At 66.3% G+C, this 371,151-nt stretch carries 330 protein-coding genes, 2 tRNA genes, 1 other RNA gene, 1 pseudogene and 2 riboswitches; of the genes and pseudogenes, 133 read left to right on the top strand and 201 right to left on the bottom strand.

Annotation, left to right across the window (positions count from 1 at the left end; genetic code table 11):
- Positions 1-119 precede the first annotated feature (119 nt).
- The 4 genes from FG94_RS27460 to ribBA form a co-directional block, all read right to left on the bottom strand.
- Positions 120-584: a hypothetical protein gene (locus FG94_RS27460; protein WP_152571084.1), complete on the bottom strand. Its 465-nt coding sequence runs from the start codon at positions 582-584 to the stop codon at positions 120-122.
- Positions 585-770: 186 nt separating this feature from the next.
- Positions 771-1,241, bottom strand: a complete 471-nt coding sequence (nusB, locus tag FG94_RS22905) for a transcription antitermination factor NusB (RefSeq protein ID WP_036216485.1) — start codon at positions 1,239-1,241, stop codon at positions 771-773.
- A gap of 127 nt (positions 1,242-1,368) precedes the next feature.
- Positions 1,369-1,848 (bottom strand): 6,7-dimethyl-8-ribityllumazine synthase, encoded by a 480-nt coding sequence (gene ribH / locus FG94_RS22900; RefSeq protein WP_036216482.1) that lies wholly within the window; start codon positions 1,846-1,848, stop codon positions 1,369-1,371.
- A gap of 65 nt (positions 1,849-1,913) precedes the next feature.
- Positions 1,914-3,020 (bottom strand): bifunctional 3,4-dihydroxy-2-butanone-4-phosphate synthase/GTP cyclohydrolase II, encoded by a 1,107-nt coding sequence (gene ribBA / locus FG94_RS22895; protein ID WP_036216480.1) that lies wholly within the window; start codon positions 3,018-3,020, stop codon positions 1,914-1,916.
- 354 nt (positions 3,021-3,374) lie between these two features.
- Here ribBA and FG94_RS22890 point away from each other — a divergent pair, with 354 nt between their 5' ends.
- Complete coding sequence (locus FG94_RS22890; RefSeq protein WP_036216477.1) at positions 3,375-6,050, top strand: EAL domain-containing protein; 2,676 nt, start codon at positions 3,375-3,377, stop codon at positions 6,048-6,050.
- 92 nt (positions 6,051-6,142) lie between these two features.
- On the top strand, positions 6,143-9,058 hold the full coding sequence (locus tag FG94_RS22885) for a pitrilysin family protein (protein WP_036216474.1): 2,916 nt from the start codon (positions 6,143-6,145) through the stop codon (positions 9,056-9,058).
- Position 9,059: 1 nt separating this feature from the next.
- Here FG94_RS22885 and FG94_RS22880 read toward each other — a convergent pair whose 3' ends face one another.
- From FG94_RS22880 to glyA, 9 genes are all read right to left on the bottom strand, one after another.
- Positions 9,060-9,686: a riboflavin synthase gene (locus FG94_RS22880; RefSeq protein ID WP_036216471.1), complete on the bottom strand. Its 627-nt coding sequence runs from the start codon at positions 9,684-9,686 to the stop codon at positions 9,060-9,062.
- Positions 9,687-9,691: 5 nt separating this feature from the next.
- Positions 9,692-10,792, bottom strand: a complete 1,101-nt coding sequence (gene ribD, locus FG94_RS22875) for a bifunctional diaminohydroxyphosphoribosylaminopyrimidine deaminase/5-amino-6-(5-phosphoribosylamino)uracil reductase RibD (RefSeq protein ID WP_036216619.1) — start codon at positions 10,790-10,792, stop codon at positions 9,692-9,694.
- Between the two features lie 78 nt (positions 10,793-10,870).
- Positions 10,871-11,440 (bottom strand): GspH/FimT family protein, encoded by a 570-nt coding sequence (locus FG94_RS22870; RefSeq protein WP_036216469.1) that lies wholly within the window; start codon positions 11,438-11,440, stop codon positions 10,871-10,873.
- On the bottom strand, positions 11,437-11,886 hold the full coding sequence (locus FG94_RS22865) for a type IV pilin protein (protein WP_152571083.1): 450 nt from the start codon (positions 11,884-11,886) through the stop codon (positions 11,437-11,439). The genes FG94_RS22870 and FG94_RS22865 overlap by 4 nt, the downstream gene beginning before the upstream one ends.
- Entirely contained in the window at positions 11,886-12,602 is a 717-nt protein-coding gene (locus FG94_RS22860; protein ID WP_051997016.1) for a hypothetical protein, read from the bottom strand. The genes FG94_RS22865 and FG94_RS22860 overlap by 1 nt, the downstream gene beginning before the upstream one ends.
- Before the next feature lie 5 nt (positions 12,603-12,607).
- Complete coding sequence (locus tag FG94_RS22855; RefSeq protein WP_229446040.1) at positions 12,608-13,510, bottom strand: PilW family protein; 903 nt, start codon at positions 13,508-13,510, stop codon at positions 12,608-12,610.
- A gap of 26 nt (positions 13,511-13,536) precedes the next feature.
- Positions 13,537-14,052, bottom strand: coding sequence for a type IV pilus modification protein PilV (pilV, locus tag FG94_RS22850; protein WP_036216461.1), 516 nt, complete (start codon positions 14,050-14,052; stop codon positions 13,537-13,539).
- 141 nt (positions 14,053-14,193) lie between these two features.
- Positions 14,194-14,652 (bottom strand): transcriptional regulator NrdR, encoded by a 459-nt coding sequence (gene nrdR, locus FG94_RS22845; protein WP_027866181.1) that lies wholly within the window; start codon positions 14,650-14,652, stop codon positions 14,194-14,196.
- A gap of 47 nt (positions 14,653-14,699) precedes the next feature.
- On the bottom strand, positions 14,700-15,947 hold the full coding sequence (glyA, locus tag FG94_RS22840; protein ID WP_036216458.1) for a serine hydroxymethyltransferase: 1,248 nt from the start codon (positions 15,945-15,947) through the stop codon (positions 14,700-14,702).
- Between the two features lie 95 nt (positions 15,948-16,042).
- Positions 16,043-16,159, bottom strand: a riboswitch (ZMP/ZTP riboswitch).
- A gap of 134 nt (positions 16,160-16,293) precedes the next feature.
- Here glyA and FG94_RS22835 point away from each other — a divergent pair.
- The 10 genes from FG94_RS22835 to FG94_RS22790 all read left to right on the top strand — a co-directional run bounded on the left by FG94_RS22835 (position 16,294) and on the right by FG94_RS22790 (position 23,481).
- Positions 16,294-17,040 (top strand): SDR family oxidoreductase, encoded by a 747-nt coding sequence (locus FG94_RS22835; RefSeq protein ID WP_036216455.1) that lies wholly within the window; start codon positions 16,294-16,296, stop codon positions 17,038-17,040.
- 253 nt (positions 17,041-17,293) lie between these two features.
- The gene (gene ybgC, locus FG94_RS22830) at positions 17,294-17,698 is read left to right on the top strand and encodes a tol-pal system-associated acyl-CoA thioesterase (RefSeq protein WP_027866184.1); all 405 of its coding nucleotides are present in this window, start codon (positions 17,294-17,296) and stop codon (positions 17,696-17,698) included.
- Between the two features lie 45 nt (positions 17,699-17,743).
- Positions 17,744-18,427, top strand: a complete 684-nt coding sequence (gene tolQ / locus FG94_RS22825) for a protein TolQ (protein WP_036216452.1) — start codon at positions 17,744-17,746, stop codon at positions 18,425-18,427.
- Positions 18,428-18,443: 16 nt separating this feature from the next.
- Positions 18,444-18,875: a biopolymer transporter ExbD gene (locus FG94_RS22820; RefSeq protein WP_036216450.1), complete on the top strand. Its 432-nt coding sequence runs from the start codon at positions 18,444-18,446 to the stop codon at positions 18,873-18,875.
- 1 nt (position 18,876) lies between these two features.
- Positions 18,877-19,851: a cell envelope integrity protein TolA gene (gene tolA, locus FG94_RS22815; protein WP_307188126.1), complete on the top strand. Its 975-nt coding sequence runs from the start codon at positions 18,877-18,879 to the stop codon at positions 19,849-19,851.
- Between the two features lie 20 nt (positions 19,852-19,871).
- Positions 19,872-21,131 (top strand): Tol-Pal system beta propeller repeat protein TolB, encoded by a 1,260-nt coding sequence (tolB, locus tag FG94_RS22810; protein WP_036216445.1) that lies wholly within the window; start codon positions 19,872-19,874, stop codon positions 21,129-21,131.
- Between the two features lie 36 nt (positions 21,132-21,167).
- Positions 21,168-21,692, top strand: coding sequence for a peptidoglycan-associated lipoprotein Pal (gene pal, locus FG94_RS22805; RefSeq protein WP_036216443.1), 525 nt, complete (start codon positions 21,168-21,170; stop codon positions 21,690-21,692).
- Positions 21,693-21,806: 114 nt separating this feature from the next.
- Entirely contained in the window at positions 21,807-22,562 is a 756-nt protein-coding gene (gene ybgF / locus FG94_RS22800) for a tol-pal system protein YbgF (RefSeq protein ID WP_036216441.1), read from the top strand.
- Between the two features lie 71 nt (positions 22,563-22,633).
- Positions 22,634-22,709, top strand: a tRNA-Lys gene (locus tag FG94_RS22795).
- Between the two features lie 589 nt (positions 22,710-23,298).
- Positions 23,299-23,481, top strand: a complete 183-nt coding sequence (locus tag FG94_RS22790) for a hypothetical protein (protein ID WP_027866191.1) — start codon at positions 23,299-23,301, stop codon at positions 23,479-23,481.
- Positions 23,482-23,595: 114 nt separating this feature from the next.
- Here FG94_RS22790 and FG94_RS22785 read toward each other — a convergent pair whose 3' ends face one another.
- Positions 23,596-25,314, bottom strand: coding sequence for a methyl-accepting chemotaxis protein (locus FG94_RS22785; protein WP_036216439.1), 1,719 nt, complete (start codon positions 25,312-25,314; stop codon positions 23,596-23,598).
- Between the two features lie 282 nt (positions 25,315-25,596).
- On the opposite strand from FG94_RS22785, the gene FG94_RS22780 reads away from it, so the two are divergent.
- The 4 genes from FG94_RS22780 to FG94_RS22765 all read left to right on the top strand — a co-directional run bounded on the left by FG94_RS22780 (position 25,597) and on the right by FG94_RS22765 (position 29,506).
- Complete coding sequence (locus tag FG94_RS22780) at positions 25,597-26,997, top strand: L-cystine transporter (RefSeq protein WP_036216437.1); 1,401 nt, start codon at positions 25,597-25,599, stop codon at positions 26,995-26,997.
- Positions 26,998-27,107: 110 nt separating this feature from the next.
- On the top strand, positions 27,108-27,869 hold the full coding sequence (locus FG94_RS22775) for a histidine phosphatase family protein (RefSeq protein ID WP_036216436.1): 762 nt from the start codon (positions 27,108-27,110) through the stop codon (positions 27,867-27,869).
- Between the two features lie 9 nt (positions 27,870-27,878).
- The gene (locus FG94_RS22770) at positions 27,879-28,880 is read left to right on the top strand and encodes an NAD(P)H-hydrate dehydratase (protein WP_081926138.1); all 1,002 of its coding nucleotides are present in this window, start codon (positions 27,879-27,881) and stop codon (positions 28,878-28,880) included.
- A gap of 227 nt (positions 28,881-29,107) precedes the next feature.
- The gene (locus FG94_RS22765; RefSeq protein WP_036216435.1) at positions 29,108-29,506 is read left to right on the top strand and encodes a hypothetical protein; all 399 of its coding nucleotides are present in this window, start codon (positions 29,108-29,110) and stop codon (positions 29,504-29,506) included.
- Positions 29,507-29,835: 329 nt separating this feature from the next.
- Here the strand turns inward: FG94_RS22765 and FG94_RS22760 are convergent, their stop codons facing one another.
- The 3 genes from FG94_RS22760 to FG94_RS22750 form a co-directional block, all read right to left on the bottom strand.
- A complete protein-coding gene (locus FG94_RS22760; RefSeq protein ID WP_036216432.1) occupies positions 29,836-33,042 on the bottom strand; it encodes an efflux RND transporter permease subunit in 3,207 nt (1,068 codons plus the stop codon).
- A gap of 30 nt (positions 33,043-33,072) precedes the next feature.
- Positions 33,073-34,257, bottom strand: coding sequence for an efflux RND transporter periplasmic adaptor subunit (locus FG94_RS22755; protein WP_036216430.1), 1,185 nt, complete (start codon positions 34,255-34,257; stop codon positions 33,073-33,075).
- Between the two features lie 245 nt (positions 34,258-34,502).
- On the bottom strand, positions 34,503-34,922 hold the full coding sequence (locus FG94_RS22750) for a divergent PAP2 family protein (protein WP_036216429.1): 420 nt from the start codon (positions 34,920-34,922) through the stop codon (positions 34,503-34,505).
- A gap of 179 nt (positions 34,923-35,101) precedes the next feature.
- On the opposite strand from FG94_RS22750, the gene FG94_RS22745 reads away from it, so the two are divergent.
- The gene (locus FG94_RS22745) at positions 35,102-36,151 is read left to right on the top strand and encodes a DUF475 domain-containing protein (RefSeq protein ID WP_036216427.1); all 1,050 of its coding nucleotides are present in this window, start codon (positions 35,102-35,104) and stop codon (positions 36,149-36,151) included.
- A gap of 102 nt (positions 36,152-36,253) precedes the next feature.
- Complete coding sequence (locus FG94_RS22740) at positions 36,254-36,658, top strand: hypothetical protein (RefSeq protein WP_036216616.1); 405 nt, start codon at positions 36,254-36,256, stop codon at positions 36,656-36,658.
- A 200-nt stretch (positions 36,659-36,858) separates the two neighbouring features.
- On the opposite strand, the gene FG94_RS22735 is transcribed toward FG94_RS22740, so the two are convergent.
- Together FG94_RS22735 and FG94_RS22730 are read right to left on the bottom strand one after the other, a co-directional pair.
- Positions 36,859-39,192 carry a hypothetical protein gene (locus FG94_RS22735; protein ID WP_229446039.1) on the bottom strand — a complete coding sequence of 778 codons (2,334 nt, stop codon included), beginning with the start codon at positions 39,190-39,192 and terminating at the stop codon, positions 36,859-36,861.
- 103 nt (positions 39,193-39,295) lie between these two features.
- Positions 39,296-40,303: a serine/threonine protein kinase gene (locus FG94_RS22730; protein ID WP_036216424.1), complete on the bottom strand. Its 1,008-nt coding sequence runs from the start codon at positions 40,301-40,303 to the stop codon at positions 39,296-39,298.
- A gap of 166 nt (positions 40,304-40,469) precedes the next feature.
- Here FG94_RS22730 and FG94_RS22725 point away from each other — a divergent pair, with 166 nt between their 5' ends.
- Together FG94_RS22725 and FG94_RS22720 are read left to right on the top strand one after the other, a co-directional pair.
- Entirely contained in the window at positions 40,470-41,510 is a 1,041-nt protein-coding gene (locus FG94_RS22725; protein ID WP_200880018.1) for an alpha/beta hydrolase, read from the top strand.
- A 104-nt stretch (positions 41,511-41,614) separates the two neighbouring features.
- The gene (locus FG94_RS22720) at positions 41,615-42,301 is read left to right on the top strand and encodes a UPF0149 family protein (RefSeq protein ID WP_036216423.1); all 687 of its coding nucleotides are present in this window, start codon (positions 41,615-41,617) and stop codon (positions 42,299-42,301) included.
- A 107-nt stretch (positions 42,302-42,408) separates the two neighbouring features.
- Here FG94_RS22720 and FG94_RS22715 read toward each other — a convergent pair whose 3' ends face one another.
- Entirely contained in the window at positions 42,409-43,566 is a 1,158-nt protein-coding gene (locus tag FG94_RS22715; RefSeq protein ID WP_051997014.1) for an HPP family protein, read from the bottom strand.
- A 140-nt stretch (positions 43,567-43,706) separates the two neighbouring features.
- On the opposite strand from FG94_RS22715, the gene FG94_RS22710 reads away from it, so the two are divergent.
- Both FG94_RS22710 and FG94_RS22705 read left to right on the top strand, forming a co-directional pair.
- Positions 43,707-44,663: an MBL fold metallo-hydrolase gene (locus FG94_RS22710; protein ID WP_036216422.1), complete on the top strand. Its 957-nt coding sequence runs from the start codon at positions 43,707-43,709 to the stop codon at positions 44,661-44,663.
- Between the two features lie 14 nt (positions 44,664-44,677).
- Positions 44,678-45,070 (top strand): VOC family protein, encoded by a 393-nt coding sequence (locus FG94_RS22705; RefSeq protein ID WP_036216420.1) that lies wholly within the window; start codon positions 44,678-44,680, stop codon positions 45,068-45,070.
- 4 nt (positions 45,071-45,074) lie between these two features.
- Here FG94_RS22705 and FG94_RS22700 read toward each other — a convergent pair whose 3' ends face one another.
- A complete protein-coding gene (locus FG94_RS22700; RefSeq protein ID WP_229446038.1) occupies positions 45,075-47,543 on the bottom strand; it encodes an ATP-binding protein in 2,469 nt (822 codons plus the stop codon).
- 77 nt (positions 47,544-47,620) lie between these two features.
- A complete protein-coding gene (gene orn / locus FG94_RS22695; RefSeq protein ID WP_027866207.1) occupies positions 47,621-48,205 on the bottom strand; it encodes an oligoribonuclease in 585 nt (194 codons plus the stop codon).
- 69 nt (positions 48,206-48,274) lie between these two features.
- On the opposite strand from orn, the gene FG94_RS22690 reads away from it, so the two are divergent.
- From FG94_RS22690 to FG94_RS26245, 9 genes and pseudogenes are all read left to right on the top strand, one after another.
- Positions 48,275-49,537 (top strand): M48 family metallopeptidase, encoded by a 1,263-nt coding sequence (locus FG94_RS22690; protein WP_036216418.1) that lies wholly within the window; start codon positions 48,275-48,277, stop codon positions 49,535-49,537.
- A complete protein-coding gene (locus FG94_RS22685; RefSeq protein WP_051997013.1) occupies positions 49,534-49,866 on the top strand; it encodes a 4a-hydroxytetrahydrobiopterin dehydratase in 333 nt (110 codons plus the stop codon). The genes FG94_RS22690 and FG94_RS22685 overlap by 4 nt, the downstream gene beginning before the upstream one ends.
- The gene (rsgA, locus tag FG94_RS22680; RefSeq protein WP_027866210.1) at positions 49,863-50,753 is read left to right on the top strand and encodes a ribosome small subunit-dependent GTPase A; all 891 of its coding nucleotides are present in this window, start codon (positions 49,863-49,865) and stop codon (positions 50,751-50,753) included. The genes FG94_RS22685 and rsgA overlap by 4 nt, the downstream gene beginning before the upstream one ends.
- A 74-nt stretch (positions 50,754-50,827) precedes the next feature.
- Complete coding sequence (gene argF, locus FG94_RS22675; protein ID WP_027866211.1) at positions 50,828-51,754, top strand: ornithine carbamoyltransferase; 927 nt, start codon at positions 50,828-50,830, stop codon at positions 51,752-51,754.
- 111 nt (positions 51,755-51,865) lie between these two features.
- Positions 51,866-53,098, top strand: coding sequence for an argininosuccinate synthase (locus tag FG94_RS22670; protein WP_027866212.1), 1,233 nt, complete (start codon positions 51,866-51,868; stop codon positions 53,096-53,098).
- Between the two features lie 269 nt (positions 53,099-53,367).
- A complete protein-coding gene (locus FG94_RS22665; RefSeq protein WP_036216414.1) occupies positions 53,368-53,661 on the top strand; it encodes a GIY-YIG nuclease family protein in 294 nt (97 codons plus the stop codon).
- Between the two features lie 66 nt (positions 53,662-53,727).
- Positions 53,728-54,996, top strand: coding sequence for a PAS domain-containing protein (locus FG94_RS26250; protein ID WP_051997012.1), 1,269 nt, complete (start codon positions 53,728-53,730; stop codon positions 54,994-54,996).
- A 6-nt stretch (positions 54,997-55,002) separates the two neighbouring features.
- A pseudogene (locus tag FG94_RS28505) lies at positions 55,003-55,536 on the top strand (diguanylate cyclase domain-containing protein); the annotation flags it as partial.
- The gene (locus FG94_RS26245; RefSeq protein ID WP_307188127.1) at positions 55,516-56,355 is read left to right on the top strand and encodes a bifunctional diguanylate cyclase/phosphodiesterase; all 840 of its coding nucleotides are present in this window, start codon (positions 55,516-55,518) and stop codon (positions 56,353-56,355) included. The pseudogene FG94_RS28505 and the gene FG94_RS26245, both read left to right, overlap by 21 nt.
- A 15-nt stretch (positions 56,356-56,370) precedes the next feature.
- Here FG94_RS26245 and FG94_RS22655 read toward each other — a convergent pair whose 3' ends face one another.
- Together FG94_RS22655 and murB are read right to left on the bottom strand one after the other, a co-directional pair.
- Positions 56,371-57,087, bottom strand: a complete 717-nt coding sequence (locus tag FG94_RS22655) for an SDR family oxidoreductase (RefSeq protein WP_036216411.1) — start codon at positions 57,085-57,087, stop codon at positions 56,371-56,373.
- Positions 57,088-57,294: 207 nt separating this feature from the next.
- Positions 57,295-58,323, bottom strand: a complete 1,029-nt coding sequence (gene murB / locus FG94_RS22650) for a UDP-N-acetylmuramate dehydrogenase (protein ID WP_036216408.1) — start codon at positions 58,321-58,323, stop codon at positions 57,295-57,297.
- A gap of 147 nt (positions 58,324-58,470) precedes the next feature.
- Here murB and FG94_RS22645 point away from each other — a divergent pair, with 147 nt between their 5' ends.
- From FG94_RS22645 to FG94_RS26240, 5 genes are all read left to right on the top strand, one after another.
- Positions 58,471-58,956 (top strand): YajQ family cyclic di-GMP-binding protein, encoded by a 486-nt coding sequence (locus FG94_RS22645; protein WP_036216406.1) that lies wholly within the window; start codon positions 58,471-58,473, stop codon positions 58,954-58,956.
- Positions 58,957-59,087: 131 nt separating this feature from the next.
- Positions 59,088-60,356 carry a nitronate monooxygenase gene (locus FG94_RS22640; RefSeq protein WP_036216404.1) on the top strand — a complete coding sequence of 423 codons (1,269 nt, stop codon included), beginning with the start codon at positions 59,088-59,090 and terminating at the stop codon, positions 60,354-60,356.
- Between the two features lie 131 nt (positions 60,357-60,487).
- On the top strand, positions 60,488-62,872 hold the full coding sequence (locus FG94_RS22635) for an EAL domain-containing protein (RefSeq protein ID WP_036216401.1): 2,385 nt from the start codon (positions 60,488-60,490) through the stop codon (positions 62,870-62,872).
- Between the two features lie 79 nt (positions 62,873-62,951).
- Positions 62,952-63,254 carry a metalloregulator ArsR/SmtB family transcription factor gene (locus tag FG94_RS22630; RefSeq protein WP_036216399.1) on the top strand — a complete coding sequence of 101 codons (303 nt, stop codon included), beginning with the start codon at positions 62,952-62,954 and terminating at the stop codon, positions 63,252-63,254.
- A gap of 2 nt (positions 63,255-63,256) precedes the next feature.
- A complete protein-coding gene (locus FG94_RS26240; RefSeq protein WP_051997010.1) occupies positions 63,257-63,661 on the top strand; it encodes a hypothetical protein in 405 nt (134 codons plus the stop codon).
- Between the two features lie 19 nt (positions 63,662-63,680).
- On the opposite strand, the gene FG94_RS22620 is transcribed toward FG94_RS26240, so the two are convergent.
- Positions 63,681-64,619, bottom strand: coding sequence for an exopolyphosphatase (locus FG94_RS22620; protein WP_036216398.1), 939 nt, complete (start codon positions 64,617-64,619; stop codon positions 63,681-63,683).
- A gap of 279 nt (positions 64,620-64,898) precedes the next feature.
- Between FG94_RS22620 and FG94_RS22615 the strand changes: the two genes are divergently transcribed.
- From FG94_RS22615 to crtB, 10 genes are all read left to right on the top strand, one after another.
- Complete coding sequence (locus FG94_RS22615; RefSeq protein WP_036216396.1) at positions 64,899-66,173, top strand: sensor histidine kinase; 1,275 nt, start codon at positions 64,899-64,901, stop codon at positions 66,171-66,173.
- A 101-nt stretch (positions 66,174-66,274) separates the two neighbouring features.
- A complete protein-coding gene (locus tag FG94_RS22610; RefSeq protein WP_036214541.1) occupies positions 66,275-67,051 on the top strand; it encodes a LytTR family DNA-binding domain-containing protein in 777 nt (258 codons plus the stop codon).
- A gap of 75 nt (positions 67,052-67,126) precedes the next feature.
- The gene (locus FG94_RS22605) at positions 67,127-68,554 is read left to right on the top strand and encodes a cytochrome P450 (RefSeq protein WP_081926137.1); all 1,428 of its coding nucleotides are present in this window, start codon (positions 67,127-67,129) and stop codon (positions 68,552-68,554) included.
- A gap of 88 nt (positions 68,555-68,642) precedes the next feature.
- Positions 68,643-69,851, top strand: coding sequence for an ATP-binding protein (locus FG94_RS22600; protein ID WP_036216393.1), 1,209 nt, complete (start codon positions 68,643-68,645; stop codon positions 69,849-69,851).
- 140 nt (positions 69,852-69,991) lie between these two features.
- A complete protein-coding gene (locus FG94_RS22595; protein WP_036216390.1) occupies positions 69,992-71,005 on the top strand; it encodes a porin in 1,014 nt (337 codons plus the stop codon).
- 362 nt (positions 71,006-71,367) lie between these two features.
- Positions 71,368-72,369, top strand: coding sequence for a polyprenyl synthetase family protein (locus FG94_RS22590; protein ID WP_152571082.1), 1,002 nt, complete (start codon positions 71,368-71,370; stop codon positions 72,367-72,369).
- Positions 72,370-72,386: 17 nt separating this feature from the next.
- Positions 72,387-73,694, top strand: coding sequence for a glycosyltransferase (locus FG94_RS22585; RefSeq protein WP_036216388.1), 1,308 nt, complete (start codon positions 72,387-72,389; stop codon positions 73,692-73,694).
- A 4-nt stretch (positions 73,695-73,698) separates the two neighbouring features.
- Positions 73,699-74,868: a lycopene beta-cyclase CrtY gene (gene crtY / locus FG94_RS22580; protein WP_229446036.1), complete on the top strand. Its 1,170-nt coding sequence runs from the start codon at positions 73,699-73,701 to the stop codon at positions 74,866-74,868.
- Positions 74,865-76,418, top strand: a complete 1,554-nt coding sequence (locus FG94_RS22575) for a phytoene desaturase (RefSeq protein ID WP_051997009.1) — start codon at positions 74,865-74,867, stop codon at positions 76,416-76,418. Before crtY ends, FG94_RS22575 begins: the two co-directional genes overlap by 4 nt.
- Positions 76,415-77,389 carry a 15-cis-phytoene synthase CrtB gene (gene crtB / locus FG94_RS22570; RefSeq protein WP_036216385.1) on the top strand — a complete coding sequence of 325 codons (975 nt, stop codon included), beginning with the start codon at positions 76,415-76,417 and terminating at the stop codon, positions 77,387-77,389. Before FG94_RS22575 ends, crtB begins: the two co-directional genes overlap by 4 nt.
- On the opposite strand, the gene FG94_RS22565 is transcribed toward crtB, so the two are convergent.
- The gene (locus FG94_RS22565) at positions 77,292-77,828 is read right to left on the bottom strand and encodes a sterol desaturase family protein (protein WP_036216383.1); all 537 of its coding nucleotides are present in this window, start codon (positions 77,826-77,828) and stop codon (positions 77,292-77,294) included. The genes crtB and FG94_RS22565 overlap by 98 nt on opposite strands.
- Before the next feature lie 124 nt (positions 77,829-77,952).
- Between FG94_RS22565 and FG94_RS22560 the strand changes: the two genes are divergently transcribed.
- The 3 genes from FG94_RS22560 (at position 77,953) to nhaA (ending at position 81,450) form a co-directional block, all read left to right on the top strand.
- A complete protein-coding gene (locus tag FG94_RS22560) occupies positions 77,953-78,357 on the top strand; it encodes a DUF2141 domain-containing protein (protein WP_036216379.1) in 405 nt (134 codons plus the stop codon).
- 222 nt (positions 78,358-78,579) lie between these two features.
- A complete protein-coding gene (locus FG94_RS22555) occupies positions 78,580-80,052 on the top strand; it encodes a sodium:alanine symporter family protein (RefSeq protein ID WP_036216376.1) in 1,473 nt (490 codons plus the stop codon).
- A 180-nt stretch (positions 80,053-80,232) separates the two neighbouring features.
- Complete coding sequence (gene nhaA / locus FG94_RS22550; RefSeq protein ID WP_036216373.1) at positions 80,233-81,450, top strand: Na+/H+ antiporter NhaA; 1,218 nt, start codon at positions 80,233-80,235, stop codon at positions 81,448-81,450.
- Between the two features lie 12 nt (positions 81,451-81,462).
- Here nhaA and FG94_RS22545 read toward each other — a convergent pair whose 3' ends face one another.
- Entirely contained in the window at positions 81,463-81,972 is a 510-nt protein-coding gene (locus FG94_RS22545) for a hypothetical protein (RefSeq protein ID WP_036216371.1), read from the bottom strand.
- A gap of 155 nt (positions 81,973-82,127) precedes the next feature.
- Here FG94_RS22545 and ygiD point away from each other — a divergent pair, with 155 nt between their 5' ends.
- Both ygiD and FG94_RS27990 read left to right on the top strand, forming a co-directional pair.
- Entirely contained in the window at positions 82,128-82,994 is an 867-nt protein-coding gene (gene ygiD / locus FG94_RS22540; RefSeq protein ID WP_036216369.1) for a 4,5-DOPA dioxygenase extradiol, read from the top strand.
- Between the two features lie 124 nt (positions 82,995-83,118).
- Entirely contained in the window at positions 83,119-83,688 is a 570-nt protein-coding gene (locus FG94_RS27990; RefSeq protein WP_051997007.1) for a hypothetical protein, read from the top strand.
- A gap of 11 nt (positions 83,689-83,699) precedes the next feature.
- On the opposite strand, the gene FG94_RS22530 is transcribed toward FG94_RS27990, so the two are convergent.
- Entirely contained in the window at positions 83,700-84,359 is a 660-nt protein-coding gene (locus tag FG94_RS22530; protein ID WP_036216368.1) for a class I SAM-dependent methyltransferase, read from the bottom strand.
- A gap of 15 nt (positions 84,360-84,374) precedes the next feature.
- On the bottom strand, positions 84,375-85,313 hold the full coding sequence (locus FG94_RS22525) for a CysB family HTH-type transcriptional regulator (RefSeq protein ID WP_036216366.1): 939 nt from the start codon (positions 85,311-85,313) through the stop codon (positions 84,375-84,377).
- 188 nt (positions 85,314-85,501) lie between these two features.
- Here FG94_RS22525 and FG94_RS22520 point away from each other — a divergent pair, with 188 nt between their 5' ends.
- The 6 genes from FG94_RS22520 to cobA are packed head-to-tail and all read left to right on the top strand — an operon-like array spanning position 85,502 to position 91,486.
- Positions 85,502-87,190 carry a nitrite/sulfite reductase gene (locus FG94_RS22520; RefSeq protein WP_036216363.1) on the top strand — a complete coding sequence of 563 codons (1,689 nt, stop codon included), beginning with the start codon at positions 85,502-85,504 and terminating at the stop codon, positions 87,188-87,190.
- Complete coding sequence (locus tag FG94_RS22515) at positions 87,183-87,746, top strand: DUF934 domain-containing protein (RefSeq protein WP_036216361.1); 564 nt, start codon at positions 87,183-87,185, stop codon at positions 87,744-87,746. Before FG94_RS22520 ends, FG94_RS22515 begins: the two co-directional genes overlap by 8 nt.
- Before the next feature lie 21 nt (positions 87,747-87,767).
- Positions 87,768-88,484 carry a phosphoadenylyl-sulfate reductase gene (locus FG94_RS22510; protein WP_036216358.1) on the top strand — a complete coding sequence of 239 codons (717 nt, stop codon included), beginning with the start codon at positions 87,768-87,770 and terminating at the stop codon, positions 88,482-88,484.
- Between the two features lie 26 nt (positions 88,485-88,510).
- A complete protein-coding gene (cysD, locus tag FG94_RS22505; RefSeq protein ID WP_036216356.1) occupies positions 88,511-89,449 on the top strand; it encodes a sulfate adenylyltransferase subunit CysD in 939 nt (312 codons plus the stop codon).
- Positions 89,449-90,756 (top strand): sulfate adenylyltransferase subunit 1, encoded by a 1,308-nt coding sequence (locus FG94_RS22500; RefSeq protein ID WP_051997006.1) that lies wholly within the window; start codon positions 89,449-89,451, stop codon positions 90,754-90,756. Before cysD ends, FG94_RS22500 begins: the two co-directional genes overlap by 1 nt.
- 13 nt (positions 90,757-90,769) lie before the next feature.
- Positions 90,770-91,486 carry a uroporphyrinogen-III C-methyltransferase gene (cobA, locus tag FG94_RS22495; RefSeq protein ID WP_036216351.1) on the top strand — a complete coding sequence of 239 codons (717 nt, stop codon included), beginning with the start codon at positions 90,770-90,772 and terminating at the stop codon, positions 91,484-91,486.
- A 116-nt stretch (positions 91,487-91,602) separates the two neighbouring features.
- On the opposite strand, the gene FG94_RS26235 is transcribed toward cobA, so the two are convergent.
- From FG94_RS26235 to lptF, 4 genes are all read right to left on the bottom strand, one after another.
- On the bottom strand, positions 91,603-93,876 hold the full coding sequence (locus FG94_RS26235) for a DUF4214 domain-containing protein (RefSeq protein ID WP_051997005.1): 2,274 nt from the start codon (positions 93,874-93,876) through the stop codon (positions 91,603-91,605).
- A 201-nt stretch (positions 93,877-94,077) separates the two neighbouring features.
- Positions 94,078-94,446, bottom strand: a complete 369-nt coding sequence (locus FG94_RS22485; RefSeq protein WP_036216348.1) for a sirohydrochlorin chelatase — start codon at positions 94,444-94,446, stop codon at positions 94,078-94,080.
- Positions 94,446-95,630, bottom strand: a complete 1,185-nt coding sequence (gene lptG / locus FG94_RS22480) for an LPS export ABC transporter permease LptG (RefSeq protein WP_036216346.1) — start codon at positions 95,628-95,630, stop codon at positions 94,446-94,448. The genes FG94_RS22485 and lptG overlap by 1 nt, the downstream gene beginning before the upstream one ends.
- Positions 95,627-96,793, bottom strand: coding sequence for an LPS export ABC transporter permease LptF (gene lptF, locus FG94_RS22475; RefSeq protein WP_036216344.1), 1,167 nt, complete (start codon positions 96,791-96,793; stop codon positions 95,627-95,629). The genes lptG and lptF overlap by 4 nt, the downstream gene beginning before the upstream one ends.
- Before the next feature lie 75 nt (positions 96,794-96,868).
- Between lptF and FG94_RS22470 the strand changes: the two genes are divergently transcribed.
- Positions 96,869-98,371 carry a leucyl aminopeptidase gene (locus tag FG94_RS22470; protein WP_036216342.1) on the top strand — a complete coding sequence of 501 codons (1,503 nt, stop codon included), beginning with the start codon at positions 96,869-96,871 and terminating at the stop codon, positions 98,369-98,371.
- A 104-nt stretch (positions 98,372-98,475) separates the two neighbouring features.
- On the opposite strand, the gene FG94_RS22465 is transcribed toward FG94_RS22470, so the two are convergent.
- The 3 genes from FG94_RS22465 to FG94_RS22455 form a co-directional block, all read right to left on the bottom strand.
- On the bottom strand, positions 98,476-98,934 hold the full coding sequence (locus tag FG94_RS22465) for a hypothetical protein (RefSeq protein ID WP_081926135.1): 459 nt from the start codon (positions 98,932-98,934) through the stop codon (positions 98,476-98,478).
- A gap of 68 nt (positions 98,935-99,002) precedes the next feature.
- Entirely contained in the window at positions 99,003-99,209 is a 207-nt protein-coding gene (locus FG94_RS22460) for a DUF1653 domain-containing protein (protein WP_036216341.1), read from the bottom strand.
- A gap of 1 nt (position 99,210) precedes the next feature.
- On the bottom strand, positions 99,211-99,561 hold the full coding sequence (locus tag FG94_RS22455) for a hypothetical protein (RefSeq protein ID WP_027866250.1): 351 nt from the start codon (positions 99,559-99,561) through the stop codon (positions 99,211-99,213).
- Positions 99,562-100,061: 500 nt separating this feature from the next.
- Here FG94_RS22455 and xth point away from each other — a divergent pair, with 500 nt between their 5' ends.
- Positions 100,062-100,829 (top strand): exodeoxyribonuclease III, encoded by a 768-nt coding sequence (gene xth, locus FG94_RS22450; protein ID WP_036216597.1) that lies wholly within the window; start codon positions 100,062-100,064, stop codon positions 100,827-100,829.
- On the opposite strand, the gene FG94_RS22445 is transcribed toward xth, so the two are convergent.
- The 7 genes from FG94_RS22445 to FG94_RS22415 all read right to left on the bottom strand — a co-directional run bounded on the left by FG94_RS22445 (position 100,818) and on the right by FG94_RS22415 (position 111,937).
- The gene (locus tag FG94_RS22445; protein WP_036216339.1) at positions 100,818-103,436 is read right to left on the bottom strand and encodes an EAL domain-containing protein; all 2,619 of its coding nucleotides are present in this window, start codon (positions 103,434-103,436) and stop codon (positions 100,818-100,820) included. The two genes, xth and FG94_RS22445, sit on opposite strands and share 12 nt — an antisense overlap.
- Before the next feature lie 131 nt (positions 103,437-103,567).
- Positions 103,568-104,767 (bottom strand): 2-methylaconitate cis-trans isomerase PrpF, encoded by a 1,200-nt coding sequence (gene prpF, locus FG94_RS22440; RefSeq protein ID WP_036216337.1) that lies wholly within the window; start codon positions 104,765-104,767, stop codon positions 103,568-103,570.
- A gap of 128 nt (positions 104,768-104,895) precedes the next feature.
- Positions 104,896-107,502 carry a Fe/S-dependent 2-methylisocitrate dehydratase AcnD gene (acnD, locus tag FG94_RS22435; protein ID WP_036216595.1) on the bottom strand — a complete coding sequence of 869 codons (2,607 nt, stop codon included), beginning with the start codon at positions 107,500-107,502 and terminating at the stop codon, positions 104,896-104,898.
- Positions 107,503-107,655: 153 nt separating this feature from the next.
- The gene (gene prpC, locus FG94_RS22430; protein ID WP_036216334.1) at positions 107,656-108,816 is read right to left on the bottom strand and encodes a 2-methylcitrate synthase; all 1,161 of its coding nucleotides are present in this window, start codon (positions 108,814-108,816) and stop codon (positions 107,656-107,658) included.
- Between the two features lie 23 nt (positions 108,817-108,839).
- Entirely contained in the window at positions 108,840-109,730 is an 891-nt protein-coding gene (gene prpB / locus FG94_RS22425; protein ID WP_036216332.1) for a methylisocitrate lyase, read from the bottom strand.
- Between the two features lie 204 nt (positions 109,731-109,934).
- The gene (locus FG94_RS22420; RefSeq protein ID WP_036216330.1) at positions 109,935-111,596 is read right to left on the bottom strand and encodes a cation acetate symporter; all 1,662 of its coding nucleotides are present in this window, start codon (positions 111,594-111,596) and stop codon (positions 109,935-109,937) included.
- Positions 111,593-111,937, bottom strand: coding sequence for a DUF485 domain-containing protein (locus tag FG94_RS22415; protein WP_051997004.1), 345 nt, complete (start codon positions 111,935-111,937; stop codon positions 111,593-111,595). Before FG94_RS22415 ends, FG94_RS22420 begins: the two co-directional genes overlap by 4 nt.
- A 161-nt stretch (positions 111,938-112,098) precedes the next feature.
- Between FG94_RS22415 and prpR the strand changes: the two genes are divergently transcribed.
- From prpR to FG94_RS22400, 3 genes are all read left to right on the top strand, one after another.
- A complete protein-coding gene (gene prpR, locus FG94_RS22410; RefSeq protein WP_036216327.1) occupies positions 112,099-113,703 on the top strand; it encodes a propionate catabolism operon regulatory protein PrpR in 1,605 nt (534 codons plus the stop codon).
- Positions 113,704-113,979: 276 nt separating this feature from the next.
- On the top strand, positions 113,980-115,359 hold the full coding sequence (locus FG94_RS22405; protein WP_036216325.1) for a pyridoxal-phosphate dependent enzyme: 1,380 nt from the start codon (positions 113,980-113,982) through the stop codon (positions 115,357-115,359).
- Positions 115,356-116,528 carry a PLP-dependent aspartate aminotransferase family protein gene (locus tag FG94_RS22400; RefSeq protein ID WP_036216323.1) on the top strand — a complete coding sequence of 391 codons (1,173 nt, stop codon included), beginning with the start codon at positions 115,356-115,358 and terminating at the stop codon, positions 116,526-116,528. Before FG94_RS22405 ends, FG94_RS22400 begins: the two co-directional genes overlap by 4 nt.
- A 93-nt stretch (positions 116,529-116,621) precedes the next feature.
- Here FG94_RS22400 and FG94_RS22395 read toward each other — a convergent pair whose 3' ends face one another.
- Complete coding sequence (locus tag FG94_RS22395; protein WP_051997003.1) at positions 116,622-117,926, bottom strand: family 1 glycosylhydrolase; 1,305 nt, start codon at positions 117,924-117,926, stop codon at positions 116,622-116,624.
- Between the two features lie 27 nt (positions 117,927-117,953).
- A complete protein-coding gene (locus FG94_RS22390) occupies positions 117,954-118,418 on the bottom strand; it encodes a DUF2127 domain-containing protein (RefSeq protein WP_036216320.1) in 465 nt (154 codons plus the stop codon).
- Between the two features lie 72 nt (positions 118,419-118,490).
- On the opposite strand from FG94_RS22390, the gene FG94_RS22385 reads away from it, so the two are divergent.
- The 3 genes from FG94_RS22385 to FG94_RS22375 all read left to right on the top strand — a co-directional run bounded on the left by FG94_RS22385 (position 118,491) and on the right by FG94_RS22375 (position 121,183).
- Complete coding sequence (locus FG94_RS22385) at positions 118,491-118,931, top strand: FKBP-type peptidyl-prolyl cis-trans isomerase (RefSeq protein WP_229446035.1); 441 nt, start codon at positions 118,491-118,493, stop codon at positions 118,929-118,931.
- 406 nt (positions 118,932-119,337) lie between these two features.
- Positions 119,338-119,760, top strand: coding sequence for a post-PEP-CTERM-1 domain-containing protein (locus FG94_RS22380; RefSeq protein ID WP_152571081.1), 423 nt, complete (start codon positions 119,338-119,340; stop codon positions 119,758-119,760).
- Positions 119,747-121,183 (top strand): PA domain-containing protein, encoded by a 1,437-nt coding sequence (locus FG94_RS22375; protein WP_036216313.1) that lies wholly within the window; start codon positions 119,747-119,749, stop codon positions 121,181-121,183. Before FG94_RS22380 ends, FG94_RS22375 begins: the two co-directional genes overlap by 14 nt.
- Here FG94_RS22375 and FG94_RS22370 read toward each other — a convergent pair.
- From FG94_RS22370 to clpS, 4 genes are all read right to left on the bottom strand, one after another.
- Positions 121,164-122,795: a methyl-accepting chemotaxis protein gene (locus FG94_RS22370; protein ID WP_081926134.1), complete on the bottom strand. Its 1,632-nt coding sequence runs from the start codon at positions 122,793-122,795 to the stop codon at positions 121,164-121,166. The two genes, FG94_RS22375 and FG94_RS22370, sit on opposite strands and share 20 nt — an antisense overlap.
- A 105-nt stretch (positions 122,796-122,900) precedes the next feature.
- Positions 122,901-126,314 carry a S41 family peptidase gene (locus FG94_RS22365; protein ID WP_036216586.1) on the bottom strand — a complete coding sequence of 1,138 codons (3,414 nt, stop codon included), beginning with the start codon at positions 126,312-126,314 and terminating at the stop codon, positions 122,901-122,903.
- Positions 126,315-126,434: 120 nt separating this feature from the next.
- Positions 126,435-128,735, bottom strand: coding sequence for an ATP-dependent Clp protease ATP-binding subunit ClpA (gene clpA, locus FG94_RS22360; RefSeq protein ID WP_036216310.1), 2,301 nt, complete (start codon positions 128,733-128,735; stop codon positions 126,435-126,437).
- Positions 128,732-129,034: an ATP-dependent Clp protease adapter ClpS gene (clpS, locus tag FG94_RS22355; RefSeq protein ID WP_027864722.1), complete on the bottom strand. Its 303-nt coding sequence runs from the start codon at positions 129,032-129,034 to the stop codon at positions 128,732-128,734. The genes clpA and clpS overlap by 4 nt, the downstream gene beginning before the upstream one ends.
- A 319-nt stretch (positions 129,035-129,353) precedes the next feature.
- Between clpS and FG94_RS22350 the strand changes: the two genes are divergently transcribed.
- Positions 129,354-129,557 carry a cold-shock protein gene (locus tag FG94_RS22350; RefSeq protein WP_020653506.1) on the top strand — a complete coding sequence of 68 codons (204 nt, stop codon included), beginning with the start codon at positions 129,354-129,356 and terminating at the stop codon, positions 129,555-129,557.
- Between the two features lie 229 nt (positions 129,558-129,786).
- Here the strand turns inward: FG94_RS22350 and icd are convergent, their stop codons facing one another.
- Positions 129,787-131,040 (bottom strand): NADP-dependent isocitrate dehydrogenase, encoded by a 1,254-nt coding sequence (gene icd, locus FG94_RS22345; protein ID WP_036216307.1) that lies wholly within the window; start codon positions 131,038-131,040, stop codon positions 129,787-129,789.
- Positions 131,041-131,221: 181 nt separating this feature from the next.
- Here icd and FG94_RS22340 point away from each other — a divergent pair, with 181 nt between their 5' ends.
- Positions 131,222-131,779 (top strand): pseudouridine synthase, encoded by a 558-nt coding sequence (locus FG94_RS22340; protein ID WP_036216305.1) that lies wholly within the window; start codon positions 131,222-131,224, stop codon positions 131,777-131,779.
- 229 nt (positions 131,780-132,008) lie between these two features.
- Here FG94_RS22340 and FG94_RS22335 read toward each other — a convergent pair whose 3' ends face one another.
- Together FG94_RS22335 and rpsT are read right to left on the bottom strand one after the other, a co-directional pair.
- Positions 132,009-134,243 carry an NADP-dependent isocitrate dehydrogenase gene (locus FG94_RS22335; protein ID WP_036216302.1) on the bottom strand — a complete coding sequence of 745 codons (2,235 nt, stop codon included), beginning with the start codon at positions 134,241-134,243 and terminating at the stop codon, positions 132,009-132,011.
- A 302-nt stretch (positions 134,244-134,545) separates the two neighbouring features.
- Positions 134,546-134,812 (bottom strand): 30S ribosomal protein S20, encoded by a 267-nt coding sequence (gene rpsT / locus FG94_RS22330; protein ID WP_036216299.1) that lies wholly within the window; start codon positions 134,810-134,812, stop codon positions 134,546-134,548.
- Between the two features lie 234 nt (positions 134,813-135,046).
- Between rpsT and murJ the strand changes: the two genes are divergently transcribed.
- Positions 135,047-136,597 (top strand): murein biosynthesis integral membrane protein MurJ, encoded by a 1,551-nt coding sequence (gene murJ, locus FG94_RS22325; protein ID WP_036216295.1) that lies wholly within the window; start codon positions 135,047-135,049, stop codon positions 136,595-136,597.
- Between the two features lie 13 nt (positions 136,598-136,610).
- Here murJ and FG94_RS22320 read toward each other — a convergent pair whose 3' ends face one another.
- The 11 genes from FG94_RS22320 to gspG are packed head-to-tail and all read right to left on the bottom strand — an operon-like array spanning position 136,611 to position 146,085.
- On the bottom strand, positions 136,611-137,360 hold the full coding sequence (locus tag FG94_RS22320) for a type II secretion system protein (protein ID WP_200880017.1): 750 nt from the start codon (positions 137,358-137,360) through the stop codon (positions 136,611-136,613).
- A gap of 1 nt (position 137,361) precedes the next feature.
- Complete coding sequence (locus tag FG94_RS22315; RefSeq protein WP_036216580.1) at positions 137,362-137,745, bottom strand: type II secretion system protein; 384 nt, start codon at positions 137,743-137,745, stop codon at positions 137,362-137,364.
- 5 nt (positions 137,746-137,750) lie between these two features.
- Complete coding sequence (locus tag FG94_RS22310; RefSeq protein ID WP_036216292.1) at positions 137,751-138,221, bottom strand: type II secretion system protein; 471 nt, start codon at positions 138,219-138,221, stop codon at positions 137,751-137,753.
- A complete protein-coding gene (locus FG94_RS22305) occupies positions 138,221-140,215 on the bottom strand; it encodes a secretin N-terminal domain-containing protein (protein WP_229446043.1) in 1,995 nt (664 codons plus the stop codon). The genes FG94_RS22310 and FG94_RS22305 overlap by 1 nt, the downstream gene beginning before the upstream one ends.
- 41 nt (positions 140,216-140,256) lie before the next feature.
- Complete coding sequence (locus FG94_RS22300; RefSeq protein ID WP_036216288.1) at positions 140,257-140,790, bottom strand: hypothetical protein; 534 nt, start codon at positions 140,788-140,790, stop codon at positions 140,257-140,259.
- Positions 140,787-141,353, bottom strand: coding sequence for a hypothetical protein (locus FG94_RS22295; protein ID WP_051997023.1), 567 nt, complete (start codon positions 141,351-141,353; stop codon positions 140,787-140,789). The genes FG94_RS22300 and FG94_RS22295 overlap by 4 nt, the downstream gene beginning before the upstream one ends.
- Before the next feature lie 5 nt (positions 141,354-141,358).
- Positions 141,359-141,919 (bottom strand): PilN domain-containing protein, encoded by a 561-nt coding sequence (locus FG94_RS22290; RefSeq protein WP_036216283.1) that lies wholly within the window; start codon positions 141,917-141,919, stop codon positions 141,359-141,361.
- Positions 141,916-142,722 (bottom strand): hypothetical protein, encoded by an 807-nt coding sequence (locus FG94_RS22285; RefSeq protein ID WP_036216280.1) that lies wholly within the window; start codon positions 142,720-142,722, stop codon positions 141,916-141,918. The genes FG94_RS22290 and FG94_RS22285 overlap by 4 nt, the downstream gene beginning before the upstream one ends.
- Positions 142,715-144,415, bottom strand: a complete 1,701-nt coding sequence (locus tag FG94_RS22280; RefSeq protein WP_036216279.1) for a GspE/PulE family protein — start codon at positions 144,413-144,415, stop codon at positions 142,715-142,717. The genes FG94_RS22285 and FG94_RS22280 overlap by 8 nt, the downstream gene beginning before the upstream one ends.
- On the bottom strand, positions 144,412-145,608 hold the full coding sequence (locus FG94_RS22275) for a type II secretion system F family protein (protein WP_036216278.1): 1,197 nt from the start codon (positions 145,606-145,608) through the stop codon (positions 144,412-144,414). The genes FG94_RS22280 and FG94_RS22275 overlap by 4 nt, the downstream gene beginning before the upstream one ends.
- Before the next feature lie 45 nt (positions 145,609-145,653).
- Complete coding sequence (gspG, locus tag FG94_RS22270) at positions 145,654-146,085, bottom strand: type II secretion system major pseudopilin GspG (RefSeq protein WP_229446034.1); 432 nt, start codon at positions 146,083-146,085, stop codon at positions 145,654-145,656.
- A gap of 515 nt (positions 146,086-146,600) precedes the next feature.
- Here gspG and FG94_RS22265 point away from each other — a divergent pair.
- Positions 146,601-147,395, top strand: a complete 795-nt coding sequence (locus FG94_RS22265) for an NF038120 family PEP-CTERM protein (protein ID WP_036216273.1) — start codon at positions 146,601-146,603, stop codon at positions 147,393-147,395.
- 32 nt (positions 147,396-147,427) lie between these two features.
- Positions 147,428-150,631 (top strand): S8 family serine peptidase, encoded by a 3,204-nt coding sequence (locus tag FG94_RS22260; RefSeq protein WP_036216271.1) that lies wholly within the window; start codon positions 147,428-147,430, stop codon positions 150,629-150,631.
- Between the two features lie 100 nt (positions 150,632-150,731).
- Here the strand turns inward: FG94_RS22260 and FG94_RS22255 are convergent, their stop codons facing one another.
- Positions 150,732-151,148 (bottom strand): hypothetical protein, encoded by a 417-nt coding sequence (locus FG94_RS22255; RefSeq protein ID WP_036216269.1) that lies wholly within the window; start codon positions 151,146-151,148, stop codon positions 150,732-150,734.
- Between the two features lie 320 nt (positions 151,149-151,468).
- On the opposite strand from FG94_RS22255, the gene FG94_RS22250 reads away from it, so the two are divergent.
- Complete coding sequence (locus FG94_RS22250) at positions 151,469-151,789, top strand: hypothetical protein (protein ID WP_036216267.1); 321 nt, start codon at positions 151,469-151,471, stop codon at positions 151,787-151,789.
- Positions 151,790-151,892: 103 nt separating this feature from the next.
- Here the strand turns inward: FG94_RS22250 and FG94_RS22245 are convergent, their stop codons facing one another.
- The 33 genes from FG94_RS22245 to FG94_RS22085 form a co-directional block, all read right to left on the bottom strand.
- A complete protein-coding gene (locus tag FG94_RS22245; protein WP_036216264.1) occupies positions 151,893-152,507 on the bottom strand; it encodes an NF038129 family PEP-CTERM protein in 615 nt (204 codons plus the stop codon).
- A 12-nt stretch (positions 152,508-152,519) separates the two neighbouring features.
- On the bottom strand, positions 152,520-155,483 hold the full coding sequence (locus tag FG94_RS22240) for an ExeM/NucH family extracellular endonuclease (protein ID WP_229446033.1): 2,964 nt from the start codon (positions 155,481-155,483) through the stop codon (positions 152,520-152,522).
- A gap of 226 nt (positions 155,484-155,709) precedes the next feature.
- Positions 155,710-156,750: a TIGR03790 family protein gene (locus FG94_RS22235; RefSeq protein ID WP_229446032.1), complete on the bottom strand. Its 1,041-nt coding sequence runs from the start codon at positions 156,748-156,750 to the stop codon at positions 155,710-155,712.
- A 130-nt stretch (positions 156,751-156,880) separates the two neighbouring features.
- Positions 156,881-157,621 carry a PEP_CTERM-anchored TLD domain-containing protein gene (locus FG94_RS22230; protein ID WP_036216259.1) on the bottom strand — a complete coding sequence of 247 codons (741 nt, stop codon included), beginning with the start codon at positions 157,619-157,621 and terminating at the stop codon, positions 156,881-156,883.
- 180 nt (positions 157,622-157,801) lie between these two features.
- Complete coding sequence (locus tag FG94_RS22225; protein WP_036216256.1) at positions 157,802-159,220, bottom strand: mannose-1-phosphate guanylyltransferase/mannose-6-phosphate isomerase; 1,419 nt, start codon at positions 159,218-159,220, stop codon at positions 157,802-157,804.
- Positions 159,217-160,395, bottom strand: a complete 1,179-nt coding sequence (locus FG94_RS22220) for a sugar phosphate nucleotidyltransferase (RefSeq protein ID WP_036216255.1) — start codon at positions 160,393-160,395, stop codon at positions 159,217-159,219. The genes FG94_RS22225 and FG94_RS22220 overlap by 4 nt, the downstream gene beginning before the upstream one ends.
- A 36-nt stretch (positions 160,396-160,431) precedes the next feature.
- Entirely contained in the window at positions 160,432-161,430 is a 999-nt protein-coding gene (galE, locus tag FG94_RS22215) for a UDP-glucose 4-epimerase GalE (RefSeq protein ID WP_036216253.1), read from the bottom strand.
- Between the two features lie 194 nt (positions 161,431-161,624).
- Positions 161,625-162,407, bottom strand: coding sequence for a WecB/TagA/CpsF family glycosyltransferase (locus FG94_RS22210; protein WP_229446031.1), 783 nt, complete (start codon positions 162,405-162,407; stop codon positions 161,625-161,627).
- Positions 162,404-163,543, bottom strand: a complete 1,140-nt coding sequence (gene wecB / locus FG94_RS22205) for a non-hydrolyzing UDP-N-acetylglucosamine 2-epimerase (protein WP_051997000.1) — start codon at positions 163,541-163,543, stop codon at positions 162,404-162,406. The genes FG94_RS22210 and wecB overlap by 4 nt, the downstream gene beginning before the upstream one ends.
- A 27-nt stretch (positions 163,544-163,570) precedes the next feature.
- The gene (locus FG94_RS22200) at positions 163,571-165,535 is read right to left on the bottom strand and encodes an alginate lyase family protein (protein ID WP_036216251.1); all 1,965 of its coding nucleotides are present in this window, start codon (positions 165,533-165,535) and stop codon (positions 163,571-163,573) included.
- Positions 165,536-165,575: 40 nt separating this feature from the next.
- The gene (locus FG94_RS22195) at positions 165,576-166,679 is read right to left on the bottom strand and encodes a glycosyltransferase (protein ID WP_229446030.1); all 1,104 of its coding nucleotides are present in this window, start codon (positions 166,677-166,679) and stop codon (positions 165,576-165,578) included.
- Positions 166,680-166,811: 132 nt separating this feature from the next.
- The gene (locus FG94_RS22190; RefSeq protein WP_036216247.1) at positions 166,812-168,023 is read right to left on the bottom strand and encodes a glycosyltransferase; all 1,212 of its coding nucleotides are present in this window, start codon (positions 168,021-168,023) and stop codon (positions 166,812-166,814) included.
- Positions 168,024-168,144: 121 nt separating this feature from the next.
- Positions 168,145-169,104 carry a cation diffusion facilitator family transporter gene (locus tag FG94_RS22185; protein ID WP_051996999.1) on the bottom strand — a complete coding sequence of 320 codons (960 nt, stop codon included), beginning with the start codon at positions 169,102-169,104 and terminating at the stop codon, positions 168,145-168,147.
- Positions 169,091-169,951, bottom strand: coding sequence for a beta-1,6-N-acetylglucosaminyltransferase (locus FG94_RS22180; RefSeq protein ID WP_036216245.1), 861 nt, complete (start codon positions 169,949-169,951; stop codon positions 169,091-169,093). Before FG94_RS22180 ends, FG94_RS22185 begins: the two co-directional genes overlap by 14 nt.
- An 86-nt stretch (positions 169,952-170,037) precedes the next feature.
- Positions 170,038-172,272: a DUF4962 domain-containing protein gene (locus tag FG94_RS22175; protein ID WP_036216242.1), complete on the bottom strand. Its 2,235-nt coding sequence runs from the start codon at positions 172,270-172,272 to the stop codon at positions 170,038-170,040.
- A 285-nt stretch (positions 172,273-172,557) separates the two neighbouring features.
- Positions 172,558-173,367, bottom strand: a complete 810-nt coding sequence (locus FG94_RS22170) for a glycosyltransferase family 2 protein (protein WP_081926133.1) — start codon at positions 173,365-173,367, stop codon at positions 172,558-172,560.
- Positions 173,357-174,565, bottom strand: a complete 1,209-nt coding sequence (locus FG94_RS22165) for a glycosyltransferase family 4 protein (RefSeq protein ID WP_229446029.1) — start codon at positions 174,563-174,565, stop codon at positions 173,357-173,359. The genes FG94_RS22170 and FG94_RS22165 overlap by 11 nt, the downstream gene beginning before the upstream one ends.
- Before the next feature lie 14 nt (positions 174,566-174,579).
- A complete protein-coding gene (locus FG94_RS22160) occupies positions 174,580-176,103 on the bottom strand; it encodes an oligosaccharide flippase family protein (protein ID WP_036216239.1) in 1,524 nt (507 codons plus the stop codon).
- Entirely contained in the window at positions 176,103-177,566 is a 1,464-nt protein-coding gene (locus tag FG94_RS22155; protein WP_036216236.1) for an O-antigen ligase, read from the bottom strand. Before FG94_RS22155 ends, FG94_RS22160 begins: the two co-directional genes overlap by 1 nt.
- Positions 177,567-177,591: 25 nt before the next feature.
- A complete protein-coding gene (gene epsI, locus FG94_RS22150) occupies positions 177,592-178,344 on the bottom strand; it encodes an exosortase-associated protein EpsI, B-type (RefSeq protein WP_027864761.1) in 753 nt (250 codons plus the stop codon).
- Positions 178,341-179,336, bottom strand: a complete 996-nt coding sequence (gene xrtB / locus FG94_RS22145) for an exosortase B (RefSeq protein WP_036216233.1) — start codon at positions 179,334-179,336, stop codon at positions 178,341-178,343. The genes epsI and xrtB overlap by 4 nt, the downstream gene beginning before the upstream one ends.
- 1 nt (position 179,337) lies before the next feature.
- Positions 179,338-180,237, bottom strand: a complete 900-nt coding sequence (gene epsG, locus FG94_RS22140; RefSeq protein WP_229413036.1) for a chain length determinant protein tyrosine kinase EpsG — start codon at positions 180,235-180,237, stop codon at positions 179,338-179,340.
- Between the two features lie 48 nt (positions 180,238-180,285).
- Entirely contained in the window at positions 180,286-181,692 is a 1,407-nt protein-coding gene (epsF, locus tag FG94_RS22135) for a chain length determinant protein EpsF (protein ID WP_036216231.1), read from the bottom strand.
- Positions 181,693-181,912: 220 nt separating this feature from the next.
- Positions 181,913-182,701: a polysaccharide export protein EpsE gene (gene epsE / locus FG94_RS22130; protein ID WP_027864765.1), complete on the bottom strand. Its 789-nt coding sequence runs from the start codon at positions 182,699-182,701 to the stop codon at positions 181,913-181,915.
- 47 nt (positions 182,702-182,748) lie between these two features.
- On the bottom strand, positions 182,749-183,810 hold the full coding sequence (locus FG94_RS22125) for an EpsD family peptidyl-prolyl cis-trans isomerase (RefSeq protein WP_051996998.1): 1,062 nt from the start codon (positions 183,808-183,810) through the stop codon (positions 182,749-182,751).
- A 169-nt stretch (positions 183,811-183,979) separates the two neighbouring features.
- Positions 183,980-185,017, bottom strand: a complete 1,038-nt coding sequence (locus FG94_RS22120) for a GDP-L-fucose synthase (protein WP_229446028.1) — start codon at positions 185,015-185,017, stop codon at positions 183,980-183,982.
- 2 nt (positions 185,018-185,019) lie between these two features.
- Positions 185,020-186,135, bottom strand: coding sequence for a GDP-mannose 4,6-dehydratase (gene gmd / locus FG94_RS22115; RefSeq protein WP_036216229.1), 1,116 nt, complete (start codon positions 186,133-186,135; stop codon positions 185,020-185,022).
- Positions 186,136-186,420: 285 nt separating this feature from the next.
- Complete coding sequence (locus FG94_RS22110; RefSeq protein WP_036216227.1) at positions 186,421-187,803, bottom strand: undecaprenyl-phosphate glucose phosphotransferase; 1,383 nt, start codon at positions 187,801-187,803, stop codon at positions 186,421-186,423.
- Positions 187,804-187,829: 26 nt separating this feature from the next.
- Complete coding sequence (gene epsL / locus FG94_RS22105) at positions 187,830-189,059, bottom strand: XrtB/PEP-CTERM-associated polysaccharide biosynthesis outer membrane protein EpsL (RefSeq protein ID WP_229446027.1); 1,230 nt, start codon at positions 189,057-189,059, stop codon at positions 187,830-187,832.
- 54 nt (positions 189,060-189,113) lie between these two features.
- A complete protein-coding gene (locus FG94_RS22100) occupies positions 189,114-189,842 on the bottom strand; it encodes a CAAX prenyl protease-related protein (protein WP_081926132.1) in 729 nt (242 codons plus the stop codon).
- Positions 189,843-189,896: 54 nt separating this feature from the next.
- Positions 189,897-191,855, bottom strand: coding sequence for an ATP-binding cassette domain-containing protein (locus tag FG94_RS22095; protein ID WP_036216225.1), 1,959 nt, complete (start codon positions 191,853-191,855; stop codon positions 189,897-189,899).
- A gap of 108 nt (positions 191,856-191,963) precedes the next feature.
- Positions 191,964-194,717: a PAS domain-containing protein gene (locus FG94_RS22090; RefSeq protein ID WP_051996997.1), complete on the bottom strand. Its 2,754-nt coding sequence runs from the start codon at positions 194,715-194,717 to the stop codon at positions 191,964-191,966.
- A gap of 134 nt (positions 194,718-194,851) precedes the next feature.
- A tRNA-Arg gene (locus FG94_RS22085) sits at positions 194,852-194,926 on the bottom strand.
- A 195-nt stretch (positions 194,927-195,121) separates the two neighbouring features.
- Here FG94_RS22085 and FG94_RS22080 point away from each other — a divergent pair.
- The gene (locus FG94_RS22080; RefSeq protein WP_036216224.1) at positions 195,122-195,814 is read left to right on the top strand and encodes a PEP-CTERM sorting domain-containing protein; all 693 of its coding nucleotides are present in this window, start codon (positions 195,122-195,124) and stop codon (positions 195,812-195,814) included.
- Positions 195,815-195,836: 22 nt separating this feature from the next.
- On the opposite strand, the gene FG94_RS22075 is transcribed toward FG94_RS22080, so the two are convergent.
- The 9 genes from FG94_RS22075 to FG94_RS22035 form a co-directional block, all read right to left on the bottom strand.
- A complete protein-coding gene (locus tag FG94_RS22075) occupies positions 195,837-196,346 on the bottom strand; it encodes a MarR family winged helix-turn-helix transcriptional regulator (protein ID WP_051996996.1) in 510 nt (169 codons plus the stop codon).
- Positions 196,347-196,353: 7 nt separating this feature from the next.
- Entirely contained in the window at positions 196,354-197,982 is a 1,629-nt protein-coding gene (locus FG94_RS22070; RefSeq protein WP_036216222.1) for an AMP-binding protein, read from the bottom strand.
- A 243-nt stretch (positions 197,983-198,225) separates the two neighbouring features.
- The gene (locus FG94_RS22065; protein ID WP_036216220.1) at positions 198,226-198,903 is read right to left on the bottom strand and encodes a response regulator transcription factor; all 678 of its coding nucleotides are present in this window, start codon (positions 198,901-198,903) and stop codon (positions 198,226-198,228) included.
- Positions 198,904-198,952: 49 nt separating this feature from the next.
- Positions 198,953-203,233, bottom strand: coding sequence for a hybrid sensor histidine kinase/response regulator (locus FG94_RS22060; RefSeq protein ID WP_036216218.1), 4,281 nt, complete (start codon positions 203,231-203,233; stop codon positions 198,953-198,955).
- Positions 203,230-204,411: a patatin-like phospholipase family protein gene (locus tag FG94_RS22055; RefSeq protein ID WP_200880016.1), complete on the bottom strand. Its 1,182-nt coding sequence runs from the start codon at positions 204,409-204,411 to the stop codon at positions 203,230-203,232. Before FG94_RS22055 ends, FG94_RS22060 begins: the two co-directional genes overlap by 4 nt.
- A 145-nt stretch (positions 204,412-204,556) precedes the next feature.
- Positions 204,557-205,189, bottom strand: coding sequence for a class I SAM-dependent methyltransferase (locus FG94_RS22050; RefSeq protein ID WP_036216216.1), 633 nt, complete (start codon positions 205,187-205,189; stop codon positions 204,557-204,559).
- 13 nt (positions 205,190-205,202) lie between these two features.
- Positions 205,203-207,047, bottom strand: coding sequence for a gamma-glutamyltransferase (gene ggt, locus FG94_RS22045; protein ID WP_081926131.1), 1,845 nt, complete (start codon positions 207,045-207,047; stop codon positions 205,203-205,205).
- A 32-nt stretch (positions 207,048-207,079) separates the two neighbouring features.
- Positions 207,080-207,838, bottom strand: a complete 759-nt coding sequence (locus FG94_RS22040; RefSeq protein WP_036216213.1) for a 3-hydroxyacyl-CoA dehydrogenase — start codon at positions 207,836-207,838, stop codon at positions 207,080-207,082.
- 139 nt (positions 207,839-207,977) lie between these two features.
- Positions 207,978-208,658 carry a hypothetical protein gene (locus FG94_RS22035; protein ID WP_036216211.1) on the bottom strand — a complete coding sequence of 227 codons (681 nt, stop codon included), beginning with the start codon at positions 208,656-208,658 and terminating at the stop codon, positions 207,978-207,980.
- Positions 208,659-208,821: 163 nt separating this feature from the next.
- Here FG94_RS22035 and FG94_RS22030 point away from each other — a divergent pair, with 163 nt between their 5' ends.
- Positions 208,822-209,334, top strand: coding sequence for a thioredoxin domain-containing protein (locus FG94_RS22030; protein ID WP_036216208.1), 513 nt, complete (start codon positions 208,822-208,824; stop codon positions 209,332-209,334).
- Between the two features lie 198 nt (positions 209,335-209,532).
- On the opposite strand, the gene adk is transcribed toward FG94_RS22030, so the two are convergent.
- The 6 genes from adk to FG94_RS22005 form a co-directional block, all read right to left on the bottom strand.
- Positions 209,533-210,189 carry an adenylate kinase gene (gene adk, locus FG94_RS22025; RefSeq protein WP_036216206.1) on the bottom strand — a complete coding sequence of 219 codons (657 nt, stop codon included), beginning with the start codon at positions 210,187-210,189 and terminating at the stop codon, positions 209,533-209,535.
- A gap of 181 nt (positions 210,190-210,370) precedes the next feature.
- A complete protein-coding gene (gene kdsB / locus FG94_RS22020; protein ID WP_036216204.1) occupies positions 210,371-211,123 on the bottom strand; it encodes a 3-deoxy-manno-octulosonate cytidylyltransferase in 753 nt (250 codons plus the stop codon).
- A 4-nt stretch (positions 211,124-211,127) separates the two neighbouring features.
- Positions 211,128-211,298, bottom strand: a complete 171-nt coding sequence (locus tag FG94_RS26835) for a Trm112 family protein (RefSeq protein WP_081926130.1) — start codon at positions 211,296-211,298, stop codon at positions 211,128-211,130.
- Positions 211,279-212,307, bottom strand: a complete 1,029-nt coding sequence (lpxK, locus tag FG94_RS22015; RefSeq protein ID WP_036216201.1) for a tetraacyldisaccharide 4'-kinase — start codon at positions 212,305-212,307, stop codon at positions 211,279-211,281. Before lpxK ends, FG94_RS26835 begins: the two co-directional genes overlap by 20 nt.
- 30 nt (positions 212,308-212,337) lie before the next feature.
- Complete coding sequence (locus FG94_RS22010) at positions 212,338-212,781, bottom strand: biopolymer transporter ExbD (protein ID WP_036216198.1); 444 nt, start codon at positions 212,779-212,781, stop codon at positions 212,338-212,340.
- Positions 212,781-213,386 carry a MotA/TolQ/ExbB proton channel family protein gene (locus FG94_RS22005; RefSeq protein WP_036216195.1) on the bottom strand — a complete coding sequence of 202 codons (606 nt, stop codon included), beginning with the start codon at positions 213,384-213,386 and terminating at the stop codon, positions 212,781-212,783. Before FG94_RS22005 ends, FG94_RS22010 begins: the two co-directional genes overlap by 1 nt.
- A gap of 1,272 nt (positions 213,387-214,658) precedes the next feature.
- On the opposite strand from FG94_RS22005, the gene xseA reads away from it, so the two are divergent.
- The gene (gene xseA / locus FG94_RS22000; protein ID WP_036216193.1) at positions 214,659-216,032 is read left to right on the top strand and encodes an exodeoxyribonuclease VII large subunit; all 1,374 of its coding nucleotides are present in this window, start codon (positions 214,659-214,661) and stop codon (positions 216,030-216,032) included.
- An 85-nt stretch (positions 216,033-216,117) separates the two neighbouring features.
- Complete coding sequence (locus tag FG94_RS21995; RefSeq protein ID WP_027864788.1) at positions 216,118-216,696, top strand: superoxide dismutase; 579 nt, start codon at positions 216,118-216,120, stop codon at positions 216,694-216,696.
- A 76-nt stretch (positions 216,697-216,772) separates the two neighbouring features.
- Here FG94_RS21995 and FG94_RS21990 read toward each other — a convergent pair whose 3' ends face one another.
- Positions 216,773-218,110, bottom strand: coding sequence for an MFS transporter (locus FG94_RS21990; RefSeq protein ID WP_036216191.1), 1,338 nt, complete (start codon positions 218,108-218,110; stop codon positions 216,773-216,775).
- A gap of 182 nt (positions 218,111-218,292) precedes the next feature.
- Between FG94_RS21990 and FG94_RS21985 the strand changes: the two genes are divergently transcribed.
- Positions 218,293-220,422: an ATP-binding protein gene (locus tag FG94_RS21985; RefSeq protein ID WP_036216189.1), complete on the top strand. Its 2,130-nt coding sequence runs from the start codon at positions 218,293-218,295 to the stop codon at positions 220,420-220,422.
- A gap of 18 nt (positions 220,423-220,440) precedes the next feature.
- Positions 220,441-221,040: a response regulator transcription factor gene (locus FG94_RS21980; protein WP_036216187.1), complete on the top strand. Its 600-nt coding sequence runs from the start codon at positions 220,441-220,443 to the stop codon at positions 221,038-221,040.
- Between the two features lie 4 nt (positions 221,041-221,044).
- Here FG94_RS21980 and FG94_RS21975 read toward each other — a convergent pair whose 3' ends face one another.
- The 6 genes from FG94_RS21975 to FG94_RS21955 form a co-directional block, all read right to left on the bottom strand.
- The gene (locus FG94_RS21975) at positions 221,045-221,815 is read right to left on the bottom strand and encodes a LytTR family DNA-binding domain-containing protein (RefSeq protein WP_036216185.1); all 771 of its coding nucleotides are present in this window, start codon (positions 221,813-221,815) and stop codon (positions 221,045-221,047) included.
- Positions 221,816-221,817: 2 nt separating this feature from the next.
- Entirely contained in the window at positions 221,818-223,047 is a 1,230-nt protein-coding gene (locus tag FG94_RS21970) for a sensor histidine kinase (RefSeq protein ID WP_036216183.1), read from the bottom strand.
- A 25-nt stretch (positions 223,048-223,072) separates the two neighbouring features.
- Positions 223,073-224,452: a S9 family peptidase gene (locus FG94_RS21965; protein WP_036216181.1), complete on the bottom strand. Its 1,380-nt coding sequence runs from the start codon at positions 224,450-224,452 to the stop codon at positions 223,073-223,075.
- Positions 224,453-224,574: 122 nt separating this feature from the next.
- On the bottom strand, positions 224,575-225,453 hold the full coding sequence (locus FG94_RS21960; RefSeq protein ID WP_200880015.1) for a 2OG-Fe(II) oxygenase: 879 nt from the start codon (positions 225,451-225,453) through the stop codon (positions 224,575-224,577).
- Positions 225,454-225,504: 51 nt separating this feature from the next.
- Positions 225,505-225,690, bottom strand: a complete 186-nt coding sequence (locus FG94_RS27985) for a hypothetical protein (RefSeq protein ID WP_200880014.1) — start codon at positions 225,688-225,690, stop codon at positions 225,505-225,507.
- 40 nt (positions 225,691-225,730) lie between these two features.
- On the bottom strand, positions 225,731-226,648 hold the full coding sequence (locus tag FG94_RS21955) for a LysR substrate-binding domain-containing protein (protein WP_051996995.1): 918 nt from the start codon (positions 226,646-226,648) through the stop codon (positions 225,731-225,733).
- Between the two features lie 123 nt (positions 226,649-226,771).
- Between FG94_RS21955 and FG94_RS21950 the strand changes: the two genes are divergently transcribed.
- Positions 226,772-227,842, top strand: a complete 1,071-nt coding sequence (locus FG94_RS21950) for a tartrate dehydrogenase (protein ID WP_036216178.1) — start codon at positions 226,772-226,774, stop codon at positions 227,840-227,842.
- Positions 227,843-227,880: 38 nt separating this feature from the next.
- Here FG94_RS21950 and FG94_RS21945 read toward each other — a convergent pair whose 3' ends face one another.
- On the bottom strand, positions 227,881-229,881 hold the full coding sequence (locus tag FG94_RS21945) for a S9 family peptidase (protein ID WP_036216175.1): 2,001 nt from the start codon (positions 229,879-229,881) through the stop codon (positions 227,881-227,883).
- A 168-nt stretch (positions 229,882-230,049) separates the two neighbouring features.
- Here FG94_RS21945 and FG94_RS21940 point away from each other — a divergent pair, with 168 nt between their 5' ends.
- Positions 230,050-230,739 carry a response regulator transcription factor gene (locus FG94_RS21940; protein ID WP_036216173.1) on the top strand — a complete coding sequence of 230 codons (690 nt, stop codon included), beginning with the start codon at positions 230,050-230,052 and terminating at the stop codon, positions 230,737-230,739.
- Positions 230,740-230,859: 120 nt separating this feature from the next.
- Here FG94_RS21940 and FG94_RS21935 read toward each other — a convergent pair whose 3' ends face one another.
- The 3 genes from FG94_RS21935 to FG94_RS21925 form a co-directional block, all read right to left on the bottom strand.
- Entirely contained in the window at positions 230,860-231,558 is a 699-nt protein-coding gene (locus tag FG94_RS21935) for a hypothetical protein (protein ID WP_036216172.1), read from the bottom strand.
- Complete coding sequence (locus FG94_RS21930) at positions 231,558-232,403, bottom strand: MipA/OmpV family protein (RefSeq protein WP_036216170.1); 846 nt, start codon at positions 232,401-232,403, stop codon at positions 231,558-231,560. Before FG94_RS21930 ends, FG94_RS21935 begins: the two co-directional genes overlap by 1 nt.
- Positions 232,404-232,472: 69 nt before the next feature.
- Positions 232,473-233,618, bottom strand: coding sequence for a hypothetical protein (locus tag FG94_RS21925; protein WP_036216167.1), 1,146 nt, complete (start codon positions 233,616-233,618; stop codon positions 232,473-232,475).
- A gap of 386 nt (positions 233,619-234,004) precedes the next feature.
- On the opposite strand from FG94_RS21925, the gene FG94_RS21920 reads away from it, so the two are divergent.
- From FG94_RS21920 to FG94_RS21910, 3 genes are read left to right on the top strand one after another with little or no spacing between them, the layout of a single operon-like run.
- A complete protein-coding gene (locus tag FG94_RS21920) occupies positions 234,005-235,306 on the top strand; it encodes an ATP-binding protein (RefSeq protein ID WP_036216540.1) in 1,302 nt (433 codons plus the stop codon).
- Between the two features lie 34 nt (positions 235,307-235,340).
- Positions 235,341-235,910 (top strand): LptA/OstA family protein, encoded by a 570-nt coding sequence (locus FG94_RS21915; protein WP_036216164.1) that lies wholly within the window; start codon positions 235,341-235,343, stop codon positions 235,908-235,910.
- A gap of 43 nt (positions 235,911-235,953) precedes the next feature.
- Complete coding sequence (locus tag FG94_RS21910; protein ID WP_036216162.1) at positions 235,954-236,538, top strand: DUF6151 family protein; 585 nt, start codon at positions 235,954-235,956, stop codon at positions 236,536-236,538.
- A gap of 3 nt (positions 236,539-236,541) precedes the next feature.
- Here the strand turns inward: FG94_RS21910 and FG94_RS21905 are convergent, their stop codons facing one another.
- The 4 genes from FG94_RS21905 to FG94_RS21890 form a co-directional block, all read right to left on the bottom strand.
- Complete coding sequence (locus FG94_RS21905; RefSeq protein WP_036216160.1) at positions 236,542-236,901, bottom strand: hypothetical protein; 360 nt, start codon at positions 236,899-236,901, stop codon at positions 236,542-236,544.
- Complete coding sequence (locus tag FG94_RS21900) at positions 236,898-237,560, bottom strand: thiol:disulfide interchange protein DsbA/DsbL (RefSeq protein WP_036216157.1); 663 nt, start codon at positions 237,558-237,560, stop codon at positions 236,898-236,900. Before FG94_RS21900 ends, FG94_RS21905 begins: the two co-directional genes overlap by 4 nt.
- A gap of 126 nt (positions 237,561-237,686) precedes the next feature.
- Positions 237,687-238,577 (bottom strand): cobalamin-binding protein, encoded by an 891-nt coding sequence (locus FG94_RS21895; protein ID WP_036216154.1) that lies wholly within the window; start codon positions 238,575-238,577, stop codon positions 237,687-237,689.
- Positions 238,577-240,550 carry a TonB-dependent receptor gene (locus FG94_RS21890; protein WP_036216151.1) on the bottom strand — a complete coding sequence of 658 codons (1,974 nt, stop codon included), beginning with the start codon at positions 240,548-240,550 and terminating at the stop codon, positions 238,577-238,579. Before FG94_RS21890 ends, FG94_RS21895 begins: the two co-directional genes overlap by 1 nt.
- 85 nt (positions 240,551-240,635) lie before the next feature.
- Positions 240,636-240,875, bottom strand: a riboswitch (cobalamin riboswitch).
- Between the two features lie 126 nt (positions 240,876-241,001).
- On the opposite strand from FG94_RS21890, the gene FG94_RS21880 reads away from it, so the two are divergent.
- Both FG94_RS21880 and FG94_RS21875 read left to right on the top strand, forming a co-directional pair.
- Complete coding sequence (locus FG94_RS21880; RefSeq protein WP_036216145.1) at positions 241,002-243,215, top strand: M1 family metallopeptidase; 2,214 nt, start codon at positions 241,002-241,004, stop codon at positions 243,213-243,215.
- Positions 243,212-244,135, top strand: coding sequence for a hypothetical protein (locus FG94_RS21875; RefSeq protein WP_051996994.1), 924 nt, complete (start codon positions 243,212-243,214; stop codon positions 244,133-244,135). The genes FG94_RS21880 and FG94_RS21875 overlap by 4 nt, the downstream gene beginning before the upstream one ends.
- A gap of 7 nt (positions 244,136-244,142) precedes the next feature.
- Here FG94_RS21875 and ylqF read toward each other — a convergent pair whose 3' ends face one another.
- Entirely contained in the window at positions 244,143-245,090 is a 948-nt protein-coding gene (ylqF, locus tag FG94_RS21870) for a ribosome biogenesis GTPase YlqF (protein WP_081926129.1), read from the bottom strand.
- Between the two features lie 166 nt (positions 245,091-245,256).
- Between ylqF and FG94_RS27735 the strand changes: the two genes are divergently transcribed.
- On the top strand, positions 245,257-245,409 hold the full coding sequence (locus FG94_RS27735) for a hypothetical protein (RefSeq protein WP_156923556.1): 153 nt from the start codon (positions 245,257-245,259) through the stop codon (positions 245,407-245,409).
- Here the strand turns inward: FG94_RS27735 and FG94_RS21865 are convergent.
- The 5 genes from FG94_RS21865 to FG94_RS21850 form a co-directional block, all read right to left on the bottom strand.
- Complete coding sequence (locus tag FG94_RS21865) at positions 245,406-246,620, bottom strand: LanC-like protein (protein WP_036216140.1); 1,215 nt, start codon at positions 246,618-246,620, stop codon at positions 245,406-245,408. The two genes, FG94_RS27735 and FG94_RS21865, sit on opposite strands and share 4 nt — an antisense overlap.
- A 50-nt stretch (positions 246,621-246,670) precedes the next feature.
- Positions 246,671-247,867 carry a hypothetical protein gene (locus FG94_RS21860; protein WP_229446026.1) on the bottom strand — a complete coding sequence of 399 codons (1,197 nt, stop codon included), beginning with the start codon at positions 247,865-247,867 and terminating at the stop codon, positions 246,671-246,673.
- Positions 247,868-247,895: 28 nt separating this feature from the next.
- Positions 247,896-248,075 (bottom strand): hypothetical protein, encoded by a 180-nt coding sequence (locus tag FG94_RS27980; RefSeq protein ID WP_152571080.1) that lies wholly within the window; start codon positions 248,073-248,075, stop codon positions 247,896-247,898.
- Between the two features lie 365 nt (positions 248,076-248,440).
- Positions 248,441-249,322, bottom strand: coding sequence for a hypothetical protein (locus FG94_RS21855; protein ID WP_051996993.1), 882 nt, complete (start codon positions 249,320-249,322; stop codon positions 248,441-248,443).
- Between the two features lie 95 nt (positions 249,323-249,417).
- The gene (locus FG94_RS21850) at positions 249,418-250,347 is read right to left on the bottom strand and encodes a histone deacetylase family protein (RefSeq protein ID WP_036216134.1); all 930 of its coding nucleotides are present in this window, start codon (positions 250,345-250,347) and stop codon (positions 249,418-249,420) included.
- A 158-nt stretch (positions 250,348-250,505) separates the two neighbouring features.
- On the opposite strand from FG94_RS21850, the gene FG94_RS21845 reads away from it, so the two are divergent.
- From FG94_RS21845 to FG94_RS21825, 5 genes are all read left to right on the top strand, one after another.
- A complete protein-coding gene (locus FG94_RS21845) occupies positions 250,506-251,426 on the top strand; it encodes a MoxR family ATPase (protein ID WP_036216132.1) in 921 nt (306 codons plus the stop codon).
- Entirely contained in the window at positions 251,427-252,437 is a 1,011-nt protein-coding gene (locus FG94_RS21840; protein WP_036216130.1) for a DUF58 domain-containing protein, read from the top strand. It begins immediately after the preceding gene.
- Positions 252,434-254,443: a DUF3488 and transglutaminase-like domain-containing protein gene (locus tag FG94_RS21835; protein WP_036216127.1), complete on the top strand. Its 2,010-nt coding sequence runs from the start codon at positions 252,434-252,436 to the stop codon at positions 254,441-254,443. Before FG94_RS21840 ends, FG94_RS21835 begins: the two co-directional genes overlap by 4 nt.
- On the top strand, positions 254,440-255,645 hold the full coding sequence (mltB, locus tag FG94_RS21830) for a lytic murein transglycosylase B (protein ID WP_036216125.1): 1,206 nt from the start codon (positions 254,440-254,442) through the stop codon (positions 255,643-255,645). The genes FG94_RS21835 and mltB overlap by 4 nt, the downstream gene beginning before the upstream one ends.
- A 449-nt stretch (positions 255,646-256,094) precedes the next feature.
- On the top strand, positions 256,095-256,430 hold the full coding sequence (locus tag FG94_RS21825) for a hypothetical protein (RefSeq protein WP_036216124.1): 336 nt from the start codon (positions 256,095-256,097) through the stop codon (positions 256,428-256,430).
- Between the two features lie 172 nt (positions 256,431-256,602).
- Here FG94_RS21825 and cysM read toward each other — a convergent pair whose 3' ends face one another.
- The 3 genes from cysM to FG94_RS21810 all read right to left on the bottom strand — a co-directional run bounded on the left by cysM (position 256,603) and on the right by FG94_RS21810 (position 260,730).
- The gene (gene cysM, locus FG94_RS21820; protein WP_036216122.1) at positions 256,603-257,505 is read right to left on the bottom strand and encodes a cysteine synthase CysM; all 903 of its coding nucleotides are present in this window, start codon (positions 257,503-257,505) and stop codon (positions 256,603-256,605) included.
- A gap of 115 nt (positions 257,506-257,620) precedes the next feature.
- Positions 257,621-259,003 (bottom strand): M28 family peptidase, encoded by a 1,383-nt coding sequence (locus FG94_RS21815; protein ID WP_036216119.1) that lies wholly within the window; start codon positions 259,001-259,003, stop codon positions 257,621-257,623.
- 89 nt (positions 259,004-259,092) lie between these two features.
- Positions 259,093-260,730 carry a methyl-accepting chemotaxis protein gene (locus FG94_RS21810; protein WP_051996992.1) on the bottom strand — a complete coding sequence of 546 codons (1,638 nt, stop codon included), beginning with the start codon at positions 260,728-260,730 and terminating at the stop codon, positions 259,093-259,095.
- A 152-nt stretch (positions 260,731-260,882) separates the two neighbouring features.
- Between FG94_RS21810 and FG94_RS21805 the strand changes: the two genes are divergently transcribed.
- Together FG94_RS21805 and FG94_RS26230 are read left to right on the top strand one after the other, a co-directional pair.
- On the top strand, positions 260,883-261,242 hold the full coding sequence (locus FG94_RS21805; protein ID WP_036216117.1) for a DUF2200 domain-containing protein: 360 nt from the start codon (positions 260,883-260,885) through the stop codon (positions 261,240-261,242).
- A 98-nt stretch (positions 261,243-261,340) separates the two neighbouring features.
- A complete protein-coding gene (locus FG94_RS26230) occupies positions 261,341-261,700 on the top strand; it encodes a hypothetical protein (protein WP_051996991.1) in 360 nt (119 codons plus the stop codon).
- Between the two features lie 53 nt (positions 261,701-261,753).
- On the opposite strand, the gene FG94_RS21795 is transcribed toward FG94_RS26230, so the two are convergent.
- From FG94_RS21795 to gyrA, 14 genes are all read right to left on the bottom strand, one after another.
- Positions 261,754-262,113 carry a helix-hairpin-helix domain-containing protein gene (locus tag FG94_RS21795; RefSeq protein WP_036216115.1) on the bottom strand — a complete coding sequence of 120 codons (360 nt, stop codon included), beginning with the start codon at positions 262,111-262,113 and terminating at the stop codon, positions 261,754-261,756.
- 102 nt (positions 262,114-262,215) lie between these two features.
- Entirely contained in the window at positions 262,216-263,193 is a 978-nt protein-coding gene (gene rfaE1 / locus FG94_RS21790; RefSeq protein WP_051996990.1) for a D-glycero-beta-D-manno-heptose-7-phosphate kinase, read from the bottom strand.
- Positions 263,194-263,206: 13 nt separating this feature from the next.
- Positions 263,207-264,382, bottom strand: a complete 1,176-nt coding sequence (gene lapB, locus FG94_RS21785; protein WP_036216113.1) for a lipopolysaccharide assembly protein LapB — start codon at positions 264,380-264,382, stop codon at positions 263,207-263,209.
- 33 nt (positions 264,383-264,415) lie between these two features.
- A complete protein-coding gene (locus FG94_RS21780; protein WP_036216111.1) occupies positions 264,416-264,733 on the bottom strand; it encodes a lipopolysaccharide assembly LapA domain-containing protein in 318 nt (105 codons plus the stop codon).
- A 163-nt stretch (positions 264,734-264,896) separates the two neighbouring features.
- Positions 264,897-265,202, bottom strand: coding sequence for an integration host factor subunit beta (locus FG94_RS21775; RefSeq protein WP_036216108.1), 306 nt, complete (start codon positions 265,200-265,202; stop codon positions 264,897-264,899).
- A gap of 20 nt (positions 265,203-265,222) precedes the next feature.
- Entirely contained in the window at positions 265,223-266,929 is a 1,707-nt protein-coding gene (rpsA, locus tag FG94_RS21770; protein ID WP_081926127.1) for a 30S ribosomal protein S1, read from the bottom strand.
- Positions 266,930-267,237: 308 nt separating this feature from the next.
- Positions 267,238-267,900 (bottom strand): (d)CMP kinase, encoded by a 663-nt coding sequence (cmk, locus tag FG94_RS21765; protein WP_036216103.1) that lies wholly within the window; start codon positions 267,898-267,900, stop codon positions 267,238-267,240.
- Positions 267,901-267,963: 63 nt separating this feature from the next.
- On the bottom strand, positions 267,964-269,295 hold the full coding sequence (gene aroA, locus FG94_RS21760; protein ID WP_036216101.1) for a 3-phosphoshikimate 1-carboxyvinyltransferase: 1,332 nt from the start codon (positions 269,293-269,295) through the stop codon (positions 267,964-267,966).
- Entirely contained in the window at positions 269,292-270,197 is a 906-nt protein-coding gene (locus FG94_RS21755; protein WP_036216099.1) for a prephenate dehydrogenase/arogenate dehydrogenase family protein, read from the bottom strand. The genes aroA and FG94_RS21755 overlap by 4 nt, the downstream gene beginning before the upstream one ends.
- Positions 270,197-271,300: a histidinol-phosphate transaminase gene (gene hisC / locus FG94_RS21750; protein ID WP_036216096.1), complete on the bottom strand. Its 1,104-nt coding sequence runs from the start codon at positions 271,298-271,300 to the stop codon at positions 270,197-270,199. Before hisC ends, FG94_RS21755 begins: the two co-directional genes overlap by 1 nt.
- A 24-nt stretch (positions 271,301-271,324) precedes the next feature.
- The gene (pheA, locus tag FG94_RS21745) at positions 271,325-272,395 is read right to left on the bottom strand and encodes a prephenate dehydratase (protein WP_036216093.1); all 1,071 of its coding nucleotides are present in this window, start codon (positions 272,393-272,395) and stop codon (positions 271,325-271,327) included.
- 76 nt (positions 272,396-272,471) lie between these two features.
- A complete protein-coding gene (serC, locus tag FG94_RS21740; RefSeq protein ID WP_036216091.1) occupies positions 272,472-273,569 on the bottom strand; it encodes a 3-phosphoserine/phosphohydroxythreonine transaminase in 1,098 nt (365 codons plus the stop codon).
- A 21-nt stretch (positions 273,570-273,590) separates the two neighbouring features.
- Entirely contained in the window at positions 273,591-274,139 is a 549-nt protein-coding gene (locus FG94_RS21735; RefSeq protein ID WP_036216090.1) for a DUF2059 domain-containing protein, read from the bottom strand.
- Positions 274,140-274,215: 76 nt separating this feature from the next.
- Positions 274,216-276,831 carry a DNA gyrase subunit A gene (gene gyrA, locus FG94_RS21730; protein WP_036216088.1) on the bottom strand — a complete coding sequence of 872 codons (2,616 nt, stop codon included), beginning with the start codon at positions 276,829-276,831 and terminating at the stop codon, positions 274,216-274,218.
- A 350-nt stretch (positions 276,832-277,181) separates the two neighbouring features.
- Here gyrA and ompA point away from each other — a divergent pair, with 350 nt between their 5' ends.
- The 4 genes from ompA to FG94_RS21710 all read left to right on the top strand — a co-directional run bounded on the left by ompA (position 277,182) and on the right by FG94_RS21710 (position 280,294).
- Entirely contained in the window at positions 277,182-277,898 is a 717-nt protein-coding gene (ompA, locus tag FG94_RS21725; RefSeq protein ID WP_036216086.1) for an outer membrane protein OmpA, read from the top strand.
- A gap of 146 nt (positions 277,899-278,044) precedes the next feature.
- Positions 278,045-278,746 carry a bifunctional 2-polyprenyl-6-hydroxyphenol methylase/3-demethylubiquinol 3-O-methyltransferase UbiG gene (ubiG, locus tag FG94_RS21720; RefSeq protein WP_027864837.1) on the top strand — a complete coding sequence of 234 codons (702 nt, stop codon included), beginning with the start codon at positions 278,045-278,047 and terminating at the stop codon, positions 278,744-278,746.
- A 19-nt stretch (positions 278,747-278,765) separates the two neighbouring features.
- Positions 278,766-279,473: an HAD family hydrolase gene (locus FG94_RS21715; protein WP_036216083.1), complete on the top strand. Its 708-nt coding sequence runs from the start codon at positions 278,766-278,768 to the stop codon at positions 279,471-279,473.
- A 128-nt stretch (positions 279,474-279,601) separates the two neighbouring features.
- Positions 279,602-280,294, top strand: coding sequence for a glycine zipper 2TM domain-containing protein (locus FG94_RS21710; protein ID WP_036216081.1), 693 nt, complete (start codon positions 279,602-279,604; stop codon positions 280,292-280,294).
- Positions 280,295-280,328: 34 nt separating this feature from the next.
- Here the strand turns inward: FG94_RS21710 and FG94_RS21705 are convergent, their stop codons facing one another.
- Complete coding sequence (locus FG94_RS21705; protein ID WP_229446025.1) at positions 280,329-281,156, bottom strand: class I SAM-dependent methyltransferase; 828 nt, start codon at positions 281,154-281,156, stop codon at positions 280,329-280,331.
- A 196-nt stretch (positions 281,157-281,352) separates the two neighbouring features.
- Between FG94_RS21705 and ssrA the strand changes: the two genes are divergently transcribed.
- Positions 281,353-281,711, top strand: a transfer-messenger RNA (tmRNA) gene (ssrA, locus tag FG94_RS26830).
- A gap of 261 nt (positions 281,712-281,972) precedes the next feature.
- The gene (locus tag FG94_RS26225; protein WP_051996989.1) at positions 281,973-282,926 is read left to right on the top strand and encodes a PolC-type DNA polymerase III; all 954 of its coding nucleotides are present in this window, start codon (positions 281,973-281,975) and stop codon (positions 282,924-282,926) included.
- A gap of 74 nt (positions 282,927-283,000) precedes the next feature.
- Here FG94_RS26225 and FG94_RS21695 read toward each other — a convergent pair whose 3' ends face one another.
- The 3 genes from FG94_RS21695 to tssF all read right to left on the bottom strand — a co-directional run bounded on the left by FG94_RS21695 (position 283,001) and on the right by tssF (position 286,533).
- Positions 283,001-283,624 (bottom strand): type 1 glutamine amidotransferase domain-containing protein, encoded by a 624-nt coding sequence (locus FG94_RS21695; protein ID WP_051996988.1) that lies wholly within the window; start codon positions 283,622-283,624, stop codon positions 283,001-283,003.
- A gap of 79 nt (positions 283,625-283,703) precedes the next feature.
- On the bottom strand, positions 283,704-284,690 hold the full coding sequence (gene tssG / locus FG94_RS21690; protein WP_036216077.1) for a type VI secretion system baseplate subunit TssG: 987 nt from the start codon (positions 284,688-284,690) through the stop codon (positions 283,704-283,706).
- 7 nt (positions 284,691-284,697) lie between these two features.
- Positions 284,698-286,533, bottom strand: a complete 1,836-nt coding sequence (gene tssF / locus FG94_RS21685) for a type VI secretion system baseplate subunit TssF (protein WP_036216074.1) — start codon at positions 286,531-286,533, stop codon at positions 284,698-284,700.
- 179 nt (positions 286,534-286,712) lie between these two features.
- On the opposite strand from tssF, the gene FG94_RS21680 reads away from it, so the two are divergent.
- Both FG94_RS21680 and FG94_RS21675 read left to right on the top strand, forming a co-directional pair.
- Complete coding sequence (locus FG94_RS21680) at positions 286,713-288,134, top strand: MATE family efflux transporter (protein WP_036216073.1); 1,422 nt, start codon at positions 286,713-286,715, stop codon at positions 288,132-288,134.
- Positions 288,135-288,207: 73 nt separating this feature from the next.
- The gene (locus FG94_RS21675; protein ID WP_036216072.1) at positions 288,208-290,427 is read left to right on the top strand and encodes a S9 family peptidase; all 2,220 of its coding nucleotides are present in this window, start codon (positions 288,208-288,210) and stop codon (positions 290,425-290,427) included.
- Positions 290,428-290,533: 106 nt separating this feature from the next.
- On the opposite strand, the gene FG94_RS21670 is transcribed toward FG94_RS21675, so the two are convergent.
- The gene (locus tag FG94_RS21670; protein WP_307189251.1) at positions 290,534-290,734 is read right to left on the bottom strand and encodes a CsbD family protein; all 201 of its coding nucleotides are present in this window, start codon (positions 290,732-290,734) and stop codon (positions 290,534-290,536) included.
- Positions 290,735-290,913: 179 nt separating this feature from the next.
- Between FG94_RS21670 and FG94_RS21665 the strand changes: the two genes are divergently transcribed.
- A complete protein-coding gene (locus tag FG94_RS21665; RefSeq protein ID WP_036216070.1) occupies positions 290,914-291,996 on the top strand; it encodes an AI-2E family transporter in 1,083 nt (360 codons plus the stop codon).
- 161 nt (positions 291,997-292,157) lie between these two features.
- On the opposite strand, the gene FG94_RS21660 is transcribed toward FG94_RS21665, so the two are convergent.
- The 4 genes from FG94_RS21660 to FG94_RS21645 form a co-directional block, all read right to left on the bottom strand.
- Positions 292,158-292,334, bottom strand: coding sequence for a CsbD family protein (locus tag FG94_RS21660; protein WP_027864847.1), 177 nt, complete (start codon positions 292,332-292,334; stop codon positions 292,158-292,160).
- 70 nt (positions 292,335-292,404) lie between these two features.
- On the bottom strand, positions 292,405-293,022 hold the full coding sequence (locus tag FG94_RS21655) for a bifunctional 2-polyprenyl-6-hydroxyphenol methylase/3-demethylubiquinol 3-O-methyltransferase UbiG (protein WP_036216067.1): 618 nt from the start codon (positions 293,020-293,022) through the stop codon (positions 292,405-292,407).
- Positions 293,023-293,088: 66 nt separating this feature from the next.
- Complete coding sequence (locus FG94_RS21650; protein WP_036216065.1) at positions 293,089-295,143, bottom strand: M13 family metallopeptidase; 2,055 nt, start codon at positions 295,141-295,143, stop codon at positions 293,089-293,091.
- A gap of 34 nt (positions 295,144-295,177) precedes the next feature.
- Complete coding sequence (locus FG94_RS21645) at positions 295,178-297,811, bottom strand: M1 family metallopeptidase (RefSeq protein ID WP_081926126.1); 2,634 nt, start codon at positions 297,809-297,811, stop codon at positions 295,178-295,180.
- A 272-nt stretch (positions 297,812-298,083) separates the two neighbouring features.
- On the opposite strand from FG94_RS21645, the gene FG94_RS21640 reads away from it, so the two are divergent.
- Complete coding sequence (locus FG94_RS21640) at positions 298,084-298,365, top strand: flagellar protein FliT (protein ID WP_036216062.1); 282 nt, start codon at positions 298,084-298,086, stop codon at positions 298,363-298,365.
- Positions 298,366-298,421: 56 nt separating this feature from the next.
- Here FG94_RS21640 and FG94_RS21635 read toward each other — a convergent pair whose 3' ends face one another.
- Together FG94_RS21635 and FG94_RS21630 are read right to left on the bottom strand one after the other, a co-directional pair.
- Positions 298,422-299,372, bottom strand: coding sequence for an HDOD domain-containing protein (locus FG94_RS21635; RefSeq protein WP_036216059.1), 951 nt, complete (start codon positions 299,370-299,372; stop codon positions 298,422-298,424).
- A 356-nt stretch (positions 299,373-299,728) separates the two neighbouring features.
- A complete protein-coding gene (locus tag FG94_RS21630; RefSeq protein ID WP_051996986.1) occupies positions 299,729-300,724 on the bottom strand; it encodes a hypothetical protein in 996 nt (331 codons plus the stop codon).
- A gap of 108 nt (positions 300,725-300,832) precedes the next feature.
- On the opposite strand from FG94_RS21630, the gene fumC reads away from it, so the two are divergent.
- The 3 genes from fumC to FG94_RS21610 all read left to right on the top strand — a co-directional run bounded on the left by fumC (position 300,833) and on the right by FG94_RS21610 (position 302,919).
- Complete coding sequence (gene fumC, locus FG94_RS21620; protein WP_036216053.1) at positions 300,833-302,230, top strand: class II fumarate hydratase; 1,398 nt, start codon at positions 300,833-300,835, stop codon at positions 302,228-302,230.
- Positions 302,231-302,279: 49 nt separating this feature from the next.
- Positions 302,280-302,492 (top strand): RNA-binding S4 domain-containing protein, encoded by a 213-nt coding sequence (locus tag FG94_RS21615; RefSeq protein WP_036216050.1) that lies wholly within the window; start codon positions 302,280-302,282, stop codon positions 302,490-302,492.
- 145 nt (positions 302,493-302,637) lie between these two features.
- Positions 302,638-302,919, top strand: coding sequence for a DUF883 family protein (locus tag FG94_RS21610; protein ID WP_036216047.1), 282 nt, complete (start codon positions 302,638-302,640; stop codon positions 302,917-302,919).
- Between the two features lie 3 nt (positions 302,920-302,922).
- Here FG94_RS21610 and FG94_RS21605 read toward each other — a convergent pair whose 3' ends face one another.
- The 8 genes from FG94_RS21605 to FG94_RS21570 form a co-directional block, all read right to left on the bottom strand.
- A complete protein-coding gene (locus FG94_RS21605; RefSeq protein WP_036216045.1) occupies positions 302,923-304,590 on the bottom strand; it encodes a DUF692 family multinuclear iron-containing protein in 1,668 nt (555 codons plus the stop codon).
- A 2-nt stretch (positions 304,591-304,592) separates the two neighbouring features.
- Complete coding sequence (locus tag FG94_RS21600) at positions 304,593-304,895, bottom strand: DUF2282 domain-containing protein (protein WP_036216044.1); 303 nt, start codon at positions 304,893-304,895, stop codon at positions 304,593-304,595.
- Between the two features lie 58 nt (positions 304,896-304,953).
- Positions 304,954-305,151 (bottom strand): YjfB family protein, encoded by a 198-nt coding sequence (locus tag FG94_RS21595; RefSeq protein ID WP_027864857.1) that lies wholly within the window; start codon positions 305,149-305,151, stop codon positions 304,954-304,956.
- Between the two features lie 61 nt (positions 305,152-305,212).
- Positions 305,213-305,728 carry a molybdopterin-guanine dinucleotide biosynthesis protein B gene (mobB, locus tag FG94_RS21590; protein WP_229446024.1) on the bottom strand — a complete coding sequence of 172 codons (516 nt, stop codon included), beginning with the start codon at positions 305,726-305,728 and terminating at the stop codon, positions 305,213-305,215.
- Positions 305,715-306,422: a general secretion pathway protein GspB gene (locus tag FG94_RS21585; protein WP_036216041.1), complete on the bottom strand. Its 708-nt coding sequence runs from the start codon at positions 306,420-306,422 to the stop codon at positions 305,715-305,717. The genes mobB and FG94_RS21585 overlap by 14 nt, the downstream gene beginning before the upstream one ends.
- Before the next feature lie 3 nt (positions 306,423-306,425).
- On the bottom strand, positions 306,426-308,030 hold the full coding sequence (locus FG94_RS21580) for an ExeA family protein (protein WP_036216039.1): 1,605 nt from the start codon (positions 308,028-308,030) through the stop codon (positions 306,426-306,428).
- Positions 308,031-308,058: 28 nt separating this feature from the next.
- Entirely contained in the window at positions 308,059-308,535 is a 477-nt protein-coding gene (locus tag FG94_RS21575) for a hypothetical protein (protein WP_229446023.1), read from the bottom strand.
- Between the two features lie 6 nt (positions 308,536-308,541).
- Complete coding sequence (locus FG94_RS21570) at positions 308,542-308,727, bottom strand: hypothetical protein (RefSeq protein ID WP_036216035.1); 186 nt, start codon at positions 308,725-308,727, stop codon at positions 308,542-308,544.
- Between the two features lie 294 nt (positions 308,728-309,021).
- On the opposite strand from FG94_RS21570, the gene FG94_RS21565 reads away from it, so the two are divergent.
- The 8 genes from FG94_RS21565 to FG94_RS21530 all read left to right on the top strand — a co-directional run bounded on the left by FG94_RS21565 (position 309,022) and on the right by FG94_RS21530 (position 318,604).
- Positions 309,022-310,377 (top strand): GIN domain-containing protein, encoded by a 1,356-nt coding sequence (locus FG94_RS21565; RefSeq protein ID WP_036216033.1) that lies wholly within the window; start codon positions 309,022-309,024, stop codon positions 310,375-310,377.
- A 254-nt stretch (positions 310,378-310,631) separates the two neighbouring features.
- Complete coding sequence (locus FG94_RS21560; RefSeq protein WP_036216031.1) at positions 310,632-311,525, top strand: BadF/BadG/BcrA/BcrD ATPase family protein; 894 nt, start codon at positions 310,632-310,634, stop codon at positions 311,523-311,525.
- Positions 311,522-312,607: an N-acetylglucosamine-6-phosphate deacetylase gene (gene nagA, locus FG94_RS21555; RefSeq protein ID WP_036216029.1), complete on the top strand. Its 1,086-nt coding sequence runs from the start codon at positions 311,522-311,524 to the stop codon at positions 312,605-312,607. Before FG94_RS21560 ends, nagA begins: the two co-directional genes overlap by 4 nt.
- Positions 312,608-312,630: 23 nt before the next feature.
- A complete protein-coding gene (locus tag FG94_RS21550; RefSeq protein ID WP_200880021.1) occupies positions 312,631-313,641 on the top strand; it encodes an SIS domain-containing protein in 1,011 nt (336 codons plus the stop codon).
- 10 nt (positions 313,642-313,651) lie between these two features.
- Positions 313,652-315,136, top strand: a complete 1,485-nt coding sequence (gene nagZ / locus FG94_RS21545) for a beta-N-acetylhexosaminidase (RefSeq protein WP_036216027.1) — start codon at positions 313,652-313,654, stop codon at positions 315,134-315,136.
- Positions 315,137-315,333: 197 nt separating this feature from the next.
- Complete coding sequence (locus FG94_RS21540; protein WP_036216024.1) at positions 315,334-316,626, top strand: lipopolysaccharide assembly protein LapB; 1,293 nt, start codon at positions 315,334-315,336, stop codon at positions 316,624-316,626.
- 157 nt (positions 316,627-316,783) lie between these two features.
- On the top strand, positions 316,784-317,854 hold the full coding sequence (locus tag FG94_RS21535) for a flavodoxin family protein (RefSeq protein WP_036216021.1): 1,071 nt from the start codon (positions 316,784-316,786) through the stop codon (positions 317,852-317,854).
- A 9-nt stretch (positions 317,855-317,863) separates the two neighbouring features.
- A complete protein-coding gene (locus tag FG94_RS21530; protein ID WP_051996985.1) occupies positions 317,864-318,604 on the top strand; it encodes a GntR family transcriptional regulator in 741 nt (246 codons plus the stop codon).
- Between the two features lie 122 nt (positions 318,605-318,726).
- On the opposite strand, the gene FG94_RS21525 is transcribed toward FG94_RS21530, so the two are convergent.
- The 11 genes from FG94_RS21525 to FG94_RS21475 all read right to left on the bottom strand — a co-directional run bounded on the left by FG94_RS21525 (position 318,727) and on the right by FG94_RS21475 (position 328,317).
- Entirely contained in the window at positions 318,727-319,518 is a 792-nt protein-coding gene (locus FG94_RS21525; RefSeq protein ID WP_051997019.1) for an SDR family oxidoreductase, read from the bottom strand.
- Positions 319,519-319,614: 96 nt separating this feature from the next.
- Positions 319,615-322,410, bottom strand: coding sequence for a pitrilysin family protein (locus FG94_RS21520; protein WP_036216018.1), 2,796 nt, complete (start codon positions 322,408-322,410; stop codon positions 319,615-319,617).
- Between the two features lie 76 nt (positions 322,411-322,486).
- On the bottom strand, positions 322,487-322,936 hold the full coding sequence (locus tag FG94_RS21515) for a CBS domain-containing protein (RefSeq protein ID WP_036216015.1): 450 nt from the start codon (positions 322,934-322,936) through the stop codon (positions 322,487-322,489).
- Between the two features lie 83 nt (positions 322,937-323,019).
- On the bottom strand, positions 323,020-323,370 hold the full coding sequence (locus FG94_RS21510) for a DUF3579 domain-containing protein (RefSeq protein ID WP_036216013.1): 351 nt from the start codon (positions 323,368-323,370) through the stop codon (positions 323,020-323,022).
- 114 nt (positions 323,371-323,484) lie between these two features.
- Entirely contained in the window at positions 323,485-324,444 is a 960-nt protein-coding gene (locus FG94_RS21505) for a CobD/CbiB family protein (protein ID WP_036216010.1), read from the bottom strand.
- Between the two features lie 110 nt (positions 324,445-324,554).
- Entirely contained in the window at positions 324,555-325,223 is a 669-nt protein-coding gene (locus tag FG94_RS21500; protein WP_081926125.1) for a CoA pyrophosphatase, read from the bottom strand.
- A 68-nt stretch (positions 325,224-325,291) separates the two neighbouring features.
- Positions 325,292-325,678: a 50S ribosomal protein L19 gene (rplS, locus tag FG94_RS21495; RefSeq protein WP_027864878.1), complete on the bottom strand. Its 387-nt coding sequence runs from the start codon at positions 325,676-325,678 to the stop codon at positions 325,292-325,294.
- A gap of 110 nt (positions 325,679-325,788) precedes the next feature.
- Positions 325,789-326,550 (bottom strand): tRNA (guanosine(37)-N1)-methyltransferase TrmD, encoded by a 762-nt coding sequence (gene trmD, locus FG94_RS21490; protein ID WP_036216007.1) that lies wholly within the window; start codon positions 326,548-326,550, stop codon positions 325,789-325,791.
- 26 nt (positions 326,551-326,576) lie between these two features.
- Positions 326,577-327,107, bottom strand: a complete 531-nt coding sequence (rimM, locus tag FG94_RS21485) for a ribosome maturation factor RimM (RefSeq protein ID WP_200880020.1) — start codon at positions 327,105-327,107, stop codon at positions 326,577-326,579.
- A 41-nt stretch (positions 327,108-327,148) separates the two neighbouring features.
- Entirely contained in the window at positions 327,149-327,397 is a 249-nt protein-coding gene (gene rpsP / locus FG94_RS21480; protein ID WP_036216003.1) for a 30S ribosomal protein S16, read from the bottom strand.
- Positions 327,398-327,564: 167 nt separating this feature from the next.
- A complete protein-coding gene (locus FG94_RS21475; RefSeq protein WP_036216510.1) occupies positions 327,565-328,317 on the bottom strand; it encodes an AAA family ATPase in 753 nt (250 codons plus the stop codon).
- Between the two features lie 89 nt (positions 328,318-328,406).
- Here FG94_RS21475 and FG94_RS21470 point away from each other — a divergent pair, with 89 nt between their 5' ends.
- Positions 328,407-328,820: an NINE protein gene (locus FG94_RS21470; RefSeq protein ID WP_036216001.1), complete on the top strand. Its 414-nt coding sequence runs from the start codon at positions 328,407-328,409 to the stop codon at positions 328,818-328,820.
- A 161-nt stretch (positions 328,821-328,981) separates the two neighbouring features.
- On the opposite strand, the gene FG94_RS21465 is transcribed toward FG94_RS21470, so the two are convergent.
- The 7 genes from FG94_RS21465 to FG94_RS21435 all read right to left on the bottom strand — a co-directional run bounded on the left by FG94_RS21465 (position 328,982) and on the right by FG94_RS21435 (position 337,326).
- Positions 328,982-330,772 (bottom strand): acyl-CoA dehydrogenase, encoded by a 1,791-nt coding sequence (locus FG94_RS21465; RefSeq protein ID WP_036215998.1) that lies wholly within the window; start codon positions 330,770-330,772, stop codon positions 328,982-328,984.
- A gap of 242 nt (positions 330,773-331,014) precedes the next feature.
- The gene (locus FG94_RS21460; protein WP_036215995.1) at positions 331,015-331,944 is read right to left on the bottom strand and encodes an electron transfer flavoprotein subunit alpha/FixB family protein; all 930 of its coding nucleotides are present in this window, start codon (positions 331,942-331,944) and stop codon (positions 331,015-331,017) included.
- Between the two features lie 19 nt (positions 331,945-331,963).
- The gene (locus tag FG94_RS21455) at positions 331,964-332,713 is read right to left on the bottom strand and encodes an electron transfer flavoprotein subunit beta/FixA family protein (protein WP_036215992.1); all 750 of its coding nucleotides are present in this window, start codon (positions 332,711-332,713) and stop codon (positions 331,964-331,966) included.
- A 203-nt stretch (positions 332,714-332,916) separates the two neighbouring features.
- Positions 332,917-333,144 (bottom strand): sulfurtransferase TusA family protein, encoded by a 228-nt coding sequence (locus FG94_RS21450; protein WP_036216507.1) that lies wholly within the window; start codon positions 333,142-333,144, stop codon positions 332,917-332,919.
- A 325-nt stretch (positions 333,145-333,469) separates the two neighbouring features.
- Positions 333,470-336,079, bottom strand: a complete 2,610-nt coding sequence (gene alaS / locus FG94_RS21445) for an alanine--tRNA ligase (RefSeq protein WP_036215990.1) — start codon at positions 336,077-336,079, stop codon at positions 333,470-333,472.
- Positions 336,080-336,201: 122 nt separating this feature from the next.
- Positions 336,202-336,954, bottom strand: a complete 753-nt coding sequence (gene ugpQ, locus FG94_RS21440) for a glycerophosphodiester phosphodiesterase (RefSeq protein ID WP_036215989.1) — start codon at positions 336,952-336,954, stop codon at positions 336,202-336,204.
- A 21-nt stretch (positions 336,955-336,975) separates the two neighbouring features.
- Positions 336,976-337,326, bottom strand: coding sequence for a DUF1294 domain-containing protein (locus FG94_RS21435; RefSeq protein ID WP_036215987.1), 351 nt, complete (start codon positions 337,324-337,326; stop codon positions 336,976-336,978).
- 146 nt (positions 337,327-337,472) lie between these two features.
- Here FG94_RS21435 and FG94_RS21430 point away from each other — a divergent pair, with 146 nt between their 5' ends.
- Both FG94_RS21430 and FG94_RS21420 read left to right on the top strand, forming a co-directional pair.
- Entirely contained in the window at positions 337,473-338,021 is a 549-nt protein-coding gene (locus FG94_RS21430; RefSeq protein ID WP_051996984.1) for a hypothetical protein, read from the top strand.
- Positions 338,022-338,636: 615 nt separating this feature from the next.
- Positions 338,637-339,077, top strand: coding sequence for a DUF3597 domain-containing protein (locus tag FG94_RS21420; RefSeq protein ID WP_036216498.1), 441 nt, complete (start codon positions 338,637-338,639; stop codon positions 339,075-339,077).
- A 133-nt stretch (positions 339,078-339,210) separates the two neighbouring features.
- On the opposite strand, the gene FG94_RS21415 is transcribed toward FG94_RS21420, so the two are convergent.
- On the bottom strand, positions 339,211-340,260 hold the full coding sequence (locus tag FG94_RS21415) for a zinc ribbon domain-containing protein (RefSeq protein WP_036215986.1): 1,050 nt from the start codon (positions 340,258-340,260) through the stop codon (positions 339,211-339,213).
- Between the two features lie 123 nt (positions 340,261-340,383).
- Positions 340,384-341,412 carry a tryptophan--tRNA ligase gene (trpS, locus tag FG94_RS21410; protein ID WP_027866807.1) on the bottom strand — a complete coding sequence of 343 codons (1,029 nt, stop codon included), beginning with the start codon at positions 341,410-341,412 and terminating at the stop codon, positions 340,384-340,386.
- A 305-nt stretch (positions 341,413-341,717) separates the two neighbouring features.
- On the opposite strand from trpS, the gene FG94_RS21405 reads away from it, so the two are divergent.
- The 3 genes from FG94_RS21405 to FG94_RS21395 all read left to right on the top strand — a co-directional run bounded on the left by FG94_RS21405 (position 341,718) and on the right by FG94_RS21395 (position 346,793).
- Complete coding sequence (locus tag FG94_RS21405; protein ID WP_051997018.1) at positions 341,718-344,036, top strand: family 1 glycosylhydrolase; 2,319 nt, start codon at positions 341,718-341,720, stop codon at positions 344,034-344,036.
- Positions 344,037-344,277: 241 nt separating this feature from the next.
- Positions 344,278-346,038: a cation:proton antiporter gene (locus FG94_RS21400; RefSeq protein WP_036215983.1), complete on the top strand. Its 1,761-nt coding sequence runs from the start codon at positions 344,278-344,280 to the stop codon at positions 346,036-346,038.
- Between the two features lie 104 nt (positions 346,039-346,142).
- A complete protein-coding gene (locus FG94_RS21395; RefSeq protein WP_036215981.1) occupies positions 346,143-346,793 on the top strand; it encodes a hypothetical protein in 651 nt (216 codons plus the stop codon).
- Here FG94_RS21395 and FG94_RS21390 read toward each other — a convergent pair.
- Entirely contained in the window at positions 346,790-348,400 is a 1,611-nt protein-coding gene (locus FG94_RS21390) for an NAD(P)/FAD-dependent oxidoreductase (protein WP_036215978.1), read from the bottom strand. The genes FG94_RS21395 and FG94_RS21390 overlap by 4 nt on opposite strands.
- On the bottom strand, positions 348,400-349,911 hold the full coding sequence (locus FG94_RS21385) for a polyamine aminopropyltransferase (RefSeq protein ID WP_036215977.1): 1,512 nt from the start codon (positions 349,909-349,911) through the stop codon (positions 348,400-348,402). Before FG94_RS21385 ends, FG94_RS21390 begins: the two co-directional genes overlap by 1 nt.
- A gap of 59 nt (positions 349,912-349,970) precedes the next feature.
- Here FG94_RS21385 and FG94_RS21380 point away from each other — a divergent pair, with 59 nt between their 5' ends.
- From FG94_RS21380 to FG94_RS21360, 6 genes are read left to right on the top strand one after another with little or no spacing between them, the layout of a single operon-like run.
- Entirely contained in the window at positions 349,971-350,357 is a 387-nt protein-coding gene (locus FG94_RS21380; protein ID WP_036215975.1) for a DUF350 domain-containing protein, read from the top strand.
- 41 nt (positions 350,358-350,398) lie between these two features.
- Positions 350,399-351,439, top strand: coding sequence for an SPFH domain-containing protein (locus FG94_RS21375; RefSeq protein WP_036215973.1), 1,041 nt, complete (start codon positions 350,399-350,401; stop codon positions 351,437-351,439).
- On the top strand, positions 351,439-352,893 hold the full coding sequence (locus FG94_RS21370; protein ID WP_036215972.1) for a DUF4178 domain-containing protein: 1,455 nt from the start codon (positions 351,439-351,441) through the stop codon (positions 352,891-352,893). Before FG94_RS21375 ends, FG94_RS21370 begins: the two co-directional genes overlap by 1 nt.
- 10 nt (positions 352,894-352,903) lie before the next feature.
- Positions 352,904-353,068, top strand: a complete 165-nt coding sequence (locus FG94_RS27730; RefSeq protein WP_161783989.1) for a hypothetical protein — start codon at positions 352,904-352,906, stop codon at positions 353,066-353,068.
- Positions 353,065-353,424: an adenosylmethionine decarboxylase gene (gene speD / locus FG94_RS21365; RefSeq protein ID WP_036215970.1), complete on the top strand. Its 360-nt coding sequence runs from the start codon at positions 353,065-353,067 to the stop codon at positions 353,422-353,424. The genes FG94_RS27730 and speD overlap by 4 nt, the downstream gene beginning before the upstream one ends.
- Positions 353,425-353,460: 36 nt before the next feature.
- Positions 353,461-354,714 carry a CaiB/BaiF CoA-transferase family protein gene (locus FG94_RS21360; RefSeq protein WP_051996983.1) on the top strand — a complete coding sequence of 418 codons (1,254 nt, stop codon included), beginning with the start codon at positions 353,461-353,463 and terminating at the stop codon, positions 354,712-354,714.
- On the opposite strand, the gene FG94_RS21355 is transcribed toward FG94_RS21360, so the two are convergent.
- Positions 354,711-355,034 carry a hypothetical protein gene (locus FG94_RS21355; RefSeq protein ID WP_027866819.1) on the bottom strand — a complete coding sequence of 108 codons (324 nt, stop codon included), beginning with the start codon at positions 355,032-355,034 and terminating at the stop codon, positions 354,711-354,713. The two genes, FG94_RS21360 and FG94_RS21355, sit on opposite strands and share 4 nt — an antisense overlap.
- Positions 355,035-355,201: 167 nt before the next feature.
- Between FG94_RS21355 and FG94_RS21350 the strand changes: the two genes are divergently transcribed.
- Positions 355,202-355,693: a hypothetical protein gene (locus FG94_RS21350; RefSeq protein ID WP_036215968.1), complete on the top strand. Its 492-nt coding sequence runs from the start codon at positions 355,202-355,204 to the stop codon at positions 355,691-355,693.
- 12 nt (positions 355,694-355,705) lie between these two features.
- Here the strand turns inward: FG94_RS21350 and FG94_RS21345 are convergent, their stop codons facing one another.
- The 6 genes from FG94_RS21345 to FG94_RS28500 form a co-directional block, all read right to left on the bottom strand.
- Positions 355,706-356,920 carry an MFS transporter gene (locus FG94_RS21345; RefSeq protein WP_036215967.1) on the bottom strand — a complete coding sequence of 405 codons (1,215 nt, stop codon included), beginning with the start codon at positions 356,918-356,920 and terminating at the stop codon, positions 355,706-355,708.
- Between the two features lie 10 nt (positions 356,921-356,930).
- On the bottom strand, positions 356,931-357,803 hold the full coding sequence (locus FG94_RS21340; protein WP_036215966.1) for a hypothetical protein: 873 nt from the start codon (positions 357,801-357,803) through the stop codon (positions 356,931-356,933).
- Positions 357,804-357,820: 17 nt separating this feature from the next.
- A complete protein-coding gene (locus FG94_RS21335; RefSeq protein WP_036215965.1) occupies positions 357,821-358,603 on the bottom strand; it encodes a hypothetical protein in 783 nt (260 codons plus the stop codon).
- Entirely contained in the window at positions 358,600-359,109 is a 510-nt protein-coding gene (locus tag FG94_RS21330) for a hypothetical protein (protein ID WP_036215962.1), read from the bottom strand. Before FG94_RS21330 ends, FG94_RS21335 begins: the two co-directional genes overlap by 4 nt.
- A 16-nt stretch (positions 359,110-359,125) precedes the next feature.
- On the bottom strand, positions 359,126-359,416 hold the full coding sequence (locus tag FG94_RS21325; protein WP_027866825.1) for a DnaJ domain-containing protein: 291 nt from the start codon (positions 359,414-359,416) through the stop codon (positions 359,126-359,128).
- 96 nt (positions 359,417-359,512) lie between these two features.
- The gene (locus tag FG94_RS28500) at positions 359,513-359,644 is read right to left on the bottom strand and encodes a hypothetical protein (protein WP_267872346.1); all 132 of its coding nucleotides are present in this window, start codon (positions 359,642-359,644) and stop codon (positions 359,513-359,515) included.
- Positions 359,645-359,785: 141 nt separating this feature from the next.
- On the opposite strand from FG94_RS28500, the gene FG94_RS21320 reads away from it, so the two are divergent.
- The 3 genes from FG94_RS21320 to FG94_RS21310 all read left to right on the top strand — a co-directional run bounded on the left by FG94_RS21320 (position 359,786) and on the right by FG94_RS21310 (position 364,744).
- Positions 359,786-361,543 carry a glutamine--tRNA ligase/YqeY domain fusion protein gene (locus tag FG94_RS21320; RefSeq protein ID WP_036215959.1) on the top strand — a complete coding sequence of 586 codons (1,758 nt, stop codon included), beginning with the start codon at positions 359,786-359,788 and terminating at the stop codon, positions 361,541-361,543.
- A 249-nt stretch (positions 361,544-361,792) separates the two neighbouring features.
- Positions 361,793-363,652: a CHASE domain-containing protein gene (locus tag FG94_RS21315; protein WP_229446021.1), complete on the top strand. Its 1,860-nt coding sequence runs from the start codon at positions 361,793-361,795 to the stop codon at positions 363,650-363,652.
- A gap of 246 nt (positions 363,653-363,898) precedes the next feature.
- Complete coding sequence (locus FG94_RS21310) at positions 363,899-364,744, top strand: glycine-rich domain-containing protein-like (RefSeq protein WP_036215952.1); 846 nt, start codon at positions 363,899-363,901, stop codon at positions 364,742-364,744.
- Between the two features lie 58 nt (positions 364,745-364,802).
- Here the strand turns inward: FG94_RS21310 and FG94_RS21305 are convergent, their stop codons facing one another.
- The 3 genes from FG94_RS21305 to FG94_RS21295 all read right to left on the bottom strand — a co-directional run bounded on the left by FG94_RS21305 (position 364,803) and on the right by FG94_RS21295 (position 366,479).
- Positions 364,803-365,072 (bottom strand): hypothetical protein, encoded by a 270-nt coding sequence (locus FG94_RS21305; RefSeq protein WP_051996982.1) that lies wholly within the window; start codon positions 365,070-365,072, stop codon positions 364,803-364,805.
- 259 nt (positions 365,073-365,331) lie between these two features.
- On the bottom strand, positions 365,332-365,562 hold the full coding sequence (locus tag FG94_RS21300) for a hypothetical protein (RefSeq protein ID WP_036215950.1): 231 nt from the start codon (positions 365,560-365,562) through the stop codon (positions 365,332-365,334).
- The gene (locus FG94_RS21295) at positions 365,559-366,479 is read right to left on the bottom strand and encodes an SDR family oxidoreductase (protein WP_051997017.1); all 921 of its coding nucleotides are present in this window, start codon (positions 366,477-366,479) and stop codon (positions 365,559-365,561) included. Before FG94_RS21295 ends, FG94_RS21300 begins: the two co-directional genes overlap by 4 nt.
- A 117-nt stretch (positions 366,480-366,596) precedes the next feature.
- On the opposite strand from FG94_RS21295, the gene FG94_RS21290 reads away from it, so the two are divergent.
- The 4 genes from FG94_RS21290 to FG94_RS21275 all read left to right on the top strand — a co-directional run bounded on the left by FG94_RS21290 (position 366,597) and on the right by FG94_RS21275 (position 370,972).
- Positions 366,597-367,619, top strand: a complete 1,023-nt coding sequence (locus FG94_RS21290) for a CDP-6-deoxy-delta-3,4-glucoseen reductase (protein ID WP_036215947.1) — start codon at positions 366,597-366,599, stop codon at positions 367,617-367,619.
- Positions 367,620-367,795: 176 nt separating this feature from the next.
- A complete protein-coding gene (locus tag FG94_RS21285; RefSeq protein ID WP_036215945.1) occupies positions 367,796-369,055 on the top strand; it encodes an MFS transporter in 1,260 nt (419 codons plus the stop codon).
- Positions 369,052-369,741 carry a response regulator transcription factor gene (locus FG94_RS21280; protein WP_036215942.1) on the top strand — a complete coding sequence of 230 codons (690 nt, stop codon included), beginning with the start codon at positions 369,052-369,054 and terminating at the stop codon, positions 369,739-369,741. The genes FG94_RS21285 and FG94_RS21280 overlap by 4 nt, the downstream gene beginning before the upstream one ends.
- A gap of 4 nt (positions 369,742-369,745) precedes the next feature.
- Positions 369,746-370,972: a HAMP domain-containing sensor histidine kinase gene (locus FG94_RS21275; RefSeq protein WP_036215941.1), complete on the top strand. Its 1,227-nt coding sequence runs from the start codon at positions 369,746-369,748 to the stop codon at positions 370,970-370,972.
- Positions 370,973-371,151 lie beyond the last annotated feature (179 nt).

Raw genomic sequence — 371,151 nt, 5'->3', positions numbered from 1 at the left:
CCGGCGTCGCTCTTCGGACACCGTCACGACTTCGATGGTTTGGTTGTTTCTAGTCATACTCACAGTCTTATTCCTATCCGTAAGGATACAGCATCGACTGTGTCTGGTACTTCAAGGGGCTATCTCATCTGTGGCTTCCAGATCATGAAATGCCCACAGCCCCGACCGTTGTCAGGATAGTATTCCTCTCTAAAACTCTTGCATCCTTGATTTTCGAGGCACGCCTCCCAGGGAGTATCGTGACCAAGATGTGCTGGTCTCCATTCGTAGATCCAACGAACTGGCTCACTGGCTAGACTGCCTCCGCAAACACGATAGCAAATCGCCCCATGCCCATATTCTGGAAGGCGAGCGCAGGCGTCATTATTCTTCTGCACTTCCGGCATCGGTTTTGCACTGGTAGTCCAGACGATCTCCTTCGTGTCTTGACCTGTTGTATAAGCTGCCTCAATTTCTCTCAACTTCAGATCATTGATATTAAAGATGAGTGAGAATTGCGCGCTTGCAGAGGCCATTTGAAGGAGGAGTGCGAATGCAAGAGTGAAACGTGAAGCTGAAGCGATGCTTCCAGTCGATTTCATCATGATTCATTTCATTCTTGAGATGAACGACGCTCCAAACGTATTTACGCCGCGTGAATACTCATCCTAGACCTCCACAACCCTCATGTCGAGACTACTTGAGACAGTTACGATGAAATAAGAACAAACAAAAAAGGCCACCGGGGCAGCGCCACGGTGGCCTTGCGATCACGATAAAGAGTCTGCCGATCAGCGGCGCGCGTCCGCTCCCACCTCGTCAGGACGCAGGGTCGAGGCCAGCTTGTCCAGCACGCCGTTGACGTACTTGTGGCCGTCGATGCCGCCGAAGGACTTGGTCAGCTCGACCGCTTCATTGATGACGACGCGGTACGGGATTTCCGGATGGTTCTTCAGCTCGTAGGCGCCCAGCAGCAGCACGCCGTGCTCGATCGGCGACAGCTCGGCCACGCCGCGGTCGATCAGCGGTGCGATGACCTCGCGCAGCTCGACCGAGGTGGCGATGGTGCCGTTCAGCAGTTCGCTGAAGAATTCGCCGTCGGCCTTGTCGAAGCCGTGGGCGCCGCGGATGTTGGTGACGACCGTGCGGGCCGGTTCATTGTTGAGCAGCCATTGGTACAGGCCCTGCAGCGCGAACTCGCGCGCGCGGTGGCGCGGCGTGCGGTTCTTGCTCGGGTTGGCGTGCGTGGTCTTGTCAGTCATGTGGTTTCCTTTACTGCTTATTCTTAGCGCGCCTAACAATTCCCCCCATGGCGGCGTTGCATCGTCTCGCCGTACTATCGTACTGTCTTCGACGATGCGCCTTGCCCTGGGGGTTTTGTTAAGCGCTTTATTCGTCTTCGGCCTGCAGCTCTTCCAGTGCGAACAGCAGGTTCGACATCTCGACCGCGACGCGCGCCGCATCGGCGCCCTTCTCGGCCATGCGGGCTTCGGCCTGCTCGTCGTTTTCGGTGGTGAGGATGGCGTTGGCGATCGGCATGCCGTAGTCCAGGCCGATGCGGGTGATGCCCGCGCCCGATTCGTTCGATACCAGCTCGAAGTGATAGGTCTCGCCGCGGATCACCGCGCCCAGCGCGATCAGCGCGTCGAACTGCTGGGTCTCGGCCATCTTCTGCAGCGCCAGCGGCACTTCCAGCGCACCCGGCACCGTGATGTGGAGGATATCCTCGTCGGCCACGCCCAGGCGCTTCAGTTCGACCAGGCAGGACGACAGCAGGCCGTGGCCGATGTCGGCGTTGAATCGTGCCTGCACGATGCCGATGCGCAGGCCTTCACCCGCCAGATTGCTTTCAAAAGTTCCTACCGTCATGGCTGACCTCTTCTTCTCGATTGGTATGTATATAGTAGTGTGATTTTATGTCCGGACGCGCCGCATCACGCGCTGGGCTGCGGCAGGTAGCCGGTGACTTCCAGGTCGAAGCCGGTCATCGACGGCATCTTGCGCGGGTTGGCCAGCAGCTGCATCCTGCCGACGCCGAGGTTGCGCAGGATCTGGGCGCCGATGCCGTAGGTGCGCAGGTCCATCGAGGCGGCGCGGGCGCTGCGGGCGCTGGTGTCGCGCGGGGCGAACTGGGCGAACAGCTGGTCCGCGGTCTCGCCGCAGTTCAGCAGCACGATGGCGCCCGAATCGCCGCCCTTGATCGCCTTCATGGCCGAGGCCAGGTCCCAGGAGTGGGTCGAGGCGCAGTCGCCCAGCACGTCGAGGATCGACACCGGCTGGTGCACGCGCACCAGCGCTTCCTTGTCGCGCGCTAGTATCCCGTGCACCAGGGCCAGGTGGGCCGCGCCGCTCGGCTTGTCGCGGTAGGCGACCAGCTTGAACTCGCCGTACGGGGTGCTCAAGGGGCGCTCGGCCACGCGCTCGACCAGGCTTTCGTTCTGGCTGCGGTAATGGATCAGGTCGGCAATGGTGCCGATCTTCAGCTTGTGCTCCCTGGCGAACTCGATCAGGTCCGGCAGGCGCGCCATGGTACCGTCTTCCTTGATGATCTCGCAGATCACCGAGGCCGGGGTCAGGCCGGCCATCTCGGTCAGGTCGCAGCCGGCCTCGGTATGGCCGGCGCGCATCAGGACGCCGCCCTTCTGGGCACGCAGCGGGAAGATGTGGCCCGGCTGGACCAGGTCGTCCGGCGTCGTGCCCTTGTTCACGGCCACCTGGATGGTACGCGCGCGGTCGGCCGCGGAAATGCCGGTGGTCACGCCCTCGGCCGCTTCGATCGACACCGTGAAATTGGTGCCGAAGGAGGTCCCGTTCTTCGACGTCATCATCGGCAGCGCCAGTTCGTCGCAGCGTTCTTCGGTCAGGGTCAGGCAGACCAGGCCGCGCGCATGGCGGATCATGAAATTGATCGCTTCCGGAGTGACGAAATCGGCGGCAAGCACCAGGTCGCCCTCGTTCTCGCGGTCTTCTTCGTCGACAAGAATGACCATGCGCCCTGCGCGCAATTCGGCAACGATTTCCTCGGTGCTGGAGATAGACATACGGATTCCTTGAAACGGATTTTGCACAATCCGCTATTTTAAAGGATTTACCGCCTTTCAACCGAAGCACTGGCGATCCTCTTCAACACAACACTGTGAGTTCGTCAACTTACGTTGCCATCAAGCAACATGCAACAATGTGTGTATTTTCATGTGGTGAGAATTGCTAAGCTAAGTTTCCGACACGCAACAAAGAGCGTGTTCAAGCACGACTCGATTATGATAAAAACATTGCGGCCGCATGTGCCGCCGAGGCCTTTCCCCGGCGCTACGCGGCCATCTCCTGGAGTAGACATGGCGGTCGTTCCGCATTCGTTCAGTCGCAGTCCGCTTTCGCAAGAAAGGCAGGACTGAATGGCTACGATCCTGATCGTCGACGACCGGCCGAGCAACCGCGCCTTCCTGAACGCCCTGCTCGGCTTCACCGGCCACCGCCTGCTGGAGGCGGAAGACGGCGCCGAGGCGCTGGCGCTGGCGCGCGCCCAGCGTCCCGACCTGATCATTACCGACATCCTGATGCCGGTCATGGACGGCTATGAGCTGGTCCAGCAGCTGCGCCAGGATCCCGACCTGCGCGGCATCCGCGTGATCTTCTTCTCCGCAGTGTATGCCGAGCGCGAGACCAAGGCGATGGCGGCGCGCAGCGGCGTCGCCACCGTCCTGCCCAAGCCTGCCGACCCGCAGCAGATCCTCGACGCCATCAACCTCGAGCTGGGCGTGGTCGAAGGCGCCCCGCCGCTGCCGGTGCCGGAACCGGCGCCGGAACGCGAGCGCGCCCTGCCCTTCGACCTTGGCGCGCGCCTGGCCGAGCTGGAGCGCCTGTGCCTGGCCCTGATCGGCGAACGCCGTGTCGAGACCCTGGCCGCATCCTTCCTGGACGCCGCACGGCGCGTGCTGCATGCCGATTTTGCCGCGCTGTGCCTGCTCGACCGGGGCGAACGCGGCGTGCGCCACCTCGACACCTGGGCGCTGGCGCCCGAACTGCTCGCCTCGCACGCGCTGGACGAGGGCCGGCTGCCCGGCATGCTGCTGCGCGCCAGGGCCCCGCTGCGCCTGGCGCAAGGCGATCCCCTGCTGGACGGCATGCCGTCCTGCCATCCACCCATGGGCAGCTTCCTCGGCCTGCAGGTGCACGACCTGCAGCATCCGCACGGCTGGCTGTACTGCGCACGCCGCCCGGGCGCCCCAAGCTTCACCGACGAGGAAGAGCGCTGGGCGACCGCGCTGGCCGCCCAGCTCGCGGTGGCCCATGAAAACCTGAACCTGTACGACGTGGTGCAGCGCCACGCCACCCAGCTGCAGCTGGAAGCCCTGGCGCGCGCCGACGCCGACAAGGCCCTGCGCGAGAGCGAGCACCGGCTCGAGCTGGCGCGCCAGGTCTTCGACAGCACCCAGGAAGGGATCCTGATGACCGATGCCGAGGCGCGCATCGTCGCCATCAACCCGGCCTTCGAGCAGATCACCGGCTACCGCGAATCCGAGATACTGGACCGGACCCCGCGCATCCTGCGCTCGGGCCGGCACGACGCCTCTTTCTACCGCGACATGTGGCACTGCCTGGAACAGGAAGGCCAGTGGCGCGGCGAAATCTGGAACCGCCGCAAGAACGGCGAGGTCTACCCGGAACGCCTCAGCATCAGCGCCGTGCGCGATGAATCCGGCAAGCTGACCGCCTACGTCTCGGTCTCCACCGACCTGTCGGCGCTGAAGGCGGCGCACCACCAGCTCGACTTCCTGTCCAACCACGACGCCCTCACGCTGCTGCCGAACCGCTCGCTGTTCAATGACCGCCTGCAGCAGGCAATGGCCGCCGCGCGCCTGGGCGACGGCCAGCTCGCAGTGCTGTTGTTTAACGTCGACCGCCTCTCGCGCATCAACGACAGCCTGGGCCATGCGGCGGGCGACGCCGTGCTGCGCGAGGTGGCGCGCCGGGTCGGCCAGATCGCCGGGCCGACCGACACCCTGGCGCGCCTGTCCGGCGACGAATTCGTCCTGCTGCTCACCAATTGCAAGGACAACGACGACATCATCCTGGCCGCGCGCCGCCTGATCGACGCCATCGCCCAGCCGCACGCGGTGGGCGAGCACGACGTGGTGGTCACCGGCAGTGTCGGCATCAGCATCTTCCCGCGCGACGGCAGCGCCCCGGGCGACCTGCTCAAGGCCGCCGACGCCGCGCTCACCGAGATGAAGGGCGCGGGACGCAACGGCTTCCGCTTCTTCAAGGGCGAAATGAATGCCCAGGCGCTGCGCTGGCTGGCGCTGGAGACGCGCCTGCGGCGCGCGATCGAGCGCGACGAACTGGCCTTGCACTACCAGCCCCAGGTCTCGCGCATCGACGGCAGCGTGGTCGGCATGGAAGCCCTGCTGCGCTGGCGCAGCGAGGAGATCGGCACGGTCTCCCCGGCCGACTTCATCCCGCTGGCCGAGGACACGGGCCTGATCCACCCGATCGGCGAGTGGGTGATCCGCCAGGCCTGCCTCCAGAACAAGGCCTGGCAAAACGCCGGCCTGCCGCCGGTGCGGGTGGCCGTCAACGTCTCGGCCAACCAGTTCAAGTCCGGCTCGGTGAGCACGGTCGTGCGCAAGGCCCTGGCGGAGAGCGGCCTGGCGCCGCGCTACCTGGAGGTGGAGCTGACCGAAAGCGTGATGCTCGGGGACAGCAGCGTGGCCGAGACCGAGATGGCGGAGCTGCGCGCGCTGGGCGTGTCGCTGTCGCTGGACGATTTCGGCACCGGCTATTCCTCGCTCGGCTACTTGTCGCGCTTCCCGCTCGACAAGCTGAAGATCGACCAGACGTTTGTGCGCAACATCACCACCGAGCAGCGCAGCGCGGCCATCGCCCAGGCCACCATCGCGCTGGCCCAGGGCCTGTCGCTGTCGGTCGTGGCCGAGGGCGTGGAGACGATCGGGCAGCGCGACTTCCTGGGCCTGATCGGCTGCGACGTGATGCAGGGCTACCTGTACAGCCGCCCGGTGCCGGCGCACGAGATGGCCGCGCTGCTGGCCAAGGGGCGCGTGGCGGTGTGAGATGCCCGGTTTGACATGCATATACGACTGTGCAACAGTTTCCTGGGGTGTGCGCGGTAGAATGCGTGCTCATCCCTAGAACTGGATCCCCGATGAGCAAGAATTTCATGCGCGGTCTGTGCGTGGCCGCGCTGCTCTGTGCGCAGGCGCTGGCCGGCCATGCCGCCGCGGCTTCCGCGAAGCCCGCCGCCAAGGCCAGTGCCGGTGCAGCGGCGCCGCTGCGCCTGGACGCCCCGATCCCGGTCGGCCCGCAGGTCAAGGTGGGCAAGCTCGCCAACGGCCTGAGCTATTACATCCAGCGCAATGCCCGCCCCGAGCGCAAGCTCGAGCTGCGCCTGGTGGTCAAGGCCGGCTCCATCCTCGAAGACGAGGACCAGCGCGGCATGGCCCATTTCGTGGAGCACATGGCCTTCAACGGCTCGACCAACTTCCACAAGCATGAGCTGGTGTCCTACCTGCAGTCGATCGGCGTCGGCTACGGGGCCGACCTGAACGCCTATACCTCGTTCGACGAGACCGTCTACATCCTGCCGATCCCCACCGACAAGCCCGAGCACGTGGCGAAAGCCTTCCAGGTGCTGGAAGACTGGGCCCACGGCCTGCGCTTCGACCCGGATGCGATCGAGAAGGAACGCGGCATCGTGCTGGAAGAGCTGCGCCTCGGCAAAGGCGCCTTGGACCGCATGAGCAAGCAGATCATGCCGGCGATCTTCAACGGCTCGAAGTACGCGGAGCGCCTGCCGATCGGCACCGAGGAGGTGCTGCGCAGCTTCAAGCCGGACGCCCTGACCCGTTTTTACCGCGACTGGTACCGCCCCGACCTGATGGCGGTGGTGGCGGTCGGCGATATCGATCCGCTGCAGGCCGAACAGCTGGTGAAGAAGCATTTCGCCCACTTGAAGAACCCGGTGCCGGCGCGTCCGCGCGCCTATGCCGAGATCCCGGCGCGCCAGGCCACCCAGGCCCTGGTGATCACCGACAATGAGGCCACCGGCAATGCGGTGCTGATCCGCTACCCGGTCCAGCCGGTGGTCGAAGCCGGCACCATCCGCGCCTACCGCGACGACCTGGTGCAATCGCTGTTCTCCGCCATGCTCAACCAGCGCCTGCAGGAACTGTCGCAGCTGCCGGAGCCGCCCTTCATGGGCGCCAGCAGCTCGCTCGGCAAGCTGACGCCGCGCTACCGCTCGTACAACGCCTCGGCCGCGCTGGGGCCGCGCGGCGCCGAAACCGCGCTCACCGCCCTGGTCGAGGAAAACGAGCGCGCACGCCGCTACGGTTTCGGCGCGGCGGAACTGGAGCGGGTCAAGAAGAGCCTGATGCGCAACTACGAGCAGGCCTGGAACGAGCGCGCCAAGAGCGATTCCGGCACCTATGCCGCCGAATACATCCGCAACTTCCTGCAGCAGGAGGCGATCCCCGGCATCGACGCCGAATACCGCTACGTCAAGGAGCTGCTGCCCGGCATCACCCTGGACGAGGTCAATGCCTACGCGCGCCGCACCATTCCGGCGGACTCGGGCAAGCTGGTGCTGTACACCGGCGTGACCCGTCCCGACACCCCGAAAGGCGCGCAGCTGCTGGCGGCGGTGGCCGGCGCCGAGCGCGCCGAACTCCTTCCGCACGACGAGAAGGCGGTGGCGGCGCGCCTGATGGAGCGCCCGCCGAAGCCCGGCAGCATCGTGGCCGAGTCGCATGACAAGGCGCTCGGCCTGACCCGCCTGACGCTGTCGAACGGGGTCAAGGTGATCCTCAAGCCGACCGATTTCCGCAACGACCAGGTCTTGATGAGCGCCGCCCGCTTCGGCGGCCAGAGCCTGTTCGGCGACCAGGACATCCTGAATGCGCGTTTCGCGAATGCGATCGTGGCCAGCATGGGCGTGAAGGACTTTACCCCGCTCGACATGCGCAAGATCCTGGCGGGCAAGGCGGCCCAGGTGAACGTCGGCCTGGCCAACTACACCGACGTGGTGGTGGGCGCCTCGGGCGCGACCGACATCGAGACCATGCTGCAGCTGACCTGGCTGAAGTTCCAGGGGGTACGGCGCGACGAAGACCTGTTCCGCTCCTATGTCGGCAAGCAGGTCGAGCAGGCGCGCAACCAGACCGCGCAGCCGGGCGCGCGCTTCGGCGACGCGGTGATGGCGGCGCTGTACAACATGCACCCGCGCGCGCCGCGCACCCTGAAGGCCGAGGAATACGAGCAGATCGACCTGGATCGCAGCATCGACATCTTCCGCCAGCGCTTTTCCAGCGCCCGCGACCTGACCTTCATCCTGGTCGGCAGCTTCGACGTGGCCGCCCTCAAGCCGCTGCTGGCGACCTATCTCGGCAGCCTGCCGACACCCGAGCTCACGGTGGCCTACCGCGACGTCGGCCTGCGTCCGGCGACGGGCGTGGTCAAGCGCGAGGTGCGCAGCGGCTCCGAGCCGAAGAGCACGGTGTCGCTGACCTTCACCGGCAAGGCCGAGTTCAGCGAAGATGAACAGCTGCGCCTGGCGGCGCTGCTCGAGGTGCTCAACCTGCGCATCATCGACGTGCTGCGCGAAAAGATGGCGCTGATCTACGGCGGCGGCGCGTCTGGCGTGCTGAGCAAGATTCCGTACGGGAATTACTCGATCGGCGTCACGCTGCCGACCGGCCCCGAGAATGTGGACAAGGTGATCGCGACGACCTTCGCCGAAATCGCGCGCCTGCAGGCCGAGGGGCCCGAGATGGGCGACCTCGACAAGGTGAAGCGCAACTGGATCCAGAACCACCGCGGCTCGCTGCGCGAGAACGGCTACTGGCTGTCGCACCTGCAGTCGGCGCTGAGCGAAGGCACCGACCCGGGCGCGATCCTGGAGGTCGAGAAGCAGGTGCAGGCGATTACAGGCGAGGAGATCCGCGCTGCGGCGCGGCGCTACTTCAACCAGCAGAACTACGTGCAGGTGGTGCTCAATCCCGAACAACAGGCCGCAACTGCGGTGGCGGCCTCCGGCGCCAACAGCGCGGCGCCGGGCGGTTGAATCAGCCCCTGGCCGACAGCATGCGCTCCACGTAGCGCGCGATCAGGTCGATCTCCAGGTTGACCTTCGACCCGGCCTTCAGGTGCTTGAGGGTGGTGACCTCGATCGTGTGCGGGATCAGGTTGATCGAGAAGCGGCATACCTTGCCCGCCTCGTTTTCAACATCCTCGACCCGGTTGACGGTCAGCGAGACGCCGTTGACCACCACTGAACCCTTGTAGGCCAGGAATTTGGCCAGCTCGACCGGGGCGTCGATGACGAGTTCGCGCGACTCGCCCACCGGCTCGAAGCTGTGCACGGTGCCCAGTCCGTCCACGTGGCCGGAAACCAGGTGCCCGCCGAGGCGCTCGGCCAGGGTCAGCGCCTTTTCCAGGTTGACTTCGCCGGGGGCTTCCAGGCCCACGGTCTTGCTCAGGCTTTCGCGCGAGACGTCCACGGTGAAGGCCTGGTCGGTCTTGGCGACCACGGTCATGCAGGCGCCATTGATGGCGATCGAGTCGCCCAGCGCGACGTCCGCCAGGCCCAGCGGGCCGGCATCGACTTCCAGGCGCACGCCCGCGAACGAGCCGCCCTCCAGCGGGGTGACCGACGTGATGTTGCCGACGGCGGCGACGATTCCAGTAAACATACGGCTTATTCCTTCGTAGTGATGTCAGGTTGGGCGAAGCGGGCCAGGATGCGGATGTCCTCGCCGACCCGCGCCAGGTCGTGGAAGCGCAGCCGGCGCTGCTCGGCGAGGCGCGCCAGCGGCGGCAGCGCGAACATGCCCTGCCCCGGCCCGATCAGGCTCGGGGCCAGGTAGACCAGCAGTTCGTCGACACAGCCTTCGCGCACCATCGACGCATTCAGTTTCGAACCGGCTTCCACGTGCACTTCGTTGATCTCGCGCCGGCCGAGCTCGCGCATCAGGGCCGGCAGGTCGACCTTGCCTGTCGCATTCGGCAGCAGGATGACTTCATGGCCCGCGGCGCGCAGCAGCGCGGCCTTCTCGGCGCTTTTTCCCTGCAAGTCGAGGGCGGCGACGATCCAGCACGGCTCTCCCTGCAGGATGCGCGCGCCGAGGTCGATCTCGAGCCGGCTGTCGACGATCACGCGGCGCGGCGGCAAGGGGGTGTCGATGCCGCGCACGGTTAGTTGCGGGTCGTCGGCCTTGACCGTGCCGATGCCGGTCAGGATCGCCTGTGCGCGGGCGCGCCAGGCGTGGCCGTCGGCGCGGGCTTCCGGGCCGGTGATCCATTGGCTTTCGCCATCGGCCAGCGCGGTGGCGCCGTCCAGGCTGGCGGCGACCTTCAGGCGCACCCAGGGCAGGCCGCGCCGCATGCGCGAGAAGAAGCCGATGTTCAGCTCATGGGCCTGCTCGGCCAGAACGCCCGAGGTGACGGCGATGCCGGCCGCCTCCAGCTGGGCCAGGCCGCGGCCGGCGACCAGCGGATTGGGGTCGAGCATGGCGGCCACCACGCGCTTGACCCCGGCTTGCACCAGCGCGTTCGAGCATGGCGGCGTGCGCCCGTAATGGCTGCAGGGCTCCAGCGTGACGTAGGCGGTGGCGCCGGCCACGTCGTGGCCGCGCCGGCGCGCGTCGCGCATCGCCTCGATCTCGGCATGCGCCTGTCCGGCGGGCTGGGTGTGGCCGGCGCCGATCACGACGCCGTCGCGCACGATCACGCAACCGACCCGGGGATTCGGCGCCGTAATCAACATGCCTTTGCCCGCCCAGGCCAGGGCCAGCGCCATGCCGTCGGTATCGTTGTGAATCTGTGCCGTATCGTTTGCCAAGGTATTCCGTTCCGCTATCGAGCCCGCAGCCGGGAGCTAGGGCGGCGCCTGGGCGCCGTCGCAGCCATCGTCGCGCGCCGGGTTGCACTGCCGTACGCGTCCGAGCATGTTGATTTTAATACGCCGGGTGTGCCCACCGTGGAACATGGACAGCGTACCGAGCCGCGACGCGCCGCTGTTGCTGTCACTGCAGCTGCGTCCGGCGCCATTGTAGGCGATGTACTGGGGCGGCGCTGACTGGGTGAAGGAAAAGTCGATGCGCAGGCCTTGCGGCAGCGGCCCGTGGACGGCCAGTATCTCGTCGCCGATTCCCGGCTGGCGGTCGCCGTCGCGGTCGATGAAGACGGTCCAGCCGCGCGTCCAGTCGGCCCCGGCCGGGTCGCGCGGCGCCAGCTTGACCTGTTCGTTGCGGGCGATCGCCTGCGCCCGTGTATGCAGGACGGCGTCATGCAGTTCGCCGGCCGCCGCCCTGATCTGCTGGGAGGCCAGCAAGGCGTGCAAGTCCGGCGCGGCGACCGCGAAGGCCACGGCGGCGATCGCCAGCACCACGGCGAGCTCGGCCAGGGTGGCGCCCTCGGCGGCGCGGCTCTGGACGGGGCCGCTCATGGCCAGCAGCGCGGCCCGCTGCCGCTCGCGCCCTGTGCACCGGTGCTGTCCAGGCGCAGCTCACCGCAGTCGGGATCGCTGAAGCCCGTATCGACGTTCGCGGTGCCCGGCCGGGCGCGCAGCGCGATGCACTGGCTGATGGCCTGCCCTTCGCAGGCACGCCCGTCGAGCTCGTAGGCGCTGTCCTGCGGACGCGAACCTAGCCACCAGCGGAACTGGCGGCTGTCCGCATCCTGGGAGGCGACCGAGAACGCCACATAGGTATGGTGCAGGGCGCGGTACTGTTCCTGGCGCTGCATGGCGTCGACCAGCGCCAGCTGGGCCTCGACCCGGCGCGCCTTGACCACGTGGCGCGCATACCCCGGGTAGGCGATCGCGGCGAGGATCGAGACGATCGCCAGCACGACCAGCAGCTCCACCAGCGTGAACCCACGACAGCGCTTCATCATCCCTCCGCTCCCGCCGCCACGGCCTCGTGCCAGTTGCCGATCTCGCGCCAGCCTACCCGGATGCCGGGTCCGCCCGCCGTGCCCGGCAAGGGGGGCGGCGCGGGCGCCGGCGCTTGCGGGTTTGATTCTTCTGCCGGACCAGCCAGCAGTTTGCGGTAATAGGCCTGCAGCGCCACCTGGGTGGTCGCCGCGCTGCCGAAGCCGAGCGCGCTCACCCGGTACAGCAGCGCGCCGCCGGCTGCCGGCATCCGTTCGATCAGGTAGCGCGGGGCCTGGCCTGGCAGCGCCCCCTCTCCGACCGGAAGCAGCGCGCCGGTGAAGGTCCCGAGCGGGACCGCCGGGCCGTCGTCGTCCGCCAGCAGGGCGAATACCGCGCGCGCGTCCGGCGCGTGTTCGCACAGGCCGTCATAGGGCCTGCCGCCGCCGCAGCCGGGGGCGAACACGGCCGGAGTGGCCTGCGCCAGCGCGGCGGCGCGCGCCGAGCCCGGATCCGCGCCGCCTTCGATGTCGTGCTCGGCGTCCGCCAGCGCGGCCATCGCGGCCTGCAGCGCCAGCAGCCGGTCGCGTTCATGACCGGCGGCGCGCGCGCCGCTGATCGCGGTGCGCGCCGCGGCAATGCTGCTCAACAGCACGGCCAGCATCAGCAGCAGCGCCGTGAGCAGCGCGACGCCATGCTGGGCGGCGCGGCTTGGCGGGTGGGTGAATGCGCGCATCGGCGTCAGCGCACCCGCGCAGGCAAGGCGATCGTGGTGCCGAACACCTTGCGGTAGCGCGGCCCGTCGTCGCCGGACAGGGCCGTCTCGTGCAGGCGCGTGCCGGCGTCGATGCCGGCGAGCGCGCCATAGTCGCGCCCGAACAAGTCGTACACCAGATCGCGTGCCGAGGCGAGCCGGCTGGCCGGCCCGCGCAGCAACAGGGCTACGCGCACGCTTGCGATCTTCTTCCAGTGGGTGCGCCGGCGCAGGTCGGCGTCGCGCTCGGCGGGGGTGCTGCCCACCAGCACCAGGCCCGCGTCCAGCCCGGCCAGCGCGCTGGCGTTCAGGTAGCGCTCGGGCGTGCCGTCGGCGTCGCCATCGAGCCCGTACAGCACCTGGAAGCTGTCGACGGCGCCGACCACCGCGTCCGCCGACCAGGCGCTGGCGCCGCGGTACTTGCAGCGCAGCTCGGTGTCGCCCTGGGCATTGCGGGCGACGTAGAAGATGCTCCAGCCTTCCTCGTCGCGGTGCACGGCGAAGCCGGCGCAATCGAGGCTGGTGCCGTCGCCGTTGGGCGGCGCACCGGTGCCGGGGAAGCGGATCGCCAGCACGTCGCTGCCGTTGACGGCGTCGACCGGCGCATTGTCGATGCCGAAGCCGGCTTGGCTGACCCGGCGGGCATCGAGCCCGGACAGGCGTGCCGGCGCGTCCGGCTCCGGTCCGGCGCTGTGCTCCTCCCAGTCGGCCGCCGCCGACTGGCGCACGGCGCGCGCGACCGCCTCCAGCGCGTAGCGTCCGGCATCGTCCATCGCAGCCGTCTCCACCTGCGCGGCGAAGGCGCGGTTGGCCCAGATGAACAGGCTGGCGGCGGCAAGCAGCACGCCCAGGCCGACGACCATGGCGACCAGCAGTTCGGGCATCGTCATCCCCCGCTCCCGGTGTGCGCGGCGCATCATCGGAGCACCCCCACGTAGCCGGGCGCATCGCCGCTACCCTGCCAGCCCAGCTTGACGACCGGCAGGGCGTCCGCATTGCCGTCGCAGCTCCAGCGCGGGCGTCCATCGGCGCTGTCCCAGGGCGAGCCGTCGCGGCACACCGCGATGCGGCCGCGCGGGAATTGCGCATGCACCGCCTGGCGGATTTCATGCAGGTCGAACTCGGCCAGCCGGGCCGGCGTGCAGGCGGCGTCGAAGCAGCTGGCGCCGGCCACGGGCGGGCCGCCTACCGCGTCGTAGGACAAGGCCAGGTAGGGATTGGCGCCGTCGGGCAGGCTTGCCACCGCGGGATTGACCTGCATGCGCGCGGACAGCGAGGCTGCCAGCTGGGCCGCCTCGGACATCAGCGCCGACTGCTGGCGGGTGCGTTCGGCGCTGAGCTGGGTGGCGCCCGCGCCGACGATGCCGACCGCCAGCACGAACAATGCGACCAGTACCTCGGCCAGCGTGAAACCATGAGTCTTCCCCTGCACGGCACCCTCCCCTCGTTAGCCTGCGCAAGCAGCTTGCGCTTGCGAGCTGCGAAGTTATCAGGCGTGGCGGGGCCAGCCGTGAGCTGGCGCAATCGGGTTTGGGGAACTGCTGAGCTTAGGTGGCAGCGCTTGCTACAGCGCTCATTTACGCGGCTGGCCGACTTCGGCGATCGCCTCTTGGAACTCGGCCAGGTCTTCGAAATTCTTGTACACCGAGGCGAAGCGGATGTAGGCGATCTTGTCGAGGCGCTTGAGTTCCTGCATCACCAGCTCGCCGACGTAGCCGGTGTCCACCTCGCGCAAGCCGCTGGTCAGGAGCTTTTCCTCGATGGTGGCGACCGCGGTATCGATGGCCTCGGCCGCGACCGGGCGCTTGCGCAGGGCCAGCATCAGGCTACCGCGCAGCTTGTTCGACGAGAACTCGGTGCGGCTGCCGTTCTTCTTGACGATGATCGGCATCGACAATTCGATGCGTTCGTAGGTGGTGAAGCGCTTGTCGCACTTCGCGCAGCGCCGGCGCCGGCGGATGGCGTCCCCCTCCTCGGACACGCGGGTGTCGAGGACCTGGGTATCTTCATGCTGGCAGAACGGACATTTCATGGGCGCCGGAGATTCAAAAAGGGCCGCAGCGAGCGGCCCTGGGTTGCTTACTTCGCGTAGACCGGATACTTGTCGGTCAGCTGCTTCACTTCCGCCTTGACGCGCTCGATGGTAGCCGCGTCGTGCGGGTTGTCCAGCACGTCGGCGATCAGGTGGCCGACCTTGACCGCGTCTTCTTCCTTGAAGCCGCGGGTGGTGAAGGCAGGGCTGCCCAGGCGGATGCCCGAGGTGACGAAAGGCTTCTGCGGGTCGTTCGGGATGCCGTTCTTGTTGCAGGTCATGTGTGCCTGGCCCAGGATCGCTTCCGCTTCCTTGCCGGTCAGGCCTTTCGAACGCAGGTCGACCAGCATCACGTGCGACTCGGTGCGGCCCGAGACTATGCGCAGGCCGCGCTCGGTCAGGGTGTTGGCCAGGGCGCTGGCGTTCTTGACCACCTGCTTCTGGTATTCCTTGAACTCCGGCGACAGCGCTTCCTTGAAGGCCACGGCCTTGCCGGCGATGACGTGCATCAGCGGACCACCCTGGATGCCCGGGAAGATCGCCGAGTTGATCTGCTTTTCGTACTCGGCCTTCATCAGGATGATGCCGCCACGCGGGCCGCGCAGCGATTTGTGGGTGGTCGAGGTGACGAAGTCGGCGTGCGGCACCGGATTCGGGTACTCGCCTGCGGCGATCAGGCCGGCGTAGTGGGCCATGTCGACCATGAAGTAGGCGCCGACTTCCTTGGCGATGCGGGCGAAGCGCTCGAAATCGATGCGCAGGGCGAAGGCGGAAGCGCCGGCGATGATCATCTTCGGCTTGTGCTCGCGGGCCAGGCGTTCCATGGCTTCGTAGTCGATGTCTTCCTGCTCCGTCAGGCCGTAGGAAACGACGTTGAACCATTTGCCCGACATGTTCAGGGCCATGCCGTGGGTCAGGTGGCCGCCTTCTGCCAGCGACATGCCCATGATGGTGTCGCCTGGCTTGAGCATGGCGAAGAACACACCCTGGTTGGCCTGCGAGCCCGAGTTCGGCTGCACGTTGGCGGCTTCGGCGCCGAACAATGCTTTAAGGCGGTCGATCGCCAGCTGCTCGGCGACGTCGACGTATTCGCAGCCGCCGTAGTAGCGCTTGCCCGGATAGCCTTCGGCGTATTTATTGGTCAACTGCGAGCCCTGCGCTTCCATCACCGCCGGCGAGGTGTAGTTCTCCGAAGCGATCAGTTCGATGTGGTCTTGCTGGCGAACGTTTTCCTTCTGGATGGCATCCCACAGTTCCGGGTCGACATTGGCAAGCGTATGATCTTTTGCAAACATGTAAAACTCCAATCGAGAGAAATACCAGACAACGGCAGCGCAGTGCGGGCAGCGGGACCAGCGGCGCAAGGCAGCCCGATACGACACGTACCAGTTGTGGCTGCCCAGGCGAACGGCGAGTTGGCGTCTCAGGTTCCCCGGTGGGTCTCCACCTTTGCCGTGGCCGCTTCAGGATGCGGGCGCACGGTGTTTCGCCAGTTACGTGAGACGTGAATTCAGCTGATTGTATGTGATCCGGGCCTCTTAGGGCAAGGAAACTGCTGTCGTCTTAACAAGCTCGGGGCGGCCAGCGGGATGCTGGCCATTTCGGCTACAATTTTCAGCTCCTTTGCCCTCAGGACCTACCATGATCGTCTTTATCACCGGCGCTTCGGCCGGCTTCGGCGCCGCGATGGCGCGCATTTTCGTCCAGAACGGCCACCGCGCCATCCTCGCCGCGCGGCGCACCGAGCGCGTCGAAGAGCTGGCACGCGAACTGGGCGACGGCGCTCTGGCGGTCACCCTGGACGTCACCAGCCGCGCCTCGATCGAGGCCGCTTTGAGCAGCCTGCCGGAAGGCTGGCGCGACATCGACGTGCTCATCAACAATGCGGGCCTGGCGCTGAACACCAAGCCGGCGCACGAGGTGCCGCTGGAAGACTGGGACACCATGATCGCCACCAACTGCCAGGGCCTGGTGACCATGACCCGCGCCGTGCTCCCCAGCATGGTGGCGCGCGGGAGCGGCCTGGTCATCAACCTGGGCTCGGTGGCGGGACACTACCCCTACCCGGGCGGCAACGTGTACGGCGCCACCAAGGCCTTCGTGGAACAGTTCACCCTGAACCTGCGGGCCGACCTGGTCGGCACCGGCGTGCGCGCCACCAACCTGGCGCCGGGGCTGTGCGGCGGCACCGAGTTCTCGAACGTGCGCTTCAAGGGCGACGACGCTGCCGCGGCCAAGGTGTACGAAGGCACGACGCCCCTGAGCGCCGAGGACATCGCCGCCACGGCCTACTGGATCGCAACCCTGCCGCCGCACGTGAACGTGAACAGCATCGAACTGATGCCGACCTGCCAGGGCTTCTCGCCCTTCGCCATCAAGCGCACTTGACCTGTAGGTGTGCCCCTTTGCCGAACAGTCCACGGACTGTTCGACTTGCTGGCGTGTATCGGGCGCTCGGCAATTGTGAGAAAGTGTTACAGTCATTGGCCTTTCGGCTATGTTTCACGTCTACTATTACGCGCCGACATTGCCTTACCGATAGGCACGCCCGACCATTTCCTTCCTATATGTTCGCAAACGTACATAAGGAGGGTAAAAATCGCGTAAAATGTTTCCTATTTTCATTTAAATGGCAGGGGAAATGCCTTCAGCTTTTGACTGGACAGTCAGGGTCTATTACGAAGATACCGACGCCGGTGGCATCGTGTTTTACGCCAATTACCTGAAGTTCTTTGAACGAGCGCGCACCGAATGGCTGCGCGCGGCAGGCGTCGGCCAGCAGGAATTGCTGGACGCCGAGGGCGCCGCATTCGTCGTCAAGAGCGCTTCCCTGGACTACCATGCGCCGGCGCGCCTGGACGACGTGCTGACCATTCGCACCACGGTCGAAAAGCTCGGCCGCGCATCGGTCCAGTTCGCCCAGCAGGCCTGGAAGGGCGAGCTGCTGCTCACCAGCGCCAGCGTCAAGGTCGGCTGCGTCGACACCGCCACCATGCGCCCGCGTTCGCTTCCCGAGCAGGCAGCTGATAAAATGCGCGCCGCGTAGGCGCATGTTCATTTGACAAGATATTAGACAACAGACTTCCACCCGATGACCGAGACTCCAGACCTTTCGCTGACCGCCCTGATCTCCAATGCCCACGTGCTGGTGCAACTGATCATGGCCCTGTTGCTGATCCTCTCGATCGTCAGCTGGACCTATATCTTCCGCAAGACTTTCGCCCTGCGCGCCGCGCGCAGCCAGACCGAGCAGTTCGAACGCAGCTTCTGGGCGGGCGGCAACCTGCACACCCTGCACCAGAGCGCCAGCGCCCAGCGCGACCAGAGCGGCCCGCTGGCCCGCATCTTCGAGTCGGGCATGGGCGAATTCATCAAGGGCAAGCAGGCCGCGCGCGACATGAACGACATGGGTCCGGTACTGGACGGCTCGCGCCGCGCCATGCGCGCCGCCTTCCAGCGCGAACTCGACGCCCTCGACATCCACCTGAACTTCCTGGCCTCGGTCGGCTCGGTCTCCCCCTACATCGGCCTGCTCGGCACCGTGTGGGGCATCATGAACGCCTTCCGCGGCCTGGCCAACGTGCAGCAGGCCACCCTGGCCGTGGTCGCCCCCGGCATCGCCGAGGCGCTGATCGCCACCGCGATCGGCCTGTTCGCCGCGATTCCGGCGGTGGTGGCGTACAACCGCTTCACCCACGACATCGATCGCCTGGCGATCCGCTTCGAGAGCTTCGTCGAAGAATTCTCGAACATCCTGCAGCGCCAGGCGCGCTGATCGACGGAGGACCGGGATGGCCTTTAACAGCAGCCTGCGCAGCGGACGCAAACGCGCTTTCAAATCCGAGATCAACGTCGTGCCCTACATCGACGTGATGCTGGTGCTGCTCATCATCTTCATGGCGGTGCCGGCCAACGAGGCGCCGAGCGTGGTGAACCTGCCGGCCGCCGAGAAGTCGGCGCTGCCGCCGGACACCTATATTCGCGTCGCGGTCCAGACCGACAACAAGCTGTCGATCGGCGTCGGCGGCAAGCAGAAGCTCGCCATGGAAGACGTGGCCGACCGCACCGCCCTGCTCGCCCGCCTGCGCGCCCTGCACGAAGAGAATCCGGACTACCCGGTCCTGATCGAAGGCGACCGCGAGAGCAAGTACGACGACGTGATCCAGCTGATTTCCGAAGCGAAGAAGATGGGCATCAACCGGGTGGGATTGGCCACCAAGTGACATGTCTGCAATGAAGCCTGCCACCGCCGGCGCGCCCTACCGCGTGCCGCCAGAACCGAGCCGCCTGCCAGCCTTCCTGCTGGCAGTGGCGGTGCATGCCGTCCTGCTCGGTTTCCTGTATTTCGGCATCAGCTGGCAGAGCAACGAGCCGGTCGCCGTCGAGGCCGAAGTCTGGGACATGTCGGTCCAGAGCGCCGCCGCGCCGGAGCACCCGCCTCCGCCCGCCCCTGAGCCGGAGCCCGAACCCGAGCCCGCGCCGGTTCCCGCTCCGCCGCCGCGCCCGGTAGAACCGCCGCCGGTGGAACGCCCGGCGCCGGTCGAGCCGGACATCAAGCTGCAGCGCGAGAAGGAGCGCAAGGAAAAGGAACAGCGCGAGCTGGCCGAGAAGAAGGAGCGCGAGCGCAAGGAAGAGCTGCGCAAGGAAGCGGAACGCAAGGAACTCGCCAAGAAGGAAGAGGCCGAGAAGAAAAAGAAAGAAGAAGCCGAGCGCCAGAAGAAGGAACTCGCGAAGAAGGAAGAAGCCGAGAAGAAGAAGAAAGACGAAGCCGCCAAGCTGGCCGAGGCCAGGAAGCAGAAGGCCGCCGCCGAGAAGGCCGAAGCCGCCAAGCTCGAGAAGTTTCGCCAGGAAGACCTGAAACGCATGGCCGGCGCCATGGGCAGCACCGGCACGGCCGAGAAGTCGACCGCGCCGAAGGCCGACTCGGGCTACGTGGCCGCGATCACCGCCGCCATCAAGAGCGCCACCGCCTATGGCGGCAGCACCACGATGCCGGGCAATCCGAAGGCCGTGTTCAAGGTCGAGCAGCTGCCGACCGGCGAAATCATGTCGGTGCGCCTGGTGAAAAGCAGCGGTGTGCCTGAGTTTGACAGAGCAGTGGAAAATGGTATCAAAAAGGCATCCCCGCTTCCGAAAAAGAAGGACGGAACGGTGGAACGCATACTTGATGTCAATTTCTCGATGAAAGACTACGACTGATTCGGTTTCAACGACAGACTATGAAAAAACTCCATTACCTGCTGTTTAGCGCCACCCTCCTGATGGGGACGGCGACCCATGCCCAGATCAAGGTCGAGATCGCCGGTGTCGGCAGCAACCAGATCCCGGTCGCGGTCGCGGCCTTTGCCGACGAAAACCTGGCGCAGGACGACGTCTCCGACATCATCCGCGCCGACCTCGAGCGCAGCGGCATTTTCAAGGTCATCGATGCGCGCCAGACCATCAGCGACAGCGCCAGCGTCGACCTGGCCGCCTTCCGCGCCAGCGGCGCCGACGCGCTGGTGGTCGGCAGCGTCAGCCGCAGCCCGGACGGCCGCTTCGCGATCCGCTACAAGCTGCACGACACCGTCAAGGGCGCGCCGATCTCGCAGCTGGGCGGCGAAGTGCAGCCGAAGTACGTGCGCCTGCAGGCCCACCGCATCGCCGACGACATCTACGAAAAGCTGACCGGCGTGCGCGGCATCTTCTCGACCCGCATCGCCTACGTCAAGAACACCGGCAGCGGCAGCGCGCTGGTGGTGGCCGACGCCGACGGCGAGAACGAGATCGTCGCCGCCCACGGCCGCGAATCGATCATCTCGCCGGCCTGGTCGCCGGACGGCACCAAGGTCGCCTACGTCTCGCTGGAAGACCGCAAGCCGGTGGTCTACCTGCAGGACCTGATGACCGGCCGCCGCAACGTGATCTCCAACGTCAAGGGCAACAACTCGGCGCCGGCCTGGTCGCCGGACGGCAGCCTGCTGGCCGTGGCCCTGTCGAAGGACGGCAACACCGAGATCTACACCGTGCGCCCGGACGGCACCGGCCATCGCCGCCTGACCAATAATCCGGCCATCGACAGCGAACCGCAGTTCTCGGCCGACGGCCAGACCATTTACTTCATGAGCGACCGCAGCGGCGGTCCACAGATCTACAAGATGAGCGTCTCGGGCGGCAACGCCACCCGTGTCACGTTCAACGGCAACTACAACATCAGCCCGCGCGTGTCTGCCGACGGCAAGACCCTCGCCTGGATTTCCCAGCGCAACGGCAATTTCTCCCTTTACGCGATGGACCTGGCCTCGGGCCAGGAACTGCGCCTGGCCGATGGGGCCACCGAACCGAGTTTTTCGCCTAACGGCAAGTACATCATGTATGCGACCAAGGGCGGCGGGCGTGCCTCGCTGGCCGTGGTCTCGGTGGATGGACGGGTCAAGCAGCGCCTGACCACCAATGCGGGAAACATTCGGGAGCCCAGCTGGGGTCCCTTCATGAAGTAAAAAGCAGTAAAACTTTAATAGACAAGGAGAAAAACCATGCGCAACTTCCAGAAATTGGCCCTCATCGCCTCGGCTGTCCTGCTGACCGCCTGCTCGTCGACCAAGCTGCAGGAAACCCCGGTCGTCGAAAAGACCCCGACCCCGGCGCCTGTCGCCCAGGCTGAACCGGAACGCGTCATCCGCCCGGTCGAGACCGGCAACGTCGATCCGCTGAACGATCCGCAAGGCGTGCTGGCCAACCGCAGCATCTACTTCGACTACGACAGCTTCGTCGTGCGCGAAGACGGCAAGCCGGTGGTTGCCAACCACTCGCAATACCTGACCAAGAACACCGGCCGCAAGATCCTGATCCAAGGCAACACCGACGAACGCGGCGGCACCGAGTACAACCTGGCCCTGGGCCAGAAGCGTGCCGAAGCCGTCCGTCGCGCGATGGCCGCGCTGGGCGTGTCGGACAACCAGATGGAAGCCGTCTCGCTGGGCGAAGAGAAGCCGAAGGCAACCGGCAGCAACGAAGAAGCATGGGCTCAGAACCGCCGCGCCGACATCGTTTACCAGTAATAGTTGATCAAGTCGGCTGATACGGCTTAAGCCTGAGCCGATTGACAGCGGGGCGGACAGCAGTGCAGACTGCATCCGCCCCGTTTTTATTCTGCTACCCGAAAGAACTCCGCCATGATGAAACTGTCCCCGTCCCGCCTGGTCCTGCTGGCCGTGATGGCCTGGATGCCGCTGCAGGCATCCGCCGGCCTGCTCGACGACAACGAAGCGCGCAAGGCCATCCTCGAGCTGCGCGCCAAGGTCGATGCCGTGGCCCGTGAGCTGAAAACCCAGATCGACAACAAGTCGGACAGGACCGCGCAGCTCGACATGCTGAACCAGCACGAGCAGACCATGCAGGAAATCGCGCGCCTGCGCGGCCAGATCGAAGTGCTGGCCAACCAGATCACCCGCGCCCAGGAAAGCCAGAAGCAGCTGTACGCCGACCTCGACGCGCGCCTGAAGAAGGTCGAGCCGCGGCAGGAAACCGTCGACGGCCAGGTGGCCACGGTGCTGCCGTCCGAAAAGTCCGCCTACGACAGCGCGACCGCCATGTTCCAGTCCGGCGACTACCAGGGCGCCACCACCGCCCTGCAGGACTTCGTGCGCCGCTACCCGGATTCCGCCTACGCCGCCAATGCGCAGTACTGGCTGGGCAACGCCTACTACGCGCTGGGCGACTACAAGAAGGCCATCGCGGCCCAGGAAGTCGTCACCACCACCTATGCCGGCAGCCCGAAGGCGCCGGACGCGATGCTGAACATCGGCAGCAGCTATGCCCTGCTGAAGGACAGCAAGAACGCGAAGAAGGCGCTGCAGCAGCTGGTGTCGAAGTATCCGGAGTCGAGCGCGGCCCGTACGGCCAAGGACCGCCTGGCATCGCTGAAGTGATGCGTGCGCCCGTCATGATGCTGTGCGGCATTTGACAGCGGGCGCGACGCACCCTATAATCTTGCTTCTTCGGGTCGTTAGCTCAGTTGGTAGAGCAGCGGACTTTTAATCCGTTGGTCGCTGGTTCGAGCCCAGCACGGCCTACCAGAATCAGCAGAGACGCCAGCCTTCGGGCTGGCGTTTTTGTTTATGCCCTCCGTCGCTGCACCCTCGCTTCATGGTCACGCGCCATGAGCAATCGATATGATACAAAAAAGACAAGCTCACTTTGTTTTTTGTATCATTTTCCGAACTCTCGATGACCTCGCCGGTCATATGATTCCCGAGCCTGCAGCCCCTACTGTTGGTTACTTCCTACGCTTGATTGCAATTGCTTGACATTGCTGAGGGATAGGAAGATATTGTTCTTTCGAAGCAACACCTTGAAGTCGTAAGCAATTGTGTGCGCTCTTGTATTCGCCGGGCGCACATGTAAAATAAACAACATCAGATGCACCTGCCCGTCAGGCGCATCGCGGACTGGATTTTATTGTGAAGCGTTACTGGCATTGCATGTCGACCACTTCTCATCTGCACGCTTCGGACACGCGTACGCGCTACGCCTGCACTCCCCTGCTTGCCTGAACGGCCGGCGCGCCCAGCGCGCCAACCGAATTCTCCTGTCAGCAAACGCTCCAGCACCTACTGTCAACCTATTGCATGCCTGTCTCCGGCGGAGACGGCAAAAGGAATAACAATGAACACCGAACACTCGCATCCACGCATCCACCCGGGCACCGTCGACCGCAGCAACCCGCGCGCACCGAAGCGCACGTTTGCAAAAGGCATCGTGTCGAACAGCCGCCGCCTGCGCCAGCGCATCGGCGTGGCGGTCGGCCTGTGCCTCGGCATGGCAGCCCTTTTCATCACGCTCGAGTAAGCGCGCACCAGCTCGGGAGCACGGCACGCCGCATGCGTGCGCATGCGCCCACGCCATAAAACAACAGCGGACCGTCGGCCCGCTGTTCGATTGACGAGGCGCGGCTGATCGCCGTCAGAACTCTTCCCAGCCTTCGGTCGCTTCCACGGCCTTGGCGGCCTTGCGGGCCGGCTGCGCTGTGGCCGCCTTCGCCTCGCCGCGTACCGGGGCGGTGACCCTGGCCGGACGCACGGCCGGCGCCCGCGCCACGACTGCCGCCGCTGCTGCCGACCGTGCCGGCGCCGCCTGCGCGTCGAGCCGGAAGATGCCGACCGCCTGCGCCAGCTCAGCCGCCTCCTGCTGCAGCGACTGGGCTGCCGCCGAGGCTTCCTCGACCAGCGCGGCGTTCTGCTGCGTCACCTGATCCATCTGGGTCACGGCGCTGTTGATCTGCTCGATGCCGGCGGTCTGTTCCTGGCTGGCGGCGGTGATCTCGGCCATGATGTCGGTCACGCGGCCGACGCTCTGCACGATCTCCGCCATCGTCGCGCCGGCCTGGTCCACCAGCTCGGAGCCGATGTGCACCTTCTCGACCGAGTCGTCGATCAGCGCCTTGATTTCCTTGGCCGCGGCCGCGCTGCGCTGCGCCAGGTTGCGCACCTCCCCTGCCACCACCGCGAAACCGCGGCCCTGCTCGCCGGCGCGCGCCGCTTCCACCGCCGCGTTCAGGGCCAGGATATTGGTCTGGAAGGCGATGCCGTCGATGACCGTGATGATGTCCACGATGCGCGTGGCCGAACTGTTGATCGCGCCCATGGTGCGCACCACCTGCTCCACCACTTGGCCACCCTTGCCCGCCACCTGCTGGGCCGAGGCCGCCAACGCATTGGCCTGGCGCGCGTTGTCGGCGTTCTGCTGGACGGTCGAGGTCAGCTCTTCCATCGACGAGGCGGTTTCTTCCAGCGAACCGGCCTGCTGCTCGGTGCGCGCGGACAGGTCGAGGTTGCCGGCGGCGATCTCGCCGGAAGCGGTGGCGATGGTGTCGGTGCCGGCGCGCACGCGCGTGACGATCCCCACCAGCGACGCGTTCATGTCCTTCAGGGCCTGCAGCAGGCGCCCGGTTTCGTCGTTCGCGTTCACCTCGATCTTCTGGCTCAGGTCGCCTGCGGCCACCGCGCCGGCGATCCGCACCGCCTGCTCGAGCGGGCGCACGATCGCGCGCACCAGCATCCAGCCCACCACGGCCGCCATCAGAAGGCCGAACACCAGACCGGCCAGGCACACCAGGCGCACGGTCTCGTAGGTCTGCTGCGAACGCTCGTACTCGTCCTTGGCCACGCGCTGCTGCAGCGCGAGCAGCTGGCCGCCGCTGGCGCCCACCGGCTGGAACAGGCGCGCCATCTCGCCCGCCACCAGGCCGTTGGCCAATGCCGTATCGCCGGCGCGCACCGCGGCGACGGCCGGCAGCAGGCCGCGGGCCAGGAAGGCCTTGCGGGCCTCGACGAAGCTCGCGGCCAGCGCGGCTTCCTCGTCCGTCAGCCTGGTATGCTCGTAGGCTTTCCAGCTTGCCGTCGCCGCCGCAATATTGGCGTCGACCTCGGCCAGCAGCGCGTCGCGCTGGGCGCTGTCGGTAGTGGCTGCCGCCTTGCCGACCAGTAGCTGGTTGGTGGTGATCAGCTGCATGACGCGGCTGAGCTGGCCGATCGGGACGACCCGGTCGTCATGCAGGCTCTTCAGTTCCGCATTGGCGACAGCGAGGTTATAGATACCGATGACGGCGCCCGCCACGAGTTCGGCGGCCAGGAAGGCGATCACGAAGACGAGGCGGCTCTTGATGCTGAGATGTTTGAACATGGTGGGCTCGAAAATGGTTGGGCCGGTTGAAATTGCCATGAGGCATCGACGTTCATATTGAATTATAGAAACAACTCCCCATCCATCGGGCATATCGGCTCCGCACATTGCGCCAATCCGAGCGGAGCGTCGCGGTCCAGCCACAGAATTTTGACAAGCTGGCATCCTTCATGGCCAGCTCGACAAGAAGAGACGGCATGGCGGCCTCGGCGGCAATGCCGGTTTGCCTATAAAATGCTGCGATTGATTTCCGCAGCGCATGAGCTGCCCGCAAAGGCTCCAATGAACTTTCCCGTCCTGATCAACCTGGTCCTCGCACTGCTCGTGTGCGTGCTGCTCTATCGCCTGCAGGCGAAGCACGTGTCCTTCACCAAGCGCGTCTTCACCGGCCTCGGGCTCGGCGTGGTGCTGGGTGCGGCCATGCAGGCCGTCTACGGCGCCGGCTCGCCCGACGTCGCCGCCACCAATGCCTGGCTGGACGTGCTCGGCAGCGGCTACGTGAAGCTGCTCCAGATGATCGTCATCCCCCTGATCATGGTCTCGATCGTGCAGGCCATCCTGAAGCTGCGCAATGCCGCCTCGCTCGGCGCCATCAGCACGCTGACGATCGGCATCCTGCTCGCCACGACCATCGTGGCGGCCGCGATCGGCATCCTGATGGCCAAGCTGTTCGGCCTGAGCGCGGTCGGCCTGACCAGCTCCGCCGCCGAAGTGGCGCGCGGCGAATACCTGCAGGGCAAGCTGGCGGCGGCGCAGGAAATCTCGCTGCCCTCCATGCTGCTCTCCTTCATCCCGGCCAATCCCTTCCTCGACATGACCGGGGCGCGCACCACCTCGACCATCGCGGTGGTGGTGTTCTCGATCTTCATCGGCATCTCGGCCACCGGTATCGCCGGCAAGAAGCCCGAAGTGTTCGAGTCCTTCAGCGGCTTCGTGCACGTGGCCCACGTGATCGTGATGCGCATGGTCACGCTGGTGCTGCGCCTGACGCCCTTCGGCGTGTTCGCCCTGATGACCAAGATGGTGGCGGGATCGAGCCTGCAGGACATCCTCAGCCTGGCCAGCTTCGTCGCCGCCTCCTACTGCGCGCTGGCGCTGATGTTCCTGGTGCACCTGATGCTGGTCGCCGGCAGCGGCCTGAACCCGCTGCGCTACGTGGCCAAGATCTTCCCGGTGCTGGCCTTCGCCTTCACCTCGCGCACCAGCGCGGGCTCGATCCCGATGAGCGTGGCGACCCAGACCGCGCGCCTCGGCACGCCCGAAGGCATTGCCAACTTCGCCGCCTCGTTCGGCGCCACCATGGGCCAGAACGGCTGCGCCGGCATCTATCCGGCCATGCTGGCAGTGATGATCGCGCCGACCGTCGGCATCGATCCGTTCACCGCCTCCTTCCTGCTGCCGCTGCTGGCGATCGTCGCCTTCGGTTCGATCGGCGTGGCCGGCGTCGGCGGCGGCGCCACCTTCGCGGCGCTGATCGTGCTGTCGGCGATGGACCTGCCGGTGGCGCTGGCCGGCCTCTTGATTTCTGTAGAACCCTTGATCGACATGGGCCGCACGGCGCTCAACGTCAGCGGTTCGATCACTGCCGGCACCTTGACCAGCCGCATCCTCGGCGAGACCGACATGCGGGTGTTTCATAGCGATGCGGAAATCAATTTAGATAGCGAATCGCAAGCCGTGTAAGAGGGCTCCGACGCTACGGCGAGCCTGTCCGGAAAGCCCGCAATCGTGCGCTTTCGGCCCGTAGAATCCGTCTATGATGATGTCATGTCAATATCAAAGACGGGCAGGTAATGGAACAAAAGTGGCCACAGGAAGTCTGGCTGGTCAGGCATGGACAGAGCGCCGGCAACGTCGCACGTGAGATTGCCGAAGCCTCTGCCGGACACCTCATCGACATCGCGGACCGCGACGTCGACGTGCCCCTGTCCGAACTGGGCGAGCGCCAGTCCGAGGCGCTCGGTTCCTGGTTCGCCTCGCTGCCGCCGGAGCAGCAGCCGACCGTGGTGCTGCACTCGCCCTACGTGCGCGCCGCCGAGACCGCCAACATCCTGATGCAGCGCCTCGATCGTTCGCGCCTGGTCGTCGAATCCGACGAGCGCCTGCGCGAAAAGGAATTCGGCATCCTCGACCGCCTCACCACCTACGGCATCGCGCACCACCATCCCGCGCTGTACGAGCAGCGCCAGCACGTCGGCAAGTTCTACTTCCGCCCGCCCGGCGGCGAGAGCTGGTGCGACGTGATCCTGCGCCTGCGCAGCGTGGTCGACACCCTGAACCGCGAGTTCTGCCGCGAGCGCGTGCTGATCGTCGCGCACCAGGTCACGGTCAATTGTTTCCGCTACCTGTTCGAGCGCCTCGACGAAAAGACCATCCTCGAGTTCGACCGCGCCGGCGATGTGCCGAACTGCTCGGTCACCTCCTACGAATACGATCCCGATCTCGGCAAGGGCGGCCATCTGGCCCTGCGCCTCGTGAACTTCGTGGCGCCGCTCGAATCGACCGGCACCCCCGTTACCGCCAGCAAGGACCTGCCTGCCGCACCGAAGGCCTAAGCCCATCCCATGGAAACGCTCATCGACACGCTTGATCGCGCCACTGCCGTGCACGACGTCGACACAGCCCTGCTGCAGGGCTGGCCGGTGCCGATGCCGGCCGTCGAAGGCGACAAGGAAATCCGCGGCCACGTGCTGGTGCTGGGCGGTTCCTGCGAGATGCCGGGCGCGGTCATCCTGGCCGCCACCGCGGCCCTGCGCGCAGGCGCCGGCAAGCTCACCATCGCCACCGGCCAGAGCGTGGCCCAGCTGGTGGCCCTGGCCATGCCCGAGGCGCGCGTGATCGGCCTGGCCGAACAGGCGAGCGCCGGTTTCAGCATGGACGCCGTCGCCTGCCTCGACCCGCTGGCCGAGCGCGTCGACGCGGTGCTGATCGGGCCGGGCATGCGCGACGAACCGGCCACCGCCGCGCTGGTGCATGCGCTGCTGCCGCGCCTGGACGCTGCCGGTACCCAGGTGGTGCTGGACGCCTGCGCCATGGGCACGCTGCTGCATCCGCCCGCCGGCTGGCCGGCCGGCATGCCCTGGCGTTTCGAGCGCCCGGTGATCCTCACCCCGCACGCGGGCGAAATGGCGCACCTGACCGGCACGCCCAAGCAGGACATCAATGCGGAGCCCGACCCGCGCGCACTCGAGGCGGCACGGACCTGGAACGCGGTGGTCGCATTAAAAGGTGCGCGCACTGTCATCGCAACGCCCGATGGAACGTTGTACCAGCATGAAGGCGGCAATGTTGGCCTGGCCATCTCCGGATCCGGCGATGTGCTGGCCGGGGTCATCGCCGGCCTGGCTGCCCGCGGTGCGCCGCTGGACCAGGCCACCTGCTGGGGCGTGGCGCTGCATGCGCGCGCCGGCGAACGCCTCGCCGAGCGCATGGGCACATTAGGATATCTAGCGCGGGAAATATCACAGGAGATACCCGCGCTCCTGGAACAGATCGCGGGCAAGGATGCCGGCGACAGCGAGACCATCCGGCCCACGCCGGTGGGATGGGGAGCGGAGTTCCAGTAGCTTCGCTCTCCAGCAAGTACGACAGTGTTCGATCCGAACCGGCGGCCGGGCTGCCAGTCTAACGAAGTCGGATCGTGCACTGACCGGGGCCGCGTATTGCGTCGGTTCCCTGATGGTTCCACTGCTGGGTTCCCGAACCCTCAGAGGACCTAACCTGGCGTCGTGGTGTTCCAAGGCCTCACCTGGACGCTGCGGCACAAGATAGACGTGAACGAGGAGTTTAAACAATGAAAGCACTGACCAAAGCACCAAAAATCCTGCTGACTGCTGCTGTGTTGGCCTCCCTGCTGGGCGCTTGCCGCAAGAACGAGCCGGCGACCGACACCACGACCACCACGCCGGACACCTCGGCCACCACCCCGAGCAGCACCTCGGGCGCCACCGGCACCACGGGTGACACCGGCACCGGCGCAACCGGCACCGGCACCACCGGCACCGACATGGGCACTGGCGCCACCGGTACCGGCGCAACCGGCACCACCACCGATCCAACCATGACCACCCCGCCGGCCACCACCACCGATCCGGCAGCAACCGGCACCACCGGCACCGGCACCTCGGGCACCTCGGGCACCACCGGTACCACCGGCACCGGCACCACCACCCCGCCAAGCACCGGCGGCTGATCCGCCATCCGCCTGGCAACGAACGGAGCCCGCGCTGCGGGCTCTGGGACTTCCACTCAGGAAGCTGGCTTCGTGCCGTTCTTATAGCGGCGATCGCCAGCCCGGCAGGGCTGGCTTAGTCGCATTCTGTTTCCCCTCTCGTCCCCCATTTCCCACTGCCTCGCTTCAATGCCCTATAAGAGGGTCAGGTCTGACATTCAGACACGGGCTGAGCAATACAGCAGCGTAACGGTCGAGTTCGTGTCCGAATGTCAGACCTGACCCCAATGGTGAGCGCATGAAAAAAGCCAGCCCGAAGGCTGGCTCTGTGCGGGTGAAGCCGGTGCGGCTTATGCCGCCTGCGGGGTTCCGCGGCCGCGGCCGCTCACGAAGCGGCCGATGCGCACGATGCCGCGGAAGATCAGGCGCACGAAGACCAGCGTCAGGATGGCCTCGACAAAGGTCATCAGGAAGGCCAGGGCCACGTTGTGGCGCTTGGCGCGGCGGTTGAACTTCGCGAACATGCGGTCACGGGCGATCTCGATGCTGTCGTAGAAGGTCGGCACGACCAGCAGGGTCAGCAGCGTGGAGGTGATCACGCCGCCGATGATCGCAATGGCCAGCGGCTGGTAGAACTGGCCGGCATCGCCGAAGGCCATCGCCACCGGGAACATACCCGCGATCAGTGCGAAGGTCGTCATCAGGATCGGACGCAGGCGCTTGCGGCCGGCCTGCATCAGCGCTTCCTCGCGGTCCACGCCTTCCTTTTCCAGGGCGCGGGCGGCGTCGATCAGCAGGATCGCATTCTTCGCCACCAGGCCCATCAGCATCAGGACGCCGATCATGCTCATCAGGTTGAGCGTGTTCTTGGTCAGGATCAGGGCCAGCACCACGCCGATCAGCGACAGCGGCAGCGAGAGCATCACGCCGATCGGTGCGGTGAAGGAACCGAACTGCATCACCAGGATCAGGTACATCAGCAGGATGCCCGAGAACAGCGCGATCATCATTTCACGGAACAGCTCCTGCTGGTCCTCGCCCTGGCCGCCCAGCGCCAGGCCATAGCCCGGCGGGAAGTCGAAGCTCTTGGCCAGTTTCATGGCGTCGGCGGTCACTTCACCGGCCGAACGGCCCTGGGCGTTGGCGGACACGGTGATCAGGCGCTCGCCATCCTTGTGGCGGATGCCGGCCGGGCCCTTGCCCATGGTGATGCTGGCGATCTGCTCGAGCGGGACCATCATGCCGGTGCCGCTCACCGCGATCGGCAGGCGCTCGATGCTGTCGGTGTTGACGCGGTCTTCCGGATGCAGGCGCACGGCGACGTCGCGGGTCTCGTTGGTCGGGTCGACCCAGTCGCCCACTTCGATGCCGGCGAAGGCCACGCGCAGGGACTGGGCGGCGTCGTTGACCGAGATGCCCATGGCGTTCGCCAGGCCGCGGTCGAGCACGATCTGCAGTTCGTTCTTCGGATCCTGCTCCGACAGGGTGACGTCGACGGCGCCCGGCACCTGGCGCAGTTTTTCCATGTAGGCCGAGGTCAGTTCCATCAGCTTGCGCGAATCCGGACCGGTGAACTCGATCTGGACCGGCTTGCCGCCGCCGCCCAGGTCGTCGATGACGGTGTACTCGGCGCCGACCAGCGGGGCGATCTTGGCGCGCAGTTCGGCGCCGATTTCGGAACCGCTGCGCTCGCGCTTGCTGCGCTTGCCGATATCGACGTAGACGCGGCCGCCGCTCAGGTCGACGTAGCTGTTGGTATCCTCGGTTTCCGGGATCGAACGGGCGATCTCGGCCGCGGCTTCGACCTTGCGGCGCGAATATTCCAGGCTCGACGAGGCCGGGGTGCGGATCTCGACCATGATGGTGCCCCAGTCCGATTTCGGCATGAAACTCGAGCCGCCGAAGAAGCTGTGCAGGAGGATGGCGCCGGCGAAGCTGGCAAAGGCGATGAAACCCATCCATTTGCGGTGGTGCAGCGCCCAGGCGATCACGCGGCCGTAGCGGTCGGCCTGGTGGTCGAACCAGGTATTGAAGCGCTGCAGCACCAGGCTCAGGCCCTTCTTCGGCGCATGCGCGTGGTCAGGCGGGTCGCCCCAGTAGGCCGACAGCATCGGGTCGAGCGTAAAGGAGATCAGGAGCGAGACGATCACCGAGCAGGTCACGGTCAGTGCGAACGGACGGAACCACTCGCCGGACACGCCCGGCATGAAGGCCACCGGCACGAACACGGCCATGATCGAGAAGGTGGTCGCGGCCACGGCCAGGCCGATCTCGGCCGTGCCTTCGAGCGCGGCGGTACGGCGGTCCGAGCCCATTTCCATGTGGCGCACGATGTTTTCCCGCACCACGATCGCATCGTCGATCAGCACGCCGATCGCCAGGGACAGGCCCAGCAGGGTCATGAAGTTCAGGGTGAAGCCGCACAGCCACACGGCGATGAAGGCGGCCAGCACCGAGGTCGGCAGCGCCAGCGCGGTGATCAGGGTCGAACGCCAGGAGTTCAGGAAAGCGTACACCACGAAGATGGTCAGGATCGCGCCCAGCACCAGGGCTTCGATCACGTTGTCCAGGCTGCTTTGTGCGTCTTCGCCGCCATCCTGCACGACTTCGATAGCGGTGCCTTTCGGCATTTCCTTGTTGGCTTCCTTGACGACCTCGTGCACCTTCTTGGCCAGCGACACGGTCGAGGCGTCGGGCGAACGGGCGATCTGCAGGCCGACGTTCGGCTTGCCGCTACGAATCGACAGGCTGTTGATGTCGGCGAAGCCGTCCTTGATCTCGGCCACCTGGTTCAGGCGCACGATCTGGTCGCCGTTGCGCTTGACCACGATCTGCGAAAAATCTTCCGGACGCTCGATGCGGCCGACCAGGCGAATGCCCTTCTCGTCCAGCTCGCTACGCAGCTTGCCCACCGGGGCATTGGTATTCTGGGTGCGCAGGGCATTGGTGACTTCCGACACCGAGACATTGTATTCACGCAGTTTCTCGGCGCGCAGCAGGACCGACAGTTCGCGGCGCAGGGCGCCGTTCACGGTCACGGTCGAGACGCCCGGGATGGCGCGGAACTTGTCGGCCAGCACGTCCTCGGCATAGCGCGAGATCTCGGCGTGCGACTGGGTGCTCGAGGACAGCGACAGCTGCATCACCGGCTGGGCATTGATGTCCCAGCGGCGCAGCACCGGCTCGCGCATCTCGACCGGCAGCTTGTAGCGCACCGCGGCGATCGCGTTGCGCACGTCGTCCGAGGCTTCGATGACGTTGCGGCCGAAATTGAAGTCCATGAAGAACGAGACGCCGCCTTCATAGGAGTTGGAGGTGATCTCGTTGACGCCCTGGATCGCCAGCAGCTGCTTTTCGATGCGGTTGGTGATCTCGCGCTCGACGGTCTCGGGCGAGGCGCCCGGATACGGGATGCTGACCGAGAGGGCCGGACGCTCGACGTCCGGGTTCTGGTTGACCTTGAGCTTGGACAGCGCGAGCAGGCCGATCAGCATCATCGCCACGATCATGACGACCGTCGCGACGGGTCTCTTGACACTAAAATTGGAGAGGAACATTTTTAATTATCCTTGGTTGTCCTGTGTTCCTTACTTGCCCTGCGCCGCGACCTGATTGGCGGCGCTGGCCGCGCTGGCCACCACGGCGGCCGGCATCTCGACCTTCTGGCCATCCTTCAGGTTCGAGGTCGGCGAGCGCAGCACGATGTCGCCGGCGACCAGGCCCTGCTTGACTTCGATGTTGCCGGTGCGCGGATCGCGCGCGCCGACCACCAGCGGGACCTTGTTCAGGGTCTTGTCCTTGATGCGCCAGGTAAAGGCGCTGTCGCCGGCCTTGACCAGCGCAGCTTCCGGCAGCATCAGGGCGTTCGTGCTCTGGGCGTCGATGCGGCCTTCGGCGTACAGGCCGGCCACGCGCGGCTGGGCCTTGTCGGCGAACTCCACCACCACCTCGACCTGGCGGGTGATGGCATTGGCGGCCGGGTCGATGCGCTTGACGATGCCGGCGAACTGCTGCTCGCCGTAGCCGTTGACGCGGAAATTGACCTTCTGGCCGAGCTTCACGTTGGCGATCTCGTCGGCCGAGACACGCGCCTGGAAGCGCATGCTGTTCGGGTCGATGACCTTGACCAGTTCCTTGCCGATGGTCGCGGTGTCGCCGGCCGAGACCTTGCGTTCGGAAACGATGCCGTCGAAGGGCGCGCGCACCACGGTGCGGGAGAGCTGCTGGCGCGCGGTGGCGGCGCGGCTCCTGGCGGCCGACAGCTCGCTCTGGGCGCTGTTGCGGCGCACTTCGGCTTCGTCCAGGCCGACGGCCGAGGTCATGCCCGAGGCGCGCAGGGTCTTCATGCGCTCCAGCTGGCGGTTGGCCTGGTCCAGGGCCTGGCTGGAGGCGCGCACCGCTTCGTCGGCGGAAGCGACGGTGTCGCGGATCGCGGTTTCATCCAGGCGCACCAGCACGTCGCCGCGCTTGACCGGCTCGCCGTTCTCCTTCAGGACCTGCAGGACCACGGCCGAGACTTCGGCGCGCAGGTCGGCCTTGCGCTCCGGCTGGATCGAGCCGGTGACGACCGGGCCGCTGGACAGGGTGTCGTTCTGGATGGTCAGCACGTCTTCCGACGCGACCTTCAGCTGCGAGGGACGCTTGTCCTTGGGATCGGACTTGCCGCCGGCCTGGGCGGTTTCCGTGCCCGGCTTGGCAGGCTCCTTGGACTCCTTGCTGCAGGCGGCGAGCGCCGAAGCGATGGCAAGGACGAGTAGTGTTTTGCGCAGCATTGTGGTTCTCCAGAGAAGGACTCAGTATGTGTTCTTGTAAAAATGCGTATATGAACAGCCAGCGCGCAGTATCGAGTAGTGCCCTGCCAACTTCAAGTGAGGACTCTGCATACTGCGGAATTCGAGGGATGAAATGCGATATTTCGCGACGAGCTGCATTCCAGACGGACTGGAATGTGGCCGATTCCGGACAATTCGCGGACAGGCGGACGTCCGAAGCTGTCCGCCCGACCGTATTTACCTGATCAGGCGCCGAAGATCGCGTGGATCAGGAAACCCATCCCGATGCCGGTAGCGATGCCGCCGCCGATCTCCACCAGGGTGTGGCCCATGCGCTCGCGCAGGACCACGTGGCCGACGGTGTCGCAGGCCAGCTTGTTGATCGCCGCGGCCTGGCGGCCCACGTGCTGGCGCAGGCTGTTCGCGTCGATCATCACGATGAAGGCCAGGGTCACCGCCACCCCGAAGGCCGGATGGCCGATCCCCTCGCGCAATGCGATCAGGGTAGCCATGCTTGTGACGACGGAGCTATGGTTGCTGGGGAAGCCGCCGTTGCCCACCAGGTTGAAGGCCCAGCGGCGCTGGCGCGCGCTGGTAATCAGGAACTTGATCGGGCCGACCACCATCCAGGTCAGCACGGGTGTTACGAGGTATGCGAGATCCATGTCCAAATCCAGGTACGACGAGGTAGATAAATGATGCTGAGTAATGCCGGGCGGAATTATCTCAGATGCAAGCTCTTACCGATATAAAAACGATGCCGAATCAAGGACATCCGTAGCGCCGCCGCACCATCCGGGACGGTAATATTCTCCCAACTAGACTAGACAGGCAAGGGGGCGGTATGCGGCATTTCCGGTTGTCGATCGCGGTAACGGTCATCCTGATGGGCCTGGCCGGCTGGTGGGGCCACGAGCACCGCGGCATCCCGGGACTGTTGCAGGCGCTCTGGATCACGGCCGTGCTGGGCGTGCTCGAAGTGTCGCTTTCTTTCGACAATGCGGTCGTCAACGCCTCCGTCCTGCGCGGCTGGAACGAGTTCTGGCGCAAGTTGTTCCTCACGGTCGGCATCCTGGTGGCGGTGTTCGGCATGCGCTTGCTGTTCCCGCTCGTCATCGTGTCGGCGGCAACCGGGCTCGGGCTCATCGAGGTCTGGCACATGGCGATCGACAATCCGACCGAATACTCGCGCCACCTGACCGAGAAGCACGCCGAGGTGGCGGCTTTCGGGGGCGCCTTCCTGATGCTGGTCTTCCTGAATTTCCTGTTCGACGAGCAAAAGGAACTGCACTGGCTCGGCTGGATCGAGGAAAAGGTCGGCAAATACGGCACCGAGGGCCTGGCCATCGCCCTCACCCTGCTGGCGGTATACGGCGCCATGTACCTGATCGAGCCGGCGCGCAAGCTGTCGGTCCTGATCGCCGGCGTCACGGGCGTCCTGATCTACATCGGCGTGCAATGGCTGAGCGGCCTGCTGGAGAAGGAAGAAGAAGACCCGACGGTGGGCAAGATGATCGCCCAGGGCAGCATCGGCGGCTTCCTCTACCTGGAGGTGCTGGACGCCTCGTTCAGCTTCGACGGTGTGATCGGGGCCTTTGCGATCACCAACGACGTCGTCATCATCATGCTGGGCCTGGCCATCGGCGCCATGTTCGTGCGCTCGATGACGGTGTTCCTGGTCTACAAGGGCACGCTGGAAGAGTTCGTGTTCCTGGAGCACGGCGCCCACTATGCGATCGGCATCCTGGCCATGATCATGTTCGCCAGCGTCCACTACCACATTCCCGAGTGGTTCACGGGGCTGTCGGGGCTGGCCTTCATCCTGGTGTCGCTGTGGTCCTCGGTGCGCTACCGAAAGCGCATGGAGCATGAAGGCGCCAAGGACGCAGCCTGAGGGGGCCGCCGCCGGCAGTTTGTGATTTTGTCCATCCGTGGCAGAATGTGCCCGGCCGCGTTGCTGCCAACCTGACAACCCACCTATCCTATGCCGAAGACCATGCCGAAACGCGCTACCGCCATCCTCCTGTCCGCCCTTGCCGCGATCGTCGTGCTGTTCGCGCTGTATACCTGGTTCACCCTGAGCTGGTCGTATTCGGAAGGCGAACGCGCGGGCTACCTGCAGAAGTTCTCCAAGAAGGGCTGGCTGTGCAAGACCTGGGAAGGCGAGATCCTGCTGTCGAGCATGCCGGGCGCGATTCCGGAGCGCTTCGCCTTCACCGTGCGCGACGACGCGGTGGTCAAGCAGCTGCAGAATGCGATGGGACAGCGGGTGCAGATCACCTATGAACAGCACGTGGGCGTGCCGACCTCGTGCTTCGGCGAGACCGGGTATTTCGCGACCAGGGCCAGCACCGGGCCGGCGAATCCGGTGGCGCCGAGCGAGATGCCGGCGGCGCAGTAATACGCGCTATGTATTAATGGGGTGCTGATGATATGCGTGGCATATCAACCAACTTGGATCCCGGCCTGCGCCGGGATGACGGTCTCCAGGCTAACGCAGCGTAGAGATAGCGCATCATTCCACCTGTACCCTTAGCACGTCGCTCCGGCGAAGGCCGGAGCCCAATTTGACGTTCGACGCGTATCGACAACGCGTCAGGATCACTCCTCGTTCTTCCTCTGATTCAGAATCACATCCGCCAGCCGCGTCGCCGCCTGCGAGGCCGACGCCGGCGGCGTGCTCTTGAACCTTCCGAGCACCTCGCGCGTGATGTTCACCGAAGCGACCCGGTGCTCGGCCTCGGCCTTGCGCTCGCCGAGGGCGTGATCGAGGGCCGCCAGCTCCCCCGTCTGCTCCTCATGGCGCTGCGCTTCCAGCTCGGCCAGTTGCCGGCGCGCGTCCGCCATGCGCCGGGTCGCCTCGGCCGCCTTGCGCTGCATCTCGGCGTGGCGCTGGGCGTGTTCCAGGAGCGCGCGCTGGGCGTCGCGCTTCTCGACCGCGGCCTGCAGTGCGGCCTGCTCCGCTACTTCGCGCTCGCGCGCCAGCCTGGCTTGCTCTTCCTCGGCCGCGGCGCGCGCCTGGGCGGCCTGGGCCGCCGCCTGCTCGGATGCCAGCCGCGCGCTGGCCGCCTCGTTGGCGCGCGTGTCCGAGGCCGCCTGCTGGCGCTGCGCGGCCAGCTTGCGCTCGACCAGGGCCAGCGATTCGCGCGCGGCCTCGGTGGCGGCGCGTTCTTCAAACAGTGCTGCTTCGGTCAGCTCCAGCTGGCGACGCTCGAGCTCGGCACGCTCGGCCTGCGCCTGGGCCAGTTCGGCCGCCCGGCGCGCCTGCGCCTGCTGGGCGCTGGCCGCCGCCTCGGCATGCTCGGCCTCCTCGATCGCGGCGCGCGCCTGCGCCCGCTGCGCTTCCAGGGCCGCCTGCTGCGCGCTTTCCGCGCGCCGCTCGGCTTCACCCTGCTCCCTTGATTGTGCGGCTGCCGCCTGCGCTGCCGCGGCGCGCGCCTCGGCGGCCCGCGTCAGTTCCTGTTCGGCCTGCAGGCGTTCCTCCTCGCGCGCCAGCGCCGCTTCCTCGGCGGCGACGCGCTCGCGCTCGGCCTGGGCCAGGCGCTCGGCCTGCTCGGCGCGCGCCCTGGCCGCTGCCAGCGCTTCTTGCCGGGCCTCGGCCTGCCGGCGCGCGGCGGCCAGCGCCGCATCCTCCAGCGCGTTTTCCTCTGCCTGCGCCTCGGCCGCTCCCAGCGCCAGGGCCGCGCGTTCTTCCGCCAGCGCGCGCTGGCGCTGCTCCTCTTCCAGCTGGCGCGCCGCCGCCTGGCTTGCCGCTTCGTCGGCCGCGGCACGCTCGCGCGCCTGGCCGGCGGCGAGTGCTTCGGCTTCCAGCCGCGCCTGCACCTGCTGGCGCGCCTCTTCTTCGGCCCGCGCACGTTCCTCGGCCACGTCGCGCAGCCTGCGGTCGGCCTCGATGCGCGCCTCGGTCGCCGCCAGGATGCGCGTTTCGGCGTCGCGGCGCGCCTGCGCGGCGGCCGCAGCCGTCTGCTCAAGGCGTTCGCGGTGGGTGGCGGCGTCGCGCAATTCCTTCTCGGTCTGCAGGCGCATGCGCAGCGACTGGGCCGCGACGCGCTCGGACTCGGCCTGGGCCAGCGCGATCGCCTCGCGTTCCTGTTCGATGTGGGCCAGCGCGCGCGCTTCTTCCAGCGCCCGCGCCTCGGCCGCGGCGCGCGCAAAGCTCGATGCGAGGGCTACCTGGTCGGCGCGCTCGCGCTGCTGGGTCAGTTCCAGGGCTTCGGCTTCGGCCTGGGCCAGCTTCTCGGCGGTCTGGCGGGCGCCGCGTTCGGCGCGCTCGCGCTCGCGCGCCAGGATCGCCACGCGCGCGTCGGCGCTGGCGTTGTGCAGCACTTCTTCCTTGGCCGCTTCCACCGCCGCCATGCGCTCGGCCGCCTGCAGGCGCGCCTGTTCGGTCTGCGCCAGCAATTCCTCGGCGGCGCGCGCGGCCTGGGCCGCCATCTCGGCCTGGGCTTCGACCTGGGCCGCGTGGCGCCGGCGCGCTTCTTCTTCAAGACGGGCACGGGCCTCGACCGCCATGCGGGTCTCGGTTTCCTGCTGCACGCGGGCGCGCAGCTCGGCGGTCTCCTGGCGGATCGCCTCCAGCCGCTCGCTGGACGCCTGGGCGGCGGCGCGCAGCGACTCCAGGCGGTCGCGGTCGGCGGCAATCGCCTCTTCGGAGGCCTGGGCATTGGCCAGCGCGGCGGCGGTCGCGGCCGCGTCCAGCGCGGCGCGCTCCTCGGCCAGCGAACGGGCGCGCGCCTCGGCATGGGCGCGGCTCTCGGCGGCGACATTGGCCTTGGCTTCGGCCTCGACGCGGGCGATGGCTTCATGGATCTCGCGCATATCCATCGGGCCGCGGGCGGCAGCCGGCGCCTCCGGGACGACGCTCCCGGCATGGGACAGATCGATCGTGAAGTCGCTATCGTCGTACTTGTCGTGCTCGGGCTTGGTGGGTTCCATGGTCGTTCTCAGTGAGGGACGCAGCGTGCGTCCTTCTGATTATCCGGGAAATTGCTCACGCCTGTCACGCCGAACTGGACGGCAAAACCACGGCAATTCCCGGCTATACGGGCCACAAGGGCGGCTCATCCATCAGCGCCACCTGCTCGCGCAGCTCGAGGATGCGGTCCTGCCAATAGCGCTGGGTGTTAAACCACGGGAAGGCTGCCGGGAAGGCCGGGTCGTCCCAGCGCATCGCCAGCCAGCTTGAGTAATGAATCAGCCTCAGGGTACGCAGCGCTTCGACCAGGTAGAGCTGGCGCGGGTGGAAGTCGCAGAAATCCTCGTAGCCGGCCAGCACGTCGGCCATCTGGCCCACCATTTCCTGGCGCTCGCCCGACAGCAGCATCCACAGGTCCTGCACCGCCGGTCCCATGCGGCTGTCGTCGAAGTCGACGAAGTGCGGGCCATCCGGGGTCCACAGCACGTTGCCGCCGTGGCAATCACCATGCAGGCGCAGGAGCGGCAGCGCGCCGGCCCGGTCGTAGCAGCGCGCGACGCCCTCGAGCGCCTGCTCGACCACGCTGGCATAGGTGGCGGCCAGCTCGGGCGGGATGAAGCCGTTGGCGCGCAGGAACTCGAAAGGTTCGCGCCCGAAGGTCTGCGGGTTGATCTCGGGCCGGTGCTGGTAGGGCCGCGCCGCGCCGACCGCATGGATGCGGCCGATGAAGCGGCCGATCCATTCCAGGGTAGCGGGGTCGCCCACCTCGGGCGCGCGTCCGCCGCGGCGCGGGAACACGGAAAAGCGGTAGCCGGCGAAGCTGTGCAGCGTGCGCCCGTCGATGCTGGTGGCCGGCACCACCGGGATTTCCCGCTGCGCCAGCTCTTCCACGAAGGCGTGTTCCTCGAGGATGGCGGCGTCGCTCCAGCGCGCCGGCCGGTAGAACTTGACGACCACCGGCGCCCCCTCTTCCAGGCCGACCTGGTAGACGCGGTTCTCGTAGCTGTTGAGCGCCAGCAGGCGGCCGTCGCCGTACAGGCCGACGCTCTCGACGGCCTCCAGCACCGTTTGCGGGTCGAGCCGGGCGAACGGATGGGCGTGAGCGCTTGTTTCAGTCGTCGAATTCTCCATTCACGCATTGTAAGCGGCAGCCGCCATCCCGCCTAAGCCTCCTTTTAAATTTGACGAATTTGGTTAGATTCAGGGCAGAACGTGCATAGCGGCCTGCGCAATTATCGAATTTGGCACGTACCTGAGCGCACTCGCGTGGCATACGGCCTTTACCGAGGAAAAGAATATGAAGAAAGCGATTCCCCTGGCGCTGACGGCCGTAGCCGCCGCACTCGTCTGGAACGCGGCCAAGGCCCAGTCGCCGCAGCCGCCGAAGGCCGATGCCGACATGCAGAAAGTGCTGGACGCCCACGCGTCCCTGGACCCGAAGCCGATCGAAACCCTGACCCCGGCCGAGGCGCGCAAGCAGCCGACCCCGGCCGACGCGGTCAAGAAGGTACTGACCGAGATGGGCAAGAGCGGCGCGCCGGAACCGGGCGTGACGAAGAAGACGATGGCGGTGCCGGTCAAGGGCGGCTCGGTCCCGGTACACATCTTCACGCCCGAAGGCAGCGGCCCCTTTCCGGTCATGGTGTACTTCCACGGCGGCGGCTTCGTGATCGCCGACACCGAGGTCTACGAGGCATCGCCGCGCGCGCTGGCAAAGATGGCCAAGGCCATTATGGTGTCGGTCGACTACCGCCAGGCCCCCGAGCATCGCTTCCCGACCGCGCCCGAAGACGCCTATGCGGCCTACCTGTGGACGATCGAGCATGCCCGCGAGTTGGGCGGCGATCCGGCCCGCATCGCGGTCGGCGGCGAATCGGCGGGCGGCAACCTGGCCGCCGTGGTGTCGATGATGGCGCGCGACCGCAAGGCGCAGCTGCCGCTGCACCAGCTGCTGGTCTACCCGGTGGTGAACGACGACATGAACAACGCCTCCTACAAGCGCAACGCGAATGCGAAGCCGCTCAACAAGGCGATGATGGGCTGGTTCTTCAAGCACTACGGGGGCGACCCAACGAATCCGTACGCGCTGCCGATGAAGGCGGCCTCGCTCAAGGGCCTGCCGCCAGCCACCATCGTGGCGGCCGAGATCGACCCGCTGCTCACCGAGGGCAAGCAATATGCGGAAAAGCTGAAGAAGGATGGGGTGCAGGTCGATTACCGTGCATGGAGCGGCGTGACGCACGAATTCTTCGGCATGGGAGCGGTGCTGCCCAAGGCGAAGCAAGCCGAGCAGTATGCAGCGGATGCCTTAATGAAAGCATTCGCCGCCAGGAAGTAAGCCGCATCCGCCGTGGCGATCGTGCGCCGCCGGCGCACGATTTTTACGCCCTTGTCCCGCGCAGGCGTTACACTGGCGCCTTCAAAACGCAACAAGAGCACCCCATGCATCTCGACGAGCCCCTTACCGATAAAGAATTCGACGAACTCGACCAGTTCCTGCTGTCCGACCGCTCCCCCGAGGACGCGATGACGATGGACACCCTGCACGGCTACCTGACCGCGATCGCGATCGGCCCGGAAACCATCATGCCGGCCGAATGGCTGCCGCGCGTCTGGGGCGAGGATGGCAAGCAGGCGCCGAACTGGAAGAACCCGAAGGAAGAACAGCGCATCATCAACCTGATCATGCGCTTCATGAACGAAGTCCTGATCACCTTCGAAGCCGCACCAAAGGAGTTCGAGCCGCTATTCGTCGAGCATGAATTCGAGGGCGACGCCCTGATCGACGCCGAAGCCTGGTGCTGGGGCTTCTGGGAAGGCATGGAACTGCGCCCCGGCTCCTGGGAAGAGATCTGGGATTCGGAAGTGGCCGAACTGATGCGCCCGATCTACCTGCTCGGCGCCGACGAGATCGAGGAATCCGAACTGCCGGAAGTCGAAGACCCGCGCAAGGCCCATCAACTGGCGCTGGAGATCGAAGCCAACATCCCGGCCATCTACCGCTACTGGGCGCCGCGCCGCAAGGGCGCGGTCGAGACCGTCAAGCGCGAGGAGCCAAAGGTCGGCCGCAACGACGATTGCCCTTGCAACAGCGGCAAGAAGTACAAGAAGTGCTGCGGCGCCGAGTAAGCGCCTAACAATTCCCCCGATGGCTGCGTTGCATTGTCTCGCCGTACTAGCGTACTGTCTTCGACAATGCGCCTTGCCCTCGGGGTTTTGTTAGGCGCTGAGGCAAGCTAGGCAGCTTCCGTCAAGCCAAGATCCAGTCCCACCAGCAGGTCGCCGGGCTGCACCATCCCGGCCAGCCTGCCCTCCTCGTCCACCACGAACACCTGCTTCGCTCCCTCATGGAAGCGGGTGAGCAGCGCCGTCACCGGCGCCGTGCTGCGCACGGCGACGAAATCCGCCTCGACCAGCTGGCCGACCGTCGGCGCCGTATCGCGCCCGAACAGCAGCGCCGTCGCCCGCCGCGCACGCGCCGGCAAGGGGCGGCTGGCGCTGCCGCCGGCCGCCACCAGGCCCGCCATGCTGAGCACCCCGACCGGACAGCCGGCGGCGTCCACCACCGGCAAGGCCGGCACGCCGTGCCGCACCAGCAGCGCGCGCGCCGCCGCCAGCGGCATGTCCGGGCTCAGGGTGGCCGGCACGGGATGCGCCAGCTCGCCGCAGCGGTGCTGGCGCGCGCGGCGCTCGGCGGCGCGCTGCTCGGTCTCGGCAAAGATCGTGGCCAGGTCGTCGCGGCTGACGTCGAGCGTCTCGCCATAGCTGTCCAGCGCCGCATCCAGGTCTTCCTTCGCAAAGCCCGCCTTTTCCTCGGGCGGGCGCGCGGCCAGCTGCACGTGCGGGTAATGGTGTCCCGACAGCCGGTTCCAGGCCACTGCGCCCAGCACCATCAGGATCGAGTTCAGGCCCACCGGCGCCAGCACGAACCAGAAGCCGGCCTTGGACACCGCCGCCCCGCCCAGCACGGCGGTCACGGCCACCGCGCCGCCGGGCGGATGCAGGCAGCGCAGCGTGGCCATCGCGGCGATCGCCAGGCCGCCGGCCAACGGCGCCGCCACCAGCGGGTCGACGGCCTGCGCACAGGCCACGCCGACCAGGGCCGAGACGACGTTGCCGCCGATGACGGGCCAGGGCTGGGCCAGCGGCGCCGCCGGCAGGCAGAACAGCAGCACCGCGGACGCGGCCATCGGCGCGATCAGGAAGGGCAGCGAATGCACCGCCGCGGCGCCGAGCGCGGCGCGGCTGACCAGGGCGGTAAGGAGCAGGACCAGCAGTGCGCCGAGGGCGGCGGGCACCTGCCGGGTGAAGGAAGTCGGTCCGGCGGGGCGCAGGCGCCCCAGCCTCGACAGCAACTGCGACAACATCGAGAACATGGATACGGTTTGCAACATTGGGAACCTGCCATTACACCACAGCTTGCGCGAACACGTGTTCCCCCACGCAGACGGTAAGCATTCCGACAAGCAATCATGTAGGATAAGCAACGCACTGCGGCCGGCTTGCCGCAGCAACCAACAACGAGGACTTCACGATGAACACCATCCCACGACCTACCCTGTCCATGCTGGCCGCCGCCGCACTGGCGATCTGCGTCGCCACCCCGGCCCTGGCCGCCGCCCCGATGGCGAAGACCCCGGCCCCGGGCTGGTCGCGCATGATGCTGGGCCAGTTCGAAATCACCCCGCTGTCGGACGGCACCGTGGACCTGCCGGTCGACCAGCTGCTGGCCCAGGATCCGAAGAAAACCCAGGAGACCCTGGCCAGGGCGCACCTGAAGCCGATGCTGGAAACCTCGGACAATGCCTACCTCATCAACACCGGCAGCAAGCTGGTCCTGATCGACACCGGCGCCGGCTCCTTCTTCGGCCCGACCCTGGGCAAGCTGGTGGCGAACATGAAAGCGGCCGGCTACACGCCGGACCAGGTCGACGAGATCTACCTGACCCATTTCCACGGCGACCACGCCGGCGGCCTGGTGAAGGACTCGGCGGCCGTGTTCAGCAAGGCCGTCGTGCGCGCCAACAAGCTAGAATCGGACCACTGGCTGAGCCAGGCGAACATGGACAAGGCCAAGGACAAGGACACGTTCAAGGGCGCCCAGGCCGCGCTCGGTCCGTATGTGCAGGCCGGCCGCTTCAAGCCGTTCGAAGGCAGCATTGAGCTGGTGCCGGGCATCCGCGCGAATCCGACCGGCGGCCACACCCCGGGCCATACCAGCTACCTGGTCGAAAGCGGCGGCCAGAAGCTGCTCGTGATCGGCGACCTGATCCACGTGGCGGCGGTGCAGATGGATAACCCGGCCGTGACGATCCAGTTCGACGGCGACCAGAAGGCCGCCGCTGCTACCCGCAAGAAGGAATTCGACGCCGCCGCCAAGGGCGGCTACATGATCGGCGGCGCCCACCTGCAGTTCCCGGGCCTGGGCTACCTTGCCACCTCCGGCAAGGGCTACCGCTTCACCCCGGTCAACTACACCCAGATGCGCTGAGAAAGGGATCGAGGATGCTGAATCACGTCATGGTCGGCTCGAACGATATCGAGCGCTCGAAACGTTTTTACGATGCTGTCCTGGGCGTCCTGGGCGCGGGCGAGGGTTTCCGCAACCAGGCGCCGAGCGGCCACACCCGGCTGTTCTACCGGCACGAAGGCAGCAGCTTCGGCATCAGCGAGCCGATCAATGGAGAAGCGGCGACGCCGGCCAACGGCGGCACCATCGGCTTCAAGTGCAGTTCACCCGAGCAGGTCAAGCAATTCCACGACGTCGCGGTGGCGCATGGCGGCACCTCGATCGAGGAAGCGCCGGGCCTGCGCGACGCCAGCCTGGGTGCGCTGCACCTGGCCTACGTGCGCGACCCGGACGGCAACAAGCTGTGCGCAGCCTACCGGGTCAAGTAAGCAGCTAGGCGTCCTGCGGCGCCTGCACGCTATCCAGCAGGCGCGCCAGCGCGTCGAAATCGACCGGCTTGACCAGGTGATGCCGGAAGCCCGCGGCGAAGGCCTCGTCGCGGTCCTGCTGCTGGCCGTAGCCGGTAATGGCCACCAGCACGCTCGCCGCGGTTTCCGGCTGTGCGCGCAAGCGGCGCGCCAGTTCGTGGCCGTCGATCCCGGGCAGGCCGATGTCGAGCAGGCAGACGTCGGGCGCGACCCTCTTGGCGCGCTCCAGCGCCCGCAGGGACTCGTGCTCGACCACCACCTCATGGCCGTGGGCCGCCAGCAGCAGGCCGAGCGTCTCGGCGGCATCCACGTTGTCGTCCACCACCAGCACCGTCAAGCAACCGGTCTTCGCCGCCGGCACGGGCGCCTGCGGCAGCGGCGCGGGAACGGCCTCGCGCAACAGCGGCAGCGTGATGACGAAGGTGCTGCCCTTGCCCGGTCCCGGGCTCGAACAGCCGACCATCCCGCCATGCAGCTCGACCAGGTTGCGCACCAGTGCCAGGCCGAGACCAAGGCCGCCCTGCGAACGGTCCGACGAGCGCTCGCCCTGCGTAAACAGGTCGAACACCCTAACGCTCAGTTCGCGGTCCATGCCGATGCCTTCGTCGCGAACGCTGATCACCAGCGCGCCTTTCGCGCCATCCCCCCTCACCTCGGCGCGCAGGTCGATCTCGCGGCCTTCCGGCGTGTACTTGGTGGCGTTGCCGAGCACGTTGGCCACCACCTGCACCAGGCGCGCCTTGTCCCCTTCCACCAGGGCCCATGAGGGCGGCAGGTGCACCGACAGGCGCTGGCGCCTGGCCTCGATGGCCGGCCTGACCTGTTCCACCGCTTCCTGCACCACGCCGCGCATGCCGATCTCGGCCCGCTCGAGCGTGATCAGGCCGCGCGTCACGCGCGAGACGTCCAGCAGGTCGTCCACCAGCCGCGTCATGTGGCGCACCTGGCGACCGATGATGTTGCTGCTCTGGCGCACCCGCTCCTCGCCGAGCGTGCCGATGCGCAACAGCTCGGCGGCGGCGCTGATCGGCGCCAGCGGGTTGCGCAGCTCGTGCGCCAGCATCGCCAGGAACTCGTCCTTGCGGCGGTCGGCCTCGACCAGCTTTTCCTCGGCCAGCTTGCGGTCGGTGATGTCGCGGAAGAAGGAGGCGATGCTCCCGTCCGGCATAGGGTAGGCGCGCACCTCGGTCCAGACGCGCTGGCCGTCGGGGAAGGAATGCGAATAGATCGCGGCCGACGCCACGCGGGTGCGCATGACTTCACGGTACATGCGGCCAAGCTCCATGTCGACCGTATGCGGGAACACTTCCCAATGACTACGCCCGATGGTCTCTTCCGCCCTCACGCGGCACAATCGCAGCCCTTCGGCATTCATTTCGACGATGTTCCAGTCGGCGTCGAACACGGCGAAGCCTTCGGCGATGGTGTCGAAGATGTTGCGGCTACGGTCGCGTTCGGCGCGCAGCGCGGCCTGGGCGCGCGCGGTCTCGGCCGCCGCCCAGGTACGCTCGGCAACATCGCGCGCCAGCTGCAGGTCGTCGTCGCTCCAGTGGCGCGCAAGCAGGCAATCGATGCCGAGGCAGGCCGTCAGCCGGCCGGATTTGACCAGCGGCACCACCAGCAGCGCACCGATCCGGTCGGCGATGTAGGCGCTGCGGTAGCCCATGGTGCGCACGTCGCGCGCGGTGTCGTGGATGCGCACCACGTCGCCCGCGCGCAGCGCCGCGCCCACCGCGGGACCGAATTCGTCGAGGCTGAAACTGGGCTGTGTCCATTTGCGGCCGTCGCGCGCCCACCAGCGCGGCACCGAGAAGCGTCCCGTCGCCTCGTTCATCTCGGCGTACACCACCCGGTCCGCGTGCAGCTCGCCGCCCAGCAGCGCGCTGGCGGTGGCGATCACTTCCTCGCTCGAGGCGAGCGGGCGCAGCGCGTCAGACACGGTCAGCTCGAAGGCCGCGCGGCGCTCGCTGGCGACACGGCGCGTGGTTTCCATCACGGTGCAGAACAGGCCGGCCACCTGGCCGTCGTCGCCGATCAGGGGCGCATGCGAAAAGGTGAAGGTGGCGCGTTCAGGATAGCCGCGCCGCATCACGGTCATCGGCATGTCTTCGAAGTAGACCGGCTTGCCCGACAGGGCGCGGTCGATCAGCGGCACCATGTCCTTCCAGACCTCGGCCCACAGGTCGCAGAAGCGTTCGCCGAGCGCGCGCCCATGCTTCTGCCCGAGCAGCGGCACGTAGGCGTCGTTGTAGAGGAAAATCAGGTCCGGGCCCCAGGCCAGGAACATGGGGAAGGACGAGTGCAGCACCATGTCCACGGCGGTGCGCAGGGCCGGCGGCCATTCCCCCGGCGGACCGAGCGGGGTCTGGCTCCAGTCATGACGGCGGATGCGCATGCGCATGCCGTCGTCCATGGTGTGCGAGGGAGAGGACATGGGCCGATTGTCGCACAGCTTTTCTTGCCTGCGATACATTTCTGCAAAACAGGCAAGGCATGCATCACATGTTGCGCTTACAGCTTGATGAAGTGCTCGCGGTAGTAGCGCAACTCCTCGATCGACTCGACGATGTCGGCCAGCGCGGTATGCTTCTGGTGCTTCTTGAAGCCGGAGGCGAGTTCGGGCTTCCAGCGGCGGCACAGTTCCTTCAGGGTCGACACGTCCAGGTTACGGTAGTGGAAGAAGGCTTCCAGCTTGGGCATGCCGCGCGCCATGAAGCGGCGGTCCTGGCAGATCGAGTTGCCGCACATCGGCGACTTGTTGGCCGGGACGTACTGCTTCAGGAAGGCGATCAGCTCCAGCTCGGCCTGGGCTTCGGTCACGGTCGAGGCCTTGACGCGGTCGATCAGGCCCGAGCGGCCGTGGGTGCCTTTGTTCCAGTTGTCCATCTTGTCCAGGGTTTCGTCCGACTGGTGGATGGCGAACACCGGACCTTCGGCGATGATGTTCAGGTCGGCATCGGTGACGACCACGGCCACCTCGATGATGCGGTCGTTGTCCGGGTCCAGGCCGGTCATTTCCATGTCGAGCCAGACCAGGTTGAATTCGTTCGGGCGCACAGGCGCGGCAGCGCCTTCGGTTTGTGTAGCTTGTGACATAATTCTCTCTTCGATTAGCGATACTGCATTCGTTTTTCGCGCAATCCTGCATTTTCTCACAGGCACAGCATGTCTTCACTCGGGTTTTCGGTTTTGTTCGTCGTTTTCTTTGCGCTGACCTTGGGCGTGCGCTTCTGGCTGGCCAACCGGCATATCCGGCATGTGCTGCGCCACCGCGCCAGCGTACCGGCCGAGTTTGCGCCAAAGGTGCCGCTGGCGGCGCACCAGAAGGCGGCCGACTACACGGTGGCCAGGACCCGGCTCGGCATTGCCTCGATGCTGTGGGGCGGCGTGGTGCTGATCGGCTTCACCCTGCTGGGCGGATTGCAGGCCCTGTCGGTCTCCCTGCTGGGCCTCACCGGTCCGGGCATGACGCACCAGATGGCCCTGGTGGTGGCGTTCGCGATCGTATCCGGCCTGCTCGACCTGCCCTTCGACTGGTACCGCCAGTTCGTGCTGGAACAGCGCTTCGGCTTCAACAAGATGACGCCCGGCCTGTGGATCGCCGACATGTTCAAGGGCCTGCTGGTCGGCGCCGTGATCGGCCTGCCGCTGCTGTGGGTGATCCTGGCGCTGATGGAGCGTAGCGGCGACCTGTGGTGGCTGTGGGCCTGGTGCGTGTGGAGCGGCTTCCAGCTCCTGATGATGGTGCTCTACCCGACCGTGATCGCGCCGCTGTTCAACAAGTTCACCCCGCTCGAGGACGTGAGCCTGAAGGAACGCATCGAAGGCCTGATGGCGCGCGTCGGCTTCGCCTCGAAAGGCCTGTTCGTCATGGACGGCAGCAAGCGCAGCGCGCACGGCAACGCCTATTTTTCCGGCTTTGGCAGCAACAAGCGCATCGTCTTCTTCGACACCCTGTTGTCGCGCCTCGACCCGCACGAGATCGAAGCCGTGCTGGCACACGAACTGGGCCACTTCAAGCTGCGCCACATCGTCAAGCGCATCGTGGTGATGTTCGCGCTGTCGCTGGCTTTCCTGGCGCTGCTGGGCTACCTGAAGAACCAGGCCTGGTTCTACACCGGCCTGGGCGTGCTGCCGATGATGAACGCGTCGAACGACGGCATGGCCCTGATCCTGTTCGCACTGGTGCTGCCGGTGTTCACCTTCGTGCTCTCGCCGCTCAGCTCCATCACCTCGCGCAAGCACGAGTTCGAGGCGGACGCCTTCGCCGCGAAGCACACCGATAGCAGCCACCTGGTGTCGGCCCTGGTCAAGATGTACGAGGACAACGCATCGACCCTGACGCCGGACCCGCTGCACTCGGCCTTCTACGATTCGCACCCGCCGGCTTCGGTGCGGGTGAAACACCTGACCATGGCGGCCGCATGAAGCTCATTGACCAACACTGCACTCACGGCGCGCCGGCGCTGGACCCGGCCACGATTCAGACGCGCCTGCTCGATGTGCCCGAATGGCAGGCCATCGACGGCACCATCGCGCGCGAGTTCACGTTTGCGAACTACCGCGCCACCATCGATTTCGTGAACGCAATCGCAAACATGGCCGAAGCGCAGAACCATCACCCCGAGATGACGGTCGGCTACCGCCGCTGCACGGTGGCCTACACCACCCACTCGGCCGGCGGCGCGCTGAGCGACAACGATTTCATTTGCGCCGCCCGGGCGGACGCGATCTACGTGCAAGGCCCGAGCGCATGAGCGAGTTGACCGGCACCATCATCGCGGCCCACGGTCGCCATTACCTGGCCGATGCGAACGGCGAGAAGCTGCAGTGCGTCACGCGCGGCAAGAAAACCAATGTGGCGGTGGGCGACGTCGTGATTCTCAAGCGCACGTCGAACGACCAGGCCGTGATCGAGAAGATCGCCGACCGCACTACCCTGCTCTATCGCTCGGACCAGTACAAGTCGAAACTGCTGGCGGCGAACATCTCGCGCCTGTTCATCGTCGTCGCCACCGAGCCGAGCTTCGCCGACGACCTGGTCTCGCGCTCGCTGGTGGCGGCCGAGGCGGCCGGGATCGAGGCCCACATCATCCTGAACAAGGTCGACGTGGAGCAGCCGCTGGCGCGCGCCCGCGAGCGCGCCGGCCTGTATGCCTCGCTCGGCTATCCGGTGCACGAATTGTCGGCCCGCGAACGGCCCGAGCACGCGGTCGAGACCCTGATGCCGCTGCTCGCCGGCCAGTCCTCAATCTTCATCGGCCAGTCGGGCATGGGCAAGTCGTCCCTGATCAACCTCCTGGTGCCGGACGCCGACATCGCCGTGCGCGAGATCTCGGAAGCCCTGGACACCGGCAAGCACACCACCACCTTCACGCGCCTGTACTGGCTGCCGGGTGGAGCGTCGATCATCGATTCGCCGGGCTTCCAGGAATTCGGGCTGTACCACCTGACCGAGGGCATGCTGGAACGCGCCTTTGTCGAGTTCAAGCCCTACCTGGGCGGCTGCAAGTACTACAACTGCCGCCACCTGGCCGAGCCGCAATGCGCGGTGCTGGGCGCGGTCGGGGAAGGCAGGATCGCGAAGATGCGGCACGAGCTGTATGCGCAGCTGCTGCACGAATCGTCGCAGACCCTCTATTGACTTTTTCATCCGCTTTCCCTAAGGGAAAGCAAAAACCCTTATAATTCAAGGGATAACACTCAAGCAAAGACGATATGCCAGTCGCAAAGCCCATCAAGCATTTCCTGCAGTTCTCCGACTTCAGCGCGGACGAATTCGAATACGTCATCGAACGCGCGAAGGTCATCAAGCGCAAGTTCAAGGCCTACGAGGTCTACCACCCGCTGGTCGACCGCACCCTGGTGATGGTGTTCGAGAAGAGCTCGACCCGTACCCGGCTTTCTTTTGAAGCCGGCATGCACCAGCTGGGCGGCGCCGCGATCTACCTGAACACCCGCGACAGCCAGCTGGGCCGCGGCGAGCCGGTGGAAGACGCGGGCCAGGTCATGTCGCGCATGTGCGACATCATCATGGTGCGCACCTTCGGCCAGGAGATCATCGAACGCTTCGCCGCCAATTCGCGCGTCCCGGTCATCAACGGCCTGACCAACGAACACCATCCCTGCCAGGTGCTGGCCGACATCTTCACCTTCTACGAGCACCGCGGCCCGATCGCCGGCAAGACGGTGGCCTGGATCGGCGACGCCAACAACATGCTGTACTCGTGGCTGCAGGCGGCCGAGGTGTTCGGCTTCCACCTGAACGTCTCCACGCCGAAGGGCTACGACCTGGACCCGAAGCTGGTGTCCACCCAGCGCTACACCCTGTTCGACAACCCCTCGGACGCCTGCGAAGGCGCGCACCTGGTCAACACCGACGTCTGGACCAGCATGGGCTACGAAAAGGAAAACGCCGAGCGCATGAAGGCCTTCGACGGCTTCATCGTGGACGAAGCCAAGATGGCGCGTGCCGCCTCCGACGCCCTGTTCATGCACTGCCTGCCGGCGCACCGCGGCGAAGAAGTATCGGCCGGCGTCATCGACGGCCCGCAGTCGGTCGTCTGGGACGAGGCGGAAAACCGCCTGCACGTGCAGAAAGCCCTGATCGAGTACCTGCTGCTCGGCCGTATCGAAGACAAGTAACTCAATCCTTTTCATCCACCACTAGCTTAGTTTGATCGTCGGCCCCGTTGTTTCCAAAGCGGGCCGGCTGACCATCCCGACCCCACCTCCCCCTCCACACTGGAATCTTCCATGAGCGACATTAAAAAAGTAGTCCTCGCCTACTCCGGCGGCCTCGACACCTCGGTCATCCTGAAATGGCTGCAGGATCACTACAACTGCGAAATCGTCACCTTCACCGCCGACCTCGGCCAGGGCGAAGAACTGGAGCCTGCGCGCGCCAAGGCGATCAAGTTCGGCATCAAGCCGGAAAACATCTACATCGACGACGTGCGCGAAGAATTCGTGCGCGACTTCGTGTTCCCGATGTTCCGCGCGAACACCGTGTACGAAGGCGAATACCTGCTGGGCACCTCGATCGCGCGTCCCTTGATCGCCAAGCGCCTGATCGAGATCGCCAACGAGACCGGCGCCGACGCCATCTCGCACGGCGCGACCGGCAAGGGCAACGACCAGGTGCGTTTCGAACTGGGCGCCTACGCGCTGAAACCCGACGTCAAGATCATCGCCCCGTGGCGCGAGTGGGACCTGCTGTCGCGCGAGAAGCTGCTGAAGTACGCGGAAGATGCCGGCATCGAGATCGACATGAAGCACAAGAACGGCGGCGCACCCTACTCGATGGACGCCAACCTGCTGCACATCAGTTTTGAAGGCCGCCACCTGGAGAACCCGAGCGCGGAAGCCGAGGAATCGATGTGGCGCTGGTCGGTGTCGCCGGAACAGGCGCCGAACGAAGCCGAGTACCTCGACATCGAATACGAAAAGGGCGACATCGTGGCCCTGAACGGCAAGCGCATGAGCGCCGCCGAAGTCCTGACCGAGCTGAACCGCCTGGGCGGCAAGCACGGCATCGGCCGCCTCGACCTGGTGGAAAACCGCTATGTCGGCATGAAGTCGCGCGGCTGCTACGAGACCCCGGGCGGCACCATCATGCTCAAGGCCCACCGCGCGATCGAATCGATCACCCTGGACCGCGAAGTGGCGCACCTGAAGGACGACCTGATGCCGCGCTATGCGTCGCTGATCTATAACGGCTACTGGTGGGCCCCGGAGCGCGTCGCGCTGCAGACCCTGATCGACCACACCCAGCAGACCGTGAACGGCTGGGTGCGCGTGAAGCTCTACAAGGGCAACGTGATCGTGGTGTCGCGCGATTCGAAGACCGATTCGCTGTTCGACATGAACATCGCTACGTTTGATGAAGACGGCGGCGCCTACAACCAGGCGGACGCGGGCGGCTTCATCAAGCTGAACGCGCTGCGCATGCGCATCGCCGCCAAGGCACGCGCGGCCCGCGGCAAGTAAGCGTTATTTCCCCCCTCGAAAGCCGCCTCATCAGGCGGCTTTTTTCATGGGTACCGGGCAATATGCACGGGCTGCCAGTGCTAACTTGCTTTACTTAAATGCTTCTGAATTGGGTTCCGGCCTGCGCCGGAACGACGGGCTGTAGGTGCTAATTTCGGTGCGATATCTTTAGTGTCGCCCTTGAAACCGTCGTTCCGGCGAAGGCCGGAACCCAGGTTTCTTTGCGTACCCTCAGCACCTTGCTCATATGCTGGACCGAGGATACGTCGATGGAAAAATCCTCGTACGTCTACATTCTTGCCAGCCGGCCATACGGCACACTTTACATTGGTGTCACCTCCAACCTGGTCCAGCGCGTCTGGCAACACAAGGAAGGGTTCATTGCCGGTTTCACAAAGAAATACAAGGTGAAACAGCTGGTCTGGTATGAAGTCCATTCCGAGATTATCTCGGCCATCACACGGGAAAAACAGATCAAAGAATGGTCGCGCGACTGGAAAATCAACCTCATCCAATCCACCAACCCCGCCTGGCACGATCTCTACCCCACTATTGCCGCCTGAACACCAGAACAGCCCGTTCCTCTCCTTCGCGCTAGAATATCCGGTCCTGCCCACCATCGAGCGCCCATGTCCCCCGACGACGACACCGACAGCTTCCAGGCGCATGTCAGCGGCGGCCCAACGACAAGCCCGCCTGCCGCGCGGCCGGCCACGCCCCAGGCCGACGCGATCGCGATCATCTACCGCAACATCGAGGACGTCGTCTACCAGTACGCGGTCGAGGGAACGGATACCTTTCGCTTTACCTACGTCAACCCGGCCTTCTACAAGGCCACCCAGCTCACGCCCGAACAGGTCATCGGCAAGACCGTCGACGAAGTCATCCCCGAACCTTCGCTGTCGATGGTGCTCGAACATTACCGCGCCGCGATCCGCACCGGCCAGACCCAGCGCTGGGAAGAGCACAGCGACTACCCGGCCGGCCGCAAGGTGGGACGGGTCTCGATCACGCCGGTGTTCGACGCGGCGGGCCGCTGCACCGACCTGGTCGGCACCGTGCACGACATTTCCGACGTTATCAACCGCGAGGAAAAGCTGCAGCAGGCCCACCGTGCGCTGGAGGAAGCCTTCGCCACCCAGGGGCGGCTGGCCGAATCGCTGCGGCGCGAGGAAGAGCGACTGGTGCTGGCCCTGAACGGGACCGGCGAAGGCGTCTGGGACTGGCGGATGGACGAGAATTCCGTCACCTTCTCGGCCAAGTGGAAGGAGATCATGGGCGCCAGCGGCAACCCGGACGGCGCCACGCCGAAGATCTGGACCAGCCGCATCCACCCCGACGACAATGCCCACGTGCGGCGCTGCATCGAGCGCTACCTGGCCGGCAACGAGCCCCTCTACACCTGCGAATACCGGATCCGCCGCTTCACCGGCGACTGGATCCGGGTGCGCTCGCGCGGCAGCATCGTCGCGCGCGATGCGCAGGGGCAGCCGCTGCGCATGATCGGCACCATCACCGACATCACCGAGGCCTACCGCATGCGCCAGGCGCTGGAGAAGAGCCACGAGCGGCTCGCCCAGCTGGCGCAGCAGGTCCCGGGCGCCCTGTTCGAACTTGAGCACCGGGCCGACGGCAGCTTCGCCTGTCCCTTCATCAGCGACATGGCGCACACGCTGTTCGAACTGGCGCCAAGCGCCATCCAGGCCGATCTCGGCTGCCTGGCGGCGCGCATCGTGCCGCAGCACCGGGGCCGCCTGCGCCGCGCCCTGGAGCGCTCGGCCGCCGGGATGCAGCCGCTGCGGGCCGAGTTCCAGGTCGAGCTGCCCGACGGCGGGCACTGCTGGCGCGAAGTGATCGCGACGCCGTCCCCGGGCCTTGACGGCGGCACCATCTGGTAAGGCTTCATCGACGACATCAGCAGCCGCAAGCACAGCGAAGAAACCATCCGCCAGTTCACCGAAAAGCTCGAACGGCGCGCCCACTACGATACCCTGACCGGCCTGCCGAACCGGGCCCTGTTCCGCGACCGCCTCGAGCAGGCGATCCGGCGCGCCGAGGATGAGCGCGGCGAAGTCGCCCTGCTGTTCATCGACCTCGACCGCTTCAAGGAGGTCAACGACCTGCTCGGCCACGACGCCGGCGACCTGCTGCTGGTCGAGGCGGCGCAGCGCATCCAGGCCTGCGTGCGCAAGGGCGACACGGTGGCGCGCCTCGGCGGCGACGAGTTCACGGTGATCCTGAGCGAAACGCGCTAGCTGGCCCACGTCGAGGCGGTCGCGCAGGCGATCCTGGATGCGCTCGCCCAGCCCTTTCCGATCCAGCAGGAACTGCTGTACATCGCCGGCAGCATCGGCATCGCCCGCTATCCCGAGGACGCGCGCGACCCGGAAGAACTGATGCGCAATGCCGACCACGCCATGTACCGCTCCAAGTCCGCCGGGCGCAACCAGCTGACCTTCTTTGAAGCGAACATGCAGGCGGCCGCGATCCGGCGCCTCAAGCTGCTCGCCGAACTGCGCAATGCCGTCCCCGGCAAGCAGCTGGAACTGTATTTCCAGCCGATCGTCGACCTGTCGTCGAACCGGATCGTCAAGGCCGAAGCCCTGCTGCGCTGGCGCCATGCTTCCGGCGCCCTGCTGTCGCCGGATACCTTCATCGGCGTGGCCGAGGAATCCGGCCTGATCCACGAGATTGGCGACTGGGTGTTCCGCACCGCGGCCCACTATTCGAAGCGCTGGTCGGACATGCTGGCGCGCGACTTCCAGGTCAGCATCAACAAGTCGCCGGTGCAGTTCCAGGCCCAGGCCGACGCCGCCGACTGGGTGGCCCACCTGGACGAGATCCGGCTGGGTCCGCGCTGCATCAACGTCGAGATCACCGAAGGCCTGCTGCTGAACCTGTCGGACACGGTGCTGGCCAAGCTGGCGGCGCTGCAGTCGAGCGGCATGCAGGTGTCGATCGACGACTTCGGCACCGGCTACTCCTCGATGAGCTACCTGAAGCGCCTCGACATCGATTACCTGAAGATCGACCAGTCTTTTGTGAAGGAACTGGTGCACGACAATTTCAGCCGCACGATCACCGAGACCATCATCGTGATGGCCCACAAGCTGGGACTGAAGGTCATTGCCGAGGGCGTGGAGACGCCGGAGCAGTGCCTCGCCCTGAGCCGCGCCGGCTGCGACTATGCCCAGGGCTATCTGTTCTCGCGGCCGGTGCCGGCCGACCTGTTCGAAACCATGCTGGCCTGGCAGTAGCCAGGCGCTGTTGCGCTAAGCGCTGTTGCGCAGGTCGTCGACCGGCTCGTGCCCGAAGCGCTCCGCCAGCAGGCAATCCACCAGCTTCGCGGCGCAATCGCCTGGCGACACCAGCACCCCGCCCTCCTTCATGTCGACGAAACGCTGCTTGAGCGGGAATTTTTCATCCGGCGTCGCGCGGATCTCGGCCTGCATGTCGGTATCGATCACGCCCGGCGCCAGGCTGACGCAGCGCACCCGCGGGTCGCCGTCGAGCGCCACCGCCCGCGCATGCTGGTCGAGCGCGGCCTTGGTGGCGCAGTAGACGCTCCAGCCCGGGTAGGCGCTGCGTCCGGCCCCGCTCGAGATGTGCAGGATGCGCCGCTCGGCCTGCGGCGCGGCCTGCACGAAGGCCGCGGACAAGGCCAGCGGCGCGCCGACGTTCAGGATGGCCGCGCGCAGCGCCGCCGCCGGGTCCTGCTCGGCCAGCGGCCCCACCGGCGTCACCACGCCGGCATTGTTGACCAGCAGCGCCGTGTCGCAGCCGGCCAGGAAGGAGCGCAGCGTGTGCCCGCCCAGCCAGGCCGCCAGCGCCTGGGCGTCGCCCAGGTCGACCACGGCCTGCTCCATGCCCTCTCCGATTTCCGCATGGCCGCGCGCCAGCCCCAGTACGGGGATGCCGCGCGCCACCAGTTCCGCCGCCACCGCGGCCCCCAGGCCACGGCTGTGGCCCGTCACGACTGCCTTGATCATATTTTGCCCCCGCTATATCGAACTTGCCCAAGCGTTCATCGGATTCTATTCTTTTGCTAGCCGTGAAACCGTCGCACCGGCGAAGGCCGGTGCCCAAGTTCGTCGCGTATCGAGATGCTTGCAACATTGGGCGGAACAATGCCAGTGGCATTGTTCCGGCCTTCGCCGGAACGACGGCTAATGTTCCAGGGCTGACGTGCCAGGTTATTAGATGAATACCGGTTCCGGCTCCAGTTCCACGCCGTATTTCGCCTTGACGTCTTCCTGGATCGCGCGCGCCAGCCGCACCACGTCCTCGCCCCGGGCGCCGCCCAGGTTGACCAGCACCAGCGCCTGTTTCGGGTACACGCCCGCCGCGCCCAGCGCCCGGCCCTTCCAGCCGCACTGGTCGATCAGCCAGCCGGCCGCCAGCTTTTCGCTGCCCTCCGCCTGCGCATGGTGCACCAGCTGCGGAAATTCGGCCAGCAGGCGTGCGCAATGTTCGCGCGACACCACCGGGTTCTTGAAGAAGCTGCCGGCATTGCCGATCTCGGCAGGATCAGGCAGCTTGCGCCGCCGGATCGCCTCGACCGTGCGTCCGATGTCCTGCGGCGTCGGCTCGGTCAAGCCGGCCTCTTCCACCGCCCTGGCCAGCTCGGCATAGCGCAGGTTCGGCGTCCAGGCGGCCGGCAGGGCGAAGGTGACGTCCAGCACCACCAGTTCACGGCCTTCCGGATGCTTGAAGATGCTGTCGCGGTAGGCGAAGCGGCAGGCGGCCGCGTCCAGCGTGCGCACTTCGCCGCTGGCCATGTCGTAGGCGCTCAGGGAATGGAAGACGTCCTTGGTTTCCGTCCCGTACGCCCCCACGTTCTGGATCGGCGCCGCGCCGACCGTGCCGGGGATCAGGGACAGGTTTTCCAGCCCGCCCAGGCCCTGGGCCAGGGTCCACTGGACGAAGGCGTGCCAACTCTCGCCCGCCTGGGCCCGCACCAGGATGCGGCCGTCCTGCTCGCCCAGCAGCTCCTTGCCCTGGCCCGCCATGTGCAGGACGATGCCGTCGAAGTCGCGGGTGAACAGCAAATTGCTGCCGCCGCCCAGCACCAGGCGCGGCAAGCCGGCAAGCAGCGGGTCGCGCCGTACGGCCTCGAGCTGCGCCGCGCCGTCCACCCGCAGGTAATGACGGGCGCGCGCCGGGATGCGGAAGGTGTTCAGGGAAGCGAGGGAAAAATCGTCGAGGATGGGCAGGTCGGCTTGCATGGCATCAGGGTGTTTTTTGGACATTATAGGCGCAAGCCCGCCCCCGAACCTTGCCGTGCGGGCAAATCTGGTGGCCTGCGGGAGGCGTTGTCCGTTAAAATAGAGGGATTCATCTATTTAGCAGTACCAAGAAAAAAGGAAACCGCCATGCCATCGTTTGATGTTGTCTGCGAAGCAGACATGGTCGAAGTGAAGAATGCCGTCGAACAATCGAACAAGGAAATCACCACCCGCTTCGACTTCAAGGGCAGCTCGGCCAATGTCGAGCAAAAGGAAAAGGAACTGACCCTGTTCGCCGATTCCGATTTCCAGCTCGGCCAGGTCAAGGACGTCCTGATCAACAAGATGGCCAAGCGCAAGGTCGACGTGCGCTTCCTCGACGAAGGCAAGGTCGAGAAGATCGGCGGCGACAAGGTCAAGCAGGTCATCAAGGTGCGCAACGGCATCGAGACCGAAGACGCGAAGAAGATTACCAAGCTCATCAAGGAAAGCAAGATGAAGGTGCAGGCCAGCATCCAGGGCGAATCGGTGCGCGTCACCGGCGCCAAGCGCGACGACCTGCAGGCCGCCATGGCGCTGCTGCGCAAGGACGTGCAGGACCTGCCGCTGGCCTTCAACAACTTCCGCGATTGACGCGAGCTTCTCCGCAGCCATGTTGGCTGCGCAAACCCCGCCCCGCCTTGGGGTAGAATGACGGCCGCGCACGGGCGCGGCTTGTCGATGCATATGTACGCGTAGGGAACTACGGCGGTTTAAGGATTGCAATGAAACGTGTTGATGATTTCCGCCTGAAGCTGGGCAACAAGGAATATGTGCCCATCATGATCGGCGGGATGGGCGTGGACATCTCGACCTCCGAACTGGCCCTCGAGGCCGCCCGCCTTGGCGGTATCGGTCACATCTCGGATGCGATGGTGCAGGACGTGTCGGACCGCAAGTTCGACACCACCTTCGTCAAGGACAAGACCAAGCTCTACAAGTTCAACATCAACAACACGAACAAGGCGGTGGTCCAGTTCGACCTCGACCGCCTGGCCGAAGCGACCCGCCTGCACGTGGGCTCGACCATGGAAGCGAAGCGAGGCGATGGCCTGATCTTCGTGAACTGCATGGAAAAGCTAACCATGAACGCGCCCAAGGAAACCCTGCGCACCCGCCTGTCGGCGGCGATGGACGCCGGCATCGACGGCATCACCATGTCGGCCGGCCTGCACCTGGGTTCCTTCGAGCTGATCAAGGACCACCCGCGCTTCCGCTCTACCTACCTGGGCATCATCGTGTCCTCGGTGCGCGCGCTGCAGCTGTTCCTGAAAAAGGTCTCGCGCCTGAACCGCCTGCCCGACTACGTCATCGTCGAAGGCCCGCTGGCCGGCGGCCACCTGGGCTTCGGCATCGACGACTGGAAGCAGTACGACCTGCACACCATCATGGACGAAGTCCATGCCTACATGCGTGCCGAGCAGCTGGACATCCCGGTGATCGCCGCGGGCGGCATCTTCACCGGCTCGGACGCGGTCGGCTTCCTGGAAAAAGGCGCCGGCGGCGTGCAGGTGGCGACCCGCTTCACCGTCACCCACGAGTGCGGCATGCCGGATGCGGTCAAGCAGGAATACTTCCGCGCCAGCGAGGAAGACATCATCGTCAACGGCGTGTCGCCGACCGGCTACCCGATGCGTATGCTCAAGAGCACGCCGGCGATCGGCTCCGGCATCCGCCCGGGCTGCGAGTCCTACGGCTACCTGCTGGACGCCACCGGCAACTGCGCCTACATCAACTCGTACAACCGCGAAGTGCAGGCCAGCCCGGACGGCAAGAACATCACGGTGTTCGACAAGACCTGCCTGTGCACCCACATGCGCAACTTCAACTGCTGGACCTGCGGCCACACCACCTACCGCCTGAAGGACACCACCCACCGCCTGGCGGACGGCAGCTACCAGATCCTGTCGGCCCAGCACGTCTTCGAGGATTACCAGTTCAGCGTCGACAACCAGATCGCGCTGCCGCCGAAGCAGGAAACCGTCGCGGCCTGATACAGCCTTCGCTTGCTGTTCCATATCTCTAAAGCCACGGTCCGCCGTGGCTTTGTTCTTTATGCGCCGCACATAAGCGAAGGCGTGTAATCTGATCACCCCAAGAGCGTTTTTCGCGAAGGGTCCCCGGCATGTCCACCATCGAAGCGTCCGCGCAGGTCTGTTTCCTGACCGATGACGAGGGCAAGGTCGTGACCTGGAACCCCGCCTGCGCGGCGCTGTTCGGCTGGACCTCGGCGCAGGCGCGGGGGCGCGAGCTTCTCGAGCTCGTTGCCGGCGGCGACGGCAAACCCGGCTGGCCGGCCATGGCGGCCGCCGGCGGGGCCAAGCTGCGGATGCGCTTCGCAGCCGGACGCGAGGGCCTGGCCACCCTGGGCCTGCTGCGCCAGTACGACGCGCACGACCAGCCGCGGGGCTGGAGCGCCACCGTCCTCATCGCCCCTTCCGATGCGCTCTCCGAATCCGAGCGGGTCGGCAATACTCCCCTGTCCGACGTGGTCGACCTGCTGCCCGGCACCTTCTACGCGATCAATCGTGACGGCCGCTTCATCCTCTGGAACCACAACCTGGAACGCATGACCGAAATGACCCCGGACGAGCTCGCCGCCGCCCATGTGTTCGAGATGTTCGAGCCGCGCGAACGCCGGCAGGCCATGGAAAACTTCCGCCGCGTGTTCGACGAAGGCGCCGAGGTGTTGATGGAGATGAACTACGTGTCGCGCAGCGGGCGCGAGACGCCGATCATCGTCGGCGGCGCGCGGGTGGGCTGCGATGGCGACCAGTACCTGTTCGGGATGGGCATCAGCATCGCCAAGCGGCGCGAGAAGGAGCTCCAGCTGCTGCTGCGCGAGCGCGCGCTGCACGCGGCCAGCAACGGCATCGTCATCACCCGCTGCGCCGGGCGCGACAACATCATCGAATACGTCAACCCGGCCTTCGAGCGCATCGCCGGCTATTCGGCCCTTGAAGTGATCGGGCGCGATGCCCGCTTCATGCAGGCGCCCAAGCTCGATACCAACGAGCGCAGCCAGGTGCGCCTGGCCCTGACCGAGCGGCGCCCGATCAACGTGGTCTTCCGCAACATGCGCAAGAACGGCGATATTTTCTGGAACGACCTGAGCATCACCCCGGTGCGTGACGAGCACGGCGAGGTCACCCACTTCATCGGCATCCTGCAGGACGTCACCGCCACCAAGCAGCGCACCGAACTCCTCGAGCACGAGATCAACCACGACCACCTCACCGGACTGGCCAACCGCAACCTGCTGTGGGACCGCCTCGAGCACGCGGTGCACCTGGCCCAGCGCCACAAGACCATGGTGGCGACCATCCTGGTCGACCTGGACAACTTCAAGACCATCAACGACACCTTCGGCCACGAGGCCGGCGACGTGGTGCTCAAGGTGGTCGGGCGCCGCTTGCTGTCGGCGGTGCGCGACAGCGACACGGTGGCGCGCATGTCGGGCGACGAGTTCGTGCTGGTGCTGGTCGACCAGCCCTCGGTGCGCTTCACGCTGCGCATGGCCGAGCGCCTGCGGCGCGCGATGACGATGCCGGTGGCCTTCGGCGGCAACGAAATCCCGGTCGGCGCCAGCCTGGGCGTGGCGCTGTTTCCGCAGGACGGCGCCACGCCCGCCGAACTGGTGCGCTCGGCCGACATGGCGATGTACCACGTCAAGGGCAACGGCGGCGGCGTGCACTTCTACTCGCCCGAGATGCGCTTGGCCAGCCAGAAGCGCGCCGCGCTGGCCGACAGCATCCGCAGCGCCCTCGAGCACGACGAGCTGTTCCTGCTGTTCCAGCCTCGCATGGACGCCAGGAGCGGCAAGGTTCGCGGCTTCGAGGCGCTGCTGCGCTGGCGCCACCCGAAGAACGGCATCATGCTGCCGGCCGCCTTCCTGGCCGAAGCCGAGGAATCGGGCAAGATGATCGAAATCGGCAACTGGGTGCTGGACCAGGCCTGCGCCTTCCTGCAGGAACTGCGCCAGCTCGGCTATACCGGCCTGCCGGTGTCGGTGAACGTCTCGCACCGCGAGTACAGCCAGCACGGCTTCATCGCCGGCCTGGCGCAGCGCATGGAGCGCTACGCGCTGCCGCCCGGCAGCCTGGAAATCGAGATCCCCGAGGCCGACCTGATCCGCAATCCGGGCCTGGGGCGCGACCTGTCGGCCCAGCTGCGCGAGGTCGGCGTGGCGCTCTCGCTCGACGAGTTCGGCAAGGGGATGTCCGACCTGTCCTTCCTGCGCCAGCTGGCGGTGCGCCAGGTCAAGCTGTCGAAGGCGGCGGTGCACGAGATCGCCTGTGAGGGCGACAGCGGCGGCAGCCGGCTGGCCAAGACCCTGATCGACATCGGCCACAACCTCGACCTGGCGGTGGTGGGCGAAGCGGTCGAGACCGAGGCCCAGGTGGACTTCCTGCGCGCGCACGGCTGCGACCAATTGCAAGGGCAATGGTTCAGCGAACCATTGCTGCCCGAGGCGGTGCGCGAAATGCTCGGCCGGCGCCATCAGGCCTGACGTCCACCCTTTCCGCATGGTCGACGCGCAAGCGCATCAAACTTCTTGCAATAATTCGATATTTAGCTAACAATCGATCATGACTTCCGTTTTCAAAGCCCTGTCCGATCCGACCCGCCGCGCTGTCCTCGAGCACCTCCAGAAGGGGCCGATGGGCGCCGGCGAACTGGCCGACCTGTTCGACGTGTCGAAACCGACGATGTCGGCCCACTTTGCCGTGCTGGTCGCGGCCGGGCTGATCGCGCCGGAAAAACACGGCCGCACCATCACCTACCGCCTCAGGCTGTCGGTGCTGGAAGACGCCCTGCTGGGATTCGCGCAAGCCTTCGGGCTGAACCTTACCCGGCCGGAGCCTCCCGCTGTTCCACCAACGAAGGAGTAAGCATGAAGCCGTCGTCCCGCCTTTCCCACCTGTGCCGCGCCGTGCTGGCGGCTGCCTGCATCCTCGGTGCATCCGCCCTGCTGGCCTGGGCCGCGCCGGCCTACCTCGATCCGGAATGGGCACGGCGCCTTGCCGGCGTCCTGCTGGGCGCAATCGTGGTGGTGTATGCGAATGCCATTCCGAAGGCGCTGGCGGCGCGCATGCGCTGCGCCTCTCCAGGCGCCGACCAGGCCGCGCGCCGCTTCGCCGGCTGGGCGCTGGTGCTGGGCGGACTCGGCTACATGCTGGCCTGGCTCGCCGCCCCGATCGGCGTGGCCGGGATGGTCGGCGGCCTGGCGCTCGGCGCCGCGGTGACCTGCGCCGCCCTCGGTTGCATCCGGATCGGCGCACGCCGCGCCGGCCATTAAGAGCGCCTGAGCTTTCCGCTCAACCGTCCTTGTTGATGCGGTTGACGAGGGCGCCGAGCACGTCCTCGGCCATCTCGTTGTCCACCTGGCAGGTGCCGGCGTTCTCGTGCCCGCCCCCACCGTATTCCAGCATCAGGGCGCCGATGTTGGTGTTCGAGGTCCGGTTCAGGATCGACTTGCCGGTGGCGAACACGGTGTTCTGCTGCCTGACGCCCCACAGCACGTGGATCGAGATATTCGTCTCGGGGAACAGGGCGTAGATGATGAAGCGGTTCCCGGCATAGATCACCTCCTCGCTGCGCAGGTCGAGCACCACCAGGTTCCGGTGGACGCGGGCGCAGCGCCGGATCTGCTCCTTGCAACGCTCGCTGTGCTCGAAGTACAGCGAGGTGCGCTCGCGTACGTCGGGCAGCTCCATGATTTTCTCGATCGGATGCTCTGCGCAGTAATCGATCAGGGCCATCATCAGCTGGTAATTGGAGATGCGGAAGTCGTGGAAGCGTCCCAGGCCGGTGCGCGCGTCCATCAGGAAGTTCAGCAGGTTCCAGCCCTGCGGGAACAGCACCTCATCGCGCGAGAAGCGGGCCGAGTCGCCCTTGTCGACCGCCGCCATCATCTCGTTCCAGGCGGCCGGGAAGGTCCGGGCGCCGCCGTAGTGGTCGTAGACCACCCGCGCCGCCGAGGGCGCCGCGGGATGGATGACGTGGTTGTCGCGCCTGCCCGTGTTGCGGATGGTCTCGGACAGGTGGTGGTCGAACACCAGGTGGGCCGCCGGCACATAAGGCAGGTTGGTCGTGATGTCGCGCCCACTGATGGCGATCTTGCCGTCCTGCATGTCTTTCGGATGCACGAACAGGATGTCGTCGATCAGGTCGAGGTGCTTGAGCAGCACCGCGCACACCAGGCCGTCGAAGTCGCTGCGGGTCACGAGTCGGAATTTTTGCTGGTCGGCTGACATCGGCACTTCCTTTCTGGAGTCGGAAAGCGAAACTGCGGTCCAAAAGACATACCTTGCAACGTTTCCGCCTGTCAGCATTTGCGATGGCGCATCCTGGCAAAGCTGGACGCAATCCATTCCCCGGATCGTGCAGACTGTCGCACGGCGCTGGCCACCAGGGGCGGCAAGGCGTAAAGTTGCATCATCCCAACAGTCGTAGATGCCGGCAATGTTGTATTTCCGGCATGCGCAGGTGGCGACGAGGTACACTCGCCGCTTGCACCAATAGCGAAGATCGATATGCAAGCCAGGAACACCAATCCGCATTATTTCTCGAGCGTCCTGTCGTGGCTCTACCGCGGCTTCGACGCCGTGGCGACCTGGGTTACCCAGCTGTCGTGGTGGAAGTTTTTCCTGTTTGCGATCCTGACCCTGACCGCCGGGGCCATCCTGCAGGAGGAACTGTTCTCCGGGCCGGCCGAAGAATACGTGTCGCGCGCCGAACGCGAGCGGCGCGGCGGCGACGCCGCCATCCTGATCGACGAGAGCGGCATCCGCTTCCATCCGCGTAACCGGCCGCGCAACGCGACGCCGTCGGAGCCGCCCGCGCCGCAGGATCCCGAAGGCGCACCGGACGCGCCCGATGCGCCATCCGCCCCGTCGGCAGCGCCGGCGCCGAGCGCGCCGCCCGCCGCGGCCGCGGGCAGCAGCGGCGAATCGGTCCACATCGAATTGCCGCCGCAGATCAGCGAAGAACTGTCGAACGCGATCGACGCCGCCGTGGAAGACGCCGCCGAGCAGAAGGTGTCGCGCTACCACAAGCAGGCGTCGACCTGGTTCATGAACTTCGTGCTGCTGTTCGTGCTGGCCCTGTTCGGCACCAAGGCCCTGGTCGGCGGCAAGAAGCGCGCCGAAGCGCAATCGGAGCTGGCCAACGCGGCGGCCGAGCGCGAAGCCATGCAGCGCCAGCTGTCGGAAACCAAGATGCAAATGATGCAGGCCCAGGTCGAGCCGCACTTCCTGTTCAACACCCTGGCCTCGGTCGAGCACCTGATCCAGGTCGACCCGCCGCGCGCCTCGGCCATGCAGCGCAGCCTGATCCAGTACCTGCGCGCGGTGCTGCCGCAGATGCGCGACAACGCCGTCGTCACCGGCCTCGGGCGCGAAATGGACATGGTCACGGCCTACCTGGCCCTGCTCAAGATGCGCATGGAAGAGCGCCTGACGGTGGTGATGCAGGTGCCGGAAGGCCTGCGCAGCGCGGCCTTCCCGCCGATGATGCTGCAATCGATGGTCGAGAACGCGATCAAGCACGGCCTCGAATGCAAGCCGGAAGGCGGCACCCTCAAGATCCAGGCCGAAGTGGTCGACAGCAAGCTGCTCGTCACCGTCACCGACGACGGCGTCGGCTTCGGGGTGGTGCCGAGCGACGGCACCGGCCTCGGGCTGCAGACCATCCGCGACCGCCTCAAGCTGCTGCACGGCGACGCCGGCCAGCTGCACATCGCGGCCAACAGCCCGAGCGGCGTGATCGCCATGATCGAGGTGCCTTACCAGCTCGCCAGGGCGGGCTGACCCGCCGTGCATGGCTGCGGGCCGGCGCCTCCCCAGGAGCTTGCCTGCCGCGCTGTTTCATTGAATAATCAATCAATAATCACATAGCTACAGGGACAAGCATGCCTACCGCACCTACCGCGATCATCGCCGACGACGAACGACTCATGCGCGACCAGCTGCGCCTGCGCCTGTCCGAGGCCTGGCCGGAGCTCGACATCATTGGCGAAGCCAAGAACGGCGAGGAAGCGGTGGAACTGGTCGAGCAGCTCAAGCCGGACCTGACCTTCCTCGACATCCGCATGCCCGGCAAGACCGGCATGGAAGCGGCGCGCGACATCGGCGACCGCAGCCAGATCGTGTTCGTCACCGCCTACGACCAGTATGCGGTGGAAGCCTTCGAGCGCGGCGCCATCGACTACGTGCTCAAGCCCACCGAGCCGGAGCGCCTGAAGGTCACCGTCGACCGCCTGAAGCAGCGCCTGGAGCGTCCGAACGAAAAAGCCAGCGTCAACGACAGCGTGCAGGCCATGCTGTCGCAACTGGCCGAGAAGATCGCCTCTCCGAAGCCCAAGCACCTGCAGTGGATCCAGGCCAGCATCGGCCAGGACCTGCGCATGATTCCGGTGGAGGATATCCTGTTCTTCCGCTCGGACGAAAAATACACCTGCGTGCAGACCGCCGGCTTCGAGGCCCTGATCCGCAAGCCGGTGCGCGACCTGGCCGAAGAGCTCGACCCCTCGCTGTTCTGGCAGATCCACCGCGCCACCCTGGTCAACGTCAATGCGATCGAAGGCGTGACGCGCGACATCCGCGGACGGCACCTGGTGCTGGTCAAGGGGCGTCCGGAGAAGCTGGAAGTGAGCCGCAGCTTCCTGCACCTGTTCAAGCAGATGTAATTCCGGCGGCGCCCGTGCGCGCCCGTCCTGTCGAATGTCGTACAGTCAAGTTTTACGAACTCGACAGGATGAACCATGAGGAATTCGCGCAAGGACACCCTGCTGCTGGCCGCCGGCGTGCTCGGCGCCTTCGGCGCCGGACTGGCCGCCGGCCGGCGCATCGCCCGGACCGCTCCCGCTACCCACGCCAATCGCGATGAGGGCTTGCCGCGCGCCGGCCTGCTCGACACGCTCGCCCTCGGGCTCGAGGTCTTCGCCCCGGTGGTGGCGCAGGGCGTGATCATCCGCCGTCCGCCAATGATGGCCCTGGCCCAGCGCTTCGACACCCACCGCCGCGCCATCCGGCGCATGCAGAAGCTGCGCGACATGTACGGCCCCGGTCCCCTGATGCTGCCGCTGCCGATCCGCAAGCAGGCGGTGGTGCTGGATCCGGCCCACGCCCAGCGCGTGCTGGACGAGTCGCCGGTTCCGTTCTCCGCCGTCAGCACCGAAAAGCGCGCCGCGCTCTCGCACTTCGAACCGAAGGGCGTGCTGCTGTCGACCGGTCCCGAGCGCGCCGACCGGCGCCGCTTCAACGAGGCCGCGCTCGACACCGCGCATCCGATGCACCGGATGGCCGCCAGCTTCCTGCCCATCGTCGAGGAAGAAGCGGCGCGCATGCTGGCGCAGGCCGGCGGCACGCTCGACTGGACAACCTGGTCCGAAGGCTGGTACCGCCTGATCCGGCGCGTGGTACTGGGCAACAGCGCCGCCGATGACCAGGAACTGCAGGCCCTGATCGTGCGCCTGCGCGGGGCCGCCAACTGGGCCGGCTTCCACCCGAAGATGCCTGCCAAGCGCGAGCGTTTCCTGGCGCGCATCCAGATGTACCTCGAGCGCGCCGAGCCGGGCAGCCTGGCCGGCTACATGGCCGGGATCGCGCGCAGCGCCACGACCGCGCCGCGCCAGCAGGTGCCGCAATGGCTGTTTGCCTTCGACGCCGCCGTGATGGCGAGTTTCCGCGCCCTGGCCCTGCTGGCCAGCCATCCGGGACAGCTGGCGCGCGCCCGCGAGGAGATCGCGGCGCGCCAGGCCGGGCAGCCCCTGCCCTTCCTGCGCGCCTGCATGCTGGAAGCGCTGCGCCTGTGGCCGACCACGCCCATGGTGCTGCGCCAGAGCACGTCCGAGACGCGCTGGGAGCACGGCAGCATGCCGGCCGACACCGGCGTCCTGATCCACGCGCCCTTCTTCCACCGCGACGATACCCGCCTGGAGCATGCCGACCGCTTTACGCCGGAGCTGTGGCTGGACGGCCGGACCGCCGGCCAGGACTGGCCGCTGATCCCCTTCAGCGACGGCCCGGTGATGTGCCCGGGGCGCCACCTGGTGCTGATGCTGAGCAGCGCCATGCTGGCCACCTTGCTCGGCGCTCGCCCGCTGGCGCAGACCGGGGGGCTGGCGCCCGATCCGCAGCGGCTGCCGGGAACGCTGGACAATTTTGCGCTGCGCTTCCGGCTAGGCTAGAACGGCCTTGTGTGGCCTCAATCCGCTGTGCGCCGCCGCGCCGTAATGTAGAGCTCCCGGCCTCCAGGCCTTTCCTTTCAGCTTCTGCATGAGCATTCAGCGGCCACCACAGCGGCGCCTGCGCCGGCGCCGTCCGGGCACGGCGGTTCTCGTGTTCTCCTTCCTGGGCGGGTATTGCGCCGGCCGGGCGGTCGCGGCGCTGCGCAGTGCGCGCGAGGTGCATCGCCCCATGCGCGCCTTCGACGGCCGCCGCATCGTGCACAGCGCCAGCGACGCCATCCTCTCGATCGACGAAGAGGCCATGATCCTGTTCGCCAACCCGGCCGCGGCCCAGATGTTCGCCAGCAGCGTCGGCGCCATGCAGGGCAGCTCGCTGGCACGCTTCATCCAGGCGCCGGTGCGCAATGCCAGGACCCCCTGCGACTACTTTCCCGCCGGCGGCGGGCGCGCGGGGCGGCGCGCCACCGACTACGCCGTCACCGGCATCCGCGCCAACGGCCAGCTGTTCCCGATCGAGGGCTCGATCTCCACCGTCGAGCACGACGGGCACGAAGTCTGCACCGTGATCCTGCGCGACGTCTCCGAGCGCCACCTGGTGCAGCAGAAGCTGGCGCGCTCGCACGACCAGCTGCGCCAGCTTTCCTCGGCGCTGCAGACCATCCGCGAAGAAGAACGCACCCACATCGCGCGCGAACTGCACGACGACCTCGGACAACTGCTGGCCTCGCTGCGCATGGACCTGACCCTGCTGCAGGGGAACGCCAGGCTGCCCGAGCCGAGCCAGCGCCTGATCGAGGGCATGGAAACCAACCTGATGATGGCGATCGCCTCGCTGCGCCGCATCGCCACCAACCTGCGCCCGCGCGCGCTCGACGAAGGCGGCCTGTATTTCGCGCTGCAGGGCTTGCGCGACGACTTCGTCGAACGCCACGGAATCGCCTGCGCCCTGCTGGCCGACGAAGCCGAACTGCGCCTGGACGATACCGCCAGCACCGCCGTGTTCCGCATCGTGCAAGAGGCGCTCACCAACATCGCGCGCCACGCGGGGGCGACCCAGGTCGTGCTCAAGCTCGACCGCCTTGATGACGAACTGCTCCTGACCATCCGCGACGACGGCCGCGGCATTCGCTCCGAAGACATGGAAAAGAAGGAATCGCTGGGCCTGGTGGGCATGCGCGAACGGGTCTGGGCCATGCACGGCGAGATCACCATCAGCAGCGAAGGCATGTCCGGCACCACCATCGAGATCGCGCTGCCGCTGGCCGGCCGCATCATCGGGGAGGACGCCGCCAGCTAGCGCCAGCCGCCTTGCCCCTTTGGCATAACAAGATGTCACATAGCAACATGTCATTAAGTCGACATATTCGCTAGGTAAGATCCGCGTCGATCTGAGTTTATTGAGAACTCGACATCCTGTCCAAACCAAAGGAGCTCTTCATGAAGTTCAAGTACCTGGCAGCTGCGCTGCTGTCTTCCCTGCCGCTGTTCGCCAACGCCCAGACCAACGTCCAGATCTACGGCGTGATGGATGCGGCAATCGGCGTGGAAGACACCGACGCACCGGGTGAAGACAGCCGCACCGTGATCAACTCGGGCAACCAGTCGAGCAGCCGGATCGGCTTCCGTGGCACCGAAGATCTGGGCAATGGCCTGAAAGCACTGTTCAACATCGAAGCGGGCGTTGCCCTGGATACCGGCGCCGCCGATTCGACGATGTTCGGCCGCCGCGCCGTGGTCGGCCTGCAGGGCAGCTTCGGCACCCTGACCGTGGGCCGCGAATACAGCCCGATCGCCGCCGTGGCAGCCGCCACCGACGCCCTGGGCCAGGGCCTGTACGGCAGCAACCTGTCGGCCTTCACCAGCGGCCGCCTGACCCGCCGCCTGGCCAATTCGGTCAACTACAAGAGCAACGCAGCGGGCGGCTTCACCGTCAACGCCGCCTACTCGACCGGCGAAAAAAGCGTCGATCCGTCGGGCGACCTGATGGGCGTGTCGCTGGAATACAAGAACGGCGGCCTGTACCTGGGCGCCGGCTACCACCAGCTCGAGCGCCTGGCGACCGGCGACGACAAGGAATACGCCTTCGGCGCGGGCTACAGCTTCGGCGCCTTCGAAGTGAAGGGCAACTACCTGGTCGCGAACCCGACCGGCGCCAACAACGAGTACAAGAACGCCAACCTGGGCGGCACCTACACTGCCGGCCCGGGCAAGTTCCTCGTCAATTTCCAGCAGCAAAAGCTTGAAAACGGCGCCAAGGGCAATACCGTGTCGGTGGGTTATACCTACGCGCTGTCGAAGCGCACCAACATCTACACGACCTATGCCCAGCTGCGCAACAACGGCCGCGCCGCCTTCGGCATCACCTCGTCGTCGGTGACCGTGGCGCCGCCGGCGACCGCGCTGGGCGCCGACCCGCGCGTGTTCAACGTGGGTATCCGCCACTCGTTCTAAGCAAGGCTTGCGGCGCAGCGCCGCATGCCTCGGGAAGGCCGGCATTGCCGGCCTTTTTTTCATGCTTGTCCCGGCGCCGAGCCGGAGTGCACCGCCCTCGTCCCGTGCTTGACCCGCTGACCATGCGTGGCGCAAGCGAATCTGGCCTAATTTTCAAGTTTAATACGTTTGCTACATCGATGCGGTGGTTCGCAGGCTGTGGCACGCATGCACCTCAAAATCCGTGCACACAATTGAAAAATTATCGAATTCCCAACATTGCTTCCGGTATGATCGTCGGCAAATTTCGCAAATCTTGTTCTGGCTCTCGACGATAAGGGGGGTAGCAAATGACACGAAAGTCACAGCGGTTCAACGGAGCCATGAACGTTTCCATCAATGGTTTCGCCCTGGCCCCAGGCGCGCAAGCCGATCCACACGGCGTGCTCGCGCTGCGCGAGCGCGTCGAAGAGCGCCTGGCCTTCCTGCTGGCCGAGTCCGGCGACCAGGCCGACCTGCTGGGTGCGGCCATGCGCGCGGGCGCCCTGGGCGCGGGCAAGCGCATGCGTCCGCTGCTGGTGATGCTGGTGGCGCGCGACCTCGGCTGCAATTCGCCGGCACTGGCCGACGTCGCCTGCGCCGTCGAAATGGTGCATGCGGCATCGCTGGTGCTCGACGACCTGCCCTGCATGGACAATGCCCAGCTGCGGCGCGGCAAGCCGGCCGTCCATGTCCAGTACGGCGAAGATGTCGCCATCCTGGCATCGGTCGCCTTGCTGAGCCGTGCCTTCGGCGTGCTGGCGGGCGCCGCCGACATCCCGCCGGTCACGCGTGCCCGCCTGGTCGCCAAGCTGGCCGAGACCGTCGGCACCCAGGGACTGGTGCGCGGCCAGTTCCAGGACCTGCATGGCGGCGCGCGTACCCTGGACGCGATCGCCACCACCAATGAACTCAAGACCGGGGTGCTGCTCGGCGTCGCCGTCGACATGGCGGCCATCATCTGCCAGGCCGACGAGCGCGTGGCGGCCTCGCTGCGCGCCTTCGCGTTGGCGGCGGGCCATGCCTTCCAGATCCGCGACGACCTGATCGACCTGCCGGGCAAGGACCTGGCCCTCACCGGCATGGAGAGCGGCAAGGACACCGGCAAGGACCTCGGCAAGGCCACCGTGCTGGCCTCGCTCGGCGTCGAGGAAACGCAGCGGCGCCTGGCCAGGCACCTGCACGAGGCGCAGCAGCACCTGGTGGCCGCCCTCGGTCCCAAGGCGGCAACCTGCCTGTTCGTGGAAAGCCTGTTCGCACCTGGCCGCGCCCGCAAGCACTTTGCCGCCGAGACTCCCGCGGCCGGCGTCGATGCCGCGCGCAGCCGCGAAGCCGTGGTGAACTGAAAGCCGGAAGACATCACATGGCGCACTTCGGGGTCGTCGCACCCGCGTTCTACAGCCATTTCAGCGCCCTGGGCGCGCTTGCCGGCGAGCTGGTGCAGCGTGGCCACCGCGTCAGCTTCGTGCACCGCCCGGATGCGCGCGCCTATGTCGCCGATCCGCGCATCGGCTTCCATGCGGTAGGCGCCGCCACCCATCCGCCCGGCTCGCTGGACGCCGTGCTGCGCCGCGCCGCCAACCCCGGCAGTCCCCTCGGCCTGCGCCGCGTCATCCTCGACATGGCGGGCAGCACCGACATGCTGTGCCGCGAACTGCCGCGCGCCATCGACGCGCTCGGGATCGACGCCCTCATCGCCGACCAGATGGAAGCGGCCGGCGCTCTGGTGGCCGAGGGACTCGGACTGCCCTTCGTCTCAGTGGCCTGCGCGCTGCCGGTCAACCGCGAGCCAGGCATCCCGCTGCCCGTCATGCCCTTCGACTATGCCGAGGACGAGCGCGCCCGCGCCATCTACGAGGGCAGCACCCGCGTCTACGACTGGATGATGACGCCGCACCGCCGCAGCATCGAAGCCAATGCGCGCCGCCTCGGCCTGCCGGCCCGCGATGCCCTGCACGACTGCCTGTCGCCCCTGGCCCAGGTCAGCCAGACGGTGGCCGCCTTCGACTTCCCGCGCCGCGCCTTGCCGCCGCACTTCCACCATGTCGGGCCGCTGCGCCCCACCGGCGCGCATCCCGGCAGCGCGAACCGGCACTTCATGCCCGCGATCGCGGCCGGCAAGCCCTTCGTATTCGCCTCGCTCGGCACCATGCAGGGCGGACGCCTGGCGCTGTTCAAGCGTATTGCGCGGGCCTGCCGCGCGCTCGACGCGCAGCTGCTGGTCGCCCACTGCGGCGGCCTGGATGCGCAACAGGAGCGCGCCCTGGAGGCGGCCGGCGCGACCTGGGTCTGCGGCTTCGCCAACCAGCAGGCGGTCCTCGAGCGCGCCGACGCCGTGGTCTCGCATGCCGGTTCGAACACCATCATGGACGCGATCGCCGCGCGCACCCCGATCCTGGCCCTGCCGATCGCCTTCGACCAGCCCGGCACCGCGGCGCGCATCGTCCACACGGGCATCGGCCTGAAAGCCTCGGCGCGCCTGAGCGGCAGCGCCCGGCTGGCGCGCCTGCTGCGCCGCCTGCTCGACGAGGACGGCTTCCGCACCCGCCTGGACGCCATGGCCGAGAGCGTGGCCAGTGCCGGCGGCACGGTGCGCGCGGCCGACATCATCGAGGCGGCGCTGCAGCGCGGGCGCCGGCCGCTTGCCATGGATGCGGCTAGCCTTGGATAAGCCCATGCCCGACTACGACCTGGTGCTGGCCGGCGGCGGACTCGCCAACGGCCTGCTGGCCTGGCGCCTGCGCAGCCTGCGACCGGAGCTGCGCATCCTGCTGCTGGAAAGCGGCGCTCACATTGGCGGCAACCACACCTGGTCCTTCCACGACAGCGACCTTCAGCCCGCCCAGCGCGCCTGGATCGCCCCGCTCGTCACGCAACGCTGGCCGCGCTACGACGTCGCCTTCCCCGAGCTGGCGCGCACGCTCGAAGGCGGCTACGCCAGCATCGCCTCCAGCGATTTCGCGCGCGTCATCGAGCCGGCGCTCGGCGCCGCCCTGCTCACCCGCGTGCGCATCGCGTCGCTCACGCCGGCCAGCGTGCGCCTGGCGGACGGCCAGACCATCCACGCGCGCGCCGTCATCGACGGGCGCGGCATGCGTCCCAGCGGCCATCTGTCGCTCGGCTACCAGACCTTCCTGGGCCAGGAGCTGCGCCTGGCCGCGCCGCACGGCCTGGCCCATCCGGTCATCATGGATGCGGGGGTCGAGCAGCAAGGCGGCTACCGCTTCGTCTACCTGCTGCCCTTCGGCCCGGACCGGCTGCTGGTCGAGGACACCCACTACGTCGACAGCGCCGCCTGGCAGCCCGAGCGGCTGCGCGCCAACATCGCGGCCTACGTGGCCGCGCGCGGCTGGCAGGTAGCCGAGGTGCTGCGCGAGGAACACGGCTCGCTGCCGATCGTGCTGGCCGGCGACTTCGACGCCTTCTGGGACGAGCTGGCCGGGCAGCCCAGCAGCGGCCTGCGCGCCGGCCTGTTCCATCCGACCACCGGCTATTCGCTGCCGCACGCGGTGCGCCTGGCCGAGCACATCGCGGCCTTGGGCGCGTTCGGGGCGCCGCAGCTGTTCGCGGCGATCCGCATGGAAGCGCGGCGCGAATGGCAGGGCCAGCGCTTCTTCCGCCTGCTCAACCGCATGCTCTTCCTCGCCGGCCGCCCGGAGCAGCGCTGGCGCGTGATGCAGCGCTTCTACCGCCTGCCGGCGCCGCTGATCGCGCGCTTCTATGCCGGGCGGCCGCGCCTGGCCGACAAGGCGCGGGTCCTCAGCGGCAAACCGCCGGTGCCGGTGGCGCAAGCCCTGGCGGCGGCATGCAAGATTCACCCCGACCAGATCAGGAAACCCGCATGACTCAGTTCACAAGCGATCGTATCGAACAAGGAAAACAGGCCGTGGTGATCGGCGCCGGCTTCGGCGGCCTCGCGCTCGCCATCCGGCTGCAGGCCAGCGGCATGCAGGTCACGCTGCTGGAAAAGCGCGACAAGCCGGGCGGCCGCGCCTATGTCTACGAGGACGAAGGCTTCGTGTTCGACGCCGGGCCGACCGTCATCACCGATCCCTCCTGCATCGAGGAGCTGTTCACGCTGGCCGGCAAGCGCCTGTCCGACTACGTCGAGCTGTTGCCGGTGACGCCCTTCTACCGCCTGTGCTGGGAAGATGGCAGCCACTTCGACTACGCCAACGACCAGGAGGCGCTCGACCGCCAGATCCACGCGCGCAACCCGCAGGACGTGGAAGGCTACCGCCGCTTCCTGGCCTATTCGAAGGCCGTGTTCGACGAGGGCTACCTGAAGCTCGGCGCCGTGCCCTTCCTCTCCTTCCGCGACATGATCGCGGCCGGCCCGCAGCTGGCGCGCCTGCAGGCCTGGCGCAGCGTGTACAGCCTGGTGGCGAAATTCATCCAGGACGAGCAGCTGCGCCAGGCCTTCTCCTTCCACTCGCTGCTGGTGGGCGGCAACCCGTTCGCCACGAGTTCGATCTACACGCTCATCCACGCCCTGGAGCGGCAATGGGGCGTGTGGTTCCCGCGCGGCGGCACCGGCGCCCTGGTGCGCGGCATGGTCAGGCTGTTCCAGGACATCGGCGGGCGCATCGAGTTGAATGCGCCGGTGGCGCAGATCGAAGCCTCCGGCAACCGGGTGACCGGGGTGCGGGTGGAGGACGGCCGCCTGTTTGGCGCCGATGCTGTGGCCTCGAACGCCGACGTGGTGCACACCTATGCCAGGCTGCTCGGCCAGCACCCGCGCGGCAAGGCCGAAGGCGCGGCGCTGCAGAAGAAACGCTTCAGCAATTCGCTGTTCGTGCTCTACTTCGGCCTGGACAAGCACCACGAGCAGTTGCAGCACCATACGGTCTGCTTCGGCCCGCGCTACCGCGAGCTGATCAAGGACATCTTCCAGGGACAGGAACTGGCCGAGGACTTCTCGCTCTACCTGCACGCGCCCTGCGTCACCGACCCGTCGCTGGCCCCGCCCGGCTGCGGCAGCCACTACGTGCTGGCGCCGGTGCCGCACCTGGGCAACGCGCCGATCGACTGGTCCGTGGAGGGTCCGCGCTACCGCGACCGCATCTTCGACTACCTCGAACAGCGCTACATGCCGGGCCTGCGCAGCCAACTCGTCACCAGCCGCTTCTTCACCCCGATCGACTTCCGCGACCAGCTCAATGCCCACCTGGGCTCGGCCTTCTCGCTCGAGCCGATCCTGACCCAGAGCGCCTGGTTCCGTCCGCACAACCGCGACAGCGAACTCTCCAATCTCTACCTGGTGGGCGCCGGCACCCATCCGGGCGCCGGCGTGCCGGGCGTGATCGGCTCGGCCAAGGCGACCGCCGGCCTGATGCTCGGCGAAGCCGCGCAATCGCCGGTCGCCGCGCCGCGCGTGCAGGAGCTGCGGGCATGAGCGAAGCGCTGATGGACCACGCCACCCGCAGCATCGAAGTCGGGTCCAAGAGTTTTGCGGCGGCGGCGCGCCTGTTCGATCCGGCGACGCGGCGCAGCGTGCTGATGCTGTATGCCTGGTGCCGCCACTGCGACGACGTCGTCGACGGCCAGGAGCTCGGCTTCAACCTGCCGGGCGGCGCGCCGCCCGATGCCGCCGCCAAGCTGGCCGTGCTGGAAGACCAGACCCGGCGCGCCTACCTTGGCGAGCCGATGCGCGACCCGGCCTTTGCCGCCTTCCAGGAAGTGGCGCTGCGCCACCGCATCGACCCGCGCTTCGCGCTCGACCACCTGGCCGGCTTCGCGATGGACGTCCAGGAGATGCACTACGAAACCATCGAGGACACGCTGCGCTACTGCTACCACGTGGCCGGCGTGGTCGGCCTGATGATGGCCTCGATCATGGGTGCGCAGGAGCCGCGCGTGCTGGACCGCGCCTGCGACCTGGGCCTCGCCTTCCAGCTGACGAATATTGCGCGCGACATCGTCGAGGATGCCCGCATGGGGCGCTGCTACCTGCCGGCGCAATGGCTGCGCGAAGCCGGCATTCCGCCCCGCGAGCTGGCCGATCCGCGCTACCGCGCACAGCTGGCCAAGGTGGCGGCGCGCTTGGTGGACCACGCCGAACCCTACTACCACTCGGCCGGCGCAGGCATCGCCGCCCTGCCGCTGCGCTCGGCCTGGGCCATCGCCAGCGCGCGCAACGTGTATCGGCAGATCGGCATCGTGGTGAAACGGCGCGGCGCGCATGCCTGGGACGAGCGCGCCGGCACGGGCAAGGCGACCAAGCTGTGGCTGCTTGCCAAGGGCGCGGCAAGCGCCCTCGGTTCGCGCTTCAGTGGTCCTGCGGCGCTGCCGCGCGATCCGGCGCTGTGGCAGCGTCCTGGCGCCGCGGTGGACGCCCCCCGTGCTGCGCATGCAAGGCCTGCTTGAGCAGGTGGACCGGGGGCGCGTACAGGAAGCCGAAGGAGACGGCGCCGTCCTTGCCCTCGACCGCATGGTGCATGCGGTGCGCCTGGTACAGGCGCTTGAGGTAGCCACGCTTCGGCGTGTAGCGGAACGGCCAGCGCTGGTGCACCAGGCCGTCGTGGGCGACGAAGTACAGGGCGCCGTAGGCGGTCATGCCGGCGCCGATCCACTGCAGCGGCCAGGCGCCTTCGGTGCCGAACCAGATCAGGGCGATCGCCACGCCCGCGAACACCACGGCGTAGAGGTCGTTCTTCTCGAACCAGCCGCGATGTGGACCATGGGGCTCATGGTGCGAGCGGTGCCAGCCCCAGCCGAAGCCATGCATCACATACTTGTGCGCGACGATGGAAAACACTTCCATCAGCACGACGGTGAGCACGACGACGAGGGCATTGAGCAGCATGGCGAAAAAATGAGTTAAACGGATACATCGAGCCTACCACAGGCATCGCGCCGCACAAGTGCCGCACGCACCCTGCTGCGGTTCAGCGACGGTACAAGCATTCTTCATCAACGAAAGGACATCCATGCGTCACCTACTGCTTTCCTGCGCCCTGCTGCTGGCGCTGCCCGCATCCGCCGCCACGGTCGAAGTGCGGGTAACCAAGGTCGCCGGCGGCAAGGGCAAGATCAACGTCGCCGTGTGCGACCGCGAGCGCTTCCTCAAGCAGTGCGCCCACCACGCCTCGGTGCCGGCCCAGGCCGGCGAGACCGTGGTCGCTTTCCGCGACATCCCGCCCGGCACCTGGGCGGTGCTGGCCTACCAGGACGAGAACGGGAACAATCAGCTCGACCGCAACTTCCTCGGCATCCCCACGGAAAACTACGGCTTCAGCCGCGACGCCGCCGGCCGCTTCGGCCCGCCGGATTTCGACGACGCCGCCATCGAGGTGCGCGAAGGGACGACGGTGGCGCCGATCAAGCTGCACTGACGCACCGAAAGCGTGCCCGCGTGCCCCGCGGCGTCGCCCGCGGCCGCCTCCCGCGCACGATTCTAAGGCATGTCCGGCGAGCTCAAAAATAACGATAGGAATCGATTAACTCTTCAGGTATCTTTGCTATCCACGAGAGGCCGGGCAGCGTTTCCGGCCGTGTCCATCACACGAAGACGGGCCCACAAAGCCCGTATTTCCTTGCCACTGAGAAACAAGACAATGAATGAGTTGGTCAACACCCTGAACGAATATGTCTGGAGCACGGCGCTGATCGCGCTGTGCCTGGGCACCGGGCTGTATTTCTCCGTCCGATCGCGCTTCCTGCAATTGCGTCATTTGCGGGAAATGACCCGCCTGATGATGGACGGGAAAAGCTCCGACCAGGGTGTTTCGTCCTTCCAGGCGCTGACCATGACCCTGGCAGGCCGCGTCGGCACCGGCAACATCGCCGGCGTCGCCACCGCCATCACCTTCGGTGGTCCCGGCGCCGTGTTCTGGATGTGGATGATGGCCTTCCTGGGCGCGAGCTCGGCCTTCGTCGAGTCCACCCTCGGCCAGGTGTACAAGGAATCGATCAACAAGCAGTACCGCGGCGGCCCCGCCTTCTACATCGAGAAGGGCCTGGGCGTGAAGTGGTACGCCCTGCTGTTCGCGTTCGTGACCATCCTCGCGACCGGCGTGCTGCTGCCGGGCGTGCAGGCCAACTCGATCGCCGAAAGCCTGAAGACCGCCGCCGGCGTCGATACCACCGTCACCGGCGTGCTGCTGGCGATCGCGCTGGCCTTCATCATCTTCGGCGGCGTCAAGCGCATCGCGACCTTCGCCGAATACGTGGTGCCCTTCATGGCGCTCGGCTACATCGTGGTGGCCTGCATCATCGTGGCCCTGCACATCGAACAGCTGCCTGGCGTGCTGAGCCTGATCTTCAGCTCGGCCTTCGGCCTGGAAGCCGGTTTCGGCGCCATCATCGGCATGGCGATCCAGTGGGGCGTCAAGCGCGGCGTGTATTCGAACGAAGCCGGCCAGGGCACCGGCCCGCACGCCTCGTCGGCGGCGGAAGTGAGCCACCCGGCCAAGCAGGGCCTGGTGCAGGGTTTCTCGGTCTATGTCGACACCCTGTTCGTGTGCTCGGCCACCGCCTTCATGCTCCTGATTACCGGCCAGTACAACGTGCAGGCGCCGGACGGCAGCCCGATGTTCACCGGCGTGCAGGGCGTGGCGGCCGGACCGGGCTATGTCCAGACCGCGCTGGAGAACATCATGCCGGGCTTCGGTGCGCTGTTCGTCGCCATCGCCCTGCTGTTCTTCGCCTTCACGACGATCGTGGCCTACTACTACATCGCCGAAACCAACATCGCCTACATCAACCGCGCCACCAGCCGTCCCTGGATGGCCTTCGTGCTGAAGCTGTGCATGATCGCAGCGACCTTCTACGGCGCCATCAAGACCGCCGATGCGGCATGGGCGCTGGGCGACCTGGGCGTGGGCCTGATGGCCTGGCTGAACATCATCGCCATCCTCCTGATGCGTAACGTGGCCTTCAAGTGCCTGCGCGACTACGAGGCGCAGAAGGCGCAGGGCAAGGACCCGGTCTTCGATCCGGTGGCGCTGGGCATCAAGAACGCCGACTACTGGGTGCAGCGTAACAGCCAGGCGGCAGCGCAGGACAAGGCCGCCGAAACCGTCCGCTAAGCGCAGCAAGCCACGCCCGGCAACCCGGGCGTGGTATCATGGTCGCGGGTGATCGTGCCGGGCAAGGCACGACAGGATGCGCGATGGTCGGGCCGCCACGCGGCTTATTCGCGACCATCCCATGCACAGCATCCATCCCGTTTTCATCTCCCTTTGCCGTCATGCCGCCCCGGAGGCCGCATGATCCGCATCGAACGTCCCCTCTCGCTGAGCTTCAAGGAATTCTTCGAGTCGAGCAAGGCCGGCGGCATCGTCCTGATCCTCTGCACGATCCTCTCGCTGTCGATCGCCAACTCCACGCTCGGTCCCGCCTGGCTCGGCTTCTGGCACCAGGTCGTCGCCGGCCTGAGCATCGAGCACTGGGTCAACGACGCCCTGATGGCGATCTTCTTCCTGCTGATCGGCCTCGAGCTCAAGCGCGAACTGGTCAACGGCGAATTGTCCGACCTGAAGAACGCCATGCTGCCGATGCTGGCCGCCGCGGGCGGCATCGCGGTGCCGGCCCTGATCCACTTCGGCCTGAACGCCGGCAGCGCCACCCAGGCCGGCGTCGGCATTCCGATGGCGACCGATATCGCTTTTGCGCTCGGCGTGCTGGCCCTGCTGGGCAGCCGGGTGCCGGCCTCGCTCAAGATCTTCCTGACGGCCCTGGCGGTGATGGACGACCTGGGGGCGATCATCGTCATCGCCCTGTTCTATACCGCCGAGCTGTCCTTCCTCTACCTGCTGGGTGCACTGGCCGTGTTCGCCGGCCTGCTGGCGCTGAACCGCGTGTTGCGCGTGATGGCGCTGCTGCCGTACCTAGCAGGCGGCGCGCTGATGTGGTTCCTGATGCTCAAGTCCGGCGTGCACGCGACCATCGCGGGTGTCCTGCTGGCCTTCACGATTCCGTATTCAAGCAGGGAAGACGATGCGGAGTCGCCCTCGCACCGGCTGGAACACGTCCTGCACAAGCCGGTGACCTTCCTGATCCTGCCGATCTTCGCGCTGGCCAATACCGGCATCATCATCGGGGCCGGCTGGGAAACCGAACTCCTGAGCGCAAACAGCCTGGGCATCATCGCCGGCCTGGTGGTCGGCAAGCCGGTCGGCATCTTCCTGTTCAGTTTTGCGGCGGTCGCGCTCGGGCTGTGCCGGCTGCCGCTGGACCTGGCCTGGCGCCACATCCTGGGCGCCGGCCTGCTGGGCGGGATCGGTTTCACGATGTCGATCTTCATCACCAACCTGGCCTTCGTTGGCGCGGGCGACACCATCAATGCATCCAAGATGGCGATCCTGGTCGCTTCGCTGGTGGCGGGCGTTGCCGGCTTCACCTGGCTCAAGCTGCTGGGAGGCCCGCTGGCCACGGACCGCGATACCGATACGCTGGATTTCGAGGCGGACGAGCCGCCCCGCTAAGAGCAGCGCCGCTCAGCGGGCATAGGCGCGCTGCAGCGGCGTGCGCCCATGCTCGTGCTGCCCGCGGGTCGACAAGGCCACGATGGCGCTGCCGGCGGCGACGATCAGCGCGTCTTCGATCAGGCCGCTACGGGTCTGGCCGATGCGCGCCATGGCCTGCTTGCGGCCGGCCAGCGTCAGGTAGGCAAGCGGCACGGCGGTGGCAACCGCGGCCGCCGCGCCGGCCTTTTCCCGGCCCTTGGGCGCGAGCGCGGCGCCGGCGATGCCGGCGCTCATGACCCGCGCCAGCAGCCCCAGGAACACGGTGCGGTCGGGCGCGGTTTTCATCTTGTCGCCGATCAGTTCACCCGCGCCCATCGCCAGTGCGCCGTACTTGAACAGCGGGCGGTCGAGCAGGAACAGCTCGCCGGGGGTGTCGCGCTTGGCCATGCGGGCGGTGGCGATGGTGGCCATCGGGGTCATCGAGCGTGCGCTGGCGACGGCGCCGATCAGTACGGAGGAAAGCAGGCTGCGAAAGTTCATTGTGACGGACTCCTGTGCAAGTCGTTTGACGGTCACTCAAATGTAGTCAATATTACAAGATGATGTCGCCGGCCTGGCGCGCCGTCTCGCATGACTGTCCCGTAGTACTATCGACGACACCGGATTCGCCGCAGCGCGGCCAAGGAGCAAGCACCATGTCGACCAGCGCCTCTCGCATGCCCGCCGTGTTCATCGGCCACGGTTCGCCCATGAACACGCTCGAAATCAACGAGTTTACGGAGACCTGGCGCTCGCTCGGGCGCCTGCTGCCGCGGCCGCGCGCCGTGCTGGCCATCTCGGCGCACTGGTTCATCCAGGGGACCGCAGTCACCGCGATGCCGAACCCCAAGGTGATCCACGACTTCTACGGCTTTCCGAAGGAGCTGTTTGCCTTCGGCTATCCCGCGCCCGGCAGTCCCGACGTCGCGCATGAAGTCGCCGAACTACTGAAACCCACCTATATCGGCCTGGACATGGACAGCTGGGGCCTCGACCACGGTACCTGGTCGGTCCTTGCGCATGTCTTTCCCGAGGCGGACATACCGGTAGTGCAACTGTCGATCCAGGCCGCCGCCCCGCTCGCCTATCACATGGAGCTCGATGCGCGCCTGGCGCCGCTGCGCGATCGCGGCGTCCTGATCCTGGGAAGCGGCAACGTCGTCCACAATCTGCGGCTGGTCGACTGGGCGCGTGGAAGCGGGGGCTTCGACTGGGCAGACCGCTTCGACGCGCGCGTGCGCGCGCTGATGACGACCGCGCCGGGCGACCTGGCCGAAATAGAGTCCTCGCCGGATTACGCGCTCGCCGTGCCCACGCCCGAGCATTTCCTGCCCCTCGCCTACCTTGCCGGCCTGTGCCGGGCCAGCGGCGAGCCGGCCGTCCCGTTTGCCGAGGCAAGGGCGCTCGGTTCGCTCAGCATGACGAGCTATGTGGTCGGCATGCGGGCGCCGATCCAGCTCGGGGACGCAGCCGACTCGCAGACGCTGCCGGAGCGGGTGCCGCCCGAACAGACGAATATCTGATCCGGGCTGGCTTCAGAGCGACCGCACGGCCGGCGCAGCCCCGCAACATTTGCTTACAGATGAGCAACCGCGCTTAACGCTCAGGCAACAGAGAATGGCTTTCCCTTCTCTTCCCCTTGCATCCATGAAGCTCGCTACCTTCGCCCTCGCCGCCGCCTTCCTGTGCACCCAGACGCTGGCCTACGCGGTCCCCGTCACCGACTGGCGCGCCGACGACCTGCTCATGCAGGCGCCGGACATCAAGAAGGAACTCGGCCTGACCGACAACCAGAACCTGCTGTGGGAACAGAGCATGCGCAAGACGCGCGCCATCCTGCGGCTGCGCAAGGAAAGGCGCGACGAACTCGATGCCGCCGCCAAGAAGCTCGCCAACGAACCGTCCGCCGAACTGCGCGGCCTGGCCGGCGCGCTCGCCGACGAGGCGGCGTCGGTGCACGACGAGGACAAGGAACTGCGCGAGATCTGGTTCACGATGAACGATGCGCTCGACGACCGGCAACGAGGCCTGGTGCTGGCGCGCTTCAGGAGCATGCTGGAACGCCAGCCGCCGGGACCGGGCGCTGGCGGAGGCCGCAGGGAAGGTGGCGGCAAGCCGGAGGGCGGCGGCCGCGGCGGCCGCGGGCCGGGAGGCATGCCTGGCGGCGGCGCGCCGGGCGGCGGCAACATGGGTATCGGGATGGGCCGCGGTTTTTAAGCCGGCAGGGTTTACTTCAGGCGGCAGGTCAGCGCCCAGCAGCTGTCCCAGCGACCGATCTTGATCTCGCGCACCGCCGTGCCGAGGCGCTTGCGCAGCGCGCTGTCGGTCGGGTAGTTCTTGGGCAGCTCGTGGCGCTTGCCGTCGGCATCGACGAACTGGGCCCAGGTATTGCCCTGGGCGTCGGTGCGCGCGACCGTCGGGCTGGCGCCTTCGACGTACTCGTCGTCGATCAGCACCAGCAGCGCATTCGAGCCGATGCGGGCGCGCAGTCCGGCGATGAAGGCGTCCTGCTCTTCCTTCTTGAAATGCGACCACAGGAAGCCGGCGAATACCGCCGTGAACTTGCCGAGGTCGGTAGGCAGGTTCAGTGCGTCGACCACGCGGTACTGCACGTTCTCCAGCCCTTCGCCGTGCTCGCGCGCCACGTTCAGCATCGCTTCGCTGATGTCGGTGGCCAGCACCGATTGCGCCGTTTCGGCGATCACGTCGGTGAAGTAGCCGGTGCCGCAACCGAGTTCCAGCACGGTGTGGCCGCGCAACAGCTCGCCGACCTGCTCGGCGACGTCGTCGAGGTCGTCCTGGCGCTCCTCGTCGCCCTCGTCGTGGAACTGGGCGTCGTAATGGTCCGCGATCGCGGTATAGAAGTCGGCGACTGGGTTGGTGCTCATGGTGTTTCCTTGTAATTACAGTTCGTAGTTCTCGCCGCCGCGCATGGCGGACTCGACCATCTTGCGGTTGAGGGTCGGGGCGAGCAGTTCGATGAAGGTATAGATATAGCTGCGCAGGTAGGCGCCCTGCTTGATCGCCACGCGCGAGGTGTTCATGCCGAACAGGTGGCCGACGGGGATCGCGCGCAGGTTGCGGTCGCGTTCCGGGTCGAAGGCCATGCCGGCGATGATGCCCACCCCCATGCCCAGCTCGACGTAGGTCTTGATGACGTCGGCGTCGATCGCTTCCAGCAGCACGTCCGGCTTCAGGTGGCGCAGGCCGAAGGCGTGGTCGATCTTGCTGCGGCCGGCAAAGGCGGCGTCATAGGTGATGACCGGGTAGCCGGCGATTTCCTCCAGCGACACCGCTTTCGAGCGCAGCAGGGGATGTTCTTGCGGCACCACGAGCACGTGCTCCCACTGGTAGCACGGCAGCGTGATCAGGCCGTCGATGGCGGCGATCGACTCAGTGGCGATGGCCAGGTCGGCCTGGTCGTTCTTGACCATGTCGGCGATCTGCTTCGGGTTTCCTTGCAATAATGACAAGCGCACCTTGGGGTACTTCTGCATGAAGCCCTGCACCACCTTGGGCAGCATGTAGCGCGCCTGGGTGTGGGTGGTGGCGATGGTGAAGCTGCCGCTGTCGTGGGCCGCGTATTCCTTGCCGATGCGCTTGAGGCTGTCGATCTCCTGCATGATCAGCTCGACCGACTGCAGGACCAGCCGGCCCGGCTCGGTCAACCCGCGGATGCGCTTGCCGTGGCGGGTAAAGATGTCGACGCCGAGCTCCTCCTCGAGCTCGATGATCGCTTTCGACACCCCCGGCTGGGAGGTGAACAGCGCCTTGGCGGCATCGGTCAGGTTGTAGTTCTGGCGCACGGCTTCGCGCACGAAGCGCAGCTGGTGAAGGTTCATGTGGTGGTCGGTTGTTCTATTGGTCTTGTTAAAGCGTCAGCAGATGACATTTTAAGATGCTTATTCAAGTTACGCATATAAGCAAATGAATTCTCCGTAGTTTGGAATATAAGCACCCATCCGTACACTTGGCCATACATTTAACGGGTGGACAATGTTTGCAAGGTCTGCCCTCACTGGACGAGACCATGTACCGCTACGACCACTACGACCATCTCATCGTGCGCGAACGCATCGCGCAGTACCGCAGCCAGGTGGAACGCCGCCTGAACGATGAGCTGACCGAAGAAGAATTCATCCCCCTGCGCCTCCAGAACGGCCTCTATATGCAACGCCACGCCTACATGCTGCGCGTGGCCGTGCCCTATGGCCTGCTGGCGTCGAAGCAGATGCGCATGTTCGCTCATATTGCCCGTAAGTATGACCGCGGTTACGGCCACTTCACCACCCGCCAGAACATCCAGTACAACTGGATCGAGCTGGAGCAGACTCCGCAGATCCTGGAAGACCTGGCCTCGGTCGAGATGCACGCCATCCAGACCTCGGGCAATTGCATCCGCAACATCACCACCGACGAATTCGCCGGCGTCGCCGCCGACGAGATCATCGATCCGCGTCCGTTCGCCGAGATCCTGCGCCAGTGGAGCACCTTCCACCCCGAGTTCATCGCCCTGCCGCGCAAGTTCAAGGTGGCGATCAACGGCGCCGTCGAAGACCGCGCCGCGATCGCCATCCACGACATCGGCCTCACGCTCGTGAAGAACGATGCTGGCGAAGTCGGCTTCAAGTTCATGGCCGGCGGCGGCATGGGCCGTACCCCGATCCTGGGCTCGGTCATCCGCGACTTCCTGCCCTGGCAGCACCTGCTGACCTATACCGAAGCCGTGATGCGCGTGTACAACCAGCACGGCCGCCGCGACAACAAGTACAAGGCCCGCATCAAGATCCTGCTGAAGGCCCTCGGCGTCGAGGAATTCACCCGCCAGGTGGAAGAAGAGTGGAAAGACCTGAAGGACGGTCCGGAAACCCTGACCCAGGAAGAATTCGACCGCGTCGCCCAGTGGTTCCAGCCGCACGGCTACGCCACGCTCGAAGACACCGATCCGACCGCCCAGCATCCGGACAACCGCGCCTTTGCCAACTGGCTCAACCGCAACGTCAAGCCGCACAAGGTGCCGGGCTATGCCGCCGTGGTGCTGTCGCTCAAGAAAACCGGCGTGCCGCCGGGCGATGCGACCGCCGAGCAGATGGACTTCGTGGCCGACCTGGCCGACAAGTACAGCTTCGGCGAACTGCGCGTGACCCACGAGCAGAACCTGGTGCTGGCCGACGTCGAGCAATCGAAGCTGTTCGAACTGTGGCAGCTGGCCAAGGCCAAGGGCCTGGCAACGCCGAACATCGGTCTGCTGACCGACATCATCGCCTGCCCGGGCGGCGACTTCTGCTCGCTGGCGAATGCCAAGTCGATCCCGATCGCGGCGGCGATTGCCGAGCGTTTCGACAACCTCGACTTCCAGCACGACATCGGCGACATTGAACTGAACATTTCGGGCTGCATCAACGCCTGCGGCCACCACCACGTGGGCGCCATCGGCATCCTCGGCGTCGACAAGGACGGCAGCGAGTGGTACCAGGTGTCGATCGGCGGCTCGCAGGGCAACAACTCGGCGATCGGCAAGATCATCGGCCCGTCCTTCTCGGCGCTGCAGATGCCGGAAGTGGTCGGCCGCCTGCTGGAAGTCTACGTGCGCGAGCGCTATGAAGGCGAACGTTTCGTCGACACCGTGCAGCGTCTCGGCATCGCGCCGTTCAAGGAACATGTCTATGCCACGCCGATCGCGGCGGGCGAACTGGTTGGGGAAGACCACTATGCCTAATTTCGTCCTGCACAAGCAGATCATCAAACACCGCGAAGTGGTCGAGGACGACTGGAGCGTGCTGCGTCTCGCCGAGGGCGAAACCCCGGAATCCGTCGAGGTCCCGGAAGGCAAGTTCATCGTACCGCTGGGCGTGTGGCAGGCGCAGCGCGCTCTGCTTTCCGGCCGCAGCGAGATCGGCGTCTGGCTGGCGCCGGACGAAGGGGCCGCCGCCATCAAGGACGACCTGTCGCGCTTTGGCGTGATCGCCGTGGACTTCCCGAAGTTCTCGGACGGCCGCGGCTACTCGACCGCCTTCAACCTGCGCAAGCGCCTGGCCTACAACGGCGAGCTGCGCGCGATCGGCGACGTGCTGCGCGACCAGCTGTGGCCCCTGTCGCGCGTCGGCTTCGATGCCTTCGCCACCCGCCAGGACCGCAGCATCCACGACGCACTCAAGGGCCTGACCGTGTTCTCGGAAACCTACCAGGCCTCGGTCGACCAGCCGCTGCCGCTGTTCCGCCGCGCGCCGCGCGGCACGCCGCCGGAACTGACCGACGTCGGCGCCGGCATCTAAGGAAGCATTCAAGGAACCACCATGAGCGACCTCCATCGCCGCGTCGACGAAACGAACGCCATCCTGGCGCGCATCGCCCGCGATTACTCGCCCGCCGTGTTCGCATCGAGCCTGGCGGCCGAGGACATGGTCCTGACCGACCTGATCCTCAAAGCGAAGCTGCCGATCGGGATCTTCTCGCTCGAGACCGGCCGCCTGCATGCCGAGACCCTCGACATGCTCAATCGCGTACGCGAGACCTACGGCTACGAGATCGCCCTGTTCAAGCCGCAGCCGGAAGCGGTCGAAGCCTACGTGGCGCAGAACGGCCTGAACGCCTTCTACGACAGCGTCGAGATGCGCAAGGAATGCTGCCGCGTGCGCAAGGTCGAGCCTTTGGGCCGTGCCCTGGCCGGCAAGCAGGCCTGGATCACCGGCCAGCGCCGCGCCCAGTCGACCACCCGCGCCGAACTGGCCGTACAGGAAGACGATGCCGCGCACGGCATGCAGAAGTTCAACCCGCTGGCCGACTGGTCGGAAGAGAACGTGTGGGAGTACCTGCGTTCCAACGCCGTGCCCTACAACGCCCTGCACGACCGCGGCTACCCGTCGATCGGCTGCGAGCCCTGCACCCGCGCGATCCAGCCGGGCGAGGATGTGCGCGCCGGCCGCTGGTGGTGGGAAAACCCCGAATCGAAGGAATGCGGCCTGCACGTGGTCGACGGCAAACTCATTCGCATCAAATCCGTGGCCGCGTAAAGCAGCTCACCCAAAGGCAAAACAACATGACGACAGTATTCGACAACCCGGGCGTGCTCACCGACGTGAATGCGCGCCACCTCGACGCCCTCGAATCCGAGGCCATCCACATCCTGCGCGAAGTGGCGGCCGAATGCAGCAACCCTGCCCTGCTGTTCTCGGGCGGCAAGGATTCGGTTGTCCTGCTGCGCCTGGCCGAAAAGGCCTTCCGCCCGGGTAAATTCCCCTTCCCGCTGGTGCACATCGACACCGGCCATAACTTCGACGAAGTGATCGCCTTCCGCGATGCCCGTGTGGCGGAACTGGGCGAGCGCCTGATCGTCGGCTCGGTCGAGGAGTCGATCAGGCGCGGCACCGTGCGCCTGCGTAACCCGGCCACCGATTCGCGCAACGCGGCCCAGGCCGTGACCCTGCTGGAGACCATCGCCGAACACGGTTTCGACGCCTGCATCGGCGGCGCCCGCCGCGACGAGGAAAAGGCGCGCGCCAAGGAGCGCATCTTCTCCTTCCGCGACGAGTTCGGCCAGTGGGATCCGAAGGCCCAGCGCCCGGAACTGTGGGACCTGTATAACACCCGCGTCCACCCCGGCGAGAACATCCGCGTGTTCCCGATCTCGAACTGGACCGAGCTGGATGTGTGGCAGTACATCGCCCGCGAAAAGCTGGCCCTGCCCCCGATCTACTTCGCGCACGAGCGCCAGGTCATCCCGCGTAACGGCCTGCTGGTGCCGCTCACCCCGCTGACCCCGGCCCGCGAAGGCGAACAGGTCGAGACCCGTACCGTGCGCTTCCGCACCGTGGGCGATATCTCCTGCACCTGCCCGGTGGCGTCCACCGCCAGCACCGTGGAAAACATCATCGCCGAGACAGCCGTCACCGAAGTGACCGAACGCGGCGCGACCCGGATGGACGACCAGACCTCCGAAGCCTCGATGGAAAAGCGCAAGAAGCAAGGATATTTCTGATGAACGCCATGACCGACAACCTCAATCAAAGCGGCATGCTCCGCTTCATCACCGCCGGCTCGGTGGACGATGGCAAAAGCACCCTGATCGGCCGCCTGCTGTACGACAGCAAGGGCATCTTCGCCGACCAGCTGGCCGCCGTCTCGCGCTCGAAGCACAAGCGCACCGTGGGCGACACCATCGACCTGTCGCTGCTGACCGACGGTCTGGAAGCCGAGCGCGAACAGGGCATCACCATCGACGTGGCCTACCGCTACTTCGCCACCCCGAAGCGCAAGTTCATCATCGCCGACACCCCGGGCCACGAGCAGTACACCCGCAACATGGTCACCGGCGCCTCGACTGCGGATGCCGTGATCATCCTGGTGGACGTCTCGAAAGTGAAACTGGGCGACGACGGCAGCGTGACCCTGCTCACGCAAACCAAGCGCCACTCGACCATCGCCAAGCTGCTGCAGATCGAGCACGTGATCGTGGCCGTCAACAAGATGGACCTGGTGAACTACGACCAGACCGTGTACGAGCGCATCGTCGCCGCCTACGGCGAGTTCGCCCGGTCGCTGGGCCTGAAGGACGTGACGGCGATCCCGCTGTCGGCACTCAGCGGCGACAACGTGGTGCTCGCCTCCGAGCGCATGCCCTGGTACCAGGGCCCGACCCTGATCGAGCTGCTCGAAGGCCTGTCGGTCTACGACGAATCGCACGCCGCCCCGTTCCGCTTCCCGGTGCAGCTGGTGGCGCGCCACAACGGCCACGAAGCCAATGACTTCCGCGGCTACATGGGCCGCATCGAATCGGGCAAGGTCTCGGTCGGCGACAAGCTGGTGGTGCAGCCTTCGGGCCAGCAGGCGACCGTCAAGGAGATCGTCACCTTCGACGGTTCCCTGCAATCGGCCGTGGCCGGCCAGTCGGTCACCCTGCTGCTGAACGAGTACCTGGACATCTCGCGCGGCGACCTGCTCGCCAGCGCCGAGCAGCCGGCAACCCAGCTCAAGCAGGTGGTGGCGGACGTGTGCTGGATGTCGGACGAGCCGCTCGATGCGCGCCGCAAGTACTGGATCAAGCACGGCACCCGCCAGACCGCCGCCAAGGTCAAGCAGGTGGACAGCATCCTGGACGTCAACACCCAGCAACGTCATGCGGCAGAGGGCCTGAAGCTGAACGACATCGCCACCGTGCAGCTCTCGGTCCAGCAGCCGCTGGCGGCCGACGCCTATTGCGACAACCGCGCAACGGGCGCCTTCATCCTGATCGACGAAGTCACCCACCAGACCGTCGCAGCGGGTATGATCCGTCTGGATCAATAAGCGAAGGAAGCGTATGGGGGCACTGGGGAAAGTCTATCTGGTAGGAGCCGGACCCGGTGCCGCCGACCTCATCACCGTACGCGGCGCGCGCCTGCTGGAGCAGGCCGACGTCGTGCTCTACGACGCCCTCGTCACGCCCGAGATGCTGGCCTTGTGCCGCCAGGCGGAGCTGATTTCCGTCGGCAAGCGCTCGGGCCAGCGCTCCACCGCGCAAACCATCATCAACCAGCAGCTGGTGGAATGCGCCGGCAAGTTCAGGCAGGTGGTGCGCTTGAAAGGCGGCGATCCGATGCTGTTCGGGCGCGCCGACGAAGAACTGCGCGCGCTGGAAGCGGCCGGCATCGAGGTCGAAGTCGTCCCCGGCATCACCACCGCGGTTGCGGCTGCCGCTGCGACCAAGCAGCCGCTGACCAAGCGCGGCGTGGCGCGCAGCGTCGCCTTCTTCACGTCGAGCACCGCGCCGGACCAGCCCGACCATCCTGCCCTGCCCGAGACCGACACCCTGGTGCAGTACATGGGCGGACGCGAAGCCGCGGCCACCGCCGAGCGCCTGCTGGCGGAAGGACGGCGGTCGGACCTGCCCGTCGTCGTGGTGGAAAACTGCAGCCGGGCGGATGAGCGTATCCTGCGGCTGACCTTATCCGATCTGGCGCGCGGCCTGGAGCCGGGCCACGGACCGGTGCTGGTGATGCTCGGCGAGGCACTCGCCAAACGCGAACATCAATTGTAGGGTGGGCGGGTCTCCCGCCCACGCGGTGATAGTTTGCAGCGAGATCGTCGAACCCGATAACGGAGCCGATAACGCTCACCGCGTGGGCGGCGAAGCCGCCCACCCTACGAATTACTTCATGCCCACGGCGTGAACTCGATCCCGTTCTGGATCGCCCCGATCACCTGCGCCTGGTTCTCGGCGCTCTCGCTGAAGAAGGCCAGCACCTGCTCGCGCGGGGTGTGCAGCTCGGTCAGCGCCTTCATCCAGTAATCGTAGCCCGCGCCTTCGGCGCTCCGGTGCAGCACGTTGTTGTACAGGAGTCCGACGAACTGCGCGTCGCTCGCGTTGGCGCCGTACAGGCTCTTGAATTCGTCGCTGCCGGTGAAGCCCGCCGCCACCTGCTCCAGCGTCACGCCCGCATCCATCATCTTGATCCAGTAGCCCACGCCCTCCTTGTCCGGCGCGCGGTCGAAGGCTGCCCGGTACAGGCGGTAGGCCTGGCCGGCGGTGCCCTCGATGTCCAGCGCCACCGAGACGTCGGCGAACTTCAGGCGCTCGACGTTCACCAGCGTGTCGGTGCCGCCGGCGCCGAAGCGATCGACGACGGTCGTGCCGGTCGCGGTGCGCGTGATGTCGAACAGGCTCTTGTAGCTGCCGTACTCGATCGTGTCGATGCCGCCCAGGCCGTCGATTCTCTGGTTGCCCGCCATTGCCTTGATCAGGTTGGCGCCATCGCTGCCGCTCACCGTGGGAGCGATGGAGGAGCCGCTGCCGGTAGTGGTGCCCGTGCTGCCCGAACCCGTGGATGGCGTGGGGGCTGGAACTGGAGCTGGAGCCGGAGCCGGGGCCGGGACCGGCGCTGGAACTGGGGCCGGGGCTGGAGCCGGGACTGGCTCCGGCGCCGTGCCCGTCGCCGGTGCCGAGACCATCGGCGGCGGCTCGATCCCGGCCAGCACGCGGGCCTCGACCTGCACCTTCCCATCGGCCTGGGTATCGATCCAGGCGGCGGCGAATCCGCCACCCGCGAGTGCGCTCAGGACCGGGTTGGCCTGGTCTCCCTGGCGCATTTCGTTGATCCCGAATTCGCGCGCATCGAGTGCGCTGCCGTCGGCGGCGAAGCGCCGGCCGAAGACGCCGTTGCCGTCGAAGTCGCCGCTCCCGCTCTGCCATGCGACCAGGAAGCCGCCGTCGGCCAGCGCGACCGTGCTGGCTTCGAAGCGGCCGCCGCCGGCATCCAGGTTGGCCTGCGTCATGTCGCCCAGGCGATTGCCGGCGGCGTCGAAGCGCTGGAAAAAGATGTCGCTGCTCGCGAAGCCCCATGGGGAATTCGCATAGCTGTCCCAGGTCACCACGAAGCCGCCCCCGGCCAGCACGGTGACGCTCGGCTGCGGCGCCGCCGTGGCGATGCTGGCGGCCAGCCCGTCGCCGCTCACCAGGATCGTCGCGCCGCCGGCCTGCGCGGCGTAGACGTTGCCGTCGCCCAGCTCGCCCCAGGCGACGACGTAGCCGCCGGCGCCGGCGGAGATGCTCGGGCTGAAGGCCGTCCCCAGCGTGCCGTAGACCTGCTCGGCGCCTTGCGGGTTGCCGTTGGCGTCGGCGCTGCGCACGTGCACTTGGCCGCCGCTGCGCCAGGCGATCGCAAAGGAGCCGTCGCGCAATGCGGTCACGTCTGGCATGGCCGTGTCAAGGCCGGCGGCGCCGACGACGACTTCGGCGCCCGGATTGCCGCCGGCGTCGAGAACGCGGTAGGCGATGCGGGTACCGAGGCCGTCGGTGCTGGTGTAGGCCACCACCGAACGGCCGTCCGCCAGCGCGGCCACCGCGGGCGCGCCTTCCACGGCGCCGTCGCCGGTCGAACTGATGGCGATGACCTGCCCTTGTGCGGCGCCGCTGGCGCTGCGCAGCTGCCCGACCACGCTGCCGTTCGGCGCCTGCCAGACGGCGATGAACGCGCCGGTCGACAGTGTCGCAAGTTCGGGGTTGGCGGAAGGCGCCGCCGCACCGAGGGCAAACTCGCTGCCGAACCCGGGCAGGTCGCGCGAGCTGCCGGCTTCGACGCTGTACACCAGCGTCTCGGCGATACCCTTGCCCGGCAGCGGATTGCCGTTGCCGTCGATCTGGTAGCGGTCGTAGTAATGCACGGTGACCGCCACGCCGCTGCCGGCGGCCGGCAGCAGCGCCGCGTCATTGAGGATCAAGCGCGCCGTGGTGTCGGTCGCCGGGTTGTAGGAGATCGAGAACAGGCCAGGCACCGACTGGCCATCGATGACCCAGCGCCCGCCGGTCGGCAGGCCCCAGTCGATCGGGGTCAGCGTGGCGGCAAGCTCGCCGCTGCGCAGGGTGGTGAACAGGACATCGCGGTCGTCGAGGATGCCGACTGGGGCGTAATCGGCGGTATCGGTGCTCATGGGCGGCAGGTTTCTGAAAGCTGGCCGCGCGGGCGTGCGCGGCACTGAACAGAAACGATGATGCCCTACGGAAACGAGTATTTAAAGAAGGAAATTAAATTCTGTGCGGCAATATGGCGGAAATCCAACGTAATATTGCCCGCTTTGCCAAGCCTGTTAGTGCTTTGCCAGCACGAAACTGGACAGGACGACAAAAATACTTTACCCCAGCGCGCGGATGCAATAGTCGGTCATGGCCGCCTGCACCTGCGGGTCTTCGCCGATCGCACCGGCCACTTCCAGGCGCAGGCCCGGATGCGCGGCGCGGATGGCATCCGCCAGCTGCGGCAGGTCGCGCAGCAGGTGGCCGCCCTGGCCCAGGAACACTGGCACCACCGTGATCTCGTCGACGCCCTCGTCCACCAGCGCATCGACGGCGGCGGGCAGGCGCGGGTCCATCAGTTCGAGGAAGGCCAGGCGCACGGGCACGTCGGGCAGCCTGCTCTGCGACTGCTCGCGCAGGCGCTCGAAAGGCGCGGCCCAGGATTGGGCACGCGCGCCATGTGCAAACAGGACGAGTGCGCGTTTCATCAGTGTCTTTCCACCCACATCAGGGCGCCGATCGCCAACAGCAGGAACAGCAGGCTCGGTGCGGCCGCCGTGAAGAAGGCCGGCAGCGCGGTCAGGACGCCCAGGTTCGAGAACAAGGCGTTCAGCAGCAGGAAGCCGACGCCGATCATGATGCCGACAAAGATCTTGAGGCTCACGCCGCCGCTGCGCGTGTGCAAGTAGGCGAAGGGCAGCGCCAGCGCCATCAGCACCAGGATCGACAGCGGATCGATGAGCTTCTTCCAGAACGCCACCTTGAAGCGACCGGTCTCCTGGCGGTTTTCCGCCAGGTGGCGCGTATAGACGGCCAGTTCGTTGGCCGACATGCGCTCGGGGTCGGAACGCGACACCGACAGGATCTTGGGGGTGATCTCCGAGGCCAGGTCGAGGCTGTCGAGCTTGCGGGTGGCGACGGCGGAGGTGTCCTGGCCGAAGGTGGCGGCAATCGACTGCCCCTGCGGCACCGGCGTGCCCGGCGCCGGCAGCACGCGGCTGTTGGAGAACATGGTCTCGGTGACACCAAGCAGGCGCCAGGTATTGTTGCCGCGGTAGCTGCCGCTGCTGGCGGTGATCAGGGCGCGCATGCGCATGTTGGCGTCGAATTCGTACAGGCGCACGTCGACCAGCTGGCCGTCGGAACGGACCTGGCGCACATTGAAGAAGCGCGTGCCGATCACCGGGCCCTTGACGCCCTCGGCATGGATGCTGTCCTTGGTCCACATGCCCGAGCGGAACTCGGCCGACATGGTCGAGCCCTTCGCCGCCAGGCGCACGCGCTCGGCCATCGGCGCCGTGCGCGGCGTGATCAGTTCGCCGAAGATGAAGGTGATCAGCACCAGCACGAGGCCGACCTTGAACAGCATCCAGCCCGCCATGCGCGTCGACATCGAGGAGGCGCGCATGATGGTGAACTCGGAGCTCGAGGCGAACTGCGCCATCGTGTAGATGGTGCCGATCAGGGCCGCCACCGGCATCACCTGGTAGACGTTGCCCGGCACCAGCAGCAGCACGTACATCACCGCATGCTCGAATTCGTAGCCGCCCTTGCCCACCGAAGGCAGCTCGGCGGTCAGGTCCATGAAGGAGATCAGGGCGAGGAAGGCGACCGCGACGAAGGCGACCGCCTGCAGGATGTTGACCGCGAAATAGCGTTGCAGGATGCTCATTCGGCCTCCGCCTTCGCCAGCGGCTGGGGAGCCGGGGCCTTGCCCTGCCCGCGTCGGCGCCGCTTCCAGGCGCCCAGCAGCGCCAGCGGATGCCAGCGGTGGTTGACGTTCAGGCGCCAGGCGAACAGCACCGCCACCGTGAGCGCGGCGGCCAGGTGCAGCGGCCACCAGGCCATGTCGAACTCGAGCCTGCCGCGCTGGACGCTCTTCTCCATCATCTTGTTCAGGTTCAGGTAAGTGAAGAAAATCAGCAGCGCCAGGATCATGTTGGCCGAACTGCCGGCGCGCGGGTTGACGAAGCCGAGCGGGATCGCCAGCAGCATCAGCACCAGGCAGATGACCGGCGCCGAGATGCGCGCCAGCAGCTCGGCGCGGGTGTACTGGTTCTCGACCTGCAGCAGCACCGCGGTGGGCAAGGCGTTGGTGGGCGTGTCGGTGCCGAGCACCGGCACCCGGGTGGCGACGCGCATCTTGTAGCGGTCGAACTCCATCGACTGGAAGTCGGCCTGCCCCGGGGTGCCGGAATAGCGCCGGCCATTGCTCAGCACCAGGTACTGGCCGCCCTTGGAATCCGACTCGATCACGCCTTCCTTGGCGACGACGACCGAGGTATTGCCGTTCTTGTCCTGCGAATTGACGAACACGTTCTGCACCACGGTGGCGCCGGTGGTGGAGCGTTCGACGAAGAACACGCGGTCGGCGGACGAGGATTCGCGGAACTGGCCGGGCGCCACGCGCTTGAGGTCTTCGCGCTTCTGGAAGCGCTCCACGAACTCGGCGCGCTTCAGCGCGGCCCATGGCGCCGCCACCAGCGACAGCGCGGCCACCACGGCCACGATCGGCAGGCCGAAGGTGAGCACGGGGCGGATCCAGCGCATCAGCGAGGTGCCGGACGCGAACCAGACGACCATCTCGGAATCGCGGTAGCTGCGCGTGACCGCCGCCAGCACCGAAATGAAGACGGTGAGGGTCAGGATGGTGGGAAGGTAATTGAGGATGGCGAAACCGATGAGGGCCAGGACATCGCTTGGATCGACCTTGCCGCCGGCGGCCGTGCCGAGGACTTTGATGAGCGTCCAGGTGACAAGGATCGTGAACAGCACCGTAAAGGTGGCGCCGGCCGAACTGGCCAATTCACGTTGCAGGGCGCGTCGAAAGATCATTCAATAATAGCTATAATTGCAGGTTAGGCACATGAGTTTGCAAATGCGCCGCGAAATCAAACCGGAGAACCAAAAATGGACTTTAGCATAAAAGCATTCGACACCAAGACCACCCTGGCCGCCGCGAAAGCCGGCGTGGTGGCGGTTGCCGTGTTCGAAAACAAGACCCTGTCGCAGGCTGCCAAGGCCCTGGATGCCGGCGGCGACATCACCGCTGCGCTCAAGTCCGGCGACATCAGCGGCAAGGCCGGTTCGACCCTGCTGCTGCGCGGCGTGAAGGGCGTCGGCGCGGCACGCGTGCTGCTGGTGGGCATGGGCACGGCCGATGCCTTGAGCGAAAAGAACTACAGCACCGCGATCGGCGCGGCCCTGAAGGTGTTCGCCACCCTGGGCAGCCAGGATGCCATTATCGCATTCCCGCTGGCGGATGTGAAAGACCGTGACGTCAACTGGGCGGTGCGTGCACTGGTGATCGCCGCCAATGAGACCGAGCACAGAACTGATACCCAGAAGAGCAAGAAGGATCCGGCCCTGGCAGGCGTGCGCAAGATCGTCATCGCCGCCGACGCCGCCAACGCCGCCACCCAGCTCAAGGGCACCCTGGCCCAGGCCGTCGCCATCTCGAACGGCATGGCCCTGACCAAGGAACTGGGCAACCTGTCGCCGAACGTCTGCACTCCAACCTACCTGGCGAATACCGCACGCTCGTTGGCGGACCAGTATGGCTTCGAGATCGAAGTCCTGGAGCGCAAGCAGCTCGAGGCGCTGAAGATGGGCAGCTTCCTGTCGGTGGCCAAGGGCAGCGACGAAGCGCCGAAGTTCATCGTGCTCAAGCACATGGGCGGCAACAAGAAGGATGCACCGACCGTGCTGGTCGGCAAGGGCATTACCTTCGACACCGGCGGCATCTCGCTCAAGCCGGGCCCCGGCATGGACGAGATGAAGTACGACATGTGCGGCGCCGGCTCGGTGCTGGGCACCTTCCGCGCGATCGGCGAGATGAATCTCAAGCTGAACGTGATCGGCATCGTGGCGGCCTGCGAAAACATGCCGTCGGGCCGCGCCAGCAAGCCGGGCGACATCGTGACCTCGATGAACGGCCTCACCATCGAGATCCTGAACACCGACGCCGAAGGCCGCCTGATCCTGTGCGACGCCCTCACCTACGCCGAGCGCTTCAAGCCGGCCGCCGTGGTCGACGTCGCGACGCTGACCGGCGCCTGCATCGTGGCCCTGGGCCACCACACCAGTGGCCTGTTCACCCGCCACGACGACGCGCACGACGCGCTGGCCCAGGAACTGCTGGACGCCGGCAAGCAGGCCGGCGACGTGGCATGGCGCTTCCCGCTGGGCGAGAACTACAACGAGCAGCTGAAGTCGAACTTCGCCGACCTGGCCAACATCGGCACCCCGGGCGCCGCCTCGATCACGGCGGCCTGCTTCCTGGAGAACTTCACCCGCAAGTACACCTGGGCCCACCTGGACATCGCCGGCACCGCCTGGAAGTCGGGTGCGAACAAGGGCGCGACCGGCCGTCCGGTGCCGCTGCTGACCACCTTCCTGATGAACCGCGTGTAAAACGCAGGGCGCCCGATGAAATATTCTTTCATCAGGGAGCCAGTGTGAAATATTATTTCACCAAGAAAAACAGCCCCGCATGCGGGGCTGTTGCATTTTATACCTTAAAAAACGGCGCTCTGGACCCGCTCGGCCGCCGCCAATTCCTCGGGCGGCTTCGCCGGTGTCATCAACACGGTCAGGTTGGCGGGATACGACCAGCTGGCGCCCGAATACTTGTCCACCGCGAATCCCATGCCGGCACTGATCACCACATTGCCCATCAGACTCATCGCATCGGGGCGCGATCCGAATGCTTCCTGCCCCATCCCCAGGCCCGCCTTCTTGCAGCTGACGACCAGGGGTTCGGCGCTGCGTGAGATGGTGACGCGGCCGGGCGCCACCACGAACCAGCGCCCGAGGTTATTGCTCAGAAGGCAGCCCACCCCGCCGACTTCCTGGTAATCGAGCACGGCGTGCAGTTCGACCTGCTGCTGCAGGGGCGCATCGGACACGGTCGCACAGCCGCCCAGGACGAGCGGTGCGAACAGGAATGGGAGCGAAAAGCGGGAAAAACGCGACATGGGGGCCTGCCAGAAATACTGTATGCCCCTTTAACGGCAGGCAAGAGCGTATCCTGAAGGGCAGGACGCTATTCGTCCCCGATGACGGAAAAGCGCGGCACGGCCACGCCCTCGACGCTGACGGTCTCGAAGAAGGCGGCGCGCGGACGCACCCAGACGGCGCCGTCCTGGCCGCGGTAGACCATCACGGGCGTGTGGTCCGCTTCCATGACGGCTTCACAGACCAGCTCGTAGATGCCGCCCTTGTAATGGCGGTAGCGCCGTGCCGCCGCCAATTCAGGCCTTGGTCTCTTCCAGCGTCTTCTGCTTCTTCTTGAGGCCCTGGATGACCTTCAGCACGCCTTCCATGCCGGCGGCTTCATCCAGCTCGCTGAAGGCGTCGAGCACTTCGTTGAGCACGCGGTTGCGCACCGCGGCTTCGTCCTGCGTGACCGCAGGCTTTTGCTCGCCTTCCTTGGCGAACTTCGACGGCGCCTCGGCCGCAGCCTTGGCGCCGTGCGTCAGGGCAGCCTGCCAGATCACCCAGCGGCGCTGGGTTTCATAGACGAGGTATTCCTCGGGCTTGTCTTCGCGGCGGCGCGTAATGTGGCCTTCGCGTTGGGCCCACGCTTCGAATGCATTGCGCATTTCAGTCCTTTGTAAATCGGCGTTCGGGTTCATTTGCTATCGAAAAAACAAGGTTTCGAATAGTACCATTTTGCACCTTGCTAACATGTCCGCACGATTGAGCGTGCATGCAGCAACCGAACTTGTTTCCAGGTGTGCAAATAGTACAGCGTTAGTTGCCCTAACGCAATTATTATATTCCACACAGAAACAGTGTTAAATGCTTTGGCGCTAGTTTAATTCTTTTGCGAACGTTTTTACAGCCCGCACAGCATAAATTTGCCAACTTCTTTATTATTCTATTAAGTTATTCTAGCATAGACCCTTGTATGGCACACAATGTTAGTGGCTCTTTAATAACAATTGCTGTGTGACTAGCATAAATACAACTGTCATATCATTGGCAATGATTCACCCAGAATAAATCGGGGATTGGATTGCATTGCCGGGATAAAGCCCTTGGCTATCCGCTGATCCTGGAAGCGGTTATCATGCCGCCTTTGCCACCCGTCCCCATGCCCATGAAGATCGCCACCTGGAATGTCAATTCGCTGAAAGTCCGCCTCCAGCACCTGCTCACCTGGCTGGAAGCCAATCCGGTCGACGTCCTGTGCATCCAGGAAACCAAGCTCACCGACGATAAATTCCCGCTGGCCGAGATCAATGCCGCCGGCTACCAGGTCGTTTTTGCCGGCCAGAAAACCTATAACGGCGTGGCGATCCTGTCGAAGCATCCGATCGAGGACGTCCAGAAGGGCAATCCCCATTTCGAGGACGAGCAGCAGCGCCTGATCGCCGCGACTATCGCCGGCATGCGCATCATCTGCGCTTATGTGGTGAACGGACAGGAAATCGGCAGCGACAAATTTGCCTACAAGATGGCCTGGCTGGACGGCCTGCGCACCTGGGTGGCCGAGGAAATGCGCAGGTTTCCAGAGCTGGCCGTGCTGGGCGACTACAACATCGCCCCGGAAGCGCGTGACGTGCACGATCCGAGCGAATGGGAAAACCACATCCACTTCACCCCGCCGGAACGCGCGGCGCTGCAGGAATTCATGGCGCTCGGCTTGACGGATGCCTTCCGCCTGTTCGAGCAGCCGGAGAAGCAGTACAGCTGGTGGGACTACCGCAACCTGGCCTTCCGCCGCAACCGCGGGCTGCGCATCGACCATATCCTGCTCACCGAGGCACTCGCGAAACGCTGCACCGCCTGCCACATCGACCGCGAGACGCGCAAGTGGGAGCAGCCGTCGGACCATGCCCCAGTCGTGGCGACCCTAGGCGACTGAAGCGTCCAGCAGCCGCGCCGCCTCCAGGGCCGGCAGCGGCCGCGCGAACAGGTAGCCCTGCGCGAACTGGCAGCCGTAGCCAGCCAGCAGCGCGACCTGCCCTTCCGTCTCGACGCCTTCGGCCACCACCGACAGCCCCAGGCTGTTGGCCAGCGCCATCACCGCCGCCACGATGGCGCGGTCTTCCGCACTGGCTTCGAGCTCGCGCACGAAGGCGCGGTCGATCTTGATCTTGCGGACCGGGAAGCGCTTCAGGTAGGCCAGGCTCGAATAGCCGGTGCCGAAATCGTCGATCGACAGGCGCATGCCCATGCCGTTGATCTGGCGGAGGATGTCGAGCGTCTGCCCGCCATGCTGCATCAGCGCGGTCTCCGTCAGTTCGAATTCGACCAGCGCCGGGTCGATGCCGGTCTCGCCGACGATGCGGCGGATCGAGGACACCAGAGCGTCGTGCATGAACTGGCGCGCCGACAGGTTGATCGCCAGCGGCACCGCAAGCAAGCCCTGGCGCTGCCAGGCGATGCACTGCTCGCAGGCGCTCTGGACCACCCACTCCCCCACCGGCACGATCATTCCGTTCTCTTCCAGGATCGGGATGAATTCGTCCGGCCCCACTACATTCTCTCCGTCGCGGCGCCAGCGCAGCAGCACTTCCAGCGCGTGCAGGCGCCGCGTGCCGGTGTCGACGATGGGCTGGTAGTGCAGCTCGAATTCCTCGCGCGCGAGCGCCCCGCGCAGCTGCGATTCCAGCTCGAAGCGCCGCGTCGCCGCCTGGTTCATGCGCTGGTCGAAGAACTGGTAATTGTTGCGGCCGGCCGCCTTGGCGTGGTACATCGCCGCGTCGGCATGGCGCATCAGGGTGTCGACGTCCTTGCCGTCGTCGGGGCACAGGCAGATGCCGATCGAGGGCGTGATGTGCAGGCTGCGGCCCTCGAACGGGTACGGAGTGGCCAGCAGGTCGATGATCTTGTCGGCCACCTGGGCGCACTCGCGCGCGCCGCCGACCTCCGGCAGCAGCACCACGAACTCGTCGCCGCCCAGGCGCGCCACGGTGTCGCTGTCGCGCACCGCCGTGCCCAGGCGCCGCGCGGCCTCGCGCAGCAGCTGGTCGCCGGTGGCGTGGCCGAGCGAGTCGTTGATGGTCTTGAAGCGGTCGAGGTCGAGGAACATCACGGCCAGCTTGCGGCCATTGCGCTGGGCAGCGCGCAGCGCGCACTCGAGCCGGTCGGACAGCAGCGCGCGGTTCGGCAGGCCGGTCAGGCTGTCGTGGTAGGCCATGTGGTGCACCCGCGCCTCGGCCTGGCGCCGTTCGGCGATTTCTTCCTGCAGCAAGGCGTTGGCCCCGGCCAGTTCGGCGGTGCGCTCCGCCACCCGGATCTCGAGCTCGTCGCGCGCGCGCCGGATCGCATCGGCCGCCTCGCGCCGCGCGGTGACGTCGTCGATCAGCCAGACGCTGCGCCCGCTCTTCTGGTCGGCATCGAACAGGCGGCCCGACAGGCGCGCCCAGAACGGCGTGCCGTCGCGCCGCGCCATCAGGTATTCCGCCGTGTGCACCTGCCCTGCGCCGAAGCTGCGCGCGGTGTCGAGGCGCGCCAGCTTCCAGCTGGCCTCGTCCGGGTACAGGGCGCGCACCGGGGTGCCGTCCATGCCGCCGGCGGGGCTGCCGAACAGCTCTTCCATCTTGCTGTTGCAATGCAGGGTGACGCCGTCCTCGACCACCGCGATGCCCAGCACTGCGTTGTCGAGGATGGCGCGGTTCTCCATCAGGGCATTGCGCAGCTGGATCTCGTCGTGACGCTCGCGGGTGCGGTCCTCGAACAGCCAGATCGTACCCAGTCCCGGGTCTTCCGGATTGAACAGGTAGCCGTTGAGCTGGCCCCAGATGCGCGAGCCGTCCTTGCGCACCATTTCGGTCTCGGCGCGGTAGGGAATGCCGCGCGCCAGCTGCGGGTAGGCGGTCGCGCCGAAGTCGTGCCAGGACTGGTCGTCCGGGTAGACGATGCGGGTCGAGCGGCCCAGCGCCTCGCCGTCGCGGTAGCCGAACATCCTGGCGAAAGCCGGGTTGTAGCGCTGGATGATGCGGTTGCGCGTGTACATGATGCCGATCGTGGCGTTCTGCATGATCGCCTGCACCTCGAACAGCGTCTGGCGCACCTCGGTCACGTCCTCGGCGATCCAGATGGTGCCGGCCTCGCGCGCCCCGGGGTCGACCGCGCGGCCGCGCAGGCGCGCCCACATGATCGAGCCGTCGCGCCGGCGGAAGGCTTGCTCGCCCTTTTCGTACAGGCCGCCGGCGGCCAGCACCGGATAGGCTTCCGCCACCAGCGCCTGGTAATCGTCGGGCGTGAGGAAGATGTCGGCCGGACGCAGGCCGCACATGTCGGAGTAGGAATAGTCGAGCATCTCGCAGATGCGCGGATTGCAGGACTTGAACTGGCTGGGCAGCGTGAAGACGATGCCGACCGGCGCGTTTTCCAGGATGGCGTGCTGGTCGCGCAGGGCGATGCGCAGCATCTCGTGTTCGAGATCGCGGGCGTCAGGCGGCAGGGCCTGGTCAGCAGGGGCGTCGCCTGCTGCGAGCTGGAGCTCGCCGGAGTGTCGGTCCATGGTTCGTGATTGTCTCTCGGCTAACTTGCCATTTAGAAATCATAAACCACAAAGCCTTCTTGTTCCAAAACTAAGAGACACAAAAGATGGGCCGTGTTGTTACGGCCCATCAATCATGCAGGCGAGTTACTTCAAGCTTCTTCGAAATAATCGCCCGGAACACGCACCCAGCCTTGCATCAGCACGCGCGCGCTGCGGCTCATGATCGCTTTGGCGACGCTCCATTCGCCCTCCGATTGCACTGCCTCCGCCCCCACCCGCAGGGTCCCGGACGGATGGCCGAAGCGCACCGCGCTGCGCTCGCCGCCACCGGCCGCCAGGTTGACCAGGGTGCCGGGGATCGCGGCGGCGGTGCCGATGGCCACCGCGGCCGTGCCCATCATCGCGTGGTGCAGCTTGCCCATCGAGAGCGCGCGCACCAGGAGGTCGACGTCGCCCGCGTTCACTTGCTTACCGCTCGAGGAGACGTAGTTCGCCGGTTTCGCCACGAAGGCCACCTTGGGCGTGTGCTGGCGCTTGGCCGCTTCCTCGATGCTGTCGATCAGCCCCATGCGCATGGCGCCGTGGGCACGGATGGTCTCGAACATGGCCAGCGCGCGCGGGTCGCCGTTGATGGCCTCCTGCAGCTCGGTGCCGGTGTAGCCGATCGCTTCGGCGTTGACGAAGATGGTCGGGATGCCGGCGTTGATCATGGTCGCCTGCAGCCGTCCGACACCCGGGACGTCCAGCTCGTCGACCAGGTTCCCGGTCGGGAACATCGACCCGCCGGCGCCCTCCTCCTCGGCCGCCGGGTCGAGGAACTCCAGTTGCACCTCGGCCGCCGGGAAGGTCACGCCGTCGAGTTCGAAGTCGCCGGTTTCCTGCACCTCGCCCATGCTTACCGGGACGTGGGCGATGATGGTCTTGCCGATGTTGGCCTGCCAGATGCGAACTAGCGCCATGCCGTCCTGCGGCACGCGTTCCGGGTCAACCAGGCCGCTGGCGATGGCGAACGAGCCGACCGCCGAGGACAGGTTGCCGCAGTTGCCGCTCCAGTCCACAAAAGGCTTGTCGATCGAGACCTGGCCGAACAGGTAGTCGACGTCATGGTCGGCCTTGTCGCTCTTGGCGACGATCACGGCCTTGCTGGTGCTGGAGGTGGCGCCGCCCATGCCGTCGATCTGCTTGCCGTAGGGGTCGGGGCTGCCGATCACGCGCAACAGCAGCGCGTCGCGGGCCGGGCCGGGCACGCGCGCGGCCTCCGGGAGGTCTTGCAGGCGGAAGAACACGCCTTTGCTGGTGCCGCCACGCATGTAGGTGGCGGGGATCTTGATTTGGGGGGGGTGTGCCATATGAATCCTTTTTTGTGGCGATTCAAACGCTGGTTGGACGCGTGGGCGGGAAACCCGCCCACCCTACGGTCATCGATGTTCGTAGGGTGGGCGGGTCCCCCGCCCACGCGGTCAAATCACGCTAGCGATTACGCGGCAGCTTTGGGAGCCGACGATTCCAGGAAGTCTTGCGCGAAGCGCTGCAGCACGCCCCCTGCCTCGTAGATCGCCACTTCCTCGGCGGTGTCGAGGCGGCAGGTCACCGGGACCTCGACGCGCTCGCCGTTATTGCGGTGGATTACCAAGGTCAGGTCGGTGCGCGGGGTACGCGCACCTAGCACGTCGAAGGTCTCGGTACCGTCGATGCCGAGCGTCAGGCGGTTCACGCCCGGCTTGAATTCGAGCGGCAGCACGCCCATGCCGACCAGGTTGGTGCGGTGGATGCGCTCGAAGCCTTCGGCCGCGATCGCTTCCACGCCCGCCAGGCGCACGCCCTTGGCCGCCCAGTCGCGCGACGAGCCCTGGCCGTAGTCGGCGCCGGCAATCACGATCAGGGGCTGCTTGCGCTCCATGTAGGTCTCGATCGCTTCCCACATACGCGTCACGGTGCCTTCCGGCTCGATGCGCGCCAGCGAACCGGCTTTCACGTTGCCCATCTCGTCACGGACCATCTCGTTCTTCAGCGTCGGGTTGGCGAAGGTGGCGCGCTGCGCGGTCAGGTGGTCGCCGCGGTGGGTGGCGTAGGAATTGAAGTCTTCTTCCGGCAGGCCCATCTTCGCCAGGTATTCGCCGGCAGCCGAATCCAGCAGGATCGCGTTCGACGGCGACAGGTGGTCGGTGGTGATGTTGTCGCCCAGGACCGCCAGCGGACGCATGCCAGAAAGCGTGCGCTCGCCGGCCAATGCGCCTTCCCAGTAGGGCGGACGGCGGATGTAGGTGCTCTGCGGGCGCCAGTCGTACAGCGGGCTCACCTTTTCGCCGTCGTCCACGACGCGCGCGAACATCGGCGTGTAGACCTTGCGGAACTGCTCCGGCTTGACGGCCTGCGCCACCACGGCGTCGATCTCTTCGTCCGACGGCCACAGATCGGCCAGGCGGACCTCTTTGCCGGAAGCGTCCACGCCCAGCACGTCCTTCTCGATGTCGAAGCGGATGCTGCCGGCGATCGCATAGGCCACCACCAGCGCCGGCGAAGCCAGGAAGGCCTGCTTGGCGTAGGGGTGGATGCGGCCGTCGAAGTTGCGGTTGCCCGACAGGACGGCGGTCGCATACAGGTCGCGTTCGATGATCTCCTGCTGGATGGTCGGATCCAGCGCGCCGCTCATGCCGTTGCAGGTGGTGCAGGCAAAGGCGACCACGCCGAAGCCCAGCTTTTCCAGCTCCGGCATCAGGCCGGCTTCTTCCAGGTACAGGGCCACGGCCTTGGAGCCCGGCGCCAGCGAACTCTTGACCCAGGGCTTGCGGGTAAGACCTGCGCGGTTGGCGTTGCGGGCGATCAGGCCGGCCGCGATCATGTTGCGCGGGTTGTTGGTGTTGGTGCAGCTGGTGATCGCCGCGATGATCACGGCGCCGTCCGGCATCAGGCCCGGTTCATTCTCGACCTTGGCGGCGATGCCGCGCTCGGCCAGTTCCGAGGTCGGCACGCGCTTGTGCGGGTTCGACGGACCGGCGATATTGCGCACCACGGACGACAAATCGAAGGACAGCACGCGCTCGTACTGGGCGGTCTCGAGGCTGTTGGCCCACAGGCCGGCTTCCTTGGCGTAGGCCTCGACCAGCTGCACGGTCTCTTCCTCGCGGCCGGTCAGGCGCAGGTACTTGATGGTCTGCTCGTCGATGTAGAACATCGCGGCGGTGGCGCCGAATTCCGGCGCCATGTTCGAGATGGTGGCGCGGTCGCCCAGGGTCAGGCTGGATGCGCCTTCGCCATAGAACTCGAGGTAGGCCGAGACCACTTTCGACTTGCGCAGGAACTCGGTCAGCGCCAGCACGATGTCGGTGGCGGTGATGCCGGGCTGGGGCTTGCCGGTCAGCTCGACGCCGACGATGTCCGGCAGGCGCATGTACGAGGCGCGGCCCAGCATGACGCTTTCGGCTTCCAGGCCGCCCACGCCGATCGCGATCACGCCCAGGGCGTCGACCATCGGGGTGTGCGAGTCGGTGCCGACCAGGGTGTCCGGATAGGCCACGCCGGCTTCGCTCTGGATCACCGGCGACATGCGCTCGAGGTTGATCTGGTGCAGGATGCCGTTACCCGGCGGGATCACGTCGACGTTCTGGAAGGCCTTCTTGGTCCACTCGATGAAGTGGAAGCGGTCTTCGTTGCGGCGGTCCTCGATGGCGCGGTTCTTGGCGAAGGCGTCCGGGTCGAAGCCGCCGCATTCCACGGCCAGCGAGTGGTCGACCACCAGCTGGGTCGGGACCACCGGGTTGACCATGGCGGGGTCGCCGCCCTGCTCCGCGATGGCGTCGCGCAGGCCGGCCAGGTCGACCAGCGCGGTCTGGCCCAGGATGTCGTGGCAGACCACGCGCGCCGGGAACCACGGGAAGTCGAGGTCGCGCTTGCGTTCGATGATCTGCTTGAGGGCATCTAGCATGCTGGCCGGGTCGCAGCGGCGGACCAGGTTCTCGGCCAGCACGCGCGAGGTGTAGGGCAGCGTGTCGTAGGCGCCGGGCTGGATGGCCTCGACCGCGGCGCGCGTGTCGAAGTAGTCCAGCGAGGTGCCCGGGAGGGGTTTGCGGTGGTTGGTGTTCATCATGATGAAGCTCGATATAGCCTGTTTGTTTAGCCAGCCTTCGAGCCGTCATTCCGGCGTAGGCCGGAATCCAATTTTGTGTGCAGGCCGCTCAAGCAAAACTTGGGTACCGGCCTTCGCCGGTACGACGGTCTCCGGGCTAACGGTACTGTCTTATTTACGATCCCCAATCGGCACGAACTGCAGGTCTTCCGGACCCACGTAGTTCGCGCTCGGGCGGATGATCTTGTTGTCGATGCGCTGCTCGATGATGTGCGCAGCCCAGCCGGAGGTGCGCGAGATGACGAACAGCGGCGTGAACATGGCGGTCGGCACGCCCATCATGTGGTACGAGACGGCCGAGAACCAGTCCAGGTTCGGGAACATCTTCTTGACCTCCCACATCACCGATTCCAGGCGCTCGGCGATGTCGAACATCTTCATCGAGCCGGCTTCCTGCGACAGGGTGCGCGCCACTTCCTTGATCACCACGTTGCGCGGGTCGCTGATGGTGTACACCGGGTGGCCGAAGCCGATCACGACTTCCTTGTTGGCCACGCGGTTGCGGATGTCGGCTTCGGCCTCGTCGGCGTTCTCGTAGCGCTTCTGGATTTCCAGCGCGACTTCGTTGGCGCCGCCGTGCTTCGGACCGCGCAGGGCGCCGATTGCGCCGGTGATGGCCGAGTGGATGTCGGAGCCGGTGCCGGCGATCACGCGCGAGGTGAAGGTCGAGGCGTTGAACTCGTGCTCGGCGTACAGGATCAGCGAGGTGTGCATCGCGCGCACCCAGGATTCGCGCGGCTTCTCGCCGTGCAGCAGGTGCAGGAAGTGGCCGCCGATCGAATCGTCGTCGGTTTCCACGTCGATGCGCTTGCCGCTATGGCTGAAGTGGTACCAGTACAGCAGCATCGAGCCGAAGGAGGCCATCAGGCGGTCGGCGATGTCGCGCGCGCCCGGGACGTTGTGGTCGTCCTTTTCCGGCAGGGTGCAGCCCAGCACCGACACGCCGGTACGCATCACGTCCATCGGGTGGGCGCCGGCCGGCAGCGCTTCCAGCGCGCTTTTGACCGCCTGCGGCAGGCCGCGCAGCGATTTCAACTTGGCCTTGTAGCCCTTCAGTTCGGCGCTCGTCGGCAGCTTGCCGTGCACCAGCAGGTAGGCGATCTCTTCGAATTCGCAGGTGGTAGCGACGTCCAGGATGTCGTAGCCTCGGTAGTGGAGGTCGTTACCGGTCTTGCCGACCGAGCACAGCGCGGTATTGCCGGCGGCGACGCCGGACAGGGCCACCGATTTCTTCGGCTTGAACGTTGGGGTCTCGTTGTTCTGGGTGCTCATGCGTGGAATCTCCTGAAGCTGAATTATTTGGTCTTCTTCTGGGCGAACAGCGCGTCCAGTTTCTGTTCGTAGCTGTGGTAGTCGATGCGGTCGTACAGTTCGGCGCGGGTCTGCATCGTGTCGAGCACGTTCTGCTGGGTGCCGTCGCGGCGGATCGCGTTGTAGACGTTCTCGGCCGCCTTGTTCATGGCGCGGAAAGCCGACAGCGGGTACAGGGCGATGCTCACGTTCGCGCTGCGCAGTTCGTCCAGCGTGAACAGCGGGGTCGCGCCGAACTCGGTGATGTTGGCCAGCACCGGCACCTTCACGGCATCGGCGAACTGTTTATACATCTCCAGGCTGGTCATGGCTTCGGGGAAGATCATGTCGGCGCCGGCTTCCACGCAGGCAATAGCGCGCTCGATGGCGGCGTCCAGGCCTTCCACGGCCAGCGCATCGGTGCGCGCCATGATCACGAAGTCCTCATCGGTACGCGCGTCGGCGGCGGCCTTGACGCGGTCGACCATCTCGTCCTTGCTGACGATTTCCTTGCCCGGACGGTGACCGCAGCGCTTGGCGCCGACCTGGTCTTCGATGTGGCAGGCGGCGGCGCCGGCCTTGATGAGCGAGCGCACGGTGCGCGCGACGTTGAAGGCCGAGGCGCCGAAACCGGTGTCGATGTCGACCAGCAGCGGCAGGTCGCACACGTCGGTGATGCGCCGCACGTCGATCAGGACGTCTTCCAGGCCAGAAATGCCGAGGTCCGGCAGGCCCAGGGAGCCGGCAGCGACGCCGCCGCCCGACAGGTAGATGGCGCGGTAGCCGGCGCGCTTGGCCAGCAGCGCGTGGTTGGCATTGATGGCGCCGATGACCTGCAGCGGGGATTCTTCCTGGACGGCCTTGCGGAACGCGGCGCCGGCGGAGTGGTGGCTCATGCTTAAACCTTTCGAATGATGCGTTGATCGAATACCCACCTGCCAATGCAAGTGGCGTGCCAGTCCGACATTCCTTATGGATCAAGGACTTGGCGCAGCTTCGACAGCTCATGTGTTTCACCGAAACGCAACATGAAACACAAATGAAACATTGTAGCAACAAAAAAACCCCGCCGCAGCGGGGTTTGGTCCAGGCGTAGGCGCTTAGTGTGCGCTTGCCGCCGCGGCACCGATGCCGGTTTCCGAACGCACTTCCTGCGCTTCGAAGCCGGCCTTGTCGATCGCGGCGCGCGGGCTCTTGTCGGTCACCGAGAAGAACCAGATGCCGAAGAAGCCTACCGCCATCGAGAAGATCGCCGGCGAGGTGTAGGGGAAGATCGCGGTGGCGTTGCCGAGCACGTCGACCCACACCGACTTCGACACCAGGGTCAGCACGACCGCGGTGGCCAGGCCCAGGAAGCCGCCCACGGTGGCGCCGCGGGTGGTGCAATCCTTCCACAGCACCGACATGAACAGCACCGGGAAGTTGGCCGAGGCCGCGATCGCGAAGGCCAGCGACACCATGAAGGCGACGTTCTGCTTCTCGAAGGCGATCCCGAGCAGCACCGCGATCACGCCCAGCGCGATGGTGGTGATCTTCGAGACCTTCAGTTCGTCGGCGCTATTGGCCTTGCCCTTCTTGAACACGGTGGCGTACAGGTCGTGCGACACCGCCGAGGCGCCCGACAGGGTCAGGCCGGCCACCACCGCCAGGATGGTCGCGAAGGCCACCGCCGAGATGAAGCCCAGGAAGATGTCGCCGCCCACGGCATTGGCCAGGTGCACCGCCGCCATGTTGTTGCCGCCCAGGAGCTTGCCGGCCGCATCCTTGAAGGCCGGGTTGGTACCGACCAGCACGATCGCGCCGAAGCCGATGATGAAGGTGAGGATGTAGAAGTAGCCGATCCAGGTGGTGGCCCACAGCACCGACTTGCGCGCCTCTTTCGCGCTCGGGACGGTGAAGAAGCGCATCAGGATGTGCGGCAGGCCGGCGGTGCCGAACATCAGCGCCATGCCGAAGGAGATCGCCGAGATCGGGTCTTTCAGGAAGGTGCCCGGGCCCATGATGGAATCGCCCTTGGCGTGCACCTCGGTGGCGGCCGAGAACAGCTGTTCCGGGCTGAAGTTGTACTGCGCCAGCACCGCGAAGGCCATGTAGGAAGCGCCCGACAGCAGCAGCACCGCCTTGATGATCTGCACCCAGGTGGTCGCGGTCATGCCGCCGAACAGCACGTAGACCATCATCAGCACGCCGACGATGACAACGGCGATCCAGTATTCCAGGCCGAACAGCAGCTTGATCAGCTGGCCGGCGCCGACCATCTGCGCGATCAGGTAGAAGGCCACCACCACCAGGGTGCCGGAAGCCGCGAACACGCGGATCGGCTTCTGGTGGAAGCGGTAGGCGGCCACGTCGGCGAAGGTGTAACGGCCCAGGTTGCGCAGGCGCTCGGCCATCAGGAAGGTGATGACCGGCCAGCCGACCAGGAAGCCGATCGCGTAGATCAGGCCGTCGAAGCCGTCCAGGAACACGGCGGCCGAAATGCCGAGGAAGCTTGCCGCCGACATGAAGTCGCCGGCGATCGCCAGGCCGTTCTGGAAGCCGGAAATGCCGCCGCCGGCGGTGTAGAAGTCGGATGCCGAGCGGGTCTTGGCGGCGGCCCACTTGGTGATGAACAGGGTCGCCACCACGAACAGCGCGAACATGCTGATCGCGGTCCAGTTGGTGGCCTGCTTGGTGGCCTGGCCGAGGTCGGGCGCGGCCAGGACGGCGCCGCTGGCGAGCAGCAGCGCAGCTGCGACGGAAGAACGGTTCAGGGCCTTCATGCCGCCACCTTCTTTCCGCTGCCGCTGCCGTTGCCGCCGGCCACGTTGGCCTTGATGGCGTCGGTCAGCTGGTCGTACTCGCTGTTGGCGCGGCGCACGTAGATGGCCGTGACCACGACGGTGAACAGGATCACGAACAGGCCCAGGGGAATGCCCCAGGTCATGACGCCGTCGCCGATGCGGCTGCCCATGAATTCCTTGTCGAAGGCGCAGAGCAGGGTGAAGCCGTAGTACACGACCATCATGCTCCAGGTGAGGATCCAGCCGAAGCGCGAACGCTTCGTGACCAGCTTGCGATAGTTGGGGTCGGCTTTGACCCGCCGAACGATGTCTTGATCCACTTGTGTCTCCTGTTATCTATTCTGGTGATGCCTGGTATTCAGGGCTGGATCCCATCCTACGGGCGTGCCCTTACCTCATTCTTACGCTGGCTTACGCGTAACTGACAGCAGCCGGCCCTGCAAGTTCAAGACAGGCGCATGGAATCGGCTACACTTGCCGCATGAGTCCATCCACACGCAGCCACAGCGACGGCGGCGACAAGCCGGTCATCTGGACCGTGTCGGTGTCACGCCTGTCCGACCTGTTCCGCGACATCACCCTCGAGTACGATCACCTGGCGACGATCGAACCGGTCCACCTCGGCTTCGACGAAGCCGCGCGCACGCTGCGCGAGCGCCTCGCGACCGAGCGCTGCGACGTGGTGATCGCCGCCGGTTCGAACGCCGCCTACCTCAAGGGCAGGATCTCGGTGCCGGTGGTGGTGGCCAAGGCCAGCGGCTTCGACGTGATGCAGGCCCTGGCGCGCGCCCGCCGCGTGTCGAACCGCATCGGCGTCATCACCTACCAGGCGCCGCTGCGCGAACTGGCCGAGTTCGCCGACACCTTCGGCATCGCGATCGCGCAGCGCACCTACGTGACCGAAGAGGATGCGCGCGCCTCCATCAACGAACTGAAGGCGGCCGGCATCGAAGTGATCGTCGGCGCCGGGTTGATTACCGACCTGGCCGAGGAAGCGGGCCTGACCGGGGTGTTCCTGTACTCGGCCGCCTCGATCCGCCAGGCTTTCGACGACGCGCTCGAGATGGCGCGCTTGACCCACCTGGAAGCGAGCCGCGGACGCCGCATCGCGGGCGCGGATACGCGCCGTGCACGGCGCGGCCTGCACGACCTGCGCGGCGAATCGAACGCGATGGAACGCCTGCGCCAGACCGTGGTGCTGTACGCGCGCTCGCCGGCCACGGTGCTGATCCAGGGCGAGACCGGCAGCGGCAAGGAACTGGTGGCGCAGGCCATCCACCGCGAGGGCCCGGCGCGCGCCGCCAACCGTCCTTTTGTTGCAGTGAACTGCGGCGCGATCGCCGAATCGCTGCTGGAATCCGAACTGTTCGGCCACGAGGAAGGCGCTTTTACCGGCGCGCGCCGCGGCGGCCACGCCGGCCTGTTCGAGGCGGCCAACGGCGGCACCCTCTTCCTCGACGAGATCGGCGAAATGCCGCTTGGCCTGCAGACGCGCCTGCTGCGCGTGCTGGAAGAGCGCGAAGTGATGCGCGTGGGCGGCACGCGGCCGGTGCCGATCGAGGTGCGCGTGATCAGCGCCACCCACTGCGACCTGGAAACGCGCGTGCGCGAGGGACGCTTCCGCGCCGACCTGTTCTACCGGCTGGCGGTGCTGCGCCTGGCCCTGCCGCCGCTGCGCGAACGGGTCGCGGATATCGTGCCGCTTGGCGAGTGGTCGCTCAAGAACGCGCTGGCGGCGCTGGACGCCAGACCGCACCCGAACCTGCACGCCGAGATGCAGGCCTGCGCGTCCGTGCTGGAAGCCTACGGCTGGCCCGGCAACGTGCGCGAGCTGCGCAACCTGATGGAGCGGCTGGCGCTGTTCCTGGCGGCGGAGCCGCTGCAGGCCTTGACGCCGAGTTTCCTGGTGTCGATTGCTCCTGAACTAAACAAGGCGGCGACGGTGCCTGCGCCCACGCCGGAGGCCGATACCGAAAGCATTGCGGCGGTGCTGGCGCGCTTCAACGGCCAGCGCGATGCGGCGGCGAAGCATCTGGGCATCAGCCGCACGACCCTGTGGCGGCGTTTGAGAAGTGAGAACCCGTAGGGTGGGCGGGTCTCCCGCCCACGCGGTGATAGTTTGCAGCAAGATCATCGCGCCCGTAGACGGAGCCGATAACAATCACCGCGTGGGCGGACAAGCCGCCCACCCTACAAATTCCCCACCCCGCGTTGGATCAACACCGTGTTAAATTATCGCCGTATCATGACTTTTTTACATGGCCTGGCGCCCATTGATACGAGCAAGCGCCAGCTCTTCGACTAGCGTCCGCCCATGAAGCGGCGCACCGCCCGGGCCCCTGCCCGGCCTGACGGAGGCACTATGCAACATGCGTCGCAAGCGGCTTTGTTTTCCCTGATCGGTGATACCCCCCTGATCGAAGTGACCCGGATCGACACCGGTCCCTGCCAGCTGTTCCTGAAACTCGAATCCCAGAATCCCGGCGGCTCCATCAAGGACCGCATCGGCCGCGCCATGATCGAGCAGGCCGAGCACGACGGGCACTTGGCGCCGGGCGGTACCGTGGTCGAGGCCACCGCCGGCAATACCGGCCTGGGGCTGGCCCTGGTGGCGCGCATCAAGGGCTACCGCGTGGTGCTGGTCGTCCCCGACAAGATGGCGGCCGAGAAGATCCTGCACTTGAAGGCGCTCGGCGCCGAGATCCACCTGACCCGCTCCGACGTCGGCAAGGGCCATCCCGAGTACTACCAGGATGTTGCGGCGCGCCTGGCCAGGGAGATCCCCGGCGCCTGGTTCGCCGACCAGTTCAACAACCCGGCCAACCCGCGCGCCCACGAAACCACGACCGGTCCCGAGATCTGGGACCAGGTCAACCACAAGCTCGATGCCATCGTGGTCGGGGTCGGCTCCTCCGGCACCCTCACCGGCCTGTCGCGCTATTTCAGGAAGGCCCAACCCAACCTGGAATTCGTGCTGGCCGACCCGCAGGGCTCGATCCTGGCCGACTACGTCAACACGGGCGTGCTGCGCACTGATGCCGGTTCCTGGGCGGTCGAAGGCATCGGCGAAGACTTTATCCCCGGCATCGCCGACCTGTCGCGGGTGAAGAAGGCCTACACCATCCCCGACGAGGAAAGCTTCGGCACCGCGCGCCTGCTACTGCAGCAGGAAGGCATCCTGGCCGGCTCGTCCACCGGCACCCTGCTGGCCACCGCCCTGCGCTACTGCCGCGAGCAGACCCGTCCGAAACGCGTCGTCACATTCGTGTGCGACACCGGCACCCGCTACCTGAGCAAGGTGTACAGCGACGGCTGGATGGTCGACCAGGGCTTGATCACGCGCTCCAGGACGGGCGACCTGCGCGACCTGATCGGCCGCCGCTACGACGAGGGCGAAGTGGTCACGGTATCGCCCTCCGACACCCTGCTTACCGCCTTCAACCGCATGCGCAACGCCGACCTGCAGCAGCTGCCCGTGATCGACGACAAGGGCCGGCTGGCCGGCCTGATCGACGAGTCCGACCTGCTGCTGCACGTCAGCGCCGAACCCAAGCACTTCAGCGCGCCGGTGTCGAGCACGATGACCTCCTCGCTCCAGACCCTGCTGCCCACAGCCAGCATGGGCCACCTGCGCGAGATCCTCGACCGCGGGCTGACCGCCGTGATCCATGACGGCGAGCGCTTCTACGGCCTGGTCACGCGCTACGACCTGCTCAACCACCTTCGCAGGACTCTTTCATGACGGACCAGAAAAAACACATTGCCACCCGCGTGATCCACGGCGGCCAGGCGCCGGAGCCGGCTACCGGCGCCGTGATGCCGCCAATCTTCGCCACTTCGACCTTCCGCCAGGAGAGCCCGGGCGTGCACAAGGGCCTGGACTACGGCCGCTCGCACAACCCGACGCGCTGGGCCCTGGAGCGCTGCGTGGCCGACATCGAAAGCGGCAGCGCGGCCTTCGCCTTCGCCTCCGGCCTGGCCGCGATCGCGGCGGTGCTGGAACTGCTGCCGGCGAACTCGCACATCGTGGCCGGCGACGACATGTACGGCGGCACCTTCCGCCTGTTCGAGCGCGTACGCAGGAAGAGCGCAGGCCACAGCTTCGCCTACGCCGACCTGACCGATCCGGATGCGCTCGGCAAGGCGCTCACGCCCGAAACCAGGCTGGTGTGGGTGGAGACGCCGACCAACCCGATGCTCAAGCTGGCCGACCTGGCGGCCATCGCGGCCCTGTGCCGCGCGCGCGGCATCATCACCGTGTGCGACAACACCTTCGCCAGCCCGATTGTCCAGCGTCCGCTGGAACTCGGCTTCGACATCGTGGTGCACTCGACCACCAAGTACATGAACGGCCACTCCGACGTGATCGGCGGCGTGGCGGTGGTCGGCAGGGAGAAGCGTCATGCGGCCCTGGCCGAGGGGCTCGGCTTCATCCAGAACGCCGTGGGCGCCATCCAGGGTCCGTTCGACAGCTTCCTGGTGCTGCGCGGGATCAAGACCCTGGCCCTGCGGGTGGAGCGCAGCAGCGCCAACGCGCTGGCGCTGGCCCAGTGGCTCGAGCACGAGCCGAAGGTACGCAAGGTATTCTATCCGGGCCTGGAATCGCACCCGCAGCACGCGCTGGCGCGGCGCCAGATGAACGGCTTCGGAGGCATCGTGTCGATCGACCTGGCCACCGACCTGGCCGGCAGCAGGCGCTTCCTGGAAGCCTGCGAGGTGTTCACCCTGGCCGAGAGCCTGGGGGGCGTCGAGAGCCTGATCGAGCACCCTGCCCTGATGACCCATGCCAGCATCCCGGCCGAGCAGCGTGCCGAGCTGGGCATCGGCGACGGCTTGATCCGCCTGTCGGTCGGCATCGAGCACCTGGAGGACCAGCGCGACGACCTGCGCCGGGCGCTGGCCGCGATCTAACGCGGTGGTCGAGCCGCCCGAAGCGCCGCAGCACCTGCCCGACGGCGGCGCCGGTGACGAGAACGAGCTTGCCGTCGAAGCGCATACGCCCTCCTATTCCGTGTTCCTGGGTGCGCCGGTCGCCGCCTCGGCCGGCGCCGTGTGCGGCGCCGCGAAGTCGAATCCGGGGTAGTCGCTGTCCAGCGCCAGCGGCACCTGCAGGCACACGCTCTGGGTGGGCAGCACTTCGGTCCAGTCGCGGATCAGGTCGCGGTAGGCCAGCCCGACCGGGCGCAACTGGCGGTCGAGGTCGGCGAGGCCGAGGGCATTCACGTGGCCGTTGTTCTCGCGCAGGCCGGTGTCCCAGTCGACCTGGTCGGTCAGGGAGTACCAGGTGAAGCCGACCAGGGGCACGCCGTTGTTACGTACCCGCAGCACGTTGGCCCACTCCTTGCGCAGCCACTTCACGGCCTCGTCCCCGCACGCTCCCTGGCACAGATTGGTCTCGGTATGCATCACCGGCAGGCGGTAGCGGTTGTAGTACTGGTGCGTGATCACCGCGTAGCCGAAGATCTCCCCCGACGCCATGGTCGAGCCATCCGCCGACACATGGTGCTCGTTGGTCTGGTAGTAATCGTTCCCCATGATGCAGTGGTGCTTGAGGTTGTTGTTCAGGAAGAAGTGGTACTCGTCGCGCGTCATGCCGTTGTCGAGCAGGTACTCGTACATGGTGGAGTCGACGCGGCGGCCGTAGTTCAGGTCCAGCGACAGGAAGCGGCGCGCGTTCCTGGTCTCGGCCGGGCCGATCGCGGCGGGCGAGCGGGCGTGGAAGTACTCGGTCGATTCGCTCTGGACGAACAGCGCATCCGGGCGCACCTCGAGGATGGCGCGCATGGCCAGCAGGTTGGCCTTCACGATGTGCTTGAGCGCGGTGACGAAGGCCCGGTCGTCGCGCATCTGCTCGTTCCACCAGCCGTACAGGGCGGAGAACAGCGCGCAGATCGACATCTCGTTGACCGGCGTGTACAGCTGGGCCCAGGGATAGCGCTGGGCAAAGGCGCGCGTATAGTCGGCGAAGACCGCGGGGAAGTCCGGGTTCTGGAAGTCGCCCAGAAAATCGGGCAGGCCGAAATGACACAGGTCGACGATCGGCACCAGGCCGCGGCGCCGCAGGTCGGGGAACACCTCGTCGGCGAACGACCAGTCATAACGGCGCGCACCGAGCAGCGTCGTATGCAAGGGAGGGCCATAGCGCAGGAAGCGAATGCCGATTTCCTGCACCAGGTCGAAGTCGCGCCGCCAATGGCGGTAGTGCCCGCATTTGTCCATCTCGTCCATGCGGACCCGGCCGCCATCGATGGTCGGGATGCTGTTCTCGATGCCGGTGGCAAAGAGGAATCCGGGTTGGTTCGATACCATATGCGGTCCGTACGTGGCCACGCCGTGTCAATCGGATCGGCGCGCTGCGCGGCGCCTCTTCAAACTGTAGACCATGAAAGTGACAATGGCCAGGTTAACGGCCGGCAGGCCGGCGCTCAGCAGGCCGGGACGGCGCGCCAGCTCGTCCAGCTCGAACGGCAGGTAGATGGCGCCGCTGGCCGCCGCCAGGCCTTCCGCCCATGCGCGGCCATGCCACAGGCCGTAGGCCTCGACCATGCGCAGGCCTGAATACGCCAGGGCCGCCGCCGCAAGCTGCAGCAGGCGCGCATCGTCCAGCCGCTCTGCCAGCTCGACGAACACCCGGGGCGTGTGGGATGCGGGGTTCAGGTGCGCGTGCGCCAACAGCAGCTCGGCAAGGCGCTGGACGTCGCGGTGCAGCAGTGCGAACAGGCCGAAGCCGGTCAACAGCACCACCATGCCCTTGGCCGCCTCGAGCGCGGCCACGGCGCGAAGTCCCTGCGACAGGCGCATGCGTTCTCCCGTGGGGCGATCGCATGTATACTGCCGCTGCCTTCGCCCTTGTCCCTTTTACGAAAGAATACCTTGAAACAGCTGATCTCCTACTGCATCCTTGGCTTGAGCATGACGCTGGCCGTCACCGGCTGCAAGCGCGCCGAAAACCCTCCCGCGGCGGCCGCCGACAGCGTGACGCTGCAAAAGATCGACACCGTGGCCGGTACCGGCAAGGAAGCGACCGACGGTACGACCGTGGTCGTCCACTACACCGGCTGGCTGTACGAGCCGAATACCGAATCGAAGCGCGGCGCCCAGTTCGACTCCTCGAGCGGACGCGAGCCGTTCAGCTTCCACCTCGGCGGCGGCCAGGTCATTCCCGGCTGGGATGCCGGCGTGGCCGGCATGAAGGTCGGCGGCAAGCGCACCCTCATCATCCCCGCCAGCATGGGTTACGGAAGCTCGGGCGCAGGTCCGATCCCGCCGAATGCCAACCTGATCTTCGACGTCGAACTGCTCGACGTGCGCTGAGCGCTGTCCTCATGGCGCCGGCAACTCCGCCGGCGCCTGTTCCTTTCCAGTCTTCCCGGCTGTCCCCACGTAGCACGCCCTCCCCCCTGAAGTCCTGCCTGCAGGCAACGCCTCGCTCCCATATTGCCGCGTCCTAGTGCAGGACCGCGCGCCCGTCAACACCACATTTCGGCCTGGTGTGCCTTGCGCACAAAAAACAACGCGCGATAAAGCAGTATTTACATCAGCCTTTTGAGAGAGAAAACCAAATTTTATATGCACATCGGCTAAAACAAAGATATAAAATTTTTAATAGTTTCGTGCAATTCCATTATTTCCAAAGCTATAGTTGTTGACAACCGGCTCTAGAGGCGGGGAAAGAAAAGTTGTACCGATTGACGTATATTTTTCTGAGAGAAATCACAACATGCAAATCCGTGTATCCATGCTGCGTAGCGCTGTCGCCATTGCGGCGCTGGCGTTCGCCGGATCGGCGCTCGCTGCCGGACAGGAAGGCCAGACCGTTGCCAAGGACCCGCGCACCGGCAAGCTGCGCAATGCGACTGCCGCTGAGGTACAGAAACTGAACGAGCTGCGCAAAGCGGAGCGCGAAGCCCGGAAGGCCGCCCGCGCAGCCTCCGGCGCCCCGGTCGCCGGCGTCGCCAGCCTGCAGCAGAACGGCGTCCTCGCCGCCCACGTCGACGAGGAGTCGATGATGCACACGGTGGTGCGCCGCACCGCGGACGGCAAGCTCGAAGCCGAGTGCGCCCACGGCTCGCATGCAGCCCACTCCGCCCTGTCCACCCCAGTGTCCACGCACGCCAAGGAGCACCAGAATGAAGTCGAATAAGCGTCCAAGCCTGACTCTGGTAGCCGCGGCCCTGGCCCTGGCCTGCGGCAGCATGGGCACTGCCCAGGCAGCAGCAAAGATCGTCATCAACAACCTGAACGCGCCCGGCGTCGGCTTCAACGAGACGACCCCGGCGACGCCCGTCGGCGGCAATACCGGCACCACCATCGGCCAGCAGCGCCTGATCGCCTTCACACACGCTGCCAACATCTGGGGCAAGACCCTGACCAGCGACGTCCCGATCGTCATCAATGCGACCTTCGAGCCGCTGTCGTGCACCGCGACCAGCGCGGTGCTGGGCAGCGCCGGCGCCACCCAGGTGTTCGCCAACTTCCCGGGCGCGCCGAAGACCGACGTCTGGTATTCGTATGCCCTGGCCAACAAGCTGTACGGTAGCGAGATCTCGACCTCGCCGGGCGGACAGATCACGGCACGCTTCAATTCCAATCTCGGCAAATCGGACTGCCTGGCAGGCAGCGCGTTCTACCTGGGCCTGGATGCCAACGAAGGCAACAACATCGACTTCGTCGCCACCCTGCTGCACGAAATGGGCCACGGCCTGGGCTTCCAGACCTTCACCAGCGGCGCGACCGGTGCTCCGTTTGCCGGACGCGCGTCGGTCTGGGATACCTTCCTGCTCGATAACACGACCGGCAAGCTGTGGATCGACATGACCAACGCCGAGCGTGCGGCATCGGCGCTCAAGCCGGGCGGCCTGTCCTGGACCGGCGCCCGCGTCACCGCGGCCGCACCGTCGGTGCTGACTCCGACCGCCCAGTTGCGCGTGATCGGCGTCGGCGCCAACTCGCCGTCCGGCGACCTGTACGCCGTCGGCGAAGCCGATTTCGGTCCGAAGATCGACAAGTCGCCGCTGACCGGCCAGATCGCCGCGGTGGCCCTGCAGCCTGACAGCCCGGGTTCGGCCTGCACGCCGTTCAACGCCGCCAACGCCGAAGCGGTGCGCCGCAAGATCGCCCTGGTCAGCCGCGGCACCTGCGGCTTCACGATCAAGGTCAAGAACGCCCAGGACGCCGGCGCGATCGGCGTGATCGTGGCCGACAACGCACCGGGCGCAGTCACCGGCCTGGGCGGCGCCGATCCGTCGATCACCATCCCGGCCGTGCGCGTGTCGCAGGCCGACGGCGCGACGATCCTGGCCAGCCTGACCAAGCCGAACGGCAACGCCAACGGCACCGTGGGCAAGCTCGAACGTTCCAAGACCCAGCTCTCGGGCGCCGATGCACAGGGCCGCGTCACGATGTTCACGCCGAACCCGTTCCAGCAGGGCTCGTCGGTGTCGCACTACAACACCGCGACCACCCGCAACCAGCTGATGGAACCGTCGATCAATGCCGACCTCACCCACTCGGTGACGGCGCCGACCGACCTGACGATGGAACTGTTCAAGGACATCGGCTGGTAATCACCCCGCCGTTTCCAGCGAAAGCCGCCTGCTTGCAGGCGGTTTTTTTTTCGTCCGCATGCGCGCCCTGGCGCAGCTTGAAGGTCGCCACCAGTTCCGACAGCTCGGCCGCCTGCCGGCGCATCGCCCCGGCCGCGCTGGCTGCCTGCTCGACCATCGCGGCATTCTGCCGGGTCGACTCGTCCATCTCGGCGATCGCCTGGCTGGCCTGGGCCACGCCGCTGGCCTGCTCGCCGCTGGCGGTGGAGATGGTATCGAGCAGGCCGGCCACGTCGTGCACGTGGGCCAGCACGGCGCGCATGGTCTCGCCCGCGGCGCCGGCGATGCCGGTGCCGGCGGCGATCTCCGCGCTCGAATCCTTGATGAGCTTCTTGATTTCCTTCGCCGCCGAGGCCGAATGCTGGGCCAGGCTGCGCACCTCGGCCGCCACCACGGCGAAGCCGCGTCCCTCGGCGCCGGCGCGCGCCGCTTCCACCGCCGCGTTCAGCGCCAGGATATTGGTCTGGAAGGCGATGCTGTCGATCATGCCGGTGATGTCGGTGATCCTGTCGGCCGAGGCCTTGATCGCGCCCATGCGCGCCACCACCTCCTCGACCGCCTGGGCGCTGCGGGTGGCGACGTTCGAGGCCGACTGGGCCAGCGCGTTCGCCGAACGGGCGCTGGCATTGTTGCGGTCGATGGCTTCGCGCAGTTCTTCCATTGCGCCGACGGTCTGGCGCAGGCTCGCTGCCTGGCGCTCGGTGCGGCGCGACAGGTCCTGGTTGCCGTCCGCGATCTCGCCCGACGCCGAGTCGATCGCCCGGGCGCCGGCCAGCACCTGGGACACGGTGGCCGCGACGCCGCCGGTCATGCCGTTGAGGGCGTCGAACAGGCGGCCGATTTCGTCCGCACGCGCGTGGCGGATGACCGGACGCAGGTCCCCCTTCGCCACCTGCTCGGCCAGGCTGACCGCCTGCTGCAGCGGGCCGACGATGTTCCGGGTCAGCATCCAGGCCAGCAGCCCGCCGATGCCGAGCGCGCCGAGGCCGAGCGCCAGCACCAGCGATTTCCCGAACAGCGAGGCCGAGGCCGATTCGCTGGCGAGGCGGTGCGCCGCGTCGGTTTCGTGGGCCAGCAAGGCTTCCAGCGCACCCGTGTAGGCCTGGTAGCCTTTCTCCCAGTCGCCGCCGACGAGCTGCTCGACGACGCCGGTCTGGCCGAGCTCCTTGGCCTGGAACAGCGCGGCCTGCACCTTGTCCAGCGCCGCCTTGTGGCCGCCGGCTTGCGCCATCAGCGCGGCTTCTGCCTGCGTGCGCGGCAGCTTGCCCAGTTTCGCCTCGAGCTCGGCGGCCGCCTTCCTGCCCTGGGCCAGCTGGGCGCCGAAGTAGTCCGCCAGCTCCAGGCTGTCGCTGCGCGCGATGGCGACCGTGCGCGAGCCGTTCAGGCGTTCGACGCCGAGCAGGTCGGAGGCCAGCTGCTGCCTGGCCAGCTTGTCGTAGACCAGGTCGGTGGTGAGGGCGTCGTTGGACTGCATGCGCCACAGCGCCACGGCCGAGATGATCAGGAGGAGGAAGGAGACGATGCCGAAGGCGCCGAGGATCTTGGTGCCGGTCTGGAGCTTCGCGAGGTGCATGGCGGGTATCGAGTTGATCGGATACCTGCAGTCTAAAAATGCAATGTGACAGGGCGATGAAAATCCGTGACATCCGCGCCTGCGAATGTCACGGCAGGGAGGCGCTTACTTGTTGGTCGGCGGCGCCTTGCCGGCGGCTTCGCCGGCTTCCCACTGGCGCTTGAGCGCCGGGATCGCGGCCGGCTTCCACGGCTTGACCGGCTGCTCCTTCATCTTCTTCTCGAGCAGTCCGATCGCCACTTCCAGCTGGCGGTCGCGGCCTTCGAAGGTCTCGTGCGGCAGGTTGTCGACCTCGACGTCGGGCGCCACGCCCACGCCTTCGATCAGCCATTCGCCATCCGCGGCGAACTGGCCGAACTCGGCCACGCGCGCCCTGCCGTTGTCGGCCAGGCTGTTGCCGTCGCTGAGCCAGACGCCGGCGCCGGCGGTGCGCTTGCCCACCAGCGGGCCCAGTTTCAGGGCCTTGACGCCGGCGGCAAAGGTCTCGCCGTCCGAGTAGGTCAGCTCGTCCATCAGCACTACCAGGTGGCCGCGGAAGGTGTTCTGCATGTTCGACTGCGGCAGGGTGCCGTTCGAGGTCCAGAATGCCCACGAGCGGCGCAGCAGCTTCTCGATGATCCAGCTGTCGATGTTGCCGCCGTTGTTGCGGCGCACGTCGATGATCAGGCCTTCCTTGTTGATGTTGGCGTAGAAGTCGCGGGCGAAGGCGTTGATGTCGCGCGCGACCATGGCGCGCAGGTGCAGGTAGCCGATCCTGCCTTTCGAGGCCTGGTCGACCTGCTGCGCCCTGCCCTGTTCCCAGTCGGCGTAGCGCAGGCTGGCGTGCTGCGCCATCGACACCGGCGTCACGATCACGGGACGCGGCTTGCCCGCCCCGCTCTTCACGTGCAGCAGCACCTGCTTGTCGGCCTGGTCGAGCAGCAGGTCGGCGATGTCCCTGCTTTCCGCCAGCGACTTGCCGTTCACGGCGGTGATGATGTCGCCTTCCTTGACGCCGACGTCCGGCGCCGCCAGCGGCCCGCGCTCGGACGGCAGCTCGGGTTCGCTGCGGTAGACGCGGTCGACGCGGAAGCCCTCGGGCGTGCGCGACAGCACGGCGCCCAGGCTCGAGGGAACGCCCTCGCCGGCGGCGCGGCGCACGTCGCCCGGGATGATCTGCGAGTGCAGCGCACCGAGCTCGCCCACCATCATGCCCAGCACGTCGTTGAGCTCGGCGCGGTCGGTCACGCGCTCGACCAGCGGCGCGTAGCGCTTGCGCACTGCGGCCCAATCGATGCCGCGCATGTTGGCGTCGTACAGGAAGTCGCGGTGCATGCGCCAGGCATCGTTGAACATCTGCTTCCACTCCAGGCGCGGGTTGGTGCTCACCGCCCAGTCGTCGATCTTGATGCGCGCCTTCGACACGTCGGCCGGGGCCTTGGCGCCGGCGGCGACGATCAGCATCTCGCCCGGTCCGCTGGCATGGAAGGTACGGTAGAACACGTGCTTGCGGTCGGTGCTCAGGCCGAACTCGCGCACGTTGTTCACGAAGGTTTCCAGCTGCGGGCTGCTGCGCGAAATCTCGAGGGTCTTGAGCGCGCCGCTGCGGCCGTTGTCCGATTCGAGGATGTACAGGCGCTTCTCGTCGATGGCCAGGGCGCGGTAGTTGCCTGGGGCGGCCGGCACTTCGTACAGACGCTCGCGCAGGCCGGCGTAGTCGATCGCCGGGGTCGGCGCCGCCTTGGCCTTCGCGCCTGTGGCGGCATCCGCGGCATTCGCCGCCGCGGTGGCTGCCGCGGCCGCGGCGACGGCGGCGGTCTTGTCGGCCTCTTCCTTGCCCGGGGTCTGGACCGCGGCGCGCGCGGCGGCCTCGGGCGATGCCACTTCCGGCGTGGTCAGCTCGTCCTCGGGCTTGAAGGGGAAGCGTACGCCCGGCTGCAATGCCAGCGCATAGATGCCGACGCGGCGGTCGAACACGGGACCCATGTTGCGGTCGCCCCAGGGACCGGCATTACTCACGTTGAAGTGGCGCGCAGACAGGAAGTACAGCCACTTCCCGTCCGGCGAGAACACCGGCGAGTTGGCCGTGTAGCGGTCGGTGGTGACGAAGCTCACGCGTTTCGAGGCCAGGTTGACCATGCCGATCTGGTTGCGCTGCTCGCTGCTGCCGACCCGGACAAACGCCAGGTTGCGGCTGTCCGGCGACCACACCACCTGGTCCGGACGCTCGGCGCCGACCTGGTTGGCGTCGTCGATGATGACGTTGGTCCTGGCCTGCAGGTCGAGCAGCCAGGTACGGCCCTTCTTGTCGGTGTGGGCCAGGTACCTGCCGTCCGGCGACGGGTAGATGCCGGAACGGTGGCTGGCGCCGTCGATGGTCAGGCGCTCGCCCTTGCCGGAACCGTCGGCGGCGTAGCGCCAGATCTCGTTCTCGCCGGTGGTGTCGACGAATGCATAGACCCACTTGTCGTCGTGGCTGAACACCGCGCCGCGGGCGCGCGCCCCGTCCGGCACCGCGATCTCGACGCGGCGGTAGCTGCCGGTGCCGGCGATGGTCACCTTGCCGCGCGCCGTCAGCACGATGCGCTGGGCCTTGTTGGCGACATCGATGCTGGTCAGCGCGTCGAGCGGCGAGCGCACGCGGCGGGTGCGCTGCTGGTCGAAGTCCGAGACCAGGCTGGCCTCTACCCGCGTGTCGGTGCCAGCGGCGATGTCGAACACGCGCAGGTCGGCGCCCAGCTGGTAGGCGATGCGGCCGTCGCCCAGCGAGGCGGTGCGCACGTCCCATTCGGTATGCCCCGTGTGCTGCTTGCGGTCGCTGCCGTCGGGCAGCGCGGACCAGATGTTGTCGGCGCCGCCCGTGTCGCTGATGAAGTAGATGCGGCCCTGCCACCACATGGCGCGGCGGTTGTTGGCCTCGTCGTCCTTGAACAGGCGCGTGGCCTCGCCCTTGGCGCCGAGTTCGTAGCGCCACAGCTGGGCATGGGCGCCGCCGCGGTAGGCCTTGACGTTATCGTTGGTCATCGACAGGCCCATGCGCGTGAAGAACACGGTGCGGCCGTCGTCGCTCAGCACGGCGTCGTTGGCGTCGGCCAGGGGCAGCACGCGGCGCGTCATCTTGATGGGGTCGAGGGCGGCGACGATACGGTGTTTCGAGGGTCCCACCGAATTTTCGGTACTGACCAGGACTTCGCCCTGCGCGGTCCAGCCCAGCACGTTCACGCCCCCGTTTTCGAAGGTGATGCGCTTGGGCAGGCCGCCCTCGATCGGCATCACGTAGGCTTCCTGGGCGCCTTCATACGAGGCGGCGAAGGCGACCAGCTTGCCGTCGTGCGAGATCGCGGCCTGGGTTTCGCTGGAAGGATGCGTGGTCAAGCGGGTGGCCTTGCCGCCCTGGGTGGTCGTGCGCCATAGGTCACCCTCGGCGGTGAAGACGATGCTGTCGCCGCGGATCGCGGGAAAACGGAAGTAGGGATCGGCGGCGGCCTGGCTGCCGATCAGGGCCAGCGACAGGGCGAGGATGGTGCGGGACAGTTGCATGTTCACAATGGCAAGGGTTACTCAAGCGGAAGAGTTTGCCACATGCCGATGGGCGCGCAATGTGCATACGTGCAAAAAAAAACCGCGCTCGATGCGCGGTTTTCATTGCGAGACCGGGGATTACTCGATCTCGACCGTCTCGGCCGGAGCCGGCGGCGGCAGTGCGTCGCCTTCCGGGAACTCGAGGACGACGTCGTCCTTCTCGTTCAGATCCACCGTCACGCGGCCACCGTTGACCAGGCGGCCGAACAGCAGCTCGTCGGCCAGCGCCTTGCGGATCATGTCCTGGATCAGGCGCGACATCGGACGGGCGCCCATCAGCGGGTCGAAGCCCTTCTTGCCGAGGAACTTGCGCAGCTTCTCGGTGAAGACGGCTTCCACCTTCTTCTCGTGCAACTGCTCTTCCAGCTGCATCAGGAACTTGTCCACGACGCGCAGGATGATGTCCTCGTCCAGCGCGCGGAAGCTGATGATCGCGTCCAGGCGGTTGCGGAACTCCGGCGTGAACATGCGCTTGATGTCGGCCATCTCGTCGCCTGCCGCCTTCGAATCCACGAAGCCCACCGAGCGCTTGGTCAGGCTTTCGGCGCCCGCGTTGGTGGTCATGATGATGATCACGTTACGGAAGTCGGCCTTGCGTCCGTTGTTGTCGGTCAGCGTGCCGTGGTCCATCACCTGCAGCAGGATGTTGAAGATGTCCGGATGGGCCTTCTCGATCTCGTCCAGCAGCAGCACGGTGTGCGGCTTCTTGGTGATGGCCTCGGTCAGCAGGCCGCCCTGGTCGAAGCCGACGTAGCCCGGCGGCGCGCCGATCAGGCGCGACACCGCGTGGCGCTCCATGTACTCGGACATGTCGAAGCGCACCAGGTCGATGCCCAGGATGAAGGCCAGCTGCTTGGCGACCTCGGTCTTGCCGACGCCGGTCGGGCCCGAGAACAGGAAGGAGCCGATCGGCTTGTCGGTCTTGCCCAGGCCGGCACGCGCCATCTTGATCGCGGCCGACAGGGCCTCGATCGCCGGGTCCTGGCCGAACACCACGTTGCGCAGGTCGCGGTCGATGGTCTGCAGCTTGCTGCGGTCGTCCTGGTTGACGGTCTGCGGAGGGATCCGCGCGATCTTCGCGATGATGTCCTCGATCTCGGTCTTGCCGATGGTCTTCTTCTGCTTCGACTTCGGCAGGATGCGCTGTGCCGCGCCCGCCTCGTCGATCACGTCGATGGCCTTGTCCGGCAGATGACGATCGTTGATGAAGCGCGCCGCCAGCTCGGCCGCGGTCGACAGCGCCGACGCCGAATACTTCACGCCGTGGTGCTCTTCGAAGCGCGACTTCAGGCCGCGCAGGATCGCCACGGTCTGCTCGACCGACGGTTCGTTGACGTCGACCTTCTGGAAGCGGCGGCTCAGCGCATGGTCCTTCTCGAACACGCCGCGGAACTCCGTGAACGTGGTCGCCCCGATGCACTTGAGCTGGCCGTTGGCCAGGGCCGGCTTGAGCAGGTTGGACGCGTCGAGCGTGCCGCCCGACGCGGAACCTGCGCCGATGATGGTGTGGATCTCGTCGATGAACAGGATGCCGTTCGGGGTGTCCTTGAGCTGCTTGAGCACGGCCTTGAGGCGCTGCTCGAAGTCGCCGCGGTACTTGGTGCCGGCCAGCAGCGCGCCCATGTCGAGCGAATACACGACGGCGTTCTGCAGGATCTCGGGCACGTCTTCCTGGACGCTGCGCCATGCCAGGCCTTCCGCGATGGCGGTCTTGCCGACACCGGCCTCGCCCACCAGCAGCGGATTGTTCTTGCGGCGGCGGCACAGGATCTGGATCACGCGGTCGACTTCTTCCTCGCGCCCGATCAGCGGATCGATCTTGCCGTCGGCGGCCGACTTGTTCAGGTTCTGGGTGAACTGGTCGAGCGGGCTTTCCTTGGCCTGGCCTTCGACCTGCGCTTCTTCCACGCCTTCCGACGCCTTGCTGGTGTCGAGCTGCTGGTCCTTGCGCACGCCGTGCGAGATGAAGTTGACCACGTCGAGACGGGTCACGCCCTGCTGGTGCAGGTAGTAGACGGCGTGCGAGTCCTTCTCGCCGAAGATCGCCACCAGCACATTGGCGCCGGTGACTTCCTTCTTGCCGTTCGAGGCCGACTGGACGTGCATGATCGCGCGCTGGATCACGCGCTGGAATCCGAGCGTCGGCTGGGTGTCGACCTCGCCCGTGCCGGGCACGGTCGGGGTGTTATCACCGATAAAATTAGTCAAGGTCTTGCGCAGGTCTTCGATATTGACCGCGCACGCACGCAGGACTTCGGCGGCTGATGGGTTGTCGAGCAGGGCCAGCAGCAGGTGTTCCACGGTAATGAACTCGTGGCGGGCCTGACGGGCTTCGACAAAGGCCATGTGTAGGGATACTTCAAGTTCCTGCGCAATCATACTTCCTCCATCACGCACTGCAGGGGGTGCCCTGCCTTACGCGCATGCGTTAAGACAAACTCCACTTTGGTACACGCTATATCTTTGGAAAACACCCCACAGACGCCCTTGCCGTGCCGATGCACAGAAAGCATGATCTGGGTCGCCGTTTCGCGATCCTTGTTGAAATACTCCTGGATGATCGCAACCACGAATTCCATCGGCGTGTAGTCGTCGTTCAGCAACGCCACCTGATACAAGGGTGGCGGTTTTACAGTTTGCCGCTCCAGCAGCTGTTCGGTGTCATGCTTCGTAGCCATGGGCGTATTTTAATGCTTTCAATGTCTGTGCCAAGCGTAAACATCAGCTCGTTCTCATGTGCTTCCATGTTACTGGTTTTCCGATGAATGCGCAGATGGCGATCCAATTGACGAAATCAAGAGCCGTGTTACCTCTGCCGTGAAAAATTTGGCAACAGCCCCCCAAAACCGCTTGACTTCAGTGATTATTCCACCAACAATGCAGTCATTGACATTGTACTTATGTACTTGTTGATAAGAAGTGAGCAGGCTGAGGAGGGGGCAAGAAGCTTCTTGCTTTTATGGCTCGTGTGATTTGTTAAAATTTGAAAGTTCTTTTATGGCAACTGGTACTGTTAAGTGGTTCAATGATTCCAAAGGTTTTGGCTTCATCACTCCTGATGACGGCGGCGAGGATCTGTTCGCACACTTCTCCGCGATCAACATGAACGGTTTTAAGACCCTCAAAGAAGGTCAAAAAGTCCAATTCGAAGTCACGCAAGGCCCGAAAGGCAAGCAAGCTTCCAACATCCAGGGCATGTAATCATTCCCCTCCCGGAAGCGAAGAACCCCGCCACGGCGGGGTTTTTTTTCGCGCCTGGCCCCCCCTCGCCTGCCGTCCCGCATTTCATGCACCCTGGGTGCGAGCATAAGCCAGTTCCGCCGAGAAGTCGCGGGTGTCTTTCAACAGTGCGATGCCAATCCATGAAAAAAGCCCCGGCGCCGGCGCGTACGGGGCTTTCGTCACCGATGAAACATCGGATCCGCCAAGCTTACATCTGCTCGATCATCACCTCGCCGAAGCCCGAGCAGGACACCTGGGTGGCGCCTTCCATCAGGCGCGCGAAGTCGTACGTGACCTTTTTCGAGGTGATCGCGCGTTCCATCGCGCTGATGATGAGATCGGCCGCCTCAAGCCATCCCATATGGCGGAGCATCATCTCCGCCGAAAGGATGAGCGAGCCCGGATTCACATAATCTTTGCCGGCGTACTTCGGCGCGGTGCCGTGGGTGGCCTCGAACATCGCCACCGAGTCCGACATGTTGGCGCCCGGCGCGATGCCGATGCCGCCCACCTGGGCCGCCAGCGCGTCGGAGATGTAGTCGCCGTTCAGGTTCAGGGTGGCGATCACGCTGTACTCGGCCGGGCGCAGCAGGATCTGCTGCAGGAAGGCGTCGGCGATCGAATCCTTGATGGTGATCTCGCGGCCGCTCTTCGGGTTCTTGAACTTGCACCATGGTCCGCCGTCGATCAGCTCGGCGCCGAACTCGCGCTGCGCCAGCGCATAGCCCCAGTCGCGGAAACCGCCTTCGGTGTACTTCATGATGTTGCCCTTGTGGACCAGGGTCACCGAGGGCTTGTCGTTGTCGATGGCGTACTGGATCGCCTTGCGCACCAGGCGCTCGGTGCCTTCGCGCGAGACCGGCTTGACGCCCAGGCCGGAGGTCTCGGGGAAGCGGATCTTCTTGACGCCCATCTCCTCGGTCAGGAACTTGATGACCTTCTTGACGCCTTCGGAGCCTTCGGCCCATTCGATGCCCGCGTAGATGTCTTCCGAGTTCTCGCGGAAGATCACCATGTCGGTCTTTTCCGGCTGCTTCAGCGGCGAAGGCACGCCGGCAAAATAACGCACCGGGCGCAGGCAGACGTAGAGGTCGAGTTCCTGGCGCAGCGCGACGTTGAGCGAACGGATGCCGCCGCCTACCGGGGTGGTCAGCGGGCCCTTGATCGAGACCACGTAGTCCTTCACCACGTCCAGGGTTTCGGTGGGCAGCCACACGTCGGGACCATAGACCTGGGTCGACTTTTCGCCGGCGTAGATTTCCATCCAGCTGATCTTGCGCGCGCCGCCATAGGCCTTGGCCACGGCCGCGTCGACCACCTTGAGCATGACCGGGGTGATGTCGACGCCGGTGCCGTCACCCTCGATGTATGGAATGACCGGATTGTCCGGCACGTTCAGCGAGAAGTCGGCGTTGACGGTGATTTTCTGGCCGTCGGCCGGGACCTTGATATGTTGGTACATCATGCTCTCCCATGTGGTCGCGTGGCAGGCCGCGTCGCGGCGTCGGGCCCGGCCCGCATTTCATCTACAATGTGGAATACGGCTGCAAGTCTTGTATAAGACACCTTCCCAGCATCTTGCATTATGCACCAGTATTTTCCGAGGCGCTACGCAGCACCTTTTATGTACCGATTCGCACTCCATGCCTCTGATCCTCTTCAATAAACCTTTCCAGGTCCTGTGCCAGTTCTCCAGCCAGGACGGCCGCGAGACCCTGGCCAACTACCTGGACATCCCGAACATCTACCCTGCCGGCCGCCTGGACGCCGACAGCGAAGGCCTGATGCTGCTGACCGACGACGGCAAGCTGCAGCACAAGATCGCCCATCCGGACCACAAGGAAGCCAAGACCTACCTGGTGCAGGTGGACGGGATGGCGGACAGCGCCGCCCTGGCGCGGTTGCAGGCGCCGCTGGACCTGGGCGACTTCGTCACCAAGCCGTGCAAGGCGGTGCGCATCGCGGAGCCGGCCTGGCTGTGGCCGCGCAATCCGCCGATCCGCGCGCGCCAGGACAAGCCGACCAGCTGGATCGCGATCACGCTGGAAGAAGGGAAAAACCGGCAGGTGCGCAGGATGACCGCGGCGGTGGGATTGCCGACCCTGCGGCTGGTGCGCTCGAGCATCGGGCCGTTTTCGCTGGCGACGCATCCCTTGATGCCGGGGGAGTTTATTGAGGTGCCAGCGTCGGCGCTTCGATAAAAGGGATATGGCCTACCGGCTTATGAGTCGTCATCCCGGCGTAGGCCGGGATCCAATTCCTATGCGTCTTACAAGCGCTTGCGTGCATCTGCCAACATGATGCGACGAAATTGGGTGCCGGCCTACGCCGGAAGTCGTAGGCCCCAGTGGGGCGTACGACGGTTCTAAAGGTCGGTGAATAAAAAACGCCGGCATGAAGCCGGCGTTCTCATTTGATGCAGTCTATCGCTTAGGCTGCGAACAACTCCAGCGCAGCGTTGAAGGTCGCGCTCGGACGCATCACGGCTTTCACCTTGGCGTCGTCCGCCTTGTAGTAGCCGCCGATGTCGGCCGGCTTGCCCTGCACTTCCAGCAGTTCCTGGACGATCCTGGCTTCGTTCTCGGCCAGCTGCTTGGCCAGCGGCGCGAACTTGGCTGCCAGTTCGGCGTCCTCGGTCTGCGCGGCCAGCTCCTGGGCCCAGTACATCGACAGGTAGAACTGGCTGCCGCGGTTGTCGAGTTCACCGGTCTTCGGCGACGGCGACTTGCGGTTGTCCAGCAGCTTGCCGGTGGCGGCGTCGAGGGTCTTGGCCAGCACCTTCGCCTTGTTGTTGCCGGTCTTGATACCCAGGTCTTCCAGCGACACGGCCAAGGCCAGGAACTCGCCCAGCGAATCCCAGCGCAGGTGGTTCTCTTCGGTCAGCTGCTGCACGTGCTTTGGCGCCGAGCCGCCTGCGCCGGTTTCGTACATGCCGCCGCCGGCCATCAGCGGGACGATCGACAGCATCTTGGCCGAGGTGCCCAGTTCCAGGATCGGGAACAGGTCGGTCAGGTAGTCGCGCAGGATGTTGCCGGTCACCGAGATGGTGTCCAGGCCGCGCGAGACGCGCTCCAGGGTGTAGCGCATCGCACGGACCTGCGACATGATCTGGATGTCCAGGCCGGTGGTGTCGTGATCCTTCAGGTAGGTCTTGACCTTCTTGATCAGTTCATTCTCGTGCGGACGGTACGGGTCCAGCCAGAACACGGCCGGCATGCCCGAGTTGCGCGCGCGGGTGACCGCCAGCTTGACCCAGTCGCGGATCGGGGCGTCCTTGGTCTGGCACATGCGCCAGATGTCGCCGGTTTCCACGTTCTGGCTCATCAGGACTTCGCCGGTAGCCAGGTCGGTGATGTTGGCCACGCCGTCTTCCGGAATCTCGAAGGTCTTGTCGTGCGAGCCGTATTCCTCGGCCTGCTGCGCCATCAGGCCCACGTTCGGGACGGTGCCCATGGTCTTCGGATCGAAGGCGCCGTGCCATTTGCAGAAGTTGATGATCTCCTGGTAGATGCGGGCAAAGGTCGATTCCGGGATCACCGCCTTGACTTCCTTCAGGGAGCCGGTGGCGTCATACATCTTGCCGCCGGCGCGGATCATGGCCGGCATCGACGCATCGACGATCACGTCGTTCGGCGAGTGGAAGTTGGTGATGCCCTTGGTCGAGTCGACCATGGCCAGCGCCGGACGGTTTTCCTGGCAGGCGTGCAGGTCGCGCTCGACCTCTTCGCGCTGCGAGGCCGGCAGCGCGGCGATCTTGTTGTACAGGTCGGCCATGCCGTTGTTGACGTTGATGCCGAGGCTGTCGAACAGGGCGCCATGCTTCTCGAAGGCTTCCTTGTAGAACATGCGCACGCAGTGGCCGAACACGATCGGGTGCGAGACCTTCATCATGGTCGCCTTGACGTGCAGCGAGAACAGCACGCCGGTGTCCTTGGCATCGTTGATCTGCTGCTCGTAGAAGGCCAGCAGGGCCTTGCGGCTCATGAACATCGAATCGATGATTTCGCCGGCCTGCAGCGCGACCTTCGGCTTGAGCACGATGGTCTGGCCCGACTTGGTGACCAGTTCCATCTTGACGTCGCGGGCGGCGTCCAGGGTCATCGATTTTTCGCCGTGGTAGAAGTCGCCATGGGTCATGTGCGACACGTGGGTGCGCGATGCCTGCGACCACGGAGCCATCGAGTGCGGGTTCTTGCGGGCGTATTCCTTGACGGCCTTCGGTGCGCGGCGGTCGGAGTTACCTTCGCGCAGGACCGGGTTCACCGACGAGCCGATGCACTTGCCGTACTTGGCCTTGATGGCCTTCTCTTCGTCGGTCTTCGGATCGGCTGGGTAGTCGGGAAGATTGTAGCCCTTGGCCTGCAGTTCCTTGATAGCGGCGGTCAGCTGGCCCACCGAGGCCGAGATGTTCGGCAGCTTGATGATGTTCGCGTCCGGTTCCAGGGTTTTCTTGCCCAATTCGGTCAGCACGTCCGGGACACGCTGTTCCGGAGTCAGGTTTTCCGGGAACTGCGCCAGGATACGGGCGGCAACCGAGATGTCGGCCTGCTCGACCTTGATACCGGCCGGCTTGGTGAAGGTGCTGACGACTGGCAGGAAGGCGTGGGTCGCCAGCAGCGGGGCCTCGTCGGTCAGGGTGTAGATGATGGTCGGATCACTGCTCATACGCTTTTTCCTCGATGATCATGCGGGTCGCACGATGTCAAAAAACAGGTGGTAACGCTCAGGTCTTGAAGGCGGGACTTCGCGAAGTCTTCTATAAGACATAAGACGGCGTTTCACATTATGCACCAGTATTTTACTGTGCGCCATGGGTTTTAAATTTTTGACCGCCGGCCGGACCCCGTGGATTTCAAAGCGAGCCCAGGCATATGCAGCAAACGACAAAACCCGCCAGGACCGAAGTCGGGCGGGTCTTGCTCTGCACAGAACTGCCTGCGCGGCCTAGGCCGCACGCACCTCGCTAATTAAGCGGACAGTGCCTTCAGGGCAGCAGCTAGGCGGCTCTTGTGGCGGGCTGCCTTGTTCTTGTGGATGATCTTCTTGTCAGCGATGCTGTCGATGGTCGACACGGACTGCTGGAAGATGGTGGTCGCAGCGGCCTTGTCGCCAGCCTGGATGGCCTTGCGAACTGCCTTGATTGCGGTACGCAGGGTCGAACGCTGTGCCGAGTTGTGTGCGTTTTGCTTAACTGCTTGACGAGCGCGTTTGCGCGCTTGTGCGGTATTTGCCATGAAATTTCCTAAATCGGGGTCAAGTTGCGTTTGCAAACATTCGCGAGTGAAACTGGCGCCTCATTTATGTCCGACGAGTGCCTGCCCAACGATTCGTGTCTGCTAACAGAATTCAGTACAGCCCACGATTATAGCGAACGAAAGCACTTAGGGCAATTCATAATTCAATAATTGTCGCCTGAGAGCACGTGCGCCGCCACTTGCGGGACTATTGCCCAAGTATAATCCCGGGCCATGAACCTGCTCCGTACCCTCGCCGCTATTTCCAGCATGACCATGGTGTCCCGCGTCACCGGTCTGCTGCGCGACAGCCTGTTTGCCGCCACCTTCGGCGCCTCGAATTTCACCGACGCCTTCAACATCGCCTTCCGCCTGCCCAACCTGCTGCGGCGGCTGTTCGCGGAAGGCGCGTTCTCGCAGGCTTTCGTGCCGATCCTGACCGAGTACAAGACCAAACACGGGCAGGAAGCCACGAAAACCCTGGTCGACCACGTGGCCACCGTGCTGGTCTGGGCGACGGTGCTGACCAGCATCGTCGGCATCCTCGCCGCGCCGGTGCTGATCCACCTGATCGGCGGCGGCCTGCAGCGCGAACCGGAAGCCTTCGACGCCGCCGTGCTCATGACGCGCATGATGTTCCCCTACATCGCCTGCATGGCCTTCGTGGCCCTGGCCAGCGGCGTGCTCAATACCTGGCGCCACTTCAAGGTCCCGGCCATCACGCCGGTGCTGCTGAACATCTCCTTCATCGTCTCGGCGCTGGTGCTGGCCGATTATTTCGAGCAGCCGATCTATGCGATGGCGGTGGGCGTGTGCCTGGGCGGCCTGGCCCAGGTGGCGATCCAGATCCCTTCGCTGGTGAAGCTCGGCATGCTGCCGCGCCTCTCGCTCAATCCCATGACCGGACTGCGCGACAGCGGCGTCCGCCGCATGCTCGGCAAGATGGGGCCGGCCGTGTTCGCGGTGTCGGCGGCCCAGATCAGCCTCCTGATCAACACCACCATCGCCGCCAGCCTGGCCGCGGGCGCAGTGACGGCCCTGCAGTACGCCGACCGCCTGATGGAATTCCCCACCGCCCTGCTGGGCGTGGCCCTGGGCACCATCTTGCTGCCCAGCCTGGCCAAGGCGAACACCGAAGGCGACACCCAGGAATACTCCTCGCTGCTGGACTGGGGCCTGCGCCTGACCTTCCTGCTGGCCGTGCCGTCCTCGGTCGGCATGGCGACGCTGGCGGTGCCGATGATCGCCACCCTGTTCCACTACGGCGTGTTCACCGCCCAGGACGTGGCCCACTCCTCGCTGCCGCTGATGGCCTACAGCGCCGGCCTGCTCGGCTTCATCCTGGTCAAGACCCTGGCGCCGGCCTTCTATGCGCGCCAGGAAGTGCGCACCCCGGTCAAGATCGCGGTCGGCGTGATGGTGGCGACCCAGCTCCTCAACCTCGTGTTCGTGCCGCTGTTCGGCGTGGCCGGCCTGGCGCTGTCGATCGGCGTGGGCGCCTGCATCAACGCGGCCTTCCTGTACACCGGCCTGCGCCGGCGCCACATCTACGTGCCGCAGCCGGGCTGGGGCAAGTTCTTCCTCAAGCTCCTGGTCGCGGTGAGCGTGATGGGCGCCGTGTCCTGGTTCGGCCAGGCGCAGTTCGACTGGATCGCGCTGCGCGCCACGCCGCTGCTGCGCGCGGGCGCGCTGGCGGGGATCATCGCGGTGGCCGCTTGCGCCTATTTCGCGGTGCTGCTGGCGCTGGGCTTCCGCCCGCGCGACTTCAAGCGCCGCGCCAAGTAGAGACAAGCGCCCCCTAGTGCCCGGAATCCGTGGCCGGGGGCGGCGGCTCCCTGGGGCCGTCCTTGTCCCTGCCCTCGTCCTTGTCTTGTTCCTGGTCGTCGTCGGCAGCCGGCTCCGGCGCTTCCTCGCGCGGCGCCTCGGGCTCCGGCTCGTTGCGCGGGGGCGGGGCCACCTCGCGCATCGGCGCCTGCGCCTCCACCGGTGCGGCGGCCGGCCCGGCCGGCTGCTCCGGCGGCGGCGCCATCGTGATCGGCGGCTCCGCGGAGGCGCCCGGCACGCGGCGCGGCGGCGGGGCGGCGCCCTGCCCGAGCGCCATGAACTTCCAGTCCGCGTGGCGCTCACGGTTCTCGAAATTGGGGAAGCGCTCGTCGAAGCCGGCGAGCTTGAGCGGCTGCGCCTGCGACAGGCTGTACACTCCCAGGATGCGGCCGCCCTGGGCCGCCGACACGATCCCCCACTCCGGCTGGCCGGTAATGGGGTCGACGAACATCTTGCGCAGATGCCGGCGCGGGGTCGGGAAGCGGGTATCGCGCAGCAGCTCCTGCAGCGTCAGGGGCTGGGTCGGCTGGCCGCGCGGGGTGGCGTCGGCATAACTCTTGAGCGCGGCGCTGAACTGGGCGCCGGTCTCCAGCAGTTCGGTTTCCAGCTGGGCGCGCTGCAGCAGCGCGCCGACCTTCAGCGTGGCGGCGCCGACCAGGCCGACGATGAAGACGAGGATGATCAGCCCCAGGTAGGTGAAGCCGGCCTGGCGTCGGGCACGCATGCTACCACTCCGCGTAGGGCTTGCCCTTGCGGCCGTTGCCCGGCGCGCCGCTCTTGATGTTGCCGACCTCGCCCTGTTCCTCTTCCTGCGGCGGCTCCACGATCCAGGTCTCGCGGCTCTCGGTGATCGGGTCCATCGGCAGCTCGCGCAGGTACTTCTTCTCCACCAGCTGCTCGAGCGAATCCGGATAGCGCCCGGTGTCGGCCTTGTACTGGTCGATGATCGCGCGCGTATTGCGCAGGTTCTCCTCGAGGATGGTTTCGCGGGTAGCGTCGATGCTCGGGAAGAAGCGCGGCACCGCCAGCGTCAACAGCAGGGCCACGATGCCCAGCACCACCAGCAGTTCGATCAGGGTGAATGCGCGCAGGCGCGTGAGCTTGGACATCGGGTTCACCACTTGTTGTAGGGGATGCCGTTCAGTCCCGGCTTCTCGGACATGGAATACACGTCGTAGACGTCGTCACCCTCCCTGGGCTCGTCCGGTTCGCTGGCATAGCTGCGCTTGCCCCAGGTCTCGGCATCCGAGGAATCGGGATTGGCATGGAAAGGATCGCGCGGCAACCGGCGCATGAAATAGACCTGCGCCTGCTTCGGACTCTTCTGGTCGCGCACGCCCTCGACCAGCATCTCCAGGCGCGGCGGATAACCGGTGGCGCCCGCAGCCTTGGCCACCCGGCCTTCGTCGCTCGCCTTCTTGTAGGCATCGATGCCGGCGCGGATCTCGCGCAAGGCGCGGCGCAGCTCGGCTTCATCGCGGCGCTGCGCCGTCACCTGGGCCACCGGCACTGCGAGCGTTCCCAGCAGGGCCAGGATCGCCAGCGTGACCAGGAGCTCGATGAGCGTGAAGCCGCGTGTGGACATCAGCGTTGCGTGGCCGGGTTCGCGGGTGGCGGCGGCGCGACCGGGACCACCTGCAGGTTGGTAGCGGGGCTCGATGGCGGCTGGCCGGATTGCGGCGAGCCGGTCTGCGGCGTCACGGGCAGTTGCGACGGAGGTACGGAAATCGGACGCTCCGGCGATCCGACGGCCGGGGCGCCGACCGGCGCCGTGCCCTGCGCCGCGCCTGCCGCACGCGCGGCAGCGGCCGCGGCCGCACTGACCGGCAGTTGTACCGGCGCGCGCGCCGTGCTGTCCGGACGGCGGCGGAAGCTGGCCTCGGTGCCGGCGCCGAACTCGGAGCTGGCCGCCGCCGGACGCTGCACCGTGCGCACCAGGCGCGGGGTGATCGACAGCACGATCTCGGTGCGGTCGCTGGTGTCGCGCGTGCTGCCGAACAGGCGGCCGACGATCGGCAGGTCGCCGATGCCCGGCAGCTTGCTGCCGCTGGAGCGGTCCTCATTGCTGATCAGACCGGCCAGCACCTGGTTCTCGCCGTCCTTGAGCTGCAGGAAGGTTGTCGCCGAGCGGGTGCCGATGCGGTAGGCCACGGTGCCGGAACGGGTGGTGACCGAGTCGCCCAGGGTGCTGACCTCGAGCGAGATGCGGATGCCGACCTCGTTGTTCAGGTAGATGGTCGGCTCCACGTTCAGGGTCAGGCCGACGTCGATGTAGTTCACCGATTCGGAAGCGAAGCCGCCCACGCCCGACGAGATCGTGGTCGAGATGTTCGGGATCTTGTCGCCGATGACGACCTTGGCCTTTTCCTTGTTGCGCACGCGGATGCGCGGATTGGCCAGGATGTTGGAGTCGCCGTCGGTCTTGTTGGCGTTGACGGTGGCGGAGAGGTCGCTGATGACGCCGACGTTGCCGCGGTTCAGGCCGCGCAGCTGGTCGATGCTGACCGGGCCGTCGAGCGAGGCCAAGGGCGCGAAGGACACCGAGCCCGGCCAGGAGATCCCGAGGTCGACCAGGCGGCTGCGCTTGATCTCCAGCACCTCGACTTCCAGCATGACTTCCGGCTCGGGCACGTCCTGCAGCGCCACCAGCTGGGTCGCCACGCGCACCGCTTCCGGGCTGTCGCGCAGGATCACCAGGTTGAGCTTCTCGTCCACCACCACGTCGCGCGACTTGAGGATGGTCTTGAAGGTGTTGGCGATGTTCTTGGCTTCGGCGTTGGCCAGGAAGAAGGTCTTGACCGTCATCTCCTGGTATTCCTTCAGCTTGGCCGCCACGTTCGGGTAGATCAGGATGGTGTTGCCGTCCATGACCTGGCGCTCGAGCTGGTTGGTCATCAGGAGGTAGTAGACCGCCGCCTCGACCGTGCTGTTCTTCAGGAAGATCGAGCTGCGCTGGTCGGCCTTGACGTCCTTGTCGAACACGAAGTTCAGGCCCGCGTGGCGCGAGATGACTTCAAAAATCTGCTTCAGCGGCGCGTCGCGGAACTCCAGGCTGATCGGCTTGCGGAAGGACGCCGCCAGCGCCGCCTCGGCGGCAGGGCTTGCCGCCGCCTTCTCGTCCACGTCCAGCATCAGGAGGCGCGCCGGCTCGTGCGCCGGGCGCTCGGTCAGGATCGCGGCCAGCTTCTGGCGCGCGCCATCGAGTTCCCCCTTCTCAAAAGCGGCGCGCGCCTCCTGCAGCATGGCGGCGTGGCGGCGGTCGGCCTCGACCTGGCGCAGGCCGGCTCTGGCGCGCTCGTTGGCCGGGTCGAAGGCCAGCACCCGGCGGTAATCCTGCAACGCCGCTTCCGTCTGGTTGCTGGCGAGCGCGCTTTCCGCCTGCTTGACCAGGCGGTCGGCCGCCGTGTCGCGCGCGCGCAGGTAGGCGCTGCGGTACTGGGGATTGCCCGGGTCGGCGGCGACCGCCTCCTGGTATTTCGCCAGCCCGGCCGCCACCTGGTCCTGCGCCACCAGCGCATTGCCTTCCTGGTAGGCGCGCTGGCCGGCGCAGCCGCCGATCAGCACGGCCGCCAGCGCCATACCCAGCACACGTGTCTTCGTGGGCGAAACTAAGCGAAGCATCAGTCGAACACTCCAATATTGAGCTGCTGAACCTGGTTCAGCGGCAGGTAGGTCAGGGTCAGCACCGGCGGCTTGATCGCATCGACCCGGTACATGCCGTCGATGACCGTGTTCTCGCGCACGAGATGGGTGCGCTCGCCCCGGGCAAGGTAGATCTCCCAGACGCCGTCCTGCAGCGACTTGCCGATGAAGGTGAAGGGCAGCGGCGGCGCGCTCGGCGGCGGCGGTGGCGGCGCCGGCGCCGGCGGCGGTGGCGGCGGGGTCCAGTCCTGGCGCGCGAACACGCCATTCTCGCCCCCGTTGAAGCGATCGTCGCTGTCGCCGATCAGCACCTCGCGCGGGACCAGGCGCAGGATGGCCACGTTCTTGTCCTTGTCCGAGGCGGCCCGGGTTTCCGTCGCCGCTGCGGCTGCGGGCACCTGCGCCCGCTCGACCGGCTCGGCCACCACGTCCTCGGGCGTGTTGTCGCCGAAGACCGCCAGACAAGCGGCCGCCACCAGGGCCACGGCCATCGCGACATGGCGCGGCTTCATCGCGGCACTCCCGGGGTGGCGGACAGGTAGAGCGTCAGGCGCAGGCGCGCCTCCACGGTCTCGCTGCCGATTGCGTCGCGCCGGAACGCCACGTCGTCGAGCGAGGCGTGCGGCAGCGCGCGCAGCGCGTCGAAGGCGAACTGCCAGATCGCGCCGTAGCGACCTGTCACCGGCAGGGTGATCTGGTAGGCGAGGAAGCGCCCTGCCCGGTCCTGGCTGCTGCGGTACTCGCCCTGGCGCAGGGCCAGGCCGTTCTTCTCGGCCAGGGCGAACAGGGTCTTGAGCTGGCGCTCGACCTTGCCGCGCTCGCCCAGCGAGGCATAGAAATGGGCCAGGTTCTGGTCGGCGCTCGGCGCGGGCGGCGCGATGGCGCCGGGCGCCGGCGGCGGCAGAGCGGCCTGGCGCCGCGCCTCGGCATATTGCTGGTCGAGGTCGACCTGGGCACGCAGCACCAGGAAGAAAGCCACCATGAGCGCCAGCGCCAGCGCGACGGCGCCGGCCACCACCGGATTCATGCGGCGCAGGGCCAGCACCACGCGCAGCCACAAGGAGGACAGGCTCATGTCCTTCATTGGCCGCCCCCGCTTGCACCCCATTGAGCGCTGATCTGGAAACGCAGCGGCCGGTTCGGCTCCTGCTCCGCGATCTCGTGGCGCACCAGGGCGCTCGATGCGAACCAGCCCTGCTCTTCCATCCTGGCCACGTAGGCCAGCATGTCGTCGCTGTTCTTCGCCTCGGCCGTGATGTGCAGGGTGCGGCGCTTGGCGTCCGGCTCCAGCGCCAGCAGGGCGACGTTGCCCGGCGTGGCCGCGCGCACCGCCTCGACCAGGTCGCGCCACGGCAGGTTGAGCTGCATGACGGCGTCGTTGACGGCCTGGGCCTGCGCATCGGACACCGTGAACGTCGGCTGCGCGGCCACCGGCAGCGGGCGCACGGCCTGCGAGCGCGCCGCGATGGCAGCCTGCAATGCTTCCAGCCCTTCGCGTTCTTCCTGGTACTGGCGCACCTCCGATACCAGCACGAAGCACAGTATGGCGATGGGGGAGAGGAAAGCGGCGAAACGCGGCGGTATGCGGAACAGGGCGCGCCGCAGGCTGCGCGGTGCGAAATCGATATTGGTGCGCTTCATGATGCGATCCCGGTGCGCGCCAGGCGCACGTGCAGCGGCCAGTCGGCGCTGTCGTCTTCCAGCAGGGTGCAGGCGAACTTCAGGCGGCCCGCCGAGCTGGCCCAGCCTGCCGGGGCGGCGCCGCACAGTTGCAGGCGTTCCGGCCTCCCCACCCCGACCCGCAGGGCTTCGCGCGCGACGTGGGCTTCCAGCCAGTCGCGGTCGGCGCCTTGCGGGATCACGGCGGTGCGCACCGCCGCCAGGGAACTGCCCTCAAAGGCGGCGATGGACAGCACGCCGCTATGCACCAGCCCGAACCAGGCGCCAGGGCGGCGCTGGCGGCGCCAGGCGTTCATGGCAGCCACGAACTGCGGCGCCACCTCGACCAGGTGGAAGCGGTGTTCGCGCGCGAGCAGCTCCAGCAGGGCCAGCAGTGCTTCGGGCGCGGCGGCGGCCAGGAAAGGACGGGCCGCATCCCAGTCGGCGCTGATGCGCCACTCGAGCGGCGGCGCGCCGAACAGGTGCTGGTGGCGCAGGGCGCAAGCGGCCTGCAGGTCGGACAGGCGCGTCGCGCCCGGCGGCGGCGACACCTGCCACAGGCGCACCAGGTCGTCGGCCAGCACCACGGTCAGCGGCCAGCCGCGCGGATCGCATTCATCCAGCAGCGCACGCAGGCCCTTGCCCAGCGCATCCGGGGCGCCGGCTTCGACCGCCTGCAAGGCCATCACCTCGGCACCCGCGCGCGGCCAGCCGCCCACGCGCAGCAGCGCCAGGCCGTCGGCGGCCACCCCCAGGCGCAGGGACTGTCCGAACTTCCTACGCATGGAGGGTCACCCGCTTGATCTCGTCGATGGTGGTGGCGCCGCGCTTGACCAGGTCGAGTGCGGCCAGGCGCAGGCTGCGGGTGCCGTTGGCGTGGGCCGCGGCCTTGATGCGTCGGATCGGCTGCTTGTCGACGATCAGCTCGCGGATCTCGTCGTTCAGGGTCAGGATCTCGGCGATCGAACGGCGCCCGCGGTAGCCGGTGCCGCGGCAGTCGCCGCAGCCCTTGCCGCGCATGAAGACGTAATCCTGGGCGTCCTCGCGCGCCAGGTGCACCGAGGCGAGCTCGGCCTCGTCGGGTTCGTAGCGCGCCGCGCAGTGCGGGCAGTTCATGCGGATCAGGCGCTGGGCCCAGATGCCGTTCAGGGCCGACACGAAGGCGTAAGGATCGATGCCCATGTGGGTAAAACGGCCGAACACGTCGAACACATTGTTGGCGTGGACGGTCGTGAGCACCAGGTGGCCGGTCAGCGCCGACTGCACCGCGATCTCGGCGGTCTCGCGGTCGCGGATCTCGCCGACCATGATCTTGTCCGGGTCGTGGCGCAGGATCGAGCGCAGGCCCTTGGCAAAAGTCAGGCCTTTCTTTTCGTTGACCGGAATCTGCAGGATGCCCGGCAACTGGTACTCGACCGGGTCTTCGATGGTGATGATCTTTTCGCGGCCGTTGTGGATCTCGGTGAGCGCCGCGTACAGGGTCGTGGTCTTGCCGGAGCCGGTCGGCCCGGTCACCAGCAGCATGCCGTAGGCTTCCTGGGCCAGCGTGCGCAGGGTGGCCAGCGAGGGCGCGTCGAAGCCCAGGGCTTCGAGCGTGAGCGCGCCATAGGACTCGATCATGGCGCGCTTGTCGAGGATACGGATCACCGCGTCCTCCCCGTGGATGCTGGGCATGATCGACACGCGCAGGTCGATGTCGCGTCCGCCGGATTCGACCCGGAAGCTGCCGTCCTGCGGGATGCGGCGTTCGGCGATGTCGAGTTCGGCCAGCACCTTCAGGCGCGAGATGATGTGCTCGGCCAGCTCGATGCCGCCCACCGTGGCCGCATGGTCGAGCACCCCGTCCACACGGTACTTCACCGCCAGCCCCCCGGCCGTGCTCTCGAGGTGGATGTCGGAGGCGCCGGCTTTCAAGGCGTCGTACAGGGTCGAATTGACCAGCTTGACAGCCGGGCTGCCGCTTCCCGATACCGAGGCAAACGAGAGCACCTCGTTGGCCTTGCCGTCGCGCCGCCCTTCCCCGTCGGCGCCCACCAGGCTGTCCACCGCGCGCGCCGATTCCTCCTGCTTGGACAGGTAGGCCTGGATGTCGGACTGCAGCGCCAGGCACAGGTCGAGCGGGTGCCTGGCGGTGGCGCGCGCCTGCGCGCCCAGCCAGGTCTGCAGGTCGAGGTCGAAGGGATCGGACAATACGCCGGTCAGCCGGCCGGACGCATCGCGCAGCAGCACGCAGTGGCGCGACATGGCGCCGGCCAGCGGCAGCAGGTCGAATGCGGGAGCCTGCGCCAGCATGGCGGCGGTTTCCATCACCGGCAGGCCGAACGGGGCCGCCAGCTCGCGGATGATCCGGCGCGGCTCCAGGCCGCTCAGGCCTTCGAGTTCGGCCACCAGGCCGCGGCGCGACTGCAGTGCCAGTGCCCGGGCGCGCGCCAGCAGCGTCGGATCGAGGGGGGCCTGGGTCACGGCATCGTCTTTCATCCCATGTCTCCGGCCAGGTCGAAGATCGGCATGTAGAGCAGCACCACGATGGCGCCTACCACCAGGCCGATGGCCGCCATCAGCAACGGCTCGAACGTGCGGGTGAAGCGGTCGATCCAGCGCGTGATCTCGCCGTCATAGAAGGCGGCCGACTGGGTCAGCATCGGCCCCATGTCGCCGGTGCGCTCGCCCACGCGCAGCATGCGCAGCGAGATCGGCGTGGTCAGCCCGTTGGCTTCGAAGGCAGTCGACAGCGGCTGTCCCGATTCGACCGCGACGCGCGCATGCAGCAGGCCCTTGCGCACGGTGCCGGACACCATCGGCTGCACGGTCTCGATGGCGCCGACGATGGTGATGCCGCCTTCGGTGAGCATGCCGAGCGTCAGGTACAGGCGCGACAGTTCATAGATGCGGGCACGCTCGCCGATGCCCGGGAGGCGCACCAGCAGGCGGTTGATGCCGCCGCTGCGCAGCAAATGGCGGCCCCCGGCCACCGCGCCGACGATGGCCAGCAGTGCGGCCACCCCGATGGCGCCGCCGTGCTTCGATGCGAACTGGCCCCAGTCGAGCAGCAGCTGCGACATCCAGGGCAGCGAGCGCCCCGCGCCCTGGTAGACCTCGGCGAACTTCGGCACCACGTAACCGATCAGGAAGGCGCTCACGCCGCCGCCCACCAGCAGCAGGATCACGGGATAGATCGAGGCGCTGACGATCTTGCTGCGCACGGTATCGATGCGCTGCTGGTAGTCGATGTAGCGCGACAGTGCGCGCGGCAGGTCGCTGGTGCCCTCGGCGGCGCGCACGATGCCGACATACAGCGGCGGGAACAGGTCGGGCTGGGCAGCCAGCACGCTGGAGAAGCGCTTGCCTTCGCGCAGTCCTCCCAGCAGGCGTTCGAGCACGCTGCGCGCGCCCGGGCTGGCCTCCTTCTCGAGCAGTGCTTCCAGGCCTTCGACGATGCCCAGGCCCGCGTTGAGCAGGGCCAGCAGTTCCTGGCTGAACAGGACGATGGACAGCTTGCCGCCCTGCTTGCGTCCCCTGCCGGAGAACAGCGCAGCGTGCGCCGGCTCGACCGCGCTGACGAACAAGCCGCGCGCCTCGACCTGGCGGCGGGCATCGAGCGCGTCGGCGGCATCCACGACGACGCTGGAGATCGACATGTCGGGCGCAAGGGTACGAACGGCAAACTGCATGAAGGCTGCCCTGCTGGTACTGGAACGAGAGACCGAAGACTGGCGTTACTGCGAGGAGATGTCGGCGTTGTCTCCGGTGCCGCCCGGCTGGCCGTCCTTGCCGAGCGAAAGGATCTCGTAGTCGGCCTTGCTGCCCGGCGAACGGTACTGGTAGGCACGGCCCCACGGGTCCTGCGGCACGCCCTTCTTCAGGTAGGGGCCGTTCCACTTCGCGCCCGCGCTCGGCGGCGCCACCATCAGCGCGTTCAGGCCCTCTTCGGTGCTGGGATAGCGGCCGACGTCAAGGCGATAGGTGTCGAGCGACTTGTCGAAGGCGTCGATCTGGGCCTTGGCCACCGTGACTTCGGACTTGCCGAGCTGCGAGAAATACTTGGGGCCGACATAAGCGGCAAGCAGGCCGATGATGACGATCACCACCAGGAGTTCGAGCAGCGTGAAACCATGGGCGCGCCGGCCCTTGATCTGGAAATCTTTCATTGCTGCATACATCTGACTGACTCCTCGATTGCCCCATCAATAAGACCTTGCGCGCCGATCGCACCGTGCGGGGCCGGTGCTGCGTACTTGCCGCCTGCGTGTCACGACGCGCTGCGCCGAGCAGGCTACCACGGGCCCATCAGTTGAGACAACTTTTCTTTCATGACCGTCAAGCCTGACGTCAAACAGGGCAGTGACATGGAAAAAGCTCTGCCATAAAACAAAAAAGCGCGCCAGTGATGCACGCAAGGGCTGTCGCAATTTTCTTACATGTTCGCAATCTATTTCACATCCAACTTTATTAGGAGAAACAGAATTTACTTCTGAAAGATTGCCTAACTAAAAAATTTTCCACGTTAAAATTTTTTACTTTTTTGTTGTTTCCATTGATATATTTCATGACAACCCGCAACGGAAAATGTGGGCAATGTATGTTCAATTAGCAACAAGCCAGCAACAACGGCACAGCATTACGGCATTACCACATAACCCTAACGATAAAGGTAACTCGACTGATGAAACGCGATATCCGATCCACCGCGCCCTCCCTCCCCGTCGCCCTGAAAAAACTGCTGTGCGCATCCGCCATCGGTGCACTCGGCGCATTTGCTCCCGCGCACGCCGGCGTGATCACGTTCGAGGACGTGCAGAACATCGTGTCGGACCAGCTGAATGCGGGCGACACGGCCTACAACACGGGCGACGCCTTCATGAGCGACAACTACCGCCTGGAGGTCAGCAACAGCGCCACTGCGGAGCCTGACGAATGGGGTGGGGTTGGCGCGCTAATTGATTCGGAAAACGTTTTCGCCTGCCTGATCACGTCCTGCCCGGTCGGCGCCGACGGCAATTATTACGCCGGCCTCAACGATGGGCGGCTGAGCATCTTCAACACCACCGGCACGCAGACCTTCAGGTTCGAGGGCCTGGACTTCGGCTTTGTCGGCCCGATCGGCGGCCTGCCCAACTTCAGCTATGGCCGGCTGATCCTGAGCGGCACCATCGCCGCAGGCGGTTCGATCGTCGCCGGCGCCGATTTTTCCGGCCAGAACACCGCCGGCCGTTTCGTTTTCGACCGCTTCGACGTCGATGCCGCCTTCCGCTCGGCGGTGCTGAGCAGCCTGACCATCAGCGCCTGCCTGTTCGACGGCAACGGCGACTGCATCAGCGAGCGCGCCTTCACCCAGAACCAGGCCCAGTTCGGCATCGACAACGTGCGCCTGGCCGACGTTCCGGAACCGGGTTCGATCGCCCTGCTGCTGCTCGGCATGGCCGGCCTGACCGCCACCTCGCGCCGCCGCGCCAAATAAACCGCGCCCCCGACATAGAACAAGGAACAAGAATGAAACTGCGTCCAGTATCCCTCGCCGTCCTCGCACTGCTGTCGAGCGTGGCAATGCAGGCGTCCGCCGATGAGGTGCGCCGCTCCTATATCGTCCAGCTGGCCGACAAGCCGGTCGCCACCTACACCGGCGACATCGCGGGCCTGCCGGCCACCAAGCCGGCCGCCGGCCAGCAGCTCAATGTCAACGCCGGCGACGTCCAGGCCTACATCAGCTACCTCGACCAGAAGCAGAACACCGTGCTGGCGAACGTCAACCAGGCCAACGTCACCCACAAGTACAACGTGGTCTTCAACGGCTTTGCGGCACTGATGACCGACGACGAAGTCCGGGCCCTGAAGCGCGACCCGGCCGTCGCCGCCATCACCGCCGACGAAGAGCGTACCCTCGACACCAACTTCACCCCGACCTTCCTGGGCCTGGACAAGGCGCAAGGCCTGTGGAACCAGCAGCAGGGCGGCGTGGGCAAGGCCGGCGACGGCGTCGTCATCGGCATCGTCGACGGCGGCATCTGGCCGGAGCATCCTTCGTTCGCCGATCGCGTCGACGCCAACGGCAACCCGACCTTCGACGCTTCCGGGGAACTGGCCTTCGGTGCGCCCCCGAGCAGCTGGAAAGGCATCTGCCAGACCGGCGAAGGCTTCAGTGCATCGAACTGCAACAACAAGCTGATCGGCGCACGCTACTTCAACACCACCTTCAAGCAGAGCGGCCGGGTCCAGCACTGGTCCGACTTCACCTCGCCGCGCGACTCGGTGGACGGCCCGTCCGGCCACGGCGGCCACGGCACCCACACCGCCACCACCGCCGGAGGCAACCACGGCGCCCCGGTCACGCTGAACGGCGTGCCGATGGGCCGCGCCAGCGGCATGGCCCCGGCCGCACGCATCGCGGCGTACAAGGTCTGCTGGACCTTCATCGACCCCACCAACCCGGACGGCAGCGGCACCCGCAACTCCTGCTACAACTCGGACAGCGTCGCGGCGATCGACCAGGCCGTCAAGGATGGCGTCAACGTCATCAACTTCTCGATCAGCGGCTCGCAGACCAGCGTCACCGACCCGGTCGAACTGGCCTTCTTCGGCGCCTCCAATGCCAACGTGTTCGTCGCCGCGTCGGCCGGCAACAGCGGTCCAAACAACGCCGTGGCCCACCTGAGCCCATGGGTGACCACGGTCGCCGCCTCGACCCACAACCGCCTGAACGGCGCCACCGCCACCACCGGCGCCAACATCAAGTACGTGGGCGCGTCGCTCAACACGACCGCGCTGCCGGCCACCCCGGCGATCTCGGCGCGCGATGCCGGCGTGGTGCCGTATGCCAGCCTGAGCACGCTCGACAAGGAGGCGCGCCGCCTGTGCTACACGGCGGCCGACCGCGTCAGCTTCGGTGGCGGCGCTGCGGCAGCGCTCGACGCCAGCCTGGTGGCGGGCAAGGTCGTCCTGTGCGAACGCGGCAACAGCGCGCGCGTCGACAAGAGCCGCGCCGTGGCAGAGGCCGGCGGCGCCGGCATGGTGCTGATCGATACCGCCAATGCCCTCGTCTCGGAAGTGCACGCCGTGCCGACGGTCCACATCAGCCTGGCCGACGGCACCGCACTGCGCAGCTACGTGCAGGGCAACAGCGGCGCCACCGTCGCGATCTCGGCCTGGAGCCCGCAGGTCGGCAGCACCCCGGCGCCGGTCATGGCCAGCTTCTCGTCGCGCGGCCCGAACCAGGGTTACACCAGCATCCTCAAGCCGGACCTGACCGCGCCGGGCGTCGACGTGATCGCCGGCGTCACCCCGGTCAAGACCCAGTCCGAACGCGACGCGATCGCCAACGGCAGCGAAGTGCCGAACGTCGCCTGGGCGTCCTACCAGGGCACCTCGATGTCGAGCCCGCACGTGGCCGGCCTGGCGGCGCTGCTCAAGCAGCTGCACCCGGACTGGTCGCCGGCGGCCATCAAGTCGGCGCTGATGACCACCGCCGCCGCGACCTTCCCCGACGGCCGCACCGGCGCATCCGCCGGCCAGCTGCCATGGGGCCAGGGCGCCGGCCACGTGGTGCCGAACATGGCCACCGATCCGGGCCTGGTGTACGACTCGGGCGTGACCGACCATGTGCGTTTCGGCTGCGGCATCGGCGGCATGTTCACCGCTGCCACCTGCAGCGCGTTCGGCAGCATCCCGGCCTACAACCTGAACCTGCCGTCGCTGACCGCGGGCAGCGTGCTGGGCAAGATCACGCTGACCCGTACCGTCACCAACGTGTCGGACAAGTCCTCGACCTACAACGCCACCGCATCGCTGCCGGGCTTCACCGTGTCGGTGGTGCCGGCATCGCTGACGCTGGCGCCAGGCGCCAAGGGTACGTTCAGCGTCAATCTGACCCGCACCACCGCGGCAATGAACGCATACAGCTTCGGCGCGCTGGAATGGCGTGACGGGGTCCACGTGGTGCGCAGCCCGCTGACCGCCCGTCCGCAAGCCTTCACCAACCCTGCACTGCTGCACAGCGAACAGGTGACCGGCAACCAGGTCTTCACCATCGGCAGCGGCTTCACCGGCAAGCTGACCTCGCTCAAGGGCGGTTTGAAGCCGGCGACCCTGGCGGAGCAGTCGGTCGGCCGCACCCTGGCGGCAGACGGCGGCGTGGCCGAGTGCAAGGCCGGCGGCTCGGCAGGCGTGACGGCAACCAGCGTCACCATCCCGGCCGGCACCATGGTGGCCCGCTTCTCGCTGCGCGACATCGACACCAGCGGCTTCAAGGCCGGCGGCGCGGATGACCTCGACCTGATCGTCTTCAACTCGGCGGACACCCAGGTCGGCTACAGCGGCACCGCCACCTCGAACGAGATGGTGACGCTGATGGCGCCGGCGGCCGGCACCTACCGTGTCTGCGTGGCAGGCTACGCACCACGCGGCGGCAGCGCCACCTACACCCTGGCATCGTGGGTGGTCGGCAGCGCCGACATCGGCGGCAACCTGAAGGTCACCCTGCCAAGCAGCGTGTTCGTGGGCGGCACCTCGTCGGCAGTGGCAAGCTGGTCCGACCTGACACCGGGCACCCGCTACCTCGGCGCGATTCGCTACCTGGACGGCAGCACCACGCTCGGCACCTCGCTGCTGGAAGTGGATGCGACCAATCCGGTCCCGACCCCGGCCCCGGCCGCCAAGCAGGTCAGGGAGGAAGGCTCGGCACTGGTCGCCGCAGCCGACTGAGTTGGCAAGGGCCGGCTCCCGGCCGGCCCGCGCAAATGAAAACACCCTGCAAGTTTCGGCGTGCAGGGTGTTTTTTCATGTCGGGTCGCCGTATCCGCGCCTAGCGCGCCAGCGCCTCTCCGGTGCCCAGCTGGCAGCGCCCCGCCTGGCAGACCGCGCCCGGATCGGGCATGAACTGGCAAGTGGACATCATTCCGGATGCCTTGTTGGCTGCCCTGCGCTCGGCCTGGTAACGCTCGGCCAGGCTACGCAACTGGGCTTCGGATCCCTTCGCGATCGAATACGCCAGGTAGGCCTCCGGCCCGCCACAGGCACGCGCGCCGAGTGGGAGCGTACGGCACTGGGCGCTGTCGCTGCAGGCGGCGTCGCCGGCCAGTGCGCGCAGGCTGCCGAGGGTATCCGACGGGGCCGTGGCCGATGGTGCGTTCGAGGAAGGCGCCCGTTGACGCGGCGGGTCCTGGGCCTGGGTGGTGCAGGCGGCGCAGCCGAGCAGGAAGACAAGGATGAGTTTTCGCATGGCTCCATCTTCCCTTCTTGCCAACATGTGGTCAAGCGAATCCCGTATGCATGGCTGGGCTTGCCAGGACGACAGCAAAACCGCGGTGACATCGTTGTACGGTCACACTTGACTGTTGCCGTAGGACATCAATTTCCTTGAAGAATTTTTTATTTCATTAAAAACAGATACGCGAACTGCGCTCAACGGCCACCAACTTCGCGCATTTTTATTTCTAAATCTTAATATTTTCTGTTCGATAACGAAAATAATTGAGCACTGGAAAAATTTACTCACTACAATAGACCACGTTACAGACGAGTTCGCTCAACAGCACGATCATGAACATCTCCTTCCGTACTTTCGCCGCCATTGCCCTGACCACCCTCCTGACCGCTTGCGGCGCAGGCCAGCAGGAGACCCAGGCTCCGATGACGCTCGGCTCGGCAGTCCAGAGCGACCTGGGTGTCGCCGCAACCGCCACCGCGGCAGCCTCCTCCGCTGCCGTGTCGACCGGCCCGGCCGTCGCCGCCGCCGCCGGCCCGAACAACCCGGCCCCGGACTGCGCCGCCGAAGGCTGCACCAGCCTGCGCATCATCGACGGCAATGCCGAAGCCTACCGTATCGATGCGATGCGCCGCGCGGCGGCAGAACAGTCCTGACTGGCGGCGCCGGTCAGGCGCCCCGGTTCTCCATAAAAAAACACACCAGCCGCAAACGGCGTGGTGTGTTTTTTTTATGGCGGCCATGGCCGCCCATCATCGCTCAGCGCACTGAACGGCGGCGTAGCGTCAAGCCAAGCAGGGCCAGTCCGGTCAGCATCAGCAGGCCGTCGGAAGGTTCCGGCACGTCCGCCACCGGCCCCGCGCCGACAGCGGCGAATTCCGGATCGGCAAAAGGTTCCAGCATGCCCAGGCCCGGGGCCAGTTCGAAGCGGACGACGCCGTAATCCTGGCCGATGGCGCCGTTGTCGTCGAACAGGCCGACCGTCAGCATGCTGCCGTCCATGCCGGTGGCGGCGCTGTGGTCGTCGCTGAACAGGATGTCATAGCCGAACGCGCCGCCAAGGAGCAGGTCCAGTTTGAGGTAGCTGCCCAGGTCAGGCAGGTTGGCCAGGGTGAAACTGCCGTCCGGATTGAACACCACCTGGTCGGCCTCGTTGACTCCGCCAAACATCCCCGTGAGATTCGAGATCGTCGCCGTTACCGGGCTGGCCCCAGGGAACGAATTGAACTGCAGGTCGAGGTAGGCGGCGCCCGAGCGTCCGCTGGTCTCGACATCCACATGGAAGCTGACCGGCCCGGCCAGCGCCACCAGCGAACTGCTTGCCAAGGCGAGGGCCAGGGCTGCCTGGCGCAACAAGGTCTTTACATTGAACATGGATCGTATTCCTTAGAATGAACCGTTGTAGATGGTCGCGTTGTAATTGATGCCGACCTTCGATGGGTTGTTGAACAGCGTCGTCACTGTCACGCTCGCACCGGGCGCAAGCGTGGTGGTGCCGGCGGTGATGTATGGATTGCCATTGCGGGTGCCGCTCGCATTGGCCAATGTCACGCCGGCCGGCAGGCCAGATAGCTCTACATGGAAGGGGCCCCAAATCGCGGCGCCGGTGCTGTTGGTGAACCGGTAGGTGCCGCTGTACTGGCCGGTCGTGCGGTTCAGGGCCAGGCCCGAACGGTAAATGGTGAAGCTCGACGTCACGTTCGAGAAAGTCGGGGTCAGGTTCAGGCTGACCACCACCGGGTCATGGTCCGACGCGCGGTAGGCGTTCTTGACGTACGGATCCACGGCGTTATCCCCCAGGTTGTAGTCGATCGCTTCCGGCTCGTCGGCATTGTTGTGCCACTCGGCCACATCGGCCACCTGCGGGTCGAGCGAGGTGCTGGCCAATGCGTGGTCGAGGTAGCCGCTGAGGCCACCGAAGATGTACGAATAGGCGATGCCTTTCGGGCGCACGAAGCGTTCGATCTGGTTGACCAGGCCGTTCGAGGTGAGGTAGGTGATCGGGTTTTCGAAACCGTACGAGTTCAGGTCGCCCATCACCAGCACGTCGGGGTCGCCGGAAGCGGCAAGCACTTGCGGAATGAAGTAGCTGACCAGGCGCTGCGCCTGCTCGATGCGGGTCTTGTTCCAGCAACCCTGGCCATCGCCGCTATCGGTGTCGCCCGGCTGGGCGCCGCCGCAGCCACCCTTCGACTTCAGGTGGTTGACGATCATCGAGAACTTCGCGCCGTTGGCGGCCTTGAAGGTTTGGGCCATCGGCGGGCGGTTGTTGACCTCGTGGCCGTCCGACAGCGCGCCGCCGACCAGCGACACCGCCGCCGGCTTGTAGATCATCGCCACGCGGATGGCGTCGGTCCCCAGGGCGGCCGGCTTGGGCACCACCGCATAGGTCGGCTTGCCGTAGGCTGCGTTGAGCTGGTCGACCAAATAGCCGACTGCGACGTCGCCGTTGTTCTGGATCTCGTTGAGGCCCACGACATCGGCGTCGATCGCCTTCAGCGAGGCGACGATCTTGTCGCGCTGGCGCTCGAACTCGGCCATGTTGTCGGCGCCGCGGCAGTTGCTGGCGCGGGTCGTCGTGCCGACCGTGCAGCCCTTCCCGGTGCCGCCCCAGGCATCGCCGCCGTTGGTGAAGGTGGTGAAGAAGTTCAGCACGTTGGCGTTCGTCACCTTGACGTTGCCGGCTGCGAGCACTGGAGCTTCGGTGCGCGGATTGGTACGCGAGAACACCGGTGCCTCGGTCGGCTGCACCTTGAACGCCGCGCCGCCGCCGCCGATGGCGCCGAAATCGAGCACGCCGGTCAGGTCGCTGACGGTGTCGCCGGCGCGCACGGTGCCGTCGGCGAACAGGTAGGGAACCTGGGCCGGGGTGGTGAAGATGCCGTCGTCGAGCACGACCATGTTGCGTGCATTCGCCGCTTCCAGCGCGATCGCATCGCTCGAGCCGGGCACGTAGCGGTTGGTCGGCAGTTCGCGGCGGCCATTGGACAGCGTCAGTTCGCCGCGCTCGCCGAGGTAGGCGGTCTGGTTGACGGTGAGGCCGCCCACGAAGCGCACCAGCATGCCTTCGTAACGTGCCAGGTCGCTGTTGGGGAGCTCGATGTTGGTGGGCGCCACGGCGCCGCCGACACCGACGCGGGTCACGGAAGTAACGTTACTCAGTTCGGTGTAGGAGCGGGTCGCGCCGTTTGGCGTGTATTCGAGGACGGTGCCGGTCACGCGCACCAGGTCGCCGACGGCGGCAGCGGTGGTGGCGCCGAACACGAACAGGCCGTCGGACGTCTCCGGGTTGCCGTCGCCGCCGGCGTCCTGGATGAAGAAGCCGCCGCCTGGAAGTTTGTGGGTGATCACGCCGCTCGTGGTCTGGACCGTGTTCCGGTACTGGCTGGTCGCGCCGCTGCCCTGGATCTGCGGGATCGTCAGCGTGCCGCTCACGCTCACGCTCACGGTGCAGCTGGCTTCCTGCGCGTCGTTATTGGTGAACTTGACGGCGACCTGGTGGATGCCGCTGGCGACCGAGGCATCGGCCACCAGGCTGACGCTGGCGCTCGCGCCGTTCGCGCCGGCCGCGCTGAAGTTGGCCAGCGAGATACCGGCAACGGCGCCCGAACTGATGCTGGCGGCGTTGACGATGCTGTCGGCGTCGCTGGCGCTCAGGGCTGCACTGAAGGCAGTCCCCTGCTGGCCGGTGACGCTGGCAGGGCAGCTGGTCACGATCGGCTTCGGCTGCGGTGTCGGATCCCCGCCCCCGAGGCAGACATTGCGATCCGACGTGGTCCGGCGCGGACCGGTGACCGCCTTGGCCTCGAAGTCGGCAGCGTTCTGGTCGGTATCGGTACAGCCGAGCGCCAGGCGCTGGATGGAAGTGGTGGTCGATGGCGCAGGTGCGGCCGCGGCGCCTTCGTATCGGCTGGCAGTGCCAAACCCGACCAGGTCGACCAGTTTGCCGCCGCCGTCGGCGACGCTCAAGAGGGTGGTGGACTCGGCCAGCGCGATCTTGCCGGTGGTTCCGGACATGTTGATCGAGTTGGTGCTGTGGTCCACGTCACCGATCGGGGCGCCCACCGAGCCGCCGGAGGCGGCGCCCACCAGGAAGTACTGGCCGGGTTCCAGCATTACGTTCGGCAATGCGGTAAACGACGCCCAGTTGCTGCTGGCACCGGCAGCCTGGTATTGCAGGCTCAAGCCACCGAGGCTGACCGCCTTGTCGCTCCGGTTGAACAGTTCAATGAAATCGCGGTTCCAGGCGGCGTTGGCATTGCCGCCTGCGCCGTACACCTGGCTGATCACGACAGGGCTGGGCGCGGCGAAGGCAGGAGTAGCGAGGCCGGCGAGTAGCGCGGCCAGCATGGTGAGTCGCCCGGGTCGGCAAATCGGTGCAACATGCATGTTCATGAAGAGTCCTGGTCAGGTTGAACGTGGATAACGTTAGCAAAATGAAATTTACCATTAGCAAAATTGATAGTAAATCGACACAGTGACAAATTCATGACAGACAGGCGCGAGCAAACCTGCCCTTTTATTTACGGGCGGAAAGAGAAGCTGTTACTGCTGTGTATGTATGGCTAGTTTGCTGCTAACGTCCGCGATACGGTGCGGCAAGCGGTTCGCCAATAAATAGCCCCTGTGTTGGCCACGCAACACTCTTCCAGTAGGCTTCGATGGCGCTGTTGCCGCTCAGGTAGTGGCGCAGCAGGACGGAGGGATTGGGGAACTTCTGCCAGTGGTTGCAGGGTTCGCTGACGGTGCCGTAGCTGGCGGTGGCGCCGGCCTCGAGCCAGCGCAGGCTGCTCATCTGGCTGTTGCCGAGCAGGTCGCCGCCCAGCGAGGTCAGGTGGTCGGCCAGGGCGCCGGGCACGAAGCCGAGGGTCTCGAGCTTGGCAACTTGCGCCATGCCGGTCTGGTAGACCAGCACGTCCTTCACCCCTTCCAGCACGTCGGCCTGCATGACGCGGGTAGCCAGGCGGCGGCCCGGGATACGGCCGGGACGCGGGAAGAAACCGACACGGGTGTTACGCGCCTTTTCCGAGGTGGCGAGATAGTAGGCGGTGGCTGGCACGGTGCGAAAGCCCGCCGCGACGCCGCGGTCGATCAGCGCTTTTGCCTCCTGCACGGACTCGGTGGGCAGCAGCATCGAGATCCGCATCCCGTGCTCGCTGAAGGGTTTCGCCGATTTGCTGTTGAAATAGGCACTCGGCTGTCCGGGTGCGCAGGTCCTGGTGCACTGGCCGCCGTCGAAGCCGAGGGTGTAGGCGCCGGTGATCGAATTGCAGTCCACCGCATAGGGTGCGGTCCAGACCATCAGCACGGCCTGGACCCCGGGACCGAGCTGGCTGTCGATCTCTTCCTTCAGCAGGCGGAACTGGGCCGGGCTGATACTGCGCGGCTTGCCTGGAATGCGCACGTGCACCACGTTCGCGGCCGGGATATCGCGGCGCTTGCGATAATAGGCGCCGACCGCGACGCTGTGCGGGTCTTCGTCATTGATGACGATGGCCAGTTGTTCGGGCTTGAGCGCGGCGGCGCCGGCGGCATGGGCGTCCGGCGCGTGGAGGACGCCGGCAAGGCACAAGGCCGCCAGGCAACAGCAGAAGATGGCACGCAAAGGCGCACGCAAACGAGTTTGCAGATTCAGTCGCATGGATCGGTCGCAAGGTGGACGAAGGGCGGAGCCTGGCTCCGCCGCCATCATGCCACAGCTTGCCAAACCCTCAAGCGACGATCCGCACCCTGCCCTCCGGTGCTTTTCAGTGCTTGCGTGCCTTGCCGGCAGGGACCGCAGCGGCGCGCCGCCGCCATGCCGCCCAGCCCAGCACGCCCAGGCCGCCGACGAACATCGCCGTGCTGCCGGGTTCCGGCACCAGCGAGATCGAATACACCTCGAGCGCGTCGACGCGGAACAGCTGGCCGCCGGTGCTGCCGTCGATGATGCTGGTGCCCTCGGAGAGCCCGTCGCCATAGCTCACCTGCCACGACAGGGCCGCGTTCAGGCGGTCGTTGACGAACAGGTCGGGCCCGGCGCCGAAGGTCGGGCCGTGGTTGGGTTCGTTGAAGGTCTGGCGCAGGCCGCGGTTCGGCAAGATGTCTTCGGACTGGACCTGGCGCCACAGCTTGGCGTCGGTGAAGTTGAAGATGAAGGCAGTGCGCTGCCAGTCGCGCGGGGTTTCGTGCCAGCCGTCGGTCGACGACCAGCTCTGCGGGTTGTAGCCGCCGACGATCCAGCTCTGGCCGAAATCGTTGGTCACCTGCAGCAGCGTGAAGTTCATGCCGGCGCCATCGGCGGCCGCATGGAAGTCGCGCGAATTGTGGCCCTGCTCGCGCGTGTAGATGTTGCGCAGGTCCAGCGGACCGGCGCCGAGCCAGCGCTCGAGCTGGCCGTACAGGGCCAGGTCCAGCAGCGGCGTGCCGTTCTGGGCATGCGCCGCAGGCGCAGCCAGGCCCAGGCTCATGCTGATGGCCAGGCTCGATGCCGCAAGCATTGTTTTCATGGATGCCCCCTCGCTCGGTTCAGTTGCGGGCATTGTATGCCCGCGTTCCGGAAGGGGTTCACACGGTTCCGCTATGCAAGCGGACGCGGCTTCATAACGCGCCCGTATACGCAAGGTGGGGTGTTCTGGTCCAGTGGACCAGAACACGAGCCGCCCACCTTGCTACAACACCACCGAAGCTCAGGCGCGCTGGTAGATATCCTCGAAGCGGACGATGTCGTCCTCGCCGAGGTAGCTGCCCGATTGCACTTCGATGAGGTGCAGCGGCATCTTGCCCGGGTTTTCCAGGCGGTGGGTGATGCCGATCGGGATGTAGGTCGACTCGTTTTCCGACAGCAGGCAAACCTTCTCGCCGCAGGTCACGCGCGCGGTGCCCGACACCACGACCCAGTGCTCGGCGCGGTGGTGGTGCATCTGCAGCGAGAGCTTCTCGCCCGGCTTGACGGTGATGCGCTTGACCTGGAAACGGTCGCCCGCATCGATGCCCTCGTAGTGGCCCCACGGACGGTAGACGCGCGTGTGGTGCAGGTGCTCGGTACGGGCTTTGGACTTGAGGTGGTCGACCACCTGCTTGACGCGCTGCACCTGGTCCTTGTGGGTGACCAGCACCGCGTCCTGGGTCTCGACCACGACCAGGTCTTCCACGCCGACCACGGCCACGATGCGCGATTCGGCGCGCACCAGCGAGTTCTTCACGTTGTCCAGGTAGACGTCGCCGCGCTGGGCATTGCCGTTGGCATCCTTCGGCTGCACCTCCCACAGCGCCGACCAGGAACCGACGTCGTTCCAGCCGATGTCGGCCGGCACCACGGCGGCATCGACGGTCTTTTCCATCACCGCATAGTCGATCGAATCGGACGGGCTGTCCGAGAAAGCCTTTTCTTCCAGGCGGCAGAAGTCGAGGTCGCGGTAGCCCGTGCTGACGGCTTTCTCGGCAGCGTCGGCGATGGCCGGCGCGTGCTCCTGCAGCTCCTTGAGGAAACGCTCGGCATGGAACATGAACATGCCGCTGTTCCAGTAGTAGCCGCCCTCGTCCAGGAAGCCTTGCGCGGTGGCGGCATCCGGTTTCTCGACGAAGCGCGCCACCTTGTAGCAGTCGCCGCAACCGGCGACCTGTTCGCCGCGGCGGATGTAGCCGTAGCCGGTCTCCGGGGTCTTGGGCACGATGCCGAAAGTGGCCAGGGCGCCCTGCGACACCAGCGTGACGGCGCGCTCGACCGCGTCGCGGAAGGCGGCGCCGTCCACGATGACGTGGTCGGCCGGCAGCACCAGCATGATGGCTTCCGGGTCGATTGCCTTCAGGTAGTGGGCAGCCGCGGCCACCGCCGGGGCGGTGTTGCGGCCGACCGGCTCGAGCAGGATGCCGAGCGGGGTGATGCCGGTCTCGCGCAGTTGTTCAGCCACCATGAAGCGGTGGTCGTTGCCGCACACGACCAGCGGCGCCATCACTCCCGGCCATTCGGCCACCCGCAGCGCAGTTTCCTGCAGCATGGTCCGGTCCGCTACCAGCGGCAGCAGCTGCTTGGGCAGCACGGCGCGCGACAACGGCCACAGACGGGTACCGGCGCCGCCGGAGAGGATGACTGGATAAATTTTCATGCGCTTGCTTTCTCTTTGATCTTTTGAATTGCGTTCTGGGCTACGCCATCGATTTCCTTGCGGACCGAACGGCGGCGGTCGCGCGCATTCAGCCATTCCTGCGAAGAATACTCGGAGGCATGCTTCATCTCGCCCTTGCGGTCGACACTGTAGTCCTTGAAAACGATCATTTCGTGCAATGTTACATCATGCAACACTCGTGTGTATTCGAACAACACACTGCGCACGATCTCGGCGCCTTCGCAGATGTGGCTGCCGTGGCCGATCCAGGTCGGGCCGACGATGCGGGTGCCGGCTTCGATCTTGACGTTGGAGCCGATGTAGACCGGGCCTTCGATGGTGGTGCCTTCCCAGTCGATGCTGGTGTTCAGGCCGGTCCAGACACCCGGCTCGATCTGGATGCCCGGCACGTCCATGTGGTTGACCTCGCCGGTCAGCACGGTCTGCAGCACTTCCCAGTAGTCGCTCATGGTGCCGATGTCGAGCCAGTTGAAGGGGCGGCCCTGGGCATAGAACGGCAGGCCACGCTCGGCCAGCAGCGGGAACAGTTCGGAACCGATGTCGAAGGGCACGCCCGAGGGGATCATGTCGATGACTTCCGGCTCGAAGATGTAGATGCCGGTGGAGATGAAGTTGGACTTTGCTTCAGCTTCCGACGGCTTCTCCTGGAACTCGGTGATGCGGCCGTTGGCGTCGGTGACCACCACGCCATAGGACGAGACCTTGTCCCACGGGACTTCCTTGGTGATGACGGTGGCCATCGCGCCCTTGCGGCGGTGCTCGAGCAGCGCGGCCTTGAGGTCGAGGTCGATCAGGGCATCGCCGCACAGCACGATGGTGGTGTCGTCGAAGAAGCCGCCGAATTCCTGGATCTTCTTCATGCCGCCGGCCGAACCGATCGGCTCGGGCACGACCTCACCCTCGTTGTTGATGTAGCCCTCGAACGAGTAGCCGATCTGGACGCCGAACTGCTCGCCTTCGCCAAAGTATTCCTCGATCTTTTCGTGCAGCCAGCTGACGTTGACCATGATTTCGGTCACGCCATGCTTTTTCAGGTGTTCGACGAGGTAGGCCATTACCGGTTTGCCCAGTAACGGAATCATGGGTTTTGGCAGGTCATAGGTGAGCGGACGCACACGCGTGCCCTTGCCTGCAGCGAGAATCATGGCTTTCATCAGACCGTCCTTTGCATATGGGTTGTTTGGCCGTGCTTATTTGGCAGTGGTTTGGTAACGCCACACGTCGGCGCACATCTGGGCGACATCACGTTCGGCAGTCCAGTTCAGCTCTTCGCGCGCCTTGGCCGGGTCGGCGTAGCACTGGGCCACGTCGCCGGGGCGGCGATCGACGATCTGGTAGGCAATCTTGCGGCCGCAGGCTTGCTCGAAGGCGCGCACCATTTCCAGCACGCTGTTGCCGCGGCCGGTGCCGAGGTTGTAGGTGACGATGCCCGGCTCCTTGGCCAGGCGATCGAGGGTCTTCACGTGGCCGATCGCGAGGTCCACCACGTGGATGTAGTCGCGCAGGCCGGTGCCGTCCGGGGTCGGGTAGTCGCCGCCGAACACGGACAGCTGCTCGCGCTGGCCGTTGGCGACCTGGGCGATGTAGGGAACGAGGTTGTTCGGGATGCCGTTCGGCTCTTCGCCGATCAGGCCGCTCTCGTGGGCGCCGACCGGGTTGAAGTAGCGCAGCAGCGCGATGCGCCAGTCCGGCTCGGCCTTGGCCAGGTCGCGCAGGATGTCTTCGATCATCAGCTTGCTGCGGCCGTAGGGGTTGGTGGCCGAGAGCGGGAAGTCTTCGCGGATCGGCACCGAGGCCGGGTCGCCGTACACGGTGGCCGAGGACGAGAACACGATGGTCTTCACGCCGAACTTGGCCATCGTCTCGAACAGGATCACGCTGCCGTTGACGTTGTTGTCGTAGTAGCGCAGCGGCTGCGCCACCGATTCGCCCACCGCCTTCAGGCCGGCGAAATGGATTACGGCGTCGACCTTGTGCAGGCCGAAGATGCGCTCCATCGCCGCGCGGTCGCGGATGTCGGCTTCCTCGAAGACGAAGTTCTTGCCCGTGATGCGCTGCACACGCTCCTGCACCGACGAGACCGCGTTGGACAGGTTGTCCACCACGACCACCTCGTGGCCCGCGTTCTGCAGCTCGACGACGGTATGCGAGCCAATGTAGCCCATACCGCCAGTAACCAGGATCTTCATTGTGTTTCTCTCTGTGATATATGAAATGTATTAATAATGTGGCAATCAATGGCGTAGCATATCACCCCTGCGGCGAAAACCCACGCACAAAACGGCGCCGGCCGCCTGAAGCGATCCGGCACAATGATGCGGTCTCCGCGTATTCTTGTCTTGGGGCTTTTTGTATTCTTGTGTAGGCGGCTTCTGCGGCCGTCCTATCCCTGACCGGCCTGCCTGCCCTTGAGTGCTTCCTTGCAGAACAGCCCGATGAAGGCCATGTCTTCGATGAAGTAGCGCCGGAACATGCGGCGCGGCTCCTGCAGGAAACGGTAGAACCATTCGAGCCCGGATTTCTGCATCCACAGCGGGGCCCGCTTCACCTTGCCGATCGCGACGTCGAAGGTGCCGCCGACGCCCATCGCGAAAGGAATCCGCATATGGGCCTGGTATTTACCGAGGAACTGTTCTTTCTTGGGCGAACTGATCGCCACGAACAGCAGGTCGGCATTGCTTAGACGGATCTGTTCCGCCACCGCACGCTCTTCCTCCTCGCCCTTCCAATAGCCGTTGCGGTAGCCCGCCAGCTTGAGCGCCGGGTACTTGCGGGTATAGGTTTCGGCCACCTTGCTGACGACTTCCTCGCGCGCGCCCAGCAGGAACACGCGCCAGCCCTTCTCGCCGGCGCGCCGCATCAGCGCCTCGAACAGGTCGACGCCGGCGACCCGCTCCTTGAGCGGCTTGCCGAGCAGGCGCGAGGCCCACACCACCGGCATGCCGTCCACGTTCACCAGCGCGCAGTCGTTGATGATCTGCCGCAGTTCCGGGTCGCGGCTGGCCTTGACCAGCTTGTCCACGTTGACCACCACGTGCTGGTGGGGCAGCCCGGACTGAATGAAGCCCTCGACCTTGCCCAGCGTTTCTTCCATCGTCAGGTTATCGACCTGGCAGCCCATCAGGGTGATGCGGTCGTGGGTGGGTGGCGTGGTGTGTGCGTTCATGCGGCTTCCTTTGCAATGGGGGTGGCATCGCGTGCCGCGAGTTCCCTTGCCAGGACCGCGACGATGCGCTCGGCCGCCCGGCCATCCCACAGGTGCGGCCGGCGGCCCTGCTTGCCCTCGCCGCGCAAGACCTTCCTGGCTTCGCGCACGATGGCTTCGGGATCGGTGCCGGCCAGCACGTTGGTGCCTTCGTCGACCGTCACCGGACGTTCGGTGTTCTCGCGGATCGTGATGCAGGGCACGCCCAGCGCCGTGGTCTCTTCCTGCAGGCCGCCGGAGTCGGTGAGCACCACGGCCGCGTCCTTCCACAGGTTGAGGAAGGCCATGTAGGCCTGCGGACCGGCCAGGGTGACATTGGGGCCGAGGTCGATGCCGAATTTCTCGATGTTGGCGCGGGTGCGCGGGTGGACCGGGAAGATCAGGGGCAGGTCCCGCGCGATCTCCTTGAGCGCGCCGGCGATGCGGGCGAAGGTGGCCGGCTCGTCGACGTTGCTGGGGCGGTGCAGGGTCACGACGCCGTAGCGCCCCTGCTGCGCCTTGAAGGCGCTGGTCTCGAATCCGGAGGTGTCGGCCTGCGCCAGCTTGTCGGCCTGGTACAGCACGTTGTCGACCATCACGTGGCCGACGTAGTGCACGCTCGATTCCGCCTTGCCCTCGCGGCGCAGGTGCTCGCAAGCGGCCGGTTCGGTGGCGAAGAACCAGTCCGAGATGCTGTCGGTGACGAGGCGGTTGATTTCTTCGGGCATGGACATGTCGCCGCTGCGCAGGCCGGCCTCGACGTGGGCCACCGGGATCTGCAGCTTCTTGGCCACGATCGAGCAGGCCAGGGTCGAGTTGACGTCGCCCACCACCAGCACCGCGGCCGGGCATTCCTTCTCGCACAGCTCCTCGAAGCCCAGCATGATCTTCGCGGTCTGCTGGGCGTGGCTGCCGCCGCCGGCGGCCATGAACACGTCCGGCTGCGGGATGCCGAGCTCCTCGAAGAAGACGTCGTTCATCTCGCGGTCATAGTGCTGCCCGGTGTGGATGATCTTGAAGGACAGGCCATTCCCGGACTGGGACGCCTGCAGCGCACGCACGATCGGTGCGATCTTCATGAAGTTGGGACGAGCACCAGCAACGAGATATATCAGCATCGGGAATTTCCTAATGATAACTTTTTGTTAATGCAGGAACGTTATTGTAAACCTGCATTCGACGGGGACGGCGGACGATACCGTCGTGATACGAAGCACTTCGCAGTGACGCTTCGACTCATAGGTGCGCGAGCACCAGCCGAGCGGCGGGTTCTCGGCGCCGCGCACCAGTTCCAGCTGCAGATCGGCGCCGCTGACACCCATCTGCAGCACGAAACGCTTGCCGCGCACCGACAGGCCATGGCTGGTCAGGCGCACGTCGAGCTCGGGCGCGAAGTGCCAGAACAGCTCGACCTTGTGCTGCTTGCGCGCCGAGACTTCGTCGCGCACGGTCAGGGTATTGCTAGCGCCGTCGAAGCGCACGCTGCGCATGTGGCGCACCGGGTCCGACAGGCGGGTGTAGCCGTCGTGCGAGCCGCGGAAATCGAAGTCGTTCGGGCTGCTGGGCATGCGCTCGATCCGGGCCTGGGCCTTGCGCAGCCACATGAAGCGCCCGCCGCTGACGGACTGGTCCTGGCCGTCGATGCGCACCGTGTTGTGGGCGGAGGTGCCGCGGAAGTAATCGCGCCACCTCTGATCCTGCCAGTAGGAATAGGTGCCGGGATCGATCAGGCACTCCTCGCCGGCCACCGAGAGCGTCATCGCCAGCGCGTCGGCATGGCCGTGCGCGGCGATGCCGAGGTAGCCGAGCGGACCGCAGTCGAGCATGCCCTTGACTTCCTGGTGCTCGCCGAAATGGTTGCCGAACAGCAGGTAGCCGCCGTCGGGGAAGGCCCAGCCGCTGTCGACCTCGTGCGGGTCGCAATCCGGTCGCGGGCCGGGCAGCGCGTGCAGCAGCCAGCGTACGCCCGGGTGGTTGTCCGAATGGGCGCCGAATACGGTGTCGCCCAGCGCCAGAAGCTGGGCGGCGCGGTCCATGCCGGAAGCGTCGAGGCGGAACACGCAGCCGTCGTCGGCATCGCCCACCGCCGGCAGGTTGCCGCCGACATCGCGCACCGAGCGCAGGAAGCGCAGCGCACGCTGCAGCGACGCCCAGTACGGGCGCGGGAAGGGCTGGCCGCAGGCCTGGCCCATCAGGCCGGCGACGAACAGGAATTCGCTCGAGAAGATGTGGTAGGCGAAGGCCTGCTCGCGGTTGACGCCGTCGCGCGAGAACTGCAGCACGGCTTCAATCTCGAGCTCGCGGCGGGCCTGCTCCAGCCAGTCGGCCGACTCCTTCCAGCACGGCCAGGTGCTGGCGCCGACATACAGGCCGGCCAGCTCGCCGATCAGGTGGTTGTTGGCCGAGGAATGGCGCGACAGGTGGCGCGCGATGCTGCGGCAGTGGGCGTGGATGCTGCCCTGCCAGTCCTCGCGCAGCTTCTGCCCGGATTCGCCTTCGAACAGCGGGCTGTTCTCGCCACCCACCAGCTGCCAGACCAGGCTCCAGTTGATCAGGCGGATGCCCAGTTCCAGCGAGCTGGTCCAGTTGGGGCCGGTGAGCGGCGGGCACTGCTCCAGCCAGCTGCGCAGCTGCTGCTCGAGCGCATGCAGCCAGCGCGGGTCGCGCGTGATTGCCCAGGCCTGGGCCAGGCGCACCAGGTGCAGGTGGCGGTTCAGCTCCCACACGTGCTTGATGTCGCCGACCAGTTCGCGGTTGGTGATCGGGATGTCGCCGGCATAGACCGAGGGGCCGACGACGCCGGTGTCGGGATCGCGGTTCCAGGCGGTGGGTACGCCGACGTCGAAGCGGCGCTCGGCGAACAGCACCACGTGGCCGGCGCAGATGCGGTCGGCATCGAGCAGCAGCGCCTCGATCTCGGCACGCTCCAGGGTGGGGGCGCCGCTCACGGCCAGCGTGCGCGCGCGCGGCAGCGGCGCGGGCGCCGTGCGGCCGGCCATGCGCCGGCCCATTTTCGTGGCGGCCGCCTGGCGGACACGGTAGCCGACTTCGGCGACCGACATGCAGCGCAACCGGTTCACCAGCCATCCCAACCTAACTGTTGCGTTCATAGCTCTCCCCTCGCCTTGCGAAGTTGTCGCGATGCTGCACTCAGCTGCGGCCTTGCCGCAGCTGTTTGTACACCGCTGATAGTTGTCCGATCACGACGCCGGACTCGAATTCCTGTTCGATGGTGGCGCGGGCGCGCGCACCCAGGCGCCTGCGCTCCTCCTCGTCGCCGAGCAGCCGTCCGAGGGCGGCCGCCAGCGCGGCCACGTTGCCGGGCTCGACCATCAAGCCGTTGTCGCCGTCGCGCAGCGCATCCGGGATGCCGCCGACGCCGGTGCTGACCACCGCCTTGCCGGCCGCCATCGCCTCCAGCAAGGCCATCGGCAAGCCTTCGGCGTGCGACGGCAGGCAGAAGATGGATGCACGCGCCAGCTCCTCCTGCTTGCGCTGGGCCGTGACCCAGCCCAGCTCGGTAATACGGTCTGCCACGCCCAGTTCGAGGGCGCGGCGCCTCACCTTGTCCAGTTCACCCTGTCCGCCGATGGCCAGATGCGCATGCGGAAAACGCTCGCGCAGCAGCGCCAGCGCCTCGAGCAATTCATGGATGCCCTTGCGCGGCTCGACCTGGCCGAGGAACAGGATGCGGCCCGGCTCGGGCGCTTCCTGCGCGGGCGGCGGCAACGGCACGGAGTTCGGGATCACGACGACGCGCGCGCGCGGCGCGAAGCCCTCCAGGTAGCCGGCCCAGCGGCTGGAGAGCGCGATGACGACCGAGCTTTTCTCGAGCGTGTGGCGGATCCAGCGCTGCATGAGCGGACTGGAAGCTTCGATGAAGCTGTCGAAGCAGGCGCCGTGCAGGTGAAAGACGGTGTTGGCGCCGCTCGCGCGCGACAGCGCCAGCAGCACCGACTTGCGCACGAAGCTGCCGTTCGAGGCCGCGTGCGCATGCACGACTTCCGGACGGCGCGCCAGGCACGCCAGGGTGCGCAGCAGGCCCTTGAAGGCGGCGCCGATCTTGGCGGCACGGCTGCCTTCGGCATGGGTCGGCACGTAGCAGACGCCTTCGCGTTCGAACAAGCCGTTCTGGCGCAGCAGCGAGACCACGGTGGCGACGCCGCCACGGCCGCCGGGCTCGGTACCCAGCATGAGCACTTTCGGCGATGCGTGCGTCGCCGCTGGCGCTGCTGGTGCCGATGCCCGGTTCATGCCATTCGCCCTTCCTTCAGGTCCCTGCAAAGATATTTGCAAATTAGAAATTGTTTTGGATAGTACAACGGTATTTACTCCGGGAAGCGCACGATACGATGCCTGCCGGACTGAAGTGTTGCTTTTTCACTTCTAGCCAGGTAGGATTTTTGTGTACGTTTCTGCAACAATCCGACCCAGAATAGCATAGGTCCGGTGGCTTCTTACGTACGCTGGACCACGTTTCGCTAACTCGGCGGCGAGCGCCTTGTCCTGCAACAGGCGCCTGACCGCCGCTGCGAAAGGGCCGGCTTCCATCGGCGCGCACAAGCCCGCCCTGCTCTCGTCGATGACCAGTTGCTGGTCTGGGATGTCGTTGGCGACGCTGGGGATGCCCAGCGCCAGGTACTCGACCAGCTTGGTCGGCGAAGAGACATCGAACAGGGTGCTGCGCGGAATCGGCGACAGCCCGACCTCGGCCCGCACCGCGTAGCCGAGCGCGGTGCGCTGGGGCAGCCAGCCGGTCAGCAGCACGTGCTCGTCGATGCCGCGGCGCGCGATCTCGGCGCGCATCCAGGCCATTTCGTCGTTCGAGGCGGCGTCGCCGGCCATCACCAGGAGCAGGTCGGGAAACTCGTCCTTGAGCTGCTCGGCCACGTCCAGCAGGAAGTCCGAGCGGCGGGCCTGGGCGATGCGGCCGAGATACAGGATGACGCGGCGGCCATCCAGGCGCGGATCGACCACTGGCTCGACCCGGTCGCGGTCGAACAGGCTTGCGTCGACGCCCATCGGCACGGCGGTCATGCGCCTGCGCTCGAAGCCTTGACTCGCCATCCAGTCGGCCATGGCCTCGCTCTGCACGAAGATGTGGCGCGCTCCTGGGAGCACCAGGCGGTAGATGACGAAGCGCGATGCCCAGGCGCGCAGGGCATGGCCGCACCACAGGAGGCCCTTGCCGCGGCGGCCGATCTCGTCGCGCCGCACCTCGAAGCCTTCGACGATCGGGAAGGACATCCAGTAAACAAAGGGCACGCGCAGCACGGCGGCGGCGATCCGCCCGAGCAGGCCGGAGGCGATCTTGTCGCGCACCTGTATACAGTCCGGCCGCCCGCGCCGCCTGGCGCGCAGCAGGCCGCGCAGGTCCCACAGGGGCGACAGGACGGCGGCAAAGCGCGACTTCAGGCTGCCCACCATGTGCATGCCGCCCGCCGGCCACGTGCTGCCTTCCTCGCTGCCCGCCTGCCCGACCAGTTGGGTAGTCACCCCATAGCGCGGCATCTCGGCGCCGAACAGGGTGGCCAGGTCGGCACGCAGCGGCGGCAGGGGATCACGGACGATGAAGGCGATGGATAGGGGCTTACGCATACGTTTCTCAGGATGAGCGAGGCCAGCCGATTCTAGCGCAAGCTCTTGCGAGCACGGGTCGGGGGCGGCAAGCATATGTGCGCTACAGCACACAGGCGGGCAAAAAGGCGGCTTTGCGCCCCTAGCGCATCGATGTGCGCAGCGCCGACGCCTCGAAATAGATCTGGCGGATCACCGGATGCGCGCTGGCGACCGCGGCCTCGATCCGGGCGATCGCCTGTTCCACCTCGTCAATGCGCATGCCGCGCCGGAATTGCACCGATGCCGCCAGCAGCACTTCCTCGGGGCCCATCTGCATGGTGCGCAGGCTGCTCACGCTGTCCAGCGCCGGCTCGCGGCGGAACAGCGCATACAGCGCCGCCAGCTGGTCGCGGTCGATGCTTTCGCCGACCAGCAGGGCGCCGGTTTCGCGCGCCAGCATGATGGCCGCGCCGATCAGGAGGACGCCGATCAGGATCGAGGCGACCGGGTCGGCGTACGGATTGTCGAAGTAATGCCCCAGCGCGATGCCGAGCACCGCAATCGCCAGCCCCAGCAGCGCGGCCGAATCCTCGATGAAGACCGTGAAGACCGAGGCATCCTTGCTCGCGCGGACCGCCTGCCATAGCGTGGTGCCGGGCTTGCGCACGGCATTCAGGGCCTTGCGCGACACGTTCCAGCTATAGCCTTCGAACAGGGCGGCGACGCCCAGCACGACATAGTTCCACAACGGGTCTTCCAGCGGCGGCGGGTTTTCCAGCGCATCGAGCCCGTGGTAGATCGACAGCCCGCCGCCCAGCGAAAACACCGACAAGGCCACGATCAGCGCCCAGAAATACAGCGACTTGCCATAGCCGAAGGGATGCTTGCGGTCGGCCGGGCGGCTGCTGCGCCGCTCGCCCAGCAGCAGCAGGAATTCGTTGCCGGTGTCCACGGCCGAGTGGATGCCTTCGGCCACCATGGCGGCGCTGCCGGTGACGCCGGCGACGATGAACTTGGCGGTCGCGATCCCGAGGTTGGCGACGATCGCGGCATAGATGACCTTCTGGGATCCGCGCCGCGGCGCCTCGCCTGTGTGGCCGGACTCCTCAGGCGGCGGCACGGCTTTCCTTCCACTGCAGCAGTTGCGGCAGCAGGGCGGCGCTGGCCTGGCTGTCCAGCTTGCGGCAGAAATGGGCGTTCGAGGCGCGGATGCGCTCGAAGTCGCCGGCGTCCAGCACCTTGGGATTGCGCGCGCCCTGCTCCGGCCACTGCACGTAGCGGTAGTTATCCGACAGCACCCGGTCCGCAAAGCGCGAGCCCATCACCAGGGTCTGGAACAGCATCTCGTCGGGACACTGCACGGTGCGCAGGAAGCGCATCAGGCGCGGGTTGGCGTCGGCCAGGCGCAGCACCTCGGCCACGCAGTCGCGCGACAAGGCCCACCAGGACGATCCCCCGTGCGGCGCGAAGCCGTCCGGCATGCTGCGCCGGCGCCCGGTGGCGCGCAGGACGCGGTTGGCCAGGCCGCAGGCCAGGCGCTCCAGCCGCCCTCCTCCTTCGCGGTAGTAGAACTGGTAGCGGAACGCCACGTCCCAGCCGCCCGGACGGATCGGCGCCGTCTCCAGCAGCTCATGGTCGCGCAAGCGAAGGAGCTCGCGCTTGAGCAGGGCGTTGGGCAGCAGCGGGAAGTCCTGGGCCGAGAGGAAGACGACCTTGTCGAAATCCGGCTGCTCGCGCAGGATCTGGCGCAGCGACACCAGGGTCGCCTGCACCTGCGAGAAACCGCCCCAGCGCACGTCGATGCGCGGCGCTACCAGGCGGGCCGCGCGATGCAGCGCGCCCGGGTCGAGCGCGCTCTTGCGGTCGAGGTGGACGTAGACCGTGAAGTCGGGGTCGGACAAGGCCGCGACCAGCGCATTGAGCTGGTCGATGTCCTTGTGCGCACAGATCAGGAACACCTGCTTCATTGCCGACTCCGCAATTAAAAAAGCTCCTCGCGGCGCATGCCGCGAGGAGCCCGAGTCTAGCAGCTGCGTGAAGCGGACAGCGCTCGTTAGTTGATGGTCACCGACTGCCCGCCCACGGTGACGGTACGCACCGAACCCGAGGTCGAGATGTTCACGGCCGGCTTCTTGCAGCCGACGTCGAGCAGCACCAGGTACTCGGCGGTAGTGTTGGCGTTGGCCTTCAAATAGAAGGCGCCGTGGTCTTCCACCACGTTGGTCTTGGCGCCCGGGCCGATCCACTTGGCGAAGTTGGCGTTGCCGTTCAGCGAACGCAGGCACAGCGACTGGTTGCCGGCCACCACCTTGACGTTCTGGCCGTTCTCGACCGTCATGATCACCGGCGTGTGGATGTTCCACTCGTAGGTGCGGGCCACGGTGCTGGACAGGCGGTCGCGCACCAGGATGGCGTTGCCGGCGTTGCGCAGGTGCCAGACCTGGCGCTTGGCCATGGTCAGCTGGCCGCCATACGACGGGGTGGCGTCGCCTTCGGCATAGTCGTAGCTCGGCTGGGCGGTGAAGGCGGTGATCCGGCCGTTGCGCTGCAGCTGCTCGCGGTAGCCGGTCACCATCTGGCCCTTGCCGCCGTCGAAAGTGATCGCGTTCTGCGAACGGGTCTGGTGGTACCAGTCGGTCCAGTACGGCGAGCCGTACCAGTCGTACCAGCCGGCCTTGACCAGCATCGGCTGGCCGGCGATCGACAGCAGCAGGCCGTTCTGGTCGCCGTGGCTGTGGTTGAACGAGCCGTAGGGGCTGGACTTGAAGAAGGTCGAGATGCGCGAGCTCGAACCGAGGTCGCTGTGCATGGCGACCCAGCCGATGCTCGGGTAATAGGCCGAGTTCTGCGGCGCCTCCAGATACGTGGTGTAGCTGACCGGCAGCGGGTATTCGGCCTGCAGCAGCGACATCGCGTCTTCCATGCCGGTGGTGTTCTTCACGTACCAGGCGGCGCGCGGCGACCACATGCGGGTGGCGAAGGCGCGGAACACGCGCGCGTCCGGCTTGGTCTCGGAGGCGTCGCCGAAGGCGTGGGTGCGCGCGCCCGGCGGGGTGAATTCCATCGCGAAATCGAGGAAGCCGAGGGTCCAGGGCTTGCCGAAGAAGTTCACGCCGCTGGCGTGGGTGAGCGGATCCCACAGGGCCAGCAGGTAGCCGGCCGCGTACTCGGCATAGGCGGTGCCGTTGGCGTAGCCGCCTTCCGGGCCGCTCCACGGGTTCGGGCTCAGGGCATAGGCGCGGAAGGAGAAGTCGAACCACTTCTCGGCGTCCGGGATGTCGCCCAGGGTCAGGGTCGAGATCAGCACCAGGAACACCAGGCTGGTGTTGCCGTGCGAGTCGAACGGATACTGGTCGAGGCGGCCGTTGTCGCCGGCCAGGTTGTTGTAGATCTCGGTGGTGCGGATCTTGATCGAGCCGAGCCAGCGCGCCTTGCGGGTGCCGTCCAGCGCGCCGCCCAGCAGGTCGATGGTCTTGGCCAGGCCCCAGGCGATCTGGCGGGTGGCCTGGTCCTGGTTGGCGTAGCTGGTCGGGCCCGACGGATTGAGCGCGGCCAGTTCATCGCCGCGGCGCAGGGCTTCGGTCAGGTAGATGGTCTCGCCTTTGAGCTTGTACATCAGCGCCGCCGCTTCCATCTGGCGGGTCGCTTCGTTGATGCGCTGGCGCACGTCGGTCTGCTGCGAGGCCATGGCGGCGGTCAGCGGCGAGCTGATGACGATGTTCCAGCGCGAGTCGGTCAGGCTGGGCACGGCGCTGACCTGGGCCTTGACTTCGTTGCCGAGGCGGCTCAGGTAGGGTTCGAGCGCGGTGCGCTTGGCATAGTTCCAGGTCGAGAACGGGGTCACCGAGTTCGGCAGTGAACGCGGACGCGCTTTCGACAGGATGCGGCTGCGCAGGGTGGCGTTGTCCGGCACTTCGAACTTGGTCGACTTGCTGGTGATCGAGAAGTTGCGCGGGGTCGACCATTCGTTACTGCCCACCGGGCGCACGCGCCAAGTGTAGTTGCCGAGGGCGAGCGCCTTGGTCGGCAGGTACCAGTTGCGGTCGACCACGGCGCGGGTCGGAGTGCCGCCCACCGGCGTGACCTCGACCTCGTAGCTGGCCGGACCGGTCGCGTGGCGGGCCCAGGTGAAGCCAGGAGGATTCTGCGCCTGCACCGAGTTCATCTCTGGCTTGGCCTGCACGACCAGGGGATCGGTCGACTGGACCCAGTCGGCACGCGCGGAAACGCTCGCGAACAGCGAGGCGACGGCGGCCATCAGGACCAGGCTCTTCCGTTGAAATTGCATGTGGGTACTCCGAAAAAAATCTTGAAATCCGTGCGCCTGGCCGGGCTTGCCGGCGGGCTTGAGAACGCTTGATGCTCTGAAGAAACGACTTACTTGACAGCAGTTATGCTACCCCAAAGTAAGTTGAGCACAGGCAAATTCCCCAAAGAAATCACAGATTTTTTTCTTGCTTTGCAGAAATCCCACGACAGAATTTCAACTTTTACCGAACAATATTTGCAGGCTTTTAACGGTCGTAAACCGCCTGAAAAGATAAAACGGCAAAGCTGTCAAAAAGCTACCCTTTCATTGCGCCGGCACCGCGCGCGCCTCGGCCTGCAGTTCGCGCACCCGTTTCAGGTAGCGCAGGCAGTAAATACCGAAGGCAAGCGGCGCCTTGTCCATGTGGCGTCGGCGCACGTTGAATTCCTCCTGGCGCGCCTTCAGGCGGTTGGCCGAGGACACGCTGCCCGCATGGTCGCGGAACACGGTCAGGGGCTGGTCGATCATGGCCGGACGCGACTCGGCGCCCAGGCGCAGCCACAGGTCGATGTCCATCGCGTACTTGAGCTTCTCGTCGAAGGCGCCGACGCGCTCGAAGGCTGACTTGCGGATGAACACGGCCGGGTGCGGGATCGAGCTGCGCCCGGCCACGAAGGAACGGTAGGAGAAGGCCGGCATGGCATAGGGCGGCACCATCTTGCCGTCCTTCAGGACCTGGATGTTCCCGTACACCCAATCCACCGGCCGGCCTGCCGCCTGGGCTTCGTCGAAGGCGCGCTTGACGGTGGCCAGCACGTCCGGCCCGTTGTAATAATCGTCCGAATGCAAATGGGCGATGTACTCGCCCTGCGCCGCTTCGATGCCCTGGTTCATGGCGCGGCTGATGCCGCCGCCGACGTCGCGCAGCACCCGCTTGTTGCCCGGATAGGCCGCGATCATGTCGAGGGTGCCGTCGGTGGAGCCGCCGTCGACGAAAATGTGCTCATAGTCCTGGCAGGTCTGGGCCTGGACCGAGGCCAGGGTGTCTGCCAGGGTCGCGGCACTGTTCCAGGTGCAGGTAACAATGGAAAAAGTCGGCTTGGCGGCGACAGGGGTCGAAGCATTATTGTGCATAGAAGTCCACGATCTTGGGAAGGGCCTGGAAAACGTCCATCCCGGCGATTGCCGGCAATGGACGCGCCTGGGCCGGCTGCGCCAGTTCGTCGACCAGGAGCCCCACCAGCTCCTCCATCGACGTGGCCAGGCGCAACTGGCCGGAATAGGACTCGTAGACGGCAAGCTCGGGATTGCCGCCGCGCGCCAGCGCCAGGCAGGGTCGGCCCAGAGCCAGCGCTTCGAGGATGGTGGTGCCGCAGGGTTCTTCCCACACCGAGGGCACCACGCAGGCATGGCTGGTGGCGGTCAGGGCCACCACGTCCTGGTTCGGCTGCCAGCCGAGGAAGCGTACCTGCTCGCTCGCATACTCGGCTTCGAGGCGCGCGCGCAGCGGGCCGTCGCCGACCACCAGCAGCTGCGCCCCGGCCGGCAGCCGTCCGCGCGCCGCGGCCAGGAATTCGGCGAAGCCCTTGCCGGTATCGATGCGCCCGGCCAGCAGCACCTGCCCCGGCCTTGGCGCGCCGCTGCTGGCGGCCAGGCGCGCCAGCTTGCGGTAGTTGATGAAGTTGTGGATCACGCGCGAGCGCGACAGGTCGGCATGCGGCAGCGTGCGCAGGAACTGGCGGCGCAGGAAGTCCGACACGAAGATGGTTTTATGCTGCGCGAACGTGCGCTCGGTCTCGCCGCGGTAGCGCGCCACCGCGTGGCCCGAGAGCAGGCTGCGCAGCGGCCCCGGCGCCGCGTGGGCGCAGCCGGCGCAGGCCCGCGGCGAGGTTTCAAGGCACACCGCGTCGTCCTTGAAACGCAGGTGGGTCACGCATTCGCTGCCCTGGTCATGGCGGGTCTGGACGAAGTTCAGGCCAGGGTCGACGTACAGCCCGGTCATCGGCAGGTGGCCGTGGTAGTGCACCACGTCGTAGTTGCCGATCCTGCGGGCATGCTCGGACAGCGCGCGCGCCACCCTGGCGGCGAACCAGGGCCGCTTGGCGGGATTGAAGAAGCCGAGCTGGGCTTCCTTCCAGCCGACCCGGCGGAAGTCGAAACCGGGAATGAACCGGCCCTGGAAGCCGATCTCCTCGGCGCTCCTGGGGTGGGCCCGGTCGGAGCGGCCCATGATGTCCACGTGGTGGCCTTCTTCGAGCAGGGCATTCGACAGCGTGACGACATGCTTGGCCAGGCCGCCGAGCTGGGCGCCCGGCAAATCTTCCGAGACCATCAGTATCCGCAAATCTAGGCTCCTTTCGCCTGCCAGCGCGACCAGCCCGACTTCAGGCGCGACCACGCCATCATCCGGTCGTCGCGCTCGACGACGAACAGCGCACCGTGCACGCCCAGCAGCAGCACGGTCACGCCGAGAATGAACACGAAATCCCAGGCCCCGCGGTCGAACAGCTGCTCGGCCGCGGTGGCGGCGACCGCCACCAGGGCGACGCCGAACAGGCCCGGCGCATAGCCCTGGCCCAGCAGGCGCCCGAGGGTGGTCGGCACCGTGCGGCCATGGACATAGACCAGGAAGATGCTGGTGAACACTACCGACGCCACCAGGTGGCCCCAGGCGGCGCCGTCGATCCCCCACCCTGCCACGCCGGTGTAGACGATGGCCAGGCCGGCCAGGGCGCGGGTCACGGCGAACAGGCCGGACACGCGCGGGTGGCCCATGCCGTCGTTGACCAGCGACGGCAGGCTGGTGAGCGAATCGACGAACTGCGACAGCGCCATCACGGCCAGCACCAGCGCACCGGCGCGGGCAAAGTCCTCGTTCATCCAGTAGCCGAGGATCTGGTGCGCGAACACGGCCACCAGCACCAGGATCGCGGCGTTCAGGAAGACCACGTAGCGGGTCGCCTTCAGGTAGACGCGGTCCAGGCGCGCATACTCGCCGCTGGCCGCCAGCGCGCTGGCTGCCGGGAAAAACACGCCGGACAGGCGGAAGGTCAGGCTCAGCACCCGGTTGGCGAGCGTGGCCGCCACCGTGAAATAGGCCAGCCCGGTGACGCCCACCAGGGCGCCGATGATCAGCTTGTCGGCATGGGCATACGACAGCGTGGCAAAGCGCGACAGGAAGGAATAGGCCGAAAAGCCCAGCAGCGCATTGCGGAAAGCGCGTCCCGGCCAGCGCCAGCGCAGGCCGGGCAGCAGGCGCCGAATCGCGCCCCACAGGATCGTGCAATGCAGGGTACTGGCGGCGACGCGCAGCAGGATGACCTCGAACAGGCCGTAGCCGAGCAGCAGCACGCCGACGGTGGCCAGGGGCACCAGGGTGCCGAATACCATTTCGAGGCGCGCCGAGATGTCGTAGCGCATCAGCGATTGCGGCACGCTGTTCAGGTAGCTCTGCAGCTGGCCGGCCAGGAAGCCGAGCGCGGCCAGCTGCAGCGTGGCGACTGCTTCGGGAACGAGGCGCTGCGGCACCGCGAACACGCCCTGCACCAGCCAGCCGGCGCTGAAGAACAGGCCGAGCGCGCCCAGCAGGCCGATGCCGGTGTAGGTGGCCAGGCCGAAGGAGACGGTCTCGAAGATGCGCTCGTCGTCCTTGCGCGCATTGTGCTCGGCGATGTACTTGACCGAGCCGGCGGTGACGTTGATGTCGATGACCGCGAAATAGCCGACGATGGCCGTGACCAGCGAATACAGGCCATAGCCGGCGTCGCCGAGTCCCTTGACGACCAGCGGCACGGTGCCGAGCATGACCAGCGCGGGGATGGCCGCGCCGAGCAGGTTCGACCAGGCGTTACGGGCGAGGCGCAGGTTCATCAGGCAGGCACCAGGTGGGGACGCGGCGGCGTGAAGGGTTTCATTGCCGGCCTGGTCACCGGCGCCGCCTTGGCTACCGCCATCGCCAGGTAAGGCAGGGCAATGCAGACGGCCAGCATCTGGCTGGTGCGCACCTGCGGGAACGGCGTGCCGATCAGGAAATCGGGAATCATGAAGGCGAGCCCCGCCACCCCGGCCGTGGCCAGGCCGAGCAGTTCCGGCGGCAGTTGCTTGAGTGCGCGGCGTGCGAACAGCACGAAGGTGATCAGGGTGCCGAACAGCAGCACGGTGCCGATCAGGCCGCTCTTGAGCGCGATGTGCAGCACCCCGCTATGCAGGAACAGGCCGCCGTCCGGGTTCTGCTGCCACGAGATGTACTGGTAGCCGGTGTACCTGCCCCAGGTGCCGATGCCGGTGATCGGGTTGGCCAGGAAGTCGCCCAGCGCGAACTTCAGCTCCAGCACCCGCTCGCTCTCGGGACCGAAGCGCTTGGACTGCATGTCGTAGACCAGGCTGGACAGGCCGGTGCCCGCCCCCTTGGTCTGCGACAGGCGCTGCACCGCGACGTAGGTGAGCGCGGCCCCGACCACCGGCAGCCCGGCCGTCATCAGCTGCATGCGGCGCTTGAGCGGGAAGCGCATCATGATCACCAGGAAGGCCAGCATGAAGCCGATCCAGGCGCTGCGGCGGTAGGACAGCAGGATGCACAGCGCGGTGGAAATCAATGTCATCCACTCGATGCTGCGCCAGAATTTCGGGCGGTCGGTCTTGACGGTCTGGAACAGGTGGACGGCGGCGATCGCGAACGCGATGGTGCACACCAGACTGTCGTTGATGTCGAAGAAGGTCAGGCGGATCTTGATCGCGTTCAGGTTGGCGTACACGTTGTTCGGGTCGCCCCCGAAGGCGGCCCAGCGCACCAGGCCGAACAGCGAGCGGCACAGGCCCACGATCAGGATGAAATGGGTCAGCTCGATCAGGTGCTCGCGGGTGCGGAAGGACAGCAGCATCAGCGAGATCAGCGGCGCCATCCAGACGATGTTCGAGAAGCCCTGCGGGGTCAGCGCCTCGGCCACGGTGACGCCGTTCATCAGGCCCACGGCGAGGTGGCCGAGCAGCAGCACGAACCAGGCCCAGAACCAGGGCCGCAGGTTGCAGGCCGGGGTCGGGTAGCGCTGGAAGGTGGCGGCCACCCGCGCGCAGGCCCAGGCGCCCAGCACGTACCACAGCACCAGCCCGAACAGCAGCAGGCCGGAACCGCGGCTGTAGATGCTGCGGGTGGCGAAGATCGCCATGTTCCCGTAGCTGGTGGAGTTCATGCAGAAGTAGACCGCCAGGTAGGGGTAGACCAGGAAGCGCGGCCATGCGATGCCGATGCCGATCCCCGCGACGGCTGCGATCGACAGGCCGATGATGAAGGCCCACGGCAGCGAGTAATAAATGTATGGGAGGATCGTGTTCATCGGCGCTCGTTACCTTCTCCCTGTCTCAGCCATGCGCCGGGCCATGCGCCGCAGGCGCCGCGGCGGCCGCCTCCGGCGCCGCTTCCGGTGCACCTGCCAAGCCGGAGCCCAGCAGGCGCGTACGGTCGCGCGGCGCCATGACGCCCAGCATCTCGGCGACGAAGCGGTCCTGCACCCCGTAGGCCTGGGTCTCGTTGGATTGGATGGTCGAGACGCGCACCAGCATGCCGTCCGGGATCTCGCCCGACAGGCCGTAGGCCAGGCGGTGCAGCTTCTGCTGGATGCCGGCGCGCGAGGCGTGCTCGCCGATCGTGATCCAGTAGGTGATCGGCTCGTTGCGCTCGTGCAGGCGCGCCACCAGGCGCTTGACCGGCAGCTCGCCGAAGCGGGTCGTCAGGCTGTCCTCGGCATCCTTCTGCATCTGGAAGCCCTGGGCCACGTAGCAGACCTCGGGCAGGTGCAGCTGCAGCGCCTTGCTCTGGTCGCCGCCGTAGGCGATCGACAGCATGACGCGCTGTCCCTGGCTGTTGATGTAGGTGCGCGACAGGGTCTGGTCGTAGATCTTTTCCAGCATGCTCTGCTGCTCCGGATCGGGCGCGAGCGGCACCACCGAGGGGTCGATGCGCCAGTCGGCGAAGCGCTGCGGGATCATCTGTTCCAGGCTGAACTGCTCATGCGGCTGCAGCACCCGCGGCTTGGGGGTGAGCGCCCCGGTCAGGGCCGAGGTGCCGGCCATGGCCAGGCCCAGTACCAGGCTGATGGCGAAACGGCGGTTCATGTTGCCTCCTTCAGGGTGCCGGGCATGCGGCGGCCGCCGCCCGCGCCCGGGCCGCCGCCGCGATTGCCGCGGCGCTTGATCCACCATTGCAGGCCGTTGTCGACCGCCAGGATCAGCAGCAGCGCGGTGACGAACAGCACCATGCCGGCGAAGCCGTGCAGGAAGCCCTGGCCGGCGGCGTCGCCGAAGTAATAGGTGATCAGGGTCAGCGCGATCACGCGGATCACGTTGGCCGTGAACGAAATCGGGACGATCAGGATCGCCAGCGTGATGTTGCGGAAGGCCGAGGGGTGGCGCATCAGGTTCAGGTAGAACAGGCCGAGCGCTTCCAGCGTCAAGAGGGTCTGCAGGCCGGCGCAGGCATCGGCCACCAGCAGCTGGTACTGGCCCATCTGCAGCACCACGCCCGAGCGCGAGATCGGGTAGCCCAGCGCGAACAGGATGTGCTCGGTCACCCAGGACACCGCCATCTTCATCGGCATCGTCACCGCCGCCACCAGCTCGCTCGGCAGCGGGATCAGGAACAGCATGAAGAAGAACGGGAACCACAGGGTGCGCAGCGCCCGGCTGCCGAACTTGAGCAGCACCAGGGCCGCCATCACCACCACGATCGAGGCCACCTCGAACATCAGGATCTTCTGCGAGCGGCCCAGCAGGTGGAACATCAGGCCGATCGCCAGCACCGGCCAGCCGGTCCAGCTGCCCTCCGCAGTGTTCCCCACCTTGGGACCGACCGCGGCCATGACTTCGGGCCATTTGCGCCAGATGAGCCAGAGCGCCAGGAAGAAGATGATCGGGCCGTGCCCTTGCTCTTCGCTGATCCAGGCGCCGGTGAACAGGCTGTAGAAAGTGGGGCCGAACAGGATTGCCAGGCCGGCATACACCGGCCACCATTCGGAGACGGAGCCCTTCAGGCCATCGAGGGTCCCTGCCAGGGTCGGAGGCGGCAGTTCCGCCTGCGCCCTTGCGTGATCTGGTGCCGCCGTCGCCATCTCAGAACTCCACCACCACCGAGCCGACGACTTCGGCGCCGGATTCGGCCATCTGCTCGGCCATGCGGCTGATGTTGGCGATACGGGTGCGGTGCTTGCAGGCCACCAGCAGCACGCCGCCGGCGCGGCCGGCCACCGCCAGCGCATCGGCCCCGCTGGCAAACGGCGGCAGGTCGTACAGCACCACGTCGTAGCGCGACTCGAGCTGGGTATTCAGGTTGCGGAAGCCTTCGCGCGCCAGCAATTCCTGCGGGTTCGGCGGCAGCGTGCCGGCCGGCATCAGGGACAGGTCGACGAAAGCGGGAACGCGCTGGATCACGTCGAGGTCGGCGCGGCCGGCCAGCAGGTCGGACAGGCCCTGGCGCGGCTTGACGCCGAACATCTCCTGCTGGCGCGGGCTGCGCAGGTTGGCGTCCACCAGCAGGGTCTGCTCGCCCAGCTGGGAGAACACCACCGCCAGGTTGGCCGCGAACAGGCTGGAACCGTCTTCCGGGGTCACGCCGGCGATCGCCAGGGCGCGCCGACCGCGGGCGAACCAGCGCAGCATCAGCTGGCTGCGGATCGCGCGCAGGGCCTCGACCTGGGGAGAAAATGGGTCGTAGGCGGCGACCAGCTTGGGCGACAGGTTGGCCTGCCCCTTCTGCAGGTAGGGATAGGAGAACTGGCGCGCCAGCACCTGCTGGATGTCTTCCTCGCTCACCAGGCCCAGGCGCACGGCGGCTTCGCCGAAGCGGATCCCGAGGTCTTTCTGCATGCGCAGGACACGCTCGGCACTCTCGGGGGTGAGCTTGCCGGAATCGAGCAGCAATGCGCCCATGCTCGAATCGGCCTGAGCCCCGTTGTGCAGTGCGCCCTCGTGGGGTGCACCGGTCGGCAATGCGGATAGCACGGATGAATTCATGGTCGTGTCCTATTCTTTTCTGGTTCGGATGCGCGAGCGCCGCGCGCCTCAGTTCAAGCGCAACAGGCGGCGCGGGGTCATCAGCGCACGGATACCGCCGCTGCGCGGGCGCTTCATGCGCCATTCGATGGTGCCGAGCACCGGGATGCCCAGCATGTCCTTGACGTCGCCGGTCGACCGGACCGGACGGTTGATCAGCTCCAGCAGCAGGGCCAGGCCGACGCCGAGGATGGTGCCCAGCAGGATCGAGACCAGGGTGTTGAGCAGCACGCGCGGACCGGCAGGTTCGGTCGGCGGCACCGCCGGGTTCAGGATCGAGATGTCGGACTGCTCGGCCTGGGCCTCGATGCGGGTCTGCGAGAAGCGGTTGCTGGCGGCGTCGAAGGCGCGCTGGGCGCTGTCGAGGTCTTTCAGCAGCACGCCGAGTTCGTCGCGGGTGCGGTTCAGCTCGAGCACGCGGGTCTTCTGGGCGGCCAGTTCGGCGCGCAGCTCGGCCTCGCGCTGGCGATACACCTGGGCATTGGCGCCCACGCTCTTCGACACGCTGCCCAGGGCGGCATTCAGTTCGGCGCGCATCTTGCTCACCTCGGCCTGGGCCGACTGGTAGGCCGGGTGGTTGCGGCCGTAGCGCGATGCGGCTTCGGCCAGCTTGGCTTCGCCGCTCGCCAGGCTCACGCGCAGGCTCTGCACCAGGGCGTTGTTGGCGACGTCGGGCGAGCCGACACCGGTGGCCATGCGTTCGCGCGAGCTGGCTTCCATGGCCTGGGTCTGGGCCGCGACCAGCTGGGCCGACAGGTCGCTCAGGCGCGACAGCTCGACGTCCACCCGGTTGTTGTCGAGGCTGACGATGCCCTTCTCCTGCTGGTATTTCGACAGGCGCGCCTGCGCGGCTTCCAGGTTGTCGCGCAGCTGCTTGGTCTGTTCGTTGAAGTAGGACGAGGCTTTCTTGGCCGGCTCGGTCTTGAGCTGGACGCTGATCTTCTGGTATTCGTCGGCGAAGGCATTCGCGACGGCGGCGGCGAAGGCCGGGTCGGCGCCCTTGAAGCTGATCTCGACCACGCTCGATTCGCGCGAGGGCATGATCTCGAGTTTCTTCAGCAGCAGGTCGGCCAGCCAGTCGCGCACCGAGCCCTTGCCTTCGCTGGCTTCGCGCCACTGCGCCTGCACGGCCGGGCTCGATGCGAGGCGCAGCGAGTCGACCACGCGCAGGGCCACGTTCTTGCTGGTGATGATGTCCATCTGGGTCGCCATATAGCCCGGCATCAGGTTGCCGGGCATGGTGAGCCCGCTCACCGGGTCCACGCCCTTGTAGTTCAACAGCACGGATGCGGTTGCCTTGTAGGTCTTCTGCTGGATCAGGCTCCAGCCCAGCGCGAGCAGGACGGTGACTAGCAGGGTTCCCAGGATGATCTTCTTCCTGGCAAGCAGGATCAGCAGGAATTGATGAACGTTCATGGCCTTACCTTTGCATCAGATGCCTTGACAGCGGGGTGGACAAAACGGCGGAGCTTTAAACGGTTGAAGCTTTTAAACAATGAATTACCAACAGCGCATCGGGGTGCCGAGAAACCGTAGCGAGCGGAAGCGCTGGCGCTCGAGAAGCGCAGCCGTACTTACGGTACGGCGAGCATCGCAGGGCGTCAGCGCGACGCGTAGTAGGTTTATCGGCATCCCCTCAGAACCAGGACTCGCGGACAACGATGACATCGTCAACCTGGACTGGATCATGTGCCTTGACATCAATCGTCACCGGGTTGCCGCTGGCATCCTTGCGGGTGACTTTCATGCCGTTATTGCTGCCGCGCATGCTCAGGCCACCGCCGGCCGAGACGGCCTGCTGCACGGTCATGCCGCGCTCGAGGCGGAACGGACCCGGGCGCTGGACTTCGCCGGTGACGTAGGCACGCGGGGCGCGCTCGACATAGATGATGTCGCCGCCGGCCACTTCGTAATCCTTGTTCAGCTCGCCCTTGCGGACCATGTCGACCACGTCGATGGTCTCGCGCGTGGTGTTGCCGTCGCGGGTGCGCACCAGGTTGATGATGTCGCCGCCGTCGCCATGGATGCCGCCGGCCATGGCCAGCAGGTCGAGCACCTTGCGGCGCCCCTCCACCGCGTAGCGGCCCGGGCGGTTCACATAGCCCAGCACCGACACCTGCTGGCTGGCCAGGGTGGTCACCAGCATGTTGACCTGGGCCTTCTTGAGGTAGCCGCCCTTCTCCAGCATGTCGCCAATCTTCTTCTCGGCCGCGGCCACCGACAGGCCGCCCACCGCAACCTGGCCCAGCAGCGGGAAGGTAATGTTGCCGCTTTCGCTGACGCGGGTTTCGAGCGAGAGGTCGGGGCTGCCGTAAACCGACAGCTTGACCACGTCGCCCGGTCCCAGCAGGACTTCGGCGGCAGCGGCGACACCCATGCTCAGGACGAGCGCGGTGGCCATCATCCACTTGACGAATCGTTTCATGATTGCTCCTTCTATTTGTTTTTGGGTCGATGAGTCGATGAGTTCGATTACTTCAGTCCGGCGACGCCGCGTTCGAGCGCGGACTTGTCGGTGGTGGGACCGCTCTCCGGCGGCGGCGCCACCGAGGACTGGCCTGCCGGCGCCGTCGCCACCGCGGTCGCGGCCGCTTCGCCCGCGCCGGCCGGGTCAGCCGGCGCCGCTGCCGGTGCGCCGCCCGCCGGGGCGTTCGGATTCGGCTCGTATTCCTTGTTCAGGTAAGCGATCTTGGCGGTGCCGCGCAGGCGCTGGATCTCGGCGGCGGCCAGCTCCTTGTTCTTCTTGTTCGTCAGGTACTGGGTGATCTGCGGGGCGGCGACGGCCAGCGTGACGGGCGCGTCGCGCACTTCGGCGATCGAGATCAGCATGGCGCGGTCGCCTTCCTTGACCGCGAACAGCTGGCCCTTCTGCATCGACAGCAGCTTGGCGGACAGCTGCGCGTTCAGGTCGGCGGTGCTGCGCGTGACCTGGGCGCGGCCGTACTTGATGTTGCGCGCGTCGAGGAACACGGCCACTTCTTCCAGCGACTTGGCGCTGTCGGCCGCGGCGCGCACTTCCGGGGTCAGGTCGCTGGCCGCGAGGATCAGCTCGTTCATGGCGAACTGCTTGCGGTTGCTGAAGAACTGCGGGTTCTTGTTGAAGTAGTCCTCCACTTCGGCCTGCGACGGACGCTGCGGTTCGCCCAGGCGCTTCTGCATGTAGGCCTGGGCGATGATCAGCGAACGCGCCCGTTCGATGGCCTGCATCACCTTCGGATCACGGTCGAGCTTTTCCTTGGCAGCCTCGCTTTCCAGCAGTTCACGGTCGATCAGTGCCTGCAGGACCTGCTTGCCGGCGACCTGCTGCTGCTGTGCGCCGACGCCCAGGCGCTGCAGTTCCTCGTTCAGCTGCAAGACGGTGATCTCTTCGCCGTTGACGCTGGCCAGGGCCTGGCCCGGCTTCGACTCCTTGGGTGCTTCATCCTTGCTGCAAGCGGCCAGGGTCGTCGCGCACAACACCAGCGCCGCCGCGGACAGCAGGCGCCTGGGGCTTGGGTAGGAAGTTGGTTTGGCTGCCAAATGGAAGGTTTTCAAGATAGTTTCCTCGACGTTGGTTAGCGGGCGAGCCCGCCGCGTGTTCCTTTTGTTATTCGTGACCTGCCCCGCATCACGGAGCAGATTCAGGACTCATCCATTCTGGGTTCCACACGATTCGCCCTCTGTTCGTCAATTAACAAACTGCTACCGCGACATGTCCCGCGCTTCATGCCAGCGCCCGCGCCGCGCTGCCGCCGGGGCGTCCCAGCAGTTGCGCAGGCACGTCCTGCGGGCCGGCCTCTTCCGCTTCCTGCTCGGCCACAAAAGCCTCGTAGGCACGGCGCAGGCCTTCGTGCAGCGGCGTGCTGGCGCGCCAGCCGAGCGCGGCCAGCTTGGACACGTCGAGCAGCTTGCGCGGCGTACCGTCCGGCTTGCCGGCGTCGAACACGATGCGGCCGCGGTAGCCGACGGTCTCGCCCACCAGGCGCGCCAGCTCGGCAATCGTGACGTCCTGGCCGGTGCCGACGTTGATGTGCGAATGCATGGGGTCGGTGTTGGCCGCATACACCTCAATCGGCAGGTTCATCACGTAAACGCTGGCAGCGGCCATGTCGTCCACGTACAGGAACTCGCGCATCGGCTTGCCGCTGCCCCAGATCACCACTTCCGGCGCATTGCTTTCGCGCGCTTCATGGAAGCGGCGCAGCAGGGCCGGGATCACGTGGCTGTTTTCCGGGTGATAGTTGTCGCCGGGACCGTACAGGTTGGTCGGCATCACGCTGCGGTAGTCGGTGCCGTACTGGCGGTTGTAGCTCTCGCACAGCTTGATGCCGGCGATCTTGGCCATGGCATAGGGTTCGTTGGTCGGCTCGAGGATGCCGTTCATCAGGTATTCCTCGCGGATCGGTTGCGCCGCCAGGCGCGGATAGATGCAGGATGAACCGAGGAACAGCAGCTTCTGGACGCCGGCGCGCCATGCTTCATGCACGACATTGGCCTGCACCATCATGTTGTCGTAGATAAACTCGGCCGGATAGGTATTGTTGGCATGGATGCCGCCCACCTTGGCCGCGGCCAGGTAGACCTGGTCGATGTGTTCGGTACGGAAGAATTCGCGTACCTGTGCCTGGTCGGTGAGTTCCAGTTCGGCATGGGTACGGGTGACGATGTCGGTGTGTCCCTGCGCGCGCAGGGCGCGCACGATGGCGGAGCCGACCAGGCCACGATGGCCGGCGACATAGATACGAGGCTGATTATTCGACACGCTTACTCCAGTGAAAGTGCAACGTTGTAGCCATGCGATGCGAGCAGCTTGTGACGGCACGCCGTGTCCAGGTCGTGCGCCACCATTTCCTGCACCATCGCTTCGAAACTGGTTGTCGGTTCCCAGCCGAGGCGCTCGCGCGCACGGCTCGGGTCGCCCAGCAGGGTCTCGACCTCGGTCGGCCGGAAATATTGCGGGTCCACCGCCACGATCGGCTGGCCCACCGCCACGCCGGGTGCCTTCTCGCCGCGGACGGACGCCACCAGGCCGCGCTCCTCGACGCCCTGCCCCTGCCATGCGATCTCGATGCCCAGCTCGCGTGCGGCGATCTCGACGAAATCGCGCACCGCATACTGGCGCCCGGTGGCGATCACGAAGTCTTCCGGCTTGTCCTGCTGCAGCATCAGCCACTGCATGTGGACGTAGTCGCGGGCATGGCCCCAGTCGCGCAGCGCGTCGAGGTTGCCGAGGAAGAGCTGGGGCTCGAGGCCCTGGGCGATGTTGGCCAGGGCGCGGGTGATCTTGCGGGTGACGAAGGTCTCGCCGCGGCGCGGCGATTCGTGGTTGAACAGGATGCCGTTGCAGGCGTACATGCCGTAGGCCTCGCGGTAGTTCACGGTGATCCAGTAGGCGTACAGCTTGGCCACGGCGTAAGGGCTGCGCGGATAGAAAGGCGTGCTCTCGCGCTGCGGGGTCTCCTGCACCAGGCCGTACAGCTCGGAAGTCGAGGCCTGGTAGAAGCGGGTTTTCTTTTCCAGCCCGAGGAAGCGGATCGCCTCCAGCAGGCGCAGGGTGCCGATGCCGTCGACGTCGGCGGTGTACTCGGGCGACTCGAAGGACACCGCCACGTGGCTCATCGCGCCCAGGTTGTAGACCTCGTCGGGCTGTACCTGCTGCAGGATGCGGGTCAGGTTGGAGGTATCGGTGAGGTCGCCGTAGTGGAGGAAGAAGCGCGGATTGTCGGCGTGCGGGTCCTGGTAGATGTGGTCGATGCGCCCGGTGTTGAACAGGGAGGCGCGGCGCTTGATGCCGTGGACCTCGTAGCCCTTCTCGAGCAGCAGCTCCGCCAGGTAGGAACCATCCTGACCGGTGACGCCGGTAATCAGTGCTTTCTTCATATCGTTTTCCCTTGCGGAACTAGGCAAACACCAGCCCCGACAGTTGCAAACTCATCAACGATTCTACGCAGCCCGTGTGGTCGTGCAAGCAAGATACCAATCGTGCGCGCGGCTTTTAAGTTGACCTTAAGCGAATTATTGCCAACTTGAATTTAAAGTGTTTTCACTGGTAAATAACTACATATTGCGAGCAGTTAATTACATTTCGCGCCGACCTCGTTTTACCCATCATCCTATTCGATACCCGCCGCAACGCCGGGTTCAATACGCGCTCAGTGTGCGTATTCAGTGGGCGTTCTCGCGGGTCAGCACGACTTTCACTGTCTTGACGATGATCCAGAGGTCGAGCCACAGCGACCAGTTGCGCAGGTAATCGAGGTCGTACTGGATGCGTGCTTCCATCTTGTCGAGCGTGGCGGTCTCGCCACGCAGGCCGTTCACCTGGGCCCAGCCGGTGATCCCCGGGCGTACCTTGTGGCGCAGCATGTAGCCCTTGATCAGCTTGCGGTACTGCTCGTTGTGGGCGACCGCGTGCGGGCGCGGCCCGACCAGGCTCATACGCCCCTGCAGCACATTAATGAACTGCGGCAGCTCGTCGAGCGAGGTGCGGCGCAGGAAGCCGCCGACCTTCGTGACGCGCTGGTCGTTCCTCGAGGCCTGCACCACGTTCGGGCCATCCTCGGTGACGGTCATCGAGCGGAACTTGTAGACGAAGATCTCCTCGCCATACAGGCCGTAGCGGCGCTGGCGGAAGATGATGGGGCCGGGCGAACTGAGCTTGACGGCGACGGCGGTCACCAGCATCAGGGGCGCCAGCAGCACCAGGATGATGCTGCCGATCACGATGTCGCTGCCGCGCTTGATCACGCTGTTCCAGCCCATGAAGGGGGTCTCGCTGATCGCGATGACGGGCATGCCGCCGACGGTATCGAACCTGGCCTGCATCAGGTCGAACACGTAGACGTCCGGCAGGAAGTAGACCGAGGCGGTGGTGTCCTTCAGCTCGTCGATCAGCTTGCGGATGCGCGGCTGGGCCGAGATCGGCTGGCTGATGAAGATCATCTTGATGTTGTGCTGGCGCACGTAGGCGCAGACGTCGGCCATGCCGCCCAGCACCGGATGCCCGATTTCGCTCGGACGGCGCTCATCGTTGCGGTCTTCGAAGAAGCCGCAGACTTCCATGAACAGGTTCGGGTGGCGCTCGCACACCTTGGCGAACTTGATGCCGACGTCGTTGATGCCGACCACCACGATCGAACGCACTTCGCGCTTGCGGTCGCGGCTGCCGGTAGCCTTGCGCACCGCCAGGTGGCTGGCCAGGATCGTCACCGGCGTGGCGATGAACCAGGCCAGCAGCACGCGCTCGTCGTAGAAGTACTTCAGGCCGCTGGCCGAACCCAGGAAGTACAGCACCGCGATGGTCAGGCACCAGCCGAACACGGTGTCGCGCGCATAGGCCAGCATGCGGCCGCTGCGCCAGGTGCGGTAGGGATCGACGTGCTGGTAGACCGAGGACGAGATGAAGAACGCCAGGATCATCAGCACCAGCGAATACCCGGAAAACGGCTCCTGGTAATACAGCGTGGCCAGGTACAGGGTCCCCATGATGATCAGGGGATCGAGCACGCGCTGGAAAAACGAGATGATCGGGATGTCGTTTACCGTCATAAGCTGCTTCGAGATACCGCAGTGCTTCAGAACAGCACGTTCGCGTTCACCATCACGGTGTTGGCGTCGAATTTGCCCAGGTTGAGCGTCTGCGAACCGCTGCGCGACTGGTGCTGCCAGCCGGCCGAGACCGCGATCTTGCGCTTGACCTGCCAGGTGGCGCGCAGGCTGGCCGTCTTTAGCGAGTCGTCCAGGTCGGAGAGGCCGGCGGCCGCCACCGAGCGCGGGTTGTAGGCGCGCTGTTCGTAGGCGGCGTTGGCGTCGACCTTGATCTTGCCGGTGGCCTGCCAGGTGGCGCCGACGCTGGCGCCGCGGTTCAGGGTGTAGCTGACGATGGTGCTCTCGATCGGGGCGAATTCGCGCCACAGCGAGGCGTTGTAGGTCACCTTGCCGCGCGGCTGGTAATAGGCGTTCACGCGGCCGTTGAAACCCTTGGTGGTGCCCTCGCCGAACGAAGGCTGCTCGCGCCGCACGTAGCCGGCCAGCGCCTGTACCGTGGTCGAACCGGTGGCGTACCAGTTGACGCGCACTTTCAGTTCGTCCTGGGTGAAGTCGTCGTTCAGCACGCCGGTCGTGGTCGGGCGCCGGAACGGGTACTCGCCCTTGAGGCGGCGCGCCACCAGGCCCACCGAGCTGCCGCTCTTCGGACGGTACAGCAGCTCGACCTCGGAGGCCTTCTCGGTGCGGTTGTTCCAGCGCTGGCGCACCAGCTCGTATTCGTAGCGCTCATGGGTGAAGCCGGTGCGCAGTTTCCAGCTCGGGTGCATCTTCCAGCCGGCATCGAACCACTTGCGGCGGCGCTCGCGCACGTTGCGCTCGTCGCTGAAGAAGTCGGTGTAGGAAGCCAGCGTGCGGTCGTACAGGGTGCCGGCCTGCCCTTCGAACTTGTTGCCCAGTTCCCAGAACCAGGTGGCCTGCAGGTCGCGGCCGTCGTAGTCGAGCTGCTTGAAGAAGTCGAAATCGACCTTCGAGGCCTTGGCCACCACCGCCACGCGCTGGCGGCTGATGCGCTTGTTGTAGATGACGCCGGCCTCGGCCTGGCGCCAGCGGTCGCTGCGCTTGCCGCCGAAAGCCGGACGGTTGTCGGGCACGCGCAGCAGGTTGTCGTCGTAGCCCCAGCCGATGCCGCCGTAGAGCTTCAAGCCTTCTTCCGGCTGTTGCTGCTGCTGGGCGGCCGCCTGGTGGGCCGGGAACATGAACATCGCACCGATGAACAAGGCGATCGGGCGGAGGGATGGGTGGCGTAAAGGCATCATGTTGTTTGTCTTTTCTGATTCATTGCGCTTGGGGTGGTGAAGCTTGCCTGCGGATTACCAGAAGGCCCAGCTGCCGGTCGCGACCACCCAGGCGCCGAGCAGGCCGTTGGTGACAGCGTGGGCGATCACCGCGGACCACAGGTTGCGATGACGCATGTAAAGGAGACTATAGGCCACACCGGCGACGATGCCGGCCAGCCACAGGTTGTGTTCGAAACCGAACAGGACGACCGATACCAGGAAACCCTTGATGCCGACCCGTGCGGGCTCCAGGGCTTCGAAGTCGGCGGCGTCGACCCAGCGCATGACGAAGGAGCGCCAGAACAACTCTTCCATGACGGGCACGACCAGGGCGGCGCCGGCGATGCGGATGACGATCAGGAGCCAGTCGAGCTCGCCATTGGTGCGCGGGTCGTAGCCGGGGCTCGCCCCCACCGTCATCCACGGGGCGTCGAGGTTGATCCAGAGAACCAGCACCACGATACCGGCGAGCACCGACACCAGCAGCTGGGCCGCGCCGGGCAGCGGCGCGCGCAGTTCGTGGTAGCGGCGCCAGAACACCGCCAGCAGGACGGCCACGACGCCGATCTGCACCGGGTAGAGCCAGCGCAGCTCGGCGCGCGACAGGCCGGTGCGCTCGAGCATGTCGCCGAGGATGATGAAGAAGATGTAGGCGCCGAAAGGCAGGATCCGCGCCCAGGCGGCGCGGCTGAAGAGGGGTGCGTCGACCGATAACGCGGAGGCTGCGGATGGAGCGGTACGGGATTCGTTGTGCTCGGTCATGTCCGGATGTTACTCCTGGTCTGTGCAGGCGCCTGGCCTGCCCCGTTTGTTACGCTACTCGCCCCTTGCGCGGGCTTCGATGCGCTCCCAGCGTTCGAGGGCGTCGAGCAGCAGCTCGTCGATCTCGGCGTGGCGCTCGCTCAGGCGGCGCGCGTCGCCGGGATTCTGCTTGTAGAAGTCGGGCGAATTCAGCTGGGCCGTGATCGCCGACTGCTCATCTTCAAGAGTCGCGATCAGCTGGGGAAGTTCCTCCAGTTCGCGCTGTTCCTTGTAGCTCAACTTTACCTTTTTACCAGACCCGCTCTGTGCGGTAGATGACATTTCACCAGCTTTGGCTGCCGGGTCGACCGGGGCCGCCTGCGTTGCCGCGGCGCCCTTTGCAGGAGTGGCGGCGAGCTTCGTCGCAGCTGCGGGTTCGTTGGCGCGCGCGCGCTCCCAATCGGTGTAGCCACCGACGTATTCGCGCCACAGTCCATTCCCTTCAGCAACGATTACCTGGGTCACGACGTTGTCGAGGAAGGTACGGTCGTGGCTGACCAGGAACACGGTGCCCGTGTACTCCTCGAGCAGTTCTTCGAGCAGCTCGAGGGTTTCGATGTCGAGGTCGTTGGTCGGTTCGTCCAGCACCAGGCAGTTGGCCGGCTTGGCGAACAGGCGCGCCAGCAGCAGGCGGTTGCGCTCGCCGCCCGAGAGCGACTTCACCGGCGAGCGGGCGCGTTCCGGTGCGAACAGGAAGTCGCTGAGGTAGGTCATCACGTGCTTCTTCTGGCCGTTGATCTCGACCCAGTCGCTGCCCGGCGAGATGGTGTCGGCCAGGCTCGCCTCGTCGTTGAGCTGGGCGCGCATCTGGTCGAAATAGGCGACGTTCAGCTTGGTCCCCAGCTTGGCCGAGCCGCTGTCGGCGGTCTCGTCGCCCAGGATGATTCTCAACAGCGTGGTCTTGCCGGCGCCGTTGGGCCCGATCAGCCCCACCTTGTCGCCGCGCAGGATCGTGCCGGTGAAATTGCTGACGATGACTTTCTCGCCGTACGACTTGGAGATGTTTTCCAGCTCGGCAACGATCTTGCCCGAGCGCTCGCCGGCGCCGACGTCGAGACGGACCGTGCCCTGCTGCTCGCGGCGCGCGGCGCGCTGCAGGCGCAGCGCTTCCAGGCGGCGCACCCGGCCTTCGTCGCGGGTACGGCGGGCCTGCACGCCCTTGCGGATCCAGACTTCTTCCTGGGCCAGGAACTTGTCGAACTTGGCGTTCTCGACTTCCTCGTTGGCAAGCAGCTCGCGCTTGCGCTCCTGGTAGGTGGAGAAGTTGCCCGGGAACGAGAGCAGGCGGCCACGGTCGAGCTCGATGATGCGGGTGGCGACGTTGTCGAGGAAGCTGCGGTCGTGGGTAATGAACAGCACCGAGCCGCGGAACTCGCGCAGCAGGCCCTCCAGCCACTTGATCGAGGTGAAGTCGAGGTGGTTGGTCGGCTCGTCCAGCAGCAACACGTCGGGTGCGGACACCAGCGCCACGGCCAGGGCCACGCGCTTCTGCATGCCGCCCGACAGCGTGCCCATCTTCGCTTCACGGTTCAGGCCCAGGCGATCGAGGGTGGTGTCGACCTTGTGCGCCAGGTTCCAGCCGTCGACGGCGTCGAGCTTGAGCTGGATCTCGTGCATGCGCTCCATCAAGGCATCGTCGTTGTCGCCGCCGAACTGCCCGGTGAGCGACTCGTACTCGGCCAGCATGGCCTGCTGGTCGCCCATGCCGGCGGCCACCGCGTCGAACACGCTCGCTTCCGGATCGAACACGGGTTCCTGCTCGACGTAGGCGATCTTGACGCCCTGCTGCATGACCAGCAGGCCGTCGTCGAGCCTGGAGCGGCCGGAAATGATCTTCAGCAGCGAGGATTTGCCGGTGCCGTTGCGGCCGATCAGGCCGACGCGCTCGCCGGTCTCCAGGGAAAAGTCAGCGTGGTCGAGCAGTGCGACGTGGCCGAAGGCCAGTTGCGCTTGAGTGAGGGAAATGACAGCCATGATCCGTGAACCGGCCCGACGCGCAAGGCGGCGGGCGCAAAATGTTGAAAGAAGACGCCATTGTACCGACTGGCGCCGGGGTTTCGGCGGCCTACTGCCGCCGCGATCTCAGACGAGGGGCGTTTCCACCTCGGCCAGCCAGGCCGCCAGCGCATCGGTCTCGACCGGCTTGACGAAATGGACGTCGAAGCCCGCCGCTTCGGTGTCGCGCCGGTCGTGCGGCTGGCCATAGCCGGTCATGGCCGCCAGCCTGACCCGTTCCAGGCCGGGCAGCCGGCGCAGGCGGCGCGCCAGTTCCTTGCCGTCCATGCCGGGCAGCCCGATGTCGAGCAGGCAGACGTGCGGCATCAGCCGGCGCGCGCGCTTGAGCGCCGCCGCCGCGCCGAATTCGACGCTGACCTCGTAGCCGAGCAGGCCCAGGAACATCGCCACCAGTTCCGCCGCATCGGTATTGTCGTCCACCACCAGCACGCGCAGCGCCGCAGGAGCCTGCTGCAGCGCATGCTTGCTCGCCAAGCCCGCGCTGCGGGCGCCCTGCTCCGGCAGCGGCAGCCTGAGCGTGAAGGTACTGCCGCGCCCTTCGCCCTCGCTGGCCGCTTCCACGCTGCCGCCGTGCAGCTCGGCCAGGCTGCGCACCAGCGCCAGCCCGATCCCGAGGCCGCCCTGCGAGCGGTCGGGGCTGCGCTTGCCCTGGTAGAACAGCTCGAAGGCGCTGGCCACCAGCTCCGGCGCCATGCCGATGCCGTTGTCGCGCACCGCCAGCACGGCGCAGCCGTCCTCGATGCCGCTGGAGAGCACGATATGGCCGCCCGCCGGCGTATACCGGGCTGCATTGCCGAGGATGTTGGCCAGCACCTGCACCAGGCGCTTGCGGTCGCCGTTCACGGTCGCGCCGGCGCAGGCGTGGCGCACCTCGAGCCGGTGCGTCCTGCCCTCGAGCAGCGAACGCACCTGTTCGACGGCGTCGTCGACGACCTGCGACAGCGGCAGGTCTTCGCGCTCCAGGCTGACCAGGCCGCGCGTGACGCGCGAGACATCCATCAGGTCGTCGATCAGGCCGGTCATGTGGGTGGTCTGGCGCGAGATCACCGCACCCACCTGGCGCACCCGGGCCGGATCCTGCGCCGCCATCGCCAGCAGCGATGCGGCGGTGGCGATCGGCGCCAGCGGATTGCGCAGCTCGTGCGCCAGCATGGCCAGGAACTCGTCCTTGCGGCGGTCGGCGTCCTGCAGGGCTTCCTGGGTCAGCTTCTGCTCGTGGATGTCGGTGCAGGTGCCCATCCAGCGCACGATGGCGCCGTCCTCGCCCCGCACCGGCAGTGCGCGCCCCAGCACCCAGCGGTAGCTGCCGCTGTGGTGGCGCAGCCGGTATTCGATCTCGTAGGGTTCGCCGGTGCGCAGCGAATGGCGCCATCGTTCCCAGGCCAGCGGCTGGTCGTCCGGATGGAACAGGGCATTCCAGCCGGCCCCGTCGGTCGAACCGTAGGGCATGCCGGTGAAGGCATACCACTGGTCGTTGTAGTAGTCGTGGAAGCCGTCCGCACGGGTCGACCACACCGACTGCGGCATGGCGTTGGCGATCACCCGGAAGCGCGCTTCGCTTTCCTTGAGGGCACGCTCGGCGCTGCGGATGCCGGAAATGTCGAGCACGTAGGCGATGCCCTCGTCGGCGCTGCCGTCGACGTTGGCGGCGCCGAGGTAGACCGCGGCGCGGCTGCCGTCGCTGCGCAGGTACTCCTTTTCATACGGCTCCATCACGCCGACGGTGCGCAGCTGCTCCCAGCCGCGTTCGTCGACCTCGCGCCATTCGGGCGGGGTCAGCGCGCGCCAGGACAGGCCACGTTCAAAGTCGGCGCGCGTCATCCGCAGGATGTCGAGGAAGGCATCGTTCGACTCGATCAGGGTGCCGTCGAAGCGATACTGCACGATGCCGAGCACGTTCGATTCGGCCAGGCGCCGGAAGCGCGCCTCGCTGCGCCGCAAGCCGGCTTCGGCCTCCTTCTGGGCCGTGACGTCGAGCGCCACGCCCGGCAGCCACTCGGGCTGTCCGTCGGCGTTCGCGGTCACCTTGCCACGCGCCTCCACATGGCGCCAGAGGCCGTCCGCGCCGCGCACGCGGTAGCTGTCGCCAAAGGTCTCGCCGGTCTCGAGCGCGCGCGCAATGCGTGCCTGGACCCGGGCCACGTCGTCCGGATGGATCGCCGCTAGGTAGGCCTCGACCGGGCCTCCGTCGATGTCGCCGACCGGCACGCCGTACAGGCGCGCGAGGTTGGCGTCGGCATACAACCGGTTCTCGCGCACGTTCCAGTTCCAGGTCGCGACCTGGGCTGCGCCGAGCGCGCCTTCGAGCCGCATCTGGGCGTCGCGCAGGGCCGCCTCGCTGCGCTTGATGGCGTCGAGGTCGGTGGTCTCGGTGACCGCGCACACGAAGCCGCGCACCGTGCCGTCCAGGCGCCGCAGCGGCGAATAGCTGAACGAGAACCAGGCCTGCTCCTCGTGCCCGTTGCGGGTGACGATGAAGGGCGCATGGCTAAAGCTGGCCGTGCGCCCCGCCCTCGCCTGCGCCACCGCTCCCGCCACCTCGGGATAGGATTCGGGCCAGACGGCGGCAAACGGCCGGCCCAGCGCCTCCGGATGGCGCTGGCCCAGCACCGGCACGTAGGCATCGTTGTACAGGAAGGTTTCCTCGCTTCCCCAGACGATGAAAGTCGCGACGGCCGAGTCGAGCATCTGGCGCACCGCGTGCTGGAGCGCCGGCTCCCAGCCGCCAGGATCGCCGCAAGCGGCGGCGTTCCAGTCGTGTTCGGCCATCAGGGTTTCGACGGCGCCAGGCTGGCCGGGGGAGGAAGCGGTGAGGAACATCGTATGGGTCCGGTTGGGAGGCAAGGGCGCTGCCAGGGCCGGGCCACGGAAGCGGGCGGCGCTGCCGGCAATGGCGGCGCGCCGGAAAGTATAGCCGAGCTGATGGAATTCACGCCCGGATGGGCAGGAGAAGATGGTGTCGCCAGCAGGAATCGAACCTGCATCTAAGTCTTAGGAGGACCTTGTACTATCCATTGTACTATGGCGACACATCGCTGCCGCGCATGCGCGCAGGTGCAGTCCCGTATTGTACCAGTCCCCTTGCCAAATCAGAACAGTGGCAAAACAGCTACGCGCTTACCGCAATAAATACGAAAAGCTTTACAAGCAGAGGCCGGTATTCTATTCTGACAACATAAATTAAGAATTTGCAATTTTTGTTGCCATCACCACCACACCGCTTCATGCCGACTGCTTGCCTTCCACGCCTTTCCCGCGCCTTCCTGTTTGTCCTTTCCGTCCTGGCCGCACCTGCTGCGCTGGCGACACCCATCACGGTAGACCTGAAGATCGGCGAAGCCATGCTGGCCAATTCCGGCGACGACACCGAACTGGCGGCACTGCGAGCCCTCACGGGCATCGGTAGCCTGGTACTTGGCAGCAAGATCGATGTCAACAAAAACGATAGCGCCACCCAGGCCATCAGCCTGGGCTCAGCATGGATCCTGAACGATCCGGCGCAGCCTGGCTATTTCGCGCTGAAATTTGGTTACGGTAATCTCAAGGTCACCGCCAATACCTTCTTCTTCCAGAACATCGGCGACTTGAGCCAGCTCGTCTGGACCAACGACCAGGTCCAGTTCCTGAGCGGCGGGCCGTGCGCCGCCAACCAGAACAAGTGCAATATCGGCCGCCTCAGCCACTACATCACCTCGCCGTCGATCCAGATCCCGGTCAAGGATGCGGGCCAGAACGCCACCGGCGAAGGCGGCGCCGCCCAGACCGGGGGCGGACAGGCCGATGGCGGCCTGACTGGCGGCGGACTGCAGGCCGGCAACCAGGAACACCACGACGTGCCGGAGCCCGCCAGCCTAGCGCTGCTGGCCGTGGGGGCGCTCACGGTCTGCGGCAGCCGCCGCCGCGCCGACAAAGCCTAAGCCCAGGCCGCCTTTTTCCCGGCTAGCGTTCGTCGCCTGTGTTGAGGCGCTGCTTCATGGACGCCAGCAGCGCGATCAGGCTGGCCTTGTCCTCGGCCGGGATATCGGCCAGCATCTCGTCGATCCAGCGTTCGTGTACCGCCGCCATCTCGGCGAAGGCGCTGCGCCCGGCCGCGGTCAGGCGCACTGCCCAGGCACGGCGGTCGTGCGGATCGGGCACGCGCAGCACCAGTCCTTCGCGCTCGAGCTGGTCGGTGATGCCGGTGACGTTGCCGCCGGTGACCATCATGCGCCGGGACAGCTCGCCCATGCGCAGGCCGTCGGGATGGCGCTCGAGCTGGGCCATCAGGTCGAAGCGCGGCAGCGTGATGCCGAAGCTGGCGCGCAGCCGCGAGCGGATCTCGTTCTCGATGCGCACGGTGCACGACAGCATGCGCAGCCACAGCTTGAGCGACTGGTGGTGATCCTGCGTCAGCCGGCTTGCCAGGTCGAGCTCCCGCTCTGCCTGGCCCGAGTCCTCGAGATCGGACATGTTTTCCTCAGACCGCGTCCATGCGTAATTTAAACCGTTGCAGTTTACCGGTTTCGGTGCGCGGCAGCTGTTCGCGAAAACGCACCACGCGCGGATACTTGTACGGCGCAATCTGGGCCTTGACGAATTCCTGCAGCGCCGCGGCCAGCTCGTCGCTTGCCGCCACGCCGGGCTTGAGCACGACATGGGCCTCGACCACCTGCCCGCGCTCCTCGTCGGGGCGCCCCACCACGCCGCACTCGGCCACCGCCGGATGGTGCAGCAGCGCTTCCTCGACCTCGGCGCCGGCAATGTTGTAGCCGGCCGAGATGATCATGTCGTCCAGCCGCGAGCGGTAGTAGAAATAGCCGTCGGCGTCCATCTCGTAGGCGTCGCCGGTGATGTTCCAGCCATCCTGCACGTAGTTGCGCTGGCGCGGGTCGTCCAGGTAACGGCAGCCGGTCGGGCCTTTCACCGCCAGCCTGCCCACCACGCCCGGCCCTACCGGCCGCCCGTGCTCGTCGAGGATGCAGGCCTGGTAGCCCGGCACCGGCTTGCCGGTCGCGCCGGCCCTGGCCTCACTGCCCGCGGCCGAGATGAAGATATGCAGCATCTCGGTGGCGCCGATCCCGTCGATCATGTCCAGGCCTGTTGCCGCCTTCCAGGCTTCGCGGGTGGCGACCGGCAGCGCCTCGCCGGCCGACACGCTCCGGCTCAGGCTGCGCAAATCGAAGCGCGGCGCCAGCTGCGCCATCTGGCGGTAGAAGGTGGGCGCGGTGAAGCACACCGTGGCGCGGTGTTCCTGGATCGACGCCAGCAGGCTTTCCGGGCTCAAGCGCTCGACCAGCACGGCGCTGGCGCCCACGCGCAGCGGGAACAGCAGCAGCCCGCCCAGGCCGAAGGTGAAGGCCAGCGGCGGCGTGCCGATGAACACGTCGTCGATCCGCGCGCCCAGGGTGTGGCGCGGGAAGCAGTCGCAGATCGCCAGCAGGTCGCGGTGGAAGTGCATGGTCCCCTTCGGCACGCCGGTGGTGCCCGAGGTAAAGCTGATCAGGCAGATGTCGTCGTCGGCGGTATCGGGCGCATCGAAGGGCTCGTCGTGGGCCGCCATGCGCGCTTCCAGCGAATCGGGCGCATCCCCGTCGAACAGCACCAGGGGCAGGCTGCCCGCCTCCATCGCGTCGACTTCCGCACGCAGGGAAGCCGCGCACAGCACCGCATCGACGCGGGCGCGGGCGGCAATGATGCCCAGTTCGCGGGCACGCAGCAGCGGCATGGTCGGCACCGCGATGCAGCCGGCCTTGATCACGGCCAGGATGCAGGCCGCCATCATGGGGCAGTTGGCGCCGCGCAGCAGCACGCGGCTGCCGGTCGCGAGCTGGAAGTCTCGACGCAGCACGTGGGCGATGCGGTCGACCCGCGCGCGCAGCTGGGCGTAGCTGAGGCGTTCGCGGCTGCCGATGAGGGCCGTGCGCGCATCCCAGCCGCGCGCGCCGGCGCCATCGAGCAGCTCGGCCGCGCTGTTCAGGCGCGGCGGATACTGCAGCTCGGGCAGGTCGAAGCGGAATTCAGGCCACTCGCTCGGGGGCGGCAGCTGGGCGCGGGCGAAACCGTCGGCGTAGCCGGACGGCGCAAGTGCTGCGGAAGCATCGGTCATGTCGGGCCTTTGGTAGATATTCCGGCAATAATGCAGCGATCCCGACTTACTTTAAATCTAAAGTAATCTGCCAGCAAGCGTATTTAGAACCTATCCCAATAGTGAATGAGTCGTTGCTGGCGCGCCTGACAAGCGGGTGCTGCGTTGCTCGTCGTTGCATGGCTCGCCATGCGGCCTCCGCGCGCCTTGCCCTCGCTTGCCATGCATCGCCATCAACTTCCTCCTCCCTACTGGGATAGGTTCTTATGCGATGGCCTGCGCGCGCTGCTGCTGGCGGCCGACCGCCCCGCGTGCATGCGCCAGCGCTGCCTGGAGCGCCTGCGCATCGCCGCTCGTGAGCGCGGCGCGCAGGCGCGCCGCGCTGTCCGCCAATCCGAGCGTGGCGCAGCCTTCGGCTAGGCGCTGCAGGCGCTCGCCCCCGTCCAGGGGCAGCGCCGCCAGGCCAGGGCCTGCTTCCTCGAGCTGGCGCTGCAGGCCGCCGAGATAGGCGAGCAGGCGTTCGGACGTGATGCCGAGGCGCTGCTGCACGCAGGCCGGTTCTTCGTCCTGCGGCGCCAAGCGCGCGAGCTGGGCCCGCACCTGCCCCGCGGCGAAGGGCTTGACGATGTAGCCGTCGGCGCCGAGGCGCCCCGCCTCGGCCAGCGTGTCGGCGTCCGATGCCGCCGATACCAGCACGAAGGGCACGGCCTGCAGGGCAGCATCCTCGCGTGCGGCGCGCACCCGCGCCAGCAGCGCCATGCCATCGAGCTTCGGCATGCGCAGGTCGCAGAACACGATGCCGGGGCGCAGGCCGGCCTCCAGGCGCCGCCAGGCGTCCTCGCCGTCCTCCGCCTCCACGATCTCGTATTGTCCGCAGCTGTCGACCAGATGCATCAGCATCATGCGCGACACCACGTCGTCATCCACTGCCAGCACTATCATGTTCCGCTGTCCTCCTCCCCCGTCGAGCGCCATTATAGTGAAAGCTAATTCAGCTGGGCTGGAAGACGGCCAGCTGCACGCCCAGGCGCGCCAGCCCGGCCAGCAGGCGCGTGCGGTCGCCCGCATCGGCGGCCGCTTCCAGCTCGGCGCACAGCTGGCCGAGCGCGGTCTCGCCCAGGTAGGCGGCGCTGCCGCGCAGGCCGTGCAGCACCCTGCCCGCCGCTTCCAGGTCGTCCGCGTCGACCGCTTGCGCCAGCTCGGCGCGGCGGCGCGGCAGGTCGGCGGCGAAGGCGGCGCGCAGGCGCGCGGCCAGGTCGTCGGCGCGGCGGCCGGCGTTGGGCGGCGCTGCCGCCGCGGCGTCCGGGGATGGCGCCTGCGGCGCCGGGGCGACGCCGAACATCGCGTCCAGCGCAGCCAGCGGCGACGCCTGCTGCGGCTCGCTGGAGGCAGGACCGCCGGCGGCAGGCATCGGCGGCAGCGCGATGCCGCGCCCCAGCTGGCGTTCGATGGCGCGCGAAATCTGCTGGTGCAGCGCGTCCTCGTCGATCGGCTTGGTCAGGAAGGCGTCCATGCCGCAGGCCAGGTAGCGCGCCCGGTCTTCGCCGCTGGCGTTGGCGGTCAGGGCCACGATCATCAGGTGCGGATCCAGCACCCGGGCGTCCGGCGTACCGCCGGCGCGGATCAGGCGGGTCGCGGTGGCGCCGTCCATCTCGGGCATGCGCCCGTCCATCAGCACCAGGTCGTAGCGGCTGCGGGCGCAGGCGGCCACCGCGTGCAGGCCGTTGTCGGCGATGTCGATCTGGTGGCCCATGTCCTCGACCATGGTGCGGGCGATGATCTGGTTGGTCGCGAAATCCTCGGCGCACAGGATGCGCAGGCGGTGGGTGTGCGGCGCGCGCGGCGCCTGTTCCACGTGCGGCGGCTCGACGCCGTCGGCCAGCGGCACCTGCACGCTGAAGGTGCTGCCCTTGCCCTCGATGCTGTTGACCGCGATCGAGCCCCCCATCAGGGCCACCAGCTGGCGGCAGATCGCCAAGCCCAGGCCGGTGCCGCCGTAGCGGCGCGTGGTGGTGGTGTCGGCCTGTTCGAACTTCTGGAACAGGCGCGGCAGCGCATCGGCCGGGATGCCAATGCCGGTGTCGCGCACGGTGAAGCGCACCATGTTCCAGCCCTCCCCGCGCACCTGGTCGTCGGCGCGCAGTTCGACCTGCAGGTCGATCGCACCCGACCGGGTGAACTTGAAGGCATTCCCGACCAGGTTGACCAGCACCTGGCGCAAGCGGGTCGGGTCGCCGACCACGAAGCGCGGCAGCGCGTCGTCGAAGGCCACCTTGAAGCCGATGCTTTTCCCGGCGGCCTGCTCCTCGAACAGGCTGGCCACGTTGCGGATGACCGCGTGCAGGTCGAAGTCGATGTTCTCGATGCTCAGCTTGCCCGCCTCGATCTTGGAGAAGTCGAGCAGGTCGTTGATGATCGCCAGCAGGGCCTCGGCGTTGCCCTGGCCGCGCTGGATCTGCTCGCGCGTGGTCTCGCGCAGCGAGGCATCGCGCAGCGCGAAGCCGAGCATGCCGATCACGCCCGCCAGCGGGGTGCGCATCTCATGGCTCATGTTGGCCAGGAATTCGGATTTCTGGCGCGTCGCATCCTCGGCGCGCTGCTTGGCCTGGCGCAGGAACTCCTCGTTCTCCTGCAGCGCGCGGTAGGCGCGCGCCAGCTCGTTGGACTGCTGGCGCACGCGCTGCTCCTGGTCGCGCAGTTCCTCGGTCTGGCGCTCGAGCATGCGGTTCTGCTGCTCGACCTGCTCGGTGCGCGCGCCCACCTGGCGCGCCAGCTGTTCCTTCTGGCGCTGCAGGCCGGACATGCGCATCCGCACTCCCATGTAGCCGAGGGCCGCCAGCAGCAGCACGGCGATGGCGCGGAACCACGGCGTGCCCCAGGGCGGCGGCTCGATCGTGATCGCCAGCGCCGCCACCTGCTCGCTCCAGACGCCGTCCTTGTTGGCCGCGCGCAGCCGGAACACGTAGGTGCCGGGATCCAGGTTGGTATAGGTGGCGAAGCGCCTGGAAGCGTCCTCGTAGACCCAGTCCTGGTCGAAGCCGTCGAGGCGGTAGGCGAAGCGGTTGCGCCCGGGCGCGGCGAAGTGCAGGGCCGAGAACTCGAGCGAGAACACCGAGGCGCCGGCCGGCAGCGTCACCGTCTCGGCGTGCTCCACCGGCCCCTTGAGCACGCCCGGCAGCGCCTCCTCGACCGGTTTGTTGAAGATCGACAGGCCGGTGATGACGGGGCGCGGCGGCACCCGGTTGTCGCGGATCGCGCGCGGATCGAAGGCCGTGATGCCGTTGAAGCCGCCGAAGTACAGGATGCCGTCCGGGCCGCGCACCGCCGACGAGTCGAAGAAGGCGCCCTCGGTGAGGCCGTCGGCGGCCGTGTAGTTGCGCCAGGCCCCCTTCTGCGGATCGAAACGGGAAATGCCGCTGGTGGTGCTGACCCACAGGCGGCCGTCCTCGTCCTCCAGGATTGCCGCGACCGCGTCGTCCAGCAGGCCTTCGCGGGTGGTGTAGCGCACGAAGCTCACCGAGCCGTCGGCGGCCGTCACCATGCGGTTCAGGCCCACCGCGGTGCCGACCCAGACGTCGCCGCGGCTGTCCTCGAACAGCGCGTGCACCTCGTCGTGGCTCAGGCTCGCCGCGTCGTAGGGATCGTGGCGGAAGTGGCGGAAGCGCCCGCTGGCGCGGTCCATCAAGTCGAGGCCGTCGAAGGTGCCGATCCACATGCGCCCGCGCCGGTCCAGCAGCATCGGCCGCACGATGTCGTCGGCCAGGCTGGTGGACTTGCCCGGGTCGTGGCGCCAGTGCTCGATTTTCCGCGTGGCCGGGTCGAGCCGGTGCAGGCCGCCGCGGGTGGCGACCCAGATGCCGCCGTCCGGCGTGGCATACAGGCCGCGCACGTTGTTGGCGTCGGCGTCGCCGGACAGCGCCAGGCGCTCGAAGCGGCCGCTAACGGGGTCGAACGAGGTCAGGCCGGTGCGGCTGCCGATCCACAGGCGGCCGCTGCGATCGCGTGCGAGTGCGCTGGCCGGCAGGTCGGCCAGGCTGTTCGGATTGCGCGGATCGGGGCGGTAGACGCTGGTCGCGCCGGTGGCCGGGTCGACGTGGTTGAGCGCGGTGGCGGTGCCGACCCAGAGCTTGTTGCCGTCGCCCAGCAGCGCGCGCGCCTTGTTGTCGGCCAGGGTGTCGGGCAAGTCGCCGCGACGCACGATGCGGGCGAAGCCGCCGCTGCCCAGGTCCACGCGCGACACGCCGGCATACCAGGTGCCGACCCAGAACGTGCCGAGGCGGTCGCGGTACAGCGAGGCCACCTGGTTGTCGCCCAAGCTGTGGCGGTCGCTGACCACATGGCGGTGGCTCTCGAACTTGTCCTCGGGCCCGCGCCAGCGCAGCAGGCCGTCGTCATGGGTGCCGACCCAGATTTCGTTGCCGGCGTCGCGGTACAGGGTCGTGATCCACCACGGGCCGATGCCGTCTTCAGGACCGAAGCGGCGTACCTTGCCCGCATCCGGCCCGTCGAGCACGCGCCGTTCCAGCCCGCCCAGGCGCCCGACCCACAGGCATTGCTGGCCGTCTACCATCAGCGCATGCACCGGGTTGCCGCGCGGCCCCAGGCCGCCAGGGTGGTGCTCGATGCGCGCGCGCCCGGCGTCCTTGCCGGTGACCAGGCTGTCGAGTCCCCCGCCGGTGCCGATCCATAGCCTCCCGCCGGCGTCCAGCGCCAGCGCGTTGACGTTGTCGTCGCTCAGGCTCGCTTCGTTGCCGCGCTCGTGGTGCCAGGTGGTGAAGCGGCGCAGCGTGGTGTCGAAGTGCTGCAGGCCGTCGTTGGTGCCGATCCACAGGCCGTCGCGGCCGTCGCCGACGATGGCATTGATGTGGCGGTTGCCGTTGCCGCGCCGCGCGGTCTCTTCCGGCACGAACAGGGTGAAGGACTGGGTGACCGGGTCGTACAGGTTCAGGCCCCCGTCGGTGCCCAGCCACAGGCGGCCGTGGCGGTCCAGGTACAGCACGCGCACCCAGCTGTTCGACAGCGAGCGCGGCTTGCCGGGCACGGTGCGGTAGTTGATGACGCGGTAGCCGTCGAAGCGCGACAGGCCGTTCTGGGTGCCGAACCACATGAAGCCGTCGCGGTCCTGCACCACCGCCAGCACGGTCTCCTGCGCCAGGCCTTCGGACACCGACAGGTGCTCGAAGCGCAGGGTCGGGCGCGGCGGCGCGGCCAGCGTACCCACGCTCAGCACCAGCAGCAGCGCCGCCGCACACCATCGGAGCAGCGCGTTCATTCGGGGAAGAAGGCCAGCACGTCGTCGCGCCGGGCCAGGGTATCGTGTTCGCCGAGGCGGATCAGCTCGCGCGTATAGCTGCCTTCGAACAGCAGGTAGGAAGCCAGCGCCGCGCCGCGCGTTTCAAGCGCGCCGATCCCGCCCAGCAGCGTGCGCACCGGCGACGGCAGGCTGTGCACGTGGCGCAGGGCGATGTCGTCGAGCCGTTCGGACGGCGCGATTACCAGGAGTTCCACGCGGCGCAGCGGCAGCGCCGCGCGGGCCTCGGGCGGCACGCGCTCGAGCGTCTGGTTGACGCGCTGCAGGCGTTCGATGTCGGCGGCCAGGCTGTCGAGGAAGATCGAGGACAGCGCATGGCCGGCGATCTGCGCCAGACTCGGATAGCCGCCGCTGGTCGCCGAACCGGGCGGGGCGGCGGCCGCCGTTTCCGACATGCGCCCCGCCCCCACCACCAGCACCCGCGTCGCGCCCAGGTGGATGGCCGGCGCGATCGGCGCCAGCTGGCGCATCGAACCGTCGCCGCAGTATTCGCGCCGGCCGCCCAGGTACAGCGGCACCGCCGGGAAGATGAAGGGAATGGCGCTCGACGCCAGCAGGTGCTCGACGCTGATCTGGGTCGACAGCGCCAGGCGCTGGTGGCGCAGCCAGGGCGCGATCTCGCGCGCGGCCTGGTAGAAGGTGATGTGATGCCCGCTGCTATACGAGGAAGCGGTGATCGCCAGCGCATGCAGGACGCCGTCGGCCAGCGCGGCATCGAGGCGCGGCAGGTCGAGGGCGAGGTGCAGCAGGCCGGCCAGCGGGGTGTTGTCGAGCAGAGACTGGGGCGGCGAAGCGTGCCACTTGCGCAGCAGCCAGCCGAAGGACAGCAGCGACAGCCAGCGCGCACCCGAGCGCAGCACGGCCAGCGAATCGGCGCGGTAGACCTGGTGGGCGCTGACGCCTTCCCAGACGTTCAGCAGGCCGCGCACGGCGCTGTTGAAGTCGTCGGCGCGGCAGGCCAGCGCGGTGGCGTTCAGCGCGCCGGCCGAGGTGCCGCAGATGATGTCGAAGGGTGAGCGCAGGGCCGGACGGCCGGCGTCGGCAAGGATGCGGGCGATCGCATGCACCACGCCGGCCTGATAGGCGGCGCGTGCTCCACCGCCTGTGAGGACCAGGCCTGTTTTTGCTCGACTGTCCACCCGCGAAGCTTAGCAAAAGTCGGGTATCTCTTGGGAAATTAATCCAGCTCTGATGCGAGTGACCGGGCAAGCTCAGGCAATGTCTCGTAAAGATGGGAAACGCTGTTGCGCTGTGACTACAGTTGGATGGCGCACGAGTTGCCGCTCAGGCAGCACTGGGCGGCACTTTTCCGTCTGGGCGCTGCGCGATGACAACCAGGTGCCGTTCCGGATGCTGGTCGAACTCGAGGTGCCGTAGCAGGCAGCCCGCCTCCTCGATCACCGCGAGCAGGCCGGGTATCCCGAGCGTGCCGTAGTAGACCTCGGGCCCCATCGCCGCATCGACGTGCTCATGGGCCTTGTCCAGCCCGCCAGCGGTGAAGAGGAAGACCCCACCCGGCTCGAGCGCGCGCATCAGCTTGAGCATGAGTGCGCGCTGGTCTTGCAGGCGGACGTGCCAGATGCTGTCCCAGGCCGCCACGAAGCGGTAGCCGCGGGGAAGCGGCCAATCACGGATATCGGCCTGGTGCAGGACGACTTCCGGGTCGGCCGCCAGCGCCAGTGCCAGCATGCGCGCCGACAGGTCGACAGCCTCGATCCGCAGGCCATGCTGGCGCAACAGCGGGTTGAAACGGGTGTTGCAGCCGCAGCCGACGTTGAGCGCCCAGCCATCGGTTGCCGGCGCGAGAAAGGCGAGCGCCCGCTCGTGCTGGCGCAGGCCGTTGCTGCCGTCGAATACCCCGTCCAGCCAGCGTTCGGCCAGCTGGTCGTAAGCGGCTGCGGTCGACGGGCGCGGCATCCGGATGGTCCCCTCAGTCCCCTTGCGCCACGCCTTCGCGGCGCGGATCGGCCCCGCCGTACCACAGCGGCACCCCATGCACTTCGATCCGCTGGATGCCGTGCAGGCCCGAGGTCTGCTCGCCCAGGCGCACCTTGTGGCCGCGCGCGTTCAAGGCCTCGATGGTGGTGGACGGGAAGCGTCCCACTTCGAGTTCGGTCGGGCCGTTGCGGCTGCCGAAGTTCGGCATCGCGATTGCCTGCTGCACGTTGAGGCCCCAGTCGAGCGTCCCGACCAGCACCTTGGCGACGTAGTTGATGATGGCCGGGCCGCCCGGCGAACCGACCGTCAGCACCAGCTTGCCGGTCTTGCGGTCGAACACCACGGTGGGCGACATCGCGCTGCGCGGGCGCTTTCCGGCTTCCACCCGATTGGCGATCGGGCCGTCGGCGTCACGCGAGGCGAAGGAGAAATCGGTCAGCTGGTTGTTGAGGATGAAGCCGTCCACCATCTGGCGCGATCCAAACGCATCTTCGATGGTCGTGGTCATCGCCAGGCCCGCGCCATAAGCGTCGACCACCGACACGTGCGAGGTCGACGGCGTTTCGATCGCATTGTCCTTGCCCCAGTGCCAGGCCATCTCCATGCCGGGCGGCTTGCCGGCCGGGGCCTCGCCCATCGAGCGCGGTCCCACCAGCCTGGCACGCGTGGCCAGGTAGTGCTTGTCGATCAGGCTCGGCACGCCGCGCCCCGGCAGCGGCACGAAGTCGGCGTCGGCGGCGTAGCGGTTGCGGTCCGCATAGGCCAGGCGCCCTACTTCGCTGAACACGTGCAGCGCGTCCGGGCCGGGCACGCCATTGCCTGGCGCGAGCGCCTTCATGTCGAAGGTCTCGAACATGCCGAGCATCTGGGCGACGGCGATGCCGCCCGAGGACGGCGGCGGCATGCCGCACACGGTGTAGGCACGATAGTCGCTGCACACCGGCGTGCGCACCTTCGGCTGGTAGGCGGCGATGTCGGCGGCGCTGAGCAGGCCCGGGTTGGTCGGGTGGCCCTGCACCTTGGCGGCGATGTCGCGCGCGATGCGGCCCTGGTAGAAGGCGTCGGCGCCGCCCTCGGCGATCTCGCGCAGCGTCTTTGCCAAGGCCGGGTTCTTCAGGATGTGGCCGACCGGCCAGGGCTGGCCACCGTTGCCGTAGAAGTAGCGCGCGGCTTCCGGGTCCTTGCGCAGGTAGCGGTCGCCGGACAGCAACGCGTGCAGGCGCGGGCTGACCGCGAAGCCCTCTTCCGACAAGCGGATGGCAGGTGCGAACAAGGCCTTCCAGGGCAGTCGACCATGCTCCTTGTGCGCCAGTTCGAGCATGCGCAGCACGCCCGGCGCGCCGACCGAGCGGCCGCCGACGATGCCCTCGGTGCGCGACAGCGGCGTGCCGTCGGGGCGCTGGAACAGGCGCTCGTCGGCTTTCGAGGGCGCGGTCTCGCGGCCGTCGAAGGCCTGGGTCTTGCGGCCGTCGTAGTGGACCAGGAAGGCGCCGCCGCCGATGCCGGAAGACTGCGGCTCGACCAGGGTCAGCACCAGCTGGGTGGCAATCGCCGCGTCGATCGCGCTGCCGCCTTGCTGCAGGATCTGGTAGCCGGCCTGCACCGCCAGCGGATTGGCCGCGGCCACCATGTATTTTTTCGCGGGCCAGCCGGGCTTCGTGGTGTAGCCGGTGGCGGCTTCCGGGGCCGCCTGGCGAGTGTCCTGCGCCAGCAGCGGCTGGACGGTGAAAGCCAGGGCCAAGGCCAGGGAGGTAGCGCGCAACTTCGTGTCGTTCAAATCGTTTCTCCAAAAGCAAACGGGCGCGCGGCTTGCGCCACGCGCCCGACATCTGCCCATCGTACAACAATTGGCAGCAGGCTTCAGGAAGCTTACTTCGGCTGCATGCGGATCGCGCCGTCGAGGCGGATCGTTTCGCCGTTGAGCATCACGTTTTCGATGATGGCCTTGGCCAGGTGCGCATACTCCTTCGGCATGCCGAGGCGCGGCGGGAACGGGACCATCTTGCCCAGCGAATCGCGCACTTCCTGCGGCATGCCCATCAGCATCGGGGTTTCAAAAATGCCCGGGGCGATGGTCATCACGCGGATGCCGCTGCGCGCCAGGTCGCGCGCCATCGGCAGGGTCATGCCGGCAACCGCCGCTTTCGAGGAGCCGTAGGCGGCCTGGCCGATCTGGCCGTCGAAGGCCGCGACCGAGGCGGTGTTGATGATGATGCCGCGCTCGCCGTGTTCGGATGCCTCCGTTTTACCCATGGCGTCGGCCGCCAGGCGGCACATATTGAAGGTACCGACCAGGTTGATGTTCACCGCGCGCTGGAAGGCGTCCAGCGGGTGCGGGCCGTCCTTGCCGACGGTCTTGACGGCCGGCGCCACGCCGGCGCAGTTGACCAGGCCGCGCAAAGTGCCGAGCTTGGTGGCCGCGTCCACGACCGCAAGGCCGTCCGCTTCCTGCGTGACGTCGCACTTGACGAACTGGCCTTTCAATTCGGCCGCCAGCGCGGCGCCTGCCTCCGCCTGCACGTCGGCGATGACGACCTTGCCGCCCGCTTCCGTGATCATGCGCGCCGTGGCTGCTCCCAGGCCCGACGCGCCACCGGTCACGATGAACACATTGTTCTGAATTTGCATGGTTTTCCCTTTTAAAAGTTCTAGTGCCGCTGTGATGACGACTTACGCGAACATGACGTTAACGTAAACGTCAAACAGCCGGCATTGTAGCGAACTTTTGGTTGAAAAAACCATCCAGCGAAGCGCTTACCTCTTCAGATCAAAGGCACTGGACCGTGGTGCCGTTGGTCGTGCAGGCGCGGCCGCTGCTGCTGACCGCGACATTGCCCGGGCCGCCGGCATTGTAGGTCGTGCCGTTGACGTCGGTGCAGGTGCCGCCCACGCAGCTCACCACCTGGCTCGACTGCGGACCGACCGGACTGGGCGCGGCCGCTACCCCGGCGCGCGGGACCGGCGCCGGGCCTGGCGCGGCGATGCGCGGCGTGGGCTCGATGCGCTGGACCGCGCCCGGACGGCGCTGGGCCTGTTTCTTCGTTTGCTGTTGGCGCTCGGGCTTGCCCTGGAGTTCCTGCTGCGTCCTGGGCTGCTGGGTTTGCGGCTGGGCCGGGGCCTGCGGCGGCGTCGGGGTTGCCGGCTGCCCGGTCCCGGGCGCCGGACGGGCCGAAGGATCGACTTCGTTCTGCTTGCTGGTGAGCGGCGGCTGGCCGGCGCGTTCTTCCTGCGCCTGCGGCCGGGCCTCGCCTGCCGCCTGCGTGCTGGCCGGGGTCGGCTGTTGCGTGGTGGCCGGGGTCGGCTGCTGCGGATTCAGCACCGGGCCATACGTGGCGCTGTCGTCGACCGGCTTGCCCGTCGGCGGCTGGGCCGGCACCTGGTTCTGGGCCAGCGCTGCCGCCGAACCCAGGGCGAACAGCACGGCAATCATGGACTGGATGGGACGCATGGTGCACCTCGAGCGAATGGATATTGGACAGGCCATTATCTGCCCGCATCGGGGCGATCGGCGCACGCGAAACACTTCCTCACATGATTGTTGAACGGTAACGGGCGGCGCAGCTGTGGAGGAGCATGCGAAGATCGGCTCCATCACATTCACAGGAGCGAGCATGAGGCAGGTAGAGATCGTGGAAGGCGACCACGTACGGGGCAATCCCGATGCCGACATCGTCATCATCGAATACGGGGATTTCCAGTGCCCCTACTGCGCGCGAGCCCACCCGACACTGAGCGGGCTGCAGAAGCAGTACGGCGAGCGCATCGCGCTGGTCTATCGCCACCTGCCGCTCGGCATGCACCCGTATGCGGAAAGCGCGGCCGAGGCGGCGGAAGCGGCGGGCGCCCAGGGCAAGTTCTGGGAGATGCACGACACCCTGTTCGAGCACCAGGCGCAGATGGCGCCCGCGCAGTTGCCGCTGCTGGCCCAGGGCCTGGGACTGGACGCGGCGCGTTTCGACGCCGACATGGCCGAGCGCCGGCACCGCGAGCGGATCGAGGCGCAGGCGCAAGAAGCGAAATCGCTGGGAGCGAGCGGGACGCCGAGCTTCTTCATCAACGGCGAACGCTACCAGGGAGATTCGGACCGGGAGTCGCTGACGGCGGCCGTCGAGCGGTATTTGTAAGGTCTCCAGGCTGATCGCACTTGTAGGGTGGGCGGCTACGCCGCCCACGCGCTGATAGTTGCCCTTAAATTTGCCGCTACAGTGCTCGCGATGGCTGACCGCGTGGGCGGGAAACCCGCCCACCCTACGAAAAGCGATTCGCAGCCCGTACCAATGAAAAACGGCCCCGCAGGGCCGTTCGATCAACTTGCTGAGTGTTTATTCCGACAGCGCCGCGAAGGCTGCGTCGCGCACCTGCTCGACCGGGCCGACGCCCGAAATCTTGCGGTACTTCGGCGCACCAGGCAGGCCCGACTGAGCCCACTTGTTGTAGTAGCCGAGCAGCACTTCGGTCTGGTTGTGGTACACGGCCAGGCGCTTCTGCACGGTTTCTTCCTTGTCGTCGTCGCGCTGCACCAGCGGCTCGCCGGTGACGTCGTCGACGCCGTCGACCTTCGGCGGGTTGAACTTGGTGTGGTACACGCGGCCCGAGGCCTGGTGGGTGCGGCGGCCTGACATGCGCTCGACGATCAGTTCGTCAGGCACGTCGATTTCCAGCACGTAGTCGATCTGCACGCCGCTGTCCTTCATGGCGTCGGCCTGCGCGATGGTGCGCGGGAAGCCGTCGAACAGGTAGCCGTTGGCGCAATCGGTCTCCTTCAGGCGCTCCTTCACCAGGCCGATGATGATGTCGTCCGACACCAGCTGGCCAGCATCCATCACCTTCTTGGCAGCCATGCCCAGTTCGGTTCCGGCCTTGATCGCGGCACGCAGCATGTCGCCGGTGGAAATCTGCGGAATGTTGAACTTTTCCTTGATGAAGTTGGCCTGGGTGCCTTTGCCGGCGCCGGGTGCTCCTAACAGAATGAGACGCATGAGTTTCCTAGATTCTTAGAGGATGTTGATAATTTTTATGTTGGCAGACGATTGTGTTTGATGCATATCTGGCTACTTGACACGAAAGTTACCACAAAAGTCAGCTTTAACGCCAATCCCCGGGCCTGTCGCCAGTTCGTTTTGACATAGCGCAGACAACGTAAAATTGGCGTAAGAAAGTTCAGGCAGCGTAGTGGCGGCGCACCCGCTCCAGGTCGTCCGGGGTATCGACGCCGGCGGGCGGCGCGCTGTCCGTGATGTGCACGGCGATCGGGTAGCCGTGCCACAGCACGCGCAGCTGTTCCAGCGCCTCGATGGTTTCGAGCGGGGAACTCTCCAGCGCCGGATAGGCCTGGAGGAAGGCGTTGCTGTAGGCATAGAGGCCGACGTGGCGCAGTGGCGCGTAGCCGGCCGGCAGCGTCTCTTTCGATGCTGCGAAGGCGTCGCGGTGCCAGGGAATGGTGGCGCGCGAGAAGTACAGCGCCCTGCCCGCCTTGTCGAGCACGACCTTGACCACGTTCGGGTTGAACACCTCGGCCACGTCGACGATCGGGTGGGCCACGGTGGCCATCGGCACGCCCTCGACGATGCGCGCGGCGCAGGCGGCCAGCAGGCTCGGGTCGATCAGCGGCTCGTCGCCCTGCAGGTTGACCACCACCTCGCCTGGCGCCAGGCCCAGCTTGTGCGCGACTTCGGCGATGCGGTCGGTGCCGGACGGATGGTCGGCGCGGGTCATGCAGGCTTCGATGCCGTGCGCCTCGCAGGCCGCCAGGATGTCCGGGTGATCGGTGGCCACGATGATGCGGCTCGCTCCCGATTCGCGCGCGCGTTCGGCCACGCGCACCACCATCGGCTTGCCGCCGAGGTCGGCCAGCGGCTTGTTCGGCAGGCGGGTCGAGGCCAGGCGGGCCGGGATGATGACGGTAAAGCCCATCGACTTACACCGGTTCGATCTTGCGCGCCTGGTCAGCCCACATGATCGGGATACCATCGCGGATCGGGTATGCCAGGCGGTCCGGGCGACAGGTCAGTTCCTGCGCTTTCTTATCGTATTCAAGCGGGCCCTTGCACAGCGGGCAGACCAGGATATCAAGCAGTCGAGCGTCCACGACATTTCTCCACGATTTGTTCGGCCAGCGCGGGGTCGATCCGCGCCGTCACGGGCACGACCCACAAGCGCGGGTCGTCCTTCAGGTTATCAAGTTGCCGACATTTTACTGCATCCTTCTCCGTGATCAGGATGACATCGGCGTCGAGCCCGTCGAAAGGACGGTCGAGGAAGTCGTGGTGGTCGGGCAGCGGCAGTTCCTGGAAGTCCAGGCCGGCGCCGCGCAGCATGGCGAAGAAGCGGCCCGGATTGCCGATGCCGGCGGCCGCCACGATGCGCCTGCCCTTCAGGCGCGCGAGCGGCACGCAGTCTTCCGGCCGCAACAGGGGCTCGGCGAAGTCGCCTGCCAGCTGCATCCGGAAAGGCTGGCCGCCGACGGCGCGCGCCAGCTGCGGGGTGATCTCGGGCGCGTTCACCACCGTGAAATCGCGGCGCCGCGACGGCGGCTCGCGCAGCGGGCCGGCCGGCAGCAGCCAGCCATTGCCGACGCCGCGGCCGTCGAACAGGACGATCTCGACGTCGCGCGCCAGTGCGTAGTGCTGCAGGCCGTCGTCGGCGATCAGGACGTCCACCTCCGGGTGGCTTGCCAGCAGCGCCCTGCCCGCGTGGGCACGCTGGCGCCCCACCACGACCGGGCAGCCGGCGCGCGCCGCGATCAGGAGCGGCTCGTCGCCCACTTCACGGGGATCGGATTGCGGCGTCACCTCGCGCGGCACGTCGGCCGCACCGCCGTGGCCGCGCGAAATCACGCCCGGACGCAGGCCGGCGCCGCGCAGGCTGTCCGCCAGCCAGATCGTCAGCGGCGTCTTGCCGGTCCCGCCGATAAAGATATTGCCGACCACGATGACCGGCACCGGCAGGCGCTCGCTCTTCTTCAGGCCAAGCCGATATAGCCACGTGCGCACCCCGGCGAGGACGCGGAACAGCAGCGACACCGGCAGCAAGGCCAGCGCCAGCGGGCCGCGGCGCAACCACGCACGGGTGAGAGTCGATTCTAGGTTGGAAGCCATGGAGGAGCGGACGCCGGGGCGTCCGCCTGATTACTTTTTGGTGCCGGTCTGGGCGGCGAAGGTCAGCTTGTCGTAGCCGGCCACGCGCGCCGCTTCCAGCACGTTGATGACCATCTGGTGCATCGCGAACTGGTCGGCGTTGACGATCACCACCGGGTCATTGGCGGGCTGGCCGTTCGGGCCGCCGCTGCGCGCGGCGTTCTTCAGGTCCTCGGCCAGGCCGGCCACGCTGTGGAAGGACACCGGTACGTTGTTCACCGTGTAGTTGCCCTTGGCGTCGATGGTGACGTTGATCTCGAAGGGACGCTCCTGCACCTTCTCGGCGTCGGCCGTGGGCAGCGTGATCTGCAGCTCGGTGAACTTGCTGTAGGTGGTCGAGACCATCAGGAAGATGAGGACGACCAGCAGCACGTCGATGAACGGAATCAGGTTGATCTCCGGTTCCTCGCGCTGGCGGCCGCGGCGGAAGTTCATCATTTGCGGGTCCCGTGCACGACGTCGACGAATTTCACGGCCTGCAGCTCCATCTCGACGATGAAGCTGTCGACCGAGGAGCGGAAGTGGCGGTAGAACACCAGGGCCGGCATGGCGATGGCCAGGCCGAAGCCGGTGTTGTACAGCGCCACCGAGATGCCGTGCGCCAGCTGGGCCGGGTTGTTGCCGGTCGGGCTTTGCGCGCCGAAGATCTCGATCATGCCGACCACCGTGCCGAACAGGCCCAGCAGCGGAGCCAGCGAGGCGATGGTGCCGAGGGTGGTAAGGAAGCGCTCGAGGCCGTGGGCGACGCCGCGGCCGGCTTCCTCGATGGATTCCTTCATGACGTCGCGCGGAGCGTCGACGTTGCGCAGCGCGGCGGCCAGCACGGTGCCGAGCGGCGAATTGTGTTCGAGCTTGTCGATCACGTCGGGCGTGACCTTGCCGGCGCGGTAGACGCGGATCACTTCATCCAGCAATGCCTTCGGGAGGATCTTCTCGCGGCGCAGGTAGATCAGGCGTTCCACGATCAGGGCGACGGCAATGATCGAGGCAATCAGCAAGAACCAGATGGGCCAGCCTGCAGCTTGAAAAATGGCGAGCAAAAGAAACTCCTGTGGGAAAGAAAATCAGTTCAGCAATGTAACAAGTTGCCAGCAGTGCGGCAAGTGTGGTTCTGCACAGCTTCTGTGGATAAAAATGTGCGCAAGGCCCTCTTCTAGATCAAAGAGCCTTGATTTCAAAGGACATTCTGCGCCTGCGCAAGAAAACGGCAGGTGTCAGATGAGCATGCTTCCAGCTCAAGTGTCTTGTTGGGGATGATGTTGATCTATCTCAACCGTTTGCACTTACGAACAAATTCTGTGGACAAAATTGTGCGCAATGGCGTCCGACGGCAGATAAGTCATTGTTTCATTTAGAAAAATTTCCGGAGCACAAAAAATAGGCAGTGTCGCAGCTTGTCCTCACGCGCTCGGCTCTGTGTGGTTCCTCACATTTTTTGTGGACAAAAGTGTGAGCAAGGACCTATTTCAAAAGCTAAGTGCTTGATCTAACACAAGAAAGCGTCACTGCATAAAATTTCATCACTCAGCAGTAATGCGAGGGATTGTGTGCAACTCTGCCCTTTCATGCATGACTTATTCTGTGCTGTAGACCTTGCGGCTAAGAAAATTCACATCTGCACATTTTTTGTGGATAAGGATGTGATGAATGCGGTATATAGCGAGCTAAGCCATTGATTCATAAAGGATCGGATGGGACTGCCTCCGAAAGATGCAAATGCTGGCAAATGTCCGAAAAGCCGAGTTCGAAGCTGACGAGTAGGCCTGTCCAGTGCGTTCAGCGCAAGGAATTCGGCCTCGGCTGGCCGCGGTGAGCGCCCTTGTGCACACTTTTTGTGGACAAAATTGTGCGCAAGACGCTCTTCGATACCATAAGCCTTTGATCTGAAACAATAAACTTTCCTAGCGTCATTTTTAGGCAGCCGTGTCGGTCTTGTTGCCCAGCCCTCGGGCCAGGTCGTCGACGCTACGATATGCACATATTTTGTGGACAACAATGTGTCCAAGCCAGGCATAGGGCCGCTAAGTGCTTGACGCATAAGGGAAGCGCGCCCCACGCTCCTTTCTTGAGCAGGCTACTGTCTTATGGATGAGTTGCCCACAGATTTTGTGGATAAAGTCGCGTTAAAACCTGAAGAGCCCTCTGCAAGCCGTTGATTTCAAAGACTTTCAATAGAATGCATTGAAAACTGGCAACAACGCTTCATGCCGGACAAGACCCTGCGCCGGCGCGCACGACTGCCGCCAAGCCTTGTCGTTTTCTTCAAGATATGACATAAGCATCAGCTTTACCAAAGCAGCCAAGCAGCCTCCATGGACTATCAAAGCGACGCCGATCCCGCCTACACCGCGCCACCCGTATTGACCGTGACGACCCTGAACCAGCAGGTCGCCCGCCTGCTCGAACGGAGTTTTCCACTGGTCTGGATCGGCGGCGAGATTTCGAACTTCACGCGCGCCAGTTCCGGCCACTGGTATTTCACGCTGAAGGACGATGCCGCCCAGGTACGCGCCGTGATGTTCCGCAGCCGCGCGCAATACGCCGGGTTCAATCCGCGCGAAGGCGACAAGGTCGAGGTGCGCGCCCTGGTCACCCTGTACGGCGCACGCGGCGACTACCAGATCAATGTCGAGACCATCCGCCGCGCCGGCGTGGGCCAGCTCTACGAAGCCTTCCTGCGGCTCAAGGAAAAGCTCCAGGCCCAGGGCCTGTTCGATGCAGAGCGCAAGCGAGCGCTGCCGCTGTTCCCGCGCACCATCGGCATCGTCACCAGCCCCCAGGCCGCAGCCCTGCGCGACGTGCTCACCGCCCTGCGCCGCCGCGCGCCGCACGTGCGCGTGATCCTCTATCCGGCCCCGGTGCAGGGCCAGTTCGCTGCCGACAAGATCGCCGAAGCCATCATGACCGCGTCCCGGCGCCAGGAAGCCGACGTGCTGCTGGTGTGCCGCGGCGGCGGCTCGATCGAAGACCTGTGGAGCTTCAACGAGGAATGCGTGGCGCGCGCCATCGACGCCTGCCAGGTTCCGGTGATCTCCGGCGTGGGCCACGAGACCGACGTCACCATCGCCGACTTCGCCGCCGACGTGCGCGCCGCCACCCCGACCGCCGCCGCCGAACTGGCGGTCACGCCGCGCGCCGACTGGCTGGCCTCCCTGTCGGGCGACGCCCAGGACCTGCGCCGCGCCATGCGCCGCACGTTGTCGGAAGCCAGCCAGGGCCTGGACGGCTATAGCCGGCGCCTGCTCAGCCCCTCGGCCCAGATCCGCCACCAGCGGGTGAAGCTGCTGTCGATGGCGGCCGCCCTGACCCATGCGGTGCGCACTCCGGTGAACCGCCAGAACCTGGTGCTGGCCCAGCTGCAGCAGCGCTGGATGCGCCACCGTCCCGACATGCGCGCCATGCGCGCGCAATTGCTGGCGGACGGGCGCCACCTGAACACCAGCCTGTGCAACGCCGTCAAACGGCGGCGCGACGCCCTCGAGGCCCTGGCGGCGCAACTGGAATTGCTGAACCCGCAACGCACGCTCGAGCGCGGCTATGCCATCGTCCGCAACGTCAAGGGCGAGGTGCTGCGCGACCCGGCGCAGGTCAAGGCACGCAACAAGCTGAGCCTGCGGCTGGCCGGCGGCACGGCCGACATCGTCGTGTCCAGCGTGCAGGCCGCGCCCGGTGATCCGAATGACTAGCCAAGCATGCAACATCGCGCTATCCGGTTTAGAATAGGGCGGTTTTGGAACAAAACCCGTCCAACCAACGCACAAGGAATTGAACATGGAACATACCCTGCCGCCACTGCCGTACGCTAAGGATGCCCTGCAGCCGCACATCTCGGCCGAGACCCTGGAATACCACCACGGCAAGCACCACCAGACCTATGTCACCAACCTGAACAACATGATCAAGGGGACCGAGTACGAAAACATGTCCCTGGAAGAGATCATCCAGAAGTCGACCGGTGGTGTGTTCAACAACTCGGCCCAGGTGTGGAACCACACCTTCTTCTGGAACTGCATGACCCCGAACGGCGGCGGCGCACCGACCGGCAAGGTCGCTGACGCGATCAACGCCAAGTGGGGCTCGTTCGACAAGTTCAAGGAAGAGTTCAACAAGTCGGCACTGGGCAACTTCGGTTCGGGCTGGACCTGGCTGGTGCAAAAGGCCGACGGCAGCGTCGACATCGTCAACACCTCGAACGCCGGCACCCCGCTGACCACCTCGGACAAGCCGCTGCTGACCGCCGACGTCTGGGAGCACGCATACTACATCGACTACCGCAATGCGCGCGCCAAGTTCCTGGACGCGTTCTGGAATGTCGTGAACTGGGACTTCGTGAACCAGAACGCGGCCTAAGCCCTTCTCGTTCGTGAATGCAAACGGCCCGCTTTCGCGGGCCGTTTGCTTTTCAGGACGGGCAGAAGCGATAGGCTTAGCCCCGCGCCTCCGCATCGATCCGCGAATTCGCCGCGGTATCGCGCATGAACCAGCACACCACCAGGGTGCAGGCGATCACGCCCGTCGCATACCAGTAGAACCCGCTCTCCAGGTTGATCGACTTGAACCACAGCGCCAGGTACTCGGCCGTCCCGCCGAACACCGATACCGCGAAGGCGTACGGCACGCCGACGCCGGTGGCGCGGATGGTGGCCGGGAACAGCTCGGCCTTCACCAGCGCGTTGATCGAGGTGTAGCCGGACACGATGATCCAGGCGCAGGCGATCAGGGCAAAGGCTTCCCACGGGCCTGACGCGTTGCGGATGGCCGTGAGCAGCGGCACCGTGAACAGGGTGCCCAGCAGCGCGAAGCCCACCAGCAGCGGACGGCGGCCGATGCGATCGGACAGCGCGCCGTACAGCGGCTGCAGGCACATGGCGAACAGCAGCGAGGCCGCGGAGACCGCCGTGGTCTGGGCGTCGGTGAGGCCCACCGACAGGCGCAGGAATTTCTGCATGTAGGTGGTGTAGACGTAGAAGGCCAGCGTGCCGCCCATCGTCAGGCCGATCACCAGGAGGACCTCGCGCGGGTGCTGCATCAGCTGCTGCAGGCCGCCCATCTTCTTGGCCTTCTTGCGCGCCGCCTCGAAGGAGTCGGTCTCCGGCATGTTGTGGCGCATGGTCAGGGCTAGCACGGCCAGGGTCGCGCCGATGAAGAAGGGAATCCGCCAGCCCCAGGCGCGCAGCTGCTCGTCCGAGAGCAGGTAGCGCTGCAGCACCAGCAGGAGCAGCAGTGCCAGCAGCTGGCCGCCGATCAGGGTCACGTACTGGAAGCTGGCATAGAAGCCGCGGTGCTTGGAATCCGCCATTTCCGACAGATAGGTGGCGCTGGCGCCGTATTCGCCGCCCAGGCTCAGGCCCTGCAGCAGGCGCGCCAGCAGCAGGATGCAGGGCGACAGGATGCCGGCGGTGGCGTAGGTCGGCGCGCAGGCGATCAGGAGCGAGCCGAAGCACATCAGCAGGACCGAGGCCATCAGGGCCGTCCTGCGGCCGCGCCGGTCGGCCAGGCGGCCAAACAGGATGCCGCCGATCGGGCGCACGAAAAAGCCGAGGGCGAAGATGCCGGCCGTGGACATCATCTGCGCGGTCGGGTCCTGGGCCGGAAAGAAGGAACTCGCGAAGTACAGCGCGAACGCCGAATAGCAGTAGAAGTCGAACCACTCGACCAGGTTGCCGGACGAGCCGACGAAGATGGCGCGCAAGCGTTTGCCGGAAATCCGTTCTCCGGCCTGGGCGCGGCCCTCGACGGCCGGCCGCGTTGTGACTGCAGTCATGTTGTCTCCTGTGATGCACGGGAGATCGACGCGTCGCCCGTTTCCAGGCCCTTACTATCCCGCGCGGCCGTACGGCGCGCATCCGGGATGTCGGCGCGAGCGCCTCCGTAAAACTACGCAGAAGCATTCCAAAGCGCCGGCGCAACTGCTATCTTCTCGTGATCTGATCCTGAGGAAACCGAATGGCCCGCCCGTTCATCGCCCGTTACTGGCGCGGGCTCCTTGCCGCCGTGGGAGCGCTGGTCTTGATCGCGGCCGCGGGACACTGGGCCGAGCAGCGCGAACTGCAGGCCAAGACCCAGGCCCTGCAGCAGGCCGCCGCGGCGCAGGCGCTGGGCCTGCGCGGCCTGGTCGAGAAGCACGACTTCCTGCCGCATGCCGTGGCGCGCCACCCGGGCGTGCAGGACTTGCTGCGCCTCCCGCAGGATGCCTCCCTGCGGGCGCGCGCCAACGATTACTTCGCCGACCTGCAGGCGACCACCGGCGCCGCCGCGCTCTACCTGGTCGACCGCGATGGCTTGACGCTGGCGGCCAGCAACTGGAACACGCCCTCGAGCTTCGTCGGGCAGAACTACCGGCAGCGGGCCTACTTCGAGGACGCCGTGCAGGGCCGCCGCGGATTGTTCTATGGCCTCGGGCTCACCACCGGCCAGTCCGGCCTGTTCATCGCGGAACCCGTGCGCGTGGACGGCGCCATCCTCGGCGTGGCCGTGGTCAAGATCAGCCTGGAGGCGCTGCAGGCCACCTGGATGGGTGGGCTCGAACCGGTCGTGCTCAGGGACAGCCGCGGCATCGTCTTCCTGAGCGGCGTGCCCGAATGGCTGTACCAGGCTATCCGGCCGGTGTCCGCGCAAGACGCCCGCTGGATCGCCGAACACGGCCAGTACGGCAAGCGCACGCGCTTCGAGGTCTTGCCGTGGAAGATCGAGGCGCGACCCGACGGCGTCGGCTTCGTCCTGCGCACACAGGTGCAGGGACAACGAAGAACCCTGCTCGCGCTCGACACTCCGCTGCCGGAATTGGGCTGGACCCTCACCGTCACCTCGGATATGAAGGAAGTGGCGCAGGCACGCCGCTCCGCGCTCGCGCTCACGGCGCTGGCCGTCGCGCTGCTGCTGCTTGGCACCCTGTACTGGCGGCTGCGCGAGCGGCGCTTCGTCGAACAGCGCACCGCGCGCCTGGAGCTGGAGCGCCGGGTCGACGAGCGCACCCGCGACCTGGAAGAAGCGCACGCCTTCCGCAAGGCCATGGAAGATTCCCTGCTGGTGGGCATGCGCGCCCGCGACCCGGACGGGAAGATCATCTACGTCAACCCGGCGCTGTGCGCCATGGTCGGCTACAGCGCCGAGGAACTGCTCGGCTGCCGGCCGCCCTACCCCTACTGGCATCCGGACGACCTGGAAAAGCAGGCGCGCGAAAGCGACGAGGCCCTGCAGGGCCGCGCCGCGCCGCACGGCTTCGAATCGCGCATCCGCCACAAGGACGGGCACGACGTCATCACGATGGTCTACGCCGCCCCGCTGGTCGACGCCCAGGGCGTGCACCGGGGCTGGATGAGCTCCGTGGTGGACATCACCGCGCAGAAGCAGGCCGAAGCCCGCCAGCGCGACCAGGAACTGCGCCTGCAGCGCAGCGCGCGCCTGGCCAGCGTCGGCGAGATGGCCTCGACGCTGGCGCACGAACTCAACCAGCCGCTGATGGCCCTGTCCAATTTCGCCATGGCGGCGCGCGCGCTGGCCGCGCAGGGACCGTCCGATCTGCTGCCGGGTGCGCTCGACGAGATCGTCGGCCAGTCGCAGCGCGCCAGCGAAATCGTCAAGCGGGTGCGCGCCTTCATCAACCCGCAACGGGGCCAGTACGAAATCCTGGCGATGGTGGACGTGCTCACCCATGCGCGAGCCCTGCTCGAGCCCGAGCTGAAAGCCCAGGGCGCCACCCTGCGCCTGCTGATCGAGGACGCCGGCGCCCGGGTGCGCGGCGACCGGGTCCTGCTCGAGCAGGTCCTCGTCAACCTGGTCCATAATGCGCTGCAGGCCATGCAGGACCAGCCGCGTCACCGCCGCACGATCGAACTGGCCTGCCGCCACAGCGAGGGAGGGCTGCGCATCGGCGTGGCCGACCAGGGACCGGGGATTCCGGCCGGGCAGCTCGACCAGGTGTTCTCTCCCTTCTTCACAACCAAGCCCGATGGCCTCGGGCTGGGCCTGAACATCTGCCGCAGCATCGTCGAGGCCCACGGCGGCGCCATCGGCGTCGACAACCGGCCGGGCGGCGGCGCCACCTTCTCGTTCACGCTGCCCATCGTTCCATGAAAGAGCCATGAAAGAGTCATGAAAGAAGCGCCACTGACCCTGTACGTCGTCGACGACGACGAAGCCCTGCGCCGCTCCCTGCTCCTGCTGCTGTTCTCGCAGGGAATGGCGGTGCAGGCCTTCGACTCCGGCGAGGCCTTCCTCGACACCGTCGACCTGCGCCAGCCGGGCTGCGTGATCCTCGACCTGCGCATGGGCGGCATGAGCGGCCTGGAAGTCTTCGAGCGCCTCTTGGGCGCGCACAGCCCGCTGGTGACCCTGTTCCTGTCGGCGCACGGCGACATCCCGACCGCCCTGGAAGCGGTGCGGCGCGGCGCCTACGACTGGGTGGAAAAGCCGGACACCCAGCGGCTGCTCGACAAGCTGCCCGCCGCCACCGCCCTGGCCCGTTCCCGCGCCCAGGCGCTGCGCATGTGGGCCGAGCTAACGCCGCGCGAGCGCGAGGTGGCGCGGCTGGTCGGGCTGGGCCAGCCCAACAAGGAGATCGCACGCATGCTGGTGCCGCCCTGCAGCCATCGCTCGGTGGAGACGCACCGCGCCAACATCTTCAACAAGCTCCAATGCGCCAATGACAACGAGCTTGGGCGCTGGCTGGCGGCCCATCCCTGGCTGGACTGAAAGCTCAGCGGAGCAGCACTTCGTTGCGGAAGCGCCAGGCATAGGTCTGGCCGACCTTCAGCTGCGCCGGATGCTCGCGCAGCTCGACGATGAAGCTGCCCAGCTCGTCCCGGCGGATGCGCGCGATGGCGCGGGCGCACACCAGGGTGCCGCGCCGGATCTGCCAGAACTGGTCGGGGTCCAGGCCTGCCGCCAGCTCCTTGATCGGCATCCGGATCAAGCCTTCATCCAGGGCGGTGACCACCCGCGTGTAGCGCGTGTCCGATTCGAAGAACAGGATCTCGTCGATCGGGAACAGCTTGATGACGTTGCCCGCCGTGCAGCTGATCCAGCGGATCCGCTCCTGGGCGGCGTTCGGACGCAGGCGCTGGTCGAGTTCCATCCAGCTCCTGGCGCGCTCGGCATCGCCCTTGCCCGCCGCGAGCTGGGTCCGCACGCGTTGCAAGGCCTGTTCCAGCCTGGCCCCGTTGACCGGCTTGAGCAGGTAGTCGACGGCGCCGAGGTCGAAGGCGTCGATCGCATGGCTGTCGTAGGCGGTCGTGAAGACGACGCAGGCGTTGCCCGCGCTGGCGCGCGCGACCTCGAGCCCGCTGATGCCGGGCATGCGGATGTCGAGGAAGGCCACGCTTGGTTCCAGCTCGGCGATCGCGGCCAGCGCTTCGCTGCCGTCTTCCACCGAGGCGATGATCTCGAGCTCCGGCCAGGCAAGCAGGAGCAGGCGTTGCAGCTCGGCGCGCTGCAGGTCCTCGTCGTCGGCAATGATCGCGGTCGGCATTCTCAATCTTCCTCCATGGTCTCGACCAGCGGCAGCACGATGCTGGCCACCACGCCACATTCCTCGCCGGTGCGCAGTTCGAGCGCGGCGGCGCCGCCGTACAGGTGCTTCAGGCGCTCGCGGATATTCGCCAGGCCAATGCCGCTGCCGCTCGATGCGGAGAAGCCGATGCCGTCGTCGATCACGCTCAGCTCCAGCATCCTGAGGCCATCCGCCTCGCGGGAGGCGGCCGTCACCTGGATCTGCGCCGGCCCTTTCCTGGGCTCGATGCCATGCTTGACCGCGTTCTCCACCAGCGAGATCAGCATCAGGGGCGGAATCAGGGCGGCGCGCAGCTCCGGCGCGCAGCTGACCTCGGTGCGCAGGCGCGGCATGCGCGCCGCGATCACGCCCAGGTAGGCCCGCACCGAATCGCATTGCGAGCCGAGGGTGACGAAGGTGCTGGCGCGGTCGGCGCGCAGTTGCGGGATGGTCGAGCGCAGGTAGTCGATCAGGTGGTCGATCATGACGATGCCGCGGTCAGGATCGGACAGCATGGCGGCGCGCACGCCCGACAGCGTATTGAACAGGAAGTGCGGCTCGACCTGGCTGGCCAGCACCGCCAGCTTCACCTCGACTTCGTTGCGCTGGTGCTTGTAACGCTCCGCCTGCGCCTGCAGGGCGGCCTCGCGCAGCAGCCTGCGCTGGCGGAAGTAGGCGGCCAGGTCGAAGGGGCCGGCCAGCCAGACCAGCACCGGAAACCAGATCACCAGGTTGACCAGGCGGTTGTCGCGCGCCTGTTCGGCCTGCAGTTCGGCGGACGCCTGCCCTTGCGTCGGCTGGCCGCCGGTCCTCACGAAAGGTGTCAGCGACCAGGCCAGCAGCACGCCCAGCAGCAATGCGCACACGATGCCGGCCGCTTCGCGCCGCGGACGCCAGCCGCGCGCGCGCACCAGCACCGCCAGGCCGCGCCCCAGCGCCAGGGCGGTGGCCACCACCAGCCAGATCGCCGGAAAGGTGAACCAGAAGGCCAGCTGGTCGACTTCCGGCGGCGGTGTGGGAACCAGCGCGGCCAGCAAGGCCAGGACCAGCGCGAACAGGATCATCGGGGCGCGGAAGGAGCGCATGCGATAGCCGTACCAGGTCTTGCCGAACACCGGATACTGCTGGGCACGGTGCGACCAGCCTCCCAGCCGGGTGGCCAGGCTGGACGGAAGCGGCGACTCGTGGTCGGCTGGCGCAATTTTTTCCATATGGCTATTTTAAGCTGTCGCGCGGCTACTTGACCGTTGCCAGGATCCAGTCGCTGACGGTATCGAGCGCGAGCGGCGCGACGCTTTCCTCGATGTCGGCATATTCGGTTCCGGCCCCGGTGCGCGCGGTCTGGAACAGGTGGTTCAGCGCCGGCAGTTCCTTCACCACGGCGCGCGAATTGCTCTTGAGCGCGCTGCGGATCGCCGTCAGGTTCATCGCCGCCGGCACCTGCAGGTCGCGCTCGCCGTTCAGCACCAGGATGGGCTGGCGCACGGACTGCAGGACCGGCCCGGGTTCGTGCCGCAGGAAGGCATGGAACCAGGGCGAGGTGAATTCCCTGGCGCGCGCCGCGGCCGTCCCGGCCGGCAGGATTCCCTTGCGTTCGGCCTCCTTCATCATCCGGCGCGCCTTGTCGCCGGCCAGCTCGGGGCGCGGCTCGGCCACGATGGCCGCGAATACCGCGCGGTTCAGCTCACGCTCCCTGGCCACCGCTTCCTCCGGCATCCCCGCGGCTTTCGTGCCAAGCGCGATCTGTTCGACCATCAGCAGTTCGCCGCGCACCCCGGGGCCGGCCAGCATCACGACGAAGGCCAGGCCCGGGTCGCGCGCCGCCACCATCGGCGCGATCATGCCGCCTTCCGAGTGGCCGACCATGCCGATCCGTGTCGCATCGACCTCGGGACGGCCGCGCAGGAAAGCGACCGCGGCCTCGGCATCGCCGGCGAAGTCCCGGGTGGTCGCGTCCTTGTACACGCCGCCCGACTTGCCAACGCCACGCTTGTCGTAGCGCAGGACCGCGATACCCTGGCGGCTCAGGTGGTCGGCCAGCACCAGGAAGGGCTTGTGCTCGCGGATGGTCTCGTCGCGATCGACGGGACCGGAACCATGCACCAGCACGACCGCCGGAAACGGCCCCTTGCCCTGGGGGACGGTCAGGGTTCCAGCCAGGCTGTGGCCGCCCGCCGGATTGGCGAAGCCGACCTCGACACTGGCATAGCTCGGCTGGCGCGCGGCGATCGCCTCCAACTGCGGACGTTTCGGCTTGAGCGCCGCGGCATCGGTGCGCTTCAGGCGCAGCGGCACGGCCTGGCCGTTCTGGCTCCAGGTGCCGATCCAGGCCTGGTCCTGCTCGCTCCAGCGCGCGGTGAAGCCGGCGTTCAGTAGCGGCAGCCTGAATCCGAGCTGTTCCTCGCCGACGCTCAGCTGCTCCACCTTGGTCTTGAAGCCCTGCTGGGGCACCGCCAGCCTGCCTTCCCACTTGCCGTCGGCCGCCCGGGCGAATTCCAGGTGCAGGTTCAGGGAATCGGCGATGCGGCCTTTCCAGTGGCCGGTGGCGTCGATGGCGTGTGCGGGTGAGGTGGCCAGGGCGAGGCTGGCCACGAGGCCGAGCAGGGTCGATTTCATGCGCTGTCTCTTTCTTCAGGTTCGGGAAGGCTACGCTAGCCGGGCCGGCGTGCCGGCTCAGCGGAATGCGGCGAACCCCGGTTTTGATGACATGGACGCTGCCTGCCCTGACATGAACGCGGCTACACGCTGTTCTCGTCCTGCCCCTTGGCCCGGTCGAACACCTGCCCGGTCAGGGAATGGCGGTTGCGCTCGCGCTGCTGCGCGGCCTGCTCGTCGTAGAAGAAGGGCAGGAATGCATAGCGCGTCCCTGCCACCACCGGCGTCGCCTCGTGCAGCAGGGAACAGGAGAAGACGACGGCGCCGCAGGTCGGCGCCCGGTAGCAGCGCGGGCCGAATTCCGGAAAGCGCAGGTCGCCGCCCTGGTACTCGCCGGCGTTCAGGTTGATCGTGCAGGCGAAGCGGCGGTGCGCGGTGCCGAGCCTGGTATTGTCCTTGTGGGGACGGAAGAATCCGCCCTCGCTGGCATCGTAGCGCGCCACCAGGTGGCGTTCGATCCGGGTGATGTTGAACTGGAAGGCGCGCCGCACCTCCGGCAGCAGGCGGCGCTGCAGGCGGGCATGGATGGCCTGCCTCAGGGCCGCGAATTCCGGGCGCGAATCGAACTCGACATCCTTGCGCTGCTTGAAGCTGCGCTCCTTGACCTCCACCGTCTTGCCGTTCACCTCGCGCATGAAGCCGGATTCGACCCCGCTATGACGCTCGTACAGCGCGATGAGCTCCCGGCACAGGTCTTCCTCGAACACCCGCGGCAGGATCAGCACCGGGGCATGCAGTTCGGTGCCGGCATGCTGGGCGACCGGCGGCAGGCGGCCGATCGTCTCCTCGAGCGCGGCATTGTGCTGCTCGGCGGACAGGAGCGGGATATGGGCGAGCACGCGCAGCATCGGATCGAGCACCAGCGTGAAGGGCCGGTACCCGTCCCCGATCGCGCCGAACCGGCTGCTGAGTTTTCGGTCGAAGTCCCTGAAATAACGTATGCCGGGCAGGATCGTGCGCACCCGCTCGCAGGCCTCGTCGCCCGGATCGACCGAAACACCGAAGAAGCACAGCTACTCGTCGTCGAACAGGACGCGGCGCCGCTCGACGTAGCCGACCACCTCGCGCACCGCAGCAATACCGGCACTGCCGAGGAAACTCAGGACGACGTAGCGGCCCCCGGTCGTGTAGAAGGTATAGCGCGGATTCTGCGCCGTGCTGGCCACGAATTCAGGTATCGGGTCACCGGGTAGCCACACAATATGTCCTGGATGAGTTGACAAGCTTGAGACAGGCATCTTAGCGAAGCGCGTCGCCCGCGCCAAGCCCGGCGCCCGGCTGCCCCAGGTGCCGGCGCAGGAAGTCCACGCAGACGCGCACCCTGCCCGATCCGCTCAGGCGCTGTGGATAGACGGCCCACACGCTGGCCGGCTGGGTGTAGTCCGGCAGCACCTGCACCAGCGCGCCGCTTTCCAGGTAGACCCGCGCATCCCACAGCGAGCGCAGCACGATGCCGGCGCCTTCCACCGCCCAGCGCAGCGCGATCTCGCCGTGGTTGGTCGACAGTGCGCCGGACACCCGCACCGTCTCCTCGCCGCCCTTGCCGTGCAGGCGCCAGGTGCCGAACGGGTGGTCGCGTTCCTTGATCGCCAGGCACTGGTGGCTGGCGAGTTCCTTCAGCGACTTCGGCATGCCGTGCCGCGCGATATAGCCTGGTGCGGCGCACAGGATGCGGTGGTTGTCCATCAGCTTGCGCGCCACCAGCTGCGGCGGCAGGTCGTCGCCGATGCGCACGTCCAGGTCGAAGCCTTCGGCCACCGGATCGACCAGGCGGTCGAACACCTCGAGGCGGATCTGCAGCTTCGGGTGGCTGGCGGCCAGCCTGGCAATCACCGGCGCCACCACGTTGCGCCCGAAACCGAAGCTGCTGCAGATGCGCAGCCGCCCGGCCGGCTCCTGGCGCCGCTCGGAGACGTCGTCGAGCATGTCGTCGAGCTGTTCCAGGATCAGCTGGGCCCTGGCATAGACCTGCTCGCCCTCTTCCGTGATGAGCACGCGCCGCGTGGAGCGCTCGAACAGCCGCACCCCGAGCTGCGCCTCCAGCACGCCGATGCGCTTGCTGACGAAGGCCGCGGACATGCCCAGGCTTTCCGCCGCGCCGCTGAAGCTGCCCCTGCGCACCACCTCGACGAACACCCGCAGGTCGCCTGCGCGCATGCCGCCGTTCTCGATTTGATTATTCACGATTCGTGTTCTATAAGGCCACACTAACGGGGATTATAAACGCAGCGTTTTCTTGCTAAGCTGACGACCGACATGCAAACAGCACAGGAGCGCGCAATGAAGAAGCACAGGATCGCCGTGATTGCCGGCGACGGCATCGGCAAGGAAGTCATGCCAGAGGGCCTGCGCGCCGTCGAGGCGGCGGCGCAGCGGTTCAACATCCCGCTGGAGTTCGTCAGCTTCGAATGGGCCAGCTGCGACTACTACCTCCAGCACGGCAAGATGATGCCGGACGACTGGAAGCAGCAGCTGGATGGCGTCGACGCGATCTTCTTCGGCGCGGTCGGCTGGCCGGACACGGTGCCCGACCACATCTCGCTGTGGGGTTCACTGCTGAAGTTCCGGCGCGAATTCGACCAGTACGTCAACCTGCGCCCGGTGCGCCTGATGCCGGGCGTGCCCTGCCCGCTCGCCAACAAGAAGCCGGGCGACATCGACTTCTACGTGGTGAGGGAAAACACCGAAGGCGAATACTCGGCGGTGGGCGGGCGCATGTTCGAAGGCACCGAGCGCGAGCTGGTGCTGCAGGAAGCCATCTTCACCCGCAAGGGCACCGACCGCATCCTCAAGTACGCCTTCGACCTGGCGCAGCGCCGTCCGAAGAAGCACCTGACCGCCGCCACCAAGTCGAACGGCATCGCGATCTCGATGCCCTACTGGGACGAGCGCGTGGCGGCTGTTGGAGCGGCCTACCCGGACGTCCGCTGGGACAAGTACCACGTCGATATCCTGGCGGCGCGCTTCGTGCTGTCGCCCGAGCGCTTCGACGTGGTGGTGGCCTCGAACCTGTTCGGCGACATCCTGTCGGACCTGGGGCCGGCCTGCACCGGCACGATCGGCATCGCCCCTTCGGCCAACCTCAATCCCGAGCGGAGCTTCCCCTCGCTGTTCGAGCCGGTGCACGGTTCGGCGCCGGACATCTACGGCAAGAACATCGCGAACCCGATCGCCATGATCTGGTCGGGGGCGATGATGCTGGACTTCCTGGGCTATACCGAGGCGCACGATGCGCTGGTGCGGGCGATGGAGCATTGCCTGGTGAACGGGCCGCGCACGCCGGACATGGGCGGGGCGGCGAACACGACCGAGGTCGGGAAAGCGATCGCGGAATATCTCGCGACCGCGTAAATGGATGACGTGGCCGGCGGGGCCGGCCACGTCATCGCCTACTTGAGCAGGTATGTATTGAAGAAGTCGATCGTCGAATAGAACAGGTAATCGGCATTCGCCTTCTTGCCGAAGCCATGTCCCTCGTCGTTCGCCGTCATGTACCACACCGGCGTGCCGTTCTTCTTCACCGTGGCGACGATCTGGTCGGCCTCCTGCCATGGCACGCGCGGGTCGTTCTTGCCCTGCACCACGAACAACGGCTTCTTGATTTTCGACGCATTGTTGGCCGGCGCCGTCGCTTCCATCCACTTGCGCATTTCCGGATCGCGCTCGTCGCCGTACTCGACGCGGCGCAGGTCGCGACGGTAGCTTTCGGTGCGCTCGAGGAAGGTGACGAAGTTCGAGATGCCGACGATGTCGATCGCCGCGGCAATGCGCTCCGGGTACATGGTCGACACCGCCAGGGTCATGTAGCCGCCGTAGGAGCCGCCCACCACCGCCACGCGCGAGGCGTCCATGTCGGGCTGGGTCGCGATCCAGTCGAGCAGCGCGCCGATGTCCTTCACCGAATCTTCACGCAGCTTGCCGTTGTCCAGCTTCAGGAAGCTCTTGCCGTAGCCGGTCGAGCCGCGCACGTTCGGGTAGATCACCGTCAGGCCCATCTCGTCGGTGTAGTAGTTGTTGCGGCCCAAAAAGCCCGGCGTCGACTGCCCTTCCGGACCGCCGTGGATGTTGATCACCACCGGGCGCTTGCCGGGGAATCTGGCGGCGTCCGGCCGGTAGACGAAGCCCGAGATCTCGCGGCCGTCGAAGGACTTCCAGCGCACCAGCGAGGGTTCGACGAACTTGTTCATGTCGACGTCCATCTTCTCGTGCCGGGTCCAGCGCGTCACCGCGGCAGTCCTGGCGTCGATGCTGTAGACCTCCGACGGGCTGCGCGCCGAGGACAGCGACAGCGCCAGGTTGCGGCTGTTGTTGTGCCACTCGATGCGGCCGATGACGCCCATCGGCAGCTTCGGCTGCGCCACCAGCTTGCGGTCACGGGTAGACATCATGCGCAGCACGCTGCTGCCGTCTTCATTCGCCACGAAGGCGAGCAGCTTGCCGTCGTCGGTCAGGTCGAAGCTGTCGATGTCCCAGTTGATGTCGGGCGTCAGCACGGTCTCCTTGCCGCTGGCAATGTCGATGTAGACCAGGCGCTGGAATTCCGAGCCGCGGTCGCTGGTCGTGTAGATGCCCTTGCCGTCGCGCGAGAATGTGGCATTGCCGTAGGCGACCTTCTCGGCGCCCTTTTCGGTCAGGCGGCGGCTCTTGCCGCTGGCGACGTCCATCAGCCACAGGTAGGACTCGTTGGCCGACACGTACTCGCTGTACACCAGCTGCTTGTCGTCGTGCGAGAACTCGAAGGAGCCCCAGCCGCCGCCCGGCAGTTCGGCCAGCACGCGCGCCTGTTCCGGCTGCGTCGGGTTGACGATGCTGACGGTGGAGTTGACCTGGTCGTTCGAGCCCTGGCGGCCCACCGGCACCGTCACGTACAGCAGCCGGCCGCTCTTCCTGGCCCAGGCAGTGTCCTGCACCCGGCGGTTGTCGGGCGTGACGGGAATCGCGTCCGTTTTCCCGACCTCGCGGCGGTAGGCGCGGAACACCTCGTTACCGCCGGTATCGCGGCCGAATACGTAGAACTTGCCGTGGCGCGGCTCGTACTGGGCCGACCGCACCGGCTCGGCGTAATCGGTCATCAACTCGAGCGGGGCGCCGGGCTTGGCCACACGGAACAGCTGCGGCGTGTTGTTGTGGCGGCGCGAGACGATCATCTCGAGCCTGGTCGGGTGCCAGGATGCGTAGGAGGTCGGCTTGAAGTCGTTGTACTTCGCCACCTGGCTGGCCAGGCCGGCGCGTACGGGCGGGACGTTTTCCAGCACCATCGCAGCCGGGGGTGCGACGGCGGTCTCCTGGGCCGGGGGTGCGACGGCGGTCTCCTGGGCCGCGGCTGTGCCGGCGGCCAGAAGCAAGGTAGCGATCAGGGTCAGCCCGAGCGGGCGGCGGTCAAGTCTCATCCGGTGGTCTCCGATGCATGGGTTGTTGGTGTTGTTGCTCCTCAACTTTACACGATGGTGGACCGGGCGCATCATTGTCACCGAACTGTAAGCAAATGTCCCCCCTTTGTAGGGGCTGTGCTGTCGGGCAACTAGTTCTATACAATCTCGGACCAAGGAGAAACAAGCATGTACCGAGTGATGTTGGTGGAAGACGACGCACGCCTGGCGGAGCTCGTCACCGAATACCTGTCCGGCTATGAATTCGCGGTCGACCTGGTCACGCGCGGCGACCAGGCGCTGGAGCGTTTCAAGACGCTCTCGCCCGACGTCGTCGTGCTCGACCTGATGCTGCCGGGCCTGGACGGCATGGTGGTGTGCCGCCAGATCCGCGAACTGTCTGAAGTGCCGATCCTGATCCTGACCGCGCGCGAGGACTCCTACGACGAAGTCTCGGGCCTGGAACAGGGCGCCGACGATTTCGTCAACAAGCCGGTGCAGCCGCGCGTACTGCTGGCGCGCCTGCGCGCCCTGATGCGGCGCACGGCCCAGGCCAAGGGCGGCGCGGATGCGCGCGTGCTGCAGTTCGGCGCGCTGCGCATCGTCACGACCGACCGCAGCGTGGTCTGGCGCGGCGAGCCCTGCGTGCTGTCGAATACGGAATACAAGCTGCTGCTGGTGCTGGCCGAAGCCGCCGGCCGCGTGCTCTCGCGCGACGCCCTGCTCAAGAAGATGCGCGGGATCGAATTCGACGGGCTGGATCGCAGCATCGACAACTGCATCTCCAAGCTGCGCCGCAAGTTCGCGGATACCGATTCGGAAAAGATCAAGACGGTGTGGGGCGAAGGCTATCTGTTCTCGCCGTCTGCCTGGAACTGATGTTCGTAGGGTGGGCGGCTTTGCCGCCCACGCGGTGATAGTTGTCAGCGCAAACGCCGCGACAGTGCCGGCTCTAGCTGAACGCGTGGGCGGGGAACCCGCCCACCCTACGAAAACCTGTTATTCGAATAAAGGCACGATCGCCAGCGGCGCACTGTAGGTAATCAGCTGCGCCCGCTCGGCGCCGAAGCGATAGTTCACGGCCGGGAAGTCGGCATCCGGGTCGCCGCTGAAGGCCGCGCCAGGCGTGAGCGGCAGCGCCTGCTCCCCGTCCGGACGGCGCAGCTTGACCGAGGCCTCCACGCCCTTCTTCGGAAACACCATGCGCACCCCCGCGCACTGGCGCGAGCGTGCCGAGGCATCGACGTGGCGGGCATAGCCCAGCGCCTGGGCGCAGGCGGCGCGCAGCTCGTCGGTGTCGTAGACGTTGTCAGCCCGCGGCGTGATCGTCACCCGCGCGCGCAGGCTGAAGGGGCCGATCTTGCGGTTCGGCGCCAGCACGGCGTTTTCGTCGTAGGCGGCTTTTACCAGCGGCAGGACGCCGCGGCCGAGGGCGTCGAGCGCCAGGCTGGTCTGCACGGTCTTGCCCGCCAGGACCAGCTGCAGGCCCTCGCCCAATACACCCTTCTCGCGCGGCAGCAGCTGCAGGTGGTTCTGCAGCAGGCTCTTGGGGCCGCCGTATTTTTCGAACACGACCAGGCTGCGGTAGGCGTCGCGATAGCTCGCCCACTCCGACGCGGGCGCGAGCGCCTGCGCCGCGGCCAGGCTGGCCGAGCTCAGGAGCAGTACGCATGCGGTGGCGTGTGCGAATCGCATCATCAGAACCGGTAGGCGAAGGCGGTCGAAACCGTCACGTTGCTGGGCCGCTCGACGAGCGGGCTGCGGCGGGCGTCGCCCATCAGGCGCGTTCCCTGCACGCTCGATGTCAGCATCCAGGAAGGCGACAGCGCCCAGTTCCAGCGCGCGCCGATGCGCAGGTCCTTCAGGCCGCCGTCGGGGCGGTAATAGGGATTGCCGCTGCGCATGGCCTGTTCGGCGCTGACGCCGAAATAGCTCTGCTGGTAGGCGCGGTTGGCGACGCCAAGGCCGGCCGACAGCGACAGCGTGTGGTGCGGGGCCAGCTGCATTGCCAGGCGCTGGATGCCGAACTCGCCGCGCACGCCGTTGCGGTCGTTGCCGGCGCCGGCCAGTACGCTGCTGGTCAGGCGCCATTGCGGCGACAGGTAGTAGTTGAAGAAAGCGCCGGCCTCGAGGCGCGCCTTGACCTCGTCCATGCCGACGAGCGGATTGGCGCCCTTCATCGTGCGCTCGGTCGACGGCAGCATCGCGGCAAAGGCATCGACGCCGCCGACGCCGCTGCCGGTGCCCGATTCGGTGCGGCGCGGATGGATGGCCAGCAGCGGGCCGACTTCGACGACCGGGCTGGCGGACAGGTGCACCCCTGCGCTCATGCCGGAAATGAAGATGCCGTTGCTCCATTGGACCTGAAGCACCGGCAATGCCCTGAGCTTCCTGCTGTCCGCCCCCTCGTACCGCGGCGCCGACACGAGGCCCAGCCCCGCATACATATCGCGGCTGCCGTCGGGCATCGGGTTGGTGGTCGGCGTCTGTGCGCTTGCGGCGCCGCCCGAGACAGCCAGAACCAGGGCGAAAAGCTTGTTCATGTCTTTCACAATCGGGAGAGTTCGGCAATCCAACATTTTACGTCGGGCAAGCCGAACTCTCACGCATTGTTACTGGTTGGTACGAGTTTCTGTCACGAATTCCACCGGCGCCTCGCTGCGCTTGACGATGACCAGGTGCGCCGGGTGGATGATCATCATGCCGCAGAAGACGCCGGGCCCGGGGACGCTGTCGACCACGCCCACCTGCAGCCTGCCGTCCTGGAAGGCAACGCTTCCGACGCCGCCGCCGTGGCAGGTGCTCGGCTTGGGACCGCGGAACACGCCGATCACCATCTGCTCCTTGAAATCGACCTTCGGCAAGGCGTGCTCGCTGCCGGCATGTTCGGCCCACAGGCTGGCCCAGGCCGCCTCGTCGCGCACCACGACATTGCGCTGCTCGAGGATGGCGGTGCGCACATGCGGCTCGACCGTGGTGAAGTTGACATAGTCGTTGACGATCTTGCGGATCTCGACCGGCGTAGCGACGCCCGGCGCATCGACCTTCGGTAGCGCGACCACGCGCATCGGCTGGGTGACAACCGCCGGGCACAGCGCGACCGGCGACATGTCGCGGACTTCGTATTCGACCAGCAGCTTGCCGTCCTTCGAGCCGGCGTACACCACGTCGAAGCGCCCGCAAGGTGGGTTGTTGCCGTGGAATATAGCGACCAGCATGTTGCGCGAGAAATCGACTTCCGGCGCCGCGATGCGGGTCTTGCTGTGTTCGGCCCACAGTGCCGACCAGGCGGCCGCGTCCTTGATCACGACTTCGCGCGCCGTCTCGATGTTCGAGAAGCTCTCGCTGACGATGGTCTTGAAGGCGACCGGGGTGCCCGACTTGGGCAGGAAGCTGACCGGCTCGACCTTGTGGCCGGCGCCCAGGCCCAGGTCGGCCTTGTCGAGGTTCTTCAGCATGGTGTCGAACAGGGCACGCACGCTCTCGTCGCTGCAGCTGGTACGCGGACCGGCAATCGTGTCACCGGAAGTGCACAGCACGGCCTGCGGATTGGCGCCCATCAGGGTCTGGCTATGGGAATTGTCGGCGCAGTTGCCGGCACGGTCCCACAGCACGTACTTGCCGTCGACGACATACAGCTGGTTGCGGGTCGATGCGCAGGATGCTTCCTGGGCCATCTTGATGTACTCGGAAACGACCGGAACGCCGCCATTCGGCTCGCCGACGGCAATGCCCTGCCCTGCCGTCTGGTTCCTCATGACGGCAGTGCCTTCACCGCCACCGCCACAGGCTGCCAAAGCCACGCCCATGCCGAGAACGGCGGCGGCGTTGATCAGAGTGCGTCCCAACTCCCTCATTTTCTTCTTCTCCACCGATCGTTACCTTAAGAATAAAAAAACCCGCCGACACTCGCATATCAGGCGGGCAAACGGAAAACCAGATAATCCTTGACCTGATGTTGAGCATCATAGGCATCCCCGGCCTCGCATTCCCCCTCGAACTGTCGAGGAATTGTCTGCAATTTGTAAGCTTGGAAGCGCCAGCAGGGAGATTCCTAAGAGACGTTTGCTCCTATACAATGCTGCCAAGGAGATACTATGTGTTTGGCAGCAATTCGTAACTGCGAGTCATGCAGGATGGGCACGTGAACCGGATATTCTTCCGTTTCTTCGTGCTGGTCATGCTGTCGATCACGGCAGCCACCTTCGTGATTTACTTCGCCTTCAGCCGGCTGTTCGGGGATCCGCTCGAGGACATCGCACGCCGCCAGGCGGCTGCCCAGATCTTCCTGCTCGAACAATATATCGACCAGGCCCCAAGCGACGAATGGCTGGCGCGCCTGAACAACGTGCGCATCGTGTCGGACGTGCGCTACGACCTGATTCCGCTGGCGCAGGCACGCAGCGCCCTGCCCGCCGGCCGGCGCGCGCTGCTCGACCGCGGCGAACTGGTGCTCGATCCGACCAATCGCAGCTTCTACCGCCGCGTCGACCTCGACGGCGAACGCTACATCGGCAGCCACGAGGAAGTGCTGCATGCGCAGGACCTGCCGGTGGACATCGGGCAGGCGCTCAAGATGGAAGCGCTGCGCTACGTGATCGTGGCCATCGCGCTGCTGGTGCCGATCGCGCTGTGGTCGCGCTCGCACTGGCAGGGCTTGCAGTCGCTGTCGCGCATGGCGGACGAATTCGGCAGCGGCAAGCTGACCGCGCGTTCGCAGATGAAGCCCTCGGCCTCGATCTATCCGCTGGCCGAACGCATCAACCACATGGCCGACCGCATCGAAGACCTGCTGGAAGCGCAGAAAAGCCTGCTGCACTCGGTGTCGCACGAACTGCGCACGCCGATCGCGCGGCTCGAATTCGGCCTCGAACTGCTGGACGCGCGCGCCAGGGACCCCGACCTGAGCAAGCGTGTCAGGGCGATGGAAGGCGACTTGCGCGAACTGAATTCCCTGGTGAACGAACTGCTCGACATGAGCAAGCTCGACAGCACACGCAAGCTGCAGATCGAGCCGGCCCGGCTGGACGCGCTGCTGCGCGAATGCCTCGAGATGTTGCCGCCTTCGCCGCATACCCTCGACTGCCTTCTTCCCGAGGACCTGGGCGAGCTCGCGCTCGACCGCCGCCTGCTGGCGCGCGCCGTCTGCAACCTGCTGCGCAACGCCCAGAAATATGCGGCCGGCCGCATCCTGTTGTCGGCGGCGCGCGCCGAGGGCGGCGTCGAGATCACGGTCGACGACGACGGGCCCGGCATCCCGGTCGAGGAACGCGACAAGGTGTTCGACCCCTTCTACCGGCTCGACCGCAGCCGCGACCGCGCGACCGGCGGCTTCGGCCTCGGCCTGTCGATCGCGCGCAAGGCGGTGGCGCTGCACGGCGGCAGCCTGCATGCGGACGGCGCGCCGCTGGGCGGGGCGCGCTTCGTGATCAAGCTGCCCGCTTGATGCGGGAACAGGACAACACCACACGGGACACGCCATGAAACGATGCATTCTTCCCGCCCTGCTGCTGCTTGCAGCGGGCCAGGCGGCGGCCGAAAAGGCCGATGCCTACAAACCGACGCAGATCACCTGCCGCTCCTGCGATGCCAACAGCCTGACCGGCACGTTCACGCTGGCGGGTGGGGTGGAAGTCAATCGCGGCAGCTTGACGATCAGTGCCGACGGCGGGCGCTTCGAGGAGTCGCCGGCCGGCTACCAGCGCATCCTGCTGCAGGCGCAGCCCGGCAACAAGGTGCGCTTCCGCCAAAAGGCGGACGGCCCCGGCGAACGCTGGATGGAAGGCGAAGCCGAGCGCGTCGAGTACGACGATCGCTCGGCCATGGTGAAACTGATGTCGAAGGCGAAGGTGCGGCGCACGCTGGACGGTGTCCAGACCGAAGAGGCCGAGGGCGAATTCATCTCCTACGACAGCCGCACCGAGGAGTTCACCCTGCGGAATACCAGCACGGGCGAGGACCGTCCGGGCGGCGGACGCAACACCATCGTCCTGCAGTCGAAACGCAAGGCGCCGCCGGCGCCGGCGCTTGCCACCATGGAAAAACCATGATAACTGTTCGGCATGACACGATGATTGTCCAGGGAGGCCCCTTATGAGGCTCGCATTACGCTGCCGCTGCGGCAAGCTGCGCGGCCAGGTCGACGCCCGGCGCGTGGCCGCGCGCGCCGTCTGCTACTGCAAGGACTGCCAGGCCTATGGCCGCTTCCTGGCTCCCCCCGTGCTCGACCCGCTCGGCGGCACCGAGGTGGCCGCCACCCTGCCCGCCGCCGTGCGCTTCGACGAAGGCCTCGAGCACCTGGCCTGCATGTCGCTGAGCCCCAAGGGGCTGTACCGCTGGTACACCGGCTGCTGCCGCACGCCGATCGGCAACACGCCGCGCGACCCGCGCACCTCCTACCTGGGCCTGGTGCGGGCCTGCCTGGATGCGCCCGACGAGGAACTCGATCGGCAGCTCGGGGCCCTGCGCTGCCGGGTCGAAACGAGATCGGCCAAGGGGCCCGTGCAGTCGAGCGCCCTGGGCACGGCCTGGGCCGTGTGCAAGATCGGGACGATGCTGATGAAGGCGCGCCTTGGCGGCGGCTACCGGGAGAATCCCTTCTTCCGCGCGGGCACGAGCGAGCCGCTGAAGCCGCCGCAGGTGCTGTCGCTGGAAGAAAGAAAGGCGCTGAGCACTTAGGGCTCAGCGTTCGGTCGTGCGCCGGGAGGGATAACGCGAGACGTGCTCGTCGTACTGTCCGCTCACATGCGTGACGCCGTACCACAGGTGCTCCCACCAGTGGTCGCGCGAACGCACGGTCACGAGACATGCCTTGTCGATGCCGCCCTTGAAGAGCGGATCGGGGCACATATTCGTCATCAGGGCATGGCGCTGGTTCTCGGCATTGACGAGGGCAATGCCGAGCCAGATGGCGATGCCCGTGCAGAGCACCGCCACCGACCACGCGATGTGGTTCACATAGCTGGTCTCAAACAGGTCGTCCTCGTTGGGCCGGGACCCATCGTACATCTTGAGGACTTCGCGTTCGACGTCTTTGCTCATTTGGATTTGGCTGCCCTTGCGACGAGTGCGTCCATGACCTGGGTGGTCGCCTGCATCAGCTGGTTGACGTCCTGGATCTTGTTCGCTTCCTGGATCTGGCCCGGCGACACCACGTACTTGCCGTCGATGATGATGGTCGGGGTGCCGGTCACCTTGTAGGCGCTCGACATCTGGCTCAGGCGGCGCAGCTTGGTGGTCACGCCGAAGGAGTTCCAGGTTTCCATGAACTTGGCCTTGTCGAGGCCGTTCTTGACCGCCCACTCGATGATCTGGTCATCCTTCGTCAGGCGCTGGCGCTGCACGTGCACGGCCTGGAACACGCGGTGGTGGTACTGGTCGAGCTTGCCCATCGCTTCGAGGGTCAGGAACAGGCGTGCTTCCGGATCGGTCGGGCCCTGGAAAGGCAGCGGAATACGGCGCGCGACGATGTTGTCGCCCTGCTTCTTGATCCACTGGTTGAACGTCGGTTCCAGCATGTTGCAGGCCGGGCAATGGTACGCGAAGAATTCGATGACCTCGACCTTCTTGCCCGTCGCCTGCACCGGTTGCGGCGCGGCCAGGGTCTGGTAGTCGACACCGTTCTTCGGGTCGGCTGGCGACGCGATCGCGGTGCTGGCGACCATGGTGGCGGCGATGAGGGCAAAACGCAGAGAACGCATAGGTTTCCTTCCACAATAGATTGAGCAAACGCCGGGAGATTACCACTTTTTCGGCCCGCCATTCTGAGGAAGGGCTGAATTTTGCATTTGCTTACGGAATTAACGTGAGCGAAACGGAGGAATGATTTACTTCGGCCGGCGCTGCCGCACCGCCTCCAGCGCCTCGCACAGCCGGGCCGCGCCATCGATCACGCGCGGCCCCGGCCGCGTCAACAATTCGCCATCCACGCTCAACAGGTTGCCCCGCTTTACCGCCGTCATGCTCTTGTACGGCCCCCACAGCTTGAGGCCGGGATTGGCAGGATCATGACGCTTGCCGGCCATGATCGCCTCCGGGTCGGCCTGCAGCACCGCTTCGATGCCGACCTCCGGCGCGACGGCCTTGAGCGTACCGAACACGTTGCGTCCGCCGCAGACCCGGATCGCGTCGCTGGCGATCTGGGCGTCGTTGAGGGTGTACAGCGGCTGGTCCCAGATCTGGTAGAACACCGTCACGGGCGGACGCCGGGCGTAGCGCGCTTGCAGGCCCGCCAGGCGGGCGCGCAAGGCCCCGGCCGCGCTCGTGGCAGCCGCGTCGGTGCCCAGCAGCCGGCCCAGGCGCTCGATGTTGTCGGCCACCTGCCCCAGTGTGCGCGGCTCGCTGTGGAAGACCTGCACGCCCAGCGATTCGAGCTGGGCGATCTGGCGCGCCGTGTTCCCGGTGTGCCAGACCACGATCAGCTCGGGTTTGAGGGCCAGCACCCGCTCCATATCGATCACGCTGTTGCTGCCGACCAGCGGGATCTTCTTCGCGGCTTCCGGATAATCGCTGTAGTTCATCGCCCCGACCACGCGCGCGCCGCCGCCGGCCGCGAACAGCAGCTCGGTGGCATGCGGCGCCATCGAGATGACGCGCCGGGCCGGCTGCTGCAGGGTGACGCGGCGGCCGGCATCGTCGACCACGCTCAGCGCGGCCTGCGCACCGGCTGCCGCCGCGAACAGCAGCAGCGCAGCGCTCAAGCGTCGGGGGGCGCGCATCAGAAGTCGTAGCGCAGCGACAGCTTCAGCTGGCGGCCGTCGCTCGGATAGATGCCCGAGCGGCAGCCGAAGGCATTGCTGTAGTACTGGCGGTCGGCCAGGTTGAGCGCGCTGATGGCCGCTTCCCAGCCCTTGATGCGGTAGGCGTAGCGCGCGTCGACGGTGGTGTACGACGGGATGCGGGCGCCGCAGCTGTTGGTGAAGTCGCTGCCGTAGCGCTGGCTGTCGACCCACTGGGCGCCGATGTCGGCGCTGTGACCGCTGGCCGGGGTCCAGGCGGCGCGCACGGTGACGACGTTCTCCGGCACCAGCACCATCTCGCGGCCGGCGTTCGGGCCGCCCGTGAACTCGGCGTCCACGCGCTGCCACTTGGCGGAGAGGCGCAGGTCCTGGGTCAGGGCCTGCTGGGCTTCGAGCTCGAAGCCCTGGCGACGGGTCGGATCCAGGTTGGTGTTGGCGCCCCAGCCGATGGTCGGGTCGTAGAAGATCTCGTCCGTCAGGCGGTGGCGGAACAGGCGCGCAGTCAGTTGGCGCGCCGGGCCGCCGGCGGTCACGCCCAGCTCCAGGTCGCGCGAGGTCTGCGGCGCCAGCACCTCAAGCCCCGAACGCAGGCTGTTCTCGTCCACGTTGGCGATGCGATAGCTGCGGCCAAGCTTGGCGAACACGGTCAGCTGCGGCATCGGGTCGACGCTGCCTTCCAGCGACCAGGCGTTGATCGACTGCCTGCGGTGCTCACCCAGCACCGGCGGGAAGGCCAGCGGGTCGGAGTAATCCTTGGTGAAGCGTTCGTGGCGGCCGCCGATCGCCAGGCGTGCATTGTGGGGAGCGTTCCACAGGACTTCGTTGCGCAGGTAGATGGCCTTCGAATCCTGCTCGGCGTCGCCGCGCGAGAAATCGGACTCGGTCCGGCGCTCCCAGCGCATCAGGTCGATGCCGGCCACCAGCTCGTTGCGCTTGTCGCCCAGGCTGGCCGTGTGGCGCAGGCGCGGCGAGAACTGGGTCTGGCTGGCGTCATAGGCGACGCGGGTGACGCCGCCGGGGTAGAAGTAACTGGCTGCGACCTCGCGCTCGCGGTGCGAGAGTTCGGCGGCCAGCTCGAGGCTGCCGACGCGGTGCTCGACGAAAGCGCTGACGCGGTCGGTGTCCAGGATGCCGAAATCATCCGGCGTGAGGGTCTGGCGCGGATTGGCCAGGTACTGGGCCTCGGTGAGCGAACCCGGGAAACGCGCGTCCTGCTCCGAATGTTCGAAGCGCAGGCCGGCGCGGCCTGCGCCGTAGGCGTACTGGACGCCGCCGCTGGCGGTCTTCTGCTTGAACTCGCTGTTGGCGCGGTAGTTGTCGGTGCCGCGGTCGGCCAGCGCCACATCAAAAGAAAGCGGGCCGGCGCCATGGGTGATCGAGGCGCGCAGGTCGTGGGCGTCGAAGCGCCCTGCTTCGGCGAAGACCGAACCGTGGGTGCCGTTCGCGCCGGCGCGGCGCGTGATGATGTTGATCACGCCGCCGGTCGCGCCTTCGCCGTACAGCACGCTGCTGCCGCCGCGCTGGATCTCGATGCGCTCGACGGTATCAACCGGGATGCTCGACAGCACCGCATTGGTCAGCTCGTTCTCGTTCAGGCGCACGCCGTCCACCAGGATCACCAGGTTCTGGGCGCTGTTCGAGCCGAAGCCGCGCAGGTCGAGCGCGAAGTCCGGCGAGGCGTCCAGGCTCTGGCGTCCGAAGACGCCGCCGACCTTGCGGATCGCCGCGTTGACGTCGGCGGCGCCGGAACGGCGGATGTCCTCGGCCGTGATCACGGTGGCGCCGATCGGCGCGCTGGCAGGCTGCGCCGGGAAGCGCGCGCCGGTGATGACGATCGAAGGCAGGCTGTCCTGGGCGGCGGCCTTGGCGGCCAGGATGGACAGGGACAGGGCGCAAGCCAGCGCGAGCGGCTTCACCGCCGGCGCGCTGCGTGGTACGACAGCAAAGTTCATGTTCGGATGTTCTCGGTAATGGCACCGGCCTGCGTCCCCGCAAGCCCGGCGTTCAACGGAAGGCGCCGCCACGCTGCTCGCATGCGGTCGCTTCCACCTGTCTGGCCGGTATCCGGGCTCGCAAGACGGACTGCGCCACCTTCCTATGCCTGTCGGCACAGTGGTGTTTGGAGCAGCCTACCGCTTCGCGTATGCGAAGCGGTGCTTGTTGACCGTTGCGGGGGCAGCACACCTCGGCGTGGGCGCGCAGCGCCTTTGCCTCGTGTTTCCCGTTTAACTGCACATGCGGAGCGCATGCGCGGGCACCAGAACGGCGAGATTATAACCTGACAAGCTTTCCTGCACTTCGTCGCCGTATTTCGTCCATCCATCCCTTGAGCATAGAAAACGATCGGTCTTCTGGATATAGTCGTGCTCATATAAATACAACATCGACGAAAGGGACTCCTGCATGCAGATCCAAAGAAAGCGACAAGGCCTGCGCGCGCTGGCATGCGCCGCTCTGCTGGCCTTCGGCGGCGCCGGCGCCTGGCTGGCCCAGGCCGACGCGCCCCCGCCTGCGGCCACGCCTTCGCTCGACGGCATCGCGCTGGCCGCGCCGAACGCCGCCGCCGTCACGGCGCCGAGCAGCCAGGATGCCTGGGGCGGCATCCGCAGCGGCGACCACGCGACCCTGTCCGAGCGCGTGGCCAGCTACCGTATCAGCGCCACGCTCGACCCGGACAAGCACGTGATCGCCGGCCAGCAGCAGCTCACCTGGCGCAACCGCAGCGCGGTACCGGTGCGCAGCGTCTACATCCACCTCTACATGAACGCCTTCGAAGGCGAAGGCAGCAGCTTTTTCACCGAGCAGCGCCGGCGCGGCGAAGCTTTTCGCAGCGGTGCCGAGATCGGCGACGGCGAATGGGGCCACATCGCGCTGCGCAGCGTGACTCAAGGCGGCGCCGCCGTGCCATGGCGCTTCGTCCAGCCGGACGGCGGCCCGGCCACCGACCACACGGTGGCGCGCCTCGACCTGCCCGAGGCGGTCGCCCCCGGCGCCTCGACCACGCTCGACATGGCCTTCACCACCCAGCTGCCGCGCGTGATCGCGCGCACCGGCTACTACGGCAGCTTCCACCTGGTGGCCCAGTGGTTCCCGAAGATCGCGGTGCTCGAACTGCCGGGCGAGCGCGGCGCCACCGCGCCACGCTGGAATGCGCACGAATTCCACATGGAGTCCGAGTTCTACGCCGATTTCGGCAGCTATGACGTGAGCCTGACCGTGCCGAAGGGCTATACGGTGGGCGCGACTGGCGCGCTGCAGGGTGCGCCCGTCGAGAAGAACGGCTTGCTGACGCACCGCTACGTGCAACACGACGTGCACGACTTCGCCTGGACCGCGGACAAGCGCAGCGCCCCGCCGCTGGTGGAGACCTGGACCGGCCCCGGCAGCCCGATCGTGACCGTGCAGGTGCTGTACCCGCAGGAATACGAGGCCAGCGCCAGGCCGGTCATGAAGGCGGCCAAGGATTCGCTGGCCTATTTCTCGCGCAAGCTCGGCCCCTACCCCTACCGCACGCTGACCGTCGTGATCCCGCCCTACAACGCGCAGGAAGCCGGCGGCATGGAGTACCCGACCTTCATCACCGCGTGCGGCCATGCCGCGGTGCCGCCCAAATCGCTGCAGGAATATGAACTGGACGCCGTGACGATCCACGAACTCGGCCACAACTTCTTCCAGGGCATCCTGGCCAGCAACGAGTTCGAGGAGCCGATGCTCGACGAAGGCCTGACCGCCTACTGGGAAAACCGCGCGATGCGCGACCGCGGACAGCAGGTCCATCCCGCCCCCGGCTTCCTGAAGCGAATCGGCTTCGATCCGGGATTCGAGGGCTTCGACGCCATGCGCCTGTTCGCCCCGCGTGAGCGGCCGCTGGATGCGCCCGGCCAGAACGCCTGGCAGCGCCTGCAGGGCATCGATCCGGTCTACACCCGCAGCGCCACCGTGATGCGCGACCTGGAGCAGCGCATCGGCAGCGAGGCCATGGAGCGCGGCTTCAAGGAATACTACCGGCGCTGGAAGTTCCGCCACCCGAGCATCGCCGACCTGCGCGAGGCGCTGGCGGACGGCAGCGGCGAGCGCGCCGCAGTCGAAGAGGTCTTTGCGCAGCAAGTCTATGCGGCCGCGCGGATCGACGACAAGGTGGCCAGGCTGTCGAGCGAAGAAGAGCTGCCGCTGGCCGGCACCCGCGTGGTGGACGGCAAGCGCGTCGAAGACAGCCAGGCGGCGGTGGACGAGCGCATCGCCAGGCTGCGCGCCGACTGGAGCAAGGCCAATCCGAAGGCCAGGCAGGGCGGTCCCTTCCCCTGGCGTACCCGGGTGACCGTGCGCCGCGACGGCGCCAGCGTGCCGCAGACCCTGGTGGTGCGCTTCGCCGACGGCAGCAGCGAGACCGTGGCCTGGCACGCCACTTCGCCTGACGAGAAATGGCGCACCTTCACCTGGGTCAGGCCGGCGCGCGCCGTGTCGGCCGAGCTCGACCCGCGCCGCAGCCACTACCTCGACGTGAACAAGCTCGACGACAGCCGCACGATCGACCCCAAGCGCAGCGCATCGACCCGCTGGACGAGCGACGCGGCGGCCTTCTTCCAACTCATCCTGTCCTTCATCGCCACCGTATGACGACCACGACCGCTTCCCTGGCGCCCGCGCAGGCGCCGCACACTTCCGCGTCACGCGGCCATGCCGGCTTGCGTTCACTGGGCGCCGCCCTGCGCCCTGCCCTGCAATGGCGCCTCCTGCTGCTCTGGCTGCTGGCCATGCTGCTGCCGACGCTGGTTGCCGCCCTGCCCCTCTGGACCATGCTGGGCGCCGCCTTCGACCGCTCGGTGCACGCCACGGCCCTGGCCCAGCGCCTCGACGGGGTGGCGATTGCGGACCTGATCGGCCTGCACAGCCAGCACGCCTCGGCCGTGAGTGCGGGCGGCATCGTGGCCCTCGCGATGACGCTCCTGCTGTCGCCCTTCCTGACCGGCGCGGCCATCAGCGCCGCGCGCGCGCCGGCGCCGCTCGCCTTCGCGGCACTGGCCGCCGGCGGCGTGCGCGAGTACGGGCGCCTGCTGCGCATGCTGCTGTGGGCCATCGTGCCGCTCGGCGCGGCGGTTTTCCTGGGTGGCATGGGAGCCTCGGTCGCCGAGCAGCCCGGCGCCGTGCTCGAGTCCAGCGCAAGCAATGCAGCCCTGGCGGCCTCGCTGATCGCCGCCCTGCTGGTGCTGCTGGCCCATGCGACGATCGACGCCGGCCGCGCGCTGCTGGCGCTGGACCGCCGCCGCAGCTCGGCGGTGCTGGCCTGGTGCGACGGGCTGGGCCTGATCGTGCGCCGTCCGTTTGCCGTCGTCGGCGTGTATGCCGCGATCACGGCGCTTGGGCTGCTCCTGGCCGGCGCGCTGGCGGTGGCGCGCCTGAATGTCCCGGCGCTGGGCGCGGGCAGCTTCCTCGGCGGGCTGCTGCTGGCCCAGCTGGCGGTGCTGGCGCTGGCCTGGATGCGCTGCGCGCGCCTGTTCGGGCTGATGGAACTGGCCAGGGGCGCCGGCGCACGCTGAGAAGCGATCAGGTCCCGCGCTTGCCGCGCATCGCCTCTTCCGCCTTCAGCGCCGCTTTTTCCTCGGCGATGCGGGCCTTCTCCGCCATCTCCTCGGCATGGCGCGCCAGCGCCGCGGCGCGGGTTTCCGGCGTCTCGAGGCTGATGCGTCCCAGCGCCCCGGTGCGGTAGTCGTGCAGCAGCACGTGCGCCGCCTTTTCGTAGTCGAACTCGCCGCCGCGCATGCGGAATCCGCGGCGCTGGGCCACGCCCTCGATCACGGCGATGCCGTCCAGCCCCTCGGTCTTGAAGCCGTACCGGGCCGTGAGCAGCTGCGGGTAGCGCTCGAGCAGCAGGTTGGCCAGGAACTCCGCGACCTCCTCCTCGATCAGCGCGTTCGAGCCGACCGCATGGCTCGCGGCCAGCATCAGGCCGTCGCTCGCCAGCGCGATCTTCGGCCACAGCATGCCCGGGGTATCGACCAGCACGATGTGCTTGCCGAGGTAGAGCTTCTGCTGGGTCTTGGTGACGGCCGGCTCGTCGCCCACCTTGGCCACCCGCTTCTTGAGCAGCGCGTTCATCAGGGTCGACTTGCCGACGTTCGGGATCCCCATGATCATGATGCGCAGCGGCTTGGTCGGTACGCCGCGGTGCGGCGCCAGCGACTGGCAGATCTCCGGGATGCGGGCGACGTCGGCCGGACGCTTGGTCGTCATCGGATAGGCGGTTACGCCTTCCTGGGCATCGTAATAGGCCTTCCAGGCCGCGGTGGCCGCCGGGTCGGCCAGGTCGATCTTGTTCAAGATCTTGAGGCAAGGACGCTGGCGGAACTTGCGCAGTTCCTCCACCAGCGGGTTGCAGCTCGCCTCGGGCAGGCGGGCGTCGAGGACTTCGATCACCAGGTCGGTGTTCTCCATCTGCTCGGCGGCTTCCTTCTTGGCCGCATTCATGTGCCCCGGGAACCATTGTATCGACATGCTCTACTTTCCAAATCTTCAGTCAGGACGCTATTTTACGCTGGCGGCCGGTCTGTGAAAAAACAGCACACCTGACTGAACAATCCATTGATCCCTAGCAATGCAATTGCCGGGGTCAGGCGCACACTCCAGTTCCCGCCCGCTGGGCCGCATTCTGGAGACCATCATGCGTCATATGCCAAAGTCTTCGCCACCGCGCTGGGCCGCGATCGAGCTTCCACCGAAAAAATCGCTGGGACGCTGGTTCGCTTTCGGCATCCTGTGCGGCATGGTCGGTGTCGCCTGCTTCATCGACCGCTTCCCCCTGCTGATGGGTTAAGCCGAGGCCGGGCGGAAGAACACGTTCAGCGTCGGGAAACGCGCCCTGGCCTCGATGCAGTCCCACAGGTAGATCGCCAGGCCGAGGTCGCCCGTCCACAGCGAATACCGCAACTGCCCGTACTCGCGCGCATCGCGCTCGTACTGCAGCAGGGCGTGCATGGCAAAGGCGCGCGCCCGTTCGAGCCAGACCGAATCCCCCGTGCGCTGGTAGAGGACGAGAAAGGCGTAGCCGTTCCCCGCAGTGCCATGGCACAGGTTCGCGCCCTTGTTCAAAGGACCGGCGGCCCAGGTGGTCTCGCCGGCGGCAAGCAGGAGATCGTCGAGTTCGTCACCAGGAAAGCCGGCCAGGCTGATCACGAAGCCGGGCGCACCGTGGCAGAACTGCAGCAGCTTCTTGGCGTTTTCCCGCTCCGTGCCGCTCAGCTGCGGGTGCCAGTTGACTTGCCCTGCTTCGCATACCGCGGTGCGGCTAATGGTAGCGGCAATGCAGTCGCGCCACCCCTGCCAGGCGGCGCCAAGCAGGTGGCGCCCCTTGAGCAGCGGGCCGGCGGTCGCGACGAAGCCATGCACCGCATCCAGGTAGCTGCTGGTGCGCCTATACAGCTCCTGGGTCCAGTAGGCGCACTGGCGCTCGTCCGACCACAGGAGCTGGGTCCACAAGCCGTCCGCGGTCTGCCGGAACAGCTCGGCCCAGCGTTCTTCGCTGGTATGCGCATGCAGGAACAGCGCGGCAAGCAGAGTCCCGGGGGCGCCCCACATCAGTTCGCGCGCCGGATGCCGTCGGTTGGCGTCCAGCAGCCGCGCCAGCTCGTCCGGCAGTCCTGGATCGCGCCCCAGGGCCATCATCAGGATCGGCGTATCGCCCATCAGCCAGGACGCCTGTTCGCCGGGGGCGTTCGCCGCCAGCCACCCGCGGTTGGCGGCCAGCAGCGCCTGCCAGCCGTCCAGGTAGTCGCGCCCGAGCCGCGCCGCGCCGCAGTCCTGCAGGTAGTGCAGCGCCCAGATCACTCCGGCGGCGCCGTGGTACAGGGGCGTCTCGATCGGATCGGGCTCCTCTCCTTCGCGGTCCAGCGGATGGACCGGCCAGTAGCGCCCCTCCCGATACGCCGTCTCGGCCCGCGCCACGATGTGGCCGATCGCGGCCCGCGCCTTCTCCTCGTTCCAGGGATGCGGCTGCAGCGGTTCGTGGCGCGCGGGGTCGTACAGCATGGTCGTGGCTCTCGGGCAGATGGGTACAGGCCCGCCAGTGTCGCACATCCTCAGCGCGCCGGGACACAGCTACTTGGCGGCAGCGGCGCTGTCGGATCGAAGGCGGCCAGCTGTTCCCGCGCCGCGTTGCGGTCCTTCGCATACTCAAGCAGGTAGCGCGAGCGCTCCTCGCTTTGCCACTCGGCGTCCGACACGCCCTTCATGGTCTGGGTGCGGCTGGCGAACACCTGCCCTTCCAGGCGCGGCAGCAAGAGGCGGTCGGGGTCGACGTTTTCGCGCAGCAGGTAGCCGTCGACGTCGCGCAAGCGCAGGGGCAGCGCCGGCCGCTCGTCCGTCATCAGCTTGCCGAACACGGTCAGCTTGACTTCGCGCGCGCCCACGCCGAGCACCTCGTTGAAGCTTGCCAGGGCGAAGGGATCGCCGCGCGCATCGTCGACGCGGCCCGAGACGATGTAGCGGCCCGGCTGGCGCACGTCCAGGCCGAGGTAGAAGCTGAGCGAACCGTTCTCGACCGCTTCGCGCACCTGGCCGGTCCAGGTGGCCGGCAGCACCGGCGTGTAGATCACGTCGAACAGGGCAAAGCCATTGCGCCCGCCAGCGGTGTAGCGCACCTCGGTGCGGATGGTGCCGTGGAAGCCCGCCAGGCCGGTCTGGCCGGGGGCCAGGACGCCCGCGTAGGCATTGTCTCCGGCCACCGGGTCGGCGCCGCTGCCGTCGTCGACGAAGGACAGCGCCACCTGGGGCGTCGGACGGCTGCCGCCGTAGGTCATGCCCTGGGCCAGCCCGCGCGTGATCACGATCGGCACGGTGGCGCCCTGCGCATCCACGGCACGCAGCGAAAAGGCGGCTGCTTCGCCGGCCGCCAGGTAGACGCGCGACTGCGAGGTCTGCAGGAACACGCCGGCGCTGTTGCCGCCGCCCTCGTGGCGCATCGGGTGCATCTCGGTGACGGGCTGGTTCGGGTGCAACTGGTCCGGGTTCTGCGCGGCCGGGCGCGAGTCCATCGGGTACTGGCTTCCCTCCAGGTAGCTGCAATAGGTGTGGTCGGTCAGCTGGACCTGCTCGACCAGCTGGCGGCGCCGCTCGGCGCGCTCGTTGGGGACCGCCAGGCCGCTTTCCGGCACCGGGCTGAAAAACTGGCGGCCGGAGGGCGGCGGCGGGCTGGCGGCGGCCTGCGGCGCCGCTTCCTCCTCGCCGCGCCCGAAACAGAGGGCGAGCGCAAGCGCGAACACAAGCGCAGCCGCCACGCCCAGCCCGATCAGCCGTGTTGTCGGTCTAGAGGGCACTGTTCACCACGGCGCTGCGCACGACGCCCACGATGCCGCCCCAGTTGCCGTTGGCGTAGTGGTTGTAGGCTTCGCTGTCGTCACGGAAGACCACCGAACTGGACTCCACTTCAAACGTTGTAGTTGGCGGCCGCTCCGCCGTCGGTCCGACCGTTGATTCGATGGGCATTGGCTCGTAGCGGAGACCCATTCCAACCCCGACAGCAGACATGGCGCACATTCATGCTGATTTGTCTCACTGTCTTCTGCTTTCAAGAACGAGCGCACATCCGCAGCGTCCTCTTCCTGCCCCGAACCGTCCTGCTGACCGTATTCGTCACTGACAGGCGTTACTTTCCCGCCTCCCGCCAAGTGAAATCTGGCGACAGTGTTCAACGTCACCGCCGAACTCGCCACGGGTAGCGCCTTTACCGCCACAAGGGCGCCGGCGGCGAGCCGGTTCAGATCAAATGCGTGTCGACACCGCTATATGAATTGTTTCACGAATAAGCCAATGCTAGCGCATTGCGCCCGGTTAGTCGAACAGCACAAGCGCTACTGCGCCGTGTTCACCACGGCGTTGCGCACGACGCTCACCACGCCGCCCCAGTTGCCGTCCATGTAGTGGTTGTAGTCCTCGCCGTCGTCGCGGAACAGCACCGAGTGATGGCTCCACTTGGCGCTGCCGCCCTGGTTGTTGGCGGTGCCGAGCGTGAGGTCGTTGCAGAACCAGTCGCCCGGATTGCACAGGGAGCGGCCCGAACTGCCGGCCACGCCGCCGCTGCTGTGGTAGGCGATGACCTCGTCGTCCTGGCCCGGCAGCAGGCCCGAATAGAGCGTGCCCCTGGCGCCCGCGTACATGTAGAACCAGATGTTGCGCGTGTCGTTGTGGTTGTACATGGCGCGCGCGGTGGCGGTCTTGAGGTCCTGCACCAGCGGCTCCGAGGTGGTCCAGGAACCGGCGTCGGACAGCTCGGATCCGCCGGCTGCACCGGCCGCGGCGCGCACCCAGCGGATGTTCCAGCCGGTCTGCATGCCGCCGTCGCTGTTGCCGCATACTCCGCTTGCGTTCGGGCTGGCGTTCTTCTTGTAGCGCGGCGTGCCGCCGTAGTTGGCCAGCGTGTAGCCCATCATCAGGTCGCCGGCGCTGTAGGTAACGATGTAGCACCAGTTGCTGCCGGTGCAGAAGCAGTCGAGCGCGTTGCGTACCGTGCCGCTCTGCGAAGCGATGCTGCTGCGGCCGTCCCAGTTGACGGCCTTCTTGTTGACGCCGGCCGGGGTGGTGGCCGGGCCCCAGTAGCTGAAGTCGTTGTAGTTGCCGATGGCGCCCACGGCGCCGCCGGCGCGGCCGTTGATCCACAGCGTGTAGTTGGTCGCGGCGGCCATGCTTGAAGCAAGGAACAGCAACAGCGCGCAGAAGGTACGGATCGGTCTCATCTTCTTCTCCTTGTCGTTCGCTTCGCGCCTGGGTGGCGAAGTCGTGGAGGTTTAGATGTGCGGAGCGCGAAGGACGTTCCGCGCCGAGTCCGCAGTCAATCGAGCTCGGCGAGCACTTTAAGATGGGCCACCACGCTGCGTCCCAGGGCCGAGAGCGCGTATCCGCCCTCGAGGCAGCTGACGATGCGCCCGCGCGCGTACTGCTTCGCAATGGCCATCACCTCGCGCGTGATCCAGGCATAGTCGGCCTCCACCAGGCCGATGCCGCCCATGTCGTCCTCGCGGTGACCGTCGAAGCCGGCCGACACGAAGATCATCTGCGGCTGGTGCGCGTGCAGCGCCGGCAGCCAGTAGTCCTGCACCAGCTTGCGCACCGTGTCGCCGTCGCTGAGCGCCGGCACCGGGATGTTGACGCTGGTGGCCGTGATCGGCTCCGGGTCGCAGTAGGGATAGAACGGGTGCTGGAACAGGCTCACCATCAGCACCCGCGGGTCCTTGCGGAAGGCCTCGACGGTGCCGTTGCCGTGGTGGACGTCGAAGTCGACGATGGCCACGCGCTCCAGCCCGTGCACCTCCATCGCATGGCGCGCCGCGATGGCGACGTTATTGAAGAAGCAAAACCCCATCGGCTCGCTCGGCGTCGCATGGTGCCCCGGCGGGCGCACCGAGCAGAAGGCATTGTCCACTTCGCCCGCGATCACGGCATCGGTCGCGGCCACCGCGGCGCCGGCTGCGCGCAGCGCCGCCTGGTAGCTGTGGTGGCACAGGATGGTGTCGCCGTCGAGCGGGTAGTGGTCGCCCTCGGCCGGCACGTTGTCGCGCACCAGCGCCACCGCGCCCGGCGTGTGGTTGCGCAGGACGTCCTTGAGGTCGGCCAGCGGCGCGCTGCGCTGCTCGATCAGTCCGTCCAGGCGCGCCAGGATCAGCTGGTCGTCGATCGCCTGCAGCCGCGCCGGCGCTTCGGGGTGCCAGTCGCCCATGTCGTGCCGCAGGCAGTCGGGGTGGCTGTAGATTGCTGTGCTCATCGTGGGGAATGCTCATCCATAGCGCACCTTTGCGGCCGGTTTCGCATAGAATCGACCCAAAGGCTTGTTGCTGACGGAGTATGAAGGTTGCCAATGGCGCTAATCTACCATGCAAGCGTCCTGCTCCGCACTTCCAAGCAGATCACCGGAACCCAAGCATGCTCAATCAATTACACTCGGCGGCGCGCCAGGTCGGCCAGGTCGTGGTCGGCAAGGACCAGCAGGTCCGCCTGGCCCTGACCTGCCTGCTGGCCGGCGGCCACCTGCTGCTCGAAGACCTGCCCGGCGTCGGCAAGACCACGCTGGCGCATGCGCTGGCGATCTCGCTCGGCCTGAAATTCAACCGGGTCCAGTTCACCAGCGACCTGCTGCCCGCCGACGTGGCCGGCATCTCGGTGTACGAGCGCGAGAAGAACGACTTCGTGTTCCACCCCGGTCCGATCTTCACCCAGGTGCTGCTGGCCGACGAGATCAACCGCGCCACGCCCAAGACCCAGTCCGGCCTGCTCGAAGCCATGGAAGAGCGCCAGGTCAGCGCCGACGGCGTCACCCGCGCCCTGCCCGAACCCTTCTTCGTGATCGCCACCCAGAACCCGGCCAACCAGGTCGGCACCTTCCCGCTGCCCGAATCCCAGCTCGACCGCTTCCTGATGTGCCTTTCGCTGGGCTATCCGGACGCGGCCGCCGAGCGCGCCCTGCTCATGGGCGAAGACCGGCGCGCCATGCTGCGCGCCTTGCAACCGGCGATGCAGCCGGAGCAGCTGGCCCAGGCCCAGCGCGCCCTGAAGGAAATCCATGCCTCGCCGGCGCTGGTCACCTATGTGCAGGCGCTGGCCCAGGCGTCGCGCCAGAACGGCCTGTTCGCCGAGGGCCTGTCGCCGCGCGCCGCCATCGCCCTGCTGCAGGCCGGCCGCGCCTGGGCCGCGCTCGAAGGACGCGACCACGTGATCCCCGAAGACATCCAGGCCGTGCTGGTGCCGGTCTGCGCGCACCGCCTGCGCCCGTTGAGGTCGGCGCACGGCCAGGCGCTGGCCAGCCGCGACCTCGTGCTGCAGCTGCAGAAATCGGTTCCGGTGTAGATGGAAGTCGCAGCAGGAGGCCTGCGCGGCTGGATGCGGCGCACCACCGGCAAATGGCTGCCGCGCCGCGGCACGCTGGATGCCGGCGAGGTGGTGCTGAGCCAGCGCCGCGTGTTCATCCTGCCGACCCGCGCCGGCATCGGCTTCGCCGTCCTGCTGCTGGTGCTCCTGATCGGCTCGATCAACTACACCCTCGGCCTGGGCTTCGCGCTGACCTTCCTGGCCTTGTCCTGCGCCCTGGTGGACATGGTCTTCACCTACCGTAACCTGGCCCACCTGGCCCTGCAACAGGGCCGCGTGCCCGCCGTCTTCGCCGGCCAGGAAGCCCGGTTCGAACTGCACGTCGCCAACCGCACGGGGCTGGCGCGCTACGGCGTCTGGATCGACTTTTCCGATGCCTCCAAAAAGGGCGAAGCGCGCCACGTCACCGACATCGCCGCCCACGGCAGCGCCAGCGTGATGCTGGGCGTGCCCACTAGCGCGCGCGGCTGGCTGCAGCCGGCGCGCGTGGTGCTGTCCACGCGCTTCCCGCTCGGCCTGTTCCGCGCCTGGAGCTACTGGCGTCCCGCCGCCCGCGCCCTGGTCTACCCGCGCCCGGAAGAAGGCGCGCCGCCGCTGCCGGTGAGCGGCAACGCGGTCGGCAGCGGCCGTGCCGGTGGCAACGACGACTTCGCCGGCGTGCGCAGCTACCAGGCCGGCGACTCGCCGCGCCAGCTGGCCTGGCGCCAGATCGCCCGGCTCGACCCGGCGCTCGGCGGCCAGCTCGTCACCAAGCACTTCGAAGGCGGCGTGGGCGACGAGCTGCTGCTCGACTTCGCGCAGCTGCCGCCCCAGCTCGACCTCGAACTGCGCCTGTCGCGCATGACGCGCTGGGTGCTGGACGCCGAACAGCGCGCCCTGCCCTACGCCTTCCGGCTCGTCGCCATCCACTACGACGCCGGCAACGGCGCCGCCCACCAGGCGGCCTGCCTGCGTGCGCTGGCGCTGTACGGCAGCCAGGAGGCGCCATGAAGGCCCTGGCATCCCTGCCGCGCCTGCCGAGGGATAAAGCCGACACCCTGCTGCTGCTCGGCAGTGCCCTCCTGGTGCTGGCCCCGCATGCGGCGCACCTGCCGCTGTGGGTGTCGCTGCTGTGCGCCGCCACGCTGGCCTGGCGCGGCGCGATCACGCTGCGCGGCAAGCGCATGCCCTCGGCCATGGTGCTCCTGCCCATCGCCGTCGGCGCAATGGCCGGCATCCAGTTCAGCTACAAGACCCTGCTCGGGCGCGACGCCGGCGTGGCCATGCTGGTGCTGCTGGTCGCCTTCAAGATGCTCGAGATGCACGCGCGCCGCGACCTGTACGTCGTGATCTTCCTGTGCTTCTTCCTGGTGCTGACCAACTTCTTCTACGCCCAGGGCATCGGCACCGCGCTCTTGATGGTGGCGGCGGTGCTGGCCCTGCTCACCACCCAGCTCTCGTTCCAGTTCACCGGCAGCGTGCCGAAGCTGGGAACGCGGCTGGCGATGGGGGCGAGGATGCTGCTGTTCGCGGCGCCGATCGCGGTGCTGCTGTTCTTCGTGTTCCCGCGCCTGGGCGGCCCGCTGTGGAGCATGCCGGGCGGCAGCGGCAACGGCAGCGCCAAGTCGGGCCTGTCCGAACGCATGGCGCCGGGGCAGATGTCGAACCTGGCGATGTCGGACGAGCCGGCCTTCCGGGTGCGCTTCGAAGGCGCGGTGCCGCCCAAGGCCCAGCTGTACTGGCGCGGCCTGGTGCTGGACGCATTCGACGGCACTGCCTGGACCCGGGGCGGCTCGATCGCCACCCGCTCCGGCACCTCGCTGCGCGTGCGCGGCCAGGCGCAGCGCTACGAAGTGACGCTGGAGCCGTCCGACACGCGCTGGCTGTTCACGCTCGAGATGGCCGGCCACATGCCGGAAGTGCCGGGCTACCAGACCCAGGTCTCGCACCAGTTCGAACTGAGCACCGACCGGCCGCTGGCCGGACGGGTGCGCTATCCGATGATCTCCTACCCCGACTATGCGCTGGACGGGCGCGATACGCTCGACGACCCCAACCAGTGGCTGCTGCTCCCCTACGGCTACAACCCGAAGGCGCTGGCCGCCGGGATCGCATTGCGCAAGGAAGCGGAGCCGGCGCGCCGCATCGAGCAGGTGCTGCAGCGCTTCCGCGAGCAGCCCTACAGCTACACGCTGGAGCCGCCGCTGCTGGGCCGCCATTCGGTCGACGAGTTCCTGTACGGGACCCGCGCCGGCTTTTGCGAACATTATTCCGGCGCCTTCGTGTTCCTGATGCGCGCGGCCGGCATCCCGGCGCGCGTGGTCACCGGCTACCAGGGCGGCGAACTCAATCCGATCGACGGCTACGTGACGGTGCGCCAGTCCGATGCCCACGCCTGGGCCGAGGTCTGGCTGCGCGGGCGCGGCTGGGTGCGGGTGGACCCGACCGCCGCCGTGGCGCCGGAACGGGTGCGGCGCAACCTGGCGGCCGCGGTCACCCCGCCGCCGCCCTTCGGCATCGACGCGCTGCGCGGGCTGTCGATGTTCGGCGCCAACGGCGATTCGCTGCTGGGGCGCCTGCGCAACGCACTGGGCGCCGTCAACAACGGCTGGAACCAGTGGGTGCTGAACTACACCCCGGAACGCCAGCGCGGCTTGCTGCAAAGCGTGAGCGAGAGCCTGGCGGGCTGGCGTGTTGCCGGCTTGATCATGCTGGGGGCCGGAGTGTTGCTCTTGGGAAGAATTTTGTACCTCCGCAGGGAACACAATCCAGTCGAGGCGGTATACTCCTCCCTATGCAAGCGCCTCGCCCACCTGGGCCTGGCACGTGCAGCGGACGAAGGGCCCACCGCCTACGCGGCCCGGATCGCGGCCTCGCAGCAGCTGGCGCCGCCATCACTGCACGCCGCCGCCGAATTCTTGCGCCGCTATAGCGCCTGGCGCTATGCGCCGCCCCAGCCCGCGCCTGACCGCCAGCTGGCCGCTACCTTGAAGAGATTACTGTCGCAAGTCAGATGAAATCGATCGTTCCCCTGTTTGCCGCGCTGGCAATCGCCTTTGCCCCGACCGGGCAGGCGCAAGCCGGCGCGAAGGATCCGCAGGTCCAGACCAAGGCCGCCAAGGCTGCCAAAGCAAAAGCCGCCAAAGCAAAAGCCGCCAAGGCCAAGAGCAAGAAAGACAAGGCAGGCAAGCGCGTCTCCGCCCGTTCGAGCAAGGTGCTGAAGGCCGCTCCGGCCGCCGCCATGATCGACTACGACGGCGAGCACCACAACTTCCTGGAATGGCAGGCGGTGCGCGAGTTCATGGACGAGATGGCAACCCAGCACGGCTTCGAGCGCGCCTACCTCGAATCGCTGTTCGGCCAGGCGCGCTTCATCGATTCGGCGGTACAGCTGGTCAAGCCCGCTCCGCCGGGCAAGCCGAAGAACTGGCAGGCCTACCGCGACCGCTTCATCGAGCCGATCCGCATTGCCGCCGGGGTACGCTTCTGGAACGAGAATGCCGAGACCCTGGCGCGGGCCGAAGCGGCCTACGGCGTGCCGGCCGAGATCATCGTCGGCATCATCGGCGTCGAGACCATCTATGGCCGCGACACCGGCAAGTTCCGCGTGCTCGACACCCTGGCGACGCTCGCTTTCGCCTATCCGGAAACGCCGAACCGCGCCGCGCGCATGGCCTTCTTCCGTAGCGAGCTGGCGAATACCCTGTTGTTTGCGCGCGAGCACAAGGTGGAAGCCTTCTCGCTGCTGGGCTCGTTTGCCGGCGCGGTCGGCATGCCGCAGTTCATGCCGGGGAATATCCTGAAGTACGGCGTCGACTTCAACAAGGACGGCCAGATCGACCTGCGCCAGTCGTCGGACGATGCGATCGGCAGTGTGGCCAATTTCCTGATCCAGCATGGCTGGAACCCGGAACACCGCAACAGCCCGGCAACCCCGGCCGACGTGTCGCCGAACCATGCCTGGGAGCCGCTGCTCGAACGCGGGCTGAAGGCTACCTTGCGTCCCGAAGAATTGCGCGCCGCCGGCGTTACCACGGCGGCGGCGCTGCCGGCCGAGCGCCTGTACGGCTTGGTCGACCTGCAGAACGGCGCCGAGGCAACCGAATACTGGGTGGCCGACGATAACTTCTTTGCCATTACCAAGTACAACCGCAGTTATTTCTATGCCATGTCGGTGATCGAACTTGGCCGTGCCGTCCGCGCCTCGCGCGGCGGCTGAGCATTGCCCGGCGGGAAACTTTGTATCGATTTGTAACGGGCTTCGCGCCTTTTCTGCCCGTTTGAACTCCCCTCCTGCCCCCATACTCCCCGGGGGTATGCGTTACTTTTCTGCAGATTCTCTGCAGAAACACCCCTCCACTTGTCATACTCCCGCTTTTCTTAGCACTCTGTCAGTACTTTTCATACCGTGCGGCATCAAACACCCGTTGGCGATACACTGGGCATTAATCAAAAAACAATTATTATTTCCGTGAGTTTGTGAGAGAATTGCATTGCGGCTATTGTTGCGGTGAGACAACAATACTGAATAAATCGATCTGATCGTTATTGCTACTGAGTATCAGATTAGAAATTAGTTGTACAATTGAATAGAAAATTACGAAATACCGTAGCCTGGAGCCGAGCGCCGCATGGGGCTCCGTCCAACCCAAAATAGGATATTGAATCATGACAAACCAAGTCGGCATTGATATGAATAGCGATTCGGAGTCCGATGAGCTCCTGCAGTACAACCCGAACCGCCTGCTCGACACCCTGATCGAGAACCTGCGCCTGAAGAACGACGCGGCGCTGTCGCGCGCGCTGGAAGTTGCACCGCCGGTGATCTCGAAGATCCGCCACCACCGCCTGCCGGTCGGCGCTTCGCTGCTGATCCGCATGCATGAAGTAAGCGACCTGTCGATCCGCGACCTGCGCTACCTCATGGGCGACCGCCGCGCCAAGTTCCGCATCAGCGACAAGCAGTTCAAGCCGAAAGAAGGCGCCGCTCCGAAAGAGGCGTAAGCGCGCTGCGGCGTCGCGGCAGGTCCTGCTTGCCGCTCGACGCCGGCGCAGGCCTTGCCGGACGAAGCGAACGCAGGAACGCTGCGGGCGAGCCATCCGGACGCGCAAGAAGTTGCTGAAAATAAAAAGCCATCCGTCAGGATGGCTTTTTCGCATGGATGGGTAGCCGGGTTCAGGCCGGGAACACGCCCGTCGACAGGTAGCGGTCGCCCCGGTCGCAGACGACGAACACGATGGTCGCGTTTTCCACCGTCTGGGAGATGCGCAGCGCCACTTCGCAGGCGCCCGCCGCCGAAATGCCGCAGAAGATGCCCTCTTCCGCCGCCAGCCGGCGCGCCATCTGCTCGGCCGCGGCCTGGCTCACCGACTCGACCTGGTCGATGCGCGCCTTGTCGTAGATCTTCGGCAGGTAGGCTTCCGGCCACTTGCGGATGCCCGGGATCGACGAGCCTTCTTCCGGCTGGGCGCCGATGATGCGCACCGCCTGGTTCTGTTCCTTCAGGTAGCGCGACACGCCCATGATGGTGCCGGTGGTGCCCATGGCGCTGACGAAATGGGTGACGCGGCCTTCGGTGTCGCGCCAGATTTCCGGGCCGGTGGTGTCGTAATGGGCGCGCGGATTGTCCTGGTTGCCGAACTGGTCGAGGATGATGCCCTCGCCGTTCTTCTGCATCTGCTCGGCCATGTCGCGCGCGTATTCCATGCCGCCCGACTTCGGCGTGAGGATGATCCTGGCGCCATAGGCCGCCATGCTCTGGCGGCGCTCAATCGACAGGTTGTCCGGCATCAGGAGCACCATCTTGTAGCCGCGGATGGCGGCCGCCATGGCCAGCGCGATGCCGGTGTTGCCGCTGGTCGCTTCGATCAGGGTGTCGCCCGGCTTGATCTGGCCGCGCTCCTCGGCGCCGCGCAGCATCGACATGGCGGCGCGGTCCTTCACGGAGCCGGCCGGGTTGTTGCCTTCGAGCTTGCCGAGGATGATGTTGTTGCGGGCAGCCGCGTCCGCGCCGGGCAGGCGCACCAGCTGCACCAGCGGGGTGTTGCCGATCGTGTCTTCGATGGTCTTGTAAGCCATTCCTTGCTCTCTCGCGATTTCCTAAACCGCTATTTTAATCCGGACGGCAAGGTGGCGTATTGGGCCGCCCCGGACCGGCCAAGGAGGGCCGGCCCCTTATGCGAACCGCGCCGGATCAGCGCTGCGGCAGCGGATAGGTGGCGACGCTCACGTTGCCGTCCTTGTCGACCGCCTGCACGCCGAAGAACACGTTGTCCTTCGACAGGTCGATGGTCGCTTCAAGGACGTTGCCGACCCACTTCGAACCCTGCCACTCGCTGGCGGTGGTGTCGCGCCAGACGATGCGGTAGCCCGCCAGGTCCGGTTCGGCATTCGCCTGCCACACCAGGGTCGAATCGTTGGTCAGCTTGTCGGTGCGCAGCTTGACGTTCTGCGGCGCGCCTGGTGCCAGCGCCAGCGAGGCCAGTGCCGCGGCGTTCACCTTGGTCACCTTGGCGATGTAGTCGACATCATTAAACTCGATCAGGTCGCCGTAGACCTTGCCGTTTTCGGTACGCAGGTCCTGGTGCTGGTGCGCGAAGTCCTCGGCCGGTTCGGTGAAGCGCAGCGCCGCGTAGCCCTGCTCCAGGAAAGGCATGTGGTCGCCGCCGCGCAGGTAGCGGTCGGCGCGGTGGATCAGCGACACCTTGAAGCCCTTCACGTAGCGCTCGCCCATCTCCTTGGTGTGGCGGCCCAGCTGGCGCGAGAGCGAATCGCTGTCGCCGCCGGTGGCGACCAGCTGGCGCACGGTCTCGCTCATTTCCTTGGTGGCCGGGATGCTCTGCGAGAACAGGCGCACCTGCTTGTTGTCCACCTTGCCATTGTCGGCGCGCGAGCTGCCGATGATGTCGTTGGTGTACATGCCGGCAATATTCAGGTTCTTCTGGCGCGCCTGGGTGGCCCAGTGGCGCGCGCCCAGCAGGCCCTGCTCCTCGGCGGCCACCGCCATGAAGACGATGGTGGCGTCGAACTTGTGCTTGGCCATCACGCAGGCCAGTTCCATGGTGGCCGCGGTGCCGGAAGCGTCATCGTTGGCGCCCGGGGCGTCGGCAGTGTAGTTCATCACGTCGCTGACGCGCGAATCGTAGTGGCCGCTGACCACGTAGATGCGGTCCTTCGAGGCTTCCTGGGTGCCCGGCAGCGTGGCGACCACGTTGACGATCTCGGTCGGACGCGAGATGCGTGCCGATACCGGGGCGATGTGGCTGTCGAACGACACCTGCAGCGGCGTGCCGGCGCCGCAGCGCTCGAGTTCCGCCTTGATCCAGCGGCGGGCGGCGCCGATGCCGCGGGTGTCGGATTCCGTCTCCGACATCGTATGGCGGGTGCCGAAGCTCACCAGCTTGGCGACATAGCCTTCCATGCGCTTGGGCGAGATCTCGGCGAGGATCTTGTTGATCTGGGGCTGCTGGCGCTTGAAGTCAGGCGCTGCCGGAGTGGCCGGTGCGGCGCTTGCTGCACCGGCGCCAAGGGCGAGCAGTGCGGCCAGCAGGGTGGAAGAGATGCGGGCGTGAGGCATGAGTACCTTTCTGGTTTATGAAGTGCAAATCACATGCACATCTTCTCATGCGGATTGAGCGGTGTCAGTCAATACATCTGACACGCGCGCTAGTCACTTATCGATCCCCCCTCGGCGATCGCCAGCCGCGCAGGCGCCGCGAGCGCGCCGTCGTTGGTCGCCTCCAGGCAGAACACGCTCACCACTTGCGCCAGCCGCTCCGCCTCTTCTTCCAGCGCCGCCGCGGCCGCCGTCGCCTGCTGCACCAGCGCCGCGTTCTGGCGGGTGGCCTCGTCCATCTGGCCGATGGCGTCGTTGACCTTGCCGATGCCGGCGCTCTGCTCGGCGCTGGCGCGGCTGATCTCGGCCATGATGTCCGTCACGCGGCGCACCGAGGCCACGATGTCGTTCATCGTGCTGCCCGCTTCGTCCACCAGGCGCGCACCCGCATCGACCCGCTCGACCGAGCTGCCGATGAGAAGCTTGATCTCCCTGGCGGCGCTCGCCGAGCGCTGCGCCAGGTTGCGCACTTCGGTCGCCACCACGGCAAAGCCGCGGCCCTGCTCCCCGGCTCGCGCCGCTTCCACGGCAGCGTTCAGCGCCAGGATATTGGTCTGGAAGGCGATGCCGTCGATGACGCCGATGATGTCCACGATCCGCTTCGACGAATCGTTGATCGAGGCCATGGTCTCGACCACCTGGGACACCACCATGCCGCCGCGCAGGGCGACTTCGGACGCCGATTCCGCCAGCGCATTGGCCTGGCGTGCATTGTCGGCGTTCTGGCGCACGGTGGCGGTGAGCTGCTCGACCGAAGCGGTGGTCGCTTCCAGCGTGCCGGCCTGGCGTTCGGTGCGGTGCGACAGGTCGCGGTTGCCGTCCGCGATCTCGGTCGAGACGCTGGCCATGTTCAGGGTGCCGTGCCGCACCTGACCGACGATGGCGACCAGGCTGTCGCGCATGCCTTTCATGGCGAACAGCAGGCTTCTGCTGTCGCCCGGGGCGGTCTCGATCTTCACGCCCAGGTCACCGGCGGCGATGGCCCTGACGATCGATGCCGCGTAATCCGGCTGGCCGCCGAGCTGGCGCAGCAGGCCGCGCGTGATGATCCAGGCGCCCGTCGCGCCGACGGCGATCGCGCCCAGGCACAGCAGGGTCATCCAGCCGAAGAAGCCCGATGCCATCTTGCGGGCGCCAGCCGCTTCCAGCTTGTTCTGCTGCTCCTGCATGTCGATGAAGGCGTTGATGCTGGCCAGCCAATCCACGAAGGCGGGCGCCGCTTCCCGCGACAGCAGCGCGGCGGCTTCCTGCGCCTGGCCGGCGGCGTGCAGCGCGATCACGCGCTCGATCAGCGGCCTGGTGCGGCGCTCCTGCTCCTTGATCGATGCCAAGGCCGCCTTCTCGGCCGGCTGGATATCGTTCAGCTCCCGGAACAGCCTGTCCATCGGTTCGGCCGAGCGCGTATAGTTCTCGTCCAGCACCTGGATGGGCTTGACGGGCGCGGCGGCGGCGGCCGGATCGGCTGCCAGCACCACGTCGCGCAGGGCGATCGCGCGGTCATGGACGCTGCCGCGGAAGTTGATCGCGTAGCGCTGCTTGACGTTGTTGACGTCGTTGATGTGGTTGAGGATGCTGTCGATGTTGCCGACACGGCTGATGGCCAGCGCGGTCAGGACGATCATCAGGAAGGACACGGCGCCGTAGCCGACAGCCAGGCGGGTACCAATGGTGAGGGACTTCTTTTTCATGGTGAATCTCGGTGTCGCGATCGAAAAGCTAACAATAAAACAACAGTAATTTCCTAAGCGCAACACTATAGCATGAGCGTGCTTTTCATGCTCAAATTCGTCATTTATTTTGTTGTAGAGATGCGGGTCAATCCCGTGTGGGACACAGCACCATGCCTGAACATCGCATTTTCGCGACACCCTTCGCCAAGCTGTATCCGATGTACGTCCAGAAGGCGGCAAGGAAGAACCGGACCAGGGAAGAAGTGGACCAGCTGATTTGCTGGCTGACCGGCTACGATGCGGCCGGCCTGCAGCGCCAGATCGAACAGCAGAAGAGTGTAGAAGCTTTCTTTGTTGAAGCACCTGCCCTGAATCCGCACAGTTCCCTGATCACGGGATTGGTCTGCGGCGTGCGTGTCGAAACGGTCGAGCATCCGCTGATGCGCAAGATCCGCTACCTCGACAAACTGGTCGACGAGCTGGCTAAAGGAAAGCCGATGGAGAAGATCCTGCGCCGTCCGCCCTCCTGAGCCTGGCCATCAGGCCTTGTAACATCCGATAACACAGTCGTAGCGGAACACCGGCCGGGCTCGTCTAGTATGGAAACATACAGATAAGGAGTTCCATCATGAAGAAACCGGCCATGTCACTGTTGTTGCTTGCACTTGCATCGGTATCGTCCGCCGCCATGGCAGACTCGTGGAAACATGAAAACGGCAAAGGCCGTCATGGACGCGAATACAAGCAGGTGTATTGGGACGGACACTGCAAGGTCGAGCAAAAGTGGAAGAAGGGTGAGTACAAGGAAAAGCGCAAGTGCAAACGCCCGGAGCGCCACTATGCCGAGCGCCGCTACGAAGACCGCTACTATGGCCGTCCGGTCGTGCGGCAACACTACTATCCGGCCAGCTCGAACTATTACCCGGACTACGGCCGCCATGAGCGCCGTGACCCGCAGGTGAACATCGACATTCGCATCCGCCAGTAAGCGGGCGTCCCCCGGCTGCGATAAAAAAACCCGCGTCGCCGCGGGTTTCTTTCTTACATTGCTGCCTTCTGCTCGGCCGGCTTGTCCTTGCCGGCTGCCTTGGCCGAGGTCTTCTCGGCCTTGGCCGGCTTGGCGGCGCCGGCTTCCATCGCCTTGCCGTTGACCACCAGTCCGGCCTCGGACAGCTTCATGGCCTTCTTGTCGCCCACGCCCTTGACGCGCTGCTGGAAGTCCGCCCAGCCCTTGAACTCGCCCTTGGCGCGCTCGTCGAGGATCATCTTCGACATGCTCGGACCCACGCCCTTGATGCCGTCCAGCGCGGCCGCATCGGCCTTGTTGACGTCGACCTGGGCGAAGGCGATACCGGTCGAAGCGACCAGCGCGGCAACAGCGAATACCAGTTTCTTGATCATTGAATGTTCTCCGTAGGTTCTCGTACGATGGACGGCGGCGCCATCCATCCACGCACTAACGGAGCTGCCGGGCTGCCGTTGACGACCCGGCCTTGAGCGAACTCAACCCGGGAAGAGTTCCTCGCGGGTGACGGTCGCCGTACCCAGCTTGCCGACCACGATGCCGCCGGCGCGGTTGGCGGTGGCCAGGGCTTCGTCCAGCTGCGCGCCCGCGCCCAGCATCGCGGCGAGCGTCGCGATGACGGTGTCGCCCGCGCCCGAGACGTCGAACACCTCGCGTGCGTCGGCGTGCACGTGCAGCACCTCGTTCTCGCTGTACAGGCTCATGCCCTCTTCGGAACGGGTCACCAGCAATGCCGTCAGGCCCAGATCGGCGCGCAGGCGCTGCGCCTTCTCGGTCAATTGTTCTTCGGTCTTCCAGGTGCCCACCACGCGCTGCAGTTCCGAACGGTTCGGGGTCAGGATGGTCGCGCCGCGGTAAGGGGTGAAATCGTCGCCCTTCGGGTCGACCAGCACGATCTTGCCGGCCGTACGCGCCTCGCGCACCATGTCGGCCACGTTCACCAGCGCGCCCTTGTTGTAATCGGACAGGATCACCACGTCGTAGTCGGGCAGCAGCGCGCGGAACTGGTCGAGCTTGTCACGCAGCACGGTCTCGGTCGGCGCGTCCTCGAAGTCGATGCGCACCATCTGCTGCTGGCGGCCGATGACGCGCAGCTTGATGATGGTCGAGATGGCCTCGTCGCGCTTCATGTAGCTATGGATCGATGCCTCACGCAGCAGCTTCTCGACTTCTTCTCCCGCTTCGTCCTTGCCGGTAATGCCCAGCAGGCCCGTATGCGCGCCCAGCGCGGCGGCATTGCGCGCCACGTTGGCGGCGCCGCCCAGGCGCTCCTCGCGGCGCTCGATGCGCACCACCGGCACCGGCGCTTCCGGCGAGATGCGCGAGACGTCGCCGAACCAGTAGCGGTCGAGCATGACGTCGCCCACCACGAGCAGGCGCACGCTGGAGAGTTCAGGGGCCGCCTCGCGGCGGAAGCTGTCTGCCGCCAGCAGGCGGCTCGGGATCGGATGCGTCATAGATAAGGCTGCGTCAGTTCATCACATTGAGTTCTTCGGTGCGGCGCGGCGGATAGGTTTCCCAGCGGCTGCAGCCCGGGCACTGCCAATAGAACTGGCGCGCCTTGAAGCCGCAGTGGCTGCACTGGTAGCGCGCCAGCTTCTGGGTGTAGCGCTGCACCAGGTTCTTGACCATCGACAGCTCTTCCCACACTTCGGTGCGGGCATCCATCAGGTGTGCCTCGAGCAGTTTATCCAGGCCCAGCAGGGTCGGGTTGCGGCGCAGCTCCTCGACAACCAGCTGTTTGGCCGCTTCCACGCCGTCGAGTTCGATCACGGCCTTGAACACCACCTCGATCAGGTCGATCGACGATGCCTCGGCCAGGTAGGAGCGCAGCAGATTGACGCCTTCCTGTGGTCTACCTACTTTGCGGTAGCCATCCATCAAACGTTGGGCCACCAGGGCCACGTGCGGCACGCTCTGCTGCTCGACGCGGCGCCAGGTGAGCAGGGCCGCCTCGGTATCGCCCTGGGCCAGCTGGGCGTCGCCGATCAGGATGGTGGCGCGCACGCTGGAGCGGTCGGCCAGCAAGGCCTTGTCGAGCAGCTGCATGGCGTCGCTCGGCTGCAGGTGCACCAGGGCATCCTGGGCCAGCTCGCAGTAGAACTGCGCGATTTCCTTCTGGCGCGCGCCGGCGCCGGACTCCTGCAAACCGTTGGCGACGTCGATCGCGCGGCGCCATTCCTTTTCGCGCTGGTAGATTTCCAGAAGCGCACGCCGCGCCTGCACCTCGAAGGCGGTGCCCACCAGCAGGTTGAAGGTTTCCTCTGCACGGTCGAGCAGGCCGGCCTTCAGGTAGTCCATGCCGAGTTCGTACTGGGCGTGGGCCTTCTGCTCGCCCGGCAGGTCGGGACGCGCCAGCAGGTTCTGGTGGACGCGGATGGCGCGTTCGGTCTCGCCGCGGCGGCGGAACAGGTTGCCGAGGGCAAAGTGCATGTCGGCCGATTCGGGATCGAGCTTGACGATCTCGATGAAGGAATCGATGGCCTTGTCCGGCTGGTCGTTGAGCAGGTGGTTCAGGCCCTTGAAGTAGCCGCGCGGCAGGGTGCGCGATTCGAAGACCAGCGAATTGATGTCGACGCGGGCGGCGATCCAGCCGAGGCCGAAGAAGAATGGGATGCCGAGCAGCATCCAGAGTTCGAAATCCATGTGTTCTTGTTCTGTGTTGGCGTGTGAACCGGCTTATTGGGCCAGCTTCGGCGCCGGGTTCACGGCATCCGGTGTCGGCTGGGCGGTGCCAGTGCCGGCGGCGCTCTGCAGGGCCTGGATGGTGTTCTTGTGCTGCGAGGTCTGGCGGCGCTGGCGGAACACGGTCGGGGTCAGGGCCAGGATGCCGAGGGCGGCGCCGGCGACGAAGAAGGCCAGCAGCATCAGCACGAGGGGGCCGCGCAGTTCATAGTTGAGGAAGAAATGCAGGTCGACTTCCTGCGTGTTCTTCAGGGCGAAGCCGAAGAACAGGACGAACAGGATGACGCCAACAATGGTGGAGACAAATTTCATCAGCAGTGCCCGCTGGGTGAATGCACAAAGGCGAAGTGTCGCATATCCGACATGATATTTCAAAAGCCGAGCTAGCGCTGCCCCGGCAAGCTGCCGGCAAGGCACGAAAAAAAACGGCATCCCCAGGGGGGACGCCGTTTTTGTCTGCTCGCGGCAGACGACTTCAGTCTTCCATGATCGGTTGCCCGACCATCGCGTCCACCCGCTCGCGCAACTGCTTGCCCGGCTTGAAGTGGGGCACCCGTTTTTCGGGCACCATCACCTTGTCGCCGGACTTCGGGTTGCGGCCGATGCGCGGGGGTCGGCTGTTCAGCGCAAAGCTGCCGAAACCACGGATCTCGATGCGTTGCCCGGTCGCCAGGGCGTTGGTCATCGCATCGAGGATGGTCTTGACGGCAAACTCCGCATCTTTCGCCACCAGCTGAGAATAGCGCTCAGCCAGGCGGTTGATCAGCTCGGACTTGGTCATCTGGTCGCCTCGGAAAGGAATTAACCTTTGTTGTCGAACTTGGCCTTCAGCAGTGCGCCCAGGCTGGTGGTGCCCGAAGCGGCGCTGTTGTCGGCTGCCAGCTTGCTCATTGCTTCCTGGGTCTCGACGTTGTCTTTCGCCTTGATCGACAGCTGGATGCTGCGAGCCTTGCGATCGATGTTGATGACCAGGGCTTCGACCTTGTCGCCCACTTTCAGGTGGGTGCCGGCGTCTTCCACGCGGTCACGCGAGATTTCCGAAGCGCGCAGGTAGCCTTCGACTTCGTCGTTCAGCGCGATCACGGCGCCTTTCGGCTCAACCGACTTCACGGTGCCGGTGACCAGGGTGCCCTTGTCGTTCAGCGAAGCGAAGTTGTTGAACGGGTCGCCTTCCAGCTGCTTGACGCCCAGCGAGACACGCTCGCGCTCGACGTCGATTGCCAGCACGACTGCTTCCAGCTCGTCGCCCTTCTTGAACTTGCGCACGGCTTCTTCGCCGGCTTCGGTCCAGGACAGGTCCGACAGGTGCACCAGGCCGTCGATGTTGCCCGGCAGGCCGATGAACACGCCGAAGTCGGTGATCGACTTGATCGAACCCTTGACCTTGTCGCCCTTCTTGTGGGTCATGCCGAAGTCGTCCCACGGATTCGCCTTGCACTGCTTCATGCCCAGCGAGATACGACGACGCTCTTCGTCGATTTCCAGGACCATGACTTCGACTTCGTCGCCCAGCTGGACAACCTTGTTCGGAGCCACGTTCTTGTTGGTCCAGTCCATTTCCGAGACGTGCACCAGGCCTTCGATGCCCTGCTCGACTTCCACGAACGCGCCGTAGTCGGTCAGGTTGGTGACCTTGCCGAACAGACGGGTACCCTGCGGGTAGCGACGCGACAGACCGGTCCACGGATCGTCGCCCAGCTGCTTGACGCCCAGCGAGACGCGGTTCTTTTCCTGGTCGTACTTGAGGACCTTGGCGGTGATTTCCTGGCCAACCGACAGCACTTCCGACGGGTGACGCACGCGACGCCATGCCAGGTCGGTGATGTGCAGCAGGCCGTCGATGCCGCCCAGGTCGACGAACGCACCGTAGTCGGTGATGTTCTTGACGACGCCGGTGACCACGGTGCCTTCTTTCAGGGTTTCCATCAGCTTGGCGCGCTCTTCGCCCATCGATGCTTCGATGACGGCGCGACGCGACAGGACCACGTTGTTACGCTTGCGGTCCAGCTTGATGACCTTGAATTCCAGGGTCTTGCCTTCGAACGGGGTGGTGTCCTTGACCGGACGGGTGTCGACCAGCGAACCCGGCAGGAATGCGCGGATGCCGTTGGTCAGGACGGTCAGGCCGCCCTTGACTTTACCGTTGACGGTGCCGGTGACGATCTCGCCCGACTCCATTGCTTTTTCCAGAGCCAGCCACGATGCCAGGCGCTTGGCCTTGTCGCGCGACAGGATGGTATCGCCGAAACCGTTCTCCAGCGATTCGATGGCCACGGAAACGAAGTCGCCGATCTGGACTTCCAGTTCGCCCTGGTCATTCTTGAATTCTTCGACCGGAATGAAGGCTTCCGACTTCAGGCCGGCGTTGACGATCACGAAGTTGTGATCCAGGCGCACGACTTCAGCCGAGATGACTTCGCCCGAACGCATGTCCTGACGCGACAGCGATTCTTCGAACAGGGCGGCGAAGCTTTCCATGCCGGTATCTTGATTGGTTGCAGTAGACATAAAGGTTATTACTCGAGTTAGCCCAGCAGGCCGGCGATGGTGCGGACTGAACTGGGGTTAGGTTGACACACACCTGCGATGGCGGAATTGCCGCCGCAGGCACCCTACAAGGACGCCGTACCGTCGCGGGCCCCATTCTGGCCACCCGCCTTGATACGTCGTCCCGGCGAAGGCCGGGACCCAAGTTTCCTAACGCAGTCGCTGCGGCGATGACTCGAGCCAACGGCGACTCATCGAACTTGGATTCCGGCCTTCGCCGGAATGACGGTCTTGGAGCTAACAACTCCCCTCAGACCACCATTTCAAGACTACTTATGCGCATACCACGCCAACACCTGTTCGACCGCTTCCGCAGCCGACATGTTCGAGGTATCGAGCAGGTGCGCATCCTCTGCCGGGACCAGGGGAGCGATCGCGCGCTTGGTGTCGCGCTCGTCTCGTTCCTTCAAATCCTTCAGCAGATCGTCCATATTAGCAGAAAATCCTTTGTCAATCAATTGCTTATACCGGCGTTGCGCACGTGCCTCGACGCTTGCGGTCAAGAACACTTTTAATTTCGCGCCGGGAAAGATCACCGTGCCCATGTCACGCCCATCGGCCACCAGGCCGGGCGTCTCGCGAAAGCCCAATTGCAGGCCATACAGGGCCTGGCGCACGGTCGGCAGCGCGGCGATCTTCGATGCCATGTTGCCAACCTCTTCCGCCCGGATCGCGCCGGTGACATTCTCGTTGTTCAGGAAGATATCACCGCCGACGAAGCGCGCCGGCAGGTGTTCGGCCAGCTTGGCGATGCCGTGCTCGTCGCGCAGCTCGAGGCCGCGGCGGATCGCCTGCAGCGCCGTCAGGCGGTACAGGGCGCCCGAGTCGAGCAGGTGGAAGCCCAGGCGCTCGGCGACCTTGGCGGCAACGGTGCCCTTGCCGGAAGCGGTCGGGCCGTCGATGGCGATGACGGGAATGGGATTATTTGGCATGTGATGGTCGCGGGGGTAAAACGGTCCAGTCGGCATTCTACTGTTTCCCCCGCGACGCCGTGTTCAAAACAGCTCGTTCTTCGCAATGCCGGCGAAAGCCTCGAAGTATTCCGGGAAGGTCTTGGCCACGCATTTCGGGTCGTTGATGCGCATCGCGTTGCCGCGCCGCGCCTTGCCGTCGAGCGAGGCCAGCGAGAAGCACATCGCCATCCGGTGGTCGTCGTAGGTGTCGATGGTGGCGGGCTTGAGCTGCTCCGGCGGGGTGATGCGGATGTAGTCCGGCCCCTCCTCCACCTCGGCACCCACCTTGCGCAACTCCGTCGCCATCGCGGCCAGGCGGTCGGTCTCCTTCACGCGCCAGCTGGCGATGTTGCGCAGCGTGCTCGGGCCGTCGGCGTACAGCGCGGCCACGGCGATGGTCATGGCGGCATCCGGGATGTGGTTGAAGTCGGCGTCGATCGCTTTCAATACGCCGTTCGAACGGGCTTCGATCCAGTTCTCGCCGCGCGTGATGATGGCGCCCATGCGCTCGAGCGCGTCGGCGAAGCGCACGTCGCCCTGGATGCTGTTCTCGCCCACGCCTTCGACCCGCACCGGGCCGCCGGCGATGGCGCCAGCCGCCAGGAAGTAGGAGGCCGAGGAGGCATCGCCCTCGACGTGGATGCTGCCGGGCGACTGGTAGCGCTGGCCCGGATGCACGGTGAACGAGGCCCAGCCGTTCTGCTCGACCGTCACGCCGAAGCGGCGCATCAGGTTCAGGGTGATCTCGATGTAGGGCTTGGAGATCAGCTCGCCGACCACGTCGATCGACACCGCATGGGTGGTCGCCATCAGGGGCGCGGCCATCAGGAGCGCGGTCAGGAACTGGCTCGACACGTTGCCGCGCACCGCCATGCGGTTGGCGGCAATGCGGCCGCGCTTGATGCGCAGCGGCGGAAAGCCCTGCTCGCCCGTGTACTCGATCTGGGCGCCGACCTCGTTCAGCGCATCGACCAGGTCGCCGATCGGGCGCTCGTGCATGCGCGAGACGCCGTGCAGGGTGTAGTCGCCGCCGATCACGGCCAGCGCGGCCGTCAGCGGACGGATCGCGGTGCCGGCATTGCCCATGAACAGGTCGGCCTCGTGGACCGGCAGCACGCCGGCCTGGCCGTGCACGACCACGGTGCGCTCGTCGACTTCGTCCCACTGGATGCCCAGCGAGCGCAGCGCGCCCAGCATCACCATGGTGTCGTCCGAGGCCAGCAGGTCGTGGATGGTGGTGGTGCCCTCGGACAGCGCCGCCAGCAGCAGGGTGCGATTCGAGATGCTCTTGGAACCCGGCAGGCGCACCGCCCCTTCCACGTGGATCACGGGTTCGAGGTCGATGTGCTGCGGGTAGTGTTTAGACTGCGTCATTCTATGTCCTGGTTCTGCGGGGGCGGCTGCGAGCCGGCCTCGATCGCCTCGATCCATTCGCGCCGCGCGCGCTGCGCGTTGGCGAAGACGGTCTCGAGGCCGCGTCCGTCGGCGGCGGCGAGCGTCGCCCGCAATGAAGTCAATTGTGCCAGATATGCATCGAGCTCGGTGAGCAAGGCCTCGCGGTTGGCCAGGCTGATGTCGCGCCACATTTCGGGCGAGGAGCCGGCGATCCGCGTGAAGTCGCGAAAGCCACTGGCGGCGTATTGGAACAGCAGGCTGGCGTGCGGCTTGGCGGCGATATCGTCCACCAGCGCATAGGCCAGCAGGTGCGGCAGGTGGCTGACGGCGGCGAATACGCGGTCGTGGTCCTGCGGGCTCAGGGTATGGATGAGCGCACCGCAGTGGCGCCAGGCGCCGGCCACGCGCTCGACATCGCCTGCCGAGTTTTCCGGCAAAGGCGTGAGCACGGTCTTCTTGCCGCGGTAGAGCTCCGCGCGCGCCGCATCCGGACCGTTGGATTCGCTGCCCGCGATCGGGTGGCCGGGCACGAACTGCCTGATGCGCTCGCCCAGCGCCGCGCGCGCGCTGGCGACCACGTCGCACTTGGTGCTGCCGGCATCGGTGACGACGGTGTGCCGCTCCAGATACGGCAGCAGCGAAGCGAGGATCGCGCCGGTCTGCCCGACCGGCGCGGCCAGCAGCACCAGGTCGGCGCCGCACATCGCCTGCTGCGGGGTCTCGCAGACTTCGTCGACGATGCCCAGTTCGAGCGCGCGCGCCATCGCGGCCGGCTCACGGCCCAGTCCGGCCACGCTGCGTACCACGCCGGCCTGCTTGAGCGCCAGCGCGAAGGAACCGCCGATCAGGCCGACGCCGACGACGACGAGCCGGTCGATCATCAGCCGAGAACCTTCCTGAGCGCTGCGACGAAGGCGGCATTCTCTTCCGGCAGGCCGATCGAGATGCGCAGCCACTGGGGCAAGCCGTAGTTGCCGACCGGGCGCACGATCACGCCCTGCTTGAGCAGCGCCAGGTTGACGCGCGCGCCGGCCTGGTCGTCCTCGCCCACCTTCACCAGCACGAAGTTGCCGAACGAGGGCACATATTGCAGGCCGAGCTCATCGAAAGCGGCGGTCAACTGCTTGTAACCTTCCGCATTGTTGCGCGCGCCCTGCTCCAGGAATTCCTTGTCGTTCAGCGCGGCGATCGCGGCGGCCTGCGCCAGCGAATTGACGTTGAAAGGCTGGCGGATGCGGTTCATCAGGTCGGTCACCGCCGGCTGGGCGATGGCGAAGCCGACGCGCAGGCCGGCCAGGCCGTAGGCCTTGGAGAAGGTGCGCGAGACGATCAGGTTCGGGTACTTGCGCACCCACTGGCTCGATTCGAACTGGTGCTCCGGCGCCAGGTATTCGTTGTAGGCCTCGTCCAGCACCACGACCACATTACTCGGCACTTTCTGCAGGAAGGCTTCGATCTCGGCTGCCGGGATGAAGGTGCCGGTCGGGTTGTTCGGGTTGGCCACAAAGACCAGGCGGGTATCAGGCTCGATGGCGGCCGCCATCGCATCCAGGTCGTGACCGTAGTCCTTGGCCGCGACCACGATGGCGCGGCCGCCCACGCCCTGCGTGGCCAGCGCGTACACGGCGAAAGAGTACTGCGCATACACGACCGATTCGCCCTTCTGCACGAAAGCGTGCGCGGCGATCTCGAGGATGTCGTTGCTGCCGTTGCCCAGGGTGATCCAGTCGGCCGGGACGTCGTAGCGTGCGGACAAGGCAGCCTTCAGTTCGAAGCCGTTGGCGTCCGGATAGCGGCCGAGGTCGGCGGCAGCCTGCGCCATCGCGGCGCGGCTCGATTCGGGGATGCCGAAGGGGTTCTCGTTCGAGGCGAGCTTGACGATCTTGGCTTCGTCGAGGCCGAACTCGCGGGCGACTTCAGCGATGGGTTTGCCGGCCTGGTAAGGGGCGATGGCGCGGACGTAATCTGGACCGAATTGCGACATGGGATTCTCGAATAAAAATGGAAATTAAAGACTTTGCGGGTAGGAGCCGAGCACCTTGAAGAAGGCGGCGTTGTCCTTCAGCTCGTCGAGGGCGCGGGCGACGGCGGCGTCGCGCACGTGGCCCTCGATATCGACATAGAAGTAGTACTCCCAGGTGCCGATGCGCGCCGGGCGCGATTCGAAACGCGTCATCGACACCCCGTGCTTGGCGAGCGGGGCCAGCAGGTTGTAGACGGCGCCCGCCTTGTTCGGCACGGCCAGCACGATGGCGGTATGGTCGCGGCCGGACGGGCCGGTTTCCAGGCTGCCGATGACGGCGAAGCGGGTGCGGTTGTGCGGATCGTCCTGGATGTGGGCCTGCACCACGCCGAGCTGGTACTGCTCGCCCGCCATCTCGCTGGCGATCGCCGCCACGGTCGGGTCCTGGCTGGCCAGGATCGCCGCTTCCGCATTGGACGCCACGGCGCGGCGCTCGATGCCGGGATGGTGCAGGTTGAGCCACACCTGGCACTGGGCCAGCGCCTGCGAATGGGCGCACACGACGGTCACGCCGTCCATGGAACCGGTCCTGGTCATCAGGCTGTGGTGGACCGGGATCGAGATCTCGCCGCTGATGACGGTGGTGGTGGCCAGCATCAGGTCGAGGGTGCGGTTGATCGCGCCCTCGGACGAGTTCTCGACCGGCACCACGCCGAAGTCGGCGGTGCCGGCCTCGGTGGCGCGGAACACCTCGTCGATCGACACGCAGGGCAGCGTCTCGATGGCGCTGCCGAACTGCTGGTACACGGCCTGCTCGCTGAAGGTGCCCGAGGGGCCGAGGTAGGCCACCGTCACGCGCTTTTCCAGCGCGCGGCAGGACGACATGATCTCGCGGAAGATGGTCTGGACGTCGCGGTCCTTCAGCGGGCCGGGATTGCGCTCGGCCACGCCGCGCAGCACCTGGGCCTCGCGTTCGGGACGGAACACCGGGGCGTTGGTTTCGGCCTTCACGTGGCCGACTTCCTGGGCGATCTTGCCGCGACGGCTCAGGAGTTCAAGGATTTGCGCGTCGATCGCGTCGATCTGCTCGCGCAGGGGGAGGAGTTTGTCATTCATCGTAAGCTCGTTATTTCAATCCGCATGGCAATCTACGGGCGCATGCGTCCGTGGATTGCCGCGCGGCGGTCGCGTGTTACCGCCCCGCGAATTCGTTCAAATAATCGACGAGGGCCTGCACACCCTCGAGCGGCATCGCGTTGTAGATCGATGCCCGCATGCCGCCGACGGACTTGTGGCCCTTCAGTTGCAGCAGCCCGCGCGCCTTCGCGCCGGCCAGGAATTTGTCGTTCAGGGATTCGTCGCGCAGGTAGAAGGGTACGTTCATGCGCGAGCGGTATTCGGGCGCGACGCGGTTCTGGTAGAAGTCGTCGGCGTCCAGCGCCTCGTACAGCAGGCGCGCTTTCTCGATATTACGCTGTTCCATCGCCGCGACACCACCCTGCTGCTTGAGGTGGGCGAACACCAGGCCCGCGATGTAGATCGCGTAGGTCGGCGGCGTGTTGAACATGGAGTCGTGCTCGGCCACGGTGCGCCAGTGGAAGGCCGAGGGGCAGATCGGCAGCGCGTCGTCCAGCAGGTCGTCGCGCACGATCACCAGGGTCAGGCCGGCCGGGCCGATGTTCTTCTGGGCGCCGGCGAAGATCACGCCGTACTTCGACACGTCGATCTGGCGCGACAGGATGTGCGAGGACATGTCGGCCACGATCGGCACCTTCGGCTTGGAGTCGGGCACGAAGTTGTATTCGACGCCGTCGATGGTCTCGTTGGTGCAGATGTGCAGGTAGGCCGCGTGCGAGGTGAGGTTCCAGGTGTCCTGCGGCGGCACGCCGGTGAAGCCGCTCGCCTCGCTCGAGGCGGCGATGTTGACGTGGGCGTAACGCTTGGCTTCCTTGATCGACTTGCCCGACCAGGAGCCGGTATGGATGAAATCGATCGTCGCCGGCTGCGGGCAGCAGCCGACCATGTTGAGCGGGATGATGGCGTTCTGGGCCAGCCCCCCGCCCTGCATGAACAGGATCTTGTAGTTGGTCGGCACCGCCAGCAGCTCGCGCAGGTCGCTTTCCGCCTGCTGGTAGATGGAGATGAATTCCGGACCGCGGTGGCTCATCTCCATCACCGACATGCCGCTGCCGTGCCAGTCGAGCATCTCGCTCGCTGCCTGCTGCAGCACTTCCTTCGGGAGGACGGCCGGGCCGGCCGAAAAATTGAATACCTGCGTGTGTTGCTCCATCCGGCGGTCCTTTCTATGCGCTTACGGTTTCTGTACGTCCTGGGCCATGTCCTGCATCAGCTTGGCGACGCGCGGCATCATCACGCGCTGCGCGGCTGCCATGCCCTCGGTCGCCAGCTTCGGCGTGAGCGTCATCATCTTGCGGCCCACCGGGCTCTGATAGAACGCGGTCAGTTGCTTGATCTCGGCGACCGTGTAGTTGTTGGCGTACAGCGGCACCATTTCGTCGATCATCGCGTCGACCAGGGCCGGATCGTTGAAGATCTTCGCCAGCGACTGGGTCATGTGCGGAAGCGACTGTTCGACCTTGGCCATGGCTTCCTGCTTCTGCTGCGCGTCAAGCTTGGGGTCGGCCTGGATCATGCCGCCCAGCTGCTGGCGCATCATGGCCGGCATGGCCTGCTGCATCTGCGCGTACATGGCGTTCATGTTCTTGCGCATCTCCATGGCATTGAACATCGCCTTGACGGCGGTGGTCGCCTGCGGATCGACGCCTGGCGCAGCCAGCGCGAACGAGGGAAAGGCCGCAAACGTGGCGGCAGCAGACAGGACAAGGACGAATTTTTTCATTGTTGTAGGTGTCTCGGGTTGCTGCGCCGGCCAGCCCGGCGCGAAAAAAAGGGCCGCGTCGACGCGGCCCTTCGGCTTATTGCGGCGCCTGTTCGAGCTCGACCTCTTCGAGGTCGGTTTCGACGACGCGCTGCAGGCCGGACAGCTTGGTGCCGTCTTCGACCGCGATCAGGGTCACGCCCTGGGTGGCACGGCCCATCTCGCGGATCTCGGCCACGCGGGTGCGGATCAGGACGCCGCCGGTCGTGATCAGCATGATCTCGTCGTTGGCGTCGACCAGGGTCGCCGCCACCACCTTGCCGTTACGCTCGGACTGCTGGATCGCGATCATGCCCTTGGTGCCGCGGCCATGGCGCGTGTACTCGGTAATCGGGGTACGCTTGCCGTAGCCGTTCTCGGTGGCCGTGAGCACCGACTGCTGCTCGTTCTCGGCCACCAGCAGGGCGATCACGTTCTGGCCCTCTTCCAGGTTCATGCCGCGCACGCCGCGCGCGGTACGGCCCATCGGACGCACGTCGTTCTCGTCGAAGCGCACCGCCTTGCCGCCGTCCGAGAACAGCATCACGTCGTGCTGGCCGTCGGTAAGCGCCGCGCCCACCAGCACGTCGCCGTCGTCGAGGTCGACCGCGATGATGCCGGCCTTGCGCGGGTTGCTGAAGTCCTTCAGCGGAGTCTTCTTGACGGTGCCCAGCGAGGTCGCCATGAACACGTAGTGGTCTTCCGGGAAGGTCCGGTTCTCGCCCGACAGTGGCAGGATCACGGTGATCTTCTCGCCGTCCTGCAGCGGGAACATGTTGACGATCGGCTTGCCGCGCGAGTTGCGCGAGCCCTGCGGCACTTCCCACACCTTCAGCCAGTACATCCGGCCGCGGTTCGAGAAGCACAGCATGTAGTCGTGGGTGTTGGCGATGAACAGCTGGTCGATCCAGTCCTCGTCCTTGGTCGCCATCGCCTGCTTGCCGCGGCCGCCACGCTTCTGGGCGCGGTATTCGCCGATCGGCTGCGACTTCATGTAGCCGGTGTGCGAGAGCGTGACCACCATGTCCTGCGGAGTGATCAGGTCTTCGGTTTCCAGGTCGCTGGCATTGTGTTCGATGACCGAGCGGCGGGTGTCCTTGCCGTTGTCGGCATAGTCACTCTTGATCTGCACCATCTCGTCGCTGATGATGGTGGTGACGCGTTCCGGCTTGGCCAGGATGTCGAGCAGGTCGGCGATGTGCTCCATCACCTCCTTGTACTCGTTGATGATCTTGTCCTGCTCCAGGCCGGTCAGGCGCTGCAGGCGCATCTGCAGGATTTCCTGGGCCTGCTCGTCGGACAGCTTGTACAGGCCGTCCTGCTGCATGCCGTAGTGCTTCGGCAGGTGCTCCGGACGGAAGGCCTCGATGCCGCCGGAGGCGCCCAGCTCGGTGCGGCTGAGCATTTCGCGCACCAGGGACGAATCCCAGGCCTTGCCCATCAGCTCGACCTTCGCGATCGGCGGCGTCGGCGCGGCCTTGATGATCGCGATGAAGTCGTCGATGTTCGCCAGTGCGACCGCCAGGCCTTCCAGCATGTGGCCGCGCTCGCGCGCCTTGCGCAGTTCGAACACGGTGCGGCGGGTGACCACTTCGCGGCGGTGCGACAGGAAGCACTCGAGCATCTGCTTGAGGTTCAGCAGCTTCGGCTGGCCGTTGACCAGCGCCACCATGTTCATGCCGAAGGTGTCCTGCAGCTGGGTCTGCTTGTACAGGTTGTTCAGCACCACTTCCGGCACTTCGCCGCGCTTCAGCTCGATGACCACGCGCATGCCCGACTTGTCGGACTCGTCACGGATGTCGCTGATGCCTTCCAGCTTCTTGTCGCGCACGTTCTCGGCGATGCGCTCGAGCAGCGACTTCTTATTTACCTGGTAGGGCAGCTCGTCGATGATGATCGCGACGCGGCCGCCATCCTTGCCGTATTCCTCGAAGTGGGTCTTGGCGCGCATCACCACGCGGCCGCGGCCGGTGCGATAACCGTCGCGCACGCCCGAGACGCCGTAGATGATGCCGGCGGTCGGGAAGTCCGGCGCCGGGATCAGCTCGATCAGCTCGTCGATGCTGCAGTCCGGGTTCTTCAGCAGGTGCTGGGCGCCGTTGATGACTTCGGACAGGTTGTGCGGCGGGATGTTGGTGGCCATACCCACCGCGATGCCCGAGGAACCGTTGATCAGCAGGTTCGGGATCTTGGTCGGCAGGACGGTCGGCTCTTTTTCCTTGCCGTCGTAGTTCGGCTGGTAGTCGACGGTGTCCTTGTCGATGTCGGCCAGCAGTTCGCTGGCGATCTTGTCGAGGCGGCACTCGGTGTAACGCATTGCCGCGGCGGAGTCGCCGTCGATCGAGCCGAAGTTGCCCTGGCCGTCGACCAGGGTGTAGCGCAGCGAGAAGTCCTGCGCCATGCGCACCAGCGTGTCATAGATCGACGCGTCGCCGTGCGGGTGGTACTTACCCATGGTGTCGCCGACCACGCGCGCGCATTTCACGTACGGACGGTTGTGCGCGTAATTACTCTCGTGCATGGAGTACAGCACGCGGCGGTGCACCGGCTTGAGGCCGTCACGCACGTCCGGCAGAGCACGGCCCACGATCACGCTCATCGCGTAATCGAGGTAGCTCTTGCGCATTTCTTCTTCTAGGGAAATGGGAACTGTTTCTTTTGCGAATTGATCCATTGGGCGGGTCGACTGCTTTCAGGCTAATGGTTATTGACTGCAACGGATGATTCTACCATGGGGGACTTGGCGTCAGCACAATTCCGTTTTCCCGTCATGACAGTTCAACGATTGTCGAGGCCGGCCCGGCACGCTTGACCAAATGTTGCGCCTAAACAACGTTGGTAAAAATATGCATCGAGTTTGATTTAGGTGCAGTCGTGCGTTTTTGGTGCATGTGGCAAAATGGACAGGAAATTAATTGATTGTTTCATAATGCGAAACTGGCCCCTTCCCCGGACGTGTTAGTATCTTGACCATAACGCCCCGCTGAGTTTCGCAAGGCATTTATCCCCGAAAGGAAAAAGAACATGAATAAACTGGCAACCCTCATGCTCGCTGCTTCGGCTGCGATCGCGGGCAATGTTTACGCCCAAAGCGATGCGCCGTATGCGCCGCTGACCACGGACATCCAGGCGCGCACCCCGTACAGCGCCTATGTGCAGGACAGCCGCGGCGTGATCGCCCGCAATCCTTTCGGCCTGTGCTGGCGCACCGGTTACTGGACCCCGGCAGACGCGGTCCCGGGCTGCGACGCGCCGCTGTGCGTGCCGCCAGAGAAGCTGGAAAACGGCAAGTGCGTCGCTCCGCCGCCGCCGCCACCGCCGCCAGTGGTCGAGGCACCTGCCCCGGCACCGACCCCGGCGCCGGTTCCGGTCCCGACCTCGGAAAAAGTGTCCTACTCGGCTGACGCCTTCTTCGACTTCGACAAGGCCGTCCTGAAGCCTGCCGGCAAGGCATCGCTCGACGAACTGGTCTCGAAGCTGGGCGACATGAACCTGGAAGTCATTATCGCCGTCGGCCACACCGACTCGATCGGCACCGATGCCTACAACCAGAAGCTGTCGATCCGCCGCGCCGAAGCCGTCAAGGCCTACCTGAAGGGCAAGGGCGTGGAAGAGAACCGCATCTACACCGAAGGCAAGGGCGAGAGCCAGCCTGAAGCCGACAACAAGACCTCGGCTGGACGCGCCAAGAACCGCCGCGTGGAAATCGAAGTCGTCGGTACCCGTACCGTCAACAAGTAATCCCTGGCGATTGCTTCAGGAAGACCCCGCCCAGGCGGGGTTTTTTTTCGTTTTTGGCAAACACGTGGCAGCGGCGTGAAAACCGCCCGTACATATTTTCCGTGCGGCACCCCGTGAGCTTCACCATTTCCAGTATTATCCCGAGTATGAACACGAACGCAGACCCCTTAGAAATCCAGAAATTCAGCGAACTGGCCCACCGCTGGTGGGACCCGACGTCCGAATTCCGTCCGCTGCACGAAATCAATCCGCTGCGCCTCGAGTGGATCAATGCCCGAGCTCCGTTGCTGGGCAAGAAGGTGATCGACATCGGCTGCGGCGGCGGCGTGCTGTCCGAAGCCATGGCGCGCAAGGGCGCCAAGGTGACCGGCATTGACCTGTCGAAGAAGGCCCTGAAGGTCGCCGACCTGCACAGCCTGGAATCGGGCGTGGAAGTGCGCTACAAGCACATCTCCGCAGAAGAAATGGCGGCCGAGGAAGCTGGCCAGTTCGACGTGGTCACCTGCATGGAAATGCTCGAGCACGTGCCGGACCCGGCCTCGATCGTGCAGGCAGCTAGCACGCTGGTAAAACCGGGCGGCCACGTGTTCTTCTCGACGCTCAACCGCAACCCGAAGTCCTACTTGTTCGCGGTCATTGGCGCGGAATACATCCTGCGCATGCTGCCGCGCGGCACCCACGACTACGCCAAGTTCATCACGCCGGCCGAACTGTCGCAGTTCGCACGGCTGGCGGGCCTGCAGGTCGACGGCCTGAAAGGCCTGACCTACAATCCGCTCACCAAGATCTACTCGCTCAACAACGACACCGATGTGAACTACATGGTGGCGTGCAGCAAGCCGCTCTGAACCTCGTCCTGATTTTTACATGACTCTCCCGACCGTCCTGCCGGCACCGCGTGCCATTCTGTTCGACCTCGATGGCACGCTCGCCGACACCGCGCCCGACCTCGCGGCCGCCGTCAACTGGCTGCGCACCGAACGCGGCCTGTCGCCGACCCCGTACTCGGTGCTGCGTCCCACCGCGTCCGCCGGCGCGCGCGGCATGATCGGCGCCGCCTTCGGCCTGGCGCCGGGCGACGAGGGTTACGAGGAACTGCGCATGCAGTGGTTCGACCGCTACCAGGAAACCATGGCCGTGCACAGCTCGCTGTTCGGCGGCGTGACCGAACTGCTGGTCGGGATCGAGCAGGCCGGCATGGCCTGGGGCATCGTCACCAACAAGCCGGCGCGCTTCACCGATCCCCTGCTTCCCCAGATCGGCCTGTCGCACGCCGGCTGCGTGGTGTCGGGCGACACCACCGGCTTCCCGAAGCCCCACCCTGCCCCGCTGCTCGAAGGCGCCCGCCGCCTCGGCGTGGATCCGGAGCACTGCTGGTATGTCGGCGACGACAAGCGCGACGTCGAAGCCGGCCACGCCGCCGGCATGGTGACTGTGGCCTGTAACTGGGGCTATTGCGGCGCCATCGAACCTTCTACCTGGGGCGCCGACTACCTGCTCGACACCCCGACCGACCTGCTGCAGACCCTGCGCACCGTGGTGGAAACCGCACGCGCGGCCACGTCGGCGGCCTGATCTCCCAGAGCGAGCCCTCCGGCTCGCTTACAAGTCTTTACGATTGATACAGGCTTCTGTCTAGTTCTGTGCCGGGCTCACCGGTAATCTACTCCCATACGACAACACAACGTTTAACGGAGCAGAACATGGAAACCACCACCCGCCTCAACCGCATTCATCCCCTGATGGCCGCTGCCGCCGTGTCGGTCGTGATTGTCAGCCTGACCGGCGCCGCCGCGATCACCGGCCTGCTGCCGAATTCGAACAGCGCACCCGACGTGCCCGCAAACCAGCTGGCAGCCGCTTCGCCCTACGGCGTCCAGGCGCCGCTGCAGCAGCCGGGCATGGTCCCGGTGACCACCGCCCAAGGCCAGGTCGTGATGGTGCCGGCCGCCGCGGTCCAGGGTCAGGTCGCCGCCGCGCCGCTGTCGGCCACCCCGGTGACCCCGCAGCTCGCAACCCAGCTGGCAGCCGGCCCCGCGCCGCAGATGGCCATGCCGGTCGCCGCAGCCCAACCGATCGCTTACGCACAGCCGGTCGCCCAGCCTGCCCCGGCGCCGGAGCGTGTGGTGGTCAAGGAAGTGATTCGTGAAAAGCCGGTAGTGAAGGTTGTCGAGAAGACCCGTGTGGTCCACGCCAAGCCGAGCGAGCCGCGCTACTATCCGCAGCAGGCGCCCGCCCCAGCCCAGCCGAACTACGTCGGCATCGGCACCGGCGCCGTGATCGGCGGCCTGATCGGCAACCAGATCGGCGGCGGCAACGGCAAGAAGCTGGCTACCGTGGCCGGCATCATCGGCGGCGGCATGCTCGGTAACGAGATCGCCAACCGCAACCGCTAAGCAGCCCTTTCCGTTGAGAAAAAGTCGCAGGCATTCAGCCTGCGGCTTTTTTTCGGAAGATGCAGACGATGATGTCGCTCGGGAACACGCGCAGCACGGGAATCGCGCACATGACCGCGATGTACTGCAACCAGAGCGACAGAGGGGACACCTTGCCGGCATAACTCAGGCGCTCGCGTAGACCCCTGGCGCGCAGGGCCGGCAGTTCGGCGCAATCGACCAGCTCGAAGCCCTGTCCCGCCACCAGCCTGCCGAGGTTGGCAGGACTGAAGTAATGCACGTGGGGCGACGGCATGTCTTTCTGCCACAGCCGCTCGAAGGGCATGCGCCACCCCAGGCGGACGGCAAGTTTCGAGAAGCGGTAGAAGAAGCCGCGGCTGCTGGGCAGGTTGAGGATCAGGATGCCTTCGTTGTTCAGGTGCTGCCGGCAGGCGTCCAGGGCGCTGCGGATATCCGGAATGTGTTCGATGACGTCGTTGAACACGATGGCGTCGAAGCGCTCGTTATCCTTCAACACGTCCGGAAAGAACCCGGCACGCACCGGCAGGCCGCGGGCGGCAGCACGCGCACCGACCGCCGCATAGGGCTCGACGCCGAGCACGTCGAAATGCTCGCGCGCCGCCTCCAGGAACCAGCCGTGGGCACTGCCCACGTCGAGCAGGCTGCATCTGCCCTGCCGGACATGCCTCATGGCGTACTGGACAATCGCACGGAAGTTCTCGAGCCGGATGGCTTTGAGCGCTGCTTCACGCTCGGCTTCGTTGATCTGGACGTCGGTAGGCTTGTTGATGGCGACGGACAGGGCAGCACTCTCGTAGTGGCATACCGGGCAGGTCGCATGCCATGACAGGAGGCCAGCCATTTGGGTGTTGCCACAGACGATACAGACCATTTCCATTTCCTTGTCGAAACGTGAAGCAGCAGACGCTTAACAAGCGATGTTATTGCACTTTCGTCATGGTATGCAGATATTTTTTGGCCTACTTGACGTTAAGCGAGGTCTAAGCTACCAGACTGCACGTAGTGACGAATTGGAGTACAATGAAGGTTCTTTCGTTGGGGGCGACTTGGTTTCGACGTGGGTTGCAAAGCAGCGCAGGGCATACCGAGGACTGGTTACCTCGTAAATACATCCAGAAATCAATAACTGCAAACGATAACTCGTACGCACTCGCAGCTTAATTGCTGCTAGGTCCACAACACCTCGCCCCTGGGGTGTGTCGCAAGACTCGTGGACTCATTTACAGGGGCTCGCAGTAGGCCGGGTCACTTGGTCGACTGTTAAATAATAGGTGACTCGCCTGTCCAAAGGGTGCACATCCCCGTTGTCCAGGTTAAATTAATTGATAGTGCTAAGTATGTAGAACTGTCTGTAGAGTGCTTGCGGACGCGGGTTCGATTCCCGCCGCCTCCACCAACCTCTTCCAAAAAGCCGCTGATCCGTCAGCGGCTTTTTTATTACTGCGGTCTGTTTCTGGCTGAGGCGCCAAGTACCGTTTTAACATCCTTCGCCCTACCGTTGCTCCGCTGCATTCGCGCTAGTAAGGATACGCAAAAAATTGGCGAAGCCTGTTGTTGCAAAACCGTGATCGTTAGAGAGAATTCTTTGATCATGGCAGCGTATTATTCTTAAGTGCAACGACACGCATTAGATGCCGAATCACCGCTGAGAGCCCAGATGCGCGACCTACACTATCCACAATCGGGTGACCCGATCGTCTTCTTCGACTTCGAAACTACAGGCCTTTGTCCGAAGAAGGACTCGATCATCGAAGTCGCCGCAGTCAAGTACATACCTGGCTCGGACTCGCACCCGCACATCCAGCACCTGATCGCCCTTGACCGCCCTGTGCCGAAATTTATTACGAAGCTAACAGGGATCAGTGACGATATGCTGCAGACCCATGGCCGGCCTATGGGTGACGTACTGGACGAGTTCATCGACTTTATTGGCGATCATCCGGTTGTTTCATTCAACATCAATTTTGACGCGCGCTTCCTGCATGCTGCGGTAGAGCGTCACGGACGGAGACCGGTTCGAAACGCGGCTCATTGTGCACTTGAGCGGGCACGGATCGGGTGGCCGGAGCTCCCGACTCATAAGCTTGCGCACATGGCAAAACATCTCGATCTCAAGGTCGGAACGGCGCATCGGGCATTGGACGATACGCTATTGGCCCTGGAAGTCTACTTCCGGTCTTTTCATACCGGTAACAAGCCTGAAGTACCGAAACGCACAGCCAAGACGATCGAAATAGGCGCACCCACGATCATCCCGACTATTACTGGGCCTCGTCAGTTCAGGATTGAGGTTATAGGGACAAGGCGCTATCAAGAGGTATTCGAGTCCGTGTGTGGTCCTCGGACTGTGAAAGGCGCAGTTCTCGATATTCAAGTGCAACTGCGTGTCGAAAAGGGTTCAAATGCCGTGCGCGTACTCTTGCACGAAGATGTGGTCGGCAATTTAACGCCGCGGCTTGCGATCGACTTCCGACGCGCGTTGGTTGCAGGCGACTTGGCTGAATTCACGCACTTTGAGTGCTCGGCCAAGATTCGTGGCGGTCGGATCACGAATGATGCAGCCGAGGGTAACTATGTGATGTGGCTGGATATACCTCAAGATGATGACTAAGCGCTGCACTAGAGGTTAAAGCGAATGCAAAGGGGACAGGCATGTCCCCTTTTTCGATCGCTTACTTGCTTTGCTTACGACGTCGGCCCCGGATCCATTCCCGCCTGCTGAATCACCATCAACTCCTTCATCAGCGCCTCGTTAAACGCCGGAATATCATCCGGCTTGCGACTCGTGATCAGCTTGCCGTCCACCACCACCTCGTCATCCGTCCACTCCGCTCCCGCAGCCTTCAGGTCGTCCTGGATCGCCGGATAGCTGGTCAGGTGCTTCGATTCCGCAATCCCTGCCTCGATCAGCGGCCACGGGCCATGGCAGATCGCCGCGATCGGCTTGTCGGCGTCGTCGAACGCCTTGATGAAGGCAATCGCCTCCGGCATCTGGCGCAGCTTCTTCGGATTCTCCTCCCCGCCCGGCAGCAGCAGCGCATCGAAGTCCGCTTCCTTGGCCTGCGCCAGGCTCAGTTCCACCTTGAACTTGTCGCCCGGCTGGTCGTGGTTCATGCCCTGCACTTCCTCGCCCGCGCCCTTGGGCGAAACGAGGGTCACGCGCACGCCCTTCTGCTCCAGGAAACTGCGCGGCCCCGTGTACTCGACCTGTTCGACGCCATCGGTCATCAGGACCGCAACGCGCCGGCCGACCAGGTCCTTCTCGCTCACCAGGTCCAGGTGATCGCCCGCATTCACAATATTTTCCATATGCCCTCCTGTCTGGTTGGTTCGCTAGTCGGGTCGATTGTAGGACGCCGACATCGCAGGCGTCGCGCGAATGATGGACCTAAGGCAGCAGATAACAGACGTCGTCGCGGTCGCGCCGATCCGGCCGCGTGCACAGGAAGCCGTCCAGCCCGAGCCGGACCGTGCCGTCCAGGCCGGCGCCGTCGACCTCCTCGCCGCGCCGGATGACCTGCAGCTCGCGGTAGGGCACCTCGATCGCGAAACGGTCGAGCAGTGCGGCCAGCGCCCGTGCCCCGCTCGCGCCCGGCAGGAAACGTTCGAACATCCGCGACGACACCGGCCCCACCTTGATGCGGATGCCGAGTTCCGGGCGCAGCAGGCGCTCGCCGAGGGTTGCGCCGAGGCCGACGTCGCAGTTGTTCTCGCCCAGCCGGCTGCGGTCGCCCGTGCCGAGCGGATCCCACTTGCCGGCGAACTGCTCGACCTTGACCGGTACCTGCAGGTATTCGGACAGTACGCCCGCGATCAGGTGCGCCGGCACCGCCCGGCTACGCAGCTGGGCGGCGAAGTAGGCCAGGTTCTCGAATGCCAGGCCGCCCCCGGGCTGGCCCTGCCCCGGCGCCTGCCAGCCCGCGCCGGCCAGCGCCACGAGCTGGGCCAGGAAGCGGTCGCGGTTGTGCTCGTCCGCGCCGCCGCGCACCCGGTATTTTCTCCAGGCGCGGTAGAACAGCGCCACCTGGCGGCTGGAGAAGGCATCGTAGAAGGCGCGCGGCCCTTCGTCGCGCGTGGCATGCTCCCAGGCGGCGATGCGCTCGGTGTAGTGCAGCGGCAGCGCGCCGTTCAGGCCGAGCAGGCCCATCACCGCCGTGCGCACCCGCAGGCGCATCGCGTTCGCGCCGCCCTGGCCCTGCCCCTGCTCGAGCTGCAGCGCATCGATGTCGCTCGCCGGGAAGGCCAGCGACAGGCTGTTCTCGAAGCGGATCGCGGTCTCCGGCGCGACGCCGTAGCGGCGCAGCCAGCGCGACAGCAGGCGAATGGCCTGGAAGAATTCGTAGCGCCAGGGTTCGGCCAGCAGCTCAGTGATCACAGCGCGATCACACCAGCGTCAGGTTGCCGTTGCGTGGTTCACATCGCAGGAGCTCCCTGTCGGTCTGCGCCGAGCGCAGCACCAGCCGCGTGAAACTGTTGATGTGCACGTACAGGCCGAAGAAGCGGTTCACCACTTCCGCGAACACATACAGGCTGCTGCCGGCGAAGGCCTCTTCGTCCACCGTCATGCGCACCTCCAGCCCGTGGACCAGCGTGGCGCCGCTCTTGTTGCGCATCCAGGCCGTGGACGGCAAGGTCTCCATGGCCGTGATGCCGGCGATCTGGCGCTGGGTCGCCGCCGAGCGCGACACGTCGTACAGGGTCAGCACCTCGCGGAAGGCATCGAGGTCGCCGAGCGAGCGGTGGTTGAGCGCGAGCTGGGCCACCAGGCGCCAATGCGCGCCGCCCGAGGAGGGAAAGCGGTGCGGCAGCGTCGGGCGGCGCAGCAGGTGGATCGGCACGCCGCCGGTGGCGGTTTCGCTGGTCAGGTCGCCGTCCGGGGCCCCGAAGCCTGTGCTGGCGGCGTGCGCGCCGTTGGTGCAGGTCAGGTCGATCGAGGCCACGCACTGCTCGTCGGCCGCCAGGGTGAAGCCGGCATCGGTGAAGCCGATCTTCATGCGCTGCCGGTGCATGCCGCGGTCGTCGCGGCGGGCGAACCAGTAGCGTTCGCGCAGCTCGCCGCCTTCGCCGTGCCGCAGCCCGTAGTAGGGACGGTAGGCAATCGACTGCACCCTGCCCTCCGCCGTGCGCAGCACGTTGACGGTGTCGATGCTGTAGACCTCCACGTCTTCTTCATGGCGCCCCGGCACCACGTCGTACATGGCCGTGCGGTGCGTGATCCGCACCGGCATCGCGGCCTGGTGGAACAGGTTGACCACCGGCGTGCAACCTGGCACCAGGTGGGCCGCCTCCAGCGTCCCGAGCAGGCGCGCGGCGCCGCTGTCGCCGTGCAGGCCGCCCACGATCAGGTGCAGGGTGAAACGGTGCGCGGCCGCCGGCAGCATCGGCGCCAGCTTGCCCAGGTCGATGTCGATGAAGTGGAACTTGTCGGGGAAGGCGAAGTACTCGCTCAGCAGCCGGTAGGCGGCGTGCTCGCTGGGGCGCAGCGGCACCAACGCATCGTCGTGGCCGAAGCCGCCCAGCGCCAGCGGCATGCGCTCGAGCTGGCGCCACGGTCCGCCGTCGCCGATTTCCAGGTAGCTGGCGCCGACGTGCATGAACAGGGTGTCGATCAGGCTTGCTGCCAGCAGCGGATCGGCATCGACGTAGAGGCGCAGGCGCGGCAGGCCGAGCTGGCGCAGCAGGCGCGCCGGCGCGGCGCTCTCGATCGTCACCGCCACCTGCCCGGTGGCGCGCGCCGGCAGCCGCACATGGGCCGGCGCATGCACCACGGGCTCGTAGCGCGCCCGCGCCACGCCGACCGGCGCCAGCATCAGGGAACTGGCGGTGCGGAAGCGGCAGACCGTGCCCTTGGCGTGCAGCGCACTCATCTCGGTCCCGCGCGGCACCGATTGCACCTGCTCGACCTTGCCCGGAACCTGCGGCCCGGCGCCGCTGCCGATGCGCGCGATCGAGCAGGAGGGAATCCCCTGCAGGAAATAGGGATAGAGGCTGCCCAGCAGGGCTTCGGTGAACTCGGGATAGTCGTCGTCGAGCTTGCGGGCGGTGCGCGCATTGAGCAGGGCACAGGCCTGGATCAGGCGGCGAATGTGCGGGTCTTCGAGGCCTTCGGCGCCAAGGCCCAGTTCGCTCGCCAGCCGCGGATACCGGTGCGCCAGCTCGCGGCCGACCGTGTTCAGGTAGACCAGTTCACGCTCGTAGTACGGCAACAGTTCTTCCATGGCCCTCTCCTCTCAAGCGTTAAAGGTCGTGCAGTTTTGCGCACGAGACCTTGCGACGGCTCAAGAACGGATGAGCAGTAGCTATTCGGCACGCATTGGATGACGAGGGCGGGGAGCGTGTGGTTCAGTAGGCGGCTTAATCAGTAAAATGGAGGGCTTTCCAGTATCGCCAGACCGACATGACCAGCACCACCTCCCCATCCAGCACCGCTTCGCCCGTACGCACCGAGATTTCCACCTTGTGGCGCCTGTCCTGGCCGATGCTGGTCGGCCAGCTGGCCACCGTGGGCATGGGTGTCGCCGACGTGGCGATGACCGGTCACGTCAGCGCCGAGGAACTGGCCGCCGTGTCGCTCGGCACCTCGGTGTGGTCGATCGTGCTGGTCACCGTGATGGGCACCATGATGGCGATCAATACCGTGGTCGCCCACGAGATCGGTGCGGCCCGCTACGACCAGGTGCCGCATTCGGTCCGCCAGGCGATGTGGAAGGGCCTGCTGGTCGGGCTGGTCGGCTGCCTGTTCGCCAACCTGTGCACCTTGCTCTTCGGCCATGTCGGTCTCGACGAGCAGGTCGCCGGCCGTGCCGCCATGTACCTGCACGTGGCCAGCCTCGGCATGCCGGCCTTCGGCTGCTTCCGCGCGCTGTACGGCTACAGCACGAGCATCAACCAGACCAAGCCGATCATGTGGATCGCTATCCTGGGCTGCGTCTTCAACGTATTCGTGAACTGGCTGCTCATCTACGGCAACTGGGGCTTCCCCCAGCTCGGCGCGGTGGGCTGCGCGGTGGCGACCGCGCTCGGCATGTGGCTGATGCTGGGCGCCATGATCGTGTGGGTCAAGCACGCGCCGCCTTACCGCCAGACTTACCCGTTCACCGGCTGGGAAGGGCCGGATTGGAAAGCCATCGGCCCGATGCTGCGCCTCGGCCTGCCGATCGGCATTACCTATTTCGCCGAGGTCAGCGCCTTTGGTTTGATCAGCCTGCTGGTGGCGCGCTTCGGCGTGGTGGCGGTGTCCTCGCACCAGGTCGCACTCAATTTCTCCTCGTTGGTGTTCATGGTGCCGCTGAGCTTCGCGATCGGCATGATGACCCGCGTCGGCCAGGCCATGGGCGAAGGCAATCCGCAGCGCGCCCGTTTCGTCGGCTGGGTCGGCGTCGGCATGTCGGTGAGCTTCGGCGCCCTGTCGGCGCTGGGCATCGCCATCTTCCGCTGGGAGATCGCGGCCGCGTATACCTCCGATCCGGCGGTGCAGGCCGCCTGCGCCCACCTGCTGCTGTTTGCGGCCCTGTTCCAGCTGTCCGATGCGACCCAGGTCGCCACCGCCTCGGCGATTCGCGGCTACCAGGTCACGCGCCCGCCAATGATCATCCAGTTGCTGGCCTTCTGGGGCGTGTCGCTGCCGCTCGGCTGCATCCTGGGGCTGGCGCCGGGGTGGTTCCCGTGGACGCCGGCCGCACCGATGTCGACCACCGGTTTCTGGATCGGCTTGGTGGTCGCGCTGACGGTGGCTGCCGTGCTGCTGACATGGTCCTTCGAGAAGCTGGCGCGCCAGCGCATCCGGGAAGGGGCAAAACAGCCTTTGGCCGCTATGTAATTACAGCTTTTGAAGGCCGACTCTGGTATCGTTCCGCAGTTGTCGCAAATTAACTTATACCAGAGACATTTACATGCGCCCTCTCCTGCTCCTTATGGCCGCTCTCGCGGCCGCTCCCGCTTCGGCTGAACGCCTGACGCTGGACCGCATCTACGGCGATCCGGCCCTGGCCGGCGCCAGCGTGAAGACCCTGCGCGTCTCGCCGGACGGCGAACGCGTGACCTTCCTGCGCGGCCGTGCCGACAACCAGTACCAGCAGGACCTCTGGGAATACAACATGAAGACCAAGAGCACCCAGCGCCTGGTCGATTCCAAGCGCCTGGTGCCGAACGAGGAGCTCTCGCTCGAGGAAAAGGCACGCCGCGAGCGCGCCCGTACCGCGGGCCTGTCGGGCATCATCAATTATTACTGGTCGCCGGACGGCAAGCAGCTCTTGGTGCCGATCGGCGGCGACCTGTTCCTGATCGACGCCGCCAAGCCTGACGCGCCGCGCAAGGTCGCCTCGGGCAACGTCACCGATCCGAAGATCTCGCCGAAGGGCCGCTACGTTTCCTTCGTGCGCAACCAGAACCTGGTCGTGATCGACCTGCAGACCGGCGCCGAGCGCCAGCTCACCACCGACGGCAAGGGCAACATCCATAACGGCGAAGCCGAATTCGTCGCGCAGGAAGAGATGGACCAGCACACCGGCTACTACTGGGCGCCGGACGATTCCGCGATCGCCTACCGCCGCTACGACGAAGCGCCGGTGCCGGTGGCGCGCCGCTTCGAGATCTTCGCCGACCGTACCGAAGTGATCGACCAGCACTACCCTGCTGCGGGCGACCCGAACGTGCTGATCGAGCTGATGATCGTGAACCCGGCCACCGGCCAGCAGCGCAAGGTGGACCTGGGTCTTGATAAGGACATTTACCTGGTGCGCGCCGACTTCAGCGCCGACGCCAAGACCCTGGTCTACCAGCGCCAGACGCGCGACCAGAAGCGCCTCGACCTGGTCGCCGTCGACGTCGACACCCTGGCCCAGCGTCCGCTCTTGAGCGAAACCTCGAAAACCTGGGTCGAGATCCACAACGACCTGCGCTTCCTGAAGAACAAGAAAGCCTTCATCTGGGCGTCGGAACGCAGCGGCCGCAAACACCTCTACCTGTACGGCCTGGACGGCAAGCTGCAGGTCCCGCTGTCGAAAGGCGAATGGGGCGTGGACAGCGTCCTGGCGGTCGACGAGGCCGGCGGCCGCGTCTATATCTCGTCGAGCAAGGACGCGATGATCGACAAGCAGACCTACGCGCTCAAGCTGGACGGCAGCAATGCCGCCAACCCGGTGCGCATCACGGCCGGCGAAGGCTGGCACGAGGCGGCCTTCGCAGGCAACGGCAAGATCTTTGTCGATACCTACTCGAACCCGACCACGCCGCCGCAGGTATCGATCCGCCGCGCCGACGGCACGATGGTGGAATGGCTGGAAAAGAACGAGCTGAACGCGAACCACCCGTACGCCAAGTACATGCCGGACCACCTGCCGACCGAATACGGCACGATGAAGGCCAAGGATGGCCAGACCCTGCATTACTCGATCATCAAGCCGGCCAATTTCGATGCGAGCAAGCGCTACCCGGTGTTCCTGTTCACCTACGGCGGCCCGCACTCGCAGCGCGTGACCCGCGCCTGGGGCAATTATTTTGACCAGTACATGGCGCAGCAGGGCTTCGTGGTGTTCCGCCTGGATAACCGCGGCTCGGGCCGCCGCGAGCGCGTGTTCACCGACGCCCTCTATGGCAATCTCGGCTCGGTCGAAGTGGAAGACCAGGTGACCGGCATCGATTGGCTGGCCCAGCAGAGCTTCGTCGATCCGAAGCGCATCGGCGTGTTCGGCTGGAGCTACGGCGGCTTCATGACCCTGCGCCTGCTGTCGGCGGCATCGGACAAGATCGCGATGGGCGTGTCGGTGGCCCCGGTGACCGACTGGGCGCTGTACGACACCCACTACACCGAGCGTTATGTGGGCGGCACCCCGAAATCGGATCCGAAGGCCTACGAGCGCAGCGGTGTGTTCGCCCACCTGGACGGCATGAAGTCGCCCCTGCTCCTGATCCACGGCATGGCTGACGATAACGTGCTGTTCACCAACACCACGCGCCTGATCGACGAGCTGGTGAAGCGTAACGTGCAGTTCGATCTGATGACCTATCCGGGCGCCAAGCACGGCATTTCGGGCAAGGTCAACCAGCGTCACGTGTATGGGATGATCGAGGCCTTCTTCAAGAAGAACCTGGGTGGGACGGCGGCGAAGTAAGCCGCTTCCGCAAGCAAATCAGCCGCCCGAGGGCGGCTGTTTCATTTCAGCGCTACGAAACAACAACAGCCGCACGCGGGCGGCTGTTTGCGAAGCGTGAAACAGATTAATGACGGCGTGCCGCGTCGTCCAGCTTCTCTTCCACATGCTCCTGGGTATCGCCAGCAGCCTTCTGGACCTTGCCTTCAACTTTGGTCGCCTTGCCCTTGGCTTCCTGGGTCGGGCTGTCGATCGCATCACCAAATTCTTCCTGGATCTTGCCACCGATTTCTTTCAGTTTGCCCTTGACTTGGTTTTCGTTAATCATGGTCTTCTCCTTTAAGAAAACATGTCCGGATGGCCATGCATGGGTACAGAATACGGCAGCGTCGGCAGCGCTTCTGTTCGCGTCCGCACATTGCACAAATGTCAGCAGTTGCGCGACGTCATGACACTGGCAATGCTAATCTTTTGTCAACACGACCTTCCGCTCGAAAGGCTGATGCCATGACCGAACAACATCAAAAACATGCTTCCGACCCGCCGCAAACCCAGCGCCGCCTTGCCAAGCGGGTGACGATCATCAACGGCCTGGCCATCCTGTTCATCGCGCTCGCGGCCGCCATCGTGCTGGCCGCCGATGCCCTGCTGCTGGTCTTCGCCTGCATCCTGTGCGCCATCCTGCTCTACAAGCTGAGCGAGATCATGGCGCGCCGCTTGCACATGAAGCGCAAGTGGGCCCTGACCATCGTGGTGCTGGCGCTGGCGGCCATTATCGGCCTCGGCAGCTGGGCCATGGCGCCGCAGATTTCCGAGCAGTCGAGCAAGCTGGCCAAGGAAATCCCGGCCGCCGTCGAGCGGCTGCAAACCGCAGTGCAGCAGCATCCGCTGCTCAAGCGTGTCGCCAGCGAACTGCCGCCGCCGGAACAGATCGTCAAGCAGATGGGCAACATGGTGCCGAACGCCGGGCTGTTCTTCGGCGGCGTGCTGGGCGCCATCGGCAACGTGATCATCATCATCTTCGTCGGCATCTATTTCGCCGCGTCGCCGCAGCTGTATACCAACGGGGCCATCCGGCTGGTGCCGCAAAGCAAACGGCCGCGCGCCCGGGAAGTGCAGCAGGAACTCGGGCAGACGCTGGCGAGCTGGCTGCTGGGCAAGGCCGCCTCGATGCTGATCGTCGGCATCGCCACCTCGATCGGCCTGTCCATGCTGGGCGTGCCGCTGGCGCTGATCCTCGGCATCATTGCCGGCCTGCTCGACTTCATCCCCTACCTGGGCCCGATCATGGCCGGCATACCCGCAGTGCTGCTGGCGCTGTCGATCAGCCCGGAGCTGGCGCTGTACACGGTGCTGCTGTTCACCGGCATCCAACTGGTCGAAGGCTATGTGCTGCAGCCGCTTATCGAAGCCCGGGCGGTGGACCTGCCGCCAGCCCTGGTCGTCGTCATGCAATTGGTCTTCGGCACCCTGTTCGGCTTTGCCGGGGTGGCGCTGGCCACGCCGCTGGCGGCCGGCCTGGCGGTGCTGGTCAAGATGCTCTACATCGAAGACGTGCTCGGCGACCGGCCGGCCCAGAAGCGAAGTTAGCGCAAAACCCCACGGGGGTCAGGTCTGACATTCGGACACGAACTCAAGCATTAGGCTGTTGTATTGCTCAGCCCGTGTCTAAATGTCAGACCTGACCCCGTCAGTGGGACGGACAAGAAAAAGCCGCGCAGTGCGCGGCTTTTTCATGGTGCCGGCAAGGCTCAGCGGTTGCCCTTGACGATGTCTTTCACGTCGCCCACCTTTTCCTGCACCTTGCCTTCGGCCTGGTTGGACACGCCTTCGCGCTGGGCCTGGCGGTTGCCGACGGCTTCGCCGACCTTCTCCTGGATCTTGCCGCCGATATCCTTGGCCTTGCCTTTGATTTGATCGTCGTTCATGTCAGTCCCTCTTCTGTTGTGAAGCGAGGTCCCACCATAGGCCTCATGAACGGGTCGCTCTGTTCGCCAGTTAACACACTGGCTTGCGCCAGACGCTGGCCAGCCAGGGCTGCTGTTCGCGCGGCAAGCCGGCTGGGCGGTAGTAATGATGCAGTGGCGCAAAACCCGCCGCGGTCAGGTAGTGCTCCCAGGTCTCGTAGTCGTGGTAGCTGCCGTAGCGTGGGCCGTTCCAGCCTTCGCGGTTGTCGCCGCGCGGGTTGGAGCTGAACAGGACGCCACCCGGTTTCAAGGCGCCGTAGAGCTGCGCCAGCACGCCGGGCAGTTCGGCGCTGGGGACGTGGAACAGCGAGGCATTGGCAAAGATGCCATCGAACATGGCCGGCGGCAGGTCGAGGTGCAGGAAATCCTGGTGCCAGACTTCGCAGCCGCTGTAGCTGCGCGCCATCTCGGCGAAACGGGCGCTGCCGTCCAGGCCGATGGCCTTGTGGCCCAGGCTGGTGAAGGTCTTGAGGTCGCGGCCCGGGCCGCAGCCGAGGTCGAGGATCGTCCAGGGCGCCGGGGCCTCGATCGCGCCCAGCAAGGCATCGATGTTCTGGCTGACGTCGTGGTCGATGGTGCCGGCGAAGAAGGCGTCGGCGGTCTGGTCATAGTGGGCCAGGGTGCGGCGGGAGATGTCGTCTGCGTTCATGACAGCATTATCCGCCAGAGCGCGGCGCGAGCGAACAGAATCCGTCCGTTCGCGCCGCTCACGCCATTACCAGACCCGTACGCGCTGCTCCGGCGCCAGGTACAGCTTCTGCCCCGGCTGTACGTCGAAGGCCTTGTACCAGGCATCCAGGTTGCGCACGGTATAGGTGCGGTACTGGCCCGGCGAGTGGCCGTCGGTCAGCACGATGCGGCGCAGCGAGGCTTCGCGCATCTTGGTGCGCCAGCTCTGGGCGAAACCGGTGAAGAACTCGCGGTCCGCCTCCGTCCCGGCCGCCTTGCCGCTCGGCGAGACCTTGAACGCGTCGTAGGCCGCGGCCAGGCCGGCCAGGTCGGACAGGTTCTCGCTCAGCGTCAGCTGACCGTTGATGGCCAGGTCGTCGAAGGGCTTGTAGGCGTTGTACTGCTCCACCAGCTTCTGCGAAGCCTTCTTGAAGTGGGCCAGGTCTTCCTTGGTCCACCAGTCGCGCAGGCGGCCCTGGGCGTCGAACTGGGCGCCCATGTCGTCGAAACTATGGCTGATCTCGTGGCCGATCACCGAGCCGATCGCGCCGTAGTTGTGCGCATCCGATGCCTTCGAATCATAGAACGGCGGCTGCAGGATCGCGGCCGGGAAGTTCAGCGCGTTCTGCAGCGGCAGGTTGACGGCATTGACCAGCTGCGGCGGCATCGCCCATTCGGTCTTCCTGGGCTTCTGCTTGAGCTTGGCGAGCTGCTGGGTGTAGTGGAATTCCTGCGCACGCAGCACGTTGCCGAGCGCGTCGTTCGGCGAGACCTTCAGGCCCTCGTAGGACTTCCACGCATCCGGATACCCGACGCCCACATACATGGTGCGCACCTTTTCCTTGGCCTGGGTGCGGGTCGACGGCGCCATCCAGTCGAGCTTGTCGATGCGGCGCTCGAAGGCGGTCTTGATGTCGGCGACCATCTTCAGGATGCGCGCCTTGTCCTCGGCCGGGAAGTACCTGGCGACGTACATCTTGCCGACGGCTTCGTCCATCGCGCCATTGGTGGCGGCCAGGGCGCGCTTCCAGCGCGGCGACTGCTGCGGCGAGCCGGTCAGGCCCTTGCCGTAGAACTCGAAGCGCAGGTCGGAATAGGCTTTCGGCAGCGTGCTGGCAAACTGGTTCAGGCTGTGGAAGGCCAGGTAGTCCTTCCAGGTGCCCAGGTCGGTGGCGGCCACCTGCTCGGCGGCGCCCTTGAGCGCGCCCGGGTGGTAGGCGATGAAGCGGTCCTGGCCAGCCAGGCGCGCCCCCTTCATGAAGGCGTTCCAGTCCATGCCCGGCGCCTTGGCGGCGAAGTCCTTCATGGTCCAGGTATTGTTGGCCTTCTGGATGTCGGCCGACTCTTCGCGCGAAGCGTGGCTTCCGGCCAGTCTTGACTCCAGCGCGAAGATTTTCGCCGCACGCTCGTCGGCCCTGTCGTAGCCGGCCAGTTTCAGCATGGCCGCGATGTACTGCTGGTACCTGGTGCGCAGCTCGGCCATCTTCGGACTGTTGTCGAGGTAGTAGGCGCGGTCCGGCAGGCCGATGCCGCCCTGCAGCAGGTAAGGCACATTGCGCGACGGGTCGGTCAGACCCTGGTTGAACCACACGCCGAACAGGTTCGGGGTGTTGAAGTTGGTCGCGTTCAGCGGGTCGACGTCGGCACGCAGGAATTCGCCCAGCACGCGCGCGAGCGCGGCGCGGTCCTTCATCGCGTCGATTCTATCCAGGCGCGGCTTGAGCGCGGCCAGGCCGGCCGACTCGATCGCCGCCTCGTTCATGTACGCGGTGTAGAAGTCCGCCACCTTGCGCGCCTCGGGAGTGGCGGACTTGCTGGCCGCCGCGTCCTCGATCAGCTTGACGATGCGGGCATTGGTGTCTTCGGCCAGCACGGCCATCGAGCCCCAGGAACCGCGGTCGGCCGGGATCTCGGTCCTGGCCATCCATTCGCCGTTGGCGTAGGCGTAGAAATCGTCACCCGGCAGCACGACGGCGCCGGCCGGCTTGGCGGGCGCCACGGCGGCGGCGCTTTGCTCTGCGGCATAGGATGGAGCCATGGCAAATGCGCCGCACAGCGCCAGGGTGATGGCAGTCTTGTTCAAGGTCCAGCTGGTTTTCATTCGCTTCCCTTCTTGTGAAAGTGGTCTTTGCTCTTTATTGCAGGGCGGCGCGGACCTGCGATAACAGGCGCGCTTTCTGGTCGGCGCGGATGCGCACGCCGTTGCCGACGCGTTCGGCTTCGACAACGCCGTCCGGACCGAAGTTCTTGCGCATGTGCGCTTCCATCATCTCCGCATGCGCCGGATTGCTGGAGGAAGCGACGATGCTGGCGAACAGGCTGTTGCGGCCCAGCGCTTCCATGTTGGCCAGCAGCGCATCGCTGTTGGCGATGGCGAACTTCCAGGTCTGGTCGAGGTGCTCGCCGGCGACCCCGCCGATCATATAGGGCACCAGGTCCGGCGGGGTGTGCGGCGACAGGAGCGACTGCAGGGTGCGCGCGGCCAGCTGCGGGTCCTGGGCGCTGGTGAGGGCACGGCCAAAACGGTTGCGCTCTTCGCTGGTGGGGGCATTCGCGGCGCGCGCGGCAAGGAGCTCGTAGGTGGCCTGGTCCGCATAGCGGCCGGCGGTGCCGGTGACGAAGTCGATCATCGAGGGCGGCACCGAGGACGGGTCCTGCACATAGCGCGTGAACCTGGCCTTGCCCTCGTCGATGGCCTGGCGGTCGCCGGCGCGCGCCAGCGCGGTGGCCAGCATGCCGCGCAGCTGGGCGTCCTCGGCGGTTTCCCCCGGCTTTTCTTCCCAGCCCAGCTTGTCGAACTTCGGGCGCGCGAAATCGACCAGGAAGCGGCGGATCAGGGCCTGCTCCGGCTCGCCGCGCGCCAGCGAGTCGAGCGTGCGCAGGTTGGACAGGATCGCATCCCAGACCGCCACGCGCGGCTCGTCGCCATACTTGCGCACCAGGTCCAGGTAGGCCTCCAGGCCCATGCGGCCGTTCGAGGCGAAGCTCCAGGTGTCCGACAGCAGTTTCAGGCGCGTGCTGTCAGGCAGGCGCGGCGCCTGCGCGGCCAGGGCGTGGAAGCTGGCCGCGTCGTACTGCACACGGAAATAGCCGACGCTGTGCGGGTCGACCACCAGGGTGCCGTCGCAGCTGCCCTGGTTGATGGTCGTGCTGGGGCCGGACAGCAGCGTGGTCCAGGCCTTGCCGTTGACGGTGCCGACCTGCAAGGGCACGTTCCACAGGCGTTTTTCGCGGGGCGGCTCGTCGAGGCGGTACTGTTCCTGCGACAGCGTCACCTTGCGCCTGCCGTCCTCGCAGGCCTGCTCGACCCGGATCAAGGGAAAGCCCGGCTGCAGGGTCCAGTCCGAGGCCAGCTTCCCGACCGGCTTGCCGGAGGCCTTTTCCAGCGCGGCCCACAGGTCGCTCGATGTCGTATTCGAATACTGGTGCTTCGCCATATAGGCGCGCATGCCCTTGCGGAAGGCCGATTCGCCCAGGTAGGCTTCCAGCATGCGCAGGAAAGCCTCGCCCTTCAGGTAGGTGATGGCGTCGAAGGCCGCGGCGGCCTGCTCCTCGGTCTCGATCGGGGTCTGGATCGGGTGCGTGGTCTTGCGCGCGTCCAGGTTCATCACGTATTCGCGCTCGGCCATGCCTTCCAGGTAGGGGCGCCATTCGGGGTGGAAGTGGTGCGTCGCCTTGGTCGCCATCCACGAAGCGAAGCCTTCGTTGAGCCACAGGTTGTCCCACCAGGCCATCGTCACCAGGTTGCCGAACCACTGGTGCGCCAGCTCGTGGGCATTGATGTTGAAGGTGAACTTCTTGACCTTCTCGGGGCTTCTCTTCGGGTCGTACAGCAGGGTCGGCTCGTTGTAGACGACCGCGCCCCAGTTTTCCATGGCGCCGTTGAAGCCGCCCGGGATCGCGATCTGGTCCAGCTTGGGCAGCGGGTACGGGATGCCGAAGTAGTTGTTGAAGTAGCGCAGCAGGTCGCGCGTGGCCCCCAGGGCGAAGGTGGCCGAGCCGAGCTTGCCTTCGGTCGTCACGATGCCGATGTCGACGCCATCCTGCTTGCTTGATAAGCGCTCGAGCTCGCCGGCCACCAGCACCACCAGGTAGCTCGGCATCTTCGGGGTGTTGCCGAAGCTGATGCGCTGCATCCCGCCGCCGAGGTCTTCGCGCTTGTCGATCGGGGTAGTGGAGTAGGCCTTGAAATTGCCCGGCACGTCGACGGTGAGCTTGAAGCGGGCGCGGAAGGCCGGTTCGTCCCAGGTCGGGAGCATGCGGCGGGCGTCGGTCGGCGCCATGGTGGTGGCGATCAGCTTCTTGTCCTGGCCGCCCGCCTTGTAGTTCACGTAGAACAGGCCGCGCCCTTCGCGGTTGATCTGGCCGCGGAAGGCCAGCGCCAGCGCGTACCTGCCCGGCGCCAGCGGCTGGGACAGCGCGAAGCGCAGGGTCTGCTGCTTCTTGTCGAGGATGGGGTCCAGTTTCAAGGTGCCGATGTGCTTGCCCGTCAGGCTGGCCGAATCGATCTGCATGTTGTCGGCGTTCAGCATGATGGTCGAGGTCGGCTTCAGGACGTCGATCTCGACCGTCTGGGTGCCGCGGAAGCTGTTGACGGCGACGTCCGGCACGATGTGGGCGTCGTACTGCAGCGGCACCACGTCCTTCGGCAGCTTGCCCGGCGTTGCCGCGAAAGAAAACGGCGCCTCGGCCTGCGCCGTGGCGGCGCCCAGGGCCAACGCAAGCGCGGCCGTGGCTTTGCGAGCCCGGGCGACTGGCATGTCTCTCATAAGTCTCTCTCTCGAATCTGTTTTTATTTGACGGTTCCTGCGCGCGATGGCGCAAGAACCCAGCACGCACTGTAGGAAAGCCGGGCGCCGCCTGCGCCCGGATTGCGACAGACTGCAAAAAACGGGGCCAGACTGCTGAAACCGGGGAATGGCGGAGGCATTCGAAAAAAATCCGAAATTTTTTTCGAATTACCCTAAAGTTCCCGAAAGCCCATCCGTAAATGCCTTAGATACCCGGCAATCCGGCCGGCGTTCATTGCCTTGGTGCCAACATGACCTCGAACGACGTCCTCTCGATGTACGAAAACCTCGCTGGCCTCAGCAGCCAGATGAAGGGCGCCGCCGAGGCTGGCGACTGGACCGGTTTCGACAAGCTGAACGTGCAGGCGGCGGTGGCCGCAGGGGCCGCGATCGGCGGCGTGCCGGCACTGGAAGGCGCCAAGCGCCAGCGCAAGATCGACCTGCTCAAACAACTGATGGCCAATGACCGCGCGATTCGCGACGTGACCGAACCCTGGATGGGGCAGCTGGACCGCGCGATGTGCGCGCACTGATCAGCAAGAATTACGATCGAAGGCACCTGCGGGTGCCTTTTTCTTTGGTGGTCTGGCTACGATTCCAGCTTACTGAGCTTGCCCAGGCAGCGGCGCTGGTAACCGTTGAGCCCTTCCGTGACGAGCGCATCGTCCTCGGCCAGCTTCCCGGCATCGATCAGGAGCCGTAGCTTGGCGATGTGATCACCCTGCGCCAGCGCCTGCGCCAGGTTCGGACCATCCGGTTCGCCGGCCCGGGCGATCGCCTCGGCCACCTTGTCCGGGAAATCCCAGTGCCTGGCGATGACCGCCGACAGCTGCCGGCTGCGCGCCAGCAGTTCCACCCCGAACGCTTCGGAGGCCGGCACCTTGCCGTTCTGGCAGATGCGGTCGCTAAGGCGGAAGGCGACGATCAGTCCGACGTCCTGCATCAGCCCCGCCAGGCAGGATTCGAAGATGTCGGCCGCCACCGCCGACGCCATCAGGCTCGCCGCCACCGCACATTTTTCGGAATGGTTCCATACCAGCGGCGCCGCACGGCGGGCAAAGCCCGCCTCGTGCAGTCTGATGAGGGGCCGGAAGGCGACCCGCGCCAGCAGCATGCGCAAGCCGTTCTGCCCGAGCAGCATGATGGCGGCGTCCAGGGTCTTGATCGGGGCGACGGGACGGTAATAGGCGCTGTTGGCCTCGCGCAGCACTTCGGCCACCAGCACCACGTCTTCGGCGAGCTGGCCGGCCAGCTCGCCCGTGCTGACGCTCTCGTCACGCAGGCTGCGCAGCAGCTTGGGGATCAGTTCCGGAACCCGCGGCACCAGCTCGGCCGCGATGGCCGGGTTCTGCGCCAGCGTGCGCACCTGCTCCAGGATCAGGCGCTCGGTCTCGGGCGGCGCGTCGAACCTTGCCGGACCAGCCAGCCAGAGGTAGTACAGGGCGTCGGTCGCGGCATGGTCCGTGCCGCCGCCCGGCTCCTCGGGCGTGGCCGCCTGGGGTTCCGCGCCGCTCAGTAAACGATTGATCCAGTTCTTCATAGTCCGCCAGGGTCTGTGCCGCAGGTGGGATTGTAGCCCAAGGGCCCACCATGCAAAACGCATGAACTGCGAATGGACGTTCTGAAAAGACAAAAGCGCCCGCAGGCGCTTTGAGATGTGCCCGAGCAGAGGGCTCGGCCACGGAATCGGGGAGAGCGATCACCAGGTATCTCCTGGCGTCGCCTCTTGCCGGTTGCATCCGGCGTTCGCTGCCTCAGTTGACACGCGAACCGCTTCCGAACACAGGCGTTTCTTCAACGTCTGCCTGCTTTCCGCGCCACGCTATCGGTGGTGGCTGCGCCAGGCCGCTGTGCCGTTCGCGATCTTGCGACCACGGAATGAGTATAGCAAAAATTCTAAGCTTGTGTAGACGAGTTGTGCGCGGCTTCGTCCAGGGTCGGTTCGCGCGTCGAGGCAGGCAGGGGCTTGCGTCCCAGCCGCGCCTTGATGCGCGCTCCCAGGCCGACGCGGGGCCCTTCCGCGCGCCCTGCCGCCCGCCTGGCGCGCAGGACAAACACCAGCCCCGCCAGCAGCGCCAGCACGGCGGCGCCGACGCCCGCCAGCAGCCAGGGCGAGCCCTCTTCCGGCGGCGGCTCCGGCTTTTTCTTCTTCAGCCGGTGCACCTGCTGCGGCGCCGGCGGCGTTTGCAGGCTTGCAGCCGGCGCGGCGCCCGCCGCCACCTGCAGCAGCTTCACCTTGTCCTCGAGCCGGCCCAGCTGATCGCGCAACATGGCATTCTTCGCCCCCAGCACGACGCAAGCGTCCACCTGCGCCCTGGGCTGCGGGGCGCAGGCGCCGCCCGCCGGGGCCGGTTCAGGCGTCAAGCGCGCCGGCCGGGCCGGCTCCGGCGGCACGACGGCCGGCTTCGGCTTGACGGGCGCGGGCTTCGGCCTGGCCGGGGCGGGCTTCGGCGCCGCCTCCAGCGGCGGCGCGAGCTGCACCGCCTTGGCAGGGATGGGAGGCGCCACCACCGGAACCGGAGGCGGCGCCGGATTCGGATCCGGCGACAGCCACAGGGTTGCCAGCCGCACGCTGCGCTGCGCGCCGTCGGCCAGCTCCAGGTACAGGTGCAGGTGTTCCGACTCCACCTTGCCGAGCGAGGTGAGGTGCAGGAACTGGCGTCCGTCGCGCCGCATCACCGACATCCGGAGCGTGGACAGCACCGCCGGCATGCCGATACTGGCGCCGCGGTAGACGTCCGGATGCGCCAGGCGCACCTGGACCGGGTTGGCGGCGTCTTCCAGCATGGTGAGCTCGATGTCGGCCACCAGCGGCTGGCCGAGGAAGGAGCTCACCCGCGGTTCGCCGAGCTCGGCCGCCTGGGCAGCGCCGGCCAGCAGCGCGCAAGTCAATATCAGTGGAAGGCGGCAAGCCATAGGATGGAAGTAGTAGAGCCTGAGCGTAGTTAACGGACAATCGGCTAAACTCTTTAATCACAACCCTTCACCCACAGGACAGCCATGGAAAACAGGATTGAGAAGGACAGTTTCGGCCCGATCGAGGTGCCCGCGGACCGCCTCTGGGGCGCCCAGACCCAGCGTTCGCTCCACCATTTCCACATCTCGACCGAGCGCATGGCGCCGGAACTGGTCGCTGCCCTGGCCCAGGTCAAGCGCGCCGCCGCCGCGGTGAACCGCTCGCTCGGCAAGCTCCCGGGCGACAAGGCCGAGGCCATCATCCGCGCCGCCGACGAGGTGCTGGAAGGCCGCCATCCGCAGGAATTCCCGCTGGCGGTCTGGCAGACCGGCTCCGGCACCCAGAGCAACATGAACATGAACGAGGTGCTGGCCAACCGCGGTTCCGAGCTGATGGGGGGCGAGCGCGGCGAGAAGCGCCTGCTGCACCCGAACGACCACGTCAACATGGGCCAGTCCTCGAACGACATCTTCCCCACCGCCATGCACGTGGCGGCGGCGATTGCCGTCGCCCAGAACCTGCTGCCGGCACTGGGCCAGCTGCGCGGCACGCTGCTGCGCAAGTCGCGCGACTTCGAGAGCATCGTCAAGATCGGCCGCACCCACCTGCAGGATGCCACCCCGCTCACCCTCGGCCAGGAATTCTCGGGCTACGTGGCGCAGCTGGAATTCGCGGAAAGCGCGATCCGCGCCACCCTGCCCGGCCTGCTGGCGCTGGCGGCCGGCGGCACGGCGGTCGGCACCGGCCTGAACGCGCACCCGGATTTCGCCCCGCGCATCGCGGCCGAGCTCAGCTCGCGCACGGGCCTGTCCTTCAAGAGCGCGCCCAACAAGTTCATGGCGCTGGCCGGCCACGAAGCCATGGTCTCGAGCCACGGCGCCTTCAAGACCCTGGCCGCGGCCCTGATGAAGATCGCCAACGACGTGCGCTGGATGGCCTCGGGCCCGCGCTCGGGCCTGGGCGAGATCACGATTCCCGAGAATGAACCGGGCAGCTCGATCATGCCGGGCAAGGTGAATCCGACCCAGTGCGAGGCGCTCACCATGCTGTGCTGCCAGGTGTTCGGCAACGACGTCGCGATCACGGTCGGCGGCTCGCAGGGCAACTTCGAGCTGAACGTGTTCAAGCCCATGATCGCCCATAACTTCCTGCAAAGCGCCCGCCTGCTGGCCGACGGCATGCGCTCCTTCGACGAGCACTGCGCCCAGGGCATCGAACCGAACCACGCCCGTATCGCCGAGCTGATGGAAAAATCGCTGATGCTGGTGACCGCACTGGCCCCGCACATCGGGTATGATCGCGCCGCACAGATCGCCAAGACCGCGTCGCACGACGGCCTGACCCTGCGCCAGGCCGCGCTGCAGTCCGGCTTCGTCACCGAGCAGCAGTTCGACGAGTGGATCGTGCCGATCGACATGACCCGGCCGGATACGGTCGAGTAAAACTTTTTCGGGGCACCTGCAGGTGCCCTTTTCAATTCCCGAGGACAGCATGCAAAAAATAGATTTCGATTTGACAGCCGAGTTCGTCGAGCTGAACCAGCTGATGAAGCTGGTCGGCCTGGTCGACAGCGGCGGCGCCGGCAAGAACATGGTCGCCAGCGGCGCGGTGTCGGTCGACGGCAAGCAGGAACTGCGCAAGACCGCGAAGATCCGCGCCGGCCAGACCGTGACCGTGGGCGACGTGCAGATCCGGGTGCAATAAACCGGTCCAGAACGGCTGGGAAAGAGAAGAAAAGGTGGCGGAAAACAGCGGGCTTATGTTTGCGCCCTAACAAACAGAGCGGGGCTTCCTTGTTTATATTTTAAGTCATCAGGATCGACTTATATAACCGGCCACAGGTGAAGCCATGGAAACCCCGAACCGCGCCCAGTCCCAGGAGCAGCTCATCGGAGACCTGCGTCTCGTCATCGAGAATGCGGAAGAGCTGCTGAAAAATACCGACCACTACACCAGTGCGCTGTACCAGAACGCGCGCGCCAAGCTGGCGCTGGCGCTGGAAGCGGCCAACGAGGAACTGGCGCGTTTCGAAGACGCCCAGCTCGAGCGCATGATGGCCGCCACCCGCGCCGCCAATGAACGTTACAGCGACCGTACCGGCGAGCAGCGCATCCTGCGCGCCTTCCACTGAACTCTACGGATGGCTCTGGCCGGCGTCGTCTGCCGCAATCGCGGCCACCACGCCGAGCCTGAACCAGCCCTGCAGCATGGCGCCGATGTCCGGCGCCTCCTCACCGGCCGCGACGGCGGCCAGCGCGGCGTCGAGCGCGGCGCCCAGGCTGACGCCCGCCACCAGCCGATCCAGGGCCGCGGCTTGCGCCGCGCCGGTTTCCACCACCTCCACCCGCCAGCCACGCCGCACGACCAGCACCGTGCAAGGCAGGTCGGCGTGCACCGGCAGTGCCGGGCCGCCCGGCTGGTGCGCCTGCCACAGTGCGCCGATGGCCCATTGGCTGCGCAGCAGGCTCACCGATGGATGCAGGGTGAAACGAGCGCCGTCCAGGGCTTCCGGCGACATCGTGGCCAGGGCGTCCAGGCCGAGCGGCGCCACGTCCGGCGCCAGGCAGGCCCGGTGGATGGCCCACTCGAGCCGCGCCACGTCGGGCAGGTAGGGATACGGCGTGGCTGGATCGAATCCCGCGAGGAAGTCCGCGAAGTGCGCGCCGAAGCCGGCCAGGTCCGGATCTTGCGAGGGCCAGGCCTTGCCGTAGGCACGCGCCAGGCCGGCGAAGAATTCTTCCCCCACCAGCTGGCGCAGGACCGGGTAGGCCTCGCCCAGGGCGCGCTCCCAGCCGGCGCCCAGGTTGCCGCGATAGAGCGCCAGCCGCTCCACCCCGCCCTCCCTGAGCAGGGGTCGCAAGGCGGTTTCGTGGCTGCGGTCGAACAGCGCCGCCCCAAAGCACTGCTGGAGCGTGGCGAGCGCGTCGTTTTTTGGTGCCGGCAAAACCGGCAACCGGACCGCCGGGGTGGCGGCCGGCACGGGGTAGTCCTGCGCGATCGCATCGGCCCTGGCCGCCTCCGCCAGCAGGATGTCGACCGGCGGCAGGCCGGCATCCCATTCCACCAGGGCCGGCACCCGGCCGAAACGCGCCAGCGCCGCGCGGTACAGCTCCCACACCGGTTCGGCCACGGCGGCGCCATGGTGGTCGACCAGCGCCAGCGGTGTTTCCAGGTGGCCGGCCAGGTGGATTTCGCCGACGCTGCCCTTAGGTAACGCAGCGATGGCGGCGCGCGCGTCTTCGCCGTGGTTGCGCTGGTTGACATACAGGTTGTTCACGTCGAGCAGGATGCCGCAGCCGGTGCGGCGCACCAGTTCGGCCAGGAACTCGGCTTCGCTCATGGTGTCGGCGCGAAAGCGCACATAGGTCGAGACGTTCTCGACCAGCAGGCGGCGGCCCAGGCGTTCCTGCACCCGGTCGACCCGCTCGCACAGCAGCGCCAGGGCGGCCTCGTCGAGGGCCAGCGGCAGCAGGTCGTTGAGCTGGCGGTCGGCCAGCGCGCCCCAGCTCAGGTGCTCGGAGACGAGGAAGGGATCGACCGCCTCGACCAGGGCGCGCAGGCGCTCCAGGTGGGCATCGGAAAATCCGTGCGCCGAGCCCAGGCCGAGCCCGACGCCGTGCAGGCTGACCGGATAGTCGCGCCGCAGTTCGCCCAGCACGTGCCAGTCCCAGCCGGCGCGGGCGAGGTAGTTCTCGCTATGGACTTCGAGGAAGCCGGCCGGCGGGCGCCTGTCGAGGAAGGCGCGGTAATGCGGCGTGCGCAGGCCCACGCCGGCGGCGCGGGCCGCAGCGGGGGCGGACATGATTACTTCTGGACGTCGGCCTTGGCCGGCTCGGTCTTGTCCTGCTTGGCCTTGCCGGCCTCGAGCGAGCCGCCGAGCTGGGTGCAGGTGCCCTTGGCGACGAACTTCCACTCGTTCGGGTCATTGTCGACCTTGGCGACACCGGCGCAGCCGTGGGTGGCGGTGCCGCAGTCGTTCTGGCCGGCCTTGGCGACGCCGTAGCAGGCCTCCTGGTCGGCCTTCGGCACGCCCATCTGGTCCTGGGCGGCGGCGTGGGCGCAGACGCCGGCAAGCGCGGCGGCGATCAGGGCGTGGCGGTTGGTCATGCGGTACTCCTGGCTGAATGAAGGCGCCAGTATTTCTCAGGCGAGGTAAAGAAGCAAGTTACGCTGTCGTATTGATCTTGTTCCCCAGATGCGGCGGCAGGTTCGCCGACTGCACCGCCGGCAGCGCTGCGAGCAGTTGGGTGGCGGTGGCTTCCTGGATCTGCTGGGCCTTCTTGAAGACGGCGAGGCTCACTTCCTGGCGCTGGCCGGTTTCGGCGATGCTGGTGGACAGCTTGGCGATGCTGGACACATCCATGTCATTCTCCCATTAAGGCGTATCCACCATTTACGGCAGCCCGTGGAAGAACTTTAGGCCTTCAGCGCATCCATTTCTGCAGCCAGGCCAGCACTCCATCCGGATCATTCAGGTCCAGCCAGGCCGGCCCGCCCTCTCCGCCCGGCGGCGGCGCGTCCGAGGCCACGGCCAGGATGTCGGGATCCTCCGGATACAGGGCCGGCCGGCCCAGGCTAGGACGGAACACTTCCAGCTTGGGCATGCGCTCCCACTTGTAGCCTTCCACCAGGGTCAGGTCGGCCGGCGCCAGCCGCGCCAGGTGTTCCATCAGCGGCGGCTCCTCGGCCCCGCGCAGTTCGCGCAGGATGGCGACGCGGTAGGGAGACGCCAGCATGACCTCGGCCGCTCCCGCCATGCGCAGGCGCGCGCTGTCCTTGCGCGGCGGCTCCAGCTCGACGTCGTGGTGGCTGTGCTTGACGACGTTGACCCGCAGTCCCCGCCCCGCCAGGCGGCCGATCAGCGCCTCCAGCAGCGAGGTCTTGCCGCTGCCGGACCAGCCGACCACGCCCAGCACCGGTCCCACTTCAATAGGCGACACGATAGCGGGAGCCCCGGTAATTCATGATCGCCGCCTTCGGCAGCAGGCGCTCCAGCACCAGTCCGGGGGCGACTTGCTCGCCCTCGCGGCGCAGCATCTTGTCGACCAGCAGCAGGCGCTCGGCGGGATTGGGCGAATAGATATAGCCGCCGAAACTCACCTTCGGGATCTCGCGCTGCACCGATTCCGGCAGCGACTGCAGCGGGCCGATGTGGTCCTCGGCGGAGGGCGCGGCCGGCGCGGCGGCCACCAGGACCGGGCGCGCCGGTTCCGGCAGGGCCTCGACCGGCTCGGCGCGCGGCGCCGGCTTCGGGGCGGGCGCCGGGGGCTTCGCGGACACCGGCGGCGCCTTCGGCTTGACGGGCGCTTCCGGCTTGGCCGGGGCCGCCGGCTCGGGCGCCGCCGGCAATGGGGCGACTACCGGCGCCGCAGGCACGGCAACGGGAGCGGCGACCGGTGCAGGCGCCGGTGCGCTCGCTACCTGCGCCGCCGGCGCGGGCGCCGGCTGGCGCAGCAGGAACAGCGCGCCGAGCGCCACGACGAGGGCGCCGGCGGCGATGCCGATGATGACCGGCTTGCGGCTGCTGCGTGTGTCCGCGCTCGCGTAGCTGGGCGGCGGCGCGTGGATGGTCGGCGCGTTGCCGAGCTGGCGCTCCGCCTGTGCCTTCTTGAGGGCTTCGAGGATGTAGGACATGGCTTATTTTGCGGTCTTGGACGGCCTGTCTTGGGCCAGCAGGCGCGGCTCGGGCACGCCGGAGAGCTGGTTCAGGCGCATGTAGGTGCGCGGACCGGCCAGGCCGTCCGCCTTCAGGTGCTGCGCGGCCTGGAAATGCTGCAGCCGCTTGCGCATGCCGGTATCCAGCACACTGCCCGGCTGCGGCGCCTGGCCCCCGTTCAACCCTGCCAGGCGCCCGGCCAGCCAGTCGACGTCCGGCCCGCGCGCGCCCTCGGCCAGTTCCTCGCGGAAGGCGCGCGGCATGCGCCAGAAGGTCGTGAACTCGCCGCCGAAGCGGGCCACGAAGGTGGCCAGGTCGATCTTCTCGCGGCGCGCGCCGGCGCTCAGGGTCACGCTGTTGCCGTCCAGCGCGGACAGTACGGCGTAGCCGGTGCGCGGGCCGTCATGCAGGGTGACGACGGCCGGGCGGTCGAGCATGCGCAGTTCGTACAGGCCGCCGCGCCCCTGGTGGCAGCGCAGGTCGGCCTTGAGCGCCGCCTCGCAAGGCTTGTCTCCCGCCAGCGGCTGTCCCCACAGCGCCGCCAGCTCGCGCAGCGCATTGCTTTCATCTGCCTGCACCGGCGGCACGCTCGACGGCGCCACCGCGCTTGCCGCCACCGGCACCGCCCTGGCGGGCGCCTCGGCCTGCGCAGGCGGCGCGGACGCGGCCTTGCGCGCGGGCATGACCTGCCAGGCCGCCGCACTGACCGCGGCCGCTGCCAGCACGCCGCCGGCGATCAGCGGCATGCGCAGGCGGAGCGCTGCGGCCGGCTCGCCGGCAAAGACCTCGGCAGCCGCTTTTTTCAGGATCTGGCGCGTCACCTGCGGGCTGTTCTCGACGTAGGCGCCGAGCAGCGCGCGGTCGCACAGCAGGTTGATGCGGCGCGGCACCCCATGCGTCAGCGCGTGGATCTGGGGCGTGAGCGCGGGCGGGAACGGCGATCCGCCGGCCCCGGCCACCGCCAGCCGGTGCGCGACATAGGCGCCGGTCTCCGCCTCGGACAGCGGTCCCAGGTGGTAGCGCGCGATCACGCGCTGCGCCAGCTGCTCCAGCTCGGGACGGGCCAGCATGCTGCGCAGCTCGGGCTGGCCGATCAGGATAATCTGCAGCAGCTTGCGTTCGCTGGTCTCGAGGTTGGTCAGCAGGCGCAGCTGTTCCAGCACCTCGGCCGACAGGTTCTGGGCTTCGTCGATGACGAGCACATTGTTCAGCCCCTGGGCGTGGGATTCCAGCAGGTAGCGGTTGATCGCATCGACATAGCCTTTCAGGCCGATCGGCGTACCGGCCGGCGGCAGTTCGATGCGGAATTCGTCGCATACGCTCAGCAGCAGTTCCTCGACGCTCAGGCGCGGATTGAAGATGTAGGCCAGCCGGCAGTTCTCGGGGATCTGCTCGATGAAGCAGCGGCACACCGTGGTCTTGCCGGCGCCGATCTCGCCGGTCAGCAGGACGAAGCCGCCGCCGCTGCCGATGCCATACAGCAGGTGAGCGAGCGCTTCGCGGTGGCGCTCGCTCATGAACAGGTAGCGCGGATCGGGGGCGATCGAGAACGGCGCGCCCTTCAGGTGGAAGTAGTGGTTATACATCTGCGATCATGCGGATCCGGTGAATGTCCTAGCGGACCGGCAGCGATTTGAACTTCTTGCAATATATCTTGCTTTTGTCATTCATGTAAGCGATGGTGCTGCCCGGGTTGGACACGCGCAAAGGATAGGGCGAGGCGTCGAGCGGCCGGTAGGCGATGCCAGCGCCGGCGCGGATCGCCCCTTCCAGCTCCTCCGGCGTGCTCTCGGTCAGGGCGGCGATGAAGACCAGGTCGCTGCTGTCGTCGCTGACCATGACTTCCTTGACTTCGGCGCCCCACAGCGTGGCCTCGACCTTGAACCAGTACGCCCCGCCCTCGCGCTTGTAGGCCGGGCCGAAGGACGTGCTCAGGTAGTCGTAAAAATAACGGTTGTCGAGATGGCTGCGGCACAGCAGCGCATTGCCGACGACCTGGCTGAAGGTCGAGGGCATGGCCTGCGCGGCCACGGGACCAGCCAAAAGCGCGCCCAGCAGCGCGGCAGCGAGTGCCGATGGGAAAAGTCGCACGGCCACTCAGAGCTTGGACAGCCAGGCGCGGTTGGCCGCGATCTGGGCCTTGACCGCAGCCGGCAACGCTTCATAGCAGCCGGGATGCTGCTTGAGGGCGTGCTCGCGCACTTCCTTCTGCATGCCGTTGACGAGGAACACATACACGGCGGCCCCTTCGGCGTTCTTGCGGGTGCCCATATAGCGAATCACGGGAGTTCTCCTTCCATAGCCTGCATTATGACACCGCAGGCCCCTGCCCGGCCACGCGGCAGGCACGACAGGCGTCAAGGCGCGCTCTTGCGCCCGCGCAGACAGCCGCACCCTGTTGCGGTCGAGCCACATCGGGATGCGCACGCGATGATCTTTCCAGAGGCCGCCATGCCGCTCATCCGCAGGAATTGCACTCTGTTCCCCGTTTTCGCAGCTTCGTCGTTTTGCCGGGGCACGCCGGGCCGCCTTGCCTTATCGTTCAGGCTCTCGAATACCGCCACCGACGACAAGAACATGACCACCGTCCTCAAGCCCGCCCTCCTCGCCGCCGCCATCGCCGCCGGCTTCCTCGCCACCCAGGCCAGCCACGCCGAAGCGCCGGCGGCGCCGGTGACGCTGCAGCGCACCGTGGCGCCCTTCAGCGCGATCGAACTCGCGGGACCCTACGAAGTCGTGGTGCGCGCCCAGGGCCGCCAGGCGCTCACGCTGTCGGGCGAGCACAAGCAGCTCGAGGGGATCGAGACCTTCGTGCGCGGCGACACCCTGGTGGTGCGGCCGGTCGAGAGCAACGGTTTCCATTTCAGCTGGGGCAAGCGGCGCGCGCCGGTCGTCATCCACATCACGGCCAGCCAGCTCAAGAGCCTGGCGATGTCCGGCAGCGGCGACGTCGAGCTGGCCCAGCTGGCGGGCGAGCGCTTCAGCCTCAAGGTAGACGGTCCCGGCGACCTGCAGGCGGCGGGCGCGGTGCGCGAGCTGACGGTGCGCGCCAGCGGCAGCGGCGACCTCGACCTGCACCGGCTCAAGGCGGCCAACGTCGACCTCGACATGTCGGGGCCGGGCGACGTGCGCCTGTCCGGCGTCGGCAACCTGCTGATGGCAAGCGTGAGCGGGTCGGGCGACCTGGAGGCAGACGAGCTGCGCCTGGCGCGCCTGGACGCACGCATGCGCGGCCCGGGCGGCATGAAACTGTCGGGCAGCGCGCGCGAGCTGCGCGCGGAGATCAGCGGCTCGGGCGACTTCGAGGCCTGCTCGCTGGCGGCCGGCGCGGCCTCCACCGTCCAGCGCGGCCCGGGCAGCGCCTGCGTGGCCGGCGACATGCGCCGCTTCGACGCTATAGTAGACGGCTCGGGCGACCTGCAAGCCAGCGGCCTGCAGGCGGCCAGCGCGGTCATCCGCCTCGGCGGGCCCGGCAGCGCCACGCTGAGCGGGAGCATCGGCGAACTCAGCGCCGAAGTGAGCGGCTCGGGCGACCTGGAAGCCGGCGAACTCGATGTGAAACGCGCGACCGTGAAGGCGCGCGGTCCCGGCGGCATCGAGCTGGCCCGCGTGTCCGATACCCTGGACGCCGAGTTGCACGGTTCGGGCGGCCTGGACGCGGACCTGGACGGCAAGCGCCTGCTGCTCAAGATGACCGGCCCGGGCGCCGCCCGCCTCAAGGGCAAGGTCGAGCTGGTCAATGCCCGGCTCAGCGGTTCGGGCAGCCTCGACGGGCGCGAGCTGAGCGCGGCGCGCGCCGACATCGCCGTCACCGGACCCGCCCATGCGAGGGTGAACCTCACGGGCCAGGACGGGCGCCGCGCCGAACGCGGGAACGCGGGCCGCGGCCAGCTGCTGCTGGTCGACCGCAGCGGCAGCCGCCGCACCGAATAAACATTCCTTTTCGGCGCCGCTGCCCTGGCGGCGCCAGCTCCTCTTCCGCCAAGCATACCAGCCGATTTTCTCGCGCTCGACAATACCAGTTCCCGTACCAATAAAAATATTTGCAAAATCAACGACTTATGCAAATAACCTACGGTGATGGAGCCATATCTGCAGAGCAAATTTGCATACCAGTTAAATACCTGTTGACATCGCTGTAGCGCCTGCCTATAGTGCGCTGACTCTCCGGCAGAACCTTCCATACCATGATCGACTATCTCATCGGCGTCGACGGCGGCGGCACCGGCACCCGCGTGCGCCTGGCCCGTCGCACCAGCGCCGGCCTCACGGAAATCGCGCAGGCGACCGGCGGCCCCTCGGCCCTGTCGCGCGGCATCGACAATGCCTGGACCACCATCCAGGGCGTCGTCGCCCAGGCCTTCGCCGCCAGCGACGTCCAGCACATCCCCATGCCCTCCTGCGCCATCGGCCTCGGCCTGGCCGGGGTGCACAACAAGGAATGGGCGGCCCAGTTCATCGCCGCCAATCCCGGCTACGCCCTGCTGGCCCTCGACACCGACGGCTTCACCACCCTGATGGGCGCCCACGCTGGCCGCCCCGGCGCGATCGTCGCGATCGGCACCGGCAGCGTCGGCGAAGCCATGCTGGCCGACGGCAGCAAGGTCGAAGTCGGCGGCTGGGGCTTCCCGGCCGGGGACGAGGCGAGCGGCGCCTGGATGGGCCTGCGCGCACTGAACCACATCGAACAGGTACTCGACGGCCGCGTCGAAGGCCGCGCCTTCGCGCGCGAGCTCATCGACTTCTGCGGCGGCTCGCGCGACGCGGTGCAGGTCTGGCTCGGTCGCGCCAACCAGACCGCCTATGCCGGCCTGGCGCGCTTCGTGGTCGCGCACGGCGAGCTTGACCCGGTGGCGCGCGCCATCCTGGAACACGCGGGCCGCGAAGTGGCCAGCATCGCCGATGCGCTCGACCGTTCGCACACCCTGCCGCTGGCCCTGTGCGGCGGCCTGGGCGAAGCCCTGCGCCCCTGGCTGCCGCCTGATACCCTGGCGCGCTGCGTGCCGGCGCAAGGCGACTCGGCCGCCGGCGCGCTGCGCATGATCGAACGCCACCTGGAACAACAAGGAGCAGCACAATGAGAGGCAATATCCTCACACCTGGCGGCTGGATCCATGGCGAACTGCGCCACGGCGCCCGCATCGACACCATCGACGGCCATGAAGTCGACCCGTCCGCGAACGGCGACGACTACATCCTCCCCGGCTTCATCGACGTGCACGTGCACGGCGGCGCCGGCCGCGACATGATGGAAGGCGGCGATGCCCCGCACCTGATCGCCGCCCTGCACGCCAAGCACGGCACCACCGCCCTGCTGGCCACCACCATGACCGCGCCGGTCGAGGACATCGACCGCGCCTTGAGCGCCATCGGCGCCGCGTGCAAGTCGCGCGGCAAGGGCGAGGCGCGCATCCTCGGCGTGCACCTGGAAGGTCCCTACATCAACTCCGGCAAGCTGGGCGCCCAGCCGCCGTATGCGCGCGAAGCCACCTTGGGCGAAGTGATGCGCTTCCACGCCATGGCCCCGATGCGCCTGATCACGGTGGCGCCCGAGATCGACGGCCACATGGAACTGGTGCGCGCGATCGCCGACGCCGGCATCCGGGTCCAGGTCGGCCACACCAGCGGTTCGTACGAAGTGGGCGTGCAGGCGCTGGAGCACGGCGCGGCCGGCTTCACCCACCTGTTCAACGCCATGCCCGGCCTGCACCACCGCGATCCCGGCATGGTCGGCGCCGCGCTCGCGCACGCCGAATACGCCGAGATCATCCCCGACCTGCTGCACGTGCACCCGGGCGCGATCAAGACCGCGCTGCGCTGCATCCCCAAGCTGTTCTGCGTGACCGATTCGACCGCCGCCGCCGGCATGCCGGACGGCGAATACATGCTGGGCCGCCAGGTGGTCCACAAGTGCATGGGCGGCGTGCGCCTGGCCGACGGCACCCTGGCCGGCAGCACGCTCACCATGGACCAGGCGCTGCGCAACCTGGTGAGCATCGGCCTGCCGCTCGCGGAAGCCAGCCGCCGCGTCTCGACCAACGCCGCCGACTACCTCGGCGAAACCCAGCGCGGCCGCCTGGCGCCGGGTTGCCATGCCGACTTCGTGGTGCTCGACCGCGACCTCAACATCAAAGCCGTTTATATCGAAGGAGAAGCCCAGTGACCGTCCCAGTTCCCACCTCGCTGATGTACCAGGAAGCCTTGTCCGCAGGGGACTGCGTGGCCCGGCAGCTGGCGCAGGACGCCGACCGCTATGCCGAGCTGGGCCGCGCGCTGCGCTCGACCAACTTCCACAGCGCGGTGACGGTCGCACGCGGCAGCTCCGACCATGCCTCGAACTACCTGGCCTACCTGATCATGGCGCGCATGGGCCGCCTGGTGACCTCGCTGCCGATGTCCCTGATCACGCTATACAAATCCCCGCTGGTGACGCGCGACACCCTGGCGGTGTCGATCTCGCAGTCGGGCCAGAGCCCGGACGTGGTCGAGCCCATCCAGTACTTCCGCGACGGCGGCGCCACCACCGTGGCGCTGGTGAACGATGCGGACTCCCCGCTGGCCAGGGCCGCCGAATGGACCATGCCCCTGCACGCGGGCAAGGAACAAAGCGTGGCCGCCACCAAGAGCTTCATCGCCAGCATGGTGGCCGGCGCGCGCCTGGCGGCCGAATGGCAGAACGACCCGGAACTGAAGGACGGCATCGCCGCCCTGCCCGACGCCCTGCGGCTTGCCTCGCAGGCCGACTGGTCGGCGGCAATCGAGGTGCTGGCCCCGGCCCGCAACATCATGGTGGTCGGCCGCGGCATCAGCTTCCCGGTGGCGCTGGAATCGAGCCTGAAATTCAAGGAAACCTCGGCCCTGCAGGCCGAAGCCTTCAGCGGCGCCGAGATCAAGCACGGCCCGATGGCGCTGATCGAGGAAGGCTACCCGCTCCTGATCTTCGCTACCCGCGGTCCGACCCAGGCCGGCCTGGTGGCCCTGGCCGAGGAGATGCGCGGCCGCGGTGCGCGCGTGCTGCTCGCCGCCCCCGAGGACGTCGCCAGCCGCGACCTGCTGCTGCCGACCGCCGCCACGCCCGACCTCGACCCGATCGCGGCGATCCAGGCCTTCTACATGATGGCGGCCCGCTTGTCGGAAGCGCGTGGGCTCGATCCGGACAAGCCGCGCCACCTGAGCAAGGTCACCAAGACGAACTGAGCGACTTCCCATGAACGACGACTACCTCGACCTCGCCGGCCAGCTGATCATGGTGCGGCTGTTCGGCACCGAACTCGATGCCGACACCGACGCCTTCCTGCGCCAGTACAAGGTGCGCGGCGCCTGCCTGTTCCGCCAGAACATGGTGGATGCGTCGCAACTGACGCGCTTCACCGGCGCCTTGCGCGACGCCATGGGTCTTGACGCCTTGATCGCCCTCGACCAGGAAGGCGGCGCCGTGGTGCGCTCGACCTGGGTGCCGGCGCCGCCGAGCGCGATGGCGCTGGGCGCGGCGAACGACCCGCAGCTGGCGCGCGAGGTCGGCGCCGCGGTGGCGCGCGCGGTGCGCGCACTCGGCTTCAACTGGAACTTCGCGCCGGTGCTGGACCTGAACAACAACCCGCACAATCCGGTGATCGCCGAGCGCTCCTTTGGCGCCGATCCCGCCATCGCGACCCGCATCGCGATGGCCTGGATGGAAGGCAGCGAAAGCGAAGGCGTGGCCTGCTGCGTCAAGCATTTCCCCGGCCATGGCGACACCCACGTCGACTCGCACCGCGACCTGCCGACGGTCGACAAGCCGCTGGCCGAACTGGAACGCTTCGAGTTCGCGCCCTTCCGCATCGCCGCGCCGAAGGCGTCCGCCGTGATGACCGCCCACATCGTCTATCCGGCACTCGATCCGCACAACCCTGCCACGATGTCGCGCCCGATCCTCACCGGCATCCTGCGCGAGCGCTTCGGCTTCGATGGCGTGATCATCACCGACGGCATGGACATGCACGCGATCGCGCACCGCTACGGCGCCGGCGAAGCCGCCGTGAACGCGCTGGTGGCCGGCGCCGACATGGTGATGGCGATCGGCTCGCGCGAGTCACAGGTGGAAACCGTGCATGCGATCGCGGAAGCGATCCGCAGCGGCGTGCTGCCGCTGGCGGACGTCGAAGCACGCCTGGCGCGCCTGTCGAAGCTGGCTGCGGCGCATCCGGCCGGCCCGGTGAAGTACATGACCGACCTGGATGACCGCGGCCTGATGGCGCGCGCCTGGCGCGCCGGCTTGACGACCCTCGGCCAGCCCCAGCGTCCGGAACGCGGCGCCAGGGTGCGCCTGGTGGCGCGCGCCGACGTGGTCAGCGACGGCGTCTCGGAATCGGGCGTGCCGGCCGCCGCCATCGCGGCCGCGCTCGGCCGCCTGTACGAGGTCGAGCTGGTCACCTTTCTTGACGCCGAATCCTTCGACTGGAGCGCCCTGCCGCAGGACGGCCGCTTCACGATCCTGGCCTCGACCTCGCGCCGCCGCTACGGCCCGCATGCGCGCGCCACCTGGCTGCCCGACCTGCACGTGGCGCTGTGGAACCCCTACCAGGCGCTCGACTTCGCCGCCCCGGCCCTGATGACCTATGGCTTCGCAGCGCCCGCCGTGGATGCCGTCGTCGCCTGGCTGGCCGGCGAGATCGAAGCGCCGGGCCGCTGTCCGGTACCGGGATTCGGCTGAAATCCCATAACCACTTGCGGAAAAGCATCAGGTAACGCTATGTAACGACGCCCCCATGCTCGCGCACGCTAGGGCACAATTGCCGGGCCTGAAAATGGCAGTTTTATGGGACAATGCACATTTTGCCGGGATAGCATTCTCGCTATATTGCCGAGTATGTATGTCTCACCATTATCGACTTGATTGAAGGATTATTCATGGCCCAATTCCGTCTTGCCCGCCTCTGCCTGATGCTCGCCGCGATCGGCGTCTCCGCCCCGGCACTGGTATCCAGCGCCTACGCGCAGCAGAAGAGCGACGCGCCGGCAGCCGCCGCGCAGGCTGCGGCCAAGGACACCGTCCGTCCCGAAATGTTCAAGTTGCTCGACCCGGCCGGCATCAAGCCGCTGATCGACGCCAAGAACTATGGCGAAGTGAAGAACCGCATCGCCCAGGCGGAAGCCATGCCGAACCGTACTCCGTACGAAGACTACGTCATCAACCGCATGAAGCTGTCCCTGGCCCTGGGCTCGGAAGACAACGCCGCCGCAATGCCGGTGATGGAAGCGATCCTGGCCTCGGGCCGCCTGAGCCCGGCCGAGTCCCTGACCTACTACCAGGCACTGGGCGACGCCAACTTCAACACCAAGAACTACGCCAAGGCGATCGAGTGGTACAACCGCTACACCAAGGAAGGCGGCGACCCGGCCAAGGTGCAGCGCGCGCTGACGCTGGCCCAGGTCAACAGCGGCAACTTCGGCGGCGCCAAGGGCACCCTGATGGCCAACATCGAGGCAGCCAAGAAGGCGGGCCAGAAGCCGGCCGAGAACGACCTGCGCCTGCTGGGCCAGGAAGCCAACAAGGCCAAGGACACCGAGGCCTACATGTTCGCGCTCGAGAACCTGGTCCAGTACTACCCGACCGACGATTTCTGGGTCGACCTGCTGAACCGCGGCGTGGCCCGTAAAGCCGGTTTCGACGAAGCCACCTATGGCCCGTCCATGCTGCGCCTGGAAATGGCTGCCGTGAAGCAGATGCCGCCGGAGCACTACATGTACCTGGCTGAAGTGGCCCTGCGCGACGGCTTCCCGGCCGAAGCCAAGAGCGTGCTGGATGCGGGCTTTGCCGCCGGCGTGCTGGGCAAGGGCAGCGATGCCAAGAACCAGACTGCAATGCGCACCAAGGCGACCAAGCAGGCTGCCGACGACGCCAAGACCATCGCCGCGGGTGAAGCGAGCGCGGCCAAGGCCAAGACCGGCGCCGGCCTCGTCAACCTGGGCTGGGCCTACGCCACGATGGACCAGGCCGACAAGGGTATCGGCTTCATCCAGCAGGGTATCGCCAAGGGCGGCCTGAAGTCCCCGGACGAAGCCAAGCTGCGCCTGGGCATGGCACAGGTTCGCGCCGGCAAGAAGGCCGAAGCGATCCAGACCTTCCAGGGCATCACCGGCAAGGGCGGCGCCGCCGACCTGGCCAAGTACTGGGTGCTCCTGCTGCAACAGCAGGCTTGAAGCGCGAGCGAGCGCTCGACCTGAGAAACCGGGCTCTGCCCGGTTTTTTTTCGTCCCTGCTTTGTCCGGGATTTCTCCATGCTATGTGCGCGCGCGAACATCAGCGCCGCCGCGCCGGGTCGATAATTTCTGCCATTCAAACGCAGGCGGAGGCGGCATGACAGAGGTACGCAAGGGACAGGCACCGGCCAAGCTGGGGCGCAACGAATTCCACCTGCGCTTCCGCCAGGCCTTCTTCGATCCCGCCTACGACAAGCTGGCGCAGGAACTGGACGCCATCGAACAGGTGGCCTGGGAAGCCTATGACGAGGGCCGCAAGGCGCCGCGCACCGTGAAAGCGGGCCCCGGCTTTGCCGACCCGGGCTATGATCTCTCGGTGGAGTGGAAAGAGGCCCACGATCGCCTGCAGGCGGCCGAGCGGCACCAGAAGGACCCGTCCTCGCGCAACCGCATTCTCCTGATCAACGGCTCGGCCCGCAACGACGGCACCTGCCCCGGCGAGGTGTCCAAGAGCTGGCGCCTGACCATGCTGGCGCGCGAAGTCCTGCTGGCCGAGGGTTTCGAGGCCGACGTGCTGGACCTGAGCCTGCTCAATTCCGACTACGACCGCCACATCCATCCCTGCAAGGGCTGCGTCTCGACCGCCATGCCGCTGTGCCACTGGCCCTGCAGCTGCTACCCGAACCACGCCGAGCGCCAGGTGGGCGACTGGATGAACGAGATCTACGAGCGCTGGGTGCTGGCGCACGGCGTCATCATCGTCACCCCGGTCTACTGGTACCAGGCGCCCGCCGTGCTCAAGCTGATGATCGACCGCCTGGTGTGCGCCGACGGCGGCAATCCCGACCCCTCCTCCACCCACGGCAAGAAGGCCGAGCAGGCCAAGGAACTCGAGCTGAAGGGCTGGGACTATCCCAAGCACCTGGCCGGGCGCGCCTACGGGCTGATGGTGCATGGCGACGTCGCCGGCATCGAGGGCACGCGCCGCTCGCTGGCCGACTGGTTCGCCTGGATGGACTTCGTCGACGCCGGCAGTTTCGCCCAGCTCGACCGCTACATCGGCTACTACGAATCCTATGCCGATAGCCACGCGACGCTCGACCGCGATTGGGCGGTGCAGGAAGAGATGCGCAACGTGGCGCGTGCGGTGATGGAGGCGGTGCGCGAGATCCGCGCGGGCCGGGTCGCCGTTTCCCAACATCGTCTCAAGGACCCGCGCCCCAAGTAGAATGCGGGGATGAACGACCTCGCAGAATTCATGCATTCGGCCGCCGGGGGCGGCAAGCTTCCCCTGTACCAGCAGCTGCAGCAGGCGCTGCGCCGCGCCATCGACGAAGGCGCATGGGGCTCGGCCTCGGCCATTCCCGCGGAGCGCCAGCTGGCCTCAGCCCTCGGCATCTCGCGCATCACGGTGCGCAAGGCGATCGACGCCCTGGTCGAGGAAGGCCTGCTGGTGCGCCGCGCCGGCGCGGGCAACTTCATCAATACCCGCATCGAGAAGAACTTAGCCAAGCTCAGTTCCTTTTCCGAAGACATGCGGGCGCGCGGGCGGGTGCCGCGCAACGAGTGGATCAAGCGTTCGGAAGGCCTGGTGACGCCCGAGGAGGCGCTGCGCCTGCGGCTCTCGCCGGGCGCGCCGGTCTACCGCTTCCACCGCATCCGCTATGCCGACGAGCTGCCGATGTGCCTCGAGTACGCGACCATCGCCGCTTTTGCCCTGCCCTCGCTCGATGCGGTGGGCGATTCGATGTACGAGGCCCTGCAGGCCGCCGGCCACCGGCCGGTGCGCGCCCTGCAGCGCCTGTCGGCGCTGCTGCTCAATGCCGAACAGGCGCGCCAGCTCGGGACGCGCGAAGGCGACGCCGGGCTGTGCGTGGAGCGGCTGGGGTTTGCCCGCGATGGGCGGGCGGTGGAGTTCTGCAGGTCCTACTTCAGGGGCGACATGTACGACTTCGTCGCCGAGCTGAATGCGTCGTAGGGTGGGCGGCTTCGCCGCCCACGCGGTGGTAGGTTAACGATGAAAAGCCGTGCTGGCGGCATTACCGTGGCTTGACCGCGTGGGCGGGAAACCCGCCCACCCTACAACACCGGCTTCGAGCTTCAGATCGCGGTGAAGCCGCCGTCCACCACCAGCTCGTGGCCGTTGACGTAGGACGCCTGCTCCGAGGCCAGCCACATGGCCGCATTCGCGATCTCGACGGTCTCGGCGAAGCGCTTCATCGGATGCGCCGACTTGAGCTTCTTCTCGCTGGACGGATCGCGTTCGACCGCGCGCGCCAGCATCGGCGTCTTGACCGCGCCCGGGCACAGCGCGTTGATGCGGATGCCCTCGCGCGCGTACTCGGCCGACGCGCTCTTGGTCAGGCCGACTACGGCGTGCTTGCTGGCGGCGTAGATCGCACGGTTCGGCGCGCCCACCATGCCCGACACGCAGGACACGTTGACGATCGCCCCGCTGCCCTGGCTGAGCATCTGGCGCAGCTGGTACTTCATGCACAGCCACACGCCCTTGACGTTGGCGTCCATGATGCGGTCGAACTGCTCTTCGTTGCCCTCGGCCAGCGTTGCGCACTCTTCGTCGACGGCGGCGTTGTTGATGGCGATGTCCAGGCGGCCGTAGTAGTTGATGGCCTTCTCGACCAGCGCCTCGACCTCGCTCGCCCTGGTGACGTCGCTGCGCACGAACAGCGCCTTGCCGCCGTTTTCCACGATCATCGCGGCGGTCGCGTGGCCGCCGTCGACGGCGGTGTCGGCGACGACGACCTGCGCGCCGGCGCGGCCGAAGGCCAGTGCGATCGCGCGGCCGATGCCGCTGGCCGCGCCCGTGACCAGCGCCACCTTGCCGGCGAACGGCAGTTCCGGCGGCACTTGCGCTTTTGATATCCCTTTCATGATGCTCCTGATGCTGTGCAAATAATGCTTCCTAAGGGCAACATTTTAACGCAGCAATCGGGTCCTTGTCATAATTGGGAGTGCGGTTGTTGCTTTCTAGGGTGTCTTGTTTCCCTTGTCGCCCGCCTTGCTCTGGTCGCCCGCCATCACCACCGACAGCCTGGCTGGATCGATCGCCTTGCGGAAGGCCGCGTTCAGCTGCGGCAGCGTGACCGCCATCAGCTTGGCTTCGAACTGGGCCGACCAGTCGTAGGTGCGGCCGCGGTACAGGTAGGAAGTCCAGCCCGAGGCCAGCGCGGCGTCGTTGGTCCGGTTCTGGATGCGCTGCTGCATCAGGCCCGACTTGGCGTCGGCCAGTTCTTCGGCCGTGAAGCCGCCTTTTACGGCACGCGCCAGTTCGTCGCGCACCGCGCTATCGAGCTTGCGCAGGTTCTGCGGGGCGGCGATGGCGCTGATCGAGAAGCTGCCCGCACGGTCGAGATCCCCCGGCGACAGGTCCGAGCCGCCGCCGTAGGACAGCCCTTCCTTCTGGCGAATGCGGTCCATCAGGCGCGACTTCAGTCCGCCCTCCCCGAACACGTAGTTGGCCAGCATCAGGGCCGGGTAGTCGGCGTCCTCGAGGTTCAGGTCGAGGTTCATGCGCGCCAGGTAGAAGCCGTTTTCCTTGTCCGGCGTATCGAGCGTCTTGCTGATCGGCGCCACCTCGGCATGCTTGCGCAGCACCGGCGCCACGTTGGCCGGCGCTTTCCAATTGCCGAACAGCTTGTCGACCAGGGGCACGATCTCCTTCTGGTCGAAGTCGCCGACGATCGCCATCTGGGCCGGATTGGTGTTGTAGTAGTCGCGGTGGAAAGCCTGGATGTCTTCCAGGCGCGCGGCCTTGACGTCCTCCAGGTCTTCCTCGAGCGTGTTGGCGTGGCGGATGTCGCCGCGCGGGTACTGGTCGAAGTGGGTGGACAGGGCGCGCGAAGCCACGCTCTGCGGTTCGGCGCGGCTGGCTTCCAGGCCGACCAGGATCTGCTTGCGCAGCTGCTCGAATTCGGCTGCCGGGAAGGCCGGCTCGCGCAGCACGTGGGCGGCCAGTTTCAAGGCCTCCGGCAGGTGTTCGCGCGTGGTCTGGAAGCTGGTCGGGCCGCCGGTCATCTTGAGCTTGTCGAAGGCGTCGGCCAGCTGGGCGCGGGTGTACTGGCTGGTGCCGCGCATCAGCATCGCGGACGACAGCGCCGACACCATGCCCTTGCCGAACAGGTTCTTCTCGTCGCCCATGTGCTGGTACAGGTGCACGGTGACGGTCTCGCCGCGGTTCTTCTTCGGCAGCAGCGCCAGCTTCACGCCGCCCAGCGTGGTGAGCGTGGTGCGCTTCATGATGTTGGCCTGGCTCGGGTCGAAGTCTTCGGACACCAGGCTGGAGTCGGAGGGCTTGTAGTCCTTCATGACCGTTTCCACGCTCGGCGCCGCCGGAATAACCGCCCGCACCGGCGTGTCCTCGGGTATGAAGGTGCCGGTCACGCGGTTGCTGCGCACGAAGTAGCGGCCGGCGCTGGCCGCCACCTGCTCCGCCTTGACTTCCTTGATGCGTTCGCGGCCCAGGAAGTACAGGCGCCAGTCGCCCAGCGCGATGGCCTCGGACAGCGCCACGCCGAAGGCCTGGGCGTCGTTGACGCTGCGTTCGATCGTGTTGAGCCAGGAGCGGCGCACGCGCTCCATCTCTTCTTCAAGCGGCGGACGCTTGGCGAAGCCTTCGACGGCGTCAAGGAGGGCCTCGCGCACCGGCTCGATCGGCTCGCCCTTCTTCACCACCGCGCCGTAGAACTGCAGGCCCGGCGCATAGCCGGTCTGGCCGAAGCTGAATACCTGGCTGGCCTTGCCGGTTTCGACCAGGAGCTTGTGCAGGCGGCCGTTCGGCGCATCGCGCAGGATTTCGGAGGCGAAGCCCAGGGCTTCCGACTCCTGCTGCAGGTCGGACGGGATCTTGTAGCCGACCGCGACGATCTGCATGTCGCCCTGGCGCCGCACGGCGAAGCTGCGTTCGCCGTCCTGGGTCGGCTCGACGGTCCAGAACTGCGGCAGCGCACGCTTCGGCTTCGGGATCGCGCCGAACAGGCGGTTGATCTGGGCCAGGGTCGCGTTCGGCTCGAACTTGCCGGCCACCAGCAGCACCGCATTGTCGGGCTGGTAATAGGTGCGGTAGAAGGCCTGCAGGTTGGCGATCTTGACGTTCTCGATGTCGCTGCGGTTGCCGATGGTCGAGCGGCCGTAGCTGTGCCAGTCGTAGGCCACGCTCTGCATGCGCTTGAACAGCACCTGGCTAGGGGAATTCTCGCCGCTTTCGAACTCGTTGCGCACGACCGTCATCTCGGAGGCCAGGTCTTTCTGCGCCACCGGCGAGTTGACCATGCGGTCGGCCTCCATCTGCAGCGCCCAGTCCAGGTTGTCGGGCGAGGCCTGGAAGACCTCATAGTAGTTGGTACGGTCGAGCGAGGTGGTGCCGTTGAAGTCCATGCCGCGCCGCGCGAACTGGCCGGTGATGTCGGGGTTCTTCTTCGTTCCCTTGAACAGCAGGTGCTCGAGCAGGTGGGCCATGCCGGTCTCGCCGTAGTTCTCGTGGCGCGAGCCGACCAGGTAGGTGACGTTGACGGTCACGGTCGGGCGCGAATTATCGGGAAACAACAGCACCTTCAGGCCGTTGGCCAGGCGGTATTCGGTAATGCCCTCGGCGGAAGGGCCGAGGGTGACGCCCTTGGGCAGGGGCGCACTCTTCTGCTGCGGCGCTGTGCGCTGCTGCGCAGTATCCCGCGCCGGCGCGCTCCAGGCGGCGCCGGCCATGAAAAAGCACAGGCTGCCGCTGAGCACCTGCGCGGCGAGGCCGCGCTTGCAAGTCAATCCGTCCATGGTGTCCTGTCATGTTGGCAGGACACTTCCGTCCTGCATGTTCGTGAACAATGCAGGATGGTAACAGACGGAATCCCTACTGGCGGGCCCTGCGCTCGTGCGCTTGTTGATATGGGCTAATACGGCTCAATTCGCCCATCTCTTCGGCCAGGAATTCGAGCAGGTCGTCGGCGCTGACGATGCCGGCCAGGCTGCCGCCGGCGTCGATGACGGGCACGCGGCGGATGCCGCGCAGGCGCATGCGTTCGATGGTCTCGTAGACGTCGTCGGTGTCGCGTGCGGTGAGCAGGTCGTCGGTCATGATGTCGCCCACCTGCAGGCTGGCCGGGTCGAGCCCGGGAGCGATCACGGAAATGACGATGTCGCGGTCGGTCACGATCCCGACCGGGACGCGGGCGCCGTCGAACTGGTCGACGACGATCACGTCGCCCACGTGCAGGCGGCGCATCGTGATGGCCGCGCCCTGCACGGTTTCGTCACGGCTGCAGTGGGCGGCTTCGCTGGTGCAGATGTCGCGGATGTGCATGGCGGTGTCCCCCAATGAAAAATGGCGCTATGACTTTTATCATAGCGCCAGTTCTCGAATCTGGAAGGTGAAACCGGCAAGTGTCAGGCGGCTGGTTTCTTCTCGTCCGGGGCCGGCACGAAACATGCGTCCGCCACCTGCAGGTCGTTATCCTTGGCAAAGTTCAGCAGGAAGTGATAGGCCAGGGGCTCGATCTTCTGCAGCTCGCGGCTGACCACCACGGCCTTCACGCCGTTGACGACGGTCGGGTGGACCCAAGGCGAGAACTGGAGGTGGGAATCGCGGCCGGCGGCGCCGGGAGCGAAGCAGGACATGACGCCGCACAGGCGCTCGGCCCAGTCGCTGGGGCGGAACTGCCTGCCTTTGCTCGTAATGCCCAGGATGAAAAACTCGTCCTTCAGTTTTTTATCCGTGGTGTGCGGTAACTCGGCCATAGTGCTGCTTGCTGATACAAGAATACTGCGTGGATGAGAACAACCTCAGCTCAGTATTATATCTTATAGAAGACTCACGGACGAGACCCGATACACGCTGATACACGATAAGACTCAGCCGAGCCACACCACGCTGGACAGCAGGAGCAGCAGGATCATCCACAGGATCAGCGCCCGCCACACCAGCCCGACCGTGCTCTGCAGCGCGCGCAGGTTCGGTTCCTCGCCCGGCAGCACCTCGGTATCGCTGTCGCTCAGGTCGACCGTGGCGGCATCGGCCGGCAGCAGCTGCGGGGCATTTTCGTTCGGCGTCCCCAGCCGTACGCCCATCGCGCCGCCGCCCGCGGCCAGGATGATGCCCTTCGATTCGTCGGCCCAGCGGCGCGCAAAATTACGCCAGGCATAGATCGCATCCTCGAAATTGCCGACCACGGCAAAGGCCACCGCCGTCAGGCGCACCGGGATCCAGTCGATCCAATAAAAGGCCTTGGCGGCGAACAGGCCGAAGGCCTCGTTGCGCATGTGGTCGGGTTCGTTCCAGGCGCGCGCCAGGTATTCGGACACGCGGTACATCACCGCCCCGGCCGGTCCGAGCGGCATCAGGAACCAGAAGAATACGCCGAATACGTTGCGGTGGGTGGTGATCAGGGATTTTTCGACGGCGACCCGGGCGATCTCGGTGGCGTCCATGCCGACGGTATCCAGGCGGGTCCACTCGGCCAGCAACTGGCGCGCCCCGGCTTCGTCGCCCTGGTTCAGGGCCAGCTGGATCGAGGTGAAATAATGGCTGTAGTGACGGAAACCCAGGGTCAGGTAGACGATCAGGACGTTCCAGGCAAAGGCCAGCAGCACCAGGTTGTAGTGCATGAAGACCCAGTAGATGAGCCAGGTCGGCAGCATCAGCGCCAGCATCATCAGGATCCAGCCCATGCGGCCATTCTTCTGCTCGCCCGCATTGAACCAGCCCTCGATGCGCATCGCGAACGCCTTGATGCCACCGTAGACCTGGTTATCGGCCCGCAGCGGCTTCAGCTGTTCGATGATCAGCGCGACGAGGATGGAGAAAAATGTCATTCAGGAATCCTTTTTTGTTCTGGCAATACCATGCTGCCCGCTACGATAGCGGAGAAGCCGTCGGGAATCAAATCAGGGAGTGGAGGATTCTTTCAGGTAAGCCGGAGCAGTCAGGCGCGCAGGAAGTGGTACAGGTTGCGCAGCATGGCCGCCGTCGCGCCCCAGATGAAGTAATCCTTGTAGGGCATGGCATAGAAGCGCCGCTTGCCGCTGCCGTCCGGCAGGGCCACCGAACGGCGTTCATGGTGGGCGCCGGACATCAGGAAGGCGAGCGGCACCTCAAAGATTTCGGCTACTTCGCCCGGGTCGGCGCGCAGCGTGAACGACGGCTGCACCATGGCGACGACCGGCGTCACGCGGTAGGCGCTGATGGTGACGTGTTCGGGCAGCACGCCGATGATCTCGACGTGGCGTCGGTGCAGGCCGATCTCCTCCTCGGCTTCGCGCAGGGCGGTCTCGATCGGCGAGGAATCCAGCTCTTCGGCACGGCCGCCCGGAAAGCTGATCTGCCCGGCGTGGCTGGACAGGTGATCGGTACGGCGGGTCAAGAGCACGGTGAGGCCTTCCGGCCGTTCCACCAGCGGCACCAGCACGGCGGCGCGGCGCAGGCGCAGGGCGGGCGCGGCCAGCGACTCGTCGGAGGTTTCGGGCTCCCAGGGCAAGGTGCGGGCGAAGCGCGCGCGCACGGCCGCCGGATCCAGCAGTTCCGGGGCGAGCGGCGCTTCGCCGGCCAGGCCCTCGACCGGCATCAGGGTGGGGTCGAACACGGGCTTATGCAAATCACATTTCCTTCGGCGGAAAAGAAAAAGGCATCCTTGCGGATGCCTTTTTCAGTGCACAGACGCTATTACTCAGCAGCAGCAACGGTAGCTGCTTTGCGCTGCGGCAGCTTTTCCTTGATACGTGCCGATTTGCCCGAACGCTCACGCAGGTAGTACAGCTTGGCGCGACGGACGTCACCGCGGCGCTTCACTTCGATCGAAGCGATCAGCGGCGAGTACAGCTGGAAGGTACGCTCGACGCCTTCGCCCGACGAGATCTTGCGAACGATGAAGTTCGAGTTCAGGCCGCGGTTACGACGCGAGATGACGACGCCTTCGTATGCCTGGGCGCGCTTGCGGTTGCCTTCGACGACGTTGACGCTGACGACCACGGTGTCGCCTGGTGCGAAGTCAGGGATCTTGCGGCCGAGGCGCGCAATTTCTTCTTGCTCGAGTTGTTGGATCAGATCCATTTTTATTACTCCATAAACCATCTTGCTGGCGCTGTACGAAATGCCCAGTAGAGGATGGGGTTGAACATGCGGGCAACATGCCCGTCGTTACATGCACACAAGGTACATTCTTACTCGGCAGGCTTGTTCAGCTCCGCCAGAAACTTTTCGTCGGCCTTGCTCAACTGGCCGCTGGCACGCGCACGCTCCAGCTGATCCGGCCGTTTCTTCAAGGTCGCCTCCAGCATGCGCTGGCGGCGCCATTTCATGATCTCGGCGTGGTTCCCGCCCATCAACACCGGCGGCACCGGCTCGCCTTCGTAGACTTCCGGGCGCGTGTAGTGCGGCGAATCGAGCAGGCCGTTGACGAAACTGTCTTCGACAGCCGAGGCTTCGTCGCCCAGCACGCCGGGCAGCAGCCGTACCACCGCATCCATCAGCGCCATCGCCGGCAACTCGCCGCCCGACAGCACGAAGTCGCCGATCGAGATTTCCTCGTCGACGCAGCGGTCCAGCAAGCGCTGGTCCACCGCTTCGTAGCGGCCGCACAGCACGACCAGTCCCGGCTCGTTCTTCAAGGCCATCGCACGTTCGTGCGTCAGCGGCTTGCCCTGCGGCGACATGAACACCACGCGCGGCGCGGGCAGGCCGAGCTCGACCTGGCGCTGTTTGGCAGCGCCGATCGCGGCTTCGAGGGGCTTGGCCAGCATCACCATCCCGGGGCCGCCGCCGTAAGGGCGGTCATCCACGGTGCGGTGGCGGTCCTGCGTGAAATCGCGCGGATTCCAGATCTGCAGGCCCCAGCGTCCCTGTTCGAAGGCGCGGCGGGTCACGCCCGACTGCGTCAACGCGGTAAACATTTCCGGAAACAAGCTCACGACATCAAACTGCATCGGGACCTCGCTTCACGTTTCCAGGGTCAATAATCCAGACCCCAGTCAAGGGTAATTTTTTTCGATTCGAGATCGACGGTCCGGACGAACTGGTCCACAAACGGCACGAGGCGCTCCGATACTTTCGCATCGGGGGCGCCAGCCTCGACGGGCGTGATCCTGAGGATCGACTGCGCGCCGTTGTGCATCATGTCGGTCACCTTGCCGAGGGCTTCGCCCTCCAGGTTGACCGCGTCCAGTCCGATCAGGTCGGACCAGTAGAATTCGTCTTCCTCGAGCTTCGGGAACTCGCTGCGCGCCACGAACACGCCCGCGCCCCTCAAGGCTTCGGCTTCGTTGCGGTCACGCATGCCGACCAGGGTGGCGACCACGTCGCCGCCATGCATCTTCGCGGTCCGCACGGAGACGGAACGCTGGGCCGGCTTGTCGAGCCACCAGGTCTTGACCTTCAGCAGCGCATCGGCGTCGACCGAGAACGGGGTGACGCGAAGTCCACCCACGATCCCGAATGCGCCGGATACATATCCAACCTGAACCAGGTCGTCGGGGACTTGCACCCCGGATGCTGCCGAATCGGTCAAGCCTTGACCTGCTTTACTTAGGCTGCAGGCTGCTGGTTGGCAACCAGGCGAGCAACGGTCGGCGACAGTTGTGCGCCAACGCCTTGCCAGTGAGCCAGACGGTCAGCAGCGATACGCAGGCCGACTTCAGCGCCCGAAGCCATCGGGTTGTAGAAACCGATGCGCTCGATGAAACGGCCATCGCGACGGTTGCGCGAATCGGTTGCAACGATGTTGTAGAACGGGCGCTTTTTTGCGCCGCCACGAGCCAAACGGATAACGACCATAATATTTCCAAAAAGTTGTATTGGACGGAGAAAGCCGACGATTATAGCGCGTAAGCCTAGATAGGGGCAAGCGGTTATAGCAACACGGCGGACACGCAACGTGAGGTTCGGCGAATTGAGCATTATCGCCGATTTTTGGCGACAAGGCCACTGTTGGCGGCCCTTCCCTATTCTTCGCCCATCAAGATCCGCAACATGCGCGCAGGATTGGCCAGGAAGTCACGGGTGAGGCGGTAGTGTTCCGTATCTTCATAGGCGACCTGGCTGATGCCATGCTCGCCGAATGCGTAGATGGTGGCGTTCGGATAGGCCATCAGGATGGGGGAATGGGTGGCGATGACGAACTGGCAGCTCTGGCCGACCAGGTCGTGCAGGCGGCTCAGCAGCGCCAGCTGGCGCTGGGGCGACAGGGCGGCTTCCGGCTCGTCGAGCATGTAGAAGCTCTGTCCGCGGAAACGCTCCATGAACAGGCTCAGGAATGACTCGCCGTGCGATTGCGCATGCAGGGACTTGCCGCCGAACGAGTTGATGATCGGTGGGCCGCCAGGCCCTTCGTCGAGGCGCTCGATCTCGCTGCCGAGGTTGTAGAAGGTCTCGGCGCGCAGGAAGAAGCCGTCGCGCGGCTTTTCGAAGCCGCGCACGAAGCGCAGGTGTTCGTGCAGGCTCGAATGCGACTCCCAGGTCGCGAAGCGGAAGTTGCGGCTGCCGCCTTCGGCATTGAAGCCCATGCCTACCGCAATCGCCTCCAGCAGGGTCGACTTGCCGGAACCGTTCTCGCCGACCAGGAAGGTGACGTTCGGGTGCAGGACCAGGCGCGCGAGGGAGCGGATCGCCGGCAGGGTGAAGGGAAACGCGGCGGGCTCGAGCGGCGCGGTGGGCTTGAGCTGGATTTCGGCCAGGTAGGAGCGCGTCTTGAGCATGGTCGGATGATGGGCTGGGTGCACGCAATGCGTGCCTTCCTTGCCATTTTGCACCATACTTCGGTTTTCCTGAACTTTTGGCAATGCTCATGGCTGTCCAGCACAAGAACAAGACCATCGCCGCCCTGCTCGCCCTGCTGCTGGGCGGTTTCGGCGTGCACCGCTTCTACCTGAAAGGCGGCGCCGACCGCCTCGGGCTGCTGCACCTGTGCAGCCTGCCGCTGACCGGCATCCTGTGGGGCGCGGTCAAGCCGCACCCATTCTACGTGCTGCTACCGCTATTGCTGTCGTACATCGTGGGCTTCGTCGAGGGGCTCATCATCGGGCTGACGCCGGACGAGGCCTGGGATGCGCAGCACAACCAGGGCAGCGGCAAGCGTTCGCGCTCGAACTGGGTGCTGGCGCTGGTACTGGTGCTGATCCTGGGCGTGGGAGCGATCGTGCTGATCGGGACGATCGCGCGGGTGTTCGACCTGCTGTACACCGGCGGCTCCTACGGCTGATCGCGGCCGGATGAACGTCAGGGTCAGGTCTGACATTCAGACACGAACTCAAGCATGTGTCTGCCGTACTGCTCAGCCCGTGTCCGGATGTCAGACTTGACCCCGCAGAAATGCAATAAAAAAGCGGCCCGCAGGCCGCTCCGTGTCGATGCTCTGAACGATCAGAACTGATCGATCTCCAGCGCCAGCACGCCCGGCGCGCCTTCGACGATGGCGGTGCGCAGGCCCGGGGCGCCCGAGAGCACGTGGTCGGCGAAGAAGCGCGCGGTGGCGATCTTGGCGCGCAGGAAGGACGCATCGCCCTCGCCCGCCGCCAGCTTCTTCTGGGCGACCAGTGCGGCGCGCGCCATCTGCCAGCCGCCCAGCACGATGCCGGCCAGCTTCAGGTACAGCACGCTGCCGGCGAACACCGCGCGCACGTCCGATTTGGCGTTGGCCACGACGTAGTCGACCACCTGCTCCAGCGCGGTGATACCTTCCGCCAGCCGGCGGCGGATCGCGGCGAATTCCTCGCCCTGGACTTCACCCAGCTGCGCCTCGACCGCGCGCACCTGCTCGATCAGCGACTTTGCCACGGTGCCGCCGTCGCGCACGGTCTTGCGGCCCACCAGGTCGTTGGCCTGGATCGCGGTGGTGCCTTCGTAGATGGTGAGGATCTTGGCGTCGCGGTAGTGCTGGGCCGCGCCGGTCTCTTCGATGAAGCCCATGCCGCCATGGACCTGCACGCCGTCGCGCGCCACGTTCTCGCTCATCTCGGTCGACCAGCCCTTGATGATCGGGACCAGGTATTCGTAGACCGACAGGTTCGCCTTGCGGGTCGCTTCGTCAGGGTGGTTGTGCGCGATGTCGGACAAGGCGGCGCCGACGTAGGCCAGCGCACGCGCGGCCTCGGTCTGGGAACGCATCGACATCAGCATGCGGCGCACGTCCGGGTGGTTGATGATGGCCACCGGGCCTGGCGAACCGGCCACCTCGCGCGACTGGACGCGGCCCTTGGCGAACGCGACGGCCTGCTGGTAGGCGCGTTCGGCCAGGCCGACGCCCTGCATGCCGACGCCGAAGCGGGCCGCGTTCATCATGATGAACATGTACTCGAGGCCGCGGTTCTCTTCGCCCACCAGGGTGCCGATGGCGCCGCCGTGGTCGCCGAACTGCAGCACCGCGGTCGGCGAGGCCTTGATGCCCAGCTTGTGTTCGATCGAGACGCAGTGCGCGTCATTGCGCTCGCCCAGCGAGCCATCAAGGTTCACCAGGAACTTCGGCACGATGAACAGCGAGATGCCCTTCACGCCCGCCGGTGCGTCCGGAGTGCGCGCCAGCACGAGGTGGATGATGTTCTCCGCCATGTCGTGCTCGCCGTAGGTGATGAAGATCTTGGTGCCGAAGATCTTGAAGGTGCCGTCGCCCTGCGGCTCGGCGCGGGTGCGCACGGCGGCCAGGTCCGAACCGGCCTGCGGCTCGGTCAGGTTCATGGTGCCGGTCCACTTGCCGCTGATGAGCGGCTCCAGGAACAGCTTCTTCTGCTCGTCGGAGCCTGCGGTGAGCAGCGCCTCGATGGCGCCGTCGGTCAGCAGCGGCGCCAGCGCGAAGGACAGGTTGGCGGCGTGCAGCATCTCCATGCACGGCGTCGCGACCAGCTTCGGCAGGCCCTGGCCGCCGAATTCGCTCGGATGCTGGATGCCCTGCCAGCCGCCTTCTGCGAAGGCGCGGAAGGCGTCACGGAAGCCCTTCGAGGTGGTGACCGACCCATCCTTCCAGAAGCTCGGCTCCTTGTCCCCGGCGTGGTTCAGCGGCGCGATGACTTCGCCGCAGAACTTCGCGCTTTCTTCGAGCACGGCATCCACGGTGTCCGGGGTCGCGTCCTCGCAGCCAGGCAGCTGGTTGATCTCGGCCAGATTCGCCAGTTCGTTCACCACGAACTGCATGTCTTTCAGCGGGGCTTGATAGCTCACCTTTGTCTCCTGATGTGACTGATATGTCTTTGAATAGCGTTACGGGTATCAAACGCTACAGGCAATGTGCGCTTATAGCAAAAACGTCGTTCCCGCGAAGGCGGGAACCCAAGTTTGCCTGCGCTGCCTCTAACGTCGAACGCTAGCGATACGCATCTGAATTGGGTTCCGGCCTGCGCCGGAACGACGTGCATGAGCAATCGAAGGTGGGGGCTGCATCGACGCGCACCCACCGTCCGAAATTAGCCCAGTTCCTTCACCAGCTGCGGCACGACCTCGAACAGGTCGCCCACCAGGCCGTAGTCGGCCACCGAGAAGATCGGCGCTTCCGGATCCTTGTTGATGGCGACGATGGTCTTCGAGTCCTTCATGCCGGCCAGGTGCTGGATCGCGCCCGAGATGCCGACCGCGATGTAGAGGGTCGGGGCGACGATCTTGCCGGTCTGGCCGACCTGCCAATCGTTCGGCACGAAACCGGCGTCGACCGCGGCGCGCGAGGCGCCCATGGCGGCGCCCAGCTTGTCGGCCAGGGGTTCCAGCAGCTTGAAGTTCTCGGCCGAGCCGATGCCGCGGCCGCCCGACACGATGATCTTGGCGGCGGTCAGTTCCGGACGGTCCGACTTGGCCAGCTCGCGGCCGACGAAAGCCGACTTGCCCACGTCGCCGACGGCGGCGACCTGCTCCACGGCAGCCGAACCACCGCTTGCGGCGGCGTCGAACGCGGTGCCGCGCACGGTGATGACCTTCACCGGGTCGCCCGACTGGACGGTGGCGATGGCGTTGCCGGCATAGATCGGGCGCTCGAAGGTGTCCGGGGACTCGACCTTGGTGATTTCCGAGATCTGGGCCACGTCCAGCTTGGCGGCCACGCGCGGCAGGATGTTCTTGCCGTAGGCGGTGGCCGGGGCCAGGATGTGCGAGTAGCTTGCGGCGATCGCCAGGATCTGCTCGGCGACGTTCTCGGCCAGGCCGTCGGCGAAGTGCGGCGCATCGGCGACCAGCACCTTGCTCACGCCGGCGATTTGCGCGGCGGCTTCGGCGGCGGCGCCGCAGCCCGAGCCGGCAACCAGGACGTGGACTTCGCCGCCACACTGGGCGGCCGCGGTCACGGTGTGATGGGTAGCGCCCTTGAGGGAGCCGTTGTCGTGTTCTGCAATGACGAGTGCGACCATGTTCTTTTCCTAAGTATGTTTAGATAACCTTGGCTTCGGTGCGCAGCTTCTGCACCAGGGTCGCCACGTCCGGCACCTTGACGCCGGCCGAGCGCTTGGCCGGCTCGGTGACTTTCAGGGTCTTCAGGCGCGGGCTCACGTCGACGCCCAGGTCTTCCGGCTTGACGGTTTCAAGCGGCTTCTTCTTGGCCTTCATGATGTTCGGCAGCGTCACGTAGCGCGGCTCGTTCAGGCGCAGGTCGGTGGTGACGATGGCCGGCAGGGTCAAGCTGACTGTTTCCAGGCCGCCGTCGACTTCGCGGGTCACGGTGACTTTACCGTCTTCCAGCACCACTTTCGATGCGAAGGTGGCTTGCGGCCAGCCCAGCAGCGCAGCCAGCATCTGGCCGGTCTGGTTCGAATCGTCGTCGATCGCCTGCTTGCCCAGGATGATCAGCTGCGGCTGTTCCTTGTCGGCCAGCGCCTTCATGATCTTGGCCACGGCCAGCGGCTCGGTCTCGACGCTGGTCTCGACCAGGATGCCGCGGTCGGCGCCGATCGCCATGCCGGTACGCAGGGTTTCCTGGCACTGGGCCACACCCACCGACACCGCCACCACTTCGGTGACCTTGCCGGCTTCCTTCAGGCGCGTGGCTTCTTCCAGCGCGATCTCGTCGAACGGGTTCATCGACATTTTGACGTTGGCGATATCCACGCCGCTGCCGTCGGATTTGACGCGGACCTTGACGTTGTAGTCGACCACGCGTTTGACGGGTACCAGGACTTTCATAGGGTGCCTTTAGAAAATGGAATGGGTGACAGACGAAAATGGCCTAGATTATAAGAGAAATTCGGCTTCAGGTCGAAATTAAAGCACGATCGTGCGATTTTTAGTTAGAGGATTTCAACTAAAGTACGATCTTAAGGCTATCGGGTAGAGGGATGCGGGGCTGGCGCAGGCCTGCCCCGTCATTGTAGCGCCGCCGGGCAGGATTACTTGCGGCGCATCAGGAAGGTGAATTCGCCGTTCTCGACGGTGTGGGCCAGCAGGGCGTTGCCGGTCTGCTTGGCGAACGCCTGGAAGTCGCGCACAGAACCGGTATCGGTTGCCACGATGCGCAGCACCTGTCCGCTTTCCATCTCGGCGAGTGCCTTCTTGGCTTTAAGGATCGGTAGCGGACAGTTCAGTCCGCGCGCATCCAGGTCTCTCTGGAATTCCATGGTATCAATGTCGATAGTGGTGTCGCTCATCGCATGCCTGCAAAGTAGATGGTGCTCGGAAGTCGAATACTACTCCTTTTACGGCAGTATGACGCAGCGCACCAAAATAGTCACACATTGTTGCACGCCTGCAACCGATTGTGAAATTATCTATGCTTGCGCACCATGGCAAGTCACCAATGAAACCGATCGGCACCGCCATGGTGCGCTACATGGTAAATGCGGTTGCGCCGATGGATTGCAAGCGCATTGAACTGGCTGCGACCCGCGCATGAAAAACGCCGCCCGAAGGCGGCGCTGTTTTTACCAGATGGTCAAGAAGCGCTTACGCGCGCTCGCCCACCCAGCCGGCCACGCCGGCCAGCGCCTGCGGCAGGCCCGCCGGATCGGTACCGCCGGCCTGCGCCATGTCCGGACGCCCGCCGCCCTTGCCGCCCACCTGCTGGGCGACGAAGTTCACCAGCTCGCCGGCTTTCACCTTGCCGGTGGCGTCCTTGGTCACGCCCGCGATCAGGCTGACCTTGCCGTCCGCCACGCTCGCCAGCACGATGGCGGCGGTCTTCAGCTTGTCCTTCAGCTTGTCCATGGTCTCGCGCAGCGCGGTGACGTCGGCGCCTTCCATGGTCGCGGCCAGCACCTTGATGCCGTTCACGTCGATGGCCTTGGTCACCAGCTCGTCGCCCTGCCCCGCGGCCAGCTTCGACTTGAGCGCGGCCACTTCCTTCTCCAGCGACTTGACCTGGTCCTGCACCTGGGCGATGCGCGAGGGCAGCTCGTCCGGGCTGGTCTTCAGGGCGCCGGCGGCTTCCTGCAGCTTGCGGTTGATCGACTGCACCAGCGCCAGCGCGCCCTCGCCGGTCACGGCCTCGACGCGGCGGATGCCGGCGGCCACGCCGCCTTCCGACACGATCTTGAACAGGCCGATGTCGCCGGTGCGGGTGACGTGCACGCCGCCGCACAGTTCCTTCGACGAGCCGATGTCCAGCACGCGCACGGTGTCGCCGTACTTCTCGCCGAACAGCGCCATCGCGCCGTGCTTGACGGCGTCATCGAACGTCATGTGCTGGGCCTGGGTGGCGTGGTTCTCGAGGATCTCGCGGTTGACGATCATCTCGACCTTGGCGATTTCCTCCGCGGTCAGCGGTGCGCCGTGGCTGAAGTCGAAACGGGTCTTCTCCGGATCGACCAGCGAGCCTTTCTGCTGCACGTGGCTGCCCAGCACTTCACGCAGGGCCTTGTGCATCAGGTGGGTCGCCGAGTGGTTGCGGATGGTGCGCGCGCGCTTGACGGTGTCGACCTGCGCGTCGACGGTGTCGCCCACCTTGAGCGAACCTTCGCGCAGCACGCCGTGGTGGCCGAAGACTTCGGCCTGGATCTTCAGGGTGTCCTCGACGTCGAACAGCTTGCCGTCCGAACGGATCACGCCCTGGTCGCCCACCTGGCCGCCCGACTCCGCGTAGAACGGTGTGGTGTCGAGCACCACGATGCCTTCCTGGCCGGCCTGCAGTTCCTGCACCGACACGCCTTCGGCGTACAGGGCCAGGACGTGGGTGTTGTGGGCCAGCGATTCGTAGCCGACGAACTTGGTCTTCTCGCCGGAATACTCGACCTTGGCGGCCATCTTGAACTTGCCGGCGGCGCGCGCGGTCTTCTTCTGCTGCTCCATGGCGGCGGCGAAGCCCTCCTCGTCCAGCGTCACGCCGCGCTCGCGGCAGATGTCGGCGGTGAGGTCGAGCGGGAAGCCGTAGGTGTCGTACAGAGTGAAGGCGGTGGCGCCGTCCAGGTTCCTGGCGTCCTTGGAGAGTTGAGCTTCCAGGATCTTCATGCCGTTTTCCAGGGTTTCGCCGAAACGCTCTTCCTCGGTCTTGAGCACCTGGGCCACGCGCTCTTTTGCTTCGCGCAGTTCCGGATAGGCTTCGCCCATCTCGATGTCGAGGTCCGCCACCAGCTTGTGGAAGAACGGCTTGGTCTGGCCCAGCTTGTGGCCATGGCGCAGCGCGCGGCGGATGATGCGGCGCAGGACGTAGCCGTGGCCTTCGCTGCTCGGGATGATGCCGTCGACGATCAGGAAGGACGCGGCGCGGATGTGGTCGGCGATGACCTTGAGCGAATTGTTTTCCAGGTCGGTGGCGCCGGTTTCGCGGGCAGCCGCCTTGATCAGCGCCTGGAACAGGTCGATCTCGTAGTTGCTGTGCACGTGCTGCAGCACGGCGGCCAGGCGCTCCATGCCCATGCCGGTGTCGATCGACGGCTTCGGCAGCGGGGTCAGGGTGCCCGATTCGTCACGGTTGAACTGCATGAACACCAGGTTCCAGATCTCGATGAAGCGGTCGCCGTCTTCTTCCGGCGAGCCCGGAGGACCGCCCCAGATGTCGGCGCCGTGGTCGTAGAACACTTCGGTGCACGGACCGCAGGGGCCGGTGTCGGCCATCTGCCAGAAGTTGTCGGATGCGTAGCGCGCGCCCTTGTTGTCGCCGATGCGGATGATGCGCTCTTTCGGCACGCCGATCTCGTTGGCCCAGATGTCGTAGGCCTCGTCGTCCTCGAAGTAGACGGTGACGGTCAGCTTCTCGGCCGGCAGCATGTAGACCTTGGTCAGCAGCTCCCAGCAGTAGTTGATCGCGTCGCGCTTGAAATAGTCGCCGAAGCTGAAGTTACCCAGCATTTCGAAGAAGGTGTGGTGGCGCGCGGTGTAGCCGACGTTTTCCAGGTCGTTGTGCTTGCCGCCGGCGCGCACGCAGCGCTGCACGGTGGTGGCGCGCGAGTACGGGCGCGTATCCAGGCCCAGGAACACATCCTTGAACTGCACCATTCCGCTGTTCGTCAGCAGCATGGTCGGGTCGTTGCCCGGCACCAGCGGGCTGGAACGGACGATGGTGTGGCCTTTGGACTCGAAGAACTTGAGGAACTTTTCGCGGATTTCGGAGGATTTCATGTCGTGAGGGCGGAATGAGGGAGCATGCGCTATAAAAAATCGATTATAGCGTAGCTGGCCCGTATCGGCCCGGCCGATATTGACGGCCGGGCGCGCCGCTCAGCGCAGCAGCGACAACACCGCTAGGCGACCTTGGGACCGATCAAATCGATGCGGTCGGTACAGAAGGCTTCGACGCCCCAGTCCAGCAGTTCGCGTGCCCGCGCCGGCTCGTTGACGGTGTAGCAGAACAGGCCGAAGCCGGCGTCGCGCACGGCCTTGGCCAGCGCCGGGGTCAGGTGCTTGTGGTTGGCGTGGATCGCCACCGCCTCGACCGAGCGCGCCAGCGGTTCCCAGCCGGGCGGCAGCTCGCTCATCAGGAAGGCGCGCGGCAGGTCGGGGGCGGCATCGCGCGCGCTTTCCAGGGCCGCCAGGCTGAACGAGGACAGCAGCGGCACGCGCTCCAGCCTGCCTTCCGCGATCTCGTCCGCGAACATGGCGCGGGTGATGCGCGCCACGGTCTCGCCGGTCTCGCGGTCGAAGCCGCGCGCCGGCTTGACTTCGATGTTCATCCAGATGCCCTGCGCCTTGCAGTACTGCGCGAACTCGACGAACAGGGGCACCGGCTCGCCGCGGTAGTCGGCGCCGAACCAGCTGCCGGCATCCATCCGCGCCAGCTCATGCGCATCGTAGTCGAACACGTGGCCGGCGCCGCTCACGGTGCGGCCGAGGTAGGGGTCGTGCATCACCACCGGCACACCGTCGCGCGCCAGCATCACGTCGAACTCGATGGCGCGGAAACCGAAGTCGATGCCGCGCTGCAAGCCGGCCAAGGTGTTTTCGGGAGCCAGGCTGCCGCCGCCGCGATGCGCCAGGATCCGGGGATATCGCCACATGCCCACCTCCTATTGCAGGAATCAGGAAACTGCCGGTGTGCCGAGCTGCCGTGACAGGTACAGGAAGAGTACGAGGTTCAGCACGACGGTCAGGTAAAACTTCCACTGGAACGAGGTCTTCGACGTCTTGTGCCGCAACCACTGCTGCGCCAATACGGCGCCCGGCCAGCCGCCGACCAGGCCGAGCAGCAGCAGGGTCGACTCCGGCGTGCGCCAGTTGCCCTTGCGTGCCGCCGACTTGTCGATCGCGTAGGCCACGAAACAGCTCAGGCTCATCGCCAGGTAGGCGGCGCCGACCTGCAGCGGCAGGTCCCACTTCCAGGTGGCAGCGGCGTACAGGACAGCAAACAGCAGGAGCGACAGGTAAGGCATACGGTGAGCTTACCCCGGCAAATACCTTGGTGTCTACATGGAAAGGAAATACTGCTTTCGGCCGGTGACCGTGGGATAACGAACAGAGGGCGCGATGTCGAAACGCCTACCCTTGATCTTCTACATGTCACAGCAAGGAGTACGAGATGGCTTTCGATCTTGGCAGTCTTCTGAACCAGTACCTGGGCGGCGGCGCCGGCGGCGGCAACCCCCACCAGGCCAACGACGACTTCGACCGGGTGGCCTCGAACGCGCCGCCCGACGTACTGGCGCGCGGCGTGACCGGGGCCCTGCGCTCCGACCAGACCCCGCCCTTCCCGCAGATGGTGAGCCAGATGTTCGGGCAGAGCAATCCGAACCAGCGCGCCGGCATGCTGAACCAGCTTCTGGCCACACTGGGCCCGGCCGTGCTGTCCCAGCTCGCCAGCCGGGCCGGCGGCCAAGGTGGACTTGGAGGCCTGGGCAGCATCTTCGGCGGGGGCCGTGCACCCACCCAGGTCACCCCGGAACAGGCCTCACAGGTCTCGCCCGAAGAGGTGCGCGAACTGGCCGAAAAGGCCGAGCAGGAAAACCCGAGCATCGTCGACCGCATGGGCGACTTCTATGCCCAGAACCCGACCCTGGTCAAGGCGATCGGCGGCGCCGCACTGGCCATCGCACTGGGCCATATGGCGCAAAACATGCGCCGCCAGTGATCCATGGCGCTTCACCGTTGAATAGCGAACAGAGCAAGCATTAGCAAAACGCCTACGCTCACTATTCAACCGTATGCAGTCAGGAGAACGAATATGGCATTTGATTTGGGCAATCTGTTATCGCAGTATCTGGGCGGCGGCAACCAGGACCGGGCGGCGGACGACTTCGACCGCGTGGCCCAGAGCGCGCCGCGCGCAACGGTCGCCGAAGGAGTCGCCAATGCCCTGCGTTCCGACCAGACCCCACCCTTCCCGCAGGTCGTCAGCCAGCTGTTCGGGCAAAGCGATGCGAACGGCCGTGCCGGCATGCTGAACCAGCTGCTGGGTTCCCTGAACCCGGCACAGCTGTCTTCGGTGGCAGGCGGCGTGTTCGGCAAGCTGTTTGGCGGCGGCAAAGTGACGCCGGAACAGGCCTCGCAGGTCTCCCCCGAGCAGGTGCGCGAGCTGGCTGAACAAGCCGAGCAGCAGAATCCCGGCATCGTCGACCGCATGAGCGCCTTCTATGCCGAACACCCGACCCTGGTCAAGGCGATCGGCGGCGCCGCGCTGGCGCTCGCGCTCGGCCACGTGGCACAACGCATGCGTTCCCAATCCACCATTCACCAAGGAGATGACATGGGCATCCTGAGCAATATTTTTGGCAAGATCTTCCCGAAGGCGCACGCCGCCAACAAGGGCCCACAAGCGCAGGCCCAGGCCCCGGCGCCACAGGCCCAGCCACAGGCTGCTCCCCAGCCCCAGGCGCAGCCGCAAGCACAGCCTCAGGCCCAGCCGCAGGCCGCGCCGGCCATGATGGACCAGGTCGACGTCGAGGAAATCCTGACCACCATGCAGAAGTCGTCGGGCCAGCAGCTGAACTGGCGCAGCTCGATCGTCGACCTGCTCAAGCTGCTCGGCCTGGACAGCAGCCTGCAGGCCCGCAAGGAACTGGCCGCCGAGCTGCACTACACCGGCGACACCAGCGATTCGGCCTCGATGAACATCTGGCTGCACCGCCAGGTCATGAACAAGCTGGCGGCCAACGGCGGCAAGGTGCCGGCCGACCTGCGCGACTGAATACGGGCCGTAGGGTGGGCAAGTTCCTTGCCCACGCGGTGATAGCTGGCGGCTAAATTATCCGGCACGAAAGCGGAGCCGATAGTGATCACCGCGTGGGCGGGAGGACCCGCCCACCCTACAAAACCGCTATCTAGTCGGCCAATGAGGTGTTGGCCGCCGTCCCGCACGAAAAACAGAAGCGGGCGAAGGCATTCTTGCGGCTGCTGCAGCAGCCGCAGCGGTCGAACAGGCCGATGCCGCAGTGCGGGCAGAAGTCGACGCTCGCATCCTTCAGGTCGACCGGCCGCTCGCATCCCGGACACACGCCCTTGCCCAGCCGGGCAAGGGCGGCGTCGTAACGCAGGGTCTGGCGGCGCTGCACATCTGGCAGCGCTTCGGCCTGCCGCTGGCGCGCCAGGTAGTGCTGCAGCGAGACGATCGCGTAGCGCCCCACCAGCACGGTGACGGCGATGCCGACCAGGTAGCGCACGTAGCCGCCATAGCTCGGCAGGTAAGGCACGAGTTCGAAGAAGAAGGCGAACAGTGCGAAGAAGATGAATCCCCACACGAAGGGCCAGTACTGGCTCTGGCGCTTGCGCGCGAACAGCCAGCCGGCCAGCACCAGGAGCGGCAGGGTCAGGGCCAGGCGGTACAGGAAGACCCGCAGTTCCTTGGACGTGGCCGCCTTCTCGTAGGCGGCCCGCGCCGGCCTTTCCATGCGCTCCCAGCGCATCTGCGCGCGCTGCAGGGCCTGGTCGGCATCCAGCAGGGCCTGCTGCTGGGCCTGGACGGCCGCCAGCGCGCGGCGCTCGTCGGCCTCCAGCTTGTCCAGTCCGCGGGTACGTTCGAGCAGCTCGGGATCCTGGTCCGGACGCGCAGTCGCGCGGCGCGTGGCCAGCCAGTTATCGAAGGTCTCGCGCGCCGAGCGGGTATTCGCGCGCGCCACCTCGTGCTGCTGGGTGGCCTGCTCCAGGTCGAGCTGGGCGCTCTCGCGCCGCGCCCGCGCCGCTTCCTGGCCGGCGCGCAGGGCATCGACCGCGTTGCGGTCCATGAACTGCTCGATGCTCAGGGGCCGCTCGACGTCCCACAGGTTATCGACGATCTTGCCGCCCAGGCCGATCAGGAAGGCGGCGAACGCGAACGCGACCAGCCACAGGGCGCGTTGCATCCATTGTTCGGTCAGGCGCAGGCCTTTGCTCATGAAACGGTCCTCCAGTGACGGTGATGGCGCAAGAGTGCCACCGGAGCGAGTCGCGGGCCAGTGCCGGCCGCAAGGGAGAGGCGTGCCGATACCCGGGGTACCGGCACACGATACCGCGGTGGATCAGAAGTAGGACAGGCCCAGCGCCTTCTTCACTTCGTCGGTGGTCTGCGCCGCCACTTCACGCGCCCGCATGGTGCCCTCCTTGAGGATCTGCAGCACCTGGCCGCGGTCCTTGGCAAACTCTTCGCGGCGTGCGCGGATCGGCGCCAGCAGCTCCTGCAGGATGCCTTCCAGGCGCTTCTTGACCACGCTGTCGCCCAGCCCGCCGCGGGTGTAGTGGGCCTTCATCTCGGCCAGGCCTTCCTTGTCGGTGTCGAAGGCATCGAGGTAGATGAAGGCGACGTTGCCCTCCAGGTGGCCCGGGTCGGACACCTTCAGGTGCAGTGGGTCGGTGTACACCTGCTTGACCGCGGCGCGGATCTCGTCGGCGCTGGCGCCCAGGTTGATGGTGTTGCCGAGCGACTTGCTCATCTTGGCGCGGCCGTCGATGCCCGGCAGGCGGCCGACTTCCGGCACGATCGCCTTGCACTCGACCAGGATGTCCTTTTCCGGGCTGTAGGTCCGGTTGAACCTGCGCACGATCTCGTTGCACTGCTCGATCATCGGGATCTGGTCCTCGCCCACCGGCACCACGCTGGCCTTGAAGGCGGTGATGTCGGCGGCCTGGCTGGCCGGGTAGGTCAGGAAGCCGGCCGGGATGTCGCGCTCGAAGCCGCGCAGGATGATCTCCTGCTTCACGGTCGGGTTGCGCTCGAGGCGCGCCACGGTCACCAGGTTCAGGTAGTAGAAGGTGAGCTCGGTCAGTTCCGGGATCTGCGACTGGATCAGGATGGTCGTACGGGCCGGATCGATGCCGCAGGCGAGGTAATCGAGCGCCACTTCCACCACGTTCCGGTGTACCTTACCGATGTCATCCATGTTGTCGGTCAGCGCCTGGGCGTCTGCGAGCATGACGAACTGGCGGTAGGTATTCTGGTACTCGACGCGGTTGCGCAGGCTGCCGACGAAGTGGCCGAGGTGCAGCGGACCGGTAGGTCGGTCGCCGGTGAGGATGATTGGCGTGGAAGTGTTCGGGGTTGGGGAGCTCATCGGGTTTCCTTGTTATTGCCCCGATCCTCCTGCGCTGGATGCGAAAACGCCACCCGGATCGAGGCGGCGTTAGTCGAAATGCACATCATTCCTGTGGCCGCACGCTAGGAGCGGCGCCACCAGGTCAACAAAAAGTGATGTGCTTTCGGAAAATTCATGGACCGCATGGTTGCAGGTTGGCGCAAGGATGTCAACCGCTACCGAGTCCCTGGCCTGCGGCCGGCTCTCCCCTTTCGACGATTTCTTGCCTGGGACGCCGAGCTGTAGGAAACTTGTTGTTAGAAAATTAATACTTGGTGAAACTGATGAATCCACAAAAGAGCACGAACAGCCAAATCCGTCCCCTGGAACTCTGGGGCGGCCTCGAATGCACGGTCAACCGTGTCCGCGACGAGTATTTCAGCCAGCTCGAGCGCAACGGCCATCACGGCCGCGCCTGCGACATCAAGCGCTTCGCGTCCACCGGCATCCGCGCAATCCGCTATCCCGTGCTATGGGAACGCACCGCGCCCGATGGACTCGCCAGCGCCGACTGGAGCTGGGCCGACGAGCGCCTGAACGCCCTGCGCGAAGCCGGCGTGACGCCGATCGCCGGCCTAGTCCACCACGGCAGCGGTCCGCGCGACACCAGCCTGGTCGACCCGGCCTTCGCCGAACGCCTGGCCGAGTATGCCGGCGCGGTGGCCGCGCGCTATCCGTGGCTCGAGTACTACACCCCGGTCAACGAGCCCTGCACCACCGCCCGCTTCGCCGGCCTGTACGGCGTCTGGTACCCGCACGGCCGCGACGACCGCACCTTCATCGAAGCCCTGCTGGTCCAGTGCCGCGCCGTGGTGCTATCGATGCGCGCGATCCGCGCCGTCAACCCGAACGCCAAGCTGGTCCAGACCGACGACCTCGGCAAGACCTACGGCACGCCCGAGCTCGCCCACGTGGCCGAGTTCTACAACGAGCGCCGCTGGCTGGCCTGGGACCTGCTGTGCGGCATGGTCGACGAGCAGCACAAGCTGTGGAAATACCTGACCAGGACCGGCATCGCGGCCGAAGAATTCCTGTGGTTCCGCGAGAACCCCTGCCCGCCCGACATCATGGGCGTCAACTACTACGTCACCTCCGAGCGCTGGCTGGATCACCGTCCCGAGCGCTTCCCCGAGCACCACCGCGGCGTGGCCGACGGCATCCCCTGCGCCGACATCGAGGCATCGCGCGTGCTGGCCACGCCGACCCCGGGCATCGCCCCGCTGCTGCTTGAGACCTGGGACCGCTACGGCATCCCGCTGGCCATCACCGAAGCCCACATCGACGCCAACCGCGAAGACCAGCTGCGCTGGCTGCTCGAGATCTGGGAAGCGGCCCAGCAGTCGCAGCAGAACGGCGTCGACGTGCGCGCCGTCACGGTCTGGTCGCTGCTCGGCTCCTTCGACTGGAACAGCCTGGTCACCCAGAACAAGGGCTACTACGAGCCGGGCCCCTTCGACGTGCGCTCGCCCATGCCGCGCCCGACCGCGCTGGCGCGGATGATGCAGGAACTGTCCTCGGGCAAGCCGCTGTCGCACCCGGTGCTGCGCGGCCAGGGCTGGTGGCGCCGCCAGGGCCGCTTCCTGTGCCACCCGCCGGTGGCCACGCCTGCGGCGCTCACGTCCATCTCGGCCGACGGCCACCGGCTGGTCGGCACGGGCGCGGCACCGATCCTGATCCTGGGCGCGACCGGCACCCTGGGCCGCGCCTTTGCACGCGTCTGCCGCAAGCGCAACCTGTCCTACCGCCTGCTGTCGCGCAAGGAGATGGACATCGCCGACGCCGGCTCGGTCGAGCGGGCCCTCGCAGAGCACCAGCCCTGGGCGGTCATCAATACCTGCGGCTACGTGCGCGTGGACGATGCCGAGAACGAAGCCGAGCGCTGCCTGCGCGAGAACACCGCCGGCGCGGCGATCCTGGCCGCCGCCTGCGCGCGCCACGGCATCCACCTGACCACCTTCTCGAGCGACCTGGTATTCGACGGCAAGCAAAGCCGCCCCTACGTGGAGTCGGACCCGGTGGCCCCGCTGAACGTCTATGGCCGCAGCAAGGCCGAGGCCGAGGTGGCGGTGCTGGACGAACACCCCGGCGCGCTGGTGGTGCGCACCAGCGCCTTCTTCGGCCCCTGGGACCAGTACAACTTCGTCACCCTGGCGCTGAATGCGCTCGAGCGCGGCGAGCCCTTCGTGGCCTCGAACGATCTGACCATCACGCCGACCTACGTGCCGGACCTGGTACACGCCTGCCTGGACCTGGCGATCGACCGCGAGGCCGGCATCTGGCACCTGGCCAACGGCGGCGAGCTGACCTGGGCGGAACTGGCCCTGAAGGCAGCCGAGCGGGCCGGCGTGGATGCCAGCCGGCTGGAGGCACGATCGATCGCCTATCCAGCCGCGCGCCCGGCCTACTGCGCCCTGACGAGCGAGCGCGGCATCCTGCTGCCGCGCCTCGACCAGGCCCTCGACCGCTACCTCGAACTGCGCAACGTGCACGATCCGGAGATCGAGGAACTCCAGCACACCGCCGAAAGCCGCCAGCCGGTGGCCAGCGGGCACCGGCAGCAGGAAGAGACGCCGCCGGAGGCGGTGCAGGCGGGGAATTGCTGAGGGGTTAACTCTGCGCTAGCAAAGTCTACTTGGGTCCCGGCCTGCGCCGGGACGACGGTTTTTGCGGTCGCGTGTCGACGCAAGCATTGCTACCCGCACCGTTTGAACCGTCATGCGCGCCACTGGCGCCCATGACTCCCGGCGAAGGCCGGGATCCAATTCCGTACCGCCACCGCTGTACTGACACCCCCACTCCCACGCTACAATCCCGGGCAAACAACAACGCCACCGCCCACCCATCGTGCAAGAGCAACACGCCTTTCCGTTCCTGCGGGAAATCCTCCTCTTCCTGATCCTCTCGGGCATCCTGATTCCCATCCTGCAGCGCCTGCGCATCAACCAGGTGATCGGCTTCCTCGCCGTCGGCACCCTGGTCGGCCCCTTCGGCCTTGGCCTGTTGGCCGGCGAGCTCCCCTGGCTGGCCTTCCTCACCTTCCCGCGCGACCAGGGCATTGCGGCGCTCGCCGAGATCGGCGTGCTGTTCCTGATGTTCATGATCGGGCTCGAACTCTCGGCGGCGCGCCTGTGGGCGATGCGGCGCTGGGTGTTGGGCGCCGGCACCGCGCAGGTGCTGGCCAGCGCGGCGCTGGTCGGCGGCGTCCTGCTGCTGGCCTACGGCCTCGACGCGCAGGCGGCCCTGGTCGTCGGCCTGGTGCTGTCGCTGTCCTCCACCGCGGTCGTGATGCAGCTGCTGGCCCAGCAGGGAGCCACCGGTTCCCCACTCGGCCAGGCCGCCTTCGCCATCCTGATGCTGCAGGACCTCGCCGTGGTGCCGATCCTGCTCCTGATCGGCGCCCTCGGCGGCGGCAGCGGCGGCGACAGCGTCGCGGTACTGGCGCTCACCACCCTGCTGAAGGCCGGCATCGCCATCACCCTGATCTACCTGGTCGGCGGGCGGGTCGTCCACAAGCTGTTCCGCGCGTTTGCCGAGCACCGCCAGCCGGACGTGTTCATGGCGCTGATCCTGCTGAGCACCTTCGGCATCGCCGGCCTGTCGGCCGCCGCCGGCCTGTCGATGGCGCTGGGGGCGATGATCGCCGGCCTGCTGCTGGCCGAGACCGAGTTTAAGCACGAGGTCGAGCTGATGGTCGAGCCCTTCAAGGGCCTGCTCATGGGCCTGTTCTTCATGACCGTAGGGATGAGCATCGACACCCGCCAGATCCTGGCGGCGCCCCTGCTGCTGGTCGCCTCGCTGGCCGGGCTGGTGCTGATCAAGGCACTGGTGACGGCAAGCCTGCTGCGCATCGGCGGCCAGCCCTGGAGCCGCGCGCTGGAGGGCGGCCTGCTGCTGGGCCAGGGCGGCGAATTCGCTTTCGTAGCAATCGGCTACGCCATGACTTCGCGGGTGCTCGACCCAGCCCTGGGCGGGCAGGTCATGCTGGTGGTCGGCCTGTCGCTGTTCATCACGCCCCTGCTGGCGCGCCTGGGACACGCCATCGGCGAGCGCGGCGAACACGCGCGCAACGAACATGCGGCAGAGGCCGACAACGGCGCCCTGGCCTCGGCGCGCGGCCGCGTCATCATCGCCGGCTTCGGCCGCGTGGGGCAGCAGCTGGGCAAGCTGCTGGGCGAGCAGAACATTCCCTTCGTGGCCTTCGAATGTGACGCCAAGCTGGTCTCGAAGCTGCATGCGGAAGGCCAGCCGGTCTACTTCGGCAATGCCGCGCGCCCCGAGCTGCTGCGCCGCGTGCATGCCGACGAAGCGCCGGCGATCGTGCTGACCATGGACCATCCGGCGTCAAGCATGCAGGCGGTGCGCGGCATCCGCCGCGAGTTCCCGCATGCGCGCCTGTTCGTGCGTTCGCGCGACGAGAAGCATGCGCGCGCCCTGCGCCTGGCCGGCGCCAGCGTGGTGGTGCCGGAAACGCTGGAAGCGAGCCTGCAGCTGTCGGCCTTCGTGCTGGAGGCGATGGGGCTGGACGCGCGCACGGTGGACGGCATTGTCGACCACGAGCGCGACCTGGTGACGGCCAAGCTGCTGGAGCCGGAGGGCGCCGCCTAGCGCCGGTCGTCGTCGGAACGGTCGAGTTGTGTACGCCTGACAAAGCCCGTACGCAGCGGAACAGCCTCGCTATACTGGACCGGTCCACCGCCTGGAGGTGCATCATGTTCGCCCACTTCGTCTGCACATTGCTCGTCGCCTTTCCCCTGCTGGCCGGCGCGGCTGACACCCTGGTCGTCAACAGCCGCGCGACCGGGACACTGTATCTTCCCGGCTCCCCTGGATTCGCCTACTCGCTGGACTTCGCTTCCGAGCTGCGGCCGGCGTCGGTCGGGCGCCAGTCCGGGGACATCATATTCAGCGAATACGGTCCTGCGACCTTCACCCTGAGCTACAACGGGCGGACCGAAGTCTGGTCGGACGCCTGGGATCCCGGCATGGGCCAGACCTCGGGAAGAATGTCTCCCGGTAATCCCATTCTCAATACCGGCGACACGTTCTCGCACGACTTCCGCTTCCTGCTCACCCGCGACAACTACGGGGCGGAAGGAGGCATTTCGCTGAGCACGCCAAGAGGCTTGTTTCCTGGATCGCTGGATTTCGTTCCCCAGGCATTCACGGTGACCGATCCGGACCGGGCCAGCCTGGTCATCAACATGCTCATGGGCGGCGAACGCATCGCCCAGTGGTACGGGACGGTGGACAGCTTTTCATTGTCGATCAGTCCGGTGCCGGAAGCGCGCGTCATGCAGGTGCTGCCTCTGGGATTGGCCGTCCTCCTCATTGCGGGGTGGCGCCGCCGCATGCCGGCCTAGGCGGGCACGCGCGCCGCCCTGCCGGCCGCCAGGCAGCCCCACCAAGCGGCCTCTTCGAACACCGACAGCCCGGACAGGTCGGCATGGGCAAACAGCAGCGGGCCATCCGCCTCGCGCAGCGCCGCCAAGCCGGCATTTGCGCGAAAGCCCGGCTGCGGCACCGCCATCGCATGCGCGCGCAGCGTGATGTCCACGCGTTCGACACACGGGGCAAGGGCCCAGCCATAGGCTTCCTTCAGGTCGCTTGCAGCCAGTTCCAGCAGCGCCTCCGGACTGGCCGACTGCAGCCATCGGCGCGCTTCCCCTGGCGTGCGCCCCGACAGCGCCGTATAGGCCGTGAACACGGTCTTCCCGGGCGGGCGCGAACGGATGTCCTGGTGGGTCGAGACAACGTAGCCGAGTCCCCTGCCCCTGTAGACCACGTTGTCCCAGGCCAGCTGGGCCTCGGGCAGCTCGCGCGGGAAGTCGCGCATCAGGAAGTTCGACACCATCCAGGGCGCGTAGTCCGGCAGGTGGCTGCGCGGGTCGAAGCCGTAGCGCTCGATGCCCTCGACCACGCGGCTGGCGACGAACAGCGGCATGGCTAGAATCGCGCGGCGCGCCCGCACCAGGAAAGAACGTGGTTTACCCTGCTCGAGCGTGAAGCACAGCGCCTCGACCTTGCCGTCCACTTCTGCCACGTGCGCCGCCGTCCCCGCGCGCCGGCGCGTCCCCGCCTTGGCTGCGAGCGCTTCAGCTAGCGGCGCCAAACCGCCCGGCCAGGTCAGCAGCGCGTTCTCCTCCGCATTCGCCGCCAGCCCCCAGCGCCCGGCAAAGTAATGAATACCGGCCCAGGCGGACACGCGCTCGATGCCCGCGCCGTAGTCGTCGCGGCAGCAGTAGTCGAGGTACCAGCGCAGCGTGGCCGAACGATAGCCCTGGTCGCCCAGCCACTGCGCGAAGCTGACGCGGTCCAGTGCCGCAAACGCCGGATCGTTCGAGGACAAGGCCAGCGGGAACACGAACGCGCGCCGCCCATCCTTGCCGCGTACATGGCGCAAGCGCGCCATCTCATCGAAGAAGGCCTTGTGCTCGGCCGCATCCTCAGCGTCCGTGGGGACCAGCCCCTCATGCCAGACACCGTCGCGCAGCAGGCGTTCCTCGGGCCCGTGCAGGATGAAGCGCTCGTCGTAATAGGGCTTGTCCTGGTCCGCGTCGCGCAGCAGGACGCCGAGGTCCGCCAGCATCTCGCGCACATGGGTCGATTCCGGACCGGGCAGCGGCAGGTAGTGCGCGCCCGTCGGGCAGGCCAGGTCGCCATAGCGGCTGCCTGCCGCATTGCCGAAGGCTTCAGGCCCGTCGAGCAGCAGGAAATCGTCATGGCCGAGTCGACCCAGCTTCCACGCGGCGCTTAAGCCGGCAATCCCGGAACCGAGGATCACCACGTCGGTATCGATCGTTTCGCTCGGGGGCGGCAACTGCCCGCGATCGCGCAGGAAGTGCCCTTCCGCCCTGCCGGGCGTGTGCACACTTGGCGTGATCTCTTGCCAGCGCAGGAAGCCGGCGCTGGTGGCCAGCCCGGCAGCGCCGGCGCCCGCCGCCGTCAGCAGGAAGGAACGGCGGTCCATCAGCGGATCACCTGGTTCCAGTCTTCCTCGAACTCGCGCACCAGCGACTGGGTGTCCAGGCGGTTCGGCACCATCTGGCGGCGCGGCATGTCGGGCGGCCAGTCGAACATGGCGCGGGTGGTCTCGCCGGTCAGGTAGCGCATCGGCAGGCGGTACGAGGTTGGCGGCACGAAGCGGCCCTGGGGCGAGGCCATGATGAAGCCCCACTCGCCGAAGGATGGCACATACAGGTGGTAGGGCCAGGTCTTCAGCCCGACTTCGCGCAGCGTCGCCTCGATGGTCCAGTAGGCGTTCGGCGCGAAGAAGGGCGAGGTCGACTGCACCGCTATCAGCCCATTGGCCGCGACGTGCTTGCGCAGCATGCCGTAGAAGGGCACCGAGTACAGCTTGCCGAGGGCGAAGCTGGACGGATCGGGGAAGTCGACGATGGCCACGTCGTACATGCCGGCCTGCCTTTGCAGCCAGATGCCGGCATCGGCATTGATGATCTTCACGCGCTTGTCCTGCAGCGCGCCGGCATTCAGCTTCACCAGCTCGGGCCGGGTCGCGAAGGCCTGGGTCATGGCCGGATCCAGGTCGACCAGGGTTACCTCTTCCACCTGCGGGTAGCGCAGCACTTCGCGCAGCGCCAGGCCGTCGCCGCCGCCCAGCACCAGCACGCGCCTGGCCCAGGGCAGCGACTGCATCGCCGGATGCACCAGTGCTTCGTGGTAGCGGTATTCGTCGCGCGAGGAGAACTGCAGGTTGCCGTTGATGTACAGGCGCAGGTCGTCCTTCCAGCGCGTGATCACCAGGCGCTGGTAGGGCGTGGTGGTCGAGTACACGACGTCGTCGCCGAACAGGCCGTGTTCGCCCCATTCCACCATCCGGTCCGAGAAGCCGAAGCCCAGCACCAGGGTGAACAGCACGGCGCTGGCGCGGATCGCCTTGCCGCGCAGGTGCTCCAGCTCATGGCGGAACACGTACAAGGTCCACATCGCGACGCCCACGTTGAGCATCCCGAACAGGAAGCCGGTGCGCACCAGCCCGAGATGGGGCGCCAGCACCAGCGGGAACAGCAGCGACACCGCCAGCGCGCCCAGGTAATCGAAGGTGAGCACGCGGCTGACGATCTCGGCGAACTCGGTACGGCGCTCGTTCAGGGCGCGCATCACCAGCGGCACTTCCATGCCGACCATGGCGCCGATCAGGAACACGGTCACGTACAGCACCGTGCGGAAGGGCGCGCCCATCCAGGTGAAGGTCATGAACAGCACCGCCGCCGAGACCCCGCCGATCAGGCCGACGGCCAGTTCGATGTCGATGAAGCGGGACAACACGTCTTCGTCGCGCACATACTTCGAAAAGTGGGCGCCGACACCCATGGCGAACAGGTAGCAGCCGATGATGGTGGAAAACTGGAGGACCGAGTCGCCCAGCAGGTAGCTGGACAATGCACCAGCAATCAGTTCGTAAGCAAGTCCGCAGGAAGCGACAACAAATACCGACAGGATGAGAATTTTTTTGGTCATGAAACAAATTTGTTCTAAGATCGCTGCTGCAATCTTGACTACTTTCTTTGGAGAAGCTTGTGCCCGCCATCCTAAACTATGTGCTGCATCTTGCGACGGCAATCGCGCTGGTTCTGGCATTTTTTGTGGTGTACACGCGGGTCACGCCTTACGACGAAGTACTGCTCATCCGCCAGGGGAACTGCGCCGCCGCCGTCTCGCTGGGCGGCACCCTGCTCGGCTTTTCGGTGACGATCGCCTCGGCGCTGATGCACACCGATAACTACTACGAATTCTGCGGCTGGTCCGCGCTGGCCATGCTCATCCAGGTGCTGGTGTTCGTCATCGCCACGCGCCTGCTGCGCATGTCGAAGGACCAGATCGAGCACAACAACGTCGGTTTCGGCATCCTGCTGGGATCGATCTCGCTGTCGATCGGCCTGGTCAACGCCGGCAGCATCTCGTGATTTCACCAGGCTTCATCCAACACGCATAAAGAGGAACCACCATGTCTCTCGGCTCATTCATCAAGAAGCAGTTTCTCGACGTCCTGCAATGGAACGAGGAAGGCGAAGGCGTGCTGGCCTGGCGCCATCCGATGGAGGATTACGAAATCCAGAACGGCGCCACCCTGGTCGTGCGCGAGTCGCAGGTCGCCGTGTTCGTGGACGAGGGCCGCGTGGCCGACGTGTTCGGCCCGGGCACGCACCGCCTCACCACGTCCACCCTGCCGGTGCTGACCAACCTGAAGAATTGGGACAAGCTGTTCGCCTCCCCTTTCAAGTCGGACGTGTACTTCTTCTCCACGCGGGTGCAGACCGGCCGCAAGTGGGGCACGCCGCAGCCGGTGACGATCCGCGACAAGGATTTCGACATGATCCGCGTGCGCGCCTTCGGCATGTACTCTTACCGCATCGCCGATCCGCGCCTGTTCTTCACCGAGATCAGTGGCACCCGCGCCGTCTACACCCGCGAGGAAGTCGAGGACCAGCTGCGCGGCCTGATGCTGGCCACCATGGCCAACTCGCTGGGCGCCTCCAGGATCGCCTTCCTCGACATGGCGGCCAACCAGACCCTGATGGCGCAGCAGATCCGCGGAGACCTGGCCAGCGCCTTTGGCCGCTACGGCATCGGGCTGGACGAATTCAACGTCGCCAGCGTCAGCCTGCCGGAAGAACTGCAGGCGGCGCTCGACGAGCGCATCTCGGCCGGCATGAAGGCCCGTCTGGGCGCCGACAAGATGGGCGGTTTTACCCAGTTCCAGGTGGCCAGTAGCATCCCGCTGGCGGCCCAGAACGAGGGCGGCGTCGCCGGCATCGGCGCCGGCGCCGGTGCGGGCATCGCCATCGGCCAGGCCATGGCCCAGGGCATGCAGGGGGCGTTCGCCCCGGGCGTCGCCACGCAGCCGCAGCCGGCCGCGGTGCCGGCCGCGAGCGAATCGATCGAAGACCGCCTCGCCAAGCTCAAAGGCCTGCTGGACAAGGGACTGATTTCGCAAGGCGACTATGACAGCACCAAGGCCGAGCTGCTCAAGAAACTGATCGGCTGATGCAGACCGTTTCCTGTCCTTCCTGCGGCGCACCGGTCAGCTATCGCTCGCACGCCTCGGTCCTGGCGGTGTGCGAGTACTGCCGCGCGACCGTCGTGAAGGAGCTCGATGCGGTGCGCGACCTCGGCAAGATGTCCGAGGTGCTGGAAGACTATTCGCGCATCCAGGTCGGCACGGCCGGCACGCACGGCGGGCGCGGCTTCACGGTCGTGGGCCGCATCCAGCTGCGCTATGACGCCGGCATGTGGAACGAGTGGTATGTGCTGTTCGACGACGGCCTTGAAGGCTGGTTGGGGGACGCCTCCGGCCAGTACGTGATGACCACGAAGCGCGAGCTCGGAGCCGGCTGGCCCGCATTCGACGCTGTCCGGGTCACGCACCAGTACGACGTCGGAATTGGCCCCTACGTGGCTTCCGACAAGCGGGTGGCTAGGTGCACCGGCGGCCAGGGCGAGCTGCCGTTCCGTGTCGGAGAAGGCTGGGAAGCGCGCGTGGCCGACTTCCGGCGCGGCCCGAGCTTCGCCACGCTCGACTACTCGGATGGCACGCCGCCCTTGCTGTACGCCGGCACGGCGGTGACGCTGGAGGAGATGAAGTGCCAGCTGCTGCGCGACGACGAGCAGATCAAGGCCAGCGCCGGCAAGTACCGCGGCAAGGTCGACGTGCTGCAGTGCCGCTCCTGCGGCGCCTCGATCCGCCACCTGCCCGGCCTGGCGGCCAACTGCGTCTGCCCGGCCTGCTCGACCCGCATGGATGCATCCTCGCCCAAGGTCGAGGTGCTGCTCAAGGGCGAGGAGCACGAGCGCGTCCAGTTCACCCTCGCGCTCGGCTCCGTCGCGAAGATCGGCGCCCAGACCTACCAGGTGCTGGGTGCGATGCGGCGCCAGGACGACGAAGGCGAAACCTGGGACGAATACCTGCTGTTCTCGACCCAGGGCCCCTTCTTCTGGCTGGTGGAGAGCAGCGAAGGCTGGTTCCGCTCGCAGGTGCTGGACGACTGGCCGGCGCCGGCGCTGCCGGCCATGCCCGCCGTGCAGCTCGACGGCGTGGAGTACAAGCGCACCTGGGTCTACCAGGCGCGGGTGCTGTATGCCGCGGGCGCCTTCAACTGGCGCGTCAAGGCGGGCGACACCGTGCAGGTCGCCGAGTACGAACACGGCCAGAACGGGCTGGCGGCCGAGCACACGCCGGATGAGCTGACCTGGTCACGCTCCTCGCCAGTGGCGGAGGATCAGGTGCGAACCTGGTTCGGCCTGGCGAAGCCGGCGGCGAAAGCGGCCGCCGGCAAGAGCCTGACGAATTCGGACATCGCCTGGCGCGCCCTGCTCTGGATCCTGGGCCTGAACTTCATCCCGCTCGTCTTCAATTTCACCGCGACGATCTTCTTGCTCGCGGCCGGCCTCGTGGCGCTGTTCCTGCCGATGATGCTGGCGCCCGAGAAGAAGCAATCCTGACCTCCATCGCATGAACCGCAACTTCCTCCTTTACGCCATCGTCGTCACCCTGGTCACCACCATCGTGTGCTGGGTCAGCATGGCATCGAGCAGCCGCACCGGCGGCGGCAACAGCTGGCGCAGCCACAGCTATGGCAGCGGCAGCGGCGGCTATTCCGGCGGCGGCCACAAGTGAGCACGCCGCACCGCCCTGCCGGCATCCATCTGCTGGCCGACCTGGCCGGCATCGATGCAATTCTCTTGACGGATGCGCAGGCAATCGACGCCCTGCTGCGCGAAGCCGCGCTGGCCGCCGGCGCGCGCATCCTGCACAGCCACTTCCACGCCTTCGGACCGGGCATGGGCGTGACCGGCGTGTTGCTGCTGGCCGAGTCGCACATCTCGATCCACACCTGGCCCGAGCATGGCTTTGCCGCCACCGACATCTTCATGTGCGGAGAATCGCAGCCGCAGCGCGCGCTCGCGGTCATCGACGCGGCCTTCAGGCCGAACACGCGCTCGGTCCAGACCATCGCGCGCGGACAGCTATAATCCGGAACTTGGCAAGAACAACCCAGCAGGAACAGAATGACGCAAGCTGCTTCCCCTTCTAGCGCGCTGCCGAAGGCGCTCGGCCACATCCGCGTGCTCGACCTGTCGCGCGTGCTCGCCGGCCCGTGGTGCTCGCAAAACCTGGCCGACCTCGGCGCCGACGTGATCAAGATCGAACGTCCCGGCAATGGCGACGATACCCGCGCCTGGGGCCCGCCCTACGCCAAGGATGCGCAAGGACACGACACCAGCGAAGCGGCCTATTACCTGGCGGCCAACCGCGGCAAGCGCTCGGTGACGGTGGACATCGCCAGCAGCGAAGGCCAGGCCTTGCTGCACGCGCTGGTGAAGCATTGCGACGTGGTACTGGAGAATTTCAAGGTCGGCCACCTCAAGCGCTATGGCCTCGACTACGACACCCTGAAGGCCATCAAGCCCGACCTGGTCTACTGCTCGATCACCGGTTTCGGCCAGGACGGCCCCTACGCCCATCGGGCCGGCTACGATTTCCTGATTCAGGGCATGGGCGGCCTGATGTCGGTCACCGGCGAACGCGACGACCTGCCGGGCGGCGGCCCGCAAAAGGCCGGCGTGGCCCTGACCGACCTGATGACCGGCATGTACGCGACGGTGGCCGTGCTGGCTGCCCTGACCCACCGCGACCGTACTGGCTGCGGCCAGCACATCGACATGGCCCTGCTCGACACCCAGGTGGCGATGCTGGCCAACATGGGCAGCAACTACCTCAACAGCGGCAAGCCGCCCAAGCGCTGGGGCAATGCGCACGCCAACATCGTGCCCTACCAGACCTTCGCCTGCCTGGATGGCCACATCATCGTCGCCACCGGCAACGACGGGCAGTACCAGAAGTTCGTCGAAGCGGGCGGCCGCCCCGAGCTGGGGAGCGACCCGCGCTTCGCCACCAATCCGCTGCGCGTGCAGAACCGCGACCTTCTGGTGCCGATCCTGGCCGAGATGGTCAGGGAAAAGCGCCGCGACGAATGGATCGCCCTGCTGGAAGCGGTCGGCGTGCCTTGCGGGCCGATCAACGACATTGGCGAGGTGTTCGCCAACGAGCAGGTGCAGGCGCGTGAAGTCGCCATCGAGCTGCCGCATCCGACGGCGGGCAAAGTGAAACTGGTGAGGAATCCGATCCGGATGTCGGCCACGCCCGCGACCAGCGACAAGGCCCCGCCCCTGCTGGGCCAGCACACCGACGAGGTGCTCGGCGACATGCTGGGCCTCGGCGAGGCGGAGATTGCCGCCTTGCGCGGCAAAGGGGTGGTTTAATGTAATTGGTGCTTGAGGTCCGACAGGACGTCATGCACCCGCGTCACCACCGAGGCGACCTGGGGCGAAGGCTGGGCGCTGCGGCACATGCGCTTGGCTTCGTCGCCCATCTCTTCCAGCCGGTCGATGCATTGCACCATCTGCATCTGGTCGTTCGATTGCATGACACGCTGGGCTTCCGGCATTTCGTGGGCGATCTTCTGGATGCAGTCGCGGATTTCGCTAGGCGCCCCCTGGTCGTTCCGGGTGACTTCTTCGGCCTGGTTGATCGTCTGCTGGATCTGGCTGAAGCGTTGTTGAATTTCGGCAGCTTGCAACATGATGACCTCCTGAAAGTAAGGCGGAGAACCGCTCGGATCAATCACTTTAGTCCTCCCAGCAGGGATATCAAGCACGCGTTTCTGCCGTGCGCGCGCCAATGCTGGTACAAAGGCGCCAGGTGAAATACGGTAGAGTCATGCAATCCTCGCCACCTCCTTGACGGATCATGCCCAGCCCATCGCATCAACTGCTGTTCGCAGCTCTCCTGCTTGCTGGTCCGGCACAAGCCGCGCCTGATGCCCAGGACATCCGGATCGCCCCGCCAAGCTGGGCCGTCAGCATGCCTCCGGGCACAGCGGCGTACGCTCCGCCTGTCAGCCCGCTACCGAACTGGTATGAGGTGCGCGCCGGTGCTTGGCAGGTGCCGCTGGAAACTGTGCGGGAGATACGGGCACTGGTCGACGCCAGGTTAAGCGCCAACGAGCTGTTTGGGAACAAGGCCCGCATCGCGACCTACGCCATCCAGTTTCGCGGCGAGGCCAGGGACGGCAGGCGTGTTGTCCGACTGGCCGGCGCCTGCAATGTCCACGACACGCCCCCATGGCAGTTGTCGGAGACCTTCTTCAACGTGAATGATGGCGGCAAGTGCTATTTTGATGCCGAATACGATCCGCTGGAAAAACGTCTCAGCCGTTTTGACTATCACGGCTACGCGTAGGCCCGCCCCGTATTACAGCGAACGGACGGCCGCCACCGGCGCCAGCCGCCGCAGGCGCAGCGCGATGGCCATCCCCACGCCGAGCAGCCCGCCGAGCACGGCGACCACGCCCGGCCAGCCCCAGTGTTCCCACACGTAGCCGGTGAACCAGCCGACCACGCTCGAGCCCACGTAGTAGCAGAACAGGTAGATGCCCGAGGCCAGCGCCTGCGGCGGCCGGGCGCGCCGCCCGACCCAGCTGCTGGCCACCGAATGCGAGGCGAAGAAGCCGAAGGTCGCGAGGCCGGTGCCGAGCACGATGGCGACCACCGAATCGTGCAGCGTCACCAGGAGGCCCGCGATCATCACCCCCATGAACAGCCACAGCACGTTGCGCCGTCCGAGCCGGTCGGCCAGCTTGCCCGCCCACATCGAGCTGAACATGCCGAGCAGGTAGAGCAGCGACACCGCGCCCACCGCGCTCTGGCTCAGGCCGAACGGTGGCCCAAGCAATCGGTAGCTGATGTAGTTGTACAGGCTGACGAAACAGCCCATCAGCAGGAAGGGTAGCACGAACAGCCAGGGCAGGCCTTTGTCCGCCAGGTGGGTGCGCAGGCCGTCGAGAAAGCCCGGTCCCCTCGCCCGCTTCACTTCGCCATGGCGCGACGGAGGCAGGCTGCGCGAGAACTCCCAGGCCGCGTACAGGCCAGCCGCGCCCAGCAGCCCGACCGCGATGCGCCAGGAGACGAAGTCGCTGATGACCGAGGACAGCACCCGCCCGCTCATGCCCCCGAAGGCGCTGCCGCTGATGTACATGCCCATCGACAGGCCGAGCGAGTTCCCTTCGATCTCGTCGCTGAGGTAGGCCATCGCCACCGCCGGCAGGCCGCCCAGCACCAGGCCGAGCAGCATGCGCACGCCGACCAATTGGGTGTAGTCCAGCGCGAAGGCCGACAGGATGGTGAGCAGCGCGCCGCCGACCATCGAGGCCACCATCAGCTGCTTGCGCCCGATGCGCTCGGCCACGCTGCCCGACAGCAGCAGCGCCACCGCCAGCGTGGCGGTGGAAACCGACAAGGCCAGGCTCGATTGGGCGGGCGTGAGTGAAAAGTCCTGCGCCAGCAGCGGCATCAGCGGCTGGACGCAGTAGAGCAGCGCGAAGACGGAGAAGCCGCCGAAGGCCATGGCGCGGTTGATGCGGCGGAAAGCGGGACTTCCCGCCGCGATCGGACTGCGCGCTTCTGCCACAGCGAGTCCGTTACGGCAGGTCCGGATCGAGTTCGGACCCGGCGTAGTTTTCCAGCTCCGTGAAGAGCTGCTTCATCGTTGCCTTGGTCTTGATGTGCTGCAGCACCGTGCAGTGCTCGCGGTAGGTGGCGATGCGCTCGGCGATGATGGGCTGGTGCTGCGCCGGGACCTGCGCCATCAGCGCGGCCCAGCCGGCTTCGAAGTCCGGATCGTTCTTGCGCACCGACTTCACCAGGCGCTCGAACTCCTTCTGCCCGGTGCGCGCCGTGATGCGCCCGCCGCCCTCGACCGCGAAGATGATCGCCAGCGCGATCACGCCTTCGGCGTTCAGGTCCGGGTCGTTGATCGGGCCTTCGTAATGGTGGCGGCGGATCCACTGGGCCGCGCGCACGATCGCCTGCACGCCCTGGCGCTGCTTCAGCTGGCCGATGTAGCGCTCGTAGCCGGTCCAGCTCTCGCCCGGGTCGGCCGTGCACAGGTCGACGAACAGTTCCTTCAGGCGGCGCTGGGAATAGATCGGGTCGACGTCGTACTCGCCGACCAGGCTGTCCTCGGGCAGCGCCGACAAGTCCTTGACGAGGCGGAAGCCCTGCTGGAACACCAGTTCGGCGCCCTCCTCGATCAGGATGTCGAGCGCATCGAGGTCGTCGTCGCTGTCGACCAGGTGCTCGAGGCCGAGCGAGACCCCGCCCACGGTGAGCAGCAGCGCGCGCTGGATGCCCTCGGCGGTACGGTCGTTGGTGAACTTCTCGGCCACCATGGCGGTGATGCCGGACAGTTCCTCCGCCAGCAAGGCGGCCTCGTCCGGCGTGGCCTCGGTGGACAGCAGCTTGATCGCGCGCACCAGGCGCGGCGGCTTCTCGATGACGATTGCAGGCAGCATCGTTCCTGGCGCTCCGCTCACGAGAAGATGTCCGTGCCCATGCTGCGGCGGGTACCGCGGCGCGGCATGCTGCGCACCGACGGCACCTGCTTGCGCAGGCGGTACAGCAGTTCACGCGTGCTGCGCTGCATGAAGGGCGATTCCTCGTCCGGGTCGTCCGGCAGCTCGACGTCGGCCATCTCGGCGCTGTGGCGGAATTCCGGGAACAGCTCGAGCAGCGAACGCTCCCAGCCGTCCTCGCTGGCCTTGGCCAGGTCGACCGCCAGCGGCGCGATGTCGCTGTCACCGCTGGTCTGGGCAGTGACGTAGCGGCCCTTCGACAGGATTTCACCGGCCAGCTCGAGGATTTCCTTCGGGGCCAGCGACCACAGGATGGCGAACACGGTGGCGCCATGGTCGGTGGCGGACGCTTCCTGCAGCAGCTCGTGGCGGCGGTCTTCGTCGTCGTTCGCGTAGACGATGCCGTGCACGTGGTTGAACAGGTTCTCGGCGATGCGTTCCGGATCGTCCTCGATCAGGTTGTCCGGCCAGGTCGCGGCGATGTAGGCCAGGCTCTCGGCCCAGGCCTTGGGCGGCACCAGCATGGTGGCCAGCGAGGTCTTGGCGCCGTCGAAGCCGGACAGGTGCAGCGCGGTGACCTGGGGCGGCAGGGTCGACAGCACTTCGACCACGGCATAGTCGCCGTGCTCGTCGGCCGCCTGCGAGAACGCCTCTTCGGCGTGCTCGAGCGAGCCGGCCAGGACCAGTTCGCTGACCTGCCTGGTCAGCGCCGGCAGGTTGGCTTTGTTCTCGTCGCTCATTCGCGCTCTCCGTCCGCATCGAACAGCTGGGTGAAGTCGTCGGTGGCAGCCGTGTCGTCCATGTCGTCGTCGTCGCCTTCGTCGCCTTCTCCAAGGCGGGCAAAGTCGCGGTCCTCGTCTTCCCAGCGGCCCTGGTTCTTGTACAGGAAGGCCGTGATGATGGCCTGGCGCGCCAGCTCCGGATAATTGGCCGTCATCGCTTCGTACATGGCGCGGCCCTGTTCACCTTCGCACTCGGCCATCGCGAACACGCGCGCCGGGTCGTCGCCCTCGTAGTCGGCGGCCTCGCGCAGCAGGCCGCGCGGATCCTTGAACCTGATGCAATCAACGAGCGCGAAGGCCATCAGGTTGACGTCGTCCAGGCCCGATCCGCTCGCGTATTCCGAGACCAGGGCGCCGACCATCATGTCGTAATTCTTCTTGTTGGGCGGGTCGCCCAGCGTGCCCTCGATCTGTCCGTCCAGTTCGCGCGACTGGAACGAGAATTCGGGATGTACGTTTTTCATTGTGTGTCCTGTTGATTCATTGCTGTAGGTTCACGCCGTTCAGCGCGAACAGCGAGCGCCACAGCTCGAAGGCTTCGGCCTCGGCATCGAGCACGATGCGGTGGTTGACGCTCTGGTTGTATTCGGCACGCTTGACCGGATCCGACAGGATCTCATAGGCCTTGGTAACGGCCTTGAAGCGCGCTTCGGCGCCCGGTGCCTGGTTGCGGTCCGGGTGGTAGCGCATGGCCAGCGAGCGATAGACCTTCTTGATCTCGTCGTCGCCGGCATTCGGGGCGACACCGAGGATCGCGTATAAATTTTCCAATTGGAACTCTCTTAAGGCAAAGCCGCACAGCTGCAGCCGCAAAACGGCAAGGACGAGATTATCCTATAGAAAACGACAAGTTGGCGAGAACGGGTCTCAGTGGCGGTGGGGCGGGACCGGCGGCGCCGGCTGCGGGCGCGGCGCTCCTTGCAGCGGCGGCAGCGGCATGCCGGCCAGGGCCAGCAACCAGGCACGGACCAGTTCCGGATGGGTGGCGAGGGTTTTCATGGTGGAACCTTGCGAATGGACGGAGTTACCCCAAGTATGTAGCTGCGAAACGGGGCGTACCGTGCGCTTCACCACATACTGGAGTGAGAGGCTGCTGCGTTACGGTAAAATGTCCGGAATAACCTATCCCATCTCTTTTTCATGAGCATTGATAAGAACACCCCGACGGCGGCGGGCAATCCCCCCTCGTCCAATTTCCTGCGCGCCATTATCGAAAACGACTTGGCAGCAGGCACGCACAAGCGTGAGGGCATGCCGCCCGTGATCACCCGTTTCCCGCCGGAGCCGAACGGCTACCTGCACGTGGGCCATGCCAAGTCGATCTGCCTGAACTTCGGCCTGGCGCGCGACTACAACGGCCGCTGCCACCTGCGCTTCGACGACACCAATCCGGAGAAGGAAGACCAGGAATACGTCGACACCATCATGGATTCCGTGAAATGGCTCGGCTTTACCTGGGAACAGGGCGACGGCGAATACCTGCATTACGCCAGCGATTATTTCGACAAGCTGTACGAGATGGCGGAATACCTGATCCGCGAAGGCAAGGCCTACGTGGACAGCCAGAGCCCCGAAGAGATGGCGAAGAACCGCGGCAACTTCAGCACGCCGGGCACCAATTCGCCCTTCCGCAACCGTCCGGTGGAAGAATCGCTGCAACTGTTCCGCGACATGAAGGCCGGCAAGTACAAGGACGGCGAACACATCCTGCGCGCCAAGATGTCGGAAGACGCCATGTCCTCGCCGAACATGACCAACCGCGATCCGGCCCTGTACCGCATCCGCCATGCGCACCACCACCGTACCGGCGACGCCTGGTGCATCTACCCGATGTACGACTTCACGCACCCGATTTCGGACGCGCTGGAAAACATCACCCATTCGATCTGCACGCTCGAGTTCCAGGACCACCGCCCGATGTACGACTGGCTGGTGGACACCCTGGCCGACGGCGGCTTCTTCCCGCGCCCGGTGCCGCGCCAGTACGAGATGGCGCGCCTGAACCTGACCTATGTGGTCACGTCCAAACGCAAGCTGCGTCAGCTGGTGGACGAAGGTGTGGTGACCGGCTGGGACGACCCGCGCATGCCGACCATCGTCGGTTTGCGCCGCCGCGGCTACACGCCGGAATCGATCCAGCTGTTCTGCGAGCGCATCGGCGTCTCCAAGGCCGACGGCTGGATCGACATGAGCACGCTGGAAGGTGCGCTGCGCGACGACCTCGACCCGAAGGCGCCGCGCGCCATCGCCGTGCTGCGTCCTCTGAAACTCATCGTCGACAACTTCCCGGAAGGCGAATCGGTCGAGTGCTCGTCGCCGGTCCACCCGCACCATCCGGAGATGGGCGTGCGCAGCTTCCCGTTCACGCGCGAGCTGTGGATCGAGCAGGAAGACTTCATGGAAACCCCGACCAAGGGCTACCACCGCTTCACCCCGCCGGTGGGCGAGCAGCCGGGTTCGCGCGTGCGCCTGAAGTACGGCTTCGTGGTCGAGTGCACCGGTTTCGACAAGGACGAGAACGGCAAGGTCACGGCCGTGCACGTGAAGTACTTCGAGGATTCGAAGTCGGGCACGCCGGGCGCGGACAACTACAAGGTCAAGGGCAATATCACCTGGGTCAGCGCGGCCACCGCGCTGGAGGCCGAAGTACGCTTGTACGACCGCCTGTTCACGGAGCCGCAGCCGGACGCCGGCGGCAAGGACTTCAAGGCCGCGCTCAACCCGAACGCGCTTGAGACGGTGACCGCCTACCTGGAACCGGGCATGAAGGATGCGGTGGCCGACCAGCGCTTCCAGTTCGAGCGCCACGGCTATTTTGTGGCGGACCGCGTGGATTCGCAGCCGGGCAAGCCGGTGTTCAACCGCGTGACGACGCTGAAGGACAGCTGGGGAAAGTAATTCCTCTTACGCCTTACTGTTAAGGCAATCATTTCTGCGTTCTGCAGGTATTTGAGGGGAGCAATGCTAGACGGCATTGCTCCCCGAATTTCTTGTTTTTGATCGAAAACGTTTCCACCCTGTCTACATCGTTGCACATCCACTATACCTATTCATCCTGATAGGTTCGTCGTTCCGTAAACATGCTTAGTGTAGGCATGTATGTCGCATTATCGCGACGCATTCACCTAGCAAGCGAGATTACGGATCATGCCTCCCCGCAGCTCCTCCAACCATCATGTCGTCATGCCGACGGCGATGCTGACCGGGGCATTGCTGTCCGTGGCGGTCGGCGCTGCCCTCTACCTGGCTACCGCCAAGGCGATCGAAACCGATGCCCATACGCGCTTTCGCGGCATGGCGCGCACCGCCCAGTTCGCGATCGAGGCGCGCATCAAGAGCTATACGGATGTCCTGCGCGGCACGGCCGGACTGTTTCGCGCCAGTTCCATGGTCGGGGCCGACGAATTCCGCCACTACGTCGAGCAGCTCGACACACCCCGCAACTTCCCGGGCATCGAGGTCATCAATTTTGCACGCGCCGTCGGCCCGGCTGAACTGCCGGCAGTGGACGCGGACGTGCGCCGCCGCCTGCGCCAGTACGGCATGCCCGAGCCCGCCACGAAGCTGCAAGCCCTGCCCGGCCGCGACAGCTACACCATCCTCCTCTACATGGAACCGGCCACCCCGCAAACGCTCGACAAGCTCGGCCTGGATCTGGAAGCGCGCAGCTACATCCGCCGTACGGCGGCAGAGTCGCGCGACAACAACACCATCGCGGCCTCGGGTTTCCGCGTCAGGATAGGACCCGGTCCGATCCAGAACGCGCTCGCGATGCGCTTGCCGGTGTACCGCAGCGACATGCCGATCGATACGGTCATCCAGCGCCGCGCCGCCTACATCGGCTCCGTCGGCATCGGTTTCGGCGTCAACAGGATGGTCGACGGCGTGCTCGAGGGCTTCCCGCTCGACGGGGTGCGCCTGGTACTCACCGACCTCGACGATATCCCGCAGGAGCCGGGCGAGAACGGGCGCAACGGGGTCCTGTATGACAGCAATCAGGCAACGAAAGTCCCGCAGCAGCTGGTCTCCAACGAAGCCGGTCTGCTGCGCGCCAGCCTGCCGATCGCATTCAACCAGCGCCATTGGCTCGCCGAGTTCAGTATCGAGAAATCAGCGCTGTACACGCGCTTCGACCTGTTCTATCCCTGGCTGGCCGCGCTGGCCGGCACGCTCAGCACTGCCCTGCTCTATGCGCTGTTCCAGACCATGGCCTCGTCGCGCCGCAGCGCCCTGCGCATGGCCGAGGACATGACGCGCGAGCTGCGCGCCAGCCAGGCCAAGCTGCAGGCCACCAACGAAAAGCTGCGCCAACTGGCCGCGCATGCGGAGCAGATCAAGGAAGGCGAGCGCAAGCGCATCGCGCGCGAGATCCACGACGAGCTCGCGCAGAACCTGCTGGCCTTGAAGATCGAGGCCGAGATCCTCGCCAACCGCACGCGCAACCGCCATGGCCGCCTGTACGAACGCGCCAGCGCCACGGTGCGCCAGATCGACCTGACCATCCGCAGCGTGCGCCAGATCATCAACGACCTGCGGCCGAACGTGCTCGACCTCGGCCTGAACGCGGCGGTGGACTGGCAGGTGGCGGACTTCTCGCGCCGCACCGGCATCGAGTGCGAACTGGTCGAGGACGAAACCGAGCACTACCTCGACGACGGTTGCGCCACCGCCTTCTTCCGCATCCTGCAGGAGTCGCTCAACAACGTGGCGCGGCACGCGCGCGCGACCAAGGTACGGATCGACCTGCACCAGCACGCCGACATGCTGACCATGACGATTCGCGACAACGGCATCGGCATGCAGCCGGGCAGCCGCAACCGCAACGGATCCTTCGGGCTGGTGGGCATCGAAGAGCGCGTCAACATCCTGGGCGGCAGCTTCTCGATCAGCAGCGGCCCGGAAACCGGCACCACCATCGTCGTCACCATTCCCGTAGGCGGGCATCCATCCGAACTACCCGCTGCCCCAACTCACGACAGCGGTGCCGCGCTGCCGGCCATCGCCTGAGCATGGAGCGGATGTGCGCCCATGTTGTCTCGTTTCAGCACAGCAGTTACTTGGTTGACAGAACTCAACATTAAGACTGACCGGTCGCAGGACAATTGTTATCACTGCCACCGGTCAAGACGCAGTTCCTGACTTCCGATTAACCGCGTCACGTTCTTTGAGGAGGATTCGCTGACGTACCGCTTCAACACTAGGGATAAAAGAAGAATGCCTTAACAAACAGATCTACAACAAAAGGTGATAACTATGTCGACCAACGAATTCGCAGCATTTGAAGCACTTGATCTTGCCCCGATCAAAATGAAACTGATGCATGTGGAATCCGGCGAAGGCTGGTCCGCGCTGCGGGCTGATGCAGTGGAAACGGAATACCGCCGCTTCCTGTTCCTGATGAAGAAATACCCGGACGCGGAGGCATCGCCGACCGTCGACGTCGACATTTTCTGGCACTACCACATCCTCGACACGATGAAGTACGCTCGCGACTGCGAAGCCTTGTTCGGCTACTTCCTGCACCACTATCCGTACGTCGGCATCGGTGCGGATGCGCACGACGGTGACCAGGCCGCCGCAGGCGATCGCATGCGTGCGATCTACGAAACGGAATTCGGCGCCGGTCCAGCAGCCAACGCTGCGTTCGCATTCTGCTCCGCGCCTGGCAAGCCACTCGTTGCCGCGAATGCCGGGTACGCATTCTGCTCCGCACCGGGCAAGCAGCTCGACGCCGTGAATGCCGCATACGCATTCTGTTCCGCCCCCGGCAAGCCGCGCGACGCCGCGAACGCCGCGCATGCATTCTGCTCCGCGCCGGGCAAGCAGCTCGACGCCGTGAATGCCGCATACGCATTCTGTTCGGCCCCGGGCAAGCCGCGCGAAGCCGCCAACGCCGTGCATGCATTCTGCTCCGCGCCAGGCAAGCAGCTCGACGCCGTGAATGCCGCATACGCATTCTGTTCGGCCCCGGGCAAGCCGCGCGAAGCCGCAGGCACCGCATACGCCTTTTGCTCTGCGCCGGGCAAGCCGTCGCAGGCCCAGCCTGATACCAAAGGATATGGCGCCGCATCGGGCAAGGAGCTGGCGCACGCCGCCTGATTCTCCTTCCCTGAACGGCCGGCCGGACGATGCTTGCGTCCCGCCGGCCGTTTTTCATTCAGGCCGCCAGCGCTTGCCCCACTCCCTGCGGGCGGGTCATCAACTCGCGCAGTTCGCGGATGCTTAACTCGCTCTCTTCATGCATGCGCAGCAGCAGCGTGGCGCCGATCGGCAGCGTGTTGTGGCGGATCTTGCTGATCACCGGCGGCGCTACTTCGAGCACGCGCGACAGGGCGGCGTCGTTCTTCAGGCGGAGCCTGGCAATGATGGCGTCGAGGAGCCGGTTGGGGTCGTATTCCGCGCCGGGCGGAAGGCGTCTGATGGGCATGGTTTCTTTCAGGATTGTTAAATATTTGTCACTTTGCGTGATCTATCGCGAATTCTTTGCGTACAGGACCGATATTGCATCGTTTGTATGGCATTTTTCGCCTGGGACGAAATGATACACATTAGGAAAGCCATTTGCACAAGCTACTGGCCTTATGGAAGGCATCCTCGGGTGGCAAGCGCGTGCGCATGCCTCCGGCAGGCCGGACGCATCGGTGGAGAGGGAGATTGCCGCCCCGGGCGCAGGGCGGCGGAAGGATTTACTTCTTCTTGCCGGGGGCGGCCTTCTTGGCCAGGCCGCTGGCCTGGTACAGGGTTCTGGCGTCGGCATGCGCACGTTCGACGGTGCGCATCTCGGGCTTGTCGTCGTGGGCGACGAAAAATTCCTTGTCCTGCGCGTCGACGACGATCTTGATCGCGGCGGCGTCCGCGATCCCGTATTTTTCGACGATCAGGGTGGTCACTTCGTCGAGGTATTCTTCATAGGTCATGCTGGTTCTCCTTGGGTGCCCGATTGTACGGGAGCCGCGGCAAGTTGCGCCAGCGCCGCCGGCACGTCCGGATGGCGCAGCCGCACGCGCAGCTCGCGCTTCAGGCGCGTATTGTCCAGGCGGCGCGATTCGGACATGAAGGAGAGCAGCGTCGGCGTGACCACCGCCTGCAGCTCGGCGCGCGGCAGGCGCGGCGGACGCGCCAGGCCAAAGGCATCGGCCACGGCGTCGAAATAGTCGCCCATCTTCATGCGCGTGTCGTCCACCGCGTGCACCACCCGGCCCGCGCCGCGCGCGCGGAACAGCGCAAGCAGGACGATGTGCGCCAGGTCGTCGGCATGGATGTGGTTGGTGTACACGTCGTCTTCCGGCCGCAGGGCCGGGGTGCCCTGCTCCAGCCGCTTGAGCGGGAGCCGCCCGGCGGCATAGATGCCGGGCACGCGCAGGATGGCTAGCTGCGTGCCGCCCGCCAGCGCCCAGGCGCGCAGCACCCGCTCGGCATCGACGCGCCGCTGCGCACGGGCATTGCGCGGCGCCACCGGACGCGTCTCGCGCACCAGTTCGCCGCCGCAGTCGCCATAGACGCCGCTGGTGCTCACGTACACCAGGCGCGCTGCCTTGCCCAGCGCCGCCACCAGGTGGCGGGTGCGGCGGTCCAAGGCGCCCTCGGGCTGGGGTGGCGCCAAATGCACGACCCAGTCGGCCAATCCGCGCAGGCGGCCCAGGGTTTGGGGCTGGTCCAGGTCGGCGACGATGGGCACCGCGCCCGCGCCCCGCAGTTCGGCGCAGCGCTCGCGCTGGCTGGTCAGGGCGAATACCCGGAAGCGCCCCCCAAGCAGGGGCAGCAGGCGCATGCCGACGTCGCCGCAGCCGACGATGAGCAGGCGCGGACGGAGGAAAGCGGAAGGCTGGGTCATGGCGAGGGTGCGGATTGGGAAGCCCGTCACTCTAGCACAGCGCCGTCCTGGCGTTTCCCGGCCCCGCTGGCCCCGGTGTAGAATACCGGCCATTCACAATCGGCATCCAGACCCTGCATGACTTTCCAGATCACCGTCCAGCCCAGCGGCCACCAGTTCACCTGCGAAGCCGACGAAACCGTCCTCTCCGCCGCCATCCGCGCCGGCATCGGCCTGCCCTACGGCTGCAAGAACGGCTCCTGCGGCTCCTGCAAGGGCAAGGTCCTCGATGGTGAGCTGACCCACAAGCCGCACCAGCAGCGCGCCCTGAGCGACATCGAGAAGACCCAGGGCATGTCGCTGTTCTGCTGCGCGGTGCCGCAGCAGGACCTGGTCATCGAAGCGCGCGAAGTCGGCGGCAGCTCGGAGTACCCGGTACGCAAGATGCCGACCCGGATCGCGGGCGTCAAGCGGGCCGCGCCGGACGTCGCCATCGTCACGCTGCAGCTGCCGGCCAACGAAGCGCTGGCCTACCGCGCCGGGCAGTACATCGAATTCCTGCTCAAGGACGGCAAGCGCCGCGCCTACAGCATCGCCTGCGCGCCCTCGTTCAGCGGCCCGCTCGAGCTGCACATCCGGCACCTGCCGGGCGGCCTGTTCACCGACCACGTCTTCGGCGCCATGAAGGAGCGCGACATCCTGCGCTTCGAAGGCCCGCTCGGCACCTTCTTCCTGCGCGAAGAATCCGACAAGCCGATCGTGCTGCTGGCTTCCGGCACCGGCTTCGCACCCGTCAAGGCGCTGGTCGAGCACCTGATGCACCTGAAGTCGACGCGCCCCGTGCGCCTGTACTGGGGCGGCCGCCGTCCCCAGGACCTGTACATGGACGAGCTGTGCCGCGCATGGGAAACCACGCTGCCGGACTTCCAGTACGTCCCGGTGATCTCGGACGCGCTGCCGGAAGACGCCTGGCAGGGCCGCACCGGCTACGTGCACGCAGCCGTGATGCAGGACCTCCCGGACCTCTCCGGCCAACAGGTCTACGCCTGCGGCGCCCCCATCATGGTGGAATCGGCGCGGCGCGACTACGTGGCGCAGTGCGGACTGCCGGAAGACGAGTTCTTCGCCGACGCCTTCACCAGCGAGGCGGACCTGGCGTAGGGTGGGTGGCTCTGCCGCCCACGCGGTGATTGTTATGGGCTCCGTCGTCGTACGCGATGATCTGGCTGCAAACTATCCCCGCGTGGGCGGGGAACCCGCCCACCCTACAACGGCAGGGCCGCAATTCGGGCACAATGCTGGGTTAACGAGCCCGAGCATTGTCCCGAAAGCCCTTCATGTCCCTGCTGTCCCCTTCCAGCGGCCTGGCCGTCCTGCGCAACCGCAACCTCGCCTTCTACCTTTCCAGCCGCTTCCTCGGCACCCTCGCGGTGCAGATGCAGAGCGTCGCCATCGGCTGGCAGGTCTACCAGATCACCGGCAGCCTGTTCGACCTGGGCCTGATCGGCCTGGCGCAGTTCGCGCCCTTCCTGGTGCTGATCCTGTGGGCCGGCCACGTGGCCGACCGCCACAACCGCCGCAACATCGTCCTGCTGTGCATGGCCACGCAACTGCTGTGCAGCCTGCTCCTGGTGAGCTTCACGGCGAGCGGCAGCACCATCGTCTGGCCGGTGTTCGCGATCCTGGTGCTGTTCGGCTCCGCGCGCGCCTTCATGATGCCGGCCTCGCAGGCGGTGCTGAAGAACCTGGTGCCCGACCAGGACTTCAGCCAGGCCGTGGCCCTGAGCTCCTCGACCTTCCACGTGGCCGTAATCGCCGGCCCGGTCATCGGCGGCCTGCTGTACGCCTTCGGCCCGATGACCGTGCACGTGATCTCGGCCAGCCTCTTGAGCATTGCGGTGCTGTGCATGTCGCGCACCCGCGCGACCCGACAGGCGCGCAGCCAGGGCCCGGTGAGCTGGCATTCGCTGATGGAAGGCCTGCGCTTCGTGTGGTCGCGCCCGATCGTGCTGGGCGCGATCTCGCTCGACCTGTTCGCGGTGCTGTTCGGCGGCGCCACCGCCCTGCTGCCCGCCTATGCCCACGACGTGCTGCATGCCGGCCCCACCGCCCTCGGCTGGCTGCGCAGCGCTCCGGGACTGGGAGCGGCCCTGTGCTCGATCGCGCTGGCCTTCTTCCCGATTACGCGCCGCGTCGGCCTGTGGATGTTCGGCGGTGTCGCCGTGTTCGGCCTGTCCACGTTGGTGATGGGCTTCACCAGCAGCTTCCCGGTGGCCCTGGGCGCCCTGTTCCTCCTCGGCGCCGGCGACATGGTGAGCGTCTACATCCGCCACCTCCTGGTGCAGTACGAAACCCCGGACGACATCCGCGGGCGCGTCAGCGCGGTCAACTCGGTGTTCATCGGCGCCTCCAACGAGCTGGGCGAATTCGAATCGGGCGTCACCGCCGGCTGGCTCGGCCTGGTGCGCGCGATCCTGCTGGGAGGCGCCGCCACCCTCGCCGTCACCGGCCTGTGGGCGCTGCTGTTCCCGGTGCTGTCGCGGATGGATCGTTTCCCGCACCATCAGGAAGAAAACAGCGAAAGGCAGCGCGCATGAACCGCCCGGTGCTGAGCGTGCTGGTGGTCGAAGACCATCCGACCATCGCCCGCCAGCTGGTCGATTTCCTCGAGGGACTGGGCTGGCAGCTTGACCATGCCGGCAGCGGCACCCTGGCCGTGCGGCTGGCCACCGAGCATCGCTACGACGTGGTGCTGCTCGACCTCAACCTGCCCGACATGGATGGCCTGCAGGTGTGCCGCGAGATCAAGGCGCATGCCCCCAGCAACGTGCCGGTCCTGATGCTGACCGCACGCGACGCCTTCGAGGACAAGGCGCAGGGCTTCCGCGAAGGCGCCGACGACTACCTCGCCAAGCCCTTCGACCTGCGCGAGGTGGCCCTGCGCTGCGAAGCGCTGGCGCGCCGCGGGACGTTGCATCAGCAGCAGGAGATGCGGGTCGGCCCGCTGACCCTGCTGGCGCGGGAAAAGCGCGCGCTCTACGAGGGCCGGCCCCTGGTCCTGACCCAGGCCGGCTTCAGCATCCTGCAGCTGCTGTGCAGGGAGCATCCGCATCCGGTCTCGCGCTCGGCCCTGGTCCAGCACCTGTGGGGCGCGAATCCGCCCGACAGCGATGCGCTCAAGTCGCACATCTACACCTTGCGCAAGACGCTGGAAGGGGCCTCCGGGCGCAGGCTGCTCGCCACCATCCTGCAGCTCGGCTACCGGCTCGACCTGGAGGCCTAGCACCATGCCCAGGTCGATCCGCCGCAGCCTGTTCACAGCCCTGGCGGGCTTCACCGTCCTGATCTGCCTGTGCTACACCGGGCTGGCGGTGGTGATCGCCTACGTCACCGAGGACATGCTGGTGGAGCGTCTGCTGGAGCGCGAAGCGGCCGCCATCGAAGCGCAGGCCGCCCGCCACGGCGGTCTGCCCCGTCCCGCCAGCGACCTGGTGAGCGTCCACACCAGCCGCGCTACGCTGCCGGCCGTCGTGCGCGCGGCCGCCGCGCCCGGCGACCTGCGCGCCGAGGTGTTCACGCGCACCGGCCAGCATTACCACCTGATGGTGCGCGACTTGCCAGACGGGGCCGGCGGCGCCAGGCGCATCTACCTGCTGGCCGACGTCGCTCCCGTGCTGGTGGTGTCGAAGGTGGTGCAGGACGTGGGCGGGGTGCTGATCTTCCTTGCCGCGGCGCTGATCGCGCTGGCCCTGCTGCTGGCCTGGCTGCTGGCGCGGCGCCTGGTACAGCCGCTGCAGATATTGGCGCACGAGGCGCAGGCCCTGCGTCCCGGCGGCACGGCGGGCTTCAGCGCGCGCGGACGGCCGGACGAGATCGGCATCCTCGCGGAGCGCCTGGAGACCAGTTTCAGCGCGCTGCAGGCGGCGCTGCGCCGCGAGCACGATTTCACGCGCGACGTCGGGCACGAGCTGCGCACGCCCCTCACCGTCATGAACAACACCCTGGCGCTCGCAAGCACGCGGCCGCTGGGCCGCGAGGAGCTCGGGCAGCTGCAGGCCGGCGTGGACGAACTGCGCGCCACCATCGACGTGCTGTTCGCGCTGGCGCGGGCCGAACACGTGGGGCTGGAGACCTTCGACCTGCGCGCCTGCATCGAGGCGGCGCTGCTGCGCATTCCCGGTGCCGATGCCTGGGACGACGAGCGCCTGACGCTCACGCTGCCGGAACGGCTGCAGGTCCTGGGCAACCAGCACCTCGCCCAGCTGCTCGTCACCAACTGCGTGGGCAATGCCCTGTTCCATGGCGGGCCGCAGACCCGGCTTGCCATCGACTACGACGACGGGCGTCTGCTCATCGTCAATACCCTGGATGCGGCGCACGCCGGCCGGGTGCAGGGTTTCGCGCACGGCCAGAACCTCCTGGGGCGGGTGGCTCACGGCATGGGCTGGGAGATCGCGTTCCAGCCTGGCGCAGAGTGCTACCGGGTCGAGATCGTCCTGCCGCCCGCGCGCTGAAAAAGGCGGCGGATTTCACCGCGATTTCACCGCCTCCCCCTTAGGCTGGGTGCTGCTAGCAAAAACGTGCACAAAAGTGTGCAGCGTTCTCTTCCTGCCCCGAACCGTCTTGTTGACCGAGCTCGTGCCTGGCAGGCGTGACTTTCCCGCCTCCCGCCGGCACCTGGCCGGCGGCAGTG

The sequence above is a fragment of the Massilia sp. LC238 genome (genome assembly GCF_000735635.1).
Classification (GTDB): Bacteria; Pseudomonadota; Gammaproteobacteria; order Burkholderiales; family Burkholderiaceae_D; genus Telluria; species Telluria varians.
This window is presented reverse-complemented; position numbering and strand designations above follow the sequence as displayed.

Excerpts from the sequence above, each read along its gene's own strand:
- FG94_RS21295 (WP_051997017.1), bottom strand. The coding sequence starts at position 366,479 with ATGACCCAGCCTTCCGCTTTCCTCCGTCCGCGCCTGCTCATCGTCGGC.
- FG94_RS22455 (WP_027866250.1), bottom strand. The coding sequence starts at position 99,561 with ATGCGCAATGCATTCGAAGCGTGGGCCCAACGCGAAGGCCACATTACG.
- FG94_RS21775 (WP_036216108.1), bottom strand. The coding sequence starts at position 265,202 with ATGACCAAGTCCGAGCTGATCAACCGCCTGGCTGAGCGCTATTCTCAG.
- ygiD (WP_036216369.1), top strand. The coding sequence starts at position 82,128 with ATGTCGACCAGCGCCTCTCGCATGCCCGCCGTGTTCATCGGCCACGGT.
- FG94_RS21835 (WP_036216127.1), top strand. The coding sequence starts at position 252,434 with ATGAAGGCCCTGGCATCCCTGCCGCGCCTGCCGAGGGATAAAGCCGAC.
- FG94_RS21715 (WP_036216083.1), top strand. The coding sequence starts at position 278,766 with ATGACTCTCCCGACCGTCCTGCCGGCACCGCGTGCCATTCTGTTCGAC.
- FG94_RS21840 (WP_036216130.1), top strand. The coding sequence starts at position 251,427 with ATGGAAGTCGCAGCAGGAGGCCTGCGCGGCTGGATGCGGCGCACCACC.
- FG94_RS22285 (WP_036216280.1), bottom strand. The coding sequence starts at position 142,722 with ATGCGTAGGAAGTTCGGACAGTCCCTGCGCCTGGGGGTGGCCGCCGAC.
- FG94_RS21520 (WP_036216018.1), bottom strand. The coding sequence starts at position 322,410 with ATGGACGGATTGACTTGCAAGCGCGGCCTCGCCGCGCAGGTGCTCAGC.
- FG94_RS21655 (WP_036216067.1), bottom strand. The coding sequence starts at position 293,022 with ATGAACGCAGACGACATCTCCCGCCGCACCCTGGCCCACTATGACCAG.
- nagA (WP_036216029.1), top strand. The coding sequence starts at position 311,522 with ATGAGAGGCAATATCCTCACACCTGGCGGCTGGATCCATGGCGAACTG.
- FG94_RS22785 (WP_036216439.1), bottom strand. The coding sequence starts at position 25,314 with ATGTTCAAACATCTCAGCATCAAGAGCCGCCTCGTCTTCGTGATCGCC.
- FG94_RS22225 (WP_036216256.1), bottom strand. The coding sequence starts at position 159,220 with ATGAAAATTTATCCAGTCATCCTCTCCGGCGGCGCCGGTACCCGTCTG.
- FG94_RS21645 (WP_081926126.1), bottom strand. The coding sequence starts at position 297,811 with ATGAGAGACATGCCAGTCGCCCGGGCTCGCAAAGCCACGGCCGCGCTT.
- FG94_RS22560 (WP_036216379.1), top strand. The coding sequence starts at position 77,953 with ATGCGTCACCTACTGCTTTCCTGCGCCCTGCTGCTGGCGCTGCCCGCA.
- wecB (WP_051997000.1), bottom strand. The coding sequence starts at position 163,543 with ATGCTGATATATCTCGTTGCTGGTGCTCGTCCCAACTTCATGAAGATC.
- nrdR (WP_027866181.1), bottom strand. The coding sequence starts at position 14,652 with ATGAAATGTCCGTTCTGCCAGCATGAAGATACCCAGGTCCTCGACACC.
- FG94_RS22395 (WP_051997003.1), bottom strand. The coding sequence starts at position 117,926 with ATGGTATCGAACCAACCCGGATTCCTCTTTGCCACCGGCATCGAGAAC.
- FG94_RS27460 (WP_152571084.1), bottom strand. The coding sequence starts at position 584 with ATGATGAAATCGACTGGAAGCATCGCTTCAGCTTCACGTTTCACTCTT.
- FG94_RS27990 (WP_051997007.1), top strand. The coding sequence starts at position 83,119 with ATGAAGCTCGCTACCTTCGCCCTCGCCGCCGCCTTCCTGTGCACCCAG.
- FG94_RS21915 (WP_036216164.1), top strand. The coding sequence starts at position 235,341 with ATGAAACGATGCATTCTTCCCGCCCTGCTGCTGCTTGCAGCGGGCCAG.
- FG94_RS21405 (WP_051997018.1), top strand. The coding sequence starts at position 341,718 with ATGAATCCACAAAAGAGCACGAACAGCCAAATCCGTCCCCTGGAACTC.
- FG94_RS22735 (WP_229446039.1), bottom strand. The coding sequence starts at position 39,192 with ATGGAACCCACCAAGCCCGAGCACGACAAGTACGACGATAGCGACTTC.
- FG94_RS21735 (WP_036216090.1), bottom strand. The coding sequence starts at position 274,139 with ATGAAAAAATTCGTCCTTGTCCTGTCTGCTGCCGCCACGTTTGCGGCC.
- prpR (WP_036216327.1), top strand. The coding sequence starts at position 112,099 with ATGAGTCCATCCACACGCAGCCACAGCGACGGCGGCGACAAGCCGGTC.
- FG94_RS21585 (WP_036216041.1), bottom strand. The coding sequence starts at position 306,422 with ATGTCCTACATCCTCGAAGCCCTCAAGAAGGCACAGGCGGAGCGCCAG.
- cobA (WP_036216351.1), top strand. The coding sequence starts at position 90,770 with ATGGGGGCACTGGGGAAAGTCTATCTGGTAGGAGCCGGACCCGGTGCC.
- FG94_RS21970 (WP_036216183.1), bottom strand. The coding sequence starts at position 223,047 with ATGGAAAAAATTGCGCCAGCCGACCACGAGTCGCCGCTTCCGTCCAGC.
- FG94_RS22710 (WP_036216422.1), top strand. The coding sequence starts at position 43,707 with ATGAACACCATCCCACGACCTACCCTGTCCATGCTGGCCGCCGCCGCA.
- FG94_RS22420 (WP_036216330.1), bottom strand. The coding sequence starts at position 111,596 with ATGAAGGCCCTGAACCGTTCTTCCGTCGCAGCTGCGCTGCTGCTCGCC.
- FG94_RS22585 (WP_036216388.1), top strand. The coding sequence starts at position 72,387 with ATGGCGCACTTCGGGGTCGTCGCACCCGCGTTCTACAGCCATTTCAGC.
- lapB (WP_036216113.1), bottom strand. The coding sequence starts at position 264,382 with ATGGATTTCGAACTCTGGATGCTGCTCGGCATCCCATTCTTCTTCGGC.
- FG94_RS22365 (WP_036216586.1), bottom strand. The coding sequence starts at position 126,314 with ATGCAACTGTCCCGCACCATCCTCGCCCTGTCGCTGGCCCTGATCGGC.
- FG94_RS21865 (WP_036216140.1), bottom strand. The coding sequence starts at position 246,620 with ATGCTGTACGACCCCGCGCGCCACGAACCGCTGCAGCCGCATCCCTGG.
- orn (WP_027866207.1), bottom strand. The coding sequence starts at position 48,205 with ATGTCACAAGCTACACAAACCGAAGGCGCTGCCGCGCCTGTGCGCCCG.
- FG94_RS22760 (WP_036216432.1), bottom strand. The coding sequence starts at position 33,042 with ATGTTCCTCTCCAATTTTAGTGTCAAGAGACCCGTCGCGACGGTCGTC.
- adk (WP_036216206.1), bottom strand. The coding sequence starts at position 210,189 with ATGCGTCTCATTCTGTTAGGAGCACCCGGCGCCGGCAAAGGCACCCAG.
- FG94_RS22370 (WP_081926134.1), bottom strand. The coding sequence starts at position 122,795 with ATGCACCTCGCGAAGCTCCAGACCGGCACCAAGATCCTCGGCGCCTTC.
- FG94_RS22890 (WP_036216477.1), top strand. The coding sequence starts at position 3,375 with ATGGCTACGATCCTGATCGTCGACGACCGGCCGAGCAACCGCGCCTTC.
- crtY (WP_229446036.1), top strand. The coding sequence starts at position 73,699 with ATGCCCGACTACGACCTGGTGCTGGCCGGCGGCGGACTCGCCAACGGC.
- FG94_RS22165 (WP_229446029.1), bottom strand. The coding sequence starts at position 174,565 with ATGGTCTCGGAAGATTTGCCGGGCGCCCAGCTCGGCGGCCTGGCCAAG.
- FG94_RS21505 (WP_036216010.1), bottom strand. The coding sequence starts at position 324,444 with ATGACATTTTTCTCCATCCTCGTCGCGCTGATCATCGAACAGCTGAAG.
- cysM (WP_036216122.1), bottom strand. The coding sequence starts at position 257,505 with ATGGCTTACAAGACCATCGAAGACACGATCGGCAACACCCCGCTGGTG.
- FG94_RS21900 (WP_036216157.1), bottom strand. The coding sequence starts at position 237,560 with ATGCGTTCTCTGCGTTTTGCCCTCATCGCCGCCACCATGGTCGCCAGC.
- FG94_RS22080 (WP_036216224.1), top strand. The coding sequence starts at position 195,122 with ATGCCGACTGCTTGCCTTCCACGCCTTTCCCGCGCCTTCCTGTTTGTC.
- FG94_RS21510 (WP_036216013.1), bottom strand. The coding sequence starts at position 323,370 with ATGGCCGAGTTACCGCACACCACGGATAAAAAACTGAAGGACGAGTTT.
- FG94_RS22720 (WP_036216423.1), top strand. The coding sequence starts at position 41,615 with ATGCATCTCGACGAGCCCCTTACCGATAAAGAATTCGACGAACTCGAC.
- FG94_RS27735 (WP_156923556.1), top strand. The coding sequence starts at position 245,257 with ATGCGTCATATGCCAAAGTCTTCGCCACCGCGCTGGGCCGCGATCGAG.
- FG94_RS22470 (WP_036216342.1), top strand. The coding sequence starts at position 96,869 with ATGGACTTTAGCATAAAAGCATTCGACACCAAGACCACCCTGGCCGCC.
- FG94_RS21340 (WP_036215966.1), bottom strand. The coding sequence starts at position 357,803 with ATGCTGCCTGCAATCGTCATCGAGAAGCCGCCGCGCCTGGTGCGCGCG.
- FG94_RS21580 (WP_036216039.1), bottom strand. The coding sequence starts at position 308,030 with ATGTATAACCACTACTTCCACCTGAAGGGCGCGCCGTTCTCGATCGCC.
- FG94_RS21515 (WP_036216015.1), bottom strand. The coding sequence starts at position 322,936 with ATGCACATCCGCGACATCTGCACCAGCGAAGCCGCCCACTGCAGCCGT.
- FG94_RS22035 (WP_036216211.1), bottom strand. The coding sequence starts at position 208,658 with ATGCGTCCCATCCAGTCCATGATTGCCGTGCTGTTCGCCCTGGGTTCG.
- xseA (WP_036216193.1), top strand. The coding sequence starts at position 214,659 with ATGGACTATCAAAGCGACGCCGATCCCGCCTACACCGCGCCACCCGTA.
- FG94_RS22620 (WP_036216398.1), bottom strand. The coding sequence starts at position 64,619 with ATGTCAGCCGACCAGCAAAAATTCCGACTCGTGACCCGCAGCGACTTC.
- FG94_RS22280 (WP_036216279.1), bottom strand. The coding sequence starts at position 144,415 with ATGAAAGACGATGCCGTGACCCAGGCCCCCCTCGATCCGACGCTGCTG.
- FG94_RS22640 (WP_036216404.1), top strand. The coding sequence starts at position 59,088 with ATGAAACGTGTTGATGATTTCCGCCTGAAGCTGGGCAACAAGGAATAT.
- FG94_RS22335 (WP_036216302.1), bottom strand. The coding sequence starts at position 134,243 with ATGAGCAGTGATCCGACCATCATCTACACCCTGACCGACGAGGCCCCG.
- icd (WP_036216307.1), bottom strand. The coding sequence starts at position 131,040 with ATGTACCAACATATCAAGGTCCCGGCCGACGGCCAGAAAATCACCGTC.
- acnD (WP_036216595.1), bottom strand. The coding sequence starts at position 107,502 with ATGAACACCAACCACCGCAAACCCCTCCCGGGCACCTCGCTGGACTAC.
- FG94_RS21530 (WP_051996985.1), top strand. The coding sequence starts at position 317,864 with ATGAACGACCTCGCAGAATTCATGCATTCGGCCGCCGGGGGCGGCAAG.
- FG94_RS22705 (WP_036216420.1), top strand. The coding sequence starts at position 44,678 with ATGCTGAATCACGTCATGGTCGGCTCGAACGATATCGAGCGCTCGAAA.
- FG94_RS22755 (WP_036216430.1), bottom strand. The coding sequence starts at position 34,257 with ATGCTGCGCAAAACACTACTCGTCCTTGCCATCGCTTCGGCGCTCGCC.
- FG94_RS26225 (WP_051996989.1), top strand. The coding sequence starts at position 281,973 with ATGCGCGACCTACACTATCCACAATCGGGTGACCCGATCGTCTTCTTC.
- FG94_RS22305 (WP_229446043.1), bottom strand. The coding sequence starts at position 140,215 with ATGGCGCTGGCGGCCGTGCTGATCGGCGGCTGCGCCGGCCAGCGCGCC.
- nhaA (WP_036216373.1), top strand. The coding sequence starts at position 80,233 with ATGATCCGCATCGAACGTCCCCTCTCGCTGAGCTTCAAGGAATTCTTC.
- ggt (WP_081926131.1), bottom strand. The coding sequence starts at position 207,047 with ATGGGCAGATGTCGGGCGCGTGGCGCAAGCCGCGCGCCCGTTTGCTTT.
- FG94_RS21565 (WP_036216033.1), top strand. The coding sequence starts at position 309,022 with ATGACCACCGTCCTCAAGCCCGCCCTCCTCGCCGCCGCCATCGCCGCC.
- FG94_RS21455 (WP_036215992.1), bottom strand. The coding sequence starts at position 332,713 with ATGAAAGTCCTGGTACCCGTCAAACGCGTGGTCGACTACAACGTCAAG.
- FG94_RS22575 (WP_051997009.1), top strand. The coding sequence starts at position 74,865 with ATGACTCAGTTCACAAGCGATCGTATCGAACAAGGAAAACAGGCCGTG.
- xrtB (WP_036216233.1), bottom strand. The coding sequence starts at position 179,336 with ATGGCGACGGCGGCACCAGATCACGCAAGGGCGCAGGCGGAACTGCCG.
- FG94_RS28500 (WP_267872346.1), bottom strand. The coding sequence starts at position 359,644 with ATGAAAACCCTCGCCACCCATCCGGAACTGGTCCGTGCCTGGTTGCTG.
- FG94_RS22070 (WP_036216222.1), bottom strand. The coding sequence starts at position 197,982 with ATGACCGATGCTTCCGCAGCACTTGCGCCGTCCGGCTACGCCGACGGT.
- FG94_RS22860 (WP_051997016.1), bottom strand. The coding sequence starts at position 12,602 with ATGCGCGCATTCACCCACCCGCCAAGCCGCGCCGCCCAGCATGGCGTC.
- ubiG (WP_027864837.1), top strand. The coding sequence starts at position 278,045 with ATGAACACGAACGCAGACCCCTTAGAAATCCAGAAATTCAGCGAACTG.
- FG94_RS21965 (WP_036216181.1), bottom strand. The coding sequence starts at position 224,452 with ATGAAATCGACCCTGCTCGGCCTCGTGGCCAGCCTCGCCCTGGCCACC.
- FG94_RS26250 (WP_051997012.1), top strand. The coding sequence starts at position 53,728 with ATGTCCCCCGACGACGACACCGACAGCTTCCAGGCGCATGTCAGCGGC.
- epsI (WP_027864761.1), bottom strand. The coding sequence starts at position 178,344 with ATGAACCGCCGTTTCGCCATCAGCCTGGTACTGGGCCTGGCCATGGCC.
- FG94_RS22635 (WP_036216401.1), top strand. The coding sequence starts at position 60,488 with ATGTCCACCATCGAAGCGTCCGCGCAGGTCTGTTTCCTGACCGATGAC.
- FG94_RS22655 (WP_036216411.1), bottom strand. The coding sequence starts at position 57,087 with ATGATCAAGGCAGTCGTGACGGGCCACAGCCGTGGCCTGGGGGCCGCG.
- FG94_RS22515 (WP_036216361.1), top strand. The coding sequence starts at position 87,183 with ATGCCTAATTTCGTCCTGCACAAGCAGATCATCAAACACCGCGAAGTG.
- trmD (WP_036216007.1), bottom strand. The coding sequence starts at position 326,550 with ATGCAGTTTGATGTCGTGAGCTTGTTTCCGGAAATGTTTACCGCGTTG.
- FG94_RS21390 (WP_036215978.1), bottom strand. The coding sequence starts at position 348,400 with ATGGACCGCCGTTCCTTCCTGCTGACGGCGGCGGGCGCCGGCGCTGCC.
- FG94_RS21335 (WP_036215965.1), bottom strand. The coding sequence starts at position 358,603 with ATGAGCGACGAGAACAAAGCCAACCTGCCGGCGCTGACCAGGCAGGTC.
- FG94_RS22545 (WP_036216371.1), bottom strand. The coding sequence starts at position 81,972 with ATGAACTTTCGCAGCCTGCTTTCCTCCGTACTGATCGGCGCCGTCGCC.
- FG94_RS21795 (WP_036216115.1), bottom strand. The coding sequence starts at position 262,113 with ATGATCAAGAAACTGGTATTCGCTGTTGCCGCGCTGGTCGCTTCGACC.
- FG94_RS22715 (WP_051997014.1), bottom strand. The coding sequence starts at position 43,566 with ATGTTGCAAACCGTATCCATGTTCTCGATGTTGTCGCAGTTGCTGTCG.
- FG94_RS21980 (WP_036216187.1), top strand. The coding sequence starts at position 220,441 with ATGAAAGAAGCGCCACTGACCCTGTACGTCGTCGACGACGACGAAGCC.
- gspG (WP_229446034.1), bottom strand. The coding sequence starts at position 146,085 with ATGAAAGATTTCCAGATCAAGGGCCGGCGCGCCCATGGTTTCACGCTG.
- FG94_RS21560 (WP_036216031.1), top strand. The coding sequence starts at position 310,632 with ATGATCGACTATCTCATCGGCGTCGACGGCGGCGGCACCGGCACCCGC.
- ribH (WP_036216482.1), bottom strand. The coding sequence starts at position 1,848 with ATGACGGTAGGAACTTTTGAAAGCAATCTGGCGGGTGAAGGCCTGCGC.
- crtB (WP_036216385.1), top strand. The coding sequence starts at position 76,415 with ATGAGCGAAGCGCTGATGGACCACGCCACCCGCAGCATCGAAGTCGGG.
- pheA (WP_036216093.1), bottom strand. The coding sequence starts at position 272,395 with ATGAATGACAAACTCCTCCCCCTGCGCGAGCAGATCGACGCGATCGAC.
- xth (WP_036216597.1), top strand. The coding sequence starts at position 100,062 with ATGAAGATCGCCACCTGGAATGTCAATTCGCTGAAAGTCCGCCTCCAG.
- epsG (WP_229413036.1), bottom strand. The coding sequence starts at position 180,237 with ATGAATTCATCCGTGCTATCCGCATTGCCGACCGGTGCACCCCACGAG.
- FG94_RS21985 (WP_036216189.1), top strand. The coding sequence starts at position 218,293 with ATGGCCCGCCCGTTCATCGCCCGTTACTGGCGCGGGCTCCTTGCCGCC.
- FG94_RS21850 (WP_036216134.1), bottom strand. The coding sequence starts at position 250,347 with ATGAGCACAGCAATCTACAGCCACCCCGACTGCCTGCGGCACGACATG.
- lptG (WP_036216346.1), bottom strand. The coding sequence starts at position 95,630 with ATGAGCATCCTGCAACGCTATTTCGCGGTCAACATCCTGCAGGCGGTC.
- FG94_RS21350 (WP_036215968.1), top strand. The coding sequence starts at position 355,202 with ATGCCCAGCCCATCGCATCAACTGCTGTTCGCAGCTCTCCTGCTTGCT.
- FG94_RS21415 (WP_036215986.1), bottom strand. The coding sequence starts at position 340,260 with ATGAGCAAAGGCCTGCGCCTGACCGAACAATGGATGCAACGCGCCCTG.
- FG94_RS22010 (WP_036216198.1), bottom strand. The coding sequence starts at position 212,781 with ATGAACTTCCGCCGCGGCCGCCAGCGCGAGGAACCGGAGATCAACCTG.
- tolB (WP_036216445.1), top strand. The coding sequence starts at position 19,872 with ATGAAAAAACTCCATTACCTGCTGTTTAGCGCCACCCTCCTGATGGGG.
- FG94_RS26240 (WP_051997010.1), top strand. The coding sequence starts at position 63,257 with ATGAAGCCGTCGTCCCGCCTTTCCCACCTGTGCCGCGCCGTGCTGGCG.
- FG94_RS26245 (WP_307188127.1), top strand. The coding sequence starts at position 55,516 with ATGTACCGCTCCAAGTCCGCCGGGCGCAACCAGCTGACCTTCTTTGAA.
- ybgC (WP_027866184.1), top strand. The coding sequence starts at position 17,294 with ATGCCTTCAGCTTTTGACTGGACAGTCAGGGTCTATTACGAAGATACC.
- murB (WP_036216408.1), bottom strand. The coding sequence starts at position 58,323 with ATGCAAGCCGACCTGCCCATCCTCGACGATTTTTCCCTCGCTTCCCTG.
- FG94_RS22030 (WP_036216208.1), top strand. The coding sequence starts at position 208,822 with ATGAGGCAGGTAGAGATCGTGGAAGGCGACCACGTACGGGGCAATCCC.
- FG94_RS21360 (WP_051996983.1), top strand. The coding sequence starts at position 353,461 with ATGACGCAAGCTGCTTCCCCTTCTAGCGCGCTGCCGAAGGCGCTCGGC.
- FG94_RS21375 (WP_036215973.1), top strand. The coding sequence starts at position 350,399 with ATGTCTCTCGGCTCATTCATCAAGAAGCAGTTTCTCGACGTCCTGCAA.
- FG94_RS21665 (WP_036216070.1), top strand. The coding sequence starts at position 290,914 with ATGACCGAACAACATCAAAAACATGCTTCCGACCCGCCGCAAACCCAG.
- FG94_RS22240 (WP_229446033.1), bottom strand. The coding sequence starts at position 155,483 with ATGCTGGCCGCGCTACTCGCCGGCCTCGCTACTCCTGCCTTCGCCGCG.
- cmk (WP_036216103.1), bottom strand. The coding sequence starts at position 267,900 with ATGCCAAATAATCCCATTCCCGTCATCGCCATCGACGGCCCGACCGCT.
- ugpQ (WP_036215989.1), bottom strand. The coding sequence starts at position 336,954 with ATGTGGCGATATCCCCGGATCCTGGCGCATCGCGGCGGCGGCAGCCTG.
- hisC (WP_036216096.1), bottom strand. The coding sequence starts at position 271,300 with ATGTCGCAATTCGGTCCAGATTACGTCCGCGCCATCGCCCCTTACCAG.
- FG94_RS22820 (WP_036216450.1), top strand. The coding sequence starts at position 18,444 with ATGGCCTTTAACAGCAGCCTGCGCAGCGGACGCAAACGCGCTTTCAAA.
- FG94_RS22600 (WP_036216393.1), top strand. The coding sequence starts at position 68,643 with ATGAGCATTCAGCGGCCACCACAGCGGCGCCTGCGCCGGCGCCGTCCG.
- rpsT (WP_036216299.1), bottom strand. The coding sequence starts at position 134,812 with ATGGCAAATACCGCACAAGCGCGCAAACGCGCTCGTCAAGCAGTTAAG.
- clpA (WP_036216310.1), bottom strand. The coding sequence starts at position 128,735 with ATGATTGCGCAGGAACTTGAAGTATCCCTACACATGGCCTTTGTCGAA.
- FG94_RS21615 (WP_036216050.1), top strand. The coding sequence starts at position 302,280 with ATGCAAAAAATAGATTTCGATTTGACAGCCGAGTTCGTCGAGCTGAAC.
- FG94_RS21670 (WP_307189251.1), bottom strand. The coding sequence starts at position 290,734 with ATGATTAACGAAAACCAAGTCAAGGGCAAACTGAAAGAAATCGGTGGC.
- prpF (WP_036216337.1), bottom strand. The coding sequence starts at position 104,767 with ATGGCACACCCCCCCCAAATCAAGATCCCCGCCACCTACATGCGTGGC.
- FG94_RS21825 (WP_036216124.1), top strand. The coding sequence starts at position 256,095 with ATGACAAACCAAGTCGGCATTGATATGAATAGCGATTCGGAGTCCGAT.
- ribD (WP_036216619.1), bottom strand. The coding sequence starts at position 10,792 with ATGGCGCTGGCCCTGGCCTGGGCGGGCAAAGGCATGTTGATTACGGCG.
- ybgF (WP_036216441.1), top strand. The coding sequence starts at position 21,807 with ATGATGAAACTGTCCCCGTCCCGCCTGGTCCTGCTGGCCGTGATGGCC.
- FG94_RS22310 (WP_036216292.1), bottom strand. The coding sequence starts at position 138,221 with ATGTCCACACGCGGCTTCACGCTCATCGAGCTCCTGGTCACGCTGGCG.
- prpB (WP_036216332.1), bottom strand. The coding sequence starts at position 109,730 with ATGAGCCACCACTCCGCCGGCGCCGCGTTCCGCAAGGCCGTCCAGGAA.
- FG94_RS22110 (WP_036216227.1), bottom strand. The coding sequence starts at position 187,803 with ATGACGGTAAACGACATCCCGATCATCTCGTTTTTCCAGCGCGTGCTC.
- FG94_RS22040 (WP_036216213.1), bottom strand. The coding sequence starts at position 207,838 with ATGCAAATTCAGAACAATGTGTTCATCGTGACCGGTGGCGCGTCGGGC.
- FG94_RS22465 (WP_081926135.1), bottom strand. The coding sequence starts at position 98,934 with ATGTCGCGTTTTTCCCGCTTTTCGCTCCCATTCCTGTTCGCACCGCTC.
- FG94_RS21640 (WP_036216062.1), top strand. The coding sequence starts at position 298,084 with ATGACCTCGAACGACGTCCTCTCGATGTACGAAAACCTCGCTGGCCTC.
- FG94_RS22220 (WP_036216255.1), bottom strand. The coding sequence starts at position 160,395 with ATGAAAGCCATGATTCTCGCTGCAGGCAAGGGCACGCGTGTGCGTCCG.
- FG94_RS21300 (WP_036215950.1), bottom strand. The coding sequence starts at position 365,562 with ATGACCTATGAAGAATACCTCGACGAAGTGACCACCCTGATCGTCGAA.
- murJ (WP_036216295.1), top strand. The coding sequence starts at position 135,047 with ATGAACCTGCTCCGTACCCTCGCCGCTATTTCCAGCATGACCATGGTG.
- nagZ (WP_036216027.1), top strand. The coding sequence starts at position 313,652 with ATGAACGACGACTACCTCGACCTCGCCGGCCAGCTGATCATGGTGCGG.
- FG94_RS21805 (WP_036216117.1), top strand. The coding sequence starts at position 260,883 with ATGCCTGAACATCGCATTTTCGCGACACCCTTCGCCAAGCTGTATCCG.
- FG94_RS21710 (WP_036216081.1), top strand. The coding sequence starts at position 279,602 with ATGGAAACCACCACCCGCCTCAACCGCATTCATCCCCTGATGGCCGCT.
- FG94_RS21905 (WP_036216160.1), bottom strand. The coding sequence starts at position 236,901 with ATGAGCAAAGACGTCGAACGCGAAGTCCTCAAGATGTACGATGGGTCC.
- FG94_RS21385 (WP_036215977.1), bottom strand. The coding sequence starts at position 349,911 with ATGACCAAAAAAATTCTCATCCTGTCGGTATTTGTTGTCGCTTCCTGC.
- FG94_RS22350 (WP_020653506.1), top strand. The coding sequence starts at position 129,354 with ATGGCAACTGGTACTGTTAAGTGGTTCAATGATTCCAAAGGTTTTGGC.
- FG94_RS22230 (WP_036216259.1), bottom strand. The coding sequence starts at position 157,621 with ATGAAAACAATGCTTGCGGCATCGAGCCTGGCCATCAGCATGAGCCTG.
- FG94_RS22405 (WP_036216325.1), top strand. The coding sequence starts at position 113,980 with ATGCAACATGCGTCGCAAGCGGCTTTGTTTTCCCTGATCGGTGATACC.
- FG94_RS21675 (WP_036216072.1), top strand. The coding sequence starts at position 288,208 with ATGCGCCCTCTCCTGCTCCTTATGGCCGCTCTCGCGGCCGCTCCCGCT.
- FG94_RS22690 (WP_036216418.1), top strand. The coding sequence starts at position 48,275 with ATGTCTTCACTCGGGTTTTCGGTTTTGTTCGTCGTTTTCTTTGCGCTG.
- FG94_RS21305 (WP_051996982.1), bottom strand. The coding sequence starts at position 365,072 with ATGCCCATCAGACGCCTTCCGCCCGGCGCGGAATACGACCCCAACCGG.
- FG94_RS21330 (WP_036215962.1), bottom strand. The coding sequence starts at position 359,109 with ATGAAAAACGTACATCCCGAATTCTCGTTCCAGTCGCGCGAACTGGAC.
- FG94_RS21450 (WP_036216507.1), bottom strand. The coding sequence starts at position 333,144 with ATGGAATTCCAGAGAGACCTGGATGCGCGCGGACTGAACTGTCCGCTA.
- lpxK (WP_036216201.1), bottom strand. The coding sequence starts at position 212,307 with ATGGCTTCCAACCTAGAATCGACTCTCACCCGTGCGTGGTTGCGCCGC.
- FG94_RS22865 (WP_152571083.1), bottom strand. The coding sequence starts at position 11,886 with ATGAAGCGCTGTCGTGGGTTCACGCTGGTGGAGCTGCTGGTCGTGCTG.
- FG94_RS22880 (WP_036216471.1), bottom strand. The coding sequence starts at position 9,686 with ATGTTTACTGGAATCGTCGCCGCCGTCGGCAACATCACGTCGGTCACC.
- FG94_RS22595 (WP_036216390.1), top strand. The coding sequence starts at position 69,992 with ATGAAGTTCAAGTACCTGGCAGCTGCGCTGCTGTCTTCCCTGCCGCTG.
- FG94_RS21595 (WP_027864857.1), bottom strand. The coding sequence starts at position 305,151 with ATGGATGTGTCCAGCATCGCCAAGCTGTCCACCAGCATCGCCGAAACC.
- aroA (WP_036216101.1), bottom strand. The coding sequence starts at position 269,295 with ATGACGCAGTCTAAACACTACCCGCAGCACATCGACCTCGAACCCGTG.
- FG94_RS26235 (WP_051997005.1), bottom strand. The coding sequence starts at position 93,876 with ATGAGCACCGATACCGCCGATTACGCCCCAGTCGGCATCCTCGACGAC.
- FG94_RS22510 (WP_036216358.1), top strand. The coding sequence starts at position 87,768 with ATGAGCGACCTCCATCGCCGCGTCGACGAAACGAACGCCATCCTGGCG.
- FG94_RS21975 (WP_036216185.1), bottom strand. The coding sequence starts at position 221,815 with ATGCCGACCGCGATCATTGCCGACGACGAGGACCTGCAGCGCGCCGAG.
- lptF (WP_036216344.1), bottom strand. The coding sequence starts at position 96,793 with ATGATCTTTCGACGCGCCCTGCAACGTGAATTGGCCAGTTCGGCCGGC.
- FG94_RS21275 (WP_036215941.1), top strand. The coding sequence starts at position 369,746 with ATGCCCAGGTCGATCCGCCGCAGCCTGTTCACAGCCCTGGCGGGCTTC.
- FG94_RS22255 (WP_036216269.1), bottom strand. The coding sequence starts at position 151,148 with ATGCGAAAACTCATCCTTGTCTTCCTGCTCGGCTGCGCCGCCTGCACC.
- FG94_RS22170 (WP_081926133.1), bottom strand. The coding sequence starts at position 173,367 with ATGCACAATAATGCTTCGACCCCTGTCGCCGCCAAGCCGACTTTTTCC.
- FG94_RS21705 (WP_229446025.1), bottom strand. The coding sequence starts at position 281,156 with ATGGCTGGCCTCCTGTCATGGCATGCGACCTGCCCGGTATGCCACTAC.
- FG94_RS22275 (WP_036216278.1), bottom strand. The coding sequence starts at position 145,608 with ATGCAGTTTGCCGTTCGTACCCTTGCGCCCGACATGTCGATCTCCAGC.
- FG94_RS21990 (WP_036216191.1), bottom strand. The coding sequence starts at position 218,110 with ATGACTGCAGTCACAACGCGGCCGGCCGTCGAGGGCCGCGCCCAGGCC.
- FG94_RS22445 (WP_036216339.1), bottom strand. The coding sequence starts at position 103,436 with ATGGACCGACACTCCGGCGAGCTCCAGCTCGCAGCAGGCGACGCCCCT.
- FG94_RS22265 (WP_036216273.1), top strand. The coding sequence starts at position 146,601 with ATGAAACGCGATATCCGATCCACCGCGCCCTCCCTCCCCGTCGCCCTG.
- FG94_RS22610 (WP_036214541.1), top strand. The coding sequence starts at position 66,275 with ATGCCTACCGCACCTACCGCGATCATCGCCGACGACGAACGACTCATG.
- FG94_RS21610 (WP_036216047.1), top strand. The coding sequence starts at position 302,638 with ATGGAAACCCCGAACCGCGCCCAGTCCCAGGAGCAGCTCATCGGAGAC.
- FG94_RS22250 (WP_036216267.1), top strand. The coding sequence starts at position 151,469 with ATGAACATCTCCTTCCGTACTTTCGCCGCCATTGCCCTGACCACCCTC.
- FG94_RS22195 (WP_229446030.1), bottom strand. The coding sequence starts at position 166,679 with ATGAACCGGGCATCGGCACCAGCAGCGCCAGCGGCGACGCACGCATCG.
- fumC (WP_036216053.1), top strand. The coding sequence starts at position 300,833 with ATGGAAAACAGGATTGAGAAGGACAGTTTCGGCCCGATCGAGGTGCCC.
- FG94_RS21895 (WP_036216154.1), bottom strand. The coding sequence starts at position 238,577 with ATGCGCGCCCCCCGACGCTTGAGCGCTGCGCTGCTGCTGTTCGCGGCG.
- galE (WP_036216253.1), bottom strand. The coding sequence starts at position 161,430 with ATGAAGATCCTGGTTACTGGCGGTATGGGCTACATTGGCTCGCATACC.
- tssF (WP_036216074.1), bottom strand. The coding sequence starts at position 286,533 with ATGGAAGAACTGTTGCCGTACTACGAGCGTGAACTGGTCTACCTGAAC.
- FG94_RS21910 (WP_036216162.1), top strand. The coding sequence starts at position 235,954 with ATGAGGCTCGCATTACGCTGCCGCTGCGGCAAGCTGCGCGGCCAGGTC.
- FG94_RS21550 (WP_200880021.1), top strand. The coding sequence starts at position 312,631 with ATGTACCAGGAAGCCTTGTCCGCAGGGGACTGCGTGGCCCGGCAGCTG.
- FG94_RS21430 (WP_051996984.1), top strand. The coding sequence starts at position 337,473 with ATGGCTTTCGATCTTGGCAGTCTTCTGAACCAGTACCTGGGCGGCGGC.
- FG94_RS21880 (WP_036216145.1), top strand. The coding sequence starts at position 241,002 with ATGCAGATCCAAAGAAAGCGACAAGGCCTGCGCGCGCTGGCATGCGCC.
- FG94_RS22745 (WP_036216427.1), top strand. The coding sequence starts at position 35,102 with ATGCGGCATTTCCGGTTGTCGATCGCGGTAACGGTCATCCTGATGGGC.
- FG94_RS22050 (WP_036216216.1), bottom strand. The coding sequence starts at position 205,189 with ATGCCGCGCCCGTCGACCGCAGCCGCTTACGACCAGCTGGCCGAACGC.
- FG94_RS21395 (WP_036215981.1), top strand. The coding sequence starts at position 346,143 with ATGTTCGCCCACTTCGTCTGCACATTGCTCGTCGCCTTTCCCCTGCTG.
- FG94_RS21525 (WP_051997019.1), bottom strand. The coding sequence starts at position 319,518 with ATGAAAGGGATATCAAAAGCGCAAGTGCCGCCGGAACTGCCGTTCGCC.
- mltB (WP_036216125.1), top strand. The coding sequence starts at position 254,440 with ATGAAATCGATCGTTCCCCTGTTTGCCGCGCTGGCAATCGCCTTTGCC.
- FG94_RS22520 (WP_036216363.1), top strand. The coding sequence starts at position 85,502 with ATGTACCGCTACGACCACTACGACCATCTCATCGTGCGCGAACGCATC.
- FG94_RS22175 (WP_036216242.1), bottom strand. The coding sequence starts at position 172,272 with ATGCAATTTCAACGGAAGAGCCTGGTCCTGATGGCCGCCGTCGCCTCG.
- glyA (WP_036216458.1), bottom strand. The coding sequence starts at position 15,947 with ATGTTTGCAAAAGATCATACGCTTGCCAATGTCGACCCGGAACTGTGG.
- FG94_RS22780 (WP_036216437.1), top strand. The coding sequence starts at position 25,597 with ATGAACTTTCCCGTCCTGATCAACCTGGTCCTCGCACTGCTCGTGTGC.
- FG94_RS22315 (WP_036216580.1), bottom strand. The coding sequence starts at position 137,745 with ATGTCCAAGCTCACGCGCCTGCGCGCATTCACCCTGATCGAACTGCTG.
- FG94_RS22700 (WP_229446038.1), bottom strand. The coding sequence starts at position 47,543 with ATGTCCTCTCCCTCGCACACCATGGACGACGGCATGCGCATGCGCATC.
- nusB (WP_036216485.1), bottom strand. The coding sequence starts at position 1,241 with ATGACTGACAAGACCACGCACGCCAACCCGAGCAAGAACCGCACGCCG.
- FG94_RS22750 (WP_036216429.1), bottom strand. The coding sequence starts at position 34,922 with ATGGATCTCGCATACCTCGTAACACCCGTGCTGACCTGGATGGTGGTC.
- FG94_RS22765 (WP_036216435.1), top strand. The coding sequence starts at position 29,108 with ATGAAAGCACTGACCAAAGCACCAAAAATCCTGCTGACTGCTGCTGTG.
- FG94_RS21815 (WP_036216119.1), bottom strand. The coding sequence starts at position 259,003 with ATGCCTCACGCCCGCATCTCTTCCACCCTGCTGGCCGCACTGCTCGCC.
- FG94_RS22615 (WP_036216396.1), top strand. The coding sequence starts at position 64,899 with ATGCAAGCCAGGAACACCAATCCGCATTATTTCTCGAGCGTCCTGTCG.
- FG94_RS21290 (WP_036215947.1), top strand. The coding sequence starts at position 366,597 with ATGACTTTCCAGATCACCGTCCAGCCCAGCGGCCACCAGTTCACCTGC.
- FG94_RS21605 (WP_036216045.1), bottom strand. The coding sequence starts at position 304,590 with ATGTCCGCCCCCGCTGCGGCCCGCGCCGCCGGCGTGGGCCTGCGCACG.
- epsL (WP_229446027.1), bottom strand. The coding sequence starts at position 189,059 with ATGATGCCTTTACGCCACCCATCCCTCCGCCCGATCGCCTTGTTCATC.
- FG94_RS27730 (WP_161783989.1), top strand. The coding sequence starts at position 352,904 with ATGAACCGCAACTTCCTCCTTTACGCCATCGTCGTCACCCTGGTCACC.
- FG94_RS22300 (WP_036216288.1), bottom strand. The coding sequence starts at position 140,790 with ATGAAGCCGCGCCATGTCGCGATGGCCGTGGCCCTGGTGGCGGCCGCT.
- prpC (WP_036216334.1), bottom strand. The coding sequence starts at position 108,816 with ATGAGCACCCAGAACAACGAGACCCCAACGTTCAAGCCGAAGAAATCG.
- FG94_RS21755 (WP_036216099.1), bottom strand. The coding sequence starts at position 270,197 with ATGATCGACCGGCTCGTCGTCGTCGGCGTCGGCCTGATCGGCGGTTCC.
- FG94_RS22320 (WP_200880017.1), bottom strand. The coding sequence starts at position 137,360 with ATGCGTGCCCGACGCCAGGCCGGCTTCACCTACCTGGGGCTGATCATC.
- clpS (WP_027864722.1), bottom strand. The coding sequence starts at position 129,034 with ATGGCTACGAAGCATGACACCGAACAGCTGCTGGAGCGGCAAACTGTA.
- FG94_RS21460 (WP_036215995.1), bottom strand. The coding sequence starts at position 331,944 with ATGGTCGCACTCGTCATTGCAGAACACGACAACGGCTCCCTCAAGGGC.
- FG94_RS22245 (WP_036216264.1), bottom strand. The coding sequence starts at position 152,507 with ATGTTCAATGTAAAGACCTTGTTGCGCCAGGCAGCCCTGGCCCTCGCC.
- FG94_RS22340 (WP_036216305.1), top strand. The coding sequence starts at position 131,222 with ATGCCTCTGATCCTCTTCAATAAACCTTTCCAGGTCCTGTGCCAGTTC.
- FG94_RS21535 (WP_036216021.1), top strand. The coding sequence starts at position 316,784 with ATGACAGAGGTACGCAAGGGACAGGCACCGGCCAAGCTGGGGCGCAAC.
- argF (WP_027866211.1), top strand. The coding sequence starts at position 50,828 with ATGCCAGTCGCAAAGCCCATCAAGCATTTCCTGCAGTTCTCCGACTTC.
- epsE (WP_027864765.1), bottom strand. The coding sequence starts at position 182,701 with ATGAAACGATTCGTCAAGTGGATGATGGCCACCGCGCTCGTCCTGAGC.
- FG94_RS21600 (WP_036216044.1), bottom strand. The coding sequence starts at position 304,895 with ATGACCAACCGCCACGCCCTGATCGCCGCCGCGCTTGCCGGCGTCTGC.
- alaS (WP_036215990.1), bottom strand. The coding sequence starts at position 336,079 with ATGAAATCCTCCGAAATCCGCGAAAAGTTCCTCAAGTTCTTCGAGTCC.
- FG94_RS22390 (WP_036216320.1), bottom strand. The coding sequence starts at position 118,418 with ATGCGCCTGTCGCAGGGACTTCGCGCCGTGGCCGCGCTCGAGGCGGCC.
- FG94_RS22665 (WP_036216414.1), top strand. The coding sequence starts at position 53,368 with ATGGAAAAATCCTCGTACGTCTACATTCTTGCCAGCCGGCCATACGGC.
- FG94_RS21435 (WP_036215987.1), bottom strand. The coding sequence starts at position 337,326 with ATGCCTTACCTGTCGCTCCTGCTGTTTGCTGTCCTGTACGCCGCTGCC.
- FG94_RS22375 (WP_036216313.1), top strand. The coding sequence starts at position 119,747 with ATGAAGTCGAATAAGCGTCCAAGCCTGACTCTGGTAGCCGCGGCCCTG.
- FG94_RS21845 (WP_036216132.1), top strand. The coding sequence starts at position 250,506 with ATGCTCAATCAATTACACTCGGCGGCGCGCCAGGTCGGCCAGGTCGTG.
- ompA (WP_036216086.1), top strand. The coding sequence starts at position 277,182 with ATGAATAAACTGGCAACCCTCATGCTCGCTGCTTCGGCTGCGATCGCG.
- serC (WP_036216091.1), bottom strand. The coding sequence starts at position 273,569 with ATGGAGCAACACACGCAGGTATTCAATTTTTCGGCCGGCCCGGCCGTC.
- FG94_RS21780 (WP_036216111.1), bottom strand. The coding sequence starts at position 264,733 with ATGAAATTTGTCTCCACCATTGTTGGCGTCATCCTGTTCGTCCTGTTC.
- FG94_RS22260 (WP_036216271.1), top strand. The coding sequence starts at position 147,428 with ATGAAACTGCGTCCAGTATCCCTCGCCGTCCTCGCACTGCTGTCGAGC.
- rpsA (WP_081926127.1), bottom strand. The coding sequence starts at position 266,929 with ATGTCTACTGCAACCAATCAAGATACCGGCATGGAAAGCTTCGCCGCC.
- FG94_RS22645 (WP_036216406.1), top strand. The coding sequence starts at position 58,471 with ATGCCATCGTTTGATGTTGTCTGCGAAGCAGACATGGTCGAAGTGAAG.
- FG94_RS22065 (WP_036216220.1), bottom strand. The coding sequence starts at position 198,903 with ATGATAGTGCTGGCAGTGGATGACGACGTGGTGTCGCGCATGATGCTG.
- FG94_RS21310 (WP_036215952.1), top strand. The coding sequence starts at position 363,899 with ATGTCGACCAACGAATTCGCAGCATTTGAAGCACTTGATCTTGCCCCG.
- FG94_RS21680 (WP_036216073.1), top strand. The coding sequence starts at position 286,713 with ATGACCAGCACCACCTCCCCATCCAGCACCGCTTCGCCCGTACGCACC.
- FG94_RS22290 (WP_036216283.1), bottom strand. The coding sequence starts at position 141,919 with ATGAAGCGCACCAATATCGATTTCGCACCGCGCAGCCTGCGGCGCGCC.
- rsgA (WP_027866210.1), top strand. The coding sequence starts at position 49,863 with ATGAGCGAGTTGACCGGCACCATCATCGCGGCCCACGGTCGCCATTAC.
- FG94_RS22725 (WP_200880018.1), top strand. The coding sequence starts at position 40,470 with ATGAAGAAAGCGATTCCCCTGGCGCTGACGGCCGTAGCCGCCGCACTC.
- FG94_RS21475 (WP_036216510.1), bottom strand. The coding sequence starts at position 328,317 with ATGCTCAAGACGCGCTCCTACCTGGCCGAAATCCAGCTCAAGCCCACC.
- FG94_RS22090 (WP_051996997.1), bottom strand. The coding sequence starts at position 194,717 with ATGTTCCTCACCGCTTCCTCCCCCGGCCAGCCTGGCGCCGTCGAAACC.
- gyrA (WP_036216088.1), bottom strand. The coding sequence starts at position 276,831 with ATGGATCAATTCGCAAAAGAAACAGTTCCCATTTCCCTAGAAGAAGAA.
- FG94_RS22630 (WP_036216399.1), top strand. The coding sequence starts at position 62,952 with ATGACTTCCGTTTTCAAAGCCCTGTCCGATCCGACCCGCCGCGCTGTC.
- FG94_RS22485 (WP_036216348.1), bottom strand. The coding sequence starts at position 94,446 with ATGAAACGCGCACTCGTCCTGTTTGCACATGGCGCGCGTGCCCAATCC.
- rpsP (WP_036216003.1), bottom strand. The coding sequence starts at position 327,397 with ATGGTCGTTATCCGTTTGGCTCGTGGCGGCGCAAAAAAGCGCCCGTTC.
- FG94_RS22565 (WP_036216383.1), bottom strand. The coding sequence starts at position 77,828 with ATGCTGCTCAATGCCCTCGTCGTCGTGCTCACCGTCGTGCTGATGGAA.
- FG94_RS22380 (WP_152571081.1), top strand. The coding sequence starts at position 119,338 with ATGCAAATCCGTGTATCCATGCTGCGTAGCGCTGTCGCCATTGCGGCG.
- FG94_RS22770 (WP_081926138.1), top strand. The coding sequence starts at position 27,879 with ATGGAAACGCTCATCGACACGCTTGATCGCGCCACTGCCGTGCACGAC.
- tolA (WP_307188126.1), top strand. The coding sequence starts at position 18,877 with ATGTCTGCAATGAAGCCTGCCACCGCCGGCGCGCCCTACCGCGTGCCG.
- kdsB (WP_036216204.1), bottom strand. The coding sequence starts at position 211,123 with ATGGGCTTTACCGTCATCATCCCGGCCCGCCTGGCCTCGACCCGCCTG.
- FG94_RS22590 (WP_152571082.1), top strand. The coding sequence starts at position 71,368 with ATGAACGTTTCCATCAATGGTTTCGCCCTGGCCCCAGGCGCGCAAGCC.
- FG94_RS21355 (WP_027866819.1), bottom strand. The coding sequence starts at position 355,034 with ATGTTGCAAGCTGCCGAAATTCAACAACGCTTCAGCCAGATCCAGCAG.
- gmd (WP_036216229.1), bottom strand. The coding sequence starts at position 186,135 with ATGAAGAAAGCACTGATTACCGGCGTCACCGGTCAGGATGGTTCCTAC.
- FG94_RS22200 (WP_036216251.1), bottom strand. The coding sequence starts at position 165,535 with ATGAACGCAACAGTTAGGTTGGGATGGCTGGTGAACCGGTTGCGCTGC.
- FG94_RS21540 (WP_036216024.1), top strand. The coding sequence starts at position 315,334 with ATGGCCCAATTCCGTCTTGCCCGCCTCTGCCTGATGCTCGCCGCGATC.
- FG94_RS26230 (WP_051996991.1), top strand. The coding sequence starts at position 261,341 with ATGAAGAAACCGGCCATGTCACTGTTGTTGCTTGCACTTGCATCGGTA.
- FG94_RS22530 (WP_036216368.1), bottom strand. The coding sequence starts at position 84,359 with ATGAGCACCAACCCAGTCGCCGACTTCTATACCGCGATCGCGGACCAT.
- FG94_RS21320 (WP_036215959.1), top strand. The coding sequence starts at position 359,786 with ATGAGCATTGATAAGAACACCCCGACGGCGGCGGGCAATCCCCCCTCG.
- FG94_RS21285 (WP_036215945.1), top strand. The coding sequence starts at position 367,796 with ATGTCCCTGCTGTCCCCTTCCAGCGGCCTGGCCGTCCTGCGCAACCGC.
- FG94_RS21810 (WP_051996992.1), bottom strand. The coding sequence starts at position 260,730 with ATGAAAAAGAAGTCCCTCACCATTGGTACCCGCCTGGCTGTCGGCTAC.
- FG94_RS21925 (WP_036216167.1), bottom strand. The coding sequence starts at position 233,618 with ATGAGGAACCAGACGGCAGGGCAGGGCATTGCCGTCGGCGAGCCGAAT.
- rplS (WP_027864878.1), bottom strand. The coding sequence starts at position 325,678 with ATGGATCTGATCCAACAACTCGAGCAAGAAGAAATTGCGCGCCTCGGC.
- FG94_RS21855 (WP_051996993.1), bottom strand. The coding sequence starts at position 249,322 with ATGAGACCGATCCGTACCTTCTGCGCGCTGTTGCTGTTCCTTGCTTCA.
- FG94_RS22605 (WP_081926137.1), top strand. The coding sequence starts at position 67,127 with ATGAGGAATTCGCGCAAGGACACCCTGCTGCTGGCCGCCGGCGTGCTC.
- FG94_RS22180 (WP_036216245.1), bottom strand. The coding sequence starts at position 169,951 with ATGAAGCAGGTGTTCCTGATCTGTGCGCACAAGGACATCGACCAGCTC.
- FG94_RS21890 (WP_036216151.1), bottom strand. The coding sequence starts at position 240,550 with ATGAACTTTGCTGTCGTACCACGCAGCGCGCCGGCGGTGAAGCCGCTC.
- FG94_RS22555 (WP_036216376.1), top strand. The coding sequence starts at position 78,580 with ATGAATGAGTTGGTCAACACCCTGAACGAATATGTCTGGAGCACGGCG.
- FG94_RS22525 (WP_036216366.1), bottom strand. The coding sequence starts at position 85,313 with ATGAACCTTCACCAGCTGCGCTTCGTGCGCGAAGCCGTGCGCCAGAAC.
- FG94_RS22060 (WP_036216218.1), bottom strand. The coding sequence starts at position 203,233 with ATGAACGCGCTGCTCCGATGGTGTGCGGCGGCGCTGCTGCTGGTGCTG.
- FG94_RS22870 (WP_036216469.1), bottom strand. The coding sequence starts at position 11,440 with ATGAGCGGCCCCGTCCAGAGCCGCGCCGCCGAGGGCGCCACCCTGGCC.
- FG94_RS21935 (WP_036216172.1), bottom strand. The coding sequence starts at position 231,558 with ATGATGCGATTCGCACACGCCACCGCATGCGTACTGCTCCTGAGCTCG.
- FG94_RS22855 (WP_229446040.1), bottom strand. The coding sequence starts at position 13,510 with ATGACGATGCCCGAACTGCTGGTCGCCATGGTCGTCGGCCTGGGCGTG.
- FG94_RS21930 (WP_036216170.1), bottom strand. The coding sequence starts at position 232,403 with ATGAACAAGCTTTTCGCCCTGGTTCTGGCTGTCTCGGGCGGCGCCGCA.
- FG94_RS21875 (WP_051996994.1), top strand. The coding sequence starts at position 243,212 with ATGACGACCACGACCGCTTCCCTGGCGCCCGCGCAGGCGCCGCACACT.
- FG94_RS22790 (WP_027866191.1), top strand. The coding sequence starts at position 23,299 with ATGAACACCGAACACTCGCATCCACGCATCCACCCGGGCACCGTCGAC.
- FG94_RS22685 (WP_051997013.1), top strand. The coding sequence starts at position 49,534 with ATGAAGCTCATTGACCAACACTGCACTCACGGCGCGCCGGCGCTGGAC.
- FG94_RS22210 (WP_229446031.1), bottom strand. The coding sequence starts at position 162,407 with ATGAACGCACACACCACGCCACCCACCCACGACCGCATCACCCTGATG.
- FG94_RS22775 (WP_036216436.1), top strand. The coding sequence starts at position 27,108 with ATGGAACAAAAGTGGCCACAGGAAGTCTGGCTGGTCAGGCATGGACAG.
- FG94_RS22155 (WP_036216236.1), bottom strand. The coding sequence starts at position 177,566 with ATGAACACGATCCTCCCATACATTTATTACTCGCTGCCGTGGGCCTTC.
- pal (WP_036216443.1), top strand. The coding sequence starts at position 21,168 with ATGCGCAACTTCCAGAAATTGGCCCTCATCGCCTCGGCTGTCCTGCTG.
- FG94_RS21945 (WP_036216175.1), bottom strand. The coding sequence starts at position 229,881 with ATGAGACTTGACCGCCGCCCGCTCGGGCTGACCCTGATCGCTACCTTG.
- FG94_RS21420 (WP_036216498.1), top strand. The coding sequence starts at position 338,637 with ATGGGCATCCTGAGCAATATTTTTGGCAAGATCTTCCCGAAGGCGCAC.
- rfaE1 (WP_051996990.1), bottom strand. The coding sequence starts at position 263,193 with ATGACGCATCCGATCCCGAGCCGCCTGCTGGCGGCAGACAGCTTCCGC.
- FG94_RS21950 (WP_036216178.1), top strand. The coding sequence starts at position 226,772 with ATGAAGAAGCACAGGATCGCCGTGATTGCCGGCGACGGCATCGGCAAG.
- FG94_RS21995 (WP_027864788.1), top strand. The coding sequence starts at position 216,118 with ATGGAACATACCCTGCCGCCACTGCCGTACGCTAAGGATGCCCTGCAG.
- epsF (WP_036216231.1), bottom strand. The coding sequence starts at position 181,692 with ATGAACGTTCATCAATTCCTGCTGATCCTGCTTGCCAGGAAGAAGATC.
- ribBA (WP_036216480.1), bottom strand. The coding sequence starts at position 3,020 with ATGTCTATCTCCAGCACCGAGGAAATCGTTGCCGAATTGCGCGCAGGG.
- FG94_RS21470 (WP_036216001.1), top strand. The coding sequence starts at position 328,407 with ATGGCTGTCCAGCACAAGAACAAGACCATCGCCGCCCTGCTCGCCCTG.
- FG94_RS22095 (WP_036216225.1), bottom strand. The coding sequence starts at position 191,855 with ATGGCTGTCATTTCCCTCACTCAAGCGCAACTGGCCTTCGGCCACGTC.
- FG94_RS21660 (WP_027864847.1), bottom strand. The coding sequence starts at position 292,334 with ATGAACGACGATCAAATCAAAGGCAAGGCCAAGGATATCGGCGGCAAG.
- FG94_RS27980 (WP_152571080.1), bottom strand. The coding sequence starts at position 248,075 with ATGCCCATCGAATCAACGGTCGGACCGACGGCGGAGCGGCCGCCAACT.
- FG94_RS21695 (WP_051996988.1), bottom strand. The coding sequence starts at position 283,624 with ATGGAAAATATTGTGAATGCGGGCGATCACCTGGACCTGGTGAGCGAG.
- FG94_RS22160 (WP_036216239.1), bottom strand. The coding sequence starts at position 176,103 with ATGAACCTGCGCCTCGCCCGTAACGCCTGGTCGAACCTGCTCGGCGCG.
- FG94_RS21955 (WP_051996995.1), bottom strand. The coding sequence starts at position 226,648 with ATGCGCGCAGGCGACCTGCGGGTGTTCGTCGAGGTGGTGCGCAGGGGC.
- FG94_RS22670 (WP_027866212.1), top strand. The coding sequence starts at position 51,866 with ATGAGCGACATTAAAAAAGTAGTCCTCGCCTACTCCGGCGGCCTCGAC.
- FG94_RS21315 (WP_229446021.1), top strand. The coding sequence starts at position 361,793 with ATGCCTCCCCGCAGCTCCTCCAACCATCATGTCGTCATGCCGACGGCG.
- FG94_RS21370 (WP_036215972.1), top strand. The coding sequence starts at position 351,439 with ATGCAGACCGTTTCCTGTCCTTCCTGCGGCGCACCGGTCAGCTATCGC.
- FG94_RS22835 (WP_036216455.1), top strand. The coding sequence starts at position 16,294 with ATGATCGTCTTTATCACCGGCGCTTCGGCCGGCTTCGGCGCCGCGATG.
- cysD (WP_036216356.1), top strand. The coding sequence starts at position 88,511 with ATGACGACAGTATTCGACAACCCGGGCGTGCTCACCGACGTGAATGCG.
- FG94_RS22730 (WP_036216424.1), bottom strand. The coding sequence starts at position 40,303 with ATGGAGAATTCGACGACTGAAACAAGCGCTCACGCCCATCCGTTCGCC.
- FG94_RS21635 (WP_036216059.1), bottom strand. The coding sequence starts at position 299,372 with ATGAAGAACTGGATCAATCGTTTACTGAGCGGCGCGGAACCCCAGGCG.
- FG94_RS22190 (WP_036216247.1), bottom strand. The coding sequence starts at position 168,023 with ATGCGTAAGCCCCTATCCATCGCCTTCATCGTCCGTGATCCCCTGCCG.
- FG94_RS22400 (WP_036216323.1), top strand. The coding sequence starts at position 115,356 with ATGACGGACCAGAAAAAACACATTGCCACCCGCGTGATCCACGGCGGC.
- FG94_RS22075 (WP_051996996.1), bottom strand. The coding sequence starts at position 196,346 with ATGTCCGATCTCGAGGACTCGGGCCAGGCAGAGCGGGAGCTCGACCTG.
- ylqF (WP_081926129.1), bottom strand. The coding sequence starts at position 245,090 with ATGTCGATACAATGGTTCCCGGGGCACATGAATGCGGCCAAGAAGGAA.
- FG94_RS22885 (WP_036216474.1), top strand. The coding sequence starts at position 6,143 with ATGAGCAAGAATTTCATGCGCGGTCTGTGCGTGGCCGCGCTGCTCTGT.
- FG94_RS22100 (WP_081926132.1), bottom strand. The coding sequence starts at position 189,842 with ATGACCGAGCACAACGAATCCCGTACCGCTCCATCCGCAGCCTCCGCG.
- FG94_RS21940 (WP_036216173.1), top strand. The coding sequence starts at position 230,050 with ATGTACCGAGTGATGTTGGTGGAAGACGACGCACGCCTGGCGGAGCTC.
- FG94_RS22295 (WP_051997023.1), bottom strand. The coding sequence starts at position 141,353 with ATGAGCCTGTCCTCCTTGTGGCTGCGCGTGGTGCTGGCCCTGCGCCGC.
- FG94_RS22500 (WP_051997006.1), top strand. The coding sequence starts at position 89,449 with ATGAACGCCATGACCGACAACCTCAATCAAAGCGGCATGCTCCGCTTC.
- FG94_RS22740 (WP_036216616.1), top strand. The coding sequence starts at position 36,254 with ATGCCGAAACGCGCTACCGCCATCCTCCTGTCCGCCCTTGCCGCGATC.
- FG94_RS21650 (WP_036216065.1), bottom strand. The coding sequence starts at position 295,143 with ATGAAAACCAGCTGGACCTTGAACAAGACTGCCATCACCCTGGCGCTG.
- trpS (WP_027866807.1), bottom strand. The coding sequence starts at position 341,412 with ATGAGCTCCCCAACCCCGAACACTTCCACGCCAATCATCCTCACCGGC.
- FG94_RS21280 (WP_036215942.1), top strand. The coding sequence starts at position 369,052 with ATGAACCGCCCGGTGCTGAGCGTGCTGGTGGTCGAAGACCATCCGACC.
- tolQ (WP_036216452.1), top strand. The coding sequence starts at position 17,744 with ATGACCGAGACTCCAGACCTTTCGCTGACCGCCCTGATCTCCAATGCC.